The 461373-nt window shown below is 56.1% G+C and carries 370 protein-coding genes, 8 tRNA genes, 3 rRNA genes and 7 pseudogenes (2 of these 388 only partly in view); 189 read left to right on the forward strand and 199 right to left on the reverse strand.

Annotation, left to right across the window (positions count from 1 at the left end; all coding sequences use genetic code 11):
• Positions 1-568 carry the 5' portion of a 3-methyl-2-oxobutanoate hydroxymethyltransferase gene (gene panB / locus CKROP_RS03385; RefSeq protein WP_012731336.1) on the reverse strand. It extends 290 nt beyond the left edge of the window, so 568 of the gene's 858 nt are visible here — the first part of the coding sequence; its start codon is at positions 566-568; the stop codon falls past the left edge of the window.
• 290 nt (positions 569-858) lie between these two features.
• On the opposite strand from panB, the gene glnA (CKROP_RS03390) reads away from it, so the two are divergent.
• From glnA (CKROP_RS03390) to CKROP_RS03400, 3 genes are all read left to right on the forward strand, one after another.
• Positions 859-2196, forward strand: coding sequence for a type I glutamate--ammonia ligase (glnA, locus tag CKROP_RS03390; protein ID WP_041628779.1), 1338 nt, complete (start codon positions 859-861; stop codon positions 2194-2196).
• 36 nt (positions 2197-2232) lie between these two features.
• Positions 2233-5613 carry a bifunctional [glutamine synthetase] adenylyltransferase/[glutamine synthetase]-adenylyl-L-tyrosine phosphorylase gene (locus CKROP_RS03395; protein ID WP_012731338.1) on the forward strand — a complete coding sequence of 1127 codons (3381 nt, stop codon included), beginning with the start codon at positions 2233-2235 and terminating at the stop codon, positions 5611-5613.
• A 144-nt stretch (positions 5614-5757) separates the two neighbouring features.
• Entirely contained in the window at positions 5758-6369 is a 612-nt protein-coding gene (locus CKROP_RS03400) for a GtrA family protein (RefSeq protein WP_012731339.1), read from the forward strand.
• Here CKROP_RS03400 and CKROP_RS03405 read toward each other — a convergent pair.
• Positions 6366-6881, reverse strand: coding sequence for a MarR family winged helix-turn-helix transcriptional regulator (locus tag CKROP_RS03405; protein WP_012731340.1), 516 nt, complete (start codon positions 6879-6881; stop codon positions 6366-6368). The genes CKROP_RS03400 and CKROP_RS03405 overlap by 4 nt on opposite strands.
• 360 nt (positions 6882-7241) lie before the next feature.
• On the opposite strand from CKROP_RS03405, the gene CKROP_RS03410 reads away from it, so the two are divergent.
• Entirely contained in the window at positions 7242-8999 is a 1758-nt protein-coding gene (locus tag CKROP_RS03410) for a pyruvate dehydrogenase (protein WP_012731341.1), read from the forward strand.
• Between the two features lie 87 nt (positions 9000-9086).
• The gene (thrC, locus tag CKROP_RS03415; RefSeq protein WP_012731342.1) at positions 9087-10535 is read left to right on the forward strand and encodes a threonine synthase; all 1449 of its coding nucleotides are present in this window, start codon (positions 9087-9089) and stop codon (positions 10533-10535) included.
• 132 nt (positions 10536-10667) lie between these two features.
• Here the strand turns inward: thrC and glnA (CKROP_RS03420) are convergent, their stop codons facing one another.
• Positions 10668-12104 (reverse strand): type I glutamate--ammonia ligase, encoded by a 1437-nt coding sequence (gene glnA / locus CKROP_RS03420; protein WP_012731343.1) that lies wholly within the window; start codon positions 12102-12104, stop codon positions 10668-10670.
• Between the two features lie 255 nt (positions 12105-12359).
• Here glnA (CKROP_RS03420) and CKROP_RS03425 point away from each other — a divergent pair, with 255 nt between their 5' ends.
• Positions 12360-12905 carry an RDD family protein gene (locus CKROP_RS03425; protein ID WP_012731344.1) on the forward strand — a complete coding sequence of 182 codons (546 nt, stop codon included), beginning with the start codon at positions 12360-12362 and terminating at the stop codon, positions 12903-12905.
• A gap of 3 nt (positions 12906-12908) precedes the next feature.
• Here CKROP_RS03425 and CKROP_RS03430 read toward each other — a convergent pair whose 3' ends face one another.
• The 4 genes from CKROP_RS03430 to sucB all read right to left on the reverse strand — a co-directional run bounded on the left by CKROP_RS03430 (position 12909) and on the right by sucB (position 17898).
• Positions 12909-13679, reverse strand: a complete 771-nt coding sequence (locus CKROP_RS03430; protein ID WP_012731345.1) for a DUF4191 domain-containing protein — start codon at positions 13677-13679, stop codon at positions 12909-12911.
• A gap of 47 nt (positions 13680-13726) precedes the next feature.
• Entirely contained in the window at positions 13727-14770 is a 1044-nt protein-coding gene (gene lipA / locus CKROP_RS03435; RefSeq protein WP_012731346.1) for a lipoyl synthase, read from the reverse strand.
• Positions 14771-14809: 39 nt separating this feature from the next.
• Positions 14810-15577 (reverse strand): lipoyl(octanoyl) transferase LipB, encoded by a 768-nt coding sequence (gene lipB / locus CKROP_RS03440; RefSeq protein ID WP_041628781.1) that lies wholly within the window; start codon positions 15575-15577, stop codon positions 14810-14812.
• 122 nt (positions 15578-15699) lie between these two features.
• A complete protein-coding gene (sucB, locus tag CKROP_RS03445) occupies positions 15700-17898 on the reverse strand; it encodes a 2-oxoglutarate dehydrogenase, E2 component, dihydrolipoamide succinyltransferase (RefSeq protein ID WP_012731348.1) in 2199 nt (732 codons plus the stop codon).
• 203 nt (positions 17899-18101) lie between these two features.
• Here sucB and CKROP_RS03450 point away from each other — a divergent pair, with 203 nt between their 5' ends.
• Positions 18102-19205: a branched-chain amino acid aminotransferase gene (locus CKROP_RS03450; protein WP_041628782.1), complete on the forward strand. Its 1104-nt coding sequence runs from the start codon at positions 18102-18104 to the stop codon at positions 19203-19205.
• Positions 19206-19305: 100 nt separating this feature from the next.
• Here the strand turns inward: CKROP_RS03450 and CKROP_RS03455 are convergent, their stop codons facing one another.
• The 4 genes from CKROP_RS03455 to CKROP_RS03470 are packed head-to-tail and all read right to left on the reverse strand — an operon-like array spanning position 19306 to position 22795.
• Positions 19306-20184, reverse strand: a complete 879-nt coding sequence (locus CKROP_RS03455) for an adenosylcobinamide-GDP ribazoletransferase (RefSeq protein ID WP_012731350.1) — start codon at positions 20182-20184, stop codon at positions 19306-19308.
• Positions 20184-21263 (reverse strand): nicotinate-nucleotide--dimethylbenzimidazole phosphoribosyltransferase, encoded by a 1080-nt coding sequence (gene cobT, locus CKROP_RS03460; protein WP_012731351.1) that lies wholly within the window; start codon positions 21261-21263, stop codon positions 20184-20186. The genes CKROP_RS03455 and cobT overlap by 1 nt, the downstream gene beginning before the upstream one ends.
• A 50-nt stretch (positions 21264-21313) precedes the next feature.
• Positions 21314-21919, reverse strand: coding sequence for a bifunctional adenosylcobinamide kinase/adenosylcobinamide-phosphate guanylyltransferase (locus CKROP_RS03465; RefSeq protein ID WP_012731352.1), 606 nt, complete (start codon positions 21917-21919; stop codon positions 21314-21316).
• A gap of 51 nt (positions 21920-21970) precedes the next feature.
• The gene (locus tag CKROP_RS03470; protein WP_012731353.1) at positions 21971-22795 is read right to left on the reverse strand and encodes a DUF3043 domain-containing protein; all 825 of its coding nucleotides are present in this window, start codon (positions 22793-22795) and stop codon (positions 21971-21973) included.
• A gap of 220 nt (positions 22796-23015) precedes the next feature.
• Here CKROP_RS03470 and erpA point away from each other — a divergent pair, with 220 nt between their 5' ends.
• Positions 23016-23360 carry an iron-sulfur cluster insertion protein ErpA gene (erpA, locus tag CKROP_RS03475; protein WP_012731354.1) on the forward strand — a complete coding sequence of 115 codons (345 nt, stop codon included), beginning with the start codon at positions 23016-23018 and terminating at the stop codon, positions 23358-23360.
• A gap of 94 nt (positions 23361-23454) precedes the next feature.
• Here the strand turns inward: erpA and asnB are convergent, their stop codons facing one another.
• A complete protein-coding gene (gene asnB / locus CKROP_RS03480) occupies positions 23455-25392 on the reverse strand; it encodes an asparagine synthase (glutamine-hydrolyzing) (RefSeq protein ID WP_012731355.1) in 1938 nt (645 codons plus the stop codon).
• A gap of 526 nt (positions 25393-25918) precedes the next feature.
• Between asnB and ctaC the strand changes: the two genes are divergently transcribed.
• On the forward strand, positions 25919-27034 hold the full coding sequence (gene ctaC, locus CKROP_RS03485) for an aa3-type cytochrome oxidase subunit II (protein WP_012731356.1): 1116 nt from the start codon (positions 25919-25921) through the stop codon (positions 27032-27034).
• A gap of 18 nt (positions 27035-27052) precedes the next feature.
• Positions 27053-27484, forward strand: coding sequence for an aa3-type cytochrome oxidase subunit IV (ctaF, locus tag CKROP_RS03490; RefSeq protein WP_012731357.1), 432 nt, complete (start codon positions 27053-27055; stop codon positions 27482-27484).
• Between the two features lie 144 nt (positions 27485-27628).
• Here ctaF and trpD read toward each other — a convergent pair whose 3' ends face one another.
• Positions 27629-28720: an anthranilate phosphoribosyltransferase gene (gene trpD / locus CKROP_RS03495; RefSeq protein WP_012731358.1), complete on the reverse strand. Its 1092-nt coding sequence runs from the start codon at positions 28718-28720 to the stop codon at positions 27629-27631.
• A gap of 314 nt (positions 28721-29034) precedes the next feature.
• Here trpD and ctaE point away from each other — a divergent pair, with 314 nt between their 5' ends.
• From ctaE to qcrB, 4 genes are all read left to right on the forward strand, one after another.
• Positions 29035-29646 carry an aa3-type cytochrome oxidase subunit III gene (ctaE, locus tag CKROP_RS03500; protein ID WP_041628783.1) on the forward strand — a complete coding sequence of 204 codons (612 nt, stop codon included), beginning with the start codon at positions 29035-29037 and terminating at the stop codon, positions 29644-29646.
• 62 nt (positions 29647-29708) lie between these two features.
• Entirely contained in the window at positions 29709-30620 is a 912-nt protein-coding gene (gene qcrC / locus CKROP_RS03505; RefSeq protein WP_081429394.1) for a cytochrome bc1 complex diheme cytochrome c subunit, read from the forward strand.
• Entirely contained in the window at positions 30617-31852 is a 1236-nt protein-coding gene (gene qcrA, locus CKROP_RS03510) for a cytochrome bc1 complex Rieske iron-sulfur subunit (protein ID WP_012731361.1), read from the forward strand. The genes qcrC and qcrA overlap by 4 nt, the downstream gene beginning before the upstream one ends.
• On the forward strand, positions 31849-33486 hold the full coding sequence (gene qcrB / locus CKROP_RS03515) for a cytochrome bc1 complex cytochrome b subunit (protein ID WP_012731362.1): 1638 nt from the start codon (positions 31849-31851) through the stop codon (positions 33484-33486). The genes qcrA and qcrB overlap by 4 nt, the downstream gene beginning before the upstream one ends.
• Positions 33487-33627: 141 nt before the next feature.
• Here qcrB and CKROP_RS03520 read toward each other — a convergent pair whose 3' ends face one another.
• Positions 33628-35478, reverse strand: coding sequence for a DEDD exonuclease domain-containing protein (locus CKROP_RS03520; protein WP_012731363.1), 1851 nt, complete (start codon positions 35476-35478; stop codon positions 33628-33630).
• A gap of 505 nt (positions 35479-35983) precedes the next feature.
• On the opposite strand from CKROP_RS03520, the gene CKROP_RS03530 reads away from it, so the two are divergent.
• From CKROP_RS03530 to CKROP_RS03550, 5 genes are all read left to right on the forward strand, one after another.
• Entirely contained in the window at positions 35984-36634 is a 651-nt protein-coding gene (locus tag CKROP_RS03530; RefSeq protein ID WP_012731364.1) for a C40 family peptidase, read from the forward strand.
• 337 nt (positions 36635-36971) lie between these two features.
• Positions 36972-38006 carry an NlpC/P60 family protein gene (locus tag CKROP_RS03535; protein ID WP_012731365.1) on the forward strand — a complete coding sequence of 345 codons (1035 nt, stop codon included), beginning with the start codon at positions 36972-36974 and terminating at the stop codon, positions 38004-38006.
• Between the two features lie 29 nt (positions 38007-38035).
• Positions 38036-39184: a glycosyltransferase family 4 protein gene (locus CKROP_RS03540; protein WP_012731366.1), complete on the forward strand. Its 1149-nt coding sequence runs from the start codon at positions 38036-38038 to the stop codon at positions 39182-39184.
• A 96-nt stretch (positions 39185-39280) separates the two neighbouring features.
• Positions 39281-40261: an ROK family protein gene (locus CKROP_RS03545; RefSeq protein WP_012731367.1), complete on the forward strand. Its 981-nt coding sequence runs from the start codon at positions 39281-39283 to the stop codon at positions 40259-40261.
• Positions 40254-40979: a lysophospholipid acyltransferase family protein gene (locus tag CKROP_RS03550; protein WP_012731368.1), complete on the forward strand. Its 726-nt coding sequence runs from the start codon at positions 40254-40256 to the stop codon at positions 40977-40979. Before CKROP_RS03545 ends, CKROP_RS03550 begins: the two co-directional genes overlap by 8 nt.
• Before the next feature lie 137 nt (positions 40980-41116).
• Here the strand turns inward: CKROP_RS03550 and CKROP_RS03555 are convergent, their stop codons facing one another.
• The 3 genes from CKROP_RS03555 to CKROP_RS03565 are packed head-to-tail and all read right to left on the reverse strand — an operon-like array spanning position 41117 to position 45537.
• Positions 41117-42442 (reverse strand): acyltransferase family protein, encoded by a 1326-nt coding sequence (locus CKROP_RS03555; RefSeq protein WP_041628786.1) that lies wholly within the window; start codon positions 42440-42442, stop codon positions 41117-41119.
• A complete protein-coding gene (locus CKROP_RS03560) occupies positions 42424-44034 on the reverse strand; it encodes a glycosyltransferase 87 family protein (RefSeq protein ID WP_012731370.1) in 1611 nt (536 codons plus the stop codon). Before CKROP_RS03560 ends, CKROP_RS03555 begins: the two co-directional genes overlap by 19 nt.
• 6 nt (positions 44035-44040) lie before the next feature.
• Positions 44041-45537 carry a glycosyltransferase 87 family protein gene (locus tag CKROP_RS03565; protein ID WP_012731371.1) on the reverse strand — a complete coding sequence of 499 codons (1497 nt, stop codon included), beginning with the start codon at positions 45535-45537 and terminating at the stop codon, positions 44041-44043.
• 44 nt (positions 45538-45581) lie between these two features.
• Between CKROP_RS03565 and CKROP_RS03570 the strand changes: the two genes are divergently transcribed.
• Both CKROP_RS03570 and CKROP_RS03575 read left to right on the forward strand, forming a co-directional pair.
• On the forward strand, positions 45582-46085 hold the full coding sequence (locus tag CKROP_RS03570) for a polyadenylate-specific 3'-exoribonuclease AS (protein WP_012731372.1): 504 nt from the start codon (positions 45582-45584) through the stop codon (positions 46083-46085).
• A 90-nt stretch (positions 46086-46175) separates the two neighbouring features.
• Positions 46176-47603 carry a class II 3-deoxy-7-phosphoheptulonate synthase gene (locus CKROP_RS03575; RefSeq protein ID WP_012731373.1) on the forward strand — a complete coding sequence of 476 codons (1428 nt, stop codon included), beginning with the start codon at positions 46176-46178 and terminating at the stop codon, positions 47601-47603.
• Positions 47604-47664: 61 nt separating this feature from the next.
• On the opposite strand, the gene CKROP_RS03580 is transcribed toward CKROP_RS03575, so the two are convergent.
• Both CKROP_RS03580 and CKROP_RS03585 read right to left on the reverse strand, forming a co-directional pair.
• On the reverse strand, positions 47665-50805 hold the full coding sequence (locus CKROP_RS03580) for a glycosyltransferase family 87 protein (RefSeq protein ID WP_012731374.1): 3141 nt from the start codon (positions 50803-50805) through the stop codon (positions 47665-47667).
• Positions 50806-50926: 121 nt separating this feature from the next.
• Positions 50927-53092, reverse strand: coding sequence for a protein kinase domain-containing protein (locus CKROP_RS03585; RefSeq protein ID WP_012731375.1), 2166 nt, complete (start codon positions 53090-53092; stop codon positions 50927-50929).
• A gap of 88 nt (positions 53093-53180) precedes the next feature.
• Here CKROP_RS03585 and CKROP_RS11075 point away from each other — a divergent pair, with 88 nt between their 5' ends.
• Complete coding sequence (locus CKROP_RS11075) at positions 53181-53582, forward strand: Rv2175c family DNA-binding protein (protein WP_081429397.1); 402 nt, start codon at positions 53181-53183, stop codon at positions 53580-53582.
• Here the strand turns inward: CKROP_RS11075 and CKROP_RS03595 are convergent.
• The 3 genes from CKROP_RS03595 to CKROP_RS03605 are packed head-to-tail and all read right to left on the reverse strand — an operon-like array spanning position 53538 to position 57876.
• Complete coding sequence (locus tag CKROP_RS03595; protein WP_012731376.1) at positions 53538-55061, reverse strand: alpha-(1->6)-mannopyranosyltransferase A; 1524 nt, start codon at positions 55059-55061, stop codon at positions 53538-53540. The two genes, CKROP_RS11075 and CKROP_RS03595, sit on opposite strands and share 45 nt — an antisense overlap.
• Positions 55058-56794, reverse strand: coding sequence for a phytoene desaturase family protein (gene crtI / locus CKROP_RS03600; protein ID WP_012731377.1), 1737 nt, complete (start codon positions 56792-56794; stop codon positions 55058-55060). Before crtI ends, CKROP_RS03595 begins: the two co-directional genes overlap by 4 nt.
• Positions 56791-57876 carry a polyprenyl synthetase family protein gene (locus tag CKROP_RS03605; RefSeq protein WP_012731378.1) on the reverse strand — a complete coding sequence of 362 codons (1086 nt, stop codon included), beginning with the start codon at positions 57874-57876 and terminating at the stop codon, positions 56791-56793. Before CKROP_RS03605 ends, crtI begins: the two co-directional genes overlap by 4 nt.
• Before the next feature lie 235 nt (positions 57877-58111).
• Between CKROP_RS03605 and CKROP_RS03610 the strand changes: the two genes are divergently transcribed.
• Entirely contained in the window at positions 58112-59131 is a 1020-nt protein-coding gene (locus tag CKROP_RS03610; RefSeq protein WP_012731379.1) for a methylenetetrahydrofolate reductase, read from the forward strand.
• A 16-nt stretch (positions 59132-59147) separates the two neighbouring features.
• On the opposite strand, the gene CKROP_RS03615 is transcribed toward CKROP_RS03610, so the two are convergent.
• Entirely contained in the window at positions 59148-59759 is a 612-nt protein-coding gene (locus tag CKROP_RS03615) for a GNAT family N-acetyltransferase (RefSeq protein ID WP_012731380.1), read from the reverse strand.
• A 250-nt stretch (positions 59760-60009) separates the two neighbouring features.
• Between CKROP_RS03615 and CKROP_RS10645 the strand changes: the two genes are divergently transcribed.
• The 21 genes from CKROP_RS10645 (at position 60010) to CKROP_RS03720 (ending at position 83695) form a co-directional block, all read left to right on the forward strand.
• Positions 60010-60402 (forward strand): SAV_6107 family HEPN domain-containing protein, encoded by a 393-nt coding sequence (locus CKROP_RS10645; protein WP_148209634.1) that lies wholly within the window; start codon positions 60010-60012, stop codon positions 60400-60402.
• A 206-nt stretch (positions 60403-60608) separates the two neighbouring features.
• Positions 60609-61001: a DUF3040 domain-containing protein gene (locus tag CKROP_RS03625; protein WP_041629225.1), complete on the forward strand. Its 393-nt coding sequence runs from the start codon at positions 60609-60611 to the stop codon at positions 60999-61001.
• Positions 61002-61697: 696 nt separating this feature from the next.
• Positions 61698-62129 carry a division/cell wall cluster transcriptional repressor MraZ gene (gene mraZ / locus CKROP_RS03630; protein ID WP_012731383.1) on the forward strand — a complete coding sequence of 144 codons (432 nt, stop codon included), beginning with the start codon at positions 61698-61700 and terminating at the stop codon, positions 62127-62129.
• Between the two features lie 201 nt (positions 62130-62330).
• Positions 62331-63503, forward strand: a complete 1173-nt coding sequence (gene rsmH / locus CKROP_RS03635) for a 16S rRNA (cytosine(1402)-N(4))-methyltransferase RsmH (RefSeq protein ID WP_012731384.1) — start codon at positions 62331-62333, stop codon at positions 63501-63503.
• Positions 63500-64399, forward strand: coding sequence for a cell division protein FtsL (gene ftsL / locus CKROP_RS10650; RefSeq protein ID WP_012731385.1), 900 nt, complete (start codon positions 63500-63502; stop codon positions 64397-64399). The genes rsmH and ftsL overlap by 4 nt, the downstream gene beginning before the upstream one ends.
• A gap of 221 nt (positions 64400-64620) precedes the next feature.
• Positions 64621-66543: a peptidoglycan D,D-transpeptidase FtsI family protein gene (locus CKROP_RS03645; protein WP_012731386.1), complete on the forward strand. Its 1923-nt coding sequence runs from the start codon at positions 64621-64623 to the stop codon at positions 66541-66543.
• 76 nt (positions 66544-66619) lie between these two features.
• Entirely contained in the window at positions 66620-68200 is a 1581-nt protein-coding gene (locus CKROP_RS03650) for a UDP-N-acetylmuramoyl-L-alanyl-D-glutamate--2,6-diaminopimelate ligase (protein ID WP_012731387.1), read from the forward strand.
• A gap of 52 nt (positions 68201-68252) precedes the next feature.
• The gene (locus CKROP_RS03655; RefSeq protein WP_012731388.1) at positions 68253-69770 is read left to right on the forward strand and encodes a UDP-N-acetylmuramoyl-tripeptide--D-alanyl-D-alanine ligase; all 1518 of its coding nucleotides are present in this window, start codon (positions 68253-68255) and stop codon (positions 69768-69770) included.
• Positions 69770-70867, forward strand: coding sequence for a phospho-N-acetylmuramoyl-pentapeptide-transferase (gene mraY / locus CKROP_RS03660; protein WP_012731389.1), 1098 nt, complete (start codon positions 69770-69772; stop codon positions 70865-70867). The genes CKROP_RS03655 and mraY overlap by 1 nt, the downstream gene beginning before the upstream one ends.
• Before the next feature lie 34 nt (positions 70868-70901).
• The gene (gene murD, locus CKROP_RS03665) at positions 70902-72374 is read left to right on the forward strand and encodes a UDP-N-acetylmuramoyl-L-alanine--D-glutamate ligase (RefSeq protein WP_420838946.1); all 1473 of its coding nucleotides are present in this window, start codon (positions 70902-70904) and stop codon (positions 72372-72374) included.
• A gap of 5 nt (positions 72375-72379) precedes the next feature.
• On the forward strand, positions 72380-74035 hold the full coding sequence (locus CKROP_RS03670; RefSeq protein WP_148209635.1) for a peptidoglycan glycosyltransferase FtsW: 1656 nt from the start codon (positions 72380-72382) through the stop codon (positions 74033-74035).
• Between the two features lie 73 nt (positions 74036-74108).
• A complete protein-coding gene (murG, locus tag CKROP_RS03675) occupies positions 74109-75212 on the forward strand; it encodes an undecaprenyldiphospho-muramoylpentapeptide beta-N-acetylglucosaminyltransferase (RefSeq protein WP_012731392.1) in 1104 nt (367 codons plus the stop codon).
• 103 nt (positions 75213-75315) lie between these two features.
• Positions 75316-76878, forward strand: coding sequence for a UDP-N-acetylmuramate--L-alanine ligase (murC, locus tag CKROP_RS03680; protein WP_052292459.1), 1563 nt, complete (start codon positions 75316-75318; stop codon positions 76876-76878).
• 41 nt (positions 76879-76919) lie between these two features.
• Positions 76920-77762 (forward strand): cell division protein FtsQ/DivIB, encoded by an 843-nt coding sequence (locus CKROP_RS03685; protein ID WP_012731394.1) that lies wholly within the window; start codon positions 76920-76922, stop codon positions 77760-77762.
• 236 nt (positions 77763-77998) lie between these two features.
• Positions 77999-79414: a cell division protein FtsZ gene (gene ftsZ, locus CKROP_RS03690; RefSeq protein ID WP_012731395.1), complete on the forward strand. Its 1416-nt coding sequence runs from the start codon at positions 77999-78001 to the stop codon at positions 79412-79414.
• Between the two features lie 116 nt (positions 79415-79530).
• The gene (gene pgeF / locus CKROP_RS03695; protein WP_081429474.1) at positions 79531-80232 is read left to right on the forward strand and encodes a peptidoglycan editing factor PgeF; all 702 of its coding nucleotides are present in this window, start codon (positions 79531-79533) and stop codon (positions 80230-80232) included.
• 99 nt (positions 80233-80331) lie between these two features.
• Positions 80332-81081, forward strand: a complete 750-nt coding sequence (locus CKROP_RS03700; RefSeq protein ID WP_012731397.1) for a YggS family pyridoxal phosphate-dependent enzyme — start codon at positions 80332-80334, stop codon at positions 81079-81081.
• A 40-nt stretch (positions 81082-81121) separates the two neighbouring features.
• Positions 81122-81634 (forward strand): cell division protein SepF, encoded by a 513-nt coding sequence (locus CKROP_RS03705; RefSeq protein WP_237698440.1) that lies wholly within the window; start codon positions 81122-81124, stop codon positions 81632-81634.
• Between the two features lie 58 nt (positions 81635-81692).
• On the forward strand, positions 81693-81998 hold the full coding sequence (locus tag CKROP_RS03710) for a YggT family protein (RefSeq protein WP_041628789.1): 306 nt from the start codon (positions 81693-81695) through the stop codon (positions 81996-81998).
• A gap of 343 nt (positions 81999-82341) precedes the next feature.
• On the forward strand, positions 82342-83394 hold the full coding sequence (locus CKROP_RS03715; RefSeq protein ID WP_041629229.1) for a DivIVA domain-containing protein: 1053 nt from the start codon (positions 82342-82344) through the stop codon (positions 83392-83394).
• 106 nt (positions 83395-83500) lie between these two features.
• Positions 83501-83695 (forward strand): hypothetical protein, encoded by a 195-nt coding sequence (locus tag CKROP_RS03720; protein ID WP_012731401.1) that lies wholly within the window; start codon positions 83501-83503, stop codon positions 83693-83695.
• A 66-nt stretch (positions 83696-83761) separates the two neighbouring features.
• On the opposite strand, the gene CKROP_RS03725 is transcribed toward CKROP_RS03720, so the two are convergent.
• Positions 83762-84046 (reverse strand): hypothetical protein, encoded by a 285-nt coding sequence (locus tag CKROP_RS03725; RefSeq protein WP_012731402.1) that lies wholly within the window; start codon positions 84044-84046, stop codon positions 83762-83764.
• A 64-nt stretch (positions 84047-84110) separates the two neighbouring features.
• Here CKROP_RS03725 and ileS point away from each other — a divergent pair, with 64 nt between their 5' ends.
• Positions 84111-87353 (forward strand): isoleucine--tRNA ligase, encoded by a 3243-nt coding sequence (gene ileS / locus CKROP_RS03730; RefSeq protein WP_012731403.1) that lies wholly within the window; start codon positions 84111-84113, stop codon positions 87351-87353.
• Between the two features lie 72 nt (positions 87354-87425).
• Positions 87426-88928, forward strand: a complete 1503-nt coding sequence (locus CKROP_RS03735) for a DNA polymerase IV (RefSeq protein ID WP_052292351.1) — start codon at positions 87426-87428, stop codon at positions 88926-88928.
• Here the strand turns inward: CKROP_RS03735 and CKROP_RS03740 are convergent, their stop codons facing one another.
• Both CKROP_RS03740 and CKROP_RS10655 read right to left on the reverse strand, forming a co-directional pair.
• Entirely contained in the window at positions 88929-89930 is a 1002-nt protein-coding gene (locus tag CKROP_RS03740) for an asparaginase (RefSeq protein WP_012731405.1), read from the reverse strand. It lies immediately after the preceding gene.
• Positions 89931-89940: 10 nt separating this feature from the next.
• Positions 89941-90888, reverse strand: a complete 948-nt coding sequence (locus CKROP_RS10655; protein ID WP_148209636.1) for a DUF6263 family protein — start codon at positions 90886-90888, stop codon at positions 89941-89943.
• Positions 90889-90958: 70 nt separating this feature from the next.
• Between CKROP_RS10655 and lspA the strand changes: the two genes are divergently transcribed.
• The 4 genes from lspA to rarD all read left to right on the forward strand — a co-directional run bounded on the left by lspA (position 90959) and on the right by rarD (position 94393).
• Complete coding sequence (lspA, locus tag CKROP_RS03750; protein ID WP_012731407.1) at positions 90959-91435, forward strand: signal peptidase II; 477 nt, start codon at positions 90959-90961, stop codon at positions 91433-91435.
• A 19-nt stretch (positions 91436-91454) separates the two neighbouring features.
• On the forward strand, positions 91455-92396 hold the full coding sequence (locus CKROP_RS03755) for an RluA family pseudouridine synthase (protein WP_012731408.1): 942 nt from the start codon (positions 91455-91457) through the stop codon (positions 92394-92396).
• Positions 92397-92517: 121 nt separating this feature from the next.
• Entirely contained in the window at positions 92518-93483 is a 966-nt protein-coding gene (locus tag CKROP_RS03760) for a hypothetical protein (protein ID WP_041628791.1), read from the forward strand.
• A 31-nt stretch (positions 93484-93514) separates the two neighbouring features.
• Positions 93515-94393 (forward strand): EamA family transporter RarD, encoded by an 879-nt coding sequence (rarD, locus tag CKROP_RS03765; RefSeq protein WP_041628792.1) that lies wholly within the window; start codon positions 93515-93517, stop codon positions 94391-94393.
• A 40-nt stretch (positions 94394-94433) separates the two neighbouring features.
• Here the strand turns inward: rarD and CKROP_RS03770 are convergent, their stop codons facing one another.
• Positions 94434-95930: a type III PLP-dependent enzyme domain-containing protein gene (locus CKROP_RS03770; protein ID WP_012731411.1), complete on the reverse strand. Its 1497-nt coding sequence runs from the start codon at positions 95928-95930 to the stop codon at positions 94434-94436.
• Between the two features lie 300 nt (positions 95931-96230).
• Between CKROP_RS03770 and dnaE the strand changes: the two genes are divergently transcribed.
• The gene (gene dnaE / locus CKROP_RS03775) at positions 96231-99809 is read left to right on the forward strand and encodes a DNA polymerase III subunit alpha (RefSeq protein WP_041629235.1); all 3579 of its coding nucleotides are present in this window, start codon (positions 96231-96233) and stop codon (positions 99807-99809) included.
• Positions 99810-99917: 108 nt separating this feature from the next.
• Here the strand turns inward: dnaE and treZ are convergent, their stop codons facing one another.
• Positions 99918-102101: a malto-oligosyltrehalose trehalohydrolase gene (gene treZ / locus CKROP_RS03780; RefSeq protein WP_012731413.1), complete on the reverse strand. Its 2184-nt coding sequence runs from the start codon at positions 102099-102101 to the stop codon at positions 99918-99920.
• Between the two features lie 77 nt (positions 102102-102178).
• Here treZ and CKROP_RS03785 point away from each other — a divergent pair, with 77 nt between their 5' ends.
• From CKROP_RS03785 to CKROP_RS03800, 4 genes are read left to right on the forward strand one after another with little or no spacing between them, the layout of a single operon-like run.
• Complete coding sequence (locus tag CKROP_RS03785; RefSeq protein ID WP_012731414.1) at positions 102179-102940, forward strand: IMPACT family protein; 762 nt, start codon at positions 102179-102181, stop codon at positions 102938-102940.
• A gap of 6 nt (positions 102941-102946) precedes the next feature.
• Entirely contained in the window at positions 102947-104032 is a 1086-nt protein-coding gene (locus CKROP_RS03790) for an ABC transporter substrate-binding protein (RefSeq protein WP_012731415.1), read from the forward strand.
• Between the two features lie 24 nt (positions 104033-104056).
• Positions 104057-104293, forward strand: a complete 237-nt coding sequence (locus CKROP_RS03795) for a hypothetical protein (protein WP_012731416.1) — start codon at positions 104057-104059, stop codon at positions 104291-104293.
• Positions 104294-104302: 9 nt separating this feature from the next.
• On the forward strand, positions 104303-104704 hold the full coding sequence (locus CKROP_RS03800; RefSeq protein ID WP_012731417.1) for an RNA-binding S4 domain-containing protein: 402 nt from the start codon (positions 104303-104305) through the stop codon (positions 104702-104704).
• A 42-nt stretch (positions 104705-104746) separates the two neighbouring features.
• Here the strand turns inward: CKROP_RS03800 and CKROP_RS11455 are convergent, their stop codons facing one another.
• The 8 genes from CKROP_RS11455 to CKROP_RS10665 all read right to left on the reverse strand — a co-directional run bounded on the left by CKROP_RS11455 (position 104747) and on the right by CKROP_RS10665 (position 116079).
• Positions 104747-104896 (reverse strand): hypothetical protein, encoded by a 150-nt coding sequence (locus CKROP_RS11455; protein WP_012731418.1) that lies wholly within the window; start codon positions 104894-104896, stop codon positions 104747-104749.
• A 77-nt stretch (positions 104897-104973) separates the two neighbouring features.
• Positions 104974-106044: a GTP pyrophosphokinase gene (locus CKROP_RS03805; protein ID WP_012731419.1), complete on the reverse strand. Its 1071-nt coding sequence runs from the start codon at positions 106042-106044 to the stop codon at positions 104974-104976.
• Between the two features lie 77 nt (positions 106045-106121).
• Positions 106122-108644: a malto-oligosyltrehalose synthase gene (gene treY / locus CKROP_RS03810; protein WP_012731420.1), complete on the reverse strand. Its 2523-nt coding sequence runs from the start codon at positions 108642-108644 to the stop codon at positions 106122-106124.
• Between the two features lie 50 nt (positions 108645-108694).
• Positions 108695-109612, reverse strand: coding sequence for a hypothetical protein (locus CKROP_RS03815; RefSeq protein ID WP_237698441.1), 918 nt, complete (start codon positions 109610-109612; stop codon positions 108695-108697).
• Positions 109613-109827: 215 nt separating this feature from the next.
• Positions 109828-110718, reverse strand: a complete 891-nt coding sequence (locus CKROP_RS03820; protein ID WP_012731422.1) for a fructose bisphosphate aldolase — start codon at positions 110716-110718, stop codon at positions 109828-109830.
• A gap of 479 nt (positions 110719-111197) precedes the next feature.
• Positions 111198-112865: an exonuclease domain-containing protein gene (locus CKROP_RS10660; protein ID WP_012731423.1), complete on the reverse strand. Its 1668-nt coding sequence runs from the start codon at positions 112863-112865 to the stop codon at positions 111198-111200.
• A gap of 60 nt (positions 112866-112925) precedes the next feature.
• Positions 112926-115241 carry a glycogen debranching protein GlgX gene (gene glgX / locus CKROP_RS03830; protein WP_012731424.1) on the reverse strand — a complete coding sequence of 772 codons (2316 nt, stop codon included), beginning with the start codon at positions 115239-115241 and terminating at the stop codon, positions 112926-112928.
• Between the two features lie 10 nt (positions 115242-115251).
• Entirely contained in the window at positions 115252-116079 is an 828-nt protein-coding gene (locus CKROP_RS10665; protein WP_012731425.1) for a TetR/AcrR family transcriptional regulator, read from the reverse strand.
• Between the two features lie 235 nt (positions 116080-116314).
• Here CKROP_RS10665 and CKROP_RS03840 point away from each other — a divergent pair, with 235 nt between their 5' ends.
• From CKROP_RS03840 to pyk, 18 genes and pseudogenes are all read left to right on the forward strand, one after another.
• Positions 116315-117040, forward strand: coding sequence for an Rv0361 family membrane protein (locus CKROP_RS03840; RefSeq protein WP_041628794.1), 726 nt, complete (start codon positions 116315-116317; stop codon positions 117038-117040).
• A gap of 110 nt (positions 117041-117150) precedes the next feature.
• On the forward strand, positions 117151-118215 hold the full coding sequence (gene bioB, locus CKROP_RS03845; RefSeq protein WP_012731427.1) for a biotin synthase BioB: 1065 nt from the start codon (positions 117151-117153) through the stop codon (positions 118213-118215).
• Between the two features lie 9 nt (positions 118216-118224).
• Complete coding sequence (gene bsaP / locus CKROP_RS03850; RefSeq protein ID WP_012731428.1) at positions 118225-118545, forward strand: biotin synthase auxiliary protein BsaP; 321 nt, start codon at positions 118225-118227, stop codon at positions 118543-118545.
• Positions 118546-118592: 47 nt separating this feature from the next.
• Entirely contained in the window at positions 118593-119129 is a 537-nt protein-coding gene (locus CKROP_RS03855; protein ID WP_041628795.1) for a hypothetical protein, read from the forward strand.
• A 61-nt stretch (positions 119130-119190) separates the two neighbouring features.
• Positions 119191-120522: a histidinol dehydrogenase gene (hisD, locus tag CKROP_RS03860; protein WP_012731430.1), complete on the forward strand. Its 1332-nt coding sequence runs from the start codon at positions 119191-119193 to the stop codon at positions 120520-120522.
• Positions 120523-120714: 192 nt separating this feature from the next.
• Entirely contained in the window at positions 120715-121875 is a 1161-nt protein-coding gene (locus CKROP_RS03865; protein WP_041629245.1) for a histidinol-phosphate transaminase, read from the forward strand.
• Between the two features lie 5 nt (positions 121876-121880).
• On the forward strand, positions 121881-122537 hold the full coding sequence (gene hisB / locus CKROP_RS03870; protein WP_012731432.1) for an imidazoleglycerol-phosphate dehydratase HisB: 657 nt from the start codon (positions 121881-121883) through the stop codon (positions 122535-122537).
• Positions 122538-122539: 2 nt separating this feature from the next.
• Positions 122540-123352 carry an imidazole glycerol phosphate synthase subunit HisH gene (locus CKROP_RS03875; RefSeq protein ID WP_012731433.1) on the forward strand — a complete coding sequence of 271 codons (813 nt, stop codon included), beginning with the start codon at positions 122540-122542 and terminating at the stop codon, positions 123350-123352.
• Positions 123353-123394: 42 nt separating this feature from the next.
• Positions 123395-124132 carry a bifunctional 1-(5-phosphoribosyl)-5-((5-phosphoribosylamino)methylideneamino)imidazole-4-carboxamide isomerase/phosphoribosylanthranilate isomerase PriA gene (gene priA, locus CKROP_RS03880; protein ID WP_012731434.1) on the forward strand — a complete coding sequence of 246 codons (738 nt, stop codon included), beginning with the start codon at positions 123395-123397 and terminating at the stop codon, positions 124130-124132.
• 73 nt (positions 124133-124205) lie between these two features.
• Entirely contained in the window at positions 124206-125078 is an 873-nt protein-coding gene (locus tag CKROP_RS03885) for an inositol monophosphatase family protein (RefSeq protein ID WP_012731435.1), read from the forward strand.
• A 133-nt stretch (positions 125079-125211) separates the two neighbouring features.
• Positions 125212-126318, forward strand: a pseudogene (gene hisF, locus CKROP_RS11675) (imidazole glycerol phosphate synthase subunit HisF); the annotation flags it as partial.
• A gap of 129 nt (positions 126319-126447) precedes the next feature.
• Complete coding sequence (locus CKROP_RS11680) at positions 126448-128025, forward strand: anthranilate synthase component I (RefSeq protein WP_041629247.1); 1578 nt, start codon at positions 126448-126450, stop codon at positions 128023-128025.
• Between the two features lie 208 nt (positions 128026-128233).
• Complete coding sequence (locus CKROP_RS03895; protein WP_012731437.1) at positions 128234-129052, forward strand: TIGR02234 family membrane protein; 819 nt, start codon at positions 128234-128236, stop codon at positions 129050-129052.
• Positions 129053-129164: 112 nt separating this feature from the next.
• Positions 129165-129980: an indole-3-glycerol phosphate synthase TrpC gene (gene trpC / locus CKROP_RS03900; RefSeq protein WP_012731438.1), complete on the forward strand. Its 816-nt coding sequence runs from the start codon at positions 129165-129167 to the stop codon at positions 129978-129980.
• 48 nt (positions 129981-130028) lie between these two features.
• Complete coding sequence (gene trpB, locus CKROP_RS03905; protein ID WP_012731439.1) at positions 130029-131327, forward strand: tryptophan synthase subunit beta; 1299 nt, start codon at positions 130029-130031, stop codon at positions 131325-131327.
• Entirely contained in the window at positions 131327-132130 is an 804-nt protein-coding gene (gene trpA, locus CKROP_RS03910) for a tryptophan synthase subunit alpha (protein ID WP_012731440.1), read from the forward strand. Before trpB ends, trpA begins: the two co-directional genes overlap by 1 nt.
• A 118-nt stretch (positions 132131-132248) precedes the next feature.
• Positions 132249-133058: a prolipoprotein diacylglyceryl transferase gene (gene lgt / locus CKROP_RS03915; protein WP_148209719.1), complete on the forward strand. Its 810-nt coding sequence runs from the start codon at positions 132249-132251 to the stop codon at positions 133056-133058.
• Between the two features lie 158 nt (positions 133059-133216).
• Complete coding sequence (gene pyk, locus CKROP_RS03920) at positions 133217-134644, forward strand: pyruvate kinase (RefSeq protein WP_081429476.1); 1428 nt, start codon at positions 133217-133219, stop codon at positions 134642-134644.
• A 124-nt stretch (positions 134645-134768) separates the two neighbouring features.
• Here the strand turns inward: pyk and CKROP_RS03925 are convergent, their stop codons facing one another.
• From CKROP_RS03925 to CKROP_RS03970, 10 genes and pseudogenes are all read right to left on the reverse strand, one after another.
• Complete coding sequence (locus tag CKROP_RS03925) at positions 134769-136055, reverse strand: amidohydrolase (protein WP_012731443.1); 1287 nt, start codon at positions 136053-136055, stop codon at positions 134769-134771.
• A 123-nt stretch (positions 136056-136178) separates the two neighbouring features.
• On the reverse strand, positions 136179-137972 hold the full coding sequence (locus CKROP_RS10670; RefSeq protein ID WP_012731444.1) for a hypothetical protein: 1794 nt from the start codon (positions 137970-137972) through the stop codon (positions 136179-136181).
• Positions 137973-138194: 222 nt separating this feature from the next.
• On the reverse strand, positions 138195-139871 hold the full coding sequence (locus tag CKROP_RS03935; protein ID WP_169302977.1) for a purine-cytosine permease family protein: 1677 nt from the start codon (positions 139869-139871) through the stop codon (positions 138195-138197).
• Positions 139872-140008: 137 nt separating this feature from the next.
• Positions 140009-141064, reverse strand: coding sequence for an urease accessory protein UreD (locus tag CKROP_RS10675; RefSeq protein ID WP_012731446.1), 1056 nt, complete (start codon positions 141062-141064; stop codon positions 140009-140011).
• Positions 141065-141067: 3 nt separating this feature from the next.
• A pseudogene (gene ureG, locus CKROP_RS03945) lies at positions 141068-141716 on the reverse strand (urease accessory protein UreG).
• A gap of 32 nt (positions 141717-141748) precedes the next feature.
• Complete coding sequence (locus CKROP_RS03950; RefSeq protein ID WP_012731448.1) at positions 141749-142552, reverse strand: urease accessory protein UreF; 804 nt, start codon at positions 142550-142552, stop codon at positions 141749-141751.
• A 28-nt stretch (positions 142553-142580) separates the two neighbouring features.
• Positions 142581-144773 (reverse strand): urease subunit alpha, encoded by a 2193-nt coding sequence (gene ureC / locus CKROP_RS03955; protein WP_012731449.1) that lies wholly within the window; start codon positions 144771-144773, stop codon positions 142581-142583.
• A 33-nt stretch (positions 144774-144806) separates the two neighbouring features.
• Complete coding sequence (locus tag CKROP_RS10680) at positions 144807-146012, reverse strand: sirohydrochlorin chelatase family protein (protein ID WP_012731450.1); 1206 nt, start codon at positions 146010-146012, stop codon at positions 144807-144809.
• A gap of 18 nt (positions 146013-146030) precedes the next feature.
• Positions 146031-146336 (reverse strand): urease subunit gamma, encoded by a 306-nt coding sequence (locus CKROP_RS03965; RefSeq protein ID WP_012731451.1) that lies wholly within the window; start codon positions 146334-146336, stop codon positions 146031-146033.
• Positions 146337-146471: 135 nt separating this feature from the next.
• Positions 146472-147809, reverse strand: coding sequence for a DUF4921 family protein (locus CKROP_RS03970; protein ID WP_012731452.1), 1338 nt, complete (start codon positions 147807-147809; stop codon positions 146472-146474).
• 223 nt (positions 147810-148032) lie between these two features.
• Between CKROP_RS03970 and CKROP_RS03975 the strand changes: the two genes are divergently transcribed.
• The 7 genes from CKROP_RS03975 to CKROP_RS04005 all read left to right on the forward strand — a co-directional run bounded on the left by CKROP_RS03975 (position 148033) and on the right by CKROP_RS04005 (position 159085).
• Positions 148033-149355 (forward strand): threonine/serine exporter family protein, encoded by a 1323-nt coding sequence (locus CKROP_RS03975; protein ID WP_052292353.1) that lies wholly within the window; start codon positions 148033-148035, stop codon positions 149353-149355.
• Between the two features lie 240 nt (positions 149356-149595).
• Positions 149596-150483: an SGNH/GDSL hydrolase family protein gene (locus CKROP_RS03980; RefSeq protein ID WP_041628798.1), complete on the forward strand. Its 888-nt coding sequence runs from the start codon at positions 149596-149598 to the stop codon at positions 150481-150483.
• A gap of 180 nt (positions 150484-150663) precedes the next feature.
• Positions 150664-150737 (forward strand) — tRNA-Leu (locus CKROP_RS03985).
• A gap of 206 nt (positions 150738-150943) precedes the next feature.
• Positions 150944-152050 carry a sulfurtransferase gene (locus CKROP_RS03990; RefSeq protein WP_081429398.1) on the forward strand — a complete coding sequence of 369 codons (1107 nt, stop codon included), beginning with the start codon at positions 150944-150946 and terminating at the stop codon, positions 152048-152050.
• 109 nt (positions 152051-152159) lie between these two features.
• Positions 152160-154937: a DNA polymerase I gene (gene polA / locus CKROP_RS03995; protein WP_012731456.1), complete on the forward strand. Its 2778-nt coding sequence runs from the start codon at positions 152160-152162 to the stop codon at positions 154935-154937.
• A 290-nt stretch (positions 154938-155227) separates the two neighbouring features.
• Positions 155228-156694 carry a 30S ribosomal protein S1 gene (gene rpsA, locus CKROP_RS04000; RefSeq protein ID WP_012731457.1) on the forward strand — a complete coding sequence of 489 codons (1467 nt, stop codon included), beginning with the start codon at positions 155228-155230 and terminating at the stop codon, positions 156692-156694.
• Positions 156695-156973: 279 nt separating this feature from the next.
• Positions 156974-159085 (forward strand): glucose PTS transporter subunit IIA, encoded by a 2112-nt coding sequence (locus CKROP_RS04005; RefSeq protein ID WP_012731458.1) that lies wholly within the window; start codon positions 156974-156976, stop codon positions 159083-159085.
• A 131-nt stretch (positions 159086-159216) separates the two neighbouring features.
• Here the strand turns inward: CKROP_RS04005 and CKROP_RS04010 are convergent, their stop codons facing one another.
• Both CKROP_RS04010 and CKROP_RS04015 read right to left on the reverse strand, forming a co-directional pair.
• Entirely contained in the window at positions 159217-160251 is a 1035-nt protein-coding gene (locus tag CKROP_RS04010; protein WP_012731459.1) for a MaoC/PaaZ C-terminal domain-containing protein, read from the reverse strand.
• A 1-nt stretch (position 160252) separates the two neighbouring features.
• Entirely contained in the window at positions 160253-161596 is a 1344-nt protein-coding gene (locus CKROP_RS04015; RefSeq protein ID WP_012731460.1) for a 3-oxoacyl-ACP reductase, read from the reverse strand.
• A gap of 110 nt (positions 161597-161706) precedes the next feature.
• On the opposite strand from CKROP_RS04015, the gene CKROP_RS04020 reads away from it, so the two are divergent.
• From CKROP_RS04020 to CKROP_RS04040, 5 genes are all read left to right on the forward strand, one after another.
• A complete protein-coding gene (locus CKROP_RS04020) occupies positions 161707-163011 on the forward strand; it encodes an acetyl-CoA C-acetyltransferase (RefSeq protein WP_012731461.1) in 1305 nt (434 codons plus the stop codon).
• A gap of 173 nt (positions 163012-163184) precedes the next feature.
• Positions 163185-164162 carry a dephospho-CoA kinase gene (gene coaE / locus CKROP_RS11085; RefSeq protein WP_012731462.1) on the forward strand — a complete coding sequence of 326 codons (978 nt, stop codon included), beginning with the start codon at positions 163185-163187 and terminating at the stop codon, positions 164160-164162.
• A gap of 119 nt (positions 164163-164281) precedes the next feature.
• On the forward strand, positions 164282-166471 hold the full coding sequence (uvrB, locus tag CKROP_RS04030; protein ID WP_041628799.1) for an excinuclease ABC subunit UvrB: 2190 nt from the start codon (positions 164282-164284) through the stop codon (positions 166469-166471).
• 121 nt (positions 166472-166592) lie between these two features.
• Positions 166593-167033 carry a universal stress protein gene (locus tag CKROP_RS04035; protein WP_012731464.1) on the forward strand — a complete coding sequence of 147 codons (441 nt, stop codon included), beginning with the start codon at positions 166593-166595 and terminating at the stop codon, positions 167031-167033.
• A 137-nt stretch (positions 167034-167170) separates the two neighbouring features.
• Positions 167171-168172, forward strand: a complete 1002-nt coding sequence (locus CKROP_RS04040) for an alpha/beta hydrolase (protein WP_012731465.1) — start codon at positions 167171-167173, stop codon at positions 168170-168172.
• Here the strand turns inward: CKROP_RS04040 and CKROP_RS04045 are convergent.
• Positions 168148-170571 carry a HelD family protein gene (locus CKROP_RS04045; protein WP_012731466.1) on the reverse strand — a complete coding sequence of 808 codons (2424 nt, stop codon included), beginning with the start codon at positions 170569-170571 and terminating at the stop codon, positions 168148-168150. The two genes, CKROP_RS04040 and CKROP_RS04045, sit on opposite strands and share 25 nt — an antisense overlap.
• A 100-nt stretch (positions 170572-170671) precedes the next feature.
• Positions 170672-171265: an MBL fold metallo-hydrolase gene (locus CKROP_RS04050; RefSeq protein WP_041629262.1), complete on the reverse strand. Its 594-nt coding sequence runs from the start codon at positions 171263-171265 to the stop codon at positions 170672-170674.
• Between the two features lie 346 nt (positions 171266-171611).
• Here CKROP_RS04050 and uvrA point away from each other — a divergent pair, with 346 nt between their 5' ends.
• The 40 genes from uvrA to der all read left to right on the forward strand — a co-directional run bounded on the left by uvrA (position 171612) and on the right by der (position 221527).
• A complete protein-coding gene (gene uvrA, locus CKROP_RS04055; protein WP_012731468.1) occupies positions 171612-174494 on the forward strand; it encodes an excinuclease ABC subunit UvrA in 2883 nt (960 codons plus the stop codon).
• Between the two features lie 70 nt (positions 174495-174564).
• Positions 174565-175947: a cystathionine beta-synthase gene (locus tag CKROP_RS04060; RefSeq protein WP_041628800.1), complete on the forward strand. Its 1383-nt coding sequence runs from the start codon at positions 174565-174567 to the stop codon at positions 175945-175947.
• 61 nt (positions 175948-176008) lie between these two features.
• Positions 176009-177172 (forward strand): cystathionine gamma-synthase, encoded by a 1164-nt coding sequence (locus tag CKROP_RS04065; RefSeq protein ID WP_012731470.1) that lies wholly within the window; start codon positions 176009-176011, stop codon positions 177170-177172.
• Positions 177173-177591: 419 nt separating this feature from the next.
• Complete coding sequence (gene infC, locus CKROP_RS04070; RefSeq protein ID WP_012731471.1) at positions 177592-178143, forward strand: translation initiation factor IF-3; 552 nt, start codon at positions 177592-177594, stop codon at positions 178141-178143.
• Positions 178144-178314: 171 nt separating this feature from the next.
• Positions 178315-178509, forward strand: a complete 195-nt coding sequence (rpmI, locus tag CKROP_RS04075) for a 50S ribosomal protein L35 (protein ID WP_012731472.1) — start codon at positions 178315-178317, stop codon at positions 178507-178509.
• A gap of 49 nt (positions 178510-178558) precedes the next feature.
• Complete coding sequence (rplT, locus tag CKROP_RS04080; protein ID WP_012731473.1) at positions 178559-178939, forward strand: 50S ribosomal protein L20; 381 nt, start codon at positions 178559-178561, stop codon at positions 178937-178939.
• 256 nt (positions 178940-179195) lie between these two features.
• Complete coding sequence (locus CKROP_RS04085) at positions 179196-180170, forward strand: TrmH family RNA methyltransferase (RefSeq protein WP_012731474.1); 975 nt, start codon at positions 179196-179198, stop codon at positions 180168-180170.
• A gap of 50 nt (positions 180171-180220) precedes the next feature.
• Complete coding sequence (gene pheS / locus CKROP_RS04090) at positions 180221-181258, forward strand: phenylalanine--tRNA ligase subunit alpha (protein ID WP_012731475.1); 1038 nt, start codon at positions 180221-180223, stop codon at positions 181256-181258.
• 54 nt (positions 181259-181312) lie between these two features.
• Positions 181313-183859 carry a phenylalanine--tRNA ligase subunit beta gene (pheT, locus tag CKROP_RS04095; RefSeq protein WP_012731476.1) on the forward strand — a complete coding sequence of 849 codons (2547 nt, stop codon included), beginning with the start codon at positions 181313-181315 and terminating at the stop codon, positions 183857-183859.
• A gap of 41 nt (positions 183860-183900) precedes the next feature.
• Positions 183901-184974: an N-acetyl-gamma-glutamyl-phosphate reductase gene (gene argC / locus CKROP_RS04100; RefSeq protein WP_012731477.1), complete on the forward strand. Its 1074-nt coding sequence runs from the start codon at positions 183901-183903 to the stop codon at positions 184972-184974.
• Between the two features lie 105 nt (positions 184975-185079).
• The gene (gene argJ, locus CKROP_RS04105) at positions 185080-186261 is read left to right on the forward strand and encodes a bifunctional glutamate N-acetyltransferase/amino-acid acetyltransferase ArgJ (RefSeq protein ID WP_041628801.1); all 1182 of its coding nucleotides are present in this window, start codon (positions 185080-185082) and stop codon (positions 186259-186261) included.
• A gap of 119 nt (positions 186262-186380) precedes the next feature.
• Positions 186381-187415 (forward strand): acetylglutamate kinase, encoded by a 1035-nt coding sequence (argB, locus tag CKROP_RS04110; RefSeq protein ID WP_012731479.1) that lies wholly within the window; start codon positions 186381-186383, stop codon positions 187413-187415.
• 77 nt (positions 187416-187492) lie between these two features.
• Entirely contained in the window at positions 187493-188755 is a 1263-nt protein-coding gene (locus CKROP_RS04115) for an acetylornithine transaminase (protein ID WP_081429399.1), read from the forward strand.
• Between the two features lie 130 nt (positions 188756-188885).
• A complete protein-coding gene (gene argF, locus CKROP_RS04120; protein ID WP_012731481.1) occupies positions 188886-189839 on the forward strand; it encodes an ornithine carbamoyltransferase in 954 nt (317 codons plus the stop codon).
• Between the two features lie 49 nt (positions 189840-189888).
• Entirely contained in the window at positions 189889-190383 is a 495-nt protein-coding gene (locus tag CKROP_RS04125; RefSeq protein ID WP_012731482.1) for an arginine repressor, read from the forward strand.
• Positions 190384-190489: 106 nt separating this feature from the next.
• Positions 190490-191686, forward strand: coding sequence for an argininosuccinate synthase (locus tag CKROP_RS04130; RefSeq protein ID WP_012731483.1), 1197 nt, complete (start codon positions 190490-190492; stop codon positions 191684-191686).
• A gap of 104 nt (positions 191687-191790) precedes the next feature.
• Positions 191791-193239 carry an argininosuccinate lyase gene (gene argH / locus CKROP_RS04135; RefSeq protein ID WP_012731484.1) on the forward strand — a complete coding sequence of 483 codons (1449 nt, stop codon included), beginning with the start codon at positions 191791-191793 and terminating at the stop codon, positions 193237-193239.
• Between the two features lie 198 nt (positions 193240-193437).
• Positions 193438-193614, forward strand: a complete 177-nt coding sequence (locus CKROP_RS04140) for a Trm112 family protein (RefSeq protein WP_012731485.1) — start codon at positions 193438-193440, stop codon at positions 193612-193614.
• Positions 193615-193700: 86 nt separating this feature from the next.
• A complete protein-coding gene (gene tyrS, locus CKROP_RS04145; RefSeq protein ID WP_012731486.1) occupies positions 193701-195035 on the forward strand; it encodes a tyrosine--tRNA ligase in 1335 nt (444 codons plus the stop codon).
• Between the two features lie 747 nt (positions 195036-195782).
• Positions 195783-197303: ribosomal RNA gene (locus tag CKROP_RS04150) — 16S ribosomal RNA — on the forward strand.
• 409 nt (positions 197304-197712) lie between these two features.
• Positions 197713-200787: ribosomal RNA gene (locus CKROP_RS04155) — 23S ribosomal RNA — on the forward strand.
• 108 nt (positions 200788-200895) lie between these two features.
• Positions 200896-201012 (forward strand): 5S ribosomal RNA (gene rrf / locus CKROP_RS04160).
• Together the 16S, 23S and 5S rRNA genes form the textbook arrangement of a ribosomal RNA operon.
• Before the next feature lie 341 nt (positions 201013-201353).
• Complete coding sequence (locus CKROP_RS04165) at positions 201354-202274, forward strand: tetratricopeptide repeat protein (protein ID WP_012731488.1); 921 nt, start codon at positions 201354-201356, stop codon at positions 202272-202274.
• 67 nt (positions 202275-202341) lie between these two features.
• Positions 202342-203445: an HAD-IIA family hydrolase gene (locus CKROP_RS04170; RefSeq protein ID WP_012731489.1), complete on the forward strand. Its 1104-nt coding sequence runs from the start codon at positions 202342-202344 to the stop codon at positions 203443-203445.
• Entirely contained in the window at positions 203436-203642 is a 207-nt protein-coding gene (locus CKROP_RS11310; RefSeq protein ID WP_012731490.1) for a hypothetical protein, read from the forward strand. The genes CKROP_RS04170 and CKROP_RS11310 overlap by 10 nt, the downstream gene beginning before the upstream one ends.
• Positions 203602-204465 (forward strand): TlyA family RNA methyltransferase, encoded by an 864-nt coding sequence (locus CKROP_RS04180; RefSeq protein ID WP_052292463.1) that lies wholly within the window; start codon positions 203602-203604, stop codon positions 204463-204465. Before CKROP_RS11310 ends, CKROP_RS04180 begins: the two co-directional genes overlap by 41 nt.
• The gene (locus tag CKROP_RS04185; RefSeq protein ID WP_012731492.1) at positions 204462-205376 is read left to right on the forward strand and encodes an NAD kinase; all 915 of its coding nucleotides are present in this window, start codon (positions 204462-204464) and stop codon (positions 205374-205376) included. Before CKROP_RS04180 ends, CKROP_RS04185 begins: the two co-directional genes overlap by 4 nt.
• A gap of 89 nt (positions 205377-205465) precedes the next feature.
• Positions 205466-207175 (forward strand): DNA repair protein RecN, encoded by a 1710-nt coding sequence (gene recN / locus CKROP_RS04190; RefSeq protein WP_012731493.1) that lies wholly within the window; start codon positions 205466-205468, stop codon positions 207173-207175.
• Positions 207176-207286: 111 nt separating this feature from the next.
• Positions 207287-208480, forward strand: a complete 1194-nt coding sequence (steA, locus tag CKROP_RS04195) for a putative cytokinetic ring protein SteA (RefSeq protein WP_041628802.1) — start codon at positions 207287-207289, stop codon at positions 208478-208480.
• A gap of 28 nt (positions 208481-208508) precedes the next feature.
• Positions 208509-209468, forward strand: a complete 960-nt coding sequence (locus tag CKROP_RS04200) for a copper transporter (protein WP_012731495.1) — start codon at positions 208509-208511, stop codon at positions 209466-209468.
• 237 nt (positions 209469-209705) lie between these two features.
• Positions 209706-211370 (forward strand): CTP synthase, encoded by a 1665-nt coding sequence (gene pyrG / locus CKROP_RS04205; protein WP_012731496.1) that lies wholly within the window; start codon positions 209706-209708, stop codon positions 211368-211370.
• Between the two features lie 136 nt (positions 211371-211506).
• The gene (locus CKROP_RS04210) at positions 211507-212166 is read left to right on the forward strand and encodes an NUDIX domain-containing protein (protein ID WP_052292356.1); all 660 of its coding nucleotides are present in this window, start codon (positions 211507-211509) and stop codon (positions 212164-212166) included.
• A gap of 61 nt (positions 212167-212227) precedes the next feature.
• Complete coding sequence (locus tag CKROP_RS04215; RefSeq protein WP_012731498.1) at positions 212228-213208, forward strand: site-specific tyrosine recombinase XerD; 981 nt, start codon at positions 212228-212230, stop codon at positions 213206-213208.
• 286 nt (positions 213209-213494) lie between these two features.
• Entirely contained in the window at positions 213495-214394 is a 900-nt protein-coding gene (locus CKROP_RS04220) for a ParA family protein (RefSeq protein WP_012731499.1), read from the forward strand.
• A 17-nt stretch (positions 214395-214411) separates the two neighbouring features.
• Positions 214412-215227 (forward strand): segregation and condensation protein A, encoded by an 816-nt coding sequence (locus CKROP_RS04225; protein ID WP_041629271.1) that lies wholly within the window; start codon positions 214412-214414, stop codon positions 215225-215227.
• 67 nt (positions 215228-215294) lie between these two features.
• Positions 215295-215879, forward strand: a complete 585-nt coding sequence (gene scpB / locus CKROP_RS04230) for an SMC-Scp complex subunit ScpB (protein WP_012731501.1) — start codon at positions 215295-215297, stop codon at positions 215877-215879.
• Positions 215880-215894: 15 nt separating this feature from the next.
• A complete protein-coding gene (locus tag CKROP_RS04235) occupies positions 215895-217229 on the forward strand; it encodes an adenosylmethionine--8-amino-7-oxononanoate transaminase (protein WP_420838940.1) in 1335 nt (444 codons plus the stop codon).
• A 67-nt stretch (positions 217230-217296) separates the two neighbouring features.
• On the forward strand, positions 217297-217989 hold the full coding sequence (gene bioD / locus CKROP_RS04240) for a dethiobiotin synthase (RefSeq protein ID WP_012731503.1): 693 nt from the start codon (positions 217297-217299) through the stop codon (positions 217987-217989).
• A gap of 250 nt (positions 217990-218239) precedes the next feature.
• Positions 218240-219076 carry a pseudouridine synthase gene (locus tag CKROP_RS04245; protein ID WP_012731504.1) on the forward strand — a complete coding sequence of 279 codons (837 nt, stop codon included), beginning with the start codon at positions 218240-218242 and terminating at the stop codon, positions 219074-219076.
• A gap of 96 nt (positions 219077-219172) precedes the next feature.
• Positions 219173-221527, forward strand: a complete 2355-nt coding sequence (gene der / locus CKROP_RS04250) for a bifunctional cytidylate kinase/GTPase Der (protein ID WP_012731505.1) — start codon at positions 219173-219175, stop codon at positions 221525-221527.
• 8 nt (positions 221528-221535) lie between these two features.
• On the opposite strand, the gene CKROP_RS04255 is transcribed toward der, so the two are convergent.
• From CKROP_RS04255 to rraA, 3 genes are all read right to left on the reverse strand, one after another.
• The gene (locus tag CKROP_RS04255; RefSeq protein WP_012731506.1) at positions 221536-222390 is read right to left on the reverse strand and encodes a class I SAM-dependent methyltransferase; all 855 of its coding nucleotides are present in this window, start codon (positions 222388-222390) and stop codon (positions 221536-221538) included.
• A gap of 99 nt (positions 222391-222489) precedes the next feature.
• A tRNA-Pro gene (locus CKROP_RS04260) sits at positions 222490-222563 on the reverse strand.
• A gap of 58 nt (positions 222564-222621) precedes the next feature.
• Positions 222622-223158 carry a ribonuclease E activity regulator RraA gene (gene rraA, locus CKROP_RS04265; protein WP_012731507.1) on the reverse strand — a complete coding sequence of 179 codons (537 nt, stop codon included), beginning with the start codon at positions 223156-223158 and terminating at the stop codon, positions 222622-222624.
• 186 nt (positions 223159-223344) lie between these two features.
• Between rraA and secA2 the strand changes: the two genes are divergently transcribed.
• The 6 genes from secA2 (at position 223345) to CKROP_RS04295 (ending at position 229609) form a co-directional block, all read left to right on the forward strand.
• Positions 223345-225594 (forward strand): accessory Sec system translocase SecA2, encoded by a 2250-nt coding sequence (secA2, locus tag CKROP_RS04270; RefSeq protein ID WP_012731508.1) that lies wholly within the window; start codon positions 223345-223347, stop codon positions 225592-225594.
• A gap of 230 nt (positions 225595-225824) precedes the next feature.
• Complete coding sequence (locus CKROP_RS04275; protein ID WP_237698442.1) at positions 225825-226565, forward strand: CDP-alcohol phosphatidyltransferase family protein; 741 nt, start codon at positions 225825-225827, stop codon at positions 226563-226565.
• Between the two features lie 283 nt (positions 226566-226848).
• Positions 226849-227280 carry an oxoglutarate dehydrogenase inhibitor Odhl gene (gene odhI / locus CKROP_RS04280; RefSeq protein WP_012731510.1) on the forward strand — a complete coding sequence of 144 codons (432 nt, stop codon included), beginning with the start codon at positions 226849-226851 and terminating at the stop codon, positions 227278-227280.
• Positions 227281-227285: 5 nt separating this feature from the next.
• The gene (gene ftsR, locus CKROP_RS04285) at positions 227286-227999 is read left to right on the forward strand and encodes a transcriptional regulator FtsR (protein WP_012731511.1); all 714 of its coding nucleotides are present in this window, start codon (positions 227286-227288) and stop codon (positions 227997-227999) included.
• 64 nt (positions 228000-228063) lie between these two features.
• Positions 228064-228720 (forward strand): bifunctional nuclease family protein, encoded by a 657-nt coding sequence (locus CKROP_RS04290; RefSeq protein WP_012731512.1) that lies wholly within the window; start codon positions 228064-228066, stop codon positions 228718-228720.
• A 355-nt stretch (positions 228721-229075) separates the two neighbouring features.
• On the forward strand, positions 229076-229609 hold the full coding sequence (locus tag CKROP_RS04295; protein WP_052292465.1) for a MerR family transcriptional regulator: 534 nt from the start codon (positions 229076-229078) through the stop codon (positions 229607-229609).
• A 41-nt stretch (positions 229610-229650) separates the two neighbouring features.
• Here CKROP_RS04295 and CKROP_RS04300 read toward each other — a convergent pair whose 3' ends face one another.
• From CKROP_RS04300 to gnd, 5 genes are all read right to left on the reverse strand, one after another.
• Positions 229651-231333: a vWA domain-containing protein gene (locus CKROP_RS04300; protein WP_012731514.1), complete on the reverse strand. Its 1683-nt coding sequence runs from the start codon at positions 231331-231333 to the stop codon at positions 229651-229653.
• Between the two features lie 9 nt (positions 231334-231342).
• Positions 231343-232275, reverse strand: a complete 933-nt coding sequence (locus CKROP_RS04305) for a hypothetical protein (protein ID WP_012731515.1) — start codon at positions 232273-232275, stop codon at positions 231343-231345.
• Positions 232276-232339: 64 nt separating this feature from the next.
• Positions 232340-233398, reverse strand: coding sequence for a hemolysin family protein (locus CKROP_RS04310; protein ID WP_012731516.1), 1059 nt, complete (start codon positions 233396-233398; stop codon positions 232340-232342).
• The gene (locus tag CKROP_RS04315; protein ID WP_012731517.1) at positions 233399-234796 is read right to left on the reverse strand and encodes a hemolysin family protein; all 1398 of its coding nucleotides are present in this window, start codon (positions 234794-234796) and stop codon (positions 233399-233401) included.
• A gap of 68 nt (positions 234797-234864) precedes the next feature.
• Positions 234865-236328, reverse strand: a complete 1464-nt coding sequence (gene gnd, locus CKROP_RS04320; protein WP_012731518.1) for an NADP-dependent phosphogluconate dehydrogenase — start codon at positions 236326-236328, stop codon at positions 234865-234867.
• Between the two features lie 67 nt (positions 236329-236395).
• On the opposite strand from gnd, the gene CKROP_RS04325 reads away from it, so the two are divergent.
• The gene (locus CKROP_RS04325; protein ID WP_012731519.1) at positions 236396-236917 is read left to right on the forward strand and encodes a PaaI family thioesterase; all 522 of its coding nucleotides are present in this window, start codon (positions 236396-236398) and stop codon (positions 236915-236917) included.
• On the opposite strand, the gene CKROP_RS04330 is transcribed toward CKROP_RS04325, so the two are convergent.
• Positions 236883-238319, reverse strand: coding sequence for an NAD(P)/FAD-dependent oxidoreductase (locus tag CKROP_RS04330; RefSeq protein WP_012731520.1), 1437 nt, complete (start codon positions 238317-238319; stop codon positions 236883-236885). The genes CKROP_RS04325 and CKROP_RS04330 overlap by 35 nt on opposite strands.
• Before the next feature lie 198 nt (positions 238320-238517).
• On the opposite strand from CKROP_RS04330, the gene CKROP_RS04335 reads away from it, so the two are divergent.
• Positions 238518-239990, forward strand: a complete 1473-nt coding sequence (locus CKROP_RS04335) for an SAM-dependent methyltransferase (protein ID WP_012731521.1) — start codon at positions 238518-238520, stop codon at positions 239988-239990.
• Here CKROP_RS04335 and CKROP_RS04340 read toward each other — a convergent pair.
• From CKROP_RS04340 to CKROP_RS04350, 3 genes are all read right to left on the reverse strand, one after another.
• Entirely contained in the window at positions 239929-240696 is a 768-nt protein-coding gene (locus CKROP_RS04340; protein WP_012731522.1) for a DedA family protein, read from the reverse strand. The two genes, CKROP_RS04335 and CKROP_RS04340, sit on opposite strands and share 62 nt — an antisense overlap.
• Positions 240697-240849: 153 nt before the next feature.
• On the reverse strand, positions 240850-241386 hold the full coding sequence (locus CKROP_RS04345) for a phosphoribosyltransferase (RefSeq protein WP_012731523.1): 537 nt from the start codon (positions 241384-241386) through the stop codon (positions 240850-240852).
• 195 nt (positions 241387-241581) lie between these two features.
• Positions 241582-242904: an MFS transporter gene (locus CKROP_RS04350; RefSeq protein ID WP_237698443.1), complete on the reverse strand. Its 1323-nt coding sequence runs from the start codon at positions 242902-242904 to the stop codon at positions 241582-241584.
• Positions 242905-243226: 322 nt separating this feature from the next.
• Between CKROP_RS04350 and CKROP_RS04355 the strand changes: the two genes are divergently transcribed.
• The 4 genes from CKROP_RS04355 (at position 243227) to CKROP_RS04370 (ending at position 247623) form a co-directional block, all read left to right on the forward strand.
• Positions 243227-244612: a TrkH family potassium uptake protein gene (locus tag CKROP_RS04355; RefSeq protein WP_012731525.1), complete on the forward strand. Its 1386-nt coding sequence runs from the start codon at positions 243227-243229 to the stop codon at positions 244610-244612.
• A 115-nt stretch (positions 244613-244727) separates the two neighbouring features.
• Complete coding sequence (locus CKROP_RS04360) at positions 244728-245414, forward strand: potassium channel family protein (protein WP_012731526.1); 687 nt, start codon at positions 244728-244730, stop codon at positions 245412-245414.
• Entirely contained in the window at positions 245392-246915 is a 1524-nt protein-coding gene (locus CKROP_RS04365) for a SulP family inorganic anion transporter (RefSeq protein WP_052292357.1), read from the forward strand. Before CKROP_RS04360 ends, CKROP_RS04365 begins: the two co-directional genes overlap by 23 nt.
• Before the next feature lie 60 nt (positions 246916-246975).
• Positions 246976-247623: a cation efflux transmembrane domain-containing protein gene (locus CKROP_RS04370; protein ID WP_012731528.1), complete on the forward strand. Its 648-nt coding sequence runs from the start codon at positions 246976-246978 to the stop codon at positions 247621-247623.
• 21 nt (positions 247624-247644) lie between these two features.
• On the opposite strand, the gene CKROP_RS04375 is transcribed toward CKROP_RS04370, so the two are convergent.
• From CKROP_RS04375 to CKROP_RS04400, 6 genes and pseudogenes are all read right to left on the reverse strand, one after another.
• A complete protein-coding gene (locus CKROP_RS04375) occupies positions 247645-248811 on the reverse strand; it encodes an ABC transporter permease (protein WP_012731529.1) in 1167 nt (388 codons plus the stop codon).
• The gene (locus tag CKROP_RS04380; protein ID WP_012731530.1) at positions 248808-249692 is read right to left on the reverse strand and encodes an ABC transporter ATP-binding protein; all 885 of its coding nucleotides are present in this window, start codon (positions 249690-249692) and stop codon (positions 248808-248810) included. Before CKROP_RS04380 ends, CKROP_RS04375 begins: the two co-directional genes overlap by 4 nt.
• A gap of 95 nt (positions 249693-249787) precedes the next feature.
• A pseudogene (locus CKROP_RS04385) lies at positions 249788-250283 on the reverse strand (pyrimidine dimer DNA glycosylase/endonuclease V).
• A gap of 279 nt (positions 250284-250562) precedes the next feature.
• The gene (locus tag CKROP_RS04390) at positions 250563-250748 is read right to left on the reverse strand and encodes a hypothetical protein (RefSeq protein WP_012731532.1); all 186 of its coding nucleotides are present in this window, start codon (positions 250746-250748) and stop codon (positions 250563-250565) included.
• Positions 250748-251431, reverse strand: a complete 684-nt coding sequence (locus CKROP_RS04395) for a YceI family protein (protein WP_052292467.1) — start codon at positions 251429-251431, stop codon at positions 250748-250750. The genes CKROP_RS04390 and CKROP_RS04395 overlap by 1 nt, the downstream gene beginning before the upstream one ends.
• 27 nt (positions 251432-251458) lie before the next feature.
• Positions 251459-251821 carry a hypothetical protein gene (locus CKROP_RS04400; RefSeq protein WP_012731534.1) on the reverse strand — a complete coding sequence of 121 codons (363 nt, stop codon included), beginning with the start codon at positions 251819-251821 and terminating at the stop codon, positions 251459-251461.
• Between the two features lie 202 nt (positions 251822-252023).
• Between CKROP_RS04400 and CKROP_RS04405 the strand changes: the two genes are divergently transcribed.
• Positions 252024-252413 carry an RNA polymerase-binding protein RbpA gene (locus CKROP_RS04405; protein ID WP_012731535.1) on the forward strand — a complete coding sequence of 130 codons (390 nt, stop codon included), beginning with the start codon at positions 252024-252026 and terminating at the stop codon, positions 252411-252413.
• 89 nt (positions 252414-252502) lie between these two features.
• Here CKROP_RS04405 and CKROP_RS04410 read toward each other — a convergent pair whose 3' ends face one another.
• Genes CKROP_RS04410 through cobN form a run of 3 tightly spaced genes read right to left on the reverse strand, consistent with a single transcriptional unit; the run spans position 252503 to position 259093 of the window.
• The gene (locus tag CKROP_RS04410; RefSeq protein ID WP_012731536.1) at positions 252503-253321 is read right to left on the reverse strand and encodes a polyprenol monophosphomannose synthase; all 819 of its coding nucleotides are present in this window, start codon (positions 253319-253321) and stop codon (positions 252503-252505) included.
• A gap of 22 nt (positions 253322-253343) precedes the next feature.
• Positions 253344-255317, reverse strand: a complete 1974-nt coding sequence (lnt, locus tag CKROP_RS11685) for an apolipoprotein N-acyltransferase (RefSeq protein ID WP_012731537.1) — start codon at positions 255315-255317, stop codon at positions 253344-253346.
• A 56-nt stretch (positions 255318-255373) separates the two neighbouring features.
• Positions 255374-259093: a cobaltochelatase subunit CobN gene (gene cobN, locus CKROP_RS04420; RefSeq protein WP_012731538.1), complete on the reverse strand. Its 3720-nt coding sequence runs from the start codon at positions 259091-259093 to the stop codon at positions 255374-255376.
• A 193-nt stretch (positions 259094-259286) separates the two neighbouring features.
• Here cobN and CKROP_RS04425 point away from each other — a divergent pair, with 193 nt between their 5' ends.
• The 3 genes and pseudogenes from CKROP_RS04425 (at position 259287) to cobJ (ending at position 262831) form a co-directional block, all read left to right on the forward strand.
• Positions 259287-260510 carry a ferredoxin-like domain-containing protein gene (locus tag CKROP_RS04425; RefSeq protein ID WP_012731539.1) on the forward strand — a complete coding sequence of 408 codons (1224 nt, stop codon included), beginning with the start codon at positions 259287-259289 and terminating at the stop codon, positions 260508-260510.
• Positions 260503-261279 carry a precorrin-8X methylmutase gene (locus tag CKROP_RS04430; RefSeq protein WP_012731540.1) on the forward strand — a complete coding sequence of 259 codons (777 nt, stop codon included), beginning with the start codon at positions 260503-260505 and terminating at the stop codon, positions 261277-261279. Before CKROP_RS04425 ends, CKROP_RS04430 begins: the two co-directional genes overlap by 8 nt.
• Positions 261276-262831 (forward strand): annotated as a pseudogene (gene cobJ, locus CKROP_RS04435) (precorrin-3B C(17)-methyltransferase). The gene CKROP_RS04430 and the pseudogene cobJ overlap by 4 nt, the downstream one beginning before the upstream one ends.
• Before the next feature lie 18 nt (positions 262832-262849).
• Here cobJ and CKROP_RS04440 read toward each other — a convergent pair.
• The 13 genes from CKROP_RS04440 to CKROP_RS04500 all read right to left on the reverse strand — a co-directional run bounded on the left by CKROP_RS04440 (position 262850) and on the right by CKROP_RS04500 (position 279965).
• Complete coding sequence (locus CKROP_RS04440; protein WP_041628808.1) at positions 262850-263572, reverse strand: cobalt-precorrin-6A reductase; 723 nt, start codon at positions 263570-263572, stop codon at positions 262850-262852.
• A gap of 62 nt (positions 263573-263634) precedes the next feature.
• Positions 263635-264411 carry a precorrin-4 C(11)-methyltransferase gene (gene cobM / locus CKROP_RS04445; protein WP_041628809.1) on the reverse strand — a complete coding sequence of 259 codons (777 nt, stop codon included), beginning with the start codon at positions 264409-264411 and terminating at the stop codon, positions 263635-263637.
• Positions 264412-264465: 54 nt separating this feature from the next.
• Entirely contained in the window at positions 264466-265779 is a 1314-nt protein-coding gene (locus CKROP_RS04450; RefSeq protein ID WP_012731545.1) for a bifunctional cobalt-precorrin-7 (C(5))-methyltransferase/cobalt-precorrin-6B (C(15))-methyltransferase, read from the reverse strand.
• 13 nt (positions 265780-265792) lie between these two features.
• A complete protein-coding gene (locus CKROP_RS04455) occupies positions 265793-267028 on the reverse strand; it encodes a M24 family metallopeptidase (RefSeq protein ID WP_148209637.1) in 1236 nt (411 codons plus the stop codon).
• Between the two features lie 36 nt (positions 267029-267064).
• Entirely contained in the window at positions 267065-269929 is a 2865-nt protein-coding gene (locus CKROP_RS04460) for a DEAD/DEAH box helicase (protein ID WP_012731547.1), read from the reverse strand.
• 104 nt (positions 269930-270033) lie between these two features.
• Positions 270034-271278 (reverse strand): twin-arginine translocase subunit TatC, encoded by a 1245-nt coding sequence (gene tatC / locus CKROP_RS04465; protein WP_012731548.1) that lies wholly within the window; start codon positions 271276-271278, stop codon positions 270034-270036.
• Positions 271279-271506: 228 nt separating this feature from the next.
• Complete coding sequence (gene tatA / locus CKROP_RS04470) at positions 271507-271782, reverse strand: Sec-independent protein translocase subunit TatA (protein ID WP_012731549.1); 276 nt, start codon at positions 271780-271782, stop codon at positions 271507-271509.
• 84 nt (positions 271783-271866) lie between these two features.
• Positions 271867-273951, reverse strand: coding sequence for a WYL domain-containing transcriptional regulator (locus CKROP_RS04475; protein WP_012731550.1), 2085 nt, complete (start codon positions 273949-273951; stop codon positions 271867-271869).
• Positions 273952-273969: 18 nt separating this feature from the next.
• Positions 273970-275403 carry a Pup--protein ligase gene (gene pafA, locus CKROP_RS04480; protein WP_012731551.1) on the reverse strand — a complete coding sequence of 478 codons (1434 nt, stop codon included), beginning with the start codon at positions 275401-275403 and terminating at the stop codon, positions 273970-273972.
• Positions 275400-275588 (reverse strand): ubiquitin-like protein Pup, encoded by a 189-nt coding sequence (locus tag CKROP_RS04485; RefSeq protein ID WP_012731552.1) that lies wholly within the window; start codon positions 275586-275588, stop codon positions 275400-275402. Before CKROP_RS04485 ends, pafA begins: the two co-directional genes overlap by 4 nt.
• Positions 275589-275705: 117 nt before the next feature.
• Entirely contained in the window at positions 275706-277268 is a 1563-nt protein-coding gene (dop, locus tag CKROP_RS04490; RefSeq protein WP_012731553.1) for a depupylase/deamidase Dop, read from the reverse strand.
• Positions 277258-278976, reverse strand: a complete 1719-nt coding sequence (arc, locus tag CKROP_RS04495; protein WP_041628810.1) for a proteasome ATPase — start codon at positions 278974-278976, stop codon at positions 277258-277260. The genes dop and arc overlap by 11 nt, the downstream gene beginning before the upstream one ends.
• Before the next feature lie 152 nt (positions 278977-279128).
• Positions 279129-279965, reverse strand: a complete 837-nt coding sequence (locus CKROP_RS04500; RefSeq protein WP_012731555.1) for a tRNA (adenine-N1)-methyltransferase — start codon at positions 279963-279965, stop codon at positions 279129-279131.
• Positions 279966-280079: 114 nt separating this feature from the next.
• Here CKROP_RS04500 and CKROP_RS04505 point away from each other — a divergent pair, with 114 nt between their 5' ends.
• Complete coding sequence (locus CKROP_RS04505) at positions 280080-280892, forward strand: RecB family exonuclease (RefSeq protein ID WP_012731556.1); 813 nt, start codon at positions 280080-280082, stop codon at positions 280890-280892.
• A gap of 45 nt (positions 280893-280937) precedes the next feature.
• On the opposite strand, the gene hisG is transcribed toward CKROP_RS04505, so the two are convergent.
• From hisG to CKROP_RS04535, 6 genes and pseudogenes are all read right to left on the reverse strand, one after another.
• On the reverse strand, positions 280938-281792 hold the full coding sequence (gene hisG / locus CKROP_RS04510) for an ATP phosphoribosyltransferase (RefSeq protein WP_012731557.1): 855 nt from the start codon (positions 281790-281792) through the stop codon (positions 280938-280940).
• A gap of 90 nt (positions 281793-281882) precedes the next feature.
• Complete coding sequence (locus CKROP_RS04515; RefSeq protein WP_041629288.1) at positions 281883-282146, reverse strand: phosphoribosyl-ATP diphosphatase; 264 nt, start codon at positions 282144-282146, stop codon at positions 281883-281885.
• 41 nt (positions 282147-282187) lie between these two features.
• On the reverse strand, positions 282188-282877 hold the full coding sequence (locus CKROP_RS04520; RefSeq protein ID WP_041628811.1) for an HAD family hydrolase: 690 nt from the start codon (positions 282875-282877) through the stop codon (positions 282188-282190).
• 98 nt (positions 282878-282975) lie between these two features.
• Positions 282976-286638 (reverse strand): methionine synthase, encoded by a 3663-nt coding sequence (gene metH / locus CKROP_RS04525; RefSeq protein WP_041628812.1) that lies wholly within the window; start codon positions 286636-286638, stop codon positions 282976-282978.
• 445 nt (positions 286639-287083) lie between these two features.
• Positions 287084-288274, reverse strand: a pseudogene (mshC, locus tag CKROP_RS04530) (cysteine--1-D-myo-inosityl 2-amino-2-deoxy-alpha-D-glucopyranoside ligase); the annotation flags it as partial.
• A 34-nt stretch (positions 288275-288308) separates the two neighbouring features.
• Entirely contained in the window at positions 288309-289136 is an 828-nt protein-coding gene (locus tag CKROP_RS04535) for an undecaprenyl-diphosphate phosphatase (protein ID WP_041629290.1), read from the reverse strand.
• A 439-nt stretch (positions 289137-289575) separates the two neighbouring features.
• Here CKROP_RS04535 and CKROP_RS04540 point away from each other — a divergent pair, with 439 nt between their 5' ends.
• The gene (locus CKROP_RS04540) at positions 289576-290760 is read left to right on the forward strand and encodes a YncE family protein (RefSeq protein WP_148209638.1); all 1185 of its coding nucleotides are present in this window, start codon (positions 289576-289578) and stop codon (positions 290758-290760) included.
• A gap of 2 nt (positions 290761-290762) precedes the next feature.
• Positions 290763-291923, forward strand: coding sequence for a quinone-dependent dihydroorotate dehydrogenase (locus CKROP_RS04545; protein WP_012731564.1), 1161 nt, complete (start codon positions 290763-290765; stop codon positions 291921-291923).
• Positions 291924-291927: 4 nt separating this feature from the next.
• On the opposite strand, the gene CKROP_RS04550 is transcribed toward CKROP_RS04545, so the two are convergent.
• From CKROP_RS04550 to CKROP_RS11095, 3 genes are all read right to left on the reverse strand, one after another.
• Positions 291928-292530 (reverse strand): YbhB/YbcL family Raf kinase inhibitor-like protein, encoded by a 603-nt coding sequence (locus CKROP_RS04550; RefSeq protein ID WP_012731565.1) that lies wholly within the window; start codon positions 292528-292530, stop codon positions 291928-291930.
• Between the two features lie 39 nt (positions 292531-292569).
• Complete coding sequence (locus CKROP_RS04555; RefSeq protein ID WP_237698445.1) at positions 292570-294210, reverse strand: hypothetical protein; 1641 nt, start codon at positions 294208-294210, stop codon at positions 292570-292572.
• Positions 294211-294373: 163 nt separating this feature from the next.
• Positions 294374-294913, reverse strand: a complete 540-nt coding sequence (locus CKROP_RS11095; RefSeq protein WP_081429401.1) for a hypothetical protein — start codon at positions 294911-294913, stop codon at positions 294374-294376.
• 509 nt (positions 294914-295422) lie between these two features.
• On the opposite strand from CKROP_RS11095, the gene CKROP_RS04560 reads away from it, so the two are divergent.
• Positions 295423-295508 (forward strand) — tRNA-Leu (locus CKROP_RS04560).
• Positions 295509-295580: 72 nt separating this feature from the next.
• Here CKROP_RS04560 and meaB read toward each other — a convergent pair.
• From meaB to CKROP_RS04575, 3 genes are all read right to left on the reverse strand, one after another.
• Positions 295581-296723: a methylmalonyl Co-A mutase-associated GTPase MeaB gene (gene meaB / locus CKROP_RS04565; RefSeq protein ID WP_012731568.1), complete on the reverse strand. Its 1143-nt coding sequence runs from the start codon at positions 296721-296723 to the stop codon at positions 295581-295583.
• 330 nt (positions 296724-297053) lie between these two features.
• Positions 297054-299306, reverse strand: a complete 2253-nt coding sequence (scpA, locus tag CKROP_RS04570; RefSeq protein ID WP_012731569.1) for a methylmalonyl-CoA mutase — start codon at positions 299304-299306, stop codon at positions 297054-297056.
• A gap of 23 nt (positions 299307-299329) precedes the next feature.
• The gene (locus CKROP_RS04575) at positions 299330-301192 is read right to left on the reverse strand and encodes a methylmalonyl-CoA mutase family protein (protein WP_012731570.1); all 1863 of its coding nucleotides are present in this window, start codon (positions 301190-301192) and stop codon (positions 299330-299332) included.
• Positions 301193-301541: 349 nt separating this feature from the next.
• On the opposite strand from CKROP_RS04575, the gene CKROP_RS04580 reads away from it, so the two are divergent.
• Together CKROP_RS04580 and CKROP_RS04585 are read left to right on the forward strand one after the other, a co-directional pair.
• Positions 301542-302381, forward strand: a complete 840-nt coding sequence (locus tag CKROP_RS04580) for a TVP38/TMEM64 family protein (protein ID WP_148209639.1) — start codon at positions 301542-301544, stop codon at positions 302379-302381.
• A 13-nt stretch (positions 302382-302394) separates the two neighbouring features.
• A complete protein-coding gene (locus CKROP_RS04585) occupies positions 302395-303000 on the forward strand; it encodes a hypothetical protein (RefSeq protein WP_012731572.1) in 606 nt (201 codons plus the stop codon).
• Here CKROP_RS04585 and CKROP_RS04590 read toward each other — a convergent pair whose 3' ends face one another.
• Genes CKROP_RS04590 through CKROP_RS04600 form a run of 3 tightly spaced genes read right to left on the reverse strand, consistent with a single transcriptional unit; the run spans position 303001 to position 305566 of the window.
• Entirely contained in the window at positions 303001-304188 is a 1188-nt protein-coding gene (locus tag CKROP_RS04590) for an SPFH domain-containing protein (protein ID WP_420838954.1), read from the reverse strand.
• Between the two features lie 60 nt (positions 304189-304248).
• On the reverse strand, positions 304249-304683 hold the full coding sequence (locus CKROP_RS04595; RefSeq protein WP_041628816.1) for an NfeD family protein: 435 nt from the start codon (positions 304681-304683) through the stop codon (positions 304249-304251).
• A gap of 52 nt (positions 304684-304735) precedes the next feature.
• On the reverse strand, positions 304736-305566 hold the full coding sequence (locus CKROP_RS04600; protein WP_041628817.1) for a DUF3097 domain-containing protein: 831 nt from the start codon (positions 305564-305566) through the stop codon (positions 304736-304738).
• A gap of 81 nt (positions 305567-305647) precedes the next feature.
• On the opposite strand from CKROP_RS04600, the gene CKROP_RS04605 reads away from it, so the two are divergent.
• Positions 305648-306427, forward strand: coding sequence for an Rv1486c family protein (locus CKROP_RS04605; protein ID WP_012731576.1), 780 nt, complete (start codon positions 305648-305650; stop codon positions 306425-306427).
• Positions 306428-306436: 9 nt separating this feature from the next.
• On the opposite strand, the gene CKROP_RS04610 is transcribed toward CKROP_RS04605, so the two are convergent.
• Both CKROP_RS04610 and CKROP_RS10685 read right to left on the reverse strand, forming a co-directional pair.
• Positions 306437-307618, reverse strand: a complete 1182-nt coding sequence (locus CKROP_RS04610) for a ferrochelatase (RefSeq protein WP_012731577.1) — start codon at positions 307616-307618, stop codon at positions 306437-306439.
• Between the two features lie 156 nt (positions 307619-307774).
• A complete protein-coding gene (locus CKROP_RS10685; protein ID WP_012731578.1) occupies positions 307775-310234 on the reverse strand; it encodes an NlpC/P60 family protein in 2460 nt (819 codons plus the stop codon).
• A gap of 1051 nt (positions 310235-311285) precedes the next feature.
• Between CKROP_RS10685 and acnA the strand changes: the two genes are divergently transcribed.
• The 5 genes from acnA (at position 311286) to CKROP_RS04640 (ending at position 317317) form a co-directional block, all read left to right on the forward strand.
• Positions 311286-314075 (forward strand): aconitate hydratase AcnA, encoded by a 2790-nt coding sequence (acnA, locus tag CKROP_RS04620; protein ID WP_012731579.1) that lies wholly within the window; start codon positions 311286-311288, stop codon positions 314073-314075.
• A gap of 30 nt (positions 314076-314105) precedes the next feature.
• The gene (locus CKROP_RS04625) at positions 314106-314666 is read left to right on the forward strand and encodes a TetR/AcrR family transcriptional regulator (protein ID WP_012731580.1); all 561 of its coding nucleotides are present in this window, start codon (positions 314106-314108) and stop codon (positions 314664-314666) included.
• A 201-nt stretch (positions 314667-314867) separates the two neighbouring features.
• Complete coding sequence (locus CKROP_RS04630) at positions 314868-315137, forward strand: ACT domain-containing protein (RefSeq protein WP_041629296.1); 270 nt, start codon at positions 314868-314870, stop codon at positions 315135-315137.
• Positions 315138-315149: 12 nt separating this feature from the next.
• Positions 315150-316508 (forward strand): PFL family protein, encoded by a 1359-nt coding sequence (locus CKROP_RS04635; RefSeq protein WP_012731582.1) that lies wholly within the window; start codon positions 315150-315152, stop codon positions 316506-316508.
• Positions 316509-316576: 68 nt separating this feature from the next.
• Positions 316577-317317 (forward strand): glutamine amidotransferase, encoded by a 741-nt coding sequence (locus CKROP_RS04640; RefSeq protein ID WP_012731583.1) that lies wholly within the window; start codon positions 316577-316579, stop codon positions 317315-317317.
• Here the strand turns inward: CKROP_RS04640 and CKROP_RS04645 are convergent.
• Positions 317297-317968, reverse strand: coding sequence for an NAD(P)H-binding protein (locus tag CKROP_RS04645; RefSeq protein ID WP_012731584.1), 672 nt, complete (start codon positions 317966-317968; stop codon positions 317297-317299). The genes CKROP_RS04640 and CKROP_RS04645 overlap by 21 nt on opposite strands.
• Before the next feature lie 79 nt (positions 317969-318047).
• Complete coding sequence (locus CKROP_RS04650) at positions 318048-319676, reverse strand: ABC-F family ATP-binding cassette domain-containing protein (RefSeq protein ID WP_012731585.1); 1629 nt, start codon at positions 319674-319676, stop codon at positions 318048-318050.
• Between the two features lie 151 nt (positions 319677-319827).
• On the opposite strand from CKROP_RS04650, the gene CKROP_RS04660 reads away from it, so the two are divergent.
• A complete protein-coding gene (locus CKROP_RS04660) occupies positions 319828-321135 on the forward strand; it encodes a lycopene cyclase family protein (protein ID WP_012731586.1) in 1308 nt (435 codons plus the stop codon).
• A 49-nt stretch (positions 321136-321184) separates the two neighbouring features.
• On the opposite strand, the gene CKROP_RS04665 is transcribed toward CKROP_RS04660, so the two are convergent.
• From CKROP_RS04665 to CKROP_RS04695, 7 genes are all read right to left on the reverse strand, one after another.
• Entirely contained in the window at positions 321185-321646 is a 462-nt protein-coding gene (locus CKROP_RS04665; protein WP_012731587.1) for a metal-sulfur cluster assembly factor, read from the reverse strand.
• Between the two features lie 136 nt (positions 321647-321782).
• On the reverse strand, positions 321783-322283 hold the full coding sequence (gene sufU, locus CKROP_RS04670; RefSeq protein ID WP_012731588.1) for a Fe-S cluster assembly sulfur transfer protein SufU: 501 nt from the start codon (positions 322281-322283) through the stop codon (positions 321783-321785).
• Entirely contained in the window at positions 322280-323551 is a 1272-nt protein-coding gene (locus CKROP_RS04675; RefSeq protein ID WP_012731589.1) for a SufS family cysteine desulfurase, read from the reverse strand. Before CKROP_RS04675 ends, sufU begins: the two co-directional genes overlap by 4 nt.
• A 106-nt stretch (positions 323552-323657) precedes the next feature.
• Positions 323658-324416, reverse strand: a complete 759-nt coding sequence (gene sufC, locus CKROP_RS04680; protein ID WP_012731590.1) for a Fe-S cluster assembly ATPase SufC — start codon at positions 324414-324416, stop codon at positions 323658-323660.
• 57 nt (positions 324417-324473) lie between these two features.
• Positions 324474-325736: a Fe-S cluster assembly protein SufD gene (sufD, locus tag CKROP_RS04685; protein ID WP_012731591.1), complete on the reverse strand. Its 1263-nt coding sequence runs from the start codon at positions 325734-325736 to the stop codon at positions 324474-324476.
• Positions 325737-327191 (reverse strand): Fe-S cluster assembly protein SufB, encoded by a 1455-nt coding sequence (sufB, locus tag CKROP_RS04690; protein WP_012731592.1) that lies wholly within the window; start codon positions 327189-327191, stop codon positions 325737-325739.
• 75 nt (positions 327192-327266) lie between these two features.
• Positions 327267-328001 (reverse strand): helix-turn-helix transcriptional regulator, encoded by a 735-nt coding sequence (locus tag CKROP_RS04695; protein WP_012731593.1) that lies wholly within the window; start codon positions 327999-328001, stop codon positions 327267-327269.
• Between the two features lie 448 nt (positions 328002-328449).
• Here CKROP_RS04695 and mptB point away from each other — a divergent pair, with 448 nt between their 5' ends.
• From mptB to CKROP_RS04715, 4 genes are all read left to right on the forward strand, one after another.
• Positions 328450-330297 carry a polyprenol phosphomannose-dependent alpha 1,6 mannosyltransferase MptB gene (gene mptB / locus CKROP_RS04700; RefSeq protein WP_012731594.1) on the forward strand — a complete coding sequence of 616 codons (1848 nt, stop codon included), beginning with the start codon at positions 328450-328452 and terminating at the stop codon, positions 330295-330297.
• Positions 330298-330350: 53 nt separating this feature from the next.
• Complete coding sequence (locus CKROP_RS04705) at positions 330351-331349, forward strand: ABC transporter ATP-binding protein (protein ID WP_012731595.1); 999 nt, start codon at positions 330351-330353, stop codon at positions 331347-331349.
• A complete protein-coding gene (locus tag CKROP_RS04710; protein ID WP_012731596.1) occupies positions 331350-332207 on the forward strand; it encodes an ABC transporter permease in 858 nt (285 codons plus the stop codon).
• A gap of 125 nt (positions 332208-332332) precedes the next feature.
• On the forward strand, positions 332333-333376 hold the full coding sequence (locus CKROP_RS04715; protein WP_012731597.1) for a COX15/CtaA family protein: 1044 nt from the start codon (positions 332333-332335) through the stop codon (positions 333374-333376).
• Positions 333377-333579: 203 nt separating this feature from the next.
• Here the strand turns inward: CKROP_RS04715 and CKROP_RS04720 are convergent.
• Positions 333580-334518: pseudogene (locus CKROP_RS04720) on the reverse strand (heme o synthase); the annotation flags it as partial.
• A 446-nt stretch (positions 334519-334964) separates the two neighbouring features.
• On the opposite strand from CKROP_RS04720, the gene tkt reads away from it, so the two are divergent.
• The 5 genes from tkt to pgl all read left to right on the forward strand — a co-directional run bounded on the left by tkt (position 334965) and on the right by pgl (position 342371).
• Positions 334965-337106 (forward strand): transketolase, encoded by a 2142-nt coding sequence (tkt, locus tag CKROP_RS04725; RefSeq protein ID WP_012731599.1) that lies wholly within the window; start codon positions 334965-334967, stop codon positions 337104-337106.
• A 47-nt stretch (positions 337107-337153) separates the two neighbouring features.
• A complete protein-coding gene (tal, locus tag CKROP_RS04730; RefSeq protein WP_012731600.1) occupies positions 337154-338389 on the forward strand; it encodes a transaldolase in 1236 nt (411 codons plus the stop codon).
• Between the two features lie 330 nt (positions 338390-338719).
• A complete protein-coding gene (zwf, locus tag CKROP_RS04735) occupies positions 338720-340201 on the forward strand; it encodes a glucose-6-phosphate dehydrogenase (RefSeq protein ID WP_237698467.1) in 1482 nt (493 codons plus the stop codon).
• Positions 340202-340262: 61 nt separating this feature from the next.
• Positions 340263-341459 (forward strand): glucose-6-phosphate dehydrogenase assembly protein OpcA, encoded by a 1197-nt coding sequence (locus tag CKROP_RS04740; RefSeq protein ID WP_012731602.1) that lies wholly within the window; start codon positions 340263-340265, stop codon positions 341457-341459.
• A 63-nt stretch (positions 341460-341522) separates the two neighbouring features.
• Positions 341523-342371 carry a 6-phosphogluconolactonase gene (gene pgl / locus CKROP_RS04745; RefSeq protein ID WP_041628820.1) on the forward strand — a complete coding sequence of 283 codons (849 nt, stop codon included), beginning with the start codon at positions 341523-341525 and terminating at the stop codon, positions 342369-342371.
• Between the two features lie 215 nt (positions 342372-342586).
• Here pgl and secG read toward each other — a convergent pair whose 3' ends face one another.
• Positions 342587-342820, reverse strand: a complete 234-nt coding sequence (gene secG, locus CKROP_RS04750; protein WP_012731604.1) for a preprotein translocase subunit SecG — start codon at positions 342818-342820, stop codon at positions 342587-342589.
• A 204-nt stretch (positions 342821-343024) separates the two neighbouring features.
• Between secG and CKROP_RS04755 the strand changes: the two genes are divergently transcribed.
• Both CKROP_RS04755 and CKROP_RS04760 read left to right on the forward strand, forming a co-directional pair.
• A complete protein-coding gene (locus CKROP_RS04755; protein ID WP_148209640.1) occupies positions 343025-343366 on the forward strand; it encodes a hypothetical protein in 342 nt (113 codons plus the stop codon).
• A gap of 29 nt (positions 343367-343395) precedes the next feature.
• Positions 343396-344004 carry a PI-PLC domain-containing protein gene (locus CKROP_RS04760; RefSeq protein WP_012731606.1) on the forward strand — a complete coding sequence of 203 codons (609 nt, stop codon included), beginning with the start codon at positions 343396-343398 and terminating at the stop codon, positions 344002-344004.
• A gap of 93 nt (positions 344005-344097) precedes the next feature.
• Here CKROP_RS04760 and tpiA read toward each other — a convergent pair whose 3' ends face one another.
• The 28 genes from tpiA to pyrR form a co-directional block, all read right to left on the reverse strand.
• Positions 344098-344880 (reverse strand): triose-phosphate isomerase, encoded by a 783-nt coding sequence (gene tpiA, locus CKROP_RS04765; RefSeq protein ID WP_041628822.1) that lies wholly within the window; start codon positions 344878-344880, stop codon positions 344098-344100.
• 81 nt (positions 344881-344961) lie between these two features.
• Entirely contained in the window at positions 344962-346173 is a 1212-nt protein-coding gene (locus tag CKROP_RS04770; RefSeq protein ID WP_012731608.1) for a phosphoglycerate kinase, read from the reverse strand.
• 99 nt (positions 346174-346272) lie between these two features.
• Entirely contained in the window at positions 346273-347277 is a 1005-nt protein-coding gene (gene gap, locus CKROP_RS04775; protein WP_012731609.1) for a type I glyceraldehyde-3-phosphate dehydrogenase, read from the reverse strand.
• A gap of 242 nt (positions 347278-347519) precedes the next feature.
• The gene (gene whiA, locus CKROP_RS04780; protein WP_012731610.1) at positions 347520-348524 is read right to left on the reverse strand and encodes a DNA-binding protein WhiA; all 1005 of its coding nucleotides are present in this window, start codon (positions 348522-348524) and stop codon (positions 347520-347522) included.
• Between the two features lies 1 nt (position 348525).
• Positions 348526-349629, reverse strand: coding sequence for a gluconeogenesis factor YvcK family protein (locus CKROP_RS04785; protein ID WP_012731611.1), 1104 nt, complete (start codon positions 349627-349629; stop codon positions 348526-348528).
• A 63-nt stretch (positions 349630-349692) separates the two neighbouring features.
• A complete protein-coding gene (rapZ, locus tag CKROP_RS04790) occupies positions 349693-350646 on the reverse strand; it encodes an RNase adapter RapZ (protein WP_012731612.1) in 954 nt (317 codons plus the stop codon).
• A 10-nt stretch (positions 350647-350656) separates the two neighbouring features.
• Positions 350657-352774 (reverse strand): excinuclease ABC subunit UvrC, encoded by a 2118-nt coding sequence (uvrC, locus tag CKROP_RS04795; protein ID WP_012731613.1) that lies wholly within the window; start codon positions 352772-352774, stop codon positions 350657-350659.
• A 3-nt stretch (positions 352775-352777) separates the two neighbouring features.
• On the reverse strand, positions 352778-353263 hold the full coding sequence (locus CKROP_RS04800) for a PH domain-containing protein (RefSeq protein WP_081429478.1): 486 nt from the start codon (positions 353261-353263) through the stop codon (positions 352778-352780).
• A gap of 143 nt (positions 353264-353406) precedes the next feature.
• On the reverse strand, positions 353407-353886 hold the full coding sequence (gene ribH / locus CKROP_RS04805) for a 6,7-dimethyl-8-ribityllumazine synthase (protein WP_012731615.1): 480 nt from the start codon (positions 353884-353886) through the stop codon (positions 353407-353409).
• A gap of 99 nt (positions 353887-353985) precedes the next feature.
• Positions 353986-355371, reverse strand: a complete 1386-nt coding sequence (locus tag CKROP_RS04810) for a bifunctional 3,4-dihydroxy-2-butanone-4-phosphate synthase/GTP cyclohydrolase II (protein ID WP_012731616.1) — start codon at positions 355369-355371, stop codon at positions 353986-353988.
• Positions 355372-355396: 25 nt separating this feature from the next.
• Positions 355397-356104, reverse strand: a complete 708-nt coding sequence (locus tag CKROP_RS04815; RefSeq protein WP_081429479.1) for a riboflavin synthase — start codon at positions 356102-356104, stop codon at positions 355397-355399.
• Positions 356105-356187: 83 nt separating this feature from the next.
• Positions 356188-357261: a bifunctional diaminohydroxyphosphoribosylaminopyrimidine deaminase/5-amino-6-(5-phosphoribosylamino)uracil reductase RibD gene (ribD, locus tag CKROP_RS04820; RefSeq protein WP_012731618.1), complete on the reverse strand. Its 1074-nt coding sequence runs from the start codon at positions 357259-357261 to the stop codon at positions 356188-356190.
• Positions 357261-358040: a ribulose-phosphate 3-epimerase gene (gene rpe, locus CKROP_RS04825; protein ID WP_012731619.1), complete on the reverse strand. Its 780-nt coding sequence runs from the start codon at positions 358038-358040 to the stop codon at positions 357261-357263. Before rpe ends, ribD begins: the two co-directional genes overlap by 1 nt.
• A gap of 9 nt (positions 358041-358049) precedes the next feature.
• Complete coding sequence (locus CKROP_RS04830; RefSeq protein ID WP_012731620.1) at positions 358050-359624, reverse strand: RsmB/NOP family class I SAM-dependent RNA methyltransferase; 1575 nt, start codon at positions 359622-359624, stop codon at positions 358050-358052.
• Entirely contained in the window at positions 359621-360658 is a 1038-nt protein-coding gene (gene fmt, locus CKROP_RS04835) for a methionyl-tRNA formyltransferase (RefSeq protein ID WP_012731621.1), read from the reverse strand. Before fmt ends, CKROP_RS04830 begins: the two co-directional genes overlap by 4 nt.
• On the reverse strand, positions 360658-361194 hold the full coding sequence (def, locus tag CKROP_RS04840) for a peptide deformylase (protein WP_012731622.1): 537 nt from the start codon (positions 361192-361194) through the stop codon (positions 360658-360660). Before def ends, fmt begins: the two co-directional genes overlap by 1 nt.
• Before the next feature lie 135 nt (positions 361195-361329).
• Positions 361330-363459 carry a primosomal protein N' gene (locus CKROP_RS04845; protein WP_012731623.1) on the reverse strand — a complete coding sequence of 710 codons (2130 nt, stop codon included), beginning with the start codon at positions 363457-363459 and terminating at the stop codon, positions 361330-361332.
• 80 nt (positions 363460-363539) lie between these two features.
• Positions 363540-364742, reverse strand: coding sequence for a methionine adenosyltransferase (metK, locus tag CKROP_RS04850; RefSeq protein ID WP_012731624.1), 1203 nt, complete (start codon positions 364740-364742; stop codon positions 363540-363542).
• 112 nt (positions 364743-364854) lie between these two features.
• Positions 364855-366153: a bifunctional phosphopantothenoylcysteine decarboxylase/phosphopantothenate--cysteine ligase CoaBC gene (gene coaBC, locus CKROP_RS04855; RefSeq protein WP_041628825.1), complete on the reverse strand. Its 1299-nt coding sequence runs from the start codon at positions 366151-366153 to the stop codon at positions 364855-364857.
• Positions 366154-366304: 151 nt separating this feature from the next.
• On the reverse strand, positions 366305-366592 hold the full coding sequence (gene rpoZ, locus CKROP_RS04860; RefSeq protein ID WP_012731626.1) for a DNA-directed RNA polymerase subunit omega: 288 nt from the start codon (positions 366590-366592) through the stop codon (positions 366305-366307).
• On the reverse strand, positions 366589-367164 hold the full coding sequence (gmk, locus tag CKROP_RS04865) for a guanylate kinase (RefSeq protein ID WP_041628826.1): 576 nt from the start codon (positions 367162-367164) through the stop codon (positions 366589-366591). Before gmk ends, rpoZ begins: the two co-directional genes overlap by 4 nt.
• Before the next feature lie 3 nt (positions 367165-367167).
• Positions 367168-367494, reverse strand: a complete 327-nt coding sequence (mihF, locus tag CKROP_RS04870) for an integration host factor, actinobacterial type (RefSeq protein WP_012731628.1) — start codon at positions 367492-367494, stop codon at positions 367168-367170.
• Between the two features lie 205 nt (positions 367495-367699).
• Positions 367700-368728: an orotidine-5'-phosphate decarboxylase gene (pyrF, locus tag CKROP_RS04875; RefSeq protein ID WP_012731629.1), complete on the reverse strand. Its 1029-nt coding sequence runs from the start codon at positions 368726-368728 to the stop codon at positions 367700-367702.
• Between the two features lie 54 nt (positions 368729-368782).
• Positions 368783-372256, reverse strand: coding sequence for a carbamoyl-phosphate synthase large subunit (carB, locus tag CKROP_RS04880; RefSeq protein ID WP_012731630.1), 3474 nt, complete (start codon positions 372254-372256; stop codon positions 368783-368785).
• A complete protein-coding gene (gene carA / locus CKROP_RS04885) occupies positions 372257-373504 on the reverse strand; it encodes a glutamine-hydrolyzing carbamoyl-phosphate synthase small subunit (RefSeq protein ID WP_012731631.1) in 1248 nt (415 codons plus the stop codon). It lies immediately after the preceding gene.
• Positions 373504-374868: a dihydroorotase gene (locus CKROP_RS04890; RefSeq protein WP_012731632.1), complete on the reverse strand. Its 1365-nt coding sequence runs from the start codon at positions 374866-374868 to the stop codon at positions 373504-373506. Before CKROP_RS04890 ends, carA begins: the two co-directional genes overlap by 1 nt.
• Before the next feature lies 1 nt (position 374869).
• On the reverse strand, positions 374870-375826 hold the full coding sequence (locus CKROP_RS04895) for an aspartate carbamoyltransferase catalytic subunit (protein ID WP_012731633.1): 957 nt from the start codon (positions 375824-375826) through the stop codon (positions 374870-374872).
• Entirely contained in the window at positions 375823-376476 is a 654-nt protein-coding gene (gene pyrR / locus CKROP_RS04900; RefSeq protein WP_012731634.1) for a bifunctional pyr operon transcriptional regulator/uracil phosphoribosyltransferase PyrR, read from the reverse strand. The genes CKROP_RS04895 and pyrR overlap by 4 nt, the downstream gene beginning before the upstream one ends.
• Positions 376477-376893: 417 nt before the next feature.
• On the opposite strand from pyrR, the gene CKROP_RS11690 reads away from it, so the two are divergent.
• The gene (locus CKROP_RS11690; protein WP_237698446.1) at positions 376894-378069 is read left to right on the forward strand and encodes a phosphatase PAP2 family protein; all 1176 of its coding nucleotides are present in this window, start codon (positions 376894-376896) and stop codon (positions 378067-378069) included.
• A 518-nt stretch (positions 378070-378587) separates the two neighbouring features.
• Here the strand turns inward: CKROP_RS11690 and CKROP_RS11805 are convergent.
• From CKROP_RS11805 to aspS, 20 genes and pseudogenes are all read right to left on the reverse strand, one after another.
• Positions 378588-378716, reverse strand: coding sequence for a hypothetical protein (locus tag CKROP_RS11805; protein WP_272867020.1), 129 nt, complete (start codon positions 378714-378716; stop codon positions 378588-378590).
• A gap of 112 nt (positions 378717-378828) precedes the next feature.
• A pseudogene (gene nusB / locus CKROP_RS04910) lies at positions 378829-379335 on the reverse strand (transcription antitermination factor NusB); the annotation flags it as partial.
• A 56-nt stretch (positions 379336-379391) separates the two neighbouring features.
• The gene (gene efp, locus CKROP_RS04915) at positions 379392-379955 is read right to left on the reverse strand and encodes an elongation factor P (protein ID WP_012731637.1); all 564 of its coding nucleotides are present in this window, start codon (positions 379953-379955) and stop codon (positions 379392-379394) included.
• Between the two features lie 148 nt (positions 379956-380103).
• A complete protein-coding gene (locus tag CKROP_RS04920) occupies positions 380104-381165 on the reverse strand; it encodes a M24 family metallopeptidase (protein ID WP_012731638.1) in 1062 nt (353 codons plus the stop codon).
• 39 nt (positions 381166-381204) lie between these two features.
• Positions 381205-381642, reverse strand: a complete 438-nt coding sequence (gene aroQ / locus CKROP_RS04925; protein WP_041629317.1) for a type II 3-dehydroquinate dehydratase — start codon at positions 381640-381642, stop codon at positions 381205-381207.
• Between the two features lie 23 nt (positions 381643-381665).
• Positions 381666-382856 (reverse strand): 3-dehydroquinate synthase, encoded by a 1191-nt coding sequence (gene aroB, locus CKROP_RS04930; RefSeq protein ID WP_012731640.1) that lies wholly within the window; start codon positions 382854-382856, stop codon positions 381666-381668.
• Positions 382853-383428 (reverse strand): shikimate kinase, encoded by a 576-nt coding sequence (locus CKROP_RS04935; RefSeq protein ID WP_012731641.1) that lies wholly within the window; start codon positions 383426-383428, stop codon positions 382853-382855. The genes aroB and CKROP_RS04935 overlap by 4 nt, the downstream gene beginning before the upstream one ends.
• Positions 383429-384649, reverse strand: coding sequence for a chorismate synthase (gene aroC / locus CKROP_RS04940; protein ID WP_041628827.1), 1221 nt, complete (start codon positions 384647-384649; stop codon positions 383429-383431).
• 138 nt (positions 384650-384787) lie between these two features.
• The gene (locus CKROP_RS04945; RefSeq protein WP_012731643.1) at positions 384788-385294 is read right to left on the reverse strand and encodes a prepilin peptidase; all 507 of its coding nucleotides are present in this window, start codon (positions 385292-385294) and stop codon (positions 384788-384790) included.
• 119 nt (positions 385295-385413) lie between these two features.
• Entirely contained in the window at positions 385414-386394 is a 981-nt protein-coding gene (locus CKROP_RS04950; RefSeq protein WP_012731644.1) for a shikimate dehydrogenase, read from the reverse strand.
• The gene (mltG, locus tag CKROP_RS04955) at positions 386384-387550 is read right to left on the reverse strand and encodes an endolytic transglycosylase MltG (RefSeq protein WP_012731645.1); all 1167 of its coding nucleotides are present in this window, start codon (positions 387548-387550) and stop codon (positions 386384-386386) included. Before mltG ends, CKROP_RS04950 begins: the two co-directional genes overlap by 11 nt.
• Before the next feature lie 159 nt (positions 387551-387709).
• The gene (gene ruvX / locus CKROP_RS04960; RefSeq protein WP_052292359.1) at positions 387710-388234 is read right to left on the reverse strand and encodes a Holliday junction resolvase RuvX; all 525 of its coding nucleotides are present in this window, start codon (positions 388232-388234) and stop codon (positions 387710-387712) included.
• A complete protein-coding gene (gene alaS, locus CKROP_RS04965) occupies positions 388212-390872 on the reverse strand; it encodes an alanine--tRNA ligase (protein WP_012731647.1) in 2661 nt (886 codons plus the stop codon). The genes ruvX and alaS overlap by 23 nt, the downstream gene beginning before the upstream one ends.
• A gap of 313 nt (positions 390873-391185) precedes the next feature.
• Positions 391186-392154, reverse strand: a complete 969-nt coding sequence (locus CKROP_RS04970) for a glycine betaine ABC transporter substrate-binding protein (protein ID WP_237698447.1) — start codon at positions 392152-392154, stop codon at positions 391186-391188.
• A gap of 107 nt (positions 392155-392261) precedes the next feature.
• Entirely contained in the window at positions 392262-393113 is an 852-nt protein-coding gene (locus CKROP_RS04975) for an ABC transporter permease (RefSeq protein WP_012731649.1), read from the reverse strand.
• Positions 393106-394368 (reverse strand): ABC transporter ATP-binding protein, encoded by a 1263-nt coding sequence (locus CKROP_RS04980; RefSeq protein ID WP_012731650.1) that lies wholly within the window; start codon positions 394366-394368, stop codon positions 393106-393108. The genes CKROP_RS04975 and CKROP_RS04980 overlap by 8 nt, the downstream gene beginning before the upstream one ends.
• Before the next feature lie 2 nt (positions 394369-394370).
• Positions 394371-395012, reverse strand: a complete 642-nt coding sequence (locus CKROP_RS04985) for an ABC transporter permease (RefSeq protein ID WP_012731651.1) — start codon at positions 395010-395012, stop codon at positions 394371-394373.
• 150 nt (positions 395013-395162) lie between these two features.
• Positions 395163-396542 (reverse strand): replication-associated recombination protein A, encoded by a 1380-nt coding sequence (locus CKROP_RS04990; RefSeq protein WP_012731652.1) that lies wholly within the window; start codon positions 396540-396542, stop codon positions 395163-395165.
• Positions 396543-396561: 19 nt separating this feature from the next.
• Positions 396562-397839: a phosphotransferase family protein gene (locus CKROP_RS04995; RefSeq protein ID WP_012731653.1), complete on the reverse strand. Its 1278-nt coding sequence runs from the start codon at positions 397837-397839 to the stop codon at positions 396562-396564.
• Between the two features lie 86 nt (positions 397840-397925).
• Positions 397926-399719, reverse strand: a complete 1794-nt coding sequence (aspS, locus tag CKROP_RS05000) for an aspartate--tRNA ligase (protein WP_012731654.1) — start codon at positions 399717-399719, stop codon at positions 397926-397928.
• A 162-nt stretch (positions 399720-399881) separates the two neighbouring features.
• Here aspS and ypfJ point away from each other — a divergent pair, with 162 nt between their 5' ends.
• Complete coding sequence (gene ypfJ / locus CKROP_RS05005; RefSeq protein WP_012731655.1) at positions 399882-400727, forward strand: KPN_02809 family neutral zinc metallopeptidase; 846 nt, start codon at positions 399882-399884, stop codon at positions 400725-400727.
• Between the two features lie 66 nt (positions 400728-400793).
• Positions 400794-402254, forward strand: coding sequence for an FAD-binding oxidoreductase (locus CKROP_RS05010; protein WP_012731656.1), 1461 nt, complete (start codon positions 400794-400796; stop codon positions 402252-402254).
• Here the strand turns inward: CKROP_RS05010 and hisS are convergent.
• Together hisS and CKROP_RS05020 are read right to left on the reverse strand one after the other, a co-directional pair.
• Complete coding sequence (gene hisS, locus CKROP_RS05015) at positions 402243-403523, reverse strand: histidine--tRNA ligase (protein WP_012731657.1); 1281 nt, start codon at positions 403521-403523, stop codon at positions 402243-402245. The two genes, CKROP_RS05010 and hisS, sit on opposite strands and share 12 nt — an antisense overlap.
• A 90-nt stretch (positions 403524-403613) precedes the next feature.
• On the reverse strand, positions 403614-404327 hold the full coding sequence (locus CKROP_RS05020; RefSeq protein ID WP_081429405.1) for an MBL fold metallo-hydrolase: 714 nt from the start codon (positions 404325-404327) through the stop codon (positions 403614-403616).
• Between the two features lie 134 nt (positions 404328-404461).
• Between CKROP_RS05020 and CKROP_RS05025 the strand changes: the two genes are divergently transcribed.
• Positions 404462-405319 carry a peptidylprolyl isomerase gene (locus tag CKROP_RS05025; protein ID WP_012731659.1) on the forward strand — a complete coding sequence of 286 codons (858 nt, stop codon included), beginning with the start codon at positions 404462-404464 and terminating at the stop codon, positions 405317-405319.
• Between the two features lie 148 nt (positions 405320-405467).
• On the opposite strand, the gene CKROP_RS05030 is transcribed toward CKROP_RS05025, so the two are convergent.
• Both CKROP_RS05030 and CKROP_RS05035 read right to left on the reverse strand, forming a co-directional pair.
• The gene (locus CKROP_RS05030) at positions 405468-406133 is read right to left on the reverse strand and encodes an MBL fold metallo-hydrolase (protein ID WP_012731660.1); all 666 of its coding nucleotides are present in this window, start codon (positions 406131-406133) and stop codon (positions 405468-405470) included.
• Positions 406134-406135: 2 nt separating this feature from the next.
• The gene (locus tag CKROP_RS05035; RefSeq protein WP_012731661.1) at positions 406136-407272 is read right to left on the reverse strand and encodes an S-(hydroxymethyl)mycothiol dehydrogenase; all 1137 of its coding nucleotides are present in this window, start codon (positions 407270-407272) and stop codon (positions 406136-406138) included.
• A 221-nt stretch (positions 407273-407493) separates the two neighbouring features.
• On the opposite strand from CKROP_RS05035, the gene CKROP_RS05040 reads away from it, so the two are divergent.
• Complete coding sequence (locus tag CKROP_RS05040) at positions 407494-408303, forward strand: Fpg/Nei family DNA glycosylase (RefSeq protein ID WP_012731662.1); 810 nt, start codon at positions 407494-407496, stop codon at positions 408301-408303.
• 5 nt (positions 408304-408308) lie between these two features.
• Here CKROP_RS05040 and CKROP_RS05045 read toward each other — a convergent pair whose 3' ends face one another.
• The 22 genes from CKROP_RS05045 to CKROP_RS05150 all read right to left on the reverse strand — a co-directional run bounded on the left by CKROP_RS05045 (position 408309) and on the right by CKROP_RS05150 (position 431830).
• Complete coding sequence (locus CKROP_RS05045; protein ID WP_012731663.1) at positions 408309-410579, reverse strand: RelA/SpoT family protein; 2271 nt, start codon at positions 410577-410579, stop codon at positions 408309-408311.
• Positions 410572-411123, reverse strand: a complete 552-nt coding sequence (locus CKROP_RS05050; RefSeq protein WP_012731664.1) for an adenine phosphoribosyltransferase — start codon at positions 411121-411123, stop codon at positions 410572-410574. Before CKROP_RS05050 ends, CKROP_RS05045 begins: the two co-directional genes overlap by 8 nt.
• On the reverse strand, positions 411124-413040 hold the full coding sequence (locus CKROP_RS10695; RefSeq protein WP_148209642.1) for an ABC transporter substrate-binding protein: 1917 nt from the start codon (positions 413038-413040) through the stop codon (positions 411124-411126).
• Between the two features lie 245 nt (positions 413041-413285).
• Entirely contained in the window at positions 413286-414524 is a 1239-nt protein-coding gene (gene secF / locus CKROP_RS05060; protein ID WP_012731666.1) for a protein translocase subunit SecF, read from the reverse strand.
• On the reverse strand, positions 414524-416470 hold the full coding sequence (secD, locus tag CKROP_RS05065; protein WP_012731667.1) for a protein translocase subunit SecD: 1947 nt from the start codon (positions 416468-416470) through the stop codon (positions 414524-414526). Before secD ends, secF begins: the two co-directional genes overlap by 1 nt.
• Positions 416471-416705: 235 nt before the next feature.
• The gene (locus tag CKROP_RS10700) at positions 416706-417164 is read right to left on the reverse strand and encodes a preprotein translocase subunit YajC (protein WP_012731668.1); all 459 of its coding nucleotides are present in this window, start codon (positions 417162-417164) and stop codon (positions 416706-416708) included.
• Positions 417165-417282: 118 nt separating this feature from the next.
• Positions 417283-418407 (reverse strand): Holliday junction branch migration DNA helicase RuvB, encoded by a 1125-nt coding sequence (ruvB, locus tag CKROP_RS05075; RefSeq protein WP_012731669.1) that lies wholly within the window; start codon positions 418405-418407, stop codon positions 417283-417285.
• A 3-nt stretch (positions 418408-418410) separates the two neighbouring features.
• Positions 418411-419034 carry a Holliday junction branch migration protein RuvA gene (gene ruvA, locus CKROP_RS05080; RefSeq protein WP_012731670.1) on the reverse strand — a complete coding sequence of 208 codons (624 nt, stop codon included), beginning with the start codon at positions 419032-419034 and terminating at the stop codon, positions 418411-418413.
• Between the two features lie 59 nt (positions 419035-419093).
• Positions 419094-419612 carry a crossover junction endodeoxyribonuclease RuvC gene (gene ruvC / locus CKROP_RS05085; protein ID WP_052292475.1) on the reverse strand — a complete coding sequence of 173 codons (519 nt, stop codon included), beginning with the start codon at positions 419610-419612 and terminating at the stop codon, positions 419094-419096.
• A gap of 121 nt (positions 419613-419733) precedes the next feature.
• Complete coding sequence (locus tag CKROP_RS05090; RefSeq protein WP_012731672.1) at positions 419734-420486, reverse strand: YebC/PmpR family DNA-binding transcriptional regulator; 753 nt, start codon at positions 420484-420486, stop codon at positions 419734-419736.
• A gap of 125 nt (positions 420487-420611) precedes the next feature.
• A complete protein-coding gene (gene pdxT / locus CKROP_RS05095; RefSeq protein WP_041628828.1) occupies positions 420612-421247 on the reverse strand; it encodes a pyridoxal 5'-phosphate synthase glutaminase subunit PdxT in 636 nt (211 codons plus the stop codon).
• A gap of 5 nt (positions 421248-421252) precedes the next feature.
• Positions 421253-422212 (reverse strand): pyridoxal 5'-phosphate synthase lyase subunit PdxS, encoded by a 960-nt coding sequence (gene pdxS / locus CKROP_RS05100; protein ID WP_012731674.1) that lies wholly within the window; start codon positions 422210-422212, stop codon positions 421253-421255.
• Between the two features lie 121 nt (positions 422213-422333).
• Entirely contained in the window at positions 422334-422834 is a 501-nt protein-coding gene (locus CKROP_RS05105; RefSeq protein ID WP_012731675.1) for a hypothetical protein, read from the reverse strand.
• Positions 422831-423976, reverse strand: coding sequence for a glycosyltransferase family 4 protein (locus CKROP_RS05110; protein WP_012731676.1), 1146 nt, complete (start codon positions 423974-423976; stop codon positions 422831-422833). The genes CKROP_RS05105 and CKROP_RS05110 overlap by 4 nt, the downstream gene beginning before the upstream one ends.
• A gap of 15 nt (positions 423977-423991) precedes the next feature.
• The gene (locus CKROP_RS05115; protein ID WP_012731677.1) at positions 423992-424888 is read right to left on the reverse strand and encodes a phosphatidylinositol mannoside acyltransferase; all 897 of its coding nucleotides are present in this window, start codon (positions 424886-424888) and stop codon (positions 423992-423994) included.
• A gap of 9 nt (positions 424889-424897) precedes the next feature.
• Positions 424898-425551, reverse strand: a complete 654-nt coding sequence (pgsA, locus tag CKROP_RS05120; RefSeq protein ID WP_012731678.1) for a phosphatidylinositol phosphate synthase — start codon at positions 425549-425551, stop codon at positions 424898-424900.
• 9 nt (positions 425552-425560) lie between these two features.
• Entirely contained in the window at positions 425561-426157 is a 597-nt protein-coding gene (locus CKROP_RS05125; protein WP_041628829.1) for an ATP adenylyltransferase, read from the reverse strand.
• Positions 426135-428126, reverse strand: coding sequence for a threonine--tRNA ligase (gene thrS / locus CKROP_RS05130; protein ID WP_012731680.1), 1992 nt, complete (start codon positions 428124-428126; stop codon positions 426135-426137). The genes CKROP_RS05125 and thrS overlap by 23 nt, the downstream gene beginning before the upstream one ends.
• Positions 428127-428367: 241 nt before the next feature.
• Positions 428368-429636 (reverse strand): Dyp-type peroxidase, encoded by a 1269-nt coding sequence (locus tag CKROP_RS05135; RefSeq protein ID WP_041629331.1) that lies wholly within the window; start codon positions 429634-429636, stop codon positions 428368-428370.
• 379 nt (positions 429637-430015) lie between these two features.
• The gene (locus CKROP_RS05140; protein ID WP_012731682.1) at positions 430016-430678 is read right to left on the reverse strand and encodes a copper chaperone PCu(A)C; all 663 of its coding nucleotides are present in this window, start codon (positions 430676-430678) and stop codon (positions 430016-430018) included.
• Between the two features lie 98 nt (positions 430679-430776).
• The gene (locus CKROP_RS05145; RefSeq protein ID WP_012731683.1) at positions 430777-431451 is read right to left on the reverse strand and encodes a copper resistance CopC family protein; all 675 of its coding nucleotides are present in this window, start codon (positions 431449-431451) and stop codon (positions 430777-430779) included.
• 307 nt (positions 431452-431758) lie between these two features.
• Positions 431759-431830: transfer RNA gene (locus CKROP_RS05150), tRNA-Val, on the reverse strand.
• 261 nt (positions 431831-432091) lie between these two features.
• Between CKROP_RS05150 and CKROP_RS05155 the strand changes: the two genes are divergently transcribed.
• From CKROP_RS05155 to msrB, 6 genes are all read left to right on the forward strand, one after another.
• Positions 432092-432164: transfer RNA gene (locus CKROP_RS05155), tRNA-Gly, on the forward strand.
• Positions 432165-432246: 82 nt separating this feature from the next.
• Positions 432247-432321: transfer RNA gene (locus CKROP_RS05160), tRNA-Val, on the forward strand.
• 56 nt (positions 432322-432377) lie between these two features.
• Positions 432378-432453 (forward strand) — tRNA-Gly (locus CKROP_RS05165).
• Positions 432454-432545: 92 nt separating this feature from the next.
• Positions 432546-432616, forward strand: a tRNA-Cys gene (locus CKROP_RS05170).
• 76 nt (positions 432617-432692) lie between these two features.
• Positions 432693-433595 carry a dihydrofolate reductase family protein gene (locus CKROP_RS11100; protein WP_012731684.1) on the forward strand — a complete coding sequence of 301 codons (903 nt, stop codon included), beginning with the start codon at positions 432693-432695 and terminating at the stop codon, positions 433593-433595.
• Positions 433596-433749: 154 nt separating this feature from the next.
• Complete coding sequence (gene msrB, locus CKROP_RS05180; protein WP_012731685.1) at positions 433750-434181, forward strand: peptide-methionine (R)-S-oxide reductase MsrB; 432 nt, start codon at positions 433750-433752, stop codon at positions 434179-434181.
• 83 nt (positions 434182-434264) lie between these two features.
• Here msrB and hemQ read toward each other — a convergent pair whose 3' ends face one another.
• The 3 genes from hemQ to hemE all read right to left on the reverse strand — a co-directional run bounded on the left by hemQ (position 434265) and on the right by hemE (position 437771).
• The gene (gene hemQ, locus CKROP_RS05185) at positions 434265-435026 is read right to left on the reverse strand and encodes a hydrogen peroxide-dependent heme synthase (protein ID WP_012731686.1); all 762 of its coding nucleotides are present in this window, start codon (positions 435024-435026) and stop codon (positions 434265-434267) included.
• 127 nt (positions 435027-435153) lie between these two features.
• A complete protein-coding gene (gene hemG, locus CKROP_RS05190; protein WP_012731687.1) occupies positions 435154-436623 on the reverse strand; it encodes a protoporphyrinogen oxidase in 1470 nt (489 codons plus the stop codon).
• The gene (hemE, locus tag CKROP_RS05195; RefSeq protein WP_012731688.1) at positions 436617-437771 is read right to left on the reverse strand and encodes a uroporphyrinogen decarboxylase; all 1155 of its coding nucleotides are present in this window, start codon (positions 437769-437771) and stop codon (positions 436617-436619) included. Before hemE ends, hemG begins: the two co-directional genes overlap by 7 nt.
• Before the next feature lie 443 nt (positions 437772-438214).
• On the opposite strand from hemE, the gene CKROP_RS05200 reads away from it, so the two are divergent.
• Positions 438215-438796 carry a DUF3000 domain-containing protein gene (locus CKROP_RS05200; RefSeq protein WP_012731689.1) on the forward strand — a complete coding sequence of 194 codons (582 nt, stop codon included), beginning with the start codon at positions 438215-438217 and terminating at the stop codon, positions 438794-438796.
• 16 nt (positions 438797-438812) lie between these two features.
• On the forward strand, positions 438813-440186 hold the full coding sequence (locus CKROP_RS10705) for a ribonuclease D (protein ID WP_169302951.1): 1374 nt from the start codon (positions 438813-438815) through the stop codon (positions 440184-440186).
• Between the two features lie 111 nt (positions 440187-440297).
• Here CKROP_RS10705 and CKROP_RS05210 read toward each other — a convergent pair whose 3' ends face one another.
• The 4 genes from CKROP_RS05210 to dut form a co-directional block, all read right to left on the reverse strand.
• Positions 440298-441689: a class I SAM-dependent RNA methyltransferase gene (locus CKROP_RS05210; protein WP_012731691.1), complete on the reverse strand. Its 1392-nt coding sequence runs from the start codon at positions 441687-441689 to the stop codon at positions 440298-440300.
• Positions 441690-441698: 9 nt separating this feature from the next.
• Entirely contained in the window at positions 441699-442415 is a 717-nt protein-coding gene (locus CKROP_RS05215) for a DUF3159 domain-containing protein (RefSeq protein ID WP_237698401.1), read from the reverse strand.
• Positions 442378-443355, reverse strand: a complete 978-nt coding sequence (locus CKROP_RS05220; RefSeq protein WP_012731693.1) for a DUF3710 domain-containing protein — start codon at positions 443353-443355, stop codon at positions 442378-442380. Before CKROP_RS05220 ends, CKROP_RS05215 begins: the two co-directional genes overlap by 38 nt.
• Before the next feature lie 129 nt (positions 443356-443484).
• Positions 443485-443970: a dUTP diphosphatase gene (dut, locus tag CKROP_RS05225; protein ID WP_041628832.1), complete on the reverse strand. Its 486-nt coding sequence runs from the start codon at positions 443968-443970 to the stop codon at positions 443485-443487.
• 254 nt (positions 443971-444224) lie between these two features.
• On the opposite strand from dut, the gene CKROP_RS05230 reads away from it, so the two are divergent.
• Positions 444225-444734 (forward strand): DUF3093 domain-containing protein, encoded by a 510-nt coding sequence (locus CKROP_RS05230; RefSeq protein ID WP_012731695.1) that lies wholly within the window; start codon positions 444225-444227, stop codon positions 444732-444734.
• 155 nt (positions 444735-444889) lie between these two features.
• Here the strand turns inward: CKROP_RS05230 and CKROP_RS05235 are convergent, their stop codons facing one another.
• Together CKROP_RS05235 and CKROP_RS05240 are read right to left on the reverse strand one after the other, a co-directional pair.
• Complete coding sequence (locus CKROP_RS05235; protein WP_041628833.1) at positions 444890-445186, reverse strand: DUF4193 domain-containing protein; 297 nt, start codon at positions 445184-445186, stop codon at positions 444890-444892.
• 230 nt (positions 445187-445416) lie between these two features.
• Positions 445417-446382, reverse strand: a complete 966-nt coding sequence (locus CKROP_RS05240; protein ID WP_081429482.1) for an inositol monophosphatase family protein — start codon at positions 446380-446382, stop codon at positions 445417-445419.
• 168 nt (positions 446383-446550) lie between these two features.
• Here CKROP_RS05240 and ppgK point away from each other — a divergent pair, with 168 nt between their 5' ends.
• Positions 446551-447306 (forward strand): polyphosphate--glucose phosphotransferase, encoded by a 756-nt coding sequence (ppgK, locus tag CKROP_RS05245; protein WP_041629341.1) that lies wholly within the window; start codon positions 446551-446553, stop codon positions 447304-447306.
• 455 nt (positions 447307-447761) lie between these two features.
• Entirely contained in the window at positions 447762-449627 is a 1866-nt protein-coding gene (locus CKROP_RS05250) for an RNA polymerase sigma factor (RefSeq protein ID WP_012731699.1), read from the forward strand.
• 135 nt (positions 449628-449762) lie between these two features.
• On the opposite strand, the gene CKROP_RS05255 is transcribed toward CKROP_RS05250, so the two are convergent.
• Entirely contained in the window at positions 449763-451490 is a 1728-nt protein-coding gene (locus CKROP_RS05255) for a DEAD/DEAH box helicase (RefSeq protein ID WP_012731700.1), read from the reverse strand.
• Positions 451487-451726, reverse strand: a complete 240-nt coding sequence (locus tag CKROP_RS05260) for a DUF3039 domain-containing protein (protein WP_012731701.1) — start codon at positions 451724-451726, stop codon at positions 451487-451489. The genes CKROP_RS05255 and CKROP_RS05260 overlap by 4 nt, the downstream gene beginning before the upstream one ends.
• Before the next feature lie 145 nt (positions 451727-451871).
• Between CKROP_RS05260 and CKROP_RS10710 the strand changes: the two genes are divergently transcribed.
• The 5 genes from CKROP_RS10710 (at position 451872) to CKROP_RS05285 (ending at position 456794) form a co-directional block, all read left to right on the forward strand.
• Entirely contained in the window at positions 451872-452345 is a 474-nt protein-coding gene (locus CKROP_RS10710) for a DUF3099 domain-containing protein (RefSeq protein WP_012731702.1), read from the forward strand.
• Positions 452346-452512: 167 nt separating this feature from the next.
• The gene (locus CKROP_RS05270; protein WP_012731703.1) at positions 452513-454114 is read left to right on the forward strand and encodes a N5-glutamine methyltransferase family protein; all 1602 of its coding nucleotides are present in this window, start codon (positions 452513-452515) and stop codon (positions 454112-454114) included.
• Positions 454111-454587: a D-aminoacyl-tRNA deacylase gene (dtd, locus tag CKROP_RS05275; protein ID WP_012731704.1), complete on the forward strand. Its 477-nt coding sequence runs from the start codon at positions 454111-454113 to the stop codon at positions 454585-454587. The genes CKROP_RS05270 and dtd overlap by 4 nt, the downstream gene beginning before the upstream one ends.
• Positions 454588-454967: 380 nt before the next feature.
• The gene (locus tag CKROP_RS05280) at positions 454968-455948 is read left to right on the forward strand and encodes a sigma-70 family RNA polymerase sigma factor (protein ID WP_012731705.1); all 981 of its coding nucleotides are present in this window, start codon (positions 454968-454970) and stop codon (positions 455946-455948) included.
• Between the two features lie 171 nt (positions 455949-456119).
• On the forward strand, positions 456120-456794 hold the full coding sequence (locus CKROP_RS05285) for an iron-dependent transcriptional repressor DtxR (RefSeq protein WP_012731706.1): 675 nt from the start codon (positions 456120-456122) through the stop codon (positions 456792-456794).
• Positions 456795-456881: 87 nt separating this feature from the next.
• On the opposite strand, the gene CKROP_RS05290 is transcribed toward CKROP_RS05285, so the two are convergent.
• Positions 456882-457481 (reverse strand): neocarzinostatin apoprotein domain-containing protein, encoded by a 600-nt coding sequence (locus tag CKROP_RS05290; protein WP_012731707.1) that lies wholly within the window; start codon positions 457479-457481, stop codon positions 456882-456884.
• 273 nt (positions 457482-457754) lie between these two features.
• On the opposite strand from CKROP_RS05290, the gene CKROP_RS05295 reads away from it, so the two are divergent.
• The 3 genes from CKROP_RS05295 to CKROP_RS05305 are packed head-to-tail and all read left to right on the forward strand — an operon-like array spanning position 457755 to position 460812.
• Positions 457755-458918, forward strand: coding sequence for a heme/hemin ABC transporter substrate-binding protein (locus tag CKROP_RS05295; RefSeq protein WP_012731708.1), 1164 nt, complete (start codon positions 457755-457757; stop codon positions 458916-458918).
• A complete protein-coding gene (locus tag CKROP_RS05300) occupies positions 458915-460006 on the forward strand; it encodes a FecCD family ABC transporter permease (RefSeq protein ID WP_012731709.1) in 1092 nt (363 codons plus the stop codon). Before CKROP_RS05295 ends, CKROP_RS05300 begins: the two co-directional genes overlap by 4 nt.
• A 38-nt stretch (positions 460007-460044) precedes the next feature.
• Positions 460045-460812: a heme ABC transporter ATP-binding protein gene (locus CKROP_RS05305; RefSeq protein WP_012731710.1), complete on the forward strand. Its 768-nt coding sequence runs from the start codon at positions 460045-460047 to the stop codon at positions 460810-460812.
• 191 nt (positions 460813-461003) lie between these two features.
• Here the strand turns inward: CKROP_RS05305 and CKROP_RS05310 are convergent, their stop codons facing one another.
• Positions 461004-461373: the 3' end of a neocarzinostatin apoprotein domain-containing protein gene (locus CKROP_RS05310; protein WP_012731711.1), read on the reverse strand. The gene runs 2072 nt beyond the window's last position; only the last 370 of its 2442 coding nucleotides appear in the window; its start codon lies beyond the right edge, outside the window; the stop codon is at positions 461004-461006.

Below are 461373 nucleotides of genomic sequence, written 5' to 3' on the forward strand. Positions count from 1 at the left end.
CGCCAGCCTCACACACCGCTTTGGCATCACGGCTAAGCTGCTCAGCTCCGCTGCCACGCCCTTGCACCCGGAAACCACCCAGCGATGACACCGACTGAGGTGTAAACCCAATATGTGCCATCACGGCAATTCCGGCCTGAGTAATCGCCCGAATACGTGGCGCGATTCGCTCGCCGCCCTCGATTTTCACCATGTCTGCACCAGAGCCATGAACCATCCGCACAGCATTAGCGATGGCGTACTCATCCGATTGCTCGTAGGCGCCGAAAGGAAGGTCCGCGACAACAAGCGCGTGGGGAGCGCCCCTGACCACAGCACCCGCCAGAGGGATGAGTTCCTCCATCGTGATCGCCGTCGTCGATGAATACCCATAAACGACGTTGGCCGCGGAATCACCGACCAGAAGCACCGGGATGTCGGCGTCGTCAAAAATGCGAGCCGTCGTGAAGTCATAGGCAGTCAGCATTGCCCAACGCTTGCTCTCGCGCTTGAATTGATCGAGGTGATGAATCCGAGTCTTCCGCCTCGGCTTTTCTGACTGTTGCGGAGCGTCGGGGTGGGCAGACATGGGCTGGTTCCTCTCTCAACTGAACAGGGATTGTCTCGGGGTTTCTCTGGGTATTTCTATCGGCGTGATTACCGGATGCGCCAGGGTTGGGGGTTTACCCCCACGCATCAAACATAATCGACACCAGCACGCGACGAGCCGATTCGCCGCGTTCATACGCTTCTGGCCGGGCCCTGATGCGGGTTGCTGGCACCCTGAATACCTGCTCATCGCGTACAAGACGGGACCCATATACACGCGCTCTCTGGCTAACACGCGCCCATGTCCCACCCACCGACTACCCTGTAGGTATGAATCGGCAACAAGAATTTGTCCTCCGAACCCTTGACGAACGCGACATCCGCTTTGTGCGCCTCTGGTTCACCGATGTACAGGGATACTTAAAATCCGTGGCCATCGCCCCCGCCGAACTCGAAGGCGCATTCGCCGAAGGCATCGGATTCGACGGGTCAGCCATCGAGGGCTTCTCCCGCGTGTCAGAGTCCGACACCATCGCCCGCCCAGACCCATCCACATTCCAAATGCTGCCTTTCCCGCACGACGGCCAACTCGCGTCCGCGCGGATGTTCTGCGATATCACCCTGCCGGATGGTCAACCCTCCTACGCTGACCCCCGCCAAGTCTTGCGTCGGCAATTAAACAGAGCTGCCGACGATGGATTTACCTCCTACGTCCACCCCGAAATTGAGTTCTTCCTCGTCAGAAGCCTCATGACGGAAGGCAAAGAACCTATCCCGACCGATAATGGCGGATACTTTGACCAGGCCGTCCACGACGAAGCTCCAGGGTTCCGCCGGGATGCCATCACGGCCCTCGAGTCGATGGGCATATCCGTCGAGTTTTCGCATCATGAAAACGCGCCGGGCCAGCAGGAAATCGACCTCCGCTATGACGATGTGTTGTCGATGGCGGACAACATTATGACTTTCCGTTTCCTCATTAAGCAGGTCGCTTTACAAAGCGGGGTGCGGGCGACGTTCATGCCGAAACCGTTTGCGAATAGAGCGGGCTCCGCTATGCACACCCACATGTCCCTCTTTGAAGGCGACACCAATGCATTCCATGATCCCGATGACGAATTCAACTTGTCGGCTACCGCGCGGTCTTTCGTCGCCGGAATCTTGGAGCACGCCAACGAAATTTCGGCCGTGACGAACCAGTGGGTCAACTCGTACAAGCGCGTGGTCTTCGGGGATGAAGCGCCGACGTCGGCAACGTGGGGCCTGTCTAACCGATCAGCTTTGGTTCGTGTACCCCGATACACCTCGACAAAAGCCTCGTCACGTCGTGTCGAGGTCAGAAGCCCTGACTGCGCATGTAACCCCTACCTGGCATTTTCGGTGCTCCTGGCAGCGGGATTGAAAGGCGTGCGCGAAGGATACGAGCTCCCTCCCCAGGCTGAGGACGATATATCGTCCTTGACGCGCAGAGAACGTCGCGCGCTCGGATACCGGGACCTTCCGACGTCGCTAGAAGAAGCGCTACGCGAAATGGAGCGTTCAGAACTTGTTGCGGACACCCTCGGTGAGCACGTCTTCGAGTATTTCCTCCGCAACAAATGGCAAGAATGGCATGATTACCAAAGCCAGGTCACGCCATGGGAGTTGGACACCACGCTGGACTACTAAAGCCAGGTCTGATTAGACACGAAAGCACGTGATCCCATGACTTTCTTTCCCGCTCCTCACCGACCCCCCGAACCACGACTCCGGACGGCACGCGGAACACGATCTGCCGTGCCATCACCGTCTACCTTGGGTTTGACCAGTCCTCACGCGGCGTCTGACCTGCAAAAACTGGGGTGGGATAACCAGGAGTCGACCGGTCTTCTGTACTTCCTGGCCAATGTCGGTGACCCGGAGTTGGCTCTCAACACCCTCTACCGGCTCAACGAAAATCTCAAGCCGGGTTCCGACGAAACCACAGCGTTTCTCGACGCGATGCGGAACAACGAGGTCGTGCGGTCGCGTGTGCTTGCGCTGGTTGGGGGTTCCGCAGCGCTTGGGGATCACTTGGTTGCGAACCCTCACCTGTGGACATCGTTTGCTGATCCTATCCCGCACAGGGAGGAAATGATGGCAGCGATGCTGTCGTCGGTCGAAGCGGAGCCCGCTGCGAAACCAGAGGCCGAGGCATCGGGGGTGTCTGAGACGTCGGATGCGGCGGAGGGGAAAGAAGAGAGAAAGAAAGAGGGCTCCTTAAACAGCACGTCATCGTCGCAGTCAAGAGGGGGATCTGCCCGAGAAGGCTCTGTCCGCGAAGGATCGGTCGATCCGCGGATCTCTCAGGCCGGGATGTACCGCGCGGGAATAACCGGTACCGCGGCATACACCCAGCTCAAGATGACATACCGAACACTGCTGATGCGCATTGCCGCCTCGGATTTAGCGAGCACAATTCCGTCCGGGGCTTTCCATCAATCCCAGTCCGACGGTGGTGGCCGCCAAAGCTCCGCGCGAAGCGGCAGTTCAGCGGCACATGGGGGAGAGGACGGCAGCGAAGGAGCAGCATCGGCATCGCCCAACGAAAAGCGCGCCATGGCTCACCCTATGGGATTCGTTGAGGTCTCGGCCGCACTATCCGATCTTGCCGACGCAGCGCTCACCGCTGCACTCGCGGTCGCCGTCGCCACGGTGTACCCCGACACCACCGCCGTCGATGCCCGATTGGCGGTCATCGCGATGGGGAAGTGCGGCGCGCGTGAACTGAACTACATCTCCGACGTCGACGTCATCTTCGTCGGCGAGACCGCCGATGCGAAAACAACCCGTGTAGCCAGCGAATTCATCAAAGTCGGTTCCCGGTGTTTCTTCGAAGTGGATGCGGCCCTTCGTCCTGAAGGAAAAAGCGGGGCGCTCGTGCGCACACTCGAGAGCCACCTGAGTTATTACGAACGATGGGCCGATACCTGGGAGTTTCAGGCCCAGCTCAAGGCCCGACCCATGACCGGCGCCATGGATTTAGGCAAATCCTATGTCCAAGCAATCCAGCCGCGTGTGTGGCAGGCCTCCCAACGCGACTCATTTGTTGACGACACCCAACATATGCGGCGGAGAGTCATCGATAACATCCCTAAAGAACAGCAAGAGCGTGAACTCAAACTCGGTGTCGGCGGCCTGAGGGATGTTGAATTCGCAGTTCAGATGTTGCAGATGGTCCATGGCCGGATCGACCCCGATTTACGCGTCCGATCAACTATCAGCGCTCTTCAGGCCCTCATCCGCGGAGGGTACGTCGGCCGGGAAGACGGTTCGCAGCTCATCGCCTGCTATGAATTCGTGCGTTTACTGGAGCACCGGCTTCAGCTGCAGAGGATCAAACGCACCCATATGCTGCCCGAGCCCGATGATGAGGACGCACTCCGGTGGCTCGCGCGGTCGTGCGGCATCGGCTCGACTTCCTCCATGACGAGCATCGAATCGCTCAAAAAGCTCATTGGGCGAGCATCGCGCCAAATTCACAGCCTGCACAACAAACTCTTCTTCCGGCCACTGCTTAATGCCGTCGCTCTTATCGACGACGAGACCGCGCGATTGTCTCCCGACGCTGCCCGCCGCCAGCTGGCCGTGCTGGGCTACCAGTTCCCGGACCGCGCGTATGAGCACCTCAAAGCGCTCGCGTCGGGGACGACTCGTAAGGATCGCATCCAAGCGATGCTCCTCCCCACGCTCATGGAGTGGTTGGGCGACACCTCCGACCCCGACGCGGGCCTCTTGGCGTATCGCAAACTCTCCGACGTGCTGTACCACGATCCGTGGTTCCTCAGGATGCTCCGGGACGAGGGGATCGTCGGCCGTCGGCTCATGCACATTTTGGGAACATCTCCCTACGCCACGGAGTTAATCCTGGCCGCGCCGAACGTCGTCAAGCTTCTTGGCGACGGCGCCAACGGCCCGAAGCTCACGGACGTCAGCGCGTCCACGGTGACGCGGTCCCTCGTCACCACAGCGAGCAGGCACAAAGACCCTGATAAAGCGATTGCTGCGGCCCGGTCGCTGCGTCGAAAAGAACTAGCCCGCATTGCGTGTGCCGATCTGTTAGGGATGATGTCCCTGGCCGATGTCTGCCACAGTCTCTCCTTGGTGTGGGATGCGGTGCTCGAAGCTGCCCTTTATGCGGAGATCCACGGGTGGACGGCCACACACCCCGATGAACCAATACCGGCGACGATGACCGTGATAGGCATGGGGCGCCTCGGCGGTGGCGAGTTGGGCTACGGATCGGATGCCGACGTGCTGTTTGTGTGCGAGCCCGCCCACGACGATGTGAGCGAGGCAGACGCAGTGAAATGGGCCATCGGGATCGGCGATGCTGTGCGACGTCGGCTAGCGAAACCCTCGCAGGACCCCCGCTTGGACGTCGATCTTGACCTCCGCCCCGAGGGACGTAACGGCCCGACCGTGCGGACACTGAACTCGTATCACGCGTACTACGAGCGGTGGGGCGAAACCTGGGAAGTCCAGGCCCTGCTGCGCGCAACGTGGATCGCCGGCGACGAAGACTTAGGCCGCCGTTTCCTCCACATGATCGACAAGTTCCGCTACCCGGAGGGCGGTGTGAGCGATGCGACGGTCAGGGAAGTCCGCCGCATGAAAGCCCGCGTCGATGAAGAGCGCCTGCCCCGTGGGGCCAACCGGAACACTCACACGAAACTGGGTCGCGGTGCATTGACCGACATTGAATGGACAGTGCAGTTGCTCACGCTCCAACACGCGCATGAGTACCCGGAGCTGCACAACACGTCCACGATGGCGACCCTCCGGGCTATCGAAAACGTCGGGCTCCTCGAGCCTGAGGATTGTGAAACTCTGCGGACCGCATGGCAAACAGCGACGAAAGCACGCAACGCCCTTGTCTTGGTGCGCGGAAAGCGGACCGATCAGCTACCCGAGCCGGGTGCTGCGCTGGCGCACACAGCGGGCGCCGCAGGGTGGGAACCCGAGCACTACCAGGAGTTTTTGGACAACTACTTGAAAGTTACCCGCCAAGCGAGGAAAGTAATCGATCGGGTCTTCTGGGGGGAGGATGAGTTTATGCATCGCTGAGTCCCCGTCAGAGGAATCCTAAGAGCGATAAATGTCACGGCGTGGAGTTGTCGACAGGTGTCGCGGATTCGTTAGAGTATCCATGTCTGGCCGGGCCTGGCCGGCGCATGCAGGACATGAGTGACAAAATAGTACGGAGTTAATGTGGGCGAGCGATCATCGATCGTGATTTCCCGGTACGGGAACACACTTATCCAGTTCATCAAGTTTGGGCTGGTCGGTGGCTCGGGAGTCATCGTGAACATGGTGGCCCTGGTGATCGCAAACAAGCTCTTCGGCTGGGGGTTTGATGTCACACCACATGACACCGTGCTCAACCTTCTAGGAACCCGCTTCCACCTGCGGTGGTACCACATTTTCGCGACCATCGCGTTCGTCGTGGCAAACACCTGGAATTTCCAAATCAACCGCTGGTGGACGTTCAAGTCTCATGGCCACGGCCGCTGGCTCCGCGAATTCCTGGCCTTCTTCGCTGTCGGTCTGCTGAGCTGGGTGGTCTCGCAAATCGTGATGACCCTACTGATGAACCCGACGTCCCCGCTGGAACTCTCACCCCGAATTTTCGACAGCTCCACCGGGCTCCGAAACCAACTGTATTGGGCCAACTTGATCGGCATTTTTGTGGCCATGCCCGTGAACTTTGTGGTCAACAAACTGTGGACATTCAAAGCAGTCCGCGTCTCCCGTGTGCCCGACAAGTATGAATTGTTGACTGAAAAACAACTCCGTGACCGGGAGCTATCCCGCAAAAGCTAAGCTTGCGTGGTCTCCGCTGGTGGGCATGCGCACGTGGGTATCTCGGGATTGTTGGTGTGGATAGCGTTAAGAAGCCGATCGAAAACAGTCGAGAGATAGTCGACGTCGCCGTCCTCTAATTGTGCGAAAAGATTCTTGCGCACCGTGTCGACGTGACCGGGAGCGACGTGCTCAATAGCTTTTCGACCCTTATCGGTGACAGAGACGACAGAAGCGCGCCCGTCGTGGGGGTCGTCGTTACGAATAACGAGACCACGTTTCTGCATTCTGCTGACCTGATGTGACAGTCGGCTGCGCTCCCACAGCATACGGTCGGCCAGAAGTGTGACACGGAGTTCCCCGTCGGGGGCTTCGCTTAAATTGACGAGGACCTCAAAGTCTGCGAGGGACAGATCGCCCTCGTTATGTAGTTGCCGGGCGATCACCGTGTTGAGTTCATCATGAAATCGTAAGAATGATCGCCAGACGTGTTGTTGCTGCGGGCTCAGCCAGATCGCGGAAGAATCGGACATGTTGTCATCATACGGTGTAGTAGGTGGCGTTCGCTGTGTAAGTCTGGGCTAGGGTCCGCGCGATGTCTCTCGGTGAAAGTCACATTGAATATAGCCATGTTAGGTAGGTCTCAATTGAATGTTATTCGCGCAGGTAGATAGGTAAAATGCACCTTTGTTAGTTGATGTATCATAAATAGCGGTGTGTACGCGTGGTGAAGCGCGTTGCTCTCTATGTGGCAAGGGGAGTAGACACAGTATCGCGAACGGTTTACCCGGGCTGATCTTTCGATACATCCTCCATGGAGACCTGTGGAGATCCTTGGAGACCTCAAGCTTGTGGTACCTCAGAAAGTGTTAAGAACCTTAGGAAGGTAATTAATGGCACGTAATGTCGCAGAACAGCTAGTAGATGCCTTAGAAAAGCAGGGCGTTAGCAGAGTGTTCGGCTTGGTGGGCGACAGTCTTAACCCGATTGTTGACGCTATCCGGCAAAGTTCAATCGAGTGGGTTCACTGCTATAACGAGGAGTCCGCTGCTTTCGCGGCTGGTGCTCACTCCGTTGTTACCGGCGAGCTCTCCGTGTGTGCTGGATCGTGTGGTCCGGGTAATACACACATGATTCAGGGGCTGTACGACGCTCACCGCAACGGTGGCAAGGTCTTGGCCCTCGCTAGCCAGATCCCGTCGAAGGAAATCGGTTCCGGTTTCTTCCAGGAAACGCACCCCGAGAAGCTTTTCGAAGAATGCTCTGGGTACTGCGAATTGGTGAACTCAGCTGCTCAGGCGGGCCGCTGTATTCACGCCGCTATCCAGTCGACCTTGGCTGGCCACGGTGTGTCCGTCGTATCCTTCCCGGGTGACATCTCCATGCAGGAGGCTGTGGAGACCCCGTCGCTGGAAGGCAACTTCTCGGTGCAGAACGGGGAAGTACACCCCAGCCGGAAGCAGCTCCGCGACCTTGCCGACGCCATCAACAAGGCTGACAAGGTGACGATGTTCGGCGGTATCGGTTGCGCCGGTGCCCGCGATGAGCTCTTCGCCGTCGCGGAGAAGATTAAGTCACCTGTCGGCCACTCGTACGCCGGTAAGGAAGTTCTGCACTACGACAACCCGTATGACGTCGGTATGTCCGGCCTCCTCGGTTACGGTGCATGTACTGCAGCATTCGACAATGCTGACCTTTTGATCTTGGTCGGTACCGATTTCCCCTACACCGACTTCTTGCCGACGACGCCCACCGCGCAGATCGACATTAACGGTGCTCACATCGGCCGACGCACCCACGTCGAATACCCGGTTGTTGGTGACGTGAAGTCCACCATGGCGGAGCTGCTCCCCCTGTTGAAGGAAAAGACCGACCGCAGCTTCCTCGATTCCATGCTCAAGAAGCAGCAGCGGAACCTGAAGCACGTCATCTCGGCGTACACCAAGAACGTCTCCAAGCACACGCCGATTCACCCCGAATTCTTGGCGTACAACCTGGACGATCTTGCCGACGACGACGCCATCTTCACGGCCGACACCGGTATGTGCAACGTGTGGCACGCACGCTACATCATGGCCGGCCCGAACCGTCGTCTGTTGGCGTCCTACCGCCACGGGACGATGGCGAACGCCTTGCCACAGGCGATCGGCGCACAGGCTGCAGACCGTAAGCGCCAGGTCATTTCGATGTCCGGCGATGGTGGGCTCTCCATGCTGATGGGTGAGCTTCTGACGGTGAAGCTCCACCAGCTGCCCATCAAGATGGTGGTCTTCAACAACTCCACGCTGGGCATGGTCAAGCTCGAAATGATGGTCCAGGGTATTCCTGATTTCGGAACCGACCACGCGAAGTTCAATTACGCTGACATTGCTCGCGCGGTGGGAATCAAGTCCTACCGTGTGGAGGATCCGAAGGACGTCCGCTCGACGCTGCAAGAGGCGCTGGCCCACCCGGGTCCGGTGTTGATCGATGTCCAGACCGATCCGAACGCGCTGTCGATCCCGCCGGACATCTCCTTGGAGCAGGTGAGCGGCTTCACCAAGGCTGCTGTTCGCACTGTGCTCGACGGTGGCGTCGGCAAGATGATTAACATCGCGAACTCGAACCTGCGTAATATTCCTCGTCCTTCCGGATTTAAGGGAATTGGCTAGTCACGGAATTGGCTAATATTCGCTTAATTTCCCGATGAATCTGCATCGGGGCATGGTTTAACGCCACAGTCGGCTACGCTGGATCAGGTGAAATACATCTCCACCCGTGATCCGCACCAGTCGCCTGTGGCGTTTTCCGATATTCTGCTCCGCGGGCTTGCACCCGATGGGGGCCTGTATGTCCCCGAGTCCTACCCGCAATGGAGTTCATCCGATTTATCCCGGTTCCGGTCATTTCTTAATGACCAGGGATATCCAGCCTTAGCTGCGGAAATTATTTCCTATTTTATCGACGATATTCCGCGCGATGATATTGAGCAGATGACTCAGCGGGCTTACCGCGTTCCTCGGTTCGCGGACCCGGATATTGTGCCGGTCAGTGAGCTGGAGGATGGCCTGTTCATCGGGCATTTGTCTGAAGGCCCTACCGCCGCGTTTAAAGACATGGCGATGCAGCTTTTGGGTGAGCTGTTTGAATATGAATTATCACGACGCTCTACCACTCTGAATATTGTGGGTGCGACTTCGGGGGATACGGGTTCGTCGGCGGAATATGCGATGCGTGGCCGTCGTGGAATTCGTGTGTTTATGTTGACTCCGCGCGGACGAATGACACCATTCCAGCAAGCGCAGATGTTTAGCTTGGATGATCCCAACATCTTTAATATTGCTTTGGACGGTGTATTCGACGATTGCCAGGATGTGGTGAAAGAAATTTCATCAGATGCTGATTTCAAGGCCGAATTCCATATCGGAGCCGTCAATTCGATTAACTGGGCCAGGCTCATGGCGCAGGTTGTCTACTATGTGGCCTGTTGGATTCGTGCCACAGAAACGGACGAGAGCAAAGTCAGCTTCTGCGTGCCCACAGGCAATTTTGGGGACATCTGCGCCGGACATATCGCGCGGAGCATGGGGCTGCCCATCGATCAACTCATCGTCGCAACAAATGAGAACGATGTTTTAGACGAGTTCTTCCGCACGGGTAGTTACCGCGTGAGATCCGCGCGCGAGACCTTAGCGACGTCGAGCCCTTCGATGGATATTTCTCGTGCGTCCAACTTCGAGCGCTTTATTTTCGACGTTCTGGGACGCGACGTTGCCCGCACCGCGGACCTGTTCGGAAAGAGAGTCCGTGAGGGCGGTTTTGATCTTTCAGATGACCCGGCTTTCCCTTCGGTGGCAGAGAAATTTGGTTTCCGCTCCGGGAAGTCGACCCATGCTGATCGCTTAGCGACGATCAAACGCGTGCACGATACGTATGGCGTCGATATTGACCCGCACACCGCTGATGGCGTGACCGTGGCGTGGCAGCAGCGAGAGGCGGTGCACACGCCGATCGTCTGCCTGGAGACAGCGCTGCCGGTGAAGTTTGCCGACACAATGCGGGAGGCCTTAGGCGAGGAACCGGAAACGCCAGAGCGCTTTACTGACATCATGCAGGGTGGCCGGCATGTGGCTGATCTGCCGAATGACGCTAACGCGGTGAAGGACTTCATTCGCGAGTCCATAGCCGACTCTGATGTGACGAGCTAGTATCCACAGCTGCGCTGGCTGGGATTGGATGATCTCCTGGAAGACATAGAAAACCCGTTGTCCTCGTTGATATGCGAGGACAACGGGTTTTAACGTGCTAGTTGCTGCTAGCTGGCTATATGCCCTGGTCGTTTAGCAGTCGTAGTACATTTCGAACTCTTGCGGGGTCGGGCGCAGGCGAACCGGCGAGATCTCGTTGTCGAACTTGTACTTGAGGTACGTATCCAGCAGGTCCTCGGTGAAGACGTCGCCCTCGGTGAGGAAGTCGTGGTCCTTCTCCAGGGAGGCGAGGGCTGCCTCAAGGCTGGTCGGAGCCTGAGGAATGTCAGCGGCCTCCTCGGGCGGAAGCTCGTAGAGGTCCTTGTCAACCGGAGCGTGGGGCTCGATGCGGTTCTTGATGCCGTCCAAGCCGGCCATCATCATCGCGGCGAAACCGAAGTAGGGGTTACCCGTCGGGTCCGGTGCACGGAATTCGACGCGCTTTGCCTTCGGGTTGGATCCGGAGATCGGAATACGGATCGCTGCCGAGCGGTTACGCTGCGAGTACACCAGGTTGATGGGGGCCTCGAAGCCAGGAACCAGGCGGTGGTAGGAGTTCAGCGTGGGGTTGGTGAACGCCAACACTGAACCAGCGTGCTTCAGGATGCCGCCGATGTAGTAGCGGGCGGTGTCGGACAATCCGCCGTAGCCAGCCTCGTCGTAGAACAGCGGCGAGCCGTCCTTCCAGAGTGACTGGTGAGCGTGCATACCCGAACCGTTGTCGCCGGCAAGGGGCTTCGCCATGAAGGTGGCGGACTTGCCTTCCTGCCATGCGGTGTTCTTGATGATGTACTTGAATGTCTGCAGGTCATCGGCAGCGTGGAGCAGCGTGTTGAACTTGTAGTTGATTTCCTGCTGTCCACCGGTACCGACCTCGTGGTGAGCACGCTCAAGCTCAAAACCAGCGTTGATCAGGTTACGGGACATGTCGTCGCGGAGATCCTGGAAGTGATCGTACGGAGCGACGGGGAAGTAGCCACCCTTGATGCGGGTCTTGTAGCCGAGGTTCTCGGACCCGTCACGTTCCTCTTCTGCGCCTCGGTTCCACCAGCCCTCGACGGAATCAACCTCGTAGAAAGCGTTGTTGATATCGGTGCTGTACCGGACGGAATCGAAGATATAGAATTCAGCTTCAGCGCCGAAGAAGCAGGTGTCAGCGATGCCGGTGGAGGCGAGGTATTCCTCTGCCTTGCGGGCAACGTTACGTGGGTCACGGGAGAAGGCTTCGCCAGTCAGCGGATCGTGGACGAAGAACTTCATGTTCAACGTCTTCGCTTTGCGGAACGGATCGAGCTGGGCCGTTGCCAGGTCTGGCATGAGGGCCATGTCGGATTCGTCGATAGTGGTGAATCCTCGGACGGATGAACCATCGAAAGCGAGTCCTTCGTTGATGACGTCTTCATCGAAGGCATCGGCTGGAATGGTGAAGTGCTGCTCGACGCCGGGGACATCCGTGAAGCGAATGTCGACGAACTCGACGTCGTTATCTTTGATGTACTTGGTGACATCTTCAGCATTAGTGAAAGCCACTGTGACTCCTCGCAGATTTCTCTCGGTCGGTCGGGAATATCTGTAAGTGACCGAGCATTACTTTCCACTTTAAAGTAAAGGTGTTGCTCTGGGGATAAAGATATGTTTCGTTAATGTTACGTCCTGGCCAGACGCGCTCTCCTCCACAAAAGTGGGGGTGCTGGCACAGTCGCGGTGCCAAGTGGGGCACTGGCAACGACGAACTTACGAAGAGCCAGCTGCCGTCGAAAAGATGTGACAGGTAAAGTGCGTCCTATGGCAAAGGATCGGGCACGCGAGCGAAAGAACAATCAGCGATCAGAACGCACGAGTTGGCTTGAAGGGCCACAAATTCCCGGTGAGAACGACGGGCTTGTTCAGTCGCGATGGCCCGGTGAGAAACTGGGGCTGACAAAATCAGGCTCGGGGTCGCAAGCGTCGATTATGCGACGGTGCGGGGGAGTGGTCCTGGATTGGCTCGTGTCCATGGCCATCACAGGAATCCTGTTTTATATCGTGGGGCCGACGTCGAGCGACGGAAAACAAACCGAACTGGTGTGGGGCAATTTTGCTGCCACGACGAACATCATTGTCTACGTCGTTGTCGGGATCACCTCTGTCTGGCTTTTCGCGCGCACTCCGGGCCAGCTGATGCTCGGGATGGGGGTTGCGCGAGTAGATCAGCGTGATACCCGCGTCGGCTTGTGGCGCGCAGTTGTCCGCACGCTCTTGACAATCTTTATCCTCCCGGCAGCGATCTGCGACTCAGACCTGCGGGGCATGCATGACCGTGCGACGGGGACCGTGGTGATAAGGGCGTAGTGCTTAGTGCTTGTTTCGCTGAGCAGCCCGCCGCGCCCGGCGGTTCATTCCCTTTTGCACCTTGGCTTGGTTCGGAATCGGGCCCTTCGGCATCCCCATATTGCCGCGGACATTGTCCAGGGACTCGATCCGGCTGGCCAATGAGTCCACTTCTTGCTTCTTAATGTTGCGAGGCAGCTTCATCAAGTGGCGCTGCAGCTTCTTGATCGGGACTTCGTCCTCACCCTCGCCGGACACTACCTCGTAGATGGGGGTATCGCCGACGATGCGGGCAAGGCGACGGCGCTCCTTATCCATCATGGGCTTGATCCGCTGTTTCTCCCCCTCACCGACGAGGACAACACCGGGTGTGCCGACAACACGGTGAACAAGGTCCATGTGGTTGTTAACTTGGACGCCCTGTTTGGTGACCCATTTCATGCCGACGCCATCACGCATGTTGTCCAGCGCCCATCCCGCAGCACCGGCTTGTCCGGATGCGCGATCGTAAACCGACCGCTGTAAACGTCGGCTGAAAACAAGCATCGCGAGTGTGGCACCGAGAATAAGGCCGATGATTAACCACAGCCACTTGTTGCCCCACACGAAACCGAGCAGGAAAAGTAGGACAGCGGGCAGCAGGAGAGCCAGCAGCATGTAGGGGATGAGCTTATTGTCCTGCTTGCGCTGGATGTTGAAAGCCTGCCACATCTGGCTGCGTGTTTGTTTACGCTGAGCCCGTTTAGCGGAGCGCTGGGCCTTCTTTTCTTCCTTTGCGCGGTCGTTCTTCGCCATACGTTCAGGATAGGCGATGGATGTCCGGTCGGTGGAATCAGTGAGCGTTAACGAGCGCCAACTGGTGTCTCGCGGCTGGCCCCATACTTGGACAGCAGGGTGGAGGCTTCCTGAGAGGCAGTATCGTCGATACCCTCGCCCAAGTGCTGCAGATTAGCGGGGAGTTCTTCGCCGCGCGCCTTAATCGCCTGCGCATACAGCCGGCCCGCACGGTAGGAGGACCGCACCAACGGCCCAGCCATCACACCAGCGAACCCGATGTCATGCCCATAATCGCGGTACATAACGAACTCTTCGGGTTTGACCCACCTCTCGATGGGGTGGTGCAGGTTAGATGGGCGGAGGTACTGGGTCACCGTCAAGATGTCGCATCCGGCATCGCGAAGGTCACGCATGGCGGATTTCACCTCGTCAACCGTCTCACCCATCCCAAGGATCAAGTTCGACTTGGTGACTAAGCCGAAATCACGCGCCTGGCGGATGACATCCAGGCTTCGCTCATAGCGGAACGCAGGGCGGATCCGCTTAAAGATGCGCGGCACCGTCTCCAAGTTGTGGGCGAATACTTCTGGCCGAGCCTCGAATACGGTCTGAAGAAGATCGGGCTTCCCCGAAAAATCGGGGGTGAGGTTCTCGACGCCGGTGTTGGGGTTGAGCTTGTGGATTTGCCGAACAACCTCGGCGTATAACCACGCGCCCTCGTCGGGCAAATCATCACGGGTGACTCCAGTGATGGTGGAGTAGCGCAACCCAATCTCACGGACATTTTCTGCAACGCGACGAGGTTCGTCCTCATCGAGTGGCTCAGGGCGGCCAGATTTAATGTCGCAGAAGTCGCAACGGCGGGAACACGTATCGCCACCGATAAGGAAGGTGGCCTCACGGTCTTCCCAGCACTCGTGGATGTTGGGGCATCCTGCTTCCTGGCAGACGGTGTGAAGACCAGCGCCTTTGACGCGTTTCTTCATGTCGCGGAATTCGGGGCCCATGGTCGCGGTAGTCCGGATCCACCGCGGTTTCGCTTCAATGGGGGTTTGGGCGTTCCGTGCTTCGATGCGGAGAAGTCGTCGTCCGTTCGGTGCAACTGCCATGTCTTCTACCTTATTTTTGAGTGTGTCGTCGTACACATCCTACTGAACTTTGATGCGCTTATGTCCATCGTCGGGAATTGTGCTGGTAGTGATCGGTTGTGTCCCATCCAGCGCCGCGATAAGAGAATCCCGCATGAGGCCGACGATGTCATGGGGGCGGATATCGCGTCCGAGTTCCTCTGTCAGAGTGGTCACCCCGGCATCGCTGATGCCGCACGGCACGATGTGGTTATAGGGCTCGAGCGAGTTATCGCAGTTGAGAGCGAAGCCGTGCATGGTAACTCCGCGCGTCACTCGCAGTCCGATGGCCGCAATTTTCCGCTCAGGGCGTAGTTCTCCGCGGACGACGTCGGTGGGGAGCCACACTCCTGACCGGCCCTCAACGCGCCCAGCGCTGGTCACACCGAGTGTGTGGCACGTCGTGATGAGTGCTTCTTCCAGCCGTCGCACGTAATCGACGACATCGAGCGGCTGAGCTAACCGAATGATCGGGTATCCCACCAGCTGCCCCGGCCCGTGCCAGGTGATGCGTCCGCCACGGTCGATGCGGATGAGCGGTGTGTCGTCATTGTCAGGGAGGTCTTCGGGTTGTGTTCGTTTCCCCGCTGTGTACGTCGCGGGGTGTTCGAGGAACAACAACTTGTCGACGCCACGGTCGGGTTCGTCACGTGTGGCCCCAGCCGCATCAGCCCGTTGTTGAGCGTATTCGGCCTGCCGATGCCACATCTCCATATAGTCAACTTGTCCGAGCCATTCGACGTCATAGTTGGTGTCAATAGCTCGAATGGATCCTTGCTGATAACCCATGTGGTTGATCGTACGCGTGTGGCCGGCCCCCAAATGAGGCCGGCCACACGTTGACGCTGACGTGCTGGTCACACGGTGTCGCGCAGAGTTAGAGCGGACCCGTGTGTCACAGCAATCAGGATTTAGAGGTCAAGATCACTCTCGAAATTAGCTGTCTCGAGGCGATCGCGGACGGTGGTCATGAACCGCCCTGCGTCTGCACCGTCGACGATCTGGTGATCGTAGGTGAGAGGCAGCAGCACCATCTGGCGGATGGCAATCGCGTCAGAACCGTCGGATGTCGGGACGACGGACGGCCGCTTTACGATCGCGCCGGTCCCCATCATGGCTGCCTGTGGCGGTACCAGGATCGGGGTGTCAGTCAGTGCGCCTTCTGAACCAATGTTGGTGATGGTGAAGGTGCCGCCGGTGAGGTCGTTCGGCTTCAGCTTGTTGGTCCGTGCCCGGTCGGCGATGTCAGCGATTGCTGCAGCCAGTTCCGGCAACGTCATGTCCTGAGCGTTGTGAATGACCGGTGAGAGCAGGCCAGCTTCCGTATCGACGGCGATCCCCAGGTTGACCTTGTCGTGGTAGGTCATTTCCTTGGTCTCAGCGTTGTAGGACGCGTTGACATTCGGGTGGGAAATGAGCGCTTCGACAACGGCCTTTGCGAAGAAGGGGAGGTAGGTGAGGTTGACGCCGTACTTCTCCTTGAACGCTGGCTTCGACGCCTTGCGCAGTGCAGCGACGTCGGTCATATCGACCTCGTGAACCTGCGTTAGCTGCGCGGACGAGTGGAGGGATTCCAGCGTCTTCGATGCGGTCAGCGAGCGAATACGGTTGACCTTTTGGGTCGTGCCGATCAGCTCTGCCTTCTTCGGATCGACGCGCTTGGTGGACCACGCTGCACGCGGACCGTCCTGTGCCGGCTTCTCGTCTGCATTTCCGCTTGTCGACGACGTGTCCGGCGCGGCCTTCGCTTTCTCGGCGGCGGCAAGAACGTCCTGCTTGCGGATTCGCCCACCGACTCCGGAGCCCTCAACTGTGGTGAGATCAACGCTGTGCTTCTCCGCCAGCTTTCGTACCAGCGGGGTCACGTACGGGAGCTTGCCACCGGTGTTGACCTTGGTCGATGGGCGAGTAGCGGGTTCCTCCCGATCGGGTGCGCTGGCGGACGATGCCTTGGGCGATGCCGTTTCGGAGCTGGTGGCGGAGTCCGAGGTGTCCTTGGTCTCCTCAGCCTTCTCGCTCTTAGAGGGCTCAGGCTCGGACTTCTCCTCAGACTTGGTTTCCTCAGCCTTCTTGTCGGCCTCGTCGTCAGAGCTGCTGGATGCTGCGTTGGCGTCGCCGATGCGGGCAATGACGGATCCGACGTCGACGGTGTCGTCTTCCTCGGCAAGGACTTCGACGAGGGTACCGGCAATAGGGGAGGGGATTTCGGTGTCGACTTTGTCGGTGGAGACCTCCAACAGCGGTTCGTCGACCTCGACTTCGTCGCCGACACTCTTAAGCCACTGGGTAATAGTTCCCTCTGTGACAGACTCGCCGAGCTCGGGCATTTCAACGTCGGTGGCTTCGCCCGAACCAGAACCGTTTGCCCCTTTGTCCTCAGACGAGCTTGCGTTCGCCTGCTCGTCGTCCTCGGCGGGGCTTTCCTCTTCAGCTTCCGTGGACTCAGCCTTGTCATCGGAGCTGTCGTCGGAGGAACTGGATGCCGCGTTGGCGTCGCCGATGCGGGCGATGACGGATCCAACGTCGACGGTGTCATCTTCCTCAGCGAGCACTTCGACGAGGGTACCGGCTACAGGGGAGGGGATCTCGGTGTCGACCTTGTCGGTGGAGACCTCCAACAGCGGTTCGTCTACTTCGACTTCGTCGCCGACGCTCTTGAGCCACTGGGTAATGGTTCCCTCGGTCACGGACTCGCCGAGCTCTGGCATCTCAACGTCGGTGGCCTCGCCCGGGCCAGAACCGCTCGAACCAGAATCAGAGGACTTCTGCGACTTCTCGCCCTCCGAAGAGCTCTTTTCCTCAGCGCCGGAATCACCAGAGCCAGAATCGGACGGCTCCGATGCGCCACTGTCGTCGCTGCTGGTGTCGTCGCCCTCTTCACCGATCTCTGCGATGACCTCGCCGACCTCGACCGTGTCGTCTTCGTCGGCAATAATTTTTGTCAACACACCAGCAACGGGTGAAGGAATCTCGGTGTCGACCTTGTCGGTCGAAACCTCCAGAAGTGGTTCGTCGACAGCGACGGTGTCACCTACTTGTTTGAGCCACGTGGTGACCGTGCCTTCGGTGACGGATTCGCCGAGTTCGGGCATCTCAACAGAGAACGCCATGGTGGAAGTCTCCTCTAAAATAAGCGATAGTTAAGAAGTCAACGCAGATCTGTGACGCTGATCGTTGAAACGTGTCATGAGGATCTGATTACGGCATGACTTTACGTGCTCCCACAATACCGTGGCTTGTCCTCAGACGCGCCTTGGCTGTCAAAATCTGGCTAAAGTTACCTGGATATGGGGGAGGGTCTACAGTAGGAACCATGGCTGACAAGACTTTCACCGTAGAAAAAAATCCACACCCGACATCCCCCGAGGCCATCGCTAAGGTGCTCGCGAACCCAGGCTTCGGAGCGAACTTTACCGACCACATGGTGATTATCGACTGGGATGGGGAGCAAGGATGGCATGATCCTCGCGTCGTCCCCTACGGCCCGATCACTTTGGATCCAGCAACGACGCTGTTCCACTACGGTCAGGAGATCTTCGAGGGACTCAAAGCATACCGTCAGCCAGATGGTTCCATAGCTACATTCCGTCCAGACCAGAATTGCCGACGGATGCAGAATTCGGCCAAGCGGTTGGCAATGCCCGGACTGCCGGAAGAATTATTTATGGAATCGCTCCATCAGCTGGTGGAGATCGACGCAGACTGGGTTCCTGAAGCAGGAAGCGAAGCAGCGCTGTACCTGCGCCCGTTTATGATCGCGACGGAGAAGGGCTTGGGAGTTCACCCGTCCTCGACGTACCGCTTTTACTTGATCGCATCGCCGGCTGGCTCGTACTTCAGTGGCGGCATCAAACCGGTGACAGTTTGGTTGTGTGAGGACTACGTCCGCGCCTGCCCCGGTGGCACAGGAGCTGCAAAGTTCGCCGGTAACTACGCGGCCTCCTTGGCTGCCCAGTCGCAAGCAGAGGAAAAGGGCTGCGACCAGGTTGTCTGGTTGGACGCCATCGAGCGCAACTATGTCGAGGAAATGGGCGGAATGAACCTCGCCTTCGTCTACGGCACTGGCGACGACGCGAAGCTGGTTACTCCCGCATTGTCCGGTTCCTTGCTGCCCGGCGTGACCCGCGACTCGTTGCTGAAGCTGGCTGAGGATCGCGGAATGGCCGTGGAAGAACGGAAGATCTCGACGGCCGAGTGGCGTGAAGCCGCGAAGTCCGGAGAGATGAGCGAGGCCTTCGCCTGCGGTACCGCCGCCGTTATCACCCCGGTGGGAACCGTGAAGTCCAACGAAGGGGAATTCACGATCAACGGTGGACAAGCAGGCCCGATCTCGATGGAGCTGCGTGAAACCTTGACGGGGATCCAGCACGGCTCCGTCGACGATTCCCACGGTTGGCGCTACACCCTGGTGAAGTAAAAACCTGGTGAAGTAAAAAGCGATTTGCGTTTATAGCGCTAGCCCTGCCCACGTATGCGTGAGCGGGGCTTTATGCATAGTGATTAGGAAGTCAGGCTGGTTAGGCAGTCAGGCTGAAGAGAACGACGGTTGCTGCGGTCGCGATTTCGATCGTCGCCCCGAGGCAATCTCCGACCAGACTGTCGAACCGCCGGCTGCAATGACGTGCCCACGGTATCGCTAAGGCGATGACCGCCAGTGCCATCAGCGTCCAGAGGATTCCTCCGCCGAAGAATGCTGCGATGGCTGCAACGACAGCCCATGTGGTTGTACCGATTTTCGGCACGGTTCCGATGACGAGCGCGCCGAAACCCGAGGGATTTGCTGGACGGTATCCCTCTGTGCAGAGGATTAAGGCGCTGATCCGCGCGACCGTCGGCACAAGAATAAGGCCAATGACGGCGGATGTAGGGAAGTGCGAAGTGGGGGAGGAGCCTGCATCGCTGAGACTCGTTGATCCCGTCCCCTGCATGATCGCGTGGACCCCGATGATCTGTGCTGCCACGGAGAACAGGATCGCGGCAACGCCCATGGGACCTGCGTTCGTGTCCGAAAGAATGGCCCGAGCTTTCGGCGGCGGGGCGTAGCTGCCGAGCGCGTCGGCAACGTCGCTCAAACCGTCGATATGCATAAGTCGGGTGCCGAATTCCCACAGGGCGACGATTACGAATGCAACGACCCAGAGGTCCAGGGTGTGGCCGAAGTTCACCTGGAGCAGCCACGTCAGTGTGAGCACGCACCCCGCGATCAGTCCGTGGAATATCCCCACCAGCGGCATCGCCAGCATTGCCCGACGGCCCGTCGTGCGGTCGAAAACGCGGGAACCGCGGAAGGGCAGCACCGTCAGCCAACTGAATGCCGTTGATATTCCTTCGGGAATAGCGTGGCCGTGGGTGGGGTTGTCGGGCTGCTCACTCGAAAACCCTGCTTTACCAGACATTATTTCTCAGCGCGGGAGGCTTCGGTGCCGGGGTCTTCAGCGTCTGAGGCCGTCGACACGCCAGCTTCATCGAACGTCGCCATATTGCGGATGATGTCCACGGCTGCGTTGACGATCATGAGCGCGACGACTGCCCCCGAGCCCTCGCCGAGCCGCATCCCCAAATCAATGACCGGGGTCAGCTCCAGCTCGCGCAGCGCAATCTCCTGGGCGGGCTCAACACTTCGGTGGCCGGCGACCCACCATTGCTTCGCGCCCGGCGCAAGCTTTTCGGCGACAAGGGCCGCTGCACACACAACAATCCCGTCGAGAATAACCGGTGTGCGGCGAACAGCTGCCTGGGCGAGGAAGCCAACCATCGCTGTTATATCTGGCGAGCTAATGAATTGGAGAACGCTGGCGGGTTCATCATGAATATTGTGGACGCGATACATCGCATCCCGAATCGCCGCAGTTTTCCGTTTCCAGCCGTTGTCGTCGATTCCGGTACCACGCCCAACGACGACGACGGGCTCAGTATTCGTTAGGGCACCAATCAGCGCTGCGGCGGGCGTCGTATTTCCGATGCCTAAATCTCCGGCAATAAGCAGATCAACCCCGGAGTCAATCTCGCGATCAGCAGCATCAATGCCCACCTGAAGTGCGCGTCGATACTCATCGCGGGTCATCGCGTCTTCCCGGTCAATCGACCCACTGCCGTCACAGATATGAGTATCGGCTTCAGAACCGCTATTCAGGCTGACATCAATCACGCGGACCGAGGTTCCTGCGCGTTTCGCGAGAACGGACACCGCTGCGCCTCCGGACTCGATATTCGACGCCATCTGCACGCTGACATCTGTCGGATAAGCGCTGACTCCGTGCGTGGCTATTCCGTGATCGCCGGCGAAAACCACCGTGGTGACGTCGTTAAGCGGTTGGGGTGGACACTGCCCCTGGCAAGCGGCGATCCAGCAGCCCAAGTCTTCTAATCGCCCCAGCGAGCCTGCGGGTTTAGTCAGTTCCGCCTGCCGCTGACGAGCCCGTGCATACACGTGTTCGTCGGGAGGAGAGATGAGGGGAAAAAAGGAATCGCTCACTGTTGCTTCTCTCTACTTATTGTCGGTGTTAAGCATTGCCATCGGAGTATTCAGGACCGGAGGTCGAGAGCACACCCAGCGACCACAAGAACAACTCGATCGCATACCGATGCAACATCAGCATTGAGCCGTCCGAGCTCGTCCCGGAAGACGCCGCCAGATGGATAGCTGGGAACAATGCCCATTCCAACCTCAGGGCTAACAACAACAAGATTAGGGCCATCTGCCGGAACGCGACGTAAAGCGGTGATCAGTCGGTCGCGACGGGCACCGATGGCACATAATCCCTTGTTCCAATCGTCTGACCCGAACTCGGCATCCCACATGCCTACTTCAGCAAGTTCGTGGGTCAACCACGTGCCAAGATCGTCGACAAGGATCGTGGTCTGACGGGCGGCTGCCTGGTCGGATGATTCGGTGAGGACGTCGACGAGGTCCCGTGAATCCTCGGTGTGCCACCAAGATGGACGGCGTGCACGATGGCGCTCTATCCGGAGAGCGAAGTCAGCGTCGAAGGTGGAACCCCAGGGCCGTGCAGTCGCGACGTAAGTGACATGGACATCGTCGGGAGACGCCGCAGAGTCAGGGGGTGTCACCAGGTGCTCCGCCCACTCAGACTTACCTGACCGGGCCCCACCAAGAACCAAAGTTTTCATCTTGGGCAGTGCTTACGATTCTATGCAGTGCGTGCGTTTTATAAGTGGGCGTTAAATGCTATCGCCGATGTTGACCTGCGGGCGCGGGGTACGGAACCGTCTGATCATCGACGCGCGGGAGAAGGCGTAGAAGCCCATTGACCAGGTCGATAGAGCAGTATCCGGGTGACGTTCACGAACAAAACGAGACACCCGACGGCCCGACAGAACACCATCGAGGACGATCAGGATGAGCAGAATCATCCCCACCATGGAGAGCAGATTATTGAGCAGATAGCTGCGCGTCGCGGTCGTAACGAACATCAGAATAAGCAGCACGACCACGATGGGCATGAACGTGTTGGCAAAGAGACGGCGGGAATCGACCCAGTCGCGGATCAATCGCCGCTCGGGGCCGCGGTCCCGGTCCATGAGGTAGCGTTCATCGCCGCTCATCATGCGTTCACGGTTCCGCTCGCGTTCCCGTGCGCGTTCGTCGCGCTGCTTGCGCTTGAGTGCCTTGTACTCTTCTTTGCTCATTGAGTTCTTCAACTCTTTGCGCTGTTTACGCGCTTCCGCAGGAGTCTCAGGCACCTTATAGGCCGTTTTGCGCACACCCTTTTGGCGTTCGACGTCATTGCGTTTAGGTGTGGCGTGGCCTTTCGGTGGTGTATATCCCTTCGGGGTGGAGCGATCCTGCGACTGGCTACCGCTGCTATCGCTGTCGGAGGAGTTTCCGTCTGCTGCACTGCTGCTGGTTGAGGCGGGTTTGCTACCACCGGCAGTGACGCTGACTGACCCTTTACGCTTACGGTTCCACCGCGATGACTTCGTCGTCGATGATTCTGACGCAGAGCCATCGTTCGACTGATTTTCTTTCGACGTTGTCCATGGCATCTTCACGCGATCAAGGATATAAGAAAAGGGGTTCGACCCTGTGAATAAGGCGAGGGTAGGTGTGCCCAAGGTGTCAGATGTCCGCGACAAGGGGGACTCTTATGCCTTGTGAAATAATTTAGCTGTACAGTGCGTTCTGCTGTGATGTGGAGTACGGTAGTGTCCACTAATCATTTGAGGTAGCTTCAGAGAGCATCTTGTTTCGTGTTAGGAGAAGTGCATGACTGCACCGGAGAAGACAACTGGCGTTATTTTGACTGATGCCGCTGCAGCTAAGGCAAAGTCTCTGCTGAGCCAAGAACAAAACGACGAGTTAGCCCTGCGCATTGCAGTGCAGCCAGGTGGTTGTGCTGGCCTGCGCTACCAGCTCTTCTTCGACGATCGGACCTTAGACGGTGACCTCGTCGATGACTATGACGGCGTCAACCTGGTTGTTGACCGCATGAGTGCACCATATTTGACCGGCGCGACGATCGACTTCGCGGACACCATCGAACAGCAGGGCTTCACGATTGATAACCCGAACGCCAAGGGGTCTTGCGCGTGCGGAGACTCGTTCAACTAATACGAGGCTCAACAGTCTGCTCGTAGTTAATACTCAACGCCGACCACACAATGAGCTGTGGCCGGCGTTTTTTCATATGTAAACGGGCGCCGCTTTACATCTCGACCGGGTACGTCGGCTCTGGGATGTCCGGGGTGATCGACTTATCCACGAAGATTCCGTACCAGATTAAGAATGCCAACACAGTCCATAGGCGGCGGGAATGGTCAGGGCCAGATCCACTGGTCATGGAAGAGCGGTGTTCTTCCAGCATGGAGCGGGTGGCTCCGAGGTCGACGATTTCACCGGCCTGCGATGAGGTGATGATGTCCTCTGCCCAGCCGTAGAGCTCGTCGCCGGCCAACCAGTGCCGGATCGGAACAGGGAACCCAAGCTTCCGCCGGTTAAGAACGTGCGGAGGAACGATGCGTTCCATCGCCTGGCGCAATGCCCACTTCGATGTGCCATGAGCCAGCTTCATGCTCGTCGGCAATGATTGCGCGACATTGAAGACCTCTTTGTCGAGGAACGGCACACGGAGCTCGAGGGAATTCGCCATGGTCATCTTGTCAGCCTTGACCAGAATGTCGCCACGCAACCACGTGAACAAGTCCAGGTGCTGCATCCTGGCTACCGGATCCCAGCCCTGCGACTTTTCGTAAATCGGAGTCGTGACATCCGTGTGGTTCCACTCTTTCTTGGCCCACGGAATCACGCGACGAAGCTGGTCGAAGGAGAAGGACCGGGCGTTACCGTAGTACCGCTCTTCAAGAGGCGTGGTACCTCGCTCTAACAATGACTTGCCTCGCACCCCATCGGGGAGGCGTTGTGCGAGGGTCCGCAGACCCTTCTTGGCAAACGACGGGATCTTCTCAAACGGAGCAAGAGAAAGCGGCTCATGGTAGATGTTGTATCCGCCGAAGAGCTCGTCGGCGCCCTCGCCAGAGAGGACAACTTTGACGTGCTTCCTGGCTTCCGCCGCGACGAAATACAGGGGGACGAGGGCAGGGTCTGCCACCGGATCGTCCAAATACCAGATGATGCGGGGGAGTACCTCGGCGAATTCCTCGGGGGAGACCACCTTCACGATGTGCTCGACCCCGATCGCTTCCGCGGATTCCGCGGCAACGTCGACTTCCGAATACCCCTCGCGTTCGAAACCCGTGGTGAAGGTCAGCAAGTTCGGGTTGTGGCGTTTAGCGAGCGCCGCAATGGCCGTCGAGTCGATTCCGCCAGACAGGAACGATCCGACGGTGACGTCGGCACGCATGTGCTTAGCAACGGAATCCTCGAGGGCATGCTCGATCTTTGAAATCTCGGAATCGATATTCTCTTTGTTCACCGAAGTCTCGGGGAAGCGGGGAGTAAACCAGCGATGTACCTTGGGCTTTTCACCGGGCTTCACTGTCGCGCAGCAACCGGACTCCAGCCGGCAAATCCCGGTGTGCAGGGACTCTGGTTCGGGCACATACTGCAAGTCCATGTAATGCTCGATTGCGCGCTTGTCCAGCGACAGATCGATGTCAGCTTTGTCTGCCATGGAGAGCAGGCATTTCTTCTCTGAAGCAAAGAGTGTGCCCTTGTCGGTAGTTGCCCAGTAGAGGGGTTTAATGCCGAACTGGTCCCGTGCTAGGTACATCGTTTTGTCCACCGAGTCCCACACGGCGAACGCAAACATTCCACGAAGATGGTGAACGACGTCGCGTCCCCAGTGGCGGTAGCCGACGACGATCGTTTCGCTGTCGCCGTCGGTGGCGAAGGTGTATCCCTTGTCCTTCAGTTCGGAGCGCAGCTCTTTGTAGTTGTAGATTTCCCCGTTGAAAGTCAGCGCGTACCGGTTGGGCTGGTTTTCCGGGCCCCACTGTAAAGGCTGATGGGAATGTGCGAGGTCAATGATGGACAGCCGATTGAATCCGTAGACCACGTCGGCGTCATTCCAGGTGCCATCCTCATCCGGGCCACGGTGACGCATGCAGGTCAGTGATGAACCAGTGGCTTGAACAAAATCCTCCGCATTTCCGCTAGCGGCGATGAGTCCGAGCAAACCGCACATTCAATAAGGCCTTTCTGTTCTATACCTTTTATATATCCGCACAACACTGAGCAGCCCGATCCGAACAGCCCGTTATGTGACTTCTTCTGGGCAGACAGTGTTAGCGACGGAATTCTCCTCGACTCTAGTCGTGTGGAGTGGGAAAGTGCGAGCTGCTTCGGCGACGGCCCTGTATTTGTTCATCCAGTGGACAACGGGCTTACCCAATGTAGGGGAATTGTGACGCGAATAACACTTTCCTGATGACGTAACGCACGCGACAGGAAAGCTGTGAGGATGCTGACAATTCTGACAGGAAAATACCAGCGTAAATCGTTAACGACGATCGCTATGGAACAAAGCTACGTTTGAATGCTTGCCGACGTCGGCCAGTCCCGGGGGTAAAAATGGCAGCTTTTTCCAGTCTGGTGGGAACTCTTGGCGTCCATCCATGATGGTTTATCCCTCGTTATGGATTACCCTAGCTAAAAGAGGAATGAATCCCAGCGTTTTTTCAACCTGGTGTGGATCAGGAAGGCAAACACACGTGGAACAGCGAAAAATGCGCAATTGGTCGCGCAAGCTAGGACTAGCTGGCGTTTTGGCAGCCGGTGGCTACTTACTGTCCGGATGTAGCGTAGCGCCGCCCGATAACGGCTTCTTTAAGCTTCTGCGATTCGGCGTACCCGACGGCATCACCCCTGAAGCCAAGGAAATTGGGAACTTCTGGGTGTGGATCTGGGTAGCAGCTTGGATCGTGGGCATCATCATGTGGGGCTTGATGTTCTACTCGTCCTTCGCATTCCGTGCGAAGCGGAAGGAGAAGAAGGGCGAAAAAGAGTTCCCGCGTCAGACGCAGTACAACATCCCGCTTGAACTTGTTTTGACCACAGTTCCGATCATCATCGTGATGGTCATCTTCTTCTTCACTGTGCAGACCGAAGATAAGGTCACAGCGATGGACAAAGACCCGAAGGTTAAGGTCGATGTCACCGCTTTCCAGTGGAACTGGAAATTTGGTTATAACGAGGTCGATGGCTCCTTGATGGGTGGAAACACCTACGAGGGTAGAGACGATTCCGCTCAGGCAGCCGCCGATGGCACGAAGAAGATCGAAAGCAGCAGCCGTGGTGAAGAGGGCGCATCGAACCCCATTCACGGCAATTCAAAGAGCGATCTGTCCTACCTGAACTTTGACAAGATCGAGACCGTGGGAACTACTGACGAGGTTCCTGTCTTGGTGCTGCCATCTCAGACAGCCATTCAGTTCGACCTCGCGTCAGCTGACGTCATTCACTCTTTCTGGGTTCCTGAGTTCTTGTTCAAGCGTGACGCTTTCCCGCACCCCGAAGCGAACAAGTCCAACCGCAAGTTCCAAATCGAGAAGATCGATAAGGAAGGCGCGTTTGTCGGACGTTGTGCCGAGATGTGTGGTACGTACCACGCCATGATGAACTTCGAGATCCGTGTTGTCAGCCCGGATAAGTTCCGTGACTACATGAACTTCCGTAAAGACAATCCGAGCGCGTCGAATGCTGATGCGTTGAAGGCGATCGGCGAGCAACCGTACGCAACCTCAACCCACCCGTTCCTGCCTGGGCGTGAGGATACGCGCGAAGCGAACGACAACTACGTCGACAACAACCAAGCCGAGCAGTCATAGAACTAGGAGTACACCGTTATGAAATCCTCATCGCGACTGTTTTACGCGATCACAGTCTTCCTTGTGATCATGACTGTGATCTACGTCTTGGCCACCAAGTTCATCAACGATAACGGCTACATCAGCGGTATCGAATGGGCAGGATCGGCCGGACTATTGCTCGGCGCCTTGATGACGCTGATGCTCGGCGTGTACCTCCACATCACAGAACGCCACTCGGATGTTCTGCCGATGGACTGGGAGGAAGCAGAGCAGGTTGATGGTTCCGGAGAATTCGGTTTCTTCAGCCCCAACTCCATCTGGCCCTTCGCCATGACTTGCGGCATCGCTGTGCTTGGCTATGGTGTTGTCTTCCTGGCCTACTGGATGATCGGCATCGGCGCCGTGATCACCGTCTGGGCAACGGTCAAACTGAACCTGCAGTACGGAACACCAGTGGAAAAGCACTAGTCCGTACTTGGCGGGGTTAGCGCCCCGCAGCTAATTTTCATCCACAAAAAGCACCCGTGCGTCCTTCCTGGCGCGGGTGCTTTTTGCTGTCTCAGATGGCGCGGCTAGCGCCTAGCTAGCCGTCGGTGCAGGGGGAGTGCTCTGCTAAGGGCGTTTCTCTGAAACGAGGCGCTGGATACGATCCGTAGTCTTTTCATCATGCAATGCAGCCTTGGCACGGTCGAGCGCATGGCCCATCGCATCGCGGAATGATTCTTTGTCGCACGCTTGCGCGGAAACAAGTGCTCCAGCAGCGCTGAAAAGCACGGCGTTTTCCACTGCACCCATGTCGCAGGGAACCGGGGTCGTTGGCTTATCGGCAATGGGGTCAAGCGAGAACAATTGACGAGCCACACGAGCATTGGTGTCCGCATCGCCACCCCGGATCGCGCTCACCGGGAAGTAAGAAAAACCATAATCGCGAGGATCAAACTCGTAGCGTTCGGCGCCACCATCGTGTGTGACGTACACGTCGGTGGGGCAAGAGACGGAAAACTCATCTAATCCGTCTTGCCCGTGAACGACGAGCACCGTGTCACCGCGTCGCGCGAACGCGTCTGCCATGACAGAGGTCATCTCAGGGAACGCACACCCGATCAGCCCCGCGGTCGGCCGGGCCGGGTTTGTCATGGGGCCGAGAAGGTTGAACAGCGTAGGCACCTTGATATCCGAGCGCACCGGCGCCGCGTACTTCATTGCGGGGTGGTAGGTGCGCGCAAAAATGAAGGCAAAGTGGTGCTGACTCAGCATGTTTGTCACGTCGTTGGGGGAGAGGTCAATCGGGACGCCGAGAGCTTCCAGCATGTCTGCTCCGCCCGAGCGCGACGACGCCGCCCGGTTTCCGTGCTTGATAACGTCGATACCCATCGAGGCAATCAGAAGCGACGCCATCGTCGAAACGTTGACCGTGTGTGCTCCGTCCCCGCCGGTACCGACAATGTCGACAGCAGGCCCACGATCATCATTGGGGGAGGAAGGTAATTCAACCGGCCGCGCAAAGTCCAGCATTGTCGACGCGGCCGCCTCGAGCTCTGTCGGAGTGATTCCCTTCACCCGAATTCCGTAGATAAAGCTAGCGATCTTTGCGGGTGATGCGTCTCCACTCATGATGGAGTGCATTGCAGCTGAGACTTCATTGGGGGTTAGATCGCGCCCGTCGGCTATGTGGTTGAGAAGGTCAACCCAGTTCGTCATCATGTGTGCTCCATGCTCATGTACTGATATGTTTAATACTTTTTCTATGACGATACCGGAGCGCGGTTTCTCCGAGGGGGTCGTCTCCAAAGGGGTTATCTCCGACGGTTGTCTCCGCATGGTTTGCTCGATCTGCACCATGAGACAGGTGTCCGCAAAAGGGGCCGTCGGTAATAAGCGGGTTAAAGTTCCCGTTACCCCCAATAAGGGTTCCCCCCTAATTTCATCATGGTTCTGAGCTGGGATTTTAAGAGTTCCCGATACTTGCCGAAGTATAAAAGTGACCTTGGAGGGGGCTGTCAGTCATAATTACATGCGTGACGAGCGCAGTAGGAAACTCAGGTATGGCAGCACCACAGCGTGTTGCGACACTGAACCGACCCAACATGGTCAGTGTCGGAACTGTTGTGTTCCTGTCTCAGGAATTGATGTTCTTCGCTGGTCTGTTCGCGATGTACTTTGTGTCGCGCGCAAATTCCGGCGGAGATTGGCCCCCGGCGGATGTCGAATTGAACGTGCCCCTGGCTCTGTTCTTTACGATCATCCTGGTTGCGTCGTCGTTTACGGCGCAGTGGGGCGTGTTCGCGGCAGAGCGAGGTGATGTTTTCGCCCTTCGCCGCTGGTACGCCCTTTCTGCCGTTATGGGACTCGTGTTCTTGGCTGGTCAGGTCAACGAATACACGCACCTCGTCCTTGACGGAACAACGATCCAACACAGTGTGTACGGTTCGTGTTTCTACATCACGACCGGTTTCCACGCTGTCCACGTCTTCGCCGGGATCCTGGCCTTCGGGATCGTGCTCTTGCGTACCTACAAAGCCAAGTTCACTCCCGCCCAGGCGACAGCGTCCATCGTCGTGTCTTACTACTGGCACTTCGTTGACGTTGTGTGGATTGGGCTGTTCATCACTATCTACTTCATTCAGTAGGCCGGGCCTGGCCTTATTGGCCACCACACCGCCCTCACTTTCCATGACGACATAAAGGGAAAATGATGGTTAACTCCAACAATTCCGGCACGTTGTCGGGTTCCGCGGTGGAGACCGGAACCGACACCGTGCGCCACGCCAAGAAGGTCCGTGGCCGCCGAAAGTTACGTCGTACTTTTGCTAGTACGGCAGCTTTGGCCCTCGGCCTTACTGGCGCAGGTTTTCTCGCTGATGCCCTAACCCCTGACGCTCAGACTGCCAACGCTGATAAAGACCAGGCAGCCCTCGTCTCGCAGGGTAAAGATATTTACGACGTTGCATGTATCACCTGCCACGGCGCCAATCTCCAGGGCGTCAAAGACCGTGGCCCAGCACTCACCGGTGTTGGCGCAGGCGCTGTGTACTTCCAGGTGCACTCCGGCCGCATGCCGATGACCCGCAACGAAGCCCAGGTTGAGCGTAAGAAAGCCCGTTACTCAGAAGAAGAGACGCTGGCTTTGGCAGCTTACGTGCAGTCCCGCGGTGGTGGACCGGACATCGTTCACGACCAGGACGGGAACATCGCTATGGAGTCTCTCCGTGGCGAACACTACGACGGAAACATCAAGGCTGAGGACGCCGCTCGCGGTTCTGATTTGTTCCGTTTGAACTGTGCATCGTGCCACAACTTCACCGGTAAGGGCGGCGCGCTCTCCGGTGGTAAGTACGCACCTGATCTTGATCCTGCCAATGAGCAAGAGATCTACCAGGCGATGTTGACCGGCCCTCAGAACATGCCGAAGTTCTCCGATCGCCAACTGACCTCAGACCAGAAGAAGGACATTATCGCCTTCATCAAGTCTCAGCAGGACACCCCGACACAGGGCGGATACGGTCTGGGCGGTATTGGTCCAGTCACTGAAGGTTTGTTGATGTGGATCGGCGGCGTCACCGTTATGGTCTGCGCGGCACTATGGATTGGAACGCGGTCATGAGTGACAAGATAACGAAGAAATACACGTCCGAAGAGCTAGCCGCCATGAGCAATGACGAGCTCGCTCGCCTCGGCACCGAGCTTGACGACGTTACCGTTGCTTACCGTAAACAGCGTTTCCCCATGGACAACGACCCTGAGGAGAAACGTGCCGCCCGCAGCGTCGGCTTGTGGTTCCTTCTAGGCGCAGTCTTCGCCATTGCGTTTATCGCTGTTTACCTGTTCTGGCCCTGGAAGTACAAGGGGCTAGGGGAGGACGGCCTCTGGCTCTACTCCCTCTACACTCCGCTATTCGGGGCGTGCATGGGCTTGGCGATCCTCTGCCTCGGCATCGGAGCGGTCAAGTTCACCAAGAAATTCATCCCCGAGGAAATTTCCGTTCAGCGTCGTCACGACGGCCCGTCGGATGAAGTTGATCAGAAGACCCTCGTGGCTCTGCTCAACGATTCCTGGGAAACATCCACCCTTGGTCGCCGCAAGGTGCTTAAAGGCATCATGGGAACCGGCGCCGTTGCTGCAGGGCTCGCCTTAATCTTCCCGATCGGCGGGATGATTAAGAACCCCTGGAAGCCCAAGGCTAAAGGCATGGACGTCCAGGGTGACGGCACCCTGTGGACGACGGGATGGACCCCCACGGAGAAGGGGAAAAAAGTTTACCTAGGCCGCGACACCGGCGTCACAGCTGAAAAGCACGAAGGTGGCTATGAGGCTACTGGCGAGACGTACGAGACTCGTGGCGTTACCCGCTTGGTGCGGCTTCGCCCTGAGGACCTGAACGCTGGGGCCATGGAAACGGTCTTCCCGCTTCTCGAGGATGTCGTCAACGACCACGACAAATACGACAAGAACGCCGATGTGTACGAGGCGCACATGGAGTCCATCCATGGTTCGCGTAACTCGGTCATGTTGATCCGTCTGCGCCACAGTGACGCCAAGCGCGCCATTCAGCGTAAGGGGCAGGAAGACTTCCACTTCGGCGATTACTACGCCTACTCGAAGATCTGCACGCACATTGGCTGCCCGACATCGCTGTACGAGCAGCAAACCAACCGAATTCTTTGCCCGTGCCACCAGTCACAGTTCGACGCGTTGCACTACGGCAAGCCAGTCTTCGGCCCAGCTGCACGTCCTCTTCCGCAACTGCCCATTGCTGTGGATGACGAGGGATTCCTTTACGCAAAGGGTAACTTCGTTGAATCCGTCGGCCCGGCCTTCTGGGAGCGTCGTTCATGACCACTAAGACTTATCCATCGCACATGGCGCAAGCCGCGCGGAACATGGATGACCGCTACACCATGTCCTCCGGGGTTCGGCGCCAGATCAACAAGGTATTTCCGACCCACTGGTCGTTTATGCTTGGCGAAATTGCTCTGTACTCTTTCGTCATCCTCCTCCTTTCCGGAACCTACCTGACCCTGTTCTTCGACCCGTCGATGAGCAAGGTCATTTACGACGGTGCCTACGCACCGCTCAACGGCGTGGAAATGTCCCGCGCCTACGAGACAGCCCTTAACCTCTCCTTCGAGGTCCGCGGTGGTCTTTTCATCCGACAGATCCACCACTGGGCAGCCTTGATGTTCGCCGTGTCTATTACGGTGCACATGTTCCGTATCTTCTTCACCGGAGCATTCCGTAAGCCACGCGAAGCCAACTGGGTTATTGGTTGTGTGCTTCTGCTCCTGTCGGTGGCCGAGGGCTTCATGGGCTACTCGCTGCCGGACGACCTCCTGTCAGGTGTTGGTCTCCGTATTATGTCGGCCATCATCCTGGGTCTCCCGATCATCGGTACCTGGCTGCACTGGATGATGTTCAACGGTGATTACCCGGGTGACATCATCATTGACCGTCTGTACATTGCACACGTGCTCATCATTCCGGGTATCTTGCTGGCATTGATTGCTGCGCACCTTGCCCTGGTCTGGTACCAGAAGCACACGCAGTTCCCCGGACCTGGACGGACGGAGAATAATGTTGTGGGCGTGCGAATTCTCCCCGTCTTCGCCGTCAAGAGTATCGGTTTTGGCCTCATCACCTTCGGTGTTCTGGCTCTGCTCGGCGGCATTTTCCAGATCAACGCGATCTGGAACTTGGGTCCATACAACCCGGCTCAGGTGTCAGCAGGTTCTCAGCCTGATATTTACATGCTCTGGACAGATGGTGCTGCACGTGTCATGCCTGCGTGGGAGTTGTACATCGGTCGGTACACAATCCCGGCTATCTTCTGGGTAGCGATCATGCTGCTCGTGCTGGTTGTGCTGCTGGTTACGTACCCGTTCATCGAGCAAAAGCTCACTGGCGACGACCTGCACCACAACCTGTTGCAGCGCCCCCGCGATGTTCCGGTTCGTACGTCGCTCGGCATGATGGCCATCAGCTTCTACTTCCTGTTGACCATCTCTGGTATGAACGACCTGATCGCTTACCACTTCCAGATCTCGCTGAATGCTATGACGTGGGTTGGACGTATCGGTCTCGTTATCGTTCCGCCGATCGTGTACTACTGCACGTACCGTATTTGCCTCGGCTTGCAGCGCTCAGACCGTGAGGTCCTGGAACATGGCGTCGCAACCGGCACGATCGAAGTTCTGCCTTCAGGTGGGTTCATTGAAGTTCACCAGCCACTAGGCCCGGTTGATGAACACGGCCACGCCGTACCGCTTGAATACGAAGGTGCCCCGGTTCCGAAGCAGATGAACCAGCTCGGTTACTCCGGCCACCCGGGTCGCGGCACGTTCTTCACGCCGGATTCGCAAGACATAGCGGACCGTGCGGAAGAGATCGAGCATGAGAATGAGCGCGAACAGAAAGAGATGCTCGAAGAGCTGCAGGCGCGTAACCGCGAGCAGTATAAGGACGACGATAAGTAATAACCCGGGCATTCCACGGAGTGGGTCCGCCGAGCAGTGAGTCTCGGCCCCGCACCGCGGTGTGCAAAGGTAATTTCACGCGCACGTCACTAGCCCCGCTTTCCTTAACAGGGAAGCGGGGTTTCGCGTATATCTATTCCGTTAGCTCTCGGTGGCCTTCTGAGCTTTATCTATCCAGGCGGCAAATCGTCCAGCGCCCAGGACCGGCATGAACCATCCCTCGCAGCCAGGACCTGGCCGCACTCCGGGTTTTTCCATCCACCGCCGGATCACGCGTAATTGTTCAATGCTCGCCCCTCCGAGCGGGGAAGAATCCGGCTCAACATGCGTGGCATGGGCGAGGAGCAAATCCACCGCGTTCCCATGAGCGCCTCCTCTGGCAACGTGCCCCGCGCTCGCCAGCCGCCCGTAACGGACGACGGCAAGGTTCCATCCACCTTCGCCATCAGGCGCTGTCAACCTCATCTCGGGAGTTGCGGCGAGCGCGCGGTAGGCCTGCGCGGTGGCCGTCGTCGATAGTAAGGCTGCAACGGCATCCCGCGTGAGAGCTGCGCGCTGGAAACGACCGTCCGACGCCAAGTCGGTGACCACATTAATTAATTGTTGGTAGTAGTCAGGTCTATCCCTTTGACTTCGGTTGTTCTCCTCCAGGTTCTGAAGAGTGTATGAATGATCGCCGGTTGGGATGTCATTGGATGCGGTAGCTGGGGCGGAAGTGGCGACGTCGTCGGTATCTAAGACTCCCTCAGGGTTTAAGAAGGCAGCAATACGTTCCTCTGCAGTCGATAACGACGGTGGCCAATGAATGGCCTGGTCGACGTGGAGCCCGGATGCTGTCGGAGCTCCAATGCCCAGCAACCGTGCCGCAGTCGTCGCTTTTTGGCGCGTCCGAAAGGGACCGAGAGCATTAGGAGAGCGGGGATCGCGCGAGATAGTGGCTCGCGAAACGTCGTGCGCGCGCGGACGAGCCCCGGAAATCCACCAATACTGCCGCGGTTCCTTAGAGCGTCGGTTGAACGGCGGGCGGAATTTAGCGATCAGCGTTGCTTCTCGAACCTCAGCCTCAAATCCGTGTGCACATTCGATCGTGTCGATGTTCCGAGTCTGGGGAAGAAGATGCGGGATCAGGCGTCGTTTGTCATTGCCATTTATATATTGTCTGAGCCGACGGCGGAGGTTCACTGCCGTACCTATATATAACGGTTCACCCGAGTGTGAACGGAAAATATAGACGCCTGGGCTGGAGGGGACGTTCTCAATGAGGCGGCGGTAGCGGTTGGGAGACGGCGAAATCGACGTGGCATCGGGGGTCGGTACCTGGAAGACCGACGCACCAGCGGCCCCACGACTGGGGCGCGTGGGAATATCCCCGACATGAATGATGTCGTGGGACCCGAGCTCCTCAAGAAGACCGTGGAACACAGTCACTGTGGCTAGTGCGTCATCGAGCGCGCGGTGCGTGGGGGTCGTCGTGGCGTGAAAATGACGCGCGAGAGACGACAGTTTGAATGACCCGACGGCACAGCGGTCCAGCATCGTTCGGGCAAGGACCAATGTGCACAGGTGAGTTGGCTGTGGCCACGTGATGTGTGCGCGCATTGATGCAGCTTGGAGGAAACCAATATCGAAGCGGGCGTTATGGGCGACAAGAACCGTCCCGCGTGCAAACTCAAGGAAATCCTTGACTGCCTGCGCTTCTTTTGGTGCTCCATTAACATCATCGTCACTGATTCCAGTGATATTCGTGATGAGCGGGGGGATGAGCCGACCCGGATCGACGAAGGTAGAAAAGCGGGAGATTTCCTCGCCGCCATGAATCTTCACCGCTCCGATTTCGATGATGCGGTCCTCGTGCGCGGACAAACCCGTGGTTTCGAGGTCCACGACGACGAATGTTGTGTTGACGATCAGGGAGTCGGCGATGTCCTGGTTGAATGTCGGAGAAACGGGGAAATGCGCCTGCACGTCAGATGACGGGTGTTCTGAATTCACGGAGTCACCATGATGTGGGACGAGTGATGTGCGGGCGCGGTTCACAGTGAGAGGGTACAACGCTCATGGGACACAGAGGTATGCGGCAAAGCCGGGGAGAGTCATAGTTCGAGTAGCGACGAAATATATGTGCGATGTGGCCCATCGAAGGCTGAAACGCGTGAGTTCTGTGGGAGAGATGAGGTTTCATGACAAAACTATGGTAGATATCACATTTTGGGTTATTGGGAGCATCGTTCCGGGGAGCCTTAGAGTGATTGGTAGCTCTCATGTTGAGGTATTTTCCCAGCGCAAGAGGGTCTTGTGGGTTAAGGTAACCATGGCGCTGTAGAAGGTGGCTCGAAAATAACGTTTCGGTTACAGAATGGCGGTTGGGGTGAATGAACCCCCTGCCCGGGTTTCGAGTTGGACATAGACCGTATCCATTTCGTAATCTTTTCGAGACATTACAGAGCGGCGGGTGCCGCCTGAGATTTGACCGTCGACACGCATCGGAGAAACACGAATGGCTAACCGTAGCCGCTTGAGCGCTTCCACCGGCCGCAAAATTGCTGCAGTTTCTGCTGTGGGTTTGAGCGCGACTACCGCAATCGCAGGCGCTGCCAACGCATCTGCTGCTGAGGTTCAGATTCCTAACACTCAGTACACGGTCACTGTTCCGGACCAGATTCAGCAGGCACAGGACGCGCTGAACAAGCAGATCCACGACTACATGTCGCAGGCTAACATCCCGAACGCCGACGCTACTGCCGCAAACATTGGGGGCGCACCGGCTGAAGCTCCGGCCATCGGTCCGATCGAGACCTTGCGCAGCGTTGGCCAGAAGATTGCCGACGCCGCTCAGTCCAAGCAGGGATCCCCTTACGCGTGGGGAGCTACCGGCCCCGCAGCGTTTGACTGCTCGGGTCTCGTGAAGTGGGCCTACGACCAGGTTGGCATCGCCATCCCGCGGACCTCGAACTCCCAGCTGGCGGGCGGCGCCCCTGTTGCGCTCGACGCGCTGCAGCCCGGTGACATCGTCGGCTTCTACGGCGGAAACCACGTCGGCGTCTACGTCGGTGGCGGCAACGTCGTTCACGCTCCGCAGGAAGGTCAGACCGTGTCTGTCGTTCCGCTGAGCTCCATGCAGGCCTACTCGGCTGCCCGCTACGCGTAACGCGAACTGTTGAGCCCGGCACGAGCTTGTTACACACGGCCGGCTGTAGTGGCTAAACACCTTCCGGCTGCTTAAGTACAGCTGAGGATTAAAGCGCCCTGGTGATCTGGGCGCTTTTTGTTATATTAAAGAACCGACGAGATCTGGCGGGCTCGGTGCTGGTTCGCGCGGCATGGGCGACATCGATAGGGTTGGTTAATCCTGGTAGGTATTAACCGCATTGGTCACACGGTTAACTTTATTAACATTTTGACTGGTCAAGGTGATTTTTTGACGCGGAACTGGTAAAAGTATCATCGTGCGTCTCACTATGGTTTTGCCGTCGCGGTGTACTCGAATGGTGGTAGCTGCGGCCTCCCTCCCAGCCTTTCTTGCCATTCCGGTAGTTGGCCAGATTCCCGCTCATGCCGACCCTGCCCCCTCGGCAGCGACACCGGCGAATAAAGACGATCTTTTCGCGCAGATGTCTGAGGTTTCGCGCGAAGCCGAGCAGACGTCGGAAAAAATTAAAGAGCTTGAAGAAAAGATTAAAGGCGCTGATCAAACGCTGAAAGAAGCTCAGCACGACGTCGATAGCAAGTCGGACGCGGCACGGACGGCGTCGGATAAAGCTAACGCGATTCGCTCCAAGGTGGATCAGATTGCGTTGTCGCGCTACCGGCAAGTCAGCATTGACCCCACCACAGCCTATATCGGTGCAGCGAACCCGCAGGACGCTATCGACCGGGCATCGTATATCAGCGCCCTTGCCACCGGACGGCAAAATACGCTCGATCAGTACCGACGTGAGTCAAGCGCGGCGAACAAAGAACGAGATGTCGCGGCAAAAGCCAAAGACGCTGCTCAGAATGCCTCTGATGAGTTGAATAAGCAGGAAAAAGAGCTGCTCGCCAAGCAGGACGAGCTTAAAGCTCAGACTGCCCGAATTAAGGCTGCGATCGATAACCTCTCCGCTGAAGAGCGTCGGCGGTGGGAAGATAAGAACAACCCGATTCGCATGGGTAAGGACCAAATCAAGGCTGCCCAGCAATCAGCTAATGCTGCTGTCAACGCGGCCCTATCGAAGCTCGGTGCTCCGTACTCATGGGGCGCGGCTGGGCCGAATGAGTTCGATTGTTCAGGCCTGGTGTACTGGTCGTACCGTCAGATGGGGAAGACCATTCCTCGCACGTCCGGCGCTCAGATGGCTGGCGGAACGCCCGTGTCCATGAATGATCTTCAACCTGGTGACGTCATCGGATACTACCCAGGGGCCACCCACGTCGGTCTTTATATCGGCAACGGCAAGGTCGTCCACGCCGCCGATTACGGCATCCCTGTGCAGGTTGTCGGAGTGAACTCGATGCCTGTGTACGGGGCCCGTCGCTACTAGAGCAGCGATGTTTCATAGAATGTGAGCCCATGGGTCACTCTCGTCGGGTCTTGCTCGTCACCAATGATTTCCCACCGACAGTGGGTGGGATTCAGACGTACCTTCACGAGTTTGTTCAGACACTCGACCCCGACCAACTGATCGTTTTTGCCTCCACTCAGGATGAAAGCGCAACTCAGGCGTTTGACCGCGACGCTCCGTTCGCCATCATTCGTTGGCCGCGTCGGGTTATGCTGCCCACCCCAATGACAGCCCGACGGATGCAAGAGATCATCCGCGCCTGGTCAATCGACACCGTGTGGTTCGGTGCGAGCACGCCGCTCGCCCTCATGGCCTCAGCTGCTCGTCGAGCGGGTGCTCGAAGGATCGTGGCGTCGACGCATGGCCATGAGATTGGTTGGTCGATGGTTCCAGGGGCACGGCAAGTCCTTCGTATGATCGGCGGACGTGTCGACATGCTGACCTACGTGTCCAAATATGCCCAGATGCGAACACGTCGTGCTTTCGGTCTCCACCCAGCGTGGTCATCGCTCCAACCTGGGGTTGATATCGCCCGTTTCTCGCCGAATAAGGAGGCGGGTGACCGTGTTCGTCGGCAATACGGATTGGGTGACGCGCCCCTCGTTGTATGTATTTCGCGGATTGTGCCGCGAAAAGGGCAAGACATGCTTGTGGAAGCTCTCCCCGGCATCCGGAAGCGTATCCCCACAGCGAAACTTCTTATTGTTGGCCCGGGGAAGGGTAGAAAGTCGCTCATCGATCGCGCATCGGCGTTAGGTGTCAGCGATTCGCTCATTACGACGGGCCCCGTTCCCTTCGATGCCTTACCGGATTTTTATCGGTGCGCTGATGTCTTCGCGATGCCGGTCCGCACGCTCGGCGGCGGACTGGACGTTGAGGGGTTGGGCATCGTTTTTCTTGAAGCCCAAGCATGCGGCGTGCCTGTGGTCGCAGGAGACGGTGGTGGAGCACCAGAGACAGTCCGTCCCTCGGAAACGGGGATCGTCGTCAATGGTCGACGTGTCGATGAGATTGTGGATGCTGTCGCAGGGTTGCTTGCTGAACCGGGACGCGCTGCAGCGAAGGGACAGAAGGGCCGCGAATACATCCAAAAGGAGTGGTCGTGGTCCGTGAGAGGGCCGCAATTGGCCCAGGTTTTATTCGACGGGCTAGATTGAATAAGTTAGCCATTCGCCAGTTACGTCGTCGGAAGTAGGCCATTATCCACGGGCTGAGACGATTCTTTCTTCGGCGGTCCTCAACGAAAGGTATTGATGTCCGATCACGCTTCTGTCCGGCCGCTTACTGTCGGCTTTGATATTGGTGGTACGAACCTGCGTGGTGCGGTTGTTACCGACGAGGGGACAATCATCGATTCGGAGCAAATCCCGACTCCGGCTTCATCACATGCGCTGGAAGACGGTGTGGTGCAGATTGTCCGACACTTACAACGCCGGCACCACATCGCTGCGGTAGGGATGGCAGTCGCCGGATTCTTGACGCCGGACTGTCGAACAGTCCGGTACGCACCCCACCTTCCCTGGCGCGATGCGAAGGTGGTCGACCGTCTGGAGGAGCGGCTTCGTCTTCCCGTCCGCTTGGAGCACGACGCTAATTCTGCCGCGTGGGGCGAGTATCGCTACGGCAGCGCCTATGACGAGAACAATTGGGTGCTCTTTGCCATCGGAACCGGTATTGGCGGTACGTTGATGGTGAACGGCGAGATCTATCGGGGAGCGTACGGCACCGCGCCCGAGTTCGGTCATATCTGCGTAGTCCCCGATGGTCGTCAATGCTCATGCGGTAAGCGGGGTTGCCTGGAACGCTACTGTTCCGGGACAGCAATGGCGACGACCGCTCGCGAAATGATCGGTTCCCATACTGACTTAGACTCTGACCTACTTCGCGACTACCGGACCCGCCCGGATGAAATCACCGGCCGGCATGTCTCTCTCGCTGCCCGAGAAGGGGATCCCCTAGCGAAGCTCGTGGTCGATGACTTTGGCCTGTGGTTGGGCCGAGGTCTGGCCATGGTCCAGGACTTTTTCGACCCGTCCCTGATCGTCATCGGGGGTGGCGTTTCCACCGACTCTGCTCTTTTTATGTCCCGTGCTCTTCGGGCTTATGCCGATAATGTGGTGGGGGCAGGGCATCGGCCACTCGCGGAGATCAAAACGGCAACATTAGGGGCAGAAGCCGGTATGATTGGGGTCGCTGATTTGGCTCGAGATAGCTTCAAGGAAAGTCATGCATAATCGCTGGTATTGGACATTTAAATACATTCTCTTCGGTCCTTTTCTTCGGGTATGGAACAGGCCGTTTACGAAGAACATCGACCGGATCCCCTCGGAGGGCCCAGCGATCTTGGCTAGCAATCACCTCTCGGTGATGGATTCGTTTTATCTTCCGCTGCTATGCCCCCGCCAGATCACGTTTCTTGCTAAGAGTGAGTATTTCACGACGCCGGGGCTCGTCGGCCGGATCCAGGCCTGGTTTTTCTCGTCGGTGGGGCAGTACCCGATCGACCGCTCTTCCGGTCAGACGGCTCAGGACGCGTTGAACGCGGGGCTGAAGGTGGTTGGCCGTGGCGATCTGATGGGCATGTACCCGGAGGGAACTCGGTCGCCTGATGGTCGTCTCTACCGCGGAAAAACAGGGATCGCGCGATTGGCATTCGAGTCGGGGCAGAAGGTTTATCCCGTCGCGATGATCAACACGCGGAAAGCTAACCCGATTGGCTCCCTATTCCCGCGCCCAGTTCGCGTCGGAGTCTCTGTGGGGGAGCCGCTTGATCCTCTGGACTACATGCATATTGAGGACGAATACGAGCGCCTCAGGACATTTACCGACGACATTATGGAGTCTCTCCATGAACTCGGTGGCCAGGAGTATGTCCATGACTTTTATGCAGCGGATGTGAAAGCTGCCTTGAATGAGGGTAAAGGCTACTTGCGGGGGAGCGAGCCTAAGTAAGATCCTCATGCTCGCGGATTAACCAGTTTGACGACGTTGGCCGTGCCGCGGTGCAGTTGGCCCGCTGGTCTCGTCCAAACCGGGCCACGCCAACATTGGTCGCGTCAACGGCGGCTACCTCAACGGGCTCCTAGCCATTACGTCATCGTCGACGGTGGCGTATTACGATGCCGATGCTGCCTTGCGTTCCCTGAGGGGAAATGGAAAAAGGGGATTGACGGGCGAATCGTCCAGCCGACGACGGGCAAGCGCTTACATTGCTCGACGACCCACCCCGACGCCAGGCACAGGATGAAGAGTCCGATGATGCACACCATTCGGACGTTGTCATTGGCGTTGGTCACGTCCTCGCGGATGCCGTAGACATAGAGGGCGCGATCCCACGTCAGGTTCATCGCGGTCATGTGGAACAGATAGATGACCAAAGTCCGCTGCCCTATGTATTGCAAGGGGCGCGCTAGAAGGGGGATCTGTGCCACGAGCGCACAAACCAAGATTGATAACGGAAGTGCCCCCAGTGCTCGGATGGACGAAAACAGAACATCGAGCTGGCCAGCATCGTTGTGAGCAATTCCCATCTCGACGAGGTGATCGTAGCTTTCGCCGAAATGTGAATAAGCCACTTTCGTGCACCAAAAGAGAGCGAAGCTTCCTCCCCACCACCAGGGTGACCGCCATTTCCGCGCGAGCGCCAGCAATGCTGGCCGCATAAAGACGCCGACGAAATAGACTGGCATGTAATTGAAAATGTGCGACTGCGTCGGCGTGACAGGGTTGTACATCTGCCACAACCAGGGAAGAACGCTGACCGCCAGCGCCCAATGATCAGGCAACCACTTTGTCACCCAGACGGCCAAAGTGAAAAGAACTAAGCAGTGGAGGAACCAGAGGCCACATTCGCCGTGGATAACTGAGGTGACAATTTCGTGAGTATCTATCCCAAAATTGTTGGCCCACATTTTGGACCAGAGTTCCAGGGGCGTCCACACGAGGTAAGGGATCAGCAAAAACCGGAGACGCGAGTGCCAGAGTTCGCCGAGCGTCTGACGTCGGACCTTATACGAAAACAGACCGGACACCATGAAGAACATAGGCAGGCGTACCGGCCCCAACCAGTCATTGACCGCGTTAGCAGCGGTGTACACGCCGTCGGGAGTGTAAATCGTGGCATGGAGAAAACACACACCCAAGATCGAGATGCCTTTGCCGATGTCCGGCCAGAGGAGTCTCTGTTTCTTGCGCGGTGCGGGCGTTTCTGTCGTGTCAGTTCTCGACGCGGTCACTGCGCTATCCGAACTTTGTGCTGCAACCTCGGACTCAGGTCGTGACGACGCACCAGCAGAGGAAGATTCTGTACCGTCGTGAGGTGCTGACGTTGAGTCTGCTGTGTTGCTTGCCGCACCGCGGGTAGCGGGTGTGCTGCGACGCGAATGAGACAGACGTGTCACCGATGAAGCTGACATGTACGTGTGTTTCTCCTCCGTCGTTGGGCCGGTGACCAGGCTACAGAAGCCAAGGTGACAAATGCGAATCCAGCCCACACGACATAGCTATTTTCTAGACACCCGATGAACACCGAAAAGAACGTGCCCGTGACGTTATCGATGAAGCCACCATGGGAGAGCGCCTGGTCGAAAACCTCTGGTCTGGGGGCATCCACCAACCGTGACACCAGAGGCGCCCACCATACAGTTCCCATCAGGAAAATTCCTGAACCGGTCCTAGTTAGTATTGCATACCATTTGGCTCGACGAGACCTGGAATGCTGACTGCTGTGAGCAGAGTCCACCGCATCAGAACCCGTCGTGGCGGGAAGATTACTGCTCCCAGTGATAGTGAACAGGGTGACTATGGCCGGTAAGGCCCATACCCAGTGATGTGTCCAACTGACCGGTGAGGCGAGGAGCCCGAAAAGCCCCACCGCGGAGGGAAGAATAGGCCGACCAGTATTGATCTGGCCTGAGCTTTGGACGTCATTGTGGCGACGACGGTTCGTTGCGATGAGGAGAGCCGCCAGGACAAACACAACCAGCGCCCAGACGATGGCCATTGGCCGCGACGCACCAGCAGCCGCATGAGAGTCAGCCACTGACGTGGCGAGTCGTCCCAACGTCCCCTTAACCGATTGGTTGGAAATAATTGTCGGGTCGCCGATCCGATCCGTCGCCCACAACACATGACGGAAGTAAACCCAGGTGTCATGGGGGACGATTAACGCACCTACGCCAGTTGCCACCATCGCGGAGACCGCGCACCGCGCTGTTGACCAGGCATCCCGGCGAAGAAGCGGAACCAGAATGAAAACGGCAGGAGTTAGCTTGATGGCAGCAGCGCAACCTGTCAGCACACCTGCCACTGCGCGACGTCGGGACCCTGGTGGAGCTTCGGAAAGAATCCACCAATCAACCACAACCATGAGCAACAACACTGAATTGATCTGCCCAAAAGACAGCGTCGCACGGGCTGGTTCCGATACGACGACCGCGGCGGCCGCGAGATACCGCCACTGGATTCGCCACCCTTGTGTGAGAATTGAGGTGGTGAGAAGAAGTGCGCCGAGGGACAGCACAGAATGAAACACCATCCCGACGACGGTGGGTAGAACAAGTAGCCCCACCATCACGCATGCGGCAAAAGGGGGATAGGTGAAGGGGAGAGAACGCTCGCTAGTTGAGAAAGTACCGTCATATAATGCGTGATGATGAACAATCGCACGGGCACCCGCTCGGTAAACCTCGAGGTCAACGAGGTTTCGCGGGGTCAACACAATCCTTGAAGAGTCGCCCAGGTGGAGACTGTATCCGCCACCATTGGAATAGGCAGAGCTATCAAGATCACGTGTGAAACGTAGCGTCCACAACGTGAAGAACAGCGATACACATGACAATCCGCCGACGAGGACCCAGACCCAACCCCATATAGTTGAGCCAGGCCTTTGGCCCGAACCCTGCGTCACTCGTCGGCTATCGATGGTGTGCGTGGAGTCTTCTCTGTCGCCGTTGGCTGTGTCGGACGGGCGTGGTGGACGTCGGAACCCTGTGAATGAGAAAGCCACAGGCTACTAGCTTTTCTCAGTGGTAAAAGCTCGTGGGAATAATGCCATCGCAATCAGGAAGAGGAAGCCCCACAGAACATAGTCGCTTCCGACAATCTTTTGAATCAAAGACCACTGAAGCTCCTGGTTTTCCGAGTTGGGGAAGAACCAATGGAATGGCGTGACCGTGGAGATCATCAAGCCCACTACCGCAACAACCCACAGCACATTGTTCTGCCAGCGAGGAATAATGTGCCGCGAATTCCAAGCCGCATTCATGGTCACAATGACGAATGGCAAGAACCAAACCCAGTGGTGCGACCACGAGACAGGGGAGAGCAGGAGAGCAACAAGGCTGGTGGCAGCCACTAATGCGATGGTGAAACTCTGACCGTCGTAGCGGGGGCCGGTGGCGGAAAGCCGATTGTCCGCGCCGGGATCAACGGGATCGGAGTGAAGCTTCGACGCCGTACGTATCAGGCGCAGCATGGCAGTGAGGATGAGCCCGAATGTCAGCACACTAAGGACAATCCACCACCGAGACTGGAGAGTGTCGTCATTCGTAAAACGGGCGATCATTCCTCGTAGAGACTGGTTACCGGCATAGGCCAACCCCCCGATCCGATCAGGATTGTGAATTTCGACGGTCCAATAATCTTTTGAATCGTGGGGGAGAATTGCCCAGCCGATCGTGGTCCAGGCCACTCCAGAGAGGGCGCAGGTGATGGCTGATTTCCAATCTTTTTTGACGAGGAAGAAGAGGCCAAACACGGCGGGCGTTAATTTGATGGCGGCTGCTAATCCGATAAATATGCCTCGAGGCCAGCGAGTGCGCTTCACGGCGGTATCCAGCAGCACAAGGGCCATAAGGAAAACGTTGATCTGACCGAAACTTAATGTGTGCGTAAAAGGCTCGCTCAGGAGAACCAACGGAAGAATCATGTAGGACAGCCACCCCGCCCGCTTAAATGAGCTGGTCATGGTCTGCTGAGCCGATTTACCGTCGGCACCGGACGTGCGCACAGGGTCCGTGAAGTGGTTAATCAGAACCGCACCACACCACCAGGTCATCGCCGCCGTGGCGAAAACCATTAACAGGGTGTCAGTTGTGAGCGAAAACCACGTCAGCGTACTGAAGAGGATGGCCGCCAGGGGAGGGTAGGTGAATGGAAGATTAATGCCGCGCACAGGATAATCGCGGTCATAAAGCCCGAAACCGCGGACAAAAGCCTGTCCTCCTGACCGATACACATCGAGGTCGATGTGGTAGCGAAATTCTCCGTCGCCGAACACATCGAAGAAGTGGTAGTACAGAACGAGCCCGAGAACGGCGGTGACCACGAGCCGGCCCACCCATGTCTCAGATAAAAAATGTACGATTCGTTCACAACTACCGCGGACACGCATGGCCTCAGAGTCTACCTGGCATCCCAGTCGTGGCGGAACCTCACTGATCGGCACCCCCGGTCGGTCTTTTTCATTGTTGATGTTCGTTGCCAACGATGGCCACCGTCGTTCAGACACAGAACAACCTGAACACGTTATCCATGACGTACTAACCTTGTCATATGGATTATTTTTATGACACCGAATTTATTGAAGATGGTCAGACCATAGATCTCGTCTCTATTGGCATTGTTGCCAGTGACGGCCGTGAATATTACGCAGTATCTACCGACGCCGATCTCTCCCGCGCCAATCCGTGGGTGAAGAAGCACGTGTTGCCGCATCTCCCGAACCCGTCGTCGCCACTATGGAAAAACAGATCGACGATCCGGCGCGATTTAGAAGAGTTCTTTGGCGACGACGACCATGTTCGTTTGTGGGCGTGGGTGGGGGCGTATGACCACATCTGTTTGGTTCAGCTGTGGGGCATTATGCAGGACCTGCCGAGGAATATCCCCAGGTTCACCCGAGAGATGAAGCACGCGTGGGTCTTCGTCGGCAAGCCAGCTCTGCCTCCGGTCCCGGAAAACGCACATGATGCCTTAGCTGATGCGCGGCACAACGTCGCCAAGTTCAAAGTGTGTGCGCGGGTCTTTAAAGAAAAAACGGGAATGGAATTGAAGTAGGGGCAGGCATCAAGGGAGAGTCGTCACCATTCTGGGGTAACTCGCTGGCTTTTCAGTACATAACGCAAAGCTACGCTACACTTTGCCCCTGTGAGCTGGACAATAGATTTACCGGTTAATGACCTCCCTGATTTACCGCCTCTACCTGGCGGTTTAGAAGAACGATTCCAAGATGTGATCTCCCGCCCCGCCTTCCAACAACCCACCTGGAATGAGCGGGATGCCTCCAACGTGCGGAAGATTTTGGAGTCCGTACCCCCGATTGTCGTGGTTGCGGAAATTCGCAAACTTCAAGAGCAGATGCGACATGTTGCGCTCGGCGAAGCCTTCTTATTACAAGGTGGGGACTGCGCGGAGACATTCGAATCCAACACCGAACCGCACATTCGCGCCAATATAAAAACCCTGCTGCAAATGGCTGTTGTGTTGACCTACGGTGCGTCAATGCCAGTCGTCAAAATGGCGAGGATCGCGGGGCAATACGCCAAACCCCGCAGCTCTGATTACGACAGCCAGGGGCTGCTGAATTACCGAGGCGACTTAGTCAACGGCGTTGAAGCCACGGAAGAGGCGCGTCGTCACGACCCCGCTCGGATGGTTCGCGCCTACGCGAATGCCGCCGCCGCAATGAACCTCGTTCGGTCCTTGACGGCATCCGGGACTGCGGATTTGCACAAACTCCACGAATGGAACCGCGAATTCGTGCAGACCTCCCCGGCGGGCGCGCGCTATGAAGCGCTGGCATCAGAAATTGATCATGGCCTGCGGTTCATGGAGGCATGTAAGGTCTCGGACTCGAACTTGCACACGGCCGATATCTACTGTTCCCACGAAGCCCTCGTCGTCGATTATGAGCGCGCCATGTTGCGCCTGGGCCAGGATCCAGCTGGAGAAACAGCCCTTTACGACCTCTCAGCACACGAAGTATGGATCGGTGAACGAACCCGGGGTATCGACGATTTCCACGTCAACCTCGCTGCCTTGATCTCCAACCCAGTGGGACTCAAGATTGGGCCCTCGACGACGCCTGAAGAGGCGGTCGCTTACGTGGAGAAGCTCGATCCGGATGTGGCGGACGACGCGCCAGGCCATGTGAAGGGATACAAGGGTCGTCCAGGGCGTCTTACCTTGGTGTCCCGGATGGGTTACGACCAGATCCGGACGGTGCTGCCACCGATCGTCGAGGCCGTGGAGGCCACTGGCCATAAAGTGATTTGGCAGTGTGACCCCATGCACGGCAATACATTCACGAGCTCAAACGGGTACAAGACGCGCGACTTCGACCGTGTTATCGACGAAGTTCAAGGATTCTTCGAGGTCCACCGGGCCATCGGTTCGCATCCCGGCGGTATCCACATTGAGCTCACCGGTGAGGATGTCACCGAGTGCGTGGGTGGCGCGCAAGACCTCACTGATGTGGACTTGCCTGGCCGCTATGCTTCGGCATGTGATCCACGGTTGAACACGCAGCAATCGTTGGAGCTAGCCTTCTTGGTTGCAGAGATGTTGCGTAATTAAGGCTCATTCGGTGGGGTGGTGCATACGACCGCCCCACCGTTTTTGGTCTACGTACTTACGACTAAATGGCGTAGGCCCACTGAGTCAGCATGTATTCGGACAGCCATACTCCGACCCAGACGATGACGATGGTGTAGGCCGTGGTCAGGATTGGCCATCGTCGAACCGTCGTCACGATCATGCAAATAGTGAGTAGCACGCCTGCCATGAGCAGTAGGCGCGGTCGCGAGTGGAAGTACCCCGACGACAGAATCACGTTGAGGCCCACCCCTGTGCCGCAGAGCCACATCATGAAGGGGAAACGCCTGATAATACCCACAATGATGAGGGTGAGTGTCCCCAGGATGGCTAGCGAACCCCACAGTGGGACAACACCCTCGAGGGCGAAAATCTGCCTCGGCAGATCGTGAAGTGTGGTCTTCCCGAAATCGAATTGCGTTCCCCAGCCGTCTTTTTGAACGGCAAAGTAGCCGCCGGCGTCCCGCGCAAGATGGTCTGCCCACAGCATATAAATGGCTCCGCCGAGGGGAGCGACGGCAACACAAATCCATGCGCGTACATTGCGACGATGATGCAGCAGAACCCCGATTGCGAATGCAATGGCAAGGTCATACCCGGTCATTCTGACAAGGCAGGCCATGAACACCCCTGTCGCAGCGAGAGGGAAATCCTTGTTCAAGTAGCCCAGGATAAACAGGAACGTGCAGAGCGCGAAGAGCGCCTCCGAGTACGCCATCATGTACGTCACTGACATCGGGAAACCAGCGAAGACCGCCACAGCGAGCACAACGGCAAGTAGTGAGCTGGTGAATTTACGGATGATAGCGGCGAGCAGGCATGTGGCAATGACTCCGATGATGGCGTTCATCAGCAAGCCAGCCGCGGCCCAATCCAATCCGGTTATGGCATGGGTGGCTCGTAGTAACCACGGTGTTCCGGGAAGAAAAGCAACTGTGCGGAATTCGGGCGGATTCCCGTCGATCGCTTCGCCCCCGCGGTAACCGAATTCAGCAATTCTCGTGAACCATTGTGCATCCCACGATTGAATCTGGTCCGAGAAAGACGAATTAAAGAGCTTTGCATTGTAAGCCAATGCAATACCGACGATGGTCTGCACTAGGGCATAGACACCCACCGTGATCAGGCACACACCGGTGAGCTCGGAATTGAGAATACGCTGGCCAACACCCTGCCACGCGTGCGACCGCGATGACTTCTGCGATTCTCCTTCGTCGTCGGCCGCGGCCTCTTCGTCCGTGGCTTCTTCGTCGTCGACCGACGTCGTGTCAGATTCTTCTTCGTCCACGTGCTGCGTCGTTTCTGTAGCAGTGTCCGTATCTGCACTTATATCGGCACCGGTAGCGACAGCCGTCGACGTATCTGTATCCACATTTTCATGCGGAGTTTGTGTTGAGTCGTCAGGCTCAACGCGCGCTACCTCGTCGTCGCCCGATTCAACCTGGTTGGGTTTACGGGAAGTGATAACCAGTCGACGGAGGCGGTGTTTCCCGTGATAACGCCTGGACATAGGTGTGCGTTCGATGGTGATGTTCCGCCACTGTCCGCGGGCGTACCGTCGGTGAATCATGTCCGAGATATCGCGAAGACCCACAAGACGGACTGAAGGCTCTTTAACGAAACCGACCACCAGCATGAGGAAAACCGCAATGATCAGCAGATTGCGGACAACCAGAATCAAGACCGACGGGTTATCGTCATTGCTGATTATCGAGTTATAGGCGACGGGATAAATCCACTGCGACAAACCACCGATGACCAGCATGAGACCACCAGCTATCCGCAGACTCCATGCTGATTGTTTGCTTGCCGACGCCGGACTGCCTTGGACTGAGTCAAGGCACACGGCGAGGGGAGCGGCCCACCACACAACGTATTGCGTGGACATCACCTTATTTGAGATCAGCACAGCCCCGATGATGATCAGCGCCAACCATGCTGAGCGACGCGCCGACCAGCCATTGTCCGTCGTTTTCTCGATGACAAGCATGCGTTGTTGGGGTGGTGTCAATGCGCCGTCCGCGGCGCGCGGGAACATGCGTCGGAAACCATTTGCTCCGATTAGCGCGGCGACGCACAGGTAGACACAGACGAGGACCATAATGACGGTCAGGATCGTCGAGAATGTTTCCCATCGAGACACCGAAGGGCCGAACACTTCAAACGATTGCGATGCAGCATACGAAATGCTCAGTGCGTCTTCGCCGTGGTGGGCAGCCCACATCACGCCAGTTGCGGGGATGGATTCAATCTGAAGACCGCGATCACCTTGGTAATTGAACACCGACGTGATGCGGTGGAAACCATGCCCCCACACGGACAATGCTGCAATGACGACGCACGTGGCTGCGAATGACGCGATCCGTTGCCATGTCTGCCGGCTCTTCCACCAGCCGACGAGTGCCGTGCCGATGATGGCCGGCCACAGTTTGATCATGGTCGCACACCCTAAGAGGATGCCTGAGACCTTCGGGTGCCGAACAAGCGTGACCAGTGTGGCGGCCACGAGCACAGCGGGGACGATATCCCAGCGGGTCCACAGTAAAGGTCCGAAGAACAGCCCGAAGAGAACCCAGAATCCGGCACCCCACCAGCGTCGGCTGGCAGTAAGCCAGGCAAAAAACCCGACGTCAACGACTAATAACATCCAGATGGACACCGTGATCTTGTCGGCGGAGGAGAAGATCATGGTCAGCCACTTCAAGACTGTGACCATCCACATGACCGGTACGGGATACTCTTGCATGGCCCTAGAACCTGGGTCGTCGAGGCCTTTGAAGTAATAATCCACCGGGGTGTCGATCATCCAGTAGTCACCGATGTGGTGGTCGAGCCACCACATCACGGCCCGAGTTATCACAAATGCAGCAGTCAGGGCTCCAGCAATGATGAGAGCTTTCCGGTCCCATTTCCGACGCGAGATCTCGCCAGACTCCGTTGCTGCTGTAACTCTCGCGCTGCCGTTAGCTGCCATTGTCTCCGAGACGGTGTCCGAGGAGGCACCGTCGTCGGCGTGTGATTCATCGGACGTTGAGTCGTTCAACGTTGCTTCACTCAACGGGGACGTGGGTGCTGCGGCCTCAGCAGGATCGGTCTGCGTCGACTGTGATGCCTGGTCTTCTTCGGAAGACGCGGAAAACTCAGAACGTGCCGACGTCGAAGCGGAGTCTAAATGGTGGGACACACGAAAGCCCTTTTCATGACAAGAAGCTATAACGCGCAGGCACGCGTTGTGCTGCGCTGAAGATGATCACGAGGACGTGGATATGGTACTCGAGAACAGGGACAAGCTCGAGCTCATCTGACTAGAGAGTCTTCACAGTTTTGACAGTGATCACCGAGTCACGTTCGGCAGAAAAACCGGGCAGGGGATTTTGAACCAGAACACGGTCATTGCTCTTCGCATCGCCAGCGTCGATCTTCAACCCAGCTTTCTCTGCCTTCGCACGAGCTTCCTTGACCGTAGAACCGATCAACTGTGGAACCGCAACATCCGGGGCAACAAAGAGGTTGACCGCCGAGCCCTCATTGACTTCCGTTCCTTCACCAGGATCGGTGCGAGTCACCTTGCCCCGCTGGCGGAGGTCGGTTGCCGAGTCGTCCGTCGAAACGTCACCGACATGAAGGCCGACCTTCTCTAGTTCATGCCGGGCATCATCTTCGGATTTTCCTGAGACATCGGGGACGGAAACAGGCTTAGGGCCTTTACTGACAGTGAGTGTGACTGAGGAACGCACACCGACCGTGCTCCCCGGAGCGGGGGAGACGGAAAGAAGTTGCCCCTCCGGGACGTCGGAAGAATAGTCGGACTTCGTTGTCTTCGTAGACAACGTCCGCTCAGAGAGAGTCCGTGTGTAGACCTCCACTGACCGGTCTGCTGGAATCTCCGGAACCGTCGGACGACCTGCAGAGACGGTCAATGTCACGGTCGATCCCTTTGTCACTCGCTTGCCGGCCTGGGGTGACGACGCCGCAACCGTCTTCGAGGGAACGGTATTGGAATATTCCGTCTTTTCAGTGACCTCAAAACCCGCCTCAGTGATGTCGTGATGGGCGGTTGAAACGTCAGACCCGGTCACCGACGGAATCTCCCCGTACCGGCCGGAACCCAGCCACCATGCTCCGAGACTGACCGCGCCGACGAGGATAAGCGCGACAATGGTCCACAAAGCACAGCCGAGGCGTGAGTGATTTCCCACCTGTGGTTTGTCATTCGCCACGGACGTGCGGTGACTAGCAGCTGACCCCGGAGCAGGTGTCGCGGTTCCTCCCGACGACGACGCCACATGGGAAGGTTCCGGTTCCGCCGGCTGCCGTTCCGGGAAATCAATCCGTGTGGAGGCCATATCACCGGTTGACCGGTGGGGATCGTAATCCGGAAACAACACCGCCGTCGATCCATCGGTGCCCGCATAACTATCGTGGTCAACCGTATTTTTCGGCGGAGCGGCATTTCCTACATTTCCGACGACGGCCGTTTTCCCCTCGTCGTTAGGGGCGCTCTGAGGGATATCCTGCCGGGCACCAGTATCCCCACCATCGGGTGTTTGCGTTGATTCAGCCTCCCGAGCCGCGTCCCGAGACCGATGCGACGCCGAATCAATCGGAACCGGAACACGGAACGAGGACAAAGGGAGCCGGAGCTCGTCGGCAACCTGCATAACCGCCGTGCGAAACTCCGAGCCATCAGCAAAACGATCATCAGGGTCTAGAGTAGTTGCCCGGGAGATCAGCTGGTCAAACTCCGCCGGAACGCCATCAATGGCCTCAGAGGCAGGCGGCACAGGGTGGTCAAGCCGCATGTAGGCCGTGGCCAGCGACGTATCGCCATGGAAAGGCGTCGTCCCCGTCAGAAGTTCGTACAGGACAATACCCGCCGAATAGACATCGCTTCGGCCATCGACGCTCCCGCCCCGCACTTGTTCCGGGGACAAATAGGCCACAGTCCCCATCATGACCGACGTCGTCGTCAAGGAGGATTCAGCCGTCGCCCGAACCAGCCCAAAATCAGCCAGTTTCACCTGGTGATCGTCGCTAATCAGGATATTTTCGGGCTTCACATCCCGGTGAATTAGCCCAGCAGAATGTGCTAACCCGAGGGCAGTCAAGACCGGTTCCATGACCGCTGTCGCCGCATGAGGGGGCATCGGACCACGTTCACGCAAGAGTTCGCGCAACGTCCCACCGTCGACCAACTCCATGGCAAGGAACACACTCGTGCCATCATCACCCTGGTCAAACACATTAACGAGCGATGGATGGGACAACCGTGCCGCAGCCCGCGCTTCTCGCTCGAACCGGGTGCGGAACTGATCATTGTGAGCAAAACGATCATCAAGAATTTTGAGCGCCACTGGTCGATCGAGACGTTCATCAACGCCCCGATAAATCGCGGCCATCCCGCCACGAGCGATAAGTGATTGCACGCGATAACGGCGGTCAACCAGATCTCCATGGCTCAATGTAGGCACGTGGTCGTTGTCCTCTCTTAGCCCGTTGTGTCGGCCAGATGCTTTCCACTCACCAAATTACTAGGGATTGTCAGCTACGGTATAAACCGTGAAGAGTAACTCAAGAACTCCCGATGTCCTATCCGCCAGCGAAATCGTCCTCCCGATCGCAGAGGTTGCGGACTATCTCCACCAGTCCGTCAGCCGGGTTCGGGATCTTATTAATAAAGGCCAGCTTATCGCGATTGACCGCGATCACCAGCGGCAAATTCCAGCACGCTTCTTCAACGGGCTTAACGACGAGGGCCACCCCGAGCCCGGTGAGCGCGTGACCATCAATAAGCACGTCCCCGGTCTCATCGCCCTCATGTCCGACGGCGGATACTCCAATGACGAGATACTGAACTACCTGTTTACCGACGACGAAACCCTGCCAGGGCGCCCCATCGACGCACTCCATGGTCACCTAGCTCGCGAGGTCATGCGTCGTGCCCAAGCGATGGGATTTTGATTCGTCCCCTCGGAACACGGCGAAATACAGAACGAAGGCTACCGTTATCACGATCCACATCCAGGACCATCTGTACAACCAATTGTTGCCAGACCCTGTGAACGATCCCGCCACGATGAGCGAGGCAATAACAGTGAAGTGCGTAACCCGTGGTGATGGCCGGAAAGTACCGACGAGAACGACGCCAGCAGCGTAATACCACGGCAGCGTAACGGCATTAAAGATGCACGTAATTAAGTACGCCCATGCTGCGCCCTCAATGGCCCGGCGCGGAGTCTGGCGGAATCGCCACCAGACCACGACCAGGAGGACAACCATGATGATCATCGAGATACTCCGGTAGATCGACAGCACCGAGTTGAAGGTCGCGCCGGGGAAGAACGAGGCTGCGAAAGCGGCCGTGAACTGGGCCAGGAAGCTGGGGAGCGCTAAGAGGTTGATGACCTTCGTATTTCCGCTGAGCTGAGACACCCAGCCCCACGAGCTCCCCGACGCATAGGTGATGGCGCTCAACACCGTGCATACAATCAGGACAGTCGTGATTCCGTAGAACACGAATGCGGGAACGGCTTTTTTCAGTGACGCCAATGTTCGCCGGGGGTCGTGGAGTGACCATGTGGAGGGGGCGATTCCTCGTTGCCGCATCGCAATCCAGATGAGGAAGGGAAGGGTCACGAGGGCCGTCGCTTTCAGGGAAAAACCGATGCCAATGAACAGCGCGCCCCACAGTGGGTGGCGTCGTAAAGCCAGAACCAGCCCAAGGCAGGAAAAGGCAACCATGACTGATTCATTGTGCATGCCTCCCACCAGATGGAGAAACACAACAGGGTTGGCAACACCGAGCCAGAGGGCCACTGCGGGATTCCCACCGATATGCCGGGCAATGGATACCACTGCCCATGCAATAGCGGCATATCCTGCGACGGAGATGAACTTGTAGAGAAAGACGCCGATGGTGATATTGGATCCAACTAGGGTTGTTATTCCGTCGCCGATCCATAAATGAAGTGGCCCGTATGGTGTGGTGGTGTTTCTCCAATCTGGGCTGACTTCCAGCAGCATCGGCCCAGGATTGACGGCAGCCCCATCCCTGTAGGGATCAAACCCATCGCGGACCATTGCCCCCTGGACCAGGTAGGAATAGACATCGCGCGAGTACATCGGGGACGCGAAAAGGAGCGGAACTATCCACCCCACCAGCGTCTTTATCGATTCACGGATGGGGGTGTTGTCGTGATAAACAATCCGACCCCACAGGCACCAGCAGTACAGCAGCAACCCCAGCGCGACCCAGGACAAGATGAAGCCAATGTTCTTGACATGGCCATACATGATCCAGTCCAGATTGAGCATCCGGACGATTCCCCCGCGGGTACGCTGAGCCCCGGAACTCCATGACGACACCATCAGAAGTATCGACGCGACCGTCCCCAACCACAGTGGTCGACGCAGTGGGTTCGTGCGTGAAGGGGTGCTCATGGATGATCACCTCGCGTTATCCGAGCAGCTGCAAGCGCTCCTGAAAGGATAACAGTGGGGACCCCAACGCCAGGTGTCGTACTTGAACCAGCGTGAATCAGGTTCGAGAACGAACGCACGGGGAAGTTGCGGAACCGAAACGGCCCCGTCTGTCGAAAAAGATGAGCGGGGGCAAAAGGAGTTCCTGCGCCCAACCCGAGTGCAGACCATGTATCTGGTGTATCCACTTTCCCGACGGCGAATGACTCACGGATGCCCTCGAACCCGCGGTTCTCCAGGACAGATAGGAGATCCTCTTGATAGGAAGCAGCCAATGACGACCAGTCGATGTGGGCTGATTCGGTATTGGGGCACGGTGCCAAAACACTGACCGGTTCAATAGGAACATAAGGCGACGTCGTCGACGTCGATGCTAAATCCGGTGCTGAACAGGCAGGACGAGTAACCAAGAGCGACGGATCGGACATCAGACGGCCACGACCGTGAGGAGCAGTGATCTCCGAAAACGTACGATCCCACTCCTTCCCGAAAGAGATGGTGTGATGCCCACCAGGCCAGTGGCGTGCGACCTCACGGGGGATGGCGCCATGCATCACGAAGGCGGAGGGGGACCACCTCATTGTCCGATGGCTCTGTCGGCCTGAGACGGCATCGAGTTCAGGGATGTCGCATGTCGTAATAACGACGTCGGCAGGCAACGTTCCTTGAGTTGTCTCGACCGCATGAATTCTGTCGGATTTGGTTGTAGAGGGTCCGGCTTCGTAAGAGGCGTGGCTCAATGACGTGACTCGGGTGTTGAGCATGAGCTCACCGCCGGACTGCTTGAGTGCCGCTGCGAGAATGTCGCACAGTGCGCCGACCCCGGAACCATGTGGCCCACGAGTGGGATAGAAGACTCCCATCCCGGTATCCATATGGGAAATTGTTGCGTACACAGCGCGGGCCTTCTTGGGCGGAACCCCCGCGTACAGAGCCTGGAACGAAAAAACCTTCCGAAGCTCATCGTCGGAGATGTAGCGATCTGCTGCCCGGCCCAAGGAGCCGGAGCCACCACGACGCGCAACTTGCGCCAAGCTCTGCGCCGATTCGCGGGTGCGAACAAGGTCCCACACAGAATCGAAATCGGCGTTCATCAAGTGCGAAAAGCACGCGTCGAACATTGACTGCGCCCACAGGCGATAACCCCGTACACCCGTAACAAGGGATTCAGCGAACTCATCTCGGGTCGCGTCGCCGTTGCGGTGGGGTGCGTCGTCGAACTTGTCCCGGGCAAACCGACGGATCTCATCGTCCAGCCGGCTATCGCTCCCGGCAGCTGGCTCCTGAGCGTCCTCCTCACCAGCTCCCTCAGCGAATACGTCCAGATACCGGCCCGACGAAAACAATGCATGATACGCCGGAGACAAACGCTGATATGAAAAATCAGGCGCGAGGTCACCCGTCGAGAGCCCCACAGATGCCAAAATCTCATCAACGAGCCACGGCATCGTCACCACCGTCGCACCCGTGTCGACGCGGACATCTCCCAGGGGAGTAGAGATCGTCTCGGTCGCCGCGCGTCCGCCCACGTGGTCCGCCTTCTCCACCACCGTCACTGAACGCCCGGAGCCAGCCAGCAATACCGCCGCAGACAGGCCAGACAGGCCAGCCCCCACCACAACTACATGGTTTATTCGGCCTGATACCGCGCGCCGGGGCGTCGACAAGTAATGAGAAAGAAAAGATGTGCTCATCGACGGCGCTCCGTCGAGGAAATAGCCATCGACCTCAATGCGCGGTGTGCGTCGTCAGATAAGCGCGCGTCGGCGAGCGCATGGACCGCGGACGTCACTAAGCTATCGATCTGCTTCTCAACGCGGTCATAGGCGCCGGACTTTTTAATAATCGCGCGTAGATGATCAACGTCCTGCTCACTCAGGGGTTGGCCCAAACTAGATTCCACCGTCTCGCGATCCGACTCCGAGACAATGTCCAGCGTGAGAGCCAGTAAGGTGGTGCGCTTTCCTTCGCGCAGGTCATCTCCGGAAGGCTTCCCAGTGACCTCAGGGTCGCCGAAAACACCCAGCTGGTCATCGCGTAACTGGAACGCCACACCGATGTCACGCCCAAAAGTGCGCAGTGCTGTCACCGTATCCTGTGGAGCTCCTGCCAGGGCGGCCCCAATATGGAGTGGGCGCTCCACGGTGTACGCCGCCGTCTTATATCGGTTGACCCTCTCTGCTGTGCGCAACGAACCATCCCCCTGAGCCTCAGCAGTGACATCCATGATTTGGCCACAAACCACTTCCGTGCGCATGTCTTGCCAGGGTTGCCACGCACGATCGCGCTGGGCGGGAGGCAATGCCGCCTCCATGAACATGTCATCTGCCCAGCTCAAGGCTAGATCGCCGATGAGGATCGCGACCGCATTCCCGTAGCTTTCTCCTCGGCCGTGCCATGCTTGGGCTGAATGAGACTGCTTGAAGTGCTCATGAACTGTGGGCATTCCGCGTCGTGTTGCCGAGGAATCAATAATGTCGTCATGAATCAGAGCGCAGGACTGCAAGAGCTCCAACGAGGACGCCGCATGCATAACAGCGTCGGCATCTGGATGTTCTGCTGCGTCCGAGAACGTTAACTGCAAGGAACCCATCCACCCCAACCATGCAAATGTTGGTCGGATCCGTTTGCCGCCGTTGATCGTGAAATCGGTGAGGGCGGCCATTGCTTCGTCTGCCACGGGGGAAATGGCTTTCATGGCTGACTGACGCTCCATGAAGAACTCATTGAGGTGCGCGACGACACAGCGGGGTACGTCGTCAACAGAACGCGGCATAGATGGTGTAGCACCTATTTGATCAGTCACGATAGCGAACTCACTCACGATTCACGTATGGGGTATGGGTGGTTGAGGAGCATAAAGGTAAAACTACACGGCACCATGGACGCGCCGAGCTAACCCGGTTGATCACCATGACCAACACCGTGGATTCAACACCGACGTATTTTTCGCGCCATTAGCTGACAGTTTTACTGGTTGTCGCACCTTTCTTTTTCTAAGATACCTATTTATGTCCTCGCCCAACTCGGCGCATACGCCCACGAATCGTCCACCTCGGCCTATTTATCAACAAGTCCCGGTTTCCCAGGCTATTTCCTTGCCGACGCCGGGTCCTGTGCCGTTTTCCGTGGAATTTATGCCCCCGCGTGATGACGCTGCGGAACGTCGTCTCAATGATGCCGCGGCGACATTTCACGATCTTGGTGCGAGCTTTGTGTCGGTGACCTATGGGGCAGGCGGTTCGAGCCGTAGCCGTACTATTCGGATCGGCCAGGAGCTGGCACACACTCCTTTGACGACGCTTGTCCATTTGACGTTGGTGCAGCACACGGTGGATGAGCTGAAGGAGATTATCGCAAGCTATCAGGAATGCGGACTAACGAATATTTTGGCGCTGCGCGGAGATCCGCCAGGGGATCCCACGGGTGAATGGGTCTCTACGCCGGGTGGTTTGGAGCATGCCATTGACCTGATCAAGCTCATTCAAGAGTGCGATACACAGCGACAATTTGAGATTGGTATCGCGTCGTTTCCTGATAAGCACTATCGTGCCACCGATCTGGATTCGGATACCGCCTATACGATCGCGAAACTTCGGGCCGGCGCGAGCTACTCCATTACCCAAATGTTCTTCGATGTGGAGTATTACCTGCGTCTTCGTGATCGACTCGCTGCGGCAGACCCGGTCCATGGAGCCAAACCCGTGATTCCTGGCCTCATGCCCATTACCTCGTTGAAGTCTCTTCGCAGGCAGCGTGAGTTGGCGGGGTGTCGTGTTCCGGCAGATCTCGAGGAACGTCTGGAAAAAGCTACTGTCACTGGTGATCCCTCTGATCCGCGCGTTCGCCAGGAAATCCGGAAGATTGGGATTGCTCACACGACGGCGATGGCGGAGCGTCTGATCAGTGAAGGCGCGCCTGACCTGCACTTTATGACGTTGAACTTTGCGCGTGCGACGCAGGAAGTGCTGCACAATTTAGGGATGGCTCCGGCGTGGGGGACTGATCACGGTCATGATGCGGTCCGATGACCTCTACAGTGGGTCATTAAATCAGTGATGAGTTGTCCCCAAGGGGCAGCCGGCTGCCGAGGATTGCAAACGGACGCGGATCACCGGGGAAGTGCATATTCCGAACGACGTCGGTGAATCCTAGTCGTCGGTAGAGGTGGAATGCGCGGTTGTTTTCACTGGTGACTTCGGGGGTGGAAAGAAGTAGCCGCTGGCTCGTGAGACTGTCCGCGAAGATAGTCAGCAAGCGTCGGCCAATATTGTTACCTTGCCACGACGGGTCCACGTGAATTTCGGTGAGTTCCGTGTAGTTGTCCAGAAGCTGGATGCGTAGAGACGGCGGAACTCCGGCAACCATGAGAGCTGCTTTGACCTGTGTATTCCACCATTGCCCGTTCCCCCCTCGATAGCCGTAGATGAAACCGCGGATGGGCTGTGTGGGATCTTTAGGATTTGGTTCCTCTCCTGCAGGATGCTCGATAGCAGCGACGGAGTGGAAGCCAAGATATCGCGAGTGCGTGTTCCATGCCGATTGTCGCGCGCCCGAGATAGTGGAGCTGTAGCCCATCGCACGGATATAAATGGAGACCATTTCGGGGACTCGTCGACGAAATTGCGCTGCGGTCAACGTCGTGAAAGTGATGGGCATTCTTTAATGAAACCACGCGCGAGCCGGGGTGGGGGAGTTAACCGGGAGAAGCGGGGAGTCACCTGCCGTCGATTTCGAATATAAGTTCGAATTTTCTAGTTTTGTTCGACTCTTATGTCCGCACCTCTTCGTAGTGTGTCAAGTGTCAACAAGGAAATAGGCGCTCGAAAAAGACATCGATGGGTAGCGACGCTGTTCGGTAACCGCAGTGCTTGCTCGAAAGCGTAGAAACGAAGGCTCCAAGGAGTGGATGATGATGAACGCGGCAACGGTGAGTTTTCTCAGGAAAGCGGATGCATTACTGGCTAACAAGACTGACGACGTCAGCCAGGATGAATTGGAACGACGCTTGCTGGACTCTTATTACGCAGCGCTCCGACTCGCTGGAGCTGTTATCGAAGATGCTATTGCGAGCCGAAAAAGGAAGCCTAAGGGCGATGCGTGGACTCTGCTTGCTCGTTATGGCGGACAGCTGGCCCCGTGGGCAGATGTCTTCCGGAAGTATTCGCCCATAAAAGAACGCGTTCGTCTGGGATTGTCTCCGTCCCTGACGGTTGCTTATGTAGAGTATTTTGAGCAGCTCGTGTTGGATTTCCGCGCTGCTGTGAATGATCGGTATGCATGGATACCGGCTGCCGCTTAAAACCTGGAAGGCTTAACGAAGTTGATTCAAAAGGGGTGTGGGAGCGCCTTCCGGGGGTTGAGGGTGACGGCATTCATTGTTTCGTGCACCGGGGTGGAGAAATGGGGGTACATGGTGGTTACAATGAGGTTATAAACGGAACTGTTTTGACACCTGTTGCGTTATGCCAGGTAGAAAACGGTACTTTCATGGAAAATGGAGGAGTTGTGGCCCTCTCAGAGCAAGAGCAGCGTGTCCTCGACGAAATCGAGAATGCTCTGTATCAGGAAGACCCAGACTTTGGTAAAAACGTCGGGTCAATCCAGCGTGGTGGCGCCTTCGTCAAAGTCGTTGCTCTGCTGATCCTTGGCCTCGTCTTACTTGTAGGTGGAATAGCTCTATCACAAGCGAGCCTGTGGTTTGTCGTGATGTCGGTTGCCGGGTTCTTGGTGATGTTCGCCGCCGGCGTGATCGGATTACGCGGTGACCGCTCGTCGAAACTCACAGTGGGGGATCGTTCTGACAAGGCGACAAAGAAGCAGCGGAAAGCTCGTAAGTCGTCATTGAGTAGCCGGCCGGGCGGCATGGAAGAGAATTTCCGTCGACGTTTCGAGCGCTAAAGCCCACCGTGATTCCCATATGTGAATTGAGTTTTGCGTATGGGAGCCGAGGGTTCGGCGAAAGGCTTCCCATACAACGTAAAACTGTCTAAGAAGACACTGCAGCCCTGGTGGTGAGTTGACAAGCTCATTACCAGGGCTTTTTCTTATGTCTCAGGCCAGTTCTCAAAAATCCCCCACTTTGACCCACTCTGGCTCGCTATTTCTCAGCTTTTCGCTAAAAATGCCGTTATTTCTCTGGCTGATGGGGAATGAATGGACTTATGTGCTGGAAGTGGCACGACTCAGGTGTGTTTTTCGGCTGCACATTGTGTGCGGCCGGCCCGCGTATGCCCTCGTCGGGGTTGAATGGCGACTCCCGGCGAAGAGGTTTAATCGACGTTCCTAGCGTCGGCTGTCGTGCTCATTTCTCAGATGTTTTTGCACGTCAATGGGGTAAAATACAGTAGTATCACAAGTGTGGCCTGTGATTGTGTCGTGTTGACATAATGAAAAAAAGCTAAAGATTTGCTGAAAGCGTCGTGCCAATGGTGCGTTGTGGGGCAGAGTGGGTTAAAGTGGGTGCCAATGGCGGACAAGGTAAGTTCGTCGCACTATTTCTGTAGATGACTGTCGTTGTTGGCGGCCGGCGCTGATAACGACACGGCAATCGACTGGATGTGGATCGTCGATGTTGAGGGAAGGAGTCCGAAGGTCATGTTCTTCGGTACTTTCACCCCCAAGATGGACGACAAAGGACGCTTGACTCTTCCGGCCAAGTTTCGCGATGAGTTAGCAGAAGGCTTGATGGTGACGAAAGGCCAAGACCATTCATTAGCCATCTATCCGCGCAACGTGTTCCTCGAACGCGCTCGCAAAGCTGCTGCTGCATCTCGAACGAACCCGGAGGCTCGCGCATTTGTGCGTAACTTAGCGGCCAGCGCGGATGAACAATCTGTTGATGGTCATGGGCGAATAACGATTTCGCCTGATCATCGTCGCTACGCAGGGTTAAGCAAAGAATGCGTCGTGATTGGTTCTGTTGACTTCGTCGAAATCTGGAATGCGGAGTCGTGGAATCAGTACCAAGCCGAACATGAAGAAAGCTACGCCAACGGTGACGATGCTGCTTTCATGGACTTCCTCTAAGGACTCCTTTAGTTCACCAACCATATGGTCGACCGTCGCAATGATCTACAGCCAGTGTAAGGAATGTGTGCAGGCCTCTGCCCGTTTGGATCCTGATGTACTTCCCCAACACCAGGCACTGAGCGGGTAGGGCCCTGTTTACATTCCTCTCCATCACCACGACCGCCCAATATTCTGACCGCGACGATGAAAGAGGGGACAATGGCCGACCGCCACACTGGTACGCATGGTCACGTTCCCGTCATGCTGGAACGCATGGTCGAGCTGATAGCTCCCACGGTCACAGAATCATCAGAGAACTCGGCACCATCCGTCATTCTCGACGGCACCCTCGGAGCCGGCGGACACACCGAATCCTTCCTGGAGCGTTTTCCGTCGGCAATGGTCATCGGAGTCGACCGCGATAAGAAGGAACTCTCCCGAACCACTGAGCGGCTGTCTCGATTTCAGGACCGGTTCTACCCAGTACATGCTCGTTTCGACAACTTCGATGAGGCATTAGACGATGCTGATCATCCAGTTGTCGACGCTTTCGATGCGCACGGTCTCAGCGCCGGTTTCTTTGATCTTGGTGTGTCCTCGATGCAGCTAGATCAGGTGGACCGGGGTTTTACTTATCGTGACGACGGTCCGCTGGACATGCGGATGGATACGTCGACGGGCAAAACGGCTGCCGATGTCCTTAATACGTATAGCCACGGCGAGCTGGCTCGCATCTTAAAAACATACGGCGATGAACGCTTTGCTGGGCCTCTCGCTCGCGCCATTGTTCGTGAACGTGAGAAAGAACCCTGGTCCACGTCGCAGCGGTTAGTGGACCTTATCTACGCGACAATTCCAGCCTCGGCGCGACGTCATGGGGGCCATCCGGCGAAGAGGACCTTTCAAGCTTTGCGCGTTGAGGTCAATGCTGAGCTGGATGCTCTGCGTCGGGTCATTCCGAAAGTCTGCTCCTACCTCCACCTTGGTGGCCGGGCAGTGTTCATGAGCTACCAAAGCCTTGAAGACAAAATTGTGAAGAGGGAACTGGCGGCGCTGACCGAATCGAAGACCCCTCCGGGGCTTCCTATCGATTTGCCCAACAGTGCCCCCGATTTTCACTTGGTGACGCGGGGTTCGGAAAAGGCTGATGAGCAGGAGAATAATAAGAATCCGCGCGCACATTCGGTCCGCGTCCGTGCCGTAGAGAGAACGGGCTACTCGCACTCGAGTCCGCCGCCGGGCAGTACTCCGGCGAGGGCTTCGGGATCATCCACCACATATTCAGCTCGATCAGGATCCCGGCATGAGGCCCACCGAGAGGGAAGAGAACACCTGGTCTCTTCCGCACAACAGAGCATTTCACACCGCGAAGACGTCGAAGGAGAACAATGACTACCTTGACAGGGGCTGGAACAACAGCTCGACGGGCAAGCCACGACCATGACGTCGACACCGCGGGGCGCGCCTCTACGGCGACGTTGACGCGGACCACTTCACGTGACCGACGAGCAGAAACGCCGGTTCGGTCGCGTCGGGAAGGAAATAACCTCCGCTCCTCGAATACGTCCGTAGCGAGGAAAAAGAGGACGAGCGCCGCGAAGAGAATGGGCTCTCGTCAGGTTATCTCCGTCCGAGGCCGACGCGTCGTTTCCGAAGAACGGCGAGTCAAGAGGACCACGATCCAGTTCATCGTCGTATGTATCTTGTTCATCGGCGTCGGCGTGGGCGTCACGATGTACCTTTCTGGAGTGACGACGCAGCAGTCGTTCGCCATCCAGAAAGCGAAAGACCAGAAGACAACTCTGGATAACGAGTTGGAAGGGCTGCATCGCGACGTCAAGAACGCAAGCTCTGACTCGGAAGTTGCCAAGAAGGCATCGGAGGACGGCATGGTTGTTCCTGATCAGCCGGGAATTATGACCGTCAATCCCGACGGTTCCGTGGTTGAGAATAGGGCCGCCGATCCTTCAAAGACTCACGAGATTCACGACATCAATAGCGGTGCGGATCCCAAGGCGAAGGCCTCGTCGGATCCCGAGAAAACGAAAAATACGTCACGGTCTGCTACGTCTTCTTCCTCGTCCGGCCGTGACAACAACCGACCAGCGCAATTGGCTCCGTACCAGGACAATACGGCTGGGGCAGTAGCGACGCAGGGCGCTAACCAGGCCGCTAGTCAGGGTGAAGGACTTGACCGCGAAGCCCCATTACCTGCAGACCAGGCGAACGACGCTAACCCTGCGCCGGAAGCTGCACCGGGGGGCGATGCTGCCGTGCCGACGCCCTAAAGCTATCTAGGGCTGCTCGGGCACAGTCTGATCTGTGGATCGTCGCAGGTCAGGCTGGGTGGTGTGAGGTGAACCGGATGTGTCAGGTTGCTTGTGTACTATTTTGCGAGGGTTCCGGATGTGAGTGCGGAACATCGCCCACCTTGAGGTGGCGGCAGTAATCTGTAGAAGATATGTGGTGATCAGGTAAATGAGGCATGAGAAGGGGGACCGGAGAATCCATGAGTAACAGTTCATCTCGTCGGCCCCGGAATCCCAGAACAGGGAGCTCTCCTGATGCACCGCTACGTAACAGCATGGCGGGGACATCGTTAATAACAGGCGCCAAGGCAGCCATGCGGCGCCTCAATCTTCTCCGGGCGATCATTATCGCTTTACTGATCGTCCTTATTTTGCGTCTTGTATGGGTCCAGCTCATCATTGGACCGAACTTGTCGTCGCAGGCCCAAGAACAGCGTCGAGTAAAAATCGCCGAACCGGCCCGACGAGGGACTATCACCGACACTAATGGTGAGGATCTTGCCTACACCATGGAATCGTCACTGCTGTCCGTGCATCCGAACAAACTGCGCAGCTTCATGGAGAAGCGGCATGAGATTAACCCCGATAGTTATCCAGATCCTGACCAGCGGATGAAGGATATTGCCGACGATCTTCCTCGGATGATTGGTGATGACGACAAAGCGGATGATGTGAAGTCGGAGGATATTGAAAAGAAGTTAACCTCCGATGATGATTATTCCGTTCTGGTGCGAAACGTCGATCCGGATAAAGCGGAAAAGATCGTTAAGAAGTATCCAGAGATCACTGCGGAGCGGCAAGACGTCCGCCAATACCCGAATGGTGCTATCGGCGAAAATGTTCTTGGCAAGATAAGCCAGGATGGATCGGGCCAATTCGGGCTGGAGCTCTCGCAAGACTCTGACCTCCAGGGGACGAACGGAAGTTATACCGTCGATATAGCCGCCCAAGGGATGGCGATCCCCGGTTCTCGTCGGGACGAACATCCAGCGATTGATGGCGATAGCTATCAGCTGACCTTAGATAACGACATGCAGACCTTCGTGCAGCAGAGCCTGGAACAAGCCAAAGCCAATTCCGGTGCCGAGGACGCTAGTGCGGTGGTGCTCGACGCCAAGTCAGGCCACATATTGTCCATGGCTACGACGGGAACGATTGATCCGAATGGAGACATCGAAAAGCAGCTCAAGGAAGGCAAGCAGTTCGGCGACCGGACGATAAGCAACCCCTTCGAACCGGGATCGGTCGGCAAGGTTATTACCGCCGCTGCATCGATTGAGGACAAGAAAACCACGCCAGACGAAGTTCTGCAGGTACCAGGGTCAATTAATGACTCCGGCGTTACTGTCAAGGATGCATGGGATCACGGCGTCACTCCGTACACCACGACAGGTATTTTCAGTAAGTCGTCCAACGTCGGAACCTTGATGCTCGCTCAGCGAGTCGGACCGGATTCATTTAATAATTACCTGAATAAATTCGGGATCGGACAAGCGACAGGCGTCGAGCTGCCCAACGAGACCAGCGGATTTCTTCCTCCGCGCTCCCAGTGGGCGGCTGGTACATATGCGAACCTCCCCATCGGCCAGGGCTTTTCCACGTCCCTCCTTCAGATGGCGAGCATCTATCAAACCATCGCTAATGACGGGGTGCGTATCGAACCCCGAATCGTGAAGAGCATTAAAGACCCCGACGGAAAAGAAGTGTCCACTGACGCTCCCAGCGAAACACGGGTGGTGAGTGCCCAGACGGCACGAACGGTCCGCAACATGTTCCGCGGGGTTGTCCAGAAGGACAGCGGAAACCAGCAGGGTACAGGCCCCGGCGCGGCCATCGACGGGTATCAAATTGCAGGTAAGACGGGTACAGCCCAACAGGTTGACCCGGACACCGGTGCATATTCCAATTCGAAGTACTGGATCACATTCGCCGGGATTGCCCCGGCCGACGACCCACGCTTCGTCGTTGCCATCATGTTGAACAACCCGGCTCGTGGCGTTCATGGCGAAGGCGGTCAGTCGGCAGCGCCGCTGTTCCACGACATCGCATCGTGGGCGCTTAACCGCTACAACATCCCGCCGTCGAAAGAACCAGGTGACACCCTCTTGTTGCAGGCAGGGTAGCTCAAGATTTCTACTGTTGGAAGCATCGTTTATCGCGTTATCCTTCGCCGTCTAGATCGTGATCAAGGAGATTGTCATGGCAACGCTGCAAGAACTTGCGGAAATATCGGGTGGCCGCCTCATTCGGACTGATGACCCGGACCTCGTCGTCACGGATATTGGGCTTAATGCTCAGGCTTTGCCAGAAGGTGGGCTCTTTGCCGGGGTGCCTGGGCTCCATGTCCATGGCGCACAATTTGCGGACTCCTCATCGGCAGCAGCGGTCTTGACTGATCACGATGGGGTAGAAAAGGTCACGCGTGAGGACCTGCCGATTATCGTCGTTGATGACGTTCGTGCAGTGCTCGGGGAGGTGTCGTCGGCAGTTTATGATCACCCTTCCCGCGACTTGACGGTGATCGGTATTACCGGGACAGCAGGGAAAACCACCACGAGTTACATGGTTGAAGCTGCTCTCCTTCATCACGGCATTTCAACCGGGCTGATCGGTACCACGGGTACCAGGATTAATGGGGAGAAGGTTCCTTCGACTCTCACCACCCCCGAAGCCCCTAACCTTCAAGCACTTTTCGCCATGATGAAAAAGCGAGGCGTGACGCACGTGGTCATGGAGGTTTCCAGTCACGCGATTGCGTTGGGTCGTGTATTGGGGACTCATTTCTCCGTCGCGGGGTTCACTAATTTGTCCCAGGATCACCTGGATTTCCACCCCACGATGGAGGATTACTTCCAGACGAAAGCGCGGCTGTTCAAGGAGGATTCGCCCCTGCATGCGGAGACCTCCGTCGTATGCATCGATGATGCGTGGGGGCAGAGATTAGCGACGATGCTGCCACATCCGTTCACGGTGTCGACGGAAGCTGCGTCGGAACATGACGCATCGCTTCAGCCGGATGTGTGGGCTGGGCCATCCTCCGTCATGGATAACGGTGTGCAGACGGCCGAGCTGTACGGCTTCGGCGCGAACGAGATGACGCTACATATACCGATGCCCGGCCGTTTTAACGTCGCTAATGCGATGCTGGCGATGGGGCTCCTCGTGAAGACCGGGATGAAAGCCGAGGACGCCATTGAGGGGCTCTCGACCGTGACCGTGCCCGGCCGATTAGAACGTATTGATTGTGGCCAAGATTTTATGGCCGTCGTGGACTATGCCCATAAACCGGGGGCGATCGCTGCCGTCTTGGATACGCTTCGTGCACATGTGCGGGGCCGGATTGCAATCGTCGTCGGTGCCGGCGGAGATCGGGATCATTCGAAACGCCCCATCATGGGACGTGAAGCAGCGCTACGCAGCGATCTAGTTATTGTCACCGATGATAATCCGCGTAGTGAAGATCCAGCTTCCATACGGCAACAAGTCGTGGCAGGGGCGAAGGAAGTGGCTGACCATGTAGATGTTGACCGTGCGGACGAACCTCGCAATAAAGTAAAAACAGAGGGTTCGGAGCATCGGCCTACCATTCGTGAGATCGGTGATCGCAGAGAAGCGATCCGCGCAGCAATCCAGTGGACCCAGCCGGGTGACGCAGTTATCGTCGCAGGTAAAGGGCATGAAACTGGCCAGCTGATTGGTGATACAACTCATCCATTTGACGATCGGGTCGAAACGCGCCGAAGCATCGAAGATAAACTCAATAGCTCGGTGGAGAAATAAAAGTAGTTATGTGCCATCACATGTACGGGCGTAGTGAAAGAGGTAGCCAACCATGATTCCCATGACGGCGGGGCGTCTCGCGGATATTACCGGCGGATATCTTGTCAATATTGACCCCGACGCGGTAGTACCAGGGCCCGTCGAATTCGATTCGCGGAAGATTGCCCCTGGTTCAGTATTTCTGGCATTGCCGGGTGCCCGTGTCAATGGCCACGATTTCGCCGCCCAAGCCATTAAAGACGGCGCTACTCTCGCCCTGCTATCACGTGATATGGGTGTACCTGCCGTCATCATTCCTCACGTAGAGCACGTGGAAACCAATGCCACCGCGCTGGAATATGACCGCGATGGGGAAGGTGAAGCGGCATTGGCTGCTCTCAGTAAGCTGGCTCACCACACGGTCACCGAATTAGTCGCTCACCATGGCCTACGTGTGATCGGTGTGACGGGTTCCGCCGGGAAAACATCGACGAAGGACATGATTGCGACGATCCTTCGGACGCAAGGGGAGACGGTGGCACCACCCGGGTCCTTTAATAACGAAATTGGGCACCCCTACACCGCCTTGCGATGCACCGAATCGACGCGATTCTTAGTTGCCGAAATGAGTGCCCGCGGAATCGGCCACATCGCTCACTTGGCGCGGATTGCGCCTCCGACGATTGGTGCAGTCCTTAACGTTGGTACGGCTCATTTAGGCGAATTTGGATCCCGCGAGGCCATTGCCCAAGCCAAAGGTGAACTCGTCGAGGCGTTGCCGTCGGCTGACGACGGTGGCGTTGCGATCCTTAACGCCGATGATCGTTTGGTATCGGGCATGGCACCACGGACCTCGGCCCGTGTGATCACTTTTTCGGTGAAGTCTGGAGAAGCTGGTGATGACCCGGCCGATGACCACGACGCTGTCATCGCCACTGATGTCGTTCTCGATAGCTCCGCCCGTGCATCCTTTACCTTGACAATGCCGACGGGGGAGTCCGCCCCCGTGCAGCTGCAAGTTTATGGGCAGCACCAAGTTGCGAATGCGCTCGCAGCCGCAGCGGTGGGATTTGCCGTCGGGATGTCCGTGGATGAGATCGCCACTGCGTTGTCCCACCACACCGCGGCGAGCGCGAATCGGATGGATGTGCGCAATCGGCGCGACGGAGTAACCATCATCAACGATTCGTACAACGCGAACCCTGACTCAATGCGCGCAGGAATCGCAGCTTTGGCGTCCACCGTTCAGGCGCGGGAGGATGCCCAATCCTGGGCAGTCTTAGGCCAAATGGGTGAATTGGGAGCCTCCGCCACCGACGAGCACTACTCGATCGGTGAAGAACTGGGCCGACACCAGATCAACCACGTTGTTGTCGTCGGCAATGGTGTTAACCAGCGGGCTTTAGCGCATGGAGCTAAGGATTCGGGCGTTGATGTGACCCACGTGGACGATGTCGATGCAGCTGTCGATAATGTGTGGTCGTCAGTTCGTCCGGACGATGTTGTCCTTATCAAGGCTTCATACTCAGATGGACTGTGGAGAGTCGCGGAAGGGCTTTTGTCCGGTCAGGATGAAGGGAACGGAGAGTAATGGTTCATATCATCATCGGCGGCGCCGTTTCTTTTATTATTGCAATTCTTTTTACCCCGATTTTGATTCGTCGTTTTTCCGACGAAGGCCTGGGGCAGGAAATTCGTGAGGAAGGCCCGCGATCGCATTTGCGCAAGCGCGGAACTCCCACGATGGGTGGTATCGCCATCATCGTCGCCATCGTCGGTGGGTATTTTCTTGCGCACCTCGCCTCTGTGTTTACCCCGTCGAGCTACAAGCCAACAGCGTCAGGCCTGTTAGTTCTCGGCCTGACAGTGGGGATGGGGTTCCTTGGTTTCCTTGATGACTACATCAAATTGGCGAAGGCGCGGAACCTTGGCCTGAACAAAAAAGGAAAGCTGCTGGGCCAGGCCGTTCTCGCCATCGGTTTCGGGGTGCTGTGCCTCTTGTTCCTCAATGAACACGGCCTGAAGCCCGCCTCGACGAAGCTATCCTTCGTCCGCGATATCGATACCTTTGATATCGCAATTGGCGGCGGCATCATTGGAACCCTCATATTCCTGCTGTTCATCTACATTTTGGTGACTGCCTGGTCGAATGCCGTGAACCTTACCGACGGTCTAGATGGCCTTGCTGCAGGAACAACTGCGATCGTGATGGCCGCGTATTCCATCATGACCTTTTGGCAGTTCCGCAACTCGTGTGCCTCTAACGCGTCGGTTGCGTGCTACCAGGTGCGAGACCCCCTAGACCTCTCCATTTTGGCAGCGTGCGGATTGGGTGCGTGCCTTGGTTTCCTGTGGTGGAATGCGGCCCCGGCGAAAATCTTCATGGGTGACACCGGGTCGTTGGCCCTGGGTGGACTCGTTGCCGGCTTGTCTGTGACCTCACGGACCGAATTGCTGATGATCGTTATCGGCGCTTTGTTTGTCGCGGAAACGATCTCCGTTGTTATTCAAGTTGTCAGCTTCCGGTCAACAGGTAAACGGCCATTCCGCATGGCACCCATCCACCACCACTTCGAAAACGGAGGATGGGCGGAAACGACCGTGGTCGTCCGCTTTTGGCTGCTCACGGCGATGTTCGCGGTCGCTGGGGTGAGTATGTTTTACGCTGACTGGTTAGGGTGGACCTAATCAAACCCGAGACCCCATACGGAAAGAGAACATCATTATGTCTCACGTCCAGACATCATCGTCATATCTTCCTCAACCTCAAGGTCCAGTGTGGATTGCTGGCGCTGGGGTATCGGGCCGAGGCGCAGCTGACGACCTAGCCACACAACTCGGATGGTCGGTGTGCATCATCGATAGCAACTTCACTGCAGCAAGTGAGCTTGCAGACCGCCACGGCGGATCTGCCATGACCGTCGAGGAGGCTCATTCTCGTCTCGACGAAGCCTCGCTGATCGTGACGTCGCCAGGATGGCGGCCAGACACGCCCCTGCTACGCGACGCGCAGGAGCAAGGAATTCCGGTCATTGGTGACGTTGAACTGGCGTGGTGTGCCGATCGTGATGGCCGTTTTGGAGAACCACGCACCTGGTTAGCCGTCACCGGGACGAATGGTAAAACAACCGCCACGTCGATGCTCGCATCGATGATGGTCGAATCCGGAGCAGCGGCTGAGGCAGTGGGGAACATCGGGGTAGCGGTCGGGACTGCGCTAACACAGACTCCGCGGGTCAGTGTCATGGTCGCGGAGCTTTCCAGTTTCCAGCTTCACTGGTCGCCGACGCTCACCCCTGATGCCGGTGTCGTCTTAAATCTTGCAGAAGACCATATTGACTGGCATGGCTCGATGGATGCCTACGCGGCGGATAAAGCGCGGGTGTACCGAGGGTCAGTCATCGTCGTCAATGCGGATGATGAGCGTGTGTGCCGCGAAGCTGAGCGGTACATGGAACTTTCTTCAACCTCTTCTAGCGGTGACACTCCGGCTCGTCGTGTTATCGAATTCACGATGGGGGAGCCCGGTGCAGGCCAAGTTGGGGTGATCGACGGCAGGATCGTCGACCGCGCGTGCGTCCCCGCTCATTCGGAGGGCGTGGATATTGCAGATGCGACAAGAATTTCTCCCCCCGGTCCGGCTGGCGTCGCGGACGCGCTTGCGGCCACAGCCATTGCCCGGTCACAGGGCGTGGAGCCAGACGCGATCGTTCGAGCGCTGTCTTCCTTTGTCGTCGAAAAGCACCGTGGACAAGTCGTCTACGAAGCTGGAGACATCCGATGGATCGACAACTCGAAGGCGACCAACCCTCACGCGACGGACGCAGCTTTAAGTGCGGTGGAGTCATGTGTGTGGATTGCAGGTGGGCAGCTCAAAGGTGCCCAGATTGATGATCTCATTCACAAGAATGCCGACCGTATTTCGGCAGCGGTTGTTTTGGGACAGGATAGAGAGATCATTCGCCAGAGTCTCGCTACCATTCATCCCCGCATTCCTTTGACCGTCATTACGTCGACCGACCCAGTGATCGCGATGAATGAAGCCGTCCAGGCAGCGTCCCGGTTGGCACAACCTGGTGACACGGTGCTTCTCGCGCCCGCTGCCGCTAGCTTGGACATGTACACGGGGATGAGCCAGCGTGGCGACCTCTTCGCTGAAGCTGCTCGTCGTTATGGGCGCGGTACAGAAGGATAGGGATCGTGACAGTGAAATCTGACCAAGGAACGAGGTCCCGCCGTGCGCGATCATGGTGGGAAGGAGTCGTCGGCAAGATTGATGCTGCGACATCAACGCCGAAGTTTGACTACTACATCCTTGCCGCGATCACAGCGATTCTGACTGGCGTGGGGCTCTTGATGGTGCTGTCCAGCTCGATGGCATCGTCGCTGGCAGATTCCAACAGTGTGTGGACGGATTTCTTCAAACAAGCCGGGATGGTCGTGGTTGGCCTCGTCGGTCTGTATTTCGCTATCCGAATGTCCCCGGCCATCATTAAGAAAATTTCGCCCTGGGCTATGGGGCTCGCGGTTATTCTGTTGATCTTGGTTCTGATTCCAGGTCTGGGAACTGGTCTTCAGCAGATGGGATCCCAATCATGGCTCGTCCTGGGGCCTGTCACCATTCAGCCGTCAGAGGTTGCCAAGCTAGCCATCGCGGTCTGGGGTTCTGCAGTTCTGTCCGAGAGAGCGCTCTACGCACGGTCAATCCGCGAGGTCTTAGGCTTTTTCACCGCGATCGTGGTGCTCGTGATCGTTCTTGTTGCCCTTGAGCGTGACCTCGGCATGGTCGCGTCGGTCATGATCGTTTTCCTCGCTCTGGCTTGGTTTGTGGGTGTGCCCAAGTGGGTCACGACGACGATCATCGCCGGCGGCTTGGGCCTCGCTGTTCTTCTGACCTTGACGGCCGGGTATCGGTCCAACCGCGTCGAAGTGTTTAGGGAAACCCTTTTCGGTAAATTCCCCAATACACAAGGCACGGCCTACCAGAGCTACCAGGGGTTTTTGTCCCTGGGCGACGGCTCTTTCCTGGGGCAGGGACTAGGCCAATCGCGTGCCAAGTGGTTTTACCTTCCCGAGGCTAAGAACGACTTCATCTTTGCCGTTGTCGGTGAAGAAATGGGATTCCTCGGCGCCAGCATCGTCATCCTTCTCTTCGCCCTCTTGGGCTGGGTAGGAATGCGCATCGCGTTAAACCAGGCGGATCCTTTCCTTCGTCTCATGGCTGCGACGGTCACCACAGGCATTGTCATCCAGGCATTTATCAACATTGGTTACGTGACGGGGCTTCTTCCCGTCACCGGTATTCAGCTGCCGTTGATTTCATCCGGCGGAACGTCGGCCATCATCACTCTGGTATCGATGGGGTTGCTTCTTAACTGTGCCCGACATGAGCCTGAGACAGTGTCGTCGATGCAGACCTACGGCCGCCCCGTCGTCGATAAATTATTGGGATTCCCGGAACCGCGTGCGTTTGATCCTTCAACGTTGCGTCGAGGCCCATGGGTTGACGACGACGATCCGCGATCGCGGAATGGCAACGGGTCTCGGAAGAGTGCCGGTGCGCGAGGGAGATCCGGAGGCCGTTCGGGGTCGTCGCGACGAGGTTTGCTCTCCGACAGACACCACGAGGTCCAAAGGTTCGGAGAACCAGTGACTCGTCGGAACGGATCGCCCCGCAGTCGACGTAACGAGGTCAATAGGCAGCCAAGCTCGGGATCCGCGACCCAACGGCGGGAACGGGCCCATGACCGTGCGCCTCGTCGGCGGTCCAGAAACGGCAGCCGGCGTACATATCAATCTGATTGCGGTACGACGAATGGTTCCTTTGGGCCATTCGACGACGGGACTCGTCGTTAATATGAATGAGACACGTTTTTAAGGCACAAATAAGGCTACGTCGATGATGTAGCGCTATTCCTGAGGTGGGTGTATGAAGAGGTCACAGGATACGGACGGAGAGCTCTCCGTTGTTGTTGCTGGTGGTGGCACTGCCGGTCATATCGAGCCCGCGATGGCAGTTGCCGACGCGGTTCGTCGCAGTGTGCCCTCTGCACGGATCACAGCATTAGGGACGACGAAGGGGCTCGAAGGAACTCTCGTTCCCGAACGTGGTTATGACCTGCGGATGATTGACCCAGTACCAATCCCACGCAAAGTTAATAAAGCACTTTTTTCTGTTCCACACCGTGTCCGTCGGGCGGTCAACCAAACAAAAGACATTTTGCGCGATGTCAACGCCGATGTTCTTATCGGGTTCGGCGGTTATGTGTCGGCCCCTTCGTATCTCGCGGCCAAATCCCTCCACATCCCATTCTTCGTGCATGAGGCGAACGCGCGAGCCGGTATGGCCAATAAGCTGGGAATTCGCTTAGGGGGACGTGGCTTAGCCGCCGTTGAAGGATCAGGTATTTCCGCGGAGATCGTGGGGATCCCGGTCCGCTCAGAGATCAGCTCGCTCGACCGGTCAGGACTTCGTGCAGAGGCCCGTGAGTATTTCGGTTTGGATCCCGACGCGCCAGTGTTGCTGGTCACAGGTGGTTCCCAGGGGGCACGGTCCATCAATAACGCCGTTTCCGGTGCATCACGCGAACTCGGGGAAGCAGGGGTCTCGGTGCTCCATGCCTATGGGAAGAAAAACTCAATAGACGTTGATCACCAGGATGGAACTCCGCCCTATATCGGCGTTCCCTATATCTCGCGGATGGATTTGGCATTGAGCGCCGCAGACATGATTCTCTGCCGGTCGGGGGCAATGACCGTCGCAGAAGTGTCCGCTGTCGGACTCCCGGCCGTCTATGTGCCACTCCCGCATGGCAATGGTGAGCAGGCGTTGAACGCCCAGCCCGTCGTGGACAACGCCGGGGCCATACTCATTAACGACGACGGCCTCACCAGCCAGACCATCGTCGACAAGGTGATTCCCATGATCACGAACCCTGATGTCTTAACGGTGATGGCGGAGCAAACGGCCAAAAGCAGCAACCCCAATGCCGCCGATGACATAGCTCAACGCGTTATTGCAGCAGCTCGATGACGTCCATGTAGCTGTTCCCCTAATTACCTGTTCACAGTCAAGGAGCGAAGTAGTGGCACATAACGACGAAACCAGCGGGCAGACGAAGGACGCTGGGCACACCATGCACTTAGAGCGTCATGCCCGACGTGTCAATCCGGCACATGCAATAACCCCCGATGAACTCCGACATGTCCACATGGTGGGCATCGGCGGTGTCGGCATGTCTGGGGTGGCCCGGATCTTGTTAGACCGCGGATATACGGTCACCGGGTCGGACATGAAAGACTCGCTCACCATCCTGGCTTTACGAGCCGCCGGAGCTGTGATTGCCACGGAACATAAGGCGGAGAACCTGGACTTGGCGGGCGATACGCCGACATGTGTGGTGACCTCGTTTGCTGCTATTCCCCAGGACAATCCGGAACTGGTGAGCGCTCGTGAACGGGGAATCCCGGTGGTCACGCGGTCCGACGTTTTAGGCGCACTTCTGCTTGACCACGATGCTTTACTCATTGCCGGGACTCACGGAAAAACCTCGACGACGTCGCTGGCAGTTATCGCGCTGCAACAGGCAGGCATGGATCCCAGTTTCGCTGTTGGTGGACAGCTTTCCACGACCGGGACGAATGCGCATCATGGCACGGGCTCAGTGTTCGTTGCTGAAGCAGATGAGTCCGACGCGTCGTTGTTGACCTATTCACCCAATGTTGCGGTGGTGACCAACATTGAGGCGGACCACCTCGATTTTTATGGTTCCGAACAATCGTATGTTCACGTTTTTGATGAGTTTGCGGACCGCATTGTCGACGGTGGATATTTGGTGGTCTGCGTGGATGACCCGCACGCTGCGGCACTGGCTGAGCGGATTGTGCAGCAAGGGAACAGAATAAACGTCATTGGTTATGGAACGAGTGATGCGTGTACGCGCCATCCGTCGATCCCGGTGGGTGCGGAAATTACAGAGATCACTCCGAAGCCTGACCGCACGGATGCGCTGATCCGGATTTCCCTACCCGCACATGCGTCGGCTAACAACTCTGCTGGCGAGGCGAATGAGGCGGAAACGAGCACTCACCGCGTTGAGATGCATATCCCCGGGAAGCACATGGTTCTCAATGCCGTCGCTGCAATTGTCTCGTCGGTTCTTGTCGGGGCTGACCGTGAGCGCGCCGTGAGTGGTGTCAACGGCTTCCAGGGCGTGCGCCGTCGGTTCGAATCACACGGGACTATTTCGCATGTTTATTACGAGGGAGCGTCTGTTTACGATGATTACGCCCATCACCCGACCGAAGTGCGGGCGGTGTTGACCGCAGCGCGGGAAAAGATTCAGGCAATGGATCCTGTGGAAGGCCACCAGCGCAGAGTGATTGTTGTCTTCCAACCGCACATGTATTCCCGAACTGAGGAATTCGCTTCGGAGTTTGCTGAGGCTTTGTCCCTCGCCGACGAGGCCATCGTGATGGACATTTATGGTGCCCGTGAAAAGCCCATTCCTGGGGTGACGAGTGATCTCATCATCGACCAGATGACTATTTCGGCGCACGCCGCCCATCGAGTCGACGAGGTTCCTCGCATGGTGAGCAGTATCGCTGGGCCTGGCGACATCATTTTGACGATGGGCGCAGGAACCGTGACTATGCTGGCAGATCCAATTGTTGCAGCATTGCATGAACCGGTGCAGTAGGTTACAACGTGACCTGGGTGAGAGGTAAGTAGGAAGAACTAGTGAGAGGCTCACGAAAAGCGTCGCGTAGAAACGCTGGCGCTAAAGGCAGACAGCCGGGGCGCAGCGTACCCATCGACAATTTTGGTTCCCCCGTCGACTCTGACGAAGAGAGGGAGCACTCACGTGTCATTCATTCCGGTGGCCGTAAAGAATCGCAGGGTGAGAGCCGTCGCCGACGTCGCCGCCGGTGGTGGGGAGCAGCTCTCATCATCGTGCTTCTCCTTGTGGTCGGTGCGGTGGTTCTCCGGATCGCTCCTATCCTGACCGTGTCCTCTTTTTCTGTGAAAGGTAATGAGCAGACCTCGAAAGAGGACATCATTGCCGCCTCGGGGATTCACGAGGGTCAGAATATGACCCGGATTGATACTCATGCCGCAGCGTCACATGTTGTCGGATTGCCGTGGGTGACGAAGGCTACGGTGGAGCGCTCCTGGCCGCGGACTATCTCGATTTCGGTGAAGGAAGCAACCGTCGCGTTCTACGTTGACGATGATGGAGATCATCTTTTCGACGATAACGGGCGAGAGTTCGACGTTTCCCCGCATCCGGACGGGGCATTGAAGCTGGATGGGAACACTTCTCCCGATGAGGAGACTGCACGTGCAGTGGCACACGTCGCCCAGGCTGTTCACGAGCACGCGCCGGGTATCGTCGGCGATATTGACCATATTGATGCCCAGAATGAAAATAATATTTCGTTAGTTTTCAAAGACGAGAAAACGGTGAAATGGGGAACGAGTAATAATGCGTCGTCTAAAGCAGAAGCGACGAAGGCCGTGCTTCAGCGAGAAGGACGTGTATGGGATGTTTCCAACCCGGCTCAGGTCTCAGTCAAGGAATAGTGTGAACCATAACTGCAGGTAAAGCCTAAAGTTAAGGTTTAGACTTGCGACACGCCGAATGGATTAGTCACCACGTGTTTGGTCTGTTCACAAGCATTATAGAAACGTAAATAATAAAATTCTTTGCTACGGGCCGCTGCGCCTCTGCAATAAAGGTGGCAACATCCTGTAGTCTTTGCGCAGACCGTACAGTTCGATAGCGATAGATCGTGTAACGAAAGGCGAGCCCTACAACCATGACGACATCGGATAACTACCTCGCCATCATCAAAGTGGTTGGCGTTGGCGGCGGCGGCGTCAACGCTGTCAATCGCATGATTGAAGATGGCCTCAAGGGAGTCGAGTTCATCGCCGTGAACACCGACTCTCAGGCGCTTATGTTCACTGACGCGGACGTCAAGCTTGACATCGGCCGCGAAGCGACTCGTGGCCTGGGGGCTGGCGCCAACCCTGAGGTAGGCCGGAAGTCTGCCGAGGATCATCGTGACCAGATTGAATCCACCCTGCAGGGTGCGGATATGGTCTTCGTCACCGCAGGTGAAGGTGGTGGAACCGGAACGGGTGCCGCCCCGGTGGTCGCGAGCATCGCGAAGAAGCAAGGCGCGTTGACCGTCGGCGTTGTGACCCGTCCATTTACCTTCGAAGGGCCGCGTCGTACGAAGCAGGCTCTTGAGGGCATCGAAGCTTTGCGCGAAGTGTGTGACACGTTGATTGTCATTCCGAATGACCGCTTGCTTCAGATGGGCGACAAGAACGTCTCCATGATGGAAGCCTTCCGCCAGGCTGACGAAGTTCTCCACAATGGTGTCCGAGGCATCACCGACCTGATTACCACCCCAGGCGTCATTAACGTTGACTTTGCCGACGTTCGCTCAGTCATGTCGGATGCTGGTTCGGCCTTGATGGGAATCGGTGCTGCTCGTGGTGAAGGGCGTGCCGCTCAAGCTACCGAACTGGCCATTAGCTCCCCTCTGTTGGAAAACACCATGGAGGGCGCCCACGGTGTCTTGTTGTCCTTCGCAGGCGGCTCGGACATCGGCCTCTTCGAGGTCAACGATGCAGCTAATGTCGTTGCCAACTTGGCCTCTGACGATGCCAACATCATCTTCGGAACGATTATCGACGAAAACCTCGGCGACGAGGTTCGAGTCACCGTGATCGCTACCGGGTTTGACGACAGCACCGAGCAGTCGAGCGGTGCTCATGCTGCTCAGCCGGCGAATTCTCAAACGACACCTGCACCACGGGAATCGAATGCCCGTGACGTGTTCTCCGGCCAGCCGGCGAGTTCGTCATCGTCGGGTTCCGCGGGCGCTCGTGAGCAGATGACGTCTTCCTTCCAGCGCCGTGAGCACAGCTCTGCGGACCGTGGTTTCGGAGCGTCCGCCGGGTCGCAACCGATCGGTGGCTCTGGGGAGAGCGGCTCCCGGCAGCCTTATGGACAGTCCGACGGATCTGCAGGGCGTCCCCAGAGCAGCGGTGGGTCCTACCAGTCCGAGGCAAACCGCGGGCTTTTCACCTCCGGTAGCCGGCATAGCTTCTCTGAGGATCAATCCGATCTGCAGCGTGGTGGAGCTCAGCCACAGCGGGGGAATGACTCCCGTAACGACTTTGACGACGACGATGACGATCTGGACCTGCCCTTCTCCTAAAAAAGATCCGGGCCAGCGTGAAGAATCCGGGTCATCGGAAACAAGTCGTTAAGAAACAGAAGGATGGCGTGACGATTAACAATCCCACTCCAGAACCCCGTCGCGTTCGCAAAGTCATGACTACGCGAGCCGGCGGGGTTTCCCGTGCGCCCTATGAATCATTCAATCTCGGCGATCACGTCGGCGATGACCCAGCTGCCGTCGCCGAGAACCGCGAGCACTTTGCTCGGGTTCTGGGTCTTCCCATGGATCGTGTTCTCTATATGGAACAGATTCATTCCCCGACGGTCACGGTCGTTAATAGTTCGATGACAAGCCCAATTGAAGCAACAGACGCGATGGTCACGACCGAACGTGACTTAGCCTTGGTCGTGCTCACTGCGGACTGTGTGCCGTTGCTCCTCTCCGACGACGTGTCCGGCATTGTTGCCGCTGTCCACGCGGGTCGATTGGGCGCGCGCAACGGGATCGTCAAAGCGACGGTGGAAACGATGATCCGCTGTGGGGCCAAGTCGGCACACATGCACGCACTGATGGGCGCGGCTGCGTCGGGAGAGCGGTACGAAGTGCCCGCTGATATGGTCCGTGATGTAGAGCAGCACCTGCCCGGGTCATCGAGCACCACGCAATGGGGAACTCCGAGCCTCGATTTACGACGAGGGCTGGTTCGTCAATTGATGAGTATGGGTGTCACGGCGATTGATGCGGATCCCCGGTGCACGATTAGTGAGGACGCAACGTTCTTCTCGTACAGGCGTGAGGGCACGACAGGTAGGCAGGCGGCCGCAGTGTGGATGCCGTCGGAGGCGTGGACATAAGATCGCGTCGCCGTCGCTGACAAGCGGGTATGCGGCTGACCGGTAAAGAGTTTGCTGGCAGTCAAAGAATGTGAGTAGCTGGAAAGGAATGGGCTGGTGATGGCTACCTACGACGAACGGAAAGCGGAGTTGTCGTCCCGCCTTGACGAGGTATCCCGTCGCATTGCACGCGCAGCTGAGTCAGCAGGGCGAGATCCTAAAGATATTGAGCTACTGCCGGTCACAAAGTTTCACCCCTACGAGGACCTCCAGGCATTAGCGGATTGTGGGGTCACCGTGGTGGGTGAAAACCGTGAGCAGGAAGCACGCGATAAAGCCCGCCGGCTCGGCGAAGATGGGGTGGGTCTTCATATCGACATGATCGGCCAGGTGCAGTCGAAGAAGACTAATCACATTGCACGGTGGGCTCACCGGGTTCACACTGTTGATCGGCTCAAAATTGTTCATGGTCTTGATAACGGCATGAAGCGTGCGCTGGACGCGGGTGACCGTGTAAGCACACAGCACGAGAACGTCGATGAGCTCCCAGTTTTTATTCAATGGAGTGCCGACGGTGATCCGTCGCGAGGCGGAGCGAAGGAAGATGATCTCGATTCCCTCGCAGACGCCGTCAATTCGTCGCAGTATCTCACCCTTGAGGGGCTGATGGTGGTGCCGCCGCGGGATGATGATTCAGCACAGGTCTTTGCCCGCGCTGCTGAATTATCTGAGGCCATTCGCCAGAAGCATGAAGGTCGCGGGGGTTTGTCGGCCGGGATGTCGGGCGATCTGGAAAATGCGATTGCGGCCGGATCAACAGTTGTGCGTGTCGGAACAGCTATTCTTGGCTCTAGGCCAGTAACTTTGTGAGCATATCAACGGAGGAAGGACTCTTACTATGGCCGGCTCAATGGATAAAGTAAAAGAATTCTTCGGCCTTCAGCCTGTAGAAGACTATAAACGCGATAGTTATTATGACGATGATTACGAGGACTACGACGATTACGACGATCGCCCCGTAGAGCGTGAGCCCCACGCCGACTCTTATCCCCGCGATTCCTATGGCTATCGGTCGGGGAGTAGCTACGGTGGATCCCGTTATTACTCCTCGTCGACGCCGGAATCCCGGGGAACGACGACAGAGTCGCCTCGTGAGCCCGAGATTGTGCGGATAACCCTGGCCTCGTTCCGGCAAGCCCGCCAAATTGGGGAAGCGTTCCGCAATGGTGACATCGTCGTTTATGACGTATCGGCGATGGAAAAGTCCCAGGCGCAGCGTGTGGCCGACTTCGCTGCAGGGATTCAGATTGCGCTCGACGCGCGGACCGAGAAGCTTACTCCGCGCAAGTTTGCGCTGATTCCGAAAGGCGTCAGGCTGGACGACGAGCAGAAAGAGCAGCTGAAAGAGCCCGACTCTCTCTAAGCCCCGTCCGTCCGGTACGCTGTATCGAAATTATTTGTTAATGCGGTAAAGGACACGTGTGACTGCTCTTTCGCTCACTATCTATACGATCGCGCGGATTTACTCTTTCATCCTGATCGTCAGGATCGTCGTTGAAATGATCGCCAGTTTCTCCCGGTCTTGGCGGCCTCCGCGGTGGTTTGCGTTGGCTGCGGAGCCTTTCTTTGTTGTCACAGACCCACCGGTCAAAGCTCTGAGAAAACTCATTCCTCCCCTCAACCTTGGGGGCGGCGTGGGCCTGGACCTATCAGTCCTCGTTTTGTTCTTCGCGCTGGAAGTTATTGCGATGGTATTCCGACCGACTGGTGTGTTCGGCTTGTACTAATTCCGCGCGAGTGGCCCGCTTTTCGTGAAACTGGCGAAAAAATTGGGACACTTGATACGCTATATGCGCTATAGTGCGGTAGACTAACGACGTTAATCGAATATTTTGGGGTCGCAGTAGATAGCAACGGCTAATCGGTAGTAGCTACGAGCTGCTGAGGTTGCCGGGGCTGTTGTGATCAGAACATTTCTCGGCGATGTAACGTGTAAAGCGTTATCAATGAAGTTAAAATAGATCTCACAACTGCGTTTCCAGAGACAGATAGAAACTCGGGATGGTATCCGAGTCCACCGCGTGCGGTGGACGGCGGTTGGCGTTCCGTATGAAAGTGAAGGGAATTTCCATGCAGCTGACTCCCGCTGATGTGCATAATGTAGCGTTCAGCAAGCCGCCGATCGGCAAGCGTGGCTACAACGAGGATGAGGTTGACCAGTTCCTCGACCTTGTCGAAGACACTCTCAGTGAGCTGCTTGATGAAAACTCTGAACTCAAGAGTGCCGTAGAAAGCAACTCGACAGAGTCTCGTGATGCTGCTTCATCTTCTGCAGCATCGGCACCAAGTGCTGGGTCCTCGGTTGATGAGGGCGCTCTCCGTGCGGAGATTGAGAGCCAGGTTCGCAGTGAACTGGAACAGTCACTCCGCCGAGACATTGAGCAGAAAGTTCGCCAGAACCTTGAAGCTGAGTACGAAGCACGGTTGGTCGAGGCTCGCAAACAAGCCGAGGCCGATGCTCGCGCTCGCTTCGAGTCTGAGAAGCAAAGCCAGCCGCAACAGCCCGCGCAGGCTGCATCGTCGGTCCCCGGTACCGACAGCGAGACCGGCGAGGCCACGGCAGAGACTCACATGCAGGCAGCTCGCGTCCTAAGCTTGGCCCAGGAGATGGCGGATCGTCTCACCAACGACGCCCGTCAGGAATCCCAGTCCATGCTGGATGAGGCTCGTACTGCAGCCAACAAGACCATTTCCGACGCTGACGAGTCCTCGAAGCGCACGCTGGCCGATGCAGAGTCCCGCTCGACAAGCCAGCTCAACGACGCTAAGCAGAAGTCGGATTCCATGATCGCCGAGGCTCGCCAGAAGTCCGAGGCCATGGTGGCAGATGCTAAGCAGAAGTCGGAGACAATGATTTCCGACGCCACCGCACAGTCGGAGGCTCAGGTCCGGTCGGCTCAGGAGAAGGCAGATCAGCTGCGTAGCGACGCCGAGCGTAAGCACGCAGAGATCATGACCACCGTGAAGAAGCAGCAGGAAGCTCTGGAGGCTCGTATCGAAGAGCTCCGTACCTTCGAGCGCGAATACCGTACCCGCCTGAAGACCTTCCTCGAATCTCAGCTGGAGGATTTGAACTCACGTGGTTCTGCGGCACCCGCCGGCCAGCTCGAGTCCAATGACTAGGTAGTTCCCTTCGTTTTATCGACCCACTGCGGGCTAGTTTCCCGCGGTGGGTTAATTTTTGTCTTATTTGGATTTGCTAGGCTGGTGACAAACAAAGGATGTGGTTATGACCGTATTAGCTCTGCTTCTAGCCGTTGTGGCTTTTGCCTTTCTCGTTCTTGCCCTGGTGTTGGCATCAAAAGCGTGGGCAATAGCCTGCATCGTGGTAGGAGCTATAGGAGTTCTTATCGTCATCATCGATATCATCGTTAAACGGAAAGAGCGAGCTGGGAAGAGCGGTAAATCCGTGAATGGGGAATAATGAACGCGCGTTCCCGGTTGTAAATTTTTAGCATCATCGATAATCCCGTATAGTTTTGTTCGTCCGCTATGATCCGGCTATCTCCGGGGAGCGACTCGGAAGAACAGACACCAGAACTGCACTGTGGCGGCGATGCCCGTAATAGTGCGGATGAGGTGCCCCAGTAGAACCGAGCGGTTCGGCACCGTCACCGTCGTTAATGAGTGGGATATGGTCCGTGCTCCGTTCCAGTGGTGATCGAAGCAGCGTAAGGCCATATCCAATCAGGGTGGTACCGCGCGTGAGCGTCCCTGGCCGAGCAATGCTGAGCTCGATGAAGCGCGGTTCGCCTTCCACAGGTATCCGTGCCATCGGCTCCGCTACGTCATTCGTTGTTATGACAGCCTAGATAAGAGGAGCCAGGGTGACCGATAACATGTCGACGTCGGAGACAAAATCTGATTCTCCCAGGAACCCGGAGGATGCGACTCCTGCGGGTGGCGCATACCCGCGTGTCGATCTTGCAGAAGGATCTACGCGCTTTGCCGATATGGAACCCAAGGTGTTGGATTTTTGGAAGAAAGATCGCACCTTTGAAGAATCAATTATCCAGCGCGATGGCGCCCCAGAGTATGTGTTCTACGACGGCCCTCCCTTCGCAAATGGTTTGCCCCACTACGGGCACTTGCTCACCGGGTACGTCAAGGACATCATCCCCCGGTATCAAACGATGCGTGGCAAGAAAGTTGCCCGCGTCTTTGGGTGGGACTGCCACGGTCTTCCTGCCGAGCTTGAGGCAGAAAAGCAGCTAGGCATCAAGGACAAAGGCGAAATCGAGTCGATGGGGCTCGAAGCCTTTAATGACTACTGCGCGAAGTCCGTCCTTCGCTACACCGAGGAATGGAAGGCGTACGTCACCCGGCAAGCTCGGTGGGTTGATTTCGAGCATGGCTACAAAACCATGAACCTCGACTTCATGGAGTCTGTGATGTGGGCCTTCAAGACTCTCTACGACAAAGGGCTCATCTATCAGGGGTTCCGCGTCCTTCCGTACTCGTGGGCAGAGCACACGCCATTGTCGAATCAGGAGACTCGTCTCGACGATTCGTACAAGCTGCGTCAAGACCCCACCGTTACGGTGGCATTCCCGATCACCGGGGTGAAAGAGGGGACTAGTGCCGACGACAGTCTGGTCGGCGCCTTGGCCCTTGCCTGGACGACGACGCCGTGGACGCTGCCGTCGAACTTGGCGCTGGCTGTTAATCCGAACGTGACCTACGTCGAGGTTGAGGTCGGCAGCACCGGGCTTGACGAGTTCAAAGGTCAACGCGTTCTGCTAGCCGAAGACCTCGTCGGCGCCTACAAGAAAGAACTGGGTAAGGACTATAAAGTCCTCTCCACTCACCCGGGGAGCGACCTCGTCGGCCTGACCTATGAGCCGATCTTCGATTACTTCAAAGATAATCCGAATTCGTTCCAGATCCTCCCGGCGGATTACGTCACGACGGAAGATGGTACGGGTATCGTCCACCAGGCCCCGGCTTTTGGTGAAGACGATATGAACACGACGAACCAGTTTGATATCCCGCTGGTTATCCCCGTGGATGCTGACGGGAAGTTCACGTCTGAGGTCCCGGATTATGAAGGCCAACTGGTCTTTGATGCGAACAAGCAGATCATCAAGGATTTGAAGAAGGCCAAGCGTATCGTGCGCCACCAGACGATCGAGCACTCGTATCCGCACTCATGGCGGTCGGGCCAGCCACTGATCTACATGGCGTTACCGTCGTGGTTTGTGTCGGTGACGAAGTTCCGCGACCGCATGGTTGAGCTCAACCACGACCAAGTTGAGTGGCTCCCGGAGCATATTCGCGACGGGCAGTTCGGGAAGTGGCTCGAAGGCGCCCGCGATTGGAACATCTCCCGAAATCGGTACTGGGGCTCACCCATCCCCGTATGGGTCTCTGATAACCCGGAGTATCCGCGTGTCGACGTCTACGGTTCGCTTGACGAACTCGAGCGAGATTTTGGGACACGTCCCGAGTCGCTTCACCGCCCCTACATCGACGAGCTGACTCGCCCCAACCCGGACGATCCGACGGGCAAGTCGACGATGCACCGCGTGCCAGAAGTTCTCGACTGCTGGTTTGAGTCGGGGTCGATGCCGTTTGCTCAGGTTCATTACCCCTTTGAGAACCAGGAATGGTTTGAAAAGCATGCTCCGGCGGATTTCGTGGTGGAATACTCCGGCCAGACGCGCGGATGGTTCTACACGATGCACGTGTTGGCAACAGCGCTGTTTGATCGGCCAGCGTTCAAACGCGTCGTCGCCCACGGAATTGTCCTGGGTAATGACGGTTTGAAGATGTCCAAATCGAAGGGCAATTATCCGAACGTCAACGAAGTGTTCGACCGCGACGGGTCGGATGCGATGCGCTGGTTCTTGATGTCGTCGCCGATCCTTCGCGGCGGAAACCTGATCGTCACCGAGGAAGGCATCCGTGAGGGCGTGCGCCAGGCGATGCTCCCAATGTGGAACGCGTATTCGTTCCTTGCTCTGTACGCCTCGAAACCGGCGGAGTGGTCGACGTCGTCGACGAATGTCCTGGACCGGTATATCCTCGCTAAATTGCACGACACTATCGACGAAGTCACGAAGGCTTTAGACGATACTGACGTTGCGCGCGCGACGGATGAGGTGCGCTGGTTCTGCGATGCGCTGACAAACTGGTATGTGCGTCGGTCACGTGATCGTTTCTGGGCTGGGGACACGGTCAAGCCGGAAGCCTTTAATACGCTGTATACGGTGCTGGAAACGTTGACTCGTGTGACTGCACCCCTGTTGCCGATGCTCTCGGAGGTGCTGTGGCGTGCCCTGAATGGTGGGCGTTCGGTGCACCTGGCTGATTGGCCTTCGTCTGATGCCATCCCGTCAGATCCTGACTTGGTCAAGGCGATGGATGGTGTGCGGTCCGCGTGCTCGGCTGCGTCGTCGTTGCGGAAGGCTCATCACTTGCGGAACCGGTTGCCCTTGCTGTCGGTGACCGTGGCGATGCCTCATTCGTCGTCCTTGGAGCCATTTGCGGACATCATTCGCGATGAAGTCAATGTCAAGGATGTTATCTTGACTGACGATGTTAATTCCGTGGGACGCTTTGAAGCTGTTGTCAATGCTCGCGTTGCCGGCCCCCGTCTAGGCAAGGATGTCCAGAAGGCGATTAAGGCAGTGAAGGCGGGTGACTACACCGTTGACGGAGACGTTCTTCGTGCCGACGATATTGACCTCAAGCCCGAGGAATTCACGCGTCGTCTTGTTGCGGTGAACCCAGACACGACTGCTGAAATCGAAGGAACTGAGGGCCTGGTTGTCATCGACACCACGATGACGCCGGAGCTCGAGGTTGAAGGCTGGGCGGCCGACCGGATTCGCGGAATTCAGGAGGCCCGCAAACAGGCAGGGCTGAACGTCTCTGACCGCATCGCGTTGACGATGTACGTCCCCGACGACAAGGTCGATATGGTGAAGTCCCAGAAGGACACCATCGCCTCCGAGGTTTTGGCGACCTCGGTCGAGATCAAGGCCGCAGCGGAGGCTCCGTCTGAGGCCACAGACCTGTCGGATGGCTGCTTTGCCTCGGTGGCAGTTGATCTTCGACGCGACAACTCCGACGCGTCATAACGGCGACGGGCATAAGAGCGCTCTCATACCGGGCGAGTGGTTTTAGTCAGAAAGGATGACATCTGTAGAGATATGGCGAACACCACGCACGACGATGCCAGCCAGCATCGGTGGGTTCTCCATATCGACATGGATGCCTTCTTTGCCTCGTGTGAGCAATTAACCCGCCCGACCCTGCGTGGCCGCCCGGTATTAGTGGGCGGAGTGTCCGGTCGTGGCGTCGTCGCCGGAGCCTCCTATGAAGCCCGCGTGTTCGGTGTCCATTCTGCGATGCCCATGATGCGTGCCCGTCGCTTAGTCGGGTACGCCGGGATCACCGTGAGGCCGCGTTTTGATGTCTATAAAACCGCGTCTCGACGGGTCATGGAGATTCTTCGTGAAGAAGCCGGGCTGATTGAGCAGCTCAGCGTGGACGAAGCCTTCATGGAGCCGGACGAACTCAGTGGCGCCACTCCCGATGGAGTGCGCAAATGGGCTGGACATCTAAGGAAGCGCATTAGGGAGGAAACCGGGCTGCCGTCGTCGGTGGGAGCCGGAGCTGGGAAACAATTCGCCAAGATAGGGTCGGGTTTGGCCAAGCCCGATGGAACCTTTGTCATTCCGGTGCAGGACCAGCACGCTATTCTCGATCCGCTGCCGGTGCGAAAGCTGTGGGGAATTGGCCCGGTAGCGGAAGCTAAATTGGCCGACATTGGGGTGAGGACGATCGAGCAATTCGCCCGTATGTCCAGAACCGATGTGGAAATGGCGTTGGGGAAGACGAATGGGCCAGCCTTGTGGCTGCTTGCTCAGGGGCATGATCCACGCCCTGTTGCGCCGCGGGCGGAAGCGAAGCAAGTGTCGTCGGAATCGACGTTCAGCGACGACGTCACCACCTTGGATGGGGTGGACGAAGGCATACGTGCGGCCTTGACGAAGGCTCACCGTCGCCTCATGAATGATGGTCGTGGGGCGCGCACGGTGACGGTGAAGCTCAAGCGTGCTGATTTCGAGCGGCACACGCGGTCAGAAACACTTCCTTTTTCGACGACGGATTGGGACGTGCTGTACCGCGTTGCCAGCCGCCTCGCGGCCGATCCTGCTGTTTTTGGTGCTGTTCGCCTGGTTGGAGTGTCTCTCTCAGGGCTGGAATCTGCTCGCCAGGAAGCATTGTTTCCGGATCTCGATCCGTCACAAGGGGCGGACTACCGAGCCCTTACGGAGGCTGATAGTGATTTCGAGGCGGGAGTTGTGTCAGCGGCGAATACTCCGACGGCGTCCGTCGATAGTGACGAACTTGCGAACGCTTCGACGGAAGCGGATGCGGAGCAACCTGAGTTCGATGGTGCTCCGACGGATGCGTCCCACACGGAAACATCTGTGTGGCCTGCGACGATCGATGTTTACCATCCTAAGTACGGCCACGGGTGGGTACAAGGTTCGGGACACGGCGTGGTGAGTGTTCGGTTCGAAACGCGCACGACGGGGAAAGGGCTAGTACGAAGCTTTCCGGTCGATACGCCGGAGCTCATTCCTGCAGATCCCATCGATAGCCTTGAGTGGGGCGACTGGCTAGGGCTAGTTCACGGTGAATGATCACACGTCAAATAGCGTTTGCGGATGAACCTCAGCGTCAATGGCCGCAGCAAGGATAATTCGCGCCTGGCCAGCATGAACGCACCCGGCACCGATAACGCCCTGCCGAGAGAGAGTCAGTCCACCTCCGTCGCCACCGTATAGGGGATTGACGTTTCCTCGCGGGACGCGGCTTGCCATCACGATGGGAATTCCTTGTTTCAGCGCGGACGTGATCGCCGTCGCTAAGGCGTCGCCGACATTTCCCGCGCCCATGCCCTCGATAACGAGTCCCTCGGTGCCGGCGTCGATAGCCGCGTTCAACAGGGTGGCGTCGGCTCCAGGGTATGCCGGGATGATGTCGACGCGATGCCCTGCGAATGTGACCTTGGGCAACGGGCGCGGCCGCGGTGGTTCATCGGGTGCGTTGGTCGCAAAAGCAAGCGGATCGGATGTGTGCCATTTCACCGCTCCACGTGCGGGAATGACCGCATGTCCGAAGACGATCAGCACTCCAATGTCGCGAGCAGAATTATCTGTTGCGATGACAATTGACTCGAACAAGTTTCCGGGCCCGTCGGCCTCCGGGTGGTCGGCGGGCCGTTGTGCACCAGTGAAGATGACCGGACGGGAATCATTATGGACAATGTCAGCCGCGATGGCTGATTCCTCCATCGAGTCGGTTCCGTGCGTGACGACGACACCGGTGACCTCAGGATCGCTGAGGACCTCTTTAATAGCCGCGTTGATGGTGTCGTAATCGTCGAATGTGATTGAGGAGCTGTCGAGCTGCGATATATCGCGCGCTTCGACGATGACGTTGCCCTCAAAGCGTTGAACTACCGGATCAACGAGTTGTTGTGTCGACAAGGTTGGCACTAGTGCCCCGGACGAGTCATGGGTGCAGGAAATTGTGCCCCCGGTGCCGAGGACAACGATGCGCGGGGGCGTGGCAGAGGGCTGAGCGGAGGTCTCCTGCTGTGACGCGGTGGCATCGTCTGGTTTGGTCGCTGAAAATGTCATGATGGGTAACCTACTTCCACGTCATCGCGCGCTGATTCTTTTGAATAATCGACGTCCCGCCCGCCGTTGAGTTTTTCTCGGGGGCGGGCGACTTGTCGTCAGACTGTCCGCTGGAGTCGCCGGCATAGGTCGTGATCGTCGTGGTGTCGATGGAGCCCTTGACCGGGATCGGCTTCGTCAGGTCAACAGTGACTGTGTCGACGTGGGTGCTGGTCGACGAGTCTTTGACATCCAGCGAGCCCTTAGTATCGGACGGCACATCAGGCGCTTCCGAGAGGGAGAGGGACGTGGTGCTAGGGCGTTGTTGAACGCTGGCCTCGAGTTCGACGGTATTACCCTCGTGATTCTTCAGGGTGTAGGTAATCGTCTTCACTGCAGGTGAAGGTTCGTTTACTTTAATCCGGACGTCCCATTGAGCCCCGATGCCCACCGGATCAGTGGGGAACACGACGGGGGTAGAGAGGTATTGCGTGAGCGCACGTTCAATGGAGGCACGCGCAGTTTCCGTCGCCTTCTCAGGGGCAGTGAAGGTTGCTTCAGACTTAATGCCGCTGGGGGAATTATTCGTCTTCAGTGTGAACCCTTGGGCGGTCGCAATATCGGAATTGAGCTTGTCGTTAGACCCAGTCGGTTTTCCGAGTGTGATGGTGTCGCGTTTCGCGGTGTAGGGCAGCGTCATTGTCGTGGACGTCACGTCCGGCACCTTGTCGGCATTGGTTTCCTGCCCGAACCCTTGTGTCACGTCCATCGTTCCGTGCTGGTCAGAGTCACTGAGGTCATATGTGAGCTTCGACTGCGGTTGTTCCCCCGGGTTTGTCACAGTAACGACGGTCGCCTCCAGGTTCACGGTGGCGGAATTCTGTTTTTTAGCGTCGTTACTATCTGAGCCACAACCTGTCGCGAATAAGAGGAGTATGGCACTTCCAGCGGCAGCGATTCGACGGAGCATGACATTCACGCCGTCAATTTTACCGACGACCCTGGACATGACGTAGCGGCATGGGGTGATAGGGCGACACTTCGTTACTATGGTCTGCGTGAATCGATGGATTGTCCTGGGCATCGTGACGGCGGTGGCGATTGTTGATCAACTGGTGAAATCGCTCCTTGTGGCGGTTCTTACACCCGGACACGCGTATACGATCATTCCGGGTTTTCGTCTGTACCTCATCCGTAATTCGGGGGCAGCCTTTAGTATGGGCAGCAGTGCAACGATCGTGTTCACCGTGATCCAGGTCCTCGCCGTCATCGCCGTTCTGGTGTGGGCCCCACGCATGAAGGCGAGGTGGGAAACGCTAGCTTTCGGTCTGATTGGTGGCGGTGCGCTGGGTAATCTTCTGGATCGCCTGTTTCGGAGTCCTGGTTTTGGCGTCGGGCACGTGGTGGACTTCATTTCGGTGGGTCGTTTCGCAATTTTCAATCTGGCAGATTCGGCGATCACCATTGGTGTGGTGCTTTATATTGCTGGGGTTCTCTTCGGTGGTAGACAGAGAGAAGCGCGATAATAGGTAGGTGAGTGAAATAATGCGTGATTCTCGGCGCATGCCTGTTCCCGTGGGGCTCGACGGTCTCCGCGTCGATTCGGGCTTGTCAAAGTTACTCGGCCTATCTCGCACGGTTGTTGCCGATCTCGCATCATCGGGAGACATTCTTATCGACGGTGTTCCGGCGTCGAAGTCCGATCGCTTGACGACGGATTCGTGGTTGGATGTCACTCTGCCGGAGTCGCGATCGATCGCGGATGAGCCTGCCCGTGAGGTTGAGGGCATGGATATTCTGTACAGCGATAGCGACGTCATCGTCGTCGATAAGCCGGTGGGGGTGGCTGCTCATCCGACGATGGGGTGGGATGGCCCCACTGTGACCTCGGGTTTACGTGCCGCTGGATTTCGCGTGTCGACGTCGGGGCCGCCGGAGCGGCAAGGCATTGTCCAGCGCCTCGATGTGGGTACGTCCGGGGTGATGATTGTTGCGGCGTCGGAGCGGGCATATTCGCTGCTCAAGCAGGCGTTTCGGGATCGCACCGTCGATAAGACGTACCATGCCCTGGTCCAAGGACATCCGGATCCGACGGTGGGCACGATTGACGCACCTATCGCTCGGCACCCAGGTGCAGGGTGGAAGTTCGCTGTCCGTTCGGATGGCAAACGAGCGGTGACGCATTATTCGACTATGGAAGCTTTTCGGGAAGCGACGTTGGTGTCGGTTCATCTCGAAACGGGGCGGACGCATCAGATCCGCGTCCACTTTTCTGCGCTGCATCACCCGTGTTGTGGTGATCCGATGTATGGGTCTGATCCGAAGTTGACGGAGCATTTGGGCCTGTCGCGGCAGTGGCTCCATGCGGTTTCCTTAGGTTTTACCCATCCTGATGGCCATTACATGGTGGTAGAATCCCCGTATCCTGCGGATTTGGATCACGCTTTAACCACGCTCCGGCGTGATAACGGGATGCTTGATGGATAGCCACAACCGTCATAGCTATGACCCACGCAGTCACAACCGGCACAGCCGTGGATCCACCTCGCGACGTTCTAGATCGGCGTCATGGGTTCCAGGTGCGGGGCGTTCGTCGTCGCGTTCCTCCGTGAAGGCTGATGAGTGGGCTTCATCTAGCGCTTCTCCATCTACGCAGCCGTCATCCACGTCGTCTCAATCCGCCTCGTCTCCTTCGACGGCTCCTACGTCGAACGTTTCCTCGTCATCGTCGTCGTCGACAAGCCGTATTAATTGGGGAGCTCAACGTCCCGGTTCCGTCACTAAAGACCAGTTATCTGAAGTCTCAGGCCAGCGTCGGGATCAGACGTCGGAGGTCAGCTCTGCAAAAGCTGCTGGTGAGCGCAGCATGGGGTGGAATATTGCTGCCCTAGTGGCAGTCGGCCTGTTGGTGACCGTTTTTATCATTATGATGGTCCGTCCGGATACCACCTCAGCGACCATGGCGATCAATGGCGACACACTTGGCCCCGAGGATGAAACCATGTCGCAGTACCAACAGCGCTCGGATGCGACGCTGCAGTCTGAGACCGCTGAGAGTGGCAAAGCGGATAACGGTTCGGATAGTACGGGGCACCAGAAGTCGTCCGGTCGGGGAGCGAAAGATAGCAAACACTGGGCGTTAGTGACCTTCAATCCGCCGACAACACCTGCGAAAGCTGCGGAGGCCTTGGGTGGCAGCGATGTCAGAGTGGGGTCGGTGTTGGTAGGGCCGGGGGTGGTTTCCGGAATTCCCAATCCGACTCCCGGGTACCCACTGGAGAAACTATTTTCTGACCAAGTGCAGTGGGCCAATGAGCTCGAAGACACGTCCAACGACGACGAGATCCGCGGTGTCATTGTGTATGGGACATTGGATCAGCTTCGGGCTATCCGCAAGAAGACGTTTGCTGTGGAAGCGCTGCCTTCCGATGCCGTGTGGGGACGGATCGGAGTAAGAAATCCTGCTATCGCGGGCGTCGAGGATACCCCAGGTTCGTCTCAAGATTCGGCGACATCCCGGGATGATGTGAACCCCATTACTCTTCCTTCACCCACTGGTGATCGTCGTCTGTAAAGAGTCCTAGGTCTCCGCTACCATCATTCACGTGTTATGGGCCTGGGCATGTTACGTGTTGTGGGGATTGTTCCCCGCGTTCTTTCCTCTTCTCAAACCGGCGTCGCCTCTGGAAATCTTGGCGCACCGATTTGTATGGACCCTCGTTTTCATGCTCGCCATCGTGCTGTTCAGCGGACAGTTCAAGAAACTACTAAGGATTCCTTGGCGAGTATGGGCGACGGTGTTCGCTGCCGCTGTACTCATCGCAGTGAACTGGGGAACCTACATTGTGGCGGTCAATTCGGACCACGTCGCCGATGCCGCGCTGGGCTATTTCATCAACCCTCTAGTCAGCGTTCTTCTCGGGGTATTTTTCTTGGCGGAACGGCTCCGCCCGCTGCAGTGGCTATCCGTCGGAATTGCCGTGGTAGCAGTCGCCGTTCTCACCGTGGACCTGGGACATCCTCCCGTTATCTCCTTGGCCCTCGCGTTCAGTTTTGGCTTCTATGGCTTGCTGAAAAAACGAGTTCCCCTGACCCCAATGATTTCTCTGACGTGTGAAACGTTATGTATCGCGCCAGTCGCGATTGTGTATTTGCTCATTCTGGGGCAGCGACACGAAGGAACATTCACCACAGAGGGAATCGGCCACACCTTATTACTGATGACAGCCGGGATCGTCACAGCCGTGCCCTTGCTGCTCTTTGGGTACGCGGCCCAGCAGATTTCACTAACATCCTTGGGAATGTTGCAGTATCTCACTCCCGTTTTGCAGATGCTGTGGGCCGTTTTCGTGACACAGGAATCGTTCAGCCTTGGCCGGTGGCTCGGTTTCATCATTATTTGGATTAGCGTTGGCTTCTTCGTCACAGACTTGGCCTTGATATCACGAAAACGGGCACATCGCGTGCGTGCCGCGTCGTCGTAGTCCTCGCTGGTGAAGGGGCCTTCGGGTCAAGATCTTTCACTTAAAAGGCGAAACCTTCACCGCGATACGTCGTCCATGTATCGACGACTTCGCCACCGGATACCACCAGAACCGAGTTCGTCCATTCCATCGCCTCTCCGGCTTTGGCATGTCGGAGCCACACTTTGTCGCCAATGGCCAAGCCATCGCTGGCGGGGCCGATCAGTGCGGTTTGGACTTCTCCGGCACCTTCTCGCGGAGCGAATTCCAGTTCTGTGGGGAAATCGATGACAGGAAGTTTGTCGTGGCTAGGGGTTCCCGACGCGACACGTCCTCCACCAGCCACGACGATGATTCCTTTGCCGGGGCGTCGGATAACGGGTAATACGAACCAGCAGGCCGGGTGGGGTTGGAAACTGCGAAAATGATCGAGTAAACCAGGGCCGATGAGTCCAGAACCTGCGGCAATTTCCGTCACAGCGCTTTCCGTTCCCGTCGACTCCAATGATCCGGTGCCGCCACCGTTGACGAACTCTAACTGATCAAGGCCCGCGGACATCAGGGCGAAATCGACGCCGTTGACAATTTCTTGTCGTCGGCTAGCAATTTCACCGCGGGACAGCGACTGCATAATTCGTCGCATCGTCGGCCGGACACCAGTTCCCGCGTCGCCTTCGTCGGAAATTTGGCTCTCGAAGGCAAGGATGCCGACGACCTTCATGTTCTTCCGCCCCCAGATTTCTTTGACGAAGGATTGCGCGTCGCGGATTCCATGAATTGGGGAGCGGAGTGCTCCAATTCGGATCGAAAAATCCTTGTCACTCGGCTGCGTTGTCCACAGTTTTGTCGCTTCTCCCGAAGACAGCCCGGGAATGTACATTCCGCGCCCAATCACGAGGGCAGCATCGATATCCAAACAGATGCGGAGCTCATGGCGATTCTCGGGATCGGTCACCGAATCGAGAAAATTGAGGTGCTCGGGCGAATCTGCAGTTAGTGTGATGGCCCGTGCAAGATGTTCGTCGTTAGCAATCTCGTGCAGGGCATCTTTATCCGTGGAAGGGGTACCAACCAACACGTCGTCTGATACCCCGTCTTTTACCAGCCAAATAGCTTCCTGGAGAGAATAAGCCTGCACACCCGAAAACCCCGGTTGAGCAAGGGCTTCCTTGATCGCGTTCTTCATCCTGAGAGATTTGCTGCTCACACGTATCGGTGTGCCATTGGATCGCGTCACCATGTCCTTGGCATTGGCACGGAAAGCATCCAAATCCAACACCGTGAGCGGAGCACTGTATCGTGCAACGGCCTCGCGCACCTTTTGAGGAACACCATAGTTATGGTGATAGACACTGCTTTGTGGAGCACTGGGGCGTAAACCATCTTTCATCGTCTCGACGATGACTCCGCCGCTTTTCCTCGCACGCTCCGTGGCATCGTCTGCTGCAGAGAATGCAGAGTTTAACCGACGCTTTGCTGCGGTGAACGCGTCGGACAATCGCGTCGAAGCCTCACTATTCGATTGCGACGGGGACGGTGTTGATTTCGGGGAGTTCATGACGCCCTGCTTTCGTTCGGGTTGCTTTTACGGGTCGATGGTGTACGTGTGTGCTCTACCGTCGGGAGCCTCTCGCAGACCGTGCGTTGGAAAGGTGCTCACGGTGCAGTGACGGCTGCGTGACGGAAGCTGTGAAGTGATAGCAGTCACATTAACGGTTCTTGGAGTAGAGCGTGCGGTTTTTCTCGAAAAGACGACAAATGCTCCAGAGAAGACCTATCTACGTGGGGGGACGTCGCCACAAAAATGTCCTGACCTGGACACTCGACCACGCTAGAAATGCCCCCTATGATCGCGAACATGGCCAATTCTTCCTTTGTTCACCTGCATAACCACACTGAGTATTCAATGCTCGACGGAATGGCCAAGGTTGACCTGCTGGTGGATGAGGTAAAACGGCAGAACATGCCGGCAGTCGGAATGACCGACCACGGCAACATGTTCGGATCCGACGCTTTCTACCGCGCCATGACGGCGAACGACATCAAGCCCATTATTGGCGTCGAGTGCTATATGGCCCCAGATTCCCGCTTTAATAAAAAGCGCGTTCGGTGGGGTGAAGCCCACCAGAAGCGTGACGATGTGTCGGCCTCGGGCGCCTACCTGCACCAAACGATGATCGCGGAGAATGCCACCGGACTGAAAAACCTCTTTTACCTGTCCTCGATGGCGTCGTATGAGGGGCAGCTTGGTAAATGGCCCCGCATGGATGCCGAGCTGATCGCAGAGCATTCCGAAGGGATTATTGCCACGACGGCGTGCCCGTCGGGTGAAGTTCAAACCCGCCTCCGGCTCGGGCAGTTCGACGAGGCCCTCAAAGCAGCCGCTAAATGGCAGGACATTTACGGGAAAGACAATTATTTCCTGGAGCTCATGGACCACGGTATCGAGATCGAGCAGCGGGTCCGTAATGAGCTATTAGAAATTGGCCGAAAGCTCAACATCCCTCCGCTGGTGACGAACGATTGCCACTACGTGACCAAGGATCAGGCCCGGTCACACGAAGTGATGCTCTGTGTGCAAACGGGTTCGACGATGAACGAACCCACCTTGGACCAAGGCGGTAACCGCTTTGCCTTCAACGGTGACGGCTACTACCTGAAATCGGCCCGGGAGATGCGAGATACGTGGGACGACATGGTCCCTGGCGGGTGTGATAACACCCTGCTGATCGCCGAGCGCGTCGGGGATTACAGCGAAATTTGGGAGCCCCACACCCACGACCGCATGCCAAAATACGACGTCCCAGAGGGCTACACGCCGACGTCGTGGCTCACCCACGAAGTTGAACAAGGCCTGAAAAAGCGCTTCGAGGGCCAGCCCGTTCCGCAGGAGTACACCGATCGGGCCAAGTACGAAATCGGTGTCATCGATTTCAAGGGCTACCCCAGCTACTTCCTCGTCGTGGCCGACTTGATCAAGCACGCGCGCCGGGTTGGTATTCGCGTTGGGCCCGGCCGTGGTTCAGCTGCAGGGTCCCTGGTTGCGTACGCGTTGACTATTACGAATATCGATCCGCTCCAGCACGGATTGCTGTTCGAGCGATTTCTTAACCCTGAGCGCCCGTCGGCACCTGATATCGATATCGACTTCGACGATCGCCGCCGAGGTGAGATGATCCGTTACGCGGCAGATAACTGGGGTGAAGACAAGGTCGCCCAGGTTATTACCTTCGGCACAGTGAAGACGAAGCAAGCGTTGAAAGACTCTGCTCGCGCGCACTTCGGGCAACCGGGTTTCCAAATGGCGGAGCGGATTACGAAGGCCCTGCCGGCGCCGATCATGGCGAAGGACATTCCTTTGTCCGGCATCGTCGACCCTGAGCATCCCCGCTACAGCGAGGCCGCTGAGGTTCGCCAGCTCATCGAAACCGATCCCGATGTGAAGAAGATTTTCGACACGGCTCGGGGGCTTGAAGGCGTCGTCCGTCAAGCTGGTGTTCACGCGTGTGCCGTGATTATGGCGTCGGTGCCGTTGCTGGACCACATCCCCATGTGGAAGCGTGCCCAGGATGGGGCGATCATTACCGGCTGGCCGTACCCGGCGTGTGAAGCCATTGGCCTGTTGAAGATGGACTTCCTGGGGCTTAGAAACCTCACCGTTATCGGCGACTGTATTGAGAACATCAAAGAAAACAGGGGAGAGGACCTCGACCTTGAGGGTCTGTCTGTTGTCGACGAGCCGACGTACGAGTTGCTTTCGCGCGGCGATACCCTTGGCGTGTTCCAGCTGGATAGTGGTGGTATGCGTGAGCTGCTCAAACGCATGGGCCCAACCGAATTCTCGGATATTGTTGCGGCGTTGGCGCTCTACCGCCCAGGACCGATGGGTGAGGGCGCGCACTGGTCCTACGCTGACCGCAAGAACGGGCGTGAAAAGATAACCCCGATTCACCCGGAATTGGAGGAACCGCTCCGGGACATTCTCGCGGAGACCTACGGCCTGATTGTCTACCAGGAGCAGATCATGAAGATCTCGCAGAAGGTAGCCAATTATTCCGCTGGCCAAGCTGACAGCTTCCGAAAAGCGATGGGTAAGAAGAAGCCAGAGGTTCTGGCGAAAGAACGTGTCAGTTTCGAAGCCGGAATGAAAGAGAACGGCTATTCGGACGACGCTATTAATACGCTGTGGAAGGTTATTCTGCCGTTCGCCGGTTACGCCTTTAACAAGTCTCACGCCGCCGGCTACGGATTAGTGTCCTTCTGGACGGCATATTTGAAGGCGAATTACACGGCCGAGTACATGGCGGCTCTTTTGACGTCGGTGTCGGATAAAAAAGATAAGTCTGCCATTTACCTTTCGGATTGCCGTCACTTGGGTATTGATGTGTTGTCTCCCGACGTTAATTCGTCGAAATACACGTTCCAGTCCGTTGGTAAAGATATTCGCTTTGGTCTCGGCGCTGTCCGCAATGTTGGTGAAGATGTCGTGGAGTCGATTGTTTCGACGCGCCGGGAGAAAGGTGCGTTTAAGGACTTCACTGACTATTTGAATAAGATCGACACTATTGCGTGTAACCGACGAGTGACGGAATCTTTGATCAAAGCTGGCGCATTCGATTCCATGGGGCACCCGCGTAAAGGCCTTTATTTGATCCACGAAGACGCTGTTGATTCCGTCATTTCAACTAAGAAGGCCGCGGACAAAGGGCAGTTCGATCTTTTCGCTGGTTTAGGTGGAGAAGCTGAAGAAGAGGATTCGGCTTTTTCCATTGAGGTTCCTGACCAGGAATGGGACCGTAAGCATAAGTTGGCTTTAGAGCGCGAAATGCTCGGGTTGTATGTCTCAGAACATCCGCTTGACGGGTATGAAGAGACATTAGCTGCTCAGACGGATACGCCACTGACCACTGTGTTGTCGGGAGAATTGAAGGATAAACAGGACATCGTTATTGGCGGAATTATCTCCGCCGTGGACCGTCGTTTCTCCAAGAAAGATGGTTCACCATGGGCCATTGTCACTATTGAGGACCATAACGGCGCTTCTGTGGATATCCTCGTTTTCAATAAACTCTATGCATTAGTGGCACCGCTCATTGTGGAAGACACGATTATTAAAGCTAAGGCGCATATTAAATATCGTGATGACCGCATGAGTGTCTTTTGTGATGACCTCACCCAAGCGGATTTGAGTCTCAATGGTGGTGGCAAGGGGAGTCCGCTGAAATTGAAGATGCGAACTGACCAATGCACCAAGGAGAATATTGCCCGGCTGAAGAAAGTTTTGGTCGAAAATAAGGGCGACTCTGATGTGTATTTGACCCTTGTCGACGGCGCCAACTCCACCATGATGGTTCTGGGAAATCACCTGCGCGTTGACCGTTCGAGTTCTCTGATGGGGGATCTGAAAGCCACGTTGGGCGCTGGCATTGTGGCCTAGCTGTTCCCGTGGAACGGTAACTCCCTAGGTCGATAGTGTTAGTGTCGACCTAGGGAGTGTGAATATTCGCTACTGGGCTGGCCAATCGTGTTGGTTCATTGTGCCGGCCTATCGCGTAACAATGATCGTTTCCCAGGGGCCTAGCGTGACGCGGGTTTCCTCGTCGTTACCAGCGCTTTTCTCCCCGGTCGACGTCTCCAGAGTGGTTGCCGTGTCCATCCGTGACGACGCTTCTTTCCCTTCTGACGCACCAAACCGGAAGATGACATCCCAGTCGTTAATGCCACTGTCGTGGGGGAGTGGAACCTCAGCTGGCTCGTCGGCAAGGTTGATGAAGGCCGATATGGCATTGTCGCCGTTGGCCTGGGCCGATGCTGTGTTACCCCCACCGGCAGGGACAGCAGTATTCGTGACGGGAGAGAACCTATCTACCCGGATCCACCTACCGCGTCCCGGTGATTCGTCGACAACCGGCGGGGTTGAGAGCGCACCCGAGGCATTGACGTCGGCGCCGTGAGCTGCCGCGGCAGGGTTGCCGCTATCGTCATGCCAGGACACTGAGATGGAGGCGAAGTTCCCTGAGCGCAGGAGAGGGAAATCTTCTCTCAGTGCGATGAGCTTCCGGTACGCATCATGGATGGCCTGATGAGAACCCTCCGTGAGCTCGTCCCAATCTAACCGCGCGGAGTCGAATGTTGATTGCGCAGACGGGTCAGGCACGGCGTCGTCACTCCATCCCGCGCGGGCGAATTCGCGCTTGCGCCCCTCCTTGGTCAACTCATTCAGTTCATCGGATTCATGCGAAGCAAAGAACGGAAATGGTGTGGAGGCACCCCACTCCTCGCCCTCAAAGAGCATGGGCGTGTAGGGAGAAGTGAAAACAAGCGCTGCTTTCGCGACTTGCTGCTCCGGCGTGAGATTCATGCTCGGCCGGTCGCCGGCGGCGCGGTTGCCAGTCTGATCGTGAGTCGTCGTATATGTGACAAAGGACGACGCGGGTTGTGTCGCATGGTGGATCGGCCGCCCATGTGTCCGGCCACGGAACTGCGAATAGCGGCCATCATGCCAGAAGGCGCGGGTTAATGCCGTAGCAAGAACCTGGGGAGAACCGAAATCGCCATAGTAGGCGTGGTGTTCACCGGAGACCGCCGAATGAATGGCGTGGTGGACGTCATCACACCACTGGCCAGCCAACCCATATCCGCCGGCTGCGACGGGGCTCACGATGCGCGGATCATTTTGGTCTGATTCCGCGATGAGTGTGCGGGGAATACCGGTACGGGCTGTCACGTCCCGCGCCACGTCGTTCATCTGCTCCAGGATCGGGTGGGCACCCGGGTCGTTGAACGCGTGAACAGCGTCGAGCCGAAGGGCATCGATACGGAACTCGGTGAACCAGCGTCGGATCGCGTCCATGATCAGGCGCCGGACAGTGTCTGAATGATCACCGACGAGGTTGACCACCTCGCCCCACCCGGTTGAACCACCTGAAGTGTAGGGCGCGAACGCGCCGCCATAGTATCCATCCGGGCCGAAATGGTTATAGACGACATCAAGGCATACTGCCATGCCGTGCTGGTGGGCCTCATCAACCAGTTCCCGCAGACCGTCCGGCCCGCCGTATGACTCTTGGACAGCAAACCAATTGGTCCCGTCATATCCCCAGTTCCGCGTGCCTCCGAAGGGGGCAACAGGCATGAGCTCAATCGTCGTTACTCCCAAATTCTTGAGATAGGGGAGCTTCCCGATGAGTCCATCGAATGTTCCTTCGGGAGTAAATGTTCCGACGTGAAGCTCGTAGAGGACGGATCCTTCCAAGGGGCGGCCACGCCACTGGGTGCAGGTGAATTCGTATGTGGGTTCCCATATTTCACTGAACCCGTGGACGCCGTCCGGTTGTCGTTCGGAACACGGGTCAGGGAACGGCCCGACCCATTCAATAGCATCGCTATCTTTGGTTGACGTTGTGTCGTCGGCGGCAGCGGGATCGGTGGTGATGGAGAAGGCGTACCGGTCACCGGGTTGTGCCGGGATATCCGAGATCCACCATTCACCGGTGCGATGCAGGGGATAGATCACTGTATCGGCGTCGTCGGTAATGTCCTCGGATTCTGTAGGAGTCGACGCGGGAAGTGTCGACGAACTATGCTCGCGTGAGCTGGAACTATCCTGTTGCTCAAGAGGGCGCCGTACATGAACACGTGCGGCGGTGGCGTCGGGTGACCACAAACGGAAATAGCGTTCCGGGGATGTCGTGGTCTCGGTGGATTGGGCGGGCCTGGTGTGTTCCATATATCTAGGGTAGGGGATTTGTGCCGGGGAGAGCAGGTCAGTTCTCAATGAGCAGGCCAGCTTTACAATAAATCCTTATGAGCACCCAGCCGTTGTATGTCGTCCCGAAGGATTATCGGGACTACACCACTGAGCAGGAAATCAAACGGTCCCGTTTTATTTGTCATCTTCGGCGGGCTGATTCCGAGGACGATGCGCGCCAGCATGTTTCCGATATCCGCAAGGCATACCCTGATGCCCGCCACCATTGCAGTGCGTTTATTACCGCGGCGTCGGATGAAGCTGATGACATGCCGGACAAGGTGAACGCACCATTAATGCTCGTTGAGCGTTCCTCCGACGATGGCGAACCTGCAGGAACCGCTGGTCAGCCGATGCTCAATGTTCTGCGCGAATCGGGAATGACCAATGTGTGTGCCGTCGTCGTCCGATATTTTGGTGGAATCAAACTGGGGGCGGGCGGCCTGGTTCGCGCGTACTCAGATTCTGTAGCGCAGACAGTATCTATCGCGCCGACATCCCGACGTCGTCGTGCTTTACGCATGACCTTTATTGTCTCTATTTCCGACGCAGGCCGCGTGGAATCTGCACTCCGCAGCGATGACTGGTCAGTGGAACCCACTGTGTACGGGGCGGGTGCGCCTGAGGACGCACGTCCACTGGATACCAATTCAACGCAGCTCAACGAGGGTAGCGGGGGTAGTGGAAACATCGCGCAGATCAACGTCGTCGTCTCCCCGAGCGATGTCGACGCCGTGGTATCTGCAGTAGCCGCACTGACGCAAGGGGTTTTCAACACCTACGAGACCGGAATAACATGGAGAGAAACCTCCACCTAAGGTCTTATGCTCCCAGAAAGTGACGGTTCGGCTGTGAACGGGTCCGTATCTCAGAACCAGACAAATACAATCGGCGGCCGTGATGGGCGGCCCGATCGAGAGCCCGGACGCCCGGGAATTAACCGACGCTCATTCCTTCGCGCCGCAGGAGTTAGCGTCATTGCGGCAGCGGGTTGGGGTCTCGCCGCATGCTCATCGGATTCGTCAGATGATTCCGCAGGGCAATCGTCGGGAGCTAACCAGAAAGGTTCGAAAGGGAAAGACAGCCGAGTTGCCGCAGTAGGAATGGGCGATGGAGACACCCTTATCGCGTTGGGAATCATCCCCGTGATTACGACCTCGTACGGTGTTCAGCCAAAGGCGCTGAACAGTTGGACTAGCGAGGCTTTACAGTCGCGGAAGATTCATGACCTCCCCATCGTGTTGGATAGCACTCAAGAAGCGTTCTCAACGTCGGTACTTGAGACGATTGCCCACAAAAATCCTTCTTTGATCATGGCGATTAACACGGCAGTGGATAAAGAAGCGCATCAGCGTCTCTCTGCCATCGCGCCCATAGCAACGCATTCCGACAAGTACCAGGACTATGAAATTCCCTGGGATGAACAGATCAAAGAAGTATGCAAAGCAGTTGATAGGGAAGGGGACGCCAACAAGCTGATTGACGGCGTGAAAGAGTCCTTCAAGAAATACCGGGACAAGCACCCCGACATCCAGAATAAAAAAGCTGCCATCATCATGCCCTACGATGGCAAAGTCGCCGTCTACGATGATTCGGCCGGCCGGGGACAATTCATAACGAACATGGGCTACACCATCCCTCAATCGGTCCAAGGGGACGGCTCGGGCGGCCAAAGTTCGGCGTTCTACCACGAAATATCAGCCGAAAACTATGACATCTTCCGAGGTCTCGACAAACTTTTCGTCATTGATTACGCAGGAAAAAGCGAGGCATTTCTCCACGACCCTGTGTTCAACTCACTCGACGTAGCGCAGGAAGGCCGCACTCAGGTTCTTCAGGAGGAACTCGGAACAGTCATGAGCATGCCGAACCCCCTGTCCGTCCCCTGGGCGCTATCAAAAATCGGGTGACCATTTCTTCGCTAGAGTGTAAGCATGAGTTCTCAGGTTGATCGATACGTCGCAGCCTCACCCGCACAACGTAAAGCTGATGTGAGAAAATACTCCGCCCGCGGTGCCACCTTCGCCGGTGTCGGAATTATCGCGCTGATTACCAGCGCAGTAGCAAGTTCGACATTCTTCATCATCGTCAGCATTCTCATCGTTGCCGCTGGAGCATGGGATGGCTACAAAGTCATGAGAATCCTCAAGCACGAAGATACGTGGACATAAAACCTGGTCATGTCACCGACGAAACACAGCTCCACAGCGGACAACATCTCAGCTGTTCGTACCGACATATGGGTGTGGGCTGTCCGCCTATACAAAACCCGCACCGCTGCCACCGGCGCAGTCCGTGCTGGCCACGTTAAAGTCAACGGCAAACAAATCAAACCGGCACAAACAGTCGTCCCTGGCGACACTGTCCGCGCATGGTCACATCACCGGGAATTCATTGTCGAAGTCGTCAAAACTCCCACCAAACGTGTAGGCGCAGCCGTAGCGCGAGAGTGCTATATCGACCATTCCCCACCGCCACCGTCACCCGAAATACTTGCGTCCATGCCGCGCCGGGATCGTGGCGCTGGCCGTCCTACTAAGAAAGAGCGTCGGCAAATGGAGAAGCTGCGGGGACGTCGGTAAGGACCGAACCAGAAAAGGTGCGATTGAATATGGGCGCTTAGTTTATTGTTTTCGCTCACTCGAGTACTTGAGCCCGACGGCGACGAGCACAAGGAGGATAAAAACAACGAGTGCCCACTTGGGTGGGAAGAACGCTAGGGAAAAGATCGCTGAAATAAGGATCAGGATGGCGTCTTGTGCGCGGAATTTCATCTTTCTGCTCCTTCTGTGATGTGCCGAGTATAGCGGTGACCCACTGTTGCTCAGATCATCTAACGATAACGATGAGACTATGATTTGCTTGCCGCGCCTAGTCCAGCATCAAGAAGTTTTTTCCACCGATTGCCCAAGCGACCTGAGCGGGTCTCGCCGTGATCCCCGATATCGACAGTTTTCTTGATGTGGTCCCGCCCATATCGCGCCAGGAGAACATCGTCGACCATGCGAACTTGTCCCGGAGGGAAATCTGGGTGCATGACCGACCTGACCGCCTCGGCGAGGTCGTCGGATAGTAGCTCGCGTAAACCGCCGACGTCGGTAATGCCGTGGGCAGCCAACATGGCGTACGCGTAGCGGTAGTATTCGCTTTTCGAGCGGGGGAAAAGCGGCCCAAGGATGACGGTGAGCACGCCCGGCAGGATTTCCGGAGAGAGCGACGCGTCGTCGGAACTATCCGTTGCTCGAGGAGTCTGGTTGGCAATGGACGCGATTTGGTCGAATTGCTGGTCGGCTAGTTCGATAAGACCGGCGGCAAGAGTGAATGCCCGATCGATTCGTGGATCGCTTCCCGTATTTGGTCCTTTGTAGCGGACATCATGTTCGAACTCGGCCCACGCGTGTTGAAGGACAGTCCGAATTTGAACTTCCAACATTTGCCCTGAATATTCGGCTAATTCTTGAATCAGAATATTGGTGGAGTCAGAGGTGATGTCTGGGATCCGGCAGATGAGATGGAGAGAACCATAACCGAACCCACCAGCTATTCGGGTTTCAGCTGCTTTGTCGACGACGCGGTCGATCTCGAAGTGCTGTTCGAGTACGCGCCGGATTTCCGGGATCTCAGTGGAGTGAAAAGTTGTTACCCGCACGCCAATGAAGTCGTAGGCGTCATCGAATCCGTGGGGGAAGAACCACTCACCGGTAGCAGTTTTCTTCTCTACCTTGTCTAGGAGGCTGGGCAGCGCTTTGATTCGAGCAGTGACAGCGTCGAAAGCTATTCCGGAATCGCCAAGGAGATCCTCGATCGTTCGAGCGAATTGCTTCGCGGCAAGTGGGTGCGCGGAGGTCCATGTCGCGTATTTCTTTCGTGCTTCGCGCTGCCTCGAGGTTTCCTTGGGCGGCTTGTGGTGGCGGTGGGACAAGGTTGAGTAAAGGTTCCTTTCGTATGATCCGTGACGACGGGTGATCCGTTATGGACAGTACATGGTCGGGTTAGAACTTAGCGCGGGGATTCGTCGGGCAATGACGGTGTGTCACGAACCAGAACGGTGTATGGATGCTGGTGGAGGAGGTCCGCGAGAGCAATGTCGCCGCTGTACCGTTCACCCGTAAACCGGTCGGTCCACCGTCCGGCGGGAAGGGATAGTGTTGTGTCTTTCCACCCACCAGATCGTTCGAGTTCGAGTGGCTTTCGCGTGACCAGAACGACGACGTCCACGTCGGTATGACGGCTACCTCGTGCGAAGCCTATAGCGTGATGAGCAGCCGGACCTTGCGCAAAAACGGGGACGTAGGAGGCCCCGATAAAGCTATAGGGGCGTTCGCGACGAACCGCTAGTGCCACAGCTGTGACCGCGATCTTGCGAGCCTGGGAATCTGGAAGCAGGGGAATGTCGTCGACGCTAGGGCCCTCGGGTGATGACACATGAGCGCCGAGCCCCACAGCCTCGCGGATTTCTGCCAAGGCGGCCCTTCGTAAGTGGTAGTCGACGAAACGGCGGTTGTCGGGATCGACCAAACTGTCTTCGGGGAATTCAGTGCCCTGATAAATATCAGGTATCCCGGGGGCAAGGAGCTGAAGCAGTTTCCGTGACAGACTGACGATATGCCCAGATGAAGCTATCTTTTGCACAAAGCTGGTGATGAATTCTGCCGTCTCTTCTGTAAACAGCGAGTCAATCCATTCGTGGATGGACTTTTCGAATTCCTCATTGACGTCGGTCCACTCGGTGTGCAAGCCGGCTTCGCGCACAGCCTTGGTGGCATATTCGTGAAGTCGATCGATGAGCTGTGAGTCGATCCGGCCCGACGATGGCCACACGCCGATAATGTTCTGAATCAAGAACAGTGATGTCGCCGGATCCGGGGCAGGAGCGCGGGTGTCTAATTCGTTCAAGAAGTCCCGGTAGTCATCGGGGATTTCCGTGAGCTCGATAATCCGCGCCCGGGTATCTTCACCACGTTTCGTGTCGTGGGTTGTCAGCGTCGTCATGGACCGCGGCCACAAATTCGCTCGCTCGGACTGGAGAAGATGGAATTCAGCCGCTGACACACCGAAAAGCCCAGGTGAACCCCCTACCTCTTGAAGAGCGATTAAGCGACACGCGCGATAGAAGGCAGTATCTTCAACACCCTTCGCCATGACTGCACCACACACTTGGGCAAATCGCGTCCAGGCTTCCCCGTAGCTCATGAGACCTGCTGTCATGAGGTCGAGGGCCGCGCTCCTCTCGGGGTTATCGTGGGCCATCTTCCGGATAACAGTGGAGGTTAATCGCGAAAGCGATAGGTAATCGGCACGATAGACCGGCATATGGGCAATAACGTCGGTGACGGTCAGCGTCAGTTCCTCATCGGTAACATCCTTGCCGATGGTTGACCAGTTGTCATGCCGGATAGCACGTGCCAGTCGGCGCACCTCTGCAGCTAGCTCATTCGTTGCGACATCGCGTTTCAGAGCGACGATGGCGGACTCATAACCGTCGGAATCCCAGGTCGATTCTGACCGTTCCTGTGCGATAACGCCCAGGCTCTTTTCGGCAGCACGGTTGATAAAGATGCCATCCAGTTCACGAAGCGCGTCGTAACCTGTGGTTCCGTCGACATCGAGCCGTGGATCTAAAGGCTCAGCGTTGCCAAGGATCTTTTCGATGAGGAGCAAGCGGTGATCACCCACCACGCCACGAAGACGTGACAAATAACCGAATGGGTCGGCGAGCCCGTCGGGATGGTCGACGCGGACACCGTCGATAAAGCCGGCCGCGATGAGTTCCCGCAGCACCCGGTGCGTGTGTTCGAAGACAACGGGATCTTCTTGTCGGATTCCCGCGAGGCCGTTCACAGAGAAGAAACGACGGTAGCCGATGACACCATCGCGCCAATACCGCAGGGCGTAGCGCTGTTTTGAAAGGACGTCGAGAGGGTCGTCTCCTTCTGTACCGGGGCGAACAGGAAAGTAGTTGCCGTAGTAGTCCAGGAGGAATCGGCAGGGTTCACCACTGCCTTCTACATGAGCAGGTGCGTTGTCCTCATCGACGGGGACGATAGTGATGGCATTGACGTCATCGGGGCTGCCGAGAACCGGAATTCCTAGCTTTCCATCGGCGCCGTTGCCAGGGGACCAGTCGATATCGAAATACGAATTGAATCGTGATTCTTCCCCGTAGGTGAGGACGTCCCACCACCACGGATTGTCTTTAGGTACGTCGATACCCAAGTGGTTGGGAACGATGTCAATGATGATTCCCAACCCTTCCTCATGTGCTGCCTGAGCTAATTCCTCGAATCCCTCGCGTCCCCCCAGAGCCGGATTGACTTCGGTGGGATCGATGACGTCGTAATTATGGTTCGACGACGATGGAGCAGTCAGGATAGGGGAGAGGTAGAGGTGAGAGACGCCCAGTTCGTTGAGGTAGGGCACGATGGCTTTGGCATCGGCAAAGGTGAAAGACCGCCCGTGCGGATCGGCATCCGGGCCGCGCAATTGCAGCCGGTACGTCGCTGAGAGTGAACGGCGTGGCATGGTCTACCTCTTTCCTCATTGTCCCGTGGAGTGGTTGATGTCCACGGTCTTTAGTGTTCTCGGACACCGTAATAGCTGCTAGGCGGTGTCGGCATGTAGTTCGTGTGACGCGACAGAGCGCTGTCACGCGCGCGGATTGTGCCCGGAACGGGCCCAGTCTGGCTACAGCTCGATTCAGGATTCCACTGTACTTGCTTTTCTGGAAAGACCCAGGGCTCTGGAAAACGGTTGTCAATCTTCCATAGCTGGTGGAAGACCTCAAACGTGCTATCAGACCAATGGTGTTTTAACCATTGATGGGCGCGGAGAAGAGACGGTGTGTCGTTAATGGGGATGGCGATGAGATTTCCGTTATTGATGCACCCGATCACCGTGGGACGAGACCACTGTTCATAGAGATAGTCCCGGAGAATTCGCATGAGGATAGGATGGCTCAGCCATGCATGAGCGTTGGGGACTATCCGGTCTTCATTCGGTTGCGGACGCGTCATGGTGCTCTGGCCGCGAGAACGAACTGATGCCTTCAGCTGCGGCGATGAATCGTCGTAGCTATCGATATTTAGTGGGGGTGGGGGCGGTGTGCGAAGTTCCCACCCCGTTGCACCTGGAATGGTGGTGTCAAGAGAACGGTAGTGGATTCGCAGTCCTTTTTCCGTAGAGAAGAACTCCAGGAAATTATCTGCCGCGCTACCCCACGCGTGATTCGCCGGGCACGTGAGACTATCGCGATCAACGGGCGTCCCGTGTTTATCAGTGAGCCGGGCTACAAGACCTGCCCCGAGGTGAACGAGCGCGTCGCGGTATTGCGAGACCTGAGTCAGTGGTTGGAGCTCGAGTTGGTGGCTCTGCATGGGCGCATCGACCGGTGAGCTGTTCAGTGCCTCAGTGCTCGAGCGTCTTTGGTCTACATCTAATGACGAGGCGGGACGGGAAGAAAGAAGCGAAGCAGTTGCCTGATGAGGTGCCATGCTCTTTATTGACGACGCGATCACCGTGTGGTTCCCAGCAACCTCAATATGTGGCGAGGGACACTATGAGTTGACGCTGCAGCGCTGCGTGGCACTACTGCGCTGTGGTACTTCCACACTGTGGCGCTCCCACGCATAGAAAAACCGGGTGACAGCTGCACTGCCACCCGGAATTCCATCACCAATGTGCTGGGTTAGCCCTGGTGTTGTCGCTATTAGCCTGCGATCGAAGCCTTGTAAATACCATCGATCGTGGTAGCCAAGGTGTTGTCGAACTCTTCCTGCGACTGATCAGCGGTCAGTCCCTCGAGGAGAGCGCGAGAGAACGATGCAATGAGGCCCTTGTTGCGGGAAAGGCGCTCGTTAGCGTCGTCACGCTCGTAACCACCGGACAGCGCGACAACACGCATAACCTTCGGGTGGTTGATGAGGTCTTCGTAGAAGTTATCGACGGTCGGGATGGAGACCTTAATCATGACCTGCTGACCCTCAGGAATGTCATCCAGGCCCTTCAGAAGAGCAGCCTTCAGAAGCTCTTCAGCTTCCTCCTTGTCGTCGATAGAGATGGTGACCTCGGGCTCGAGGATCGGAACCATGCCCTTGGCCAGGACCTGCTTACCGATCTCAAACTGCTGGTCAACAACAGCCTGGATACCCTCACCATTAGCAGCGTTAATAACCGAACGCTCCTTGGTGCCGAAGATGCCCTTCTCAACGCCACGGTCGAGGAGCTTATCGAGCTCAGGCATGGGCTTCATGACCTGAACGTCGTTCTCTTCGTCGGCCAGACCCTTGTCGATCTTGAGAAGCGGAACGATACCCTTCTTCTCCCAGAGGTACTGGGCGGTAGGAATGCCTTCAATCTCGCGGTCCATCGTCATTTCGAACAGGATGGCTGCGAGTACCTTCTCGGAGGTGAAGGATGGAGAGGTAATCAGACGGCTACGCATAGCGTGGACAAGATCGAACATCTCGGCATCAGAGGAATATGCGTCATCCTGGATGCCGTAAGCGCGAAGCGCCTTCGGGGTGGATCCGCCGGATTGGTCAAGGGCAGCGATGAAGCCCTTGGCCTCAGTCATGCGAGTGGCCTGCTCCTGGTTCATTACAACTCCTTCTATGTTGCCATCATGGGCAACGTCGATGTCGTGTAGACGTTCTCCGTTATTTGTGGGAGATCATCTGTCGCGCTCTATGGTAGCCCGAAAATGTCTGAATGAACACCGATCAGACAAAAAATTGCGATCATTTCTGGCGAGTTTTCACCGTCGTGCGCGCTGATTACAGCAGTGGGATAAGGGCGGAAGTGGAGTTTGTGACGGGTGTCAGTTCGTTTACGTGCAGTAATGCCCATTCGTAGCTAACCGCAACTAATCGGGCACATTATCGCCCTATTCGGACATTGCGACGCATGAGAAAAAGTTGTGACAAACCTCACTGAGTTGTATGGGGTGTAATCCAGGCTATGTGGGCCAATCCATCCCTTTTCTGGCTCCGCTGGTGAGGTTGCGGCTCTCGATCCTGCGTCTCAACTGTGAACCTGAAGAACCTCCTCGAAGGGAAACATGGAATCAGGTGTCGATACTTAATTGAGATCTAGTGCATCGAGAAGCTGGCCTTGATTCCAGATCTCGATCTCTTGCCCTTTTTCCTGAAGCTCCTCAGCACGTTTCTGTTTCGACGTCTTCCCATTCCATTCCCCGCAGACAAGGAGGGTGGTCTTCTTTGTCACATTCTTGCCGACGGTTCCGCCCGCCTGAGCGATCGCTTGCCACAGTTGTCCCTTATCCAGCGGAGAGAATTCCCCAGTCAACGTCACGTTTTTGCCAAAGAGGGGTCCGTTCGGGTCGGCGTCGGTATTCGTCTCAGGAATATCACGGGGAGTAGCAACGGATTCCCAGTTGGACGGGCCACGGTTCCCCCGCGTTTGCCCATTTCGTGATGACTGCTGGTGATCCGACCGAGATCGTCGCGGTTTCCGGAAAAGTGACAGCGAATTGTCTTTCACTGTTCCGAACGTGTAGCCCGCCGATTCGACGACCTCCGCCATCGATTGGACGTCTGATGGCGGCTCAGTGTCGCGAGGAGAAATCCCGCATAAACTCAACATGATTTCGCCACACGCGCGAGCATCTGCCAGGGCATCGTGATGATGAAATGCCTCTGAACCCGCCGATTGAGCCACCGTCGTCAATTTATAATTAGGAAGCTCGGGGTGGAGCGCGCGTGCAAGGAGGTAGGTGCAGGCGAAAGTAATGTGCGGAATGTCGACTTTCTCTGCCCGAGCGGCGTCCCGGAGCGCGACCATATCGAACTTGGCATTGTGAGCGACGATAGGGAGGTTTTCTTTCCTGAGGAGCGCCGCAAGTTGCTCCAACCGGTCATGGCATGACGGCTCATTGGCGACTTTATCAGGGGTAATCCCATGGATCGCGGTGGTCGCCGGCGTGAAATCTGGCCACGCCGAAGGCGGTTGGCACAGCCACGTGTGGGATTCAGCTTCTTTCCCCTCGTGATACACGACGACACCGAATTGGCATATCGAACCATTAGCTTCGTTCGCCGTTTCGACGTCAAAAGCAATAAACGAGGGCGGACGTGAATCTAATGTGCCATCGGCAGGCTGAAGAACATTGCTGCGCTGAGCATCGTTATCCGGTGCGGCAGGGCTATCGTCTTGTTTCTTCTCACTTGACTTCGCTTGGTTGCCTTCTGCACTAGGACTGGCTGTGCTGTTGCCCCGTGCACCGGTACCACCTACACCGCCAAATGCCGACCGCGAATCCGTCTGATGAGAAACGGCCCGTGCTATACGACGCAAGCTCTCTAAGTCATCAGCCTGCATCGCAGTGAGGGCTTCATTAGCGAAATCAATAATGGATGTGTCGACGGAGTGAGCCGGTGAAAATCGGAGAGCGTTAGGCGCGAATCGCGAGCGCTCCCGCGATATCGGAGGAGTGGCATCCAGGAATAGATCGATAAAACCTGGTTCAAGTGGGGTGGGGTCGGTCCGTGACCAACCACGAATTGAATCCCGATCTATCTTCGTCTCCGGGTCAAGATAAATCTGTGCAGCGGGGATCCGTGAGATCGTGACCCCGCTTTCACTGATATATGCCGTGCCACCGAGGATCGGGATTGCAGCAACATACTCAGCGGGCGTCGTCTCATCGTCAGCCTGAATTTGCGAAAAACTAGCGTCAGCTGGGATTTCAGTTCCCGGGGAAGGAATATCAGTGTCGGAATTCGTCATGGTGCACTCCACTCTAACCAGTTTTACGCCGAGCGATGGCAGGTAGCCTTATGCCGAATGTTATGCCGAGTGACGGCGCCGCCGGCACAGCACGACAACAGATCGGTTCTCAACGGGAACGGTTGATTCGGGCTTATAGACGTCTGGATCATCTTCGGAGAATCCAGTGGGCAGCGATGTATCGACGACGACGCTCCAGAGGCGCGACGGATCCGTGTCTTCTGGATCGCGCGATGCCTTCACTGCATCATCTTTCGGAAGAGTGAAATCTATCCGCTCATGGTGCGCGTTGAAGCACAAGATGAATGAATCATCGAAGATTTTTTGCCCTTGCTCGTCGGGTTCAGCAATCGCTTCCCCGCCGAGGTGAACCATGAGAGACCGTCCGAAGTCATGATCCCAGTCGGCCGTCGTCATGAGCGTTCCGGCGGGAGTCATCCACGCGATATCGCGATCTTGCACGTCGTACCCCAACGGGCCACCGGCCAGGAATCTCCGACGACGGAACACGGGGTGATCATTGCGAAGCTCGATTAACCGTCGAGTGAAGTCGATCAGATCTTTATTGTCTGTTGCCTGGGACCAATCCACCCACGACAATTCCGAATCTTGGCAGTAGACGTTGTTGTTCCCATTCTGGGTACGACCCATTTCATCGCCATGGCAGATCATGGGCGTTCCCTGGCTGAGCAGCAGCGTCGTCAAGAAGTTCCGAATTTGACGGCCTCGCAGCTGGATAATGTCGGGATCATCCGTGGGGCCTTCAACGCCACAGTTCCACGACCGGTTGTGCGATTCTCCGTCGCGGTTATCTTCCTTATTAGCCTCGTTGTGTTTCTCGTTATAGCTGACGAGGTCATGGAGGGTGAACCCATCATGCGCGGTCACGAAGTTAATCGACGCGGTAGGACGTCGATCATTAGCGGCGTACAGATCTGACGATCCCGTCAAGCGTGAAGCGAACTCACCCAAGGTCGCAGGCTCGCCACGCCAGAAGTCGCGGACGGTATCTCGATACATTCCGTTCCATTCGGACCAGATGGCGGGGAAGTTTCCGACTTGGTAGCCGCCTTCGCCCACATCCCAAGGCTCGGCGATGAGCTTGACCTGGCTGACAATGGGATCTTGTTGCACGAGGTCGAAGAATGCTGACAATCGATCGACATCATGAAGTTCACGCGCGAGGGTCGACGCAAGATCGAAGCGGAATCCGTCAATATGCATCTCGGTAACCCAGTACCGCAATGAATCCATAATCAATTGCAGCGTGTGGGGATGCCGGACATTCAGGCTATTTCCCGTACCCGTGTAGTCCATATAGTGCTGACGGTCATCATCGACCAGGCGATAATAAGCCGCGTTGTCGATACCCCGGAAGCTCAGCGTCGGCCCCATATGGTTGCCCTCCGCCGTGTGGTTATAGACGACGTCGAGAATGACTTCGATGTCATTGTCGTGGAAAGCCCGCACCATGTTCTTGAACTCAGAAACAGCGGCGCCGGGTTTCTTGGCAGCTGCGTAATCTTGGTGAGGCGCCAAGAAGCCGAAGGTGTTGTATCCCCAGTAGTTGCTGAGACCGAGCTCGTGGAGCCGATCATCCTGATAGAACTGGTGGATAGGCATGAGCTCGATAGCTGTCACGCCAAGATCTTTGAGGTACTTGACGATTGAGGGGTGGGCGAGGCCAGCATAGGTACCGCGATAATTCTCGGGCACGTCAGGGTGCGTCATGGTCATGCCCTTGACGTGAGCTTCGTAAACAACGGTCTTGTTCATCGGGTGCCGCGGTAGCCGATCAGACCCCCAATCGAAATAGGGGTTGATGACGACGGACAACATGGTGTGGCCCAAGCTGTCGTCGGTATTGCGTTCATCGGGGTTATCGATGTCATAGCTGAACAGGGAAGCGTCGCCGTCGAATTTCCCATCGAAAGCCTTTGCATAGGGATCGAGCAGTATTTTCGACGGGTCGCAGCGAAGGCCCTGATGTGGATCCCATGGGCCATGAACGCGGTAGCCGTAGCGTTGTCCTGGGATAATTCCAGGTAGGTAGCAGTGCCAAATGTGGGCGTCGACCTCGCGCATCTCGATGCGGGTCTCGGCACCGTCACTGTCAATCAGGCAGAGTTCTACCTTGTCGGCGACCTCTGAGAACAGAGCAAAGTTCGTTCCCGAGCCATCGTATGTTGATCCCAAAGGGTATGAGTTTCCCGGCCATACGACGAGGTCAGGGGCGTTATCGGAGGATGTCGCCGACGATCCATCGTTGGCTGTGGCGTCATCTGTGGCTGGAGAAGTTGCTTGCCCGGATATCGTTGGGGCCTCGTGGTCATTATCGACGATCTTCTCGGAAGCCTGCTCCTGTGTATTTTTCATGACGTTAATTTTAGCGGGGAGGGTGGACAAACCATGATTTCCCCGCGTGAGATTGAGCTATTCCGTCGAGGATGATTCGTAATCCTGCATTTGCGCTTGCGCTGAGCAGTGCTCTCCATGCGTCAATATTCGCAGTGCTATGTGTCAGCAGTTCGTCCCACTCAGAAGCACGTGGATGGCTTGATGCGGAGGAAGAAGCATCGTCGTCTGTTTGGGATGGCTCGTCGCCGTGTCCATCGTGGTCATCGTCGGCAGTAAAAACTGAGGAGGCAACAATTTTCGACGCCTCCGCCGCTGTTTGCTCACGGATAGCGAGACCGAGGATGAAGGAGATGAGCGTTGTTGAGCCGTCGAGGATTGTGGCCTCGTCGCCATCAGGAAGAGAAGAACGTAGGATTTGCGACAATGCGTCGATAGGATCGTTGGTTACCATTCCTGCTGGTAGTGCCGCAGATATGAGGTCTGCAGCGTCCCGACAACAGATGCACTGTCGATAAAAGCCGGCGCAGAATATATATGCATGTCGATACCACTGAGGACGAGGGCGTTGCGACGTCGTTGCCGAAACGTCATCCGATATTGGTGATAATTCGGAATCGCGCGATCCTTCGTCGTCATCGACGCTTTTAAGAAGTCGCTCCTTAAGATCATCCAGAGGGGAAAGAAGCTCATCAGCTACTCCACCGAGGAGGGCCTGCTTGTTGGGAAAATGCCAGTACAGTGCAGCTGGGGCGACGTCTAAGGTACGGGCCAGACGCCGAATCGTGAGATCTCCTAACCCGTACTCGTGCAGAATGTTTAGAGCACTCGTGATGATCGCCGTCGTTGTGAGCTGCATGCCTTCAAAGATAAACCGTTCGTGGACTGCGTTTCGAGCAAAGTAGCGTAGTTTTTCGCAATGACGGCAATCGTCGCCGGGGCATTCGACGTCGGCTAGTGTGTCGCCAGTGGACGTGTCGCGCTAAGGTGTCAAAACTCTGTGAGAACCCTGGAAGCTTTGGGGAATATGCGGATATTAATAGCGGGAAAGGTAGAATGACCGCGGTATCTTAGTGGTAAAGGAGCTATGTGTCGTGCCAGATGTAGTGTTGTCAGAAGCAGATGAGGTACAGACTGCGGATCAGGGCGATAAAAGGGGACAGTCTCGCGCGCAGGTACGTCGTTGGGGGGCCGCGCTCATGACTGCATCGCTTTGTGGGGCATTAGCCGCTTGTTCACACGGATCATCGTCGGATGATGAAACGAGTTCTTCGGCAGCTCAGGCATCATCGAGTAGTTCTTCTGCGAAACCCGCATCGTCTGCTGAAGCAACACAGCCGCCCGCAACACAATCAGATAACGCCGCGGGGGATGAGCAGTCCGGTGGTGCGAAACTCGGTGCGGATATTCCCACCGTTCCAGACTCGAATGAAACCCCGTCAAGTGGGCCCAAGCCGATCAACGGAAAGCCTGGTAGCGAACAAGACGTCGAGAGCATTAAGGATGCTCTCGGCCACTACGGGGATACCTCCGGAACCGTGCGTCACTACTACGAAAGCACGAAAGCCTATACATGCAAGGATCGTATTGCTGCCCATCCGGAAGTGTTCTCTGACGAGAACATCAATTCTCTGCCCAATGAGTCAATTGACAAGATGGGCTTAGCTGGGTCGATCCCGAAATTTAACAACATCTCCAACATCAAAGTCGACGGTGACCGGGCGACTGCCTCGGTAAACACCACGTTCAATGGTGCGACCTCGACGGGGACGATGTTGTTCACCAAGGAAGACGGTCAGTGGAAAGTCTGCTCTGACTAGAAATTACCCCCTTGCTGTGTCTCATTGAACAGTGTTCAGGAATGGAATAACCTTGAACACAACGATGGTGGTTATCCGGAGAATCACCACGGTTATGGAGGTACAGCATTATGTCGGAGAACACGACGCAACAGACAAGAACGAGTCAGTCGGCTACCAGCAGTGAGACAGCTTCGGCCGAACAAGACATTTTGGACCTGGCCCGCGAAAAGGTCCTTGAGCGTGGGGAAGGGCTTTCTCAACCAGAAATTGTTCGGGCGATGACGATTTCCGACGATCGTATCGACGAACTCCTGGCTTTGGCTCACGAGGTTCGGCTTCGCTGGTGTGGGGACGCAGTTGAGGCAGAGGGAATCATCTCCCTGAAGACGGGTGGGTGCCCGGAAGACTGCCACTTCTGTGCACAGTCGGGGCTCTTTGAATCGCCCGTCCGGTCCGCGTGGCTTGATATCCCGGCCCTTGTGGAAGCTGCTAAACAAACAGCAAAGACGGGCGCGACGGAATTTTGTATCGTTGCCGCCGTCAAAGGGCCTGACGAACGCTTGATGAGCCAGCTTGAAGAGGCCATCGCCGCGATTAAGGCAGAAGTCGACATCGAAGTTGCTGCCTCCATCGGCATTCTCACCAAAGAGCAAGTGGAACGTTTGGCGAAGGCAGGGGTCCACCGCTACAACCACAACCTGGAAACCGCGAAGAGCTACTTCCCCCACGTGGTAACAACCCACTCCTGGGAGAAGCGCCGCGAAACCTGCGAGATGGTCCGTGACGCAGGCATGGAAGTCTGCTGTGGCGGCATCGTGGGAATGGGGGAGACTGTTGAGCAACGCGCAGAGTTCGCTGCTCAATTGGCTGAACTCCGCCCCGACGAAGTCCCCATGAACTTCCTTGATCCTCGCCCCGGCACGCCTTTCGCCAACCGTCCAGTCATGGAATCGAACGAAGCGCTCAAGACCATTGGTGCTTTCCGCTTAGCACTGCCCAAGACCATTCTGCGGTTCGCCGGCGGACGTGAGCTCACCCTGGGCGACCTGGGCGCAGAAAAAGGCCTCCTCGGTGGCATTAACGCGATCATCGTCGGTAACTACTTGACGACGTTGGGTCGCCCCCAGGAAACCGACGTCGACATGCTTAACCGGTTGCACCTGCCGATTAAAGCTCTGAACGCGACTGTCTAAGGTGGCGCAATGTCGGAAGTAACCACTGCTCGCGAGGGAGTACCGAAGAAGAAGCCCGTTCGGCGTCGGCCTCGTAAAATTGCCTCCACCGATTTGGCGGATGCCATCATCGCTGGTGACGCCCCTCTGTACGATCCCTTCACCGGCACTGAACTCAGTACCGGCGAGACTCCCCACTATTCGCCGTCCATGAGGGCGGGGCTCGAAGCGCCACGGTTTTGCCAGTTGTGTGGCAGACGCATGGTGGTTCAGGTTCGTCCAGATGGATGGACTGCGGTCTGCTCGAGGCACGGGGAGCTAGATTCTGTTCTCCTCGATCCCCATCGCTGAATTGACCACGCATCCCCATTATCGCGGCCACCCCTATAATGGTTCCGGTGTTACGTTCTGATCGGTATCGCCGAGCCCTGATAGTTTTGATAGCCATCCTTGCTGTCTTCGCCCTGGGTGGCTGCGTATGGGGAATTTTCATTCCGACGACCACTGCCACCGTAGATAGCGGTTATCTGTCGACCGATCCGACTCAAGATGGACGAGAGTTCACCGGTTTTGTAGCCCTCGTGGCTGGCCTTTTTGTGCTGTCGATGGGGAGCTCACTGGCCGCGTGGGGATGGGCACCACGTTCGCGTGGCCCGCTCATGATATGGCTTCTAGCGATCGTGGCGGTACTCGGGGGAATTATTTTTATCGAGGTGGGAAATGCCGTCGCGTCCAGCTTGCACCCACTTCCGGATATCGACGATGTTCATTCCGGGCAAACTATTACGTGGGCGCCTCACATCACTCCAGGGGCGGCTCTTGCTGTTCCACCATTATTGATGTCATTGACGTATTGGTGTGCGGCTGTCGTGGGGAAAGGGGACTTCCCTGATGAAGTACCTTCTCTTGAGCGTCACAGGAGCACGGTAGATTAGCATTACACGAAAGAAGCAGTAACGGCCGTCTCATAGGCCTCGGCAGAACCGAAGGATTTCAATGCTCTCCCTAACCGACATGCGTGGAACCAACCCCACCGTTAGTGAACTTCGTGCCACTTTGCCTCGCGGTGGGACCGACATCGATTCCGTGATCCCGACAGTTCAGCCCATCGTTGAGGCCGTCAAGAAAGATGGCGTGGCGGCTGCGCAAGAGTACGGGCAGCGGTTCGATGGCGTTGTACCGGAGAGCATCCGAGTTCCTCGCGAGGTGATCACCGACGCTGTCAACTCCCTCGATGCGACCGTGCGGGAGGCATTAGAGCACGCCATTGAGCGCGTTCGGCGGGTCCACGCTGCGATTAAGCCCAGCGATAACGTTATTTCCGTCACCGAGGGCGGCGTGGTGACTGAAAAATTCATCCCGGTCGGGCGAGTCGGGTTGTATGTCCCCGGTGGGCAGGCCGTTTATCCGTCGAGCGTCATCATGAATGTTGTGCCGGCGCAGGAAGCGGGGGTCGGCTCTCTCGTCGTTGCTTCTCCTCCGCAAAAAGAATATGGTGGATGGCCGCACCCGACGATCCTTGCTGCATGTGGGCTTCTCGGTGTGGATGAAGTGTGGTCTGTTGGCGGTGCTCAGGCAATAGCTCTCATGGCTTATGGTGACGAGCAGGCAGATGATCCGTTGGTGCCGGTTGATATGGTGACCGGACCGGGCAACATCTTCGTCACCGCAGCGAAGCGCTTGTGCCGTAGTGTCGTGGGGATTGATGCGGAAGCGGGGCCGACGGAAATAGCAATTATCGCCGATTCCACTGCTGATCCGGTTCATGTCGCCTATGACCTCATCAGCCAGGCAGAGCATGATCCGATGGCGGCCAGCGTTTTGATTACGGATTCCGCGCCATTTGCTCAGCAGGTCGATGAAGAAGTAGAGAAGCGGTATTCAATTACCCGGAATACCGATCGTGTTGCTCAGGCATTACAGGGTAAGCAATCTGGCATCATTCTTGTCGACGATATACCTGCTGCGATTCGGGTGGCTGATGCTTATGCACCCGAGCATCTCGAAATTCAGACTCACAACGCCCGTGAGGATGCAGCTCAGATCCGTAATGCGGGGGCTATTTTCGTCGGGCCTTTCTCACCAGTTCCGCTGGGGGATTACGCCGCTGGATCAAACCATGTTCTCCCCACATCGGGATCGGCGCGGTACAGCTCCGGTTTATCGACGCATACCTTCGTTAAGTCGGTTCACGTTATTGAATACGATGAAGCTGCCCTCAAAGGTACGGCCGATACTATCGTCGCTCTTTCCAATGCGGAGCAGCTTCCGGCGCATGGAGAAGCAGTACGTGCACGGTTCGAGGACCTTACAGCCGGGAATAAGTAACCCTAACGAATAAAAAGTCGTATCGACCGGAGTAGCGAAGTATTTTTCGCGACCATACGTGGATAGAAAAGGGGAGAGTACATAGTGGCACCGACGAATGATGATCAGAAATTATCACGTGGCAGTGGTGAGGACGGTACCGCCGATAAGTCTCACACATTAGGAGGAAATGTCACGCTTGATGCCCTACCGCTGCGTGAAGAATTCCGCGGGGAAACCGCGTATGGGGCACCTCAATTAGAGCTCGACGTCAGATTAAATACGAATGAGAATCCGTATCCTCCGTCGCCACGAATAGTTGCCAATCTCGTTAAAGAAGTGGAAAAGGTGGCGTCGGGGCTTAACCGCTATCCCGAGCGTGATTCCGTCATCCTGCGCCAGGAGCTCGCACAGTATGTGTCGGGCCAAACCGGTGTAGCTGTAACTGAAGACAACATATGGGCTGCTAATGGGTCCAATGAGGTTCTTCAAGAGCTCTTGCAGGCTTTTGGAGGGCCTGGTCGGCGAGCATTAGGGTTCACTCCGAGTTATTCCATGCACCCTATTCTTGCTGCGGGGACGCACACGGAGTTCGTCGAATGTCCACGACAAGAAGCTCGTGGCTTCTCTATTGATATTGACGAAGCGACTGCGGCTATTAAGAACTACCGTCCGTCGGTTGTCTTTATTACGACGCCGAATAATCCGACTGGCGGTACAACAAGTTTGGATAATATTCGGGTCCTGCTGGATGCTGTTTCTGATCCGGACGTTGATGGCATCGTCATTGTTGATGAGGCTTATGGTGAATTCGATGATGGCCCGAGTGCGTGTGAATTGTTGAAGGATTATCCGGACCGACTCGTCGTATCCCGAACGATGAGTAAGGCATTCGACTTCGCTGGTGGTCGGTTGGGGTATTTTGTCGCTGCTCCAGCTTTTGTCGAAGCTGTTATGTTGGTCCGGCTTCCTTACCACTTATCGGCATTATCGCAGGCTGCTGCGACTGTCGCGCTCCGGTATTCCTCCGATACGTTAGCCTCGGTGGAAAAAATAATTCGCGAACGTGAGCGGGTTCAGGATTCATTGCAGAAACTGGGATTCTCTGTTGTCCCGAGTAAGTCTAATTTCCTTTTCTTTAAAGTCATTCCCGATGAGTCGACGAATTCTTCTGGTGAAGCGCCCGCTAATGGAGATGCGTCACGTCGCGAGCTCACACAAGCAGCGTGGCAGGAGTTCCTTGATCGTGGAGTCCTCATCCGAGATGTAGGGGTCGACGGATATTTGCGGGTGACCATCGGACTTCCAACAGAGAATGATGAGTTCCTTTCCGCGGCTGGCCAGTATGCGAGTGAACACAACGGGTTACGGTGAACCATATGAGCAATAACAATGACGAGAGTCTGAACCAGCAAGAAAGAAATAGCGGAGAATTCCCCGCCCGACGAGGCCATTGTGAGCGCGAGACGAAAGAATCGCGAATCACCGTTGACATTAACCTCGACGGCTCTGGCATTACTGACATTTCGACGGGATTGCCATTCTTCGACCACATGCTGAATGCGGTGGGAACGCACGGCAGCTTTGACTTAACGGTTAGAGCAGAGGGCGACATCGATGTTGACGCTCACCACACCGTGGAAGATACGGCCATTGTTATGGGCGAGGCATTACACGAAGCTTTGGGAGACAAAGCCGGTATCCGCCGCTTCGGGTCAAGTTTCATCCCGATGGATGAGACGCTAGCCCAAGCTGTCGTTGATGTGTCGGGACGCCCATATTGCGTCACGCGCGGTGAGCCCCAAGAGATGATGAATACGGTGATCGGTAATCACTATGCAACCGTGATTAACCAGCACTTCTTTGAATCGCTTGCGTTCCACGCGCGTATCGCTTTACACGTCCGCGTTCTATATGGACGCGATCCGCATCACATCACGGAGGCTGAATACAAGGCAGTTGCCCGCGCCCTCCGCGAGGCCGTTGAGCGTGACTCAAGAGTGCATGGTGTTCCATCCACGAAAGGGGCGCTGTAAATATGGCGCAGAGCACGTCACGTCCTTCAGTGGCAATCCTTGATTACGGTTCGGGAAACCTTCGATCCGCCGAACGCGCTATAGAACGTGCAGGGGCCGAGGTTACGATTACCGCTGATCCAGAGCGTGTTCTTGCCGCCGACGGATTGTTAGTTCCTGGAGTCGGCGCATTCGCGGCGTGTATGAAGGGCCTGCGCTCGGTCTATGGGCCACGGTTAATTGGTCAGCGCCTCGCCGGTGGCCGTCCTGTGCTTGGCATCTGCGTGGGTATGCAGGTTCTTTTCGATAGCGGAGTCGAGTTTGCCGACGGTATTCACGACGACGCAGAGGCCCTCCGTGGATCAGATTCCCCAGATAACGGGGACGACGCGACCTCGGGCCGACGTGACGACGTCATCCGTGACCCTGAGACGGGACGACCACTCGACCCGACGGTGTCGTCGACAGAGATATCTGATGATGGGGTGCTGAGTACTCCCGGTTGTGGTGAGTGGCCAGGAACGGTGGAGCGCCTGACAGCGCAAGTGCTGCCTCATATGGGATGGAACACACTCGACATTCCCGAGGGATCTCGAATGTTCGTGGGAGTGGCCCCCGATGATCGGGTGTACTTTGTACACTCCTATGCGGCTCAACACTGGGATATGGCGTCGGATGATCACGTTGCCCCAGCGAAAGTAACCTGGTCTACGCACGAAAACTGTCGTTTTATTGCGGCGGTAGAAAATGGTCCCTTGTGGGCGACTCAGTTCCACCCGGAGAAATCTGGTTCGGTCGGCGCTGTGATTCTCCGCAACTGGGTGGAGACTTTGTAAAGTTTTATCAGCTGTAGGTGTGATCTCCGTTATGATTCATCTATGGCTTTAACGTTATTACCCGCAGTAGATGTGTCCGACGGTCAAGCTGTTCGTCTCGTTCAAGGCGAAGCTGGGAGCGAAACCACGTATGGTCGCCCCCTTGATGCCGCGATGGCGTGGCAGAACGCTGGTGCGGAGTGGATTCACCTTGTGGATTTGGACGCCGCATTCGGTCGCGGTACGAACTACGAACTGCTGAAAGATGTCATCGAGCGGGTGGACGTTAACATCGAATTATCCGGGGGGATCAGGGATGATGATTCACTGCGCAGGGCATTAGATACCGGTTGCCGACGGGTGAATATCGGCACTGCTGCACTGGAAGATCCTGAGTGGTGCCGTCGAATCATCGGGGAGTACGGCGATCGCGTCGCCATCGGTTTGGATACCAAGCTCATCGACGGTGAATGGCGGTTGCGTGGTCGAGGATGGGTTTCCGACGGCGGCAATCTGTGGGAAGTCCTTGAGCGCTTGGATTCGGAGGGGGTATCCCGCCTCGTCGTTACCGATGTCGGGCGCGATGGCACATTAGAAGGCCCCAATATTGACCTTCTTCGCGACGTCGCGATGGCCACAGATGCCCCTGTTGTTGCTTCGGGCGGAGTATCAACTCTCGACGACATTCGCCAGCTTGCGGCCTGCGTGGACGAGGGAATTGATTCAGCCATCGTTGGCAAAGCCCTCTATGCAGGGAACTTTACCCTTGAAGAAGCATTAGCAGTCGCACAAGATTCCTGATGGAGCCGTTCCTGAGGGGCCTGTGAAATAGGCTCCCCGGGTTATCGGTAGTGAAAGGCTAGGTGACGGACCCGTGATTGAACATTCTGACTTGGTGGCATATTTGTCTATTGCCGAGCGCTTAGTCAAAGATTCTGAAGATCTTTTTTGTGTCAACATTGGTGCGCAGCCCTCTGTCATTAAGAACGAAGATCTCCAGGATTTCGCAACCGACGTTGATCTGTCACTAGAACAGCAGTTTCGCGAACAGCTTGTGAAGGAAACTGGGTTCCCCGTTTTGGGCGAGGAATTCGGTTTGAAGGGTGGATCCACGGCCTCCGGGGATGTTTCGCTCAACAGCATGGGCGGCGGTAAGCAGCCCGAAACAATGTGGTGTATCGACCCGGTGGATGGGACGTCCAATTACACCGTCGCCAACCCGATGTGCGGCATTTTGGTCTCGCTTATTCATAAGGGAGAACCGGTTATTGGGTTGACGTCGTTACCCCTGTTGGGACAGTTTTATAGTGCTGTTCGCGGTGGGCCATTACATGTTAATGGTGAGCCATTTCCGCCATTGCCGAAAGATGACCCAGAAGTGATCCAAATTGGTTTCGGCTCTATTTTGTCGGGCCGACGCGGTCATGTTCCGCGACAATATCGCCAGAATTTACTTTTCAGTATCGGTGAATCATATCCGCGGATGCGTGTGACGGGATCTGTGGGCGCAGACTTAGCTTTTACTGCCGGTGGTGTTTTTGCGGGGACCCTGACGTTCAGCCCTAACCTGTGGGATAACGCAGCAGGTATCTGCTTAGTCCAAGCCGCTGGTGGCATTGTTACGAACCTTGATGGTGAGCCCTGGACACCAGGAACAATTGGTCTGGTCGCGGGATCTCCGAGCATTCACTCGACTCTGTTAGCGAGGATCCATGCGGTTCCGCGGCCTTTCGAACCACTAAGCTAGGTGGTTATGTCGTCGCGTGAAGCGGTTAGTCATTGTGGACGTGTCTAGGTTTACTAGCGCGTGTCTGTTTTACGTGGCAATTCATTAATCTCGTTCGTGAATAATAGTTATCTTATTGCCGAAAGGCGTTTTCATGTCCGTAGCAGTCCGAGTTATTCCGTGTCTTGATGTGTCTCATGGTCGCGTCGTTAAGGGGGTCAATTTCGAGAACCTTCGCGACGCTGGCGATCCCGTCGAACTGGCGTCCCGCTATGACAAAGAGGGCGCCGATGAACTGACCTTCCTCGACGTGTCAGCGTCGACGGAAGCACGGGGAACGATGCTGGACGTGGTTCGACGCACTGCGGATGAAGTGTTTATCCCGCTCACTGTCGGCGGTGGGGTCCGTAGCGCTGACGACGTCGACCAGCTATTACGTGCGGGTGCAGATAAAGTCAGCATTAATACCGCGGCCATTAAGAGGCCAGAGTTGCTGCGGGAGCTTTCCCAGCGCTTTGGATCACAATGTGTCGTCTTGTCCGTGGATGCCCGGCGCGTTCCTGACGGCGGAACGCCCCAACCGAGTGGTTTTGAAGTCACGACCCACGGCGGCACACGAAGCGCAGGGATTGATGCGATCGAGTGGGCTCGTCGTGGTGAAGAATTAGGTGTCGGGGAAATTCTTCTCAATTCCATGGATAGCGACGGTGTTAAGCAAGGGTTTGATAGTGAGCTTATTTCCGCCGTTCGTCAAGTGGTTCATATCCCCGTCATTGCGTCGGGTGGGGCTGGCAAAGCGAGCCATTTTCCCCCGGCCATTGATTCAGGGGCAAACGCGGTGTTAGCTGCCTCGATTTTCCACTTCGGTGACGTGAGCATTTCTGAGGTGAAGAGTGCTTTGGCAGCGGCGGGGCATGAGGTCCGGCATACCAGTCCTGCCGACTACCCACTGGACCCGTCGATCGCTGCTCGCTTGAAGTGCAATGATAGGGGATTGGTTCCCGCTGTCGTCCAAGATGTGCATTCTGGAGAGGTATTAATGCAGGCGTGGGTGGACGACCACGCATTGGCTTATACGCTGGCTACTCGACGGGGAACATACTGGTCTCGGTCGCGGTCCGAGTATTGGGTCAAGGGGATGACCAGTGGTCACGTCCAGGACGTTCGCGAGGTTCGGCTGGATTGTGATGGGGACACGATTCTGCTGAAGGTTGATCAGACAGGTGCGGCGTGCCACACCGGAACCCACACGTGTTTCGATAGCGACCTTGTCTTGACCGATTCATTGTCGACGTCCGACGCGGGGTTGTTGGACGTCGAGAATACGTCAGCCAACAAGAATGCCGGTGAGCCTAATGGCACGGCTGAAAAGCCTGAAGACGACGCCGAGCTGAACGATTCTGCTCGTTCGTCGACACCCGTCGGGGTCCCGGATCTCGGAGCCGGCCGCACAACGACGACGCGGGAACAATTCCGCGAATTAGCTGCTCACCACAGAGTCGTGCCCGTAGCGCGCAAAATTTTAGCCGACGGAGAAACACCGCTCAGCGCATACAATGCCTTGGCCCAGGACAAGCCAGGTACGTTCCTCTTCGAGTCGGCCGAACCGGGACGTTCCTGGTCACGGTGGTCGTTTATCGGCACCGGAGCAAGATCGGCATTAACCGTCCGCGATGGGGAAGCAGCATGGCTGGGCACCACTCCTGAAGGTGTCCAGACAGGAGGCAATCCCTTCGATGCCTTGAAGTCTGTGCTGAAGGAATTGCACACCGACCCCATCGAGGGAATGCCACCGATGACGTCGGGAATGGTGGGATATTGCGGCCACGACGCGATTCGCTTTATCGAAGATATCCCCGATACCTGCGACAATGACCTCAAGATTCCGGAAATGACGCAGTTCCTCGTCGCGGACATGGTTGCCTTGGACCACCATGAAGGGACGATGTGGCTGATCGCTAATGCGTTCAATTTCAACGGCTCCGACGACAATGTCGACGAGGCTTATGATGACGCCGTCCGCCGATTGGACTCATTAACCGAGCGCCTGAAGGCAGCGCGTGAACCGATGGTGAATAGTTTTACGACGCCCGAGCCGGTCGTCCGCCGCCAGCGCACTGCTGATGAACACATGCGCCGGATCGAGTTGTGTAAAGAACACATTCGCGCCGGGGACGCCTTCCAAATCGTTCTGTCACAGCGCTTCGAGATTGACACCGATGTGCGGGCTCGTGACGTGTATCGGATGCTGAAATATTCGAACCCCAGCCCCTACATGTACCTGATGAATATTCCGTCGGACGACTTTTCGTCGGTGGAGTTCACCATCGTTGGATCGTCGCCGGAGTCGCTTATTGCAGTCGACAACAATGTGGTGACGACGCACCCCATCGCTGGGTCCCGGCCCCGCGGCGCCACAAGGAAAGCTGATCTGCAGCTTGAGCGCGAGTTAGCCGCCGACTCGAAAGAGAATTCCGAACACCTCATGCTGGTTGACCTGGGGCGCAATGACCTGGGGAAGGTATGTATCCCTGGAACAGTCGAAGTCGATGATTTCCGCCATATTGAGCGGTACAGCCACATCATGCACCTGGTCTCTATGGTCACGGGACAGTTGGCTCCGGGCATGACAGCGGTCGATGCCTTCATGGCGGCATTCCCCGCGGGAACTTTATCCGGGGCGCCCAAAACCAGCGCATTGACCATCATTGACCAGCTCGAAGACACGCGCCGCGGCATCTACGGCGGAACCGTCGGATATTTCGATTTTTCGGGAAACACCGATCAAGCAATTGCCATCAGGACAGGGGTTCTCAAAGACGGAACGATGTATGTCCAGGCCGGCGGCGGGATCGTCGCCGATTCGGATCCTGTTGCCGAAGATGAGGAAACGCGGAACAAGGCTGCAGCTGTTTTGCGCGCAACGGCCGCTGCCGAAACAATTGTCGACGTTGATGGCTCTCTGTGAGTTGTCGCCCGCCGAGTAGTCGCCCGCCCGGATTCCGGATTGGCTGCGTCGTCTCCGAAAGCAAGTATCCAAGAGTGACGACGCTATATGCGCTGAGTAGCCTATTGAGCACGTGGTGGATACTCGGCGGCACACCCGACGAGCATGGTGACGTCGGGAAACGACTGACGATAGGGAACTAGTGCGGTGACGTTAGGGAGAATGAACAATGGGTTCACATGACTCGCGTCAGGACGACGCAACGGCAGCAGCCGCGTCGGAAGAAATGGCCTCAAACCCGACCGATGCGCACGGACACAAGGACGTCAACACGATGCCGACGAACGCGGAAACGGAGACGGGCACGTCGAGTTCTCCCCAAACCAAGCGACGCTGGCTAGGCCTCGCCCTGGTCGCGATTGGGGCGGTGGCTATCGGTGGAACATCACGCATGACCTGGATGACCGTTCACGCCAATGACGATAAACAAGGTGAAGTGACACGGACCCTCGTCGGCTCTACATGGGCCCCCAGCACTGACGCGATCGCCATTGCCCTCATTGCAGCCTGCCTTGCCACCCTGGTTCTTAAGAGAACAGGCCGACGGATACTTGCAGCAGTGTCGGCGGTGATCGGTGCCGCGTCCTTATGGACACCGCTCAATGTGCTCCTCACCTCACCGAGCACGACACGCGCGCGAAATCTCCTCGTCAATGGGCAAGCAACGCAAAAGAAAAACGATCCGCAGACCTTGACCGAATGGGCCGTCGTTACGGGAGTCGATGTCCACCAAGTAGCGGTCATCCTTGCCCTCATAGCGTCCGTCATCACCATCGCCGGTGCAATCATCCTGTTCCTGTGGCCAGGAGTAGACACCGTTAAAGGAAGTAAATACGACACAGCCTCAGCCCGGCGCGATTCACTGGCGACGGACCTTGAGAACGATAGAGAATCAGGGCGCGTGCTGTGGGATGCAATGGACGCGGGGGTTGACCCAACACAAGACGATGCTGTTGATGTCGCCCGGCGTCGTGGGCTGCACAACTAAAGTCCACATCTGCGGGGAATGTCAGACAGGCATCATCGTGCCGATCTATGCGCCAGTCAGTGCTGCCTTTAGGATTAAGTACACCGCTGTAACACGGGCTGAGGAGTCGAAGATGAGTTCGGTTTTAGACACTATCGTCGATGGCGTCTTAGACGATCTTGCAACCCGTGAAGCTCGCGTCAGTTTTGCGGATATCAAAGCACAGTCGCATGACATGCCCGCCCCTCGCGATGCCATGTCCGCATTGTCTGCTCCCGGTGTGGGAGTGATCGCCGAAGTCAAAAGGGCAAGCCCATCCAAGGGAAGCCTGGCGCGGATCCCCGAACCGGCCGAGCTCGCCAGGCAATACGAAGCCAATGGTGCCAGAGTCATTTCCTGTCTCACCGAAGAACGACGCTTCAAAGGCAGCTTGGCTGACCTGGACGCCGTACGAGCAGCCGTCGACATTCCGGTCCTCCGAAAAGATTTCGTCGTCACCCCCTATCAGATCCACGAAGCCCGCGTTCATGGAGCGGACCTCATTCTCCTCATCGTGGCAGCACTGCAGCAGCCTCAGCTTGAATCGCTTCTCGACCGCACCGAGTCTCTCGGGATGACTGCCATCGTTGAAGTTCACACCGAAGAGGAAGCAGAGCGCGCCATCGCCGCAGGCGCAAAAGTCGTGGGAGTCAACGCCCGCAACCTCAAAACACTCGATGTCGATACCTCCGTGTTTGGCACTATCGCGCCGGGTTTGCCGTCGGACGTGATTAAGGTCGCTGAATCGGGGGTGAAAGATCGCAATGATTTGCTGGCCTATGCTGGTGCCGGTGCGGATGCGGTCTTGGTCGGCGAGGGGCTGGTTACTGCAGGTAATCCCGGTTTAGCGTGTAAGAGTTTGGTCGCTGCGGGCATCCACCCGGCATGTCCGAAGAATCTCGCTGAGTAATCTGCCGTCACCTGAATGCCGTGTCTATGCGAGTGATAAGGCACACTGGTGTGCGTGAGTAACTCAGAATCAGTTCATCGCAATCCGTATAGTGATCTGCCTACTATCGCCGATGTGTTCGCGGAGACGACATCGACTGAGCCCGATGATCGTGGCCATTGGGGTGAGTACGGTGGCCGGTATATTCCGGAAGCCCTGATGGGGGTCATTACCGAAGTTACCGACGCGTGGAACAAGGCGAGAACTGACCCTGAGTACATTGAGCAGTTGAATGACCTGCATGTCCATTATTCGGGTCGGCCATCGCCACTGTATTATGCTTCGCGCTTTTCCGATGCTAGCCATGCTCGGGTGTATTTAAAGCGGGAGGACTTAAACCACACCGGGTCCCACAAGATTAATAACGTCCTGGGCCAGGTGCTGTTGGCTCAACGCATGGGTAAAAAGCGCGTCATCGCTGAGACGGGGGCCGGCCAGCATGGTGTTGCAACTGCTACGGCATGTGCATTGCTCGGCTTAGAGTGCCACATCTACATGGGGGCCGTGGATGCGCGGCGTCAGGCCCTGAATATCGCGCGTATGCGTTTACTGGGCGCTGAGGTCACAGCTGTCACCATCGGTTCCCAGACTCTTAAAGATGCCATCAACGAGGCCATGCGTTTTTGGGTATCACATGCCGATGACACGTACTACTGCTTTGGTACTGCAGCTGGCCCCCATCCGTTCCCGCAGATGGTTCGTGATCTCCAGCGAATCATCGGGTATGAAGCACGCGAGCAAATCCTGCACGCAGAAGGCCGCCTTCCCGACGCCGTCGTCGCTTGTGTTGGTGGTGGCTCGAACGCGATCGGGCTTTTCCACCGTTTTATCGACGATTCCTCTGTTCAGCTCATCGGTGCCGAAGCCGGCGGTGACGGTTTTGAGACTGGTCGCCACGCTGCGACGATTACCGCAGGCAATGAAGGTGTCTTCCAGGGCTCATATGCCGCCCTCATGGAAGATGAGGATGGCCAAATCGTCGAGTCCCACTCCATTTCGGCTGGGCTAGATTATCCGGGTGTAGGGCCGGAGCACTCGTATCTTCATCATGTCGGGCGCGCTGAGTACCTTCCCATCACGGATGCACAAGCCATGGATGCGTTCATGCTCTTGTGCAAGACCGAAGGAATTATCCCTGCTATTGAGTCTTCGCATGCTCTTGCGGCAGCGCGAGTCTATGCCGATCGCTGGGATCATGACTCAGATGACGGCCCACTTCTGATCGTCAACGTATCGGGCCGCGGCGATAAAGATGTGGACACCGCCGCGAAGTGGTTTGACCTTAAACCCAAGGAGGAGCTGGACTAATGGCGGCATTTTCTTCTGATTCCCCCGCAGGGGCGCTTCGCGACGTTTTCGCACAGGCCCGCGGCGAGCAACGAGCTGCGTTCATCGGTTATCTGCCATCGGGGTACCCGACGAAGCACGACTCTGACGAGTTGATGGCGTGCCTGGCGTCCTATGCGGACGTCATCGAGGTTGGAATTCCGTTCTCTGACCCCATGATGGACGGTCCTGTCATCCAGGAAGCCGGCATGGCTGCATTGAAAGCAGGTTTTCGCGTCAAAGATTCACTCAGCTCTGTCCGTAAGATTACCGACGCCGGTGGTCGAAGCGTCGTCATGAGCTACTGGAACCCGATCTTGCAGTATGGCCCGGAAAAATATGCCGAAGAGCTGGCCGAGTCGGGAGGATTGGGGACAATCATTCCCGACCTCCTCCCCGAAGAATCGACGCGCTGGGCAGAGGCATGCCACGAGCACGGATTGGCGCCTATCTACCTTGTTGCTCCCTCGACGAGCCCTGAGCGGATGGCACTCACGGTGGGAGCAGGTGACGGCTTTGTGTACGCAGCCTCGCATATGGGGGTCACAGGTGCCCAAGAGTCAGTAAACAGCGGTGCGCGTGACCTCGTGAATCGCGTGCGGGAGCACACCGACCTCCCCGTTGCAGTCGGGTTAGGCGTCAGCAATGGGCAGCAAGCCGCAGAGATCGCGCAGTATGCCGACGGCGTCATCGTCGGTTCGGCACTTATCCGCGCGGCGAAGGATGGTCTCCGCTCGCTCGAGGCGTTGGCGAAAGAACTCAGCGAAGGGGTGAGGGGTGACTAACGTCCAGGCCACTATTGTCCAGCAGAACGGACTAGTTCCTCACGACGGGGGACTAGGTGGGCGTTCGCCCGATGCGACGCTTTTGGCAGCTATTCCGTCGCCCTCCCAAGGTGTGTGGATGGTCGGCGGTTTTCCGATCCGCGGATATGCGCTGTCAATCCTCGTGGGAATTCTCGTTGCGGTGCTGTGGTCGCAGCGTCGCTATGCCGCCCGTGGTGGTAACCGCGAGGTGGTTCTCGACGTGGCACTTGCCGCTGTCCCAGCAGGCATCATCGGCGGCCGCCTCTACCACTTAGCGACGGATTGGCGCACGTACTGGGGTCCCAACGGAACACCCGGGGACTGGTGGAAGATCACCAACGGTGGCCTGGGAATATGGGGAGCCGTCATTGGCGGTGGTTTGGCCGCCTGGGCGGTTCTCCGATGGAAGCATCTAGCCCTGGCGCCCTTTGCGGATTCGGTGGCACTACCGATTCTGGTGGCGCAGGGCATTGGACGCCTAGGCAACTGGTTTAACCAGGAATTATATGGTCGGCCCACCGATCTGCCCTGGGGGCTAAAGATTTTTGAGCGCGTCGACGACCACGGTGTCCTGGACCCAGTACTGGGGCATTCGAACGGCCACGTTATCGCGGTTGTTCAGCCGACGTTTCTCTACGAGATGCTGTGGAACTTTGCCATCGCCGCTCTGATCGTATGGATTGACCGCAAGTTCAGATTGGGTGGCGGCCGAGTTTTTGCCTTGTACGTTGCCGGGTACACAGCAGGTCGATTTTGGATCGAGCTTCTGCGTGCGGACACCGCCACGCATGTGTTTGGGCTCCGCATTAATACCATCACGTCGGCCGTGTGCTTCGTGGGCGCAGTGATTTTCCTGGTGTGGACGCGATCACGTCGTCGCGAGACACCCGAAGAACTTCAGACATAATCGGGCATAAATCTAGGAAAAAAGTGATTTTGGTGACCGTATCGGAAAATAATTTTCCCTGGTCACCGACTTTTTTCGTTTTTCGCCGTGGCGCCGTAAAGCTTATTTCGACCGTTTTGTAGTAGCTAATCCGGGTGGAGCGGGCTAACCTGGTGCTCGTGGATAGAAGAACGAAAATTGTTTGTACATTGGGTCCGGCGGTAGCCAGTGCGGAAAAGATCCGTGCTCTGGTTGACGCAGGAATGGACGTAGCACGACTGAACTGCTCACACGGCGTTCACGCCGACCACGAACAGAACTACAAGTGGGTTCGGCAGGCTTCCGACGAAACCGGCCGCGCCGTCGGGATTTTGGCTGACCTCCAGGGTCCGAAAATCCGGTTGGGCTGGTTCAAAAACCACGAGGAAATGTGGGAAACCGGCGAAACGGTGCGCATTACCGTTGACGAGATCGAGGGTACGCACGATCGTGTATCCACGACATACAAGAATCTCGCCAAGGATGCTAAGCCCGGTGACCGCCTCCTCGTCGACGATGGCAAGGTTGGCCTGGTCTGCAAGGCCGTTAAAGGCAACGATGTGATCTGTGAGGTCACTGAGGGTGGCCCCGTGTCAGACCACAAGGGTGTGTCCCTTCCTGGCATGGATATTTCCGTCCCGGCATTATCTGAAAAAGATATTGAGGACCTTCGCTTCGCACTCCGTTTGGGTGTCGACGTTATCGCTCTGTCGTTTGTCCGTTCGCCGGCAGACGTTGAGCTCGTCCACAAGATCATGGACGAGGAAGGCCGTCGACTTCCGGTCATTGCGAAGTTGGAAAAGCCTGAAGCCATCGACGCCCTGGAGCCCATCATCATGGCCTTCGACGCCATCATGATTGCCCGTGGTGACATGGGTGTCGAGGTTCCGCTCGAAGACGTGCCGATGGTTCAGAAGCGCGCCATCCAGATTGCCCGTGAAAACGCTAAGCCAGTCATCGTGGCAACGCAGATGCTGGATTCCATGATCACGAATTCACGTCCGACGCGTGCTGAAGCGTCCGACGTTGCTAACGCTGTCTTGGACGGCACGGACGCGGTCATGCTGTCCGGCGAGATTTCCGTCGGTAAGTACCCGGTAGAAACCGTCAAGACCATGGCCCGCATCGTGAAGGCTGCCGAGCAGGACGGCACGGTGCCGCCGCTCAGCCACGTTCCGCGCACCAAGCGTGGCGTTGTGTCGTACGCGGCGCGCGATATCGCGGAGCGTCTGAATGCTCGTGCTGTTGTCGCGTTCACCAGTTCAGGCGATACGGCACGTCGTGTGGCTCGTCTCCACAGCTTCCTCCCGTTGTTGGTGTTCACCCCGAACCCCGCCGTGCGGTCACAGTTGGCTGTCACGTGGGGCGCGGAGACCTTCTTGACACCTGAGGTCAAGACCACCGACGAGATGGTTGCCGAGGTTGATAAAGCTCTGCTGGCTATCGACGGCTATGAGCGCGGCGACACGGTCGTCATCGCTGCCGGTTCTCCTCCCGGAGTTGAAGGCAACACCAACATGATTCACGTTCACATGTTGGGTGAAGACCTCGAAGGCCACGAGCGCTAGATTGTCGGTTCCTACACCGTAGCCATTGCGAGGTATCGCGATGGCCGGGGTGTGGTGGATGCCAATCACAACGCGAACCGGGCCGCACCATGATGTGTGCGGCCCGGTTTTTCTATGCCGAACACTACTCCTTGAAAAGGAAGCTCAGCGGTGCTGCCGCCGCAGCCTTCGTCGTCGATGAGATAGTCGAGAGATCGGGGAGGAACGTCGCCATATGGTTGGCGGGAACAGGCGTTTCCTCACGCTTCTCCCATTGTTCATCCGGGGTGATGCCGGCAGTCCAGAACAAATAGGGCACATCAAAGTGCCGCGGTATCTCCGAAAAGTCCTCCGACGCCGTCCACCGCTCAGCATCAATGGAGGAATCCCCAAAGACAGCATCAAATGTCTCGCGGACATGAGAAAACACGGCGGGGTCATTGTCGGTCAGTTCGCCGTGAGCCCAGTACTCTATGTCCGGCTCGGCGGGGCACCCCGATGCCTCACACTCGGCGCGGATCACTCGTTCGATAGCGCGATACACATGATCGCGGACGTTGGTGTTGTAGAACCGGCAGTTCAACGTCAGGGTAGCGGTGTCCGGGATGGAATTGTTCGTATTACCAGCGTGGATTTGCCCGACAGAGACGACGGCGAATTCGCCGGGGTCGACTTCTCGTCCGACGATCCCTTGTAAACGAAGAATGACGTGTGCCGCAACATAAATGGGATCCACGGATTGATGAGGGCTCGACGCGTGAGCACTCGTTCCATGAATGGTCACCGTGATGGAGTCACACGCTGCGAGGGCGGCCCCCGGCATACTCATAATCGTTCCAGCTTTTCCAGGCACAATGTGCTGGCCCAGGCAGAGGTCAGGGCGTGAAATCTCGTCGGCCAGGCCATCGTGGACCATGGCACCAGCCCCAGCGGTGACTTCTTCGGCAGGTTGGAATAGGGCGTGGAAGGTTCCTGACCAGCGCTGACGTGTAGCGTCGAGAATGGCAACCGCCCCGAGCAAAGCGGTGGTGTGCATATCGTGCCCACAGGCATGCATGACACCAGTTTCGTTGCCATCACGCCCAGTCGTGCGCACAGTAGAGGCGTACGGCGCGCCGGTATTCTCAGTGACAGGTAGGGCGTCGAAATCCGCGCGCGCGAGAATCGTCGGTCCCTCGCCGTTAGAGATCGTTGCCACGAGCCCATGCCCACCTATGGGACGCGACACAGTGCAATTGTAGTGAGACAACCGCTCGCGTATGGCAATCGCAGTTTTTTCTTCGCGTTCAGATAACTCGGGATGAGAATGCATCCAGGTATAGAACTCTTGCTGCCAACTGAGGTCGGCCGGGTTGGCATCAAGCAACTCCGCAATGGCTGCACCGGGGGCACGAACATGAGCGACGGATTCTATATCTGCAGTGTTTGTCATTCTTTTCCTCCATCTTCTGGTGAACCGTATCCGTTCACTGATCGGACGCGATGTGCTTTACCAGTGTAGGCGCACCATGCTCGATAGAGTCAGGCAGCAATCTGCCCCGGGGCAGCGGGTGAGTTACTGATAGCTAATGAAGTCCGGGCGAGGTTTAATCGCCATCGTGTCCTTCGGATCGAGCATGGGCTTGTCTTCGTCGTAGAAGTTCTTCCACCCCAGGCTGATCTTGGGGTTCAAATCCTGCTGAATCACGTGCCAGGTATCCAGCTTGATGGATTGCGATCCGTGGCCATCGATGTGGATAACCATCGCAATGTTATCGGTACCTGGGATCATCTTGTCGCGATTGCGAATCATATGAACCTTGAACTGGTGAACGACCAGGGGCTTCTGCGGCAGTTTGTTGTCCTCAGTAAGCTTGTCCAGCCACTTAACAACGTCATTGATTTCCTGGGCGTCGACGTGACCGATCTGCTCCATGGGCAGTTCGTTACCGTAGAGACGCCACTCGGGATCGAGTGCCAGTCCGACATAAGGCTTTTTGAGCAGCTTCTCGTATTTCTTTGCCTGTTCCAGGAGAGTCATGCGCCCAGGCTGAAGGTCAATGACCGCATACCCGCCGGCTTTGTTAATAGCATCAATCCACGGCTCGACGGTGTCGGAATCGATGAAGCGGCTGTACGAGTTGTCCTTTTCTGGTTCCGACGACGCAACAGTCACGATGATTTCGAACGCCGGGATCACAGGCTGATCTGTGAAGGCTTCGTAGCTCTTGGCCATCTTCTTCGCCCGGGCGACGGACGCATCTTTTCCTTGCTCCCCGAGGCACCCGAGATCGGGCCCGTCGGTGGAGCCGTAAAGTGCGACGATGTGCCGGCCAGGCGTGACGAGTCCGCCTCCACCTGGCTGTTCTTTGTCAATGCTCTTGGCTTTGTCGATACGACGAGAGAGCGTGTCCTTGTCCCCGAACAGTTCGCCCAGGGCAATGACATGGTCGTCCTTCTTGACGATCTCGATTGACTCATGGGTGGCGCGGGGGTCGGCTGCGGGGAGGCGGACGACGTTCTGGCCGGCGACGGATGCGTTGGTGAAACTTGCGGGGCTCGTGTCGGGAGCGACGAAAACGTGTCCGTCAGAGTCAGGTTCTTTGTCCGCTTTGCTGTCCGGGTTCCACGGCGCTGTGAGAACCGGGCGGGGAGTGTACGGTGCACCATCGGATGTGGTGGGAAGGTTGGGAGTACTCGGTGCGCTGCTGCTCGCGCTCTTTTTAGCGCTGGATGACGGCTTCGACGAGCTTGTGGTACTCGATGTGCTCGCCGCCGCACTGGCCGCCGCTGCCGGCGCAGTCCCGGATCCGTCGCCTTCAATGGGGGCATCCGGAATAACCACAAGGTCACGGAAAGAGTATTGACCTTTGTCTAATCCATCTGGCCACGAATCGGGCGTCGTTTCGTGAGTTTTCGCCGACGAAGACAGCGAGCCTAGGGAATCGCCCTTGAGGGTGACAATGTCGTCGACTCCCAATCGGTCAAGTTCAGACTCAATGTCTTTGCGGGAGTCATCCTCGTTAGTCGCGTCGATGAGGAAAACGGGAACTCCAGCACTGGCGGCCAGGTTGCAGGCCCGTGCGCGCGTCGCGGAATCGGCGTTGGGTCCAGTGACGACAGCGGCTTTTGCTGAGTTCAGGAATGTGGAACTCGTCTTGGTACCCGTGGGATCGTCGCCGATGACGTCCGTTTTGTCCGAGGTCTTCTTTGTTGAGACGGTGTCATTGCCACCACCGCCTGAGCTACTTGAACAGCCGCTGAGGCTTCCGGCTACTCCGGCAGCTCCGAGTGCTGTGACGGCCGCGCCCACTGTTGTTAAGAATGTCCGGCGAGTGACTGGTCGGGCAAAAGGACGTGAGGATGACATGTATTTTCTCCTGCGGGTTGAAACACCAGTGGTGTCCCCATCGTGCGACGACAGAACAGTGCGTGAACGAGGAAACTGTAGGCAAAACTGTATGCAATGGAACCTTTTTACCGGCTTTACCGTATTTACTGTAACAATGCGAAATGTTGTGGTGCACTGAGCTGTATCGAGAAAGCAGAAAACAGGGGTAGTCGATGACCGAGATACCCCCGTTGTAGTTAGTTACTCAACCGGAAGAACATGACGGCCTTGCCGATCGGTGGTAAGAGCCAGCGAGGAAATGTACTGCTTTTCACCTGTAGGGGAAGGAACAGCGGACGCGAGAACATCGGGACGTTCAACCATTTCTCCGGTAACACAGCATCGGAAGAGCTCATCCGACGGATTTCCGTGATCATCGAAAAGAGGGGAGTCCACGCCGTCGTCGGTTCGACGAAGATAAAACTGCCCACGGGTGATGATGGCAATTAGTGGTGTGGCGACGACCGCGATGGCGGCTGCAAGGAGTGCCGAGTAGGGCTGAATGGTCGCGCCGAGGACGCCGAAATACGCAGCGATTGAGGTGGTGGCGGAAAGTAAGAGCGCCCCGATTCCCACAGGGTTGATCGGGAAAATCATTCCGCGTCGATATTCTGGATAGCGGGGAGAAATGCCGAGTACATATTTGTTTATTGCAATGTCAGATGCCACCGTGAAAATCCACGCGATAGCCACGTTGGAATAGAAACCAAGAATGGAGTTCAACATGGAGAACATATTGAATTCCATGAGAGACAGCGCAATACCGACATTGACAAAGACGAAGACGATCCTGCCGGGGTAGCGACGAGTTAAACGCGTATATGCATTGGTCCACGCCAGTGAACCGCTATATGCATTTGTGACGTTAATTTTGATTTGGCTCATGACGACCAGGATCACGGCGAGTGTGATGGCAAGCCAGGTCGGCATCATATTCGTGTACATGGCGAAGAACTGGTGGACCGGCTCGCTGGCCGTTCCTGGTGAATCATTGAGAACAGCCATGACATACACTGCGAGGAAAACACCAATGATTTGTTTGGTGGCGCCGAAGATGACCCAGCCAGGTCCCGAGAGGATGACAGCGGTCCACCATTTGCGTTTGTTGTCCGGGGTTTTGGGCGGCATAAAACGGATGTAATCAATGTTTTCGGCAATTTGTGCTGTCAGTGAGAGGCAGACACCGGCAGCCAACATCATGGATGCGAAATCCGCATGGCCGGGACCATTTCCCGCGTAGTGAGCAAAAGTATGGACACTCGATGGATGCTGAATAATCAGAACGATGAGGGGCAGAACCATCATCACAATCCACAGTGGATTCGTTGCTTTCTGAATCTTTGATAAAGACTTCATCCCATACATGACCAGTGGGATGACGATCAACGAAGAGACCAAGTACCCAGCCCATAGTGGGATTCCAAGGCCCATTTTGAGCCCTTGTCCCATAATTGAACCTTCAGTTGCAAAGAAAATAAAGGTGAACGAAGCGAAGATGATATTCGTGACGACCGATCCGTAATAGCCGAATCCGCTTCCCCGTGTAATAAGGTCGAGATCTAGATTGTATTTAGCCGCATAGACGGCGAGGGGAAAGCTCGACAGAAAGATTAATACCGCGGCAATAAGAATTCCACCGACCGCATTCACTGTTCCGTGGGCAATTCCGATCCCAGCTCCGATCGAGAAATCAGCAAGATAAGCGATGCCGCCGAGTGCCGACGCTGCGACTGCGGACGTTGCCCAGGTCCGGTAGTGCCGTGGTGCGAACCGGAGGGGATAGTCGTCACCGAAATTGGATTGGGACTGGTGAGGCGTGGGAGCGTGCTGGGGAGTGACCGGCGTCGTCGCGGGACGTACCGGGGTAGTGTCTGTCATCGTCATAGACACGTAAATTATGGGGCTAATGTCACGAACGCGCTCCCACTATATGAATATCAGGTGACCTAGGTAAACAACGCGTTACCGCGCGGAAATGGTCACCAGCGACCCGTGGGACGAAGACGTGTCAAGAATTAGTACTTCCGCAACCGTGGCGCTGGTGCTGAAAGAAGTGTTTCGCGCGCCTCCGTCCACAACCGGTCACGAGCGATTCGTGCCTCATCAGCAGTGGCAGCAAGGATACGCACCCAGACCCCAGATTCATAGGGGAGAGTTGATGCAGCCCACCGAACTGATGCTGGGAAATCGGAGTCCGGCAAGCGTCGGAGCACGTCGAGAAGTGCTCGGGTAGATTGCGGTGAAGGCGCAACTATCCAGACATTGGACCATGCGCCATAGTTACGCATGCCGAGCAGCCGACTGCCCGTATGCGGACGCAAGAGTCCGCGATCAATAACGAGCGGCCTGCAGTCGGATTCTCCGAGTCGCGCGAAATCATGCGGGTGGTTGGCGCGCGGTTGATCGATTCGTGTTTCCATGGACAACGCGTCGTAGCGGTGCCACTCACCGCGACCCAGTCGTCCCGCCGCAATACAATCGCTGACTATGGCGCAACCCCCTCGAGCAGCGGTAACTCTCATAGACAGATGAGCCCGGGAACCCCCATAGGGGATCAGGTGGTCAGGCATGTATTCGACAGTGCTTCCCGGGCCAACAGTCAAGTTGACGTGTTGTATCGCTAGCCCCACATCCATGCGATGTATAGGCGTCGCCGCCTGAGTGGTGATAAGAGCCGACGCCGGTCGTGTTTCGCCGACGCGAATATCAACAAGGTATCGATCATTGTGAGCAAGCCCAGCACCCGTCGTCATGATGTAGAGCAGCGGTGTGCCAGGTTGGTGCGGGTCCGTGTACAGCGGCCGCATAAGAGCAAGCGGAGCTTTCGCGATTTTCTCCGCGACGACTGATCTTTTCCCCGCCGGCTTATCCCCAGTTGAGTCCACTCGGGCGTGCAGAAAACCGACTTTGCCAGGGGAACCGACCGGGAGTGCCCGGTGGTCACCGGACTGCGACTGACCGCGGAGTTCCTTGGCGATCCTCGGCGGAATGGGAAGCGTAGCCGCCGCGTCGTAGAGGGAAGCAAAAGTAGGGGAGGAGATATTGCTCTCCACTGGGGTCTGGGGTGCCACGCCCTACCCCTGGTGAGCGTTTCGCTGTGTTTCCACAAACTCAGCAAGCTCGGAGAGCCCGTCACCCGTTAACGCATTCGTCGGTAGTACTGGGAGACCACCGCGCACCTCTTTCGCGTCAGCGACCATCTTGTCCAGATCACACCGGACATAGGGCGCAATATCCGTCTTATTGATAATGAGAAGATCCGATTCCGTCACACCCGGTCCCCGTTTCCGAGGCATTTTGTCGCCTTCTGCCGTGTCAAGAATAAACACGTATGTTTCCACAAGCGCCGGTGAAAAAGTCAGCGTTAAATTATCGCCACCCGATTCGAACAACAAAGTGTCGATATCCGGGAAGCGCTCCACCATCTCTGCCGCCGCCATCAAATTCATCGTCGGATCGTCCCGGACAGCCGTGTGGGGGGCAGGATCCTGTTTCTACCCCGATAATTCGCGCCGGGTCGAGAATTCCATCTAGCTCCCGACGGATGTGGTTCGCGTCTTCTTGGGTGTAGATATCATTCGTGATGATTCCCACGCTATGACCTTGTTCGATCAACGTGGGCACGAGTGCCTCGATAATTGCTGTCTTTCCTGAGCCGACGGGACCGCCAAATCCGATGCGATAAATCGAGTGTTCTTCATGACTTGGGTCATTCTGTGCCATAGCGAAATCCTCACAATTCGTACTAGTAATAATTAATTAATGAATAGTCGTGCGGGAGCGGATTCATGTGCCGCACACGCAACATCCAAAGCAGGGCTTAGTGTTCCTATATCGTCAACTGATGAATCGCAACACATCTGTACGCATTCGGCGATGTCTGATCCCACCTCATTCACGACCTGCTGGGCACTGATATGGTCAGCCACGCTTAAACGAACCGCCGCGGAACAGGCTCCAGCCGCAAAAGAAAACAGTTCACAGGACACCGCCATTTCCTGAGACAATCCATTGTGATGATGAATGGCTCCAGCGACTATTGCCTGGTTGCCTATGACATTTCCTTTGCGCACGTCGCTGATCAGTGTTCCTAGCGGTGTGTCGTCAGCGGGGTGCAGCACATCGTCGGCCATCGACAATAATTGCTTGCCGACGCGCATACTCCCGCGCCGTGCATTATCGCTAGGTTTTGTTGCCAAGAGGACCTCGTCGATGATTCGAAGTGTCCCCGTTGCGGAGTGTGTAGAGCCATTCGCGGGCATCGCGGCCGATGCAGACTGTCGCCACTCCTGAGCCCAGGTCCACGCCAATGCCGTTGCAATTCCGTCGGTAGGGGCGACGACGTCGGTAATAAGCTCGCGAACAGTTTCTGTGAGAGAGGCGCTGTCTAGCCAATGGCACTGAGACAGCCCTTCGAGCCCGTGCGAGAGTGTGTACATTCCCGAAGGGAACGCCGTGTCTGTCCATTGGAGGGCTGATAGGAAGGCCGGAAACATCGATTGCCGTCCAGACCTATCAGTGCTGTTCATGGTCACGTCGAGATTATTGGAAGAAGACATGATTCAAAGCTGTCACCGATATGTCGCGTTAGAACAAGTAGTGCAGTTGAGCTAAGGGAAGCTTGTCAGCGGGCGCGATGGTGAGCGGTTCACCGTCCGCTCGAACCTCGTAAGTATCGGGGTCCACGGTGATTTCTGGTAGCTCACAGTTCCTCACCATGTCTTTCTTTCCGATGTGTCGACAACCGTGAACGGGCAAAACGGTGCTGGTGAGGCTCAGTTTTCCGGGCACACCGTCGTTAATAGCTTCGGAAGACATGAACGTGATCCGGCTGTGGGGAAGCGCGTGACCGCGATTGCCAAACATGGGTCGGTACACGACTGGCTCCGGAGTGGGGAGAGAAGCATTGGGGTCGCCCATCAGGGACCAACAAATGTGACCGCTGCGGATCACGAGCTGTGGCTTTACAGCAACCGACGACACCGGCCACAGGACAATGTCCGCGACTTTTCCGACTTCCAATGACCCGATGTAGTCGTTGACTCCGGCGGCGATTGCGGGATTGCACGTCACTTTAGCGACGTAACGGAGGACGCGATGGTTGTCGTTCCGTGATGTGGACTGTGCGTCGGCCTCGGAGCCTGTTGACTCAACGGATGCGGATTGCCCAGGGCCTGGTTGGCGATCCTCGGGGAGAGGACCGAGTTCTGCTTTGCAATGGTGTGCAGTTTGGAAAGCACGGGTCCAGGTCTCCCCAACACGTCCCATCGCTTGCGAATCTGAACTGAAAATTGAAATGACCCCTCTATCGTGGAGAATCGTTTCAGCAGCGATAGTTTCGGGTCTGACGCGGGATTCCGCGAAAGATACGTCCTCCGGAATGTCATGAGACAGATGGTGACAAACCATCACCATGTCGAGGAGCTCTTCGGCACTATTGACTGTGTAAGGGAGAGTAGGGTTCGTTGACGCGGGGAGCACCGAAGGCATCCCCGTCACACGGAGGATATCGGGTGCATGGCCCCCACCAGCGCCTTCGGAGTGGAAGGTGTGAATCGTTCGGTCCCCGATGGCATCGCGCGTGTCCTCGAAGAACCCGCTTTCGTTTAGCGTGTCAGTATGGATGGCAAGCTGAACATCATGTTTGTCGCAGACCTTGAGAGCGTTATCAACCACGGCTGGTGTTGCTCCCCAGTCTTCGTGAATTTTTAATCCTGCGGCCCCAGCTGCAATTTGCGACTCTAAAGCTTCGGGAAGCGAGCCCGATCCTTTGCCAAGCACTCCGATATTGACCGGCATATCTTCGGCAGCTCGCAGCATCATACCGATGGAGCTTTCTCCCGGCGTGCAGGTAGTCCCTTTTGTTCCTTCGGCAGGACCGGTTCCGCCGCCGAAAAACGTCGTAATTCCGTTTGATAATCCCTCTTCGGCTTGCTGAGGAGAAATAAAATGGATATGCGAATCAATCCCGCCGGCAGTCACAATTCGATGTTCGCCTGCGATAACTTCAGTATTGGGCCCAATGATCAGCTGCGGGTCAACACCATCCTGGGTATGCGGGTTACCCGCCTTGCCAATTCCAACAATTCGCCCATCTTTAATCCCGATATCGGCCTTGATAATCCCCGTCATTGCATCAACGATGAGCGCGCTCGTAATAACAGTGTCGACGGATTCCGCATCGGAAGCTTGAGGGTCCTGTGCCATCCCATCACGAATGGCTTTGCCACCGCCATACACCGATTCGTCCCCATACGATCGCGAATTAGCATCATCAGTTAATTCGATAACGAGGTTGGTGTCGGCAAGCTGAATGCGGTCGCCCGTCGTTGGGCCATAAATGGAACCATATTCCGCTTTGGAAATAGAGTACGGCCCCCGGTCGGCGGGCAATTGGTCGTCAGGTACAGATTCTGTTTTAAAACCGCGTTCCTGTGCTCGTTGGAGACCCCGCTCGCGAATGGCAGGATCGTCGAGAGCACCTTCCACCAAAGCACTAAAGCCATGCAGGATTCTGCGCCCACCGAAATCAACTAATTGAACTTCTTTCGAATCGCCGGGTTCGAATCGGACAGCTAATCCCGCTGGAATATTGAGGTGCATACCCCATGCCCGATGACGATCGAAGAGTAATTCGCGATTGGCTTCGAAGAAATGGAAATGGCTTCCCACTTGTACGGCTCGGTCCCCGGTATTGGTGACTCGTAGCGTGAGTGTCCTTCTACCCGGGTTAATAGTGATTGTTCCGTCGTCGTAGATATATCTATTTGCAGTGCTCATGATGTCCTCGTGATGACGTGGCGGTTTATTTGTCTAACGGCCCTGAGACGAGCCCGTTTCGTGTTCGTGAAGGTAGTTGTGTGAGTGGTCGTGGGAATGGGGATGCCCGACATGGTGGTGGGCATGGCCATGGGAATGCGTATGCGAGTGCGTATGGGGGTGAGGGTGGTGGTGTGAATGAGTGTGACTGTGTGGGTGACTATGTGGATGTGAATGCGAATGGCTATGCCCGCCCTCGGAATCATCCTCATCATGGGCATGACTATGCGCGAAGCCCGAATCATGATCAGCCCACAGTGCCTCTTCCAACCCCACGACGGGGAAGAACTGGCTACCCTGGCGTGATGACGGATCGTCAGAGGATTGATTGCCATCAATGCCATGAGCTGCATCGTTCTCCGCCGAGGAATTGAATACGTCGACAGCAGCCTCACGAGCCCGAACAACATTTGTCTCAATCAGCACTGTGAGCGCTGACGGTGACCATAACGAGACCTCGTGATAGCTTCGTCCATCGGTTTGATAACCGTCCTTATTCGGCGGCAGAAGATCTGCTCTAAGAACGACGATTCGCTCCACGCCGGACTCGTTCGCCTGGTTGCTCAGTTGATCCTCAAGGAGAATCTCAGCACGGTGAATAGCCTCAGGAAGACTGGGGGATGCTCCGTCAAAAGCCACAGAAGTCTCAGAATTGCTGTACTGCCATGCCAGCCGAGCATCACGAAACAGATCAGCGTCGAAAAAGGGATCTAAAGCCACTGATCCGACGACGTACGAATGTGCTGGATGGGAGCGCATGATTGCACGTAGAGCCGATACGCGTGTCGTTGAGTTCCCGATCGGATCAGAAATAATCACTCGCGCTGAAGGCCGGCTGCGTTTCCACCATTGGATCGCTTGCGCTAGTGCTGTAATGCTGTGGAGGTCTCGTCCCGCAGTCATAGGGATGATGACAGTCGGAGGCTGATTATCAGGTGAGTTCGACGATGAATGGCCCTCGTCGTTCGAAGAGTCGTCGTGATACGCGGCGGTGAGGGCTTGTGCTAATTCACTTGTTGAGTGAGCAAGAACGATCGGCTCGGGACCGTCACCGCCTGGCACAGAGTCATGGGCCGCTGAACTCGTTCCCACTGCGTGCTTGTCAGTTACATCGACTAGACGGAACCGACGGAGTCGGCTGGTTGCTTCGCGAATGAGCTCGTCATTGTGGGCTTCGGCGCCACAAAAAAGAATGATCATCGGTAGTTCCCGGCGCGTCTAGTGGCGGATGGGGTCGTGGACGGAGACGAGTTTTGTTCCGTCGGGAAAAGTTGCTTCTACCTGGACCAGCGAGACCATGTCTGGGACTTCGTCCAGCACCTCGTCGGCAGTGAGGACCGTCGTCCCGATGTGCATTGCTTCGGCCACGCTCTTGCCATCGCGTGCTGCTTCTATGACGGCGTCGGAAATCAAAGCAATCGCTTCGGGGTGGTTGAGTTTGACACCCCGTTCCCGTCGACGTTGAGCCACTTGAGCTGCAAGAAATACTAATAATTTATCTGTCTCACGAGGAGAGAGATTCATTGATATGGCTCCTTACGCGCGCAACAAAGCTCCGGGTGTGATGTGTACAACCCTGGCTCGGCATGATGGTCGCCACTCACTTTGCCATCATGTGAAGAATGAATCGTTGGTTTTATGTTGCGAGTATGTAAATCTTTACCGAAGAGCCGGATTGTATTTCAGTGAATTACGGCGGTACGTCAATTCGCCAGCGATACGAACTGAATCAGCCAGTCGACCTTCCTCTCGCAATTGGCTAAGCCTTTTCGACATGCGCTGTCGGATATTTTCCGGCGAAATGGTGTTCAGATATACCTTGGTCGATCCCTCGAAACCGGCAAGGTTTGATGCTCGCCATTTGATCATGACTCGCCATGGCATAGGGATATCGAGGTCAATTGGTTTGTGGTGCCATTCCTCGTTACACGGAACGTCTGAGCCGGTTGCCGCGTGGCATGCGTGAATGAGGTCGCTCATGTCCCGCATTTCTTCTTCGCTGAGCTTCCACGGTTCACAGGTTGCTGACCGAGAGTAAATCTCGATAGTCGGGTAGCGGTGCCCAAACCCAGCGAAAGCGATGGCATGGGTGTTCTCAGCGATGACTAGATTGTGATAGCCGGCGTAATCAACGGCCCATTCGTTGTACATATTGGGGTTGGACCGTAGCCGCGCGATTTCGAGTTCGGCTTGCGCGCCTCGCTCGTCGATAGCAACGAGTTGCTTGTGCAAGTGGTCGAAACTTGCCCCCGCAGGCTTCAGCCAGTTTTGGAACACGGCCACATATCGTGCGTAGCGGTTGCGTGAATAGAGGTCACGCATTGCGTCAGCAGTGAAGTTGATGAATTGGTAGTGCTCTTCCGGCGTTAGCGTGCCGCTGGATGCGAGTTGGCGGCTCGAGGTGGCGTCGTCAGTGAAGTGTCGACGGGCCACGATGACGTCGTGTCCACCAGCAAAATAGGCGGGGGCACGCTTGAGAAGCTCGGTCTCTGGCGTGTCCTTGATCTCCGATTCCGGTGTCCCCGCAGAGCGCAGACGTGTCGCGATAATGTTCAGCACGTGCTGCCTTCCGGCAGGTTCGCTGAGGTAATCGTTCATGTGTGTTGAGGTCTCCGGATCCATCGCGAATCCGTGGTTCGCCCGCCAATATTCATACCCGAGAATCTCAAAGAGGTTAGGAACACGCCGGAACTCGGCGACTGAGTCATCCAGTTGACTCTCTTTTAACCGGTAGAAGGTTGTCCACTTGTTATTGTCGACGACAACTCGCGCTTTCTCCGGAGGAGTCTCTCTGTATCGCGCGGAACAAAATGCGCACTCATAGTCGCGATCGTGCACAGTGACCGGGTGCTCTTCTGGGGTGGGATGCGAGATTGGTCGGTTCCCGCGCCCAGGTACAGTCCACACTTCGGTTCCTGTAAAAGGGTTGACCTGCTTGATGGTTCCATCGGCAAGAGTTGTTAGAGGTGCGAGAGGCAGGGCGACAGGAGTACTCACGAGCGAAAACTTTAGCCGGTGGATGACATGATCGCGACCCTGGTTCCCGACGACATGGCGGAGCCGTTTCGGCGCTCACGCGTGCGTCGGTGTTTAACTCGCGCTTATGTCGGTGTTAAATGAGCACGGTTGCTAAAACATTGTTGGACCGTGTTGGTCATTTCTTGTTTCGTCGGAAATAAGAAGAAAAGACAACGGCTAAAGACATAAAGGGCGATGAATAGTGGATACTGAAGGTCAGCAGCTTATGCCCCACGAGCGTGACCCCCGCATGGGGATCGATGCGGATGCTGTGTTACGCGTGGGGGAGATCTTGCTCTCTGCTGGGACCGACGTATATCGAGTTATTCGGGCAATGAAACGCACGGCCCGGTCCTTGGGCTTCGATCGGTTCGACGCGTCGATCACGATGTCGAGTATCCGCTTCACCGGGCGCAGAGGGAATAACTTCCGAACGGAAATCAGTACTTTAGAGAAGTACGGCGTTGATTCTTCTCTTATTGAAGCTGTCGAAGATCTGACTCACCACCTTCCCTCTGAAATAACGGCAGAGTGGGTTCATGAAAAGCTCGATAAAATCGAGAACAATCGACGAACCAGGTGGAGTCGGGTTGCGCTTGCCTGTGCTGCCGCGGTGGCGTGTTCTGCGTTCGCGATTTTAAATCGGTTTAGTTTTGATTCGGCTGTAGCAGTTGCTTTTAGCGCTTTGTGCGGCCAAACCGTGAGGATGTCTTTTGCCCGTAAGCGTTTCAACCAACTAGGGACGACGGCAGTTTCGGGCATAGTTGCCTGTCTGGTGTATTTCGGTTTAAGTCAGCTCTTTTTTGTGACTCCCTGGGGGCGGTCAGAGCAGACGCTGGGTCAGGGCTATGTGGCGGCTATGTTGTTCTTGATTCCCGGTTTTCCGCTGTTTACCGCTTTGGTTGACCTGGCTAGATTAGATATCGCCGCCGGGTGGGAGCGCTTTGTTTACGCTTTCGAGATCATTGTCTCAGCAACCATGGCGGCGTGGATTGTCTCCGCATGCACGGGTCTTGAGCCGTCAGTGCCGGCCCAAAGCGGATCGACCGAGTGGTCATGGCTTATCGTCGCAGGAATAGCGAGCATTTGTGGTGTTGCCGGGTTCGCCATGCTTTTCAATTCATCACGACGGATGATTGCTATTGCGGCAGTGGTGGGTGCTATTGCGAACGTTGTTAAATTTATCTGCCTATTTATAGGGATTCCGACGCAGGTTGCCGGATTAATTGGGGGACTATGCGTCGGATTAATAGCTAATCTAATTCGTGATCGATCGTATATTCCCCGTATCACAGTGACGATACCTGCAGTCGTCATTATGATTCCTGGGACAGAAATGTTCCGGGGAATTTATTACCTTAATGACGGCAATATTAACGATGCGCTCACTCACACGGTGACCGCATCGTTGCAGGTCTTTGCTATTGCGGCGGGTTTGGTTATTGCGCGGCTCGCTGCTGATGACTCTTGGGCCCGGCATCGGTATATCGATTTTGCGCGTCGTCCCGATCATTCGGCTGATTAAAAGCTGCGCAAGCATAGCTAAGAGCGAAGTTACGACGGTTGTGAAAACGCTGGTAGCAGGGGAGATGGCTACAACCGAATGGGGGATGGGTCGTGGGCGGTAAAGGTTGTGGTAGCGCAGGTTATAAAGCGCTGTTGCTTGTTATCCTTTAATGAATATAGCTGCAGATTCTCTGTGATTTCTGTTTGGCGAAGCTATCATTTTAGAATTAGTCCACCCTTGGCCCCTGGAAGAAGGAAAATGAAATCTCCGAAGAAGATCGTCGGTTCGCTTGCTTTGGCTGTGTGTGCAGCAGTGATGGGAGTTGTGACATCTACACCAACTGCTAGTGCTCTTGAACAAGGGGACAAATACGTCGCGTTGGGTGACTCGTACGCTTCGGTGGGTTCATTGACTACTCCGCAGCTCACCAAGAACCCGGGGTGTGTGGCGTCCACTGATAACTACGCTCACAAATTGGCTCAGCAACGTGGACTTCAACTGGATGACGCAACATGCGCGTGGGCATTCACGTTCAACTACGACTTCCCTCAGAACCATGCCCTTCCATTCTCGGCGTTGACGGGACAACGCGAGCGTGTCACGCCCGATACAAAATTGGTGACTCTCACACTCGGTGGTAACGACGCCGGTACAGCGTTTGCCTTCCCTGCATGCTTCTTCCGGGCTGTGACCGGGCTAGGCGTGGACTGCCGGACGAGCACCCAGGCCATTATGAAGCAGTCGATTTACGGACCCGGTCCCGACGGTCGTACCCTGCTGCAGCGCGAAGTAGACATCATTAACGACATCAAGCACCGTGCTCCGAATGCGGAGGTCGTGATCACTGGATACATGAACGCTGCGAAAGCCGACATCTGGTGCCTCAATGATGGTGTCGCTACCCGTGATGAACGTGCGTACATTGCAGAGACCATCGACGAAGTGAACAACGTCATGAAGGAAGCTGCTCAGCAAACTGGCGTGAAGTATGTTGCTCCTCCGAACGAGGAAAAGGGTTGGTGCGACGGTGGCATCGGCAGCCAGTCAAGCAGCTCGTTGCTTGGTCTGCCCGATAACACGCTCCCCATCCACCCAACCGCTGCTGGACAGCAACGTATGGCCGATGCGATTTCCGCACAGGTCTAAATCGGGTAGTAGTACAGTCCTCTAACTATTCGGGACTCAACTCGCGGTAGTACAGGGTGTGGAACTAGTTTGGTTAAAATTCCCACCCTGACCGGCCGATTTCTTTGTTGAAGTAGGGTCCCGTATACTTCTTCCTCGTGTTCGTCGGAGACGGTAAGCAATCGCATCCGCCGGACCTCAGCCCCGGTAGCCCAATTGGCAGAGGCAACGGATTCAAAACCCGTCCAGTGTGAGTTCGAGTCTCACCCGGGGCACTAGCTTTTTAACCGTTTGGCCAGCGGTTTTTACTTTTGAAGATCGGTAGGCGTGGATTGGGTCACTCGGCGTTGACCTGTGGGTTTTCTAACCCTGGCAGCTCCTTCAGAGCCAAAATAGAGCCATAGGGGGAGATCCAAGGTTCTTGTTAGCCTCACCCCAGATCGATAGCGCACGGTTCTGTTCCATTTCGTACGATGGGATCATGAACAATGAGTTGCCTTGGGTCGTTTCGGTTCAGGAACTGCAAAAACTCCAGCACGACTCCGCGGCCCACGCGAATCAACGGAAAGCTCAACGAGAAGCTGCTCGTCGGAAATCAGAATGGATCGAGCGTGCCTTGGCGCATCCAGATGATCTCTCTGAAGCAGAACGCCGTCGTCTTGAGGAATACCTCCGCGAAGAGGAGGAGGCTAAGGACCTATACCGATCGCAACCGTTGGCCTCATGCCCCGTCGTTGTTGCCGATGTGAGGTGGCATCTCGATGGACGTTCAGGATATGACGCGTACAAGAAGGGGCACATCCCAAACTCGGTCTTCATCGATCTAGATAGCATGCTCGCCGGACTGGCTTCGAAAGAAGAAGGAAGGCACCCCCTGCCCTTGGAGGAGAGTTTCGCCGCAGCTATGGAAGTCAGTGGAATTGCCGACGACACCATCGTTGTTGCCTACGACGATGCAGGCGGGGCATCTGCGTCGAGGTTAGTCTGGCTCCTGCGTGCCAGTGGACATCGAGCCGCTGTCTTGGACGGAGGGCTCAACGCATGGATCGAGTATTGTGAACAGGCGCATAAGACCGACGAGACCGGGCAGGGTAGTACACAGTTGGCTGAACACTTCCTTGATGACGGTGACGATGTGACCGAGCCTGAGGAAGCAGGAGCATTTACCGCAGAGCCTTTCAACGCCGAATGGCTTGTCTCTATCGATGATGCGGCAGCGTCCGCGGCCGAGGGAATCGTGATTGATGCTCGCGCGTCAGAACGCTACCGAGGGGATAATGAACCGATCGATAGTTCCGCTGGGCATATTCCAGGAGCTCTCAACCTTTTCCACGGCGATCTCGTTGACGATAAGGGGTATTTCCTTGACTCGGACCAGATTGTGTCCCGTCTGAATGATGCTGGCGTCGAGAAGCGGGAGGGGCAATCGTTGGAGGAATCGCCCATTGTGTACTGCGGCTCCGGAGTCACCGCCACTCATGAGATCGTGGCGTTGGCTCATGCGGGAATCCAGGCTCGGTTATATCCCGGATCGTGGTCGCAGTACTCGGCCACCGATCGGCCGATCTCCCAGGGGGCTGCGCGGTAAGGGCCTGTGCGTACGTCGTCGCATGTAAAATCGCCGTGTTTCACGTCGTATTTTAAGAACAATAACCACCGACCAGCCAGAGATAATAAGAGTGAAGGAGTCCTAGTTCATGGTGTCTGCCAACGAGGTTGAGGATACGAAGAAGAAGTTGCTTCTTCTCGACGGCCACTCTCTGGCTTTCCGCGCCTTTTACGCGTTACCGGCCGACAAATTTACTGATTCGTCAGGTCAGCATACGAACGCTGTATATGGTTTTATATCCATGCTGGTGACCCTTCTCGAACAAGAGAAGCCGACCCATAGCGCTGCAGCTTTTGACCTGGCTGGTCCCACTTTTAGGTCTGAAAAATTCGCTGATTATAAAGCTCAGCGTCCGGAAACACCTCCGGAATTTAAAGGACAAATTGAGCTCATTCGCCAGGCATTAGAAACGTTTGGAATCACCACCGTCGATTACAAACGATACGAAGCCGATGACGTCATTGCGACGCTCGCTACCCAGGGTCACGAGCAGGGCTTTGATACCTATATCTGCACCGGCGACAGGGATTCACTACAACTCGTTACCGATGACGTCACAGTGCTGTACACGCTCCGCGGAGTCAGCAACCTCGCTCGCTTCACTCCCGAAGCTGTTGAAGAAAAGTACGGGGTGACCCCGACGCAGTATCCGGACCTTGCGGCTTTGCGGGGCGATACCTCTGACAATATGCCAGGAGTACCAGGGGTAGGGCCTAAAACAGCCCAGAAATGGATAAATAAGTACGGTTCACTGAGTAACTTAATTGACAATATTGACGATATCGGCGGAAAAGTCGGTGATGCACTTCGGCGGGATATTGACACTGTGATTCAAGCCCGCGAGCTGACCGAAATGGTCCGTGACCTCCCCATCAAGTGCAGCCCCGAGGACTGCGAAATCCGCCCGTCAGCAAGAAATGACGTGAACGACTTCTTCGATGATGTTCAGTTCGGGATGAACCTCCGGGAGAGGGTCTTTTCCGTCATTCCGACGCAAGGCGGTTCGTCGGACGCCGGCAACCATCGTGAGCGCGTGTCTTATGAACGCGTAGGCCTGCAGAAAGGGAAGGTCCGTCACTGGTTAGAGGAAGCTACTGATCACACGCCTGCGGGGATCGCAGCGTTGGGAAGTAAACTCCCATCTTCGCCAAACATGAAGGCTCTAGCGATCACGCAGGGTAAACAAACGGCGATCATCAACATGAGTCGGACGACGGATGATGACCGCGACGCGCTGAAGGAATGGCTTCAGGATCCTGACCACCCGATCGTGGTACACGATGGCAAGGGTCTTCTCCACATGTTGAGTAGCGAGGGGCTGACCGCTACAAACATTGAACATGACACGAGGCTCGCCTCGTACTTAATCCATCCTGACTTCGGGAGCTTCGATCTGGAGAGTGTCGTACGACGCCGTCTTGGTCGGGATCTCTATGACAGCGACGTCGTGTCATGGGAGGAGGAACACCGCTCTGGGCGTCAAATGTCGTTAGACGTTGGGGATCTGTCGTCGGATGGTGATGACGACCGCTCAGTTGCAGGGATTTCGTGGCCTGAGTGGGCCAAGTTGGCTGACCACGCGGAAGCGCCTCTTGAGCTTGCCGAGGAACTGGCGAAGAAGCTCGATAAGGCGGGCTTGTACTCAATTTACGAAAACCTTGAGATCCCGCTCGTCCCGATTTTGTTCGGCATGGAGCGCGCTGGAATCAAGGTCAACAGAGAGCGCATGACGGCGTTGAGGGATTCGACGGCTGAAAAATTGGCCAAAGAAGTTGAGGAAGCCCGTGCTCTTGTTGACATGCCTAAGTTGAATCTAGGAAGTCCGAAACAATTACAAGAGGTCCTCTTCGATAAACTGGAGCTTTCTAAGACGAAGAAAACAAAGACGGGATATTCGACTGCAGCTAAAGCGATCGAACGATTAGCTGAGAAGCATCCGCACCCGTTCCTCGACCATCTTTTGGCGCATAGGGAATATCAAAAAAGGGTCAGCACTCTTGATGGGTTAATTAAAGCGATCGCTTCAGACGGGCGTATTCACACGACTTTCAACCAGACTGCGACTGCCACGGGGCGTTTGTCCTCGACAGACCCTAATCTTCAGAATATTCCGGTCCGCACGGAGGAGGGGCGTCAAATACGTGCGGCCTTTGTCCCAGGCGAAGGGTATGAAGCGTTATTAACTGCAGACTATTCGCAGATCGAAATGCGTGTTATGGCTCACTTCTCGCAGGATCGAGGCCTCATTGAGGCTTATCGCAGTGGTGAAGACCTGCACAATTTCGTCGGTTCGCAGGTTTTTGATGTGCCGGTGAACGAGGTAACCCCTGAGCTACGACGTCGAGTCAAAGCGTTGAGCTATGGCCTCGTCTATGGACTGTCGGAATATGGCCTCTCACAGCAGCTGGATATTTCTGTAAGAGAGGCGAAGAAAATTATGGTTAAGTATTTTGAACGGTTCGGCGGTGTGCGGCGCTATCTGAATGAAGTTGTCGATCGCGCACGGAAAGATGAGTATACGTCGACCATGCTCGGGAGAAGGCGCTATTTGTCAGACCTCGCCAGCCTGAATCGGCAGGCGAGAGAGAATGCCGAACGCGCAGCTCTGAACGCTCCGATTCAAGGTACCGCGGCAGACATTATTAAGGTCGCGATGATCCGAGTCGATGCTGCGTTGAAAAAAGAAAAATTGGCATCACGGGTGCTACTTCAGGTTCACGATGAGCTCGACGTCGAGGTCGCGAATGGTGAGCTTGAGCAGGTGAGAGGTATTATTCAGAGAGAAATGGATGAGGCTATCGAACTTGCTGTCCCGCTCGAGGTTGGAATGGCAGTCGGTGCCGATTGGAATGAAGCAGGCCATTAGCAGCCTTCCACCAGCGGAAAGTTTGCCAGTGCAGGGAAAATGAGATAAATTTTAGGACGCGCGTGTGTCCGCCTCTTATTTTCCTTTTCTTATCGACGTTGACTCGGTGGTATATGGTCGCGATATTTCAGCTTGCGGCCATGATATCGGCCGGGAACACACTGCCGGTAGGAGAAAACAAGAGGTTAATCATCTGAAGAGCCTTCGTGAAACGGAATGGCTCTTTGCATGTGTGACGCGCTCGTTCCTGTCCGTTTTTCGATTACAATCCGTTTCGGAGCACTTAACATATGCCCACTTCTACAACCCCTCAGGTAGCCGTCAATGACATTGGCTCCACTGAGGATTTCCTCGCTGCCATCGACTCCACCATCAAGTACTTCAACGATGGTGACATCGTCGAGGGTACTGTGGTCAAAATTGATCACGATGAGGTTCTTCTTGATATTGGATACAAGACGGAAGGTGTCATTCCTTCACGTGAGCTGTCCATCAAGCACGAAATCGACCCCAACGAAGTTGTTGAGGTCGGCGACGAGATCGACGCTCTCGTTCTCACCAAAGAGGACAAAGAAGGTCGTCTGATCCTGTCGAAGAAGCGTGCACAGTACGAGCGCGCTTGGGGCACCATCGAAGAACTTAAAGAGAAGGATGAGCCCGTCACCGGCACCGTTATTGAGGTCGTCAAGGGTGGCTTGATTCTCGACATCGGCCTTCGTGGTTTCCTCCCCGCATCCTTGGTTGAAATGCGTCGCGTGCGTGATCTTCAGCCCTACATCGGCCAAGAGCTGGAAGCGAAGATCATCGAGCTCGACAAGCACCGCAACAACGTTGTGCTTTCCCGCCGTGCATGGCTTGAGCAGACCCAGTCCGAGGTTCGCTCCGAGTTCCTGCACCAGCTCCAGAAGGGCCAGGTCCGCAAGGGCGTCGTTTCCTCTATCGTCAACTTCGGTGCATTCGTCGATCTTGGCGGCGTAGACGGTCTGGTTCACGTTTCTGAGCTGTCCTGGAAGCACATCGACCACCCGTCAGAGGTTGTCGCTGTTGGCGACGAGGTCACCGTCGAGGTCCTCGATGTCGACATGGATCGCGAGCGTGTCTCCCTGTCGCTCAAGGCCACCCAGGAAGATCCGTGGCGCGTCTTCGCCCGCACCCACGCCATTGGCCAGATTGTTCCCGGTAAGGTCACCAAGCTGGTTCCGTTCGGTGCATTCGTTCGCGTTGAAGAGGGCATCGAGGGTCTTGTCCACATCTCCGAGCTGGCAGAACGCCACGTGGAAGTTCCGGATCAGGTCGTCAACGTCGGCGAAGAAGTCATGGTCAAGGTCATCGACATCGACCTCGAGCGTCGCCGTATTTCCCTCTCCCTCAAGCAGGCTGACGAGGACTACACCGAAGAGTTCGATCCGTCGAAGTACGGAATGGCCGACTCTTACGACGAGCAGGGGAACTACATCTTCCCCGAGGGCTTCGATCCCGAGACCAACGAATGGCTCGAAGGGTTCGAAGAGCAGCGGGCCGAGTGGGAAGCTCGGTACGCGGAGTCGGAGCGTCGTCACGAGATGCATACCGCCCAGATCGAGCGTCACCGTGCCGGTGCCGCAGAGGCAAAGGAAGCCGCAGCCTCGGGTTACTCCTCCGAGTCTGAGGGTGACTCCGCGCCAGCTGAGGAGAGCGCTGCAGATGACTCCGGTTCCTTGGCTTCTGATGAGCAGCTCGCTAAGTTGCGTGAGAAGCTCGCCGGTGGTGAAAACTAGTTCCGGATTGATGACACGTTCGGACTAAAAAACAGGCTGTTAAACCCAGCCTCACAACCACAGACTCGTTACTGTGGTCCATCCCCCTATCCCGTGTGGGCAGGGGGATTTTTGTCGTCGGTGGTCATCATCAAGCCCGGTAGTGTGGTTTGTAACTAATAGCCACAAATTGTGGCGAGCCTCACAAAGAATCGCTATTAAACCAAGCATATAGGGGGTACGATAATCTCGGACACAGTCCGAACAGACATAATCGGACATAAATGCGAAAGGATTGTGATGGCTTCGCAAACCGAAACCACCTCACGGTTCATCCTGGATAATATCGGTGGGGCGGATAACATAGCGTCAGTGACGCACTGTGCGACTCGCTTGCGGTTCCAGTTGAATGATCGGTCACAAGCGAATACAGAAGCCCTCGACGAGAATGGATCAGTACTAGGTGTTGTTCCTCAGGGGGACAACGGGCTGCAGGTCGTCATGGGGGGTGCAGTCGCCAATTATTACCAGGAGTTGATCAAGCTCCCGGGTGTTGCGGAAAGTGCTGAGGGCGGCGGCAATCGGCAAAAATCCTCCAAGAAAGAATACGGAGGAGTCCGCGGAAAGTTCGGCTGGGTCGACTACGCATTCGAGTTCCTCTCTGACACGTTCCGGCCAATTCTGTGGGCTCTCCTCGGTGCTTCACTGATCATCACGATCCTCGTCCTCCTCGATACGATGGGGATTCAGGATTTCCGTGCAGAGAATCAACCGCCGACGTACCAGTTCATGCACGCCATGTACCAGTCGGTGTTCTACTTCCTGCCGATCATGGTGGGCGCAACAGCTGCTCGGAAACTGGGCGCCAACGAATGGGTCGGCGCAGCTATTCCCGCTGCCCTCATGAGCCCAGAATTCATGAGCCTAGGTAACCGCGAAGACGTCGTTCACGTCTTCGGTCTTCCGATGGTGTTGAACGAATACAGCGGTCAGGTTTTCCCGCCGTTGATCGCGGCCATCGCATTGTACTGGGTTGAAAAAGGTCTGAAGAAGATCATCCCTGAAGCGGTCCAGATGGTGTTCGTGCCATTCTTCTCGTTGATCATCATGATCCCAGCGACTGCATTCTTGCTTGGCCCCTTCGGTATCGGCCTGGGTAACGGCATTTCAAACGCTCTTAAAGCCATCAATGACTTTTCGCCGTTTATTCTGTCCGTCGTCGTTCCGCTGTTGTACCCGTTCATTGTGCCCCTTGGATTGCACTGGCCGCTGAACGCCGTCATGATTCAGAACATCAACTCCCTCGGCTACGACTTCATCCAGGGCCCCATGGGTGCCTGGAACTTCGCGTGCTTCGGATTGGTTGCGGGTGTTCTCTACCGTTCATTCCGTGAACGCAATAAGGCCATGAAACAGGTCTCGCTTGGTGCTTTGATGGCTGGTCTTCTTGGTGGAATTTCCGAACCGTCGTTGTACGGTATTGTTCTTCGATTCAAGAAGACGTATCCGCGGTTACTCGCTGGCTGTTTTACAGGTGGCGTGGTCATGGGCATCTTCAACATCAAAGCCAATGCCTTCGTCTTCACCTCGATCTTGACGATTCCGGCATTCCAACCTTGGCTCGGATACACCATTGGTATCGCCGTGGCGTTCTTTACCTCATTCTTCCTGGTCGTCTTCTTCGACTACCGCTCTAAGGAAGAGAAGGAAGAAGTTCGGGCAAAGATTGCCGCTGATGAAGAGGCGGACAATGCGGCGGCTGCTAACCAGACCGAGGGAGCTTCGGCTTCGTCTGCAGCATCTTCTGTTCCAGCCGGGGCCGCGGCAGGATCCGAAACTCAGACTGAGTCATCGCAGGCTCAGGCGACGTCGACTACGACGAAGAAGAAGCGCCCAGTTCTCACGGAAACCTCAGTATTGGTTGCTCCTCTCGACGGAACCATTGTGCCCTTGAAGGATGTACCCGATCCCGCTTTCGCAGCTGGAGCAGTAGGCCACGGGGTCGCTATTGAGCCATCAGGCGATACCATTTATAGCCCCGGCGACGGAAAGATCCTCGCTGTTCAAGGACACGCGATTGGCGTCAAACTCGACCTCGGTGTGGATCTTCTCGTTCACGTCGGAGTCGATACGGTCGAGATGAAAGGCGAAGGCTTTGAGTCATTCGTTAAGCGCGGCGACCGCGTATCGGCCGGACAAAAACTCATGACCTTTGACAAAGAAAAGATTGCGAAGGCCGGTCACCCAGATGTCACCCCGGTTCTCATCACGAACTGGAAGAGGATCGGCGGAATCGACACGATTGCCACTGGCGAAGTCTCGCATGGGGAAGACCTCTTGAACCTGGTGCCAAAAGAAAGCGCACAAGACAAGCAATCCTCCGAAGGTAAAAACCAAGACGTGAAAGCGTAAGCCGTCCTCGCGGACCACCACGTTTCGTGTATTGAGATAGATAACCCCCGGCATAGGATGTCCACGATCTCGTCGACTGTGGAGCCCTGCCGGGGATTCTTTGCGTGTCCCGCCACTACACGACGGGCCGCTTAGATTTCTGACAATTGAGCAGTCACATTGATCTTCGACGAATCCTTCGCACTGCAATAGCGCAAATCCCATGAAAGCTCGTTTGAGTCATTCTGCGGATGGCGGGAGGAATATGCCGCCAGGACTGCAGGAAGGATAATCGGCTTACCGAACTCCACGGTGTAGCGCGCCCGAGTAGGAATTTCGCCCTCGACGACGCTCAATAACGAAGCAGCGCTCCACATCCCATGAGCAATGGTTCTAGGGAAACCGAACGCCTTGGCCCCCAACTTGGAGACGTGAATCGGGTTTTTATCGCCCGAAACATTGGCGTAGTTCTTAATGTCCGAAGCCGACACTCGAATGATCGTCGTCGGGTCCTCAGGAAGGTCAACGCTCATCCGTGAATAGTTATCGTCAGGGAGTTGAGCGTCGGGAGCTTTGCCCTTCGACAGCATGGTTGATCGTTGCCGCCAGACCACGTCGTCGGGTGCCGACGAACGACGCACTTCGGTGATGATGTCTATCAGTAAACCTTGACGGTGACGTCGCAACGATTCCGTGTACACCGCCACATCGATGCTGTCGGTCACCGCGATGGGGGAATACTGCTCGATGACGTTGCGAATGTGAATAGTCCCGACTGTCGGAAACGGAAAATCCGGCGAGTTCATCGCATTCATCACGAGGGGAAAAGTCACCGCATACGGATACGTCAGCGGCACGTCGTTGCTGATACGAAGGCCGCACGCAGCGCAGTATTCAGCAAGGTTCGTGGAATCGATCGTGACCCCATTGACGCGATACTCGCGAGAAGGGGCGGTGGTCACCGAGCCTTTGCCACTAGAAGAACGGTTCGAAAGGAACGGGACGCCGGGAAGAAGTCCGCGCAATGCTCGTCGGTACTCATCCCCAAGCGATGGGATTCTGTCGAGCTCAACAATAGTTTTCTCTCTCAGAGAATCATTGTCGACGCCGTCAGTGCTTGCAGCCGACTGGGGCGCGGTGCTGGGTGTCGTTCCGGTGGAGGGTCCGTTACTAGATGATGCGTTCACGTTATGCCCCCAAGACTGACTGTCCGCAGACGCGGATAACGTTGCCGTTAATCGCTTCCGACGCGGGCGACGCGAAGTATGCAATCGTCTCTGCAACGTCAATGGTGAGCCCACCTTGCTGCAGAGAATTCAGCCGACGCCCGACCTCGCGGGTAACGACCGGAATCGCCGCGGTCATCTGCGTTTCGATGAAACCGGGCGCGACTGCGTTGACAGTGATTCCGTGGCCGGCGGACTCGGAAAATGAGTCAACGAAACCGATGACTCCTGCCTTGCTGTAGGCATAGTTGGTTTGTCCTCTATTGCCGGCAATACCTGCCATCGAGGAGACACCGATAACGCGACCGTTGTCGTTGATGGCCCCGAGCTCGAGTAGACGTTCGGTGATTGTCAGCGGGGCAGTGATATTGACGGCCATGACGGATTTCCATCGAGCGTCGTCCATGCCAGCCATCGTCTTGTCGCGGGTAATTCCGGCATTGTGGACGATGATGTCGATACCGGTCTTATGCCGTTCTTTGACATGGCGCGCAAGGGTGTCGGCCGCGTCGGGCGCAGTTACGTCGAGGCCGAGGGACGTTCCGTTGACCTCATTTGCGGTTTCAGCCAGTGCTTCCCCTGCAGCGGGAATATCGACGCAAATCACGTGGGCACCATCGCGCGCGAGAGTTTGTGCAATCGTCTTTCCAATTCCGCGGGCCGCACCCGTGACGACAGAAATTTTCCCTTTGAGAGGCTTGTCCCAGTCAACCGAGGGGGATGGGGCTTCGTTCAGCCGGATCACCTGAGCGTCGACGTAGGCAGATTTCCCGGATAGCAGGAAACACAACGTGGATTCGAGGCTGCTCAGTGGGGTGTTCGGGTCGGTGTAGACCAATTGGACAGTTGCGCCCCTCCGCATCTCTTTAGCCAGCGACCGAGTAAAACCTTCTAGTCCTCGCTGGGCGACGCGCGCCGCCGCAGTTGTCGTGCTCTCTGGGGTATGTCCAATGACGACGATGCGTGCGCATGGAGCTAGTTTTCGAATGACCGGATTCACGGTTTCATACAACTCGAGCGAATCGGCAGGGGTGGTGAAGCCGGTGGCGTCGATAACGAGGCCAGCGATTTTCCCGTCGGTTGCAGGGGAGCCGTCGTCTCGAGTGTCGATGATGGTGTAAGTCGGTTCGAGAAGCTCCCGGATGGAGGATGCCAGAGACCCGGATCCCGTGACGATGATGGGCCCGTTTAGAGGGGGTTGGCCAGGTTCAAACCGGCGGAGTTTTTCCGGTTTGGGTAATCCAAGCTTCGATGCGAGCAGCGATCCTGCCCCCGAATTGACGAACTGTGCGTAACTGTCAGCCATGGAAAATCCCTTCGTGGATACGTTTTACGAGTTTCTGTTCAATTAGCCTACGGTGAACATACACAATATGAGAGAGTTTTAGTGATATGAATCTCAGAGAGGGGCAACCTATGACTCGTAAGGTAGCAATTATCGGCGGAAACCGTATTCCGTTCGCGCGGTCGAACGGGCGGTACGCGAATGCATCCAACCAGGATATGTTGACATCCACCATCGATGGATTGGTGAGCAGGTTCCACCTGCAGGATGAGCGTTTAGGAATGGTTGCCGCGGGAGCAGTACTTAAGCACTCGCGCGACTTCAATTTGACCAGGGAATGTGTCCTTGGGTCACACTTGGCGTCGGATACGCCGGCTTTCGATATCCAGCAAGCGTGTGGCACGGGGCTTGCTGCAGCGATTCAAGTGGCAGATGCGATATCGCTGGGACGCATCGATTCCGGCATAGCCGGTGGCGTTGATACAACTTCCGACGCACCAATCGCGCTGAATGATGACCTCCGGAAGCTGTTGATTAAGGCCTCTACGGCCAAAACGACGGGCCAGCGGCTCAAGCTTCTGGGGAAGATTCGGCCGCAACTGCTTGTCCCTGAGCAGCCTCGCAATGGGGAGCCTCGCACGGGTCTGTCGATGGGGGATCATGCGGCCATTACTGCGCGTGAAATGGGGATTTCCCGCCAGCAGCAGGACGAGTTTGCTGCCTCAAGTCATCAGAAACTTGCTGCTGCCTATGACGAAGGTTTCTTTGATGACCTCATCACGCCGTACCTGGGGCTGAGCCGAGATAACAACTTGAGGCCGGATTCTACGGTGGAAAAACTGTCAAAGCTCAAGCCTGTGTTCGGTAAGAAGGATGCTGAACGTCACGGTGTGCGGGCAACTATGACTGCCGGTAACTCCACACCGCTTACCGATGGTGCCTCTGCGGTCTTGTTAGCGTCCGAGGACTGGGCGGAGCAGCACAATCTCCCTGTCAGAGCACACCTTGTTGACTCTGAAACAGCCGCCGTCGACTTTGTTCATGGACGCGGACGGCTGACGCCCGATGGACTGTTGATGGCCCCCACCTACGCGGTTCCGCGGTTACTGCGTCGTAATGGCCTGACACTTCAGGACTTCGATTTCTACGAGATCCACGAAGCCTTCGCCTCCCAGGTGCTGGCGACGCTCGCGGCGTGGGAGTCCCCGGAATACTGCTCGCAGCGTTTGGGCTTGGACGAGCCTTTGGGCGCCATCGATCGGTCCAAGCTGAATGTGAAGGGTTCGTCTTTGGCAGCTGGTCATCCGTTCGCAGCGACCGGCGGTCGTCTCTTAGCGACGGCGGCCAAGCTGTTGGAGCAGAAGGGATCCGGCCGCGCATTGGTATCCATTTGTGCTGCGGGCGGTCAAGGCGTGACCGCGATTCTCGAACGGTAATCGTCGTTCCTGCTTGGTGTTTATCCGCCAAGCAGGAATCTGTTTTCGGTCTTTGGGCTGTGCGCAGTGGTAGTCGACAAGGTAGTGACCTTGACAGTCGAGCAGCAGTCAAGGTTCCGACGCTGCCAGCCTTGGCGGTCATGGATAAGAAACGCATGAAAGAGTGAGCAAAAGTGGTTGTGGTCGGTCTGACGGGCGGTATTGGCTCAGGTAAATCCACTGTCGCAAAGAGGTTGTCTGATCACGGAGCGATTGTCGTCGACGGCGACAAAATAGCCCGTGAGATCGTGGAACCGGGAGAGCCCGCTTTATCGGAGCTCTCTGAAGAATTCGGTTCCGACATTCTCATGAGCGACGGGTCTCTGGACCGTAAAGAGCTGGCCCGGCGCGCGTTTGTCTCCGAGGACCGCACGAAGGCGTTGAACGCTATCATGCATCCACGGATTCATGAACGGGCATATGAACTCTTTCGTGCTTCTGCCGACGCGTCGATCGTCGTCTTTGATATGCCTTTGCTGATCGAGAACAACCTGGACCGAATGTGTGGTGTGGTTGTGGTCGTGACTGCCGACGAAGACACACGAGTTCAACGGCTGGTGGCGCATCGGGGTTTCGACGAAGATGATGCACGGCAGCGAATCAGGGCGCAGTTGTCGGACGCAGATCGAACTCCATCCGCCGACGTCATTGTGGATAACTCAGGCACGCCCGATCATCTTCTGGAGTCGGTGGATAAATTATGGGATTCCCGTTTGGCTCGATGGGGGCGCGTGACTGAACAGGATGAGAGTGCCAGCCGTGAGACGGATGGTCTCGTGCTGTTCCACCGTCAGGGTCGTCAGCAACGCTTCCGACGGCGGGTCGAGTGGGTCTTCGGGCCGGAAGCAGACGTTGAGTTTGGCAGAGATACCGATAAGCCACTGTTCGCATCAGTATCCCGGCACGCTCCCGGCGAAGGGGGCTCCGGTGGAGTGGATGAGAGTACTCGTGAAAAGCTTTCGTGGCTGGGCTTTAGCCGCCAGTCGGGGAGCGACGACCACTGGAGCGAAGCCTTCCAGAGCGACGACCGCCGTGCCACCGATGACACCGATTATCCCCTCGACGTGTGGAGGAGCGGAGACCCCATCGACCCGGCAACTATCCGCTTGTAACCACGATGGATGGGTTGATCTCCGGACTGGCTCTGCTGCTTAGTCGGGGTTGTTGGTGATCGTTTCCACGGTCTAGTGCGAAACCGCGCCATCGGAGAATGAGGGTTACACTCGCGGTTATGGCATTCGCTGCAGAACATCCCATCCTTTCGCAATCAGAATTTCGTCCAGTCGGTGACATCGAGCGGACGAGCAAACCTTTTGAGGTTGTTAGCGATTATGAGCCTGCGGGAGACCAACCCCAGGCTATTAAGGAAATTGATGAAAGGCTTCGTCGCGGTGAGCGCGACGTTGTTTTAATGGGGGCTACGGGCACAGGGAAGTCTGCGACGGCCGCATGGCTTATTGAGAAGCAACAGCGACCAACATTAGTTATGGCCCCGAATAAAACGTTGGCAGCTCAGCTAGCCAATGAGCTACGGCAACTGTTGCCGAATAACGCGGTCGAATACTTCGTCAGCTACTACGACTATTACCAACCAGAAGCTTATATCGCGCAAACTGACACGTATATCGAAAAAGATTCCTCGATTAACGAAGACGTTGAGCGTTTACGACATTCAGCCACGTCTAATCTTTTATCACGGCGCGATGTCGTTGTTGTGAGCTCGGTGTCGTGTATCTATGGGTTAGGGACTCCGCAGTCGTACTTAGATCGGTCTATCCCTCTTCGCGTCGGAGAGGAAGTCGACAGAGACCAATTCCTCCGATTGCTGGTCGATGTGCAATACACACGTAATGATGTTGCGTTCACTCGCGGGACATTCAGAGTTAAAGGTGACGTCGTCGATATTATTCCTGCCTACGAAGAGGTAGGCGTTCGTGTCGAATTCTTTGGAGATGAAATCGATAGCCTTCATACGATCCATCCATTGACTGGGGAAGTGATCGACACTCACGATCAATTACGAATCTTCCCGGCAACTCACTATGTGGCTGGGCCTGAGCGTATGGCGAAGGCCGAGGAAGCTATTAAAGCGGAATTGAAAGATCGATTAGCAGATCTTGAAAATCGAGGGAAGCTTGTCGAAGCTCAACGGTTGCGAATGCGAACAGAGTTCGATCTGGAAATGATTGAACAAGTTGGGTTCTGCTCAGGAATTGAGAACTACTCACGCCATATCGATGGGCGTGAAGCGGGTAGCGCCCCGGCAACGCTGATCGACTACTTCCCAGAGGACTTCCTAACGATCATCGACGAGTCGCACGTCACTGTCCCGCAAATCGGCGGAATGTTTGAGGGTGATGCGTCGCGCAAGAGAAACCTCATTGACTTCGGCTTCCGGCTACCGAGCGCCATCGACAACCGGCCTCTCACCTGGGATGAGTTCGATGCACGTAAAGGCCAATGCGTGTACATGTCCGCCACACCCGGCGACTATGAGTTGGAAGCCGCGGGTGGTGAATATGTTGAACAGGTCATTCGCCCCACGGGTCTCGTCGACCCCAAGATTGTGGTTAAACCCACAAAGGGCCAAATCGATGACCTCATGGAAGAAATCCGTCAACGAACAGACAAGAATGAACGAGTTCTCGTCACGACGTTGACCAAGAAAATGGCTGAAGACCTCACGGATTACCTGGCGGATGCCGGAATTCGCGTTCGTTATCTCCATTCGGACATCGATACGCTGCAGCGCGTCGAGCTTCTCCGTGACTTAAGGCTTGGAAAATACGATGTTCTCGTCGGGATCAACCTCTTGCGAGAGGGGCTCGATCTCCCGGAGGTGAGCCTCGTTTCCATTCTCGATGCCGATAAAGAAGGTTTCCTACGTTCTACGCGGTCCTTAATTCAGACCATCGGCCGTGCCGCCCGAAATGTCAGCGGTGAAGTCCACATGTACGCGGATACTGTCACCGATTCCATGGCTCAGGCAATTGACGAAACTGAGCGTCGTCGGGAAAAGCAGATCGCATTTAACAAAGAGCACAATATTGATCCTCAGCCCTTGCGGAAGAAGATTGCCGACATTCTCGATCAGGTCTATGACAACGAGAGCGAAGCTGACGAACACGGGCCCGGTGGCACAACAACTGCCGGAGGCGGTGCACAAACATCTGCTAACGGGAATGGTCAGAAGGTTCAGTCAACCTCTTCATTAACGTCCGACGCTGCACTGGCCGGGGACCAAGAACCGGATTACACAGAAATGACCCGCGACGACCTTGTTCGCCTCCGCGACGATTTAACCCGACAAATGGGCGACGCCGCGAGAGACCTGAAATTCGAACTCGCCGCGCGGCTCCGTGACGAACTTGTTGGCGTCAAGAAAGAACTCAAGGAAATCACCGAAGCCGGAGTTGAATAGTGTCAACAGCCCAGTGGCTTCAGCCCGCGCAATGTCACTGAGTGAAGTACAACGAAGTGACGTACCATAAAAGCTAAGGTTACTGTCGACATCGTCGACAAATGAGGTTGGGAAGGTAGAAATGAGCAAATACTCGACAATCGTTGTTGGTACAGACGGGTCTCAGTCGTCGCTTCTCGCAGTCGAGCGAGCAGCCGAAATCGCAGCGGCCTTGGACGCCACAGTAACCATCGGTTGCGCCTACTACGAAAACCAAGAAGAAGCCTCGAAGACCCTCCGCCAAGATTCCGTTACCGTCCTTGGCGACGACCCCGCACGTAAAAACCTAGAAAGTGCGGTAGAAGCGGCGCGCCGGGTCGGTGCAACCAACATTGAAACGGCAGTTCGGAAGGGAACGCCGGTCGAAGCGCTCATGGCCATCGTGAAAGAAGTCGACGCCGATCTCCTGGTGGTGGGAAACCGAGGAATTAACTCTCTGACCGGACGATTGTTGGGATCGGTTCCAGCCGACGTGGCTCGTCAATCAAATTGCGATGTTATGATCGTCCACACGGTTGACTAAGACTTAGCTAAAACATGATGTAGACGAAGCCAGTACGTCGTTTCCAGCCAGGATTGGCTCCTTGTCCACTACACCTGATTGGGTGCCAAAACAAAGCATCCTCTTGCCGTGGGTTTTCTTCGGTATAAGATCGACCCATGCTCCCCACTGGATTGTCTCGTAATATCCGCCGACGTTTGTATGGTGCTGTTTTAGCAGCATCGATGATGTGCCTGCCGGCTCTGCAAGCACCACAAATGTTGCCACGTGCTGCAGCTGCTCCAGCGGGGCAGGGGTGTGTTCCCTTTGCGAATGCGGCTGTGAAGTGCTCTGTTCATTCCGCCACGATGAACCGGGATATTTCTGTAGTCATCCGTCCATCGCATACTGCCAACAACCCGCGTGTGGTCCAGTTCTTGGGCGGCATGGGCATTAAAAATGACACGAATGAGTGGCTGACCGATGGGCGCGCTTTAGAGCATATGGACTCGACGGATGCCACCTTGGTGTTCCCAGCGGGGGATTCGGCAAGTCTGTATACCGACTGGGATCATCCCACCGCTGATGGCAGGGTATTTAAATACAAGACTTTTCTTTCTGAAGAATTACCCGCATATCTTGCTAACAATTTCGGCGTTCCAGGTGGGGGAGCCGGGCATACATTAGTCACCGGCATCTCAGCGGGAGCCTGGGGTGCGATGGGCTTGGCCGCTCAACGTCCCGATTTTTACCGCAGCGTTCTTGCCATGTCTGGCTTCTACGATTCCAGGATGCCCGACCAGTGGTTAACCACCGACCTCCAGCCTCTCCTGACGGAGGGCGTGAACACTGTGCCCTGGTTCAATCTGGCTAATCGACGGGCGGCTAATCCCTCGGAGAATCTACAGAATTTGACGATGCCCATCATCGTGACGTCGGCTTCAGGTGTGATCAATCCTCTTGCCGATTACGGCGATAACCTGGTCGGCGCCGTCACTGAAGGTATCCCGATGGAAGCGGGGGCGACCGTCCAAACAGCGGAATTCGTCGCCCAGGCCCGCGCAGCAGGTGTCAACATTGATTACCGCCTGGATCCTATAGGCGTTCATGGTTGGGACACGTGGTCACGGATGGCGTGGGATCAAGGTGTGATGAATCAAGCGCTTTCGAACATCGGCTGACCCGAGTACACCACGGTGAGACCCTGGGTCGCCCGTGTGGCAGCAACATAGAGATCCTGAAATCCCTGGACCGCCGTATATGCAATATCTTCAGGTTCGATGATGACTACTTCGTCAAATTCCAACCCCTTCGTTTCCGACGGATCCAAGATACTCACCGATTGATCCAGGTCCGATTGTTGTACAGCCTGGTCGATACAGGAATGAAGATCAGGGTTGTTTGCCGCAGTGACAATCGCAATAGTGCGCTCTGACGATATTGCTCCTGCAACCTCAGAAATGACATGTTGCAGTTTGTCGACAACAGGGGTTCGCACCTGACCGTGATCCGAATCAGCCGACTCATGGTGCGCGCTTTCAGCGTCAGTGGCACGGCACGATTCCAACTCGGGTACATACACCATCGTGGGCCGTCGGCCATTCGAACGAATAGCAGTGTCCGACGAAGTATCAGGCGCCACATGATGGCGTATGTGGTCAACGACGTCGGTGATCTCTTTGGGAGTCCGGTAGTTAATCGTCAGCCGATGATGGTGCCACCGCGACTGGACGAACGGCTCCAGCGTGTCCGACCATGATTCCACCCCAGCTGGGCTTCCTGTTTGCGCGGTGTCGCCGACCAAGGTCATCCAGTGGTTAGGGCACCGACGCATCACCATCCGCCACTCCATCGCCGAGAGCTCTTGCGCTTCATCGACGACGACATGCCCGTAGGACCACAGTCGGTCTTCCTGAGCACGCTCGGCCGTCGTCCGATCATCCCGGACACGTTGGCGTTCCGCCAGCGCAGCAGCATCAAGAATGTCGTAGGCCATGAGTATTTCGGGATCGAATTGATCATCAACGTCTTGGGACGCCGACCCAGCCAAAATATCGAGGGCGTCCTGCGCCTCAGCTATACGTTTGGATCGCTCGCGCTCTTCCTTCGCTCTCTGTTCGTCGATATCCGCAAGGCCAATAATCGTTGCGAGCTCATCCAGAAGAGCAGCGTCTGAGGTGGAAAAACTCCGCCCGTCAGCTCTGCGGAGAGCCTCACGCGTGAGATCGTCATAATCATTAGTCGCGTGCTGCAGCGCGCTCTCGTCACTGAAGAGGGTTGCGAGCACGTCGATGGGATCCAGCTCGGGCCACAGACTATCCATCAATTCGATGACTGCAGGTTCCTCTTCCAGATCTTCCCGCAGCGCAACCTGGTCACCGGCGTCAAGGAGATTATTCCCGCCTAATGGGTCTTCGCCAATTTGATCGGCAAAGGCGTCGGCGAGAAGGTCCAGGAATTTGTCTTGAAAAATACCGCGCGCCTGATTGTGTGCTTTTCGCGAACGACGAGCCCGCGTCCGCGCAGCTCGAACCATCGCGGGCGTGACGTCCAGGTGATGGCCATCCACACTTAACGACGTCGTTTCGTCGGGGACGAGCTGATAGTTCTTCACGGCATTAGTCAGGATCTCCACCATTTCAATGGATCCTTTGACTTCTCTACTGAGCTCAGAGTCAATTCGCGACGACGTTACTCCGGGGTAGAGATCGCCGATGGTCGACAGAACGACGCCACCTTCGCCCAGCGTCGGTAGAACGCGGGAAATGTAGTCAATAAATGTCCTATTGGGCCCGATGACTAACACGCCGGTGGGAGAGAGGACGTCTCGCCATGTGTACAGCAGATATGCGACACGGTGGAGGGCTACTGCCGTTTTCCCAGTTCCGGGGCCACCTTCCACAACGGTGACTCCGCGGTAAGGATCACGGATGATGGTATCTTGCTCACGCTGAATTGTTGCGACGATGTCAGTCATATGCCCGGTGCGGGCGGCGTTGAGCGCTGAGAGCAGCGGGGATTCGTCGCCTGCACCACGTGGGGATGAGTCCGCGTTAACGCCATCCGCGTTGAGCGCTTCAGCGTCAAGGTACTCGTCAGTGACTCCCGTTACCGTGCGTCCGTTCGTCTGCAAGTGGCGTCGCAGGGCCACACCTTCCGGGTGTGCAGTCGTCGCCAAGTAATAGGGCCGTGCCCCCGGGGCGCGCCAATCCATGAGGAGAGTCCGATAATCGTCATCCTTATCGGACAACCCGATCCGCCCGATGTAGCGTCGATCCAGCTCAGGGTTGTCAGGAGATGGGTTTTCCGGTTCCTCGCCATCGGTTTCGACAACATCGATACGGCCGAAACACAGGCCAATTTCGGCTGAGGACAGCATGGTAAGCCGGTCATGCAACGTGCTATATGCCGTTTCTCGCTCGACGAGGCCACGAGGATCATGAGTACGCCGGCGTAGAACTGAACTCAGTTTTTCCTCAGAGAGTCGACGTTCACGATCGACGTAGGTGAAGAGTGAGTCGAGAACACGCTGCTCATAGGCGATGGCGGATTGTTCAGAATCGGTCGTGGGGGTTCCCACTTTTTCTCCAATAAACGTAGGGGTCTTTCGAAGTAATCATCCGTGACGGATCAACCCCGTGGGCGTGAGAACTGTTCGCCCACGGGGTAGGTTGCGTTGATCACCACCCACGCTCACGCCATTCGGCGAGATGAGGATATTCGGCACCCAGTGTTGTATCGTCCCCATGGCCCGGGTGGATACAGGTTGACCCATCATACACATCGAAGAGCTTGCGGGTGACGTCGTCTAATAAATGGTTGAAGGCCTCCGGCGACGACGTTTTTCCGACCCCGCCGGGGAAAAGAGAATCGCCAGTGAAAACGTGAACGGGCGCTTTAATACCGAGCGAAGATTGCGGGTCACAGGCTATGGCCAGGCCCTCACGAGTGTGGCCATGGAGAGTAATACCGGACAAGTGAAGGCCGGCTAGCTTCTCGCTGGCGAGGTCTAACCTTTCTCCATCCTTGGCGACGCGGTCAGCATCGGCAGGTAAATCAGGTGCATCCCCGGCGGACGCATGATGCCGTGCCCCAGTCTGCTGGAGAACCTCTTGGAGGGCTCCGACGTGATCATAGTGTGAATGTGTAGTGATAACGTCCGTTATTTTCACGCCTGCGGCATCGGCGAGATCGAGGAGGAAAGGCGCGTCAGTTGCCGCATCAATGAGGACCGCATCGTTATCCACTGCCAGGAGATAGCAGGAATTGTCCATGGATCCGACGGAGGTTTTGATAATGGATACGACGCTTGCCTCGGATGAGGAGGGTTTTCCGTCGCGGGTTTGAGGTGGGGCTTCATAGACCAATCGTTGAGCTTGCCGAGGGCCGTCAATATGCCCTGTGTACGAGCCAAAAACTATGCGTTCGTTGGTACGAGCTGCCGCGTTATGCGTGTCTGCGTGTGACGTTTCCGAGTTTTCTGGAGTGTTGTTGGAAGTACTCATGCGTCCACCCTAGGTCTTTTCCATGACGTTGTGTGCGGGGTGGCCTGTACTGGTCGTAGAATAGCGCGGTATTCGTTTCACAAACCATTAATGAGCGGTATAAGAAGGGAAATCTGTGGCAGATCGACTGATCGTCCGGGGAGCCAGTGAACATAACTTAAAAGGTGTTGATATCGATTTACCTCGAGACGAACTCATCGTTTTCACGGGTTTATCCGGATCCGGTAAATCATCCCTTGCCTTCGATACGATTTTTGCTGAGGGGCAGCGTCGTTATGTCGAGTCATTGAGCTCTTATGCCCGTCAGTTCCTTGGCCAGATGGAGAAACCGGCGGTCGATTTTATTGAGGGACTCTCACCAGCTGTTTCCATTGACCAGAAGTCAACGAACCATAACCCGCGTTCAACGGTGGGGACGATCACCGAAGTTTATGATTATCTCCGGCTTTTCTACGCGCGCATCGGCATCCCGCACTGCCCGACCTGTGGTGCGGTTATTGAGCGCCAGACACCGCAACAAATTGTTGACCAGATTATGGATATGGAGCAAGGTCTCCGCTTCCAAATCTTGGCTCCGGTTGTCCGGACACGAAAAGGGGAGTTTGTTGACTTATTCGAGAACCTTTCAGCACAGGGATATGTTCGTGTCCGTGTAGATGGAACGACTTATCACATTTCCGATGTCCCTAAATTGGAAAAACAGGTCAAACATAATATCGAAGTTGTTATTGACCGTCTGTCAGTAAAGCCGACTCAGAAGCAGCGGTTAACTGATTCTGTCGAAACCGCATTGAATCTTGCTGATGGGGTAGTCATCTTTGATTTTGTTTCCTTAGGTGATGACCATCCTTATCGTTTCCGACGTTTTAGTGAGAAGATGGCATGCCCGAATGGTCATCCATTAGCTATTGATGAACTGGAACCGAGAACGTTCTCGTTCAACTCCCCATACGGAGCTTGTCCCGAATGCGATGGGTTGGGGAGCAAGTTGACTGTTGATGAATCATTAGTGATTCCTGATGATACGAAGCCACTGGTCGAAGCTATCGCGCCGTGGGTGAGTAACCATTCAACGTTCTATTCGAAAATGGTGGAGGCAATAGCCCAGCAGTTGGGGGTTTCTCCGAGCACGCCGTGGAAAGACCTGACCGCGTCCCAGAAGCGGACGATCATGCATGGATCGAATCATCAGATTTCCATTCGTTATCGCAATGCTTATCGGAGGGTAAGGAAATATAGCGCGCCGTTTGAAGGGGTCATGCCATTTCTTCATCGGCGGATAGACCAGGCAGAGTCTGATTCGCAAAAACAGCGGTTCACGGCATATATGCGTGAGGTACCGTGCCCGAAGTGCCATGGGGCCCGTTTAAAGCCCGAGGTCCTCTCGGTCAAGATCGCTGGAGATTCTTCGGATGGCACCAATCAGGAGTTATCCATCGCGGAGCTTAGTGATTTATCTATCTCTGACGCTTCGGTGTTCTTAAATTCGTTAACGCTCTCCTCCCGTGAGGAAATGATTTCCGGCCGAGTGCTCAAGGAAGTCCAGGCGCGACTGACTTTCCTTCTCGACGTCGGACTGGAGTATCTCTCACTATCTCGTTCGGCTGGAACCCTTTCAGGTGGAGAAGCTCAACGTATTCGCTTAGCGACGCAGATCGGCTCAGGCCTGGCGGGCGTGCTCTACGTTCTTGACGAGCCTTCGATCGGACTCCATCAGCGCGATAATCAACGATTGATCGCCACTCTGGAACAGCTTCGCGATCTTGGAAATACTCTCATCGTTGTCGAGCACGATGAGGAAACGATTCGTACAGCGGATTGGCTGGTCGATATTGGTCCGCGTGCTGGTGAATATGGTGGGGAAGTAGTCTATCAGGGCCGACCGGATGGTATCGAGAAGTGTAAGAACTCGTTAACGGGTGACTATTTGTCCCGTCGAAGGGTGTTGGCCGTTCCGGACAAGCGTCGAGAACTTGATAAAGACCGTCACATTACAGTCATTGAGGCTAAGGAAAATAATCTTAAAAACATCGATGTGTCTTTCCCACTCGGTGTTTTGACCGTCGTCACTGGGGTATCAGGGTCAGGTAAGTCGTCTTTGGTGAATGGTGTCCTGGCATCGACATTGCAGAGAGATTTGAACGGTGCTCGCGTCGTTCCTGGCCGTCACCGTCGGATTGAGGGGCTGGATCAGCTGGACAAGTTGGTGCAGGTTGATCAGAGTCCGATCGGTCGGACACCGCGGTCAAATCCTGCGACATATACGGGAGTTTTTGACAAGATTCGTAATCTTTTCGCCGAAACACAAGAGGCAAAAGTGCGCGGCTATAAAGCCGGTCGTTTTTCCTTCAATGTTAAAGGCGGTCGGTGCGAAGCATGTCGAGGCGATGGGACAATCAAGATTGAAATGAATTTCCTCCCCGACGTGTATGTCCCGTGTGAAGTCTGTCATGGCGCGCGGTATAACCGGGAAACTCTTGAGGTCAAATATAAGGGCAAAAACATTGCCGAAGTCCTCGATATGCCCATTTCTGAGGCTGCCGACTTCTTTGAACCGATCACCTCTATCCACCGGTATCTCGCAACTCTTGTCGACGTTGGTCTGGGTTATGTCCGTTTGGGGCAGTCGGCAACGACGTTGTCCGGTGGTGAAGCTCAGCGCGTTAAATTAGCTTCCGAACTGCAAAAACGCTCTCGTGGGCGGACGGTTTATATCCTTGATGAGCCAACGACCGGGTTGCATTTTGAAGATATTCGGAAGCTCATGCTCGTGATTCAAGGTCTCGTAGATAAAGGGAACTCCGTCATCGTTATCGAGCACAACCTAGATGTCATCAAGATGGCAGATTGGGTCATCGATATGGGGCCAGAAGGCGGTGCCGGCGGTGGACGTGTCGTTGATCAGGGGACGCCTGAAGATCTCGTGGATCGTCGGGAAGAAACCGGTTCCTATACCGCGAAATATTTGGCGGATATGCTCCCTAGAAATAGTAAATAATTGGAGCCACAGCCGAGTTACAGACCGGTCGGTCTAACTGATTGGGATCGGGGTTTCTATACTCGATCCCATGAAATTGTTGAAACACATCACTGAGGCAGTTGGTGATACGCCCCTAGTGCAGCTGCAGTCTGTTGTTCCGGATGGAGCAGGCTTAGTTGCTGCCAAAATTGAATACCTTAACCCGGGCGGAAGTTCTAAGGACCGCATAGCGAAAAAGATTATCGATGCTGCGGAAAAAGAGGGAAAACTCAAGCCCGGCGGAACCATTATTGAACCGACGTCGGGAAACACCGGAGTCGGTTTAGCCATGGTTGCCCAAGAACGCGGGTACCAGTGCATCTTTGTCTGCCCCGACAAAGTGGGTAAAGACAAAATCGATGTTCTGCGTGCCTACGGTGCCGAAGTCGTCGTGTGCCCGACGGCCGTAGAGCCCGATAGTCCTGACTCGTATTATTCAGTGTCAGATCGTCTTGTTTCCGAAACGCCCGGAGCCTTTAAACCTGATCAGTATTCCAACCCCAATGGGCCGGCTAGCCATTATGAATCCACCGGCCCAGAAATTTGGCGGGATATGGACGGGGAAATTACTCACTTCGTAGCAGGAGTGGGCACCGGTGGAACAATTACGGGCACGGGCCGTTTCCTCAAAGAGGTTTCGAACGGAGCAGTCAAAGTCATTGGTGCTGATCCCGAGGGCTCGGTCTATTCGGGTGGTTCCGGACGCCCGTATCTCATCGAAGGAGTCGGTGAGGACATGTGGCCCGACGCCTACGACCGCAACCTCCCCGATGAGATAATTTCCGTGACTGACGCTGAAGCCTTTGCGATGACGCGTCGCTTAGCAAGGGAGGAAGGTCTTTTAGTCGGTGGATCGTCGGGAATGGCCGTTGTTGCCGCAATAAAGGTTGCTCAACGGGATCCGGACGCCAAAATTGTTGTTCTTTTGCCTGACGGTGGCCGGGGATACTTAGGCAAGATTTTCAATGACGAGTGGATGCTTTCGTATGGTTTCGATACCGGACGCCCCCGTGAACAAGAAGAGCCGACGATAGCCGACATCCTTCGCCGTAAGAATGATTCAGCCTCGTCGCTTCCCGCTTTCGTTCATACTCACCCGAATGAGACCATCCGTGATGCCATCAATATTTTGCGGGAATTCAACGTATCGCAGATGCCAGTCCTAGGGGCCGAACCTCCGATTGTGGTGGGAGAAATTCGTGGCGCTGTCACCGAAAGAGGCCTGCTACGAGCTGTGTACGAGGATGGTCATTCGTTGTCGGATTCGGTGTCGTCCGTGATGGAGGACGCCATGCCCCTCGTCGGCGATCAAGAGCGAGCATCTGAAGCGATCAAGCAACTAGAAAGTGTGGATTCACTGATGGTTCTCGCTGACGGTGTTCCGGTTGGAGTGGTAACTCGTCAAGATCTGCTTGGTTTCGCCAAAAAGTAAAGCATATAAAGAGCGAAGCCTAGTGGGAATAAAACCAATACGTTCTGAAGAAAGGGAAAACATGAGTGACATAGAAAAGGGAGACGCTCGAGACCGAGGATTGGAGACGTCTGCCGTTCACGCAGGGTGGACGCCGGAGGCTGCAACCGGAGCAGTTAATCCACCTATTTATGCAACGTCTACCTATGCCCAAGACGGAGTCGGTGGACTGCGCGGCGGTTATGAGTATTCCAGGACGGGAAACCCAACCCGCACTGCATTAGAAAAAGCAATCGCTGAGCTAGAGCGGGGCAAGTACGGACGTGCCTTTGGCTCCGGAATGGCGGCTAGTGACGCAGTTTTGCGGGCCATGCTCAAACCCGGCGATCACATCATCATCCCCAATGACGCATATGGCGGAACATTCCGCCTCATTGACAAGATTTTTGCGAAGTGGGGGATCGATTACACACCAGTGGCAATTAACGATCTCGATGAGGTGCAATCCGCGCTTACTGATCGGACGCGGCTGGTATGGGCTGAGTCCCCAACCAATCCGCTCCTAACCATTGCGGATATCCCTGCTCTGGCTAAAGTCGCGCACAGCGTGAACGCCCGGTTGGTGGTTGACAATACGTTTGCTACTCCGGCTTTGCAGCAACCGTTATCGCTTGGTGCAGACATCGTCGTCCATTCGACTACGAAATACATCGGTGGGCACTCTGATGTGGTTGGCGGAGCAGTAGTGACGTCGGATCAAGAGGTCGATGATGAGGTTGCTTTCCTGCAGAATTCAGCCGGTGCAATTGCCGGGCCCTTCGATTCATTCCTTACCCTGCGTGGACTGAGGAGTCTGCCAGTCCGGATGGAGCGACACAGCGCGAATGCCCAGGCCATAGCTAACCGATTGGCTGATCACCCCGCGGTTAAAGAGGTCATTTATCCAGGGTTGGAGAGCCATCCCGGGCACGCGGTTGCCGCTGCTCAAATGTCTCACTTCGGCGGCATGGTCTCTCTTCGCCTCGCTGACCACGATGCGGCACAGCGTCTATGCAAGAACACATCGGTCTTTACACTTGCCGAATCGCTTGGCGGCGTTGAATCACTGATCGAGCATCCGGCAGCCATGACCCATGCGTCGACAGCGGGATCAGTGCTGGAAGTTCCCGATGATTTAGTTCGACTTTCGGTTGGTCTAGAATCCGCCGAAGACCTTATCGCCGACCTATTACAGGCACTTGACTAGTTACCACACCTGGGCCGGTAGCACACCTTCAATCGACGCATCCCTGGAACGATTAGCTAAAGATTTGGTAGTGGTCCACGACCCTGCTATCCTGATTGACACGACCGTCCGACGTGGTGGAAATCCACGCGGGCTACAAGCGGAGGATGCTCCCACCACGTGACCGCCGAAAGGTTGGACTCTGGTAGAAGGTTACCGATAAGTTTTGGCTTACGCTCAGGACTTATGTGTTGAGCCTTGGTAGCATCCCCGTCTTACAGAGTGGATCTGTAAAGCGGGGATTCTTTTATGGCGCAGCAAAGGAACCCACTCCTCAGGTGTTGGAACTCGTGCATTATGCGCACTCGTGAAAATGCCTGTGAGTCCGGTTCAAAGGTTTATCCAGCGCTTGTAGCACGTCAGTGCGGCCAGACCAGTCAATGTTCATCCCTATTGAGGAGTCTCACATCAGCGCTGAAGCTCGCATTAATGAGCGAATTCGTGTCCCCGAAGTTCGACTCGTTGGCCCTAGTGGCGAACAGGTTGGAATCGTGCGTACCGACGATGCTCGCAAGCTCGCCTATGACGCCGATCTTGATCTTGTCGAGGTTGCGCCACGTGCAAAACCACCTGTGGCCAAGATCATGGATTACGGCAAGTACAAGTACGAGCAAGCACAAAAGGCTCGCGAATCTCGCCGCAACCAGCAGCAGACCGTCGTCAAGGAACAAAAGTTCCGGCCCAAGATTGACGATCATGATTATGAGACTAAGAAGGGCAATGTTGTCCGGTTCTTGGAGAAAGGCTCCAAGGTGAAGGTCACAATCATGTTCCGTGGTCGCGAGCAGTCTCGTCCGGAATTAGGTTTCCGGTTGCTCGAGCGCTTGGCTGATGACGTCGCCGATGCCGGCGTCGTTGAATCTCGGCCCAAGCAAGATGGTCGCAACATGACTATGGTTCTCGGTCCTGTGCGTCGCAAAGGTAAGAAGTAGTCCTTCTCACAACGACAGGGCAGTGCATGAACTGCTGAGGGATTCCCGTGCGTTTCTTTCGGCGAGTGCTCTGCCCAGTGTGGCGTGAGCCGAGAAGTCGTAGATCGATTCGCGACGATCTCGGCAGCGTGCAAGACCAACTCATTCAATTTGTGCAAAGGAAAATCGGCAGTGAAGCAGAAGACCCACAGCGGAATTAAGAAGCGCATCAAGAAGACGGGCTCCGGCAAACTCCGCCGCGAGCAGGCTAATCGCCGTCACCTTCTCGAGGGCAAGCCATCGACCCGCACCCGTCGTTTGAAGGGCGATACTTCCGTTTCCCGTAACGACACCAAGCGCGTTAATCGGCTCCTGGGCGAGGGCTAGAAATCACCCGCTCGGTAACACCCCCGACTAGATAGAAGGAAGTAACACTGTGGCTCGTGTGAAGCGTTCAGTTAATGCTAAGAAGAAGCGTCGCGAGGTCCTGAAGTCCGCTAAGGGCTACCGCGGACAGCGTTCCCGCCTGTACCGTAAGGCTAAGGAGCAGATGCTCCACTCGAAGACTTACGAGTTCCGGGATCGTCGTGCGAAGAAGGGCGATTTCCGCAAACTGTGGATCACTCGTATTAATGCAGCGGCCCGCCAGAACGACATGACCTACAACCGCCTCATCCAGGGTCTCCGCCTCGCTGGCGTAGACATTGATCGCAAGAACCTTGCTGATCTCGCAGTCTCGGATGAGCAGGCATTCTCCGCATTGTGTGCGGCTGCTAAAGACGCTTTGCCCGAGGATGTTAACGCCCCGGCGAAGTAGTTTTTAGCTTCCCTCGGCTCCACACCATCAGCGTGTGTCATCGCATCTTCCTGTGATGGTCACTGCTAGTACATCGTGGGGGCGGGGTATGTTTTTTCGTCGCTCCATTGAGAGCGACGTTTTCTTTATATTGAGTGAAGTCGGGTCAACCACAAGCAAGCTTGGTTTCCTGAGAGAATTTTTGACTCCATACACCATTCATAGCGGCCCGCCGTTCACAAGAATTGAAAAGAATTGCTGAGTGATGTGCGATCACGTGGATAACATTTCCGAAACGTCTACCGATTATCCCCACCATCGTTTAACCGATGATCGACCAGATCAGGTTTTTACGGTACGAACTCCGAGGATTATCGCAGCCCGGAAGCTACTTAAGTCGGCTGGCCGACGAAAAGAAAAGAAGTTTCTTGTCGAGGGCTTCAATGGGGTAGAGGGTGCTTTATCGGCCGGAGTCGCCAAAGAAGTGTTTGTGGCCGATAGCGCCTGGGACAAATTTTCCACGTTACGAGAGTTGGCTCGCGAACAACATGTTCCGGTGAGCGTAATCGATGATAAAGCTGCTTCAGCCTTATCGGAGACAGTAAGCCATAGCGGAGTATGCGCCACCTGCCAATTACTCTCCACATCAGTGGAATCATGTATCAACCGCGCGCGACGTGGACGTGGCCTCGTCGCCGTCGGAATTGATATGTCTGATCCGGGTAACGCTGGGACGTTTATCCGAACGGCCGATGCCGTTGGTGCGGACTGCGTTGTGTTCCTGGGAAATTCGGTTGACATTCACAATGGCAAGACGGTGAGATCGGCGGCGGGGTCAGTTTTTCGCATACCCATCGGACGTGAGCGAGACATAACAAACTCCCTCGCCGATTTATCCTCAGCAGGATTCCAGATAGTAGCGACGACTATCGACGGTGAAACCTCCCTGGACGATGCTGCCGACGACGCTGCTCAATGGCGCATTCGGCGTGTGCAGGCAACAGAAGGCGTGGGGGGAACAGAAGATACGGGGGCGTCGTCTAACCCTCCGATGATGACTCGTCCCAGCGCCTGGCTTTTTGGCAACGAAGCCCATGGGCTGTCAACAGATGTCGTCGACTTTGCCAACGTCAGGGTCCGCATTCCGATCAGAGGAAGCGCTGAGTCGTTTAACGTCGCTGGTGCTGCTGCGATTACGCTTTACGAGGCTTCACGCGCTCTTAGTTTGTCCCACGGTATTGATAGACTCTGAATCAGATTATCGACGTACGTCACTAGTTACTCGTGAAAGGTTTCACCTCCGTGTCAGAAATTGATGTTTCCGAAGCATCACTGAATGCCGCCGCTGATGCTGCGATTAGTGCATTTGATCAAGCGACGACGCTGGACGATCTAGTACAAGCACGTAAGGAGCATCTTGGGGATTCCGCTCCCATCCCGCTGGCACGACGATCGCTAGGTTCCCTGCCGAAATCAGAACGAAAAGACGCCGGTCGGGCAGTGAATAAGGCTCGTGGGCGCGTCGAAAAGCGTTTTGCAGAGCGCAAGGCTGTGCTCGAGGAAGAACGTAACCAGGCTGTACTTCGTTCCGAGCGCCTGGATGTCACGATCCCGTCAACGCGTCGGCCCGTCGGGGCGATGCATCCGATCACTCAAATTTCTGAGCACATTCAGGATATTTTCGTCGGCATGGGGTGGGAAATTGCCGACGGCCCCGAGGTTGAGGCTGAGTATTTCAATTTCGATGCATTGAATTTTGTGCCTGATCATCCTGCGCGGACGCTGCAGGATACATTCCACATTGCTCCGGAAGGCTCGGGCCAGGTACTTCGTACTCACACTAGCCCGGTGCAGATGCGGACCATGTTGTCCCGTGATTTGCCCATTTATATCGCGTGCCCTGGACGGACATTCCGCACGGATGAACTGGACGCGACGCACACACCGGTCTTCCACCAGGTAGAAGGCCTAGCAGTGGATAAGGGCCTCACGATGGCGCATCTCCACGGAACGTTGGACCATTTAGCGAGAGTCCTTTTTGGGGAGAACACTAAGACGCGTTTCCGGACCAATTATTTCCCCTTCACTGAGCCTTCTGCGGAAGTTGACGTCTGGTTCCCAGAGAAGAAAGGCGGAGCAGGTTGGATTGAGTGGGGCGGTTGCGGAATGGTGAATCCCAACGTCCTGCGAGCTGCCGGCATAGATTCGGACGAATATTCAGGTTTTGCATTCGGCATGGGGCTAGAGCGGACATTGCAGTTTAGAAATAATCTTCCGGACATGCGTGACATGGTTGAAGGAGATATCAGGTTCACCAGGCCATTCGGGATTCGGGCATAGCCTCCGCACCACTATTTCGTCTGCTATTCATCTTTCTTCTTTAAGGAGTCTTCCATGTTCATGCCCCAACATTGGATTACTGAAATCCTGGACTACGCAAATCCCGGCTGGTCAGTCACGCCAGAAGAGCTAGATTCTGCCTATGTTCGTGTTGGGTTTGAAACTGAGGGATACGAGACAATCCCCGAGACGACGGGTCCACTTGTCTTAGGCCGTGTGGAAAAAATTGAGGAGCTTGAGGGGTTTAAGAAACCTATTCGCTACTGTGATGTCAACGTTGGCAAAGCGAATGGTTCGGGCGAACTCCAACATATTATTTGTGGGGCGCGAAACTTTGCTGAGGGAGACATCGTTGTGGTGGCCTTGCCCGGCACAGTTCTTCCTGGCGATTTTTCTATTAGTGCCCGCAAAACCTACGGCAAAATGTCCGAAGGAATGCTGTGCTCTGCGATGGAGCTGGGGCTTTCACGAACTCAGAACAAAGGCATCATCACTCTGCCTGCAAAGGCAGGGCAGCCCGGCGACGACCCTCGGCCTTTCCTCAGGCTCTCCGACACTATTTTTGATGTCAACATCACCCCAGACCGTGGCTATGCCCTGTCGGCCCGTGGATTAGCACGAGAAATTGCATCCAGTTTCAACCTCACGTACGTCGATCCCGCTGACGATCCTGCAGCCGCGGAACTACGTGTTCAGGTGCCCGACGTGTCTGGGGACGCTCTTCCGGTTGATGTTCGTAATACAGCTGACGTCAAACGTTTTGGAATCCGTGAGGTTCGTGGAATTGATCCGTCGGCGGCGACTCCATTTTGGATGGAACGCCAACTGATGCTGTGCGGCCAAAGGCCAGTGAATTTGCCGACCGACGTCACCAACTACGTCATGTTCCTGTATGGCCAGCCCATGCACGCATTCGACGCTGACAAGATCAAAGGCGGCTTAACTGTACGGGATGCGCAGCAAGGCGAAACGCTGACCACGTTGGACGGGGTCGAAAGGAATTTGAATCCTGAGGACCTCGTCATCGCGGACGAGACCGGAATTCAGTCAATGGCTGGTGTGATGGGCGGTTCTACGTCGGAAATTAGTGATTCGACGACGTCTGTTTACCTCGAAGCTGCGAACTTTGATGCGATGACTATTGCGCGGACATCGCGGCGTCACAAACTGTCGTCCGAGGCTTCCCGACGCTTCGAACGTGGTGTCGATCCGGCATTGGTAGAAGTTGCTCTTGATACTGCGGCGGCGCTCATCGCTGGGATCGCTGGGGGCGAGATCGCGTCCGGGAGGACCCTCATTGGCGACGTTCCCACTATGCCGACGATCCAGATGGACGACGATTATCCGTCACAGATGGCGGGCGTCGATTATCCGAGGGGGACTGCGGAGAAGCGCCTGAAGGAAATCGGATGTGCTGTGACTCAAGCCCAGGAAGGCGAGAGCGCAGCTCCATTGCTCTCCGTTACCCCGCCGACCTGGCGTCCTGACCTCACGATGAAGGCCGACCTGGTCGAAGAAGTTTTGCGCCTGGAAGGCATTGAGGACATTCCATCCGTCGTTCCCCAGTCGCCGGCAGGTCGTGGGCTCACCCCTCGGCAACGGCGGCGCCGTGCAGTAGGACATGCCTTGGCATGGAGTGGATATACCGAGACCCTGCCCAGCCCCTTTATCGCAGATGACACCTTTGATGTCTGGGGCCTGGAGAAGAACGATCCACGGCGGAATGTCGTTAAGGTTCTTAATCCGCTGGAATCGGGGCACAGTTCACTGGGAACAACGCTGCTTCCGTCGTTGCTGGACTCATTGAAACGCAATATCGACCGTGGTCAAGCCGATGTTTCTCTGTATGGTGTCGAGCAGGTTTCCTTTGATGAGGGCAATGGTCCATCACCCATGTTGGATGTGTCGGCCCGACCCAGCGACTCTGAGGTTCACACACTTATCCATTCGTTGCCGAGCCAGCCATTGCATGTAGGTACTGTTTCGTCAGGATTGTGGACGAGCAATGGTCCATGGGGTGCAGGCCGTCCGGTGGACACGATGGATGCAATTGAGTCCGTACGCGTGGTCGGACGTGCCGTGGGTATCAACTTCGAGTTTGTGAATGTTGACCATCTACCGTGGCATCCGGGTCGTTGTGCTGGAGTTTTCTTGCAAGGTTCTCCGAATTATGAGCCTGAAAGTGCAATTGGGTTCGCAGGGGAGCTTCATCCTCAGGTGTGTGAACGTTTGGGAATTCCGCCGAGGACTGCTGCTGCGGAACTTGACCTGGATGCTATCCCGTTCGTCCGTGAGGCCGTCTCTCCTCAGCTCTCTCCGTTCCCGGCGCTGCTCCAAGATGTCGCGGTCGTCGTCGATAACTCGGTGCCTGCAGAGAAACTGCGTCGATCGTTGATGACGGGTGCGGGGGAGCTGCTGGAATCGATTGAACTCTTTGATATTTACCGTTCCGAGGCATTGGGCGAGAACAAGGTTTCAATGACCTTCGCACTGAAATTTAGGGCTTCAGATCGGACTCTGACCGAAGAGGAGTGCAACGAGGCCCGGCAAGCGGCAGTGGCTCATGCCAATGAGGAGTTAGGAGCCACCCTCCGTAGCTGAATAATTTGCACACGAGTGCATATATAAGTACTGTCCGTCATATGACAGTTTCAGTGGCAGTAGCCGGAGCGACGGGATACGCGGGTAGTGAAATCCTCAGGCTCCTTCTCTCCCATCCTCAGTATCGGGCCGGTGCTATGACCATTGGGGCATTGACAGGCGCTTCTCACGCAGGTCAAAGCGTTGAAGCCCTCATGCCCCACTTGGTGGAATTACACGGACGCACCATTGAGAAGACCGAACCTGCCCGCCTGGCTGAGCACGACATCGTGTTCCTTGCGCTGCCACACGGTCATTCAGCGAAGATCGCGCAATCTTTGCCGGATGAAACCCTAATCATTGACTGTGGGGCCGATTTCCGTCTCGCAGATAAAGAGCAATGGGAAGCGTTTTATGACTCTCCTTATGCGGGATCATGGCCGTATGGAATTCCCGAGATGCCCGGACATAGAAAGAAAATCGCCAGTACTCGGCGCATTGCTGTTCCCGGGTGTTTTCCGACCGGCGCGACGCTGGCTGTACTTCCAGCCTTGACATCGAAGCTCATCACCCCAGAAATCTCCATTGTTTCTGTCACGGGTGTGTCGGGTGCTGGTAAGAAGCCCTCGGTGGGCATGTTGGGGTCAGAAACGATGGGGTCGGCGCGGGCGTATAAGGCGGGTGGGAAACACCGCCACACCCCAGAAATTATTCAAAACTTACAAGAAGCGTGTGACGAGCCTGTTCAGGTATCTTTCACTCCTGTTCTTGCGCCGATGCAACGGGGGATATTGACGACGGCATCCGCCCCAGCATCGGACGAATTGGTAGCTCTCACTGAAAAAGATCCCAGCGCAGCACAGGACGCAGTCAAAGCGGCATATCGGTCGTTCTATAGTGATGAAAAATTTGTCGTCGTTTTAAACGGCGATCAGCAGCCGGCAACTCAATCCGTGTTGGGATCGAACGCGGTCCATATCCAGGCTGAATACGATGTGGCAGCCCGACGAGTGGTCGTGACCTCAGCTATCGACAATTTGGTCAAGGGAACTGCCGGAGCTGCTATCCAATGCATGAATCTTGCACAAGGGTGGCCGGAAGATTCCGGATTGAGCATTAATGGGGTTGCGCCATAATCCCGAGGACCTTGGTTTCGTAAGGGTTTCTTACTCCACATTGTCGAGTATTTATTTAGCGCTTGTCCATGTTTAGCACCGGATTATTATTTTTAAGGAATAGTTGTGTCATCACTGGGGATCACCGCACCGATGGGGTTTCGAGCTACATCGACCACGGCAGGTATTAAGGAATCAGGCAAACCCGACATGTGTCTCGTCGTTAATGATGGGCCGCATGATGTAGCAGTAGGGGTATTCACTCGAAATAAAATTCGGGCTGCACCTGTCGAGGTGACGAGCGCCAACATTAGCGACGGCCATCTACGCGCCGTGGTTTTTAATGCTGGTAACGCGAATGCGTGTACAGGTGAGCAGGGGATTAAGGACGCGCGCGATATGGCTTCCGATGTGTCCTCATTTCTGCACTGTGATGCTCACGACGTGGCTGTGTGCTCGACTGGGATCATCGGCGATCATCTCCCCATGGAGTGTGTCAACGCGGGGATTGATGCATTAAGCCGTGGCATAGATTCGACAAATGCTTCGTCGGACGACGCCGGTACGGCTGCGGCAGAAGCGATCATGACGACCGATACTGTCCCAAAACAGGCAGGTTATGCCGGCGAGGGCTGGCGGATCGGAGCAATGGTTAAAGGAGTGGGAATGATTTCCCCTTCCTTGGCTACGATGCTCTGCTGCATCACTACCGACGCGGTCGTGGACGTCGACACGGCCCGCGATGCACTGCGTGGAGCAGCCTCAACAACGTTTGATCGCTTAGATATCGATGGATCGACCTCGACGAATGACACGGCCTTACTTTTGTCGTCGGGCGCCAGTGGTGTTTCACCTAGCCCGGACGAGTTTGCGCATGCGCTTCATCAGGTCTGCAATGACCTTGCCTCACAGATGCAAAGCGATGCTGAGGGTGTGACTAAACGAGTCTCGATAAAGGTCATCGGTGCTGCTAACGACTCTGAGGCGCTGGTCGCGGCCCGAACCATCGGGCGCGACAATTTAACGAAGTGCGCCATGTTTGGTTCTGATCCCAACTGGGGCCGTGTGCTGGCTGCCGTAGGAATAGCCGATGTGGAGATGGATCCGCATGGTATCTCGGTGTCATTTAACGACCATGTGGTGTGTAGGAATTCTGCAGCTGTCGAGGGGAGTCGGGACGTCGATATCTCAGGTCCGGATATCTCCGTGGTCGTCGATTTAGGCACAGGGAGCCAAGGAGAGGCCACCGTCCGTACCACCGATCTTTCTTTCTCATACGTTGAAATCAATTCAGCGTACACAACGTAGGCGCGTATCGCTGTCGAAAAATCAAGGTCAGATCTTTATATTGACTTATTTACGATGCGCTCGGTGATTATGGAATTAGTGATGATGAAATTAATGCTTGCGAGTGAGGGAAAACAATCATGGTTAAGTCATTAACGGCCGCGTTAACTCCAGAAATGCGGGCACATACTTTAGCTGAGGCTCTTCCGTGGCTCACTCACTATCGAGATACCATTGTCGTTATTAAATATGGCGGTAATGCCATGATTGACGACGATTTAAAGCGCGCTTTTGCGGAGGATATGGTTTTTCTTCGGACCGTCGGCGTTAAGCCAATCGTTGTCCACGGTGGGGGACCACAGATTAACGAAATGCTTTCGCGTCTAGGGCTTGAAGGCGAGTTTAAAGGTGGATATCGGGTCACCACTCCTGAGGTGATGGAAGTCGCCCGAATGGTTTTATTTGGAAAAGTGGGCCGAGAACTCGTTAACCTTATCAACCAATTTGGTCCTTATGCAGTAGGTACGTCTGGTGAGGATGCTAGCTTATTTACTGCTCGGCAACGCTATGCCGTCGTAGATGGAGTTCAGGAAGACATCGGATTAGTCGGCGATATTGTTGATGTCGAGCCATCGACGATTGTGGATTTAATCCAGGCTGGGCGAATTCCAGTCGTGTCGACCATTGCGCCAGGTAACGATGGCCATGTTTACAACATCAATGCGGATTCTGCGGCTGCTGCACTGGCACAAGCATTAGGCGCCGAGAGGCTGCTGGTCTTAACGAATGTCGAAGGACTCTATACCGAGTGGCCGGATAAAGAATCCCTCGTTTCAAAGATCACGATCTCTGGAGCTCGTTCAGTGTTTCCCCGGTTGGAATCCGGCATGATTCCGAAGATTGAATCTGCGGTCGAGGCAGTTGATCACGGCGTCAAAGCCGCAAGCATTATCGATGGCCGCATTGCTCATAGCGTGCTTTTAGAGTTATTAACTTCGGGTGGTATCGGCACGATGATTATCCCCGATGGTGAGGATCCCGTCGTCCGTGCTGATCACCTCATTTATCACCATTCTTACGGGATGGATGAAGAAGGAATCGTTTATGGCGCGGATCGCCGTCCCTACAGAGGGGATGGCCCGCAGAAGCCGACGGACCCTGATTCCGCTCAGTGATCCTAATTCAGTTTCAAAGCTCTACCTCGTAACGCCCTTGGTGCGCTCCACAAATCTGATGTATCGAAAGTTGTGACATGAATACTCCTGTAGAAGTCGATGGTTCTCATTCAGAGAAATCCTGGAAAGACCGTTGGTCCTCGACGATGATGAACAATTATGGCGAACCGCCATTGCAATTGATTAGCGGTCGTGGTGCGCGAGTGAGGGATTCCCAGGGGAAAGACTATGTCGACTTTCTTGCGGGTATCGCGGTTAATTCACTGGGGTATGGGAATGAAAAAGTAGCGAAAGCTGTCGCCACTCAAGCGAATAGCCTTACCCATACATCAAACCTTTTTTCCAATAAGCCCTCGTTGCTTTTAGCTGAAAAGTTGAAGGGACGGCTGTGGGAAGGCCGTCGTGATGAAAAGGATCACGATGCAGACAGTGATCGCACTATCTCAACCACTCGGGTAGCGTTTTGTAATTCGGGAACAGAAGCTAACGAGATGGCTTTTAAGTTAGCTAGGCTCACGGGTAAGCGTCGTATATTGGCTGCGCTGAATGGGTTTCATGGTCGGACAATGGGGTCATTGGCTATGACGGGCCAACCAGCCAAACGTGATATTTTCGGCCCGCTCCCTGGGGGAGTCGAGTTTTTCCATTACAACGACACGTCTTATCTAGAAAAACTCGTTGAGATCCAGCCGGATGAGGTCGCCGCTATTATCGTCGAACCAATTCAAGGCGAAACCGGTGTGATCCCCGCGACGAGGGATTTTTTGCGAGATATCCGTCGGATAGCGGACCGTGTCGGTGCTCTCATGATTTGTGACGAGGTACAGACGGGTAACGGCCGTACCGGGGACTATTTTGCATTTCAGGATGCTGGAATTATTCCCGACGTGGTGACCACGGCTAAAGGATTGTCAGCAGGACTTCCCATAGGGGCGTGCGTGGCGACGGGGAGAGCGTCCTCTTTCTTTACTCCAGGGGCTCACGGCTCTACGTTTGCTGGCAACCCGGTCGCGGCATCTGCTGGGTTAGTGGTCCAACAATACTGCGACGACGGCCTTGTGGATCACGTCAAGAGTATGGGTAGCCGATTGCGTACGGCATTGTCATTGCTGCCTCACGTTGTTCAGGTGCGGGGGCGGGGTCTCATGCTGGGGGTTGTTTTAGATTCGCCTATCGCCAAAGAAGTCGTTTCAGATGCGCGTGACCGTGGAGTAATCCTGAATGCTCCCGCGGAGTCGGTATTGCGTATCACTCCACCTTTGGTTCTTAGTGATGAAGAATGCGATGAAGGCGTGAGCCGGTTGAAAGAGTCGCTTGAGAGTGTAGTGCGAGATCAATGATGCGTCACTGCTACTTAAAATTGGGTCTCCGGGAGAGGGTAAAAGACTCAGTTAGTGGTAGACGTATTAATATCAGTTGATATACAGTTAAATTCGCTATTTATATAGACTTAATTATGAGGTGTGAATAATGGAGAAGATTCGTCATTTTCTCAAAGACGATGATTTATCATCATCAGAGCAAGCTGAGGTATTAACGCGCGCTCTTGAAATAAAAAAAGATCCCTTCGGATTTCGTCCATTAGAAGGGCCACAGTCCGTCGCCGTCCTGTTTGATAAGACCTCGACACGCACGAGGTTTTCCTTTGATGCGGGAATCGCACAGTTGGGTGGCAATGCCATTGTGGTTAACTCTGGTAGTTCCCAAATTGGTAAGAAGGAAACGTTTGAGGATACGGGGGCAGTGCTCTCTCGTTTCGTGACAGCGATCGTGTGGCGAACTTACGAGCACAGTAATCTCGAACGTATAGCGTCAACAGCGACTGTCCCCGTGGTCAATGCGCTTTGTGATGATTATCATCCGTGTCAAATTTTAGCGGACCTTCTCACAATTATTGAGCACTGTACTCCTCACAGTGAAGTGAGCGAATTGCATGGTTTAAAGGCCGTGTATCTGGGGGATGGAAATAACAACATGGCGAATTCATATCTGCTTGGATTTGCCATGGCAGGTATCAATATAACGATTTGTTCCCCTAAAGGTTTTCAACCACACGCTGCTATCGTGAAGCGGGCTCAAGGTCTTGCTGCGGACACCGGGGCATCCGTCGTGGTGACTGACGATGTTGACGCAGTAGCCGGAGCAGATGTCGTCATTACCGATACGTGGGTTTCCATGGGCTTTGAAAATGATGGCCTCGATCGTCGAACACCGCTTTTGCCGTACCAGGTCAATGACGAGGTGATGGCTCGAGCGAAAAAGACGGCGATTTTCCTACATTGCCTCCCGGCCTACCGGGGGAGTGAAGTGACGTCGTCAGTCATCGATGGCCCTCAATCGCGCGTTTTTGATGAAGCGGAAAACCGTCTTCACGCGCAAAAAGCACTCTTGTCGTGGGTTATAGAGCATAATCCTTATTCGTGATTGTCGTGGGAGACTTCGTGGTTGTCGTCGGGTTGAGAGAGGTTGATTAATGTCGAAACATGCGCCATCGACGCGCACTGCCCGCCAGGCTCGAGTTTTGGAGATTCTGCAATCTCATCATGTCTCGAATCAATCGCAGATCATCGAGTTGTTGGCACGGGACGGGGTGGAAGTCACTCAGGCGACGTTGTCACGGGATCTCGATGAAATGGGGGCGCGGAAGGTCCGTTCCTCCGACGGGGCAAGTTTTTATACCGTCGACGGCCCCGACGCGGAGCCCGATTCGGACGGTCGAATGGATAAGCTTCGGCGAACCTTGGCGGAGCTTTTGGTCTCGACGGACTTCTCCGGAAACTTCGCGGTGCTCCGTACTCCTCCGGGCGGTGCCCAGTACCTCGCTAGTGTCATTGACCGTGCTCCTTTGACGCAGGTCGTCGGCACAGTCGCTGGTGACGACACTATTTTCGTGCTGTCCCGTGAACCGATGAACGGTGAGCAACTCGCTCGGTACTTCGCCGGAGTTTCGTCATACTCGTCTCGGTGACTAAACTTATCCGCATATTTGAATAATACTCACAGACGTTTGTGGCTATCGGCCGCTGACCTCGAGTTATCTACTTTTCGTTTACTCAATTTTCAAGGAGAGTCTTGTGACTAATCGTGTTGTTCTCGCCTATTCCGGTGGCCTGGATACATCGGTAGCTATCCCGTATTTGTCGAAGATGACGGATGGCGAGGTCGTCGCAGTGTCCATTGATCTGGGCCAAGGCGGCGAGGACATGGAATCGGTGCGTCAGCGTGCTCTCGCCTGCGGTGCGGTTGAGGCAATCGTCGTCGATGCAAAAGATGAATTTGCTGAGCAGTATTGTTTGCCGGCCATTAAGGCAAACGGTCTGTATATGAAGCAATACCCGCTGGTATCTGCGCTTTCTCGGCCGTTAATCGTGAAGCATTTGGTGGAAACCGCTAAGGAACATGGCGGCACCCACGTTGCCCACGGCTGCACCGGCAAAGGAAACGACCAGGTCCGGTTTGAAGTAGGTTTTGCTGACACCGCGCCTGATCTGAAGATTATTGCTCCTGCGCGTGATTATGCGTGGACCCGGGATAAGGCAATTGCCTTTGCTGAAGAGATTGATTTGCCCATTGAACAATCGGCAAGTTCGCCTTTCTCCATTGATCAAAACGTGTGGGGCCGGGCAGTCGAAACAGGATTCCTCGAGGATTTGTGGAACCCGCCGACGAAAGATCTGTACGCATACACAGAAGAACCGTCACTGGGAAATGCTCCCGACGAGGTCGTTATCTCCTTCGAAGGTGGTAAGCCCGTTGCTATTGACGGCCGGCCTGTCTCGGTGCTTGAAGCGATCGAAGAGATGAATCGCCGCGGTGGCGCCCAGGGGGTTGGCCGGCTTGATATGGTCGAGGACCGCCTCGTCGGAATTAAGTCCCGTGAAGTGTATGAGGCTCCGGGTGCAATGGTGCTCATTCGGGCTCATGAAGCGCTGGAAGACATCACGGTTGAGAGGGAGCTCGCGCGGTATAAGCGGGGCATCGATGCCCGGTGGTCTGAAGAGGTCTATGACGGACTGTGGTTCGCGCCGTTGAAGCGTTCGCTTGATGCCTTTATTGACTCGACGCAGGAAAATGTTACGGGCGATATCCGTCTTGTTCTCCATGAAGGCCGGATCACGGTGAACGGCCGCCGGTCGGAGAAGTCGCTTTATGATTTCAATTTAGCGACGTACGACACCGGGGATACTTTTGACCAGACGCTGTCGCGTGGCTTCGTGGAGCTGCACGGTTTGTCTTCGAAGATTGCCTGCAAACGAGATCGTGAACAATAGTCACGATATTTTCTTCGCGTATTTGGCATAGTGTCTTTTCGGGAAGCAAAGCTCACTGTGCCTGAGATAGTGGGTCTGAGTTAGTGGGCACCTAAGGAGAAATAATGGGAATTTCGGCGCATAAAACGAATCAGGGCTCTTTGTGGGGAGGCCGGTTCTCTGGCGGCCCGAGCGATGCAATGTTTGCCTTGTCCGTATCCACCCATTTCGATTGGGTTCTGGCACCATACGACGTTTTAGCGTCGAAGGCTCACGCCAGGGTTTTGCACAGCCGAGGTCTTCTTAGCGACGACGACTTCGAAACGATGATTAACGGCTTGACTCAACTTGGTGACGACGTTGCGTCGGGCGCTTTTAAGCCGGATCCCACCGACGAAGATGTCCATGGTGCCATGGAACGTGGTCTCATTGAGCGCGTGGGTTCCGAGGTCGGCGGACGCCTTCGTGCAGGGCGCTCGCGTAACGATCAAGTCGCCGCACTCTTCCGTATGTGGGTGCGCGACGCCGTTCGAAATGTCGCAGCCGAGGTCATTGAATTAGTTAACGCCCTCGCTGACCAAGCCGAGGCGCACTCCCACGACATTATGCCTGGTAAAACTCACTCCCAGGCTGCTCAGCCCATCCTCGTTGCTCATCAGCTTTTGGCTCATGCACATCCGCTGGTGAGAGATGTCGACCGGCTTAAAGATTTGGACAAGCGCTTGGCGGTGAGTCCGTATGGTTCAGGTGCTCTTGCAGGTTCCACTCTCCATTTGGACCCAGAAGCTATTGCGGAAGAGCTAGGGTTTGATTCCTCCTCGGAGAATTCGATTGATGGAACGAGTTCCCGAGATTTTGCGACAGAAACTGCCTATGTGCTGGCGCAAATTGGTGTCGATATGTCGCGTCTTGCGGAAGAGATTATTTCTTGGTGCACACCGGAATACGGTTACGTCACCCTTGATGATGCGTGGTCGACGGGTTCGTCGATCATGCCGCAAAAGAAAAACCCTGATGTCGCTGAATTGACTCGCGGCAAAACCGGACGCTTGATCGGTAACCTTGCGGGTCTTATGGCGACGTGTAAGGCACTCCCATTGGCCTATGACCGCGATTTACAAGAAGATAAAGAGCCCATAGTTGACTCAGTTAATCAACTTCTTTTGCTCTTGCCCGCTATGACCGGTTTGGTCAAGACGTTAACCTTCCATACCGACCGGATGCGTGAATTGGCGCCTCGCGGATTCACACTGGCGACAGATCTCGCGGAATGGCTTGTGCGTCGTGGTGTTCCGTTTAGGGAAGCTCACGAGGCATCGGGCTCGTGTGTCCGGATGGCCGAAGCTCGAGAAGTCAGCCTTAAAGACTTGACTGACGAGGAATTGCGCTCGGCTCATCCGTCGTTAACGTCAGAGGTGAGGGAAGTGCTCACCGTGGAAGGGTCGGTCGCATCCCGCGACACTAAGGGAGGTACCGCGAGACCACGTGTGATGGAGCAACTTGAGCGGTTGAGGAAAGTCGCGTCTCAGGATTCCGAGTGGGCAGCTCATTCGCCCATTCCGGGTAGCGATTAATCTTCGTGCTCGTCCGTCAGCTTTGACCGCGCGGTTTATCGACATCTTTACAACGACGTCGCTACGCCGGCGCCCGTATGTTGATGCTATTTGCTGCCGGTGCATCATTCCCAGCACATCGTGGCGCCGTGGGGTAGTGCTCAATGACAGAAGATGCTGTGAGCGTCGGGTATGAGCAGCAAGGTAGGCTAGGCGTTTATGAGCCTAAATGAAGAGCTACTGTCACTCCTGGTGTGCCCACAAGACAAGGGGCCACTGGAGTATCACGAGGACGAGCAGCTTTTGGTCAATCCGCGTTTGCATATTGCATATCCCATTGACGACGGAATTCCCGTCCTTCTTGAGGACGAGGCCCTCGCTTACCAAGGCAAATAAAGAAAATTGCGCGTTATAGCGGGAAATCCGTCGCCAAACTGATTAATTATTCTCAGTCGAGTGTGTAGTAGAGGAGCACGTACTAAATGAACAACGGAGCGGATAACGGCGTGTCAGAAGGACCTGACGCTCGAGCAGCTGTCATTGAAGACCTTCAGTGGCGAGGTCTTATTAATCAATCGACTGATCTTGACCTGCTTAAACAAGCGGCTCGTGATGGGATGCTGACGCTCTATACCGGATTTGATCCCACGGGTCCGTCGCTTCATGCCGGTCATTTAGTTCCGTTGCTGATGCTCAAGCGGTTCCAGCAGGCCGGGCACCGCCCGATCGTCTTAGCTGGCGGTGCGACGGGGATGATCGGCGATCCCCGTGAAGTGGGGGAACGGGCCATGCTTGCTGCAGATACGGTCTCTGAGTGGGCCGAAAACATTTCGTCACAGCTTCGACGCTTCGTCTCATTTGAAGGCGACCCTGATTTCTCAGGGAACAATGGTGCGATTCTCGAAAATAACTACACGTGGACATCGCAAATGTCTGCCATCGAGTACCTGCGAGATTTAGGGAAGAATTTTTCGCTTAACACCATGTTGTCAAGAGATACCGTGAAACGTCGGCTAGAGGGCGACGGCATTTCCTACACGGAATTCTCTTACATGCTCTTACAAGCTAATGACTTCGTTGAACTCCGACGACGGTACGACTGCCGGGTTCAAATCGGTGGATCGGATCAGTGGGGAAACATCGTCGGAGGCGTCGACCTCAATCGGCGTGTCGATAATGAGGTTGTTCATGGAATAACCGTTCCACTTGTCACCGATTCTGAAGGGAAAAAGTTCGGAAAGTCCACTGGTGGTGGGAAGTTGTGGCTCGATCCAGAAATGACTAGCCCGTACTCGTGGTACCAGTATTTCCTCAACTCGGCAGACGCCGATGTTATCCGTTACCTGCGATGGTTTACTTTCCTTGATCGGGAAGAGCTCAAAGACTTAGAGACTGAAACTCAGGAGCGTCCGCATAAGCGTGCAGCGCAGAAACGCTTAGCTCAAGAAATGACGACGCTGGTCCACGGGGCGGAAGCGACGAAGTCTGTGGAACTTGCGTCGCAGGCACTCTTCGGTCGTGGAGAGCTGCGTGACCTGGACAGTTCGACGTTGAAGGGAGCGCTGTCGGAGACAGAGATTGCGGAGTTCCCCCAAGGTGCAGAGCCGACGATTGTTGACCTGCTTGTCGAGTCGAAGCTTGCACCTTCAAAGGGCGCTGCTCGCCGCACCGTTAAAGAGGGCGGCGCATATGTGAACAATGAGCGAGTCTCGGACATGGATTGGATCCCACGTGCGGACGATCTCCTCCACGGGCAGTGGTTGGTTTTGCGACGCGGAAAGAAGTCGTTCGCGGGAGCTAAGTTCGCCGTGAAGTGATCTGTAGTTTTCCGTGTCGGGCGTGGGATCTGAAGTCAGAATCCCATGCAAACCTCCAAAGCTGTAGTTGAATACTTGTCAGGGGCCGCGTCTGCGGCCCCGTTTTCAATAGCAGAGAAGCGCCGATCGCCCAACGACTCTTTCCTCCACCATTTCACCGATAACCGGTTCCACGCGGGTAACCCACTGCATTCGTCACGTGATTGCCGACGGTGGTCTCGCTTGGTGAGTGTTTGTTGGTGTGTTTTGTGGTGTTGTGCTGGGGGTTTGTGGTGTGTGGGTGGGGTGTGTAGTGTTCTTTGTCGTCGCCGAGACAGCCGCCGGGTAGCTGGAAAGTTAGTTGCTTGGTTGTTGGTTGTGTTGGTGGTTGGGGTGGAGATTCTTTCACTTTTTGTTGGCTGGTTTCAGATTGCGTGTTTGCGTCTGGCTGGTTGTGGTGTTAGGGTTTCTGCTTGCTGCACATGCTGGTGCACTGATTGTGGTGTGCTTGGTGTTGTGTGTGCGTGTGTTGTGTGAGAACTCGATAGTGTGCCAATGTACTTTTGTGTTGGTCGCAGCAGGTGCCACAGTGTTGTGGTGGTTGCTTTGATCATCATGACAAGACTTTTAACACCTAATTTTTTGGTGTGCTTGTGGTCTGCCTTCCCCGTTGGTGGGCTGCAACAACTATTTTTTCGGATTCCGATACGGGATTTTTTGTGTCGGGGTTTGTTTTTTGCTTGGTTTTCAGGCTTTTTGTGCTTTGTTTGTATGGAGAGTTTGATCCTGGCTCAGGACGAACGCTGGCGGCGTGCTTAACACATGCAAGTCGAACGGAAAGGCCCTGCTTGCAGGGTGCTCGAGTGGCGAACGGGTGAGTAACACGTGGGTGATCTGCCCCTTACTTTGGGATAAGCCTGGGAAACTGGGTCTAATACTGGATAGGACCATGCTGTAGGTGGTGTGGTGGAAAGATTTTTTCGGTAAGGGATGAGCTCGCGGCCTATCAGCTTGTTGGTGGGGTAATGGCCTACCAAGGCGTCGACGGGTAGCCGGCCTGAGAGGGTGGACGGCCACATTGGGACTGAGATACGGCCCAGACTCCTACGGGAGGCAGCAGTGGGGAATATTGCACAATGGGCGCAAGCCTGATGCAGCGACGCCGCGTGGGGGATGACGGCCTTCGGGTTGTAAACTCCTTTCAGCCATGACGAAGCCCTTGTGGTGACGGTAGTGGTAGAAGAAGCACCGGCTAACTACGTGCCAGCAGCCGCGGTAATACGTAGGGTGCGAGCGTTGTCCGGAATTACTGGGCGTAAAGAGCTCGTAGGTGGTCTGTCGCGTCATTTGTGAAAGCCCGGGGCTTAACTCCGGGTTGGCAGGTGATACGGGCATGACTGGAGTACTGTAGGGGAGACTGGAATTCCTGGTGTAGCGGTGAAATGCGCAGATATCAGGAGGAACACCGGTGGCGAAGGCGGGTCTCTGGGCAGTAACTGACGCTGAGGAGCGAAAGCATGGGTAGCGAACAGGATTAGATACCCTGGTAGTCCATGCCGTAAACGGTGGGCGCTAGGTGTGGGTTTCCTTCCACGGGATCCGTGCCGTAGCTAACGCATTAAGCGCCCCGCCTGGGGAGTACGGCCGCAAGGCTAAAACTCAAAGGAATTGACGGGGGCCCGCACAAGCGGCGGAGCATGTGGATTAATTCGATGCAACGCGAAGAACCTTACCTGGGCTTGACATGCACTGGATGCGGCCAGAGATGGTTGTTCCCTTTGTGGCTGGTGTGCAGGTGGTGCATGGTTGTCGTCAGCTCGTGTCGTGAGATGTTGGGTTAAGTCCCGCAACGAGCGCAACCCTTGTCTCGTGTTGCCAGCATTTGGTTGGGGACTCGCGGGAGACTGCCGGGGTTAACTCGGAGGAAGGTGGGGATGACGTCAAATCATCATGCCCCTTATGTCCAGGGCTTCACACATGCTACAATGGCTGGTACAGAGAGTTGCGATACCGTGAGGTGGGGCTAATCTCTTAAAGCCAGTCTCAGTTCGGATTGGAGTCTGCAACTCGACTCCATGAAGTCGGAGTCGCTAGTAATCGCAGATCAGCAATGCTGCGGTGAATACGTTCCCGGGCCTTGTACACACCGCCCGTCACGTCATGAAAGTTGGTAACACCCGAAGCCGGTGGCCTAAACTCGTTAGGGAGCCGTCGAAGGTGGGATTGGCGATTGGGACGAAGTCGTAACAAGGTAGCCGTACCGGAAGGTGCGGCTGGATCACCTCCTTTCTAAGGAGCTTTTTTCTTTTGTGTGTTGGCGCAAGCGCTGGCCGGTGGCTGGTGTGCGCCAATTGTTTGTTTTTGTGGGTGGATGGCTTGCTTCGGCACGCAAGTGTTGCGTGCGGCGCCACAATCATCGGGTATTGGTATCTGGTGGTGGGTGGTGTGTGGCTGACACAGAGTGTTGGGGTGCGTTGGTGCATTGTTGGGTGTCTGGGATGGCACATGGTTGTTGTTCCTGGCCCGGCTACATGTGGTTGCTGTTTTGTGGTGGCTTTGTGTGGTGTGGGTGTGTTGTGTGAGAACTGGATAGTGGACGCGAGTAATCTTTTCTTTTTGTATTTTGTCTGGTTTATTCTTACTCCGTCACACAGACAGTGCTTTGTGTGTGTGGTGGGGTAGTGTGTTGCCTTTTTGTTGTTGTTTGTTGTAGGGGCGCACGGTGGATGCCTGGGCACATTACGCCGATGAAGGACGTGGAAGGCCGCGATAGTCCTCGGGGAGTTGTCAATCAAGCGTTGATCCGAGGGTGTCCGAATGGGGTAACCTTGCCGTAGTTGTGTGCGGTGACCTGCTGGTGAATGTATAGCCGGTGTGGGGGTGACGCGGGGAAGTGAAACATCTTAGTACCTGTAGGAAGAGAAAATAATAATGATTCTGCGAGTAGTGGCGAGCGAAAGTGGATGATGGCTAAACCATATGCGTGTGATACTTGCTAGGGGTTGCGTGTGTGGTGTTGTGGGGCCGTGGTGTTGGGTGGCTAGTGACGCCCTCCTGCGTGTGGTGTGTTAGCGGAAGTGGTTTGGAATGGCCTGCCGTAGACGGTGAGAGTCCGGTACGTGAAAACACATGGTGCGTGGGGTGCTGTGGTGCCCGAGTAGCAGTGGGCTCGTGGAATCTGCTGTGAATCTGCCGGGACCACCCGGTAAGCCTGAATACGTGATGTGACCGATAGTGGATAGTACCGTGAGGGAATGGTGAAAAGTACCCCGGGAGGGGAGTGAAAGAGTTCTTGAAACCGTGTGCCTACAAGCCGTCAGAGCCTCCTTGTGGGGTGATGGCGTGCCTTTTGAAGAATGAGCCTGCGAGTCAGCGGCGCGTCGCGAGGTTAACCCGTGTGGGGTAGTCGTAGGGAAACCGAGTCCTAATGAGGGCGTGTTAGTGGCGTGTCCTGGACCCGAAGCGGGGTGATCTACCCATGGCCAGTGTGAAGCATCGGTAAGACGTTGTGGAGGCGCGAACCCACGTAGGTTGAAAACTGCGGGGATGAGTTGTGGGTAGGGGTGAAAGGCCAATCAAACTCCGTGATAGCTGGTTCTCCCCGAAATGCATTTAGGTGCAGCGTTGCGTGTTTCTTGTTGGAGGTAGAGCGACTGGATGGTTTAGCGGGACTATCATCTTAGCGACATCAGCCAAACTCCGAATGCCAGCAAGGTGAGAGCGTGGCAGTGAGACTGCGGGGGATAAGCTCCGTGGGTCGAGAGGGAAACAGCCCAGATCGCCGGCTAAGGCCCCTAAGTGTGTACTAAGTGGAAAAGGATGTGGGATCGCGAAGACAACCAGGAGGTTGGCTTAGAAGCAGCCATCCTTGAAAGAGTGCGTAATAGCTCACTGGTCGAGTGGTTGTGCGCCGACAATGTAGTGGGGCTTAAGTGCACCGCCGAAGCCGCGGAAACCATGCTTTTGTGTGTGGTTTGGTAGGGGAGCGTTGTGTGCTCGTGGAAGCTGCCAGGTGACTGGTGGTGGAGGGTATGCGAGTGAGAATGCAGGCATGAGTAGCGAATGACAAGTGAGAATCTTGTCCGCCGGATGACTAAGGGTTCCTGGGTTAAGCTTTTCTTCCCAGGGTGAGTCGGGGCCTAAGGCGAGGCCGTCAGGCGTAGTCGATGGATAACGGGTTGATATTCCCGTACCCGTGCATGCGCGCCCATGGTGAATCAGTGATACTAACCGCCCTGAAGCACGTGCAATGATCTTTTGGGTTGTTGTGTGTGTGGATGCGTGGGGCCTGATCTGGTAGTAGTCAAGTGATGGGGTGACGCAGTGTGGTAGCCGAGCCACTTATTGGATTGTGGTGTAAGCGTGTAGCCCGGCATCTAGGTAAATCCGGATGCTGTTGTGGGTGAGGCGTGATGCGTACCCGTTGTGGGGATGTTGGTGATCCATTGCTGTCGAGAAAAGCCTCTAGCGATGTGTGTGTGCGGCCCGTACCCGAAACCGACACAGGTGGTCAGGTAGAGAATACTAAGGCGACGGGTGAACTGTGGTTAAGGAATTCGGCAAAATGCCCCCGTAACTTCGGGAGAAGGGGGACCACTGCTGGTGACAGACTGGTTGAGCTGGTGGTGGTCGCAGAGAGTAGAGGGAAGCGACTGTTTACTAAAAACACAGGTCCGTGCGAAGACGTGAAGTCGAGGTATACGGACTGACGCCTGCCCGGTGCTGGAAGGTTAAGAGGACCTGTTAGGCCACGTTGTGGTCGAAGCGGAGAATTTAAGCCCCAGTAAACGGCGGTGGTAACTATAACCATCCTAAGGTAGCGAAATTCCTTGTCGGGTAAGTTCCGACCTGCACGAATGGCGTAACGACTTCTCTGCTGTCTCAACCACAGGCCCGGCGAAATTGCAGTACGAGTAAAGATGCTCGTTACGCGCGGCAGGACGAAAAGACCCCGGGACCTTCACTATAGCTTGGTATTGGTGTTTGGTTCGGTTTGTGTAGGATAGGTGGGAGACTGTGAAGCGGCCACGCTAGTGGTGGTGGAGTCGTTGGTGAAATACCACTCTGATCGTATTGAGCATCTCAACCTCGGCCCATGATCTGGGTTAGGGACAGTGCCTGGTGGGTAGTTTAACTGGGGCGGTTGCCTCCTAAATGGTAACGGAGGCGCCCAAAGGTTCCCTCAGCCTGGTTGGCAATCAGGTGGTGAGTGTAAGTGCATAAGGGAGCTTGACTGTGAGACTGACGGGTCGAGCAGGAACGAAAGTTGGGACTAGTGATCCGGCACTGGCTTGTGGATGCGGTGTCGCTCAACGGATAAAAGGTACCCCGGGGATAACAGGCTGATCTTCCCCAAGAGTCCATATCGACGGGATGGTTTGGCACCTCGATGTCGGCTCGTCGCATCCTGGGGCTGGAGTAGGTCCCAAGGGTTGGGCTGTTCGCCCATTAAAGCGGCACGCGAGCTGGGTTTAGAACGTCGTGAGACAGTTCGGTCTCTATCCGCCGCGCGCGTGGAAACTTGAGAAAGGCTGTCCCTAGTACGAGAGGACCGGGACGGACGTACCTCTGGTGTGCCAGTTGTTCTGCCTGGGGCAGGGCTGGTTGGCTACGTACGGGAGGGATAACCGCTGAAAGCATCTAAGCGGGAAGCCTGTTTCATGATGAGGTTTCTTTTGAGGTTCCCCAGAGATGATGGGGTTGATAGGCCGGATCTGTAAGCATTGTGAGGTGTTGAGGTGACCGGTACTAATTGACCGAACTAAACAACAACAAAGTCTTGTGGCGGAATACGATGGTTTGTTGGTTGCTTGCGTCTGCTGTTTGGTGTCTTGTGCAGCACACCACCCGGTGTTGGGTGTGTGTTGTCCCTATAGGTTGTGTTGGTGGTTAGTGCGGTGGGGTCACGCCCGGTCCCTTTCCGAACCCGGAAGCTAAGCCTGCCTGCGCCGATGGTACTGCACCTGGGAGGGTGTGGGAGAGTAGGTCGCCGCCAACCGTAACGTAGTTAATTTAATATGTTGTGTGTGTTTGTGTGTGGTGCGGCCCGAACCCGGTGGGGGTGGGCCACACCACACACCTTTTTATGCATGCGCACACCCGAAAAACAGGTGAAGCATTCAAGAAAACCGGGGGAATAGAGTTTTCTAGCCATTCAGGGCATATTGATTCCGCATAGACCCCAACGTGATTCCGTCCACCATCCGTTCCGCTGAAAGTACTCCTTTAACCTCTGCTATTATCTTTTCGGTTAACCCATCGCTGTCATCGGTGCTTCAGCACATCAAAAACAATGACGACACATGTTTTACAAAAATCTGTTAAGAAGTGAGCAGTACTATGAACGAATCCGAATCAAATAAACGCCACAGTGGGTCTGCTGCCAACCGGAAACACGGTTCTAATGGATTCAGCGGTGGCGGCAATCGCGGAAAGCGCTACGACAAGTCCGGTTCTAGCGACAGGAAGCACCGCGGCAATAATCGCGACTTTAATAAAAAGAACTCCCACCGCGGCAACAATCATAAGGCGAATTACGCGTCAGGACGTTCCGGTCCGAAGAAGAGTGGTTACCGGGAAGAGCGGTCTAAGAAGCACCTCAATGAACCGTCACTTCCACCCGATATTTCTGAACGCGATTTAGATCCGACCGTCCGGCAGGACCTCCGCAGCCTTTCGAAACAAAATGCCGAGGTCGTGGCGAAACACATGGTAGCCAGTGCCTTAGCCATGGAAGAGGATCCCGAGCTCGCTCTTAAGCACGCTCGCGCAGCGAAAGATCGGGCAGGTCGAGTGTCCATCGCCCGTGAGACCTGTGGCATTGCGGCTTACCATGCCGGCCAATGGAAAGAGGCCCTTTCAGAGCTCCGGGCGGCACGCCGAATCTCCGGGGGACCGGGCCTACTCGCCGTCATGGCCGACTGCGAACGCGGACTAGGACACCCCGAGAAAGCCATCTCCCTTGGCACGTCGGACCAGGCGAAGCTCCTTGACTCAAACTCAGCTGAGGAACTCGCGATCGTCGTGGCTGGTGCCCGTCGAGACTTAGAGCAATACGACGCAGCCGTCGTCGGGCTTGAACAAGAGAATCTCGATGAGAAGCGGAAAGATGAGGAAGCTCCGCGGTTGTTCTACGCTTACGCCGATTCGCTAGCTGCTGCAGGGAGAACTGCAGAAGCGAAGGCGTGGTTCCAAAAGACAATCGATCATGATCCCGACGAGCTTCTTGACGCAAAAGAACGCTTAGCTGAGCTCAATTAAGATAAACACACCGTACGGTGTCGTTATGTATTGATCCCTACGGATGATATCCAGTAAGGAAGATTTGATGGCCGCCTCAAGCAATCACAGCGCTGGTACGTCTGGCGAGCGTTTGATCGACCGCACCGACGCGTTACTCCTCGATCTCGACGGAACCGTGTACCACGGTGCACGACCAATCCCGGAAGCAGTATCGGCCCTTAACAAGGCTCACTCCCACGTTGGTTTGAAGTACATAACGAACAATGCTTCTCGATCACCCAGCGCCGTTGCCGAGGCTCTGCAGGAGATGGGTATTCCCGCCTCTGAGGACGAAGTCTTAACCTCCGCGCAAGCTGGAGTAACGCTGCTGACCAGCAAAATTCCCGCAGGCTCGCGCGTCATCGTATTGGGATCAGACTCGCTCAAAGAACTCGTCAACGAAGCCGGGTTTAGCGTCGTCACGTCGGCCGACGATCAACCAGCTGCTGTGATCCAAGGCCACGCGACGACGACAGGCTGGCCGCAAATGTCAGAAGCTGCACTGGCAATTAATAACGGTGCGGTCTACGTGGCGACGAATATGGACACCACGTTGCCTACCGAGCGTGGCTTGACCGTCGGAAATGGGTCGATGATTGCTGCGGTTACCACGGCAACGGGAGTGACCCCTGATTCTGCCGGAAAACCAGCCGGTGACATGTTTACCCAGGCGGCGGAAGAGCTCCATTCTGATCGTCCCTTGGCTGTGGGCGACCGCCTCAACACTGACATTGCCGGAGGTGTCGCGGCCGGAATCCCATCTTTGATGGTCATTACCGGGATATCAGGGCACACAGACCTTCTGGCTGCGGATCCTGCTGAGCGACCCACATATATCGCCACCGATATGATGGCCTTGTTCGACCCGATTGATCGGTCGACACCTGGGCCGAAGCAAGGATGGAAAGCAGAGCTGACGTCGGATGGCGTTCTGCAACTGTCGTCCGTTGAGGGCGAGGTTCCTGAGGACTCGTCCGAAGAATCCCTGGGTGGTGCGGATTCATCTCAGCAAGCTCGCTTTTCTGATCGACGCTCCCATGACGCCTTGCTGACCGCGATTGCTGCAGCATGGGAAGACGGAGCTCCCGCCGTGACACAGGTGACAGCGACCGATTCGACTGCGCAAAGCGTGATCGATACATGGCGATAACCCCCGGTGACGTCGAACGTCTCAGGCAGGAACGCCTGGCTGAAGCGAACAAATCGCTCGAGGAATTAAGCGCCGAATTATCAGCGCATATGTACGAAATCCTCGATGGAGACCCCTCTGAACTCTCTGCAGAAGCTGATCGCCTCGAGAAGGCTCATGACCTTCTTCATCAGGCCTTGGAGGATTCCCGTGACTAAGCAGCCTAGTCGACGTCGCCTCGACGCTGAGTTAGTAAACCGTAAAGTTGCGCGATCACGCGACCAGGCCGTTGAGATGATTCGCAGTGGCCGCGTCATGGTTAATGGATTTCAAGCCACTAAGCCAGCAACCCGAGTTGAACCGGGTATATCCATCAAAGTGGAGAAAAGCGTCGACGATAATTGGGCATCGCGTGGGGCTCACAAACTCCTTGGAGCGTGTGATGCTTTTGAGCCCGAGGGCCTGTCATTCGAGGGACGTCGGGTATTAGACGCGGGAGCCTCAACAGGAGGGTTTACCGACGTTTGTCTTAAGCGCGGAGCTCGCGAAGTCGTCGCTGTCGACGTCGGTTATGGGCAACTAATCTGGCGCCTACAAAATGATGAACGGGTCCGCGTAGTAGACAGGACGAATGTACGGCACCTGACCCCGGAGCTGACAGGAGGGCCATGTGACCTGATGGTGGGGGACCTGTCGTTTATCTCTCTGAAATTGGTTCTCCCGGCGATCGTTGAGTGCATGGGTGAGGGAGCAGATCTCCTACCCATGGTGAAGCCGCAGTTTGAGGTAGGAAAAGACCGTTTAGAGCACGGCGGTGTGGTCCGCTCGGAAAGCCTGCGGACGAGCGCGATTGTGAACGTTGCGCAGTATGCTCAAACTCTCGGGCTGTCGCTTCGTGACGTGGTCGCCTCGCCTCTGCCGGGGCCCAGCGGCAATGTGGAGTATTTTTTATGGCTTGTTAAGGATGGTGGGGTCCGGGCCGTAGAACCCGGTAAACTTGAATCCATGGTGTCGGCAGCAGTGCAGGAAGGACCTCAATGACGGAGAAGAATCGGGAAATTCTGCTTGTTGCAAACACAGGGCGGGATTCAAACTTGGCAGCGGCAGCAGAAGCTGCTGAATATCTGAAGGACGCAGGACTGACCGTATGGGTCCTCGCCAGTGAGTCGTCGGACCCCATTACGAAGCACCCGGTCCTCGGCACATTTCCGATTTTTCGATCCGGAGAAGTTGATACGGCTCGGATTGAGTTAGTACTCGTCCTCGGGGGCGACGGAACCTTCTTACGTGCCGCCGATATTGCTCATGCTGCCGATCTACCCGTCTTGGGGATCAACCTTGGCCACGTCGGTTTCTTGGCTGAATGGGAGCAGGAGTCCCTCCCCGAGGCGCTTCAGCTCGTCATCAATCACAGCTGGCGTGTGGAAGACCGTATGACGCTCTCGGTCAGTGTTCACGGTCCCGACGGGCGAAACCTCGGCCGTGGCTGGGCCCTTAACGAAGTGGCCGTTGAGAACGTGGATAGACAAGGCGTGCTCGATGCAGTGTTGGAAGTCGATCAACGCCCTGTGAGTTCCTTCGGATGCGACGGAGTGTTGGTTTCTACTCCCACCGGATCCACCGCATATGCGTTCTCAGCTGGAGGCCCTGTTCTATGGCCATCGCTGGACGCCATCCTTGTTGTTCCGAATAACGCCCACGCACTGTTCGCAAGGCCTTTGGTGGTAAGCCCCTTCTCCGAGGTCGCCATAGAGACGAACACATCAACGCAGTCGGCGACGGCGAACCTGGATGGGATCAGAAGAATCCCTATCCCGCCCGGATCCAGGGTGGAAGTGCGCCGCGGCGATCAACCTGTCAGGTGGGTCAGGCTAGACGCGGCACCTTTTACGGACCGTCTAGTGTCGAAGTTTCGTCTGCCTGTGTCCGGGTGGCGGGGGCCCAAAAAGTAGCACACGAGCCTCGGTCGGCAGAGCTGGGAGACGGTGCGGATGTCGAAGGAACTTTCGGTCGGTAGGCACGTGTATGAAAGGGGAAACTAGTGCTCGTTGAACTCAGCATTGAGAACCTGGGAGTTTTGCCTAGCGCTACCGCATCATGGGCCCCCGGCCTTACTGTTCTCACCGGTGAGACCGGCGCAGGTAAAACCTTTTTGCTGTCGGGCCTGAAACTCATTCAGGGGGCACGAGCTGATTCGTCGCGGGTCAGGGAAGGCCAGTCCCAAGCATTCGTCGAAGGGATCTTTGACTTTTCAGAGATCGACGAAGCTGACCGTGCTGCCATCACGGATGAAATTGAAAACGTCGGCGGGGATACCGAAAACAACGAAGTCGTCGTGTCCCGATCAGTCTCGTCGAAAGGTCGATCACGTGCCCACGTCGGCGGACGGACCGTCACTGCAGGACGACTGGCAGCTGTGGTGGATAATTTGCTAGTTATCCATGGTCAAAATGATCAATTGCGTTTATTGTCGACGGATCAGCAGCGGGATGCCCTCGATTCGTTTGACCCCGAGATTGCGGCCATTAAGTCGCGCTACCAAGTGTTGAGGGACCAGTGGCGGTCAGTGACGCGAGAGCTCACTCGGCGTCAACAGCATCGTCGAGAAATGGCTCAGGAAGAAGATCGGCTCCGATTCGCCCTGGACGAGATTGAGGCCGTGAGTCCCACGCCGCATGAAGACGAGTTACTCGTCGACAAGGTTAAACGACTCCAGGATGTTGATTCACTCCGAGACTCCGCGGGGAGAGCTTTTCAGGCGCTGAGTTCCGACGATACCGAGGAAACGTCATCGGCTATCGACCTCTTGGGTCAAGCGCAATCAGCGTTGGCATCCAGCGGTGATTCGCAGCTGGTTAACCTGGGAACGCAAATTCACAACCTGCTTGAACAGGTAGGCGACATTTCATCCGACCTCAGCAGATATTTGGGCGGACTCTCATCTGACCCGGGTGAACTCGATGCTGCACTTCAACGTCAGGCACAGCTAAATGAGCTGACGAGAAAATATGCCGCGAACATTGACGCGGTCCTGGAATGGCGTGACAACGCCTACAAGCGGTTGGAAAGCCTCGATACCTCCACCGAAACCATCGAAAAGTTAGCCAAGGAAGCAGAAGAAGCAGGGACAAAGACCCGCGAGATCGCTGAAAAACTAACCGCTGCTCGCCGACGTGCCGCACGGAAACTTGAACAAGCGGTCACGGAAGAAATGAGGGGCTTGGCGATGCCGACGTCGTCACTGGACATCGCAGTGACAACAAATACCGTCTTCCGAAAAAATGGGACCGATGAAGTCGAATTCCGACTGCGATCTTATGACGGCGCTGAACCCCGTCCACTGACACAGGCGGCTTCGGGGGGTGAACTATCCCGAATCATGCTCGCGCTTGAAGTTGTCCTGTCCGCTGAACGACGCGGCACAACGATCGTCTTCGACGAAGTTGACGCCGGCGTGGGAGGACGCGCCGGGGTGGAGATTGGTCGGCGTCTTATGCGGCTATCACGACAGTGCCAGGTGATTGTTGTTACGCACCTGCCACAGGTAGCGGCTTTCGCCGATCAACACCTCGTTGTCACGAAAAGCGTCGATGCCTCTGTGGCGGCGACGTCGGGCGTCAAAACCCTAGAGGAGAGCGAGCGCGTTGAAGAGCTTGCACGGATGCTTGCCGGTTTGGACCACACCGATACTGGACGCGCACATGCCGAGGAATTGTTGGCCACCGCAGCCCGCGAACGCTCGCAGGCGTAAGAAGCGCCCGTGAGAAACGTCGGATTTATAGTCCCCGTACCAGCAGATATCTGACCGAGATGACTCTTTAGTCGGCGCGCCTCTGTGCATAACGGTTGGTAATCAGGAATGATGGCTCCCATGAAACTGTTCTCTCGGTCGCAGTCGGATCTGCCGGGGCTCAACGCCACGGTTCGAGATATCGCTCACTCCTCCAAAGAGCTGCGCAAGCTTGCTGAAGGCGATATTGCCATCATTGATGGGCCCGAAATCCCTCGAGGCCTGGCCCAGCGCCTTATCAACATGCATGTTTCCGCAGTCGCGACAGAGGTAGAGACAGAGCAGGGGAGTATCCCTCGCTTCGGCCCCCAGATGCTTATCGATGCGGGCGTTGTTTTTATCGACGGCATTGGCTCCGATGGGCGGCAGGCTCTTCAATCTGGGAAGAAATATCGCCTCGACGAAGGCACTTTTTACCGAGGAGATGACGAAGTCGCTCGAGGTAAGGAAATTACTCTCGACCGAGCCGTAGCGGTCTTTGAGGATTCGCGTGAACAGCTCGCGGATCACATGGAAGCGTTATCCGGCAATGTGACGGAATTCGTGCGTTCCGAATCGCCGCTTTTTATCGACGGCTTAGGCATCCCAGATGTTGATGTCCCCATCCAAGACCGAAAAGTTATCGTCGTCAGCCCGTCTGCCGACGTCGAGTCGCAGCTTAAAGACTTGCGCTCGTTCATTCGTGAATACGATCCGCTGCTTATCGGTGTGGAAAATGCAGCTGACGTCCTGGTGGACAAGGGATACAAGCCGTCGATCATCGTGGGCGATCCTGAGCTCATTAACGATCGAGCGTTGCGCTCCGGGGCAACGGTGATTCTGCCCGCCGATCCTGACGGGCACGCTGCAGGCTTGGAGCGAATCCAGGACTTGGGCATCGGCGCGATGACCTTCCCAGCGGCCACCGACTCAGCCACGGATTTGGCGTTGCTCATCGCTAGCTATCATGGCGCGTCACTCGTCGTTAATTGTGGTTCACCCTTTGATATTGAGACGTTGTTTGATGAGAATCAGCGGGATGCTGCTCCGTCAGCGTTGCTGACTCGTGCGCGAGTCGGTACCCGGTTGGTCGATGCCTCCGCCGTGAATGAGCTTTATCTGGTGCGGTCGTCGGGCTTGGGATGGGTGTGGGCGGTCATCGCCATTATTATCGCCCTGGTCACCATTATTCTTATTTCGGGGTTGTCAGGCGATGATTCATTTATCAACAACCTGATAGATACGTGGAACAGTTTCGCGATTAGTGTTCAGAATCTGTTCAAGTAAGGCAGTTTTACAGCCATAGGAGCACAGTTTGTCTCACAATCGATCAGGCATTGCAGTTGCTGGCGCGGCGTGCGGAATTGCGCTGGGAACCGTCTTCGGCGTGTATGTTTTAGGCCCGCACTCGGGCGCGAGCAGCCACATCACCCGGCACAATGTTGATACCGAGCGCAAGGTCGACTCAGTCACCGCGGAACGCAACCAAGCTAATAAGAGTGTTCAGGCGGCCGACCAACTCGGGGTGACGCTTGCCCCAGATGCGGTCAAAGGGCGGTTGCAGGATAAGGCTGTGCTGATCATCACCACGCCTGACGTCAACAAAGATGATGTGAAGGCTGTCAATGGCCTCATTGAACCCGCAGGTGCCCACGTCGCTGGCACTATTGGGCTGAAAGACAAATTTGTTTCTCGCGACGGCGGTGATGACCTCAAGTCCATTGCCGCGACGACACTACCGGCAGGTATCCAACTGTCCGAGAGAAATTCGTCACCCGGCTGGCATATCGGGCAACTGATGGGCGGCGCCTTCTTGAAGAAGAGTGAAGGCGGAGATAATGCTCAAGAGCAATCGACAGGCCCGGAGAGAAAAATAGTCAGGGATTCACTAACTCAGGGAGATTTCCTGACTGCCGACGGCCTGGATGAACCGGCCGACGTGGCTATTCTCATCACCGGAGGTTCTGACGGCAAAAAGGGAAACAATGATTATGTAGCAGGCTTCCTCCGTGATTTCACTGAAGGCCTTGGCCACAACGGGTCTGGTGTCGTTGCCGCGTCCCGTCCCGGCGCGGCCGAAGACAACGGGGTTATTGCTCGACTGCGCGATTCCCACGATGGGCAAGAGAACTCCCAAGCCAAAATCTCCACCGTCGATGACATTAACCACGTCACGGGGCAGGTCAGTGCAATTCGTGCCTCAGCTGACGTCATCACAGGAAAAACTGGCTCTTACGGAATTATGGACGGCGCAACGGCGGCCGTCGCGCAGTAAAGCCTCTTCTTGGTCTGGGTCCCCGCGGCTGTGGTTGGTTGTGTACCGCAAAATGACGACAGTGAAAGTGACGATGGTGAAAGTTTCGTGTTAGGCTGAAGTCCCGAGGGATTGTGGATATCTACCGATAATTGCCACTTTGACCGATGGATTTTCCGTTAACCGGCGATCTCTACGAAGCCAGTTGCGGTTGTCCAGCATTGATCACTGTCCATCATCGATCCTCGGGAGAGCATAGTGTCGCAACCGCGCGCCGAGCATGTCACCAAATTTGTATTCGTCACCGGCGGTGTTGCCTCATCGCTGGGTAAAGGATTGACAGCATCCTCATTAGGTCAACTGCTGACGGCACGTGGCCTGAAAGTCACCATGCAGAAGCTTGATCCCTACTTGAATGTGGATCCGGGAACAATGAACCCGTTCCAGCATGGGGAAGTCTTTGTGACCGACGATGGTGCGGAAACCGACCTTGACCTAGGACACTACGAGCGTTTCTTAAACCGCAACCTGTCAGGGAACGCAAATGTGACCACTGGGCAGGTCTATTCCGAGGTCATTGCCAAGGAGCGCCGCGGAGAATACCTCGGGGATACCGTGCAGGTTATTCCCCACATTACGGATGAAATCAAGCATCGCATTTTGACGATGGATCGTCCGGATGAAAATGGCGTTCGCCCCGATATCGTTATTACGGAGATCGGCGGAACTGTCGGTGACATCGAATCCCAGCCTTTCCTTGAAGCCGCACGTCAGACACGGCACGACGTGGGACGAGAGAACATTTTCTTCATCCATGTCTCCCTTGTTCCGTATCTTGCTCCGTCAGGCGAGTTGAAGACCAAACCGACTCAGCATTCAGTGGCCGCTTTGCGATCGATCGGTATCGTTCCAGATGCGCTGGTCCTCCGGTGTGATCGTGAAGTTCCGGAGCCACTCAAGGCAAAGATCGCTTTGATGTGCGACGTTGATCAGGAAGGTGTTATTTCCTGTGCCGACGCCGACTCCATCTACGAGATTCCCAAGGTTTTGCACCGCGAGCACCTGGATGCGTTCCTCATTCGTCGGCTGGATTTGCCGTTCCGCGATGTTGACTGGGAAGAGTGGGACTCGTTGCTTCGGAAAGTCCACGAGCCGGAGCATGAATTGACCGTGGCTTTGGTGGGCAAGTACATCGATCTTCCCGACGCGTATCTCAGCGTGACAGAAGCTATCCGCGCTGGCGGATTTGCGAATAATGCTCGTGCCCGCGTGAAGTGGGTCCCCTCGGATTTGTGCCAGACCGAGGAAGGCGCAGAAAAAGAGCTTGGAAACGTGGACGCCATCGTCGTTCCGGGTGGCTTCGGCATTCGTGGAATTGAAGGCAAGATCGGCGCGGTCCGCTACGCACGGACGCATCGCGTTCCGTTCTTGGGTCTGTGCTTGGGCTTGCAGTGCATGGTGATTGAGGCTGCGCGCGCCGCGGGAATTACCGACGCGTCCTCAACCGAGTTCGATCCTCAGACGACGGAGCCCGTGGTCTCGACGATGGCCGAGCAGATGGCTGCTGTCTCCGGAGAAGCGGATCTTGGTGGGACCATGCGTTTGGGTGCTTATCCTGCTGTGTTGGACAAGGGTTCGGTGGTGGCTGAGGCCTACCAGACGCTAGAGGTCTCGGAGCGTCACCGTCACCGCTATGAGATCAACAATGCGTACCGTCAGCGGATTACCGATGGCGTTGGACTGAAGTTCTCTGGTACTTCTCCCGATGGAAAACTTGTTGAGTTTATTGAGTATCCGGACCATCCATACATGGTCGCGACGCAGGCTCACCCGGAATATAAGTCCCGTCCGACAAAAGCTCACCCATTGTTCACTGCCCTGGTTAAAGCTGGGTTGAAGCACAAGAATGATGAGGAAAAGTAGTCACGGTAAGTGAGGAGGACTAGCCACGAATCCGTCAGACAACACACCTGATACCGGCTCATTAGATGAGGGCGCGAACCCGTCGGCTCAGAGTCGCCCGGGGTCGTATGACTTCACGGTAGAGAAATCTACGTATTTGCTCGACAAACCGATTATTGCGGTTCGGCAAGATACTGTCTCCATGCCGGGTGGATCATCCGCGCGACGTGAAATCGTCGAGCACTTTGGTGCTGTCGCTGTGGTGGCTTTCGACGGGGAACGCGTGAAGCTGATCCACCAATATCGGCATAGCGTGGGCCGACGGCTATGGGAATTGCCTGCCGGACTCTTGGACGCTGCAGGTGAAGACCCCCTTCAGGCTGCGTCCCGTGAACTGCAGGAAGAAGTGGGCCTCGCCGCTGAGCGTTGGGACCTGTTGTCGGATCTTGTGTCGTCGCCCGGATTCTGTGAAGAGGCCGTCCGCATATATCTTGCGCGGGATCTTAGCGACGTTGATCGCCCAGAATCGGATGATGAAGAGGCTGACTTGACGTCGACGTGGGTGGATCTGGATACTGCCGTTTCTCAGATCATGGATAGAACCATTTGCAATGCTATCGCGACATCCGGAATCTTGATGGCTGCGCAGGTGATACGAAACGATGTTTCCCCACGTAGTGTCGACGAACCCTATGCTTTGCGCCCGTATCGATTGGCTGAGCGCCGCGAAGCACAGTTGCGTGAAGCAGGGAAATCGACTGCGGATCTCAAGGTGACGGTGACAGATAAACTACCTGGAGACACTCACCATGAGTGAGCGCGTCTCACACATGTAGTTGAGTTCTCTGTGCACAACGAAGTGTGAGGTTATGTCTTCTATGTCGAGTTCAGGGCCGCTTACCCCGTCTGCGGATGAGCCTCGCGAGGGGCAGCATTCGGGAGCGGACGCGTCCCACATGGTGGCTGCTTATATCGATCACCTCGCAGTGGAAAAGAACGCCAGCCCGAATACGTTGTCGAATTACCAACGTGATTTGAATAAATATGTTGCGTGGCTGGATCAGCATGATCTCAACATCGATAGCGTCGATGAGCCCGATATCGAGCAATTTATTGCGGATTTACGACGAGGGGACTCGACGTTGGGGTGGTCGCCTCTGGCAGCATCGTCTGCTGCCCGTGCAACCGTCGCCGTTCGTTCTCTGCATCGGTTTTCCCACGAGGAAGGGCAACTAGCTCGGGACGTCGCCGCGGGAGTAACTGTTCTGCGTTCCGGTCAATCGTTGCCTCATGCTCTGACTGTGGAACAGGTCAATCGGCTCATTGAGGCGTGCCCGGTGAATGAGTCGAGTAATCCGATTGCTCTTCGCGACCGTGCCGTTATTGAACTTCTGTATGGCACGGGAATGCGAATTAGCGAGGCCCTTAATCTCGACATCGATTCGATTGATCGAAATCACGCGTATGTCCGTGTTGTGGGAAAGGGGAGGAAGGAACGACTCGTTCCGATCGGTGCGCCGGCGCTTCACGCTATTGATGCGTGGCTAGTCCGTGGTCGCCCCTCGATGGTCAAGCGGAGCGATAAAGCGTTATTTCTGAATGCTCGGGGTAACCGCTTGGGCCGGCAATCGGTATGGAAGTTTCTCCACGCGGCAGCGGAACGGTGTGGGCTCGGCGATTCGGTGGGGCCTCACACGTTGCGCCACTCGTATGCGACTCACCTTCTTCAAGGTGGCGCCGATATTAGGGCGGTTCAGGAACTCTTGGGGCACGCAAGCGTGACGACGACGCAGATTTACACCGCCGTATCTATTGATAATCTTCGGGAAGTGTATGCGACGTCTCATCCACGGGCATAAGTCGGCAGTGGAATAGTCTCGACCTTGACTCTACGTATGTTCGTCGTCGTCGGCCCGTTTTTCGGCATAATGCTACGTTAAGTTCTCAATGCGAACTTGAACTATGTCAAGTTTTAATCCTTGACATCTGCACCATAGCCCCTTCGTATTGTAGAGTAATAGTCGAATTACATCGATGGTTTTCATCGTTGCTGCACTGTACGCATGGTGGCCGAATGCATAGCATTGCTCGAGACAATGATCTGCGTGCGTGTATCGACGACAAGTTCCGGAGGAAGGATTGACTGTGGTTGCATCGTCTCCACATGAGTCGGATAAGGGTGATGGTCTTTTCGACGACCCGACGCCCGAGCTGGGGCTGACTGGCCGCCCACGCCGACAGATTCCGGAGCCGCCTCAGCTCGATCGCCATGGCCCGGCCACGATCGTCTCGATGTGTAACCAGAAGGGTGGCGTCGGCAAGACGACGTCGACCATTAACTTGGGAGCTGCTTTAGCTGAATATGGGCGACGGGTCCTCCTCGTTGATCTCGACCCTCAGGGGGCACTGTCAGCTGGCCTGGGTATTCCGCATGATGAATTAGATCTCACGGTATTTAACTTGTTGGTGGATCCGTCGACGTCGATTCTTGAGACCATCCACCGAACCGCTGTCTCGGGTTTGGATTTGGTCCCTGCCAATATTGACTTATCCGCAGCGGAAATTCAGTTAGTTAATGAAGTGGGGCGTGAGCAGTGCCTGGGCCGGGCTCTTCGGCCGGTGATAGGCGAATACGATTACATCATTATTGATTGCCAGCCGTCACTTGGTCTGCTCACCGTGAACGCCTTGGCCTGCTCACAGGGAGTCATTATCCCAATGGAATGTGAATATTTCTCCTTGCGTGGCCTTGCTCTCTTGACCGATACCGTTGATAAGGTTCGCGATCGACTGAACTTTAACCTGGAAATTATTGGGATACTGGTCACGATGTTCGATCGCCGAACTCTTCACGCGCGGGAAGTGATGGAGCGCGTGATCGAAGTATTCGGAGATCAAGTTTTCGATTCCGTTATTACGCGGACCGTCAGATTCCCCGAGACATCAGTAGCAGGAGAACCTATTACGACCTGGGCGCCGACGTCGGAAGCCGCGGAACAATATCGGGGCGTGGCCAGTGAAATGGTGGAGCGTTTGAGTAAGTGACCGACGCGGAAGCTGCGATGCCCACTAAGGGCGAGGGCGTCCAAGAGGAAATCACAGGGTTCCGTGTGGCCCTCGCGAATTTTACGGGGCCGTTTGATCTCCTCCTTCAACTCATTCACAGTCACAAAATGGATGTGACCGAGGTTGCTCTCGCGCAGGTCACGGACGAATTTGTCAGCTATACGCGGAGCTTGAGTAAAACCGAGGACCTCGATGAGATCACGGAGTTCCTCGTTATTGCGGCGACCTTATTGGATTTGAAGACGGCGCGCTTGTTGCCTCGGGGTGAGGTCGATAGCGAAGAAGATCTGGCGCTCTTAGAAACCCAAGATCTGTTGTTTGCTCGATTGCTTCAATATCGCGCTTATAAGGAGATCGCCGACGAGTTGCGCGTGCGGCACGCTCATGCAGCCCGACGTTATCCGCGGGCGGTTGGGATGGAAGAACAATTCGCGTCGCTGCTGCCACCGGTACGGATTGATCACACCCCGCAATCATTTGCGGAGATGGCTGCTGCCGTGTTCCGCCCCCGACCACCTGAGACAGTGAATACGTCCCATGTTCACTCTGTGGCCGTGTCTGTCCCGGAGCAAGCCGGGCGCATCCTTTCCATGCTGCATTCCGTCGGTGCGTATTCGTGGTGCTCATTTGAGCAATTGACCTCCGACTGCACGGTATCGATGCAAGTCGTCGGCAGGTTCTTAGCATTGTTAGAGTTATTTAAAGCTCATGCCACTGACATCGACCAAGATGAGCCTTTGGGAGAAATGTTAGTGGCGTGGACGGGTCTTGAGGTTGATCCAGCTGTCGTTGCGGCCGCGAACTGGGAGTAGGTCCTGGTCGCGAGACTAGGGGTCAGTACCTCACATACGAGGATTGGCAGACACGAGGATCGGCGAAGTGACAGATAACACCACGAACCCGAATAATTTACCGAAGATCTCTGCGCTTCGTGCGGCAGTGGAGTCGGTGATGTTGGTGTTGGACGATCCTGCCCCTATTTCTGACATTTCCCGCGCGGTGGGTGCGTCGGAGGAAGACACGCGCGCGGTCATTGACGAGTGGCGAGACGAACTCGATCAACGGGGCAGCGGCATTGAACTGCGTCACGTCGGCGATGGGTGGAGGCTCTACACCAGGGCTGAGCACGCGCCGGCCGTCGAGGCATTTTTGCTGGACGGAGCACAAACAAAGTTGTCGCGAGCGGCACTGGAAACTCTCGCGGTGGTGGCCTATCGTCAGCCGGTAACCCGTTCCCAAGTCGCAGCTGTCCGTGGCGTGAATTGTGACGGGGTCATGCGAACCTTAGCGCTGCGGGGCTTGGTGAAGGAAGTGGGGGAGGCGCAGACCTCGGGAGCTCATTTATATGCCACAACTGAGTTGTTTTTAGAGACGATGGGCTTGTCGGATGTCTCTGAACTGCCAGACTTGGCACCTCTGTTGCCCGATGTGGAAGCGATTGATGAGGCCATCGCAGATTACTGAACACTGTTCAGTAGGGTGGCAAGTATGGAGGATCTTGCACGTTTCGACCAAGAACATATTTGGCATCCATACGACCCGATGCCAGCAGCAGTACCTTCCATCCCCGTGACGTCCGCGGAAGGAGTTACGCTGCATCTTGACGATGATCGAAACATCATTGACGGGATGAGTTCCTGGTGGGCTGTAGCACACGGACATCGCCATCCACACTTGGTTGAGGCCGCGCACAGACAAATTAATCAGATGCCACATGTGATGTTTGGAGGACTGACTCACAAACCGGCAGTGGATTTAGCCGAGTGGCTGGTAGATATCACGCCAGAGGGTCTTGACCTGGTTTTTTATTCTGATTCAGGGTCGGTCTCTGTTGAGGTCGCCATCAAGATGGCCCTCCAATATCAGATGGGGAATGGCCATCCAGAGCGCAACCGGCTCGTGACGTGGCGACGCGGGTATCACGGCGATACTCAGGGGCCCATGAGTGTGTGCGACCCCGAGGGCGGCATGCACTCTCTGTGGCGGGGCACCTTGGTGGAACAAGTTTTCGCCCCCGAACCCCCAGCTGATCCGCGCTGCGACGTGGGCCATCTTGCCGATGACGATGGTTCCGGTGGTGCGCGCCTCAGCGACGATGAGCTCGAGTCTTATCTACGTGAATTCGAGACATATATCGACGACACCATTGCGGGCGTGATTATTGAGCCGGTCGTGCAGGGGGCCGGTGGCATGCGATTCCACGACCCACGATTGGTTGCTGGCCTTCGCCGCGTGTGCGATGACCACGACATCCTCCTCATTGCCGACGAGATCGCCACAGGTTTCGGACGTACGGGGAGTCTCTTTACCTGCGAGGCGGCCACGATCACCCCGGACATTATGTGCGTCGGCAAAGCCCTGACCGGGGGAATGATGAGTTTTGCCGCCACGCTGACCACCCGGCACGTAGGCGATGTGATTTCGACGCCCCAGGGCGGCGGAGCCTTAATGCACGGGCCGACTTTCATGGGCAACCCACTGGCATGCTCGGTGGCTCGCGCCGCGGGCGACCTCATTGATGACGGCTACTGGCGATCGACAGTTCCGCGCATTGAACAGGAATTACGCCACGGTTTGGCCCCACTTGCCGATGCTGAACAGGTGTCCTCGGTGCGGGTCCTGGGCGCTATCGGCGTCGTCGAACTAGCTCACCCTGTCGATATGAAGGTCGCGACGAAGGTAGCCGTGGAGTCGGGGGTGTGGCTTCGACCTTTCGGAAAGCTGGTTTATAGCATGCCGCCGTTTATATCGACCAGCAGTGACATCGAAAAAATCTGCGCGGCGATGCGGAACATTGTCGCTGCGTCGGCCTGAGTGACCGGAGTCATCACAGAGGTGTTCGGTCGGGATTATTTACTGACCTAATGAGAGGAGATTAACAATGAGCATTGTCATCATGACGGGAACAGGGACAGATGTCGGCAAGACTGTCGCTACTGGAGCGGTTGCCTGCGTCCTTCAGAAGGAGGGATATGAGCCCTTCATCGTGAAGCCGGCGCAAACTGGTGAACCCGAAGGCGAAGGCGACGCTCCCCGTGTTACCGCCTTGACCGGCATTGATAATGCGGAGACGCTATACCGGTTCCCCGAACCACTTGCCCCAGCGACGTCGGCGCGCCGGGCGAATATGCCATACCCCGAGCTCACAACCGTTGCCGAAGAGATTAAGTCTTTCGATAAGCCAGGTCGCGTTGTTCTCGTCGAGGGTGCTGGCGGGCTCCTTGTGCGTATCGGTCAGGACTGGACCATTGCCGATCTAGCCCGAGAGCTGGGTGCCCCGATTATTGTTGTGTGCTCAACAGGTCTCGGAAGTTTGAACGAGGCTGAATTGACGGTGGAAGCTGCCACACGCCGGGGCCTGACGGTGCTTGGTTTAATAGGTGGGTCCATTCCGGACTCCCCAGATTTGGCGACGCGGTGCAATAAGGAAGACTTGCCGGTGGTTACCGGGACCGATGTCTTGGGGTACATACCCGAGGGAGCTGGCGGCTGGTCACAGCAGCGGTTCGTGCAGGAGGCACCTGGGTTTTTCGTACCAGATGTTGTCGGTCGGGTCACTCGTGAGAGCGATTAATTGCTAGAGGCTGAATGGTGACGTGACCGCGTTTGTTGGCCAGTGAGTCTGCGCCTGGCAGATGTGTTGCCACGCGATTGCGTCGCCACGCTCGTCAAGATAATGACACGAGTGAAGAACGTGATAGACTCACCGGTCACCATATGTTTTGCGTGGACGGCCGCTTATTTTTCATGCTATGAACCGGCGCCACGTTATCCCCTGTTTTTCAAAAGTGTAAATAACGCATAAATACGGAAAGGTCCACATCGTGGCTTCTACCGCTCGCCGTGACGGCACACCGGAATACGTACCCAAGGCCAAGCCCGCCCGCCATCAACACGTCAAGGGCACATCGCCCGCCCATCATTCAGGTGAGGGCATTCGCCTGCAAAAGGTCTTGGCCGCTGCTGGCGTCGCCTCGCGCAGGATGTCAGAAAAACTCATCGACGAGGGGCGAGTCGAGGTCAACGGGGACATCGTGACCCGTCAGGGCGTCCGCGTGGATCCCGATTATGACGTGATTCGCGTTGATGGCAGCAGAGTCGTCGTCGACGAATCGATGCAGTACTTCGCGTTGAACAAACCACGCGGCGTTCAGTCCACCATGCATGATGATATGGGTCGGCCCTGCGTCGGCGATATTGTTGGCGAGAAAGTCGACGCTGGTCAGAGGCTTTTCCACGTCGGCCGTTTGGATGCTGCGACACAGGGGCTTCTGCTTTTGACTAATGATGGCGAGCTAGCGAACCGGTTGATCCATCCCAAATACGGAATCAAGAAAACCTACCTCGCGACCGTTCTCGGTGAAGTCGACAAGAAAGATCTCCGACGCCTGACGCAGGGGATTGAGTTGGACGATGGCACCGCCCGCGCCGACGACGCTGACATCATCGACGTCTGGCAAGGCCGTTCGCTCGTGAAAGTAGTGCTCCACGAGGGGCGCAAGCACATCGTGCGACGGATGCTCAAAGCAGCTGGTTTCCCGGTGCAGGAGCTGGTTCGAACGAAGATCCACACGGTGCAGTTGGGTGAGCAGACTCCGGGAACACTGCGTGCCTTGAACCGTTCGGAACTGACCAGCTTGTTTAATGCTGTTGATATGTAACAACCCGTACTATGTAGAACTCTCGCGTCTAGTTTCGTGTGACCCGATGTAACCGGGATTATGCAATGGCAGAACGGAATAATTAGGAGTTTAGTGATGTCAATTACTCGTACATCGGATGACTCAACACTCGCCAACACACCAGGGGGAGGTGTGATCGTCGCGGTCGATGGACCATCCGGCACGGGCAAATCCACGGTCTGCCGGACCGTCGCCTCGCGATTGAACGCATCCTACTTAGACACCGGAGCTATGTACCGCGTGGCCACCCTCCACGTGCTCAATGCCGGAATCGACCCCGAGGATTCCGACGCTGTCATCGAGGCAACCTCTGACTTACCTATCGCGATTAACGACGACCCGCATTCGACCGAAGTCATTCTCGACGGAACCAACGTGGCCGATGACATCCGGACGGCACGAGTGACACGGGCGGTCTCGTCGGTAGCAGCGATCCCTGAAGTCCGCCAGAACCTTGTGGCCCTGCAGCGCTCCTTGGCCCACAAGGCTGGACGATGTGTTGTCGAAGGACGCGATATCGGCACCGTCGTCCTAGCGGACGCACCCTGCAAAGTCTTCATGACGGCTGAGCCGAGCATCCGCGCCCAACGACGGTACGACCAGGATCGCGAAGCTGGCCGAGACATCACCTTCGACGAGGTATTACGGGACGTTCAAGAACGCGACCGTAAGGATTCATCGCGGACAGACTCGCCGCTCATGCCAGCCGACGACGCCATCGTCGTCGACACGAGCCACCAGGGCATTGACGAGGTCGTCGAGACCATCATCTCCCTGGTCCGCCAATCGAGCAGCGATAACGACCGAGCCGACGACGACCGGCCTGATGAGGACAGTTCACTCGAGGATCTCGTCTTCACCACGACAGAAGGCCAGGCCATTGGCGACGAGGACAGTGTCGACACCGTCGACATCGCTGACGCCACTGACGCGGATGAACACACTGACCGCGCCGACGACGGCGACCACACTGACGAACCCAGCGGCGACGCAACCGACGGTGACATCACCGACGACGAGGTCAACAACCTCCTCGTTACCTCCGACAGTGACACCGATTGGCACTCTGTCGAGGAAGCATTCGGCGTCTTCGACGACGCCGGATACACCTCCGAAGCACTATGCACCGTCGCCATCCTCGGCCGACCGAACGTAGGTAAATCCACACTCGTCAACCGTTTCATCGGACGCCGTGAAGCCGTCGTCGAAGACTTCCCAGGAGTCACACGCGACCGCATCTCATACCTCGGCGAATGGAACGGCCGACGCTTCTGGGTACAAGACACCGGCGGATGGGACCCCGACGCTAAAGGCATGCACGCGGCCATCGCCCGCCAAGCCGAAGGCGCGATGAAAACAGCCGACGTCATCGTCTTCGTCGTCGACAGCCAAGTCGGAATCACCGCATCCGACGAAATGCTCGCCCGCAAACTACACCGCGCCGAGCAACCCGTCGTTCTCGTCGCCAATAAATTCGACTCGCCCACGCAATACGGCGACCTCGCGGAATTCTGGGCCCTCGGCCTCGACAACCCCTACCCGGTGTCGGCCAAACACGGCCACGGCGCCGCCGATGTTCTCGACGAAGTCATCCGACTCTTCCCCGACAAACCACGGCAAGAATCCATCACATCGGGGCCGCGCCGGGTCGCCCTCGTCGGCAAACCTAACGTCGGTAAGTCGAGCTTGCTCAACAAGATGACGGGGGAGGATCGAGCCGTCGTCGATGATGTTGCGGGAACGACCGTCGACCCCGTTGACTCGCTCGTCGAGCTTGACCAAAAGACCTGGACCTTCGTCGATACTGCTGGTATCCGGAAGAAAACGAAGAAGGCAACGGGCCACGAGTATTACGCGGGCCTGCGAACGCGGGGTGCCATCGATGCGGCGGAGGTCGTTGTCTTTATTGTCGACGCTTCTGAACCAGTGACCGAGCAGGATCAGCGTGTTCTGCGCATGATCTTGGATTCCGGGCGAGCGCTGGTGGTTGCTTACAACAAGTGGGACATGGTTGATGAGGATCGTCGGGATATGCTCGACCGCGAGATTGAGCTGCAGCTCTCGCACATCCCGTGGGCTCGGCGTGTGAACATCTCGGCGAAAACCGGGCGGGCGATTCACAAGCTCGAGCCCGCGATGATCGAGGCCCTAGAGAGCTGGGATGGCCGTGTTCCCACAGGTCAGCTCAATACGTGGCTGCGGGCGGTCATTGCTGAGACGCCTCCTCCGATGCGGGGCGGTCGTCTGCCGAGAGTCTTGTTTGCGACGCAGGCATCCACACGGCCACCGGTGATCGTGCTGTTTACTACCGGTTTTCTGGAACATGGGTACCGACGTTTCCTCGAACGGAAGTTCCGCGAGACTTTCGGCTTTACCGGTTCGCCCGTGCGGATTGCTGTGCGTGTGCGGGAAAAGCGGGGGAGGAAGTAGTTTTCTTCCTACCCCTCGTGCTGGCGGCGCATAATGAATGCGTCCGTCCTGTAGGGCAACTCGATGGGCTGATGCTCAGGTAGCTCGAGATGCTGGTAGAGATACCAACGGAGATTATTATCGACGTGCTCGCGAGTTTTTTCCGTGGCCCGTAACCAATAAGATCGGGTATGGGCCAAGTGGATCATGTTGTGCGCCGTAATGGCTTGGTTGAATGTGCCACGCCATTCGTCAGCAATAGTCCACGGCGGCGCGACCTGGGGGATAAAGCCGGGGCGCAAAATATCCCCAGAATGCATAATCCGCGCTAACCGATGCACCCACGGGACGCTGACATCGAGCGTGTTCCACACAAGCAGGCACATACCATCCGGAATCAGAACCCTGTCCAGCTCTCGGCATGCCTGGTCTGTATCGAGCCAATGCCACGTTTGTGCACACGTTGCCGCAGTAAGGCACGAATCGGCGAGCCCGTTTGACTCCGCACGAGATCGAATGACCGGAACATGGGGGAGACGTGCCACACACGAAGAGGTCATTTCAGCCGAAGGGTCCGATGCGAGGACGCTACCCGGAAACCGCTTGTCAAGATCTACCGTCAAAGAGCCCGGGCCTGCGCCTATATCGAGTATCCGCAGCGGGGTATCAAAATCGCGGTGATTAGTCTGGCCCATGTGGCGCGCGAGGAGATCAACAACCTCAGCGGGGTAGCCAGGGCGCACAGACCCATAGTTCGACACCCCGCGGTGAAAGGAGTTGGCAGCTTCCACACGGTTCTCGGAGGAGGCAAAAGTAGGGCGATCACGTTGAGATCGGGTAGGAATCTGCTGGCCGGGAGAATACGCCGGCCTCGATGGTGTCATCGCGTGCGAATCACCATCGGGAAAATGAGAAAAGCCGCGTCCATCAGGGTTTATATGCACAACACATCCCCAACGGTAGCGGCCTCAATTATTATCGTGTCGGACTGACAGGATTTGAACCTGCGACCCCTTGACCCCCAGTCAAGTGCGCTACCAAACTGCGCCACAGTCCGATCGCCCCATCAGAGGCAACCACTGCAGCATACCGCAGCCGATTGCGACCGCAAAAAACTAGGCTTGAGGTGGGGAGACAGGTGACTCAGTGACGACGATCCCGTCGGCGTCGCATGTCACATACTGGCCGGGGACAAAATCCACTCCGCCGAAGTTCACGACAATATCGCGCTCACCGTCGCCAGTTTTGCTGGATTTCCGCGGATTCGTGCCCAGAGCTTTCACACCGAAATCCATATCCTTGATCTCCGCAGAGTCACGGATTGCGCCGTAAATAACGATCCCAGACCAACCATGATTACGCCCAAGGGCCGCGACATTATCGCCCATCAACGCAGTATGAATGCTCCCGCCACCATCGACAACAAGCACCCCACCGTCGCCGTCGGTACTCAACACAGATTTAAGAAGGGCGTTATCCTCATAACACCGCACCGTCGAAATCCGGCCGGCAAACTCACCACGGCCACCATAATTGAGAAATTGCACATCACACGAGCGCACCGACGGGCCAACAGCGTCGACAATATCGGCTGTAGGGACGATCGCCTGGGTACCCGCGCTCTCAGGGGCGGACTCACGTTTATTATGCATAGCCAGCAGATTAACCTGAATCGCTCCCACCTGGTGTGACTTTGCCAAGAAAGGACTCCCCATTGCCGCCATCATCTGGACTACGCTGGGGAGCCGGCCCGGTCTCACCGGACGCGAAACATGACGCCAACCAAAAAACGCTAACGTAATCACACGTAACTTCTTCACGTAGCAAGGACGACCCCTATGGCCACATGGCTTCGGAAACTCACCGGTTCCCGGCGAAAAAACACAGCTGAGATCTCCCGCGCCACCACGCTCGGAGACCACACAGCCACACTCACCGACGCCGACCTCCGAAGAACCTTCGACACCGCGCTACGAGACAACGACACCGCCACCATGCTCGCGACGCTACGAGAAGCCTCCACGCGAACAATCGGACTCACCCCATTCGACTGCCAACTCCGAGGAGCCCAAGAACTCCTCAAAGGCAATGTCATACAAATGGCCACCGGCGAAGGAAAAACACTCGTCGGAGCACTCGCAGCGATCATCTACGCCCACCAAGGCCGAAAAATCCACTGCATCACCGTCAACTCCTATTTAGCAGGACGAGACGCCGACTGGATGGGACCACTCTTCAACTTCTTCGACGTCACCGTCGGCGCCATCCACGAACACATGACCGCAGACCAACGCCGCGCCACATACTCAAACGACGTCGTCTTCGGCTCCATCAACGAAATAGGATTCGACGTCCTCCGCGACCACCTCATCACACGCCGCGAAGACCAAGTACAACCCACACCAGACGTCGCCATCGTCGACGAAGCCGACTCCGTCATGGTCGACGAAGCCCTCGTCCCCCTCGTCCTCGCCGGCAGCGCACCCGGCCACGCACCCACCGGCCGCATCAGCGAAGTCGTCCGCAACCTCACCAAAGACGAGGACTACAGCATTGACGACGACCAACGAAACGTATTCCTCACCGACAAAGGCGCACATACCATCGAAAAACGCCTCGGCCTATCCTCCCTCTACGACGCCGAAAACATCAGCACCACACTCGTCCAAGTCAACGTCGCCCTCCACGCCAAAGAACTCCTGGTCAAAGACGTGCACTACATTGTCCGCGACGGGAAAGTCGCCCTCGTCGACAATTCAAAAGGACGCATAGCCGACCTCCAACGCTGGCCCGACGGACTACAATCCGCCGTCGAAGCCAAAGAAGGACTCGACGTCACCGACGGCGGACGAGTACTCGACACCATCACCATCCAAGCGCTCCTCGGCCGCTACACCAACCTCTGCGGAATGACCGGAACCGCCACCGCCGCCTCCGAACAACTCCGCCAGTTCTACGGCCTCGGCGTCGCCGTCATCGACCCCCACGTCCCTTGCATCCGCGACGACGAAGCAGACCGAATCTTCAGCACCGCCGACGACCGACGCCGCGGCATCATCGAACACATCCAGCAACTCCAACAAGCCGGCCGCCCAGTCCTCGTCGGAACCCACAACGTCGCCGAATCCGAAGACATCCAAGACGCACTCCAAGCCATCGGAGTCGACTGCGTCGTCCTCAACGCAAAAAACCACGAAAAAGAAGCACGCATCATCGCCGACGCCGGACTCCCCGGACGCGTCACCGTATCCACACAAATGGCCGGACGAGGAACAGACATCAAACTCGGCGGAGCACACGAACAGTACCGCGACGACGTCGTCACAGCCGGAGGCCTCGCCGTCGTCGGATTCGGACGCCACCGCAGCGCCCGACTCGACGACCAACTCCGCGGCCGCGCCGGGCGGCAAGGCGATCCGGGGTCCAGCGTCATTTTCGTTTCCCTCGAGGACGACGTTATCGCAGTCGGTGGAGCAGGTGAATCCATCAACGCAATTCCCGATAACAATGGGCAATTGACGCAGAAAAAAGTGTATTCCTTTGTGGATCACTGTCAGCGTGTCACTGAAGGTCAAATGCTTCAGATTCACGCGAATACGTGGAAATACAACAAGCTCATCAATGACCAACGGGTCATCATTGACGAGCGACGCAGCGATATTCTCGATTCCGACGTTGCCTTGAAGGAATTACAGCGTCGTGCCCACCGCGACTTGACCGTGCCACGTGATGTCCAAGTTCAGGCGGCCCGTGATGTTGAGCTCTTTCACCTGGACGAACATTGGGCACGGCACCTCGAATATCTGGATGACATTCGGGAATCAATTCACCTCCGCGCACTCGCCAGAGAGAACCCGGTCGATGAATTTCACCGTATGTCGATTGCCGAGTTTAAGAATCTTGCCACCGGAGCCGTCGATGATGCGGTTGAAACGTGGAGGCATATCACGATCGATAACAATGGTGCCCATCTCGGTGAGCGCGGTCTTCGTCGCCCAAGTTCTACCTGGACTTATATGGTTAATGACAATCCTCTGTCCGGGAATAATGGATCGGTCGTAGGATCAGTTGTTAACTTATTCCGATAGGCTTGCTTTACAACCGTGGTATGTAAGGCAATATCGGATGAGCAATGGAATGCTGACAGCCGGCTGCATATAGCCACATTTAGCAATGAGTACGTAACGAGAGGATAAGTCCGATGGAGTATGACGAGCATCGTGATAACCCCGAAATCCCTCGTTATGAACAACCGGTTGGAACCAAAAAACAAGGAGCTAAGAGCGCGCGGCAGTCGCGTTTTACTCGGAGCACTCCGGTGAGCAAAGTAACCCGCGAAACTCGACTCCGAGTGGAAGCGCGGATGGACAAGATGCTTCCCACACCGGACGGGCACACCGCCCGCGCAGTGCCCCCAGGTATGGAACCGCCGGGTATGCGGGAACAAGTGACAGTTCACCCCGCGGGATACTCCCGGATCCTGACTGTTCCCAACATCCTGAGCATCGTGCGTATCTGCCTGGTGCCCATATACGCCTGGTTCCTCATCGGTCCGGGGGAATATGGGTGGGCACTCGCCATCGTGGCGATTTCGTCGTTCACCGACTGGCTTGATGGAAAAATTGCGAGGATCTGGGGCCTGACTACGCGGATAGGGCAATACCTCGACCCAGCCGCCGACCGATTGTTTATCCTTGTCACCCCCATTTGTTTCGCCATCGCGGGGCTGCTGAGTTGGTGGTGGGTGGCCGTTCTCTTCGCTCGCGACCTTATCCTTTTCCCGACGATGCTCATCTATCGCAATCGCGGAATACGACCGAAGGTCATGTACCTCGGAAAAGCTGCGACTTTCGCCCTCATGTGGGCATTCCCGCTGTACTTAGCGTCGGCTGCAGCGTGGTCATTTTCACATTTCTTTACCCCCTGGGCGCGAGCTCTTTTCCTGTGGGGGACGGTTTTGTACTTGTGGACAGGGGTTTTGTATTTGTACCGAGCAGTGCTTGTATCGAGGCGATTTCCTATTACGAGGGGTCGGAATCGCCCCACGGGTTCTTCATGATAAAAAGTGTCTTTGGGGGTGATGCTTACCCGCACCGCGCGCATGCCACCATCCTATGGATTAGGCTGGGGGAGTGAATATAACATGCCCCTCGGCACTATGTGGAGGGGCATAAACGGCTACTATGGGCGCTAAATCTGTATAACCCAGTGGAAGCGGTTCTCAGCTAGTTTAGTGGCAGGCAACCGCTCGATCGTCTGGCTATCATCTCTATGTGAGATAGTCAGTTGCATAGGGCAGTGGCTGATATGAACCGTTGGTCGAACTTAAGGAGGCAGAATCGATGAGTGACAATAGCGATTTTTCAGAATCTTCGGTGGAAACCACCTCGGTCTTCCGTGCCGATCTTTTGAAAGAAATGGAATCGGGCGCGTCCGATTCCTCAGCCCCAGGCGTTGATGGTTTACCTGAGGGCTCCGCATTGCTCGTCGTCAAACGTGGTCCGAATGCAGGATCTCGATTCCTCCTCGACCAGCCGACGACGACAGCAGGCCGTCACCCCGATAGCGATATCTTCTTGGACGACGTCACCGTGTCTCGTCGTCACGCTGAGTTCCGCAAGAATGATGACCAATTTGAAGTCGTCGACGTTGGATCTCTGAATGGCACGTACGTCAATCGCGAGCCCAAGAACTCATCAGAGCTTTCCAATGGTGATGAAATCCAAATTGGTAAGTTCCGCCTCGTGTTCCTCAACGGTCAGAAAGATTCTTAAGAACAGTGTCAGCTCTACGGAAAACGGGCCCGCTGCCTGAAGTCCGTCACGACCGCCCTTCCACGTTGTCGATCGGGGCGGTTCTTAAGCAACTTCGTCGCGAGTTTCCCGATGTCACGGTTTCTAAGCTCCGCTTTTGGGAGTCTGAGGGGCTTGTCTCCCCGGCGCGTACAGAGAAGGGTTACCGACGCTACTCGTCCGCTGATGTTCAGCGCCTACGTTATATTCTGACGACGCAGCGTGATAACTATCTGCCGCTGAAGGTTATTAAGCAGCGCCTCGATGCAATGGACGAGGGCAACGTCACCCCTGTTACGGGATTGATTTCTGCTGAGCAGTTCAAGCAGGAAAATACGCGTTTAACCCATTCAGATGTGTGTGCTGCCGCTGAGATCGATGACACTTTCCTCACGCAGCTTGCTAAAGCGGGGTTCGTTAATGCCGACAGGTCAGGCCTCTACTGCCAAGACGATGTGTCGATCGCGCGGACAGCGAGCCAACTGGTCGGGTTCGGGCTCGATGAGCGGCACTTAAAAACGCTGCGAGCTACGGCCCAACGGTATGCGGGGGTGATCACTCAGGTCAGCGGCCCGCTGGGCCATGCCAAGAGCAGTGATGCGAAGGCCAGATCGGAAGAGACAGCCCGCGAGCTCTCCGCATTAATCGTGAGCCTACAAGCGGCGTTTATTAAAGCTTCCCTACGCGGCGAATTCGATTAGAAACTGGGTGCCGTTTACCGATTGAACCGATTGGTCGGAATGAGGATGGAGGCCACATATCATCATGGTTGAACTCGAGTATTTAGGGTTGTTTCTCCTCGGCCCAGATCGCGATCCGGCAATAGTGTTTTTGTGGCCCCAGCGCCGACGCATCATGACGGTGTTTGTTGGTGCGTCCTCCGCAGCCATTCTTTCGGGTAAAGACATCGGCGTAGAGCCGCGGCGGCCGACGTCGACAAGTGTGATTGTTGACGTTCTAGAAGCGCACGATGACGCGGTAGTGAATATTTCTATCGACGCCGTCAACCATGGCACCTTCTACGCAACGATTCATTGCGAGTCAGGGAACAACTTTGATATCCGGGTCTCGGACGCTATTGATCTTGCTCTTAATGAGGACGTGACAATTTACGCCGAGGAGTCGATTGTTAAAACCTGGTCGGTTCCTGTCACGGCCGAGGTCGTTGAGCATCTCGATAGTTCGAATCAGGCTTTGTCTGGACGACGCGAATCGAGCCTGTCGTTGCTGGCTGACATGACGGGAGACAATTCCCAGTCAGAGGGCAATGATCAAGAACATCTGTCGGAAGACTTGGGTGATCTTGCCGTCGGCGATGCTGATTTCGAAGAACTCATGGGGCACTTGGGTATGAGCGAGAATGATCTTACCCAGGGTAGTGATGATGATCGTCGCGGTGAGAACGGTTCTGAGGATTCGTAGGCACGACGTTGTCAGCACGAGATTGGCAGAGTTCAGATTGGCAGCGACCGCTGGAGTGTGAACGGGACAGTCCGTCGGCTGGATGAGCGTGAGCACAACTTGACAGTGTGACTAGTGTGAAAGTTGTTAATTACAATACAGTAAGTTAAGCATGTGATTTGATGGGCGCATGTGAAAAATGTGCCACATGTGTTGCGTGTCGCGTTGACTCGAAAGATTATTGGCATAACCTAGACGTCAGCGAACTACATGAGTGTGAGTATTCCCGCTCTCTTGCTCAACACGTACGACCACAGAAAGCGAGCCTGCAGTGAAACAGGAACAGGCACCCGTCCAAGGCGCACTCTTTGACGTCATGGATTCGGACGATGAAGTCGGCTACCGCGTTCCCATCGCTTGTCAGGTAGCGGGGATAACCTATCGACAGCTTGACTACTGGGCTCGTACAAAGCTCGTCCAGCCATCCATTCGATCCGCACACGGTTCCGGAACTCAGAGGCTGTACTCGTTCCGCGACATCCTTGTTCTCAAGATCGTTAAAGGCCTGTTGGACACGGGCATTTCGCTGCAGAACATCCGACGTGCTGTTGAAAAGTTGAGCAACTTGGGCGTCGATGATCTTTCCACGATTACGCTGGTTTCTGACGGAACCACGGTGTATGAATGCCGTTCCAGCGAAGAAGTTTTCGATCTCTTGACCGGCGGACAGGGCGTATTCGGAATTGGCGTTCCCGGTATCGTCAAAGAACTTGCCGGGACGATTTCAGAGTTCCCGGCGGAGAAAGTTGTCCGTGCGGGAACTGCCGACGATGGTGTTGAGGGGGCTTCTCAGCACACTGTCGCTGGGTTCGATGAACTCGCGGAACGTCGGCGTCGTAAAACCAGTTAGCTAGCTGGCTGGCCCACTTGGCTTTTCAGTCAGCTACGTATCTAACCTGCCAGGGCGTCGGTCATTGCTTGGGGGAATGACTTGTCTGTGGCATTCGGGATTGCGTGGTAGCGCCCATTAGTTAATTGGCTCACTTCGCGGAGCCACGGGTCCACCTTGTCGCCGAGAGCGATGACATCGACTTGTACAGGGGATTGCTTGTTGATGATATCGGCCTGAAGGCGAGCGTTAGCTGCGTTCATGGATTGTCCCGCATTCGTTGAATCGGTCACGATAACGACACGCTTTGGAGCAGGTCCGCTAATTGACGCATTGAGCATCGCTGCGACGGTCGATTCATACAGGAACGGGGTGCCACCTGTCGTGAGTCCGTTAACCATTGATGCGCTCCGAGCCCCGTGGTCGCCGATACTGAGGTCAACATGGTTTCGATAGGGTTCGACCCTTTCCATGGGCGAGGAAAAACTCCATAACGACGTCACCCGCCCGTGCTGTCCCGCTTCTTGTAGGCTTCGGGCGCTCTCTCGCTGGATAACGTCAAAATGGTTGCGCATAGATTCCGACGTGTCGATCAGCAGCAGTGTCGACGCCGGGGCAGGACGTTGTTGATTCAACCGATCAGGTTTTTGTGTGGACTTAGCCTGGTCCTTTGCCGCGTCCTTCTTTTCTGGGGACTGTTGAGCGGCCGCTTTATCGGTCGTGGCTTCACCATCCGTGTGCCCGGACGCCTGGCTATTCATCTCCGTCGTGGTGGAGTTAGTCACCGTCACCGGTGGAAGCTCGCCACTGACCTGATTCGACGCAGCGTAAGCCAGTTCTTTGGTGTCGTTCGATAGGGAATCATGGGTAGGAGTTTTCTCAGCAGCCTGCGATTCCGAATGAGAGCGGGCGAATTCTGAAAAATCAGTGGCAGCCCGTGCTTGATACTCGGTAACCCGAGGGCTAGAGCTCATTTTCAGAAGCGGGAAATCGACCGTCGCATCACCGATCGGTGAAAACGCCGTGTTGTCGCCCCCAAGCGACTGCGGAGCCGCTACAGAAGAATTGCCCTTCCCACTTGAGACGGACGAGACCGCTTCCGAAAGAGAAGTGGGGGATAGGGTGGCAGCAACTTCACGTGCCGACGCATCACGCGCTTGAGGATCCATACCGGCTGGATGATCTTTAGCGAATTGGGCACTAGCCGCGTAAGCAGACCAGGTCGAGTCGCGCGGATACATCGGCGCGCCCGGTGCTTTGTCTTGTGCCGAGTTCTTTGAATGAATCGTTCCTAATTGTTGACGATCAACGAGCACCGACGAATCGATTTCTGCTTCGCTGCCGTCCAAAGCGGTCCCGCCGGGGTTATCCTGCGTTGAACCAGGGAGGCTACCAGCGGGTATCCACGCTGCGGGGAGATCCCCCTCGGGCGAATGGAACAAAGCTATCGCCTGTGCCGTATTCGCATATGTGATCTTCGGCGTAATACACGAATCATGGGTGGAAGGAGTCGACTTCGAATAGTCCGACGTCAACTTCTCAGCCGTAGCCTTGGCTGAAGGGTCAGCAATGACGTTGAGAACTGTCGATCGATCACAGTCAGCAGCGTTAGACGACGATTTATTCCGACTGACGAAAAACACAGACAAGGCAGCGAGAAGTGCGAGCACGATGACAATAACAAATGCCACCCACACCCACCGCGCGAAGCGTAATTGTCGTGTTCCTGATCGATGATTCGCCATAACGCAATGTTACAACGTTAAATCTGAGGTGCGAATGATATCAATGAGCTTCGTCCGTAGGTCGGAGGCGCGCTGAGAAAATTCGCGTTGCGCAGCAACATATTGTGCTTTCCCCTCGGACGTCTCAATGGGGACCGCGGAAAACCCCCACTCGGTGAGATCGTAGGGCGAGGCCTCCATATCAAGTTTCCGAATATCGCAGGCTAAACGGAATGTATCCAGCCACAGTTCACCGGGAACGAGGGGACCTAACTTCGTCGCCCACTTATATAAATCCATGTTTGCGTGCAAGCATGCGCCCTGTTCACACCGTGGTTGTGTTTCCCGCGATGGGTGGAACTTATTGCGGGGGACGGCGTCGGGTGTGAAGAATCGAAAAGCGTCGTAGTGCGTGCACCGCACGGAATGAGTTTCAACCACCCGGTTCGTCGCCTCTGCTCCTAGCCTGAGCGGTTCTGGATGTCGAGGCCGTCCTCGATAAACCATCGCCCATTCGTGGAGGCCAAAACAGTCAAAATGCGTGGGATTGGACAGTGTTTGGGCCAGCAGATTCTCAATGTAGCGGAACGTTGAGCCTCGATCTGCCCACAACGCAGCAGCGTCCAACGTCGTGATGGTATGGCCATGAAGCTGCTCCGCAGTGATACCAGCGTCCTCAAGCGCAACAGTGGGGACAGATTCGCGATCAACCTCAGTGAAATACTTCATAGCAGGAGCATCGACGAGATACACACCGTGGCCAGGTGACCAATGACTGAGTTTCCCTGGGGTGACGGGGTAGTAGTGGAAGATAAAGTCCCACACCGGATGCCGTTGCCCGCGAGAGGCGCGTTCAAGGTGATCTTTAGTCAACCTTGTAACAGTGTCCTTATGTGCATACCGACGCATTGTCCACTCTGATGGAAAAAGAATGGTGGGGCGAAATGTTGTCGAAGTCGGCATAATGTCTGAGGTCGAATTCCTTTGCTGTCGTGGGGTAGTAGGCGCGTGGGCTTACTCGTGTGTCTTAGTCATCGTGGGTACTATCGCGCACGGTTCCCACATATTCCTCGATCAAATCTTCGAGGGTCACTATTCCGTATTGATGCCCGCCGTCTACCACTTGTGCAATATGACGAGAGCGTCCACGCATGAGCCGCAGCGCTTGGTCCATGGGAGTAGAGGGGGAGAAAGTGATGAGCGGCCGGATTTCCCTGCGCGCTAACACCGTTTCCGGGTCAGAGTGGGGTGGGATTTCCCGGTCCAAAATGTCTTTGACGTGGACGTAGCCTAAGTACGTGCCATCTCTACCTGTCACGGGGAAACGCGAAAAGCCGGTGTCGGCAACAGCCTTTTCCACATCGCCCATCATCGGACCACTGCCGCGCAAAGGCACTGTACGGACCTCGTCGGCGGGGATGAGGACCTCGTCGATATGGCGACGTGGGGACGCTAACGCCTTGTTCAGCCGAGAGTGCTCTTCTGCGTCGATCAGGCCTTCCTGACGTGAATCAGAAATCATGCGCGCTAGCTCCGACGGGCTAACAGTGGTGTCTAACTCGTCCTTCTGTGTGATACCAACTGCTGCCAGCGTGATACGTGCTACCCAGTTGAAGAACAGAATGATGGGGCGCGTTATTTTCACGAACATGACGTGGATCGGGACGAGCCACATCGCGACGTTTTCTGGCCCCGCGAGCGCAATATTCTTCGGCACCATCTCGCCCAGAATGATGTGAAGAATAGAGACCAAGAGCAGCGCGAGCGCGAATCCAATGGGATGCAGTAATCCGTCGGGAACGCCGAGAGCTGCCGCGGGGGTTTCGATGAGATGGGAGACGGCTGGCTCGCCAACCTTACCCAGGAGGAGGCTTGCGATGGTGACGCCGAATTGAGCTCCGGCTAGGTTCATGGATAGATGCTCAGTGGCATTAATCACTGCGCGTGCCCTGGCATCCCCGGACTCTAGGATCGATTCCAGCCGGTCTTTGCGGGAAGAAATGAGGGCAAACTCTGCTCCCACAAAGAATGCGTTTAACGCGATAAGGAAGAGGGCGAATACGAGAGCCCATAGGTCGCCGATCATTTATTCCCCCTCTCGCAGTGGCAGATTGTTGTTGTCTTCCGCACTTGTCATCGCAGATGCTTGTTCGGGAGTGATAGGGGTCAAAAGCACCCGATCTACTCGTCGGTCATCCATCGATGTCACTCGGGCCGACCAGGATAAAGGATTCGTTTCCACCACATTGATGTCTGGATCTGGCAAAACGATGATGTCGCCTTCGACGGGAATCCGTTTGAGGTTCGTCATGACTAGGCCACCCAGAGTTTCATATGGCCCCTCAGGGGCTTTATAGCCAAGCCGAGATTCCAACTCATCAATGCGCACGAGCCCGGAGCAATCCCACGACGTTCCCGATTGCCGTATCTCCGTCTCAGTTTCGGTGTCATCGTGTTCGTCGAAGACAGCGCCGAGGATTTCTTCGACCATGTCCTCAATAGTGACGATGCCGCTTGTTCCGCCATATTCGTCGGCAACCATGGCCATTTCGCACCCAGATTGTCGAACAATCTTCAGGACACTGTCGCCGTCGAGACTGGTAGGCACGACGGGCGCAGGATCGGCGTAGTCCAGCACTAATGTCGAATCACGTTGATCCGTCGGAAAGGTAAACGCCTTTTTGACGTGGATGACGCCGAGAGTGTTATCGAGATCGCCATCGGTAATGGGGAAGCGCGAGTGCCCTGTCTCCATGGCAAGGGTGAGTAAATCCGTCATCGAGGCGTGTTTTTCGAGAGCCTCGACTTTGGCACGAGGAGTCATAATTTCGTCGGCCGAAACATCTCCGAATTTCAGTGACCGGTCAATGAGTGTGGCTTGATTTTTTGACATACCTCCATGAAGAGCCGAGTTTCGCACCAGCGCACCCAGCTCCTGAGGAGAGCGTGCCGACGCTAGCTCATCGGCGGGCTCGATCCCCATCTTTCTCACCAAATGATTGGCGGACCAATTCAAAGTTTTAATGAATGGCGAGAAAAGCCGGTTGAAATACACAACCGGCCGGACCGTGATCTTGGCCGCCTTCATAGGGTTAGTGATCGCTATGTTCTTTGGAACAAGCTCGCCATAAACCATGGACAGAAGTGCCGCGATAATCATCGCGATGATCAACGCAATGGACTGCGAGGCAGAGGGGGAGATCCCAACTACTTCAAGTAGGGGCGTTATAAATGTGGACAGCACCGGCTCTGCTAAATAGCCTGTGGCCAGCGTCGTTAATGTAATACCGAGCTGTGCCCCGGACAAATGAAAGGAAAGGTTTTGATGTGCCTTTCCCACCAATTTGCCCAACGGGGAGGTGTCTTCCTGGATAGTGGAATTTTCCAGACCAGTAAGCGCGAACTCCACCGCCACGAATACTCCCGTGCCGGCGGTCAACGCGATGAAACCGATAATGCCCAGAATACTTAATGCAATGTCCATAGTTGGTAGCTAGTGTAGATCCGCCAGACGACGGGAGTAATCCCGACAGGGGAGTGACCAGTCGTCAGTTACGCTTCAACCTCTGAGCGATCGCCCGACCACAGCGTGTGGAAGGAACCATCTTTGTCGATCCGACGATAGGTATGGGCACCGAAGAAATCGCGCTGTGCCTGAATCAGTGTCGCGGGGAGACGCTCAGCACGAAGCGAATCATAGTACGACAATGAGGACGCGAAGACGGGGATAGGTAGTCCCATTTCCGTCGCAGAGACGACGATGCGCCGCCAGGAATCAACCAGGTTAGACATCTGTTCCGTGAAGTACGGATCCAAGAGGAGGAGCTGGAGATCCGGGTTCTGGTCATACGCTTCACGAATTCGGTTGAGGAATTTCGCGCGAATGATGCAGCCGCCTCGCCAGATCGTCGCTAAGTCACGGGGATCGACGTTCCATTCGTGCTCTGCTGACCCGGCCTTAATTTCATCGAAACCTTGGGCATAGGCCACCATCTTCGACGCGTAGAGGGCCCGCCGCACATCCTCGATGAAGCTCTCCCGTTCCTCAGCAGAAATGGGTGAGCGGAGAGACCCGCTGGGGAGGTTCCCCTGTGTGGCGGTGCGTTGTGCAGTAGCGCCAGACAATGCGCGTGCGAAGACCGCCTCGCCGATGCCTGTGACAGGAATTCCCAGGTCAAGTGCCGCTTTCACAGTCCAGCGGCCGGTTCCCTTCTGACCCGCGCTGTCAACGATGACGTCAACGAGCGGCTTCCCGGTTTCACTATCAACATGTGAGAGAACTTCTGCGGTGATTTCAACCAGGTAAGAGTCAAGATCGCCCTTGTTCCATTCCCGGAAAACGTCGGCGATCTCTGCTGGCTCCATGTTCGCGCCGTAGCGGAGCAGGTGGTAGGCCTCGCCAATGACCTGCATATCGGCATACTCAATGCCGTTGTGGACCATCTTCACAAAGTGGCCTGCACCGTTAGGACCGATGTGGGTGCAGCAGGGAGTGCCGTCGACCTGTGCAGCAATCGATTCGAGTAATGGGCCGAGAGACTTGTATGACTCTTCTGGGCCACCAGGCATGATGGAGGGGCCGTTGAGAGCACCTTCTTCACCGCCTGAAATTCCTGCGCCGACGAAGTGCAATCCGCGAGCAGCAATTTCCCGTTCGCGGCGGATGGTATCCGTGTAGAGAGAGTTACCGCCGTCGATAATGATGTCGCCTTCCTCCATAGCATCGGCCAGCTGTGAAATGACGGCATCGGTCGCCGCACCAGCTTTCACCATGATGAGGGCGCGACGCGGGCGCTCAAGAGAAGCAACGAATTTTTCAATCGTCGACGACGCAATGAATGAACCAGTGTCACCAAAGTCCGACATAAACGCGTCAGTTTTTTCGTGAGAACGGTTGTACACCGCGACCGTGTAGCCGTGCGATGCAAAATTACGGGCAATATTTGAGCCCATCACTGCGAGCCCGACGACTCCGATATTGGCTAGGTTGCCTTGTGCTGTGGAGGTATCACTCATGACCCCCGAGTCTAGCGTGTTCTATTTCCGACGTCTGACAGTGCATATATCAGTACGATGGTGATCTATGAGTTTTGTCGAGAAATTCGGAATTTCCACGCAGCGTCAACTCACTGATGATGAATTGGCTGAGCTCAATGGCGGTGCCGTGTACGGAGAGGAAACTCCTGAAACAGGATCGAGCCCTGCTCTTCCGCACGGTTTAGACCAAACCCTAGGTATGACCTTTACTGCTGTTGGCCCCGAAAGAGTTGAGGGGAGGATCGTGATCGATCAGCGCCATGTTCAGCCATGGGGCGTGACGAATGGTGGCGTGTACTGCGCGATTGGTGAGTCTATTGCATCTATCGCGGGATATATCGCCACTGGGGGACAGGCAACTGTGATGGGAGTAAATAACAACACAGATTTCTTCCGCCCGTCTCGCCCAGGGGATATCTTGCGTGCGATCGCCAGGCCGGTGAATCTTGGCAGAACTTTCCAGGTATGGGAAGTCCTTATCGCGAATGAACGCACTGAGAAGCTTGTTGCGCGGACAAATCTTCGAACGTCGGTTATTCCGCAGTCTTCCACTTCTCAGCAGGGTTAGGGGTACCCAGTTTCCGGGTCTCCCGCGCCTCTGCAGCCTTGGGGGATTCGACCGCTAGTTTGTCGAGCCCGTTGCGTGCATAAAGCTGCTGTTGCGTGGTGTCCAAGTGCCACCGCTTGGGGGAAATGGAATTGAGGCCCCAGCTGACCATCGACACGAGCCTGTTGCGGAAGCCCACAATGAAGGCCAAGTGAACCAACAGCCACGTGACCCACCCAAAGAATCCAGCGAATTCAACTTTATCCAGCTTAACGACGGCCTGGAATCGGGACACTGTGGCCATCGAGCCCTTGTCAAAGTACTCAAAGTCAGGGCGTTCTTCGTATGACCGTCCCCGTGCTTCTTGGGCGATCTGTTCGGCAGCATACTTGCCGCCCTGGATAGCCACCTGCGCAACACCAGGCAGTTTATTCAGTGACATCATGTCGCCGACGACGAAGACATCGCGGTGGTTACCCACGGTAAGGTCAGCATTGACCGGTACACGCCCGGCGCGGTCGACCTCGACACCGCTTTGTTTCGCGATGATGGCGCCCAGGGGAGAGGCTGCAACGCCGGCGGACCAAATCTTGCATGACGCCTCGATGGTCGTTTCTTCGCCGGACTCGAGATTCTTGTACGTCAGACCGCGTTTGTTGACGGCCGTCACGATGGAGCCGAGGATAATTTCGACTCCCATACGACGGAGTTGGTTGGCGGCTTTTCGACCCAACCGCTTACCAAACGGCGGAAGTACCTGGGGTGCTCCGTCGAGAAGAATGATGCGCGCGTCCGCAGGGTCGAAGTTGGAGTATTCGCCTGTCAGGGTACGGTTCGCCATCTCTGCGACCTGACCAGCTAGCTCGACACCGGTGGGGCCTGCGCCGACGATGGCGAAGGTGAGAAGGCGATCGCGCTCACGCTGATCTGTCGTCATCTCGGCACGCTCGAATGCGCTAATAATGCGGGAACGGATTTCGAGGGCATCGTCGATGCTCTTCATCCCCGGTGCGTACTTTGCGAATTCGTCGTTGCCGAAGTAGGACTGGCCAGCGCCGGCCGCCACAATCAAGGAATCGTAAGGAAACACGAGCTCGTGACCATCCTGCGACGCCGTGACGGTTTTTACTTCTGTATCGACATTCTGAACTTCGCCGCGTGCGACATGAATATTGGGATCGGCATGGAAGATTTGCCGAATCGACGAGGCTATTTCACCAGGGGAGAGAATGCCGGTTGCCACTTGGTACAGCAGCGGTTGGAAAACGTGGGTATTGTTTCGGTCGATGATCGTGACGTCGACATTTTCGTTGGCAAGGCGTTTTGCCGCGAAAATCCCGCCGAATCCGGCGCCGATAATAACGACGCGGTGCTGAGAATCGTGGGAGGCGGGGGCGTTGTGGTTCGTTGTTTCGGAGGGCATAGGTCTCCTTCGGTGGGATATATCGTGCTTGGTCAGGGATCACGAAAAGTGTCGCCGCACATCAGTGTATGTCGGATCACACAGTATGTAACCAATCACACTATAGTGTCAGGCGTAAGTGTGGTAATTGCCGGGTTCATTCGCGAAGCTAGTCAATGGTTACTTCGTAACTCATGACGGCCTGCAGGGAAGTGTGGCGTGGTGCAAACCACCAAGCCCTTATCCGCGGTAGTTTTAGGGCGGGTAGAAAGTAATAAAAAGGCGCATATACCAGCACTAAGTGGGGTCAGCGTCGGCACGAAGAATCGGAAGGGAGTAGCCGCACAGGTGAAAAATAAAGGGCATATTGACCCCACAACGTGGCCTAATCTCGTCCGGGAACCCTCCGCACCCATGATGGGGGCACGAGCCAGCGCAGTCCACGATCGACTCGAAGAGTTCCTCGACTCCGTCGACATTTCCGTGCCCGACGAACCGATCGGGATCGGAGACATCGATCCCGAACCGCCTATTGCCTACAACCCTGAAGCAGTATTTTCGTCAGAACCGATGCGGATGTCGGTCTACGACCCCAATGTCATGAACCGCATGGTTGACTCCGGTTTCCTCGGTCTGGGTGAGGGATATGTCGCGGGGGAATGGGACGCGATACCCCTCGCCGACGTGTTAGCAACGCTGCTCGACCACGACATCGAGGCAGGATGGGGAAAAATGCTGTCCCGATGGTCGCGAAACAAAGTGACCGGCGTACCCCGTGCAGGTGAACTACCCCTCGAACTCATCGAACTCTGCACAGGCCCCTCAAAAACTTGGGGGAGCCCCCTGTTTGCCACAAGCTCGCGAACATCAGTCACCGAGACGTTGAATTGGAAAAACAAAAACACCATTGTCGACGTCACACGGTACGAATCGCCACAGTCTGTGTCATATGACGACATCGAGTCCGCCCAGTACCGACGCGTTAACCAGATGCTGGATGAGTGTCGCGTCGGGCCTGGATCGCGAGTGCTCGAATTCCCGGCATCGAGTGCGACACTTGCCGTGACTGCTGCTCGTCGAGGCGCCACCGTCGATGTTCTCACCTCGGACCCCGTTTACGCTGAGGATATACGGCGCATCGTGCGGGAAGAGAAGCTAGCTGGCGCGGTTCATGTGGAAACCATCAGTGGGCCGATACCGAGCCCGCGGCAATGGTCAGGTGTTTATGACGCCATCATGTCGGTTGAGCGCATGGAAACGATGGGAGTAGGAGGCTTGCGCCCGTTTTTGCGAGCAATCGGGCGGATGCTGTCTTCCGGCGGTCGGGCGTGCATACAGAGCGTCATCAACACTGGGCTGTCGGAAAACTCTATCCAAGCTCTAGGGATCATGCGGGGCTATGTGTGGCCAGCGTTGGAATACCCGACGGTGGAGAACATCCGCGACGCGCTAATGCGGTATACCGATCTGGTGGAACGGGCTGAAGTTCATTGCGGTGATCATTTGCGTGTCACGTTGCCACTATGGCGGCGCGAATTCGCGATTAATCGCGATGCTGCAGCAGCTGCCGGTTTTGATCGCGTTTATCGACGTTTGTGGTTTTATGTCTTAGCGCTGCAAGAAGCCTTGTTTATGCGCGGTGAATTGGATGTCGCTCAGTTTGTTCTTCTAAAGCCGAAGAAGAGCGAGTAGAGGAAGAGCGGCTAGAAGACTGGGCAGGGGATTGTGACGCGCCATCTGCGGAGTTTTTCGTAGTGTCCTGGGTGCCCTGGGCATTCTGATCGGCCTGATCCCGATTACTACGGTGTTTCCTCCACAAGAGTTGGCTGACCTTAAACAAAGCCGGGATGATGACGGACAACAGTCCAAGAACGATAAACCAGTGAACATATTTGTCGATCAGAGGAATGCCCCCTAACCAGTACCCGATTGCGATCACTCCTGCGCCCCAGATCGTGCTGCCGATGACCGACCAGAGAGTGAACGTCCGGTGTTTCATGCCGGAAACGCCGGCAACTACGGGTGTCAATGTGCGCACCACGCCGATAAAACGTGCGAGCATCACTGTCGGGGCGCCGACTCGATCAAAGAAATGATGAGTGCGTTCAAGAGCTCGGGGGCCCATCCAGGTCATCGCTCTGGATTCGAGAATTCGCGGGCCGACTTTTCGTCCAAACAAGAAGCCAACCTGGTCGCCTGCGATTGCGGAGAGGGGGACGGTGAGCATGAGTTGCCACACATGCGCGAAGGGGTCAGGTTGGGCTGCCAAAATACCTGCGGTGAACAGCAGAGTATCCCCGGGGAAGATGAAACCGATGAGCATGCCGGTTTCCATGAAGATGATGACGAGGACGCCAATAAAGCCGAAAGTATTGATCAGCATATTGACGTCGAACATGCTTCGCTCACGCCCCAATCAACCCAGATCGTTTAGTCGTCGATGAGAGCTCCTGCAGTAGTCTTACTCTCAAGCGCTCTAGGCTACTCCATATTGCCCGCGACGCGCAGCGGAGCGGCCACGGCGAGCATTCCGTTGCTTATGGGGCAGGGATTACTTGTTAGTGGGCTTAACCGGGGGCAGCGTCGACCACGGGAAATTAATCCACTTATCTGTGTATTTCCATACGTAGTCAGATTTAATGACCGACTGAGGCTTTTCGTAAATAACCGCGGTGCGGGACTCTTTGACCGTTTCTTTGCAGAATTCCTGCACGAGCTCCAGTGTTTTTCCAGTATCGGCGACGTCGTCGGCAATGAGGACTTTCATTCCCGTGAGATCTACTGCGTCCGGAGTGGGTGGCAGCATGATGGGCGTCTCCAGACGCTCATTGATGCCGGTATAAAACTCGACGTTGATGACCGATACGTTCTTAATCCCCATGGCGTAGCCCAGCGCGCCACCGATCAGCAGCCCGCCGCGCGCGATGGACAAGATGAGGTCAGGCTCGTAATCATCAATGACTGTTTGAGCGAGCTCACGCATGGCGCAACCGAACTTTTCGTATGTGAGCTCTTCGCGATCGCCTTCGGTTGCTCCGTCGATAACTGGGCCCTTGTTTTTGTCTGATGAGTTCGTTGACGCCGTCATATCCTTGTCCTCGTTGTCGCAGGGAACTGATCCGTGCCAGCACGTCGGCCGAACGATCGACGAGTCACACTGGCTCCGGCTGGAAAGCCGTGTACCGATTGTAAAACAGACCGTCGCGTCACAAGGAATAGGAGAGTGGGCTAGAGAAACGTAGAGGCCGTCGCTCTACATCGCTCTAGACCAATTTATGTTTCACTACGTTTCGATCATATCTTTGTGCTTAGTTTCTGGGATTACCCAAATAGCAATCATGGATATCACAGTGGTGGCGGCGAGGTATAGGCCGACCATGTCGACACTGAACCGTGTGACCAGCCATGTTGCGATGAAGGGCGCGATGGCAGCTCCCAGAATTGACGCAAGGTTGTACGCAATTCCCGAGCCGGTATAGCGGACGTTAGTGGGGAAAAGCTCGGGCAGAACTGCGGACATCGGGCTGAAAATACAACCCATCACACCCATTCCCACGATGAGGAAGATCAATACGGTCATTTTGTTCGCTGACTCGGAATTCAGCAACACGGGGAGCAAGGCCGCGAAAATGAGCATGGCGACCGATGACGTGAGTAGTGATTTCCGACGACCCCGTTTATCGGCGCCCAGGGCCGCAAATGGGATGGTTCCCATAAACATCAATACAGAGATCAGCTGTAGAACAAGGAATTCTTCGTAGGGAATTCCCAACCCGGCCGAGTCCTCAGGTTTCCCAATGCCGTATGACAAAATCCACGTCGTAATGAGATAAAAGAGCGTGTAGCACGACACCATGACTAAAGTGCCTTGGATAATTTGGACCCATGACGTTTTGAAGACTTCTGCCAGTGGTGCGTCGACCCGCTTTCCAGATTCAACGGCTTTCTTGAAGACCGGGGTTTCTTCTAACGAGAAGCGAACCCATAGGCCGATGATGACCATGACTGAAGAGAAGAGGAACGGAATACGCCATCCCCACGACATGAATGCGCCAGACGTGTCACCGATGGTGTAACCCAATGTGGTTGCGAGGATGAGGAAGGATCCGTTGGCCACCAGGAAACCAATCGGCGCTCCCAATTGCGGCCACATCGCAGCCCACGCTCTTTTATCTTTTGACGCGGTTTCTGTGGCCAGAAGTGCTGCCCCCGACCATTCTCCACCAAGGCCGAGCCCCTGGCTGAACCTCATGAGTGCTAATAGTGCAGGTGCGAATAAGCCAATGGTCTCGTACGTCGGTAATAAACCGATGATAAATGTCGCTATACCCATGGTGAGCAGCGAGGCAACCAGTGTCGCTTTGCGGCCGATTCGGTCGCCGAAGTGTCCAAAGATCACCGATCCGAGTGGCCGACCTAAGAAAGCGAGCCCGAACGTCGCAAAGGATGCGAAAAGTTTAACGGTCGGGTCGTCATTATCTGGAAAGAATAAATAGGGAAAAACAGCTACCGCAGCTGTGGCGTAGACATAGAAATCATAAAATTCGATTGTTGTTCCCACCATAGATGCGACGATAATTTTCCGACGCATCGACGGGTCTGTCATTGGGGAGACTGTACCAGGGGAGACAGTAGTGGAACCCGGCGCTCGGGTAGCAGAAGTCACGCGAATAGTCCTTATTACTCAATACATGCTTTAGGTATGTACATGCTTCACGTATTTATGGGCAGATGACTGATATAGCGAAGAGGTTGGCTATAGGACCTTGGATGACTAGTAGGCAGGGGTGGCGCCATCTAGGCACGTCAAGTAGGCATAGGATACTTTCCCGAAATACGAAAAACAAGTCTCATATAATGGAATTCTTTAATGCGACTTTGTCCATCCGACTAGCACCGAGCCGAGCGCAGGCCTACTATTCCCTCTCGTGGCAAAAAGAGGGATAGGTGGGCGCTCGCTCAATCCGACACAGTTAGTGTCCATCGGGTTCTTTGGGCTTATCGTTATCGGCGCTCTAGCGCTGATGATGCCGTTTTCCAGTGTGACGCACACGGTGACTGATCCATTAACAGCAATTTTTACGTCGACGTCGGCCGTCTCGCTGACAGGGCTGACTGTCGTGGATACGGGAGGCCACTGGAGCACCACGGGCAAGATCATCATTGCCACCCTCATTCAGCTCAGTGGCTTGGGGATCATGAGTTTGACCTCGTTAGCTGGGATGATTCTCACGGGGCGGTTCGGTCTTCGACTGCGGATGAATGCCGCTGCGGAAGGACGCACACTATCTATTGGCGACGTGAAGTCCACTCTCATTGCCACCCTCGGTTTTACAGCCTTGGTCGAAGGTGCTGTGACTCTGATGTTGGCATCGCGATTTGCCAATAAGTACGGAATGTCGGTTGATCGCGCCATGGGGGAAGGTCTTTTCCACGCGATTTCATCATTTAACAACGCGGGTTTCGGCCTCAGGAAAGACAATCTTGTTCCGTATGCTGCGGATGCGTGGATCCTCCTACCCTTGGCCGGTTCCATCATCATTGGCGGTTTGGGCTTCCCGGTCCTTCGTGAACTGGTCACGCGGCTGAGGATCCGCCTATCACGTGGCTGGAACTGGTCCAACCGAGACAAGCGACTTGGCCATCTCAGTGTGACGTCGCGCCTGACGCTCATCGGAACCGCCGCTTTGCTCTTAGGCGGCTGGCTTGTGATCGGCGTCTTGGAATGGAACAAAGCCATGTCCGGAATGCCGATAGGTGAAAAAATTCTCACCGCGTTTTTCCAATCCGTGACCCCCCGTACCGCGGGTTTCAATTCAGTGGATTACGGGCAGTTTCATCCGTCGACACTTTTTATCACTGACATTTTCATGTTCATCGGTGGTGGTTCGGCAGGAACCGCGGGTGGCATTAAAATCTCAACGCTTCTTGTTCTAGTGGCAGCGATGATTGCAGAATTCCGTGGTGAGACTGACACCGTCATTGGCCATCGAAAAATCTCGTATTCGGTTGTCCGGCAGGCGATGACAGTATTCGCGTTGGGAATCATGTTGGTCGCGGTCGGTGTCATCTCGTTGATGTTGATCGAAAACAAGTTCACTGGTTCCCAAATTCTGTTTGAAGTCACCTCAGCATTCGGCACCGTCGGTTTGACCACGGGTATCACACCGTCATTGCAGGGCTCGTCGCAAATTATTTTGTGCTTCATTATGTATCTGGGCCGCATCGGTCCGATCACCTTGGTCACCGCACTAGCTGGTCAGGATAAAGCGCGACGTTTCTCGTATCCAGAAGAACGACCGTTCATTGGTTAAACGTCATTGGTTAGACGCTGGAACGAGAGTAGTTTTTAAAGACCTGACGCGGTGGAAGAGCGTCGTCCGTCCATGTCAGGATTAGTAAAATCGCAACTAGGGGAGGACAATCCCGATGGTGCATTTCTTTTCATCAACAACCCGTCCGAAGATGAATCTCGCGCCGGTCGTTATTGTCGGTTTAGGCCGCTTCGGCTCCGCAATGGCTAGGGAACTGACGGACCACGGCGTCGAAGTGATGGGAATAGACAGTCGGCAGCGAATGGTCCAGAATGCGGCCGATATCGTCACGAATACTGCCGTCGCTGACTCTACTGATATTGAGGCTCTCCGCCAGTTGGGTGTTGATCAGGTTGGCCGCGCTGTTGTTGCGATTGGGTCGAACCTTGAGGCCTCCATCTTGACCGCGTCAAACCTCATGGAGCTCGGGGTTAAGGATGTCTGGGCCAAAGCAGACTCTAAGGCCCATGGACGGATTTTGACTCAGCTGGGAGTTCACCATGTGGTCCGCCCAGAGGCCGATACTGGTCGTCGGGTCGCGCACATGCTGGGAGGTCATATCCAGGAATTCGTGCAGTTCGACAAGGGTTACAGCATGATCATGACCAAGCCGAACAAAGTGCTTCTTCGCGATCCACTGGATAACCGACGCTTGTGGGAGGACTACAAAGTGCACGTTGTCTCAGTACGGAGCGACGGTGGCCAGTGGGTTCCGGCGACCGATGGCCGTGATTTTGAATCTACGGATGCGCTGATCCTGGCAGGAAGCCCAGAGCGGATTGAAACATTTGCCCGGAAATAGCGTGAAGGATGCCGTTACCGACCATCCAGCGACGGTCGGTTCTTTCCGGTCGGCCTTCTCTTCGTGGGGTCGGTTCCGTACGGAGGTCTTCGGCGGGTTGGTGACCTCGCTCGCTCTCATCCCCGAGGTCATTTCTTTCTCGATCGTTGAGGGCGTCGATCCGCGAGTTGGCTTATTCACATCCTTCGTCATGTGCGTGGCGATCGCTTTTACCGGCGGCAGGCCCGCGATGGTCACGGCGGCGGCAGGATCAGTGGCGCTCGTCATGGCCCCGCTGGTGAAAAACCACGGAGTGGAGTATCTGGTTCCCGCGGTCTTGTTGGCGGGACTGATCCAGATTGCTTTGGGGCTCGGTGGCGTCGCGAACTTAATGCGCTTTATTCCGCGAAGCGTGATGAACGGGTTCGTGAATGCCCTGGCTATCCTCATTTTTCTTGCCCAACTCCAGCACGTCATTCATGTGCCGTGGATGGTTTATGTGTTGGTCGCCATAAGCCTTGCCATTATGGTTGTCTGGCCGCGCGTGAATAGAGTCATTCCAGGTCCCTTGGTGGCCATTGTGGTTGTGACAGCGTTGGCCATTCTGGGGCATATCGACGTTCCCACCGTCCGTGATCAGGGAGAACTGCCCCATGGGGTGCCGTCCCTGATCATTCCGGATGTGGTGTTCGGGTTCCGCCATTTCGGGGTTATCGCGCCGTACGCGCTGGGGGCTGCCATCGTCGGTCTCATCGAGTCGTTGCTGACCGCGAAACTTGTTGATGACATCACGGACCAGCACTCTGATAAAACGAGGGAGTCATGGGGGCTGGGGATTGCGAACGTCGCTAGTGCCTTCGTCGGAGGTCAGGGCGGTTGCGCGATGATCGGGCAAACCATGATCAATGTGCGCCATGCTCAGGCTCGTACGCGCCTCTCGACGCTTCTCGCCGGCGTATTTCTCCTCGTTCTTGTGGTTTCGCTAGGGGAGATCGTTGGGCAAATCCCGATGGCCGCGCTCGTCGCCGTGATGTTCGTCGTCGCCTTTTCGACGATGGATTGGCACTCGGTCGACCCGAGAACGCTCCGGAGAATGCCGCTGAGCGAGACAGCGGTCATGGGTGCGACAATTATCGCGACAGTGGTGACCAATAACCTCGCGGTCGGCGTCGTGTGTGGGGTAGTGGGGGCCAGCGTGATGTTTGTTCGTCGCGTGGCCCATATGGTGACGGTGGAGCAGGTGGACCATTCTCCGGAGACCAGCCGATACAGGGTTCGGGGACAGTTGTTTTTTGCGTCGAGTAATGACGTGGTGTTCAGCTTTAATTACACTGACCCCGCGAAAACTATCGAAATCGATGTCTCCGAGGCCGAAGTGTGGGATTCTTCCGCCGTATCAGCTTTGGAATCTATCGCTTACAAGTATCGCCAGCGCGGTAAACATGTTCAGGTTGTGGGCGCGACGGGCGCAAGCTTAGAGCGTCTACGTCGGTTGTCGTCACTGACGATCGTGGACGAGTAGTTCTCAGATAGGCAGGGGTGCGAATGTGTCGTTCTCTGCCTTGGAGAGCACAATAAAACTGTGAATGAAATAGGTAGTTCCCATCGTGTTCACCAGTTACAACGGCGTATTCGTTTTATTGTCGCGTTTACGATTGCGTACAACGTGGTCGAAGCTGTGGTAACAGTGAGCGCGGGACGGCTTGCTTCCTCTGGCGCCTTGGTAAGTTTCGGCCTCGATTCGACGATTGAGGTTGCTTCTGCCGTAGCAATTGCGTGGCAATATAGCCGACGAGACCCTGAGCGGTGGGAGAAGCCCACGCTGCGGTTGATCGCGTGGTTGTTTTTCTTGCTGGCCGCGTATGTCACTGTGGAGTCAGTGATCGCTTTGGTGAATCATCGGGAACCTGATCACAGCGCTGTTGGCTTGGGCATGGTGATAGCAAGTGTCATCATCATGCCTCTCGTGTCCTTTCTTGAAAGAGACGCAGGGCGAGCCTTGGGCTCGTCGAGTGCAGTGGCTGACTCTAAACAAACTTTGGTGTGCGCGTACTTGTCAGTGGCGGTGCTGGTCGGCTTGGCTGTGGATTGGCTCTTCGGATGGTGGTGGGCGGACCCTGTAGCTGCTTTGGTTGTGGCTGCTCTTGCTCTTCATGAAGGTAAGGAAGCGTGGGAAGGGGATTCGTGTGCTGCCTCGTCCCATGAAGCGCTTGCTGCCACTGAAGGATAGCTGCTTAGAAGTGCGTCATTTTTACTCATTCCGCGCACGCAAGGCCTGGGACCACTTAATGGCCTGCCTTGTACGAAGGATCGAGCGCTCATAGATCGCCGACGCGAACCAGATCGCTAGTGCGGTCGCCACGAGCAGGATACCGAGGGAGAGCAGATGATCCCAGATCGTGCCCTGGCCCAAGAACACGCGCAGTGGCGTTGCTACCGGGGCAGAGAAGGGGATAAGCGCCATGATCCGCAGGGCCTCTGGGTTGTCGTTGAAGAAGATCACCGCGACGTACGGGATCATTATCAGCATCATCACAGGCATCGACGTCGAACCGATGTCCTCTTGACGAGAAACGAGGGAGGCGGCCGCGGCGTAGAGGGAAGCGATCATCACGAAACCGATCGCGAACAGCAACACGAACCACAGGATCGGTGCTCTGAGGCCGTCGAGCGGTAGAACGGAGTTGTTAAACCGCATGCCCAGTAGAAGGCCCCCGGCGATCAGCACCACTTGCAAGAAAGCCATCACGGAGTTACCGATGACTTTGCCAGTCATGAGGGCCTTCGCCGGGATTGTCGCGAGAAGAATCTCTACGATGCGAGACTGTTTTTCCTCGATAACTGAGACTGCGATCTGTTGGCCGTAGATGATAGCGATCATAAAGAACGCGATGCCGAACCCGAAGGCGATGAAATATCGTACGCCTGGGTTAGGGGCGTCTGGATCTAGTAACTCCACGTTCGGAGACACCGCCAGAGCCTGGACCATATTCTCTGGCGTGGAGTCCAGCCCGACGACGGTGATGCCGGCAGGGGATGACTTGTCCGTGATCACCGCGGCGTCCGCTTCGCCGTTACGTACGGCGTCCTTTGCAGCTTCCGCGGAGTCCACGACCTGAGGCTTGTAGGAGTCGCCAAGACCTTGTACCACCTGGGACGTTTCGGCGGTCACGGCCACTTTCTTCCCGTCGCCATCAAAGAGATCGCCCAAGCGCGGAGCCAAAAGCACACCCAGCATGAGCAGCCCGAGCACGATCACCGTGGTAACCACGAACGCTTTGGACATCATCTTGACCTTCATCTCACGGCCAGCCACCAGGCCGACGGCAGTCCAAAACGACGTACGCTCGCCACTGCCGGAGGTGAGATGACCGTTCTCATCAACCGGGGAGGAGTGGGGCTGGGGCGAGGCGTTCATCGGGTGACCTCCGTGAAAATCTCATGCAGGGAATGGCGGACAGGGCCGAAACTGTGGATGGGGCCGCGGGAGGTGGCCTCCCGGAGAACCTCGTTGGCGACGTCCACCGAGTCGGTGTGGAATCGGACCTGCCCCTCGTCGGAACTAGTGATTGTCACGCCGGGTATTGAGTGAATCCAGTCGGTGCCCGCCGTGGTGACGAGCTCCCATTCGGCCTCGGTGTGCTGCTCGATGAGTTCATCGCGGGTGCCGCTGGCCACCACGCGACCGTCGGCGAGAATGATGAGCACATCGCAGAGTCGTTCCACGACGTCCAGCTGGTGGGAGGAGAACAGGACGGGGATACCGGTGTCGGCAGTCTCTTGCAATACCTGCAGAGTGATGTCCACTGCGTGCGGGTCCAGGCCGGAAAATGGTTCGTCTAGGACAAGAGCGCTGGGCTCGTGTACTAATGCAGCGGCCACCTGAGCGCGCTGCTGATTGCCGAGAGAAAGTTCTTCGAGCTTGTCTTTCGCACGGTGGTCGAGGTCCAACCGTTCCAGCAGGTTCATCGCCCGGGTCTTCGCGGCCTTCGCCGAGGATCCGTGCAGGCGCGCAAGATAAACGAGCTGGTCAATCACTGGCATTTTTGGGTAGAGGCCGCGTTCCTCGGGCATGTAGCCAATGCCCGCGCGGTAATCGCTGGTGATGGGTTCTCCATCCACGAGAATCTCACCTGAGTCGTGGGAGAGTACGCCAAGCAGGATGCGCATAGTGGTGGTCTTGCCAGCACCGTTGCCGCCCACAAAGCCTGTCATTAGCCCAGGTTTAATATCAAACGATAAATCGTGGAGGGCGCGCTTGCCGCCAAAACTTTTATTGAGCCCTCGGACGCTGATCATGTCGCCAGGATATAGGACGGGTCTAGGGCCGGCCACCGGACGACGGTAAATCGGCGATCGCCAGGCTGAAGACGAAAACACGTGTTTTCGTATGGTCAGATATCTTTAACCTTTTCCCATGATTCGATGGGGCTCTCAATAACAGCGAATAGCGGATGAGCTGGGGGGAATAGTTAGATTTTCGTCACTGTCAGTGGGCTGGAGATAACTGTTGAGAGTGGACGACAACCACTCGGGATCTCGGTTGGCCACCTTTGTACCGAGGAAACGGAGTTCGTAGCGGAGCTGGCCTGTTGTTACAGGTATTGAATTCTGAGTTTGTGCGGTCTGGGCTATATCGTCCGAGCTATAAGCGATACGGTCGCGGTTAAAGTTATAGCCACGAGAGTCAGCTTCATCAGCGAGTGCGTGCAAATATGTCGCAACTGATAACACGGGATTGTCGGTGGCTTTAAACCTTTCCAGTTGTGGATGGTTCGTGTAGCCCTTGGTGAGTCCGCGGAGAACTTTTTGTGCGAGTAAAGTTTCCCGCCAACATGCGACGAGTCCGCGACGGTCGAGCAGGCGGGGGTGTAGTGACCAGATGCGCATAGTTTCAGTATGCCTTGCAATCACAGTGTGGAGTACCGGACCTCGGTAACGAGGTATCCGTAAAGTGACATAATGTAGATTATCGGCTAAATATATTGTGGTGTTTTACCGCAGGGTGCGGATGATGCGCACCCAACAGGCCTCAATCGCAGATCTCCGAAGGCGCACTCTCCCTAACACTCTTTCTGTCACAGTGACTTAATAATCGTGTGTAACTAGATGTCGTACTCGCACGGCCACGCATCACCAAGGCGCACAACATCAAGACTTCGGTGATCGTCATTGAGTGGGCCGCTGCTTATTCTTCGAGCGATACACCTGGCGCAGCTGGACGATGGTGAGTACGAACAACACCGCGAAGACAACCAATATGATCCACAACTTCTGAATAAGCGCGATCACGATGAGAACGGCCAAGACTGCTAATCGCAGCCACCGTGTCCAAATTAGTGTTTCGTCACTCATTACTGCTTCTCCATAGTCAGCAGCAGATTGATCTCGCCTGTTTCGTCAATCTTGGCTGCGACGAATTGTGGCGATTCAATGTCATAGTCGCGCCTATTAATCGGAATAGTACTCGAAACAATCAGTTTCTTACCCGTACGCAGTGCTTTTAGTTTGACGTCGATGTCTTTTTTCACCCCGTGAATTTCCATCGTTCCCGGCACAGTAATCTCATCGGCGTGCCCGTCGCCTGGCAACGATGAAACGTCGACTGGGCCTTTGATTGTGAACACTGCCTTCGGGAACTCGTCAGTGTTCAGGATGGTCCGTCGGACATTGATATCGCGTTTCTCAACATCACTGGAAATCGACGTCAGATCAGTAGTTGCCGATCCTTCTGTCAACTTTTGATCCGACACGGTGAATGATCCGTCAACTTTATTCGTTGACCCACTTGTTTCCTTGGACTTACCAGGAAGAATCTCGTGGAACGTATATCCGGCAGATGTTGCGTTCTTCCCTGAACCCCGCACAATCTTCCAACTGCCGTTGATATCAGTGCTTGCTGCCTTGGCATCGCCGTCTGTTAGCGATTCAGTTTTTGTCCCCCGGTCGGTAACCGCTTTATAAACGACCGGCCCAACAGATGCTAAGACAATGGTGACAATTGCTATGACAACCAATGTGATCCAAGGCTTCTTCATAAGCGCCATGGTACTAGCCGCAGGTATTTATGTATTAGCTTGCTCAACGCCCAGGCGGATGGACTCGATATCTCGCGCTAAGGACACAAGATCCCCAGTCATGGCGGCAAGCTCGCTTGACGTTGCGCCTTCTTGCGCAGCCGTGTTGATATCCTCTGCAGCGCAGCGTAACTCAAAGAGTGAATCGAATAGGTATTGTGCTTTCTTGCCCCGCAAGACGATGTCCGAGTCCGATATTCCGACTCCACGCCCCTCATGGCGCTGCTCATAGGCTCGTTGTCGGCAGGATCGTGAGCAATATTTAGGTTTGCGTCCACGCCCCGAGTATTCGACTGGGTTCCCGCACCACTGACAACGGACTTCCTGTGTTGAACGTTCCTTTTCCATCATTATCTTCCATCATTATCCGTGGTCTATGACGCTTAATGATCGACGTTATGTACCAATCATGGAACAGATCTGCCGCTAACATCGTTGTATGTAACGACGGTTATAATGAGTAACTGGTTTCTTTAGACCTTAGCGCGACATTACGCTCAAGTTGTAAAGCTTTACCAGTACTACCCCAATGACGTAAGGACTGATTCCCCGCATGGCAGATCGTGTTCTCCGTGGCAGTCGAATGGGCGCCGTTTCCTACGAAACGGATCGCGACCATGATCTAGCCCCTCGGCAGCTTGTCAAGTACCGCACCGAGGACGGAAAGATATGGGAAGTTCCTTTTGCCGACGACGCTGAAATCCCAGGTGAATGGCCGTGCCAGAACGGCAAAATCGGTGAGCTCGTGGAAGGCGAAGGCACAGAAGCAAAGCCCGTCAAACCACCCCGTACACACTGGGACATGCTTCGCGAACGTCGCAGCATCGATGAGCTTGAAAAGCTTCTCAACGAGCGTCTCGACATGCTCAAGCAGCGCCGCCGTATCGCTGCCAAGATGATGAAGGAACAAAAAGAAGCCGAAGAGAAAGTCAAGTCGAAGTAACTCGGCTCTCCCTCGCCTTTTCACAAACGGATCCGGTCTCCCCCACGACTATTCGCAGTCAGAGGCCGGATCCGTTTTCGTCGCAACTATTACGAGTTGAAACGTCGCTTTTGTTTCTCGATTAGCTCATGCACTTCGTGCTTGATCAAGCGCTTCGACGACGTGAACAGCTCTTTCGCCTGCTTGCTTCGATACGCCACTCCCCACTTGGTTACCTCAAGGAGGGAATCTTTCACGAAGTTCCCGGAGAGCTTTGACTCCCCTAGCTCGCGCTCCGTGAAGGTAATCGGCATCTCCCGAACATCAAAGCCCTGCTGGAGAATCCGCCAGGCAAGGTCCGTTTGGAAGATATAGCCCGCGTTACTCAGCTCGTCGAGATCGACGGCCTCGAGCACAGACCGTCGATAAGCCCTGTAACCAGCGGTAATATCGCGAATTCCCGCGCCCAAGACGACATTGATGTACGTGTTTCCACCCCGGGATAGGAATTGGCGATACGCGGGCCAATTCACGGTTTCCCCACCCGGCACATACCGCGAACCAATCGTCAGGTCCGCACCATCATTGACCGAGTCGAGCAAAAGGTGGAGTTGCTCAGGAGCGTGGGAGCCGTCGGCATCCATCTCACAGATCACGTCGTAATTCTGATCAAGCCCCCACCGGAAACCAGCGACATACGCTGCGCAGAGGCCTTCTTTCCCCTTGCGGTGCAAGACGTGGATATGGGAATCATCGGATGCCATCTGGTCAGCAAGATCACCAGTGCCATCGGGGCTATTGTCATCGACGACCAAGACGTCTACGCGGTCAGGCTCTGCTTTGCGCAAACGGCCCACGATGAGGGGCAAATTATCCTTTTCGTTGTACGTCGGGATGATGACCAACGTGTTGTCGCTCGGTTGAGTCAACGGTGATCCTCTCTCTTTATAACTACTTTGACTTTACCCGCTGTGGCTTCCGTTGTGAGATAGCGGCACCCAGAGCCACGACAACACCAAGCCCGCACAGTGTCCACTCGATGATCGTCGCCGAATAGGAAGCAATGGTTCGCGTCGAACGGAGTGGAAGCTGGGCATGCAGAATCCCCTCCGTGAAAATCTGGGTGCGTTCAGACACTCGACCGTCTGGCCGAATGATAGCGGACACGCCCGATGTCGCGGCAACGACCGTGGCGCGGTCATATTCCACAGAACGTAACCGGCTCATCGCCAACTGCTGGTAGGACATGTCCGTAAAGCCAAAGGTCGCGTTATTCGTCGGGACTGTGAAGATTTGCGCACCACCCTCCACAGCATGTTGGAAGGCGCCATCAAACGCGACTTCATAACAAGTGCCGACGCCCACTGGGATGAGAGCATTCGTTTTGCCCGACCGAACGTGGACGACGCCGTTATCGTCGCCAGGACTGAAATTCCCCGCCATATCCACGTACGACGAGAAGTGCCGGAAAAAATCCCTCCATGGCATGTATTCCCCGAATGGTTGGAGATAGACCTTATCGTGCCTCTCCCCTGGCCCGGTTTCTGGATCCCAGACGACAACAGTGTTGCGCTCCTGATCGCCCGGGTGTGTGAGCGTCCCGACGAGAATCGGGACCCCAACAGCTTCCGCTGCTTGTTGAATCTCATCCCGGGCAAGAGGGTCGATAAAAGGATCGACGTCCGACGAATTCTCCGGCCACACAACAAAATCTGGCTTCGGCGATTTATGGTTCTCAATGCGACGAGCCAAGGCCAGCGTGGCGTCACGGTGATTGGCTAAGACCGCACGCTGCTGGTCATTGAAATCGAGCCCCAACCGCGGGACATTGCCTTGCACGACCGCGACCGTCACCAGATTCTCGGGTGACGACGAATCACTAGCGCGGTAGTAGGTGATACCTGATTCTTTGGACACCATCTGTATCGATTGTGCCTGGGTACCTGACTCGTGGGCTTCTGCCCCGTTTTCTGTCCCGTTGTCCGACCCCGCGACATCGTTCGACTTCGCAAAAGAGTCAATGCGCTCGGTCGAAGGATTCGGCCCCGCATCCACTTGCGACCAGGCCAATCCCGCAACGATGGGAATAACAAGAGTAATGACCAAGCCCGGGATCCATATCCGGCGGAAAATGATGGCTATTCCGACCCCCATCGTCACCGTTGCCACAGTGATCAGTGCAGGTCCACCAATTCGGGCAAGAGAAAGCAAGGGGCCAGAGACCTGTCCCCACGCAAGCCGAGTCCATGCGAAGCCACCGAAGGGCCAATGCGACCGTGCATACTCGACAGCGAGATACCACGTGGGAATCCCAATGACAGTAAAGAGGAACTCGTTGGCGGTAATCGAACGATGGACTCGAACACGGCCACGACCGCTTAAACGATCCTCCGAGGAGGAACCCTTCTTCGACGTCGAGCCCTCTCGGGCAGCCTTCGAGCTCCCCTTCTGAGGGCGAGCAGATGATACACGCGGCTCCCGCTTCCGGGCAGCACGCCCGGCGCGGAGGAGAAAGACAGTTCCCGCGCCGAATGCCAGTGAATATAGGGCTTCGACGATGGATAAGGCGATCCATGGTAGCGAACCGACGTATTCCCCGATCCAGGGCAGGTAGAAGAGGTAGGTGATGAGCCCTTGGGTGAAGGCGATGAGGGCGCCGAGCCACGCGCCGGGTGCGGGTGATTTATCGCCCCATGGTTGGAGGGCGATGATCAGCAAGGCAATGCCGAGTGGGGCTGCGAGCCATAGGCCGTTTGGTTCGTATGACGCGTAGACGCACAGCCCTGCGAATGCGGCGAGCGAGAGTCGTATGACTGTGTAGAGGAATCGCTTGCCGTAGTCGGCTCTGCGTGTGGTGTCGTACAGGCCGGGTGTGTGCGCTGCCTCGTCCCATCGGGGTGTTGATCGTGGACGCGGTGTAGGCATGGCGTCAAGATTACTACTTGGTGGGCCTGTACTCGGTTATCTCGGTGGCGGTATTTTTAGCGGTCTTCCATTTCTCCTTCGGTTTCTAGGAGGGCTTCGGTGAGTGCGTCGAGGCGGTCTTGGTCGGGGTTTTTCCATAGTCCGCGTTGGGCGGCTTCGAGGAGCCGTTCGGAAATGTCGTGGAGTGCCCATGGGTTGGATTCGCGGAAGAATTCCCGGTTTTCTTCGTTTTCGACGTATTCCTGGGTGAGTTGTTCGTACATCCAGTCGTCCATCATCCCCGCGGTGGCGTCGTATCCGAAGAGGTAGTCGACGGTTGCTGCCATTTCGAATGCGCCTTTGTATCCGTGGTTGCGCATTGCTTCGACCCAGCGGGGGTTGACGACGCGGGATCGGAAGACGCGCCGGGATTCTTCGTGGAGTGTTCGGGTGCGGATGGTGTCGGGGCGGGTGGAGTCACCGATGTAGGCTTCGGGTGATTGGCCTGAGAGTGCTCGGACTGTGGCGACCATGCCGCCGTGGAATTGGAAGTAGTCGTCGGAGTCGGCGATGTCGTGTTCGCGGGTGTCCGTGTTTTTTGCGGCTACTTGGATGCGTGTGTAGGCCTGTTTCATGTCGTCGGCGGCGGGTGCGCCGTCGACTCCGCGTCCGTAGGCGTAGCCTCCCCAGGTGCTGTAGACCTCGGCGAGGTCGTCGTCGCTGCGCCAGTTTCCTGCGTCCATGAGTTCGAGGAGGCCTGCGCCGTAAGTGCCGGGTTTTGATCCGAAGATGCGGCGGTGTGCCCGTTCAGCCGGGGTTCCGTTGGCTGTGTCTTCGTTGACGTGGGTGGCGACGTAGTTCATGTCGGCGGGTTCGTCGAGGGCGGCGACCATTTGGACGGCGTCGTCGAGAAGGGCGACGACGTGGGGGAAGGCGTCTCGGAAGAAGCCGGAGATGCGGACGGTGGTGTCGATGCGGGGCCGTCCGAGTTCTTCGAGTGGGATGACTTCTAGCCGTGTGACGCGTCGGGATACTTCGTCCCATATTGGTCGGACGCCGAGGAGTGCGAAGACCTCGGCGATGTCGTCGCCAGAGGTGCGCATGGCGGAGGTGCCCCAGGCGCTGATGCCAACGGAGACGGGGTATTTTCCGTCGTTGTCCTGTTTGTAGCGTTCGATGAGGCTGTCGGCGAGGAGTTGTCCGGTGTCCCAGGCTAAGCGTGAGGGAATTGCTTTGGGGTCGACGGAGTAGAAGTTTCGGCCGGTGGGCAGGGTGTTGATGAGCCCTCGGAGGGGTGATCCGGATGGGCCGGATTCGATAAACTTCCCGTCGAGTGCTCGGAGGACTTGGTCTAGTTCGCGGCTGGTTTGGCGCAGCCGGGGAACGATCTGCGTGGTGGTGAAGTGCAGGATGTTCCGAACGGCGGAAACATCTGCGCTGTCTGGGAGGCCGGGCTCGCGGCTAATGTCGTCCAGGACCGTATCGACGGCGTTATCATCCCAGTTGTGGTCTGCCAGGGAGGTTACGAGTGCCGACGCGATGTTCTCGATGTCATCGGTGCGGTGCCGTGTTTCGGAACCGTCCTCGTTGAGGCCGAGAGCCTCGCGAAGCCCGGGAAGTGTGTTGATTCCGCCGAAGATTTGTCGAGCGCGCAGCATGGCCAGGACAGTTTCGACGAGCTGCTTGCCTTCGGGTGCATGTGAGAGGATGTGCAGCCCGCCGCGAATCTGGGCGTCCTTGATTTCGCATAGCCACCCATCGACGTGCATGAGCATGTCGTCGAAGACGTCTTCGTCGGGGCGTTTCTCCCAACCGAGGTCTTGATCCATTTTTGCCGCGGTCAGCAGTGTCCAGATTTCTTGTCGAATAGCCGGCAGCTTCGCGGGGTCCATGGCGGCGATGTTGGCGTGCTCATCGAGGAGCTGCTCGAGCCGGGTGATGTCCCCATAGCTTTCGGCGCGGGCCATGGGCGGGATGAGGTGGTCGACGAGGGTGGCGTGAGCGCGGCGCTTCGCCTGAGTGCCCTCCCCCGGGTCATTGACCAGGAAGGGGTAGATCAGGGGCAGGTCGCCGATGGACTGGTCGGTGCCGGAGTCTGGCCCGAGAGCAACGGTCTTGCCGGGCAGCCACTCCATGTTGCCGTGTTTTCCGACGTGGACGATCGCGTCGGCGCCGAAGCCGTGACGGTCCGGGGTGCGGCGGATCCACTCATAGGCTGCGAGGTAGTGGTGGTTCGGGGCCAGGTCGGGGTCGTGGTAGATGCCGACGGGGTTGTCGCCAAATCCGCGGGGTGGCTGCACCATCACAACGATGTTCCCGAAGCGTAGCCCGGCTAGGTAAATATCTTTCGTCTCTGGGTGGACATAGAGGTCCCCGGGGGCCTCTCCCCAGGTCTCAATCATGTCTTTCTGGAGGGATTCCGGAAGAGTGTCGAAATACTCCTGGTAGTCGGCTGCTGAAAGGCGGAGCTCATTGGCCGCCATCACCTCGTCGGTGAGCCAATCGGGGTCTTGGCCGCCAGCGTCGATGAGCGCGTGCATAAACGCGTCCGAGTTCTCGCTGGTTTCGTTGCCCGAGTCAAGCCAGCCGGGAATCTTGGACGTATCCCCCAGGTCGTATCCCGCGTCGTGGAGGGCGTGGAGCAACGCCAACACGGAGGCCGGAGTGTCCAGGCCGACGGCGTTACCGATCCGGGCGTGCTTCGTCGGGTACGCCGACAGCATCACCGCGATGCGCTTGGAAGCATTTGCTTTATGACGCAATACCGCGTGTCGATCCGCGATGCCCGCCAGACGTGCGCACCGCTCCGGATCGGGGTTATACGAAATGAGGCCGTCGTCGCCAATTTCTTTGAATGAGAACGGGACAGTAATGATGCGCCCATCGAACTCCGGGACTGCGATTTGGGTAGCAACATCCAGCGGTGAGGCGCCGTCATCATTGTCTTCCCACGTGCTGCGCGAGCTGGTTAGAGCGAGCCCCTGGATAACGGGGAGATCGAGCTCCGCCAAGGCGGAGACGTCCCATGCTCCGTCGTCACCGCCGGCTTGTGCGGTGGCAGGTTTTGTTCCGCCCGCCGCGAGAACCGTTGTGATCAGAGTGTCCATCGTCCCGAGGAACTGGAGGAGATCATCGGACGCCTGACGAAGCGACGCCGTGAAAATTGGGACTGGTACTGCTCCACGGTCGGCGATGGCCTCGCATAGCGCGTCGATATAGCGGGTATTGCCAGCTAGATGCTGGGCGCGATAATACAAGACGGCAATGCGTCGAGCCTCAGACTCCCCCTCAGACTGAAGGCCTGCCGTGCGGTTATCTTCCCAGCCTTCTAGTATTCCCCATTCAGGCAGATGGATTGGGGCGTCGAAACCTAGGCCGGTGAGAAGCAGAGTATCGGACAGGAAATTATGAAGGTTGATGAGGTTATTTTTCCCGCCCTCGGCAAGATAGCGGTGGGCGGTGGTGACCACATTCGACGGCGCAGTGGACAGCTCTGTGAGCTCTGCGTCCATAGTCTGTTCACCCGACACGGCAATAGTCGGAATACCTGAGGTGAGAAGCTTATTCAGCCCCTCTTCCCAGGCCCGCCGTCCACCCAAGAGCCGGACGATAATGATGTCTGGCTGGGAACCCGTAGCCCCACCGGATCCCGGAATAGGTGTGCCACCGAGGAGCGCATCAACATCGTCAAGCATCAATCGCGCCGGATTTGCCCAGCGGAACTCCACGTCGGGGTGCTCATTGGCCGCTTTTGCCGTAAGCAGATCGGTGTCAGAAGTGGACAGCAGAAGAATCATGTTTTCCTTTCCGGATACCGCGCCGGACGTTGTTCATATACGGGGTCTGGCTTGACAGTGGCGCGACCGCTCCCTGAGGGATTCCCGTTTCCCGCAACTATCTTAGAGGTCGGGGTGGCTATCGGTGGCTACGACCTTTCATCGAGGTCTCATAATACTTTGACGCTGCGTGCACGGGGGTACGGTAGAAACCATGCACAGTGACGGTACTCAGACGACGACTCGGAATCGGGGAGACATGTGCCCCGGTACATTGCGTCTTTTTACTGCATCCGACGGGATGATCGGCCGCGTTCGGTCCCCCGGCGGGGATATCCAGCCGCACCAATGGACGGCATTAGGCGCTATGGCTGACGACTTGGGGGACGGCGATGTCCACATCACGTCGAGAGGAAATATCCAGATCCGTGGTGTGGAATCGGTTGATGACTTTGCTTCTGCTGTGGCTGAGGCAGGATTGCTGCCATATCCACGGCATGACCGGATGCGTAATTATCTTGCCTCTCCCCTGTCAGGGCGATCCGGCTCTGTCGGCGATGTGCGCTCCTTGGTCCGTGCTGTTGACCGCGAGCTCATTCAGTATGACGACACGGCAGATCTCCCTGGCCGAACCCTCTTTGCTTTCGACGACGGACGTGGCGACGTGATTGCAGAGCGCCCGGATTTCGGAGTCATCGCGACGACGAAGACGCGACCGTCAGATGCTCATGACTTCTTCGACGTCGTGATCGGCGGAGATTACCTGGTTGGGTCGCTCCCCCGGGCCCGCGTGGTGGATAGTGTCGTCGAGTTGGCGCGCCAATGGCAGGCCCGGCGCGGTAAGAATTGGCGGATCGAGGAGACTCCCGGCGCGGCTGAGGATCTTGCTCAGTGGGCTCGTGAGAACCTTGTGGGCCTGGAGGATCCGGTTCATGATGTGCTTCCGGTGTATGAGGAGTCTGCCGACAATGAGTTGGGCTTGCGTCAGCCGATGGGGTGGATTGATCAGGATGATGGGCGCGTGAGTTTGGCTTGTGTGTTGCCGTTTGGCCGGATGGATTCGGCGTGTGCGCGTTTGTTGGGGGCTGTGGGTAAGCCTTCGACGGTGACGTGTTGGCATGGTGTGGTGGTTCATGATTTGACCCCTGCTGAGGCGGATGAGGCTGTGCGTTTTTTGGCTCCCCGCGGTTTGGTTTTCGATGCGGCGTCGCCGTTGGCTCGTGTGACAGCGTGTACGGGGTTGCCTCAGTGTCGGAAGTCTCGTGATGATGTTCGTTCTGATGCGGTGCGGGCTATTAATGCTGGGTCCTTGCCTGGTGGGCGTGTGCATTTTGTGGGGTGTGAGCGTCGTTGTGGTGCGCCGAATATGGATTACACGGAGTTCCTTGCTGAGGGCGATGGTGTTTATGAGACCTCGGAGGTGACTCATCATGCCTGATGATGTGGGGTCGGCAAGTTCAGAAAGGGCTGGTGGTGCGGTGTATAGCCGGGATCGCTATGTTTCGTTGGGGAATGATATTTATCGACGTTCGTTCGCGATTATTCGTGATGAGAGTGATTTGAGTCGTTTTACTCCCGACGAAGAGACCGTGGCGGTGCGGATGATTCACGCAGCCGGGGATGTGTCCTTGGCCGACGACATTGTGTTTTCCGACGGTGCTGTCCGGGTGGGGCGTGCTGCCTTGGAGTCGGGTGCGCCGATTTTTACGGATGTTCGGATGGTGTCGAGTGGTGTGACGCGTCGGCGTCTTCCCGCGGATAACGACGTGGAGTGTTTGCTGAATACTCTGGGTGTTGCGGAGAAGGCGCGTGAATTGTCGACGACGCGGTCGGCGGCGGCTATTGACTTGTGCGCGGATCGGTTGGGTGGCGCGGTGGTAGCGGTGGGGAATGCTCCTACTGCGTTGTTCCATCTGATGGATGTGTTGGCTGCGTGTCCTGATCTGAAGCGGCCGGCGGTGATTATCGGCATTCCTGTTGGTTTTGTGGGTGCGGCCGAATCGAAGTCTGAGCTGGAGGAACGTGCCGAATCGCTGGGTGTTGAATTTATTACGGTTCGTGGGCGTCGTGGTGGTTCTGCGATTACGTGTGCTGCGATTAATGCTTTGGCCCGGCGGAATGAGCTCATGGATGAGCCTCAGACTCCGACGAAAGGCGCGGCGGATAGTAACGACGCCGCCATCAAAGGTGAGGCGGAAGTCCGGTGACAGAGTCGGGGCATTTGTACGGTGTTGGGCTAGGCCCGGGCGATTCAGGCCTGGTGACTGTTGCGGCTGCGAAGATCATTGGGTCGGCCGATGTGGTGGCATTTCATGCTGGCACGCATGGTCATTCGACGGCGCGTGGTATCGCTGCTCCGTATTTGGCGAGTGACAATCCAGATCAGATTGAGGAGCTACTCACGTACCCGGTGACGACGGGCGTCGCTGACCATGCTGGGGGCTATGCGGGAGCGTTGGGCGAGTTTTATGCCAGCGCCACCGCTCGATTGGCTCACCACCTTGACCAGGGGCGTTCTGTCGCAGTTCTCAGTCTCGGGGACCCCATGCTGTATAGCTCCTACCAGCACCTTCATCGCGCTTTAGCGGACCGCTACCCCACTACCGTTATTCCTGGGGTCACATCGATCACTGCTGCCGCAGCCTCCGTCGGGCGCCCATTGGTCGAAAAGGATGAAACGCTGGGGGTTATCCCGGGAACATTATCTGAAGATGAGCTGGTGCAGCGGTTATCACAGTCTGACGGTGCCGTCGTGATGAAGTTGGGGCGAACATTTCCGACGGTGCGCCGGGCGCTGGTGCAGGCCGGTCAGGCTGATCGCGCCTATGTTGTTGTGCGGGCCACGATGGAGGGCGAGCAGGTCATTCCTCTGCTCGAGCTGGCCCCCGCTGCCGTGCCGTATTTCGCTGTCGCTGTGGTGCCCTCACCAACTGATAGCGAATTGCGGCGATCGACAGAAGGATCGGTGGAAAGAAGTAAATGACAATGGAACACACATCAATGGGCGAGGTCGTTGTTATCGGACTGGGGCCCGGCAACTCTGAGTGGATAACTCCGGAGGCATCGGAAGAATTGGCCCGAGCCACCGATGTGGTGGGCTACTCCACATACGTCAAGCGTGTTCCTGAAATCCCAGGTCAGCGGCGGCATCTCTCGGACAACAAAGTCGAAGCAGTTCGGGCGGCCATGGCTTTGGACATGGCCCGGCGCGGTAGCCGGGTGGCTGTGGTGTCCTCTGGCGATCCCGGGGTGTTTGCGATGGCTGCTGCTGTTCTTGAGACGGCAGATGATGATCAATGGCGCGATGTTCCGGTGAGAATTGTGCCGGGAATGACGGCGGCCCAAGCGGTGGCGAGCCGCGTGGGGGCACCATTGGGCCACGATTTTGGCATGGTGTCGCTGTCGGATCGGTTGAAGCCCTGGGATGTGGTGGTCAAACGCGTTCGTGCTTTGGCAGGCGCGGATATGGCCTTTGCTGTCTATAACCCGGCGTCGAAGTCGCGGCGATGGCAGGTCGGTGCCTTGCGGGATATCGTACTGGAATTTCAGAAGCCAGATACCCCGGTGATCGTGGCCCGGGCGGTGGGGTCTGCAGATGAATCAGTAACCGTGACGACGTTGGCGGAGCTAGACCCCGATGTCGTGGACATGCGGACGATGCTGATCGTGGGAGCATCGACAACACACGTGTACGACGGGCCCGATGGTCGCCGCGTCTTTACCGCTCGACATTATGAGGCGCCCGCTACAGACGACTGAGTTCCCACGCCAGGGGCATCAAAGATGATTGAGCGCTTTGACGGCTTCATCCGCTGAGGTCACCACCCATGAGGCCGGCAGTGGTGGCCGATCAACGATAATGACGGGAATATTAAGGCTCCGTGCGGCCTCAAGTTTGGGATAGGTTGATCCCCCGGAGTTCTTGGTGACGACAACATCGATTTGGTTGTCAATGAGCGTCTTCTTCTCCGAGGAGAGGCTGAAGGGCCCGCGGTCAAGAATAATGCGGTGGCGGGCGGGCAACGGCGCCGACGGTCGTTCGACGCTGCGGATGACGTAGAGGTTATCAGTGTCGTCGGCAAAAGGAGCGAGTTGCTGCCGGCCGATCGTCAGAAAAACATGAGCGAAACGCTGAGCCTTCAGCGCTGCCTCACGCATGGTGGAAACGTGAATCCACCGATCCCCCGGCTGCTCCTCCCAGGCGGGGCGATGAAGCGCCAACAAGGGAACGTGCGTCGCACGAGCTGCCTCATAAGCGGAGGTACTAATGCGCTCGGCAAAGGGGTGCGTGGCGTCGACAATAACGTCAACTTTTTCGTCGAGTATCCACCGTGCCAGACCGGATGGCCCGCCGAAACCGCCGATACGGACCTCCCCCGCGGGAAGTCGTGGATGTTTCACTCGCCCAGCTAACGACGTCGTGATATGCCACCCTTTATTGACTAAAAGAGTAGCGAGTTCTCGGGCTTCAGCGGTTCCACCAAGTATGAGAGCGCGCATAGGTGAAGAAGTGTCCTTAACAGTCATTGAGCCGGAATCTACTCCGACGGCTCGGTGCCGGTTTAGTCGTGGCTACAGGGGATGGTACGTCCGTGGGCGTCGCGGGGTCGATCGTCAGAATAAAGGAAGCTATCGGGGAACTCATCTGCGGCCAACGTCTGCCCCACGATAATGACCGCGGTCCGCGTGATACCTTCCGCGGCAATATCGTCAGGAAGTTTGCCGAGCGCCGTGCGAAGAACACGCTCATTCGGACGAGACGCGAACGCAACAACAGCCACCGGGCAGTCGGCACCATACGATGGGGTGAGTTCATCACTGATGCGCTGGGCGTCGTGTGCCGCAAGATGAATACACATCGTCGCACCATGTGAGCCCAATTCCGGCAACGACTCCCCCTCCGGCATGGATGATGCGCGCCCCGAGATCCTCGTCAAGATCACCGACTGCCCAATGGTGGGAACGGTTAGCTCATGGCCTAATGACGCGGCCGCGGCAGAAAAAGCCGGAACCCCCGGAACGATTTCATAGTCAATATTCCGCTCCACGAGGCGACGCGCCTGTTCGGCCAGAGCAGACCAGAGCGAAGGATCTCCCGATTGCAACCGAGCAACGTCCTTGCCCTCACTATCGGCCTTCGCGATGGTCTCCACGATGGCATCCAGAGGCATCCGGGCAGTGTTAATAACATCGGCACCCTCGGGGCAATGCTCCAGAACCTCAGGCGGGACGATCGAACCAGCGTAGAGGCACACCTCGCAACGCCGGATCAACGCATCCGCCCGCAGGGTGAGCAGGTCAGCCGCGCCGGGCCCGGCACCAATGAAATAAACAGTCATGAGAACACACCTTTTCAACCGGTAGTGATTCGCCAGCGGAAGCACCGCTGCGCCCTACACCACCGGTTTTGTTGTTACGAAACGAATAATCGGAAGGGCGGGCCGCCACGCATGGAACGACCCCAAGGCTGAATGATGAGAAACCTCAAAGCGCGTTAACGAGCCACCCCACTTTTCCTGAAGCTGGAGCACCATCTGCTCCGACTCCACCGTGACAGCGTTGGCGACGAACCGCCCACCGGGGCGCAACGCCTCCCAAGCACGGTCGACGACACCGGGGTGCGTCAGTCCCCCGCCGATGAACACCGCGTCGGGGAACGGTAAATCGTCAAGAGCTTCGGGTGCCTTCCCGTGCACGACAGTGACCGGGTAGCCCAGCGAGTTTGTCGTAATCCGTGCAGCTCTCTCATGGACATGCTCAATCACATAGGACTCTGCACCCCGCGCGAGCCGGCACCATTCGACGCTGACCGAACCCGATCCCCCACCGATATCCCAAAGAATCTCTCCCGGATGCGGTGCTAGGGCAGCCAAGGTCAGCGCGCGAATGTCGGACTTAGTTAATTGGCCATCATTCGCGTAGGTCTCATCCGGTCTACCGGGTGCACGACTGAGCCCAACTTCCGTGGGCGTGACTGCCACAATGCATAAGTTCGACTGGGCATCGAGCGCCTCAGGCTGACGCGCCGTAGAGACCGTATGAGTCTCATGTGACGACCCCAAATCTGACAGCAGATCAACCCGTGCATCACCCAGCCCATGCGAGCACAGGTAGTCGCAGATATCCGCCGGCGAATGGCTATCGCGGCACAGGACGAGGAAAGGGATTCCGTCGTCGCATAGTGGGCCGAGTATTTCGACGGGCTTGGTCAAAAGGCTCACGACAGGTGTTGTATTAAGCCCCCACCCTAAACGCGCACATGCCAAACTTGCCGACGATACTGCCGGGATCACAGTGAACGCATCGGGCCCGAGGATCCGCGCCAGCGTCGTGCCGATGCCGAAAAACATCGGGTCGCCGCTGGCCAGGACCACAACCCGACGATCCGCGAGGGAGTCGAACAATTCCGCGATGTGCGGAACCAACGGTGACGGCCACGGCTTCTTCGTTGCCTGACAATTATCCGGAACGAGTTGAAGCTGCCGCCAGGATCCGACCACGACATCAGCGCTCGTGATGGCCCGGTGGGCGCGCTCGCCTATGCCGTCCATCCCATCGGCCCCAATGCCGACGACGATGATCCACCCACTGCCGTCGTGCCCCAATAATGGGTTACGTCGGTGCTGGTTGGTGCCGGATAGGGGCGAATCTGAATCGTCGCCGTCGCGTGGCGGGGTATCTACCGCCCGTAGAGGTGAGCTTGTCATGACAGTGCGCTCACTATTTCTCAGTCCGGACGAGATCATGCGTTTGGTTATTGACTGACGTGGCACCGTCGTCGGTAATGATCAGAATATCCTCGATACGGGCACCCCACTCGCCTTCCAGGTAAATCCCGGGCTCCACGGAAAACGCCATTCCGGGTTCCAGGATCAATTCATTGCCCGTCACGATAAACGGTTCCTCGTGGGTGGAGAGGCCAATACCGTGGCCGGTCCGGTGAATGAAGTTGTCGCCATATCCCGCCTCAGCAATGACATTCCTGGCAATGGCATCAATCTGTGCAGCGGATACACCGGGCTTCGCCGCTGACACGGCTTCCTTCTGCGCCTGCTGGAGGACATCGTAGATTTCTTGCTGCTTCTCGGTGGGCTCGCCCACAACATATGTGCGTGTGCAATCCGAGTGATAGCCGTTGAGCGTTCCGCCGATATCGACAACCACGACGTCGCCCGCAGAAATGATGCGGTCGGAGTACTCATGGTGCGGATTCGCGCCATTTGGCCCCGATCCGACGATGATGAAATCGACGGCTTGGTGCTCTTTGAGGATGAGTTTTTCGATATCGCGAGCGACATCACGCTCAGTACGGCCGTCGCGGAGCAGGCCCGGAACTGCTGCGTGAACCCGGTCGATGGCCTGGCCCGCGGCGGTGAGCTGCTCAATCTCGTAGGCGTCTTTCCTCATCAACAATTCGCGAAGCACGGGCCCGGCCAGTATCCAGCGATAGCCGCGATCCTGTAGAGGGAGAAGATGATCAGCAGTCATCGTCGAGCCGACACCCACTGTCCCCGACGGGGCCTCCCCTTCGCCATTCTTGGGATTGCTCGATGTCAGCACATTAATAACCAGGTCATGAGGATCTTGTCCATCGACCCAATAGTCGACGGTGACCTCAGACCGGGGAACGTAACTGTCCTCAATTTCTCCGCGCTCAACGGCCGGAGCCACCAGAACGGCACGGTCTTGCGTAATGACTAGAGCGGTTAGGCGCTCATGTGAAAACAAGGGCGTCCCGATGAAATACTCCAGTTCGACGCCTGAGTCGAAAACGAGGCCCTCCAGCTGGTTGTCCTTCACCAACCGGCGGGCACGCTCGAGGCGGCTGGCGAAGGCCGCGTCACGATCATGCTCGCCGCTCGTGCTCGACTGCGCTGCTGGAGAACCAGCCACGTCGCTCGATGAATTGTCGTCTGCGGAAACGTCGTTTGTCGTTTGCGAAGTCGATTGAGTCATATCTAAGACACTACTAGGCATTTTCGGTGATCGCGCTTAGCTCCCCATGGCAACGACGCCTCGACGCATGGCCTCCACCGCTTGCCGAGCATGTGCGCGAATATCGTTGGAATAGCCTGCTGTTTTAATTTGATTAAGGACGTCGATAACTTGCCGACATGACCGGACGAAATCACCTGGTGTTAAAGACGTACCGTTCGCCGCGGCGGCTTGAACACAATATGACAAAGGCGCGCCGGCCGTCCACTGATGCATTGCCGTGGCCAGCTCGGTTTCAATAGGCCTGGTCATGGGGAGATGATGACGCTCTTCATCGGTAACGATCTCCTCCCAGAGACGCTCAGTGTTCTCTATCGCCGTGGCCAACGGCTGCGTCGGGACCTCAACGTCTCCTGGAACCGACTTACGGTTCTCGAAGACGCAGGTGCTCACCACCCCTGCGAGCTCAGCGGGGTCCAAGTCATCCCAAATCTTCCGTCGCAAGCATTGGGCAATGAGCAAATCCGACTGATTGTGAATACGTGCCAGACGCAGGCCTTCTTCAGTTAACGACAAGTCATGGGCATCATCGGAGCCTTCCTGGGCCTCGTCCCTGGAGGCCACCGCGCCGGGTTCGTCGTCGATGGACGGATCCACGTAGTCCATCTCACGCAGCAGCGCGATCATCCGATCGAACGTAGAGACCAGCGTATCCGCATCGAGCACTCTTCCGGACGCGCCCGAACCCGACTGTGTGTCCGATTGATCTGCTATTTTCTCCCGCGTGCTCGCTAAACGGGCATAGGCGCGGACGAGTTCTTCCCGATTCTCCCACTTGTGCACTGGGTGAGCACGCAGCTCTTTCCTCAACGACTTGATCGTCGCATTCTTTCTCACGCGGGCCTTGGGCTTGAGAGACCGAGGCCGATGGAAAGATTGTCGACGGAACTCAGAGCGGACAAGTGAGCGCGCCCGCTTGGGGTGACGAGACACATCTCGAGGAAGACGCATCCGCCCCACTGTCATGGGCACATTGCCTAGCTCATCTGCATGAAGTTGACCCACTCGCCCATCTTCCGTGATCACCATCGGCCGTGGATCCTGACTATCCGTATCTGGGGTTTCACGGTCATGGTGTCGACGGCGGCCGCGGTAGTGTCGCGACGAATCGTGGCGGTGCTTCTCCTTAGACCCCTTACCTGCCCCAGCGGCTCTGACGCACACAGCCAGTGCCGGGTTGCGGCCTTCGGGAAGCGCGATCACGTCACCCACGGTGAGCGAACCGAGACAACGAGAGATTTCCTTAAAACGCTCTTTCCGGTTTTCCGCCTGGGTTTTCTTCTCTTCATGGGAGAGGTTTCTGCGGATAGCGACGTATTCTGGCAGTTTATTTTCGGATCGGTGCCCAAGGAGCTCCAGAAGCTCATCATGCTGAGAATCCGCGTGACGCTGGTGAGCGCGTCGCTCATGAGCACGAGCAACCACGTCCTCATTCGCCAAGAATTGGGCAAATGATCGCTCCAACAGGCGGTGTGATTTCTCAACCCCCAGCGTATTGAGCAGATTGACGGACATGTTGTAGCCGGGCCGGAACGTCGAAATCAGCGGGTAAGTTCGTGTCGACGCCAACCCGGCGACAGCTTCTGGATCCATCGACGGCTGCCATAACACCACGGCGTTTCCCAACACGTCGATGCCACGACGCCCGGCGCGGCCGGTGAGCTGGGTGTATTGGGCGGGGGTGAGGTCAACGTGGGCTTCGCCGTTGAATTTGACGAGTGATTCGAGGACGACGGTGCGGGCCGGCATGTTGATCCCGAGAGCCAGTGTTTCTGTGGCGAAGACGACTTTGAGCAGGCCGCGCACGAATAGTTTTTCGACGATGTGTCTGAAGGCGGGCAGCATTCCTGCGTGGTGTGCTGCAATTCCCCGCGAGAGGTTGGTGCGCCACCGGCGGAACCCCATGAGGTCCAAGTCTTCTTGAGGGATGTCAGCGGTGTCGGCGTCGATAATGGAGAGGATTTCGCGTGCTTCGTCGCGCGTGGTGAGTTGTACTCGTGCTGTGTAGCACTGGGCTAGCGCTCCTTCGCAGCCGGCTCGGGAGAAGATGAAGATGATCGCCGGGAGCATGGATGCTGCTTGCAGCTGCCCGATTACGGCTGGGCGGTGTGGGCGTTTACGTCGGCCGTTACTCCGGCGTTCCGCTGTCGCGCATCGTGAGACTAGTTCTGGGTTGATCGGTGCTGATAGTTCCTGCGTAGCGTCGTCATTGTCTTGCGAAAATAGCGGGATTATGGAGTTTCCTACCAGCATGTATTGGTGAAGCGGGACGGGGCGGTGTTCCCAGACGATGATGTTGGTGTCGCCGCGGGTCATTTTTATCCACTCGCCGAATTGTTCGATATTGGAGACGGTGGCGGAGAGGGCGACGATGGATACCGACTCGTCTAAGTTGAGGATGATTTCTTCCCATACTGGGCCACGCTCTGGGTCGGCAAGGTAGTGAACCTCATCCATCACGACGTGGGAGAGGTTGTCCAAGGAGTCTGCGTCGGCGTAGATCATGTTCCGCAGGACCTCAGTGGTCATGACGATGACGTCGGCGTCCCTATTGATGGAGACATCCCCGGTCATGAGGCCCACGCGATCATCTCCGTAGGTGGCGCGGAGATCGTTGTATTTCTGGTTCGACAGTGCCTTGATCGGCGTGGTGTAGAAGCAGCGTTTGCCTGTTTCTAGTGCGAGAAATACGGCAAATTCTCCGACGATTGTTTTTCCGGAGCCTGTTGGTGCGCTGACGAGTACTCCGCGGCCGCGTTCGATGGCGTGGCATCCGTCAATTTGGAATTGGTCGAATGGGAAATCGTGCTGGTGGGCAAAGCGGTGGAAAATAGGAAGGTCCTCGGCTGACGCTTCGGTCACACTTCTCCTTGTTGATGGTCAGTTGTTCATTGTGGTGTCGGTTGTGGTTTGTGTTGTTGTGCGGTCGCTGCGTGCCCACGATGGTCGTGTGCACAATGTAGCCGTTAGAGGACGTCGTCGAAACTGCTGGATTGGATTGTGTCCTGGCCGGGCTTACCGTCGTTGTCTCCAGTGGAATCGTTCCACGAACGTGGGCCTCGACGGAGCACTGCTGCTGGTGGAGCGTGGTGTGAGCCTGAAGTCGGCGAGTCAGACGGTGCAGGGCTCGGCGTCGGTGTGGGCGATTCACTAGCCGACGGGGCTCGCGTTGGAGCTGTCACAGGCGAAGGCTTTGGTATAGGCCCTGATCCTCCCGCGGGGTGGGCATCTCCCCCGCCGGCGATACCTTTGTGGTCCCCGTCGTAAATCGACTCTGCTGCGGGAATGGATGAAGGAGCAACTTTGAGCGGGGAGGCTTCGTCGTCACTCAGTCCCTCCCACTCGGACACGTGGCGGGCAGCGCGGCGGTCATGGATTCGAGTGAATTGGAGGGCTAGCTCCATCAGAACAACCAGCGTGAGGGCGAGGACCAGCATGGAGATCGGATCCTGCCCTGGCGTGGCAATAGCAGCGAAGATGAAGATCACGACAATCATGATTCGCCGCTTGTCCTTGAGCTGCTCATAATGCACAACCCCTGCAAGGTTAAGCATGGCAGTAAAGAGTGGTACTTCGAAGCTCAATCCGAATACGAGAATCAGTGCGATAACGAAGTTGAAGTACTTTTCACCGGTCAGTGCGGAAATCTGAGTGCTATCGCCCAAATGAAGCAGAACATCTAAGCCCATGGGAAGGACGAGGTAGGCAGCAACAACGCCCAAGACGAAAAGGAATCCGGCTATGGTTCCGACGGATAGCGTCCAGCGTCGCTCGTTTTTTAAAAGTCCCGGGGTGATAAACCGCCATATTTCGATAAGCCAGATGGGGCACGCCATGACAAGTCCGGCCAATCCGCCCATCTTCATACGAAGCATGAACATTTCGAAAGGACTCGTGGCGAGAAGACGGCACTCGTTATCCGCAGAAAACGTTGCACGGGCCGACGGGGGTAACGAACAGTACGGTTCTTTGAGAATCTCGCCGAGACTAGGGAGCCGTGGCACGTGGAGGGGTCCGATGGCCCAGGCCGGGATGCCGTGTTCGTACCAGATAAATCCGATGATTGTTGTGACGGCAATGGCTGCGAGAGCCCGCAATAGCCGTGTACGGAGTTCGCGCAAGTGATCGACGATGGACATGGTTCCATCTGGATTCTTCTTGGCTTTGCGAGACACGCGTCCACCCTTGCTTACCGACGTTGATTGAGTCACGAGCGGCTGTTCTCCCGTGCTTCTGGCCACGAGTGTTCGCGCCGAGATGCATTGATTCCGTCGTTATGAGCACGACGGCCACTCTCTTTGTGTGGCGGATGCACCCGGCGGTGGCGGTCACTGTGAGGAGAACACGGTTCTCTCATGCTCCAGCTAGTGGGAACAGCTGTAGAAAACATCTACAGAGAACAAAACGTGACAGTGTTATGACAATACTGTTGTGTGCCTTTAGGCGGGATGCTTCTTTTCGTCCTTGGACTCCACCGTCACCGTTGGCTGAGGCGTGTCGGTTGACGATACTGAGGTGATCTCATCAGTCTTGGTCGATGCGGCCGAGGTCTTCTCTGCCTCTGCGCCATCGTTCTTCATTTCTGAGACTTCAGATTTGAAGATGCGCATGGAACGACCAACTGAACGCGCAGCGTCAGGAAGTTTCTTCCATCCAAAGAGGACGAGTATGACGACTGCGATGAGAACGAGTTCTGGAAACCCTAGGTTAGCCATGGTGTACACCTTACGACGTGTCGGTGAGTAACGCAGAAGCCACCCCCGCAGCTTTGTCGATGCGCGGGCGCGACTGGACGGTGCCTAACGATACCGGAGTAATCCGTTTTCTGCACGGTCTCTGACGGAATCGCGCAGGTCCGTGGGCTCAAGGGGAATGATCGATCCCCCGTGCCTAAGTATGAAGCTGTGAATCCACTCGGGACGCCCGGGGACGTCGATAATAAGCCCGCCTTTGAATTCGGACACAGGCCATACATGTTCATAGTCGACAACCCATCGCGCCTCAGGTGCGACCCACACTCGAGCCCAATGCGGGCTTTCCCGAAAACCGAAGGGGTCAAGCGGATTAAGGGTGGAGCGTAATCGGTCCAGCTTTTTAGCACTCAGTGTCGACGGTTCCCGTTGCTCCAGTGATTGGATTCGGTCGATGCGGAAGTGTCGGATCCTCTTGTCTTGAGCTTGGGCCTCGCCCGTGGACTGGTTGTCCCCCGCGTCTGCGTGGTCGTGCGCGCCAGTCAGGGATAGTCCTCGGAGATAGCTCACTCCATCGACGACCATAATCGAGAGCGGATCGACGAGACGTGGTGTTGCCTCCGCATCACCGAGGGAATCGGCATACGCGATGGCGATGGTTGTGCGCGTGTTTACAGCGTCGGCAAGGTCGTTGACCAGCGAATTTCCACCGCCTTGTGTTGCGCGGGCAATGGCGTCGGCATGATTGCCGGCCATCGTTCTTAGCTTGTCTTCGGTGCGATGAATGACGTCGGCGTCGGCAATCCCCGGAATAGAGTCAATAGTCTCCAACGCCATGAGGACCGCGCTGGCCTCTTCCATAGTGAGCCCCACCGGCGCGGTCAGGCCTTGATCCGCCCACAACGAGATGTGCCGGGGATCGGCGTCGATGTCGATCAAGTCCCCGCTGGATAATCCAGGGAGGCCACAGAACGTGAGTGTGGTGATATCGTTTTTCAGCTGTGTCGGCGACATCGTCAGGTCATGCGCTGCTTCAAAGAGAGTGACCCCGGGATGCTGCCGAAGATAAGGAACGATCGTGAGGAGACGTAATAGTTCCGTGTGGTGCTGATCCGCAATACTCACCGCAGCTGGCGCGTCGACGGAATGGTCGGTCTCGTCGAGCGCGGGCACACTCGACGGTGGCGTCCACTCGGCGGAGCTTTTTATCCCCGTGATCAGGGATTTCAATTGGTTCGCGATGGTGACCCGGTAGTCTTGAGGCTCCTCGATCACGATTTCCGGTGTTTCTGCGAGGGCACACGACCGCAACTGCCCCGCGTCATCATCACTAATGACCCAGCGCGTGTCAGTGCGTTTCTCCGGATGAAGGTTGTGAGAGCGCAAAAGCTCAATAATTCGCCCGCTGTTATCTGGTGACACGCTGATCACAGCGTGCGTAGATTGACCACCACCATCACGGTGAAGCTGTGACCGGACGAGCTCACTAGGAGCAATGGCTGCCCGTTGATCAGTGTGAGTAGCCGGGGTGTCGGTTTCCTGAATGGAGTTAATTCGAGCGAGCCGGAAGCTACGTGGCTTCTCGCGGTCACGGTCAAAGCAGGCGAGGTACCACCGTCCACTCTCAGGAACGAGTGCCCAAGGCTCAACAGTGCGCAGCGAGGGCTCGTCTTCGATCGACGGATAGTACAGGAAATTAACGACGGTTGACTCCGTGATAGCCCGCAGTAACGTGGAAAAATCAGGCCCCGTGAGGTCGGTACTGTCCGGTACGCCATGTATCGGGGCTACTGTCCCGAGTGATCCCGCCGCCGAAAGTTTGACCCAGGCCCGTCGCCCCAATGCGGCAAGGTCCCCGGATAGAGCGAATTGGCTGGCGAGGGCGATGACTCCCATCTCGTCTTGAGTGAAGTGGACGTCGACAGTTTGGGTGAAGTCCATCAGATAACCGTCATCGGTGGCGTCGATATCGAACCCGAGATCACGGAGTTGGGCAATGTCGCGGTTGAGCTTCCGCCGGCACGATTCCGGTGATCCATCCTCATAACCGCTGACATGCTCGATAAGCCACTTACCATTGAGAGGCTGGGAGGAATCCTTGAGTGCCAGCACAAGGTTGATGAGCCGCTCGTAGGTGGCTTGGTTGCGTCGGGACGTCGAGCTGGTCTGAGAGCGGTCACTCGGTGGAGTCATGGCTAATCGCCTCGTACCTTATCGGTCAAGAATCGAACTGATCATGTCATCGGCCCGCGAATCGTGCGCGGCAAAGGGGTCGAGGAGCGCAATGTCGTGGGGCTCTGGGCGGTTAATTTTCAGCCGCGTCCAATCGACAGATACATCGGCATCGTTCTCCTGAGCAACACGGAGAAAATCTCCCCGCATTTTCGCTCGTGTGGTCTGCGGCGGTGTATCAGCCGCATCGGTGATAGATGAATCCGCACCGTCCAGCCACCGCGAGACACGGCCGCGCTCTTCAAGAGTCCGGAAAATACCTTTACCAGGCCGGATATCGTGATACGCGTAGTCGATCTGTTGCAGTTTCGGATGGGTAAGGTCCCAGCCGAACTTGTCCTGGTATCGGTCGATAATGTTCTTCTTGATCACCCAGTCAATATCCGCCTCAATCGACGAGGTGTCCCCAGAATCAATGGCCGCGAGCACTTTCTTCCACAAGTCGACGACGCGCTGCATGTCGGCATTGGGTGTGCCATGCTGCTCCTCGGGGCGCTCGTCCAGCCACTGCTGAGCTTTCTCAGCGAAAGCCTGCTGGATCTCAAGAGCGCAGCTTATCCGTCCCGACCGAAGCGGAACTTCTGCCCGTCCGGTGAGATCACGACTGATATCGCGAATAGTTTTTGATGGGTTGGCGATTTCCCACTCGTCGAAAGAGCAACCAGCTTCAAGCATCTCGAGGACGAGGAGCGCTGACCCGATTTTAAGAGCAGCAGTTGTCTCCGACATGGACGAGTCCCCGACGATGACGTGGAGACGTCGGTACATTTCGGAATCAGCGTGAGGCTCATCGCGGGTATTGATGATGGGGCGTGAACGGGTTGTCGCCGACGACACCCCTTCCCACACGTGGTCAGCACGCTGGCTCAGCTGATACACAGGGGTGGTGTCCCCGTCGGAAAACCGCGAATGAGGCCGCGCAATGTGCCCGGCGCCGCAGATTAATTGCCGAGTAATGAGGAACGGGATGAACTCCTGCCCCAGCTTCTTCAGAAGAATCGCCCGGCCCACAAGGTAATTTTCGTGACACCCGTATGAATTCCCGAGCGAATCGGTGTTGTTCTTCATTAGATGGACCGTGCCCTCAATGTGTTGGTCGGCGAGGGCGTGTTCTGCCTGGTCAGCGAGCCGGTTAAGCGTTACTTCCCCAGCCCGATCATAGATGAGCAGTTGATTGAGGCTGTCGCACTCAGGAGTGGCGTACTCAGGGTGCGAACCGACGTCGAGATATAGGCGCCCGCCGTTGAGCGTGTAGATGTTGGAGCTACGGAAGCGGTCGACGATCGGTCGAAATAGCTGACGCGCAATGTCGTCGGGAGCGACTGCTTGTGCTCCGTCATGGGTACAGGTAATCCCGAATTCGGTTTCGATTCCCATGATTCGGCGGGTGAAAACGGCTTTGTCAGCGCTCACTGTCCACCCTTTTGAACGTAGGAACGAACGAATTCTTCTGCGTTCGATTCCAGTAATCCGTCGATTTCGTCAAGAAGGTCGTCGGCACCTTGTTTCCTAATCTGTGACTGGCCGGCGGCGTTCTCGGGTTCATCGGCGTTGTCGTCGCCGGGCTTGGAGCCGTGAATCTGCGATGATTTTTCCATGCTTAAAAGCCTTCTTAAGTGTTCTCACTATGTGTGATTCATTGTAATCTGACGATCTCAGTGCCCGTTATAACCTTATCGCGTATGAGTGGTCTAGAACTGCCTATGACTCACAGATTATGGACTCGGGAGCGGCGTGACATCGCAGACACCTGACGACGTGAGATAACGCGTCACATCATCGACGCTCTTTGCGCTCTCAGTGATGTCGTAGGTCGCGGTGGCGTTGGCGGCCGTCGGTGAGCTCAGCTCGATCCGTTGCGGGTGAGTTGGCGTGACGATGAGATTATCCCAGTTCGCCGCGATAACCTCACTGGAAAAACGGTCCACCAATCGTCCTCTGAGCCAAGCCCGTGTATCGGTGGGCGGCGTGTCGATCGCTGCCGTCACATCGTCGGGGTCAACGAGTGTCCGGATCTTCCCCCGTCGAACCAGGGCGTAATAAAGCCCCTTCTCAGGATCACAATCGCTGTATTGCAAATCAATGAGGGCCAGCCGAGGATCATCCCACTCCCCTGTCCCGCGCTGTCGAAAACCATCGAGCAGCGCATATTTCGCCGTCCAATCGAGACGATCAGCCGTCGACAAGGGGTCGGACTCTAAGTCATCAAGGATCTCGCCCCAGACTTCTATCACTTTCTTTTCGACGTCGCTCAGGCTGATGACCCCGCGATCAGCGGCATCGATCACCCGATCCCGGTAGATACGCTGAATGTCGATGGCTGTGCGCTCAGTCTTTCGATCCTCCCCGCGCAGGGTCGCCGTACACGTGAGGTCGCGTGAGACGCGATAGACATCGTCGACCGGTGATTCGAGGGCGAGGTCAGAGAAATCAACCCCGGCTTCGATGGCGTCGAGAACAAGTGACGTGGTGCCAACCTTGAGGAACTGTGAATACTCGGACAGGTTGGCGTCCCCAATGATGACGTGGAGGCGTTTCCATTCGTCGGCATTGGAGTGGGGCTCATCGCGGGTGTTGATGATGCCCCGGTTCAGCGTGGTCTCGAGCGATACCTTGGTTTCGATGTAGTCAGCACGCTGCGAAATTTGGAATCCGGCAGTATCCCCCTGCTGCCCAAGGCCGACGCGACCAGCTCCAGTCATAATCTGGCGCGTCACGAAGAAAGGGATCAGTCCTTGTTCAATCGTGGCCATATCCGTGTCGCGGCGATACAGGTAGTTCTCATGGGTTCCGTATGAGGCACCCTTGCCATCCACATTGTTCTTGTATGTCTTGAGATCCCAATGCTCCTGATCTTGCCCGATGCCGGCCTGCGTAGCAGCACGCGCAGCCCGGTGCATAATGATCTCTCCGGCTTTATCCCAGATCACCGCCGACAACGCATCTGTGACCTCGGGGGATGAATACTCCGGGTGGGCGTGATCCACATAGAACCGTGCGCCATTGCGAAGGATGATATTGGCCGCTCCCATGGCATTGGGTTCCAACACGGGCGCGTGATTCATAGCGTATCGGCGAAGATCGAATCCGCGCGCGTCACGAAGAGGCGATTCAGGCTCATAATCCCAGCGCGTCCGCCGAGCACCCAGCCCCAGCGCGTCGGCATACGACATAACAGCGGCCGTCGATGTCAAAATAGGGCTGACTGCGGGGTTCTCGGGGCACGAAATCCCGAATTCGGTTTCTGTCCCTATCACTCTGGGTTGGTTATGAAGCATCGGTATGTCCTTTGCCCGAATCGGTACCTTCTGGCTCGGTCGCCTCTGTCTCGGTTGTGGTCTTCCGGTTATGGTGCGCCACCGTTACCTCTGTGACACGCTGGCCTGTCCGCCCCGAGATCCGTGCCCATTCGTCGGGATTAGCGGTGTTGGGGAGATCATCATTTTCAGCGAACTCCTGGTCAACTGCCGTTCTGACATCCTCGAGCGAGACACCATGATTATCAGGCTGCCCCGACGCTAACGCTCGTTTCAGCGCATTCTTCTTTGCACGGTCGACGATATTGGCAATCATCGCGCCAGAGGCGAAGTCACGGTAATAGAGCACCTCGCGGCTACCATCCACGAAAGTGAGCTCAACAAATTCATTATCCGAGTGCTGCGCATACATTCGACTACTGAGCTCATCGATCAGCGCAGCCACAGCAGCATGCCGGTCTCCAGTTTCCTCAACCAGGGCCGGATCCAGCGGAAGCGTATCCACAAGATACAGCTCTGCGATTTCCCGCGCCGATTTTTCATCGGGACGCTCAACGCGGATCTTCACATCCAATCGACCCGGCCGAAGAATAGCCGGATCGATCATTTCCTCACGGTTAGAGGCACCAATAACAATGACATTGCGCAAGTCCTCAACCCCGTCGATTTCAGACAGAAGCTGTGGAACAACGGTGTTTTCCAGGTCGGAGGAAATACCCGAGCCACGAGTCCTAAAGATCGCATCCATTTCATCGAAGAACACGATGACCGGCCGCCCGTCCTCAGCAATCGATCGAGCACGGTCGAAAATCTGCCGAATCTGCCGCTCCGTTTCGCCCACAAACTTATTGAGCAGCTCCGGACCCTTAATGTTCAGGAAGTAACTCTCTCCTCCACTCCCCATTTTTTCCGCTAACGAATGGGCCACAGCCTTGGCAATCAACGTTTTTCCGCAGCCAGGCGGGCCATAAAGCAAGACACCCTTCGGCGGCTGAAGATCAAACTTACGATACAAGTCAGGATGAGTGAAGGGCAGCTCAACAGCGTCATGAATCATCTCAATTTGGTTATGCAGACCCCCAATGTCCTCATAGGACACCTCGGGGATCTCTTCCAAAATAAGATTTTCGACGTCGGCCTTCGGGATGGATTCGAAGGCGTAGCCCGCCCGGTAATCAACGAGGACCTGATCCCCCGCGCCGACGTTCTTCTGCGACCACAACTCGTAGAGTGGCGCCGCAATCTTGAGGACGCGCAAATCGCCCATCGTATCGGCGACGACGACCCTCGAGCCGCCGGGGAGAAACTCCTTAACTACAGCGATATCGCCGAAATCGCTGAAACCACAATGCTCGACGACTTCCTGCCCCTCCCCGAGCCGAACAAGCGCGCCGGGCGTTAACTGCGAGGTATCCACCCCGGGAGCAACCACTAAACGCATCCGTCGATTAGACGTAAAAACTTCGGCGGAGTGCCCACCGGGATTGAGTTCGAGGAGAGTGCCGTACGTACTCGGCGGATCGGACAATGCCCGGATTTGTTCATTAAGAGCGTCTAATTTGTCGCGTGATGCCTTCAGCATCTCGACGAGTTTGGCGTTTCGTGTACCTAAAGTCCGATTGGCTAATTGTAATTCTTTCAGCGACGGGGTCGCGTCATTATTGTTGCCCTTTCGCGAGGTACTCGATGCCGTGCTGTGGGATGAGGTTTGTTGTGAAGCTGTCGTCATAACTACCAGTCTACAAAGACGATCAAGCTCCATACCGGTGTCGGTTCTAACCTCTTTGAGGACGAATGCTAAGCCCAGGCTCACCTGGATTGATGACCTCGTCATCCACCCTCATCGCGTGCCATTTTCCGAGACAGATACCTCTGAGATAACTACTTTTGGGGGCGACGCTTGGGCTTGGGTGGAACAGTGCCATCAGCCAGACGACGCGCCCATACCAGGAATGCTGTGTGCGCATTCATGCGATGTTCAGGGCGAGTAGCTAGCCCATCGACCTTCCATTCGCGAACCAACGATTCCCACGCGCGAGGTTCCGTGAAGCATCCGCGGGCCCGAATTCCCTCCATGACCTTCATCAATTGAGGAACTGTCGCTACATAAGCCATCAACACCCCACCAGGCAGGAGCAGATTTTGGCAGGTTTCCAAGCACTCCCACGGCTCCAACATATCCAGAATGATCCGATCGACGGGGCCATCGAGGTCATCGACGGTCACGTCGCGAAGATCGCCGAGCCGAGGCTGCCAATTATCCGGCGTCGAACCCATGAATTCGGAGACATTCGACAACGCATACTTCAGGTGGTCGTCGCGAATTTCATACGAGAACACCGTCCCGCGCTCCCCGACAGCGCGAAGAAGGGACAGGGTGAGCGCCCCCGAACCAGCACCTGCTTCAAGGACTCGGGCACCGGGGAAGATGTCCCCCTCAATCACGATTTGTGCAGCGTCTTTGGGATAAATAACTTGCGCTCCACGAGGCATGGACAGGACATAGTCCACCATCAGGTGGCGGAAACATAAATATTGCCCACCTTCGGTAGAAACAACCACCGTTCCTTCGTCCTTACCGATGATGTCGTCGTGAGCAATGGCCCCCATGTGCGTGAAGAATCTCTCCCCCTCGGCCAGCTCAATGGTGAAATGACGACGCTTCGCGTCGGTAAGTTGAACGCGATCTCCGGGGCGAAAGACACCCGTATAGGCCATTTACCAAGCTCCTTCACGAAAAGAAATAACGGTTGTGTTAGCAGTCTCACGGTAGCTCACGGATAGTCTACGGGGTGCATGGGTGACGACGGTCATGCGCTAGGGTCATGGATCATGAGTGCTCGACGTCGTATGGCTTTATCCCCTTCCCGGGCAGGAGATTACCGGCAGTGCCCTCTGCTGTACCGGTATCGTGCCATTGATCGGCTTCCTGAGCCGAAGACGATTGCGCAGGTCAAGGGGACTTTAGTGCATGCCGTGCTAGAGAATATGTACGGTCAGCCACGTCCAGAGCGCACGTATCCCAAAGCCACCAAAATGCTCAAACCGCAGTGGGCGCTCATGGTTGAGAAAGATCCGGATCTGCGGGAGCTTGTTCCTGAGGACAAGCTCCTCCCCTTCTTGGTCGAATGCCGGTCTCTCTTGAAGGGGTACTTCGCTATGGAAAATCCCGAAAACTTCGACGCTGACGAGTGCGAAATGTTGGTGGACACCACGCTGCCTAATGGCGTTCCCGTACGAGGGTTCATTGACCGTGTCGATGTCGCTCCGACGGGAGAAATCCGCGTGGTCGATTACAAAACTGGCAAGAAACCCATCCCGCGTTTTAGCCAGCAGGCAGTGTTTCAAATGCGGTTTTATGCGCTTGTGTACTGGCGTTTATTCAATATCATCCCGACGCAACTGCGCCTCATGTATCTCAAGGTGATGGATTCGATGTACCTGGCTCCCTCCCAAGTCGAGCTGGAGTACTTCGAACGGGACGTTGGCGACCTGTGGTCGAAAATTACCCGCGATGGCAAGACTGGCCGGTTTCTGCCTAAAGAATCCAAACTGTGCGATTGGTGCTCTTTTCAGTCTCTTTGTCCCGCCAAAGGTGGAACGGAACTGCCCTATCCGGGGTGGCCTGACAACGCACGGAACTAGCATCCCGCGGTGTGCGTGTGATCACCGAGCCACATAGGCGCGTTTTTACCGAGTAAGGCGGGCAATACGAATATCCGTTGCCAAAATTGCTTCAGCGCCCAATGCCGATAACCGGTCCATAAGCTGGTTTGCGTCTTTGCGCGGAGCCATCGCGCGGACAGCGACCCAGTCGTCGTCGGCAAGTGGTGAAACAGTGGGCGCAGATAAGCCAGGTGTGAGCTTGGTAGCCTCAGCCAGAAGCGACTTCGGGCAGTTGTAATCAATCATGAGGTAATTCTTCGCGTGCAGAATGCCCTCAATCCGTCGCAACAGGATCTGGTGTTCATCGGTGACCGGCTGATTGTGCCGGCCGACAATGATCGCCTCGGACGTGCAAATCACGTCCCCGAACGGCGACAACCCCTGTTGACGCAACGTCCGTCCCGTCGAGACAACATCGGCGATGATGTCAGCTACGCCGAGACGAATAGAAATCTCGACTGCCCCATCCAACCGGATAACGTCGGCCTGGATGCCCCGCTTTGCGAGGTCAGCACTGACCAAATGTGGGTAACTCGTCGCAATGCGCTTTCCCTCAATCTTGTTGAGATTCCACTCCTCATTCTCGGGTGCCGCGTAGCGGAAGGTCGACGCACCGAAACCAAGAGCGAGGAGTTCATCTACCCCGTTCGCAGCAGAATCCGCAGCTAAGTCGCGGCCGGTAATTCCCAAGTCAAGGTGACCTTTAGCGACGTAGATCGCGATATCTTTGGGGCGGAGGAAGAAAAACTCCACGTCATTTTGCTCATCCCATGACGTGAGGTCTTTGGAGTCTCGGCGCATCCTGTAGCCCGCCTCCTCCAAAATGTGGGTAGCAGTCTGAGACAGAGAACCCTTGTTAGGAACGGCGACGCGAAGCATGGAATAAAACTCCTGAAGGCAAGAAAGAGAAGATGGACAATGGGGCGAACCGGGGGCGCTGTGGTTGCTGAATAGCTGTACGTAGAAGGACTACAGATACCGGTAAATATCGTCCAGGGACAGACCACGTTTAACAGCGACAACCTGTAGCCAATAGAGCAATTGGCTGATTTCCTCGGACAGTTCCTCGTCTGACTGATATTCAGCGGCTAACCATACTTCGCCTGCTTCCTCGACAACTTTCTTCCCAAGGAAGTGGAGGCCCTTGTCCAAGGCTTCAACAGTTCCTGAGTCTTCGGGGCGCTGTTGTGCGCGGTCGGTGATTTCAGCGAAAAGCTCATCAAAATTCTTCACAGTCGTCATTCTTTCATATGCTCGTCGTGGCGTATGCACATCTAGAGTTCGTTCCATAGCTCTTGGAAATCGTCAATCCTCCACGGATGCCCATCGCGGGGAGCAAAACTGGTCACTCCGCGTAGTTCGTGGAGGGTTTTTATCCCCTCGGGCAGTTCTAAGCCAGGCTCCACCGGAACACCGAGGACACGGCATCCTGCCGCACGAGCTGCAGACATTCCTGTAGGTGAGTCTTCAACGACGAGGACGTCGTTGGGATTGACGTCCATTAGGTCGCATGCCCGCGCGTATCCGTCGGGATAGGGCTTTCCGCGAGGAACTTCGTCCCCGGCTACCGACGTGGCGAAAAAACCGTCGCCGATAACGGGTAAACAGTGGTCCACCAATGCGCGGGCCGTGTTGGTGACTAGTGCCTGGGGAATACCCGCGTCGTGAATATCGTGCAAGAGCGCGGGAAAACCGGGCCGAAAGTCGAACCCCTCGGAAAGAATCTCGCCCATCCGCGCAAAAAACCACGTCTTCCAGGTGTCAATGAGCTCCGGATTCGGAGTCTGCCCAGCGAATTCCAGGCACGTTGAAATGGTGTGTTCCGCAGTTCCGCCGACGGTGACCGCTCGTTGTTCGGGTGTGAGGTCTACGCCCATCAACGTGGCCATCTCATAGGTGGCTATCCCCCACCGCGGTTCAGTATCGACAAGGGTTCCATCCATGTCCCAAGCAATCGCACGCATGCAACACAGTGTACGGAGTGGCATCGCACCACGGCGCGAGGAGTTCACGCACTGGCGCGTCGTGTGGCTTTCACGACGGTCACGGTCACGGCAACGAATTAGACATTGAAATACTTTGCCTCCGGGTGATAGAGCACGAATGCATCAGTTGACTGCTCAGGGTGCAATTGCAGCTCCTCAGACAACTCAACACCAATCCGCTCAGGACGCAAAAGGTCCACCAACGCCCGGCGCGATTCCAGGTCGGGGCATGATCCGTAGCCGAAGGAGTAGCGTGCTCCTCGGTATTTGAGGTCGAAGAATGCCCGGTCTTCGGTGCCGTCGTCGTCGCCGGCGTGGGTGCCGTCGGCGAAGGCGAGTTCGGCTCGGACGCGGGAGTGCCAGTATTCGGCGAGGGCTTCAGTGAGTTGGACGCCGATGCCGTGGAGTTCGAGGTATTCGCGGTAGTGGTTGTCTTTGAAGAGGACGTTGGCTTTGTCCGCGATGGATTGCCCCATGGTGACGAGCTGAAGTGGGAAGACGTCGGTGTGCCCGGTGCGTTGTGCTTCGTCGCGTGAGCGGATGAAGTCTGCGATGCAGAGGAACCGTCCGCGTTGTTGGCGTGGGAACTCGAATGATGTTACGGGTTGCGCCGTGGGATCTGGTTCTTCTGCCTCGTTGGGTACGGGCAGGATGTGCACGGTGTTGCCTTCTGAGACGGCCGGGAAGTAGCCGTAGACGACGGCAGAGTGGTTGAGGATTCCTTCTGCTTTGAGGTCGTTGATCCATGCTCTGAGCCGTGGGCGTCCTTCGGTTTCGACGAGTTCGTCGTAGGAGGGGCCGTCGCCGCCGCGTGTTCCGCGTAGTCCCCATTGGCCCATGAAGAGGGCGCGTTCGTCGAGGCAGGTGAGATAGTCTCTGACGGGGAGGCCTTTGACTATCCGTGTGCCCCAGAATGGTGGGGTTGCGATGGGGGTATCGGTGGCGACGTCGGAGCGATCAGGGATGACCGCCGGGGCGCTTTCTGCTTTCCGTTTGGCCGCGATTTTCCGTGAGCGTTCGTGCCTGGCTTTCCTTTCTTCTTTCTTCTTTTGTGCGCGGGTGGCGGCGGCGATTTGTTCCTCGGTGAGTTCTCGCTGTGAACCGCGCTTCATGGACATGATCTGATCCATCAAGTTGAGGCCTTCGAAAGCGTCACGCGCATAGTGGACATCGCCCTGGTAGAGCTCGTCGAGGTCATTTTCGACGTAAGTGCGTGTCAGCGCTGCTCCGCCGAGGAGGACGGGGTAGTTGGCGGCGCCGGCGGAGTTCATCTCGAGGAGGTTGTCTTTCATGACGACCGTCGACTTCACCAGGAGTCCGGACATGCCGATGACGTCAGCCTGGTGCTCGGATGCTGCGTGGAGAATGTTGGAAATGGGTTGTTTGATGCCCAGGTTAACCACGTCGTAGCCGTTATTGGACAAGATAATGTCCACGAGATTTTTCCCGATATCGTGAACATCTCCTTTGACCGTGGCCAGGATGATTTTGCCTTTGGAGGCGGAGTCATCGGTGGCTTCCATGAATTGTTCAAGGTGGGATACGGCGGCTTTCATCGTTTCAGCTGATTGCAGCACGAAGGGGAGCTGCATCTGCCCGGAGCCGAAGAGGTCTCCGACGACTTTCATCCCTGCGAGGAGATCTTGGTTGATGATCTCGAGGGGGTCTTTTTCATCGCGGGCGAGATCGAGATCAGCTTCAAGTCCGTTCTTTTCGCCGTCGATGATGCGCTGTGCCAGCCGCTTAAAGAGCGGCAGCGCCTGCAGGGCTTCTGCCCGTGCGTCCTTGGCGTCGGCGGCGGACACGCCTTGGAATAACTCCATGAAGGTTTGCAGCGGATCGTAATCTTCGTCGGCGGTTCCGCCTCGTCCTTCCGTTCCGCGACGGTCATAAACCATGTCCAGGGCGACGTCGCGTTGATCGTCGTCGATGCGGTTCATCGGTACGATCTTGCTGGAGTGAGCAATGGCCGTATCCAGTCCGGCCTCGATACATTCGTTCAGAAAGACCGAATTCAGGACTTGGCGGGCGGCCGGGTTAAGGCCGAACGAAATATTCGACAGCCCCAGCGTGGTGTGGATGTCGGGGTGACGCGAGGTGATTTCGCGAATGGCGTTGATCGTTTCGATACCATCGCGGCGGGTTTCTACTTGGCCGGTCGAAATCGGGAACGTCAGGCAATCGACGATGATGTCGCTTTCGCGCAGGCCCCAGCGCGTGGTGATGTCCGCAATAAGGCGTTCAGCGATCTCGACTTTCTTCTCCGCCGTTCGTGCCTGCCCCTCTTCGTCGATAGTGAGAGCCACGACCGCCGCGCCATGCTTCTTGACCAGCGTCATGATCCGGTCATAGCGCGACCCGGGGCCGTCACCGTCCTCAAAATTCACCGAGTTGACCGCGCACCGGCCACCAAGGTGCTCAAGGCCCATGCGGATAACATCGGGCTCCGTCGAGTCCAACATGATCGGCAGCGTCGAGTTCGTCGCCAAACGGCTCGCGAGCTCGGCCATGTCTTGGGTGCCATCACGGCCCACATAGTCCACGCACAGATCAATCATGTGGGCACCGTCGCGAGTCTGTGCCTTCGCGATATCCAGGCACTTATTCCAGTCGCCCTCGAGCATCGCCGTGCGGAAAGCCTTGGAACCGTTGGAGTTCGTCCGCTCCCCAATCATGGTGATCCCCGTGTCCTGAGTCAGCGGCACGGTTGAATATAGGGATGAAACGTTATCGTCGAAGTCGTGGTGGCGCGCCGGGCGTGTGACGGCGGGAGACTCCGAGGCGTCCTCTTGTGAGTCTGGCGAACCGATCACGGCGTCGCGAACGGCTGTTATGTGCTCCGGGGTTGTCCCGCAACAGCCGCCGACCATGGAGAGCCCATAATCACGCACGAAGTGGACACTTGCCGCGGCAAGTTCGTCGGGAGTCAAAGGATAGACAGCTCCGTTAGCTCCGAGCTCCGGCAAGCCAGCGTTCGGCATGACTGATACCGGCATGGGCGCATGGGCGGATAAGTACCGCAGGTGCTCATTCATCTCGTCGGGGCCGGTTGCACAGTTCATCCCGATGACGTCAATGCCCAGGCGTTCCAGGGCGGTGAGGGCTGCACCGATTTCTGAACCCAGCAGCATCGTGCCGGTGGTTTCTACCGTCACGTGGCACATGATCGGTAAGGTGGTCCCGTAATCGTCGAAAGCTTGCTGGACGCCGTGTACCGCGGCTTTGACTTGCAAGAGATCTTGTGCGGTCTCAATCAGGATGGCGTCTGCCCCACCGCGGACTAATCCGTGGGCTGCTTCCGTGTACGCATCGCGAAGGTCTGAGAACGGAGCATTCCCGAGAGTAGGAAGCTTTGTTCCCGGACCTAATGATCCAAGAACGAAGCGTTTCATGCCTTCGCGGCCAGGCCCCATGTCATCAGCAACCGATCGAGCGATCTGGGTGCCGGCGTAGGCAATTTCCTCGATGCGATCTTCAATGCCGTAATCGGCAAAATTGGGGAGGTTGCAGCCGAAGGTATTTGTTTCGACGGCATCGGCCCCCGCCTCAAAGTATCGGCGGTGAATGTCGGCCAAGATATCGGGGCGGGTGATGTTGAGAATTTCGTTGCATCCCTCGAGCCCGTGGAAATCTGCATCCAAGTCAAGGTCAATGGCTTGAAGTTGCGTCCCCATGGCTCCGTCACCGATCAGCACCCGGTCATGGAGGGCCTGGAGAAACTCGGATTTCTTAGGATTCAAAGGTTGACGCTCATCATTCACAGATAGACAGCTTAGTCTACTATTGGGGTGCTCGACCAAATCCGTCGGTGACCTAAAGTTTTAGCCCCAGTAGAGCATCAACACACCCGGCGACCAACGCTGCAGCGGGCGAGAGATGAGAATACAAAGCGGAAGGGGCGTCGCCGCGCTGATGGGGGGCGGGCAACAGGTCTACCGTAAGCTCCCCCGACGCATGCGAGTGGGCCCCGCACCGCTGGGTACCCGCCGTTGCCGACGCGAGCTCCACAGACTTGGCATCCGCTTCGCTATCTTTCCCGTCGTCGAGAATCGTGATCTTCCCCTGAGCAACACTGAGCTTGTCATCCGTCGCTGGAGCCGCACAGGGAACGGGTACCGAGAGGGACTCATGGGCGTTCTTCCCGTCAACACCAGGCAGATCCCAAATCTTTTCCTTGTCGACGATACTGCCCGCCCATTCGTCGACGAGATCGACAGCAGCTGGCGTGTCCAGATCAGTTGCGAGAGCCTGGCGAACGTCGTCGACTAATCGACGGGCTCGCGCCTCAGAATCAGCGTCGTTGTGAGCATGAACAGTCTCGACGGCAGTGCGCCACAGAGCTAAACGTCGTGAAGCGGCAGCCAAAAGAGCATCCGACCAGTTGCGCTGATCACGATAATGCCCGGCGTAGAGGGCTAAACGAATGGACGACGGATCAGTTCCGGCATTACACAACCTGGATACAAACACAAGATTGCCCAACGACTTGCTCATCTTGACGCCGCCGAGAGCAATAAGTCCGGTGTGCATGTAATGGTCAGCCATGCGCTCCACGCCGCATGCCGCTTCCACGTGAGCTGCGGAGTATTCGTGGTGAGGGAAAATGAGGTCTTCTCCCCCTCCTTGGACATCAAAATGGCTGCCCAAATACCGCGCTGCAATAGCGGCGCACTCAATATGCCAGCCGGGCCGTCCGCGCCCAAAGGGCGAATCCCACGCTGGTTCACCGGGGCGCTCTGCGCGCCACAGCAAGGAATCTAACGGATCTCGCTTCCCCGGGCGGTCTGGATCGCCACCTCTTTCCGCAAAGAATTGCTCCATCGTGGCTTCGTCGTACCGCGACTCATAACCAAATTGCGGGGTTGCCGTTCGATCGGCATAGACATCCGGATATGTGGGATCGTCCACAACATAGGCAGACCCGTTGTCCAGCAACGTGCTCACCATGTCGATGACATCGGGAATGGCCTCAACTGCGCCGATATATGACGTTGGTGGGATCACCCCAAGGTTGGCCATATCCTGGCGGAACAGATCGGTTTGCTCCTCCCCCAGCTCCTGCCAATCGACCCCGTCGCGTTGGGCTCGCTCGAACAGCGGATCGTCCACGTCGGTGACATTTTGCACGAAGTTCACGCGGTGGCCATTCGCCAATAACTGCCTATTCAAAACATCAAAGGTGACGTACGTGGCAGCATGACCCAAGTGCGTCGAATCATAAGGAGTGATTCCGCAGACATACACCGTCGCCTCGTCGGACGGTGTGAGAGGGGTGACTTCACGGGATGCCGTATCCCACATGTGGAGAGGAACCGGTTGGTCCTCCCCGACGACGGAACGGAAATCAGCAACAAGGGGTTTTTGCCACGACTGCATGAGCCTTAGTCTACGGCCCCCCTGGCGATATGGCTTAGGCGGCTGCCATCACGCCCGTAGCCAGGAGAATCATCACGATAATCCCCACCGGGATGCGGTACGCAGCAAACCAGGCAAATGAATTATTTGCGACGAACTTGAGCAACCACGCAATAGAGACGTAGCCCAGCGCAAACGCGATTAACGTGCCCACCAACAGCTGCGGGCCGGAAGCGATTTGCCCGTCGGTGGGGTGAAAAGCATCAGGCAGGGAGAAAAGCCCGGAAGCCAGGACGGCAGGGATAGCTAGCAAGAATGAAAAACGCGTCGCTGCCTCGCGATCCTGGTTAAGGAAGAGCCCCGCGGACACGGTGCCACCCGAACGAGAGACGCCCGGAATGAGCGCAAGGCATTGAGCGAACCCCATGATGATGGCGTCGCGCATGGTCAAGTCTTTCTCCGTCCGCGTGTGACGACCTACCCGTTCGGCCCAAATGAACACGAACGAGAACAGGATGAGCACCGCGGCGGTGAGCCACAAATTGCGGAAATTGTCGCGGATGAAGTCTTTGAGGACGTATCCAATAATTCCCACGGGAATGGTGCCTACAATCACCATCCACCCCATGCGGTAGTCGGCCCCGCGCTTGGTTTTATCCATCAGGCCAGCGAACCATCCGGTGATGATGCGCCAAATGTCCTTGGCAAAAAACACCAACACTGCCGCTTCTGTCCCCAACTGAACGACGGCAGTGAATGAGGCACCTGCATCTTGGTTCCACAGAAGTTGGGACACGATCCGGAGGTGGCCCGACGATGACACAGGCAAGAACTCTGTGAGGCCCTGGATGATCGACAGGATGATCGTTTGTATCCAACTCATGTGGGTCTCGGTACCGGCGGCTGCGAGATCAGTGGCCACATGGGCATGGGTAGCAGCGTGGGCTGATGTGCCCGTCTGGCTCAGCCACGAGGCTGGCGACTGCGCTAATGAGGATGCGGTTTCGTGGATCCTTCCCGCCACTGATCCAAGAAAACCGTGAGCCTGATGGAGTTGATGTAGGTGCGTGAACGCGTCGTGAACTACCCCTGAAACAGAGGTGAGTGCCGAATTGGCCATAGAAACTACCTGTCGTGTAGCCCGGACCAGGAGCCCGGAAATGGATAGAGACACGGCAAGTAGGCTAGCAACTTTATGGGCTCACCGTTATCTTCCAGCGTATGGGGCATTTGCGGAGATAAGAAAGCGCGTGAGAATCACTGTTCATCTCTGGCCGTCGCCTCGGTGTCTTAGCTCCGTGACCTGTAGTAGCGTTACGAGAGTGATTTCCGACGGTACTCCTGGTCAATCGATTCGTACTGGTACATTGCCGACGCAGCGCAAACAACGACGCCTCGGTGCGCGAGCGTTAAGCATCGCGTGTTGCAGTGGTCTGACCGTCACGATGCTGGCGGGTTGCTCACGCAGCGATGATCAAGAAGCGTTATCGAAGGCAGAAGACGTCTCGCCGACGTCGGTACCTGCCGCGGAACCCCCGTCGGGAGATACTCGCGATGTCGATCTCCCCGGTGACGGTGTTTCCGATTTAGTGGTGAGTGGTCAGTCAGACTCACCAGTCATCGCCGGCCTGTCCGGTGGAAAAATGGTGATCGGAACGTCGTCGGATTGGACGAACGGGAAGCCCAAGTCGGTGGATCTTGGCAAGGATTGTAAAGATCTTTCTCGTGCCGCGGGGGGCGGTTTTTCTGTCGCATGTGAGAACCATGTGCTCGTTTTCGATGGCCAAGGCAAGAAGGTTCACGATCTCGAGGTTGACGGCACCGCGACGACGGCGGCGGTGACCAGCGATGTTGTCAGTGTGACTTTCGCCGGTGAGAAGAAAATCAAGTACTTCCCTCTGGACGGTTCCGATAAGGATGGGAAGGCAACTGTTTCTATCGGCGAAGGAGCGATCCAATCGCTGATCGTGGATCCTGATCCTAAATCTGGGTCAGATAAAGAGATGTCAGCGGTGTTCGACAAGAAACAGTCGAGTCTAACGGGTGTGTATCCCGGCGAGGACAAGGAAGGATCGTCGCTGCGGATCGGCCAAGGTGCTGGGAAAATTGCCGGTGGGCAGGACGGCGTTGTTGTGGCGTCGTCAACCAAGTTGAACTCGATTGAGATTTTCACGGCCAACGATATTTTGAGGAAACACCAAACAATCCATACTGATTCCGTCCCGTGGGGTGTGGCGTGGGATGCCAACACACGCACGGTGTGGGTGACGTCAACGGGGAAGAACACCGTCATTGGGTATGACATTTCGTCGGGCGTTCCAGTCAAAGTGGCGACGATGCACACGATTCCCGATGCTCAGTCGGTTGTGGTTGATGGCGATGGAGGCCTGTTGATTGCGTCGCCGCAGTCCTCGACGGTGCAACACATATCGAAGGATCAGGTGAGCGAGGCGCGCCATGAGGGTGCCTCGAGTGAGCCGAGTTATCCCGTGAAGAAGGAAGCATAATCATGTCGTTGACCAGCACTGATCGTATTGATGCCGATCTTGAGGATTGCCGGAAGTCACATCCCGTACGAAGCGCTATCTACTCCTGGTCATTGCGGCAAATGTTCCGCTTGGACCCTGAGACTATTCATTCATTAATGACGAAGGCCTTGGGCATTTTTCAGCGCATGCCGATGGCTAATCGGGCTCTTGAACGATGGTGGGCTGTCCATGACACAGCGCTGGAACAGACTGTTTTTGGTGTGAACTTCCCTCGGCCCCTGGGCCTGGCTGCTGGGTTTGATAAGAGCGCAACGTCCCCGGATGTGTGGTCTCCTCTGGGCTTTGGGTTCGCCGAGCTGGGTACTGTGACAGCGGAGGGACAACCTGGTAATCCCTCCCCCAGGCTTTTTCGGTTGCGACGCGACCATGCGATTTTGAATCGGATGGGCTTTAACAATGAGGGCGCCGTACTGTGTGCACGGCGGATCGCTCGACGCCGAAGCCGTGACGTGATTGCGGTCAATATCGGTAAGACGAAGAAAACCCCCATTGAAGAGGCTGCAGAGGATTATCGCTTATCGGCCCGTTTGCTTGGGCATCACGCAGATTTCGTGGTGGTGAACGTCTCGAGCCCGAATACCCCGGGGTTACGGGATTTGCAGGCAGTGGATTCGTTGGAACCAATTGTGGACGCGGTTCTTGACGAGGTCGAGGACACACCTGTGTTGATTAAAATCGCCCCTGACCTGTGTGATGATGACATTCTTGCGGTTGCGGATTTGGCCCAGGAGAAGGGGCTGGCCGGGATTGTGGCGACAAATACGACCATTTCCCGTGACCATTTAACGACGCCGTCCTCTGAGGTGGAGGCGATGGGTGCTGGTGGTGTGTCGGGTCGCCCGGTGGCGGACCGTTCCCTGGAGGTTCTGCGTTTGTTACGCAAACACGTGGGCGAGTCGTTGACTCTTGTCTCTGTCGGCGGAATTGAGGCCCCGCAGCAGGCATGGGAGCGTATCGGTGCGGGCGCGAGTTTGCTCGAGGGGTACACCGCGTTGATTTATGGTGGCCCCGATTGGATTCGCGATATCCATCGTGGTCTGGCAGAGCAGGTCCGACGCCATGGCTTGGGCTCCATTGCTGATGCTGTTGGCCGGGAGCTCCCCTGGATCCCGGCTTCGTAGCTTCTTAGTTTTCTGCCCAGCCCCAAATTATTGAGCGTGCAAGCGTGTGGAAGTTGAGGTTGAACCCGAGGATTGTCGGGGTTGAGCCCTCGGGGATGTCGAGCTTGTCGACGTCGACGGCATGCACGGCGTAGAGGTAGCGGTGAGGACCGTGCCCTTCTGGAGGCATTGCGCCGTAGTAGCCGCGCTTCCCTGAGTCACCCTTTAGCGTTTGGGCGCCTTCTGGGAGCGATGGTGTGTCTTCGGATCCGGCGTTTTTGGGAAGCTCTGTGAGATCTGCCGGGAGGTTGAAGACTGCCCAGTGCCAGTACCCGGAGACCGTGGGGGCATCAGGGTCGTAGACGGTAACTGCCAGGGATTTTGTTCCTTCGGGAAGATCAGACCACGACAGTTGTGGTGAAACGCCGTCGGGTCCTTGTAAGTCGTCTGGTAGTTCATCGCCGGACGAGAAGTCTGCACTGCTCAGCGGAAATGTCGGAACGTCCGGTAGGTACGCGTATGGGTCCGCGGCTTTGAATCGCGGGTCAACGTAACTCGGTGTGCTGGTCGCGGTGGTGCCGGAGGTGGGTTCTTGTGCGTTTTCGGTTGCTTTCGGTGAATCGCTCATGACCCCAGTATGCCCGGATACTTCTGTCGCTGCAGCGGTTCACTTGTTTTCTCGCAGTTGTGCGCCGATGACGTGTGGTGTGGTGAGACCAATATCTCCCCGCAGTTGCCGCAGGTTGTATTCGGCCTCGAATTCGCTGGTGATGGGCTTGTATTTCCCTTCCGGTTCTTGTTTCTGGTTTTTAGATGCGTTTCCGTAGCCGCCCATGGGTGCGATGCCCGTCCTGCCCATCGCCGGGCGTGAACCGTCGTGGCCGGTGGGATGTGAGGAGTTACTTCGTCCTGGTGAGTGTTCGTTATGGCCGTAATTTCGATCGTTGTATGGGTTTCCACGGTCCGTAGTGTCATTGTGTAAAAGCTTATTGCGGTCGTTGCCGTGGATTGGGCTCTGGTCATGAGGGCCGGGGTGCACAATGACGCTGCGAGCACGGGATTCGCCGTACGGACCCGCTGGGCGTTTATCGAGATGTGATGCTGGCGAATTTGGCTTCATTGACCTGTGGTAATCGTCCGAGTTGTTCCGGTTCCACGGGTCTTGGGGCCCGGGTGTTATTGGGGCGTTGTTGCGGCCATTGTTATACGAGGTCCGTGGAGTGTGAGGTGCGGAGGTACGTGGCGACTGATTGACCGCATTAGTAGTCGGCGGCCCATACGGTGTTGGGGTGTGGGTATGTCCGGATACTCCAGGATTCGTGTGCGAAGGAGGGAAACCGTTCGTTTCCCTAGGTGGCCGGAATTGTGAAGGGACCGCTGTGGGGACGGTATTTGCCGGGGTCGGTGGTGTGGTGGTGTTGCCAACTATCCCTCCGCCTGCTGGTACTCCGCCTGTGCTGGTCGTTGTTCCTCCTACGGATGTCCCAGTTGTTCCGACGGCTGGTGTGCCGTGTGCGGCGCTCATGACGCTAGTAGGGGCAACTTCGGCTGCACTGGTGTGTATGGGGGTTGGTGCATGTGCAGTGAGGTGTCCTCCTCCCTGGCCGACGTTGGGTCGTTCGGTGAGATTGCGTAGCGGTGGCACCGCCGCGGTGAGCATGGCTTGATAGGGGCCGGTCATGAATTCACGGGTGGTTGCCCGGGCTGCTTCCCCAGCCGCGCGAACTCCGGCGGGGTTAGTGGCTGCGGCGACCGCTGCAGTGTGCTCGGCTTCGATGGCAGCGATCTGCGTGCGGGCAGCCTGCCGAATATGAGGCAGTTGGGAGACCGACGCGTGCATGGCGGTGGCGTTATCGGCGAAAATTTGGGCGGTGGCCATTACTTGGCTGAAGCACCCGGTGGCGGCATCAATGGCCTCTCCCGTGTTTTCTTCCAACTGGGTGCGGGCTCGTGCGAGGGCATCGACAGTCTTGTTCAAAGAACTGGACAAGTTGTGCCAGTAATCGGCGAGGGCATAAATGTCACTATCGTTGCCAGCATCGAGCATGGCAACTAGTGCGCCCGGGTCATCGGTGCCACCGTGAGTGGGGTCAGTGAAATCAAAGGGGCTAAATGCCCCATCCGGACGTGTCGGGAAGGTGAAATCTGTGGCTTGGATCGATTTAAGTCCGCATAGTATGGCCGCTGAGGTATCGTCTTGGCCGATGAAGGCGCCTCGCATTGCTTTCGTACCTTCAGCCAACCAGCGGATGAGTTGACGTAGCTGCCGCAACGTGTGCGTTGCGCTACCAGTTTCACCGTTAATCACCCGGCAATGTTGCGCCCCCAACATTCGTAACCCAGGTTCACCAGTGTAATCCCCAGATAATTTTTTGGAATATAGAATATATTTGCCCCCAGAGATATCATTTCCATTCTCTAGGAATTCTAGAGCCCTATCTAGGGAACAAGTATCAATCGAAATGGCCACTTTAAGTTAACCTCTCATTCAGTGTCTTAACTAAATCGCATAATTCTGCTTCGTTCAAAGTCCGTGTCTCATCTATAGCTTGAACCGCGACGCGTCCGAGTTGAGTTTCGGTGTAGACCACGCAATGCGGATCTCCTACTATCCTTCCCCAACGTGTAAAGGTTGTAGGATTCTCGTTCTCAACCCTTTTACCTGGGACTTCTTCTCTACTTCGTTTGTCGGTACCGAAATCCATCAATAGTGGCTGCGTTTCATTCGTCTCTCTCAAAAGGCAGTCATTAAAATGCAAAAATTCATCTTTTTCGGATGATTTCTTTATGAATCCCCTACTCTCCCAATACCCTGGCGGAGCATCTTCGCAGAGGTCGGCGTTCTCAAAACGTGGGTCTGAGTAGTCATAGGATCCATCGGGGTTCTTCTTTGCTTTCACCGGATATTTAGCCAATATTTCCGGGCGCTCCCATAACGGAACCTCATCATTATTCTTCTTTGATCCATATTTCTCTGCAGGTGATTGCGAAGAAATGGGAGGACGCGTCATTACCGAACTACTCAACGTCGTCTCGGATAAGTCCGAATTTATTTCACTGCTCTTATCAGTGGTTGTGTGACACCCCGCTAGCATCCATACAGCCACAGCGATACACGTAAACTCGAGGAGGCCTCTCTTACGTCGGTGATAGGCCGATAGCGATACCGTGGGCACACGATATCTATTAGAACGTTGATTGAGCGACGAACACGTCATCGTAGATAGAGCCCCCAAATTTTATTCCCCCATTGCGCTCCACAAACCTGTCCTCAGGGTGCGGCGCGAATCTGGCCTAATAGTAGCGCACTAAGGCGCCCTTGCCTAGCATCAATCGGTGGATGAACGGTCATCGATTGGCCCTGATGCGCAGGGGAAAAGTAAATTCCATTGCCGCGCGTCCGGAACCGCGTGGGACCTTCAAGGAGTGTCCCACGATTGGTGACCAGCAGATTTGTGTACAGCCTTCGACACAACTAGAGTATTGCCTCGTGCTCAGCTAATTGCTGACTGTTTACCCTGTCCGGGTGGCGGAATGGCAGACGCGCTAGCTTGAGGTGCTAGTGCCCTATTAACGGGCGTGGGGGTTCAAGTCCCCCTCCGGACACAGAATAAGCCCGGGTTCTCATCAACTCCTGATAAGAACCCGGGCTTCGCAATGCTCGGAACGCTCCCCTGGTTACTCGCGCTTGTTCAGCTGATTATCAGTCGTCTCCCCGGTGTCAAACGCCTTGAGGATGCGCTCTGCCGCAATTGTTGGTGTCACCTGCCCGGCGCGAAGCTGCGTTTCAATCAGCTTCTTTTCCTTCTTCACTGCCTCAGATGTGTTTAGCCGAGTCAGTAAGGTTTCGTGGACCATTTGCCATGTCCAGCCGATCTGCTGGTTCCTCCGTTGCTCATCAAATCGGCCCTCGGCCACCATTTGATCGTGGTGCTCTTCGACCACCTTCCAGAATTCTTCGACACCGTTGCCTTCAGCGGCAGACATCGTCATTGTCGGAGGTTTCCATGAAGCATTTGCTGGTCGAACCATGCGCATCGCCGCACCTAGTTCTCGCGCGGCCCGCTTTGCGCGGCGAACATTATCTCCGTCTGCTTTGTTGATAGCGACGAGGTCGGCAAGTTCAAGAATGCCTTTCTTGATGCCCTGCAGCTGGTCCCCGGCGCCTGCTAGAGCTAGGAAGGTGAAGCAGTCGACCATCTCGCTAACAGCGATCTCCGACTGTCCCACGCCGACAGTTTCGACGAGGATGACGTCATAACCGGCGGCCTCCATGACAATCATCGTCTCGCGGGTTGCTTTAGCGACACCGCCGAGTGTCCCAGCGCTTGGGGATGGCCGAATGTAGGCGTTCTCGCTTTGCGAGAGCTTCGTCATTCGGGTTTTGTCCCCCAAGATTGACCCTCGTGAACGCGTAGATGAAGGATCAATGGCGAGCACCGCGACTTTGTGACCGTTTTCTACAAGGTACAAACCGAGACGCTCAATGAACGTAGATTTACCGACACCGGGAACGCCCGTAATACCTACTCGTAATGCCTTTCCAGAGAAAGGCAGCAGCTTCACCAATAGCTCTTGGGCCAAGACGTGATGCGCCGGTGCAGAAGACTCGAGCAGAGTGATGGCCCGGGCAAGCTGGGTTCGCTCATTATTCCGTACGGAGGTGAACAAAGCATCGACGTCGATGCGGTGGCGGGCTCGCTTAACCGCTTCCGGAGCAACTGCTGACTTTCCTGGGACTTCAGTCCCCGCAGTCGTCGTTAATGACCCGAGGGTTGACTCGAGAAATTCATCTCCCCGCGCTTGGCTATTGGAAGACATTGATATCTCCGCCTTTCTACGAAGAGCTCGTCATAAAAGTAATTTTATAAGTAAATTATGTAATTAATTATGCACTTGTTTTAAAACCCGACGGACCGCGAAGCACTCGACGGACCGCGAAGCACTCGACGGACCGTAAAACACTTAACGGACCGCGTGACGTGTGAAGTTACTCTCTACATGATGTCCATCATGAGGACAAAGCGCCCTCTTCCCCACCCCAATTGGCCGGGAAAAGAGCGCTCATCATGCAGCTAAGGAATCTCGACACCACCCGGAAGAATCATCACCGGGAAGAATAATGGTGCCGTTATTCCTTCGCTTTATGCCTTAGGCCTCCGCCTTATCCTCAGCTTCATCAGAGTCGTCCGATTTGTCATCGTCATCGACATGAAGCTCGATTCCCATATGTGCCGATAGCTTGGTCAGCATGTCGATCACAGAATCTGCGATAACAGTGCCCGGCGGGTAAATGGCGGCAGCACCGTCGTCGTATAGCTCTTGGAAATCTCCTGGAGGAATAACGCCGCCCACGATGATCATGATGTCTTCGCGGCCCAGCTTCTTCAATTCCTCGCGAAGCTCGGGGACGATCGTCAAGTGGCTAGCTGCCAGCGACGACACGCCGACGACGTGCACGTCGGAATCGACAGCAGACCGCGCAGCTTCGGCAGGAGTTTGGAAGAGCGGTCCGACGTCAACGTCCATGCCTAAGTCAGCATAAGCGGACGCAACGACTTTCTGTCCGCGGTCGTGACCGTCCTGTCCGATCTTCGCGATGAAGATACGCGGCCGGCGGCCTTCCTCCTCGGCGAATGCATCCGCCATAGCGGTGGCTTTAGCGACATTACCCACGGTTCGGTCCTTACCTACCTCGTCTTTGTACACACCCGAGAGCGTGTGGATCTCTGCCTGGTGGCGACCGAACACTTTCTCGAGAGCATCAGACATCTCACCGACGGTGGCACCAACGCGGGCAGCATCGACAGCAAGCTTCAGGAGGTTGTGCTCGAGATTGCCGTGGGATCCGTCCATGCCCGCAGCTCCGGTGAGAGCATTCAGAGCTTGGTCGACAGCACCTTGATCGCGCTCAGCACGAAGTTTCTCGAGCTTGTCATGCTGTTCTTGGCGGACGCGGCTATTTTCAACCTTCAGAACTTCGATGGCCTCATCCTCGACGCCCACATATTTGTTGACACCGATGAGCGCCTGACGGCCAGAGTCGATACGAGCCTGAGTACGTGCTGCAGCCTCTTCGATACGCAGTTTCGGAATGCCTTGCTCGGTGGCCTTCGCCATACCGCCGGCTTCTTCAACCTCACGAATGTGCTCGCGAGCTTCCTCAACCAACTGGTTGGTCAACCATTCGACGTAGTAGGAGCCAGCCCACGGATCGACCGGACGCACCGTGTTGGATTCTTGCTGCAAAATCAGCTGGGTGTTACGAGCAATACGAGCCGAGAAATCTGTCGGGAGCGCGAGAGCCTCATCCAGGGCGTTCGTGTGCAGTGACTGCGTGTGCCCCTGCGTTGCCGCCATAGCCTCGATGCAGGTACGTCCGACGTTGTTATACACATCCTGAGCGGTGAGCGACCATCCCGATGTCTGAGAGTGCGTACGCAGAGCCCGCGACTTCGGGTTTTCGGGGTTAAACTTGCTGACGATTTCGCTCCACAAAATACGGCCAGCACGGAGCTTCGCAATTTCCATGAAGGTATTCATCGAAATACCCCAGAAGAACGAGAGGCGAGGTGCGAAAGCGTCGATGTTAAGGCCAGCATTCAGTCCAGCGCGAATGTATTCAAGGCCGTCTGCCAGGGTGTAGGCCAACTCGAGGTCAGCCGTCGCTCCAGCTTCCTGAATGTGGTAGCCGGAAATCGAAATGGAGTTCCATCGCGGCATCTTGTTAGAGGTGTATTCGAAGATCTCCGAAATAATCCTCATCGACGGCTGCGGAGGATAAATGTAAGTATTGCGGACCATGAACTCCTTCAGAATGTCATTCTGAATCGTTCCGGCCAGCTTCTCCGGAGGAACACCCTGCTCTTCGGCGACGATAATGTACAAAGCCAAAATCGGCAGCACAGCACCGTTCATCGTCATCGACACGGACACGCTGCCAAGGTCAATTCCCTCGAACAGCTGCTTCATATCCAGGATGGAGTCGATGGCCACACCAGCCATACCGACGTCGCCCTGAACACGCGGGTTGTCTGAGTCATAACCACGGTGAGTGGGCAGGTCGAAGGCCACCGACAAACCTTTCTGGCCGGCGGCCAGGTTACGACGGTAGAACGCGTTCGACTCTGCTGCGGTGGAGAAACCAGCGTACTGGCGAATCGTCCACGGGCGGTTCGTGTACATCGTTGGATACGGACCACGCATAAATGGCTTGATGCCGGGATACGAATCGAGGGGATGCCCCGCCTTTAGGACGTGTTCCCTATCTTCACCGTTGTAGACGCGTTTGACGTCGAAACCCTCGGGGACTGTCCACGTCCCCTTATCTTCTTCAGCTGATGTCGTCGCTGCCTTCTCTGTAGCTCGCGAAACATCGGCAAAATTCGGAATACTTGTGCTCATTGTTGTCACAGTCCTAACAGCGATTATGCGCCGAGCTCATCGAGCAGGCCCGACAACGTCGAGACTGCATCAATCTTCATGTTCAGGTAGTCATCAGGCTTCGAAGAATCATCGAGATTCTCAACGGCCTTCGGAGCGCCCGCCAGGAGAACCTTCTTCACTCCCGCAGCTCGGAGGGCATCGATCGCGGAACCAGCGTTCTCTGCATATTCCGCATCCGTACCGCAGACGACCACGATGGGTGCGTCCTTGAATTGAGTTGCGAAGTTCTCGTCGTCTGGGGTGACTTGTCCTGGGTTATCCGCCTGAATACCACCAGAAGCCAGAAGGTTCGTGGTGAAACCAGTGCGGATGTTGTGCTTGGCTAATGGACCAAGAGGCGCCAATTTAATGACAGGCCGCTTTTCTTCCTTCTCGAAGTACGCGTCCGACCTGTTTCTCAGTGCCTCAAAATCAGCTCCCCAACGGCGAACACCTGTTGGCTCAATGCGCAGATCAGCCGCCAGAGGCTTTTCGGCCAAGTTCGGGAACTCGTTGATTGCTGTCACCTTGGTACGGCGATGAGCAATATCGTCGCGCCGCTTTTCATACGACTCATCGAGGAGCTTTTGGATATCGCCGTTATCAGTCTCAGCGATGAAGCCATCCTTAGATTCGACGTCCGTTAAGACGCCCCATGCCTTCTCCTCGAGCTGGTCAGTGAAGAACTCAGCGTAGTACGAGCCACCAGCGGGATCAGCAACAAATCCCAAGTGAGACTCTTCCAAAAGTAGAAGGTTGATGTTTCGCGCAATGCGGTGAGCGAAGCTACGTCGAGCTCCTGGCAATCCATTCTTGATCGCATAGTCGAAGGGATGAACCAGCACGCTCGTGGCCCCACCGACGCCTGCCGCAAATGAAGCGATCGTGCACCGAAGAATATTCGTGTACGGGTCACGCTGGGCGAACATCACTGGTGCTGTTTCCGCGTGGATTGCGGGCAGCGGATGATCCACAATGCCCAGCACTTCCCACACCCGCGCCAGAAGTGAGCGCAGCGCACGGAATTTACAGATCGTCGAGAAGAAGTCGTCGGTCGCGGCGAGGCGGATCGAAATCTGGTCGACTGCGTCTTCCACAGAGAGACCAGCGTCGGTGAGCTTCCGCAAGTACTCCAGCGTGGCAGCCAGAACCAGCCCAATCTCTTGGGAATCTGTCGCGCCCTGGTTGCTGAGCGAGACACCGTTCACAGTGATGGCGTGCACTGCCCCAGGAAGCTCAGACGCTTTCTTTGCCCATGCAATGGCAGTGTCGAGGTCAACGCTTTGCGACGAATCGAACCCCGACGTCAGCGGTGAAGCACCGAGGTCAGCAGTTGTCTTGTCGTCGCCATTGGTCTCAAGGAAATCGAGGAAAGCGTCTCCCAGTTCTTTCGAGGGAGTAGCTAGCGCGATCGGGGCAAGGTCAAGATAGACGTCATTGAGCACTCCCGGGATGTCCGTGGGTTGGATTCCCTTGAGCTCAAGGACTGTGGTCCCAACATTCAGTGCGTGAAGAATTCGCTTGTTGATGTCTTTCGCGCTCTGGCCACCGGCAGTTGCGTTAACTTCGACGGCAGGTCCGAAAACCTCGCGAATTCCCCATCCGGCATTGTCGGCCTCAAGGAGCTTGGCTCCACGTGTATATGGGAATTCACCGGGAGCAGATGGCTCTGGTCCTTGATCGGTCCGCATATAGAGCGGTTTGACATCTATTCCGTCGTAAGTCGGCTTGATGAGCTTCTTCCAGACATCATCCGGAACGTCGGAAGGATCCTGCTTGCGGGTTCGGGCAAAAACTTTCGCAACTGCCCGATACCATTCGTGCTGCAGGGCGGCATCTTCCGTGCCAACCTGTGAGTCAGTCACAACTGACCCTCCGTCCTGGTCGTTCAAAGTAGGTTAATCATTTCAGGTGAACCGGTGCAGTGGTCTAGCTCAGCGATGTTGTGGCAACACCATTCATAACGGTTATCTTGCAGGTGTTTTCGTTAAACACAACGGAGCCTGCACGTCGTTCACTCCCTTCTCAGGGTAGTCCCCATTGGTTGATATTTTCCCGACTACACGTCGTTATCGCCCGTTTGATAGCGATTTATCTGTCAATTTCAGCGCGATGTGACGTACTTCTCCCCTATGTGTGGTGATTAATGTGAGCCACAATCTGGGGTCGCCTTTCTCATCCACCGAGCCGCCAGAAGGTAGGCTTGCCCACGTTATGCAACGACGTGACGTGGTGACTCAACCCCATCCTCAGGCCGACCCACCTAGCCGACGATCCTGGATTCATCGTGCCGTTACAGCAACGTCACGAGCATTGGCGCAGTTCCTCAACATCATCGGCGTCATCATTCGCGACGTGTGCCATGGGTGGTTGCGCTGGACACGTCTTAATCAAGTGTTGAGTGTTGTCATCCTCGTTGTGCTGGTGGCAGCGCTATTCGTCGTTCCACTTCCCTCGGTGACCACTTTCAGGAACTGGTCCGTGGGCGCTGGGTGGTGGTTTCCCTTTGCCTTTTCGGCTGTTTATATCCTTGCTACCCAATTCCCGATACCCCGGACAGTGTTTACTCTCAGTTGTGGCGTCCTCTTCGGTCCACTCATTGGCATAGGCGTCGCACTGATATCGACGGGGTGTTCAGCGTTATTATCCCTGCTCATTGTCCGCCGTCTTGGACGAGACTGGGTACAGTCCCGCCTCACTCACCCCGCCGTCGACGGGGTTAACGCCCATTTACGACGCCGGGGCTGGCTGGCCGTCGGCTCCCTCCGCATGATGGCCGCCGTCCCATTTTCCGTCCTGAACTACGTGTGCGCTCTGTCGTCGATCAAAGCGCTTCCCTTTACTTTGGCGACGATAGTCGGATCGGCTCCTGGCACGATCGCCACTGTTCTCGTTGGCGACGCCGCGGCGGGACAAGGTAGCCCCTTAACCATCTTGATCAGCGTCGTACTTTTTGGAGTCGGCCTGACCGGCTTGATTACCGACATCGCGCGGCCGCCACGTGCGAAGACTGACGACACGACGACTGGAACGCACACGAAGAGGACAAGCTAGTATCCTTGACTCCATGGCAATGGCTCACACGCGAGGAACGTCGGCTCGATCACTTTTTGCAGTGCATGCTCGGTTCCGTGGACGGACTCTGAGACGGGCGGAATACGTGAAAAATAGTGCTCAGGCTATGGAGCACCTGCCCGGGGTTCTTAAGTCCACCGTGGAAGGCGTGGAGGACATTTCGCTCCTTACTCGCGACGCCGAATCTGAAGCCCAAGTGGTTATGGCTTTCCTGTCTGCCGGTGAGTGGGCTATTGGGATTGGAATCGGAGGGCACGATCCATCCGTTGTCGCCCGTAGCTGTACAGGTAAGCGGGCCGGTACGGTGGGCGCGTCAATAGCCACGATCTCCCAGAACTCTTCCATAGCAAGTTCGGAGCTCGCTTCAGATATTTCCGCGGCGTTTTCTTTGATCGGCCATGTGCTCACCCGGAGGACTGAGGAAGGCCGAGAAGCAACAGCGCTTATGCGGCAGGGATATACACAAAACGACGCTGCGGCAGAGCTCGGTATCTCTAAGCAAGCAATGTCGCAGCGTCTGGTTGCCGCGGGCTGGCAGGCAGAGCAAGCAGGATGGGACCTTGCCGTCCACCTTTTGACCCGGGCGGAGGAACTTTAACTACTCGTTCGACGCGTCCTCCGGCGAATCGACATCCGGTTGATCATCAGCGTCGGCAACGTCGATGCTCGATGACCCCGCAGTGGAGGGATCTTCCCCGAGCTTCTTCGCCGTGTTTCGCTTAGCGGCCAAAGCGCTGTCTAATGGATCATCCACCGTTTTGTTCGCGACGGCGTTTGCCTCAGCGACGGCTTTGGCGATTTCTGGGGCAGACTGAGTGGTAAACCAGTCGTCATCTTCATCCGTCGCTGCCTCTGCCTTGGTTTCCTCGTCGACACTAGGAGCTTCGTAGCGGAATACCCCGTCAGAATCCTTGTCTGAGAACTGCTTGGTGAAGGACTCCAGGGCATCACCGAATTGCGACGGAATCAGCCACATCTTGTTGGCAGATCCTTCAGCCATTTCAGGAAGCTTTTGGAGGTATTGGAAAGCGAGAACATCCGGTGTGACCTGCGAGGTTTTGATGGCAGCGTTCACCTTACGGATGGAGCGAGCTTCACCCTGTGCGCGTAGGTAACGGGCTGCTCGCTGTCCCTCGGCGCGAAGAATTTCAGCCTGGCGCTCGGCTTCCGCTTGCAAGATGGCAGCATGCTTTTCGCCTTCGGCGGCAAGGATACGGGCTTGTTTTTCACCTTCGGCAGTCTTGATATCAGCCTCGCGCTGACCTTCCGCAGTCAAAATCATGGCGCGTTTTTCGCGGTCCGCCTTCATCTGCTTTTCCATCGACTGCTGAATCGACGGTGGCGGATCAATCGCTTTAAGCTCGACTCGACTAATACGCAGCCCCCACTTTGTCGTGGCGTTATCCAGTTCACCCCGGAGCCGTCTATTAATGACCTCGCGCGACGTTAAAGTCTCTTCCAACGTCATGCCACCCACGACATCACGAAGCGTCGCCGTCGTGGTCTGCTCAACACCGGTGAGGTAATTATCCACACCGTAGATGGAGTGCATGGGGTCGTTTATTTGGAACGTGACCACGGTATCAATTGCCACGGTCAAGTTATCCTGCGTAATCACCGCTTGGGGCGGGAAGCTGACGACACGTTCGCGGGTATCCACGCGGGATCGAACACGGTCGACAAATGGAATGAGGAACGTTATTCCCCCTTCGACAGTTTTCGTGTACCGTCCCAGTCGTTCAATGACTGCCGCCGTCCCCTGTGGGACCAACTTGATGGACATCATGATGATAAGGACGATGACCACAATGATGGCTGCGATCACGATAGTGCCAGCGCTCATGAATTAATCCCTCCTTTCTAAGACAAAAGCTGTGTTGCCTTCAATGCGGCTCACCACGACGGTGTCGCCAGGCTCGAAAACGTCGTCATGAAAAGCACTCCGAGCGGACCAGAAATCGCCATTGAGCCGAACGATCCCCGATGAGGACGAAATCTGCTCGACGGTCTCCCCTGTTGTTCCCACCAAGGCTCGCGGTGAGAAATCCGCTGTTTCGATCTTTTCGCTGAGTTTGCGCTTCAAAAATGGACGCAGAACGAACATCAGTGTTAATGACACGACAGCGAAAACCACGACTGAGACCCAGAGCGGGGCCTGGAAAAAGGACACACCTGCTGCGGCGAGAGCACCGCCAGACAACATCAATAGTGCGAAATCGCCACCGAAAAGCTCCAGCACAGCTAGAAGTACCGCACCGATAAACCACACTAAGGCATTCACGTTGTCCAGCGTACAGAAAGGCTATGACAGAAAACAGGGTCGTCGCTTCTGCCTACTCGGGTCCGACGGTGACAAAATCGACCAGTCGTTCAACCGCACCAATGAGCGATGAATCGACGTCTCGAAAAGAATTCACGCTGTTGTAGACGCGGTTCCACCCCTCTTTCGGATCCGACCATCCGAGTCGTCGGCACACACCCGTCTTCCAATCCTCACCATAAGGAACGTCGGGCCAGGCCTTGATACCGACGGAGGACGGTTTGACGGCAGCCCAGATGTCAATAAACGGGTGCCCAGTCACCATGACATGCGGACCAAGCTCCTGCGTCAATAACGATTCCTTTGAACCCTCAACTAAGTGGTCGGCGAGAATACCGATACGACGCTCAGTAGTGGGATGAAAATCTTGTACCCGTTGCGGTGCATTATCAAGGCCCTCAAGGTACTCGACGACGACGCCTTCTACGCGAAGATCATGGCCCCAAATACGCTCCACAATTGCCGCGTCATGGACGCCTTCGACCCAGATTCGTGATGGCGCAGCTACTTTGGCGCGCAGGTTTTCTACACGCCGTGATCCGGATGCGCTTCGTTGTTGTCGTGGATCTTTTGGCGGAACATAGCGGACTAATGTGACGGGTTTTCCCTCGTAGAGGAACGCCCCTTTGCGCATTTTGAACAGACGCGTTCGTCGGTATCGGTCCTCTAACCGAACGAAATCTCCGTCGTATGTCCGCTCAAATTCGACGATCGCTCCCACATAACCACTGGCGATATCTTCAACCACTAAGCCAGGTTTAGCTGGGAGTACGGGGAACTCGCGGGGCTTGGAGTGTGGATGCCCGGCATAGATGTCACCTGAATAGCGGTCGTGGAAACTCATACCGAGGAAGTGTACTGAGGCGACGTGAACCTGGTGAGACGAGGACACGGTATCCCGTGAGAGGTGCTATGGTGGCATGCCATGAATGTGTCAACTATCTCGGGCCTATGCAATGAGTGGGCGCGCGTCCACCGGTTAGCAGCATGGACAGCGTTTTGGCTCATTGGTGAGGCGTCGACGGACGACACTATTGATGCGTGGCATGATCTGTATTCACTTCCGCGCAACGAGATGGTCCACTTCTTGGGTGAACTCCGACAGGCCGCGTCGGATTATTCGGATCACACTGCCGACGACCCACTCGTCCGTATAGTTTTGGCAGCGCCCGGGGATCCTCCGCACGTGCCCGGTCATTCGGATGACCAGAAGGCTATTTCCCGCGCGGGAGCGGGATTGGTGATTTCGTCTGGGGATCCAGATTCGCGCGTATTGGTTATTCCCTCTCGTTCTGATGGGACCCCACGTTTAACGGCGTCATCGATTGGGGAAGACGTGCCGGCTCCTCCGTTACCAGCGATTGGTGAGGCTGATTTAGCTCTTTCCGAGGCTACGAGGAACGCTGCGTCGATGATTACATCGATGCGAGCAGCTATTGCTGATGTCCCGGATGTGCGGCTTCGGGTAGGAACTCTGACGGATTTTTATGACTCCGCTGGTTTTCCTGCAGGTTTTAATCCGAGAGCAGAGAAACTGTCCGCGCGAGCTGACCATCTATCAGCAATTATTGATACAGCACGCGCTACCGACAACGGAGCAACGTGGGACGAGCACGTCCTCCCTCTGCTCAGGGTTATTCGGCAGGCGCGGATAGCCTCGCTGGATTACGCTGTCCGCGAGATGCTTCGTGCGATACCTAGGTAATCTCTGTGGCTATTTATGGTGCTTATGCTTTGCCGGGGGGACACAGCAGTTATCAAAGCACGGGACTCCGTTGAGGCTGCAGCCGTGCTGGGGCTCGACGCCGAGGCGGAGAGGCTCTCTGCCTTCGATGTATTCATCGATCAAATCGATGATCATTCGGGTGAATCGCTGCGTCGGCCCCACGGTCGCCGCCCGCTCGATGGCCATATCAAAATCTTTTGCCTCATGAGCAAGTTCGGTGTCAAGGTCCCATGCCACTTCTACGTGGTCTGACACGAACCCAATAGGAGATACAACCGCAGCCGGAATCCCCTGGTCATGGAGTGTTGAAATATGATCCACAATATCGGGTTCCAACCACGGAATGTGCGGGGGGCCGGAACGCGATTGCCAGACGAGGTCGAAATCATCGTCTGACAGTCCAAGCTTGGCGGCAGTTAAATGTGCTGCCTCATAAATCTGCCGTGAATACAGGTAGTCCCCATCGCCAGGGTTTCCGGATGTCTTATCCGCGGAGACCGGAATAGAGTGAGCTGTGAACACTATTCGACAGTTCTCTCTCCTGTCACTGGGTATTTTGGCGAGTGCGTCTTGGACGGCTTCTGCCTCAGCCTCGATGAACTCTGGGTGGTCATAAAACTGACGCAGTTTCGTTAAATCCGGGGGCGTAATCCCCTGCTCCTGGCAATGACGCCGTGCTTTTTCAATGTCCTCGTCGTATTGACGGCATCCCGAGTACCCCGCCCATGCAGAAGTGGCAAATACAAGCGCATGGCGAATTCCGTCGTGAACCATCTTCTCTATGGTCTCGTTCCAGAATGGATGCCAATTGCGGTTAGCGAAATACACAGGGAGATTGCGCCCCTGCTTTTCGAGTTCTTCTTCGACGTGTCTAATGATCTCGCGGTTTAAACCGTTAAGAGGGCTGATGCCGTTGAAGTGGTGATAGTGCTCTCCCACTTCGTCGAGACGCTCGGGCGGGATGCCACGACCCCGGGTTACGTTTTCGAGAAAAGGACGAATATCGTCCAGACCCTCCGGGCCACCGAATGAGGCAACAACGATAGCGTCAACGGGGTACTCACTGGTCTGTGAGTTGCCACAATCGTTGGCGTTGATCTGGTTGTGTGCCGGTTGATTGCCCTTCCGGCCAGGCCGTTCTGTCAACGCCGGGGCATCGTTTATGGCCATCTCAACAGTCTCAATTCTCAGTAGACAATGGTGTTAACGGCAAAAGCCACACGCTGCGCTCGTGCCGTGCCAGTACACGACCGTACCGGCACGATGATCCCCACGTCGATAAGGACGGGAGTGAGCAGTGCGTGTGGAATGCAGACCTAGCCTAGTTTATGAGATGAGCCGGACAACGTTCGGAGTCATGCCACCATAACGAACTGGGCTGATCTTGACGACTGAGCCGGACTCGGGTGCCTCAATCATCTGGTCGTTGCCCAGGTAGATCGCGACGTGCTGGCTAGCGTTAGGACCGTAGAAGATCAGGTCACCGCGCTTCATCTGGGAAGCAGGATACTGAGTTCCCGATTGGTACTGCGCTCCTGTGTAGTGCGGCAACTTGAAGCCAGCGATGTAGAAGGCGTACAGCACCAGGCCGGAGCAGTCGAAACCAGCGTGAGCGTAATCGCCGTATTGGTCAGCGACTCCGCCATCCCTAATGCCGACGGTCGGGCCATAGTAGTTTCCGCCACCCCAGGAGTAACGCACTCCTAGCTGTGATTGCGCACGAGCGATAACGGCGTTGATCCGGGTTTCTGCAGAACCGCTGGTTGCGGTTTGTGCATTGTCGCCCGTGTTGGTCGTTCCCGTCGTGGAACTGTTTGCTGAGTTTCCTCCGCCAATCGAGGTAGCGAGTGAGGCCTGGTCAGTACCGTCGGTCACTCGGTTCAAGGCGTCAGAGTTGTTCTTGAGACCGTTGACTAGCTGTGAAGTAGTCGACGTGGATTCGTCGTCCGAGGATGAATCATCCGAATCGGATCCATCGCTGCCCGTACCATTGCTGGTTGATCTAGTGCTACCCGACGATGTTGAGCTGCTGCTCTGGTCATTACTCGAGTTGTCAGATCCCGTCGAGCTGGAACCAGAGGCCGTGGATCCACTGTTGTCGCTACCCGTACCGTTGCCAGTGGTGCCCGTTGTCGTAGACGCAGATCCCGAACCGGTGTTAGCGCTACCGGTGTTATTGGTATTACCGCTGTTATCGGACTGATTCTGAATCTGGTCCCACGCTTGACGCGCTGCCTGACGTCCGCCATTAACGGCGGCAGCAACCGGGTCGTTTCCTTCCTGGCCTGCCTTCAGTCCGGCTGCTAAGGCTGCCAAGCCACTCGAGGTGAGCCCGATAAGCGCCTTGTCAGCGTCGTTAGACGAGGAATCAAAGGCTGCGCCCAAAATCTGCCGCAGCTTTTCGGTCAGCTCTTCTACACGCTTGACCGCCTCGGAAGCGATCGTCGCCAGGTTGGCTGCATTTTGACGTGCCTGCTCAACGGTTGGATCGCCGTTGTCTTCCTTCTCCTTGGCATCCTTGGCGGCAGCTAAAGCGTTATCAGCTTTCTGCTTCGCGTCGGCGGCAGCTTCGGACCGCTCTTTTTCGGTCTGGTCTGCAGCAGCGTAGTCGATGCCCTGGTCAGCTTTAGCGCCCTGGTCGTCCGCATTATCTGCATTACTAGAGCTGTCTGCCTGGTCATTCTGCGCAGAATCCCGCTGGTCCTGGGCAGAATTGTCGGACGAAGCCGTAGCTGGCTCATTTGAAGACGACTGCTCAGTTGCATCCGACGATGGCTCCGTGGATTCCTGCGTGGGTTCGCCGGTCCCCGCATCACCGTCATTAGCCGTGTCGTACGCTAATTGCTCCGTTGTAGTCGCAGAGCTTGTGCTCGATTGGTCGTCAGAGGAAGCGCTGTCTGACGAGTTGTCCTGGTTGTCAGCAGCGTTATCAGCTGATGGCGCAGAATCTGAATCAGGTTTGTTGTCCTGCGTTGCCGAAGCGGAAGTGGAAGGACCTGCCGCACTTGTGTCACTGGCGTTGTTCTGAGCCGGTGCCGCAGGTGAATTGCTAGAGGAACCAGTCTTGTCGCCCTTTACTTCGTCGAGGCGTGACTGGATCTCATTCTTGCGAGCTTCGGCTTCCTGGATAGATTTTTGCAGGTCCGCTGCTTTTCGTGACGCTGTTTGAATCGCTTCAAGAGCCTTGTCCTTGGATTCCTTCGCGTCCTTACGCTTAGCGGAGGCGTCGGCAAGCAGCTTGCGGAGAGAGGACTCCTCATTAGCAGCCTGAGTACGCACCTTGTCTAGCTGCGAGACAACTTTGCGTTGCTTCGCTGCCTCGGTGCGCAAGTATGAAGCGCGGTCAAGAGTATTAGCGACGGCATCTTCCCCAGCTGCCATCGTCACTGCATTGGAATCTTGGCCTTGCGTGTACTGCGAACGCGACAGGGAGTTTAACTTGTCCTGGGCTTCCTCGACGTCCTTTTGGGACTTGTCGAGCCTCGCCCGTGCTTGGACAACCTTCTCCTGTGCATCGTTTGCATCGCTGGTGGCCTCATCCAGCTCATACACAGTCTTATTTGCTTCTTGACGGATGCCGCCTTGTTCATTTTGCAGCTCAGTCAGCTTTTTCTGTGCCTGAGTTAAATCGTTGGCAAGCGACGCGACAGAATTGGGATCGTCGTTGGGCGCTGCCATGGCATGTGGAGCAGAGGTTACCCCTAGCCCGGCACACAGCAAGACGGCCGCAAGCCGAGTGCGTGCATGTCGCGGATGGGACGTCCGGAAGGCCCTGCGGTCTACCACGCCATTTCTCCTTTGATCGGAAGCATTCATCGTCTGAGCTATGCCTGAAGCCGTCAGTCAATAGAGGTAGAAACCCGATAACCAGCCTTGTTACGGAACCTAGCGACCCGCGGAAGTGTTAACAGGAAAGTCAAGGGTTAAAGCTTGACGATTCTCTGCCCGCTGTAGCCACGTCGGTGTGCCGATCCTCTCACCTTCTACCAATCGGGCATACTTCCCCGCATGCCCGGTTGGTCAATGGTTGAAGAGTCTTCTCTAGCCTCAGGGGTTGACTCGTATCGACTTTGGTTGCACAGCTTTATTTTTTTGAACAGTGCCACCGTAGAGCACGTGAACATCGGAAGAAACTCTAATCACATAAAAAACAAGCTTCACATCCTGACAGAAGTCTTGCTTAAAGGCTTGACCAGGGATGATAACGGAATAATTACAAAGTGTGATTTACACCACGTTTTAAATATTTTCGGCGTGTCAACTTGAACCTCAAGTTGAGGTTGAAGGTCTGGGAACGCTGTGGCGCTTCCCCTTAGTTTGTGGATCAGCTAATAAATGCGCCAGAAGGGGCCACTCTCGGGCCTCTTTAAGTCCTCTGCCCTAACCCGACGGAAGTTGCCGACTGTAATGCGATAGCGAGCGCTCTATTTATGGAGCGCATTTTTAATTCTTCCATGCGTGTGTTGACGCTGCGTGCCGCGTCGTCAGTGAATGCGTTACGCCAACACGTGTTGCAAGTGAAAGGAATCAATGCCTCGTGGGTGACCTTCTGATCTCACAGGATCAACTTTCAGGCCCCGGAAGTAACTTTTGGGGGTGAATAAGGCCCCAGATTCGCTTACAGTACGTCTGTACTGTTAGAGTTTGGGCTGCAATATGCTGGGCAAACCCCCCTTGTCGTGGGATTCTGAGAGCAAAGTTCAAGGTATTGCGCGCAGGCGGCCTTGAATGCTGCCACAATGGATCATGAGGAATCACGACGTTGTGCAGCTTTGTCAGTAGTTTTCTGACAGCTGTAACCCCTGAAAGTCGAAAGAGAAGAGGACTGGAGCTCGCTGTGTCAGAAAGTAAGAACTCCTTTGATGCCAAATCGACGTTGAAGGTTGGAGATAAGTCGTATGACTATTTCCGTCTTTCCGCCGTTCCTGGCATGGAAAAATTACCGTACTCCCTCAAGGTTTTGGGAGAGAACCTCCTCCGCAACGAGGATGGCAAGAACACTACTGTTGACCACATCAAAGCTGTTGCAAATTGGGAACCGAGCGCAGAGCCCGATACTGAGATTCAGTTCACCCCAGCCCGCGTCCTCATGCAGGACTTCACGGGTGTCGCCTGCATCGTCGACCTCGCTACCATTCGTGACGCAGTGGTCACCCTGGGTGGCAAGGCAGAATCGGTTAACCCACTCAACCCAGCAGAGATGGTCATCGATCACTCAGTGATTATCGAAGCGTTCGGCTCTGAAGATGCCATTGAGAAGAACGTCGAAATTGAGTACCAGCGGAATGACGAGCGCTACAAGTTCCTCCGTTGGGGCACCGGTGCTTTCGACAACTTCCGGGTTGTCCCCCCGGGAACAGGCATTGTTCACCAGGTAAACATCGAGTACCTCGCCCGCGTCGTGTTCGACCGTGACGGTCTTGCCTACCCGGATACATGTATCGGTACTGACTCCCACACGACGATGGAAAACGGCCTCGGAATTCTGGGCTGGGGCGTCGGCGGTATTGAGGCTGAGGCTGCCATGCTCGGCCAGCCGGTGTCGATGCTCGTGCCACGCGTTGTTGGATTTAAGCTCACAGGCGAAATTCCTGCCGGTGTGACCGCGACAGACGTGGTCCTCACCATTACCGACATGCTCCGTCAGCACGGAGTCGTCGGTAAGTTCGTTGAGTTCTACGGTCAAGGTGTTTCTTCGGTGCCGCTTGCTAACCGTGCAACCATCGGTAACATGTCGCCAGAATTCGGATCGACAGCGGCCATCTTCCCGATCGATGAAGAAACAATCAGGTATCTACGCTTGACTGGCCGTTCCGAAGAGAAGTGCGCTCTCGTCGAGGCTTACGCTAAAGAACAAGGCATGTGGCTTGACGAGAACACTCCGGAGGCAGAGTACTCCGAGTACCTCGAATTGGATCTGTCGACGGTCGTTGCATCGATCGCTGGACCTAAGCGCCCGCAGGACCGCATCGAGCTCACCGATTCTAAGGCTCAGTTCCGCAAGGACCTTCACAACTACAGTGATGGCGAAGTCAAGGACGTCGTCGAAGCAGACGCTCCTGCTAAGGAAGATGTCGCCGACTACAACGAGTCCCGGCCTGGCCACGGCGAATCTGCCGCCGAGGGTGCTGAGGGTCGCCCCTCGTCCCCGATCGTCGTCAAGTCCCCTGAAGGTGGCGAGTACACGCTCGACCACGGCATGGTGGCGATTGCATCGATTACCTCGTGTACTAACACTTCCAACCCTTCAGTGATGGTTGGTGCAGGTTTGCTCGCGCGTAAGGCTGCTGAGAAGGGACTGCACGCGAAGCCATGGGTCAAGACCATTTGTGCCCCTGGTTCGCAGGTTGTCAATGGATACTTCGAGCGCGCTGACCTCTGGAAAGACCTCGAAGCTCTCGGTTTCTATCTCTCTGGCTTCGGTTGCGCAACCTGTATCGGTAACTCCGGCCCACTGCCCGCCGAAATCTCACAGGCCATTAACCAGGCTGACCTTGCCGCAACGGCTGTTCTGTCCGGTAACAGGAACTTCGAAGGCCGCATCTCGCCAGACGTCAAGATGAACTACCTTGCATCGCCCATCTTGGTTATTGCTTACGCAATCGCCGGGACGATGGATTTCGATTTTGACGAGCAGCCTCTTGGCCAAGACCAGGACGGTAACGACGTCTACCTCAAAGACATTTGGCCCTCCACGGATGAGATCGAATCCACGATCGAGTCCAGCATTTCTCGCGAAATGTATGAGACTGACTACCAAGATGTCTTCGCGGGCGACGAGCGCTGGAAGAACTTGGATACCCCGGATGGCGAAACATTCGCGTGGGATGATGAGTCCTCCTACATTCGCCGTGCCCCCTACTTCGATGGCATGTCCGTCGAACCGGATCCGGTTGAGGACGTGAAGGGCGCTCGTGTCCTCGCGCTGTTGGGCGACTCAGTGACCACTGACCACATCTCCCCCGCGTCGGCAATTAAGCCCGGTACCCCGGCGGCCCAGTACCTGGACTCCATGGGTGTGGCCCGTAAGGACTACAACTCATTGGGATCTCGCCGTGGTAACCACGAAGTCATGGTTCGCGGTACGTTTGCCAACATTCGTCTGCAGAACCAGCTCCTTGATGGGGTTTCCGGTGGATACACCCGAGACTTCACCCAAGAAGGCGGACCGCAGTCCTTCATTTACGACGCTGCGCTGAACTATGAGAAGGAGAAGACTCCTCTCGTCGTCTTGGGTGGTAAAGAATACGGCACCGGTTCGTCCCGTGACTGGGCAGCCAAGGGCACCCTGCTGCTGGGTGTTAAGGCCGTCATTGCCGAATCCTTCGAGCGTATTCACCGCTCGAACCTGATCGGTATGGGTGTCATCCCTCTTCAGTTCCCAGAGGGCGAATCCTGGAAGTCGCTGGGCCTCGACGGTACTGAGACCTACGACATTGAAGGCATCGAGAAGTTCAACGATGACACCATTCCGAAGACGGTCAAGGTGACCGCCACGAAGGAAAACGGTGAAACCGTCAACTTCGATGCAGTTGTTCGTATCGACACACCCGGTGAGGCAGACTACTACCGGAACGGAGGCATCCTCCAGTACGTCCTGCGTCGGATGATGAAGGAAGACAGCTAAGGCAGACTGCCTTCGCAACAGGTATTGGTCATGCCTAAAGTCAGTGACGTTGATCTCGAAAGACGGAGGTCACAGATCCTCGACGCCGCGCGTACATGTTTCGCCGAATACGGCTACGAAGGCGCAACGGTACGACGGCTCGAGGAGGCGACCGGACGAACCCGCGGAGCGATCTTCCACCACTTTGGCGATAAGCAAGGTCTGTTTTTTGAACTAGCGCGCGAAGACGCGATTCACATGGCAGACATTGCGGCCTCTCACGGATTGATCGACGTTATGCGAAACATCGTCGACAATCCTGATGGATACCAATGGGCATTAACCCAGCTCGAAGTGGGAAGGCTCGTCCGGACTGACCCATCATTTCGTTGTCGTTGGAATAGCGAACACAAGCGTATCGACGATGCGGTGCGGCGACGGGTTTCCCAGCAGATAGACGACGGTGTTATGCGCACCGACGTGAGCCCTGAGGTCATTTGTTCGTTACTGATCGTCGTTTTTGATGGGGTGCTCTCTGCCGTTGGTGCAGGTTATACTGCTCCGGAGCTCCCCCTCGCCCTCGATGTCCTGGAAGACAGCTTGCGCAAATAGGCCATAAGTGGCCAATTAGAGGTGCTGCGTTATGTAGCGCCTCTTTTTTCATACCCTCATGCCTTTGACGGTGCTGCGTGCATATCTTGACGACGCCGCGCCAGACTTCCACGTGCGAGCAAAAACGCCACGTATCAGGCACGTATGAGGGATGGAAGCGCAGTTGTTTTCCTGCAATGGGTTCCCGCTATTCTGTATAACATGATCGCGATCATGACCGTCACCGGGTTAGATCACACCGGAATTATCGCTGCTGTGGCCACGCAATTGGCAAAAGTAGACGCAAATATTACTAACGTGTCTCAAACAATTATGGGTGATTATTTCACCATGATTCTGCAGGTAGATTTTGATGAGAATTCTCAAAGTCTCGATGCTCTACAGGATGCTATGAAACCCGTAGAGGTAGAGCAGAAACTCAAGATACGTCTTCAGTCGGAAGCTATTTTCCGTGCCATGCACGAGTTATAGGCCGGTATTGGTATGGATACAAAGCATAATATTCTCGAGACCATTTCCATGATTGAGGAGCAGCGTCTCGATATTCGCACCGTGACCATGGGAATCAACATTCTCCACTGCGCGAATTCTGATATTGACAAAGCTGCCACTCATATTTATGACACCATTACGACGTGCGCTGAGCATCTCGTTCCGGTGACCGAAGGCATTTCCCGAGAACTCGGAATACCTATTATCAACAAGCGCGTATCAGTCACCCCCGTGTCGCTAGTCGCCGCTGCCTCAGACTGTGTGGATCCGACACCCCTTGCTCACGCCTTGGATAAAGCAGCGAAAACCACCGGTGTGGACTTCGTGGGCGGCTATTCTGCCCTCGTCGAAAAGGGAATGACGAAATACGATCGCGCGCTTATTGATTCCATTCCCGAAGCTCTCGCATCCACCGGGTTGGTATGTTCGTCGGTCAATATTGGCTCCTCCCGGGCCGGACTGAATATGGACGCCATCGGGCGGATGGGTGAAGTGATCGTTGAATCGGCACACTCCGACACAGAGAACTCGGTGTTGGGGCCTGCCAAACTCGTCGTCTTCTCCAACGCTGTTGGCGACAACCCCTTCATGGCCGGCGCGTTCCATGGAATTGAAGAGCCCGATTGCGTAGTCAGCGTCGGCGTATCAGGCCCCGGGGTTATCCAACGTGCCCTCGCAAAGGTGCCTGATTGCTCATTTGATGATATGGCGGAACTCATTAAGAAGTCCGCCTTTAAAGTGACTCGAATGGGGCAGCTCGTGGGGACACTAGCTGCAGACCGCCTAGGTAAACGTTTTGGAATTGTCGATCTCTCCCTCGCCCCTACTGCTGAAATCGGTGATTCGGTCGCTCATATTCTTGAGGAAATGGGGCTTGGCAAGGTCGGGACGCATGGCACGACGGCAGCCTTGGCTTTGCTGAACGATGCGGTCAAGAAGGGCGGGATGATGGCGTGCTCGCATGTCGGCGGGTTATCAGGTTCTTTCATCCCGGTTAGCGAAGATGCTGGCATGATCGATGCAGCCCGTGAAGGGGCTATCACCCTCGATAAACTCGAGGCAATGACCTCGATCTGTTCAGTGGGGTTGGACATGGTTGCGGTTCCCGGCGATACTCCCCCAGAGACGATTTCCGGAATGATTGCCGACGAAGCTGCAATCGGTATGATGAACCATAAAACAACTGCTGTACGAGTTATTCCGGTTCCTGGGAAGACCGTGGGAGACGACGTTGACTTCGGTGGTCTTCTGGGACGAGCCCCGATCATGCCAGTCCATGGAGCATCGTCAGCAACGTTTATTCGTCGCGGCGGTCAGCTCCCTGCGCCTGTTCATGGTTTTAGGAATTAATCTCTGGCATTGTTTGGCCTTGAAAAGCGAATTTACAAGATCGACGGATATAGACTAAGCTGTCTGCTATGAATTTTGTGCTGTTCTCGCCTCGTCACGGAGCTGATGTTGCCGCAAGCGAACTTTATGACTTCATGAGCGCTAGCGGCCTTCAACCTCACGAGCTTGAACAGCGAATGCTTGATAGCGAATCCGCCGAACTGGGAGATCTTCATGGTATCGACGGCATCTTCGTTGGTGGATCGCCCCATACAGTGACTAATCCTCACAAGGACGAGGAGCAGGAGCACGTCGAGCGCCTTCTGAGAGCGCTCACGGGGACCAGGATTCCTGTCATAAATATCTGCTTCGGCGCCCATGTCCTAGCGGATACTCATGGCGGAACTATTGCCCGTCTCCACCCCGAAGATTCCGGACCAACGCAGGTTCGGTTGACCGACGCTGCCGCGTCGGATCCGCTGTGCCGGTCGCTTCCATCCACGTTCCAAGCATTTACCGGCCACACGGAAAACATCGAGATCCTCCCCCAGGACGCCACCCTGTTGGCATATGGCGATGCCTGCCCAATCCAGATTTTCCGGGTTGGTGAGACACAGTGGGCGACGCAATTCCACGCGGAAATGGATGCGTCGGGACTGCGTCAGCGGATGGAGTTCTATCGCAACTACGGTTACTTCGGCGCCGATGAATTCACGTCCATCGTCAACGCTACCGCGAAAGTCGACGTATCCCCCGCGCGGCAGATTCTCGCCAACTTCGTCGATTTCTGCCGCTCATACTCTCGGGAGCTATCCCAGAGCGTCGCCTAGCTGCGAGTCACCGTCGGCGAACGGAATGATCTTATTCGGAGCGGTCGGTGCTTCAACCTCATACGCTGCTACGTGAGCGACGAGCTCTCGAGACGTATCTGCGGGGCGCTCCTGGTTTGCGGTGTCCTCTACGGTGTGGACGTCGATCCCCTTGGCCCGCTCCATGGTGAGGGCCGTCGGTGCCAGGATGGCGAAATCTAATGAGGAATCCAACAGATGTTGGTCCGCAGCGCGCTTGGCTAACGAATAGTGATAGAGCGAGTTGTCCTCGGGTAGGTCGACGGTTGTTGAGCCCCAGAAGCTCACCATGATGTAGCGCGGGGAGCTCTCTGACCGTTGAGCAGCATCAATCGATGCTATCGCTCCGTCGCGGTCGACGGCATAGGTCGCTTCGGTACCACCCTTGCCACCAGCTCCGGCACTCCACACAACCGCGTCGACGCCAATGAGAAGCTCATCCCACTCTTCGGCAGTCAAAGAGGCGACGTCTTTAACAACCGGGTTTGCGCCGGTTTTGGTGATGTCCTCACTCTGATCTGGATTCCGAATGAGTGAATGAACGCTGAAACCATCTCTCACCAGCAGGGGCGCGAGTTTCAGCGCGACTTTACCGTGTCCACCAATGATTAGTACATTCTTCTTATCAGACATACATCCACTCTAAGGACTTTCTTCTGATTCTGCCAGGGTGGTGCGCCCGGCTCGATGGCCACATTACATAGTCGCCCGTCTACGTGAGCTCCACGATCTCCATGTATTCGTCATTCCACATGTCCTCGTCGCCATCGGGAAGGACAATGACACGCTCCGGATTAAGAGCCTTGACTGCTCCAGGATCGTGCGTGACAAGGACAACCGCACCCGTGTACGTTCGTAAAGCCGCAAGGACTTGCTCACGCGAGACAGGATCGAGGTTGTTCGTCGGCTCATCCAAGAGCAAGACGTTCGCGCGGGATGCAACAAGAGCCGCCAACGCAAGACGGGTCTGCTCACCACCAGACAAGGTACCAGCCGGCTGCTGAAGCTGATCGCCCGAGAACATAAAAGCACCGAGAAGACCGCGGAGGTCTTGTTCACCGGAATCGGGACACGCCTGAACAGTGTTTTCCCACACGGAAGCGTCGGGATCGATCGTGTCATGCTCCTGCGCGAAATAGCCAACTTTGAGCCCGTGGCCAGTAACAATTCCCCCTTCCCCATCACTCCGTTCGACGCCGGCGAGGAGCTTAAGGAGGGTCGTCTTTCCAGCACCGTTATAACCCAAAATGACGACGCGGGAACCCTTGTCGATGGCTAAGTCCACCCCAGCGAAAACTTCGAGAGACCCATACATCTTCGTCAAGCCGTGAGCATTGAGTGGCGTTTTACCGCAATGAGCAGGTTCAGGAAATGAAATATGCGCAACCTTGTCCGATACATGAACCTCATCGAGTTCGCTGACGATGCGGTCTGCGCGCGCTAGCATCTGCTTGGCAGCAGCTGCTTTTGTTGCCTTCGCCCCGAACCGTGCAGCCTGAGCCCGTAGTGCTGCGGCTTTCTTTTCCGCATTCGCCTTTTCACGTCGACGACTAGTCTCGTCGGTGGCGCGTGCCTGTTGGTATTTTTTCCAACCCATGTTGTACACATCGGCTTCGGCCCGCGTGGCATCCAGGAACCACACCTTGTTACACACGGCCTCGAGCAAGTCAACGTCGTGAGAGATAACCACTAAACCGCCATCGTGCTTGCACAGGAAATCGCGCAACCATGTGATGGAGTCTGAATCCAAGTGGTTCGTTGGCTCGTCGAGGAGCAGCGTAGTGTCGGATTTTCCACCTCCGGTGGACGCCGCGAAGAGAATCTGCGCTAATTCGACGCGACGCCGCTGACCACCTGAAAGAGTCTTGAGTGGCTGGTCCAACACGCGTGCGGGAAGGCCGAGAGCGTCGCAAATCCGCGCGGCCTCAGCATCAGCTTCATACCCGCCTAACGAGTGATAACGCTCTTCAAGGCGGGAAAACTTGCGGATCGCTGCGTCGCGACGAGCGTCGGTACCGGTCTCCATGATTTCCTGCTGCCGATCCATGGAAGAACGAAGCCGATCGAGCCCACGGGCGGATAGCACGCGATCCCGCGCTGACTGTTCGATATCGCCTTCTTTTGAATCTTGGGGAAGGTACCCAATATCGCCGGACCGAATAACAGTTCCACCGTAAGCCTGTGTTTCTCCCGCCAAAATACGCATGGTCGTCGTTTTGCCTGCACCATTGCGGCCCACAAGACCGATGCGATCCCCCGCTTGGACGCGCAGATGGTGTCCAGGTGCTGTCAGAAGTGTTCGCGCGCCAACGCGAACGTCAAGATCCTCGGTGGTAATCACAAGCCGGCAGTATATCGCGTGGAAGCGGCTTTGTTCACACCGCCGACTATGGCCTTACCGTTGGGCGAACTACTTAGTGATTTACGAGAGGCGCCGTCCCTTGTCATTCCTCGTTCCAGTTTCGACGCCGCTCTGACGATACAGTGAGGTTATGCATTTTTCGGTGGTCGGGCTAGGTCCTGCAGGAACAGCAGCGTCTCTTGCTGCGCTCTGTTCCGGTTATTCGGTGGAATGCTGGGACCCACATGGCCCGCATTATCCGCCGACGATGGGTGCCTGGGCACACCAAATACCGCGATGGCTACGTCAGCATCCGCATCCATATCTTTCCCAGTCTCGGCCACGTGTGTACGGCGATGATTGGGACGCCGTCCTCCCGGAAACGTATGTCATTCTCAATCCGGATGCGTTACGCGACCGGTTGTGGGACGCGGGTGACACGCAATCTCTCTTTCATGACGAGTGGTATGACTCCAGGCATGACGACGCGGACGTGGTCATTGATACACGCGCGTCGAGCGGTGGTTTCCTCCCAGTTCGGCAACTCGCGGTAGGGCTAATCCTCCCCGAGCGTTTTCTACCGCGCGACCACCGTCAGCCAGTGCTGATGGACATGCGAACATTACCTGACAGTGCTTCTTCTTCCCACCCGACATCCGACGACGGTGCATCGACGACGGCCCATCCAGGCGTTGATGTGCCTTCTCGTATGACGTTTAACTATCGGATGCCTCTGGGGCACGGCCGATGGCTGATCGAGGAAACAATTGTCGCAACACTGTGCCGAGGTCCCGAGCACTCGCCCCATTCTGAAACAGCACAATTGGAATACCTGCGGTGGGCACTGGATAGGAGACTCGAGCAGCTCGGTGTTGATCCGGAAATCGCGCGTCGGCACGCTGTTCGCGAGGAAGTCGTGAGTTTTCCCGTCGCACCCCTACGCCGACGAATCCCGCACGTAGCACGTCGAAACAATGGTGTGACAAGCATTTTTCCGTGGGGTGCGGCCGCGGGACTGATGCACGCTGCCACTGGATACAGTATCGGAGCTGCGGTAGATCGCGCTGATAAAGAGATCGGCTGGGCTGCCCATTGGGCTCGATACCCGCGCCTTCTTCAACGTACCGTCGGAGCAGTACACGGGCCTCCCGGAGGATGGGTGGCAGGGTGGCTTCAACGGCGTGGTTTGAACGCAACTCTCCAACTGAAGCCAGATGAAATGCGGCTTTTTTACCGTGAGTTTTTCGCCATGTCTCCGCCCCGGATTCGCGATTACCTGACGTCCTCTCACGGGTTGGATATCGCCCGAGCTATGGTGTCCGTCGTCGCTCGCCTCGTGTGGGTGATGATTAAACCGGACGGAGATTCACGGCAAGAACGTAAAGCCAAACGGGCACTGGCCCGACGCACGTTTATGTCTTTGTTGCGTGGGAGTACCACCCCGCTCCCACGTCGGTAAGTCATATCGATAGGACGCGTCGGCACGAAATGCCCGAACTCAAGCCGAGCTAGACAGCGAACCCGAGAGCACGGAGTTGCTCTCTGCCCTCTTCAGTAATCATGTGTGGTCCCCACGGCGGAGTCCACACCCATTCAATGCGCATATTGTCAGCAATACCGCGACCGACAACGGCATCCGTTGACTGGTCTTCAAGCATGTCCGTGAGTGGACAGGCAGGAGAGGTCAATGTCATGTAGACCACAACATTGCCATCCTCGTCGACCCAAATATCGTAAACCAAACCAAGATCTACAACGTTGATGCCCAGCTCAGGGTCGACGACATCGTACAGGCTGTCCTGGACGGCATTAGCAATTTTCTGCTGGTCATCGCTCATCGGCGGTAGGTCAGGAACGCTAGGGATAGACCCGTCCATTCCCGTGCCCGGCCCTGTTACCGAACCTGCGTCGTCATAGGATTCATATGAACTGGCAGCTTGATCTTGTGTGGTCGTGTCGTCTTGTGCCATTGGAACTCCTCGTTCTTCCTGAGTGTGCACTGTCTACGGGGATCACCCGGCTGTCATTGTTTCCACGTACTGCTTTGTCCCATGATGCATCGATGATGCCCGGCTTGGCATAACCACTAGCCGCTATCAACCGAAACTAGGAACTTGTTGTTGGCGACGATGAGTTCAGCTGTGCTGCGGCTTTGTCGTGGCCCGCATCAGCCATCGCCTCAGTGGCAGCGGCTTGAAGAGCTTTCCACGCTAACAGCGCGCACTTCACGCGAGCGGGATATTGAGCAACACCGGCAAATGCGATCCCGTCTCCAATGAGATCCTCATCGCCCTCAACCTTCCCGCGGGACGTCACCATCCGTTCAAACTCAGCCAGTTTCTTCGACGCGTCGTCGACACTTTGGCCGATCAATTCCTCGGCCATCACCGACGTCGACGCTTGGCTGATTGAGCACCCCGACGCCTCGTAGGAGATGTCTTGGATCGTTGCCCCATCGTCGGAGAGCTGAACACGCAGAGTTATTTCATCACCACAGGACGTATTGGCGTGGTGTACTTCTGCATCAAAAGGTTCCCTCAAGCCCGCATATTGCGGATTCTTATAGTGATCCAGGATCACTTCCTGGTACATGGATTCGAGTCTCATCGCGTCACCCCAAAGAAGTCTCGTGCACGACAAATAGATCCTGCTAGCTTATCCACTTCGTCGAGGGTGTTGTAAATATAGAACGACGCGCGCGCCGAAGCCTGGATCCCCATCCGACGGTGGATAGGCCACGCGCAATGGTGGCCAGAGCGGACAGCGATGCCGTCGTCGTCAAGAACCTGGCTGAGATCGTGAGGGTGGACCCCGTCGAGAGAGAAGCTCACCGAACTGCCCCGGTGTTCGGGCGTTGTCGGGCCAATAATGCGTAGCCCATCAATATCGTTGAGTTTCTCCAAAGCATATTTCGTGAGCATGTGCTCGTGCTTTTCGACAGCGTCCATCCCTATGGCCTGAAGGAATTCTACGGCAGCTCCGAGGCCGACAACTTGGCTGGTCATCTGTGTTCCAGCCTCAAACCGCTGCGGCGGCTCGGTGTATCCGGAATGGTCCATCTGGACTGTCGTAATCATGGAACCACCAGTGAGGAAGGGCGGCATCTGGGCAAGGATGTCCGCCTTACCGTACATGACACCTACCCCATTCGGGCCCAGCATTTTATGTCCCGAAAACGCGGAAAAATCGACGTCAAGTGCGTGGAAGTCCACCGCTTTGTGCGGTACGGACTGGCATGCATCGAGCACTGCCACTGCCCCAACACTATGGGCACGCGAGACAAGCTCTTCGACGTCGGGCTGGGCACCAGTCACATTCGATTGATGCGTAAACGCGACAACCTTCGTGCGGTCGCTCAACGCCAGGGAATCAAGGTCGACGCGTCCATCGTCGGTCGCCGAATACCACTTCAGGTGGGCACCTGTCCGGCGGCACAATTCCTGCCACGGAATCAAGTTAGCGTGATGCTCGATTTCCGTGACGACGACTTCATCGCCCTCTTTAACCTGGAACTCCCCGGCGCGATCATCGCCCAAGAGGTAGGCGACTTCGTTGAGTGCCTCTGTGGCGTTTTTGGTAAACGCAATTTCTGGTTCATCGGCCCCGACGAAGTGAGCGATGCGTTCACGCGCATCCTCATAGGCTTCTGTCGCTTCTTCTGCGAGTTGATAGGAGCCGCGGTGAACGGGCGCATTGGTGTGGGTGAGGAAGTGGAATTCTTCGCGCAGCACACGTTCCGGTCGTTGTGATGTGGCACCGGAGTCTAAAAAGATGAGGGGTTTATCGTCGCGAACAGTACGGTGCAGGATGGGGAATTCCGCGCGCACTGCGTCGACATCCAACACCCCGTTTCGTGTGAGCTCTGGAATTTCCACCGTCAGTAACCTTCCTCCTGCAAGCTTTCGCTGGTTGCATCTAAATAGTGTGTGAATAAAAAGTGAATGGCGACGTCGTCATGATCGCCATTCACTGTGGGGCTGGTTAGCCTACGAAAGCGTCGTAGCCTTCTTCTTCGAGCTTGTCAGCGAGCTCGGGGCCACCCGTCGTAACGACGCGGCCGTTGGCGAAGACGTGTACAAAGTCAGGGCGCACATAGTTCAGAATGCGCTTGTAGTGCGTAATGAGCATGATTCCGCCATTGTTCTGCTCTTTGTAGTCGTTGATTCCCTGGGACACGATACGGAGGGCGTCGACGTCGAGCCCGGAGTCTGTCTCGTCGAGAATGGCGAACTTGGGCTTGAGCAACGATAGCTGCAGAATCTCGTGACGCTTCTTCTCGCCGCCGGAGAACCCTTCATTAACGGCACGCTCGGAAAATGAGGTGTCGATTTTGAGTTCTTTTTGGGCGTCTTTAACTTCCTTGATCCAGTCACGAAGCCGTGGAGCTTCTCCACGTACCGCGGTTGCTGAGGTGCGGAGGAAGTTAGCCATGGACACGCCGGGAACCTCAACCGGGTACTGCATGGCGAGGAACAAACCGGCTCGGGCTCGTTCATCTACAGACATGTCGATGATGTTTTCGCCGTCTAACAGCACTTCCCCGCCGGTAACTTCATAACGGGGGTGGCCGGCAATCGTGTATGACAGGGTCGATTTGCCTGATCCGTTCGGGCCCATGATCGCGTGGGTCTCACCTGAGTTGATGGTCAGGTTGACGCCCTTGAGGATTTGCTTGGGCTCTTCCCCGGGTTCGGTGGGCTTGACGACGGCTTCGAGGTCGCGAATTTCGAGGGTACTCATTGTTCTCCTTGTGTTTGATGATCCGTGAGATACAGCTAGTGACGCACGGTGGATGGATTAGCTCAGTGAATTCAGCTCATCGAGGCTGACAGTGTCGAGTTCCTCGGAGACGCGTTTTTCGAGTTCATCTTGGACGGCCGGTATCGGGATTCGTGAAATGACTTCGGTAAAGAACCCGTGGACGATAAGGCGTCGGGCAACGGGCTCGGGGATCCCACGGCTCATCAGGTAGTAGAGCTGTTCGTCGTCGAAGCGGCCGACGGTGGCTGCGTGACCAGCGCCGATGATTTCTCCGGTGGCGATTTCGAGGTTCGGAACGGCATCTGCGCGCGCGCCCTCGGACAAGACGAGGTTCATGTTTTTCTCGTATGTGTCCGTGTTGTCGGCTTGTGCGCGGATGAGTGCGTCGCCAACCCACGCTGTGCGTGTTTCGGGGAGGTCCGAGTTGGGATCGCCTTGGAGTGCCCCTTTGTACATCACATTAGAGCGACAATTCGCCTCAGAGTGGTCAACGAGTAGGCGTTGCTCGAAGTATTGTCCGTCGTCGGCGAAGTACACACCGGAGAGTTCGCAGTCAGCCCCGGGCGCTTTGAACGCTACGTGGGAGATATTGCGAACCACGGAGCCACCGAAGGCACTATATCCGTGGCGCATGACGGCGTCACGATCCAGTCGGAGCTGCTCATTGGCCAGGTGGACAGCGTCGTCATCCATGTCGTCGATAATGGCAACGTTGATATGCGCACCTGTTCCAATCGAGTACGAGTGGAAATCGGCGTAGTTGCCGTGCCCCTCGAATCGGAGGACGACGTTGGCTTCGGCGTGTTCACCAGCGACGACGGCGAGCGCTCCGAAGGACGTGGTGTCGGAGCCCGTACCCGTGAACGTCAACGTGATGTCGCCGTCGACAACCGTGTTGTCGTCGATAGTGAGGACAGTTCCGCGTTGGAGGCTGGCGAAGACCTGCGCACCGACGCGATCGACCGGGGCTCCGGCTGCCCGAAGGCGGTCATCGTCGGCCGGAACTTCTTCTACGTGTACACCGGATGTTCCCTCAGGGATATCTGCGGTGACCGGGTTCGGCGCGTGTTCACCGGGAAACGACCCGTCGTGAAGCCCGTTGAGCCGTCGCAAAGGAGTGAAACGCCAATCCTCGTCGCGGCCGCGAGGGACGGAGAAATCGTCGACATTGAACGACGTGAAGACGTCGCCTTTTGTTTTGGCCCCTGTGGTGTTGGTTGTGTTGGCGTCGAAAGCTCCGACTTCTTTTGCCTTGTCGGCGGCAGCTTCGACATCCTCGGCCTTGAGTACGTCAGTCATCTATCCCACGGATCCTTCCATTTGCAATTCAATGAGGCGATTGAGTTCGAGGGCGTATTCCATGGGCAACTCTTTCGCAATGGGCTCGACAAAGCCACGAACAATCATCGCCATGGCGTCGTCTTCAGCGAGGCCTCGGCTCATGAGATAGAAGAGCTGATCCTCAGACACTTTGGAGACCGTAGCCTCGTGACCAAGGGACACGTGGTCATTGCGGATGTCATTGTATGGATAGGTGTCCGACCGCGAAATCTTATCGACGAGCAAAGCATCACACTCGACATTGGCCGTGCAGTGATGCGCGTTCGGGTTCACTTTGACGAGGCCACGGTAGGCCGCACGTCCGCCACCACGAGCGACCGACTTCGACACAATGTTGGAACTCGTGTGAGGAGCCATGTGCACCATCTTGGCGCCCGTATCCTGGTACTGGCCTTCACCAGCCATCGCGACGGAGAGAACCTCGCCGCGGGAGTACGGCCCAGTCATCCACACTGCGGGGTATTTCATCGACACCTTGGAGCCGATGTTGCCGTCGATCCACTCCATGGTGGCACCCTCTTCGCACTTCGTGCGCTTGGTGACCAGGTTGTAGACGTTGTTAGACCAGTTCTGGATGGTCGTGTACCGGCAGCGACCGCCCTTCTTAACAATGATCTCGACGACGGCTGAGTGCAGCGAATCTGTCTTGTAGATAGGTGCCGTACATCCCTCGACATAGTGGACGTAAGCATCTTCGTCGACGATGATCAGCGTGCGCTCGAACTGTCCCATGTTCTCCGTGTTAATGCGGAAATAGGCCTGAAGAGGGATTTCGACATGGACGCCCTTCGGCACGTAAATGAATGAACCGCCTGACCACACCGCGGTGTTCAGTGCAGCGAATTTGTTGTCACCAGCTGGAATAACGGTCCCGAAGTACTCTTTGAACAATTCGGGGTAATCTCGCAAAGCCGTATCGGTGTCAACGAAAATGACGCCTTGCTTTTCCAGATCCTGACGGATTTGGTGGTAGACAACCTCAGATTCGTACTGTGCAGCAACGCCAGCGACAAGGCGCTCCTTTTCCGCCTCGGGGATACCAATGCGATCGTAAGTGTTCTTAATGTCCTCAGGGAGGTCATCCCACGTCGCGGCTTGTTTTTCTGTGGAGCGGACGAAGTATTTGATTTGGTCGAAGTCGATTCCGGACAGGTCCGCACCCCAGTTGGGTACTGGCTTCTTTTGGAAGATGGACAGAGCCTTGAGACGGTTCTTCAACATCCATTCCGGCTCACTCTTCTTTGCTGAGATGTCCTTAACAACATCTTCATCAATGCCGCGCCGCGCGGAGGCTCCGGCTACATCGCTGTCATGCCATCCGTAGTTATATCCACCTGCGATGGATTCAATGATCTCTTCATCACTTTGAGGTGATGATTGTGGCCCGGCAGGAGCTGTCGGTGTTTGGGTCATGAGCTGTGACTCCTCTTATGTTGCGTGTGATGATGGTCAATTTTCCGGAAGTGAAAATTACGGCAGATTATGGACTCATGATGATGTCGACGAAGCTGGCTGGCGTTCACCGCCACTCCCCTTGTCGCGATTCTGGTTAATAACGGGTTCCAACGGGATATGCGTTGTGCACACCCCGTTCCCATCGACGATGGTGGCTAAAGGTTGAGTGTGGTGGCCCAAGACCTCGCGAACCGCCTGATGTTCAGCGGCGCACATCTCAGGAAAGTGCTCGGCGACTCCTTGAATAGGGCAATGATGGCGACAGATTTGGATTCCACCGCCAGCTTTGTCCACAGTTGCTGCATACCCGTGTTTACTCAGGGCATCGGCAACTTTGGTGACCATGGCCTCGACGTCGTCGGGGTCAGTAAGGTCGGAAACCTCGTCATCCAGCCCCGCTTCGCGGAGAATATCGCTCATCCGCTGTTGGGCGAAGTGAATAACAGCGTTAGGACCACCGGCATCTCGTAGTGCTTCGAGAGCTAGTACCGCGACGCGGTCATAGTCGTAGCCGAAGTTGCCTCTTCCTTTATCCGTTAACCGGAAAACGCGGGCTGGGCGGCCACGTCCACGAGGCGCTCCACCTGTTGCTGGGGCCTCTTCCGCTAAGCCGTCTGACACCAGATTGTCGACGTGGCGTCGAACTCCCGCAGCGCTTAATTTCAGCTCTTTACTTAGCTCGGATGCGCTCATTGTTCCGTGGTGCAGGAGGAGGGACATGATGCGTTGACGAGTCTGACCCTCTGGTCCGGGGGCATGGCCGTTCATAGCGCCTTCCTCTCTCACGAAAACGAAGCATCCGACAGGGCGGAGTTTCGTCGCTGCTTGTCATCCGGTGTTTAAGCCCAGGATCGCTTTGTGTTTCACGCCGTCACACGTGAAGTGTCGTGAGTATGAGGCCGAACATGGAGGTCTCTGCCCACGACGGTGCATAGCGTGGGGCTGTCCCCACCTGCGCTATCACACTTTACACAACATTAGTGTGTCGGAATTCTATTCCTACACAGAGGGGGTGGATTACGGTTTGTTTTGCTAGTCCGGACGGGGGGATATAAAAACAGTTCAGCCGTCGACGTTGGCTACACTCGACGTGATGGCAATGGCTTGGAATAGGCCGTGCTTGAATGTGAGGGACGTGCTGCGCTTGAACGTGCAGCGCGTGGGCTTCATGAGCTGATGGTTAAGAACTAGTGGGGAACGATGGGAGGACCTTGACATGGGCACTCGTGGACCATCGTTCTTCCATCGACTCCTGGACATTAGCCGGCGCGAGATTTCCTCCGTCGTACCGGAGTTCGGGGTAGCTGGTTCACGATCCGCAGAAGTTTTTCACGGTGAAGGCCCGGCGCGGCCCCGCCTCAAGCGTTTTGGGGTTTCCGATCTTCGTCGATTCGCGCTCTTGCGGTGGCTTGGCACCTTCGGATCCGTCTTAATCATGATTGGTGGCTGGGGTGCGGGGGCGATGCCTGTTGTCGACAACACGCTCTGGGATTTCCCCATCGCTAACCTCATGGGTCGAATGTTGTTGACGTCGACTGTGCTTGTGTTCGTCGGCATCGGTTTTCTTGTCACAGCGTGGGCGCTGATGGGCTATTTCGCGTTAGCCGGTCCACGTGAGCACGGTCATGGTTGGGCTACCGCACCGGTGATGGTTCGAACCTTTGTTGCGTGGGTCATTCCTCTGGGCTTTACTGCTCCGCTTTTCACCCAGGACATTTATTCCTATATAGCTCAGGGTGCGATTGCAGCTCGAGGGCTCAACCCGTATCAGGGCGGCCCGGTTGATCTATTAGGCGTGGCAGATCCTCTTGCTCGATCGGTGCCTTTAGTGTGGTCCCATTCGCCGTCCCCCTATGGGCCCGTCGCCATCATGGGTGGCCAAGTGATCTCGTGGTTAACCAACGAGAACATTATGGCCGCTGTTTTCCTCTACCGTCTGGTGTCAATCATCGGCCTCACGTTGTGTGCATGGGCCGTCATCAAGCTCGCCCGTCGCTGTGGTGTGGAGGCATCGGCTGCGCTGTGGCTTGGTGTGTTAAACCCGTTATCGCTTCTTCACCTCGTCGGCGGTATCCACAATGAGTCGATCATGCTCGGCTTGTTGATGGTCGGCATGGAATGGTGCTTCAGGGCTTTCGAGCGTCCACTGGACGAGTCCCCGTCCGGGTCCGAGTTGCCCTCCCCGGTTTCTGTAGAGCCGACGACGTCGGCGTCGACGCTGTTCACGCGCCGGAGCATACTGTATTTCGTTGCCGGCGTCGGAGCGATCTGTTGCGCGATCATGGTCAAAGTGACCAGCATCGTTGCGCTGGGCTTTGTGTGGGTCACGCTCATTCGTTCTATCCACCGCAAACATGCGTGGCTGCTCGCCACTGTGATCGTCGGATCTCTCCTGGTGTTCTTCGTCGTCGGGCTCTCTTTTGCTTCTGGCCTCGGCCTCCAATGGCTGACGGTGCAGGGCGGAGCAGCTGATATCGTCAGCTGGATGTCGATTACCACGCTCCTCGGCATTTTTGCCGGTTTCCTAGGTAGTCTGCTCGGGCTGGGTGACCACACTGAGGCGATGACGTCGTTTATTCACGTGGTGGGGTTGGCTGTTGCTGCGCTGTGGATGGTCCGCATGCTCGTGGCCACCTATCGCGGTCGCCTCCACCCCGTCGGCGGATACGGGGTCGGGATGCTCGTGCTCGTTCTTCTTTTCCCCGTGGTTCACCCCTGGTACGCATTGTGGGCCATTATTCCGCTAGCGGCGTGGGCGAACCGCGCTCTATTCAGAAATACGGCCGTCATCTATTCGATTATTCTCAGTTTCTTCGTTCTACCCCGCGGGTTGAAGCTGCCTGCGTGGAGCGTGACACAGACATATATCGTTGCCGCAGTGAGCTTCGTTGTCTTGGCAGCGCTGGGGTATTTCATTCTCAAAGTCATCGAGGTTCGATCCCCAGGAATTGTGCTCGGCCATCAGGATCCGGCCCTCACACCTAAGCCCAGAATCTCACGAAGCACCCACCACAAGACGACGAAGAACACGGACAATCGTGACCGGTCGCGTTCACTGCGGTAGCAACCGCTGAGTCTCTCTGTCGGTATCAGTTCGTCGCGCTACACTCGTACCCTGTGACTCACTCGAAAAATTCGCGTGGTGATGCGTTAATCCTCGATTCCGTCGTGCGGACTTTCAAGTCCCGGCGGGCCGTCGATGGCATCAGCTTTTCAGTTCGTCGTGGCGAAGTTTTCGCTCTGCTGGGCCCGAATGGTGCTGGTAAAACGACGACGATCGAAATGTGTGAGGGATTCCAGACTCCCGATTCCGGATCGATTGAGCTTCTGGGAATGGACCCGTCGACGCAAACTGACGAGATTCGTGCCCGGATCGGCATCATGCTCCAGAACGGGGGTTCGTACCCAGGCATACGAGTCAAAGAGATGCTCTCTCTATTGGCGAGTTACAGCCAGAATCCGTTAGATCCCTCCTGGCTCCTGGAGATCGTCGGGCTGACTGACCATGCTCACACGCCGTATCGTCGGCTCAGCGGTGGCCAGAAGCAGCGGCTCTCGTTGGCCTGCGCATTAGTCGGCCGGCCGGAAGTGATCTTTTTAGACGAGCCCACTGCTGGTCTGGACGCTCAGTCACGACTTGCTGTGTGGGATTTAATCAGCTCCCTCCGTCGCGATGAGGTGACCGTATTGCTCACCACCCACATGATGGATGAGGCGGAATCATTAGCGGATACCGTGTTGATCATTGATCATGGTCGCGTCGTCGCCCACGGGACCACTCAGGAATTAACGAATGCGGATGATGCACGAATTTCCTTAACGACGTCGGGCGCGCTGGATTTATCGGCCGCCAATAGTTTCTTGGCAGAGAACAACCGGACTGGCGCTACCCACGCAGGAAATGATGACACGCCGAAAGTGAGCCAGCCACCGCTCCGTGTCTCGGCTGTGCGCCCACAGCATTACCGCGTGGATGGGCAGGCGAACCCAGAAGCAGTGAGTGCTATCGCAGCCGCTGCTAGTGCTCAAGGAATCCTAATTACCGATCTAACGGTGGACCATCGGAGTCTTGAGGACGTCTTCTTGGATATCACCGGACGAGAGATGAGGTCCTAAATGATGGCAGACAATCGCGGCACACAGTCTCTTACTGGCACCCAATCTCCCACTGAGGCCTCTGCTCAGGACACTGAGACCACCGAGGATTCGCGTTTTGCGCCGGGGACGTTTACACCACAGCCCCATCGAGCGTCGACAACAAAGCTTGTTTCCGCTCAAGCGAGAATGGAGACTCTCCTGTTCTTGCGTCACGGTGAGCAGCAGCTTCTCTCGATGGTCATCCCTATTGCCATGCTCATCGGCTTCACACTGATGCCGTTCCTCGACCTCGACGATCCGATCGCGCGGCTGTTCCCCATGGTCTTAGCGGTTGCAGTGATGTCTGCGGGATTCACGGGGCAGGCGATTGCCGTCGTCTTCGACCGTCGATATGGAGCCTTGAAGCGGATGGGAGCCTCAGCCCTCCCGAAGTGGGCGATTATTGCAGGTAAAGCGTGTGCCGTTGTGGTCGTGGTGTTGCTTCAAACCCTGGTTCTTGGTGCGATTGCCATGGTCATGGGGTGGTCGACGACTCCCCTCGGCGTCGTGATGGGGATCGTTTTCCTTATCGTGGGAGCTGTCGCCTTCACCGCGCTAGGGCTGCTATTGGGCGGCACGCTCCATTCTGAGGTTGTTCTGGCACTGGGGAATCTCCTGTGGTTCGGGCTCATGGGTGTGGCGGCAATCGTCGCCATGGAACCGGGAATCCGCGAGGGGATCCATGCGCTGCTCATGCTCTTCCCCTCGGTCGCCTTGACTCAAGGACTTATCGACGCTTTCCACGGGAGCTTTAACGTCTTTGCTCTCGTGATCATGCTCATGTGGTCGGCTCTCGGCGGTTTCGCTGCGAGCAAGCTGTTCCGCTTCACCGCCTAAAACGTTGCCGTCGTCGGCTAGATCTGGGTTATCAGAGGCGTCCAACTCCGCGTGAGGATTTTCGTGAATAACCCCACGTGTGTGCGATCGTGGTGTTCGCCGTGCGGGCTGTAGGCTGGAGAATCGTGAGTGCAATTCAGACTAATGATGCTCGGCGTGACGAACCGACACAATTAGGTCCCGGCTCCCGTGAAGATGCGACTACTCCTCCATCGACGGCAGGAGGATTCGTCCGCGGCTGCTATTCCTTTGCTCGTCGTACCCGCTTCCCCGTGTGTACTGTGGCCCGCCAACGGCTGTTTGCGCTGGCGTTGTTAATTGCCCAGATCGGCATCACATTCACGGGCTCGATTGTTCGTGTGACAGCTTCAGGGTTGGGCTGCCCGACGTGGCCCGAGTGCCAACCGGGATCGCTGGTTCCAGAATCTGGATCAATCCCCTGGGTTCACCAGCTCATTGAATTCGGAAACCGCACGCTCACCTTCGTTCTGACCATTTTCGTCATTTTGGCGTTTCTCGCGGTGTCGCGTGCCAAACGGCGTTCAGAAATCATCATCTTGGCGTTCATCCAAGGAATCGGCGTGATAGCCCAGGCGGTCATCGGCGGTATCTCCGTCCACCTTGATCTGGCGTGGTGGATGGTTGCGCTGCACTTTTTACCCTCGATGGTGCTCGTATGGCTTGCTGCCTTGCTGTGGGTTCGCATCGACGAACCCGACGACGGTAAAGCCCAGGTGATGTACCCGCAGCCTTTGCGCTGGCTGGCTCTCATGTCGTCCATCGCCATGGGGATCACCCTGATCACAGGAACCATGGTGACGGGTGCTGGTCCTCACGCAGGCGACTCGGAGGTCCCCGCCGATTCACGGCTCCAAATACCGCTTGATCTGATGGCGCACCTGCATGCGCACGCGATGTACCTGTACCTGGGCCTCGTGGCAGGTTTATTGTTCGGGCTTCTTACTGTTCGGGCCGACCGAGCGATCATGAAGACGACTCAATGGTTGGTTGTCTTGATTGTTCTTCAGGCTGGGGTTGGCATCGTCCAGTACTGGCTGGGCGTTCCGCGGTGGACTGTTCCGCTTCACGTCATTGGTTCTGGCGTGATCTGTGCTGTGACAGCAGTGTTGTGGGCACAGGGTAAACGACGCGCCGCTCCGAGGATTTAGGTTAAAGATTTTAGGAAGCCTGCTGTGCGTTGTAGCGGCTTCCGTCGATCATGTTCTTGTCCGCCGAGGAATCCCCACCTCCCCATGGAGGTGTCACGGGTTTATGTGTACCGGGGGTTCCGGCGGACTTTGCTTTGTCTACACGAAACGGTTCTACGAGAATTCTTTTTGTCGAATAGATGATTGTGCTCGGTGATCAGTTCTTAAAAGCCGAGAACTTCGTGAAGCGGTTGTAAATTGATCACGGCGTCAATGGAGAGACCAACGAACAACAACGACAAGTAGTTATTCGATAAAATAAATAACCTAATAGGTTTCACTGGTTTACCAGTAGAGATTCGCTTGTAAAGGCGAGTAGCGCTGATAATGAACCATGCCCCTGCCCCGATTGCGGTGAGAGTGTAAAACCACCCGGAGGCGAAAATAAGGGTTAGTGACGTAAGGGCAGTAAGCCAGGTATAGAGAAGAATTTGTTTCGCAACCTGAGCTCGCGTTTTCACTACTGGCATCATGGGCACCCCGGCGCCGCGATAATCCTCTTCATATCGCATACCTAGAGCCCACGTGTGTGGCGGTGTCCAGAAGAAGATGATCATGAATAAGGCGACGGCTTGCAGCCATCCAGCCACCGAATGATTGGACGTGTTATCAGCAATAACGGCCCAGCCGACAATGACGGGCATGCACCCTGCTGCCCCGCCCCAAATCACGTTCTGCCACGTCCGGCGCTTGAGCCATTTCGTGTAGATAAAGATATAAAAGAGGATGGTCAGCATCACGAAAACTGCTGCTAAGAGCGAATGGCACAAGAACGTGAGGAACAAAAAGCTCAGCACAGTCATCGATGAGGCAAAAACCTTGGCTTCCGTGAGAGTCAGCCGGCCGTCCACCAAGGGACGGTTCTGGGTCCTCTTCATAACCTTGTCGATGTCACTGTCGACGATCATGTTGAAAGAGTTGGCAGCAGCAGCTCCCATCCATCCCCCGACAAGCGTTAACAAAATGAGCCAGAGGTGGATAGTACCGCGATCCGCCTGAAGCATGGCGGGAATCGTTGCGACCAGGAGAAGCTCAATTACCCGTGGCTTCGTAAGCGCCACATACGCCTTTATCTTCTCCACTTGCCTCTTTTTCCTCCATGTCCGCTGACAGTCCTCATCGCTGACTGATCGTTCATGCTTGTCTCGGCACTGGTGATGGGCATCTGTGCGTCGTAGCTATGACCATATTTAGGACAGTCACCGCCCTAGTCTAACAATCACGGTGTTATTCGTTGACTCGCCACGGGATTTTTACTCGAGGAGGAAATTCCATCCTGAACACGTGACCCCGACGGGGCTCGTAGGCGCCGCGTTTCGTCAGGCCACGCTGACCCTCTGAAGAGGGTGCCTGAGGCGGGCATGAGAGCCTGTGCAGATACCCTTTGAATAGCTTCGTAGACCGCGATGAAACTTCAGCCTAAACTGGTGTTCGTTTACTCCGAGGAGTTTTATTCCGCGGGAATGTTGCTTCAGCGGGAACCAACTTAGCGGTCGCTACGTAGACGGTAGGCATGTCTACGGCACGCGCACAGAAAGGTGATCAGAAGGTGATTGATAAGACTTCGGCAGTCATCAAGCGGTATGCAGAAGCTCGGGAGCTCGTTCCCGACCATATCCGCAGAGCCGTGGAACCAGCTTTCCCCAAAGACTGGGATGAGATCGACTCGCGATCCGTCGACACAGTCCGCGTCTTAGCTGCAGATGCTGTTCAGAAGGCAAAATCCGGTCACCCCGGCACTGCGATGAGCTTGGCTCCCCTGGCCTACACCTTGTTCCAGCGAACAATGCGCCATGATCCCTCGGATCCCGACTGGGTAGGCCGCGACCGATTCGTCTTATCCTGCGGGCATAGTTCGATGACTATTTACGCTCAGCTCTTCTTGGGCGGATTTGGCCTAGAGCTCGACGACCTCAAGCAGCTCCGCACGTGGGGCTCATTGACTCCCGGCCATCCGGAGTACGGGCATACCGCGGGGGTTGAAATTACGACCGGTCCCCTGGGGCAGGGTTTGGCCTCATCCGTCGGTATGGCCATGGCCGCCCGTCGTGAGCGGGGGCTTTTTGACCCTGATGCTCCGGCAGGACAGTCCCCCTTCGACCACTTCATTTATGTGATTGCTTCCGACGGTGACCTGGAAGAAGGCGTGACCAGCGAGGCGTCATCACTTGCAGGGACACAGAAACTCGGCAACCTCATCGCTTTCTGGGATGACAACCGTATCTCGATCGAAAACGATACGACGATTGCGTTTAATGAAGACGTCTGCGCCCGGTATGAAGCCTATGGATGGCAAGTTCTCAATGTTGAGTCCGGTGAAGATATTCAGGCGCTTGAAGCCGCGATCACGTTAGCTCAGCGCGAAACCAATCGTCCGACGCTCATCCGCGTCCGAACCGTTATCGGTTACCCTTCCCCCACCAAGATGAACTCCGGTGCTGTTCACGGAGCAGCACTCGGTGATGATGAAGTTGCCGCCGTTAAGCGCATCTTAGGTTTCGATCCTGATCAGACCTTCGAAGTCTCAGACGAGGTCCTTTCTCATACGCGGTCACTTCGTGAGCGGGGTGCCCGCGCTCATGAGTCCTGGTCGGCCGACTTTGACCGGTGGGCCGCGGAGAATCCGGATCGGAAAGCCCTATTTGATCGCCTGTATGCCCGGACACTTCCCGATGGCTGGGATGCTGGTCTGCCTGAGTGGGAGGCTGATGGTTCCGGAATTGCGACGAGGAAAGCCTCGGAGGTCACTCTTCAGTCGCTGGGTGCGGCGCTACCGGAGCTGTGGGGAGGCTCTGCCGACCTAGCTGGATCGAATAACACAACTATCAAGGATGCGGATTCGTTCGGCCCCTCGACCATTTCTACTGATTCATGGAATGCGCAACCCTACGGCCGGGTGCTTCACTTCGGTATCCGTGAGCACGCGATGGGTTCTATTCTCAACGGGATTGCTCTCCACGGGCCGACGCGCCCCTATGGCGGCACTTTCATGGTCTTCTCTGATTACATGCGCCCTGCAGTACGTTTGGCTGCTTTGATGAAGACCGACGTGTACTACGTGTGGACACACGACTCTATCGGACTGGGCGAAGACGGCCCCACCCATCAACCTGTGGAACATCTTGCAGCCCTTCGCGCCATCCCAGGCCTTGCGGTCGTGCGTCCTGCCGATGCGAATGAGACTGCCTCCGCATGGAGAGCAGCGATTGATTCGCCCGAGGGGCCTAAAGCGTTGGCATTGTCCCGCCAGAACCTACCCGTGTTGAAGGGGACCAAGGAACTCGCTCGGGACGGTGTCCGTCGTGGCGCGTATGTCCTGGTTCGTGAGTCGGCAGAACACCCACAGGTCATCGTGATGGCCTCGGGTTCGGAAGTCCAGCTGGCCGTCGAGGCTGCCAAAGTTTTGGAATCTCGCGGTGTAGCAACACGTGTTGTGTCTGTGCCATGTATGGATTGGTTCTTGGAGCAAGATCAGTCATATCAGGACGAAGTCCTTCCTCACGACGTCACCGCCCGCGTATCAGTGGAAGCGGGCATCGCAATGCCGTGGTATCAGCTTCTCGGGTCGCGCGGTAAAGCCGTCAGCCTTGAACACTTCGGAGCATCAGCTGCCGCTAGTGAGCTCTTTGAAAAGTTCGGCTTTACTGTCGACGCCGTCGTCGATGCTGCCACCTCTGTTGTAGAGAACTAAGACCATCTACGTCATATTTGCGCGTTACGTGATGAAAGGATTTGATCGTGACCTCTGATAACGCACCCCACGTACTGGGAGGCGATTCGAGTTTTCCCTCCGAGTATCTCCCCTCCTCAGCCAATGAGAATGTCCGTCAACTAGCCGACGCAGGCACGTCGGTGTGGCTCGATGACCTTTCTCGGGACCGTCTGACCTCTGGGAACCTGGTCGAGCTCATTGCCGACGCGGGAATCGTCGGCGTGACGACGAACCCGGCGATCTTTTCGAAAGCCATGACTGTTGGCACCGCGTATGACGACCAGTTAGCGACCCTGAGTTCGCAGGGGCATTCGGCGTCGGAAGCGGTCTTTGACATGGCTATCGACGACGTCCGTGATGCCTGCGAAGCCTTCAAAGATGTATATGAGGCATCGCGGGGTCAAGATGGACGCGTATCTATCGAGGTCGACCCTCGTTATGCACATAATCCCGAGAAAACGGTGGCACAGGCTAAAGAGTTGTGGGATCGTGTGGGCAAACCCAACGTGATGATCAAAATTCCTGCCACAAAACAGGCTCTACCGGCGATTACGGATACTATCGCCGCGGGAATTAGCGTGAACGTCACCCTCATTTTCTCAGTGGAGCGATACAAGGAAGTCATCAAGGCCTTCATCGACGGTCTTGAACGTGCCCAGTCGGCCGGCAAGGATCTGTCCTCTATTCATTCCGTGGCTAGTTTCTTCGTCTCTCGGGTCGATGGTGCCGTCGACCATAAACTTGCTGATATCGCACCAACCGCATCCCGCGATGTAGAAAAACTTAAGGGGATGGCGGGTATTCATAATGCGCAGCTAGCTTATGAAGCATTCCGTCGCGTTTTCGGAGGCGACGACGTTGAGACCAGCGCCGCTGTCAATAACGACGATCTCTCGTCGGAGGCTGAGCGTTGGCAGAAACTTGCGGGCGCCGGGGCTAACGTCCAACGGCCGCTATGGGCGTCGACCAGTGTAAAGAATCCTGATTACACGCCTACGTTGTACGTCACTGAGCTTGCCGGTGCTTGCACCGTCAACACCATGCCAGAGGGGACGCTGGACGCTCTCCAGTCTGATGGTGGTGTTCACGGGGACGCGCTCACGGGCACGGGAAATGACGCCCGAACATATTTTGACGACCTTGAATCACTGGGCATTGATTTCGCTGACGTGGTGAATGTGCTTGAGGATGATGGCGTCGCTAAATTTGTGGATAGTTGGAATGAATTGATCGCCAATATTGATTCCCGCTTATCCAGCTAACCACTCAGCGAGTTGTTTACCAGAAGTAGCTGTTGCTCCCCCAGCATGGTGACACTGCCGAGTCGGGGTCAACCAAGGACCTGATGAGAAAGGCATGGACAATCGACCGTGAATAATCCCAACGCGGCCGCCGCGTCACACCGGCAGACCTACACCCCAGAAGGAGAAACCGACAACGACGTGAACAAAGGTCATGCTGCGGCTCATCAGGAGCCGTCCGCCGAAGAACAGCTCAACCGGGTGACAGTGGAGTCCAATGAAAACCTGCTGGAAACTAGCGGTTTTCCCGATAACTGGACTAATCCGCTCCGCGACCCCAGGGATAAAAGGATGCCCAGGATCGCGGGACCATGTGGGCTCGTCATCTTCGGGGTCACAGGCGATCTAGCACGAAAGAAACTCCTCCCCGCGGTATATGACCTTGCCAACCGCGGTTTACTCCCCGCGGGATTCACCCTCGTGGGATACGGCCGTCGTGACTGGACTAAAGAAGATTTCATTAAAAAGGTGTACGACGACGTTCGCGCGGGATCTCGTACTCCCTTTAGGCGATCGGTATGGGAGCGCCTGGCCGAGGGGCTGATCTTCGTCAAAGGGACATTTGACCAAGATGAGTGCTTCGATGCATTGGCCGAGACGCTGGCGGAGGTCGACCATACCCGCGGCACCGCCGGGAACTGGGCTTTTTATCTCTCTGTTCCTCCTGCCTTTTTCCCGAACGTGTGTCACCAACTTCAACGCTCGGGCCTCGCTAAAGATAGCGCTGGCGGTTGGCGGCGCGTGGTTATTGAGAAACCCTTTGGTCATGATGAGGAATCAGCTCGGGAGCTGAACCGCATTGTCAACAGCGTTTTCCCTGAACGCTCAGTTTTCCGTATCGACCATTACCTGGGCAAGGAAACAGTTCAGAATATTATGGCGCTGCGCTTTGCGAATCAGCTCTTTGAGCCCCTGTGGAGCGCATCCTTTATCGACCACGTCCAGATCACTATGGCAGAAGACATTGGCCTAGGCGGACGGGCTGGTTATTACGATGGCATCGGCGCTGCGCGGGACGTCATCCAGAACCACCTCATCCAGCTTCTTGCGTTAATCGCCATGGAAGAGCCTCTGGCCTTCACGCCCCGCGATCTGCAGACTGAAAAGATTAAAGTCCTGAGAGCCACCAGTGCCGTTCCCCCGTTCTCTAAAACGACAGCCCGAGGCCAGTACACCGCAGGATGGCAGGGCTCTGAATTCGTAGGTGGCCTTCGCGATGAAGAGGGATTCGCCGAGGACTCGAAAACTGAGACCTACGCGGCTTGCACATTGGAGATTAATTCTCGACGCTGGGCGGGCGTGCCATTTTATCTACGCACCGGCAAGCGATTGGGCCGACGAGTGACGGAAATCGCTTTGGTGTTCAAAGATGCGCCCTATCTTCCTTTCGATGCTGATGAGACGACTGCTCTTGGCCCCAATGCGGTCGTCATTCGTGTGCAACCCGACGAGGGAGTCCTGATGCGCTTCGGCTCGAAGGTCCCCGGCTCCGCCATGGAAGTTCGTGACGTCAACATGGACTTCGCCTATTCCGAGGCGTTTACTGAGGCATCCCCCGAAGCCTATGAGCGTTTGATCCTCGATGCTCTCTTGGATGAAGCTAGCCTCTTCCCCACCAATGAAGAGGTGGAACTCTCGTGGAAGATCCTCGATCCCATCGTCAAATATTGGGCTGAACGAGGACGTCCTGACGATTATCCGGCTGGAACGTGGGGCCCTGAAAGTGCTGATCGTATGCTTTCGCGGTCAGGACGCACCTGGCGGCGCCCGTAAAATTATCACCGCTCGTCCTCACATCACACGCTCAATTTTCAGGGAATGAGAAAACCGACGCATGATCATTAACCTCCCCAATACAACAACCCGCGACATTTCTAAACGCCTCGTCACCGTCCGTGAGTCGGGTGGCGAAGTCACGACCGGCCGTGTGCTCACTTTGATCATCGTCGCGTCAATTAACGACGATTACGAAACGTTTATTACGGCGGCCAATGAAGCCTCACAGGAGCATCCGTCTCGTATTCTCGTGTTGCTCACGGATGATTCCTCCTCAACCGCGAGCCAATCTGATAGTGATGACAACGGCAATTCGCAGACTGGGCTTGCGGACTATGAGAATCTCGAAGAGTTTGAGCGTGCTCTCGACGCGATGCCCACCACGACGCAACCCGAAACGTCCGACGAGGAAACCACGCAGTTAAGTGCCACAGACGACGTAACGTCCAGCGGGCGCGTTGATGCCGAAATACGCATGGGAGGCGACGCTGGTGCCGCTGAAGTCGTCGTCATGAAGTTGTATGGCGCTGTTAGTCGCCATCTCGCAAGCGTTGTGATGCCAATTCTGTTGCCAGACACTCCGATTGTGGCGTGGTGGCCGGCCAGCCGTCCCCCGGTCCCGGCGACTGATCCGATCGGTCGTCTTGCCGGCCGACGAATTACCGACTCTCTATCGTCAAGTATTGAAGACGGCATTTTTAGGTGCCGATCGTCGTATGCGCCCGGTGACTCTGATCTTGCCTGGTCACGTATAACGCAGTGGCGTGGAATTTTAGCGTCGGCACTGGATCAGCCTCCGTTTTCTCCCATCCGTGGAGTTACCATTGCTGGCCCATCGGAAGACCCGAGCGTTGATATAGCCGGCGGATGGCTTGCAGACCGTTTAGGGATGAATGTAACCCGTGAATCCACTGACTCGCCCAAGGTACCTCTTGATTCCGAAGGGCGCCCCACTATCGGCGTGCAAAGCGTGACGATCCATCGAGATAGTGGCGATTTGATCCTCCGCACCTTTAGCGCACATACGCTGACTATCACACGCGAGGGATCAGGCCGTGAAAGTCGCGTTGCCCTCACACGACGCGGAACAGCTGACTGCCTCGCGGAAGAGTTGCGTCACCTTGACCCCGATGTCATCTACGCACAAGCTCTCCGAGGGCTATCCAGAGTTCACCGCGTCGATGCTTTCGATTCAGACGAGTCGCACGCACCTGACGACGCGAACGACAGTGACGTCGAAGCAGACCGTGAATAGGTCGTCGGCAGTGCAATAAACCCCATCGTTGTTGTGGTAGACCGCAAGAAGAAAGGCGTATGGATGAGCGAAAAGTCTAGTTCCGATTCAGATGTCCGTATTGTCGCGTGTGCAGATCAAGCAGAAGTGGCTATGCGGGCAGCACGCGATGTTGAAAACGTCATAGTCAGTATTCAGGAAGGACGTGAGGGCGCTAGTAACACCACCGGGGTTACCCCGGATGGTTACGCCCGGCTCGTGGTCACGGGTGGAAGTACCGGTATCGCCGTGCTCCACCAGCTGTATATCGATAGTGAAGCCGGCAACGCGGGTATTGACTGGAACCGTGTCCACGTTTTCTTCGGTGATGAGCGCTGGGTTTCAGCAGATCATCCGGAGCGGAATGACAAACAGGCAGCAGAGGCCCTGTTCAGCAACATCGATATCCCGCAGCAGAATCTCCACTGCTTCCCTGCCCCATCGTCCGACAGTGCGTATGGAGAGACCGAAGGATCCCGCAGCGGAAACGTCGACGTCGCGGCGCTCAACGAAGCTGCTGCATCGTACGCAGATACCATCACTACGTACGCTCCCGATGGATTCGACATCCACCTCTTAGGAATGGGGCCGGAGGGGCACATTAACTCCTTGTTCCCCCATACGCCTGAGTTGACAAGTGATGACACCGTCGTATCGGTAACTGATTGCCCCAAGCCACCGCCCACGCGTTTATCCCTAAGCCGTCGCGCGCTTAATTCATCGACACGTGTGTGGTTCGTCGTTGCTGGTGAAGGAAAAGCTGAAGCTCTTGGGCACGCAGTCTCAGGCGACGATGCAGACATGTGGCCAGCTGCGGGCGCACGTGGGCAACAAGATACTGCTGTCTATGCCGACGCACCGGCCCTATCCCAGCTGCAGGGCCCATCGTCATAAGCCACCAAAAATTGCCGACGGAGATAGCGCATCTCTACTCGGTCTGAATAAGGATTGCGTTGTCCGTCGGCAAAATAAGTAGGCCCTTCGCGTGAATCGCTGGAGGGCCTCTTTTACGCGGCGTTGTGGCCGTCGCTAGATCACATCCACCGCTGAATTCCACCCACAATAAGCTCGTAAAGGCTGGGAAAACGTGGAGGGCTAACCGTCGATGATTATCCGTACGCCTGAAGTAGATTCAGACCGATCACTGCAGCTAACCAGATAATTGCGCAAACGATGGTAATGCGGTCGAGGTTCTTCTCTGCAACCGTAGATCCCGAAAGATTGGATTGCATTCCGCCACCAAAAAGGCTGGACAGTCCGCCGCCCTTGCCTTTGTGCAACAGAACGAACAGCCCCATGAGCAGGCTGAACACAACCAAAACGATTTGCAACGCGAGATGCATTGGTGTGGGTGCTCCAATCAGGAAGTAATGTCACCGACCGTTAATAACCACACCAGTTTAACGTACTGGCGCCGTGGAGTGAATGTGCCCCACTCCATGTGTCACATGAAGCCGCAACACTGGTTGCGTAAGGCCCACGAGATTCGTTCGCGGATAGGGGAAGGCATAATAGGGATTGTGAGAACTCGAGCTCGCCTACTTTCTTTGACGGACCACTTTCATGCTGCAGCTCAGGGGGTTGGAGTAACCGTACACGCCATTGCCGACGCGCTCATTCGTCGGTTGCATCTTCAGCGGGTGGTAGGTGCACTTCCTTTTATTCCGCCTGGGCTACGGGCTGCTCTCGGCTACCTGGTTCCGCTGAAGCCGGCGGATCTTCCAGAGCGTCTCCCCCATGTGCACGCGCATAACGACAGTTCCCACAGGTTTCCTCTCCGCGAGGCATTGCTCCGCGGCTTTGCCTCAGTGGAGACTGATGCCACCCTGTACCGCGGGCGATTTCTCCTAGGCCACAGTGTTTTAGAAAAAGCCGGGGTCTGGATTTAGAAAGAGACTATCTCGAACCACTCGCCACTATGGCGCGACTGGGTCCCCTCTTCCCCACCGAAAGCAATGACACCGGCAGCACCCTGGTAACTCCACAACCAGGTAATGAGGAACCCGTTTATGTCCACGTTGATATCAAATCGGCTGGGCTTCCTGCGTTGAAACAGCTCGAAGCTATCGCGTCCCGCTACTCGGATGTGCTGAGTGAATGGACCGGGGAAAAATATATTCCTCGACGTCTGACTCTGATTGCGACGGGAAATAGCCTGAGGGCAGCCGATGAATGGTGGACGCAGCCGGCGACGAAGGACCACCATCGTCGGGTATTCCTCGATGGTCGCCCGGAAGATTTAGCTGCCTGCCCTCCAACGTGGCTGATGCCCATAGTGAGTACGGACTTCACGCACTTCTCAGCGTGGCGGGGTTTCCGCGCTATCGCGGCTTCGGAAGAAGCTGCAGTGAGGGAATTCGTGTCTTCCGTGCATGAGCAAGGACGGCAGGCACGGTTATGGGGCATCCCAACATGGCCCTACGCCAACCACGCACGAGTAAGCCGGTGGCTCCTCAATGCCGGACTCGATTGGGTGAGTGTCGACAATTTACGAGGAGCACACCGGCTCATTCATTCGGCGCTCTAGTGCACGTAGCAGCACAAGCACTAACTAGCACCCGCGCTAGCGCCGTGACCCGCCTACTCGGAGCTACGTCACTCCGAGTAGGCAGAAGAGGTCTTAAACGCTACCGTCGGCAGCGAGGGCAGAGAGCTTGGCGAAGTCTTCACCATCGAGTGAAGCACCACCAACAAGCCCGCCGTCAATATCTTGTTCCGCAATGAGTTCGGAAACATTGCCGGTCTTCATGGAGCCTCCGTACAGGATGCGGATCGACGATGCCGTCTCCTCATCTGTCAGCTCAGCGAGGGCACCACGAATAGCGTGGCACACTTCCTGAGCATCCGAAGCCGATGCGGTTTTACCCGTTCCGATCGCCCAGATGGGTTCATAAGCGATAACAGACTTTGCGATTTCGTCCTTGCTCAACCCGGCAAGTGACTCCTTGACCTGGTCGACGACGAAGGAGACGTGCTTGCCTGCCTCGCGAACGTCCAGAGACTCTCCGACACAAACGATCGGGGTCATATCGGCGTCGAGAGCCTTCTTGGTCTTCGCAGCAACGATCTCGTTGGTCTCGGAGTGGTAGTCGCGGCGCTCTGAGTGGCCCACGATAACCCAGGAGCATCCCAACTTGGACAGCATCGACGGTGCGATTTCACCGGTGTACGCACCGGAATCGTGGGTCGAGATGTCCTGAGCGCCATAGGTGACGCGCAGCTTGTCCCCATCCACCAAAGTCTGCACCGAACGAATGTCGGTAAACGGAGGAATGACCGCGACATCAACCTTGTCGTAGTAGTCCTTGGGGAGTGCAAAAGCGAGTTTCTGTACCACGGAGATAGCCTCAAGGTGGTTGAGGTTCATCTTCCAGTTACCAGCAATAAGTGGTTTACGAGCCATGAACAGTCCTTTCATACAAAGGTGAGCCCCGGGTCAACAGTGATGTCGACCGGGGAATAGAAATTCGCCTAGCAGTCGTGCTTAGCGGTCGAGTACAGCAACACCCGGAAGGGTCTTACCCTCGATGAGCTCCAGTGAAGCTCCGCCACCTGTGGAGATGTGGGAGAACGCTTCGTCAGCAAAACCGAGGTTGCGGACGGCTGAAGCAGAATCGCCACCACCAATCACGGAGAATGCTCCGTTCTTGGTCGCCTCTGCAATGGCCTCCGCGAGCCCCTTGGTGCCATTAGCGAATGCTTCGAACTCGAACACACCCACTGGACCGTTCCAGAAAATGGTCTTGGCCCCGTTCAGACGCTCGCCGAAGGTCTTAATCGACTCTGCGCCAGTATCCAGGCCCATCCAGCCGTCTTCGATACCGTCGGCAGATACCGTCTTGTGCTCGGTGTTCGCATCAAATTCCTTGCCGACGACGATGTCCGATGGCAGGACGATCTTGTCCGAGTATTCGGAGAGCAGGTTCTTGCACTCGTCGATCATGGACTCTTCGAGCAGGGAGTCTCCGACGCCGTAGCCCTTAGCCTTGAGGAATGTGTAGCACATCCCACCACCAATAATGAGGGTGTCAACCTTCGGCGCGAGGGCTTTAATAACTCCGAGCTTGTCGGAAACCTTCGATCCGCCGAGGCAGACCGCGTAAGGATGCTGAGGATCATCCGTACACTTCGAGAGCTGCTCAAGCTCCTTCTCAACGAGGTAGCCGACGTAGGCCGGCAGTTTCTTTGCGACGTCGTACACGGAAGCTTGCTTACGGTGGACAACTCCGAAGCCGTCCGAAACGAAAGCACCATTGTCGCCCGTCAGAGCTGCGAGCTCAGAGGCCAGTTCCTCACGCTCGGCGTCGTTTTTGCTCTTCTCACGAGGATCGAAGCGAACGTTTTCGAGGAGCAGGACGTCGCCATCATTGAGGCCGTTGGCACGTTCGTGTGCGTCTTCGCCGGAAACATCCGATGCCAGTGCGACGTACTGGTCTAAGCGCTGGGACAGAGCCTCAGCAACAGGGGCCAATGAGAATTGGGTGTCCTGCGGTGACTTCGGCCGTCCTAAGTGAGCCGCAACGATCACGCGCGCTCCTGCCTCAGTAAGAGCCTTGATCGTCGGGAGGGATGCGTCAATGCGACCGGGGTCGGTAATGACCTTGTCCTTGAGCGGAACATTGAGATCGGCGCGGACGAGGACGTGACGTCCCTCGACACCTTCCTTGAGCAAATCAGCGAGTTTCTTTACTGCCATAACAACTCCTCGTTAGTTTTATTGATATATAAAAAGACGGGCCGACGGCGTGCCGTGGCACAGCCCCCGGCCCGCTAGTTCACTCGGGCGAGTGGAGGATTAGAGACGCTGTCCGATGTAATCGGTCATGCGAACGAGCTGGTTGGAGTAGCCCCACTCGTTGTCGTACCAGGAAACAACCTTGACCTGGTTGCCGAGAACACGGGTCATCTCAGAGTCGAAGATCGAGCCGTGCGGGTTGTGCTGGATGTCAGTGGAAACCAGCGGCTCGTCAGAGTACTCGAAAGCAACGCTGAGCTTCTCGTCCTCGGAAGCCTTCTTCATCGCAGCGTTAACTTCCTCGACGGTGACGTCCTTCTTCGGGACGAAGGTGAGGTCAACGAGCGATCCGGTCGGTACCGGTACGCGAACAGCGAAACCATCAAGCTTGCCGTTGAGGTCCGGAAGAACGAGTCCGACGGCCTTAGCAGCACCGGTGGTGGTCGGAACGATGTTCAGAGCAGCGGCACGGGCACGACGCAGATCCTTGTGAGGAGCGTCATGCAGGCGCTGGTCACCGGTGTATGCGTGGACGGTGGTCATCAGGCCGGACTCAATGCCGAAGGCATCGTCGAGGGCCTTAGCCAGCGGAGCCAGGCAGTTGGTGGTGCAGGATGCGTTCGAGACGACGGTCATGTCGTCGGTGTACTCCTCGTGGTTGACACCGTAAACGAAGGTGCCGTCAACTTCCTTACCAGGAGCCGAAATAATGACCTTCTTGGCGCCTGCCTCGATGTGAGCCTTGGCAGCCTCGCCCTTGGTGAAGAAGCCGGTGGACTCGATAACGATATCGGCGCCTAGCTTGCCCCAGTCGAGGTTCTTCGGGTCCCGCTCTGCGGAAACCGCGATGCGGTGGCCATCAACGGTGATGGACTCGTCATCGTACTCGACCTTCGCGTCCAGCGGCCCCATGATGGAGTCGTGCTTCAGAAGCAGGGACAGGGTGCGGTTATCGGTCAGGTCGTTGACGCCAACAACCTCGATGTCTGCACCCTGCTCACGGATAGCGCGGTAGAAGTTACGGCCAATACGACCAAACCCATTAATACCGACACGAACGGTCACGGTAATTCTCCTTAGCTGTGTAGCTGTCTAGGTTAAGGACGTAATCAGGCGATCTTCGTATAGCCTTTCCGTCCTTGCACTGACTACTTTACAGCTGAACTGAGATATATGCAGCAATCAGAGCAGAATGAGACAAACAACACTTTTGCATAACCGGACATTCGATCCCACGAAACGGACATGAACGCACATTTTGTGCTCAGCGACAGAGCTTTAGCCGCACAAAGACGCCTGTGACACGCCTAATCCTCATCAAAAAGGCCACTGGTGACGGCAGAAAAAGTATCGGGAACTCCTAATTCAGCTGCTCGTCTGTCTGCCAGTGACAGAAGACGTCGAATCCGTCCGGCAATGGCATCCTTGCTGATCGGAGGATCGGCCAGCTCACCGAGTTCTTCAAGCGACGAGTGACGATGCTCTGTCCGCAACCGTCCGGCTGCTGCAAGGTGCTCTGGAATATCATCGCCCAGAAGCTCAGTGGCGCGCTGAACTCGGGCCGCAGCGGCGGCAGCAGCACGAGCCGAGCGTCGTAAATTGGCGTCGTCGAAATTCGCCAACCGATTCGTCGATGTATGGGCCTCACGACGTTTGCGTTGCTCGTCCCATTCGATCCGTGTGCGATGGGCCCCCATCCGGCTTAACAAAGCACCGATAGCGTCGCCCTCGCGAACCTGAACACGCTCTGCCCCACGGACTTCACGGTTCTTCGCGGCAATACCTAGTCGACGTGCACAGCCAATCAAACCGATGGCGGCCGCGGTTTGTGGAGCGATCACCTCGAGTGCCGACGACCGGCCCGGCTCCGTCACCGAACCCCGAACCAAAAACGCGCCCCGCCACGCTGCTTCACAATCGACAGCTGTTCCGTGGACAATTCGCGGTGGAAGCCCCCGGACAGGACGGCCAGCCCGATCCAAAAGACCAAGACGTCGCGCAACCTCCAGTCCCTCGCCCCGACGGTTCCACTCAATCTCAAACACCGGTTTCTTGGATGATTGCGTGCGGTCCGACACAACAGCATGAATGTCGTACAGATCGACAATGTGTTGACGCGCCCGCTCTGCGACGTCGGACGAATCGACGTCCAACGAGACCACCAATGACTCCGGTGACCGACCCGGGTTATTGTCACCCAGTCGAAGCTTGCCAGCGAAGCGGATCATCGCGCCGACTTCGGACCGTCGAGCATTAGACGCAGTGACCGTGGTACCGGCGATTTCGGCTTTAATATCGGTTGTTAAACCCACGCTATTTGGTTCTCCTTACCGATTTTTGTTCCTGAGCTGCCGAATACACCTCAGACAGTACGCGGGCCAATTTCCTCGGCGAGTGGGTGCTCAGCCACCGCCCTTGTTCATCGTCATGACGGACATCGCCGATGGTCAGTTCAGCACCGAAATTCGCGGCGGCGCGGCTCAGGTGCATGCGCTCTCGTGTTCCCGTCACCGAGTGCTCGTCGACAATCACGGTATCGAGCGAAAGATCCTGACAATGCTGCTGAAGCATGTGGAGGTGCCGTTCAACGGTGAAGCCCGGGGTCTCCCCTGGCTCCGCAACGAGATTAACGACGACGACCTTGTGGGCTTGAGTCTCCTGCAGGGCTTTCACAACGTCGGGAACCAAAATGTGAGGCACCACGGACGAAAACCAGGATCCCGGACCTAATGTCACGACGTCGGCATTCATGATCGCGTCGATGACAGGGGCGCTGCTCGGCGGATTCTCGGGGATCAACTTCACGCGTCGGACCTGGCCCGGTGTGGTAGCCACGGCGACCTGGCCACGCACCGGAGATACCACCCGAGGATCATCCTCCAGCCCGCCGACCTCAGCCTCAATATCCAGCGGCTCTGGGCTCATAGGAAGCACACGACCACGGATGCGCATGAGCTTCGCGACCTCAGCTAATGCCTCAACCTCATCCCCCATCACATCAATGAGACCTTGAATGATGAGGTTTCCGACCGCATGGCCGGCCAAAGCGCCGCGTCCACCAAACCGGTGCTGGAGGACGCTTTCCCACAAGCGGCCCTCGGGATCATCGGCTGCTAACGCGGCTAACGCCATTCGCAAATCGCCCGGCGGGATTGAGTTGAACTCTTTACGCAGACGTCCTGACGACCCACCATCATCTGCCACTGTGACGATTGCCGAGACATCATCAGACAAGGTACGCGCTGCTCGGAGCGTCGCGAAGAGTCCGTGTCCACCACCTAAACACGCCATCCGTGCGATATGGGATAGCTGCGTCGGAGGGGTTTCCGCAGAGGAGTCGTCGTGAGAGGACTTGTTCTTATTTGCGTGAGTCAAGGGTTCGTCGCTCATCGATGTTTGAGGAGAAGCAGTATTCATACAAACTCAATTCCAATAATGATTACTCGGTTTTATGACATCAACGGCTAGTGCCAGAGCGGCCTAGTCACGGTCAAAGTCGCGGTGGGTCACGGTGACATCGTCACCTTGAGCACGTAAGCGTCGAGCAATCTCCTCGGCTACGGCAACACTACGGTGGTGGCCGCCGGTGCATCCGATAGCCACCGTCGTAAAGCTCTTCCCCTCTTGTTTGTAGCCTTCCTGCATAACGTTAAACATGTCCACAAAGGAATTAATGAAACGGTCAACATTTTCATGGCTGAGGACATAATCAGCGACTTCATGATCGGTTCCCCGGAATTCCCGCAGATGAGGAACCCAATACGGATTGGGGAGGAAACGAACGTCGAGAACGATATCGGCATCTCGAGGAATCCCGTGCTTAAAGCCGAACGACTGAATAGTGACATGCTGGACATTCGAGTCGAGCGCATCAAAACACCGCTCAATTTCCCGACGCAGGTCATGAACGGAAAAGTTGGTCGTATCAATGACTATGTCGGCTTGATCACGAATGTCCTCCAGCACTTCACGCTCGCGCGCAATCCCCATGTGGAGAGTATCGGTGCCCTGGAGCGGATGCTTGCGGCGGACTGTATCGAACCGCTTAATAAGCGTCTCATCGTCGGCGTCTAAGAACATGATGATCGGCCGTCGGCCATCTTCTTCTAACGATGACAACACGTCCCCGAGTGACCCTGCAAAGTCACGCGACCGCACATCTGTGACGATCGCCAAGCGTTCGATCGGCGAGTCGGGAGAGAACGAGAGCTCAACCATGCGCATGATGAGCTCCGGCGGCAGGTTATCGGCAACATACCATCCCATTTCCTCTAGGACGTTCGCTGCGGATTGCCGGCCTCCCCCAGACATGCCAGTGATGAGGACCAGCGAATTTTCGGCCACATGGTGTGGGCTTTGGTCCTCAGGAGAGATCCCGTGTGCTGGGGTGATATCCGTGGCAGCTGTACTCGAAGAACGCGCAGAGTCAGGCATACTCATTACTTTACTTGTTTTGGTTCCTATTTTTCGGGGCGGGATCTTCTGAGACACTAGTCGGCCCGTCAGAATCCTGATCCGACTTTCCGTGGAGGCCCTCGTAGACCAAGGCAGCGAGTGCCGGACCGATGCCATTAGCAGTTGTCAGATCATCAATACTCGCTTTTTTAATCTGCGCGACACTGCCGAATGTTTTTAATAAATCGGCCTTCCGCTTTTCGCCCAGTCCTGCGATGTTATCCAGTTCTGATTGGCGCAGCCGGCCCGTCCGTCGCGACCGCTGATACGTGATTGCCACGCGGTGTGCTTCATCACGGATGTTTTGGAAGAGATACAAGCCCTCGGAACGACGCGGCAAAATCACCGGAAATTCCTCGTGCGGTAACCACACTTCCTCGAGGCGCTTAGCTATACCGCACAATGTGACGTCGGTAATTCCCAACTCATCTAGTACCTCTTGAGCAGCATTAACCTGCGGCGCGCCACCGTCGACGACAAAGAGCTGGGGAGAATAAGCAAAACGTTTCGCCGCCGATGGATCGGCCAGGTCAGCATTGGTGTCAACCTCAGCCACCTCAGACGGAGCCAGCTTGCTTTCTTCAGCCGCGATACTATCCGCCACCGCACCGTCGTCGGGAACTTCTGTGGAACCCTTCTTGTACCGCAAAAATCGTCTGCGAACTACTTCTTTGATACTTGCAACATCGTCGGAATGTCCCTCCCCCGCTGCTTCCTTAATCTTGTAGCGGCGGTAGTCCGATTTCTTCGGGGCCCCATCCTCAAAAACAACCAGGGAGGCCACGACGTCGGTCCCCTGGAGGTGGGAAATATCGGTGCACTCGATGCGAAGCGGCGGCTCGGCCATGCCCAAGTTTTCTTGGATTGCTTCGATGGCGGCGCTACGGGCTGTGAGGTCCCCGGTTCGACGCAGTTTGTGCTGGTGGAGAGACTCGGCAGCATTACGAACGACGGTGTCCATGAGAGCTCGTTTGTCACCACGTTGAGGAACGCGAATGTCAACATGCGCACCCCTCAGCCCCGACAAATACTCACCGATCTGCGTGATATCCTCCGGCTCCTCCATAACAAGGACCTCACGCGGCACGGGTTGGCGAACGTCGTCGAGAACCCTGGAGCCTTCAACAGCTGTCGTCTCTTCTGCGGTCTCCTGAGCGCGTTCGACTTCATCGCTGTAGTACTGCAATAGAAACTCACGAATGAGCGCACCGATGGAATCCTCCGAATCACCGCTGCGCTCCACTACCCAGGCACGCTGACCGTGGATTCGCCCCCGTCGAACAGTGAAAATCTGGACAGCGGCTTCTAGTTCATCTGCACAAACTCCGATTAGATCGGTATCTGTGTCCTCAGGGAGCACAATGGCTTGCTTTTCCGACACAGCTTTTATCGCTTCAATGTCGTCGCGAAGATGGGCGGCTTTCTCGAAATTGAGTTCCGTAGCTGCCGCTTCCATATCGGCCGTCAGGCTCTTAATGATGTCACGGGAATTACCCGCAAAAACAGAGCACAAGCCCGTAATTAGCTTCCGGTGATCTTCTTCAGAGATACGCCCAATGCACGGTGCAGAACACTTGTCGATGTAGCCCAGAAGACATGGCCGCCCCAGGAGCTCGTGGCGGTGGTACACGCCTTTTGAGCAGGTCCGCACAGGGAAAACTTGAGTGAGTGATTCGAGGGATTCCCGGACAGCCCATACTTTGGGGAACGGACCGAAATACCGCACGCCCTTCCGGCGTGGTCCCCGGTAGACCCAGGCACGGGGGATTCGCTCCCGCTGAGACACTGCGAGCATCGGGTAGCTCTTATCATCCCGGAAGACCACGTTGTATCGCGGGTTAAACCGCTTGATCCAGGTGTATTCGAGGTTGAGAGCTTCATCTTCCGACGCCACCACTGTCCACCGAACTTGGGACGCCGCAAACACCATTTGGCGCGTTCGCGGGTGGAGATGTTCGGGTGTCTGGAAGTAGTTAGATAACCGAGCCCGAAGATTTTTTGCTTTTCCGACGTATAATACGCGGTCTTCTGGATCCCGGAATGTATATACTCCCGGCTCGGTGGGAATGGTCCCTGCCGCCGGGCGATATGTGGCGGGATTGGCCACAGGCTAGTCCTCCGGAAGGTAGGCGTCTTCTAGTAAGCGGAAATTGTTCACGGCGTCGACGACTCGATTACCGTCGGCAGCTTGGAAAGCCCACATGGACACGAACTCGAAATCAGGGAGTTCTAGCCGGGCAGTGCGCGAGTTTTTCGGGAAGCTTAAACCGTGCACGATCTCCCACGGATAAAACTGGGGGTTGAGGAAATTGCGTACCTCGACGCCGTCTCTATTGACGCGAACCCGTGGGCGTAGCCCCAGCATCCATATTCCCGAAAAGATAATGCCGATCCCGATAAAAGACCATTGATCCACAGTGGTCACCGCCGCACCTGTGTAACCGAGACGGACGACCAGGGCCATGAAGATGTGAATGGCCATGATGACAACGACGCCGGCCCAGGTCCACTGCTTTAATTTTGTGGACGTCACTACGAGTTCCCATGGTGCGGTGCTCGTGGTGGGCGTGTCATATGCGAGGTAGTCCTCAGACATGTTCGTTTCGCTCACACCATTACTCACGGCTCCGACCCTACCTTTTTTCTTCACTGTTACCGAATTAGTGCTCGGCGTGGATGCTGTTCGTGGATACTGCCTCTGTAGTCAGAACACTGCGGGGTTGATCTTTTAATCCACTTTTAATCCGCGGCCATGCTTTTCAGTGTTTGAGCAGTATGAATGGCAGCGATCATGGCCTCAGCGCCCTTATTCTCATGCGCTGTCGGGCCACCAGCTCTGTCGACGGCTTGTTCATGGGTGTTGCAGGTCAGAACACCATTTCCGACGGGTGTTTCTGTCTCCACGGCAATTTTCGTCAATCCATATGTCACCGCGTTACACACGTGATCAAAGTGAGGCGTTCCACCTTGGATGACACAGCCCAGGGCTACGACAGCGTCATACGTTTGGGTGGCTTTCTTGACGACGACGGGGATCTCGAGCGCACCGACGACAGGAATGACGGTGACCTCTGCCCCGGCTGTCTCCCCTGCCTGTTGTGCCTGAGATGCTAATTCATCGGTAATGTCTCGATTCCATTCCGAGACAACGATGGCGACACGGAGTCCGTGTGCAGATCCGGGTTCGATGGTGATGGTGGGGCTTCCCTCGCCACTCATGAGTTATTCCTTCCGGTGGTAAGTGCGGTAGTGACATGCGGTGACACGAGCTTTGTTCGCGTTCACGGCACGGAGATGGATGTAAAAACCGATGCGCCTTTATTCCGGCGGGTTGTTAGACGGTTCGGCGTGACCCGGCGTATGAGCGGCCTCCCAAGCATTCAAACTAGGCAAATCGTGGCCCATCTTGTCGCGCTTAGTGCGAAGATAATTGAGGTTTTCCGGGTACACATTGACCTCAATACTTCGACGTCCCCTGATTCGTAAGCCATGCCCCTTCAGCCCCGCTCGTTTCGTCGGATTATTGGACAAGAGAATCATGGATTTAACGCCGAGATCGGAGAGTATGGCGGAGCCTGTCCCGTATTCACGCGCATCAGCCGGCTTACCCAGTTCAATGTTGGCGTCTACAGTGTCATAACCGTCATCTTGCAGCTTATAGGCCTGCAGCTTGTTCAGAAGACCAATGCCCCGCCCCTCGTGACCACGCATATACAGGACGACGCCGCGTCCCTCCTTGTACACCTCTTCCATTGCTTGATGGAGCTGATCGCCACAATCACACCGGCGCGAACCAAAAACATCACCGGTGAGGCATTCGGAGTGGACTCTCACGAGGACATCTTCCCCACCGTTATCAGAGGGATCACCGACGACGAGGGCTACGTGCTCGAGTCCGTCGATGACGTTTCTATATCCGATGGCAGTAAACCGGCCATACGACGTCGGAAGTGTGGTTTCTACGACACGCTCAACAAGCTGCTCCGTGTTCCGTCGGTAAGCGATGAGCTGGTCGATGGAGATCATCGTGAGCGAATGTTCGTCGGCAAACCGACGTAACTCGGGTCCTCGTGCCATGGTCGTGGGATCGTCTTCACTCACTACCTCACAGAGCGCACCGGCAGGATTGAGGTGAGCGAGGCGCGCGAGGTCGACGGCAGCCTCGGTATGCCCGGCGCGAACAAGGACTCCTCCTGGTCGAGCTCGAAGAGGGACCACATGGCCGGGTCGTGTGAAATCCGCGGGGCCGGAGTCAGGAGACGCGAGTAGCCGAATGGTATGCGCGCGATCGGTGGCTGAGATACCGGTGGTTCCGCCTTCTGCCGCGTCGACGGTGACCGTATAAGCCGTGCTTTTCTTGTCCTGGTTTCGTGTCACCATGGGCGGGAGATCGCACCGGTCAGCGTCGTCATCAGTCATGCCGACGCACACATACCCCGACGAATATCGCACCATGAACGCGAGCGATGTCGCAGTAATTCGATCGGCAGCGATGATCATATCGCCTTCGTTTTCGCGATCCTCGTCATCGACGACGATCACCGGCTTGCCTGCTGCAATGTCGCGGATAGCCTCGTCAATGGTGTTGAGCTGGATATTTCCGCGATACGTATGCGAATCCTGAGAATCAGAGCGTTGATCGTGGGAGTGGCTCTGGGGCTCTGCGAGATCGGTGTGGTGTGTAGTCACGGCGTGCTGTTCCATCGTCTTTTCTTGTTTCCGTCTTCTATTATTTCGACTGCTGAGCTGCTGGGTCGGTCACCGCGTGGAGATAACCACTGACATTGGCATTGCGTTCAATGTATTTGGCGACAATATCGACCTCGATATTGACCGGGGCATCCACTTCAAGCGAGCCGAGGATCGTGTCCCGCATGGTGGTAGGAATTAATGAGACCTCAAACCACGGGTCGGCAGTATCGGGAGGTGCCACCGCGGAAACAGTGAGCGATGTCCCACTAACCGCGATCGATCCCTTTTCAACAACATATCGAGCTAAATTCGACGGAAGACTGAAGCGAAAGACCTCCCATTTATCGTGAGGGTCTCGTGAGAGTAACCGGCCTGTTCCATCAACGTGGCCTTGAACTATATGTCCCCCGAGACGCTGTGATGGTTGGACTGCCCGTTCAAGGTTGACCTGGTCACCGGGGCGAATATCGCCCAACGTTGTGCGATTAAGCGTTTCGCCCATGACGTCCATGATCACCGCTGTTCCCTCATGGCCAGCGTCAGTCAAGCACACGCCGTTGACTGCGAGCGAATCGCCCTTAGAGAGGGTATCGGTGACTCCAGGCGCGTCAACAGTAATCCTGATGAAATCGGGGGTATTGCGTTCCTTGTTCGGCGACGACGCCTCAGCCTGATCTGAGGGCGATTCCGCTCCCCGATCAATAGCGACGACTGTTCCAAGAGCTTCAACGATGCCAGTAAACACGATTGCCATTCTATCTTTCTGTGTCTGTCGTTCGGTGCTTAAGCATTCCGATAATGCTCAGGGCGATTCCGCCTGCCGGTCATTCACTCTGACGACGGCTCAGCCTGTCGGTGAGCGTCGACGAGGAGATCAGGACCGAGCTGCGTGATGTGTTCAATGGTGAAGTCACGTCTGTCGGTGAGCGTTGATACGCGGGGAATCTGAATCGCGGGCAACCCGGAACCAAGAATGCTCGGCGCAACATACCAGTGAATTTGGTCAACAACCCCCTGCTCGAGCGCTGCGGAGGCCAACATCGGCCCGCCTTCAATGAGGAGATCGACGTACCCCTGTTGGGTGAGCTCCTGAATGACGTGGGATAGATCGTGGGTATCAAAGTGCCACGACCGTGCGTGCGCGAATATCTTCGCTTCCTCTGGAACCGGTCGAGAACCAACAATCACGTGATCCGGCTGATGCGCATAGAGAGTCCCGTCCGGTTTCCGAGCCGTCAAGCGCGGGTTATCGGCTATCACGGTCCCCGTTCCGACTATCAGCGCATCGCGGGTAGCGCGGTCGCGATGAACATAGTTACGAGCGTCAGCAGATGTGATCCATTGTGATGTTCCATCAGGCGCGGCGACTCGGCCATCCAAGGTGGCAGCAACTTTTAGAGTGACCATTGCCCGGCCAGTACCAATACGATGCAGCCAGGAACGTAGCGCGCCGCGACGCACCTCATCAGCATGGAAGCCACCAATGACAGTGAGACCCTTTTCGGCTAATACCTCGTGCCCGCCATGAGCGATCGGGTTCGGGTCTGGCACCGCATACACGACGGTGGATATCCCCGCGGAAAGGAGCACGTCCGTACAGGGTCCAGTCCGGCCGGTGTGAGCACACGGTTCCAGGGTGACGATGGCCGTAGCGCCGGCTGTCGCATCGCCAGCATCGCGAACCGCCATGACTTCCGCATGCGGACCGCCCGCCGGTTGCGTATGCCCTTGGCCAACAATTCGCCCGTCGGCATCAATAATGACTGCTCCTACCGGCGGATTTGGGCTGGTCGTTCCCTTGGCTTCCCACCCGAGTTCGGCAGCCCGATCCATGGCGTGCTCGATAACGCTCACCGGATGCCGGCCGATCATCTCACCGCGGGATGGCGTCGACTCGTGCATTAGTCTTGAAGCCCGCCGGAGTTTTGAGTTCCATGGCCGGCCGACGAATACCCCGCCCGCGCATTCTCACGAAGTTCATCAATGGCAGCGTTGGGGGAATCGGCTTGATACACCGCCGATCCAGCGACGAAAACATCAACACCGGCTTCGGCAGCGCTAGCAATAGTGTCGGCGGAAATTCCACCGTCTATTTCGATGAGGCAGCGCCCATCCGCACTATCGTCGTCTGTTTCCTTCCCCCATATCTGATCGGCCCGTTCACGCAGGGCGCGTACTTTGTCGAGAACCTCGGGCATAAATTTTTGGCCGCCGAATCCGGGTTTCACCGACATGATCAACACCATGTCGAACTCCTCGAGGTGCGCGAGAACCTCGTCAACTGGTGTTTTCGGCTTAATACTGATCCCGGCGCGAGTACCTGCCGCCCGCAATGTTCGTGCCAGTGCGATAGCGGCGTCGATATCATCGACCGCTTCGGCGTGGAAAGTGACGGAATAGAATTCGGCGTAGTCGGGAGCCCATCGTTCGGGATCGTCAATCATCAGATGGCAATCCAGAGGGAGTTGAGTTTCCCGCGCAACCGCTTGCGCAATGGGCAATCCGAAACTGAGATTCGGCACGAAATGACCATCCATCACATCGACATGGATCCAGTCAGCGTGGGAAACCGCGTCAAGGTCCCGTGCGAGGTGGGCGAAGTCTGCTGAGAGGATCGATGGGGCGATAAGTGGGGTGGCCTGTGCGGATACCCCAGCGGATGGTTCCAGTCGTGATGTCATGGCAACATGTTACCGCTCTGGCGTCGCGCTCCGGCGGAAAATTTGAACGAACATCGCGTCCGTTCCGTGGCGGTGTGGCCACATTTGGACGGCATTCTCGCCGGCGCGGCAGTGTTGCATTCCACACATGTAGTCGACCGTATCTAAAGGCTGAAGTGGACAGTTCTTTTCTGCCCAGTCGACAATCTTGACGGTCTCTTCGAGGTGGGGCGAGCACGTTGAGTACACCACTATTCCACCGGGGCGCGTAAGTTCAGCTCCCGCAGCAAGCAGCTCTCGTTGCAGCGTAACGAGCTCGGGGACGTCATCCGGGGACTTTCGCCAGCGCGCTTCGGGCCGACGTCGGAGCGCTCCGAGTCCTGTACATGGGGCATCAACCAGCGTGCGATCATAATGCGCCTCGAGGCCCGACTGTCGCCCATCGACCGTATGGACTGTCACCGGAAGACCGGTGGTTGTTTTTTCGACCAACCGCGCCCGGTGAGGAACAGGTTCGACCGCATCAACGTGGGCACCATCAATGCGCGCAAGGCACGCCATCAATGCAGTTTTTCCGCCCGGACCTGCGCAAAGATCAAGCCACTGACCCGTCTCATCTCCTTCAAGAGGCGCTTCTGCGGCAGCACGGGCGATCAGCTGGGATCCTTCATCCTGCACCGCAGCCATGCCCTCACGAACAGCGGGGATGGCGCCGGGATCGCCCTCCTCGAGAACCACGCCATAGGGCGAATATGACGTCTGCTCACCACCTGTGACGAGGGCCAACTCTTCCGCAGTGATCTCGCCGGGGCGGGCGACGAGGTGCACGCGCGGCCGTGCATCGTCGGCAATTAACGCGTCTGATAATTCGGAAATGGCGTAGTCACCCAGCGAATCGCGGAATACTTTGACGATCCACTCGGGGTGGGCTGTCGCCAGCGCCATGCGTTCAAACGGGTCAGCATTCTTAGTGAGGTGATCTATCCACTCTGATTCGGTCCGCTGTGCGACGGAATGCAGAACAGCGTTAACGAATCCCTTAGCTTTCGGTTTATCGACCTCTTGGCACAAATCCACCGACGTATTGACTGCAGCGTGATTGCCGACGCGCATACGTAACAGCTGATACGTGCCCAGGCGGAGCACGGCAATGACGGCGGGATCAATGGCCTCAAGGGGGCGGCTCGAACACTCACCGATCACTGCATCCACAAGTCCTTGGGCTCGCAGTGACCCGTAACCCAACTCGGTGGTGAATGCCGCATCCCGGCCCGACAGGCCGTATTCCTTCATGAGCGACGGAAGAATAATGTTGCCGAAAGCGTTTTCGGTGTCTACCCGGAAGAGCGCTTGCCACGCCACATAACGTGGTAGATCCCGATGATGCTCACGTGCAGGTTTTCTATTCGGTTTATTCCCACCCGATGAACCCTGTTGACGCTGGTGGCGCTTGTTATTGTCGTTGCGCTGGCGGTTTCGCCGTTGCTGTTGCGCTTTCCTATCCGAGTGCGACGCTCCCCTATTCGACGGTGTCTGCTTCGTTCCCTTGGCATCAGACTTGAGGTGACGCGCTGATTCACTGCGCGAACGAAATCCTCCACTCATTGAAAACGCGTCCCTTCATGCGGTGTGTCGTTGTACGATTCATCTCGTTCTGCTGGATTATTCTGAGCCGACTTATTGTGTGCCGATTTATCGTTGTCGAGGCCATTGGCAAGATGCGCGCCCCTCACCCACGCTCCGGCCTCCATCATCTTCTTACCTGGCGCCTGGACAGAGCCGAGCTGCACAGGATAATCCGCGGTTCCCACCCACGCGCGGTTCTTTTTCCACGCAATCTCTCCGGGCGCTAAAGACAGCGACTTTTCGATAGGGTCCCGCGGATCGGTAATAGGTCGTACGGCTCCGATGCGGATTCGGTCATCCTCAAGTAGTGTCCATGCTCCGGGATCAGGCGTGACCGCACGGATTGCCTGGTCGACCGCCGATGCGGGCTTGTTCCAGTCGATACGCGTATCTTCCGTCGAGATTTTCTTGGCATAGGTCGCGCCATCGTCACTTTGCGGTGTCGGTGTTGCCGATCCATTCTCAATAGCGTCCAGGGTGTCGACGAGAACCTGGGCACCCTGATCGGTCAGCCGTTCCATGAGTGAACCGGCTGTGTCATCGTCACGGATGTCGGCGGGTGCCGACGCAAATATGTCGCCCGTGTCCAACCCTTCCTCAATGCGGAAGACAGTCACACCCGTTTCCTTGTCCCCCGCTTCAATGGCGCGCTGCACAGGAGCCGCACCTCGCCAACGAGGTAACAACGAAAAGTGCAGATTGACCCATCCCCACCTCGGTAGCGTAAGTACGTTTGGGGGCACTAAAGCACCATAAGCGACGACGGGTATGCAGTCCGGCTTGTATTCCGCGAGGGAATCAATAACCGACTCGTCCTTTAACGTGGAAGTCTTAATGGCAGGGATATCGTGCGCTTCGGCGAGCTCAGCAACAGGACTCGGATAGAGCCGACGGCCACGCCCACGAGGAGCATCGGGACGCGTTAAGACGGCAACGACGTCGTGATGTGAATCAAGCAGTGCTTGTAAAGCAGTCGCTGCTGGCGTCGGGGTTCCTGCAAAAACAACGCGCATTAGTTCTTCACTCCATCTTTGTCGCGGTATGCCAGCTCAGGATGTGCGAACCATTCGGCAGTACGGATCTGTGCCATCGTCTCTTTACGAATCTCTGGCTCCAGCCTGCGCATGTACATCACCCCGTCAAGGTGATCGGTTTCATGCTGGATGCAGCGTGCCAGAATACCGTCGGCCGAAAACGACACCGGGTCCCCGTCGACAGTTTGCCCGGTGACGGAAACGTTCATCCATCGTCGAGTATTGGCGTGAATCGATGGAACAGAAAGACAGCCCTCCGGCCCATATTGGGTTTCATCGCCCTCGTGTTTCCACACCGGGTTAACAATGTGCCCGCGTCTGCCCCCACAGTTATAGACGAAGACTCGCCGCAAAACCCCTACCTGATTCGCCGCAAGACCAGCACCACGGTAGTGATCCATAGTCTCCATCATGTCGTCGACGAGGATCCCCAATGGCTCGTCAAAGTCGGTGACCTGTTCTGCCGGTGTTGTCAATACGGGGTCTCCAAAAATTCGGATACGACGAAGACTCATAACGACGCAACACTCCCAACAGCGGCAATAAACGACAACTAACGACGCGATGAACGACTATGCGGTGAAGATGGCTCACAACAGTAAGCATGTGTGAATGATGCCACTCACCAGCGACATAAACGCGGTCATAGTTTAGCCGATGTGAATGGGGTCCACGATCACCCGAATGGCTAAGTCCACCTTATTCACGGCGGCTTTGATTCGTGCAGCACGCAGCGCTGAACCCAAGGCGAGTGGTCCATGACTCGTATTCGCTCGGATGAGCAGCCGAAGACAGTCTTGGGCTGGTGTGTTAGCGGGAGGATCTATTCCCGGTGGCAACGGAACCGGCCCGAGAAACTGAAAATCCGGGGGGACATCGATAAGACGCCTGAATTGCGAAATATCGTGCTCTGTTCCATCAATGGCCGCCATATGTACGGCGGGCGAAAACCCAGCTTCCCGACGGTGTTCCAGCTCGACAGCGGCAGCACCGACGGGATCCCACCGGATCAATGACTGGACCACCGGCGTCTGCGCATCAGCAACCACAACGACTTCTCCCCCGTCGTTATGCGACTCGACCAAGGACGCGACATCGAGCCAGGATGTGAACGCTTCCTCATGGGCACGAACATCTTCACGCTTCAACTCCGACCACGTGTCCAAAATGACGGCGGCCCCGAATTTCTTGTCCTCGGCGATAGGAGCAGAGCCCGGCGTAGCAATCACGAGGCTCGGTTCGCCCGGAATAGATGCGACGATGTTGTCCCCCGTACTGACGACGACGGGGATACCGGGGAATGAGCGCCCCAATTCTTCAGCGGTACGATCCGCCCCGACGACCACCGCGCGGATCCTCGTCGAACCGCAATTGTCACAACGAAAAGACGGATCAGGCCGCCCGCACCAGCGACAGGTTGGGTAACCCGCATCAGATGCTTGCTCACTAGCAGGAGACGTAGCAGTTCCTTGTGCTGTCTGGCCTGGCAGACCTAGTGGCCCGTTACAGTACCGGCACCGCGCTGGCTCGCCGCAGCGTTGGCACGCCAGCGTCGGAACATACCCTTTTCGAGGAACATGGATGAGCGCGGAACGTCCGCGACGATGGCTGGACCGTATCGCTTCAAAGGCAACATGCGGAATTCGGGCTCGTTTGGCTGCGGGATCTTTTGCCAGTTCAAAGTCGGTGTCGCCGATGGCGCGAATACGGGGCATGGTGGCACGAATAGCCTCCCGTGAGGACACCAAATTATGCGCCCACCCGGATTCGACGAGGAGTTGGGCTTCCGCGGTTCTCCCGACGCCTCCCACTATCATCGCTGCTTTTTCAATGCTCGCCCGTAGCGTTAATACTTCACGCGCGTGGACATAGGGAGCTCGTGGATCGACGAGATTGTCGTCGCCGTCGTCGAGAATGACGATGAGGGAGAGATTCTTGACGGGAACAAACGCTGCTCCTCGTGTGCCGACGACTACCCGATTGACCCCATGAAGGATATCGATGAATCGACGGTATCGGGCGTGACGACCCAAGCTAGCGGTCAATTGCGTCCACTGGCGGGAGCTGAGCACCTCTTTGAGGGCATGCGATAAACGATTAATAGTCCGCTGATCAGGAACGATGATGAGAACTCCGCCGCCGCCACGAGCGGTCTGTGCAGCTAGTTGCGCAATGTGCATGGGCCACTTGTCCCCCGGCGCGATCTGCCACACTGCTCGGGGAGCCTCCCCGCGCAGCACGGCATTCACAAACGATGTGCCGAACCGGTAGCGTGTCCAGGCTGCGGCGACAGCCGCGTTGTTGTCGTCAGCATCATTCTCAGCGCCATCTTTTTTGGCGTCACCGTCGTCTTCGGCCTCAGCAGCAGACGCCCATGGATCATCCCCGTGCTCAATGGCGTCGAGAGCTGCTTTCTCTGCAGCGGCATGACGGGGAGGAATGGCAGACCGAATAATATCCGACCGCAATCCACCGTATCGCTGTGCCAACGTATAAACCAAGGTCCGAAATGTTTCCGGCGCGACGACCTCGTGGCTAATAACCCTATCGATCCACGAGAGATGCCCGGCGTGGTCGGACTCATCCTCCCGCGATAACACCAGCGCGTCGGTGAGCCGGCCTGAAAAGTGGACTCGCACCATGACCCCAGGTTTGACGTCCTCATCCACGGTTGCATCAACAAGGTAGTCGAATTCGCGGTCGAGGTGCGCCACCTTGAGAAGCGGAAGCACCCGAGCCACGGGACGCTCGGGTGCAGGGGTATGGGGCGAAATAGACACGGCTACATCTTAATGGAGTTGGCCACTACCCAACTCCGCGCTAAAAGTGGCTGGACCGACCCACCTATTTTGCGTGCTACTTACCGTGAAATAGCGGCTTTGAGGTCATCCACCCTATCCAACCGCTCCCACGGCAGGTCCAGGTCGGTTCGACCAAAGTGACCATATGCGGCGGTTTGCGCATAGATCGGCCGCTTGAGATCCAGTTCGCGGATAATCGCTGCTGGCCGGAGGTCGAAAACTTTCTGCACGGCTTCCTGGATTGCTGAGATCGGCTCTTTTTCTGTGCCGAAGGTCTCAACATACAAGCCCACCGGATTTGCGCGCCCAATAGCGTAGGCGACCTGCACCTCGCACCGATCCGCTAGTCCAGCGGCAACGATATTCTTCGCGACCCACCGCATCGCGTAGGCAGCCGAGCGGTCAACCTTGCTCGGGTCCTTACCGGAGAACGCTCCGCCACCATGCCGGGCCATACCGCCGTAGGTATCGACGATGATCTTGCGCCCTGTGAGGCCGGCGTCGCCCATGGGTCCACCGACGACGAAGGAACCGGATGGATTGATCAACACGGTGAGTTCATCGTCGACGAGGTTCTCCACTCCGGCGTCCTTGATGACTGGGGTGATGACATTTGTGCGCAACTGTTCTTCCAGCCATTGCCGAGAAACGCCCGGATCGTGCTGCGTGGAAATAACGATGGTGTCAATGCGAATCGGGTTATTGTCATCGTTGTACGCGAGCGTGACCTGCGTTTTCCCGTCCGGACGAAGATGCGGAACGATATCGTCTTTGCGCACCGCGGTAAGACGCCGCGCGAGGCGATGCGCAAGAGCGATCGGCAGCGGCATATATTCGGGGGTCTCGTTGGTGGCGTATCCGAACATGAGGCCCTGGTCGCCAGCGCCCGCACGGTCATCGTCCTCAACCTCTGCCCCGTCGCGCGCCTCAAGTGCGGTATCGACACCTGCACCGATCTCTAACGACTGTTCACCAATGGAGACGGATACACCGCACGTTGCCCCGTCGAAACCCATATCGGAGGATAAAAAGCCGATGTTCCGGAGTGTTTGCCGGACCAGGCTGGGAATTTCTACGTATCCGCGGCACCGAACTTCACCGACGACATGTACTTGTCCTGTCGTCACGACGGTTTCTACAGCGACGTGGCTATCGGGATCCACTGCGAGCATGGCGTCCAAAATCGAATCGGAGATTGCGTCGCAAATCTTATCTGGATGTCCCTCGGTGACAGACTCGCTGGTGAATAGTCGTTGAGTCACGGTTCCTTCTTCCTTGATGAGGTGGCGATACCACGTATTTTATTAGATGTTTTGTTGGATACTGTGCTGGCTGCCGATGCAATAGACCAAGCTGTCTAGATCCTTATGTAGCTTAGCGCACTCGGTCCTCATAGTTCGCAACCGCATCCCACATTGAATCCGCTAAGCCAAACTTCGATGTCGACGGGATATCGGTGACCTCTCCGTCTCGCGACAAGACCCAGCCTCGGTTCGTATTACGCCCGAACACTTTCCCCTGGCCGACGTCATTGCAGACCAATAATTCACAGCCTTTATCCTTCAGCTTTAACTGAGCGTGCTCTAACGGGGTGTGGTTCGGGTCCCCCGTCTCTGCAGCGAAGCCAACAATGATAGTCGGTGTAGCGCTGTTCGGAGTCGAGCTTTTGTCCGGCCCAGCGTGGTCGTCTCCGGTGGTCCTCTCTTGCCGACGAGATACAACGCTCTTGAGAATGTCCGGGTTCTCCACCATCGACAACGTCGTGAGTGAAGTCGACTCCGCGCTCGCGGATTTCTTCATCTTCCACCCCTTTTCTTCGGCTGGGCGGTAATCCGCAACAGCTGCAGCGCACACGACAATATCCGCGTCCTCGTCGCGCTTCTCGACTTCCCGGTACATATCGCGGGCCGATTCCACGCGAACAACCTCAGAACCAAGCGGAGTGGGAAGCTCGTGCGTAGCCCCTGCTATCACAGTCACCTCGGCACCACGAGCTGCGGCAACCTCCGCAAGAGCAAACCCCTGTTTCCCCGACGACCGATTGCCGACGAAGCGCACGGGGTCTAAATTCTCGTGCGTCCCTCCAGCGGTGATGAGTACCCGACGTCCTTCTAAATCGCGAGGAAACTGACTTTGCCGCCGGGCTACGGACAACGCCAAGTTGACCACCTGCTCAGGCTCAGCAAAGCGGCCCGGCCCAGAATCGGGTCCGGTTAAACGCCCATGGGCAGGATCGACAATGGTGACGCCCCTCTGGCGAAGGGTGGCGACGTTGGCCTGCGTCGCCGGATGAGTCCACATCTCGGTGTGCATCGTGGGGAAAACAACGACGGGGCACCTCGCCATTAATGCCGAGGCTGTGAGGAGGTCGTCGGCCCGGCCATGAGCTAAGCGAGCGATCACATCAGCCGTTGCCGGAGCAACAATGAATAACTCCGCGGTGTGCCCAATACTGACGTGCCGGACCTCGGGAACGCCGTCGAAAACAGATGTCGAGACAGAATTCCCAGAGAGTGCCTCCCACGTTGCACGCCCGATAAACTCCAGCGAAGTTGCTGTCGGAATAACCTGAACGTCGTGGCCTTGCTCTTTAAGTAGTCGGACGACGTGACAGGATTTAAACGCGGCAATTCCACCTGAAACACCGAGAACGATCTTCACTGCTTCCTCAATTCAGCTGTCGCTATGCAAAAACCGCTGATCACACCGTGGGTGGCGCGATACAGCGGAATGCTAGGTCGATGATGAGATGAGTACGAGCGGAAACACGTGCAGGAATTGGCTACCCGTCACATGTACCCCGCTGGCCCTCACCGTAGAACTCTTAGCCCTCAGTGTGGTCGAGCAGGCCGTCGTTAATCTCACGCAAAGCGATCGAGAGCGGCTTCTCACCAGGCTCGGGGGTGACAAGTGGGCCAACGAACTCAAAGACCGAGTCATCGACGCTCTTGAAGTAATCATTGATCTGGCGAGCTCGCTTAGCAGCAAAGATGACAAGGGCGTACTTTGACGACACCTTGCCCAGTAGCTCGTCAATCGGCGGGTTGGTAATACCTACCGGCGGGTCAAATACATTGTCGTCATTGACAGAAGCCAAATTAGGTGTAGTCACGATGTCCTTTCGGCCGTGAGTAGTGCGGCAATAGCGCGAACAGCGTTGTCCACGGAGTCATTAACCACGATGTGGTCGAACTCATCCTTGGCGGCCAGCTCTCTATGGGCAGTCTCGAGGCGACGTTCAATAACATCCGGCGGTTCAGTGCCCCGACCTGTCAAACGCTCGACGAGAACCTCCCACGAAGGTGGCATGAGGAAAACGGTGTGAGCCTCCGGAAGAGCTTTCTTCACATTCCGAGCACCCTCTAGGTCTACCTCGATGAGGACTGGACGGTTACTGTCAAGAGCGTCACGAACGGGGCCAGCCGGTGTGCCAGAACGCTGAAGACCACCATGGATTTCAGCCCACTCCAACATATCCCCGGCTTCAACATGGCGAGTGAATTCGTCGTCGGAGACGTACAAATAATCCACGCCATTTTCCTCGCCGGGGCGGGGGGCCCGTGTCGTCATAGACACGCTGAAATACAAATCGGGCACCGTTTCACGCAGACGATGAACCACTGTGGACTTTCCTACTGCGCTGGGTCCCGCGAGAACCACAAGATTGCCACGATTTGTTGTCAAGGTTTATTTCTCCGGGTCGAAGCCAAAGCGCTCAAGCAGAGCACGACGCTGACGCTCACCTAGGCCACGCAAACGACGTGTCGGGGCGATTTCCAGCTCTTTCATGATTTCCTGAGCCTTAACCTTACCCACCTTCGGCAACGCCTCGAGCAAAGCCGAGACCTTCATCTTGCCCAGGATTTCATCCTCGTCGGCCTTCTTCAACACTGCCTGAAGGTCGGTCTCACCTTTCTTGAGCTTTTCTTTGAGCTCGGCACGTGCCTTGCGAGCTTGAGCAGCTTTCTCGAGTGCAGCAGCACGCTGTTCGGGCGTTAACTGGGGAAGGGCCACGGTTCCTCCGTAATGTCAATCGATGAATACTTCACTTACTGATGTTCGGGTTTCGGTGCGGGTCACAAGGTGACCGCGTAATTGTCTCCAGGTTCGTTGAAGCACCCGACCAACTTCGCAAATAGTGAGCCTGGCAAACAGCACCAAAGACTATAGACGCTGACCAGGTCAAAGTTAAGTCTGCCCCTGGTTGAGACAACGCGAGTCATTCTAACACCATACCGGGGTAGTCCTGGGCATTCGCCTCTACAGCCTTCTGCAAGCTACCTATATCTGGGCCATGTTTCAATATTGCCCTCGATATATTGGGGAAAGCTAGGGGTTCGACGTGTGTCGTGAGGCGGCGGACATCATCCGCACTCGCCCCTTGAGCCCCTACCCCAGGAAGAAGGACAGGGCCGTTGAGGGCAGACAGATCCGGAGCCTTGCGCACTGCGTCTGATCCCTGTGTGGGTAGCCCTAAGGTAGCCCCCACTACGACACCGATGTTTCCGAATCGGCTACCGGTTTTCCGACGGTACAGCTGATTACGCGTAGCACATTCGTCGACGATGTGTTGGGCGACGCTGTCGCCGTGGTCGGCATTATGCGAATCGTTCCGACGACGCTCGTCCCGGCGCTGTGGGCCACGAGAGCGCTTAATCCGCGCCGATTGCAAGGTCTCAGCCTCTGGATTCGACGTTGCCGCCAAGACGTACACACCCTGTCCTTGACGCTCTGCAAGGTCCAGCACAGGCTCGAGTGCGCCAAAACCGGTGTAGGGGCTGACGGTCACGGCGTCGCATCGCAGCGGCGAGGTCTCCCCAAGCCAGGCATCGGCGTAGGCCGCCATCGTCGAACCAATATCGCCGCGTTTTGCGTCGGCAAGAACAAGTGTCCCCGCCTCGTGGAGAGCAGCGATGGCCTTCTCCAAGACTGCGAAACCTCGCGAACCGTACGATTCGAAGAAGGCTACTTGCGGCTTAACCAAAGCGACTGTCGTGCCGAAGGCCTCGACGCATCGCATGGTGAAGCTCTCGAGCCCATCAACTGTGGCGGGAAGCCCCCACTGGTCAAGGAGACCCGGATGGGGATCGATGCCGACACATAACCGCGAACGATTCAGAGCGGTTGCGGCAAGGCGATCACCAAATGACGCATGCCCACGTGAGACATGCGTCGGCACAGACGGCTCTTGACCTGCCGATGCTGAATCGCCCGCCGAAGACGACGTCGACGGCTGTGGATCACACATACTTACCTTCTCTCACGAGCCTTTCTCACGAGCTTCACTAACGGATTGGCCAGCTCATGCATGAAGATCCTGGATTGCTGCCACCATCAGCGATGTGTTTGGCCTGCGATCATCTTGGTCAGCACCGTCCTGGCCTCGCTGCGGGTTTCCTTGTCCATCGCTCTGGTGCCCCGTCGGAGCCGTCTCAGAGATGCCATGGATGGATTCGATCGCCTGGACTGCTGCGACCGCTGCCTGGACCGTCGTAATGCAGGGGATCTCAGCGTTCAAAGCTGCCGCACGGATCTCGTAACCATCGTGACGAGCGCCAGAACTTCCAGCTGGTGTATTGATGATGAGATCAACCTGTTCGTCCAAAATAAGGTCGACGATGGACCGGCGGCCGTCCTTATCCCGATGAACGGTCCCCACCTCAACGTGATCGACGCTGGGGTTATCTTCATGGACTTGCGATTGCTTCGCGACGACTTCGCACGGGATTCCATTGCGCCGGAGCATCCCCGCGGTGCCTTCCGTCGCCAGCAGAGAAAATCCCAGCGTGGCTAAACGTTGGATCGGGAACACCATGGTCCGTTTGTCGTGGTTGGCGACCGACACAAACACCGTCCCCGATACGGGGAGGCGTCCATAAGCCCCAGCCTGTGACTTGGCATAGGCCGCACCGAACGCGCGGTCAAGCCCCATGACTTCACCGGTCGACTTCATCTCTGGGGACAGGAGCGAATCCAACAGTGAACCATCCTGCCGACGGAACCTACGGAACGGCAACACCGCTTCCTTGACGGCAATCGGCGCGTCGAGAGGGAGCGAACCGCCGTCGTGGTCGGTGGGGATCATTCCTTCCATGCGCAGCTCCTGGAGCGTGGCGCCGACGGATATGCGAGCGGCGGCTTTCGCCAACGGAACACCCGTCGCTTTGGACACGAAAGGCACTGTTCGCGAGGCTCGCGGATTCGCTTCGATGACGTAGAGAGTGTCATCTTTCAGGGCGAACTGGACGTTCATGAGTCCACGTACACCGATTTCACGAGCCAGCGACGCCGTGGACCGTCGAACAGTGTCGATATCCTCTGTGCCCAAAGTCATGGGAGGAATAGCGCAGGCGGAGTCGCCTGAGTGAATACCGGCTTCCTCAATGTGCTCCATGACGCCAGCGAGATAAACCTCTTCACCATCGCACAAAGCGTCGACATCGATTTCAATGGCATTGTCCAAGAACCGGTCAACGAGGACGGGATGATCGTGGGTGATCTCGGTCGCCCGGGAAATGTAGTCGGCGAGAGAGTCGTCATCATAGACAATTTCCATGCCACGGCCGCCCAACACGTAGGAAGGCCGGACCAGCACTGGATAGCCAATTGACGACGCTACCGCCTGAGCTTCCTCGAGGTTCTTCGCCGTCCCATAGGCCGGTGCCGGGAGTCCAGACCGTTCGAGAACCCCTCCGAACTCACCGCGGTCTTCCGCCAGGTTAATGGCCTCGGGAGTTGTTCCGATCACCGGAACGCCGGCCTCTTTGAGCTGCTCAGCCAGGCCTAGCGGTGTCTGTCCGCCCAACTGGCAGATGACGCCTGCCACATTTCCCGACTCTGATTCGGCGTGGTAGACCTCCATGACATCTTCAAAGGTCAATGGCTCAAAGTAGAGGCGGTCAGCCGTGTCATAGTCGGTAGAGACCGTCTCTGGGTTGCAGTTAACCATGACCGTCTCATAACCGATGCGTGAGAGCTCCAATGCCGCGTGAACACACGAATAGTCGAACTCAATCCCCTGGCCAATACGGTTGGGGCCAGAGCCGAGAATGAGGATCTTTTCTTTCTCTCGCTGCGGAGTCACTTCACTTTCAGCGGCCGGATCAAGTTCATACGCGCTGTAGTGGTAGGGAGTTTTTGCCTCAAACTCCGCCGCACACGTATCCACCGTTTTGAATACCGGGCGGATACCGAGGGACCACCGCAGTGTCCGCACACCATTTTCTCCGGCGAGTTCGGGCCTCACACTGGCAATTTGTGCGTCGGACAGCCCAAGGTACTTCGCTCGACGCAACAGGACTTCGGTGAGCACCGGCGCCGCCTCTAGCTCCTTACGGAAAGCCACCAGTTGCTCGATTTCCGCAATAAACCAGGGGTCAATGCCGGACGCTTCGTGGACCTCATCGACGTTGGCGCCCAGCCGAAGAGCAAGTTCAACGAGGTACAAGCGTCCTTCTTTGGGCACGCGGAGCATATCGACGACAGCCGCTTTGTCCTTAGCCGATTCGCCAGCAAAGTGTTCGTCGGGGTATGTCCAGAAGCCGCTTTCTTTGTTCTCCAGGGAACGGAGAACCTTGTTCAGGCCTGCAATATAATTGCGCCCCAATGCCATTGCTTCGCCCACCGACTTCATGGACGTGGTCAGGGTGTCGTCGGAACCCGGGAATTTTTCGAACGCAAAGCGAGGAGCCTTGACGACGACGTAGTCCAGCGTCGGCTCGAATGCCGCTGGGGTCACACCGGTGATGTCATTGCGGATTTCATCTAAGGTGTATCCAATTGCCAGCTTGGCCGCGATTTTCGCGATGGGGAAACCGGTTGCCTTCGATGCCAATGCTGATGAACGCGACACGCGTGGATTCATCTCGATGGTGACGATGCGACCATTATCAGGGTTCACCGCGAACTGGATATTACAACCGCCTGTATCGACGCCTACCTCGCGCAGAATTGCGATGGCCTGGTCACGCATGACCTGAAATTCACGGTCGGTCAGGGTAAGCGCAGGCGCAACGGTGACGGAGTCACCAGTATGGACGCCCACCGCATCCACGTTTTCGATTGAACAGACGATGACGACGTTATCGTTGCCGTCCCGCATGAGCTCAAGCTCATACTCTTTCCACCCCAGAATGGATTCTTCGATGAGCACATTTGCTTCCGGTGAGGCTGCTAACCCGCCGCCGGCAATGCGGTCGATGTCGTCGTACGTGTAGGCAAGGCCAGATCCCAGGCCCCCCATAGTGAACGAGGGGCGAACAACAACAGGAAGGCCGAGCTCAGCGACGGTTTCGTGAACTTCCTCCATGTTGTGGCACACCCGCGACCGAGCTGACTCGCCACCAATTTTTTCGACGATGTCCTTAAACTTTTGCCGGTCCTCTCCCCTCTCAATAGCCTCAATATCAGCACCAATCAGTTCCACGTGGTGTTTGGCGAGGATCCCCCGACGGTCAAGCTGAATGGCGGCATTGAGAGCTGTCTGTCCACCCAGTGTGGCGAGCACGGCATCTATGGGGTGTCCTTCGGCAGCTTCTTTCTCGAAGATCTTCTCGATGTATTCGGGATCGATCGGTTCAATATAGGTATGGTCCGCGAACTCAGGGTCGGTCATGATGGTCGCCGGATTGGAGTTAATTAAGGTGACGCGGAGTCCTTCTTGTTCGAGGACTCGACATGCCTGAGTTCCGGAGTAGTCAAATTCACATGCTTGGCCGATGACAATAGGGCCAGACCCGATGACCAGCACGTGGTTAAGGTTTGTACGGCGTGGCATTTACTTGGCCTTTCCTTCTTGCATAACGGTCACGAACTGATCGAAAAGCGGATTCGCATCATGGGGACCCGCAGCCGCCTCTGGGTGGTATTGCACAGAGAAGGCCCGCCCATCGTCGAGAGCGACGCCTTCCACCACGTTGTCGTTCGGGCAAATGTGGGTGACGTGGGCCGGTCCGAAGGGGGTGTCGAAGCTGGCTGTCAGCTCTTCGGTACTGAGTGTTTCCGACGCGTCATCAACATGCGGAGGAAGCAAGGCGAATCCGTGGTTTTGGGCGGTGATGGAGACGCGCCCCGTGGCGACGTCGACAACGGGGACGTTAATTCCGCGGTGACCGAATTTGAGTTTGTAGGTACCTAAACCTAATGCTCGGCCAAAGATCTGGTTCCCGAAACAAATTCCGAAGAACGGAATTTTTGCCGAAAGAACCTGGCGGACGATGTCGACCATGGTGTCCGCCGTCGACGGATCCCCCGGACCGTTCGAAATAAACACCCCGTCAGGGTTGTACTTCTGGATGTCGTCGAATGAGGTATTCGCCGGGACAACGACTGTCTTAATGCCGCGTCGCGCGAAATTTCGCGGCGTATTGGTCTTAATTCCCATGTCATAGGCGACAACAGTCAGAGTATCCGACTGCGACGACGTTCCCTCAGGCTCAACGATATAAGGCTCGTCAGTGCTCACTTCTTCGGCAAGATCCTGGCCTGCCATGGACGGAATCTCGTTAACAATGGATAGGAGCTCGTCGACGGGTTTCGCGGCCTCATCCCCAGTAAAGATCCCAGCGTTGACTGATCCCTTGTCGCGCAGATGGCGAACCAATGCACGGGTGTCGACGTTCTTAATGCCGATTATTCCCTGTGACGCCATTTCATCCTGGAGGGAACGCTTGCTCCGCCAGTTAGACGGGCGCGCGGAAAGGTCACGGATAATCAAACCGGATACCCAGATAGTGGATCCACGCGACTCATCGTCTTCGTCATTCCACCCGGTGTTTCCAATTTGTGGTGCGGTCGCGCACACTAACTGACGACGATAGGACGGATCCGTCATCGTCTCCTGGTAGCCGGTCATGCCCGTGGTGAAGACGGCCTCGCCGAGGGCACGGCCTGTGGCCCCGAAGGATATCCCGCGGAAAACGCGTCCATCAGCGAGAACGAGAACGGCGGGAAGACTCCCCGACTGTACGTCGGTATTCGAGGAAGGAGAGTCGGTCGTGTGTAGCGATGTGGGCGATGTACTCACTAGTGAACCTTTCTGTCCAAGGGCTGGGAGGCTTCACCGTCTAGGCAGGTGATGTGCCCACGGAGAATCGTGGTGGTGACTTTGGCGCGGAATTCCATACCCTCGTACGGAGTGTTATCGGCTTTGGAAGCGAGGTCCTTCCCGCTGGCTACCCACCGGTGATCGGGATCAATGGCGGTCAGGTTGGCTGGCTCGCCAACCGCGATAGGACGGCCCTGCTCCGGAAGCCGGACGATCTCCGCTGGGCGTTCGGACATCACCGTGGCGACAAAACGCCAATCTTCCAGTCCCGTTTCGACAAAGAGCTGGGAGATGATGCTCAGTGATGTTTCCAGCCCCAGCATTCCCGGACGGGCATGGTCGAACTCACAGCATTTCTCTTCGGATCCGTGCGGGGCGTGGTCGGTGGCGACACAATCGATGATGCGGTCACGCAGCGCATCACGCAGCGCGAGAACATCCCGCTCTTCGCGAAGGGGCGGGTTAACTTTGTTGACACCGTCATAGGTGCGGAGGCGTTCATCAGTAAGGATAAGGTGATGGGGCGTGACCTCAGCGGTGACAGGAAGTCCCTGTTCTTTGGCCCATTTCACCAAGGAGACCGTGCCTTCGGTGGACGCGTGACAAATATGGACGCGGCCGCCATAGTCCCTGGTCATGATGGAATCGCGAGCGACAATTGATTCTTCGGCAACGCGTGGCCATCCCCGAAGACCGAGCTCGGCAGCGATCGTTCCCTCGTGGGCAACAGCGCCCTGGGTTAACCGTGCGTCCTCACAATGCTGGGCGAGTAAAACGTCGAGCCCCTTGGCATATTCCACAGCTCGACGCATCACCTCGGGATCATTCACGCATGTTCCGTCGTCGGAGAACATCCGAACTTTAGCTTCTGAATCCCGCATCATGCCGAGTTCAGCAAGCTCTTTCCCTTCACGTTGTTTCGTGATGGCTCCGACGGGATGAACATCGCAGAGGCCGATATTTTGGCCCTTGTACCACACCGATTCGACGATGGATGGGTCGTCCATCACCGGTTTGGTATTCGGCATGGTGAAGACCGCGGTGAAACCGCCACGCGCTGCAGCTTGGGAGCCGGTTAACAACGTTTCTGTGTCTTCACGGCCTGGTTCGCGCAAATGGACGTGGATGTCAATGAATCCTGGCAACAACACCTGACCAGACAGGTTCAAGACTCGAGCGCCCTCAGGTGCGTCAATTGTCGGGCCAATTTCCGCGATAACGCCGTCGGTAATCAGAACCGACGTGGGGTCGCCTTCACCATACGGGCGCACTCCTGTGAGAAGGATCGAACCGCGTGCAGGTGGTGCCTGTGTGCCGGTTTCCGGCCACGACTGAGCACTCAATTTATGACTCCTTCGTTGTGTGAGATTGTCCGTGGGTACCGATGATGAGCGAGAACAGAACCGCCATGCGGACGTGGACACCGTTGTTAACCTGTTGCAAAACCGCAGTTCGGGGGGCATCCGCTACGGAATAATTAATCTCCATGCCACGAAGCATGGGCCCCGGGTGCATGATGATGGCCTTATCTTTCATCTTGGCCTCACGCGCAGTGCTCATTCCGTATAACGTGGCGTATTCGCGGTGGCTGGGGAAGAACCCTCCGGCCATGCGTTCGGCTTGAACGCGCAGCATCATGATGGCATCGGCGTCGGCAAGCTCGGAATCCATGTCATAGGAAATCCGGACCGGCCACGTCTCTACCCCATACGGGAGCAGCGTCGGCGGGGCGACATAGACGACTTCCGCCCCCAGTTTTGTCAATAACTCGGCATTAGAGCGCGCGACGCGCGAGTGGAGGATATCCCCCACGATCACGATTTTTCGCCCGTTGATTCCGCCGAGGCGTTGCCGAAGAGTAAGCGCGTCCAACAGTGCCTGTGTCGGGTGTTGATGGGCACCATCACCAGCGTTGATGACGCTGGGTCCGTCCCCGTTGGGAGCCACCCAGTGGGCTAATTGTTGCGCCGCTCCGGAGCTGGGATGGCGAATGATGAGAGCGTCGGCGCCAATCGCTGTGAGAGTTAAACCGGTGTCTTGGAGGGACTCCCCCTTTTTCACGCTTGAGGACGATGCACTGATGTTGATGACGTCGGCGCTCATCCACTTTCCTGCTGTTTCAAAGCTGGATCGTGTGCGGGTGGAGTTTTCGTAGAACACGGTGAAGATTGTGCGGCCTCGGAGGGTGGGCAGCTTCTTGAGTTCGCGTCCTTCGAGGGCTTCCTTAAAGTTCTGCGCTTCGTCTAAGAGGCCAGTGATTTCATCGGCAGAGAGATCCGCCATCGAGAGAAGGTGCTTCATGAGTTGCTCCCTTCATGAGTGGAGCTCTCCCCCGCGGTTTCGTCCGCCGACGACGATGAACCACTATTAGCTGGCCGGCGCAGGACAACACCGTCATGGCCGTCGAGTTCTTCGAGGGAGACGATAACGTCTTCTGAATGGGATGTCGGAATATTTTTCCCGACGTAGTCCGCGCGGATAGGCAGTTCGCGATGGCCTCGGTCCACCACGACAGCAAGCTGGACGATGCTGGCACGACCGATATCACGTAGCGCATCTAGCGCTGATCGCACGCTTCGACCGGAGTACAGAACATCGTCGACAAGGATGACGGTCTTTCCGTCGATTCCGTCGTCGGGAATTGATGTGCGTTGGAGAGCCCGGTGAGGTTTATGACGAAGATCATCGCGGTAGAGGGTGATGTCCAATGCCCCCGTGGCTACTGTGATTCCCGCGAATTCGTGAATGAGGTGAGCTAATCGCTCGGCTAAGGGAACGCCCCCACTGGGAATTCCCAAAAGGACGACGCGCTTGGCGTCGTCGGCATCCAGTGCTGTTTTTTCGATTATCTGGTGCGCGATGCGTGCAACAGTACGGCCGACGTCGTCGGATGAGAGAATTTCTGTCTCTATCGCGTCGGTAGTCGGCGTAGACGTACGTGCTGTATTCATCGTGACCTCCTTCCCTGCCTCTCGGTGCAGTCCGTTAAAGGATGTCACTCCTAATGATGTGAAATTGTTGATACCGCTCAGCACTCTACCACGGCCATGAGACGATTGCAGGCTTTCTCAGCCCTCATTTGTGTGTACCTGTGTGTATCGGTTCACGTGCTTTGACGCATATGAACAGTGTTTCTGGATTACATCGAGTGAAGCCGAGTATCCTCAACACGTTATCTTTTGTCGGTCGACTCTGCTCAGCATTGTCACCTTTTGAAGAGTAAGGATGTCAGGACTATGGCAGAAGGAGAACGTCCCACCAGCGTTCCATCTGTGGAGCCCACACACGAAGCTGAGCTATCTCAATCTTCTCGGTCAGCGAAACAGAGTCCGAAAGAGTTTCGCCCCATCCTCCCACCGTTCAGGTACATGTCGACGAAACAGCTCACGATCACCCGTCGCCTTGCTGTCTCTGTGTGGGTACTTGGACTCATAATGTGGATCACCTTTCGAGGATGGCCTTTTGGCAGGTCAACGCTGTTCATTGTGTTGACTAGCGGGCTTGCTGCATTGTCGATTGGGCGCCGCCACCTCTATCAATTAATCGTTGATTGGAGCCCGTTCTTCCTGTTTCTTGTTGCTTATGACAACACGAGAACATGGTCTTTGCAGCTTGGGCTGCCCGTCCATTGGCACTTAGCCCCGGATATCGATAAGGCGATGTTCGGAGTCGTCCCCACGGTCTGGTTGCAGGAGCAGATTCGCTTCGAGGAACCGCCGTGGTGGGAACTCATTTTGGCCATTGTCTACATTTCTTACTTTGTGACGCCATATATCATGGCCTTCGGCGAATGGCTTCGGTCGCGCGCCGATTTCGCGCGTTTCGCTGCTGGTATGTTGACGGTGTCGTTCATTGGTCTTATCGGCTATGTGTTCGTTCCTGCCGCACCCCCCTGGGCTGCTGGGCGGTGCGCACCCGCGGATGTTGCCGACGGGCCACGTAGCGTCCGTTGCATGTTCGTCGACGATCATGCTGGTGAGGGCTCCATCCTCGGCCCTGTTCACGCGAATCACGATGACACTCACCCGTGGGTTGAGCGCTTGAGTGCTCGCGGGTGGGAGAAGCTTAATCACCTCAGTTTCTCGGCGGCCGTGGCCCATGCTGAAGAAAGCCCGAGCGAGGGTGAGACCAAGACGGTCGCAGCGGATACGTCGGAGGGTGACTCACAGTCCTCGACCTCAGACGAGTCTTCAGGGATTGGTGCGCTGATCGAACGTGGCCAAAAGGAATCGAACCTTGTGGCGGCTATCCCATCCCTACATGCTGCGCTCACCATGTACTTGGCGACGTACATGTTTGCTCGACGGCGTAAAAAACTTGGTGTTGTGTGTCTTATCTACGCCTTCGCGATGGGCTTTACCCTGGTCTTTTTTGCTGAGCATTATGTGTTTGACATTTTGCTGGGTTGGGGCATCGCGATCGTTGTTCCCCTTGTCGGCGTCGCCCTCGAAAAGTGGTGGACCCGAAACAATCTGAGTAGCCGGCTCCCGTGGAAACGTGGCGCATTGAATCCGAACCGCGAACTAGCCGAATCGCTGAGCTAGTGCTCGAAGCTCTATCTAAGCCCCCTCGCGGGGCTTTTTTATTTTGCCCTCGCGTGAGTGCAAACGGAGCCACAGCCGGGGTGTCATCCGCCCCCTCCGACCCGAAGCGTCTGTCACGATCCGCATTTCTCTATCGACCCAGATAGAGCCCCTCCTGCGGCGCGACGCGCTGTGGGGCCGGGATCCACAATGGTGACACCACGTCTACCGCTCCTTTGGCCCCCTTGATGAGCATGGCCCGGAATAGTGGGTAAACGCTGACTGGCTGTGGCTCCGTCGGCATGACTAGGTTATACGAACGGCAGTCGTTTTCTACATCCAGTTTTACAATGTCTTTCAATAGACCTTTCTGTCTGTTATCAGATTAATCTGGCACCGATTGCACACCGATAAGTTATCTCTATTTCAGCCATACTAAAACTCCAGCTCTTAGCTGTTATCAATCTGTAACTCGTTTGTTACATTGCTAATCGTAGAAATGTCCCTCAGGTCCCTTAACTGAAATTATGGCGCGAAAATTACCCCATTTTGGGGTTGGTTAGGGCGGCTGTAGGGCCGGTATCGACCATGCCGCTCACTTGTCGTCGTGACTTAATTACGCCCGACGCATCGTGGTAGCGGAGCACCCCACCATAAGAAAAAGGCATAGAAAAACTCCGCCGGTGAGTACCGACGGAGCTATTCGACTATGACCATTTGAGGCGCAGAGACTTCCCTACCGCGCGCCGAATGTCATGATTCGTCATTCGACTGCGAACGCTGCACTTCTCCAGCGATATCATCCAAAACCGCATTGACATACGCCGGGGCAACATCCGTTGAATACTCGGAAGCCAACTCGATCCCTTCAGAAACCGCGACCTTCGGAGGCACTTCCTCATTGTGAAGCAACTCCCACGTCGACACCCTCATGACAGCTCGGTCAACAGCAGGGATACGGTCCAAACGCCACGTCGAGGACAAGTGAGAGGCAATCGCGGAATCTATGCCATCCAAGTTCTCTGCGACGCCCGACACGATCGTCGCCGTGTAATCGGACACGGGTAAGACACCAGATTCCGAATCCTGAGACAGTTCTCGTCGCTGCTCGACGACATACACAGGATCTTGATCTCTAAATTCCGCCTCGAACAAAATATCGACGGCGCGACGTCGGGCTTTATACCTTGACCCATGCCGCTTGAATCCACTACGAGTGGACTTTGTTCGCTTCTCGGCGGAAGGCTGGCCACCCTGCTGGGGATGGTCACCCGTCTCATTCTGTATGGGCGTGCCCGCAGATGAGGACGCTCCAACGTTGTCGTCTGCCACGTCCATGTTCCTTAGTTATTCACGCGTGAAAGGTAGGAGCCATCACGCGTATCGATTTTCAGGACATTGCCGGTCTCAATGAAGAGAGGAACCTGCACCTCTGCTCCAGTCTCAAGGGTTGCTGGCTTCGTGCCACCTGTCGAACGGTCACCCTGCAAACCGGGATCGGTGTGCTTGACCTTCAGTTCAACGGAGACCGGCAACTCGACGAACAGCGGTTGATCCTCATAGAAAGAGACCTGGACAGGCATGTTTTCCAACAAGAACCGAGCACCGTCACCCATCAGCTCCGGCGAAAGAGGAATCTGCTCGTAGTTCTTATCGTCCATGACCACGTAATCAGTGCCATCGTTGTAGAGGTACGTCATATCACGGCGGTCTACCGTCGCGGTCTCAACTTTGACACCAGCATTGAAAGTCTTATCGACGACTTTCCCGGATACAACGTCCTTGAGCTTGGTACGGACGAACGCTGGCCCTTTACCCGGCTTGACGTGCTGAAACTCCACAATCTGCTGAAGTTTGTTGTCAAGTTTCAGAACTAGCCCATTTTTGAAATCGGCAGTAGTTGCCACTGAAAACTCCTCATCCTTCAGGACACACCATGATCCTGAGATATCGATTTCACATAACCTTGGCACTTCGTGAGTGGATATCGACAATCCGCGGTGGCTTAAGCCGATTCCACTACCGTGACGAAGACCTCGTACAGGGTCTACCCTACTAGACGACCGTCAGCGCCGGACTGCTGGTATTGAGTGGGCGCGAACCGTCCTCTGTCACGACCAACGTGTTTTCGATTCGCGCTCCCGAGAGACCGGGCACGTAAATCCCGGGTTCGATGGTCAGAGTTTGACCGACGTCGATGGTCTTTGATTTATCGGTACGTGACGCAGAGTATGGCCTCTCATGGACGTCGAGCCCCACTCCATGACCAGTCGAGTGAACGAAGTATTCGCCATAGCCTGCGTCGTCGATAATGTCTCGGCACACCTTATCGATAGCGAATAGCCCTGCGCCTGGCCGTAATGCCTCGCAACCGGCAAGGAAAGCACGGTAGACAGTGTCCGCAATCTCGCGCTGCTTCTCCGGGGGCTCCCCGACCGACACCAATCGAGTTTGATCCGAAGCATACCCGTTGAGGTACACACCAAAGTCAATGGTGATGAGGCCCTTCGGGATCGGATCAGTACTTGCGCTGTGGTGCGGTTTTGCACCATTAACTCCCGACGCCACAATCGTCTCGAAGGAGATTCCGTCTGCGCCGAATTTCCTCATGCGGTACTCGAGTTCGGCAGCCACGATGTTTTCGGGAACACCCTCGCGGATGACTTCATCCTCAAGGAGCGACAACCAGGCCTTATCGGCCACGGCAGCTGCAGCGTCAAGAGCGGCAATTTCGGATTCGTCTTTGGTCATTCTCAGATCCTCAATGAGGTCTTGAGTGACCGTGTACTCGCCTAAACGCTGTGCTTCACCAAGGCTGAGACTGGTTTCAACGCCGATTTTCCCATCGAATGTTTTCCGAACAGCAGGAACTGTGTGCCGTTCGATGAGAACTTCAATGCCGGGGGCTTCGTCGGCAACCTGGGTGGTGTATCGACCATCGGTACCGAGGAGTTCCTTGCCATCAGCGGTCAGCAGGAGTGCTGCGTTTGATCCACTAAACCCCGTCAGATAACGAACATTTTTTAAATTGGTAACTAAAAGAGCAGGTACATCGGCCTTATTAAGCAACTCTCGCGCCGCATCTCGACGATGAGCATAAAGTTTTTCACGATCCATCAATTAATTCCTCTTGAGTAGTGAAGTATTAACAGAGTTTTATTTTTCACCGCGCGCAAGGAAATCCAGAGCGTAGGTGTAGCCCTCAACTCCCAAACCCACAATAACCCCGCGGGCAATCGGGCTCAGATAGGAATGCCGTCGGAAATCCTCACGAGAATGCACATTTGAAATGTGGACTTCTATAAAGCCTGCACCGTCAGCGATCTCAGCCAACGCATCGCGGAGGGCCACCGATGTGTGCGTCCATCCTCCCGGATTAATAATGACAGCTTCGCCCTCATCGGCGGCATGATGAATACGATCGATCATGTCGCCCTCATGGTTCGATTGATAAAAGCTCACGCTAATACCGAGGGATTCAGCGCGTTCGCGGAGCATGGTTTGGACGTCCTCGAGCGTCGTGGATCCGTAAATATCCGGTTCCCGTTTGCCCAGACGATCCAGGTTGGGACCATTGGCAACTAATACTCGCAAAGCTGTCTTGTTATCAGTAGTCACTACGACTCCCCTCTGTTATTCATGCGAATAAAGGCAGTCTGAAGGTCCTCATAATTAGGCCCAGCTAGCCGAATAGGGCATGGGACCTGGCTGGAATTATCCCCAGCTGACAACCCACTACCCGTATCAGGATCGTGGGAATCCGAATCATGGGAAGAAAGGATCACGAATCGGATCTTCCCGTCCCTGTTCTTCTTATCCATCTTCATCGCATCGATGAGATCATCGAGCGCAGCAGCATCATAATGCGTAGGCAAACCCAATGATTGAAGAATCGTTCGATGCTGCTGCACGACCGCGTCACTGAGATGCCCCGTCACGCAGGCAAGTTCTGCCTCAAAACACATTCCCACCGCAACCGCATGACCATGAGGCCACATGTAGTGCTCGACCTTCTCAATAGCGTGGCCAAAAGTGTGCCCATAATTGAGAATCTCACGCAAGCTTGATTCTTTAAGATCTTGCGAAACCATCGACGCTTTAACAGCGATGCTTCTGCGAATTAACTCGGGTAAATCGCCGGTCACATCGAGACACCGATCGGGATCACGCTCATAGAGTTTGGTGATCTCCGGATCCGCAATAAATCCGGTTTTCACGATTTCTGCGCTACCTGCGACGATCGCCTCACGAGGAAGATCGTTAATAAAGTCGAGATCAACAAATACAGCCGATGGCTCATGGAAAGCACCCACCAAGTTTTTGCCAGCTGGTGTATTAATACCTGTTTTCCCGCCGACGGCCGCGTCGACCATTCCCAACACCGTGGTCGGCACTTGAATGACATCGATGCCGCGCATCCATGTCGCCGCCACGAATCCGCCGACATCAGTTGCCGCGCCGCCGCCGACGCTGATAATCGCGTCGCGTCGGCCCACGCCATGTTTGGCGCACTCGTCCCAACACCGAGTGACGACGTCGAAGGTTTTCCCTTGTTCAGCGTCGTCAATTTCTACGAGGAAGGAGGATATATCGCGTGCCGCCAATGTATCGGCTATGCGGTGGGCTGCGACGGCAACTGTGGGCTGGTGGATAATTCCGACTTTTGAGTAGGAATCAGCTGCAGCTTCGATTGAGCCTACGAGGTCGTGGCCTATCACGACGTCATACGGTTTATTGCCGTTCACCGGGATTGTCCACGGCCCTGTACCGCTCGCCGTGTTGGTCGACTCGCGACTAGGTGTACTCATAGAAATTCCTCTACTGCAACAGCGGATTCATCAGCGGTGTCGGGGATCATCGACCCCCGGGACTCACTCGTTTCAAGATAATTCAGAATGGTGGCGACGACTTTCTGGGGGCCACGGCGATCACTCCGAATGCGAAGAGTCGCGACCTCCTCGTACAGGGGACGACGTTGCTCATCCAAATCGCGATAGCGCTGCTCTGGATCCTCTGACTGCAGCACCGGCCGGGTGAGGGAACCACGGGTGCGTCGATAACCTTCTTCCGCGGATACATCTAGGAATACGACTTCATGGCCGACGAGGCGTCGACGAGTCACCGACGAAACAATTGCCCCACCACCGAGTGCAACAATGCCTCCGGTAGTCAAGGCGTCGGCAATGACGTCCTCCTCGACTAACCTGAATTGCTCTTCACCCAAATGGTCATAAATACGGCCACACGTCATTCCGCCCCACCGTTGTTCAATGAGTTCATCAGAGTCAACGAGGTCGAGGCCGAGAGCACGGCTAAGCCGACGTCCGATAGTGGACTTCCCGGCACCAGGCAGACCAATCAATACAACCCGTGGTTTCATTCACTCTCCTACCTCAGAGTCAAAGCTCAAGCGTTGACTCACCTGATGAAGATAGCTTTGAACATTGTTCTTGGTTTCCGCAAGGCTGTCACCACCGAATTTATCTAAAGCGGCCTGTGCCAACACAAGGGCTACCATCGCTTCCGCGACGACGCCGGCGGCGGGAACAGCACACACGTCGGAACGCTGGTGGATGGCAGATGCCGCATCGCCAGTCTCCATATCAATGGTGGATAGTGCTCGCGGAACTGTGGATATTGGTTTCATCGCGGCGCGCACTCGGAGCGTTTCGCCATTAGTCATTCCGCCCTCGAGGCCACCGGCACGGTTCGTCAGCCTTGTGACGTGTCCGTCGTTGCGAACCATTTCATCGTGAGCTTCCGATCCACGCCGACGTGCTTCGGCGAATCCATCGCCTATCTCGACTCCCTTAATCGCCTGGATACTCATCAATGCGCCAGCTAAACGGGCATCCAAACGAGTCTCCGCCGACACATGCGATCCCAATCCGGTAGGAAGGCCGTCGACAATAACCTCAACGACGCCGCCCAAAGTATCCCCGGCTTTTTTGGCCGCCTTGATTTCATTAATCATGGATTCTTCGGCCCGCGGGCTAAAAGCACGTACAGGCGATTCGTCGATGCGTGTGAGATAGCTAAAGTGCGGCTGGGCTGTGTCGTCGACCTCCGACGCGCCAATACTGACGACGTGGCTAAAGACTTCAACGCCGAATACTTCACGGAGGAAAGAACGAGCAACGGTGGCGATGGCTACCCGGGCAGCAGTTTCCCGCGCAGAGGCGCGCTCCAAAATGTTCCTCGCGTCATGGGCCCCGTACTTCACCATGCCAGCGAAGTCCGCGTGACCAGGACGTGGCCGAGTGAGTTGCGCTCCCCGGCCGGAGTTCATAGCTGCCTGGACATCTGGATCGTTACGGTCAATCGGATCTTGCGCCATGACGGTGGTCCACTTGGGCCATTCCGTATTGCCAATCACGATGGTGATGGGACTACCCAATGTGCGGCCGTGACGGACACCAGTGAGAAGTGTGACTTCATCTTGTTCAAATTTCATCCGTGCACCACGGCCGTACCCCAGACGACGTCGTGCTAGATGATAAGCCACGTCCTGTGTTGAGAGTGGGACGCCAGCAACCATGTTTTCCATTGTGGAGACAATCGCTTCACCATGCGATTCTCCGGCGGTGCTCCAACGCAACATACAGTCATTCTTCCACGTAGTAGCCATGTAAAGCTATCAGAATTCTAAATCTACAAGCTTGGGTTGTCAGAGGGACGATAACGGGTGCATCGTTCCTCGCGGGACTGACCCCGTCTGTCCGTATTGATCGTGACCGTTTTACATCATGCCTGCCATAGTGGCGACGACTACCCCACCCATCATCGCTGGAATGTGGGCTATTTCTGGTGGCCCATGGCGGTACACGATGTACAGGCTGCATAGGACCGAAATGATGTTGGCGCAACCTATGGCCACAATGACCAGCAATGCTCCCCCTTGCGTGAGCCATGCTCCGCATGCTGCAGCAACTAAAATGTCTGCGCCACCAATTCCCGGCCGTCGAGAACCAAGGAATGCCCCCACTAAGGCAACAGAGGCGTAAAAACCTGACCAGATGGCGGAACAGCACAGTACATCTGTCCACTCGTGAAAAAGCCAGGATTCTCCGGCGATGACCATCGCCGAACCGATCAGAGTTAGGCGCCACGGGATGAGGCGATATCGGCAATCAAGCCATACGATCCCGAGCGCCCAGAGAATGCTCGCCACAATGAAAGCTGTGACCGCAATGTGATGGGTCGAGAGGGCCAGGCCTAGTAAGAGCGGATGCTCACTCTGTTGCATGGTCGCGATTTCATCACGATCAGGGAGGGCAGAGTGATTCTATTCGCGCTCACGGACACCGAAGCTGTGGATAAAACGAGCCTGTGGATAACTTCCGGCGCTATCTCACCGGAATATCTTTAGCTCGCACTCCCCGGAACGTCGAGAACCCCGACGGGAACCCCAGAGGCTTTTTTCAAAGCCTGTCGCATCGCCGCTTGAGGAGCTTGATGCCCGGTGAACTGCTCAAATTGGCTGAGCGATTGGTAAAAAAGCATCGTCGTTCCGCCGACGCACGGCGTTCGTACCGCGAGGCAGTGCGATATCAGTGGCGTCGGCCATGGACTGTAGATCACGTCGCATACCGCCGAAGACCTCGACAACAGGTCTGCGTAGGGTTCGGCTGCCACCGCCGGGACTGTTGACACCAGGACGTCGGCATGAGCACATGCCTTCTCTGAGCGCTCGAACAGTGTCCATGAAAAGTCGACACCCAGTTCTTCCGCTAGCGGACGAAGCTGTTCCGCGCGCGATGATCGAGCTACCACAGTGACGTTGCGGCATCCCAACTGAGCAAGAGCCCACAAAGCAGGCCGGGCGGTGCCACCGTTACCCACGATGACAGCGTTCGTGACCATGGTCGCGTCGTCGGAGTCGTTCCCGGAAGAAGAGGTCTCGGCTGTGAGAAGCTCCCGAAGGGCTCCTACTACGCCCTCACCATCGGTGTTATCTGCACGCCACTGAGTCGATCCAGAAACACTACCTCTTGACGGCTCTTCAGCGCCTGCTAAGGGCTTTTTCACCAGCGTATTGGCAGATCCGATGAGCTTTGCGCGTTCAGTGACTTCGTCCGCAAAATCCAGGGCCTCAAATTTGCCCGGCATGGTGACTGAGAAGCCCTCATACTCGGGGCCTAAAGAATTAATCGTTTTTTCAAGTTCGCCCTGGGGACAACGGATACGTTCGTACGACCAATTCTCGAGGCCAGCCGCCCGAAAGCCATTGTCATGGAGCACGGGCGAAAGGGAATGCTGGATAGGATCTCCCAGCACTGCGGCGTAATGCCGATTGAGCCCTTCTCGACTGTCGCTTCCTTGCCGTTCTTCGGAACTAACGGGCACTGTCAAGAACTCCACTTTCTTGGGCTTTTTTAATCGCTGCCTCGTGGTCAGCGAAATCGTGGCTGAACACGGTCGTGCCGTTCTTGTCGATCGTCACGAAGTACAGCCAGTCACCGTCGGCAGGTTTTTCCATCGCGTGCACCGCAGATAGCGATGGCGATGCGATGGGGGACGCAGGCAATCCTTCCATTGCGTACGTGTTCCACGGAGTCTTTTTCTCACGGTCCTCGTTCGTCGTCGCGACCTCTTGCTCGTCCAACCCGTAGTTAACCGTCGAGTCGAACTCGAGTTTCATCGGTTTATCGAGGCGATTCTTAATGACTCGCGCAACCTTCGCAAAATCCTGCTGGGGTGCTTCACGCTCGACGAGTGACGCAGCCGTCAGTAGTTGATATTCCGACAGCCCCACGGTTTGCGCTGCTGACGATAATCCGGTGCCTTCGTATGCCTTGGCACCTTCGCTGACCAGTGTTTTGAGAATATCTGTGGGCGATGCAGTGGGGTCAAAAATGTGGACACCGGGGTTGATAAGCCCCTCCAACCGTTTGGAATCGTTTCCACGCGCCGACACTGCTTTGGACGCCCATGATGGAACACCCAATTCCTCTAAACTGCTATTCGCCGCGGCTTTTTCAAGATCACTAGTAGAAACACAGTCACTATCTTTAGAAACGCACGCTTGTTTAGCGACTAAAGAAAATATGCCTGCCCGCGTCTGTCCGCCGACAACATGGACATCATGCAAAGTAGCCCCGGTCGAAATGTCGACGACCCCTCGTCGAGCTTCGTCGGACATCAGCGCGTCGATAGCAGCTTGGGAGGACATTTTTTGATGCAGGACATAATAGCCTTGCTGCAGGTTAACAGCATTCCCCTTGCTCTTCGCCGCATTCATCAACGAACGACGCGACGACACGATTTTCTTGTCCACCAACGTCGAGGACAGCGAGGAAATCGTGTCCCCTTCGTCCACTCTGACCAGGGCCGACGTCGAGTTTCCGTTCCCCGAAAAATCGTCCTTGTCCCCTGCTACGTTGTGGTACACGACGTAAGTAATCACGCCGGCCAACAACACAGCTAACGCCACCGTCACGGCTATGGCGTTTTGTTTATGCCCAGCAAGATGACGGCGACGACGTGTTCGGCTCGATGGCACAAATTCTCCTAGCTCCGGGGACAGGGAAAATAGATACAGGACAAATAGGTAACTGTAGCCATTCCACTAAATCAGAGAGCGTGGACGTATTCAACTACCACAAATGCTCTCTGACTGTCGAAGAATTGCTACTTTTGGTGGGCGGTCACCACCATTCCGCTAACGTCGTTGACGCTGATCTAACCAGGTCTGAAGGATCTCGACCGCCGCTGCCTGATCAATAACTGATCGCCCCTCTTTGACACTGATCCCAGCGTCGTGGAGGTTGGATTGGGCCATCACGGTAGTCATGCGTTCGTCGACATATCGAATGGGGACATCAACTCCGTCGCGTTCCAGTCGACGACGGATGCGGAAACCCACATCCTGAGCGTGTTTAACCGATGAGCCGGCGGATCCGTCCAACATCCTTGGCAATCCCACGATGACTTCAACCACCGAGTAGTCGTGCGCGAGCTGAACGATGGAATCAATGTCTTCGCCATCGGGCCCGCGCCTTTTCGTCGTTCGCGCGACGGTAGAGACCGGCGTGGCAAGAATGCCATCGGGATCACTCACAGCAACGCCAATACGAACCGTGCCGACGTCCAACCCCAAGCGACGACCGGGGCCAGGATCATCCTCTCCTGGACGGTCAGGGACAATGTTTTTCACCAATAAATTATCCCTGCTTCTTAAGGTCATCGAGGACGGCATCCAGTGCGTGCGAGATGCCGGTGGCATCACTACCCGAGCCCTGGGCCATATCGGGTTTTCCGCCGCCACGACCGTTGACTGATTGGCCGATGGTTTTCACGAGCGAGTTCGCGTTGATCCCATTACCGGTTGCCTGTTCGTTCGCTGACACGACGAAGGGCACTTTATCGCCAGTAGAACTGATCAAAACGACGACTGCAGGCTCATTGCCTAACCGGTTTCGGACGTCTAGCGCCATCGGACGCAAATCCTTGGCCTCCACGTCCGACACGCTCTCCGCTACCACCGTAACGTTGTTGAGACGCTGAGCATGAGCCACGAACTCGTCCGCCTTAGATTGGAGAGCCTGCTGGTGGGCACGTGCAACAGCACGTTCAGCGTCGTGAAGACGGGCAGCTAACTGGTCAACGCGCTCAGGAACGTCGTCGGCTGGAGCCTTGAGCGACGTCGCCACTGTGGTCAGCGTCGACTGTTGCTGAGCCAGGTAACGGAAGGAGTCCATACCTGTATAGGCTTCGATGCGGCGCGCACCGGATCCCACTGACGATTCGCCTAGAACAGCGATGGGCCCAACCTGTGATGCGTGGTCAACGTGTGTGCCACCGCAGAGTTCCATAGAGAACGGGCCACCAATTTCGACGACGCGAACCCAGTCACCGTAGCTTTGACCGAAAAGCGCCAGAGCCCCCATCTTCTTTGCCTCGTCGAGGGAAGTCTCGATGGTGTTAACGGTGTAGTCGGCGTCCACCGCGGAATTGGCGATGTCCTGAATATCTTTCAGTTGGCCATCGGTAAGTGGGCGGTTGAAATTGAAATCGAACCGCAGGTAGCCAGGCTTGTTCATAGACCCAGCCTGGACCGCTGTTGGCCCCAACACCTGCCGCAGAGCAGCGTGAATCAGGTGCGTACCCGAATGGGCTTGGCGTGCAGCGTGCCGCCACTGGGGGTCAACTTTGCCCTCCACTTTCATCCCGACGGCGATCTCGCCACCGGTTACCTCGGTCTTGTGCACCCACAGTTTCTTACCGATCTTCTGCACATCATTGACCTTCAAGCGGGCACCGGCCGTCGACAGTTCTCCATGATCGGCCATTTGCCCGCCGGACTCTGCATAGAAGGGGGTGCGGTCAAGAATGACGTCGACGTGGTCACCCTCAGTTGCTTTTTCAACGAGCTGACCATTGGACACCATCCCCAGGATGGTTCCCTCATCTTCCAGGGTGTCATAGCCGGTAAAGACCGTCGCATGGTTGTCGACGAAGGGGCGATACACTGACAGGTTCGCGTGTCCGTGTTTCTTCGCACGGTTGTCGGCCTTAGCCCGGGCCTTCTGGTCCTGCATGTGACGATCGAAGGCATCACGATCCAAGGTCAGCCCTTGTTCATTAGCCATTTCTGCAGTCAGATCGACGGGGAAACCGTGCGTATCGTGCAGGATAAAGGCGTCGGAACCGGGGAAAACAGTCTCACCGCGGGCTTTGAGGTCCTCCGCGATGGTTGTGAAGAGCTTTTCACCCGATTCCAGAGTCGCCAAGAATGCGCGTTCCTCGGCTACAGCGGTGGACCGAATGCGCTCCCAGTTGTCTTCGATCTCAGGGTACGACGGGGTCATGGTGCGACGGACGGTTTCCATGAACCGCTCCATGGTTTCGTGCGTCGCGCCCAAAAGACGAGCAGACCGAACGATACGCCGCAGGAGGCGTCGCAAAATGTAGCCGCGTCCCTCGTTACTGGGGGCAACGCCATCGAGAATGAGCATCAATGCGGTACGGCAGTGATCGGCGATAACTCGGAATCGGACATCATCAGCGTGACGTGCCCCGTAGGGAGCTCCCGTCAGTTCTTCGGCAACATCAATAACTGGGCGGAGAAGGTCAGTTTCGTAGACGTTATCAACGCCCTGCAGGATGCAGGCGACTCGCTCGATACCTAAGCCGGTATCAATGTTCTTCTTCGGGAGTGGCCCAAGAATTTCGAAATTCTCTTTGCCGGTCCCCTCGCCGCGCTCTTTTTCCATGAACACAAGGTTCCAGATTTCGATGTAGCGAGTGTCATCGACAACAGGGCCGCCTTCTTTACCGTATTCCGGTCCGCGGTCGTAATAGATTTCGGAGCTGGGGCCACATGGTCCGGGGATTCCCATCGACCAATAGTTATCCGCCATACCCAGCCGCTGGATACGCTCACGCGGAATACCTATCTTGTCGTGCCAAATGTCGCCAGCTTCGTCGTCATCCTGATAGATGGTGACCCACAACCGATCAGGATCAAGGCCGAATCCCCCGTCGTCAACTGAACTGGTGAGCAGCTCCCAGGCGTGGGTAATTGCGCCTTCCTTGAAGTAGTTACCGAAGGAGAAATTGCCCGCCATCTGGAAAAACGTGTTGTGGCGCGTCGTAATGCCGACTTCGTCGATATCCAGTGTGCGCACACATTTCTGGATGGAGGTAGCCGTGTTAAACGGAGGGGTTTGTTGACCCAAGAAGTACGGCTTGAAGGGAACCATTCCCGCGTTAACAAAGAGCAGGTTCGGATCGTCCAGGATCAGCGACGCGCTGGGGACGGACGTGTGCCCAGCTTTAACAAAGTGTTCCGTGAACCGTTCCCTGATCTCGTGTGTGTACACGAACGAACCTCGCTTTATACATGGTGAAGCCCCACAGTCTATCGGCCGGCGTACGTCCCCCATAGGGTGAAAACCACGCAGCGCATGAGCGCCTGATGGTTAACATCCTCGGATGACCGTAGTCCGACAGGTGCGGAGCTGACGTTAACAAAATGGTCGGTAAACACTGTACCGTCTAGCCAACAGAGTACAGCGTGCCGCAGTGCTAAGGACAACGGGCTTCGGACTATACAGAACGGAATAGACCAAGTGCGTTAACCGACGGATCTCTGAGCCGGAATGCCCGCCGGATGTTTGGAGAGTTGTGCTTGGTCTACTTCACGAAGCCCTCCTCGCGGAGCCAATCCCACGCTACCTCAGAAGGTTCATCACCATCCACGTCGACTTTCGCGTTGAGATCTTGAAGAACGTCATTGGTGAGTTTCTGTGCCACTGGTTCAAAAAGGGGTTCTAACTGGGGATACTTCCTGATGAGATCAGTCCGAAATACGGGAGCTACGTTATACTTGGGGAAGAAGTGCTGGTCGTCTTCCAGAGTTCGCAAGTTCAGCGCTTTAATACGACCATCCGTTGTGAAGACTTCACCAAAGTTACACCCCCCACGATCAGTCGCGGAATAAATAGCACCTGTATCCATTAAAGAAATGTTGGACGAAGGCACTGGCGGAATCCCGTACTCCGCGAGCATCGGCTGGAAACCGTCATTACGATTGGCAAATTCAGCCTCTAGACAGAACGTTCGCTCATTCAGGGGAAGATCCTTCATCTGAGAAATCTTCGTGATATTGAGCTGCTTAGCTTTCCCCTGCCGTATTGCTAACCCATACGTATTGTTCATAGGAGCCGGCGGTAACCAGGTTAAGCCGTTCTTTCTGTCAGCATCGCGAACGGCGATGTACTGCTGGTGGCTATCCTCAATTGGATCATCGTGACCGAGATACGAGATCCATCCTGTGCCCGTGTATTCCCACTGCATATCAATATTGCCGCGAAGCATCGCAGATCGAGCACTATTGGATCCTGGAATATTGGTCAGATCGTCAACATGGGCACCCGCAGATTTAAGAAGTGTGACCGCAATTTTCCCCAATACAATTTGCTCAGTGAAGTTTTTGGATCCCACGGCGACATGGGCTCCATCAACAGACTTCCCCTCGACGGGACCCGCTAGCTCACCATTGTGGGTAAAACCTCCCGACGTGCCCAATCCGCACGCAGTTAGCGAACCGATTAAGAACACCGATAACACGGAAGCAACGATCGTGTACGCGGCCCTCCGCACTGAGTAAGTAACGCGCTCACCTTTACCAGGCCTTATTCCGCCGTTCAGGGTTCTTGTGCTGGATGGATGATTACCGAAGTTATGTGAGCGGTTACGTGAGCCGAATCTCATGATATTCCCTTTGGGGTCACTGTTATCTCGACTATTCGGCCGATCCAATCCACAAACAATGCCAACAATGCGACGAGTATTGCTCCAGAAACCAAGACGCGGTAACGGAATAAGACGATTCCGGATTGAATCAGAGCACCGAGCCCACCAGCATCAATAAAGGTGGCGAAGGCCCCGACACCTACTAATAGGACCAATGCAGTGCGAACACCATTAAGAATGACCGAGGACGCCAGAGGAATTTCGATGCGCCACAGTATTTGCCACGGCGTCATTCCCATGCCCCGAGCGCTTTCGATAAGTTCTTTGTCGACGCCCTGGAGTCCGGCGATGGTATTCGCCAATACGGGGAGAAATGCATACAAAGAGAGGGACAAAATAGCGACCGGAGTGCCGAAGCCCAACCACATCGCCAGGAGCACGATCACACCAATAACAGGTGCCGATTGCCCCGCATTACCGATTCCGGTGACGATGGGGACTAAAAACTTCATGCGCTGTCGTGTGAGCACGATCCCCAGAGGCAGGCCCACGGCGAGCACAATAATCGCTGAGATCACGACGATGCGAAGATGCTCCAGAGTTCGACGGCCAATCACTGACCAGGCCAATTGCCGCATTTCCACATCCGTCAGCGTTGTGGTCGTCCGCCATATGAACCAGGCCCCGAACACCACGAGGATAAGGACCGGCGTCCCAAAGACAAGGAGCTTATCCTCCTTAGTCATCTCAAGATTGCGCATCTTGCTGGAGAGCCCACGACGTGATGCGCGATGGGTATTGTGCGATTGCTCTGGTTGAAGGCTTCGTGCCGTGGACAAGTCTTGTTGGTCCGTCACTTTAGACATCGACATCACGTTCCGTGCCCGAGTTCCAGAGGATGGGTTTTGCCTCATGATCCGGTCGTGTTTGCTGGTGGACATACTGATTAACTTTGTCGTAGTTAATAGTGCCGACGTATCGATCGCGATCTGTCACCATTGCGCCACCATGGCTCGAGGAGAGCATGGAATCTAAGGCATTGTTGAGCGTAGATCGGAGGTCCACGACGGTTTGAAGTTTCACCGTTGGCGTCGGGACGTAGTCAAACCGTGAAATACCGTCAAGATAAACCCAGTCTTTAGGCCTTCCGCGTTCGTCGAGAATGACGACAGAATCCTCTCCAGTGCGCATTACCCGTTCGGTAACCTCATCGACTCGATCACCTATGTGGCATATTGGCGGTTGATCGAGTTGCATATCCGATACCCTAAGAAGCGCTAACTGCTTCAAACGAGATCCTGATCCTACGAAATCAACGACAAAATCATTAGCCGGGGATGCCAAAATATTTTGGGGCGTGTCATATTGCTCAACAACCCCACCAACGTTAAAGATAACGATTTTGTCGCCTAGTTTGATTGCTTCATCAATGTCATGGGACACGCAGATGATCGTTTTGTGAAGATCTTCTTGAATAGAAAGAAGCTCATCTTGCAGGTGGTTTCGCGTGATCGGATCCACGGCCCCAAAAGGCTCATCCATCAAGATGACCGGAGGATCAGCGGCAAGACCACGAGCAACCCCCACACGTTGTTGCTGACCTCCCGAGAGTTCCCGCGGGTAACGGTCCCGATAGACCGATGGGTCGAGGCCAACCATGTCTAAAAGCTCGTCCGTTCGAGCGCTGATATCACTCTTTTTCCACTTCAAAAGTCCAGGGACGAGTCCGACGTTGTCCCCTACTGTGAGGTGTGGGAGAAGACTTCCGCCCTGAATAACATAACCAATCTTCCGTCGAAGCTCGGTGGCATTTTTCTTGGTCACATCGTCACCGTCGATAAAAATATGCCCCGACGTCGGTTCAATAAGCCGGTTAATCATTTTGAGAGAAGTGGTTTTCCCACAACCCGACGGCCCGACGAAGATGACGGTATTACCGGCATTAATCGTGAGATCTAAATGCGTGACAGCCGGCGTCTCTTGGCCCGGAAATTTTTTCTGTACGCCGTCGAGCACAATATCGACGCCTGATCGGCCTGAGGTTTCGCCGACAGGGTCTGATCCTTGTCTCGTGTGTCCCGAGTCTTGGATCCGGTGATGATGGGTATTTAATGATGACATTTTTACCTTCTCAAGCCTTGCGGGATGGTGAGCCGGCCGAATCCAATAAGCGCAAAATCAACAATGAGTGCAACGATAACAACGCCGACTGTTCCGACTACCGCGTAGTTCACAGCGTTCGCGCCGCCAATTTGGCTCAATCCGGTGTAGATGTAGCCACCAAGACCAGGCCCTAGTGCATAGGCAGCAATAGCGGCCACTCCCATGGACATTTGAGCCGATACACGAATACCCGTCATAATGACTGGCCAGGCGATAGGTAACTTTACTTTGGTTAAAATTCCAAATGAGCTCATACCTTGCCCGCGGGCAGCTTCAACTAAAGTCGGGCTAACTCCATCTAAACCGACCACAGCATTTCGAAGTATCGGTAACGTGGCATAAAAACACACGACGACGATAGACGGTAAAGTCCCAATTCCGACTATTGGAATTAGCATTCCCAATAGAGCGAACGACGGGATTGTGAGGCCGATAGCAGAAATTGCATTGGCAATAGGCGCTAGTGTGCGAAAAGACGTGACAATAACCGCCAAAATTAAGGCAATAATGGAAGCGATAATCAGCGACTGGATAACGAGGCTTCCATGTTGGTAGCACCGAAAAAGAATGTCTTGCCACCGCGCAGAAATAAATTCCGCCATGCTGTGGTCAACTCCTCGATGGTCACGCCTTCGCAATGGCCATCAATCGTTAGAAGTACGTAGTGACCACTATAGGCCCCAGCAAAGCATTCTGCAGAGTATCGAAAAAGAACAGTAGATGAATTTTTCGTGTGTCGAAAAATTCAACAGTTACGAATTCTTTCCTCTCACAATTTTTTCGATGGCCTCGAGACGCGATTGTAGGGCTCGCTCTTCGCCATGCGCAGTAGGCACGTAATAGTGCTGCTCTACCACCTCATCCGGCGGATATTGCTGCGTAACAACGCCACGAGGGTCATCATGCGGATACACGTAACCCACAGCGCTACCGATACGCTTCGCACCTTCATAGTGGCCATCACGTAAGTGTCTGGGGATAGCTCCAGCCTTCCCCTTCCTGACATCCTTGATCGCTGAGTCAATGGCCACAATCACCGCATTTGATTTCGCAGCGGTAGCAAGGTGGATGGTCGCTTGGGCAAGCGTGATACGCGCTTCAGGCATGCCGATCATCGATACCGCGTGCATCGCCGCGACGGCAGTCTGAAGGGCACTGGGATCCGCCATCCCGATATCTTCACTCGCAAGAATGACGAGCCGGCGCGCTATAAACCGTGGGTCTTCCCCCGCTTCCACCATCCGCGCCAGATAGTGCAAAGCAGCATCAACATCAGATCCACGAATTGACTTAATGAAGGCACTAATCACGTCATAGTGTTGGTCACCATCACGGTCATATTTCACCAGAGCCCGATCAACATTATTGGCGACGATCTCCGGCGTAATGGTCTCGCCATCGTCCAGTGACTGTGCTGACGCCTCCACATAGGTCAGCGCACGTCGGGCGTCGCCGCCTGCCATCGCGACAATCGAGTTCACAGCGTCGTCGTCGATACGAATTCTTCCAGCGAGCCCCCGCTGTGATGAGACAGAGCGGTTAATGACCGTACGTATAGCCTCGTCATCCAAAGGCTCCAACTGAACTAGCAATGACCGTGAGAGCAGTGGCCCGACGACGGCGAAATTGGGGTTCTCAGTGGTCGCAGCAACAAGCAGCACTGTTCGGTTTTCGACGGCCGCGAGAAGTGCATCCTGCTGGGTTTTTGAGAACCTATGGACCTCGTCGATAAAAAGGACGGTCTGAACGCCGTCGATAAGGGCTTGACGTGCTTCTTTGAGGACGCTCCGAATCTCTTTGACTCCAGAACTCAGAGCAGAGAGTACCCGGAAGCGACGCCCCGTCGTGGAGGAAACAAGGGACGCGATCGTCGTTTTACCGGTCCCCGGTGGACCAAAAAGGATCACCGACGAATCCCCCGCCCCCTCAACGAGACGGCGTAATGGCGAACCCTGCCCAAGAACGTGCTCTTGGCCGACGACCTCATCCAAGTTACGCGGCCGCATACGCACTGCTAGAGGCGCCGACGACCCGGGATGAAAATAGTCCGCCGACGAATCCGTTGAAGAAGAGGTGTCGAGCGGGTTGCCGAACAATCCGGATTGACCCGAGTTCGTGTCATCATCCGTCATAAATGGGGTTCCTCATAAGTTACGAGCCGGAGCGCTCCAGATTTCTCACTGCCGTGCAGACCTCTCGGCTGAACGCTGAGACAGCGGGGAATCGGGGATCCTGGCCATGCTCGGCTAAAGCTCCGAGAGCTTCAAACGTCTGAATAATGTCGCGGCGAATGACCAGTTGATCTCGCGTTCGCGCACGACCGTGGAGGATATGCTGTCCCCTAAAGTCAATGGACCGGTCCAGATCCGAATCCTCAGAGTCCTTCGTACCGACGGTTCCACCGGCAGATGTGTTGTCTTCGCCGCTGTCACTGGTGAGCCGCACCTTATCGATCAGCGCGGTGAGCCCTCCAGCTTCCAAGATGGCTAGTGACAGAAGCGACCACCCCACCAGGGCGGTGACTATTCGCGCCCGCAAGCGTTCGTCGTTGAGGACATTGGGCCACATTCCGCTCACTTCGTGACGCCACGCATCAACAAACTTGCGGCTGAGTTCTCCGTTAAGAGCAGTGCCCTCGGCGTATTGAGGGAAGCCGGCGATAACGCACGCAACGTCGAAGGTGACATCGCGGAATCCAGCCCACTCAAAGTCGAGATACGTGATCCTCTGGTTTCCACACAGAATGTTGTCGGGTGAGAGGTCGAAGGGAGTAAAGGCCCTGTGCTGCCCCGACGCCAACCGTCGTGATGAATCGGCAGCAAAGTCTGACACTTCTGCCGGGACAGAAACGCCGAGCTTCCCCACCATGCTTAATCCGTAGTCAATGGCGTCAGTAAGAACACGTCCACGAGCGACGACTAACTCACGGCCGGCTTTTGCGCGGGACATCATGCGACGAAGGAGAGTTGCGAAATCATCTTCGGCCCCAGCGGTCGCACGATGCATGCGTCCCAAGGATGTTCCGAGCCGCCTCACCAGCTTCGCTTTATCGTCGTCAGAGCTGGTGTTCCATACGTCGATCAGATTGTCGACGGAACCAGCGTCTGTGGTGACCATCAACCGCTTATCCAGGTCATATGCCAACATGACCGGACCAGGGCGAGATTCGTTAGCCAGCGAATTGGTGAATTGATAGGCGACGATCTCACGAATGAGTGCTGGATCAGGGCCGCTCAGCGACTCTGGCGGCAGTTGCTTAATGATCACTGTTCGTTCATGCAAGAACGGGTTAGTGGCGACGCGTGCACGCAAGACTAACGCAGACCCTGACCCTCCTAGATCCTCTGGATCGGACAGGTGGGGTTGGCCGCCAAGCCTGTTACCCAATAAGTCAGAGGCTGCGCTCATGACCGCATCAGTGGATAGCACTGTGTGCCACTACTCCTTGTCTACGCCGGGACATTCCCGTTCCATCACGTACAGTAAACCCGCCGAAACGCTGTTCGCATGGAAAATCAGTTCTTCGTTTCTTTCTTCTTCGGTTTAGCGTCGATGCCTGATTCTTTGCGCTGCTCAGGAGTGATGGGCGCTGGTGCATCAGTGAGAGGATCGACGCCACCACCGGACTTCGGGAATGCAATGACATCGCGAATGGACTCAAAGCCACCCAAGAGGGAGACTATACGGTCCCATCCGAAGGCGATACCACCGTGCGGCGGTGCACCGAACTTCATTGCCTCAAGGAGGAATCCGAACTTCTCCTGTGCTTCTTCGTCCGAAATACCCATGACATTGAACACACGCTGCTGCACGTCCGAGCGGTGAATACGGATTGAGCCGCCACCGATCTCGTTTCCGTTGCACACAATGTCGTAGGCGTAGGACAGTGCAGACCCAGGATCTTTATCGAAGGAGTCCATGCACTCTGGCTTCGGGGACGTGAAGGCGTGGTGGACGGCGGTCCATGCGGAGTGCCCTAAGGCCACGTCGCCTTCTGCCGTCGCGTCAGCTGCCGGCTCAAAGAGCGGAGCATCAACAACCCAGGTAAATGCCCAATCGCCTTCCTTGATAAGACCCAGCTTCCGGGCAACTTCACCGCGTGCTGCGCCTAACAAGGCGCGTGATGATTTAGCATCGCCGGCCGCGAAGAAAATGCAGTCGCCAGGCTTAGCTCCGACATGGTCAGCGATACCTTCGCGTTCAGCGTCGGTAATGTTCTTTGCGACAGGGCCGGAGAGTTGGCCGTCGTCGCCAACGAGAATATAAGCCAGCCCTTTGGCGCCTCGCTGCTTTGCCCAGTCCTGCCAGGCGTCCAGCTGACGACGTGGCTGGGAGGCTCCGTCCTCCATCACGATTGCGCCAACGTAGGGGTTCTGGAAGACGCGGAATGTGGTGTTCGCGAAGAACTCCGTGCACTCCACAATCTTGATGTCGAACCGGAGGTCAGGCTTATCCGACCCGTAGTACTTCATGGCGTCGGCGTAGGTCATGCGCGGGATCGGGGTCGGAATGTCGTAACCGATCTCTTTCCAAATGGCGGTGAGGATTTCCTCGGCGACGCTAATGACGTCGTCCTGGTCGACGAAGCTCATCTCGACGTCGAGCTGCGTGAACTCGGGTTGCCGATCAGCGCGGAAATCTTCGTCGCGATAGCAGCGAGCAATCTGGAAATAACGTTCCATACCGCCAACCATCAGCAGCTGCTTAAACAGCTGAGGAGACTGCGGGAGAGCATAGAACGAGCCCGGACGTAGACGAGCGGGAACGAGGAAGTCACGAGCACCCTCCGGCGTCGACCGTGTCAACGTGGGGGTTTCGATTTCGTGGAAGTCGTGCTTCAGGAGCACTGACCGCGCAGCCTGGTTGACGTTCGAGCGGAGAACCAACGCATCATGCTGGGTTTTCCGTCGAAGATCCAGGTAGCGGTATTTGAGGCGAGTTTCCTCACCGACTTCCCCGGACGATGACTGATCGTCAATCTGGAAAGGCAAAGCCTCCGACGAGTTCAGAATGGTCAGCTCATTGACGTTCAACTCGATGGCGCCCGAATCCAAGTTAGGGTTCTCGGAGCCCTCGGGACGAGCGTCGACTACACCCGTCACACGGATGCAGTACTCGCTGCGAAGGTGGTGTGCCTGTGCAGCAACATCAGAATCGCGGAAAACAACCTGCGCCAGACCCGATCGATCGCGTAAGTCAATGAAAATCACGCCACCGTGATCACGACGACGAGCGACCCAGCCACTCAATGTCACGGTCTGGCCTACATGGTGAGAACGAAGTTCACCGGCAAGGTGTGTGCGATGCACAGGGCAGTCCTTCCAAAATATCCTGAGAGATCTATCACTAGAGTGAGGTGATACCACCTATAAACGGTTGTTGGCACACTCGGCCCCTCACTCTACCCGATACTCAATCCTATTTGGCGTCCGGCTCTCTACTTCTGTGCAGCATTTGGCAGAATATGAGATGTGACGTTTAAGAATGATTTTCAGGCCTCGGGCTCGCGCGCTTCCCACGGTGGTGGACGGATCGCTGCAGGTGGTGGCATAGGCTCCATCGTTATAGTCGGCTTATACCTCCTACTTGGTGGAAATCCGGCTGATCTCATTAATAGCAGTGGCGGGGGTGGACATGACCAAGCGAACCGCGAGGAATGTAAATCTGGTGCTGACGCGAACAAATATGATCACTGCCGCGTCGAGTACACAGGCATTTCCCTGGACCGGGTCTGGAGCAGGATTTTGCCCGAACAGGCAAATATCGACTACACCAAGCCGGGCTTAACCCTATTTTCTGGGTCAACCTCGACAGGGTGCGGGCAGGCTAGCTCCTCAACCGGCCCGTTCTACTGTCCGTCAGACTCCACAGCCTATTTTGATACGTCATTCTTCCAACAGCTGAAAGACATGGGCGGCTCCAACGGGCCTTTCGCGCAGGAGTACGTCGTTGCCCATGAATTTGGGCACCATATCCAAAACCTTCAGGGCACGCTGGGATTGAGCGACTACAACAACCCCGGAGAAGACTCCAACGCTGTCAAGATGGAGCTTCAGGCGGATTGCTACGCCGGGATATGGGCAAACCATGCTGCTCAAGGCGATGACGCGATCCTTGAACCACTCAGCGATGACCAAGTCCAGCAAGCAGTGACTACGGCCCAAGCCATTGGCGACGACGCCATCCAGAAACAATCGGGCCAGTCCGTCAACCCAGACCAGTGGACACACGGATCATCGGAAGAGCGTAAAAGTTCTTTCCTCAAGGGGTATAAGAACGGCACGATGAGCGCGTGTAAACAATCGTTTAACGAATAACACGGTGGCTGCTTTTATACCCTCAACTACCGTCGAATACTGTTTATTAATCCTTAGGAGTTCACTATGTCCGTCCGTGTCCCGACCCCGCACTCGTCGGCTGACTCAGATTCACCAGAATCAGATCGCGATAGGTTGGCTCGCGAGCTTGCCATCCTCGTCGACGATTTTAACGGCACGATTACCTTTGACGACGATGTCATCGCTGCGCATTCCCACGACGAGGCTCCTCAACCGACAAGTGGCCGCGCCTTGGCCCTTGTGAGAGCCAGGAGCATCGCCGACGTCCAAGCTGTCGTTCGATTCGCATACGAACACGGCATTCCCGTCGTGCCTCAAGGAGCCCGAACTGGCTTAACCGGAGGGGCTAATGCTAAAGAAAACTGCATTCTGCTCTCAGTGAAGTCGATGGATCGCATCCTCGAAATTAGTGAACTCAACCAGACAGTCACGGTAGAGCCTGGCATTGTTAATCAGGACCTTAAAGGTGCGCTCCGGCCGCACGGGCTACTGTATCCACCCGATCCGGGATCGGTGGGAATGTCCACCATCGGCGGAAATATTGCGACCAATGCGGGTGGAATGTGCTGCGTGAAATATGGCGTTACCCGAGATTTCGTGCGTGAACTCAAGGTTGTCCTTCCCGATGGAACTTTGACTCGAGTCGGCCACAAAACTGCGAAAGGCGTTGCAGGGCTCGAGCTCGCTCAGCTTTTCGTCGGTTCAGAAGGAACCCTCGGAGTTATCGTCGAGGCCACCCTTCGACTGATCCCCCTACCGCCTACTCCCCTAACCGCAGTGGCCACATTCGCCTCGGAGCGCGACGCTGCAGAAACGGTTGCCGCCTACATGGGGGCTGGTTACCGCCCGTCCATGTTTGAGATGCTCGACGGTCTCACCATTTCTATGCTCAATGAGCTCAAGGATTTCGGTCTCGATGAAAATGTCGGCGCGATGCTGATCATGCAGTCTGATTCGACGACGGCGAAGGAAGACACCGAAGAATTCACAACGATTGCGGACAAACACAATGCCATCGACATTGCGTTTTCGGATAATCCCGCAGACAACGATGCTCTTGTTGCGGCTCGACGAATGGTTCATCCGGCCAACGAGCTGTACCAGCGGAATCACGGCGGCGGACAACTGATCGAGGATATATGTATTCCTCGCTCCTCCATGGCGGATTTCTTCGATGGTTTGGCCGCGATTCGGAAAAACACCGGGGTCGTCATCGCGGCCATTGCACATGCCGGCGACGGAAATACGCACCCGGCCTTATTCTTCGACGCCTATGACCAGGAATCCTGCGCTCGTGCCCAAGATGCGTTTGAGCAGATTATCCACCTCGGGTTATCCCTTGGAGGCACCATCACAGGCGAACATGGCGTCGGGGATCTTAAAAGCAAGTGGCTCCCCCATGAATTAGATGAGGGAGCGCAAAACCTGCACCTCGCTATCAAACAGGCGGTTGACCCGGATTCAATCATGAACCCCGGGGGCATGTACCACTATCTACGCCGATAACCGACCACGAACTTCCTGAACGACCTGGTCAAGGGGGACGGCGGTTTGTTCACCTTCGTGTAGGTCCTTGACCTGCACGATGGATTTGGCTAGCTCGTCTTCCCCAATGACCAGGGCAAAACGAGCACCTGCGCGGTCGGCGGCTTTCATCGAGCCTTTGAGCCCACGGTGACCATAGGACATGTCCGCGCGTACTCCGGATTGACGGAGGTCATTAATGATGACGGGCATGCGTCGGTGTGCTTCCTCCCCCATGGCCACGCCGTACACCTCCACTCGGCTCCCGTCGGTCACCGTCTTCTTCTCAGTTTCCAACGCGAGAAGTGCGCGTTCCACACCGAGTCCGAAGCCCACACCAGAAAGGTCGCGGCCACCGAGTTCAGCCATCAGGCCGTCGTAGCGGCCTCCCCCGCCGATACCAGACTGGGCACCGAGGTCATCGTGGACAAATTCGAAGCATGTCTTCGTGTAATAGTCCAGGCCACGCACCATGCGCGGATTGATCGTGTACGGAACCGACAGATCATCCAAAATTCCAGTGACCGTCTCGAAATGCGCGCGAGCCTCGTCGGAAAGATAATCAAGCATGAGCGGTGCGTCGGCCGTCATTTCCTTAACTTCTGGACGCTTGTCATCCAGAACCCGGAGCGGATTAATCTGCGCACGGTGCTGTGTCTCTTCATCCAGTGGTAGCGACGTCAGGAAGGCCTGGAGTTTCTCCCGGTATGCAGGCCGGCAAGTGGAATCCCCCAATGACGTCAACTCCAGCCGGAATCCCATCAGTCCCAACGATGTAAAACACCGATACGCAAGCGCAATGACCTCGGCATCGAGGGCGGGATCATCAACACCAATCGCCTCAACACCGACTTGCTGGAACTGACGATACCGGCCGGCTTGTGGCCGCTCATAGCGGAAGCACGGTCCTGCATACACCAGCTTCGCGGGGAGCTGACCACGATCAAGTCCGTGCTCAATGACTGCCCGCATCACACCAGCTGTACCTTCGGGACGAAGCGTCATCGAACGTCCGCCTCGGTCTTCGAACGTGTACATCTCTTTCGTGACGACGTCGCTGGACTCCCCAACTCCCCGAGCAAAGAGTGAAGTGTCCTCGAAGATCGGAAGCTCAACCGGCTCATACCCAGCTACCGTCGCGCAATGATGGAAAGTCGAGCGAACAGCGTTGAACTCGTGAGAATTCGGCGGAACATAATCAGGAACGCCTTTAGGAGCAGTGAATTTACGTGGCTTCGAGGATGTACTCACGGATTCACACTATAGCGAATGGGGGCAATCAGCTGGCCGACCGACGGCGACCCCGCGTGCTGTAACCGCCCCTCAACGAGATGACACTCGCTATAGGCCGCGGAGAAATGGGCTCTGTTGAAGCTCCTCCTCGATAGAGGTGCTCGGCCCATGTCCAGGGAGAATCACGGTTTCTTGTGGAAGTTTCTTAACGACGTCGGCCAGCGTCGATTTCATGGAATGCGGATTGGAACCGGGCAAATCCGTCCGGCCGATGCCTCCGCGGAAGAGAACGTCGCCTCCGAAACACGTTTCCCCCAGGAAAAGCATGGTCGAACCAGGGGAATGCCCAGGTGCTCCAACGATTGTGAAGGTGCCGACGGCTGTCTCGAGAGTGGTCTGCCCGCCAATAGCGACTTCGGGATAGGTGCCGCTGTGCGGGTCAGTGACGGAGTCATCCATCCACGAAATGTCGTAATGCTCCACACGTTCGGGCTGTTCCATGTGGTCATGATCAAGAATGCGATCAATGTCCCGAAAGGCGCCATCACTGTCTTCGAGCATGAATACATCGGCCTCGTGAAGCCAAACTGGAACTGAAAAACGGTTGGCGATAATTCCCGCATCGCGGCTGTGATCCAGATGCCCGTGCGTCAAATACACTCCAGACACGGTGAGGTCATGGTCATCCATATACGATAAAACGGGTACATGGGCTCCGTGTCCTGGATCAATCACGATGGCCTCGTTGCCACGCGTACATATGTAGCAATTCGTGCTTAAGGCTCCCACTGTGGTCATAGTGATAGTCACGTCGTTAGTCATAAGACCATGGTAGGCATAGTAGGATGTCGGAGCGGGAAACTAGTCGCCGCCTATCACGTGCAATTATTATCACGTGCAACTATGGTTCTGCAGCCCCAACCGTCATTCACAAGACTGATAGAAAGTGATTGTTTGTGAGCACCAACAAAGAAAGGCGCGAGGAAGCCTTCTCAGCGCTAGAGAAAGAGCTGAAAAAGCGTAACCGTGTGGAGAAGGCACGGCCCCTCGGAGTCGTCGTCGCTACTGTCGTCATTCTCGTCGCAGTAGCTGGCGGGATTTATTGGGCAGCAACGTCTGGCGGTGACGACCACGACAACACGGCGGCATCTGCTGATACGACCACGACTGAGCAGAAAAAAAATCAGGATCTTCCAGCCGTAAAAGCGGACTATGGCGATTCGGTAACCTGTGACTACACCAAGGCGGACCAGCCTGATTCGAAACAGGCCGATCTTCCTCAGAGTGACAATGTGCCGGCAAAGGGAACAGTGAACGTCACCTTGCACACGAACCAGGGCGATATTCCGGTTACCATGGATCGTTCCAAGTCTCCGTGTACGGTCAATGCGATTGAGGCTCTCGCTAAACAGGGGTTCTACAACGACACAGTGTGCCATCGGCTCACCACAGAAGGCATTTTTGTCCTTCAGTGCGGTGACCCCTCAGGCACAGGCAAGGGCGGCCCAGGCTTCACGTTCAAGGACGAGTACCCCTCGAACTCTGTGTCCGACAGCGACAAAGAGGGGACCTTTAACTACAAGCGCGGGACTCTCGCGATGGCGAACTCTGGTGAGGACACCAACGGATCTCAGTTCTTCCTTGTTTATAAGGACTCACCACTTCCCCCCAAGTACAACGTGTTCGGTTCGATTTCTGACGACGGTCTGAAAACCATCGACGGTATCGCCGCCAAGGGTGCGAAGCCTCAGGATGAAAGTGGCAATACCGCACCCAATGAGGAAGTCAAGATCACCAGTGCTGCAGTGAGCTAGCACTTAGAGCTCCATCCCGAACGGGCTTCAGAATGCCGGCATCACCCCCGATGCCGGCATTTTTCATATATTCATATAACAGTGCTGCGAGAGGAAAATGCCGCGTGACCGCATCCGATCACTGTGTCACGCCGCAGCACATCCCCCGCTAGTATCCTCGTTCAATCCACTCCTCGAGATGAGGGGCTTCCTCACCGATCGACGTCGCGTCACCGTGCCCCGTGTACACTTCCGTCTGCTCAGGCAGCGTCAGGATACGTGTCTTCAACGAATCGATAATCTTCGGGAATGATGAAAACGATCGTCCAGTCGCGCCGGGCCCACCGGCGAATAAGGTGTCGCCCGAAAGAAGGACATGTGCCTCGGGAAGGTACAAGCAGCACGACCCCGGTGAATGGCCCGGAGTGTTAATAACCGACATCGCGGTGTCGGCGATGCTGAACTGTTCTCCATCTTCGAGTTCCTCGTGAGCGACTCCGGGATGGGTTTGCTCCCACAACATCTGATCACCGGGATGGACGAAGATCCGCGTGTCCAGTTTTTCTGCCAACTCTGGCGCGACCGTGATGTGATCATTGTGCGCGTGGGTGCACACAATGCCCTTCACAGTGCGACCAGCGACGGCGTCGACGATCGGATCGGCCGTGTGGGGGGCGTCGATAATGATGCATTCAGAATCGTCGCCGATGACCCAAATGTTGTTATCGACTTCCCACTCGCCACCATCGAGTGCGAACACACCGTGGGTGACGACTCGGCTAATTTTCAGGCCCGATTCGCTCTGGCCTTCGGTTGTTAGTTTCCAGGAATCCATCGTTATACCACCACCACAGAGCGCAAAACATTGCCCTTCTTCATGGTCTCGAAAGCGTCCTCGACCTCATCGATGTCGACACGCTCGCTGACAAACTTATCCAAGGGGAATTTCCCTTGCTGGAAGAGAGAGACGTACATCGGGAAATCGCGTTCTGGTAGGCAATCTCCGTACCAGGATGGCTTGATGGCTCCTCCGTGGGAGAAGACATCCAGGAAAGGTAGCTCGAGTTTCATGGTCGGTGTTGGAACACCAACGAGAACGACGCGGCCAGCGAGATCACGCATATAGAACGCCTGAGTAAAGGTCTGCGGAACGCCGACAGCGTCGATGGCTACATCGACACCGAAGCCATCCGTGAGGTCCTTGACCGCCTTGACGACGGGTTGCTCTTCGGGGGAGACATCCTCGTCGTCGCCCTTGGAGTCCAACGACGTGGGGTTGATCGTGTGCGTCGCGCCGAACTCCTTGGCTTTTTCTAATTTGTTGTCGGAGACGTCGATAACGATGACCTTCGTCGCGCCGGCTAAGGCTGCACCCGCAACGGCTGCCATACCGACACCGCCAGCGCCGATCACGGCGACGGATTCACCGCGCTTGACCTGCCCCGTATTAACGGCTGCGCCGAGTCCTGCCATGACGCCGCACCCCAACAGGCCTGCGGCGGCGGGATCGACGTCGGGATCAACCTTCGTGCACTGCTTCTCATGGACCAGAGTCTTTTCGGCAAAAGCGCCGATTCCCAGCGCTGGTGTCAGCTCAGTTCCGTCGGTCAGTGTCATGGGCTTCGACGCATTGAACGTATTGAAGCACAAGTGCGGCTCTCCCCGTTTACACGCGCGGCACTCGCCGCACACTGCACGCCAGTTCAAAACGACCGTGTCGCCCTCGGCAACGTGAGTAACTCGTGAACCGATCTGTTCGACGACGGCGGTCGCCTCATGCCCGAGTAAAAACGGGTAATCGTCGTTGATACCGCCATCGCGGTACGCCAAGTCTGTGTGGCACACCCCGCAGGTTTTAATCGATACAATAACGTCGTTATCGCCTGGTTCCGGAATAACGATGTCTGTTAGCTCAACGGGCTCCTTTTTTGCCCGGGAGATAACGCCCTTCACTGTTTGTGATGCTGCAGTCATTAAATATCGCCCTTTCTCATTAATGGACCGTCATCGAGTGTAATGAAGTCTTGTACACTCCGCTGTGTCATAGAAAAAGGAGACCAATCAGGGCTTATGCGATCGAGGCTGCGATTGCTGTTACCAGCAAATACACATTACTAAATATAAATTATTGTCAATAACGCACTATAGTGCCCAATTACAACGTGTGCAGTTACCCCTCTGAAAGAAGTTAAGGAATGCCCGAAGGCCACGTCATTCATCGGCTCGCTTCATCACTGAACCGCGAATTCGCCGGACAGGAAACTGCTGTTAGCTCGCCACAGGGGCGATTCGCGACAGAGGCCGATCAGCTCAACCACACCGTGCTTAAGCACGCCGAAGCGCACGGAAAACACTTGTTCATTGACTTCGAGGCCAATCAAGCGGCACATGTCGTTTATATTCACTTAGGTCTCATTGGAAGCCTTCGTTTCTCAGACCTCGCGGAACCACGAGGCCAGGTTCGTTTACGAATAGCCTCCGACACACGGGCAGCTGATTTACGCGGTCCACAGTGGTGCCGGCTCATCACCGACGAAGAAAAAGACACCGCGATTGGGAAACTCGGGGCTGACCCACTCGACCCACACGCCGATCCCAGCCGCAGCTATCAACGAATCAAACGGTCGTCGAAACCGATTAGTACCTTGCTGATGGATCAGCACATATTCGCAGGCGTCGGAAATATTTACCGCGCCGAAACGCTATTCAGGTTAGGACTTAACCCTGAGCTGCGAGGTAAAGATCTTACCGATGACGACCTCCATGCGATATGGAATGACCTCGTCGAAACGATGACGATGGGGTTCCGGGTCGGGAAAATCGACACCGTTCGGCCAGAACACACGCCTGAGGCCATGGGGCGGGAACCACGCGTCGACGCTCATGGTGGTGAGGTTTATGTTTACCGACGTGCCGGGCTCCCTTGCTACGTCTGCGGAACCACTATTGTCGAGCGCAAGGTCGACGGCAGAAACCTCTTCTGGTGTCCCACCTGCCAGGCGTGACGCCACTATCCGCCCGACGTGACCCGGAAAACGTCGAAGACACCTTCAATGTTCCTCAGCTGGGTCATCAAGTAGCCAAGCTGTTTGACGTCAGAGACCTCGAACGTGAAACGAACAACCGCAACGCGGTCTTCAGCAGTGTGAGAATTCGTCGCCAAGATAGCGACTTTCTGTTCTGACACGGCCCGGGTGACATCGGATAGCAACCCTTGACGGTCAAGCCCTTCGATTTGCAGAGTCACCGTGAAGACAGCTCCACTGCGCTCTGCCGCCCACGACACCGCAATCAGGCGTTCAGGCTCTTCTTTCAGCTTCGGAGCATTAGTACAGTCTGTGCGGTGGACACTCACCCCACCGCCCCGGGTCACAAAACCGAAAATGTCGTCGCCGGGGACGGGCGTACAGCACTTGGCCAGCTTCGCCATATAGTCGGCGTCGCCTTCAACAAGAACCCCCGCCGAATCGGCACGAGAATTCTTCTTTGACCTGAGCTGAGACAAAGGAGTGCGGGCAGCAAGCGCATCTTCCGCCTCCTCCTGTCCCCCAAACTGCTCCATCAGCAGGTTAACGACGCGCCCAGCCGTGATGTTGTTATTGCCAATCGCGGTGTACAGCTGGTCGACGGAGTTAAAACTCAGTTGGCCAGCGATAGTTTGCATCGATTCGGGAGTAAAGAGCCGATGCATGGGCAGCCCTCCCCGCTGGATTTCCGCGGCGAGCGCATCCCGACCGGCCTCCAAAGCAACCTCTCGACGCTCCTTCGCGAACCACTGACGAATCTTCGACTTTGCGCGCGGCGACACGACGAATGATTCCCAGTCCTTCGATGGGCCGGCGTCCGGATCTTTCGACGTGAAAACTTCGACACGATCGCCGGTGTGGAGCTCCGACTCGAGCGCGAGTAGCTTGCCGTTCACCTTCGCGCCGATACACCGGTGCCCCACTTCGGTGTGGACAGCGTAGGCGAAGTCGATAGGCGTCGATCCCGATGGCAGGGTGATCGCGTCCCCTTTCGGGGTAAACACGAAAATCTGGTTTGAGGAGAGATCAAACCGCAGATTCTCCATAAATTCGTTGGGGTCGGCAGATTCCCGTTGCCAGTCGAGAAGCTGACGCATCCATGCCATCTGGTCCAGTTCTTTTGCAGAACCTTTGTTGTGCCCCTTGGTCTCCTTGTATCGCCAATGCGCCGCAATGCCGAACTCAGCGTTGTAGTGCATTTCATGGGTCCGGATTTGGATCTCGAGAGGTTTATTATCCGGCCCGATCACCGTCGTGTGGAGCGATTCATACACCCCATAACGAGGCGTAGAAATATAGTCTTTGAACCTTCCGGGCATCGGCTGGTACAGCGTGTGCACTGCCCCCAGTGCGGCGTAGCATTCCTGCACGGAATCGACGAGGACACGGAGTCCGACGAGGTCGAAGATTTCATCAAAGTCTCGGCCACGAACGATCATCTTTTGGTAGATCGACCAGTAGTGTTTCGGTCGCCCCACGACCTCCGTACTGATGTGGTAGTCCTTGAGCCGTGCTTGTAGCTCTTTCGACACTCGGGCGATATATTCATCGCGCTTCGGCGCCCGATCTGCCACCAATCGCACGATTTCTTGGTACTTCTTAGGGTACAAAATAGCGAAGGAGAGATCTTCTAGCTCCCACTTCACCGTCGCCATTCCCAACCGGTGAGCCAGCGGAGCAATGACCTCCAAGGTCTGCCGAGCTTTCCTTGCCTGCTTTTCCGGTGGGAGGAAACGCATTGTGCGCATATTGTGCAGGCGATCAGCAACTTTAATGACCAGCACGCCGGGATCGTCGGCCATTGCGACAATCATTTTCCTGATTGTTTCGGCTTCCGCGGCTGATCCCAAGGCCACTTTGTCCAGCTTGGTGACCCCATCCACCAGGTGAGCCACTTCAGGGCCAAAGTCGTGCTCGAGTTGTTCGAGCGTGTAATCAGTGTCTTCCACCGTATCGTGCAGCAGCGCTGCGACAATCGTGGTGGTGTCCATGCCGATCTCAGCGCAAATCGTCGCTACGGCAAGCGGGTGAGTGATGTACGGTTCGCCAGATTTACGAAAAACACCGTCATGTAATTGCGCCGCGGTCTCATAGGCGCGGTTGATGAGCGCAACATCCGCTTTCGGGTGAACCTTGCGATGAATAGTCAGCATCGGTTCCAAAACCGGATTATATTTCGCACGGTTCTGCCCCGTCAGGCTTCGAGCCAGACGGGCACTCACCGAACCAACCCGAGAGGGCGACCGATCACTCACTACGCTCCCCTACCACCGTTAGAGGAAGGTCGGCCAGGCGTTTCCGACCTTCCAACGCTTCAACTTCGAGAATGACGGCCAAGCCGGCGACATTCGCCCCGGCTTCCTCCAGGAGAGCCCGGGAAGCACACAAGGTACCGCCTGTGGCAAGAACGTCGTCGATAAGAACAATATTCTTTCCCTGAATATTCAGGCCCTCTCGAGGAATTTCCAGCGCTGCATGGCCGTATTCCAAGTCATAGCCTCGATGAAAAACCGGCGGCGGGAGCTTACCTTCCTTGCGTACCGCGAGGATCCCGAGCCCCAGTTGGTACGCCACAGCAGACCCCAAAAGGAATCCGCGAGCGTCGAGCCCGCCGATGATGTCTGCGTGATAACTCCGAGCAGCCTCGGCTAATTCGTCGACGATTAATCGGAAGGCGCCCGCATCTGCCAGCACCGGAGTGAGGTCTTCAAAAACCACACCTTCAGACGGAAAACCGGGCACGCGGCGAACTAAGTTTGCCACTGCATCGGCTGCGGATGAATACTCACTGTCGGTCATCTAATTCTGATCTTTCTTCCATCGATCCATGTTCCAGCCGACCCCAACATTCGAGGTGCTAGGCACTAGATTACTCACTGCGTTGTGTACGACCACGGCGCGGGGTTCAGCAGACAATGGGATCGTCTGCATGCTATCCCATAATCCTTCTTCCGCTTGCCGACGCTCATCGATGGTTCCACCGACGAATGTCGAGGTTGAGAAGTACGTTGCGGGGTCAACCGCCTGGAGGAAAAAGTCGGCTCTGTCCGTCAGGGCGGTGCTGTCAGCATGATCTGCCGACACATCATCGACGGTGACTCCACTCTCCTGGCAGGACTCCCGGATAGCGTTTGCCATGGCGGCGTACCGATCATTCGTGCGGTCGTACGACAAACGAACTGTGGATCCCTTCGCTGCCTTTCGGGCCGCAGCGGTGTCGTGATTTCCATGCTTCAGCGCGACATCGCTGACCGCATCGAAGGATGAGCTCGTCGCCGGCGTCAATCGAAGTCCATAGGCTGGAACCTTCATTGATGAGCGGGCTGACGATGCTTCGGCAACAGCTGCCCGGTCAATGCACTGCGATACCGCTTGGCGCATGCGTTTACTGGCCATGACCCCATGGTCGGCAGGGATGAGCGAGTCAATCCGACGTGAGAGCATCGTCATCACACCGTATTTCTCCGAATCCACCGTCAAACGGGATGCAGAGGCCGAGGAGCCGCCGTCGTGCGGAACTGAGAATGCGGGAAATCCCTCATTATCATTCGTGGCTGGTTTATTTGCTTCCGACGACGGCATCGATTCGCCTGGAGCGTTAGATGCGGAGGAGGTTGGCGTCGGTGATGAAGATGGAGCAGCTGACGATGACGTCTCAGATGCTGGCGATGTTTTGGATGGACCTGCCTCGGACGATTCTGTTGTGGATCGTGCTGGCTCAGATGGTTCTGCGGAACCTTTCCCCTGCGATAGACGGAATTCGGAGGGAAGAGCTTGATCATTATCAACGACTCTGAGTGACTTGTGGTGGGCAAGGTCGCTCAGAGATGCTGAGCGAGGATAGACCACGATGTCATCGATTAACGCCGGATCACCCCACCAGTGAGGATTCTTCTGAAGCGTTACTGACCGCGTATGTGTAGTCGGATCCTTATCTGTGATCGACTTCACCGAATACGGTCCAGTGGACACAATATTCTTAAGATTGTCTTCGTTCAGGAGAAAGCTCTTCTTCCACAGATCGCCCACTTTTTTGACCACCTGGTAGTCCGCAGATTCGAGCGCACCAGTTAAATCGTCAACCCCAGCGTGAGACGCAATGATGTGGGAGGGCATAACCGACCCGGCAGGAAAAAGATTCTGGTATCGGGACCCGTATCCGCGGGCAAAATTCACCCGAAACTTTTTCTCGTTATGCCGGCACGTAACTGATTCAACCTGTTCTAGAAGAGGATTATCGGAATCAAAATATTCTTTTTTATGCTGGGCAAACCATGCCAGGTAAAAGTCATCACAGGTAACCGGTTTGCCATCCGAATATTGGGCCCGGGGATTGATGACGTATTCAGCGCTTCGGTTCTCATCAGGTGCCTGGATTGACGTGAAAAGATCGTTATTGACGAAGGCCTGGCCATTGGGCCCATCGATGAAAGCTCCGGGATATAAGCGGACGGATAATCGCGCTGCATCGGAGGCCTGTCCTTGTGAACTAGCACCGTTAACAGTGGTGAGGGTGCTGCCACTTACGTAGGCAAACCCGGCGTTTGTGTGGTCATCGCCTGCATCGTCATTGGTATCGCAAGCGGCTAAACCTGTAACTAATAAGGCTCCCGACATTGCCGTCACAATCTTGCGGAGGTGGGCACGTGGGGAACACGGTAGTGAAGGCATTGCCGACGGGAACTGGGGACGTGACTTCTTGAATCGCTGTAACACGGGTGGAGCCGATCGTGTCAGAAAATGGACGTACAAAGCGCACTGACGCCGTGTTCGTAAGAACACAGGATGTGCTGTTAAGAAAAGTTTAGCGCCCTTGCTTCGAATTAATGAGCAAGGGCGCTGTACGGCGGAAATTCTAACTATACGACCGGTTAAGAAGGTGTCATGCGGAACGCTAAGCCAGGAAACACGATGCGTAAATCTTCTATTCGAAGAACACGCGTTGGATACCGACTCAGCTTTTAGTTTCCATCAAAGGGTGAGTTGTTGCGACGGCGGTTATCGTCGGGACGCCATGACGCGCCGCCTCCTTCACGACTGTGGAATCTGCCCGCCTCGCGATCTCGATCGGAGTGGTGAACGATACGTGATGAGCCTCTCCTCCGTGAGGCACGTGCGGATGGCTCTGAATCTGAGCTTTCACTAGGAGTGATCTCTGATCCATCACTGGTTACGGCAACCAGTTCATTCTCTTGGTTCGATGACTCAGCCTTGCGAGATTCTTCGACACGTTTGGTGTGCTCGGAATACTTCTTCTGACGAGACTTGAGCGAAACCAAGATTGGCGTCGCCAAGAAGATGGATGAGAACGTTCCTTCGATGACGCCAAGTAGCTGCACGAGCGAGAGGTCTTTGAGTGTGCCCACGCCCAGCAACCAGACCGCGACGACCATCAATGCGCCGATCGGGAGGATCGAGAACAATGATGTCGAAATGGAACGCATCATCGTCTGGTTGACGGCGAGGTTAGCTTGCTCGGCGTAGGTCGACGTAGTTGTCTTTGTCAACCCAGCGGTGTTCTCGTGAACCTTGTCGAACACAACCACGGTGTCGTACAGCGAGTAGGACAAGACTGTCAGCAAACCGATAACCGATGCTGGTGAAACCTCGAAACCGATGATCGAATACAGCCCTGAGACCACAATCGCGTCAACGGCAAGTGCTGATATAGCCGCGATGGCCATATCGCGCTCAAAGCGAACCGTGATGTACAGGAAGATCAGCGCAAGGAAGACGATCAGCGCTAGAACCATGCGGTGAGTAATCGTCGATCCCCACGAGTTACTCACGGTCGAATCACCGATGGAGTCGGGAGTTTCTTTACCCGAGGCGTCTTTCGGGTGGTACTTCGAGAACAAGGCTTCCCGAGCCTCGGAGATCTCGTCGTCGTTAAGGTGCTTTGACTCGATTTCCACATTGCGAGCGTTACCGGAGCCGATGATCTGGACTTGCTGGGCCTCGACCCCAGTGGCTTCGTGGAAGGTGTCGGCGACTTCGGTCTTGGACACGTCACCGGCGGGCATCGTTATCTTGGTACCGCCCTCAAAGTCGATGCCCAAGGTAAATCCACGGAAAATAATGGATACGAGGCAGATCACCAAGATGATGGCGTAAATGCCGTACCAGCGACGGCGCTGGGAGACGAACTCAATTCCGCCTTCACCGGTGTAGATACGTTCGAAGAAAGGCCGTTTACTCATTACTTCTCCTCCTTCGAGGTATCGACACGCGATGAGCCGCCCGACGATGACTCATCAGTTTCTGAGAGACTATCTGCGAGCTTGATGTGCCGCCGTACAGGTTGATCCTCTTTGGCGTTTTCAGCGCGCTCAACGTCATACGGAAGCTTGATACCAGCAGCACGGCGACGCTCCGCAACACGCATGACCGCTCCGAGCCCGTTCACAGACGGCTTAGAGAAGAACGGCTTGCGCGACGCCAGAATAATCAGCGGTGCCGAAACCAGGAACACCACGAACAGGTCGAAGACCGTCGTTAAACCAAGGGTGAAGGCGAAGCCTTTAACGTCACCAACAGCCAAAATGTACAACACGACAGCTGCGATCAGGGAGACCAAGTTACCGGACAGAATAGTGCGGCGAGCACGCTCCCAGGCCTTTGGTACTGCAGATCTGAATGTTCGGCCATCGCGTATCTCATCTTTAATCCGCTCGAAGTAGACCACGAAGGAGTCCGCTGTAGTACCGATACCGATGATCAAGCCGGCGATGCCCGCGAGGTCAAGGCTGTAGCCAACCCACCGCCCGAGTAGCACGAGGCTGCCGTAGATGAGTAGCGCCGAGAGCAACAGCGAGAAGATCGTGATGACGCCGAGTCCTCGGTAGTAGGCCAGCGCATACAGGGCAACCAAGATTAAGCCGATGCCTCCTGCGATAAGTCCTGCTTTCAGGGAAGCAAAGCCCAGCGTGGCGGGAATGGTGGTGGCGGTACCGCCCTTCTCGCCGTTTTCACCAGCGAAGCTGATGGGCAGCGCACCATACTTAAGATTGTTCGCTAAGTCTTTAGCCTCGGCCTCAGAGAACTTACCAGTAATCTGGGTCGTCGAACCGGCGGGCGTCGGTGACTGAATCGTCGGAGCAGAAATCACTTCGGAGTCGAGAGTGATAGCGACCTGCTGCCCCTGATACTTTTGCGTCACCTCGGCCCACGTATCGCCACCCTTATCTTTATTGGATGTCTTGAACTTGAACGTGATGGCCATTTGTCCGCTGTTGGAGTCGTACCCACCAGTAATCGGAGAATTGGTATCGATCTCCTCACCAGTGAGCCGCTGGGGATCTTTCTTCCCCTCCTGCCCCACTAATACTGGTGCCGCATCGAGCAGGTGAACGCTCTTATCTTGGTCACACGTCACGAGAGGCTTAGCCGGATCATCCTGGCCTGCCAACGGATCCGATCCCTTACATTCCAACAAGGATCCCGCGGCCTGCAAAGTGGTCGGATCTTCTGATTGCCGATCCTTGAGCAGCATGGCGGATGTTTGTTCACGCTGCTTGTTTTCTTCGATGGAGTTGGCTGGCTTAGCCTCTGGCTTCGCCGTGATCTTCATCGACTCGGGAATAGCAAAAGCCTCTTGCCCTTGGGCTTGACCACTGCTGTTGTATTGCTCCAACTGCTTCTTTAGCTCGTCGAGGGCCTTCTGGGCGTTATCCGGCGAAATCACATCCGTTTTTACCCATCGATTAGCCATATCGACGACGGTCTGCGCCAGCTTGCCCCGATCAACTTCCTGGGCAGCAGCTTGTTGGTTAAGCACTGGGCGGAACAACAATTGGGATGTCTGTCCCAGGTTCCGCGCTTGAGCGGAATCATCGCCAGGGACAGTAATGACGAGTGTGTTCCCGTCGGTCTGCACTGTTGCCCCGGACACGCCCATGCCATTGACGCGGTTTTCGAGGATTTTCCGGGCCTGCTCAAGCTGATCATTGGACGGCTGAGAACCTTGAGGCACCAAAGTCACTCGGGTTCCGCCCTGAAGGTCAATGCCTAACTTAGGTTCAGGCTTTTTATTTCCCGTGAGGAACACCAGAAGGTACACCGCTACGAGGAAAATGACGAAGATACCGATGGCGCGATACGGCCATCGGGATTTTGTGGAGCGAGCTCTGTTCTTCCGGGCTGCCAAAAGAGTCTCCCGTCGTATGAAGGTCACATTAGGCTCATGTCGGCCTATTCAAACTTCAGAAAGTCTACCGCTAGGCTTCACGCCGCATCGTCTTACCCCGGGGGTCGGCGTTTCGCGTATAGCGTTCGAACCAGCATGAAGCCGAAGGTTATGTCATGTCTGCTGTCGATGTACTGTACTCGCGCATCTACTCTGCGCGATTGTCAGTCACGACCGGGCACTATCGATTGCGATTTTACTTATCGGTCGTCGACGAGTCCGTGGAGGCATCGGTGCTGCCATTGTTCTGGGCCGGCGAGTGCCTATGGGAGTCAACAGCAGCCTCATCACTAGTGCTCGGCTCGACGGTTGAACCGTGGTCTGTCGTCGTCTCCTGGGGCGACACAGTTGACTGACCCTGGGGCTCACTAGCGGCTGGCTCAGGAGTGGTTGACGATTCCTGTTGTGCAACTGGTCCCAAAATGCCTTTGACGGCCCACTCAACGACAACCCCAGGCGCAATTTGCAAGTCGAGCACGTCGCCTCGTACCGCAACGACGCGACCATGCAAGCCTCCGGCCGTCTCAACAGCCATGCCAGGCTGCAGTTGGGAGCGAAACTCCTGGATGCGCTTCATGCTCTTGTTCTGCCGAACAATTTGCATGATGGGCAACGCCAGGAAAAGGATGAGGATAATTATCCATAGACCGTTCATGGCACCATCTTGGCATAGAGCAGGGACATTGAGTCAATTCTTTTAACTTGGCGGACTATCTGGTGAGCATCCCGGAAAGCTTTACTCCTGGATAACGCTGTATTGATCCAGTGGCCCGTTAGAAAAAGGCACCAATTGTCCCCTCTGGTGGCTCCAGCCCCTGATGTTTCCACGCTTCGGCTGTGGCGACACGGCCGCGCGGAGTACGAGCAATCATCCCAGCCCTAATCAAGTACGGTTCGCACACCTCCTCGACCGTGGTGGGCTCTTCCCCCACGGCGAGAGCCAACGTCGACACGCCAACAGGTCCGCCCCCATGTCCCCGGACGAGCGCATCGAGAACAGCACGGTCGAGACGGTCGAGGCCCTTCTCGTCGACGTCGAACACTAAGAGCGCAGCTTTTGCTGCTTCTACTGTGATCACGCCCCCAGAGTGGACGTCGGCGTAGTCCCTCACCCGTCGCAGCAAGCGGTTAGCAATACGGGGCGTGCCTCGACTCCGCGACGCAATTTCCTTGGCAGCGTCGGCCTTGATATCGATATCGAGCAGACGCGCCGCACGCGTCACAACTTTCGTGAGGTCAGCCGCCGAGTAAAACTCCATCTGAGCGGTGAATCCGAAACGGTCACGCAGCGGCCCCGTCAACATTCCCGCTCGGGTGGTCGCCCCTACCAAGGTGAAGGGGGGTAAATCCAAGGGGATGCTCGTTGCACCCGGGCCTTTTCCGACAATGACGTCGATGCGGAAATCCTCCATCGCCATGTACAGCATTTCTTCCGCCGGACGCGCCATCCGGTGAATTTCGTCGATAAAGAGGACATCCCCCTCCATCAGATTCGACAACATGGCGGCGAGATCACCGGTCTTTTCCAGCGCAGGGCCCGAGGTCATCCGCAATGACGTACCCATCTCCTGGGCAATAATCATCGCCATAGTCGTCTTGCCCAACCCCGGCGGACCGGCCAAGAGAATGTGATCAGGAACAACTCGACGGGCCTTGGCCCCAGAGAGGACCAACTCTAATTGTTCGCGAACCTTGGACTGCCCAATGAACTCATCCAAGCTACGCGGGCGCAGCGACAATTCGGCATCTGCATCGTCGCTCTGCGCGGTCGGATCAACAGGACGAATTCCGGACGCAAATTCGTCATCTTTTCCCATCGTGGGCGCCGGCCCGCCCCGATTCTGGGAACCACCTTTGTGATCGGGTAGTTGGAACTCAGTTTTTTCGATGTTGCCCATCTTTTAGTTCCTCTCGGATGACATCGATCGCAAGGCGCGCTTCAGAATCTCCGACACAGATCCTCCCTCAGCCGCAGCGGACGTGGCAGTCTTTTCGGCCTGTTTTTCCGGAAAACCTAGTTCGACAAGAGCTTGAGTAACCGTACCCACAACGCCACTGTCTACCTCGGCCTCCGAATTTCCGCCCACTCCCGATTGCGGTTCGCTAGCCGAATCTCCAGAATCGAATACAGCTACCTTCGACTTTAAGTCGACGATGATTCTCTCCGCTGTTCTTTTACCTATGCCCTTGACATTTCTTAGTTCAGCGTCATCCTCGTCGGTAATTATTCGAGCGAATTCGTCGGGCTTAAAAATAGAGCAAATCGCCATTGCGGATGTCGGTCCTACCCCCGAAACCTTACGGAGCATCGCAAACATCTGACGGGCCTCGTCGGATTCAAAAGCGTAAAGGTCAATCCCATCGTCGCGAACATTCATCGTGACAAGGATTCGAGCGTCCTCCCCTTTGCGCAGCGTCCCCAGCAATGAGGGCGACGCAGTTGCTCGATAACCGACGCCCGAACATTCAATCACGACATAATTAAGACCGACATGAAGAACCTCGCCATGCAATGAATCGATCACAGGGACCCCTTTTCTCTACTCACGATCGTCACACCACGACATCGGCCGCAACTATGACGTCACTTATGCCGTGAAGCGCTCCAGCCCGGATTCTGCCCGCCAGATAGCCCCAACATGGGAGCACGCCAGCAATGGCAAATAGCAAGCGCCAGAGCATCGGCCGCATCGGCGGGACGTGGTGGTTCAGCCAAGCCCAACACCCGCGTAACCATCGCGGTGACTTGCTTTTTATTTGCACGTCCGTTCCCCGACACAGCTTTTTTCACTTCACTGGGCGTGTACATATAAACCGGAATATCTCTCCGCGCTGCACAAACAATAATCACACCCACCGCATGGGCAGTGTGCATGACAGTAGAGACTACACCACGTTCAAATACACGTTCGATTGCCAGCATATCCGGATGATACTCATCCATCCACTCATCAATCTTCACGGAAATGTCGAGAAGACGGGTGGAAAGATCGTCGGATGCGTCTGTTCGAATGACTCCCACTGCGACAGGTAGGACGGAGCGCCCCCGCCCAGCTTGAACCGTGGATATTCCGCACCGGGTTAAACCGGGGTCAACCCCCATGACGCGGGTCCCCTCTAAGGAGCGCGATCCACCCTTAGACGTGGTATTCACGGGCACTGGATCGCCACTCCTATCTGCACAATCGCCAACCGCCTATTCGGCACACGCTGAGGGCTTTCACTTAGTTATCGAGTTCAGCCAGAACCTCGTCGGAAAGATCCATATTGGTGTAGACGTTCTGGACATCGTCCGAATCTTCCAGTGCATCTATCAGGTGGAAGATCTTCCGAGCTCCAGACGCGTCAAGCTGAACCTTAACGTCTGCTCGGTAGTCCGGCTCTGCAGAATCGTACTCCAGCCCGGCTTCCTTCAATGCGTCGCGAACGGCAGAGAGATCCCCGGCCGCGGACACGACCTCGAAGTTCTGGCCGAGGTCATTAACTTCTTCAGCGCCAGCATCCAGGACGGCCATCAGGATGTCATCCTCGGTATTGCCTTCTTTCGGCAACTGAACGACACCTTTACGGTTGAACATGTAGGCGACGGAACCTGCGTCCGCCATATTGCCGCCGTTCTTATTCATCGCGGTACGAACGTCGGTCGCAGCACGGTTGCGGTTATCGGTCAAGCACTCGATGAGGATCGCTACCCCGCCGTTGCCATAGCCTTCATACGTAACGGTCTCCCAGTCCGCGCCACCGGCTTCCTCGCCAGAACCGCGCTTGCGGGCTCGCTCGATATTGTCATTGGGAACCGACGCCTTTTTGGCCTTTTTAATCATGTCATCCAGCGTCGGATTCGCTGAGGGGTCACCGCCGCCGGTGCGAGCAGCTACCTCAATGTTCTTAATCAGCTTGGCAAATTCTTTACCACGCTTGGCATCGTTCGCAGCTTTCTTGTGCTTCGTCGTTGCCCATTTAGAGTGCCCACTCATATTTTTGTACTCCCTCAGTTGTTAACACACATGCAAGCCCCACGAAGGGGATAATCGCAACCAGTCTAATACCCGGTCCCGACATCCCCTGCCATGGCACTGCCACCAATAAGCCTTTTGTTGGGTTACGCCATCGATTCCTCGACCATCGACACGAAATAGTCGTGGACACGGTGGTCATCGGTCACCTCGGGATGGAACGACGTGGCAAGTACGTTTCCCCTACCGTGACCGGAGCGAACTGCAACAATAGCGCCCTTGTCGTCGTCGGCAGGTACACGAGCAAGAACCTCGGTGTCGTCACCGACTGATTCGACCCACGGTGCACGAATAAAAACGGCGTGAACAGGTTGACTAATCCCTTTAAAATCGAGATCCGTTTCAAAGGAGTCGACCTGGCGACCAAATGCGTTCCGTCGGACCGTGATGTCTAGCGCGGATACGCAGTGAGCATCGGGACGTGTCCCCTTAACCTCGCTAGCCAGCAAAATCATACCGGCGCACGTGCCGAACGTCGGCGTCCCATTGTGAATCTTTGCCGTCAGGGGTTCGAGCAATCCCCCCAGCTCGAGGAGCTTCGACATGGTCGTCGACTCTCCCCCAGGAAGAATTAACCCATCAATCCCGTCGAGATGAGCAGGACGGCGTACCAGACGGGACCGAACCCCGAGGCGCTCTAAAGTGCGCTGGTGTTCGATGACACCGCCCTGTACAGCGAGAATCCCGATAAGTGGGGTTCTCTCTTCGTTACTACTATCCACTCGTTTTACCAACCACGCTCTGCTAAACGGTGCGGCTTCGGGATCTCGTCGACATTGATGCCCACCATCGCTTCACCCAAGCCACGCGAAACATTGACGATCGTCTCGGGGTCATCGTAATTCTGCGTCGCCTGAACGATGGCGCGCGCACGATGCTCCGGGTCACCAGACTTAAAGATGCCCGAACCGACGAACACACCCTCAGCACCTAATTGCATCATCATCGCTGCATCGGCCGGAGTAGCAATACCGCCAGCTGTGAACAGCACAACCGGGAGAGATCCACGCTCGGCTACCTCACGCACCAACTCATACGGAGCTTGGAGCTCCTTCGCGGCGACATACAGCTCATCAGGCGCCATCGACTTCAATTTATTAATAGAAGCGCGGATGGTCCGCATGTGGGTCACGGCGTTGGACACGTCGCCAGTTCCCGCTTCGCCCTTGGAACGAATCATGGCAGCGCCCTCATTGATCCGTCGAAGTGCTTCGCCGAGGTTGGTCGCTCCACAGACAAATGGCACCGTGAAGTCGAATTTATCAATGTGGTTGGAATAATCGGCTGGCGTCAGCACCTCGGATTCGTCAATAAAGTCGACGCCCAGCGACTGCAAAACCTGCGCCTCAACGAAATGACCAATGCGAGCCTTCGCCATAACCGGGATAGACACAGCGTTAATAATGCCTTCGATCATGTCGGGGTCCGACATGCGTGACACTCCGCCCTCAGCACGAATATCAGCTGGGACGCGTTCCAACGCCATCACGGCTGTCGCGCCGGCGTCCTCAGCGATCTTGGCCTGCTCAGGGGTGACGACGTCCATAATGACGCCGCCTTTTAACATCTCCGCCAGGCCGCGCTTTACTCGTGCAGTCCCGTGGGTTGTCTCATTCGAGGAGGAATGGGCAGCCCCGCGTGGATTGTCCGTAGCATGCCGTCCGTTTTGATTTGCATTATTGCTCATATTGTCGTTCTTCTCCTTAAAACTGGACTGGCCTGTCTAGAATACGCTGAAGCCTACAGTGTACTTACTCGCCTCTGGAGCCGGAAAACTCCCCAACCAATTCTTGAGGCTACATAGTGATTTACGACGCCGGAATGTCGGATTCAATACCAGCAACCTCAAAATACTCTGGTGGCGACGTATGGCCGCCGAGATGAAAAAACCTCACGAGCGGGCGTAGCCGCAACGTCCGGGTATCCGAGACGGCATCATTATAAAAGCGCATTGCGAGTTCTACTCGTGTGTGGGCGTCGGCTAGTGTTCTCGCACCATTGACCGTCACAGATTCGTCATCAAGATCGTGAATACGCATAGCAAATCTGTTCTCCGCAAGTGCTCGATCCGTTGTGCACGAAGTATCGAAAGCGATACGTTCCGTTGCTTCGGCCTCGTCCGCAAGTTCTGGCCACAATGCTGACACCACCGCAGCCCGACGGCCCAAGGCAGCATCCAGGCTTAACGCTGCTTCATCCGTCCGGATATTCAATCGATGCAAGCGGGTGGCTATGAACGATGCCCACATACCTGCTAACAGAACGGCCATCAGACCAACGATGACGATGGCGACCCAAACCGGTATCACGACGAAAAGTTCCTTTCCCCCTGAGGACCCAGCACGGTTTCATATACCCTCTCGACTTCTGTCGTAACGTGGCTCCAATCAAACCGTTGGGACCGCTCAAAGCCCTTATGCGCGAGTTCTTGCCGCTTGCCTTTGTCCGAAAACAACTCGGTGACAGCCGCCACCAAAGCATCCGTATCCCCAGGAGGAAATAGCCAACCAGCGTCGCCATCATCGCACACAGCACGAAATGCCGGAATATCACTAGCGACGACCGCCGCGCCGGCAGCCATCGCTTCGACGAGGACGATCCCAAAACTCTCCCCACCGAGATGAGGTGCCACATAGACGTCCGATGCTTTAAAGGCTCGAGCCTTGTCGCTATTAGACAACCGGCCAAGAATGGTGATCGAGTCCCGGACATGGGCTACGCGCCGCGACAAAGCCTTGGCATCACCAGTCCCCACGACAACGACTTCGATACCTGGAATTGCTCGTGAAATCCGTGGCATCGCTTCGATCAGCACATCGAGCCCTTTACGTGGTTCATCAAAGCGGCCCAAGAAGATAATTCGCGGGCGGTCTGGATCGAGGCGAGAAATAGCATCGTCGGCTCCTGATTGCGGATCCGCAGATGAAAAAAACTTTGTGTCGACGCCGTTGGGGATGAGAATGGGATCTCCCCCCAGCTGTTCCACTTGCCACCGGCGGGCCATCTCCGAGACCGCGATCCCTGCACGAACACGCTCAAGCATCGGCGTGAGAACCGGAATAAACGTTTCCAACACACGAGACCGATCAGCTGATGCATGATACGTCGCCACCACAGGAATCTTCGCCATTTTCAGCGCAATCATGGACACGCTTGGGGCGTTCGGCTCATGTATGTGGACGAGGTCGAACTCGTGATTATTCAACCACCTACGGACAGCATGAAATGCCGACGCTGTGAAACTCAGGCGGGCAACCGATCCGTTATACGGGATGGGAATGGAACGTCCGGCCCGGACGACGAAATCCGGGACATGCGTCTTCAGCGACGCTGGGGCCAGCAGGCTTACGGTGTGACCGCGCCGGATTAACTGTTCCGACAGCTCAATTGCATGAACTTGAACACCGCCAGGGTCGTCCATGGAATACGGACACACCATCCCGATTCGCACTCGGCCTCCACACTCTCAGTCTTCATTCCAGATGCGTTGGAGCATATGCCAATCCTCAGGATGCTCCGAAATATTTTTCTCAAAAACTTTTGCGAGGTCTTGAACAACCTCGGGTATTGGCTTATCGGTATTCAGTGGTTCACCGACGCTATGACCCCAGCCCTCCGGGGTAAACCAGCAGTGAACGCCGTGTAAGGCCGCCCCCGTTTCTTGAGCAAGCCGTACCGCCCCCACCGGCATGGTTGTTCTAGAACCGAAAAAGTCGACGCTGACACCATGATGCGAAAGATCACGTTCGCCCAACAAGGCCACGACTCCACCTGACTCTAAAGTTTCACGGAGCCCGTCCATCGGCTTTTGTGAACCACCGGTGAGCGGGAACACGGTAAAACCGAGTTCTTCGCGATAGTTCACGAATGCATCGAACAGTTTCTCCGGCTTGAGCCGTTCTGCCACAGTAGAAAACGTCCCGTAGCGCTGAGCAAGCCACAGCCCAGCCATATCCCAATTCCCACTGTGTGGCAGAGCGAGAATCACTCCCCGCCCCTGGCGATATGACTTATCAAACAAGTCCACGCCCTGGATACCCGACTCAATTGTATCCACAAGTGAGTCCAGGGACGATGAGTGAATGATGGACGGCAAGCGGAAAGCTTCCATCCAATATCGGGCATATGATCTCATCGCGTTCCGCACCACCACATCAAGCTCTCGGTCATCCGTGAGACCGGTCACCTTGGCAAGGTTAGACCGTAACCTCGCCGGTTGTTTTCCCCTGTGGGAAGCAATATCGGCACCGAGCATGAATAATTTCCGCGCGACGGGGGCGGGAATTCGGGTGATTCCTTTCCAGGCCCACACGTACGACTCCGCGATAAGATCCTCTTTGGATAAGCCGAAGTGTCGTGTCACGTGTCGTCCTTACTTCGTGGGGAATTCTTTGGCCCCATGGGGCGCGGAGATTTTATCATTCGCATGCGGAGATTTGCCGGCCATGACCATGCGCTGGATCACCGTGAAAATGGAGCCTATTGCAAGAATCCAGAGCGCAACACTTAACACATGCGGCACCCCCAAGCCTTCAAGGCCTAAGCCGACCAAACCGATGATCAGCCGTTCAGGGCGTTCCACCAATCCCCCGACGATGTCGAGACCGCCCGCCTCTGCCCGAGCTTTGACATAAGAAATGACCTGGCTGGTGACCAACACAATCAACGCCGCGATCATTTGGTGACGTTCTCCCTGCTGAGCGGAGACAACCCACCAGACGATAGCAGCGAACACAGCACCGTCGGTAATCCTGTCGCAGCTAGCATCCAGCGTCGCTCCGAACGTCGTTCCCCCGCCACGTATACGGGCCATGGTGCCGTCGACCATATCTACAGCTGTTAAAAGCCCGATAATTATTGCGGCGGCAAAGAGATGACCGGTAGGGATCAGGGTTAACGCTGCTACACATGCACCGAGAGTGCCGACGACGGTCACTGTGTTGGGGGAAATTCCCGCCTTAACCAGTGATCGGGCAATCGGTTCGATGACAACTGCAGCCGGTTTTCGGCCATGAACGCCAAGCATTATTCTCCCTTATTCCGACTCGGAAGCCGACTGCTCAGCAGCCGGTTGATCATCGGAAGTGTCCAATGATGCCCAGGCTTCCGCAAGCAACGACCGTGTCTCACGGAGAAGCTGTGGCAGGACCTTCACGCCACCAATGACGGTCATGAAGTTAGCATCGCCAGCCCATCGCGGAACTATGTGAACATGAAGATGCTCCTCGATAGAGCCACCCGATGCTTTACCCAGGTTCATTCCCACATTAACGGCATGGGGATGCGAAACAGCTTTTAACGAACGGATGGCTTTTTTCGTGAAAGCCATCAGTTCGGCCGTCTCATCAGGGTTCAGGTCCTCAAGGTTCTTTACCCGTCGATAAGGGACAACCATCATGTGCCCCGAGTTATAGGGGAACAGGTTGAGCAAGCAGTACACGGTCTCACCGCGCGCGATGATCAGCCCTTCTTCGTCCGAACCTTGCGGAATGTCTTCGAACGGGTCACTGCTGTTCCGATTGTCGTCGGCAATATACGACATCCGGTAAGGTGCCCACAGCCGGGTCAATCGGTCGGCGTCACCAGCTCCTGAGTCAACAAAAGTATCGTTATCCGCGGACACGAGCCTCAATCAACTCCTTCGTCGGCTGCTCGTTGTTATGCTCTTCAACCCAGGTTGAGATCACATCAACAGCCTTCTCGACGGGAACGCCGTTCACCTGGGAACCATCGAGGAACCGGAAACTCACTGCACCTGCTTCCGCATCGCGGCCGCCAGCGAGAAGCATGAACGGGGCTTTATGAGTCGTATGGTTGCGAATCTTCTTCTGCATCCGATCATCCGAGATATCGACCTCGGCACGGACACCCCGAGCACGCAGCTTATCCACGACCTCACCCAAGTACGGCGAAAATTCATCGGCGACCGGAATTCCGACGACCTGATGCGGAGCCAGCCATGCTGGGAACGCTCCCGCATAGTGTTCCAGGAGAACCCCAAAGAAGCGCTCGATCGAACCAAAGAGGGCGCGGTGGATCATAATGGGGCGCTGCTTAGAACCGTCGGGTGCCGTGTACTCCAATTCGAAACGCTCAGGCAGGTTGAAGTCCAACTGAACGGTCGACATCTGCCACGTACGCCCAATCGCGTCACGAGCCTGAACCGAAATCTTCGGACCGTAGAAAGCAGCTCCGCCTGGATCCGGAACAAGGTCGAGGCCGGATTTATCTGCTACACGCCGGAGAATCTCCGTCGAGCGCTCCCAGATTTCATCAGAACCGACGAACTTGTTCGGGTCTTTCGTCGACAGCTCCAGATAGAAATCATCGAGCCCGTAATCCTTCAGCAGCGAAATGATGAAATCAAGAACCGTGCTGAGTTCATTTTCAAGCTGATCTTCGGTGCAGTAGATATGGGCATCGTCCTGCGTGAATCCACGGGCTCGGGTGAGGCCATGAATGACGCCTGATTTTTCATACCGATACACCGTGCCGAATTCGAACAAGCGCAGAGGCAATTCGCGGTACGACCGCCCCTTGGATGCAAAAATCAGATTGTGCATCGGGCAGTTCATCGGCTTGGCGTAGTAATCCTGAGCCGGCTTCGTGATGTTCCCCTCGGCATCCCGTTCCTCATCCAACTTCATGGGAGGGAACATGCCATCCTTGTAAAAATCAAGGTGGCCGGATTTTTGGAACAAATCTCCCTTGGTCAGATGCGGAGTGTAGACGAAGGAATATCCAGCTTCGATGTGGCGCCGTCGCGAGTGCTGCTCCATTTCATTGCGGACGATACCGCCGTCAGGATGGAAGACAGGGAAACCTGAGCCGATTTCATCCGGGAAGCTGAAAAGATTCAGTTCAGCGCCGAGACGACGGTGGTCGCGGCGTTCTGCTTCTTCCATCCGCTGCTGATACTCTTGCAGCGCTTCTTTCGACTCGAAAGCCGTCCCGTAGATTCGCTGCATACCGTCGTTGTTTTGATCACCACGCCAGTACGCAGCAGAACTCCGCTGAAGGGCGAAAGCGGCGATGTATTTCGTCGTCGGCACGTGAGGACCACGACACAGATCAAACCATTCGACCTCGCCGGTCCGAGGATTGACGTTGTTATAAGCAGTTAGCTCGCCAGCAGTGTCAAGATCCGCGTCCTCATCGAGAACGGTGCCCTTTGACTTATCGTCGATGAGCTCTAACTTGTATGGCTCATCTTTCAACGCTTCGCGGGCGTCATCAAGGGACTTCCACACAACGCGTTCGAATCGCTGTCCCGATTTAATGATCTTCTTCATCCGCTTTTCGATGCGTTTGAGATCGTCGGGAGTAAAGGCGTGGTCGGTGCCAAAGTCGTAGTAGAAACCGTCCGCTATAGCGGGGCCGATTCCAAGTTTGGTACCTGGAAATTCCGCCTGAACTGCCTGCGCCATCACATGAGTACAACTGTGTCGAATGACAGCCCGTCCTTCATCGCTCGCTGCGATGACCGTGGTGACCTCAGTGTCCTCAGTAGGCGCAAATGATAGATCACGAATGGTTCCATCATTAGTCTTCACGCAAACCACTGCTTCGGGCCCCTTGGTGGGAAGGCCCAGTGGCTTCATCGCTGCCCCAGCTGGTGTACCAGCAGGGACCTGAAACGATACTGATGAGGCGCTTTTTTCCGATGACGACAGTGCAGACACTGATTGCACTCCTTAGTGGTGACATGGCTATCACATACCTGGTAACAGCCGGGGACGGATCAAAACTCTACCGCATGACCGGACAGCACGCGTAGCACCGTCGGGGAACCTGGCGAACACAGCCCTTGTGGCGACCGTTCGTCGTCACAAATAAAAGGGGCTACACCAAGAGATCATCCGCCCAATAATTGTCTTCACCTGCGGTGCCGTGAGGAATCGCGTAGACAGCAGAACCGATGTGGGTTATCCACTCATTGAGACGATCTGACTGATCTAACCGTTTTTGAATCGGTGTGAATTGAGTGTCTGGATTCTGCTGGAAGCAGGTAAAAATCAATCCAGCGTCAGAAATCGGCGAGTGCGGCCCAGACACCGGAAGGCTGTAATTGAAGGCACGACGCAATATCTGCTCATGAGTATTGTTCCCCTCATAGTGGGCTCGCGCCATATGCGATTCCGGGTCAATGACCGGAAGACCTGTGCTATCGACCTTGTCGAAGTCTGGGTCGTCGAACTCTTTCTCCCCTGTCAGAGGCGCCCCGGATTTCAGTTTTCGCCCGAAGACTACTTCTCGTGATGAGCGGTCCAAAATGTCCCAGCTATAGAGATTGAGGGAAATACGGCGGATGACCATCGCCGTTCCTCCCCGTAACCAGGCAGGCCCATCATTAATCCACACGATATCGGAAAGTTCCTTGTCCGAACGCGGGTTAACCGTGCCGTCGAGAACACCGAACAAGTTACGCGGAGTGGAACCTTTCGCTTGGGCGCCCGCCGCATAAAGAAATCCCTGTTGCTCCCACACAGGCTCGGTATACCGCTGCCCCGCTCGAAGAATGAACCGCCGTGCATGAGCCAATGTGGTGGGGTCATCTGAACAGATCTGCAATGCTAAATCCGTTTGTCCCCATGCATCGTCTAGACGGTCCCGATCAAAAGCAGGAATGTCATGAAGCCACGACGGGATCTTGTCCTGCATCTGTAGCTTATCGAGCAGAGGACGGCCGAACCCAATAGTGACAGTGAGGTTGGCGGGCCGAGAGACCATCTCCGGTTCAAGTTCGGCCAGCGGCGGTTGCCCTTGTGTCAGCTTTCGGGACGTAGACGTCCATACCTCCATGAGGCGCTGCATGGCCTTCTTATCGATGCCCTCGATACAATTAATCCCGATGACATTGACATACGCTTGCGACGGAGTATCGATACCCGCCTGATGCGGTCCATCAAATGGGACAGTCTGATCAGCAATTCCCGTGAGACCTGCTGCGTTGCTGACCGCGTCCGCAGCATTTTTCTCCCGCTGATCTAAAGCTTCCGACGACGTCGTCGTGGCGTTATCGTCTTCGTGGCCGCAAGCAGCTAATCCTGATGCCCCCAGCGCAACTCCGGCCCCTAGACCACCGGTGAGGAAAGAACGGCGTCGTAGCACATGGCGAAAAACGTTGCGTCGGGCGCTGTCTGCACCTCGGGCGTTTCGATCGTCCGGTGTATTGCTTCGTTCACCATCGCTCGAGGGCTCATCGTCGTTAGCGCGTTGTACACGAGCGTTTGCGTCATCCGCGGAATTATGAGGCAAAGAGTTCATCTTCTTCGTCGAAATGATGTTGTCTCGAAATGATGTTGTGTGGGGTAAAAAACTTCTGCTGACGTAGAGTTTTCCCTGATCGCTGGACGACACCACACAGCGTGGGGCGCCGACCGTAACCGCAGGGGCGGATAAGGCCAGCGCTCAAACGTCGGCATCAGCAGAAATCAGTAACCAGATGATGCCTCGAATATCGTGACATCAACCGGCTGATGTAGCTGATCTAGTGGGAATGCCCGTGCATGGAGTGGTCTGCTTGGCCACCCGGCTGAGCTGAATCGCTCATACCTGGCATATCTGGCATCCCTGACATGTCAGAGCTGTCGTCGCCGCCGTAGTTTTCTTCGCCCGAGGGCTGTTCACGGACAGGAATAGACACTTTCTCCGTGGAACCGTCTTTGAACTTCAACTGCACATTAACTTTGTCCCCGGCAGCTAATTCATCATGATTGTCCATAATCATGATGTGTTCTCCGCCGGGTTTCATCTCCAAAGTCCCATTTGCGGGGATCTTAAACCCTTCTTTTTGCTCGACCATTTTTCCGTCGACAACGGTGTGCAGTTCGAAATTACCTTTGACATCGGACGACGACACCGACTCGAGGACTTTCTCTTTATCGGTGTTGTTCTCCAGAGTTCCGAAAATCGCGGTCATCGCTTTATCCGGGGTCTTCGACTTCACATAGCCCTGATCCAGTGAAACATTGCCGGAAGCTTTTTCTGTGCTGCTCGCGGACGACGACGTTGTTGTCGTTGTCGCCGATTGTGAGCCGTCTTTATCCGAATCTTCGTCGACAGAACACGCAGCGAGCCCTAGTGACAGGGCCAGAACTGAAGCTCCGGCGACCCGAACAGCCAGCCGAGATGTTGACCGTGATGTACTCATTTTCTGTAACTCCTCACTTCCTCCTGTGGAACACTAACGCCCCACAATGCGATATTTAGATCCTCGAAGTCGCCTCCAAGAATCTACTGTTTGGTGTTTTATCGTGAGTCTCGATCGTCAGAGCTTGAGTCACGAAGACGTCGTAACGCAACCACGAGAGCACCGATAATGACGATGATAACGGCGATAGATAGCCACAGGGCTTTCGATCCAAATGGCGACGACGACGTCGAGGATGATGAGTCTGTGTCTTGGGAGGTTCCGTCGTTAGCATTCGCGGAGGGGACAGAAGAACCACCGGATTCATTCGTATTCCCCTCCGACTCCCCCGTCGACGCGGACTGCGCTGCAGATTCTCCCTTGTCGTAATCCCCAGGATATGTGAAGGAAATTGACCCACGTGTCGAATGCCCATCAGAACTGGTGATCTGGAACCCCACGACGTATGTACCCGGCGAGGCATCGACATCCTCAGGAACTGTGAATGAAATAACATTCCCCGAGATAGTGGGTGTTCCTTTGGCAATGACTTTTCCCGACGATTTGTTCGACACCGCTATGGTGTTGAAATTATCTCTCGGGTTGCCTGACATCGTCAGCTGAATGTCGTGAGGAAACTCCGATACTGTCGAACCATCCTCGGGCGACGACGACACCACGCTGTCATGAGCCCAGGCCTGCGGTGAAAAAGCAACCGCCCCCACCAGGATAAGAATGAGGGATACGATAAGGCCACCCGCACTTCGGAACCGTACAGTTCGACTGTCGCTCATCTCAGCCCTCCCAGAGCTGCGTAAAACCAACTACTTCTCTCCATCGTGGCACACAAAATCTCTTAACCTCTACACGCCACGCTGCCACCTGGCGCTCAGGTACGAAGCCACCACGGATGTGGCGATATATAACGCTTCCAAGCTGCCCGGTGCCCACTCGCGAACCGCGTAGACACTAGTCGTCGAAACACGTCAGGAAGTTCCCCACTATCCACGGCACTTCACCCCCACTACGTTTGCGCCGGCCACCAGCGGCAGGACCCGGATATGCGAAAACCCGAACACCACGTGGTGCCCGGGCTGTCTGTGGTCTCAGCTGGGATCGAACCAGCGACCTTTCCGGTGTGAACGGAACGCTCTTCCACTGAGCCATGAGACCGACAAGCCAAAAATTTAGCACGATAGGAAGTCACGAACAAAAATGACGTTGACGTGCTCCCACAATCCTATGTACCAAACGCGGTGAGGCTCTGTAGAGGCGCATAGGCTCGATACGGTCGGTCCGCGTAGTTTTCCGTCAGCAACCCCCCGAAATGATCATGCTAAAGCCTGTTTTCCTGGGGATTTGTGCATTAACTATCGCTACGGCTAGTCTTTCTTTCGCGTGTTACGGGGTTCCGAGCCCAACACAACACGTCATGCGGATGTAGCGCAGTTGGTAGCGCATAACCTTGCCAAGGTTAGGGTCGCGGGTTCGAGTCCCGTCATCCGCTCAACTGAAATAGACATTTCAGTTATCTAGGTTGACTTTTCGACGATGGATCTCTCGAAGTTTCATGGTCTGGTCGACTACATGCGCGATTAGCTCAGCGGGAGAGCGCTTCCCTGACACGGAAGAGGTCACTGGTTCGATCCCAGTATCGCGCACCACTTATCGCAGCAGATTGAGAAAGTTTCTTTCATACTTTTGCTGGACGATGAGTCTCGCGGATGTAGCGCAGTTGGTAGCGCATAACCTTGCCAAGGTTAGGGTCGCGGGTTCGAGTCCCGTCATCCGCTCCATGCACCAAGGTGTAAAAGGGCAGATCACTGCCCTTTTGTGCTATCGTGCATCATGATGCGTGAGTGAAATCCTTTCCTCATCATCGTCGTATGGTGGAATGGCCGAGTGGTGAGGCAACGGTCTGCAAAACCGTGTACACGGGTTCGATTCCCGTTTCCACCTCAAGCTCAACATATTCATTTCAACGGGGACTTTCCACAGAATTCATGGCGGGCGCATTCCCGCCTACTGTGGAGCCATGGCACCATCACCCACAGTTACGGTTTTTCCGCCCGACAACGATCCCGATATTGACAGCGCATTAGAGCGCTTCCTCCCCTACCCTGTGCCACAGACACTGAACATTCGAGCAATCATGGTATCGACCATCGATGGCGCTTCCGTAGCATCAAGTGGCACATCAGGAGAGCTCGGCGGCCCGATCGATTCCGCCATGTTCGCTCTGCATCGCCGGCAAACCGAGGCCGTCATAGCTGGTCTGTCCACGGCCCTCGCTGAAGGCTATGGCCCCATCGAGTTGAGCGCGAATGAAATCCAGACCCGATCGCACCATGGACTACCACCAACCGCAGACTTGGTTCTCACTACCCATCAGTTGGATGACAAAAAGCTCTCAGACATCCTTTCATCCCCCCTCACCACCACTGACGGCACCAATGACGATCACCCGGAATCGGGAGACGGAGACAAAGATTCTGACAACCATTCGTCCGAGGAAATCCAGCACGGGGGCTCAGTTATCATCCTCACCGATCGAAGTGCGTCAGAAACATCGACTTTTAGCAAGAACCGGACAATGCTGCGGAACCACGGCATAAACGTCGACGTCCTCGACAAACTCGATGGCACACATATCCGTCAATGGTTAAGCGACCGCTACAGCGTCGTCGATTGTGAAGGCGGGCCTCGCTTTCTGGGATCACTCATAGCATCACGCGCCATCGATGAAGTGATCTTGACAATTCATCCCGGTGTACAGGCCGGCAATGCACCGCGAATTGCCTACGGAACCTCCGACGGAACAGACGAGGAGGCCAAGACGGTCACTGGCACACCGACAGATGGTGAACTCCTCGCAATAGGGTATGAGCAGGATGGAGCTGTGTTCCTTAGGTACGGTCTATGCAACGAGCACACCTAGACCACGCGGATGGTGGTGCAATTAGCCCCTTTTCGGAGATGGCGAACTAAAGCTTTTTATACGGCCCCGTGAAATAACGAACCATAATGCGATGTTGAAATGAGTTAAAACAGTAACCTCTGTTAACAATCTTTCACGAAGCCGAGAGGAAAGAATGACTGACAAAGACGAACAACACGAGGACTTTCGTCGCCTTACCGATGATGAATGGCGGGCTCGGCTGACCAACGCCGAATACCGGGTCCTCAGGGAAGCGGGAACCGAAGCTCCTTTCACGGGTGAATACACCGATACCGAGACTGAAGGGGTCTACCGGTGCCGAGCCTGCGGTTCTGAGCTCTTCCGGTCCCGCGAGAAGTTCCATAGCCACTGCGGGTGGCCATCGTTCTTCTCCCCACTCGCCGGAGACCGGATCATTGAAGTCGCTGATAATAGCCACGGGATGCACCGAGTTGAGGTGAAATGCGCGAAGTGCCATAGCCACCTGGGCCACGTCTTCGAAGGCGAAGGCTATGACACTCCTACGGATTTACGCTATTGCATTAACAGCATCAGTCTCACGCTAGAACCGGCAACCAAGGATTAGCAGTCAAAAATTAAGCGAGGACGTACCGCTCCCCCTAGCGGCACGCCCCATGTCTTCGTAACGACAGCTTGTTGACGAAACGACTATGGCAAGAGATCGGTGATCTCGGCGATATCGTCAACTCGTCGTCCGGTGAAGAACGGAATCTCTTCACGGACGTGGAGCCGTGCCTCTGTGTAGCGCATGTGGTGCATGAGATCCACGATGCGGTCCAACTTCGGACCTTCGAAGGCCAGAATCCATTCGTAGTCGCCCAAAGCGAAAGCCGGAACGGTGTTCGCACGGACGTCGGGGTAATCACGCCCCATCTTTCCGTGGTCAGCCAGGATCCGACGACGATCCGCAGGATCCATCACGTACCAGTCATACGAGCGGACGAACGGGTAAACAGCAATCCACCGCTTCGGTTCTTCTTCCGCGATGAAGGACGGCACATGGGACTTGTTGAACTCGGATGGACGGTGGAGCGCTGCCTGTGACCACACGCCCGTACATGCACGTCCCAAGGTCGTCGTACGCAGGAAACGATTGTAAGCGTCCTGCAGATCTTCCATCTTTTCAGCGTGCCACCAAATCATGATGTCAGCTTCCGCACGAATACCGGAAACGTTGTAGATCCCTCGTATGGTGAGATCTTCGTGCTCATAAGAAGCAATAAAGTCACGCATTTCCTGGGCCACTGTGTCCCGGTCCTCACCCAATTTACCGGGGGCAACCTTGAAGACCGACCACATCGCGTACCGAACAGTCGCATTCAGTTTCTTATAATTCAGACGATGCTTGTGCTCGGGGCCAGCAGAGCTATCACTATTTTCTTGACGAACGTCGTCCTGGTTTTCAGTCATGGTCAACCTCTTCTTTTCTTTCGTAAACTACCGGAGCTTCGTGATGTGACGACGAAGCTCGATGCACACGACATATGTGGAACTTTGTTCTTGACTCCCCGCGAAGGCAGGAGCCTTCTGATCACTGTCACATAACCGTATCCATCACCTTCTTCGCCGCCTCACGCGCTTGCGCGATACACGCTGGAACGCCGACGCCATGCCAGATAGCACCTGCAGCTTCTAGCCCCTCGACCTGACTGATATCCTTAAGCGCCACATTGATGAGTTCATCGTGACCCATGCCGTATCGAGGCAAACCACCCCACCACTTTTGAAGCACCGTCTCTTCGGGGTGCAGGCGTTGGCCTGTAATGGTTTCGAGGTCGTCAATAGCGTATTTCACCAGTGTGTCTTCGTCTTCTCTGACGAGTGAATCGTCGCCCCAATGGCCGAACGAAGTCCTAATGAAAGCACCAACGTGATCATCGACGTGGGGCCACTTACGCGAAGAGAAAGTAAAGGCTTTAGCGTGAAGCCCCGCATCAGGTGACACGAGAATACCCGTGGTCTCTGGGATAGCCTCGTCATTCGGCAGACGTAGACCAAGTACAACGCTCGACGCTAGATCCATCGAACCGAGAATGTCTGCTGCCACAGGGGCAACCTCAGTGAGCTGCTGGCCCGCGACATCCGCTGGAGTGGCGACGACAACGGCGTCGAAATCTTCAGTCTCTGTCGACGACGAACCACTCACGACGCGGAAACGATGGGCACTTGATTCCTCTGCCGGCAATACCGCAGCGACAGGTGCATTCACACGAATGGTTGCCGACGACTGCTCAACCAGCGCATCGATCAGATCACGATAGCCCCCGACGAAAGACGCGAACACCGGAGGCTTCTTCGCCGACGCACTCGGCGACTCCTCATCTGCCGCGCCCCCGGCTACTCGTGCTTCACGTGCTTCATCTCTTTGCTGTAGGACAGCAGCAGCCGCTCGCGTTAATGTCACAGGTTCGCCATGGTTGGCAAGGTCATCCATTGCCGCAGCTAATTCCGGAATCGTCGCTCGTAGACCGAGGTCCTCAGCGCGGGACGAATAGACCCCACCCAGCAACGGGGAGACTACGTGGTCCACGACCTGCTGCCCCATTCGCTCGGCAACCAACGCACCGAGTAAGGCATCTTCCCCTTCCACCCACGGTATCGAGTATGCCTCCCCCTCAGCATCAATCCGTGCGCAGGTCTCGGAATCAACGAGGTCCTTCACAGAGGAACTATCGGCGGGAATTCCCATCACCGTTCGTGACGGAACGGAATGCAAGGTACCGTCGCCAATCCATAAGCCGGATTTGAGGTCGGATGGATAGCGCAGCCGGTCTTTCAACCCCAAGGAAGTAAAGAACCGGGTGGCGTCGGCACGGAAGGCGAGGTACGCCTCTGCCCCCACATCAACACTGCCGGTAGCGAGATCAACGGTCTTCAGTTTCCCACCGACCGTGTCGGAGGCTTCAAAAACAACGACGTCGGTATCGGGGTCGCGACGACTGATTTCATAAGCCGCGACAAGTCCCGACAGTCCTCCACCAATAACCGCAACACGCGTCTTTACCACGAATGCACCTTTTCTACGATGTGAGAAATAACGTCCGGGTCAGTGTCTGCGAGAACACCATGCCCCAAGTTCACAATATGACCTGAAATCTTTCCTTCGGAGATAAGCTGATCCGTCGTGGTCAAAAGGTGATTGATTTCCTTATCAACGGCTTCTTTACCTGCAAAAAGTAAGGCTGGGTCAATATTGCCCTGAAGCGTTATCGCACCAGAACCTGCTTCCCCGTTCTTGTCCGCTAAAGCTACGTTAATGCGCTGCGCCGCGGTAGCCATGTCGACCCGCCAGTCAACACCCATGACATCGGGGCCTGTTTGCGCCATGGAACCGAGGAGCTCACCCGTCGTCACGCCGAAATGAATTCGAGGAATGGGCCGACGGCCACCACGTGATGACCTCTCGGAAACGAATCTAAAGATTTCAGCCGAATACGGGGCAACGAGATCGTTATAATCCCTCGCGTGCAGGTAGCCTGCCCAGGAATCGAATAGCTGCATGGCATCGATTCCCCCGTCGATCTGCACTCCGAGGAAAACCTTGATGTAGTCCGTCAACACACGCATGAGGGCGTGCCATGAGTCAGGATCAGCATGCATCATGGCTTTCGTGTGTTGGTGGGTTTTCGACGGTCCCCCCTCAATCAAATAGGACGCAATGGTGAAAGGAGCACCGGCGAATCCGATCAAAGCCTGGTCATCACGCAGCTCCCCGATGATTTCTCGGACCGCCTCACCGATAGACGAAATAGAATCCGGATCCAACTCGGGAAGCGAGTCAATATCAGCCCGCGAACGAATGGGATGATCAACGATGGGACCACGGCCGGCAACAATCTCCACCCCGATTCCCGCAGCCTTCAGCGGCACAACAATGTCTGAGAAAAAGATCGCAGCGTCGACATTATGCCTGCGTACGGGTTGCAGAGTGATCTCAGCGGCAGCATCAGGGGTAAAGCATGCTTCCAGCATCCCGATGTTCTCCCGGAGCTTCCGGTATTCCGGAAGTGAGCGCCCAGCCTGCCGCATAAACCAAACAGGCCGATGGTGCGGAGTGGCTCCATACGCGGCGTCGAGTAGCGATGACTGCGACAATGTGCGGCGCGACGAAGCTATATCTGGAGAGTCGCCGGAATTCGTACTCATTCCATGCATATGGTTTATAGTGCCAGGTCTCGATCTGAATCGAACACTCGCGACAATCGCCCCTACCGGGTGTACCCCAGCGTCGCTAAGATTCCACTGGCACAGGCGATTTCGCAGTCCCCCCGTCGTTAAGTATTTTTAGCGACGCAGTAACCCCATCACTGGCTCACATCAGCTTTCCAAACACAAGCCTCCCGTACGTTTCAGCCCACATGGACTTGTCACCACGCTGGACCGAGACGATATACAACACCGGTATGCAACATGAAGAGCCCTACGGGACTCATCGCTAGCTGGGACTTTGACATCGAACCCCCGGCGCGCCTCCTGAGCAAACACGGCAGAAAACTGTACCGTGCCCAAGTGTGAGCATTGATCAGCCATCGCACGACGACAATTCTGCTTCCCACCGGTTAAACGCTGCTACTCCCCGTAAGGAGACCTCAGCATCCATGAATCATGATGGATCCACCGACGAACCCCAGGTTTTCCATGACGCGGTGGCTTCCATCCATGCGGCCTCATTGCGTCAGGAAATATCCATGGGGTCAATTCGCCCACCCCAGCGTTTAGCTCCATATAGCTACGCCGTCGGGTTAGAAGTGGATCATGAGCAGTCACGCACTATTCCGCGGGATACGGACGGCGATGCTTTTGGGCGGCTGATTCTCCTTCACGATCCTCGGAGCGACGGGAACTGGTCCCAGGCTCTTCGCCTTGTCGCGTATATCCAGGCAGACATGGACCCGGAGGTCGCGTCGGATCCGTTGTTGCCTGATGTCGCCTGGCAGTGGCTTTCTGAGGGTCTAACCAGTGAGGGAGCGCATTATTCGCAACTCGGAGGCACGGTGACCTCCACGTCGTCGGCCCGGTATGGGAATATTGGGGGCCCGGGTAAGGCGTATCAGATTGAGCTGCGTGCATCGTGGACGGCGGATGATACTGATCTTGCTTCCCACGTCGAGGCTTTCGCTCACGTTCTCGCGTCGGTAGCGGGACTTCCTCCTGAAGGAGTCGCTCAGCTTGGACAGTAGGATGCTGCGTTGTGGCTTGTCTGGAGACAATGATATTCACGACGATGGTGACGAGGCTCCCCTAGGCGATTGGTACATCTCCCCAGCTCCCAAGCCCTCTCCTACTTTTCCTTTATCGCCACAATCTGCTTCTGTGCCGTTATCGACGCCATCGGGCGGGACCCCGTCGTTAATCTCCACCGTGGACGAGTTGAAGAATGCTGCCCGTGTGTTGGCAAATGGCCACGGCCCGCTCGCCGTCGATACTGAACGAGCGTCGGCTTACCGCTATGGCGATCGCGCCTTTCTTCTCCAACTGAAACGTGCCGGTAGCGGACTATTTCTCGTCGACGCTGAAGCCTGCCGCTCCGATATGGGCCCCCTAGCTCCCGTCGTCAACCGGCTAACGTGGATTATCCATTCTGCACGGACCGACTTACCTGCCCTTCTTGATATGGGGCTTACTCCTCATCGTCTTTGTGACACCGAACTGGGTGGGTGCATAGCTGGGCTGAAGAAGGTCAACTTGGGCGACATGGTGGATGGTTTAGTCGGCTACCGTTTGGCTAAAGAGCACGGGCATGAAAATTGGTCCCGACGGCCCCTTCCCGACGAATGGCTCGATTACGCGGCCCTGGACGTCGAATGTCTCCTTGAGCTTTCCACCACTGTGGCTGGTTTGCTTTCGGAATTAGATCGTTTCGCGTGGTGGGCCGAAGAGTGTGAATATATTCGCACGTCTACCCTGGCTGATGCCCCCTCAGTGGAACCTTCACTGCGGGTGAAGGGCCTCAATAATCTGTCTACCCCTGCTCAACGTGAGCTTGCCTTTACCTTGTCACGCGAACGAGACCGGCGGGCGCGGGCGGTAGATCGCTCTCCTCATCGGGTGTTATCGAATTCTGATCTGATAGCGATTGCTCGAAAAAATCCTCGGACTTTTCAAGAAATGATGGACGCAGCGCACTTCCGATCGATGCGAAACGCGCGCTCATGGTGGAGCATCATTCAAGGCGAGCAGGACAAGACCACCGCATCCTCGTCATCAACCCCGCGCCCTCATTGTGCAACCGACGACGACCGGGGCCCGTCACGACACCAGGGACGTCACTCAGATACCCATTATGCGGGAGGACGGCGATTCCCCAATTCTGACCGCGGGCAGAAAGCTGAAGAACTGTATTCCCTATGCTCAGAGGCCATCAATGTGGTGTCTGAACAAACCGGTATCTCCCACGAGGTGATCATTACCCCGCAGATAGTGAGGCTCATGGCGTGGCATTTTTCGTCGGAACCACAGGCCCATGCGACGGATATCGACATGTTTTTCACCCGACATGGGGTCCGACGGTGGCAACGGCGGATTGTATCCCCTGTGTGCGCCAACGCTCTTGGAGACCACAATCGCTAAACACGACGTGTCTGGCCACCGCGCAATTCACGGAGAACGCACAATCCGCGCCTTCATTTCTCCACGCACACCAGCACTTTCACCACCGCCCAGGACATGGCACTCGCGAAGCTAAGACCGCTTGGTAAAAGCAGTGATGATCTCCATGTGATGGGTACCGGGGAACGCATCAATGACCCTCATGGAGGAAATCTCATAACCGTGGTCTAACCAGGCCGCATAGTCACGAGCACCCGTCGCCGGATCGCAGGCAATATGAACCACGGCTTCGGGATGCGCCGCGGCTATCTGACCAATCACCTTCGTGCCTGCACCTTTTCGCGGAGGATCAAGAACAACGAGGTCCACTCCTCCCTTGTTGTTTCGTCGGAGCGACGACCATGCGCGATCAACTCTGGAGGTCAGAAATCTGATCGACGACGGGCTGAATGAGGGCTCAGCTAGGGTGTTCAAGCTACGTCGGCCCCACGTGCGAGCATTTTTGTCAATCTCCACGGAATCAACGGGACCACGCGTTTTTTCGGCCAAAATATCGGCGAACAGCCCGATCCCACCGTATAAATCCCATGCAGCCCCACCATGAACCTCGGGGAGGAGCTCACGAACAAGCTCGCGATACCGTGTCGGAGCACCACTATGGGCTTGCCAAAAAGCGGTTGGCGGAAGGACGAAGGTTCGACCCTCCGCGGAATGGGCAGCTCCCTCCCCAGCGCCACTGTTCCCAACCAGGTTATTACTTGGTTCTGATGGAGTTGAGGCGGCATTATGGGATATCCGTTCAACGCAGTAATTTCCGCCCTCTATTACCGTGCTGTGCCCCCGTCGTCCACGCCGAGATGTACGCGGACGCGCCGCACCGGAACGTTGTTTCGACGACGCACCACCATCGACTTCCACAATGTGGCGGATGCCATTGGAATCGAGCGCGAGTATCACTTCAGCGCCCGGAGTAAAACGCATCGCATCCAGGCCGTCCATCAAACCAGGCGCGGCTTGGGAACACACCGCATTCGTCACGACACGGTGGCCAGACTTGACGCGGAGACCAGCGCGGCCTTCATCGTCGACGGCTAGTCGCATCCTCGTACGCCACCCGCGATACGGCGACAACGTCTCAAACGTCGGTTCAACGTCAAAGTGCCCAATCCGACGCATTTGATCTGCCGTGATGCTGGCCTTCACTTCAGCCGACTTATCGGGCGCAACCTCTAGAAAGTCACAGCAGCCAGCACCTTTCTCGGCGGCTGGGCACGATATCGTTCCATCACCCCGTAGAGGCGAGCGGTGACCAATTGTTCGGGCTTCACCCCTCCACAGAGATGCTGAACTGTGCTCGGCATCGATATCGACGGCGACATCACGGTCACCAGCTACAGCACCGTCGACAAAAACCACGTGATTGTCGACGCGACCAATCCCCTGCCCACCATAGGCAAAATCGGTGATATCCACCGTGGCATGTGATGGAACACCATCGTGTGGGTGATTCTCAGTGTGCGTCACTCGCCTACCTCACTCGTCTGTATCGGACGCCATTTCATCGATTTCATCAATCGCGTCATCGTCCTTGACTGCATCTGCCCTGCGTACCGACCAAACGGTCACCACCATGACGAGAATAGTCAGGGGCCATCCCATCGCAATCCTCGCGACGGCCAGGATATTCGTCGTTGACGATCCGTAGAGATGATTCTGAACGAAGAACCGCGCCGCAAAAACACAGGCCCACGCAATGGTCGCAAGAACGAAATAACGGCGTTCCGACGTATTCTTGTGCCATCGCATACCGCGACCATTGAGCCCGCGCCAGATCACTCCCACAGCAGGCCAACCCACAAGGCAGGAGATAAAAAACACCAACCCCACAACAGCCGAGTACCAGATCCCGTAAAGGAAGTAGCCTTTCGCGGAACCGACGTACCACGCAATGGCCGCAGCGATAAGCACACCCATGACGCCGGAGATAGCGGGCTGCATGTTTTCGTGCCGAACAAGGCGCCACACGCAAATCAGAAGTGAAACCGCTAGTGAGGAGATCAAAGCCGGAGTGAGCCCCCACCACGAATTCACCGGGACGAGAACAAGAATCGGCACAGTCGATGACACTAGACCAGAAATTCCGCCAAGTTGTTCAAGGAGAGTCGGGCTATCACTCGAGGCCGACTGATCTTGTTGTTTTATCTGGCGTCGGTCAGTACTTGTCATCATCTTCTTCGCGGTCGAGCTCATCCATCGCGGATTCCATTCGCGCAGAGGCCTGACTGCCGGTTGAACGGCGACGGCCAGCGCTCTCTGAATCAGGACCTTCCTGCCCTGCGTCAGATGATTCTTGGTTTCCGCCTGTGGAGCCCGCGGAATCGTCGGCAATACTTGCTGACGACGCTGCACTCTGCGGATTCCCTTGTGCTTGCTGAGCCTCGGCGGCGCGCTGGGCTTCCGCGGCACGCTGAGCCATTGCCTTCTGAAGCTCTTGAGCCATGTCTTGGGGCAAGGCGACAGGAAGCGTTTCACCAGCCGGCATTGGGCTGTCGCCTCGTTTCACAATGGTACGAGCGGCGATCCCACGCGTGAGGGCGACCAACTGATCGTGAGACTCCTCTGGCCCTACCGCTGTCAGCCGTAGCATCCACCCGGGCCCGTTGACACCGATCATGTGCATCATTCCATGGGGCCCAACACCGGTAATCTCTATTCCCCACGGGCCAGACTCATGATGGGATTCGAGCCCATCGTTAGTAATCTGCTGTTCAACCTCGTTCAGCTGCTCTTCCCACAGGCCACCGGAGCGAGGAGCAGCGAAAGCAACTGGTGTCACGCGGCCATATGGGCTGGCAACGTGAACAGCGCGTGGCCCCTCCTGGCTGACCTCCACCTGGATCTCAGCCTCATGAGGGATCGGGACAAGAAGCGACCCCAGGTCAATGTCCCCCTTGGCGAAGTCGCTGAAGTCAAAACGGTCGAGATCTTCGCGTCGAGAATCGAACGGACCCGATTCGCCCTCCATTGCATCGAACGTCGAAGCTGAGGACGCTACCCCGGATAGGCCGTTATTGCTGGTGGTATCAGGTCCTTCATCACTAAATTCATTGCGCTCATCGCGTGAATTAGTGTGAAAATCCGATTCATTAGTTTCGTCGGGTTGCTTATTTTTCTTCCCAAAGGGCCACATAGGCAAACTCCTTACCAAGAATTCATGTCATGGCTGCATTGACACGAGCGTGATCGCCTTATTTTTCTGAGCATTGCTCTGAACTGCTCGTATTAATTACTCATTTTTTCTGCCTTGAACATAAGGCCTCTACTGCTGCGATCGTAGAACATGATCTACGCCATCTGTAGCTCCAACGCCCGTAGAGCCATAGCCGCCCTGGCCTCGTTCTGTCTCATCAAGATGGTCAACCTCGACGACGTCGCTCAGCACAACTTCCTGAACGACAAGCTGAGCAATCCGGTCCCCTCGCGAAATGGTGACCGCTTCATGCTGATCAAGGTTGATCAAACACACCTTGATCTCGCCACGATAATCGGCATCGATGGTGCCCGGCGTATTGACGATTGAGAGCCCCTTTTTTAGCGCTAACCCGGACCTCGGATGGATCAGCCCCACCGTTCCCACCGGTAAACCAATTGCTATGCCTGTTCCGACCAGCTTCCGCTCACCTGGCTGGAGTACGACGTCATCGGTCGACATCAAATCAATTCCCGCATCGCTGGGGTGAGCGCGTCGCGGGAGATCAAGGCCGGTATCTAGTCGTTGTACGCGAATACTGGGTGTCTTAGTCACGTCTTTAGACTAACCGAGCGGCGGACGAACATAACCATTAGCGTTTTTCGCCGACTCAGGTCATTGACTCGCCGCATTGACGTGGATTACGAGCTTAGGTGAAGCCGCACGGTGGCTCAGCCTCCCGTTATTACTGGTCATTGCCTTGTTCATCCGTGCTTCATCCGCATAAAGACACATCAAGACTTCACGATAAAAACACAGGGGACGACGAAACCGCGAGCGAAAATATAGGCACGCTAGACTAGGGAGCTGTGAATGAACAGCGTGATACTCCCTCACAGAAATCAACCCGCAGTGGCGACGTTCTGTACCGAGAGCGCCAGTGGATCCCGTTTTACTGGTGGGTTGCTGTTCTAGGCCTTGTTGTGCTGCTGTCCTACGAATTAGGGCTCAATCGCCCCTGGTATTGGACACTCATCGGAGCGATCGTCTTCGGGGCGGCGGCGTTATGGTCCCTCATTTCCCTATCGGGGAACGTCATACGGGTTGAGGAAACGCCTCACGGGGAACGCTGGCTCTACGTGGGACCAGCGAAACTTCCGGCGTCGGTAATCGAACGAACACTTGCCGTTCCTGCCACAGCAAAAAGCGCCGCTATGGGAAGGCAATTAGACCCGGAGGCGTATGTCGTTTCCCATGCCTGGGTGCCCGAGATGGTGATGTTGGTGCTGAATGATCCGCACGATCCGACGCCATATTGGCTCGTCAGCACTAAAGACCCCGACGCACTTCTCGAAGCACTGGATCGTCCCATCTACTAAGCGGTAGCCGGGCTTGAACGACGGGTCACGTTCAGGAATGACCGTTATTTACACGAGCGTGTGGGCATGCTGAACCATCAGCTCAGCGCACCGCGGCTACAAAGCACGGCGGTAACCAAAGTGCTACCGCTGACGGGTCTGTGAAAGGTCAGCGACTAAGCGCAATCGCGGCACACCATCGTGCCGTCATTTTCGGTGTAGGCCAACCGATTCCTGTGCTGAACTAGGTAGCACACGCCACAGGTGAATTCGTCTGACTTCTTCGGTACGACATCGACCGAAATCTCTTCATTGGAATAGTCGAAATCAGGAAGATCGATAGGCTCGACGATGTCGCCATCGTCGGTATCGTCCACTGGTCCTTTTTTATTCTCAGCTGCTTGAAGTCCTTCAAGCGAGTCTGTGTCGAAATCTTGCCTGTCCCCACGAGGGGCGTCATAGTCCTTGGGCATATCAAGCGACCTCCGAAATGATGAAACTGCCGGTCGGACGCGCACTTTAGACCAATTTCTTAGCATTGTCACGTCCTACGCGGCCACGCCATATTTCACGGATCTGCTACATCCGGCCCAATTCACAAAACAGCTGTTCAGAGGGTATGCGCCAACTGGAATTTAAAGAAATGAGAGGGGGGAATGTTGACGTCTTATACTCCCCCGCCCCCGGGGCTCACTTTCGTGTACTACTCAGACGGTATTGGGTCGAGTCCGCCTGCTCGGGCCAAGCCTTCTTTAAGCTCATCAAAAAGCTCAGGATGCGCTGCCATCAGCAGCTCCCCCTCACTCCCCAGGCTCATGCGCTGCGGCACAGAAATGCGTGCACCGGCCTCACGAGAAATCAGAGCGCCAGCCGCATAATCCCAGAGGTTCAACCCGTGCTCGTAGTGTGCATCGGCACTGCCCTCGGCAACATGACATAGGTCCAAGGCTGCCGAGCCAAGCCGCCTGATATCACGGACAGTCTCAAGCATCGCGCTCACCACAGTCCCCTGCACATGCCGTCGGGAAGCTGTATAACCAAAGCCCGTAGATACGAGAGCGTGCGACAAATCGTGTTTCCGCGATACCGATAGCTGCTTATCAGACGCGACGACGCGGGGCTCGGTGGTCTCGTGCTCCAAGGCCCCCTTCCGCACGTATGCACCGCCCTCACGTGAGGCGAAGTAAGTCAGATCATGCGCGACATCGACAACAACCCCGGCAACGGTTTTGCCATTCACCTGCGCAGCTAAGCTCACCGAGTAAAAAGGTATCCCGTACAGGAAATTGACGGTGCCGTCGATCGGGTCGACAACCCATACAGTTCCTTCTTCAGGCAGTTCTCCGCCCGATTCCTCGCCAAACACGGTGTCGTTGGGCCGGACCGTCGACAATAACCTCCGGACTAATTGTTCGGTCGATGTATCTACTTCTGTCACCGGATCGTTATCGGATGACTTCGTAGCTACCGAAGCGGAGAGGTCAGCGATCTTTGCCCGCTGATCACGCACATGTCGTCCTGCAGCAATGGCTACTGACAGGGCCACATTAAGCTCTGAGCTCGCTTCATCGGTCAACGTGGATGGGTTCGACGTGTTCGGATCCACTAATTGTGGGTTGGCATCCGAAGGATCATTGGTGCTTTCGGCGTAGTTTTCTGAAGAAGTCATACGAACCACGGTAACCATTTTCGCCCCTTGCTGCAGCCCAGCATCCCCGACTCCCACTGACGACGGCACGACGTACGCCGCCATTTCCTCGGGAGAATTCCTCCGATAACGGCTCGATCGTCGAATTCATCCGGAGTTGCCGTCATGAAATCCGCTACTATCGGAGTTATGAATAATTACGGCTTTGGTATAGATGTCGGCGGAAGCGGAGTAAAAGGCGCAATTGTTGATCTCGATAACGGGACTTTCGTCGGAGAGCGAATCAAGATTCTTACACCAAAGCCGTCGACTCCCGACGCTGTCGCTGACACATGCCGTCAGATCGTTGAGCAGGCAGAATGGACGGGCCCTGTTGGGATCACCATTCCCGCAATTGTGAAACAACAGCAAGCTCGTAGCGCGGCAAATATCGACAAATCGTGGATTGATACCGACGTGTCGGAGCTCTTCCACCGCCATATTGGGCCAACCCGCGATATCGCTGTCCTCAATGACGCGGATGCTGCCGGAATAGCAGAGGTGGCCTACGGGAACCCTATTGCGCGGAAAGGCTCGGTCATTTTCCTGACTTTTGGTACAGGAATCGGCTCCGCCTTGCTCATTAACGGGCAACTGTATCCCAATAGTGAGTTAGGTCATTTAAACATTGATGGTAAGGAAGCTGAACGACGCGCCTCCTCGGCTGTCAAAGAGCGCAAAGACTTGTCATATAAAGAATGGGCAAAACGCGTGGACCGAGTCCTTAAAGAGTACGAAAAGCTCTTTTCTCCCACGACGTTTGTGGCCGGGGGCGGCATATCACGCAAGCATGAAAAATGGATTCCGCGATTGACATGCGAAACGACAGTCGTGCCCGCTGAACTTCTCAACCGAGCCGGAATTGTAGGCGCGGCGATGGCAGCGCGTGACCATATTTGTCCATAAAGTACATACGCTTAAGGACACAGAGTCGGAGCCGCTCGACGTGGAGCAAGGTACGTAGGTTATACTGGGCGGTCGATCCAGCTCGTTGCGCACATGAGTGACTCTGGCTGCCATACACCTTCATTACGCTCAGGCCACATCCTGGGCGTGTGACGCGATCGTCAATCGCCATCTCGCGGGGTCAACCCACGACGGCGACGCGCTATCTGGGGTAGGCGCCGGCGCTTGACATGCGAAAACAGTCAAATCTGTGCGCAGCACCAATCGAAATCTTCATCGATCAGGAAGGGCCATGTGGACAGTATCGAGCAACCCCGAGTAGTCGCATTGACGTCAATCGGGATATCGCAAGATAGGGAAACCGCCTCTGTCGGCCAGGAACCGAGTCTTCATGGAACTCTAGGAATAACCACGGCGCGCACAAGGTTTAATGACGGTGAAGGGGCAAAGCGATAGTGGAGACAGCGAAAACAGGCATGACTGAAAAACCGAAAAAGGCTGTAGCCAAAAAAGCGGCCACGAAGAAGACGGCGGCTAAGAAAACTGCTGCGAAGAAGACCGCGGCAAAGAAAGCCACAGTGAAGAAGACTGCTGCGAATAAGGTTGCCAAGAAGCAGGCCTCGGCATCATCCGCCCTCCACGAAGATACGTCGGCAGCTGCGGACGAGTCTTCTTCATCGTCCCAGGAAAAGGCTGCTCCAAAGAAGTCCACCGCGAAGAAGGCAACCAAGCGGACAGCAGCTAAGAAGTCGTCGGCAAAGAAGACCACGGCCAAGAAAACCGCAGCTAAAAAGACAGCGGCTAAAAAGACTGCGGCCAAGAAAACGGCTGCAAAGAAGACTGCAGCTAAGAAGACAACGACGAAGAAATCCACCGCTAAGAAAGCGGCGTCGAAGAAATCAGCTGCGAAGAAGACCACGAAGACCGCCAATAAGCGATCGTCCGCAAGCCGTAAGTCGACTAAGGACACGGCGGCCGAGAAGAATACCGACTTGATCACGTCGGATGATCAGGTTGTCGACGAACATCCTGATCAGGATGCGTCGAATGGTGCGGATGCTGATCTCCATCAAGATGGAGACGATTTCGAGCTGCATGATATCGATGATGACGATGACATCGATATGGATCACTCCGACCTGGATGATGATCTCGATGACGACGTCGACCACGATGATCTCGATCACGATGATGACCTCGACAGTGACGACTTAGATGAAGAGTCAGGTCTGGACGAGGACGAGATGGACGACGACCACTCGAGTTCGCCCATTAAGCGCACTAATGATTCGTCAACTGACGACGATGATGACGATGACGATAGCGACAATGGCAACTTCGTGTGGGACGAAGATGAGTCGGCAGCGCTTCGCCAAGCTCGGAAAGATGCTGAGCTGACAGCCTCCGCGGATTCGGTCCGCGCTTACCTGAAACAGATCGGTAAGGTCGCGCTGCTTAACGCAGAGCAAGAGGTGTCCCTCGCGCAGCGTATTGAGGCTGGTTTATACGCGAACCACAAGCTTGAGGAGCTCAAGGCGAGCAACACCAAGCTGAGCCCGGCGCAATCGCGAGACTTGCGATCAATCGCCCATGATGGCCGCAAAGCAAAGAACCATTTGCTGGAAGCCAACCTTCGTCTTGTCGTGTCCTTGGCAAAGCGCTACACGGGCCGTGGAATGGCCTTCCTCGACCTTATTCAGGAAGGCAACTTAGGTCTGATCCGTGCCGTCGAAAAGTTCGACTACACGAAGGGTTACAAGTTCTCCACGTACGCAACGTGGTGGATTCGGCAGGCCATTACGCGCTCGATGGCTGACCAAGCTCGGACAATCCGTATCCCCGTCCACATGGTGGAGGTCATTAACAAGCTTGGTCGTATCCAGCGCGAGCTTTTGCAGGACCTAAGCCGCGAACCAACCCCCGAGGAATTGGCCCGCGAAATGGACATTACCGAGGACAAAGTCCTGGAAATCCAGCAGTATGCTCGCGAACCGATTTCTCTGGACCAGACGATCGGCGACGAAGGCGATAGCCAACTCGGTGACTTCATCGAGGACTCCGAAGCAGTTGTGGCTGTCGACGCGGTCTCCTTCACCCTCCTCCAAGACCAGCTCCAGGACGTTCTCAAGACCCTGACTGAGCGAGAAGCAGGAGTGGTTCGGCTCCGCTTCGGCCTCACCGATGGTATGCCGCGAACCTTGGACGAGATTGGCCAAGTCTACGGCGTGACCCGCGAGCGCATCCGCCAGATCGAATCGAAGACAATGTCGAAACTGCGTCACCCGTCGCGTTCGCAGGTTCTCCGGGATTATCTCGACTAGTCTGCGCACATTAGCCCGCGCAGTTTACTTAGTGTCGCCCGTATCCAATCCACAGGATGATGCGGGCGACAATGTATATCAAGTCTCAAAGCACCGTCCGTGCAGGTAATATACGACGGCTGAGCGCCACGCAGATCACCACTTGCGCAGATAATTAATTCGGCTCCGCAGCTGGTCAGCGGTGCATAACGCCGTTTGCGGTCCCCCACATGCCTGCCGGACTTCGTTGTGCACCTGCCCATGCGGACGGCCGGTTCGCGCGGCAGAGATAGAGACCAACGCGTTAAGTTCTTTCCGTAGGCGCGGAAGATCGTCAATCACACCACGACTGCTATCGGGGTTGTGGCGATTGTCGTCCCCCTCGCCGTCGCGCGGATCGTGGAACCGCCGCCGTGCTTCGTCGGCTTTCTTCTTCTCCCGCTCACGAGCCTTCAACTGCTCTTGCTGATGGTTTTGCAGCAGTTGCCTCATCTGGTCCGCATTCAGCAGACCCGGAAGCCCCAGGTACTCTGCTTCCTCTTCAGACCCCGATAATGTCCCCGTGCCATAGGATGAACCGTCATAAATGAGGTGGTCAAGTTCCGCATCGGCGCCAAGCGACTCGTACTTTTTGAGGTCATCTGGTTCGGACTCAGTTTTGTTCGCTTGCGCCACCAACTCATCATCCCAACCCTCATTGGGCCGATGCGGTTTACCCAAAACATGGTTGCGTTCAGCCTCCATCTGGGACGCCAAGTCCAAGAGCACCGGGATCGATGGTAAGAAAATTGACGCTGTTTCACCGGGGACGCGAGCGCGAACAAATCGCCCTACAGCCTGCGCAAAAAATAGCGGTGTCGACGACGATGTCGCGTACACGCCGACAGCGAGGCGAGGCACATCGACGCCTTCTGACACCATGCGAACGGCGACAAGCCACCGCTCAGTAGACCGGGAAAACTCTTCGATTTTACGAGAGGATCCAGGTTCGTCGGAGAGAACAACGGTCACCGGTTCGCCAGACAAGCGCTCAAGAATCTTCGCGTAGGCACGCGCCGTCTTCGTGTCCGTGGCTATGACGAGACCTCCAGCGTCGGGAATGACACGTCGGTACTCTTTGAGACGGATATCGGCGGCACGAAGGACAGATGGGATCCACTGCCCTTTGGGATCAAGAGCAGTTTTCCACGCTTTGGCCGTGTGTTCGGCGCTGAGGGGCTCGCCCAGCCTGGCGGCAAACTCCTCCCCTGCGCTGTCCCGCCACCGCGCTTCCCCGGAATACGCCATGAAAACGACGGGACGCACGACGCCGTCCCGCAATGCGTGGGAATACCCGTAGGTGTAATCCGCGCGGGATACCTGGTGGCCGTCTCCGTCTTCGATATACCGCACAAACGGGATGGGAGCATCGTCGGAACGAAAGGGCGTACCCGTCAGCTCGAGGCGCTTCGCGGAATCGGAGTACGCATAGCGGATTCCGTCGCCCCAACTCTTCGCATCCCCACCATGGTGGATCTCGTCCATGATGACCAGGGACTTTGTCCTCGTCGCCAAGGAGTTGTGTTTAAACGGGTGCATCGAAACCTGAGCGTAGGTGACCACCATCCCGTCAAAAACAGGGTTGAGGGTCCCCGCCGAGTTCGTGAAGTTGGCATCCAGCGCAATCCCCATCCGCGAAGCAGCGTCGGCCCACTGGTGTTTCAGGTGTTCCGTGGGAACAACCACGATGATGCGGTTGACAGCTCTCCGATCAAGGAGACGCCGAGCAAGTGTCAGCGCGAAGGTTGTTTTGCCTGCTCCCGGCGTTGCAACTGCTAGAAAATCGTCTGGATCTGCGTCAAAGTACTGCGAGAGCGCAGCTTGCTGCCATTCGCGGAGTTTCACCGTCGGCGCAGCCCCCGATAAATGCGCTCACATTCCGGGCACACCGGCGAACCCGGCTTGGCTTGCTTGGTGACGGGAAAAGTTTCCCCACACAATGCCACCACGTAGTTACCATTCACAGCTGATTCCACTATCTGGTTTTTCTTCACATAGTGGAAGTACTTTGGTGTGTCCGAATCAGTTGTTTGCTCTTCGGTCTTGGTGCGTTCAATCGTGGTTGTCTGCGGTGTTGTCACGGTTCAATCATGCCTTATACGTCAAGTCAGGTGGAGAGTCCCGAGCCACCCCATGTGAGGTCCGGGAATCCAGATTGCCGGTTAGGAGCTATCTACCCTACCGCTAACGCTTCGTGATCGCAGTCGAGGGGCTACGGTGGGGAGTATGTTCCACCGACGCAAGCACGTCGCACTTATTACCGACGCCCAGAGGTCGCCAGTTGAGGATTGGCACCGCAGGCGGCGTGAGTATGCCGTCTTGCAGGGATCGCGTATCCCGTTCCTCTTGCTCGCCGCGTTGGCGTACATGCTGTTGCACAACTTGGTGCTGGCGGCCATTTTTACTGTGATCTCTGTCCCCCTTCCATGGATCGCGGTTGTGATAGCGAATGCCGTGGGTGAAACACACGATCCGAGGAAGCCGCAGGTGTATAAGCCTGCCGTGAATAGAGACGCCTATTACGCATTTCACGGTCTTGTCGACGGAGAACGCGCTCGCGAGTTGGTCGCCGGGCACGAACAAGCTGCATCACACGAATCAGATGAATCAGAGGCAGCCGCCAATTCAAGGGCAACGACGGTGGATGTTGATCCTGACGAGACCGAGCGGAATAACGCTGATCCCAACACGACGATGTAATCGTCCAGCGCAGCGTGCGCTACCCGAATCTCTTCGTTTAGGATCCTCACTTAAGTTTTTAGCCATCTGCCCGCACTTTATGTGCCCGTATGTAATCCGCTCGCACCGTAAGCTTCATGTGCTTGAGGTGCTTCACGTTCTGATGAAAGGTTGGAGAACAGGCCACAATGGTGAGCACGCTACCTGATATCTCCGAGCTGCCGCGCTACGCCGCATCCCTCGCGAAACGCCTGAAAGAACTCGGTTATTCGTCGTCGGGCTTACACCGTGTCCTCGGCGATGACGGCCTAGCGGCCTTGGATCGGCACGAACCCGCCGCTGTTTCTTTCGCCTGCCATCGCTTTGAGCACCAAGCCTCGAGTGAGCATGATTGCCGCCTCGCGCGCGCGGTTCGGTTACTCATTCTTCGCGAGCCACAACCGCGCGACATGTTCGTCGACACTTTCGGCGACAATTTCTTCACCGACGCTCTCTCCGCCGGCGTTATCGTCGGCGAGCCAGATACAGATCCAGAGCGTTTTCGCATTGCAATTGATATCCGCCCACTGCACGTCGGCCCGTCGGAAAGCTCTGACTTCCTCGTTTTTAGCGATGCTGACGCCTCGATGGTTGATCATTCGGCCGGTCCCGACCATGTCGTAGGCGTGGGTGCTGCGTCGCGGTCACTTCTTCAGGCAACGGGTACGTCCCGCGTCGGCTCAGTTTTAGATTTAGGGACCGGATCCGGTGTCCAAATTATGGGCCAGTGGGGACGAGCCGACTCGGTGACGGCCACGGACGTCAGCCCGCGCGCGCTCCTCTTCGCTGAAGCTACGTGCGCTGCGGCCGACGTTGTGTCGACCGCCGAGTCACGCACGAAAGTGGAGTTCAAACAGGGCTCGTGGTTCGACCCCGTCCGCAATCAGACATTCGATCGCATCATCGCGAATCCGCCTTTTGTGGTGGGTCCACCGACGTTGCGCCACGTGTATCGCGATTCTGGAATGGAGCTCGATGGCGCCACTGCTAAGCTCGTTCGCGGTATTCCGGAGCACCTGGCCGCTCATGGCCAGGCATGCGTGTTGGGCGCGTGGATTCACTCAGATGATCAGGCCTGGCAAGCGCGGGTTGCGTCGTGGATCCCGGACCATGGTTATCGTGCATGGGTGTTGGAGCGTGATTGCGTCGACCCCTTGCATTATGTGGGCACGTGGATCAAGGATGAGTCTCTCGATCCCCGCAGTGAGCGCGGCCGATCGCAGTCAGAGGCGTGGATTGACTATATGGATCAGGCCGGCGTGACAGGAATCGGCATTGGTTTTATCGCGCTGACTCCGATTGATCCTGAGAAAAATTCTGAGGTTGTGTGTGAGGAATTCACTCAGCCGTACACTGACCCTCTCGGCCCGGAGATTGAGGAATATTTCCGACACTGCGCTTGGCTTGATGCACATACTCCCGACGAGATCCTGGACAGTCGGTTTAGTGTCAGGCCCGGCCTAGCCCTGGAGAAGGTTTCCCTCGCCGAGCCGGAGGCAGACTCCACCTTTACCGACGTCGTCACACGAGTCACGCGGACCGACGGACCACGTTTCTCCCACGAGATCGACAACGACGTCCTGCGTATCCTTCGCGGTTTAGACCCGAATGGATTGTCGGCGCGCGATGTGTGCGAGATCGCCGAACTCGTCACCCCTACTACAGAAGCCCAGAACCTGGCCGACCAATTTCTTCCCATACTTGTCGACGCCATTCGCCACGGGCTTGTTATACCTGGAGATCTTGAATGAAAGCCGTAGTCACGCGTGTTCGTTCCGCGTCCGTTGTTGTTGATGATTCAGTGGTTGGATCCATCCCGGACTCGGATGTCGGAGGACTCCTTGTTCTCATTGGGGTAGCCACCGGAGATACTTCTGCCACAGCCCGGGCTATGGCAGAAAAGCTGGCTCGGCTTCGGATCTTTGAGGGTTCGACGGCTGACGGGCGCCCTACTGAGGTCTCTGCGCTCGACGTCGATGCGCCCATGCTTGTTGTGTCACAGTTCACATTGATGGGTGATACTTCCCATGGCCGACGCCCGTCGTGGTCTGCCGCGGCGAAACCGGCTGAGGCTGAACCCATCTTCAACGCATGCGTAGAGGAGCTTCGCGACCGTGGGCTTAGCGTCGATACGGGAGTGTTCGGCGCCTATATGGCCGTGGAGTCGGTCAACGATGGACCGTTCACCGTCCTCGTCGATATTCCGAGTGGAGATCGCTCGTAGTCGGTTAATCGCCGTGAAAGCTCAGTCACGCAGTCAACCCCGAATAGGGGTAGGTGGGAGCGAGGGAGTCAATTCTGGCATATAGGGCCTTTACCAGCACTTTTGCGGACGTGAATCACACTCATGTGACTTCAAACCCCGCCACACATGATGCCTATCCACCTCCAACGGCGACCCAGAGCCACGCGGAAAACTGCTTATGGAACCTTTTCACCGACCCATGCGTTGGACTAACTGAATGCGATCGTGACAGCTCGACATTCTGTAGGGACGTTAATCAGGTGGCGTTCGACGACAAACGTCCACATCGCCACCCTGCCCCAACCGGCCGTCACATTGCACCGCTATCGCGACACCGAGCGCAGTTAAGGAGCCAGCACATGGACGAAGCGCACGTCAGTACGACAACCGAAGTTAATGGTGATCCTGGCCGGCGGGCCAACAACAATGAAAATCCTTCAGCTGATTTAGTTCGGGTTTACCTCAACGGAATTGGCCGTACCGCACTTCTTAACGCGGAAGACGAAGTTGAGCTTTCGCAACGGATTGAAGCTGGCCTCTACGCACAACATCTCCTTGAATCTGACGAACAGTTCACTCCGTCGAAAAAGCGGGATCTCAAGGCTGTAGCTAAAGACGGGCGCGCTGCGCGAGCTCACCTTTTGGAGGCCAATCTCCGACTCGTCGTCTCATTAGCGAAGCGCTACACGGGCCGCGGGATGCCCCTCCTCGACCTCATTCAGGAGGGAAATTTAGGTCTTATTCGCGCTGTCGAAAAGTTCGACTACACCAAGGGCTTTAAGTTTTCGACGTACGCGACATGGTGGATTCGACAAGCCATTACGCGCGGGATGGCCGACCAGTCCCGAACGATTCGCCTTCCCGTCCACCTCGTCGAGCAAGTCAACAAGCTCTCCCGCATTAAGCGTGAGATGTACCAGCACTTGGGCCGGGAAGCTACCAATGAGGAGCTCGCGGAAGAGTCTGGTATCGACGAATCAAAGATCGATCTTCTTCTGAAGCAGTCCCGCGACCCGGTGAGCTTGGACATGCCGGTAGGAACGGATGAAGAGGCTCCACTGGGAGACTTCATTGAGGACTCCGAAGCAACTGATGCGGAAGAAGCCGTTGTAGCGTCTCTCCGCCACTCCGACATTAGAACCGTTTTGGCCACCTTAGAGAAGAGGGAGCAAGACGTCATTCGTCTCCGCTTTGGTCTCGACGACGGTGTCCCCCGGACTCTTGACCAGATTGGTCGCGAGTTTGGGCTCTCTCGTGAGCGGGTCCGCCAAATTGAACGTGAGGTCATGGCGAAGCTCCGAAAAGGAGAGCGTGCGGATAAGTTGCGGTCTTACGCTTAAGTGCTGAGATGCTTATCTCGCATTCTGGCTTTTAGCCTACCCACATTTATTGTCAGCGAAAGTGGGTAAAAACGCCCCGGGGAAATATTTCCCGGGGCTCTTATGTTAAGGGTAAAGTAAAAACTAGTACCGTCGTCTTATTTATCGAACTACTTGAGAAAGGCGTCCATCATGAAGGATCTCGTCGATACCACCGAGATGTATCTCCGGACTATTTATGAGTTGGATGAAGAAGGTATCACTCCCCTGCGCGCACGCATCGCGGAGCGCTTGGAACAATCAGGCCCCACGGTCAGCCAAACGGTAGCTCGCATGGAACGTGATGGGCTGCTTCGCGTAGCGGAAGACCGCCACCTTGAACTCACCGACGCCGGCCGCCAGGTTGCGATCGCGGTTATGCGTAAACACCGCTTAGCAGAGTGTTTACTGTCTACTACCCTCAAGCTTCCCAAAGAGAAAGTGCACGAAGAAGCCTGTCGTTGGGAACACGTGATGAGCGACGACGTTGAGCGTCGTCTTTACGATGTCCTCGATGCACCGACCCACAGCCCCTTCGGCACCCCGATTCCGGGACTTCCGCAGCTAGGTGTCAATGGCAGTGAACCGCAGATGGAAGGTAAGCGACTCACGGATCTTGCTCGCAATGAACTCGTCACTGCGAAGATCCTCATGTTTAACGAAGTACTTCAGTCCGATTCCGCTGTGATGGCAAATCTACGGAACGCCGGAATTGTTCCTGGTAAGAAGATTCACGCGGTCGTCAATGACCGTAATGCCACGGTCTCGGTTGGTGATGAAACAGTGGCCATTCCTGTCAGCTTGGCCCACGCTATCGTCGTCGAGTAAAAAGCAGAAGTAGAAACCGAGTAGGGTGGTGCGCCATCGAGCGCCCCCACCCTACTTTCATATTTTCGGTGAAAACTCACATATCCATCACTGGAAAGTGACCGGAATATCCGCAACATCGACGAACCCATTGCTATGGTCACCGAATAGCTTGATGACACACTCTTGGGTTTTACAGTCGATCTCTTCTCCACCAGTACTGACATTCTTCTGGTTGACGGTGATCTCTTCACTGAACGAGCCATCGTCCGGAATGGCTCCGTCCTCATTTTCATTAGAAATCCACTTTTGTGCATTCGGATCCCCGTGAGCCCCCAGACAATCGGGAACATCTCCGGTTTGCTCTTTCGCACACAGGGCGAGGTAATACCCCATGTCCGGGTCCGCGTCCTTGACATCTACCGTGACTTGCTGCCCGTCCCGCAGATCCTTTGCTTGCGACACTTTCATAACGACGATGTCATCAGTTCCGGTGACTTCTGTGCTTGCACTGTCATCAGTGTCGCTAGCTTTGGCGGACTGACCACTCGACTTGGCGGCAGACGCTGCACCAGATGACGAGTTATTCGAGTCGTTATCATTGGAGCACGCAGCCACTCCGAGCGCACACCCCAAAGTGACGACGAGTGCACCGGCCCGCATACCCATCGTTCGTGCCGGTCGAGTGGAATGAGTGTTGTGTTTCATCGCGGAGGGCTCCCTCGTAGGGTTCGTAAAGTCGTACCGTGGTTAACCTTATACAAGAAAAGTATAATCGTCGGCTAAGACAAATAACTTGGCTACCATCTGTGCATCTTAACGCACACGTCAACACCTCCTCACTGCATAAGGGTGGTGTGGCCTTTTCCTCTACCCCACCTATAGGTAAGCTAAAGCCTCTACTTGGAGGCCCAGGCTTCCAGTTTTGTCTGTAGTTCGACTCTTCCACGATCGCTGTACTGATCGTTGCCCGTGAAAGCTGTGACCTTGCATTACCCCTCAGGTTTCTTATCGGCCCGTACTTCTAAGGCCGGTTATCGCCCCTTCAAACCCCTAACCATGCTCGTGGGCGCCATGCTCGTCATTGGTTTAACCACCACCGCGTGCGACGTCCCGTCACGCGACGGAGAATCGTCGTCTAGTCAGTCGGATAGTTCGGCTCACCCGGTCCATGCGGAAGGGCTCGTCAATGCGTCATTGAACACTGGTGATCCCCAAATCCTTGCCCAGATTAAGCCGAATCTTCCTGCGGAAACGACGTCGCAAGGCAAGAAAGTCACGGTGAAAAAGGCTGATCGCATTCTCGGGCTTGACCGATCCGGGGCTATGGCAGCATCTCTGTGGTCCATGGGCATGGGCGATAAACTCGTCGGGAGAGATATCTCCACTGATTTTCCGTCGGCTCAGAAGCTGCCTTTGGTAACGCCGGGTGGGCACTCTATTAATGCGGAGGCCGTTCTTGATCTCAATCCCGACGTCATTTTCACCGACGGAACAATTGGGCCGCAATCCGTTTTCCGTCAGTTGGAAAAGTCCGGGATCACCGTTGTGCGTACTGATCGAGACAGGAACCTTGATAACGCGGACAACCTTATGAAGGAGATCGGACGCGCCTTAGGTGACGAGGATGCTGGCAACCAAGCAGCGCAAAAGGTGCGGGAAGGTATTGAGTCTGCAAGCAAAGCTGCCGAGGCAGAGTCTGATCATCGTCGCATGATCATGCTGTACCTGCGTGGGACGAACGTTTCGATGATCGCCGGTCCGAAGTCGGGGGCACCTGACCTCATTAAATCCCTCGGTGGTGTCGATGCCGGTGAGGGCCTCGGGCTAGATAAGGCCTTTACTAACCTGACATCAGAAGCATTGGTCAAGGCTGCTCCCGATACGATCATTGTGATGAAGGAAGGGCTTGAGTCCATTGGAGGCTTGGACGGCCTCCATAAGCTCCCTGGTTTTGATCAGACTCCAGCCGGGGCCCATAACAGCGTGCTGACTGTCCCCGACTCTCACCTGTTATCGTTCGGCCCCGACGCGGGCAACGTGATCACGGCAATGGCTCAGGCCCTGTATGGCGACTCGAAGTCGCCATCGTCAGCTGCGCCGTCCTCAAACGCTACGCCTGAAGCCCTGGAGCGTCGGTCATGATGAAACGCTCACGCACACAGTCGTTCCATCAAACGCGAGTTGTAGCGACGGTGATTTTCTTCCCGACGATCATCGCTCTCCTCGCCATCAGCCTGGTGTGGTCAGCCACCGCCGGACAAGTGGAGACGACCCCCACTCAAGTGTTGGGATCGTTGCTCCACTCCATGAGAGTATCCTGGTTAGACGGCCCCGATCACGCTAATGCCGAAGCCGCCTTATGGTACGTCCGCTTCCCGCGAATCGTCGTGGGAGCCATCGTAGGCGCAGGCCTAGGAGTATCAGGCGTTCTTCTGCAAGGCGTGTTTTCAAACCCACTGGCTGAGCCGGGCATCATCGGTGTGTCCTCTGGGGCAGCCGTCGGGGCCTCCGCAGCCATCGCTCTGGGGGCATCGACAACCTCCGCTCATCAGGGGCTCGGCCCGTGGATGGTCACGCTCGCGGCTTTCATTGCGGGCCTGTGTACCACCGCGTTCATATATTTCGCGTCCCGACGAAACGGCCGAAGCGAAGTTGTCACTCTCATTCTGACAGGTGTCGCCACCAATGCCATGGCCGGCGGTATTATAGCGTTCCTTACCTTCATTGCCGATAACGCAGCTCGCGATCAGATCGTGTTTTGGCAAATGGGGTCTATTGCTGGCTCATCGTGGACAGCAGCAGGGATAATCTGCATCGTCACTATTCCGGTCAGTCTTCTGGCCTGGACTTTGGCTAAACCACTTGATCTTCTCTCCTTGGGTGAGAGTCAGGCTCACCACCTAGGTGTCAATGTTGAGCGTCTTCGCGCCTCAATCGTCGTTATTGTCTCCCTGCTCGTTGCGGTAGGTGTGGCCTTCACCGGCATCATTTCATTTGTGGGACTTGTTGTCCCCCACGCTCTCCGGCTCATCGTCGGGCCCGGCCACCGCATTCTTATACCGGCTTCGGCGTTAGGCGGTGCGCTAACACTAACCATTGCCGACGTCGTCGCCCGGACGGCTATTCGCGGCGCTGACCTCCCTCTAGGGATGCTGACAGCGCTTATTGGTGGTCCCGTGTTCTTCTACCTACTCCGACGTTCTCGTGGCCACTCTGGTGCATGGCGCTAACGTCTGCGACAAAGAACAATCCGTTAGGAAGGTTGTCCATGCTATCTCTTGACTCAGTGTCCTTACGCCGAGGTTCACGCGTCGTTCTTGATGCAGTTAATGTATCGATTGGCCAGGGAGAAGTTGTCGCCATCGTCGGACCGAATGGTGCTGGTAAATCAACTTTATTGGGCGTAGCTGCAGGCGACCTCACTCCTGATTCAGGAACAGTCCGGATAGAAGACCGCAACGTATCGACGACATCTGCGCCTGATTTAGCCCGACTGCGGTCGGTATTGACGCAATCGAACACCGTCGGTTTTTCCTTTACCGCCGGCGAGACCATTGCGATGGGGCGTGCGCCCTGGGCCAAAACCGAGACTGCCGACGAGGCAGCTGAGGCAATGGATACCGCGATCGAAGAGACGGCCGTTCGCGAGTTTCTTTCCCGCGAGTTTCATCATCTCTCTGGTGGTGAGAAAGCTCGAGTATCTTTGGCTCGAGTTCTTACTCAAAACACTCCGTTAATCCTCCTTGATGAACCGACGGCTGCGCTGGATATTCGTCATCAAGAAGATGTGATGAAGATTTGCCGACACCGGGCTAAGAACGGTGCCGCAGTGGGGATCGTTCTTCACGATTTGTCTCTCGCTGCAGCGTGGAGTGACCGAATCATTGTGCTTGACCACGGCCGGGTTGCTGTGTCCGGGAATCCCGATGAGGTATTACAGCCCGAGTTACTGAGCAACATTTACGGCTGTCCGATGCAAGTTTTTCGCGGGCCGGATGACTCCCCAATTGTTGTCCCGCTGAGAAAGACACAATAAGTTTCTCCCCCCCCCAACCATCGCGCACGGTCGTTGTTTGGCACGGCTCCTGAGTGCTGGGAGCCCCTTTGTTGCGACGTGGCTGGCGCTGGCTGTTATAACTGAGCCCCACCTCACGGTACAAACCATGAAATGGGGCTAAGTCACAAGCTCCTGCTATCCATGGGATGATCCCATGGACGGCGGTTTAGCTATTCGTTGTCTGCACTGTCATCATTGGACGACTTCAGCTGCTGGGCTGCGGAATTCCTCCGCTTTTCGATGCCGAATAGCGCAGCAAACACGATGGCTAGTGTGCCAAGAATGCCAATGATAATTCCGTAAAGCCATCCGTGATCTGAGCTCGTGTTCTCGGAGTCGATGGCTTGGTTACCGTCGGAATCTTTAGAACCTTTAGAGTTCTTGTTCTTCTTCTTGGCTTCGCGGGCTTTCTTCCGCGCTTCTTCTGCCTTCTTCTTTTCCTCAGCCTTCTTCTCGGCCGCCTTCACCGCGGACTCTTTTTCCTGCTGAGTACCGGTAACCGTAATGTCTGTCACCGTGTCTTGGCTGCGGTCCGTCGAA

This window comes from Corynebacterium kroppenstedtii DSM 44385 (assembly GCF_000023145.1).
GTDB classification, from domain to species: domain Bacteria; phylum Actinomycetota; class Actinomycetes; order Mycobacteriales; family Mycobacteriaceae; genus Corynebacterium; species Corynebacterium kroppenstedtii.

Excerpts from the sequence above, each read along its gene's own strand:
- CKROP_RS04590 (WP_420838954.1), bottom strand. The coding sequence starts at position 304,188 with ATGATGTCCATCAAGTTGGTCCCACAGGGGACGGCGGCAGTCATTGAA.
- treY (WP_012731420.1), bottom strand. The coding sequence starts at position 108,644 with ATGCCACGCCGTTCACTCTCAGCGACGTACCGGCTGCAATTGCGCGGC.
- CKROP_RS03545 (WP_012731367.1), top strand. The coding sequence starts at position 39,281 with ATGTCCGATCACGCTTCTGTCCGGCCGCTTACTGTCGGCTTTGATATT.
- CKROP_RS11095 (WP_081429401.1), bottom strand. The coding sequence starts at position 294,913 with ATGACGCGTCCTCCCATTTCTTCGCAATCACCTGCAGAGAAATATGGA.
- CKROP_RS05220 (WP_012731693.1), bottom strand. The coding sequence starts at position 443,355 with ATGTGGCCCTTTGGGAAGAAAAATAAGCAACCCGACGAAACTAATGAA.
- cobM (WP_041628809.1), bottom strand. The coding sequence starts at position 264,411 with ATGACTGTTTATTTCATTGGTGCCGGGCCCGGCGCGGCTGACCTGCTC.
- uvrB (WP_041628799.1), top strand. The coding sequence starts at position 164,282 with ATGGCATTCGCTGCAGAACATCCCATCCTTTCGCAATCAGAATTTCGT.
- CKROP_RS05200 (WP_012731689.1), top strand. The coding sequence starts at position 438,215 with ATGAATCATGATGGATCCACCGACGAACCCCAGGTTTTCCATGACGCG.
- CKROP_RS11805 (WP_272867020.1), bottom strand. The coding sequence starts at position 378,716 with ATGCCTTTTTCTTATGGTGGGGTGCTCCGCTACCACGATGCGTCGGGC.
- CKROP_RS10665 (WP_012731425.1), bottom strand. The coding sequence starts at position 116,079 with ATGCAGCTCACAACGACGGCGATCATCACGAGTGCTCTAAACATTCTG.
- CKROP_RS04140 (WP_012731485.1), top strand. The coding sequence starts at position 193,438 with ATGAGCCTAAATGAAGAGCTACTGTCACTCCTGGTGTGCCCACAAGAC.
- gnd (WP_012731518.1), bottom strand. The coding sequence starts at position 236,328 with ATGAGTGATACCTCCACAGCACAAGGCAACCTAGCCAATATCGGAGTC.
- qcrC (WP_081429394.1), top strand. The coding sequence starts at position 29,709 with ATGATGGTTAACTCCAACAATTCCGGCACGTTGTCGGGTTCCGCGGTG.
- CKROP_RS04535 (WP_041629290.1), bottom strand. The coding sequence starts at position 289,136 with ATGAGTTGGATACAAACGATCATCCTGTCGATCATCCAGGGCCTCACA.
- CKROP_RS04115 (WP_081429399.1), top strand. The coding sequence starts at position 187,493 with ATGAATACTCCTGTAGAAGTCGATGGTTCTCATTCAGAGAAATCCTGG.
- CKROP_RS11690 (WP_237698446.1), top strand. The coding sequence starts at position 376,894 with ATGTCGACGAAACAGCTCACGATCACCCGTCGCCTTGCTGTCTCTGTG.
- CKROP_RS03555 (WP_041628786.1), bottom strand. The coding sequence starts at position 42,442 with ATGTCAGCTTCATCGGTGACACGTCTGTCTCATTCGCGTCGCAGCACA.
- cobN (WP_012731538.1), bottom strand. The coding sequence starts at position 259,093 with ATGATTCTTCTGCTGTCCACTTCTGACACCGATCTGCTTACGGCAAAA.
- zwf (WP_237698467.1), top strand. The coding sequence starts at position 338,720 with ATGCCCAGGATCGCGGGACCATGTGGGCTCGTCATCTTCGGGGTCACA.
- CKROP_RS04125 (WP_012731482.1), top strand. The coding sequence starts at position 189,889 with ATGTCGAAACATGCGCCATCGACGCGCACTGCCCGCCAGGCTCGAGTT.
- CKROP_RS04605 (WP_012731576.1), top strand. The coding sequence starts at position 305,648 with ATGAATGTGTCAACTATCTCGGGCCTATGCAATGAGTGGGCGCGCGTC.
- infC (WP_012731471.1), top strand. The coding sequence starts at position 177,592 with ATGTTCATCCCTATTGAGGAGTCTCACATCAGCGCTGAAGCTCGCATT.
- pgeF (WP_081429474.1), top strand. The coding sequence starts at position 79,531 with ATGACTACGCGAGCCGGCGGGGTTTCCCGTGCGCCCTATGAATCATTC.
- CKROP_RS03615 (WP_012731380.1), bottom strand. The coding sequence starts at position 59,759 with ATGCCCATCACTTTCACGACGTTGACCGCAGCGCAATTTCGTCGACGA.
- ileS (WP_012731403.1), top strand. The coding sequence starts at position 84,111 with ATGTCGACGTCGGAGACAAAATCTGATTCTCCCAGGAACCCGGAGGAT.
- CKROP_RS03645 (WP_012731386.1), top strand. The coding sequence starts at position 64,621 with ATGAGTAACAGTTCATCTCGTCGGCCCCGGAATCCCAGAACAGGGAGC.
- rpsA (WP_012731457.1), top strand. The coding sequence starts at position 155,228 with ATGCCCACTTCTACAACCCCTCAGGTAGCCGTCAATGACATTGGCTCC.
- CKROP_RS04405 (WP_012731535.1), top strand. The coding sequence starts at position 252,024 with ATGGCAGATCGTGTTCTCCGTGGCAGTCGAATGGGCGCCGTTTCCTAC.
- CKROP_RS04225 (WP_041629271.1), top strand. The coding sequence starts at position 214,412 with ATGCCCACTAAGGGCGAGGGCGTCCAAGAGGAAATCACAGGGTTCCGT.
- ureC (WP_012731449.1), bottom strand. The coding sequence starts at position 144,773 with ATGAGCACTGCAAATAGATATATCTACGACGACGGAACAATCACTATT.
- der (WP_012731505.1), top strand. The coding sequence starts at position 219,173 with ATGTCAATTACTCGTACATCGGATGACTCAACACTCGCCAACACACCA.
- CKROP_RS05020 (WP_081429405.1), bottom strand. The coding sequence starts at position 404,327 with ATGACTAACGACGTGACTATCACTATGACCACAGTGGGAGCCTTAAGC.
- CKROP_RS04800 (WP_081429478.1), bottom strand. The coding sequence starts at position 353,263 with ATGTCTGAGGACTACCTCGCATATGACACGCCCACCACGAGCACCGCA.
- CKROP_RS03395 (WP_012731338.1), top strand. The coding sequence starts at position 2,233 with ATGACTTTCTTTCCCGCTCCTCACCGACCCCCCGAACCACGACTCCGG.
- CKROP_RS05300 (WP_012731709.1), top strand. The coding sequence starts at position 458,915 with ATGATGAAACGCTCACGCACACAGTCGTTCCATCAAACGCGAGTTGTA.
- CKROP_RS04945 (WP_012731643.1), bottom strand. The coding sequence starts at position 385,294 with ATGCAACAGAGTGAGCATCCGCTCTTACTAGGCCTGGCCCTCTCGACC.
- CKROP_RS04020 (WP_012731461.1), top strand. The coding sequence starts at position 161,707 with ATGACTCGTAAGGTAGCAATTATCGGCGGAAACCGTATTCCGTTCGCG.
- bioB (WP_012731427.1), top strand. The coding sequence starts at position 117,151 with ATGTCGGAGAACACGACGCAACAGACAAGAACGAGTCAGTCGGCTACC.
- CKROP_RS04585 (WP_012731572.1), top strand. The coding sequence starts at position 302,395 with ATGGCAATGGCTCACACGCGAGGAACGTCGGCTCGATCACTTTTTGCA.
- crtI (WP_012731377.1), bottom strand. The coding sequence starts at position 56,794 with ATGAGCACATCTTTTCTTTCTCATTACTTGTCGACGCCCCGGCGCGCG.
- mptB (WP_012731594.1), top strand. The coding sequence starts at position 328,450 with ATGGGCACTCGTGGACCATCGTTCTTCCATCGACTCCTGGACATTAGC.
- asnB (WP_012731355.1), bottom strand. The coding sequence starts at position 25,392 with ATGTGCGGTTTGCTCGGACTCATCGCCGCTAGCGGAAATGCGGAGGAT.
- CKROP_RS03570 (WP_012731372.1), top strand. The coding sequence starts at position 45,582 with ATGGATTATTTTTATGACACCGAATTTATTGAAGATGGTCAGACCATA.
- steA (WP_041628802.1), top strand. The coding sequence starts at position 207,287 with ATGGCTCCCATGAAACTGTTCTCTCGGTCGCAGTCGGATCTGCCGGGG.
- secG (WP_012731604.1), bottom strand. The coding sequence starts at position 342,820 with ATGCATCTCGCGTTGCAAATCGTTTTGGTTGTGTTCAGCCTGCTCATG.
- CKROP_RS03795 (WP_012731416.1), top strand. The coding sequence starts at position 104,057 with ATGAGTTCTCAGGTTGATCGATACGTCGCAGCCTCACCCGCACAACGT.
- priA (WP_012731434.1), top strand. The coding sequence starts at position 123,395 with ATGGCTTTAACGTTATTACCCGCAGTAGATGTGTCCGACGGTCAAGCT.
- CKROP_RS05270 (WP_012731703.1), top strand. The coding sequence starts at position 452,513 with ATGGTGAGCACGCTACCTGATATCTCCGAGCTGCCGCGCTACGCCGCA.
- CKROP_RS11310 (WP_012731490.1), top strand. The coding sequence starts at position 203,436 with ATGGCGATAACCCCCGGTGACGTCGAACGTCTCAGGCAGGAACGCCTG.
- CKROP_RS03465 (WP_012731352.1), bottom strand. The coding sequence starts at position 21,919 with ATGAAAACTTTGGTTCTTGGTGGGGCCCGGTCAGGTAAGTCTGAGTGG.
- CKROP_RS04660 (WP_012731586.1), top strand. The coding sequence starts at position 319,828 with ATGCATTTTTCGGTGGTCGGGCTAGGTCCTGCAGGAACAGCAGCGTCT.
- CKROP_RS03405 (WP_012731340.1), bottom strand. The coding sequence starts at position 6,881 with ATGTCCGATTCTTCCGCGATCTGGCTGAGCCCGCAGCAACAACACGTC.
- sufD (WP_012731591.1), bottom strand. The coding sequence starts at position 325,736 with ATGACTGACGTACTCAAGGCCGAGGATGTCGAAGCTGCCGCCGACAAG.
- CKROP_RS10670 (WP_012731444.1), bottom strand. The coding sequence starts at position 137,972 with ATGTCATCCTCACGTCCTTTTGCCCGACCAGTCACTCGCCGGACATTC.
- aroB (WP_012731640.1), bottom strand. The coding sequence starts at position 382,856 with ATGAGTACACCTAGTCGCGAGTCGACCAACACGGCGAGCGGTACAGGG.
- CKROP_RS04975 (WP_012731649.1), bottom strand. The coding sequence starts at position 393,113 with ATGTCTAAAGTGACGGACCAACAAGACTTGTCCACGGCACGAAGCCTT.
- ruvX (WP_052292359.1), bottom strand. The coding sequence starts at position 388,234 with ATGACCTTAAGAAGCAGGGATAATTTATTGGTGAAAAACATTGTCCCT.
- CKROP_RS04005 (WP_012731458.1), top strand. The coding sequence starts at position 156,974 with ATGGCTTCGCAAACCGAAACCACCTCACGGTTCATCCTGGATAATATC.
- dop (WP_012731553.1), bottom strand. The coding sequence starts at position 277,268 with ATGCTTCATAACCAACCCAGAGTGATAGGGACAGAAACCGAATTCGGG.
- CKROP_RS04400 (WP_012731534.1), bottom strand. The coding sequence starts at position 251,821 with ATGATGGAAAAGGAACGTTCAACACAGGAAGTCCGTTGTCAGTGGTGC.
- sucB (WP_012731348.1), bottom strand. The coding sequence starts at position 17,898 with ATGGCGTTCTCTGTTGAGATGCCCGAACTCGGCGAATCCGTCACCGAA.
- murC (WP_052292459.1), top strand. The coding sequence starts at position 75,316 with ATGCACTTAGAGCGTCATGCCCGACGTGTCAATCCGGCACATGCAATA.
- ftsL (WP_012731385.1), top strand. The coding sequence starts at position 63,500 with ATGACTACCTTGACAGGGGCTGGAACAACAGCTCGACGGGCAAGCCAC.
- hemQ (WP_012731686.1), bottom strand. The coding sequence starts at position 435,026 with ATGACTGAAAACCAGGACGACGTTCGTCAAGAAAATAGTGATAGCTCT.
- CKROP_RS03925 (WP_012731443.1), bottom strand. The coding sequence starts at position 136,055 with ATGACAAACACTGCAGATATAGAATCCGTCGCTCATGTTCGTGCCCCC.
- CKROP_RS04500 (WP_012731555.1), bottom strand. The coding sequence starts at position 279,965 with ATGGCCTATACGGGTGTCTTTCGCCCCGGAGATCGCGTTCAACTTACC.
- CKROP_RS03725 (WP_012731402.1), bottom strand. The coding sequence starts at position 84,046 with ATGGCACGGATACCTGTGGAAGGCGAACCGCGCTTCATCGAGCTCAGC.
- pheT (WP_012731476.1), top strand. The coding sequence starts at position 181,313 with ATGTTCATGCCCCAACATTGGATTACTGAAATCCTGGACTACGCAAAT.
- CKROP_RS04180 (WP_052292463.1), top strand. The coding sequence starts at position 203,602 with ATGACCTTCTTCATCAGGCCTTGGAGGATTCCCGTGACTAAGCAGCCT.
- hisD (WP_012731430.1), top strand. The coding sequence starts at position 119,191 with ATGCTCTCCCTAACCGACATGCGTGGAACCAACCCCACCGTTAGTGAA.
- mraZ (WP_012731383.1), top strand. The coding sequence starts at position 61,698 with ATGTTCTTCGGTACTTTCACCCCCAAGATGGACGACAAAGGACGCTTG.
- CKROP_RS03935 (WP_169302977.1), bottom strand. The coding sequence starts at position 139,871 with ATGACAGACACTACCCCGGTACGTCCCGCGACGACGCCGGTCACTCCC.
- trpC (WP_012731438.1), top strand. The coding sequence starts at position 129,165 with ATGAGTTCGGTTTTAGACACTATCGTCGATGGCGTCTTAGACGATCTT.
- CKROP_RS03965 (WP_012731451.1), bottom strand. The coding sequence starts at position 146,336 with ATGAATCTCTCTCCTCGTGAGACAGATAAATTATTAGTATTTCTTGCA.
- CKROP_RS03740 (WP_012731405.1), bottom strand. The coding sequence starts at position 89,930 with ATGACATTTTCAGCGACCAAACCAGACGATGCCACCGCGTCACAGCAG.
- fmt (WP_012731621.1), bottom strand. The coding sequence starts at position 360,658 with ATGCGCGTTGTTTTTGCAGGAACCCCGACGCCAGCAGCGACTGCTTTA.
- CKROP_RS03535 (WP_012731365.1), top strand. The coding sequence starts at position 36,972 with ATGGTGGTAGCTGCGGCCTCCCTCCCAGCCTTTCTTGCCATTCCGGTA.
- CKROP_RS05145 (WP_012731683.1), bottom strand. The coding sequence starts at position 431,451 with ATGAGCGACAGTCGAACTGTACGGTTCCGAAGTGCGGGTGGCCTTATC.
- CKROP_RS04985 (WP_012731651.1), bottom strand. The coding sequence starts at position 395,012 with ATGGCGGAATTTATTTCTGCGCGGTGGCAAGACATTCTTTTTCGGTGC.
- ftsZ (WP_012731395.1), top strand. The coding sequence starts at position 77,999 with ATGACGACATCGGATAACTACCTCGCCATCATCAAAGTGGTTGGCGTT.
- treZ (WP_012731413.1), bottom strand. The coding sequence starts at position 102,101 with ATGGAACACACCAGGCCCGCCCAATCCACCGAGACCACGACATCCCCG.
- CKROP_RS04505 (WP_012731556.1), top strand. The coding sequence starts at position 280,080 with ATGAGTGCTCGACGTCGTATGGCTTTATCCCCTTCCCGGGCAGGAGAT.
- CKROP_RS04390 (WP_012731532.1), bottom strand. The coding sequence starts at position 250,748 with ATGAGTGACGAAACACTAATTTGGACACGGTGGCTGCGATTAGCAGTC.
- argC (WP_012731477.1), top strand. The coding sequence starts at position 183,901 with ATGACAGTTTCAGTGGCAGTAGCCGGAGCGACGGGATACGCGGGTAGT.
- CKROP_RS03425 (WP_012731344.1), top strand. The coding sequence starts at position 12,360 with ATGGCAAAGGATCGGGCACGCGAGCGAAAGAACAATCAGCGATCAGAA.
- odhI (WP_012731510.1), top strand. The coding sequence starts at position 226,849 with ATGAGTGACAATAGCGATTTTTCAGAATCTTCGGTGGAAACCACCTCG.
- CKROP_RS10700 (WP_012731668.1), bottom strand. The coding sequence starts at position 417,164 with ATGAACGGTCTATGGATAATTATCCTCATCCTTTTCCTGGCGTTGCCC.
- tatA (WP_012731549.1), bottom strand. The coding sequence starts at position 271,782 with ATGGCTAACCTAGGGTTTCCAGAACTCGTTCTCATCGCAGTCGTCATA.
- lspA (WP_012731407.1), top strand. The coding sequence starts at position 90,959 with ATGGTCTGCGTGAATCGATGGATTGTCCTGGGCATCGTGACGGCGGTG.
- ppgK (WP_041629341.1), top strand. The coding sequence starts at position 446,551 with ATGAATAATTACGGCTTTGGTATAGATGTCGGCGGAAGCGGAGTAAAA.
- erpA (WP_012731354.1), top strand. The coding sequence starts at position 23,016 with ATGACTGCACCGGAGAAGACAACTGGCGTTATTTTGACTGATGCCGCT.
- CKROP_RS03650 (WP_012731387.1), top strand. The coding sequence starts at position 66,620 with ATGGCAACGCTGCAAGAACTTGCGGAAATATCGGGTGGCCGCCTCATT.
- CKROP_RS05215 (WP_237698401.1), bottom strand. The coding sequence starts at position 442,415 with ATGAGCTCGACCGCGAAGAAGATGATGACAAGTACTGACCGACGCCAG.
- pgsA (WP_012731678.1), bottom strand. The coding sequence starts at position 425,551 with ATGCTTGGCGTTCATGGCCGAAAACCGGCTGCAGTTGTCATCGAACCG.
- CKROP_RS05235 (WP_041628833.1), bottom strand. The coding sequence starts at position 445,186 with ATGCCCAAGGACTATGACGCCCCTCGTGGGGACAGGCAAGATTTCGAC.
- CKROP_RS03605 (WP_012731378.1), bottom strand. The coding sequence starts at position 57,876 with ATGCCGCGTTCTGTTGACGACGTACCCCGCTGTGTCGTCGCGCACCTC.
- CKROP_RS03785 (WP_012731414.1), top strand. The coding sequence starts at position 102,179 with ATGAGCACCCAGCCGTTGTATGTCGTCCCGAAGGATTATCGGGACTAC.
- CKROP_RS04640 (WP_012731583.1), top strand. The coding sequence starts at position 316,577 with ATGAATTTTGTGCTGTTCTCGCCTCGTCACGGAGCTGATGTTGCCGCA.
- lipB (WP_041628781.1), bottom strand. The coding sequence starts at position 15,577 with ATGGGTTATCAGCAAGGATCCATTCGAGCTATTGACACCAACTATGAC.
- CKROP_RS04015 (WP_012731460.1), bottom strand. The coding sequence starts at position 161,596 with ATGGCTGACAGTTACGCACAGTTCGTCAATTCGGGGGCAGGATCGCTG.
- CKROP_RS03455 (WP_012731350.1), bottom strand. The coding sequence starts at position 20,184 with ATGTCTGGTAAAGCAGGGTTTTCGAGTGAGCAGCCCGACAACCCCACC.
- CKROP_RS03550 (WP_012731368.1), top strand. The coding sequence starts at position 40,254 with ATGCATAATCGCTGGTATTGGACATTTAAATACATTCTCTTCGGTCCT.
- CKROP_RS04520 (WP_041628811.1), bottom strand. The coding sequence starts at position 282,877 with ATGCGTGCGATTGCTTGGGACATGGATGGAACCCTTGTCGATACTGAA.
- CKROP_RS03715 (WP_041629229.1), top strand. The coding sequence starts at position 82,342 with ATGCAGCTGACTCCCGCTGATGTGCATAATGTAGCGTTCAGCAAGCCG.
- CKROP_RS03595 (WP_012731376.1), bottom strand. The coding sequence starts at position 55,061 with ATGAGCACCCCTTCACGCACGAACCCACTGCGTCGACCACTGTGGTTG.
- polA (WP_012731456.1), top strand. The coding sequence starts at position 152,160 with ATGGTGTCTGCCAACGAGGTTGAGGATACGAAGAAGAAGTTGCTTCTT.
- CKROP_RS04375 (WP_012731529.1), bottom strand. The coding sequence starts at position 248,811 with ATGAACGCCTCGCCCCAGCCCCACTCCTCCCCGGTTGATGAGAACGGT.
- ctaF (WP_012731357.1), top strand. The coding sequence starts at position 27,053 with ATGAAATCCTCATCGCGACTGTTTTACGCGATCACAGTCTTCCTTGTG.
- CKROP_RS03705 (WP_237698440.1), top strand. The coding sequence starts at position 81,122 with ATGGATAAAGTAAAAGAATTCTTCGGCCTTCAGCCTGTAGAAGACTAT.
- CKROP_RS04990 (WP_012731652.1), bottom strand. The coding sequence starts at position 396,542 with ATGACGGATGATGACACGAACTCGGGTCAATCCGGATTGTTCGGCAAC.
- CKROP_RS04325 (WP_012731519.1), top strand. The coding sequence starts at position 236,396 with ATGAGTTTTGTCGAGAAATTCGGAATTTCCACGCAGCGTCAACTCACT.
- rapZ (WP_012731612.1), bottom strand. The coding sequence starts at position 350,646 with ATGCCTGACTCTGCGCGTTCTTCGAGTACAGCTGCCACGGATATCACC.
- CKROP_RS04450 (WP_012731545.1), bottom strand. The coding sequence starts at position 265,779 with ATGACAAGCTCACCTCTACGGGCGGTAGATACCCCGCCACGCGACGGC.
- msrB (WP_012731685.1), top strand. The coding sequence starts at position 433,750 with ATGACTGACAAAGACGAACAACACGAGGACTTTCGTCGCCTTACCGAT.
- secA2 (WP_012731508.1), top strand. The coding sequence starts at position 223,345 with ATGGCCACATGGCTTCGGAAACTCACCGGTTCCCGGCGAAAAAACACA.
- rsmH (WP_012731384.1), top strand. The coding sequence starts at position 62,331 with ATGGCCGACCGCCACACTGGTACGCATGGTCACGTTCCCGTCATGCTG.
- CKROP_RS04830 (WP_012731620.1), bottom strand. The coding sequence starts at position 359,624 with ATGAGTGGAGGATTTCGTTCGCGCAGTGAATCAGCGCGTCACCTCAAG.
- CKROP_RS04440 (WP_041628808.1), bottom strand. The coding sequence starts at position 263,572 with ATGCGCGCTCTCATACTTGGTGGAACCGCTGAAGCCCGAGAACTCGCT.
- glgX (WP_012731424.1), bottom strand. The coding sequence starts at position 115,241 with ATGAAAAATACACAGGAGCAGGCTTCCGAGAAGATCGTCGATAATGAC.
- CKROP_RS04740 (WP_012731602.1), top strand. The coding sequence starts at position 340,263 with ATGATCATTAACCTCCCCAATACAACAACCCGCGACATTTCTAAACGC.
- CKROP_RS04770 (WP_012731608.1), bottom strand. The coding sequence starts at position 346,173 with ATGGCAGTAAAGAAACTCGCTGATTTGCTCAAGGAAGGTGTCGAGGGA.
- CKROP_RS03655 (WP_012731388.1), top strand. The coding sequence starts at position 68,253 with ATGATTCCCATGACGGCGGGGCGTCTCGCGGATATTACCGGCGGATAT.
- CKROP_RS04695 (WP_012731593.1), bottom strand. The coding sequence starts at position 328,001 with ATGAACGGCCATGCCCCCGGACCAGAGGGTCAGACTCGTCAACGCATC.
- rpe (WP_012731619.1), bottom strand. The coding sequence starts at position 358,040 with ATGACATCACGACTGGAACCATCCGCTGGGGTATCCGCACAGGCCACC.
- CKROP_RS03720 (WP_012731401.1), top strand. The coding sequence starts at position 83,501 with ATGACCGTATTAGCTCTGCTTCTAGCCGTTGTGGCTTTTGCCTTTCTC.
- sufB (WP_012731592.1), bottom strand. The coding sequence starts at position 327,191 with ATGACCCAAACACCGACAGCTCCTGCCGGGCCACAATCATCACCTCAA.
- CKROP_RS03875 (WP_012731433.1), top strand. The coding sequence starts at position 122,540 with ATGGCGCAGAGCACGTCACGTCCTTCAGTGGCAATCCTTGATTACGGT.
- CKROP_RS05280 (WP_012731705.1), top strand. The coding sequence starts at position 454,968 with ATGGACGAAGCGCACGTCAGTACGACAACCGAAGTTAATGGTGATCCT.
- CKROP_RS04360 (WP_012731526.1), top strand. The coding sequence starts at position 244,728 with ATGGTGCATTTCTTTTCATCAACAACCCGTCCGAAGATGAATCTCGCG.
- pdxS (WP_012731674.1), bottom strand. The coding sequence starts at position 422,212 with ATGAGCAATAATGCAAATCAAAACGGACGGCATGCTACGGACAATCCA.
- CKROP_RS04625 (WP_012731580.1), top strand. The coding sequence starts at position 314,106 with ATGCCTAAAGTCAGTGACGTTGATCTCGAAAGACGGAGGTCACAGATC.
- CKROP_RS04630 (WP_041629296.1), top strand. The coding sequence starts at position 314,868 with ATGATCGCGATCATGACCGTCACCGGGTTAGATCACACCGGAATTATC.
- argB (WP_012731479.1), top strand. The coding sequence starts at position 186,381 with ATGGTTAAGTCATTAACGGCCGCGTTAACTCCAGAAATGCGGGCACAT.
- glnA (WP_041628779.1), top strand. The coding sequence starts at position 859 with ATGAATCGGCAACAAGAATTTGTCCTCCGAACCCTTGACGAACGCGAC.
- CKROP_RS03410 (WP_012731341.1), top strand. The coding sequence starts at position 7,242 with ATGGCACGTAATGTCGCAGAACAGCTAGTAGATGCCTTAGAAAAGCAG.
- CKROP_RS04040 (WP_012731465.1), top strand. The coding sequence starts at position 167,171 with ATGCTCCCCACTGGATTGTCTCGTAATATCCGCCGACGTTTGTATGGT.
- CKROP_RS05040 (WP_012731662.1), top strand. The coding sequence starts at position 407,494 with ATGCCCGAAGGCCACGTCATTCATCGGCTCGCTTCATCACTGAACCGC.
- CKROP_RS03610 (WP_012731379.1), top strand. The coding sequence starts at position 58,112 with ATGTCCTCGCCCAACTCGGCGCATACGCCCACGAATCGTCCACCTCGG.
- CKROP_RS03755 (WP_012731408.1), top strand. The coding sequence starts at position 91,455 with ATGCGTGATTCTCGGCGCATGCCTGTTCCCGTGGGGCTCGACGGTCTC.
- pyrR (WP_012731634.1), bottom strand. The coding sequence starts at position 376,476 with ATGAATACAGCACGTACGTCTACGCCGACTACCGACGCGATAGAGACA.
- ruvC (WP_052292475.1), bottom strand. The coding sequence starts at position 419,612 with ATGGGGGTTGACCCCGGTTTAACCCGGTGCGGAATATCCACGGTTCAA.
- mraY (WP_012731389.1), top strand. The coding sequence starts at position 69,770 with ATGGTTCATATCATCATCGGCGGCGCCGTTTCTTTTATTATTGCAATT.
- CKROP_RS05305 (WP_012731710.1), top strand. The coding sequence starts at position 460,045 with ATGCTATCTCTTGACTCAGTGTCCTTACGCCGAGGTTCACGCGTCGTT.
- secF (WP_012731666.1), bottom strand. The coding sequence starts at position 414,524 with ATGAGTAAACGGCCTTTCTTCGAACGTATCTACACCGGTGAAGGCGGA.
- CKROP_RS04305 (WP_012731515.1), bottom strand. The coding sequence starts at position 232,275 with ATGCCGACTTCGACAACATTTCGCCCCACCATTCTTTTTCCATCAGAG.
- CKROP_RS03820 (WP_012731422.1), bottom strand. The coding sequence starts at position 110,718 with ATGAACCAGGAGCAGGCCACTCGCATGACTGAGGCCAAGGGCTTCATC.
- CKROP_RS04810 (WP_012731616.1), bottom strand. The coding sequence starts at position 355,371 with ATGGAACAGCACGCCGTGACTACACACCACACCGATCTCGCAGAGCCC.
- CKROP_RS04430 (WP_012731540.1), top strand. The coding sequence starts at position 260,503 with ATGCCTGATGATGTGGGGTCGGCAAGTTCAGAAAGGGCTGGTGGTGCG.
- CKROP_RS03470 (WP_012731353.1), bottom strand. The coding sequence starts at position 22,795 with ATGCCATGGACAACGTCGAAAGAAAATCAGTCGAACGATGGCTCTGCG.
- CKROP_RS03700 (WP_012731397.1), top strand. The coding sequence starts at position 80,332 with ATGGCTACCTACGACGAACGGAAAGCGGAGTTGTCGTCCCGCCTTGAC.
- hisG (WP_012731557.1), bottom strand. The coding sequence starts at position 281,792 with ATGCTTCGCGTCGCCGTTCCTAACAAGGGTTCTCTGTCTCAGACTGCT.
- CKROP_RS04035 (WP_012731464.1), top strand. The coding sequence starts at position 166,593 with ATGAGCAAATACTCGACAATCGTTGTTGGTACAGACGGGTCTCAGTCG.
- CKROP_RS04065 (WP_012731470.1), top strand. The coding sequence starts at position 176,009 with ATGAGTGACATAGAAAAGGGAGACGCTCGAGACCGAGGATTGGAGACG.
- CKROP_RS04340 (WP_012731522.1), bottom strand. The coding sequence starts at position 240,696 with ATGTTCGACGTCAATATGCTGATCAATACTTTCGGCTTTATTGGCGTC.
- CKROP_RS04485 (WP_012731552.1), bottom strand. The coding sequence starts at position 275,588 with ATGGAAAAATCATCGCAGATTCACGGCTCCAAGCCCGGCGACGACAAC.
- CKROP_RS04345 (WP_012731523.1), bottom strand. The coding sequence starts at position 241,386 with ATGACGGCGTCAACGAACTCATCAGACAAAAACAAGGGCCCAGTTATC.
- dnaE (WP_041629235.1), top strand. The coding sequence starts at position 96,231 with ATGGCCAATTCTTCCTTTGTTCACCTGCATAACCACACTGAGTATTCA.
- murG (WP_012731392.1), top strand. The coding sequence starts at position 74,109 with ATGAAGAGGTCACAGGATACGGACGGAGAGCTCTCCGTTGTTGTTGCT.
- qcrA (WP_012731361.1), top strand. The coding sequence starts at position 30,617 with ATGAGTGACAAGATAACGAAGAAATACACGTCCGAAGAGCTAGCCGCC.
- CKROP_RS04215 (WP_012731498.1), top strand. The coding sequence starts at position 212,228 with ATGTCGAGTTCAGGGCCGCTTACCCCGTCTGCGGATGAGCCTCGCGAG.
- CKROP_RS11455 (WP_012731418.1), bottom strand. The coding sequence starts at position 104,896 with ATGAAATTCCGCGCACAAGACGCCATCCTGATCCTTATTTCAGCGATC.
- arc (WP_041628810.1), bottom strand. The coding sequence starts at position 278,976 with ATGACGACAGCTTCACAACAAACCTCATCCCACAGCACGGCATCGAGT.
- CKROP_RS04600 (WP_041628817.1), bottom strand. The coding sequence starts at position 305,566 with ATGAGTTTCCACGACCGCTATTCAGGTGACATCTATGCCGGGCATCCA.
- CKROP_RS03815 (WP_237698441.1), bottom strand. The coding sequence starts at position 109,612 with ATGGCACCTCATCAGGCAACTGCTTCGCTTCTTTCTTCCCGTCCCGCC.
- CKROP_RS04545 (WP_012731564.1), top strand. The coding sequence starts at position 290,763 with ATGTCGTTGACCAGCACTGATCGTATTGATGCCGATCTTGAGGATTGC.
- CKROP_RS04185 (WP_012731492.1), top strand. The coding sequence starts at position 204,462 with ATGACGGAGAAGAATCGGGAAATTCTGCTTGTTGCAAACACAGGGCGG.
- CKROP_RS04170 (WP_012731489.1), top strand. The coding sequence starts at position 202,342 with ATGGCCGCCTCAAGCAATCACAGCGCTGGTACGTCTGGCGAGCGTTTG.
- carB (WP_012731630.1), bottom strand. The coding sequence starts at position 372,256 with ATGCCACGCCGTACAAACCTTAACCACGTGCTGGTCATCGGGTCTGGC.
- sufC (WP_012731590.1), bottom strand. The coding sequence starts at position 324,416 with ATGAGTACCCTCGAAATTCGCGACCTCGAAGCCGTCGTCAAGCCCACC.
- aroC (WP_041628827.1), bottom strand. The coding sequence starts at position 384,649 with ATGTTGCGTTGGAGCACCGCCGGAGAATCGCATGGTGAAGCGATTGTC.
- thrS (WP_012731680.1), bottom strand. The coding sequence starts at position 428,126 with ATGAAGCCACTGGGCCTTCCCACCAAGGGGCCCGAAGCAGTGGTTTGC.
- rraA (WP_012731507.1), bottom strand. The coding sequence starts at position 223,158 with ATGCATAATAAACGTGAGTCCGCCCCTGAGAGCGCGGGTACCCAGGCG.
- CKROP_RS05050 (WP_012731664.1), bottom strand. The coding sequence starts at position 411,123 with ATGACCGACAGTGAGTATTCATCCGCAGCCGATGCAGTGGCAAACTTA.
- ruvB (WP_012731669.1), bottom strand. The coding sequence starts at position 418,407 with ATGGGCAACATCGAAAAAACTGAGTTCCAACTACCCGATCACAAAGGT.
- CKROP_RS03450 (WP_041628782.1), top strand. The coding sequence starts at position 18,102 with ATGGCTGACAAGACTTTCACCGTAGAAAAAAATCCACACCCGACATCC.
- CKROP_RS04165 (WP_012731488.1), top strand. The coding sequence starts at position 201,354 with ATGAACGAATCCGAATCAAATAAACGCCACAGTGGGTCTGCTGCCAAC.
- dtd (WP_012731704.1), top strand. The coding sequence starts at position 454,111 with ATGAAAGCCGTAGTCACGCGTGTTCGTTCCGCGTCCGTTGTTGTTGAT.
- CKROP_RS05290 (WP_012731707.1), bottom strand. The coding sequence starts at position 457,481 with ATGAAACACAACACTCATTCCACTCGACCGGCACGAACGATGGGTATG.
- CKROP_RS04455 (WP_148209637.1), bottom strand. The coding sequence starts at position 267,028 with ATGACTCAATCGACTTCGCAAACGACAAACGACGTTTCCGCAGACGAC.
- CKROP_RS04645 (WP_012731584.1), bottom strand. The coding sequence starts at position 317,968 with ATGTCTGATAAGAAGAATGTACTAATCATTGGTGGACACGGTAAAGTC.
- trpA (WP_012731440.1), top strand. The coding sequence starts at position 131,327 with ATGGCGGCATTTTCTTCTGATTCCCCCGCAGGGGCGCTTCGCGACGTT.
- CKROP_RS03800 (WP_012731417.1), top strand. The coding sequence starts at position 104,303 with ATGTCACCGACGAAACACAGCTCCACAGCGGACAACATCTCAGCTGTT.
- CKROP_RS04635 (WP_012731582.1), top strand. The coding sequence starts at position 315,150 with ATGGATACAAAGCATAATATTCTCGAGACCATTTCCATGATTGAGGAG.
- CKROP_RS04895 (WP_012731633.1), bottom strand. The coding sequence starts at position 375,826 with ATGAAGCACCTTCTCTCGATGGCGGATCTCTCTGCCGATGAAATCACT.
- CKROP_RS04050 (WP_041629262.1), bottom strand. The coding sequence starts at position 171,265 with ATGGACAATTCCTGCTATCTCCTGGCAGTGGATAACGATGCGGTCCTC.
- CKROP_RS10680 (WP_012731450.1), bottom strand. The coding sequence starts at position 146,012 with ATGATCATTCTTTTTTGTGGCGCCGAAGCCCACAATGACGAGCTCATT.
- CKROP_RS05090 (WP_012731672.1), bottom strand. The coding sequence starts at position 420,486 with ATGAGTGGGCACTCTAAATGGGCAACGACGAAGCACAAGAAAGCTGCG.
- CKROP_RS04475 (WP_012731550.1), bottom strand. The coding sequence starts at position 273,951 with ATGACTCCACCGAGTGACCGCTCTCAGACCAGCTCGACGTCCCGACGC.
- CKROP_RS11100 (WP_012731684.1), top strand. The coding sequence starts at position 432,693 with ATGGCACCATCACCCACAGTTACGGTTTTTCCGCCCGACAACGATCCC.
- CKROP_RS03735 (WP_052292351.1), top strand. The coding sequence starts at position 87,426 with ATGGCGAACACCACGCACGACGATGCCAGCCAGCATCGGTGGGTTCTC.
- CKROP_RS04425 (WP_012731539.1), top strand. The coding sequence starts at position 259,287 with ATGCACAGTGACGGTACTCAGACGACGACTCGGAATCGGGGAGACATG.
- CKROP_RS04290 (WP_012731512.1), top strand. The coding sequence starts at position 228,064 with ATGGTTGAACTCGAGTATTTAGGGTTGTTTCTCCTCGGCCCAGATCGC.
- CKROP_RS05030 (WP_012731660.1), bottom strand. The coding sequence starts at position 406,133 with ATGGATTCCTGGAAACTAACAACCGAAGGCCAGAGCGAATCGGGCCTG.
- CKROP_RS04550 (WP_012731565.1), bottom strand. The coding sequence starts at position 292,530 with ATGAGCGATTCACCGAAAGCAACCGAAAACGCACAAGAACCCACCTCC.
- lnt (WP_012731537.1), bottom strand. The coding sequence starts at position 255,317 with ATGCCTACACCGCGTCCACGATCAACACCCCGATGGGACGAGGCAGCG.
- CKROP_RS03530 (WP_012731364.1), top strand. The coding sequence starts at position 35,984 with ATGGCTAACCGTAGCCGCTTGAGCGCTTCCACCGGCCGCAAAATTGCT.
- tpiA (WP_041628822.1), bottom strand. The coding sequence starts at position 344,880 with ATGGCTCGTAAACCACTTATTGCTGGTAACTGGAAGATGAACCTCAAC.
- CKROP_RS05285 (WP_012731706.1), top strand. The coding sequence starts at position 456,120 with ATGAAGGATCTCGTCGATACCACCGAGATGTATCTCCGGACTATTTAT.
- CKROP_RS04785 (WP_012731611.1), bottom strand. The coding sequence starts at position 349,629 with ATGAATACTGCTTCTCCTCAAACATCGATGAGCGACGAACCCTTGACT.
- scpA (WP_012731569.1), bottom strand. The coding sequence starts at position 299,306 with ATGAGCACAAGTATTCCGAATTTTGCCGATGTTTCGCGAGCTACAGAG.
- CKROP_RS04060 (WP_041628800.1), top strand. The coding sequence starts at position 174,565 with ATGAAATTGTTGAAACACATCACTGAGGCAGTTGGTGATACGCCCCTA.
- def (WP_012731622.1), bottom strand. The coding sequence starts at position 361,194 with ATGAGTCTTCGTCGTATCCGAATTTTTGGAGACCCCGTATTGACAACA.
- CKROP_RS05010 (WP_012731656.1), top strand. The coding sequence starts at position 400,794 with ATGTCCGTCCGTGTCCCGACCCCGCACTCGTCGGCTGACTCAGATTCA.
- CKROP_RS04610 (WP_012731577.1), bottom strand. The coding sequence starts at position 307,618 with ATGGCCATAAACGATGCCCCGGCGTTGACAGAACGGCCTGGCCGGAAG.
- CKROP_RS04665 (WP_012731587.1), bottom strand. The coding sequence starts at position 321,646 with ATGGCACAAGACGACACGACCACACAAGATCAAGCTGCCAGTTCATAT.
- bioD (WP_012731503.1), top strand. The coding sequence starts at position 217,297 with ATGAGCATTGTCATCATGACGGGAACAGGGACAGATGTCGGCAAGACT.
- qcrB (WP_012731362.1), top strand. The coding sequence starts at position 31,849 with ATGACCACTAAGACTTATCCATCGCACATGGCGCAAGCCGCGCGGAAC.
- CKROP_RS04395 (WP_052292467.1), bottom strand. The coding sequence starts at position 251,431 with ATGAAGAAGCCTTGGATCACATTGGTTGTCATAGCAATTGTCACCATT.
- CKROP_RS10645 (WP_148209634.1), top strand. The coding sequence starts at position 60,010 with ATGATGATGAACGCGGCAACGGTGAGTTTTCTCAGGAAAGCGGATGCA.
- bsaP (WP_012731428.1), top strand. The coding sequence starts at position 118,225 with ATGTCGGAAGTAACCACTGCTCGCGAGGGAGTACCGAAGAAGAAGCCC.
- CKROP_RS04980 (WP_012731650.1), bottom strand. The coding sequence starts at position 394,368 with ATGTCATCATTAAATACCCATCATCACCGGATCCAAGACTCGGGACAC.
- CKROP_RS04710 (WP_012731596.1), top strand. The coding sequence starts at position 331,350 with ATGATGGCAGACAATCGCGGCACACAGTCTCTTACTGGCACCCAATCT.
- sufU (WP_012731588.1), bottom strand. The coding sequence starts at position 322,283 with ATGAGACTCGAATCCATGTACCAGGAAGTGATCCTGGATCACTATAAG.
- trpD (WP_012731358.1), bottom strand. The coding sequence starts at position 28,720 with ATGATGACGAACTGGGTTGACCTTCTCAACCACATAGCCGACGGGCGC.
- pgl (WP_041628820.1), top strand. The coding sequence starts at position 341,523 with ATGAGCGAAAAGTCTAGTTCCGATTCAGATGTCCGTATTGTCGCGTGT.
- hisB (WP_012731432.1), top strand. The coding sequence starts at position 121,881 with ATGAGCAATAACAATGACGAGAGTCTGAACCAGCAAGAAAGAAATAGC.
- lipA (WP_012731346.1), bottom strand. The coding sequence starts at position 14,770 with ATGGCAGTTGCACCGAACGGACGACGACTTCTCCGCATCGAAGCACGG.
- CKROP_RS03540 (WP_012731366.1), top strand. The coding sequence starts at position 38,036 with ATGGGTCACTCTCGTCGGGTCTTGCTCGTCACCAATGATTTCCCACCG.
- CKROP_RS04580 (WP_148209639.1), top strand. The coding sequence starts at position 301,542 with ATGCAACGACGTGACGTGGTGACTCAACCCCATCCTCAGGCCGACCCA.
- argF (WP_012731481.1), top strand. The coding sequence starts at position 188,886 with ATGGAGAAGATTCGTCATTTTCTCAAAGACGATGATTTATCATCATCA.
- CKROP_RS10660 (WP_012731423.1), bottom strand. The coding sequence starts at position 112,865 with ATGACGAATTCCGACACTGATATTCCTTCCCCGGGAACTGAAATCCCA.
- CKROP_RS04935 (WP_012731641.1), bottom strand. The coding sequence starts at position 383,428 with ATGAAACCACGGGTTGTATTGATTGGTCTGCCTGGTGCCGGGAAGTCC.
- CKROP_RS05140 (WP_012731682.1), bottom strand. The coding sequence starts at position 430,678 with ATGAGTACATCACGGTCAACATCTCGGCTGGCTGTTCGGGTCGCCGGA.
- pyrF (WP_012731629.1), bottom strand. The coding sequence starts at position 368,728 with ATGTGTGATCCACAGCCGTCGACGTCGTCTTCGGCGGGCGATTCAGCA.
- CKROP_RS10710 (WP_012731702.1), top strand. The coding sequence starts at position 451,872 with ATGTTCCACCGACGCAAGCACGTCGCACTTATTACCGACGCCCAGAGG.
- tyrS (WP_012731486.1), top strand. The coding sequence starts at position 193,701 with ATGAACAACGGAGCGGATAACGGCGTGTCAGAAGGACCTGACGCTCGA.
- CKROP_RS04380 (WP_012731530.1), bottom strand. The coding sequence starts at position 249,692 with ATGATCAGCGTCCGAGGGCTCAATAAAAGTTTTGGCGGCAAGCGCGCC.
- CKROP_RS04300 (WP_012731514.1), bottom strand. The coding sequence starts at position 231,333 with ATGGCGAATCATCGATCAGGAACACGACAATTACGCTTCGCGCGGTGG.
- CKROP_RS03990 (WP_081429398.1), top strand. The coding sequence starts at position 150,944 with ATGAACAATGAGTTGCCTTGGGTCGTTTCGGTTCAGGAACTGCAAAAA.
- CKROP_RS04920 (WP_012731638.1), bottom strand. The coding sequence starts at position 381,165 with ATGGATCGTGAAAAACTTTATGCTCATCGTCGAGATGCGGCGCGAGAG.
- CKROP_RS03790 (WP_012731415.1), top strand. The coding sequence starts at position 102,947 with ATGCTCCCAGAAAGTGACGGTTCGGCTGTGAACGGGTCCGTATCTCAG.
- CKROP_RS03895 (WP_012731437.1), top strand. The coding sequence starts at position 128,234 with ATGGGTTCACATGACTCGCGTCAGGACGACGCAACGGCAGCAGCCGCG.
- CKROP_RS05035 (WP_012731661.1), bottom strand. The coding sequence starts at position 407,272 with ATGACTGCAGCATCACAAACAGTGAAGGGCGTTATCTCCCGGGCAAAA.
- CKROP_RS05240 (WP_081429482.1), bottom strand. The coding sequence starts at position 446,382 with ATGACTTCTTCAGAAAACTACGCCGAAAGCACCAATGATCCTTCGGAT.
- CKROP_RS04760 (WP_012731606.1), top strand. The coding sequence starts at position 343,396 with ATGGCGCGACTGGGTCCCCTCTTCCCCACCGAAAGCAATGACACCGGC.
- ribH (WP_012731615.1), bottom strand. The coding sequence starts at position 353,886 with ATGAGTGGCGAGGGAAGCCCCACCATCACCATCGAACCCGGATCTGCA.
- meaB (WP_012731568.1), bottom strand. The coding sequence starts at position 296,723 with ATGTCTTCCAATAGCCAAGCGCGGGGAGATGAATTTCTCGAGTCAACC.
- lgt (WP_148209719.1), top strand. The coding sequence starts at position 132,249 with ATGGTCGGCGGTTTTCCGATCCGCGGATATGCGCTGTCAATCCTCGTG.
- ribD (WP_012731618.1), bottom strand. The coding sequence starts at position 357,261 with ATGCACGAGTCGACGCCATCCCGCGGTGAGATGATCGGCCGGCATCCG.
- CKROP_RS04295 (WP_052292465.1), top strand. The coding sequence starts at position 229,076 with ATGGATTCGGACGATGAAGTCGGCTACCGCGTTCCCATCGCTTGTCAG.
- CKROP_RS04255 (WP_012731506.1), bottom strand. The coding sequence starts at position 222,390 with ATGACACCATCGAGGCCGGCGTATTCTCCCGGCCAGCAGATTCCTACC.
- CKROP_RS04350 (WP_237698443.1), bottom strand. The coding sequence starts at position 242,904 with ATGACAGACCCGTCGATGCGTCGGAAAATTATCGTCGCATCTATGGTG.
- CKROP_RS04315 (WP_012731517.1), bottom strand. The coding sequence starts at position 234,796 with ATGGACATTGCATTAAGTATTCTGGGCATTATCGGTTTCATCGCGTTG.
- CKROP_RS03430 (WP_012731345.1), bottom strand. The coding sequence starts at position 13,679 with ATGGCGAAGAACGACCGCGCAAAGGAAGAAAAGAAGGCCCAGCGCTCC.
- CKROP_RS04310 (WP_012731516.1), bottom strand. The coding sequence starts at position 233,398 with ATGATCGGCGACCTATGGGCTCTCGTATTCGCCCTCTTCCTTATCGCG.
- argH (WP_012731484.1), top strand. The coding sequence starts at position 191,791 with ATGGGAATTTCGGCGCATAAAACGAATCAGGGCTCTTTGTGGGGAGGC.
- CKROP_RS03770 (WP_012731411.1), bottom strand. The coding sequence starts at position 95,930 with ATGAACTCCCCGAAATCAACACCGTCCCCGTCGCAATCGAATAGTGAG.
- CKROP_RS03980 (WP_041628798.1), top strand. The coding sequence starts at position 149,596 with ATGAAATCTCCGAAGAAGATCGTCGGTTCGCTTGCTTTGGCTGTGTGT.
- hemE (WP_012731688.1), bottom strand. The coding sequence starts at position 437,771 with ATGCATGGAATGAGTACGAATTCCGGCGACTCTCCAGATATAGCTTCG.
- CKROP_RS03950 (WP_012731448.1), bottom strand. The coding sequence starts at position 142,552 with ATGTCTTCTTCCAATAATCTCGACGTGACCATGAACAGCACTGATAGG.
- CKROP_RS04330 (WP_012731520.1), bottom strand. The coding sequence starts at position 238,319 with ATGCCCTCCGAAACAACGAACCACAACGCCCCCGCCTCCCACGATTCT.